The sequence below is a fragment of the Chryseobacterium sp. MEBOG07 genome (assembly GCF_021869745.1).
Lineage (GTDB): Bacteria > Bacteroidota > Bacteroidia > Flavobacteriales > Weeksellaceae > Chryseobacterium > Chryseobacterium viscerum.
In genome coordinates, this window is the sequence record NZ_CP084579.1 from 1,211,101 (window position 1) to 1,672,473 (window position 461,373).

Genomic DNA, 461,373 nt, shown 5'->3' on the forward strand with positions numbered 1-461,373 from the left:
GTTTGTCCACTTGTCTTAATTTCTTCACGGGTAATCCCTGTCCACTCATATCCATATCCTCTTGGTAATGATTGCTGAGCAACTTCTTCTACAGCTTTGATGGCGTCACCAGTACTGTATCCAGGTTTTGGAGTTCCGTTGATCGTTACTGCGTTGAAGAGGTTATTTCTTGTTACCGTCTCAGGACCGAAAGATCTTTTTAATGTTACCAGTGTTTTTGCAGGAACCATTTCTCCTGATTTATTTTTTACATAAATTCCTTCCAGTGAATTGACATCCGTACGGTAAGGAATATCTGCCTGGGCCATTACTCTGTAATATTTCCCGAATCTGTTAAAATCCGATACAAAGCTACTTCCGAAATAAATCTGCATCGTCTGCATCAGTTCTGTTACAGAAACTCCAAGCTGGTTGGCTTTATCAGTATCCACATCAATGGTGTACTGAGGGTTTCCTGCTGCGTAAGTGGTAAAGGCGAAAGCAATTTCAGGTCTTTTCATCAACTCTCCAATGAACTGTTGAGTGGTTGTTCCCAATTGTTCAAAAGAACCATTCGTCTTATCCTGAAGCATGAATTCAAATCCGGAAACGTTACCGAAACCTTGTACAGTAGGGAAGTTGAAGAAGAATGCATTCGCATCTTTTACCTGACTTACCTTTCCTGTAAGCATTGCTGCAATCTGGTCAGGATCTTTCATCTCGCCACGCTTGTCATAATCTTTAAGCTTAATGAAACCTGCAGAATATGGAGACGCGTTAGCATTACTGATGAAGTTCATCCCATCTGCTACCCAAAGGTGATTAGTTGCTTTTTCAGCATTGATAATTTTATCAATTTGTGCTGTAGCTCTGTGCGTTCTTTCCAATGAACTTCCCGGAGGAGTATTCACCGCATATAATACGAATCCCTGGTCTTCAGTAGGAATAAATCCAGACGGCGCTTTTTTGATCAGAAATATACTGGCTGCTGTAATGAGAACAAGACCTCCTATAGCCACCCATTTATTTTTAATTAAAAATTTAAGGCTGTAGATATATTTTCTGGTCATGCTGTTGAAGCTGGCATTGAAAGCATTGAAAAATCTTGCTCCAAAACCTTTTTTATGACCATGCTCACCGTGTTCTCCCTGAGGATCATTTAAGAACATCGCACATAATGCAGGGCTCAATGTCAATGCATTTACTGCTGAAATTAAAATCGCAATGGCCAATGTGAAAGCAAACTGTCTGTAGAATACCCCTGCAGGTCCCTGCATGAAGCCAACCGGAATAAACACGGCACACATTACCAATGTAATGGAAATGATGGCTCCAGAAATTTCGCTCATTGAGTTCATGGTAGCCTGTTCTACAGGCATTCCTGTCTGTTCCATTTTAGAATGGACGGCTTCTACCACTACAATGGCATCATCCACTACAATACCAATGGCGAGTACCAATGCAAATAAGGTAAGCATGTTGATACTGAAACCAAATAACTGCAGGAAGAAGAATGTTCCGATAATCGCTACCGGTACGGCAATAGCCGGGATCAATGTAGATCTGAAATCCTGAAGGAAGATATATACTACAATAAATACCAATACGAAAGCAATAACAAGTGTTTCTACAACCTGATGGATAGAAGCATCCAGGAAGTCTTTAGAATTATACATGATAATTGGCTTTACTCCTTTTGGTAAGGTCGTTTCCATTACCTTCACCTGATTTTCAATTTCAGTCAGGATTTCATTGGCATTGGAACCTGCAGTCTGTAAGATCGCAAATCCGGCAACCGGTTTTCCGTCTACTCTGTTGGTTGCAGTATAGGTATAAGACCCAAACTCTACTCGTGCTACATCTTTTAATCGTAAGAAAGAACCATCACTGTTCGCTTTGATAGCAATATTTTCATAGTCTTCATTCTTATTCAGTTTTCCTTTGTATTTAAGGATATATTCGTAAGTTTCCTTACTTCCTTGTCCAAGACGGCCAGGGGCTGCTTCAAGGTTGTGATCTTTAATGGCTGCTAAAACTTCCTGAGGAGAAAGGTTGTTAGAAGCCAGACGATCCGGTTTCAGCCAGATTCTCATTGAATAATCCCTTGTTCCGAATACCTGAGCCTGAGCCACTCCAGGGATACGCTGTATCTGTGGAATAACATTGATCTTCAGATAATTTTGAAGGAATAATTCATCATATTGCTTTTCATTTTCACTGGTCAATCCCATGAACATGATCATACTGTTCTGAACCTTTTGGGTCGAAATCCCGGCTTGTACCACTTCCTGAGGCAGCTGGCTCATCGCTTTCGATACACGGTTCTGTACGTTTACAGCTGCATTATCAGCATCGGCTCCCTGCTTGAAGTACACACTAAGTGTCATGGTACCGTCATTACTGGAGTTGGAAGTCATATAGGTCATATTCTCAACCCCGTTCACGGCTTCCTCAATAGGCGTGGCCACAGAACGTGCTACAACCTCAGCATTAGCTCCAGGATAGAAAGCCGTTACCTGAACACTCGGTGGAGCGATATCCGGAAAGAGGGCAATCGGTAAATTAAAGAGAGACAAAGCTCCCAATAATAAGAGTATTATGGAGATGACCGTTGAAAGGACCGGTCTTTCTATAAATTGTTTTAACATAAGAAGTTTATTTTTTTAAGTCTTCTGTATTCGGAATGGACTATAATGGTTTCGCTTTTAATAAGCTGTCAGAAGAAATATTTTTAGGCTTGATGGATGCACCATCTTTTAAGCTTCCAATTCCTGTGTATACTATTTTTTCTCCAGGTGTAAGCCCTTCAGAAATAAAATAATAGCTATCCGTTTTTCCTGATATTTTGATCGGTCTTCCGGCTACCTTCTGATCTTTGCCCATTACATATACATACGTTTTATCCTGAATTTCGAAAGTGGATTCCTGTGGGATCACTACGGCATTCGAGATCAGTTGCGGCATGCGTACTCTTCCTGTATTTCCTGTTCTTAAAGCTCCGTTTGTATTAGGGAAAATAGCACGTACACTGATGGCTCCGGTAGTTTTGTCAAACTGTCCGTCTACAATACTCAATCTTCCTTTTTCAGGATATGTACTGTTATCAGCAATGACAAGATCTACCATTGGCATATTTTTCAGTTTCTCTTCCAGACTTGCTCCCGGATATTTATTTTGGAAAGCAATAAAGTCCAGTTCACTTAAAGAGAAATACGCATAGATTTCACTGATGTCAGATAATAATGTCAATGGATTTACATCTGTTCTTGAGATCAGACTTCCCTTTTTGTAAGGAATTCTTCCGATATAACCGCTTACAGGAGCTGTAATGGTTGTAAATCCTACATTGATTCTGGCGCTTCCTACAGAGGCTTTTGCCTGTGCAGCAGATGCAACAGCGGCTTCATAATTGGCTTTCGCTGTTTTAAGCTGTACATCAGAAACTACTTTGGCAGCAACCAGTGGCTGAAGTCTGTCTACTTCCACTCTTGCTTTTTGGATATTGGCATTGGCAACCTGAAGATTAGCCTGAGCCATATTCATTTGCTCGCCGTAGCTTCTTGAATCTATTTTAAATAATGGTTGTCCCGCTCTTACGTAAGATCCTTCTTCTACATAGATTCTATCCAGATATCCGTCTACCTGAGATCTGATTTCTACGTTGTTTTTCCCTTCCAAAGCGGTTGGGAATTCCTGATATGTAGTGGCGGGTGATGTAATAACGGTATAAACCGGAAGTTCTGGAGCTGGAGGTGCGGCATTGGTTCCTTCTGCGGCTTTGGTGCAGCTCTGTAAAAGAATTATACTTGCAATAAGTACAATAAACCTTGTTTTTCCAGGTAATTTCATTGTTGGTTTAATTTTTTTAATGAAGTGTTAGAGGTAAGTAATGTGTTTTGATAAATGCTGTGTTTTTTCCTAACAGTGTTAATAATTAGTTCAAAAAAAATTACAGAATTTTTAATGTGCAATGGGGTCGATAGTTTCCATAATTGAAAATTTTTAATGTTGATTTATATATGATAAGAATGAGGTGTATGTATGTTAATTTTACTAACGGTGTTAATTGATATGATAAAAATGCTTATCTTTAATTATTGAAATTGTAAGATTTTACATAAATTATTTTAGTTTTTTAATTAAACTGAACTAAATGTTTCAATTAATTCAGTGTTAAGTTTCCTAACGGTGTTAATTTTTAATTCAAAAAAAATTTACAATGACTTAATGAAAGCCGAAACAGTTTCGTCCAAAGACGTTTTGTTCATCGTTGAAGGGATATCAGCAGTACGCATCATCATAATAGAGATCATTCCGTGAACGGCAGAAAAAAGAGCATGAGACATATGGCAGGCATTGTCGGGATTTGATCCGTTTTTCATAATAATCTCATGAGTACATTCATAGATAAGCTCCTGGAATGATGAGAATTCTTTTTTCATCTGACCTTTTCCGCAACACTGCATACCAAGACCAAACATAAGCTGGTAATATTCCTTATTTTTAAAAGCAAAGCTCCAGTAAGCATCCACAATAGCAACAAGCTGCTCTTCCGGGGTACTGTGTTTTTGCTGAGCTTTTAATAATTCTATATGCAACTTGTGAAAGCCATCTAAAGAAATTTCAAATAGAATAGCTTCTTTATTTTCAAAATAATCATATACTACGGGAGCACTATACTCAATAGCATCTGCTATCTTACGCATAGAAAGCGAACCCCAGCCTTCAGTTTTAGCCAAAGTGAAAGCAGCCTGCAAAATATTTGCACGGATAGATTCTTTTTCTCTTTGACGACGTTCATGTAGGCCCATTATATTCTTTACTAACAGCGTTAGCAAAACTACAAACTTTTTAACATAACTTCCAAAGAATATTATGAGTTTAACGTTAAAGAAAGTATATATAAGGTGTAAATCAATTAGCTGTAATCAATAGAAAGAGTCTAAGGAAGCTACTTCTGGATATAAATATTTTGGAATAAAGAGAGTAATAGAATTTGACTATAACTATTTTGGAAAGCTTAATACCCTATTTCTACTTAAAATAAAAATGTCTTATCCAGAACCCAGTTTATTAATAAAAAGAAATATCTATCTTTGCCACTAAAGAAAAAAGGATATGAATACTCCCTCAAATATGCTGGCATTAGGAACAAAAGCTCCGTTTTTTGAACTTCCTAACCCATCAAAAACGAATGAACTTCAGTCTTTGGAAGAGCTGAAAGGAGAAAAAGGAACATTGGTAATCTTTATGTGCAACCATTGCCCGTTTGTTCTTCATGTGATCGACAAGATCAACGAATTGTATGAAGATTATAACGAGCGAGGAATTGAATTTATCGCTATCAATTCCAATAATATTGAAAAATATCCGGCAGATTCTCCGGAAAAAATGATCGAATTTCAGATTGAAAGAGGATTTGACTTCCCTTATTTATTCGATGAAAGCCAGGCGGTGGCTAGAGCTTATGAAGCTGCATGTACACCAGATTTTTATTTCTTTGATGATAAACTTGATCTTGTATACAGAGGTCAGATGGATGATTCAAGACCTGGGAATAATAAAGATGTAACAGGTGAAGACCTTATTATTGCTTTTGAAAATCTTTTGGCTGGGGAAGCTCAGGAAGAAATTCAGAGACCTAGCATGGGATGCAATATTAAATGGAAATAAGTAATAATCAGTTGCTAATTATTTAGCTGCTGGTTCTTTCTCACTATAATATAAAGCTGCTCTTTTAGAGTAGCTTTTTTATTTTTAGAATTTTTTTTGAAGCTTAAAATATACTATCAAAAACTTACTTTAGTTTCTTTCTCAACCTTCAAATCGACATTGACTTTATTGTGAGAGTGATTCTTTATAAACTCCGAAGGTGTTTTCCCGGTATATTTTTTAAACATCCTGTTGAAGTACGTTACATTATTGAAACCGCATTGATAACTGCATTCTGAAATAGACCTGTCCTGTACCATCAGCAGGCATGCCTTATTGATTCTATATCGGTTTACAAATTCTGTGAAAGTAATCTGAGTCGCTTTTTTAAAGAAATTACAGAAAGCCGGTAAAGTGAGATTGGCCAGCTTTGCAACGTCTTCAATGTCAATTTCCTTATCATAATGATGCTCTACATAAGTGAAAATGTTTTCCAGCCGGGTTTTATTTTTTGAAATAATGGTATAAGGCATGATTTCGTTATTTAAGAGATCATAATCCTGACATTTTGAAAGTTCAAAAAGAATTTCCAGCAGCAGCAAATATCTTTTATAGCCTTCTGATTCCAACATCAGTTTCAATTTGGGAAGCATTACTTTTTTTACTTTATGATGAAAATGAATCCCATATTTTGAAAGCTCCAGCAGATTTTTGATAGAGCTGGCTTCCACTTCCTGTTGGGGAAACTGAAGAATTTCTTCTTTGAACTGAAGGACAATCTCCTCATGCGGATCAATAGAATTGAGACCAAATCCAGAGTGGGGAATATTGGACCCGATTAAAACCAGATCTCCATTCGTATAATTACTTTTATGGTAACCTACGTGACGGGTTCCGCTCCCGGAAATGATACAGACCAGCTCAATTTCCGGATGATAATGATACTCCCATTTGAATTCTGAAATAGGGGAGTTATTATGAATCGTACGGAATGAGCTTTTCTCATTGGGGATCACTCTTTCAAAAGTAACTTTCATTTAATTAATCATATTTATTTACTAAAAATACTAATTATATTAATATAGTTCAAATATTTGTTTACTGTGTTAAATTATCGTTAACAGAAATGCTTCTATCTTAGCCGACAAGAAATAACCTGAATGAAAAATCTTAACATCAAGGCCGTTTTATTTTTAAACTATTTTGTCTTCGCAATTCTTCTGAATTCTGTGGGAACAGTGATCCTGCAGGTACAGCAGAATTTTGGGATTTCAAAATCTTCGGCCAGCATTCTGGAAGGTTTCAAAGATCTTCCGATTGCGATATGTTCTTTCATTCTGGCATCATTTCTTCCGAAAATAGGGATTAAAAACTCAATGCTGACAGCCTTATTCCTGGTAAGCTGTATGTGTTTTGTAATGCCTTTTACCAATGAGTTCTGGGTATTCAAATTATTATTTGCCATTGTAGGAATTTCCTTTGCATTGATAAAGATCTCAGTTTTTACTTCTATAGGACTGGTTACAGAAACAGACAAGGAGCATTCCAGTTTTATGGGATTTCTGGAAGGTTTTTTTATGATCGGAGTATTGGCAGGAAATCTTTTATTCAGTCTATATATTGATGATCATAATCCGAAATCTACAGAATGGCTGAATGTGTATTGGATTCTGGGAGGACTTTCAACCTTATCTTTTCTATTTCTGTTCTTTTCAAAACTGAATGAGCAGGAAGCTAAAAGTGAGAAAACTGATCTGTTGGGAGATCTGAAAAATAGTGTAAGCTTATTCAGTTATAAAAAAGTATTATGCTTTTTATTGTGTACTTTTCTTTTTGTATTGGTAGAACAAAGTTTTCAAACATGGACTCCTACTTTTTACAAGGAAATTTTAAAAATGCCAACATCCATGAGCATTCAGGCAGGAGCAGTTTTGGCAGGAGCTTTTGCCTTGGGAAGATTTTTGTCCGGGTTTTTCTCTAAAAAATTCAGCTGGATCTACGTAGTTTCTTTTTGTGTTATAGGTTTTGCCATTAGTTTAATACTGGTTTTACCATTGACCCATAATATTCATATTGATGCGAATACCACCTGGATGAATGCGCCTTTGGCCGTGTATTTATTTCCTTTGATGGGAGGTTTGCTGGCACCAATTTACCCAAGCATTAATTCTGTAATTCTTGCTTCGATTCCCAAATATCTGCACAGCGCTATGTCAGGATTGATTGTCGTTTTCTCAGCAATCGGAGGGACTATAGGCTCTATAATTACCGGTTTTGTATTTCAGGAGTTCAGCGGGCAGCAGGCATTTTATCTTTCTCTGATTCCGCTTTCATTACTGATCACGTCTGCCGTTTTCATGAATAAATTAAAAATTAATCCTAAAAAATAACAATGAGTAATCAGCTTTACATAAACGAAATTCAAAGTCTGTTTGATGAGGTACAGAGGTCTGAAATTTTTGAAGATCAGAAAATGATGACAGATGCAGTTCCGCTATTTCCAATTGCGAAGATCAATGAGGATTATGAAAAATTAAAAAATACTGAAGGTTTTGATCTGAAAGAATTTGTGATGACCCATTTTGACTTTTTGGGAGCAAGAGTTTCTGTTCACAGAGACAAGCAGCTTCCCATCGGGGAACATATTGAAAAGTTGTGGGATGAACTGACGCGTACCGCCTATGAAGAAAAAGGAACGCTTTTAAAATTGCCGAAACCTTATATCGTTCCGGGAGGTCGTTTTAATGAGTTTTTCTATTGGGACAGCTATTTTATTATGTTGGGATTAAAAGCTTCCGGAAGAGTAGAAATGATGGAAAACATTATTGAAAACTGCTCTTACCTGATCCAAAATGTAGGTTTCGTCCCGAATGCGAGCAGAACTCATTTCCTGAGCAGATCGCAGCCTCCTTATTTTTCGCTGATGCTGGATCTTCTTTTTGAAACCAAAGGCGATGAAGGAATTTATACCCAATACCACGAAACGCTTGAGAAGGAATATGCTTTCTGGATGAATGGCGAAGAGTCGCTTGAGAACAATTCAAGTGTAAAAAGAGTGGTAAGAACACAGGATGGAGATATCCTGAACCGTTACTATGATGCAGAGAATGCACCACGTCCTGAAAGTTACCTGATCGATATTGAAGATCACGAAAAAGGGGCAGGAGATGAATTTTACAGAAACATAAGAAGCGGCTGTGAGTCAGGCTGGGATTTTTCCAGCAGATGGTTTGCAGACGGAGAACATATACAGACGATAGAAACGCTGAACCTTGCACAGGTTGATCTCAACTGCCTTTTATGGCATTTGGAAAAGACTTTGGCAAAATCTTCAGCACTTCAAAATCTGAGTGAAAAAAACAATTATTTTTCAGAAAGAGCAGCAAGCCGAAGACAGATGATCAATAAATATTTCTGGGATGGAAATACTAACAATTATAAAGATTATCACACTAAAAAAACACAAAAACACCGTCTGAACATATTGCTGCTCTTTACCCTTTATTCCTTGGAATTGCAGATCAGGAGCAGGCGGAGGCAGTTGCCAAAGCTGTTGCCGAGAAGTTTCTTTATCAGGGAGGCTTGGTGACAACCACCAAAAACTCAGGTCAGCAGTGGGATCTTCCCAATGCATGGGCTCCTTATCAATGGCTGGGCTTTAAAGCAATGAAAAATTACGGCTTTGATGAACTGGCAGAAAAAATTAAAAATAACTGGTGTTCCAATGTAGAAAGGGTCTACAAAAACACTGGGAAACTGATGGAAAAATACAATGCATTAGACACAGAAACAATAGCAGGCGGCGGGGAATACCCCAATCAGGACGGATTCGGTTGGACCAATGGAGTGTATTTACAATTACAACAAAACTGAAACTAACAATAAAAGATATGGCTATGAAAAAAAAATCGATCTTTTTAATCGCCGCAACAGCTACGTTATACTTTAATAATGCTTATGCCCAGGAAACTCCGAAAGATTCGGCAAAAGTTTCTTCTATAGATCAGATTGTCATTACCGGAAATTCCGGTCCTAAGAAAAAAATAGAATCCAGTACTGCGATTTCTACATTTAGTGCCAAAGAAATTCAGAAACAGAACCCGATCAGTGCTGCGGCATTATTACAGAGGGTTCCTGGATTTGCTGTGGAAACTTCAGGAGGTGAAGTAGGAAACAACCTTTTTGCAAGGGGGATTCCTTCTGCAGGTGCATATGAATTTGTACAGGTACAGGAAGATGGTCTTCCGGTTTTTGAAGATGGAGCATTACAGTTTGCCAATGCTGATAACTTTTTCCGTGTAGATAATTCGGTCAATCGTCTGGAAGCTTTGAGAGGAGGTTCAGGATCTATTTTTGCTACCAATTCTCCGGGAGGGCTTATCAACTTTATTACCAGAGAAGGAACCAATGATTTCAGAGGAACTGCAAAAGTGGAAACAAGTACCTATGGATTGATGCGTACAGACCTTAATGTAGGGGGAGCTTTGGTTCAGGATAAATTATTTTTCAATATCGGAGGTTTTTACAGAACAGACAGCGGAATCAGAAAGACTGGCTTTAAAGCTAATGACGGAGGTCAGATCAGAATGAATCTGAAATATGTCTTTGATAAAGGCTATGTAAAAGTGTATTATAAAAAACTGGACGACAGAAATACATTCTTCCTTCCGATTCCTTTGACTCAAAATGGGAATGATCTGAAAGAATTCCCTGGTTTTGATCCTAACTATGGAACATACAGCTACAGATCAATCAGCCAGCTGAATATTCCACAAGCCGGAGGCGGATTTTTCAAAAGAAATCTTGAAGATGGAATTCATCCGAAAGTAGATGTATTGGGTGCTGAGTTTAAATATGATCTTGGAAACAATTTCAGTGTTTTAAACAAAACAAGATATACCAATATCAATATGAATTATACAGGGATTTTCCCTGCCGGAGCTCCATATACAGCAGCAGAATTTGCGAAGCACAGCGGAATTACCGGAAGTAATTATCAATATTCAATGGTAAGCAATGGCGGAATTGTTAATCCACAATTCGTACAGGAACTTGGATTCTGGGCTATTGACAAGCAGATGAATAATTTCGTAAATGATTTACAGTTCAATTATAAATTTGATAAAGGAAACGTTACAGCAGGTTTCTACAAATCTAACTGGAAGTCTCACCAGTACTGGAACTGGAGTAATATTCTGGCAACAGCTACGGAAAAACCTGAATTACTGAACCTTGTAGATACTTCTCTTACGCCTTTGGATACTGGATATTCAAAAACATATAACGGAGTTACCAGCATGACTTTTCTACAGAGAGATACGCAGACTCAGGGAAGCTTGAATGATCTTTATGTAAACCTTGATTATAATATTACAGATGCTTTAAGTGTAAATGGAGGTCTTCGTTACAGCCACGATTACTATAAAGGAAATTTTGCCAATACAACGACTGGCAATTTAAATAATTCTGGGTTGACAACGGATGGAACTCACGGCTTCAACACAACAACTGCTGATGATAACATGAGCGTATTGGGAAATAAATACACGTACTGGAATTATAACATCGATAAAGTGTCTTTCACCGTAGCGGCTAATTATAAAATCAACAGAGAAAATGCCGTATATGCACGTTTTTCTAACGGTTTCAGATCTCCGAATGAAGAAGCATACTACAATTATTTCTCCAACCCAGCTCCTGATAAACCATTAAAATCTGTAACGACCAATCAGTTGGAAGTTGGATATAAATATTACTCGCGTACTTTTGATATCGCAGTGATTCCGTTCTATTCTACATTGAAGAATCTTTCTTTCACAGATATTTTCTCTAATGGGAAATCTGAAAATACATTTGCCAATACACAAAACTACGGGGTTGAATTTGAAGGGTATGCCCGTCTGTTCAACAATATTTTAGAAGTTTCATTCAACGGAACAGTTCAGAGCCCTAAATATAAAAACCTGGAAGCAGGAAGTGTTCTTGAAGGAAATGTAGTACGAAGAATGCCGAAGTTTTTCTTCAATATTTCACCGGCAGTCAATATTACCAAAGCATGGAGAGCCTATGCAAGTATGAATTACTATGGAAAACGTTTCCAGGATGAGAAAAATGTACAGACGTTACCTGCTTTCACCGAATTTGGTGCAGGAATGTCTTATCAATTAGGAAAAATACGCTTTGCAGTGGATGGAACCAATATCTTTAATACCATTGGTATCACAGAAGGAGATCCAAGAGCAGGATCACCAAACGGAGATGGAACAATCATGGCAAGACCTATTATGGGAGCTGCTGCCAGAGCATCAATTACTTTAGATTTCTAAATCAGACTCTATTTCTTCTTATTATTGAAACCACCGGAAATTTCTGGTGGTTTCATATTTTTATTGTAAAATTAATCTCCATTTCATCATAAAAAGATCTGCGCTATCCGCATAATCTGCGCGAAATTTTATTCATCATTTACTTCAAAAACGGATTATATTGTTTCTCAAATCCTATAGAAGTAGGATTTCCATGTCCTGAGAAAACCTGAGTGTCATTATCCAGAATGAAAAGTTTAGATTTAATACCATCAATCAGCTGATCATAATTTCCTTTATAGAGATCTGTTCTTCCGATGCTGCCTTCAAAAAGTACATCTCCGGAAATCATGAACTTCTGGTTTTCATTATGATAAACCACACTTCCCGGAGAATGTCCCGGAACGTGATAGATTTTAAACTTTTCACCATCTAAATCCAATTCATCACCCTCATTGATATATTCTACCTCCACTTTTACAGGATCTATCTGCATTCCGAATCTTACACCGCTCGCCTGAAGCATATCCAGTACTTCCTGATCTTCCTGATGCATATTTACAGGAACTTTGAATGTATCAAAAGCCCATTGAAGCCCAAATACATGATCGATATGAGCATGGGTCAGAAGGATTTTCTGAATGTTCAGTCCATTTTCAGTGATGAATTTATCAATAGCCTGAGTTTCCTGTCCGCTCATATTTCCCGGATCAATCAGCCAGGCATTTTTATTTTCGTTATAGATGATGTAAGTATTTTCGCTAGCAAAGTTGAATACGAAACCTTGAATCTGAAGCATATCTGAATATTTTTTATTCAAAAATACAATATTATTAAGGAAATGGCTATCTTCGTCTTAATGAAAACTTTGCGAATACTCTTACTTTCTTTAGGCGGACTGGTCTTTGGACAAAACATCCAAAGTGTTCAGTTGTTTAATCCTCAGACCAATGATGAGACCCCGGTAATTAAAATTGGAGAACAATTGGTTTTAGGCTTCGATGATCTTACAAACGGCAGTCAGATTTACAGATATACATTCAAACATTATGACAGAAACTGGAATGAAGATAATCTGTTTTTTACAGAATTTGCTACAGGAAGCATGAATGCACTTCTGGATCAGTTTCAGTATTCTTTCAACACGTTACAGGCTTATACCCATTATAAACTGGTTTTTCCGAACGATAAAATCCAGCTGAAGGTTTCAGGGAATTATGAACTGATTGTTTACAAAGATTCCGCAGACCAACCTCTTTTCAAAAAAAGATTTTATTTGGTAGAAGATATGACGGCTCTGGCTCTAAATATTTCTAGAATTGCAGATGCAAGGAATCCCAATATCAACCAAAGGGTAGAGGTAAATGTTTCTCCGAAAGGAGGAGATATTTCTTCCAATGTCAATTCAATCACTATGAATGTGATGCAGAATAACAATCCGAATATGGTAATTTCCAATCAGAAGCCAAGCGCTGTTTTAGGAAATCAGGTGCTTTTTCAGCAAATGAACCTTACTTTTCCCGGAGACAATGAGTTTTATTATTTCGATAATAAAAATATGAACATGGCGGCGGATATGGTGCGTACAACTGAAATAAAAGATGATGTCAACCAGACCTATCTTCATCCTGTATGGGCTTTTCCTTTAAATTATCAATATCAGCCGGATGTCAACGGAGCATGGTATTATCGAAGAAATGATTTGGGAAGAGAAAGAGATGCCGATAGAGAAGGGGATTATTCATGGGTACACTTCTATCTGGAGTCGGATCCTGTAGATAAAGAGATTTATGTTTTGGGTGGGTTTAATAATTTTAAGCCAGGCAAAGAAAATCAGATGCAATACGATGCAGCCACTAAACAATATGTGGCTAAAATATTTCTGAAACAAGGTTTTTACAACTATGTTTTGGTAACAAAAGAAGGAAATGGGCCATTGAATTTCGGAGAAGTGAATGGTAATTTCTGGCAGACAGAAAACCTGTATCAGGCATTTCTTTATTATGCCCCTTTCGGAAGAAACTATGATGGGCTTATGGGCTATGGAGAATTCAGAACTCCAATTGCGAATAAGCGATAACGATTTGATATCAATAATTATTTTAAAAATACATTTATAAAATGGGACTATCTCTTGAGGTAGTCCTTTTTTTTATTGATTTTGGAGACCTATATCTTGTCCGATTTTGTAATCTTTATTGTTTTATCTATTATAATGCACAACATAGTGAAAAATAATAATTCACAAAACTTTGATTTTTGTTAAATATTTTAATGTAAAATCTTTTTTATTTTAAAAATATTATTAAATAGTATTCTTTGTTTTAAAATCATCATTGTGTTTTGTTTATTGATTTATAATATCAATTGAATTTATCGTATCATATATATCATTTTGTTGTGAAAAATTTATACATTCGTTTTTACAACCAATCAATATTATTATGAAAACGAAATTTATCTTAGCTGCAAGCATTGCAGCATGCTCTTTTGTTTTTGGACAAAACACACCCTCAAAATTAGTTCCGGGTAAAAGCGGATTACATGCAGAATTTATGCGATTCGAAAAAAGCGCACCTGCTTTTCAGGGAAGTCCTGTTTTATTTGATGAAACTTCTCAGAGACTTTTACAGGGAGAGGCACGTAAGCTGGGATTTGAAAAGGATGCGTTGGGATTTGAAACGCATAGATTTCAGCAGACCATCAATGATATTCCCGTAGAATATGGAATGATGGCCGTACAGACCAAAGATGGTAAAATTGTAGGAGAAACAGGAAAGTGGATTCTGGATGTTTCAAAAGCAATTGACAAAAAAGCCAGCCTTTCCGAAAGCGGAGCATTACAGAGTGCTTTATCATTTGTAGGTGCAGAATCCTATAAATGGAAAAACAAAGAAGAAGAAGACTTTCTTAAAAAAGAAACGGGAGATCCAAACGCAAGCTTTGCTCCTAAAGGTGAATTAGTTTATTATTCAGATCCAGATGATGAAAGATTGAATCATGTAAGACTAGCTTATAAATTTGATATCTATGCTGAGAAGCCATTAAGCAGACAATATGTTTTTGTAGATGCTAAAAATGGAAAAGTACTGGGGGTAGATGCCATTATCCATGAGGTAAATACTCCAGGAACCGCTGTTACAGGATATAGCGGAACCCGAAATATAACTGCAGATTCTTACAATGGAAGCTATAGATTAAGAGAAACGGGAAGAAACGCAGGAACTGCTGTGGAAACCTATAATTTGAAAAAAGGAACCAGCTATGCTTCTGCAGTAGACTTTACAGATACAGATAATAACTGGAATAACGTCAATACCAATAAAGATCAATATGCTACCGATGCACATTGGGGAGCAGAAATGACGGTAGATTATTTTTATACAAAATTCGGACGTAAGAGTATTGATAACAATAATTTTGCTATTAAATCATATGTTCATTATTCAACCAATTATTTTAATGCATTTTGGGATGGTTCCAGAATGACTTACGGAGACGGCAGCTCTTCTACAAACGGAGGAAAACCCTTAACTGCTATTGATGTTTGTGGTCATGAAATTACCCATGGAATGACTTCCAAAACAGCCAATCTTGCTTATCAGAGAGAATCAGGAGCTTTAAATGAAGGATTCTCAGACATTTTTGGAAATACAATTGAACGCTGGGCAAGACCAACGCAGGCAAGCTGGACATTGGGAGAAGACTTCAACTATGTGATCAGAAATATGGCAAACCCTAATGCGTACAGCCAGCCTGATACTTATTTGGGAACGTATTGGAAAGCTACCACAACTTCAGGATGTGCCAGCCCAAGCCAATCGAATGATTATTGCGGAGTTCATACCAATTCGGGAGTGCTTAACTTCTGGTACTATCTATTGGTAACCGGAGGATCAGGAACCAATGATAAAGGCTTTGCGTATAATGTTTCCGGAATCGGATTAGATAAAGCAGCAGCTATAGCTTACAGAACATTGACTACTTATCTTACTTCTTCTTCTACCTATGCCAATGCAAGAACCTATTCTCTTCAGGCAGCTGCAGATCTTTATGGTGCAGGTGGTAATGAAGTTGTTCAGACTACCAATGCATGGAATGCAGTAGGGGTAGGAGGCGGAACTTCTCCTGCAGGAAAAATGTCTGTGGTAGAAACTCCATTGTATACTATAAGTCCAAATCCTGCGACAGATAGATTCACCGTGAATTTTGAAGGAAAAGCTGGAAGAGGAATTGTAGAATTGATAAGCCTTACAGGTAAGAAAGAAATTTCTGAAAAAGTAGAAATTACAGACGGGATCAATAAACTGAATATCCAACTTCCTTCCAATATCCTTCCGGGAGTATATATTGTAATGGTAAATGGAGAAAAAGCAGGAAATCTGATTAAAAAGTAAACCAAATCTTAATATATTTCAGTAAAAAGGCCACAAGAATTACTTGTGGCCTTTTGTATATTTTTGACGAATGTGAATTAAACCAAATAGAAATCATTCAGTTTTTCTTCACAGAGTATTTTTACAACATCAATCCATCTATCTTCATCATTCAGACATGGAATATAGTGGAAACTTTCACCACCACCATGCATAAACTGCTCTTTACCTTCTACAGAAATTTCTTCTAAAGTCTCAAGACAGTCAGAAACGAATGCCGGGCATACAATGGCCAGGTTTTTCACCCCATTTTTACCAATTGATTCCAGTGTTTCGTCAGTATAAGGTTCGATCCATTTATCTTTTCCTAATCTTGACTGGAAAGAAACAATTGTTTTTTCTTTAGGTAAGTTCAACTTTTCAATCACACGCTGTGTAGTTTTAAAACATTGATGACGATAGCAGAACTGATGGCTTGGATTGTCATCTCTGGAACAACAGTCATTAAGATTACAGGTCTTTGTAGGATCTGTCTTATAAATATGTCTTTCCGGAACTCCATGATAAGAAAACTGAAGGGCATCAAAATTTTCTGGAAGTTTTTCCTTAATACTTTCTGCCAGACAATTGATATAAATATCTCTGTTATAGAAAGGCTGGATATAATTGATCTTTACCTTTGGAAACTTCTTTTTTCTTACTTCTTCTGCCTTTTCAATCACCGTTTCCGTTGTACTCATGGCATATTGAGGATATAAAGGAAAAAGAACGATTTCAGTAACCCCCTGATCTACCAGTTTCTGAATACCAGCTTCAATACTAGGCTGTGCATATCTCATTCCGATTTCTACGGGAACGTCTACCAGTTTCTGAAGTTTTTTCTGAATTTTTTCAGTGATGACAATCAGTGGAGAACCTTCATCTGTCCAAACCGTTTTATAGGCTTCTGCAGATTTTGCAGGTCTTGTCTTCAGGATAATTCCCTGTACAAGAAGAGCGCGAAAGATCCAGCGGTAATCAATCACTTTTTCGTCCATCAAAAATTCATCAAGATATTCCTTTACGTCGTTTACAGCAGTAGATCTCGGTGATCCGAGGTTTACCAGTAAAATTCCTTTCTTATTCAATATTCTAAATTTTAATTATGAACAGAAGTTGTAAAATCTGTTACTAATTTTGAAACTTTAGCAAAGGTATTACTTTCCAGTAAGCCATTGCTATCAAATTTGCCTTTTATCCCTTTTATTAATGCCTGATGTTTATCATCCGTTACAGCTCCCAGAGTTTTTAAAATTAATAACAACTCTTCGTGTCCTTTTTCTCCATTGGCCGAGGCGGTAATCACAGCCACAGGCTTTTCAGAAAAAATTGTCGTGGAAACACACCATTCCAAAAGATTTTTCAACCTGCTCGGAATACTAAAAATATATTCCGGAGTGGAGAATATAACTCCCGATGAATTTTGAATGTCTTCTCTGATTTTCAGAACCTCATCCGGAGTATTACAATCCGTGAAAGCAGTATCAAAATGGGGAAGAACAGAAAGATCTTCATACAACTGAAAATCTATGGTATTCATCTTTTCCAGTACCTGTTCTATCAGTTTCTGATTGCTGGAATTCTTTGAAGCACTTCCAATAATGACAACAACTTTTTTTCGGGAGGCATTTTAACTGTTTTATCCGTTTACAGCTTCCACTCTTTCTACTAGATCCGGAACGAATTGCTTTAAAATATTTTCAATTCCGTTTTTCAAAGTAGCTGTAGAGCTTGGGCAGCCTGAGCATGCACCTTGTAGAAGCATTCTTGCAGTTTTGCTTTCCTGATCATATTCCATCAGAGAAATTTTTCCTCCATCATTTTCCACGGCAGGAGCTACATATTCATTTAAAATGTCAGAAATCTTCTGCTCATCATCCGTATAATCTCTGTTGATGATCTTTTCAACAGGGTTTTCATGTTTCTGAGGTTCTGCTTTTGAAATTTCACCTCCGTTTTGAAGGTATTCAGCAATCAGACCACGAACAGCCATCATTACCTGGTGCCATTCTACAGAATTATTTCTTGAAACAGCCACAAAATTATCAGAAATAAAAACTTCCGTTGCAAAATCAAATTCTTTAAAAATAGCTTGTGCTAAAGGAACTTCCTCAGCTGCATCTCTCGATTTTACCTCCACGAAACCTTCCATTAGTAACTTGCTCGAAACAAACTTCATTACATTTGGATTGGGTGTCATCTCAGCATAGATCTGATACATTTCTTTTTTCTTTTGAAGATAAATTCTTGGGTTGGCCAATAATTCGTCCTCGATCACATTTTTCAGACTTTGAGCAACATGTTCCCATTCTATGGTATCTTGTTTTGCAACAGCTATAAAATTAGCCGTAATGAAAACTCTTTCCACAAACGGATAATTGAAAAGCTCCTGTGCTAAAGGAATTTCTGAAACATCTGAATTTCTGTCCAACTCCAAAGAGCCAGGGATGAGATTGTAATCAGTAACAAATTTCATCACTTTCGGGTTTTCGGTTGGTTCTATAAGTACGGTACGCATTTTTTCGTTAAATTTGAGATACAAAAATACGCATTAGAAGTTAGAAGCTGAAAATTGAGAGTTAGATTTTTGCTATCACTATAATTTAGAAGGTAGATACTAGAAATTATAAGGCAGCAATCATCATTTTCAAATTGGCATATTTTCAAATTTTCAAATTAATATTATGGCACTTATAAAAGAACTTTTAGGAAAAGCACCACAGATTGGAGAGAACACCTTTTTAGCAGAAACGGCAACCATTATAGGTGATGTTGTAATGGGAAAAGACTGCAGCGTTTGGTATAATGCAGTGATCAGAGGCGATGTTAATTATATTAAAATGGGTGATAAGGTAAACGTTCAGGATAATGCAATGCTGCACTGTACCTACCAGAAATACCCTTTGAATATCGGGAATAATGTTTCTATCGGACATAACGCGATTGTTCATGGATGTACCATTAAAGATAATGTACTGATCGGGATGGGAGCTATTGTAATGGACGATTGTTTAGTAGAAGAAAATTCTATTGTAGGAGCAGGTTCGGTAGTCACTCAGGGAACTCATATCAAATCTGGTGAAGTCTGGGGGGAGTTCCGGCAAAAAAGATCAAAGATATCAATGCACAGCTATTAGAAGGAGAAGTGAACAGAATTGCGGATAACTATGTAAAATATTCGTCATGGTATAAAGAAAATGTAAAAGACCATCAATTGTAGTTTCTTACTGAATAGTCAACCCGCTTGTCAGTTTTTCATGCTTTCGAAGCAAAATTCAAAATTGACTTTAATCCATATAAAAAGCTCCGTCCTGAGACAGAGCTTTTTTCGATTTGATAGAGAACCTTTGCTGTTTTGTTAGTTAGGGTCTGGTGTGATAAGTTTTATCTTTCCATTGATACATTTTAAAGAGGTTGGAGGGGTAATCATCACACAGTCAGACATAATATTATATTTTTGATTGAAAGCCTTTATTTTATCCGTATAGTCGTTGACTCTCGGTAAGAACGTAGCTTCTATTTTTTTTGGATAAGCAATATATTGCTGAGGTCCGCCGCAGGATTTTGCTCCCATGGGGGCAAATGTCCATTCACCAGCATCCGTACATTTCTCTCCTGAGACCTCAGATTCGATAGAAGCTTTTAATTTATCGAGCTGTGCCTGTTCATATTTCTGGCTATCTTCATCGGCAGGTCTATCGGCGATATCAATCGGAAGATTGGTATTGGCATTCTTTGATGTATTGCAGGAAACCAGAGATAGTGTAGTACATAATACTATTGCAGGGAAAAGTAGTAATAATTTTTTCACAATAAACTTTATTTCTTTTTAAGAATTTTCAAAACTTATGCCAAGGTAAGAAATTCAAATTCATTTCCGTATTTTTGACGACGATGAACAATCATTTTTTTGACTTAATAGAATATACGAATAGAAGCGTTTTTTTGACCGGGAAAGCCGGAACAGGAAAAACGACATTTCTTAATGATTTTGTAAGACGCACGAAGAAAAAACATATTGTAGTAGCTCCCACAGGAATTGCTGCAATCAATGCAGGAGGAGTTACGATTCATTCCATGTTTGGACTGCCGTTGAGAACCTTTCTTCCTACTACAGAAAGGATAGATACCAGTTTGGCTAATAATATTGCCGATCTGATGCCCCATTTCAAATACCGTAAGGATAAACTCAAACTTCTTAGAGAGGTTGAGATTATTATCATCGATGAGGTTTCGATGTTGAGAGCTGATGTTCTTGATATGATGGATTTTTCTTTGAGATTTATCAGAAGGAATAATCAAAGATTTGGTGGCGTACAGATGCTGTTTATCGGAGATTTATATCAGCTTCCGCCAGTGGTGAGAGATGAGCATATTTTGAAAATGTACTACAATTCACCTTTCTTTTTTGACAGTCATGCCATTAAGGAGATTCCGATTGTTACGATTGAGCTGACGAAAGTTTACAGACAGTCTGACGAACAATTTCTGGAAATTTTGAATGCCATCCGTGATGGAGACGTGAATAATATAGATTTTAACCATCTTAATGAAAGGTATGATCCTGATTTTAATATGGGGAAGGAGTCTTATGTCTATCTCTGTTCTCATAACAAAATGGCGGATGAGATCAACCAGGAGAAATTGACGGAGATAAAAGTAGATGCTCAGACTTATGAAGCTAAACTTGTAGGAGACTTTAAAGAAAATCAGTTTCCCAATGAACAGTTTCTTGAATTGAAAATAGGAGCACAGGTGATGTTTATCCGAAATGATATTTCCGGAGAAAAGAAATATTTTAACGGAAAACTAGGGGAGGTCATCGGATTGGATGAAAATGAAATCCGTGTAGTACTGGATGAAAGCGAAAATGAAATTGTTGTCAAAAGAGAAACCTGGGAACAGAAGAAATATTTTCTGGACACAGATAAAAATATTCAGGAAGAAGTTCTTGGAAGCTTTGAACAGTTTCCAATAAAACTGGCCTGGGCAGTTACGATCCACAAAAGCCAGGGATTGACGTTTGATAAAGTCATTATTGATGCCGGAAAAAGTTTCACTGCCGGTCAGGTATATGTGGCTCTATCCCGTTGCAGAACGCTAGAAGGTATTGTTTTAAAATCAAAAATTACTCCTGAAGTTATTTTCAAAGACAATAGAATTTTACATTTTCATACAGATACCATTGCCAACGACCATGTTGAAGCTATTCTGAATCAGGAAAAATATGACTACAGTATCAGAAAAGTACTTCGTACGCTGGATTGTGTATGGTTTTTAAAAGAAGTGGAAGAGTGGAACAACCTTTCGATTGTGACCAAGAATATTGATCATGTTAAAACCAAACAGCTTTACCAGCAATTGAAACATGAAGCTGTAAACCTCGGTAAAATATTTGAAAAGCTGGAGCGTATCATTTTTCAAAAAGTCAATAATTTCATTGAACAAAAAGAAGAATGGTCCGAAATTGAAAGCAAATCTAAAGGAGCTGTTAATTTCTTTTTTACAGAAACCAGAAATAAAATTTTTGATCCTTTGAAAGAATTTTATGCTGAAATAAAAGGAGCAAAAGGGTTAAAACAATATAACGAAGAATTCAAAAACTGGCTGGAAGATATTGAAGAATATCTGAACAGTTTAAGAGATATTTACCTTCTTGAAACTAAACTTTTAGAGGAGAAAAATGATAAAGAAATCAATCTGAAAATAGCTAAAGTTCCGTCTCAGGTTTTAACTTTTCAGTTATTTGAACAAGGAAAAACCATTGGAGAAATAGCCTTGGAAAGAGGGTTGGTGAAAGAAACGGTCATTGGACATCTTGCCAAATTTGCAGAACAGGGATTGCTGGATATTTCAAGAGTCATTACTTCAGATAAGATCAAAGCTTTTGAAGATGAATTTTACAAAAACCCACGCGAAACCCTTACGGAGTGGAAGAATGCTTTGCCAAGTCATTTTGAATTTAATGAAATAAGGATTTTAATCAATCATTATAATTATAAAAAGAAAAGAACTCATAAGAGTTCTTTTCTTTTTATATAGTTGTTCTTAGACTAAAAAACTAAGGATACATTGCATTGATCGTGTTGATATCCCCGGTTGTAAAGCCGGTTCTATTATAGGTGAAGCTTGTGTTGTTAGCTCTTGTAATAGTAGGCTGTCCGTTTTTGGAATAAGAAGTCGGCCAATACATCATCACAGAATTGATATTAAACGGACCTATATCCGTTCCGGAATTATAGATGTTGAAATTATAAGCCTGTCCATCTTGAATATTGTTCCACAGGATTTTTACATATTGATCCCTGTCTTTTCGGGTATGCTCATGGTAAAGACCTACGCTATGCCCCATTTCATGAATGACTGATCCTACAGAAATATACTGATCCAAAGAGACATTCTGCTTTCCTCCCTGATACCCGATATGAGCCCAGCCATCTGATCCGGATGAACTCCCGAAAATAAATTCTACATAATTCGTCTGATTGGTACGGGGAATCCATTGAGCATTGGTCTTGGAATTATATTCATTAACAGCGCTTGTGATTTTGTTGGCATTAATAGAACCCATATTACTGGCGACTGTATAATAAATTTTTCCTCCAGGCCACCTTGAAAAACTGGCACCTCCTTTATTGAGCTCACTGCTTTCTGAAAGCTGTTTGTCAGAAATTACCATATCTCCCTGAAAGAAATTCAGTCCGTTTTTTCGTTCATAAGTAATTTCCTGCCCGTTCAATTGCCCTTTTTTAAAGTTTTCAATATTGGAGGCATTGGCTTGAGCTTCAGAAGTGATTTCCTCATTATTTTTACTACACGACACGAATGTTGCAGCAATAATAAAACTCATAAAGACAGTTTTTCCTGTCAGAATCTGCCGGTAAAGCAGACTGTTTGGTTTTTTGTTCATATTAAAGTTTTTTAAGATTTGGTATACGAATATAATAAATATTTCTCTTTATGATGAATTATTAATGTTAAAAAAAACTTTTTATATGATAATTGTTTAATTTAAGGCTTCGTATGGGTGAAATAAAAAAGTGTTTGAAAACATTCAAACACTTTTTTATTTTTATTCTTTTAGGAAATCCTGATTGACTCTGTAACCTCTTTTTTTATTTCAAATCAGAATAATATTATAGGTTTCAAGTAAATTAGAAATCAAATCAAAGAACCATTGTGGTGCCTTAGGGCTTATTATTATCTCTTCGATTAAAATATCAATATCCACATTTGTAGTTTTATAAAATTATAGATGGAATCAAATATACTAAATATACAATTTACTAATAAGCAAAAAGATTAAACAAAAATTTTATTCCCATAGTTTTTCCCTGAACTGATCGATCGTTTTTATTAATTACAAAAAGTAACTAATGCAGAATTTATGTTTTAAATTTGTTTGGTTTTTTCAGACTAAAGAAAAATTAACATCTCAATATGAAAAATTTTGAAATTTCTGTTTTAGATCTTGCACCGGTAAAGCAGGATAAAAGCATTCATGATACTTTTCAGGACAGCTTATCACTAGCTAATCACGCTGAAAACTTAGATTATAAAAGATTCTGGCTGGCAGAGCACCATAATATGGAAAGTATTGCCAGTTCAGCGACCTCAGTTTTAATCGGTTTCATCGCCAATGGAACAAAAAAAATCAGAGTAGGTTCAGGGGGAATTATGCTTCCCAACCACAGTTCTCTGATTATTGCAGAACAGTTCGGTACCCTGGAATCTCTTTTCCCCGGAAGAATTGATCTTGGAGTAGGAAGGGCTCCCGGAACAGACGGATTGACCGCTCAGGCATTAGGGAGAAATCCTGCTATTATCAATGAACAGTTTCCAAGACAGATCCTCGAATTACAAAGATATTTCTCAAAAGAAAATTCAGATGCCTTGGTTCGTGCTATTCCCGGGGAAGGGCTGGATGTTCCGATTTATATTCTGGGATCGAGTACAGACAGTGCATGGCTTGCTGCAGAACTCGGTTTGCCATATGCTTTTGCCGGGCATTTTGCTCCGGAGCAGATGGAAATGGCTTTTAAAATATACAGAGAGCATTTTGAACCGTCAAAATATTTAGATAAACCTTATATCATTGCTTGTGTAAATGGTGTTGCTGCAGAAACTTCGGAAGAAGCTCATAGAATCTCCACTACTTTATTTCAGGCATTCATCAATATTGTAAGAAATGACAGAAAGCCATTTGCTCCGCCGGTTGATGATATGGATGAAATCTGGTCACCAATGGAAAAGTCGATGGTTTTACAAAAGTTGAGATATACTTTTATCGGAAATCAGGAAGAAGTAAAGGAAAAACTTAAAGATTTCCAGGAAAAATTCCAGGTGGATGAGCTGATGATCAATTCGCATATTTACGATCATCAGAAAAGATTGAGGTCTTACGAGATATTCAGAGAGGCAGCAAACTCATTATCCAAAGCGTAATAAACCATTCAGAATTAATTGGCAGATGCTTATTTTTATGAGTATCTTTGCAAAAATAAAAAGTAAAAATGTCCGATATTAAATTAAATACTATTCCAGAGGCTATAGAAGACCTTAGAAATGGTAAAATAATCATAGTAGTAGATGATGAAGACAGAGAAAATGAAGGAGATTTTCTTTGCGCAGCAGAACTGACAACGCCGGAAATTATCAATTTTATGGCACTTTATGGAAGAGGGTTGATCTGTATGCCGCTTCCTGAAAAAAGATGTGATGAGCTTGGACTTGAAGTGATGGTAAGCAGAAGCAGCGATCCTAAAGAAACAGCTTTCACCGTATCAGTTGACCTTTTAGGAAACGGAACATCTACCGGAATTTCTGCTGGAGACAGAGCAAAAACAATTTTAGCGCTGATGGATGAAGAATCCAAGCCTACAGATTTTATGAGACCTGGCCACATTTTCCCGCTTCGTGCAAGAAAAGGTGGAGTATTGAAAAGAGCAGGACACACAGAAGCAGCGATTGACCTTACGAATTTAGCAGGTCTGAAAGAAGGAGGAGTGATCTGTGAGATCATGAATGAAGATGGTACGATGTCACGTCTACCTGAATTGCATGCATTCGCTCAAAAGCATGATATGAAAATTGTATCTATTGAAGATCTGATTCATTATCAGCTTAAAAAAGGAAATCTTGTTGAGAGACTTGAAGAGAAAAAAGTAAAAACGCACTACGGTGAGTTTGATTTTTATGCTTTCAGAGAAACCTCCAATGACCAGATCCACTTTGCCCTTACAAAAGGTTCATGGACAGTGGATGAGGCTGTTTTGGTAAGAGTACAGTCTTCAGATTCTTATTTCGATGTATTGACAAGATTGAATAACGGTGAAAAACCATTATTGGAAAAAGTAACAGGAATGGTAAATGAAGCTGGGAAAGGAGCTATTATTTTTATCAACAATGTTTCTAATTCTGAAAATACTTTGAGAAAGCTTCAGCAGTTCCTGAATTATCAGGACGGGCAGGAGCAGCATCCTACGTTAGCATACAATTACAGAGATTATGGAATTGGAACGCAGATCTTAAAGAATTTAGGAATCAATAAGTTCAAAGTAATCACTCAAAACCCAAATATCAAGCCTCAGGTTGGAGGATATGATGTAGAGGTTACAGAGTTGGTACAATTGTAATCAATGAATAGTCAACTGTGAATTTAATTCACGAAAAATGGCTGTTTACAATATAAAATAAAAGGTTTGGGATTTTTCTAAACCTTTTTTTATTTTTAAACTATGACAGAGTCTTTAAAAAAGCATATTAGAGAATACATAGAAATTTCAGATGAAAAGCTCGATAATTATTGCAATGCTTTTACCTTTAAGAAACTAAAGAAAAAAGATTTCCTTTTGAAAGAAGGAGAAATTGGTGACTTTGAAGGATTTGTAGTCAGTGGCTGCTTTAAAGTCTTTCATACCAATCATAATGCATCCGAACAGATATTATATTTTGGAACTGAAAACTGGTGGATCTCCGATATTGACAGTTTTATCAACAGTATCCCCTCAAAACTTACTATTCAGGCTCTTGAGGATAGTGAGGTTCTTCTGATTTCGAAAACAGATAAAGAAAAGCTTTATTCCGAAATGCCTGAGATCGAAAGGCTGATGAGGCTTAAGTTTCAGATGTCAATCATAGCATTACAAAGAAGAATCATTGACAATTTAAGTAAATCGTCAGAGGAAAGGTATGTTGAATTTTTGAAGACCTATCCGAAAACAGCACATCGGCTGACCAATATTCAGATTGCAGCCTACCTTGGTGTAACTCCTGAATTTATCAGTAGAATCAGGAAGAAAATGGTAAGTAAAAGCTAGAGAAAACAATATATTTTATAAATAAAAAAAGTCACAAAATGCTTATAATAAACCTTTTGTGACTTTTTTGACTGTATATAAGTTCTCCTTAATTTTTTAACGTTATTTCATCAAAGTTTCGGAAACCATTCAGAAAATCTTTTACCATCATTCTTTTTTACCTTCCAACTGAAGTTCCAGCGGATAATAAATTCCGTCTTCCGTGTAGATTTTAAATTCGTTCTTTGAAATATCCAAAGTTCCAGCTGGTTTTCCGTGGTCAGAAAGTTCAAACTTACCATTGAATATTTTTAATCCTTTTTCTTCGTTCTCTATTTTTAAAGTCGTGAAAGCGGCAGGATAAGGTGACATTCCCAGGATAAACTGATGAATAGTTTTTGAAGGGGCAAGCCAATTGATTTTGGTATCTTCCTTAAAGATTTTATAAGCGTTTTTAGGATGCTCTACTTCTGGCTGATGTTTCTCATCAATCGTATTTTCAGCAAGACCATTTAATGTCCTAACGACCAATCCTGAACCCATTTCCATCAGTCTGTCGTGAAGGCTTCCTGCATTTTCATCAGGTAAAATTTCCAGCTCCTGCTGAAGAAGGATATTTCCTTCATCAATTTTTTCATTAATAAAGAAGGTTGTTGCTCCCGTTTTTTCCTCTCCATTGATTACGGCATAGTTGATAGGTGCAGCGCCTCTGTAATCCGGCAATAAAGAAGCGTGAAGATTGAATGTACCCATTTTAGGCATTTCAAAAAGAATTTTAGGCATCATTCTGAATGCAACGACTACAAAAACATCAGCATCCAGTTTTCTTAGTTCTTCCAAAAATTCGGGATTTCTAAGTTTTTCTGGCTGGAAAACGGGAATATTGTTTTCGTCTGCATAAACTTTTACCTGTGATTGGTGAATTTTTTGTCCGCGGCCACTTGCTTTATCAGCTACAGTCACAACTCCTACCACCTGATGGTGAGATTGATGGATTGCCTCCAAAGAAGTTTTTGCAAACTCTGGAGTCCCTAAAAAAACGACTTTCAATGATTTCATACTGCAAAGATAGGGTTTTCATTAATAGTTGAAAACAACGGAAAGCAGCTTTTCAATTATGAATAGTGGAGTGGTTTGAGGTATTGGATTCAATATATATGTGATAAATAACCTGTAATAAGATGTCGCATTATATCAACAAACTTATACTCATTATTTATTATTCATGATTAATTGCATATGTTCTGAAATTGAGCATTTTTACCTTTCCTGAATCGAGAAGAAAGATAAGATTTTCTAAGATGTTTTCTTTAGAATGATAACTCAGCTGTATAGAAAGCTCCTCAATTGTTGCTGCCTTTTTCGTCAATAAATTAATAATTTGCAGAGAAATATTCTTACCAAACATAGACTGTTTATTTTTTTCACAAACAGAACACTGACCACAGTTTTTGAATTTTTTTCGCCAAAATAGGCAAGAATGAGTTTCATTTTACAATAGTCATTATTTTCTGCGTAAAATTTCATTTCTTCCCATTTTAGGATTTTATTTCGCTGAATATGTTCAAATAATTTCCAGTAAACACTATTCACAACCCTTTCATCGCGGGGTTTCAGGAATTTTATGCTTGAAAGTGCCCCATCAATATACTCTAGGTAATTTTTTTGCTGAAGTTCTTTCAGGCGTTCCTTAATCAAAGGTACACTGACATTGATTTTATTGCTTACCTGCTGTTCACTGAACATTACTTTATGGGTAGTGATTCCAGATATAGTACGGAAAAGAAGCTCTAAGAAATAAGCATCCTTTTGCGGTAATTGATCTATCTCATCAGATTTTATAAAAAGCTCCAGTGAAGACAAGCTTTTATTTTCATTGTAATAGATGATTTCCTGATTGTGCAGAAAATTGAGGATATTATTGATTTTTGCTTTCGAAAGTTTGGTGAAATTCTGTATACCAATAGTATTCAGCTGAAAGGTTTTTTCAGGAAGCTCAAACTCTGCAACCTGAAAGATAGAGTAGAGGTAGCTGATGATCTTTAAAAACTCTGCTTTATTTGGAGTCTGGTTTTTTAAAATCTGATCAAAATTAAGAAGTTCCTGCTTGTTCCAAAGCATAAATGCAAAACTGTCTTTTCCATCCCTTCCGGCCCTTCCTATTTCCTGATAGTAGTTTTCTATAGATGCCGCAGGTGAAAAGTGGATGACAAACCGTACATTATCTTTGTCAATACCCATTCCAAAGGCATTGGTAGAAATCAGAACATGATTGTCACTCTTGTTCCAAAGATTCTGTTTAGCATTTTTTTCTTTCGTTGTTAAACCTGCATGAAAATAATCTACATTTTTCACCTGATTTTTCTTCAGGAATTCTGCCAGCAATTCAGTTTCTTTTCTGGTTCTCGCATATACGATACCGGAATCATTACTATATTTTAAAATATCAAAAACACGTTGAAATTTATCAGATACTTCATCGGTAAAGATTTTGATATTCTCTCTTTTGAAACTTTTTTGAAAGACAGAAGGCTTCTTCAGTTCCAGTTTATTTTTGATTTCTTCCAGAACTTTTGGCGTTGCAGTCGCTGTCAAAGCAAGACATGGTATTTCAGGGTTATTGCTTCTGAATCTTTTAATATTCTGATAACTTGGTCTGAAATCCTGACCCCATTCCGAAATACAGTGCGCTTCATCTACCGCAATAAATGATAACTGGATTTCCTCCATGTTTTGGATAAACTGACTATTGGTAAGTCTCTCAGGAGAAACATACAGGAGTTTTGTGAGCCCTTCCTTGCAGCGGCCATAGATAGTTTCAGCATCATATTCATCAAGCTCAGATGAAAGGTATTCTGCTTCTATTCCCCGGAATTTAAGCTGATTTACCTGATCTTTCATCAATGCCAGTAACGGAGAAATTACAAGACAGGTTCCTTCTTTCAGTAAAGCGGGCAGCTGATAGCACAAAGACTTTCCTGCTCCTGTGGGTAAAAGAACCAGCGTATCTTTTTCATTGATAACAGCATTGATGATTTCCTCCTGAGAGTCCCTGAATTCGGTATACCCCCAGAAATACTTTAGGGTATCATATTTTAGCTTTTGAAAATCCTGTGGAGAAATCATGTTGTAAAAATAAGAAAAGTATGATGACAAAAAAAGCCACGCAGTGCGTGACTTTTATATAATAAATTAATAAGCTTATTATTTAGCTTCGAAGTATACTCTTCTGTTGGCTCTGTTTTTCCATTCAGGGCACTTCGTTGCTGGTTCACATTCAGGGTATTTAAGGTCTTTTTCACCTTTTCCTACTGCCTGTAGTTTACCGTTTTGAACACCATTTTTGATCAGGTAGCTCTTAACGTTGTTTGCTCTTCTTTCAGATAGTTTCTGGTTGTAAGCATCAGTACCTCTTGTATCAGTAGCACCGATTACACTGTAAGAACCATTTGAAGAATTAATATAGTTTACAGCATTGTTTAGGATTGGAGTATTTGAAGGTAAAATTCTGTCAGAATTTAAGTCAAACTCGATTCCTTCCAATTTAGTTTCTGTTTCTACTACAGGTCCTGTTGTAGCTATAGGACATCCGTTGTTTTCAACAGGTCCGGGAACAGTTACACACTTATCGTAAAGATCGATTACACCATCTAAGTCGGTATCAAGTGCAACTCCGGCACCATCCACTCTTGCTCCTGCAGGAGTATCAAGTTGTCTGTCCCAATCGTCACATACTCCGTCATTATCAGCATCTCCTTTTTTACATACTTCGATATCCTGGTTTTTATTAGCCAGTACATCCAGTTTGTAATAGATTTCCTGAAGCGGATCATGCCACATTACATGAGACTCATGTTTTCCTAGTTTTAAGGAAACCCCTAAAGTAGCATTGAAAAAGTTGTCAGAAACCTGCTCAGAACGTTTGTTGATCGCACTGTAAGCATCACCACCTCCATCAAATTCATCATCACCGGTTACGACATACATTAATCTACCTTCAATATCGATTCTTCTGTTTACTTTGAACTTCAGACCTGTACCAGCCTGCATAAACATTGAACCTAATTGGAAAGGCTTAACTTCAGTCATCAATCTCTGTCCATTGATATCTTTCTGGTATGCTCTGTAAGCGATAGTACCAATACCTGCATATCCGTGAAGAGCCCATCTGTAAGTGGAGTGGTTGTCAACTCTTCTTAATAAATTAGAAAAGTTGATATCTCCTAAGATTGAGATTGCGTCATATTGAGTTCTTCCAGCTACTGCAGATGCATCAGGTGCAGCATCTTTACTATTGAACCATCCTTGTCTGGTTTCACCTCTGTCATATTGTAAGTTGATTCCAAAAGCATGCGTAATTGCTTTATCAATACTTACATAAGCAGAATATCCAAAAAGATTTTTACCATTACCATTCTTGATAGAAGTTAAATCTGCAGATTGAAGAAGTGGAACTCCAACCCCTGCGGAAATAGCCCAGTCGTTGAATCTCTTAGACTGATTGGTAAATGGGGAAACATTAGCAGATCCTGAAGAAAATGTATTAGGGTACTGTCCTTTTGAAACTGCCGTTGAGTCTTGTGCATAAGTGGCAGAAGGAATTGCCAAAGCAAATGCTACAATTGCTAAACTTAATTTCATAGTGTTATTTTTTTAAGTTAAGTTATTTTAAATGAAATTTTACGTTAAAAAACGTTTTTATGTTAATTTTTTTCAAGATGAACTCGCTGATTCTTAATGTGTTTCTAAAGGGCATCCTAAAAATAATGTTAAAGATATGTAAAAAAACTCGGAGTAGAAAAAAAATAAACCGAAAAGAGTGTTTCCTTTCGGTTTAAGATGTATTTATAAGAATTATTTTTTCTTTTTCTTAGCCGGAACCTTTTTTGCTGATTTCTTTATAGGTGCATCTTCATAGTCTTTCTTTTTGATTGAATCCCACTCTGAACTTTCTATAAATTTCACAGTAACTTTTCTGTCTGCTAATCTTTCAGCATCTGAAGCTGATGCAGGGACAGTTGCTTCTGCAGAACCTACCCCTCTTGACTTCAGTATATTTTCATTAATTCCTCTGCTTTCTAAGGCTCCTACTACAGCAGCAGCTCTTTCTTTAGATAGTCTTAAGTTGTAAGCAGCATTCCCTTTGATATCAGTATGTCCTGTTAACAGGTAGTTACCTCCGTTTTCTTTAATAATTGAAGCAGCCAGATCCAATTTTTCATTAGATTCAGGTCTGATAGTCGCTTTATTAAAATTGAAGTAAATATCTTTAAGAGTTTTTTCTACTTCTACAGCAGTCTCTTTGTTATCTTTTTTAGCGATAGGACATCCGTTGTTTTCAACAGGTCCAGGAACAGTTACACACTTATCGTAAAGATCGATCACACCATCCAGGTCAACATCAAGTGCCACTCCGGCTCCATCTACTCTTGCTCCTGCAGGAGTATCAAGCTGTCTGTCCCAATCGTCGCAAACTCCGTCGTTATCAGCATCTCCTTTTTTACATACTTCGATATCCTGGTTTTTATTAGCCAATACATCCAGTTTGTAATAGATTTCCTGAAGCGGATCATGCCACATTACATGAGATTCATGTTTTCCTAGTTTGAAAGAAAGTCCTAAAGTCGCATTGAAGAAATTGTCAGAAACCTGCTCAGAACGTTTGTTGATCGCGCTGTAAGCATCACCACCTCCATCAAATTCATCATCACCGGTTACGACATACATTAGTCTACCTTCAATATCGATTCTTCTGTTTACTTTAAACTTCAGACCTGTACCAGCCTGCATAAACATTGAACCTACTTGGAAAGGTTTTATTTCAGTCATCAACCTCTGTCCTTTGCTGTCTTTCTGGTATGCTCTGTAAGCGATAGTACCAATACCTGCATATCCATGAAGAGCCCATCTGTAAGTAGAATGGTTGTCAACTCTTCTTAATAAATTAGAAAAGTTAATATCTCCTAAGATTGAAATGGCGTCATACTGAGTTCTTCCAGCTACTGCAGTCCCATCAGGTGCTGCATCTTTACTATTGAACCATCCTTGTCTGGTTTCACCTCTGTCATACTGTAAGTTGATTCCGAAAGCATGTGAAATTGCTTTATCGACACTTACATAAGCAGAATATCCAAAAAGGTTTTTACCATTACCATTCTTGATAGAAGTTAGATCTGCTGATTGAAGAAGCGGAACACCCGCTCCCACTGAAACAGACCAGTCATTAAATCTTTTTGATTGATTGGTAAATGGGGAAACATTCGCAGATCCGGAAGAAAATGTATTAGGGTATTTTCCACCAGAATCCGCAGTTGAGTCTTGTGCATAAGTGGCAGAAGGAATAGCCAAAGCAAATGCAACAATTGCTAAACTTAATTTCATCGTGTATTATTATTTGATTTTTTTTGAAAAAGCAATTTAAAGCTTCTTAATTTTTGATAGGACAACCGTTATTTTCAACAGGCCCTGGAACGGTTACGCATTTATCATAAAGATCAATAACTCCGTCAAGGTCCATATCCAAAGCAACTCCGGCACCATCTACTCTTGCTCCTGCAGGAGTGTCAAGCTGTCTGTCCCAATCATCACATACTCCATCATTATCTGCATCGCCTTTTTCACAAACAACAAGGTCTGTTGATGCATTTTCAAGAACGCTGGTTCTATAGTAAGCTTCCTGAAGCGGATCATGCCATGCAAGGTGAGATAGCTGCTTTCCTAATTTGAAAGATAGACCTAAACTTACTGTCCATGCATTATCTGATCTTCTAGGATTTAGCATATTATATTTTGAACCTGGAGTAGAAGGGTCATAGTCATTAGGATCTGCCCATCCGCCGCCATCGAATTCATCATCACCACTGATAATGTACATCGTTCTTGCTTCAACATCAATAAGTTTAGAAACGTTGTATTTGATTCCTAAACCTCCCTGATAGAAGATAGAATTGATATCGATATCCTGCTTAATGAATAAAGGTGCTCTTCTGGGAGTTGTACTCCATCTGAATTCATCATTGTCATGTAATGACGTTCTGAATCCCTGAACACCAATTCCCATATACCCATGGAATGCCCATCTGTATGGGGAATGATTGTCTACTCTTCTGAATAAGTTTGAAAAGTTGATATCTCCTAATAAAGAGATATTATCAAACTGGGTGGTTGCCGTAGCAATTCCTGATTTTACTCCTGCAGCACCGGGAAGTTGTGCTGTTTGTTTCGTTTCTCCTCTCATATACATAACGCTTAGAGCGAATGCATGTGTGATTTGCTTATCTACGCTTACGTAAGCATTGTACCCCCAATTGATCTTATCCTTGCGGATAGATTTTAAATCGGAGTGAACCATAAATGCGGGACCTCCTCCGACAGAAATAGACCAGTCTCTGAAACGTCTGGCTTTATTGTCAAAGGTTTGTACATTAGCGGAGCCTGAGGAGAATGTATTAGGATACTCTGTGGAAGAGTTTACTGTAGTGCTGCTGTTCTGTGCGAAAGCTGCGATTGGCAATGTCGTAGCCAATAATAATAAACCTAATTTCATACAATATGTTTTATGTTTTAAATAAAATCTTTTAATAATATTCTGGAAAAATCCCGTTCAAAAAGATGTTTTTTATGAGGGATTTCCAATCTTTCTGATTTAAAGTTTAATTCATTATACTTAATGATATCAATGTCTATGATCCTGTCGGTATATCCTCCGGAGACTTTTGAATCATTAATTCTTCCCATCTCAACTTCTATATTCTTAATACAATCAAGCAGTTGAATTGGTGAAAGATGTGTGAATATTATTGCTGCAATATTACAAAAAATATTGGAACTGGCAAATTCTACAGGATCAGACATTAAATATTCGCTGGTTTGTGAAATCTTATTTCCTGCTTCATTGATCTTCTTTAATGCAAGCTCTATATTTTTTTTTTGCTCTCCTAAGTTACTTCCTAGTAACAAAACGACCTTATGCTGCGACATATTAGAAAATTGATTGATTTATGAGAAGTTTCTTTAAAAACGTTTTGGCAAATATAGTAGCAATTATCATACTTTGCGCTCTATTTTTCATCTTTTTCATTACGGTGCTTGTGTTCAGTTCTATGGGAAATGATAAGTCGGCAGTAGTGAAAAAGAACTCGGTTCTTACGATTAATTTAAAAACAAATATAATCGATAGTCCTACTGAAGAGCAGATGGGGTTGTTTGGTATAAGTTCCCAAAATAAAAGTATTCTTTTATATGATGCATTGGAAGCTATTAATAAAGCTAAAACCGATGATAATATTAAAGGGATTAGTATTGAGGCGGATAATTTGAATGCCGGGCTTACTCAGATCGATGATCTTAGAAATGCCCTTGAAGATTTTAAGAAAAGTGGAAAGTTTGTGTATGCTTACGGAAACGGGGTATCACAATCAGCTTATTACTTAGGATCTGTGGCTGACAAATATTATCTGCACCCGGCGGGAGGAATCGAATTGAAAGGCCTTTCTACTGAGGTGACATTCTTTAAGGATTTTGCAGATAAATATGGTATCGGGATTGAAGTGATCCGTCATGGTAAATTCAAGTCTGCGGTAGAACCTTTTTTAAGAAATGATATTTCCCCGGAAAATAAAGAGCAGCTAAGTACTCTTTTGAATGATCTTTGGAAAAATACATCAAATAAAATAGCAGCTTCAAGAAAAATTGATACCGCTCAGTTCAGAACAATTACAGACAGCTTATATGGAATGATTCCTGAGCAGGGCTTAAAATACAGACTTGCTGATAAACTTATTCAGAAATCGGAATATGAAGATCTTATTAAGTCGAAATTGAGTTTAAAAGAAAAAGAAAAGCTTAATAAAATTTCTCTGACAAGTTATATCAGCTCTTATGCTGACGAAGATAAATCAGGTGAAAAGGTAGCTGTATTGTATGCTTCAGGATCTATCAACAATGGAGATGAGTATAATGATATTCATTCTGAAAAATATGTGAAATATATCAAAAAACTTCAGGACGATGATAAAGTGAAAGCGGTAGTTTTCAGAATCAACTCTCCGGGGGGAAGTGCTAATGCTTCGGATGAAATTTTATTTGAACTGCAACAGTTGAAAAAGAAAAAACCATTGGTAGTTTCTTTTGGAGATTATGCCGCTTCAGGTGGGTATTATGTGGCAATGGCGGCTGATAAAATTTATTCAGAGCCTAACACGCTTACCGGTTCTATCGGAGTATTTGGGGTAATGCCTTATTATAAAGATATCGCGAGTAAAAACGGAATCCGTGCAGATATTGTTGCTACCAATGCGAACTCTATGTATTATTCAGGGCTAAACGGAGTGACTCCTTATGGGGTGAATATGATGACCAGAAGTGTAGAAGGTACTTATAAGAGATTCGTACACTTTGTGACTCAGAACAGAAAGAAAACTTTCGAACAGATTGACAATGTAGGAGGGGGTAGAGTATGGAGCGGAGTTCGTGCCAAGCAAATTGGTTTGGTAGACGAATTGGGTACGCTGAACGATGCTGTGAAGTTTGCTGCACAGAAGGCAGGATTGAAATCTTACCAGGTAGATGCTTTCCCTAAGAGAATGTCGCCTTTCGAGCAAATCTTCAAAGATCTGAACGAAGAAGATGTTTCTGCCAGAATTATTAAAAGTAAAATAGGTAAATCCAACTACGAGATTTTACAGCAAATCACAGACAAAAAATTACAGTCTGAAGTGAAAATGGAAATGCCATATCAGATTAGAATCAACAACTAACTAAATTTATATTGTACACGAAAATCCCGGATCTGAATTTCAGATCCGGGATTTTATTTTTTTATCAACATTGATATTTGATATCAGCTCTTTTTGGTAGCCATTCCATAAATCCAGAGGAGAATCAAAGCTCCTCCAATTGAAAGAATCCAGCTTCTCGGATTCCAGAATGAAGAGACATCACCCCAGTGTAGAACGTAAACTCCAATAGCTCCTCCTACAAAGGCTCCCAGGATTCCCAGGATAATAGTGATTAGCCATCCTCCTCCCTGAGTTCCGGGCATGATCATTTTAGCGATTGCACCAGCAATAAGACCGAATAAGATCCATGTTAGTATTCCCATAGTTGCAAATTTTTTTATTGTTAATATTTAAAAATGATTAGTTTGCTAATATAAGGGAAAACATGATATAAATCATCTTTTCTTGAAGAATGAGTCTACAAATTCCGTACCATTAAAGAGCTGTAGATCCTGCATTTTTTCGCCTACACCAATATATTTAACTGGAATTTGGAATTGATCAGAGATCCCAATCACAACACCTCCTTTTGCTGTTCCGTCCAATTTTGTTACTGCTAAAGCATTCACTTCCGTTGCTGCTGTAAATTGTTTTGCCTGCTCGAAGGCATTCTGTCCTGTAGAACCATCAAGAACCAGTAGGATCTCATGAGGAGCATCAGGAATAACTTTCTGCATGACTCTTTTGATCTTGGAAAGTTCGTTCATCAGGTTGATCTTGTTGTGAAGTCTTCCTGCTGTATCGATGATGACTACATCCGCATTTTGTGCTACAGCACTCTGCACGGTGTCAAATGCTACAGAAGCAGGATCAGATCCCATTTCCTGTTTTACAATAGGAACACCCACTCTTTCACTCCAGATAACAAGTTGATCTACCGCAGCAGCTCTAAAGGTATCAGCAGCTCCAAGAACTACTTTCTTACCTTCTGATTTGAACTGGTGTGCCAGTTTTCCGATAGTCGTTGTTTTTCCAACACCATTCACCCCTACTACCATAATGACATACGGTTTCTTTGAAGTGTCGATGTTTCCGGTGCTGGCATGAGGGTTTTCAAGAAGCAGTCCTGAGATTTCTTCACGAAGAATGCTATCCAGTTCGTTTACTCCTACATATTTATCTCTTGAAACACGTTCTTCAATTCTTTCTATGATTTTGATAGTGGTAGAGGCACCTACATCAGAAGCAATCAGTATTTCTTCAAGATCATCAAGTACTTCATCATCTACTTTACTTTTGCCGACTACGGCTTTCGTCATTTTTTCAAAGAATCCCTGACTGGATTTTTCCAATCCTTTGTCTAAGGTTTCTTTTTCTTCTTTTTTGAAAATATTTTTAAACCAACTCATAGTTTTAGTTTATTCTTATTTATTTTTAATCACTGCTGTAGCTTCTACTTCTATAAACACATCGTCTCTGAAGAGTCTGCTAACCTCTACAAGGCTGCTTACAGGAGGGTTCTGGATATTAACATACAAATCCCTGACTTTTCTAAAATCAGGAGTTTTTTGGATGTCCGTGGTGAAGATTCCCAATTTAATAATATCTTTCCCAGTACCTCCATATTCTTTCAATATGTTTTCAATGTTTTTGAAAACCTGATGGGTTTGTTCCTCTATAGTGTTTCCCACTACGTTACCTTCAGTATCCAGAGGCACCTGCCCAGACAATAAGATCATTTTGGAGCTTCCACAGTCGATACTTACTGACTGTGACAGTCCTTTTATGTTGAAAACTTTTGGAGAATTTTTATATTCTATAGGGCTCATCGTTTTCTGACTGAATGAAAATAGAAAAGTTACTGTGCATGCCAGAACAAGAATCTTTTTCATATTTTGCTGATTAATAATCTGGTGAACAAAGATAACAAAAAAACTACCCAAAATATGAGTAGTTTTTTATATTGTAAACAAAGTACTGATTATTTTTTCAAATAACCGTCTACTTCGTCAGCGTTCATTACTTTTTCTTCGAAAACGTAAGCTCCTGATTTAGAAGACTTAGTCATTTTCACCACTTTAGTCATCTTTTTAGACTGACCGCTTTGTAGGGTTGCTACTACTTTCTTTGCCATGGTAAGATATTATTTATAAATTACTTAATTTCTTTGTGAAGGGTAGATCTCTTAAGAACAGGATTGTATTTTTTCAATTCCAATCTCTCTGTAGTGTTCTTTTTATTTTTTGTAGAAATGTATCTAGACATTCCTGGCATACCGCTTTCTTTGTGCTCTGTACATTCAAGGATTACTTGAACTCTATTTCCTTTTTTTGCCATGATTTATTAATTCTTTTTAATCAATCCGTTTCTAGTAGCTCTTTCAATAGCTTCTTCGATTCCAATCTTGTTAATCACTCTCAATCCATGAGCTGATACTTTCAGTGTAACGTGCTTATCTTGCTCTGGAAGGTAAAACTTCTTCTCTAATAAGTTAATTTCAAAACGACGTTTCGTTTTGTTATTAGCGTGAGAAACGTTGTTACCAACCATTGCACGCTTTCCTGTTATTTGGCAAATTCTTGACATATCTCGATGTTCTTATTTGTATAATATTTGAGAGTGCAAAATAACGAAGAATTTTTTAGATAGACAAATCTTTTGGAAAATATTTGTAAATAAGTGACTGATTAATAATATTGAATTTTTAAAATAGTAGAATCCTTGGGATACAGCAGATAATGGGTCCTGATATATTTCATACAGGCTTTTTTTTATGCAAAGAATTTAATAATCTATCTTTGTTTTTAATTAATCTAAATAAAAATAATCATGAGGAGGATTTCTATTCTATTGTCTATGCTGCCTGTTGGCCTGATGGCTCAAAACTTTACTGAGATACAGACCAGCATGAATAATTTTTACTATTCGGCAGCTGATATTGCGGATATAGACAACAATGGTACGATGGATATTGTACTGAACGGAGCTATAGATTCTGATGGCGACGGAAACGTAGATAGTACTTATAATGAGGTATATCAGAATAATGGAATGACATTGTTGCCTTATGCAGGATTGGGAATTGATGCTAACCATTTGGGGGATATTAAGTTCATTGATTATAATAATGATGGGCTGATGGATATTATTTCCACCGGGCTCAGCTATATGGATATTGTTAATTATAAACACTATCGATTCAAAAATACAGGGACAGGGTTTGTGAAAGAAACTGAACTTCCGGGGAAGATCTATGGATCGATGGAAGTTTTTGATTTTAACCATGATGGAAAACCAGACTATGCCATCAATGGAACTCAATATGCCCATGGAGGTGGTTTCAGAAATACATTAGATTATTATAAAAATACAGGGAATGATTTTGATATGACAGAGAATTGGGTTGACGGAACCCAAAACGGAAGTTTCAAAATTGTAGATTTAAATAATGACCATCTTCTGGATCTTGTGATTATCGGATCGGATATCAATGGAGCTCCGGTTTCTAAAGTATATATGAACCAGGCAGGTGTTCTTACGCATACACAAGATCTTGCTCCGTTATCCGGTGGGAAAATAGATTTTGCAGACTTTAATGCAGACGGATTTCAGGATATTATTGTGATAGGAAAAGACGGAAATGATGATGGGTATTTTGCTGTTTTAATGAATGATGGTACGGGTACATTGACTCCCCAGGTGATTGCTGTAAATGATATTTCGGATGCAGCAATAAGCATTGGTGATCTTAATAATGACGGATATTATGACTTTATCATTGCTGGAAACGAAAATTATAATGCGGTTGTAAAAACCTATATATACAATACATCCGATCATAAGTTTAATGAAGGAACTATAACGGGTATTACTCAATTGGGAGGTCCCGGGCTCGTGCATCTTTTTGATTTTAATAATGATCATCATCTGGATATCCTGCTGGGAGGGTTTGACTGGGCAACTACAGATCTGCCTTCACTGACTAAGGTCTTTAAAAATAATTCTACAGCAGAAAACGCAAAGCCGACTCCTCCCACTCAGCTAAATATGACTAAAAATGGGAACCGCTTTAATTTTACATGGAGTGGCGCCTCGGATGATAAAACTCCGGTGAATGCACTGTGTTATGAAATTACGGTGGGATCTACACAGGGAGCTCATGACATTGCTAAATATGTAGTGACAACACCTTCCTGGTTTCTGGATCTTGATCCGGCCATTCAGAATGTGTATTGGAGTGTAAAGTCTATTGATGCCTCAAAAGTGTATTCTGACGCTTCTGTGCAAAGTGTACTGGGAACAGCAGAAATTAAATCAGATAAACAGCTTGTCATTTATCCAAACCCTGTATCGGATAAAGTATATATCAAAGGAGAAAAAGTTTCGGAAGCTGAAATGTATTCAATGGACGGAAGAAAACTTAATATTACGGTAAATGGAGATCAGTCTATTGATGTCTCTCATTTACCTAAAGGAGTATATCTATTAAAACTGAAGATAAAAAACGAAATAACCACCAAGAAGCTTACGATTAAGTAATTGAATCAATTCTATCTTCTATCAATGAGAAAAGCCAGACGTCCAGCTGGCTTTTCTCTTTTTTTTGTTCAATATTTTAATTATTTACAATCAGGATAATTAAATTTCATAAAATATAAATCTGCGTAATCTGCAAAATCAGCGAGAAAATATAAGGCTCGCAAATCTTGCAGATTACGCAGATTTTGTGTTATTCGTGTGGAAACTTGTGAAATTTGTGTTTAAAAAATTACGCTTTCTTTGTTTTCTTTTTAAACCACTCAATCAGATAATAAAACAGTAAAAATCCTAATGCAAAGATTGAAAATCTTGAAAGAAGATCACCGGCTCTTGTATAGAAAGTCATGGTATCATAAAGATTCACTTTTGCAAACAAAGCGGTCTGATCTCCATAGAAAGTATCAGCGGTAATCTCACCTTTAGCATTGATATGAGCCGAAATACCACTATTGGCAGCACGGGCAATTTCTCTTCTGGTTTCAATGGCTCTCAGTTTTGCATAAGATAAAAGCTGTTTGTGTCCTTCTGTAACCCCCCACCAGGAGTCATTGGTCATAATCCCCAAGAAATTAGCACCCTTTTTCACATAGTCTGTTACAAATTCACCATAAATACTTTCATAGCAAATGATAGGGGCTAATTTTCCTTTGTTATAAGGATTTGAGAAAGCAACCCTTTCTTTGTCTGTTCCTAAAGAAGCTACAGTACCTCCAAGATTGAGCATAGCATCTCCTAAAAGTGGTTTTAAAACATTCATATAAGGGAATATTTCAACACCCGGCACCAATTTCCCTTTGTGGTACGCCTGAACTTTTTGATTAGGTACAAGCTGAATCGCTGTATTATAACTGCTCACCCAGACACCACTATTGATTGGGTAGGCTTCTTTAGGCAAGTCAGCAGGGTTATAATAAAAACGGTGTGAAGAAATTCCTGTTGCAAAAACAGATCCCGGATGTTTGGATAAAAATCCTTTGATATTGTTTAAAAGTAAACTCTTTTCAAAAGCAGTTTCAGAAATAGATCCTCTTCCGGGAAGGGCTGTTTCCGGAGCCATATAATAATCTATTTTACCTGTTGAGTTTTTTTCAGCGAGTGCTAAAAGATCCTGCTCTATAATTAAACTGTCTTTTGAATATTTTTCAGCATAAGGATCAAGGTCAGGCTGTAACATCAGTACGCTGACCTGTCCAATTGGTTTTTCATTAAAATTATTGTATTTGATCACGGAAATAATCATAGGAAGAACAATTAAAGCTCCTACAATAGAAGAATTTTTAATCAGATCTTTTCTCTTTCTTCCCGCTTCCCACGTTCTTATCGTATAAAAGATCAGAATATTGATCAGAAGGATCCAGAAACTGCCTCCTGTAGCTCCCAGTGTGTCATACCATTGGATCAGTTTCGGGTAATCTGAAAATACATTTCCCAGATTCAGCCATGGCCATGTCAATTCCCATCCCATATGAAACTTTTCAAAACTCATCCAGATTGCAATCAGAAACCCAAGTCCCCAATATGTACCCTGAGCATTTTTATACCAGTGGTAGCATTGAAATACCAAAGAATATAAAAGAGAATTTACCAGGACGGGGAATAAAACAGCCAGCAGAGAGTGGCTTCCATCCGGATTCTTTGCGCCGTACAGCCATCCTGTAGTGACTACATTCCAGATTATAAAGCAGAGGTAAGACAATCCGAAGACCACCCAGCTCTTTCTCTTGTAATCAGAAAATTTTGAAACCCCATGTTCCATCATCAGAAGAGGGACAAGGGCAAAAAATATAAAAAACGGGACCCCATAAGTTGGCCATGAAACCGACAGCAGCATTGCTGAAATAAGTGTAAGTAAAACGTATTTCATTGAAATAAAATATAATGTAAAAATAAGGTTTGTAATAAGAAACTCAAAGTCAAAATAGATTATTAAAAAATTAATTTTTTAAAGCCATATCTTTAACTCCCCAATCCTGAATGGTCATAAGGATCGGCATAAAGGTTTTTCCATATTCTGTAAGCTGATATTCTACTCTTGGTGGGATTTCTGCATAGATTGTTCTTGCAATAATATGATCCTCTTCCATTTCTCTGAGCTGATTCACCAGCATTTGTTTACTGATCATGGGAATGGCTTTTTGAAGCATACTGAAACGGTTCACGTTCATGCTTATTCCATACATGATTACGGTTTTCCATTTGCCTCCTACTTTATTGTAAAAATGAGTTACCGGACAATTATTGGGATTGAAATCTTTGTTTTTCCTTTTATTTTCCATTGGTCTAAAAAAATATACTATAAATAATAATTAAGACTAGTATTAATAAGTAGTACAAAGGTAATAACTTCGTGGATATAAAGACAATAAAGTATGGATAATAAGGAATTAGTATTAAAAGCAATCACCGCTGTTTTTGTTGATAGAGATATTACAGCATTCGAGAAATATTTTGGAGATCATTATATTCAGCATAACCCTTCAATTCCAAACGGAACAGAAGCTTTGAAGCAGTTTGTACCAGCCTTACCTGAAGATTTCAGATATGAACCGGGAACCATTACAGAAAATGGAGATATTGTAATGATCCATGGACGATACCAAAACTGGAGCGGAAAAAATATGATTGCAGTGGATATTTTTAGGATAAATGATCATAAAATAGTGGAGCATTGGGATGTATTGCAGGAAGAAGTGACCGCAGAAAATTCTGTTAATGGAAATGGAATGTTTCCCATATAATTAATTTAAAAATTCAACAGCAGTATGATAGAACAGATAAGAAAAAATGCATTGGGAGAATGGGAGAGTATTTCAACAGAAATCCGTCCAAGTGCATTAAAAAATGCAGATGGAAGTCTGAAACCATTTTATTTGAAAAGATCATTTACATTTCTTCCTGAAGATAAATTTGAATTGGAAATTATTAATTATGCCGATGCTTACGGAGAAATACCTTTAGCTAAAATTGCTCTTAAAGGGCATGTAGAATGGAAAGGAAGTCACGATATTGCAGAAGGGGCACAAAAAGTAGATTTTACGGCTGATGAGGCTTATGAAGTAACCCCTTTAATTCCAAATTTTACCGTTGTTTTAAATACCCTTGCCAAAGAGAATTTTGAAGTGTGGGAGACCGGAAAATCTCAAAGCATATTAAGAAAAAAGTTTTTGCCGTTTGGATTGGTGGAAGGGCAGATTTTTAAAGAGTATGACCTGATCTATATTTTCAATGATATGATGTTCTGGGGAGCAAGAAATATTGACGGCAGAGGTTTTGACACAGAAGAAAACCGCCCGACAAACCTGCAGATCCCAATGAAAAGGAAATCATAATGATATAATCTGAAAAGAGAGTCGTATTGGCTCTTTTTTTATGGGCATAAATTTTTAGAATATATTGTAAGCAGAATTGAAAATGAATATATTAGCAGTTCAATGATGAAGAAAATATATAAAATTATTATTGTTCCGTATACTCTGTTTCTGCTCTATCTGATGTTTTGGGGAATGGGCAGATTTCAGTACGAAGAAAATCTCATTACTGTAGAACCCGTTTTTTCGACGATAAAATTTATCCAGGGTACAAATAAGACGATAGATATTGTAAAGATTGTTTTAGGAAATGTTATCATGTTTATTCCTTTTGGCTTTCTGGGCTGGGTTTTCTCTAGCCTGAAAAAATTGAAGCCATTACTATATAGTTTTATCTCATGCATCGTTATTGCCGAAGCTCTTCAATACTTTACAAGAATGGGAATATTTGAAGTAGACGATATCATCCTGAATACTTTCGGGGTATATTTGGGATGGTTGCTTTGCAGATGGAGTGAAAAGAATCTTAACTGTTGAGCTCTTTAGCGCGTTTTTCAGCATTCAGAATTCCTTGTTTCAGAATTTCTTTGAGACTGCTTTCTTCAAATGTTTTTAAGGCTGCTTCAGTCGTTCCACCTTTAGAAGCAACATCTTTAATCAGTTCCTCAAGGTTTTTTTCTGAGTTGTTGATTAAATGATAAGCCCCAAGCATTGTCTGCTTTACAAAGAGTTTGGAAAGGTTTTCTTCAATTCCCATTTCAATTCCTGCTTTGATCATCGCATCAATGATATAGTAGAAATAAGCGGGACCACTTCCGGAAAGGGCAGTAACACCATCCAAAAGGTTTTCATCTTCCAAATAAACAGATCTTCCGGTGCTGTTCAGTAATCTTTCGATATTAATGAGCTGACTGAAAGAAATTCCGTTGGCAGCAGTATAACCCGTAATTCCCATTCCTAAAAGAGTAGGAGAGTTCGGCATTGCTCTTACAACAAGCGGATGATTCAGTGATTTTTGAATTTTTTCAATATTGATTCCGGCCATGATGGATAAAACCATCTGGTTTTCTTTAAAAGTAAATTGAATGTTTTGAACAACCGCCTGGAAATCCTGAGGTTTTACAGCGATAATAACCAAATCAGCATCAACATCCTTCACGTCTGCAAATGTGGAAATTTTAGACTTGGGGAATTCTTCAGCTATTTTGGAAATTTTGGATTCACTTCTGATAATAAGGTGCAGATGTTCAGGTTTGATCAGTTCATATTTTAAAAATGATTTTGAAAAAGAGAGTCCCATATTTCCGGCTCCAAGAATAGCTATTTTCATCTCGAATTGTAATTTTAAGCTAAAATAATGATTTTTTGGGATGTATTGTTATTGAATACGTTGTAATGCCGTTAGAAAACACAAAGGCGCAAAGATTTTGGATAATAATGATATTTTCAAGTTTTCAGTAAAATAAAATATTCTCGCAGATTTAGGAGATTAGGCAGATTTTTCCATAAATATCCGCGTGATCTGCAAAATTAGCGAGACGTTATATTACTTAAAATATGCAGTAATCAATTGTATTGTAGATAAAACTTTGCACTTAAAAACTATATTATTGTTGGAAAACGCAAAGGCGCAAAGATTTTGGATAATAATGATATTCCCAAGTTTTTAGTAAAATAAAATATTCTCGCAGATTTAGGAGATTAGGCAGATTTTTCCATAAACATCAGCAAGATCTGCAAAATCAGCGAGAGATCATATTACTTATAATATGCAGTATTCAATTTTATCGCAGATAAAATCTTTGCGACTTAAAACAACAAAGTAAATTAAAAATCCTTGCGTCTTAGCGTTTATCCAACTGATCTATTTTAAGCGATAATAAAAAAGCTATACTCATCATGAATACAGCTTTTATATATTTTTAGATTACATAATATTGACTTCTCGTTCAAGTTCTATTCCGAACTTTTCTTTCACAGAATTGATAATTTCCGTAGAAAAATCAAAAATTTCTTTTCCGGTAGCATTTCCAGTAGCATTGATGATCACCAGGGATTGTAATTTGTGTGAACCAACATTCCCGATCTGTTTCCCTTTCCATCCACATTGTTCAATCAGCCATCCTGCAGGAACTTTTACCTTATCTCCATTGGGATAACCCTGGATATTTTCAAATTGTTGTTTCAACACTTCAAATTGAGCCAAAGGAATTGTTGGGTTTTTGAAAAAGCTTCCGGCATTTCCGATTTCTTTAGGATCCGGCAGTTTGCTTTGTCTGATATTGATGACCGCTTTTGAAATATCCTGAATGGTTGGGTTTTTAATACCAAGATTCTCCAGCTCAGATTGAATCGCTCCGTACTCTGTTTTGATACGGTGGTCTTTTTGGGTAAGTTTAAAAGTGACTTCCAGAATAACATATCTTCCTTTTCCTTCCTGTTTGAAAATAGAATCTCTATAACCGAACCTGCACTGCTCTAGGTTGAATGTTGCAAGTTCAAGATCTTCTAAATCCAATACCAGACAGCTGACAAAAATATCTTTGATTTCTGTTCCGTAAGCCCCAATATTCTGCATAGGAGAAGTACCTACATTTCCAGGGATTAAAGAAAGATTTTCCAGTCCGCCATAATTTTTTTGTAAGCAGTACATCACAAATTCATGCCAGTTTTCACCTGCTTTTGCTGTGACCAGGACTTCATTTTCATTGATGCTTTCTTCGGAAATTCCATTTAAATTAAGCTTGATAGCAAGACCTTCAAAATCTTTGGTAAGAAGAATATTGCTTCCGCCTCCCAAAAACAGAACCTGAAGAGATTGAGTCTTCGAGAAAACAAGTGCTTCCTTTAATTCATCAATAGTATTGACTTCAGTGAAATATTGGGCTTTGGCTTCAACACCGAAGGTGTTATAAGGCTTCAATGAAAAATTTTCTTGCATGTTTTTATTGGTATTCTTTAGGAAGAATCTTGTCTAGTTGTTCTTTAAGTTGTTGTAGCTGCTTGTAATGTAAAGTATCCGCATATGCATTCACATAGATATGTGATTTTTTCGGAGTACGGATCTGAAACGTTTCATCTATACCGTCTACCGATTGCTGGCTGGGAGAACTTTTTATGTGGTCAAGATCAACAATATTGATTGATGATACAAGCTGTTTCCAGGTGCTGGAATTGATGGCAGAAGCCCATGCTTTATGGGTTTGATTGGCCGTTATTCCTTTTTCTGCAAAAACGGAATCTTTGGTGGCTTTAATGATCCTGTAATTTCCAAGGTTTCCTTCAATATGAGATACACTGATGAAAGTAATCTCATGTGGATTTTTGGAGGGAGCTGCCTTTTCAGTTTTTTTTGAGTCACAGGAAAAAAATGCCGACAGCAAAAGAATCGAAAACAGTATTTTCAGATATATATTTTTTGTTGTCGGCATAGGATATATTTTACAGGCTGAATTCTTCTCTGTACTTCTTTAAAGCTTCTTTAAGAATTTCAGCACTTCTTATTAAATCTTCTTCTTTCAGCACGTAAGCAATTCTTACCTGCTTCTTGCCTAATTCCGGGTTACTGTAGAATCCTCCGGCAGGAGCAACCATGATCGTCTCATTATTCAGAGAATATCTTTCAAGCAGCCATTGTGCAAATTTTTCAGTATCATCTACCGGAAGTTCAGCAACACAGTAGAAAGCACCTCTAGGTTTAGGGCAGATAACACCAGGAATGGCATTCAAAAGATCTACCAATACATTTCTTCTGTGAGTATATTCTTCTCTTACCGCTCTGATGTAAGGACCATCGTTTTCGTGTGCAGCTGTTGCAGCAATCTGTCCCAAAAGAACAGGACTTAATCTTGCCTGTGCAAAAAGCATAGCAGCATTACGGATCTTGTTGGAACGTGTAAGAAGACATCCGATTCTTACTCCACACATAGAGTAACGTTTAGATTCAGAATCTATGATGATACAGTTTTCAGCTAATTCAGGGAAGTCTAGCATTGAGATCTGCTGCTTTCCGTCATATACATATTCTCTGTATACTTCATCAGAGATGATAACGATATCATATTTTAAAGCAATTTCTGCAAGTTTTTGAAGCTCTTCGCGGGTATACAAATATCCGGTAGGGTTTCCAGGGTTACAGATGATAATTGCTCTTGTTTTTTCTGTGATTTTTTTCTCGAATTCCTCAATAGGAGGCAAAGCAAAACCAGTATCAATAGTAGAAGGTACCGCTACTATATTCACATCGAATGTGCTGGTGAAACCGTTATAGTTAGCATAGTAAGGCTCAGGAATAATCACCTCATCACCTTCATCACATAACGTAGAGATAGCAAAGTTAAGCGCCTCAGAACCACCATTGGTAACAATGAAGTTATCGGGAGTAATATCTGAAAAACCTAATGAATGATAATATTCTGTAAGGGCTTTTCTGTATTCTATATTCCCTTCAGAAAGTGCATATTCCAATACTTTTAAATCGATGTTTTTTAAAGCATTTAAAGCTGTTTCCGGAGTTTCAATATCAGGCTGTCCGATATTAAGGTGATATACTTTTATTCCTTTTTGTTTTGCTTGTAACGCAAAGGGAACCAGTTTTCTTACCGGCGATGGCGGCATATGCAGTGCTCTGTTTGAAATATTCGGCATTGTTCAAAAAATTTGTATGACAAAAATAGGATTTAATTTCTCAATAATAAAATTAAGGATCAATAAGAAATGGCTCAATTTTCTTTAAATTCTTTTAAAATTCTAATAACCTTCATTAGTTGAAATGTTGATATTTGCTGTGTTTTGTAATTATTTTGATTTTTCTTCAGAAATATCTTTTTTGTATTGTTATTTTTACTAAATTTCGCCACAAATGTGAATAAAATGGCAATAAATTTATTTTCTAGAGTGATTCCCGCTATCGCTCTGTTTTCTGCCTCTGCAATGATGGCTCAAAATTATCAAACTATGCCGGTTGCTTCAGGCTATACGGCAGATGTAATTGCAAACGGAATAGGCTCCTCATTAGTTTCCACAAACAATGATGTAGACGGAGTTTCTTACGCTTTTGTAGCGAAAGATTTTCAACTGACCTCTACAAGTACACCTCTTACTTATGGTCTTCCAACAGATGGAATTATTAATTCTGTCGTTGCCGGAACACCGGGATTGAGCTATATCTTAGGAAATTTAAGTGGAAATAATGCATTAAGGTTAGCCGCTGCAAATGATAGCGGAACGCTTACTTTTACTACTCCTAAACCTGCTTTTACTCTGTATATGCTCTCTACCAGTGGTAGTGGAACATCTGTAGTGAATGTAACCGTCAATTTTTCTGATGGCAGCAGCCAGGTATTTTCCAATATAAGTCTATCTGACTGGTATGGAGGAGCCAATTTTGCCGTACAGGGAATAGGAAGGATCAAAAGAAGTTCAGATGCTCTGGAATCCAGTACTACAGATCCGAGACTTTACCAGACTCCATTAGCTATAGATGCTGCAAACCAGGCAAAGCCAATACAGAGTGTAGCAGTAACCAAAGCAAGTGGCGCAGGGTATCCTAATATTTTTGCTTTTTCAGCAGATGTATATTCAGACTGTGTGCCTCCAACATTGCAGGCGGTTTCAGCGATTACAGCTAACTCAGCTTTAGTTTCCTGGACAGCTCCAACCAATGCGGCAAGTTATGATGTATATCACAGTACTTCCAATACAACACCTGCCAGTTCAGTAACTCCTACTTATCCGGGAGTAGCAGGTACAAGTACAACGATAGGAGGTCTTAATTCAAATACAACCTATTATTATTGGGTAAGATCCAACTGTAACACTGCAACCGGCCAGAGTGTATGGTCTTTTGCAGGAACATTTAAAACAGCTTGTTCTACTTTCACGGTTCCATACACAGAAAATTTTGATACGACAAGTGTTGGTTCTACTTCAAATACTAATGCCCCAAGCTGTTGGGCATATCTGGAAAGTGCATCATTTGCAGGGTATGGATATGTAACGACATCAAATAATTATTCAGCACCTAATGCTTATTATATGACCAATTCAAGTGCTACTACGGGTAGCCAGATGTTAGTTGCACCTCCTACTACAAACCTTTCAGATGGAACAAAGCGTGTAAGATTTTATGCAAAATCCGGAGGAAGTAATTATACATTATTAGTGGGGACGCTATCAAACCCTACAGATCCGGCATCTTTTACACAAATAGGTTCTCCTATTGCTTTGACAACTACCCATACACAGTATACGGTAAATATTCCTGCAGGTTCTGATTTGCAGTTAGCATTTAAACATGGTTTAGGAGGTACTTCACGTTCCATTTATATTGATAATATTACCGTTCAGAATATTCCTTCCTGTTTTGAGCCAACTGCAGTTACATCATCAAACGTTACCGCAAATTCAGCAGCAATAGGCTGGACGGCTCCTTCTTCAGTTCCTGCAAACGGATACGAAGTATATTACAGCACAACAAATACAGCCCCTGATGCTACTACAGTTTTGAATGCTGCGAACTCTGTAACTTCTGCTACTGTTTCTGCGCCGTTAGGCGGGCTGCAGCCATCTACTACATATTATGCATGGGTGAGATCTAGCTGTAGTGCATCTGATAAGAGTATATGGAGCGCTACCTCTACACAGTTTACAACACTTTGTGTTCCCATAACTACACTTCCTTGGAGCGAAAATTTTGATGCGATGGCTACTATAGGTTCTGCGATTATTCCAAATTGTTGGAAACAAACTCCGGGAGGAAGTTCATCTACAAATAATTTTACGTCAGCAAATGCTTCTCAGCAAGGATATAATGATCCTAAATCTGCACCTAATTATCTGACGATTTATTATCCATATACCAATGCTGCTTATTTATGGACACCTACATTTACTTTAACTGCAGGAACGTCATATGATTTTATATTCTATTGGGTAGGAGATGGTTTTGCGGGCTGGCAAAATGAAGTATTGGTTAATAATGGCCAAACAGCGACCGGAGCAACCAGCTTAACAACATTTATTACAGCTGATCAAACAGCTGCAGGTGGAAGTAACAGTGCTACTTATACTAAGGTTACTGTTTCTTATACGCCAACATCTACCGGTGATTATTCATTTGGCATTAAAACTTTAAATACAACAACAGCTCCATATTATATGGGATTTGATGATTTTTCGCTTACACAGTCTAATTTAGCAACTGCTGAAACATCTGTTAAGAAAAAAGAAATCAGTGTATATCCTAATCCATTCAAAGATGTTCTGCATATTGCTGATATCAAAGACGTGAAATCTGTAACGATCACGGATGTGGCGGGAAGAGTAGTGAAAACTATTGATCAACCGACCAATGAGCTTCAGTTAGGTGAATTGAATGCCGGATTATACTTAGTGACAATGAACTTTAAAGATGGCTCAAAATCAACAGTAAAAGCCATTAAGAAATAAAATTTTTTGAGTTAATAATTTCTGTAGGCAGTTGCATTCGTGTGGCTGCCTTTTTTATTGTTGATTTAATAATAACTGGAAAAATTATTCTTCAAAAATGTTGCTAAAATTATTATAAATTTGCGCCGAAAACTATAACATCTATGAATAAACTTAAACTACTTTTTTTAATACCATTATTCTATTCCGAATTTTCACAGGCTCAAAGAATTGATAAAGAGATTATCAGTTTTCAGCTTCTGAAAGAGCCGGTTTTTCCTACGGAACTTTCCAACAGAAATTATACGATTACCGTAAAATCTCCCTATAATATTACAAAGGAAGATGTTGTAAGATTGTCAAAAGAAGACTATCAAAGAAAGGTAGACAACTATCAGACGAACGTTGAAAATGCCAAATATGAACATCAGGAAAGATTAAAAGACTATGATGCTGAGGTAAAAAAACTTCAGGAAAAATATAAACTTGAATCTGCAGAATACAGCAAATTATCAGCGGTTGAAAAAATTGCTGCAACCAATGGAGCTCCGGTATTGAGATTACCTTCAAGACCTATCATTAATATTCCTCCGATGCCGGTTTACCAACAGCCTGATCTGAGAGATGCCTTAATTGTGGATAATAAAATTCTGGCTTCTCAAATGGATGTGACAGGTTTTTCAAAAGGTGGAAATTATCTTGACATTGTTATTGAAATGGAAAGAACAAACTTTCAGGACAACCAGGGGAAAACTTTTGCCAATCAGCCAACAAGGATCATCGCAAAACAGGGTGGCGCTGTAAAACTGGACAAAGCCTATTTCTCAGATTTTGCGGAAATAGCAAGTGTTCCAACCAATGAAATCAATCTTAATGCCCAGGAAAAGAGATATCTGCAGAGAACGATGGATCGTACACGGAATATTATTAATGAAAACTTCGGTTATCAGACCATCAATTCTACGGTGACCTTATCAACGGTAAAAAATAAAGGAGAGTATGACGATCTGGAAAAAGCATATATCTATGTGACGACCAATCTGAAAAAACTTCAGGCAAAAACGGACTATGCGCCGAATAAAATAGCCATGGAAAATATGCAGAAAGGAATTGACATTTGGAAAAGTGCTTTGACAAAAATAAATTACAACGATAAGAAAGCTCCTTACAACCAAAAGATTGGAGAATACCTTTATTTTAACCTGATCAGATTAAATATCGCTTTAGGAAACTACCAGGAAGCTGAGAAATATTTAAATGAATTACAGGAACATTTGGTAGATATTAAACTATCCTACGATGCTAATCTTGAACTGAAAAGATTAGAAGAAAAAATTTATAATAACTAAAGAAAAACAATATGATTAAACAGATTATTGCTTCGGCATTAATTACGGCTTCGGTGTATTCTTATGCACAGACGAAGGTGACTGAAGGAACAAAATTCACGGTGGATGCCAATCTTGAAACTGATGACAAACTGGTATTGGCAGACGATTACAATTCTTATATGTTCAGCGCTATCAATATAGACGGGCTGATGAGAAATGTTTTCCCTCACAAGAAATTACTGATGAGAAAACTGGATCAGAACGGAAGTCTTGTAGACACTTATGTAAAAGATTACGCCAATAAAACAAACGGTGTACTTCACAATTATCTGGGATCTCAGCAGATAGATGATGATAAATTCATAGCATTTACAGAAGAGTATTTTGGAAAAGAAAACAGAAAAGAAGTTTTTCAACATGTTTTCAGTAGAAAAGAAGGAACTTTTACCACAAAGAGCATTGCAAAATACAGTATTGAATCTACTAATAGATCAGGAACAACCTATGTTCTTTTCTCAGAAAATGGGAAATATGCTGCGATCTTTAACGATAGATTTGCCAACAAAAAAACGGATAATGTAAATGATGTTCTGGTATTGGATCTGAGAACACTTACTCCGGTTTGGAATAAAGAAATTACATTAAGCAATGATTATGTTGAAAAGTCTTTAACATTAACGAACTCAGCAAAGATAGTTGTACTGCGTAAAGCTGCGGGATGGAAAGAATCTTATAAGCTGGAACTGGTTTCTAATACTGAAGATAAAGACCTGCCTTTCGATGACAAATATATTCCTGAAAAATTATACGCGTTCAGTAAAAATGACAATGATTATCTGGTAACCTTCGGAAGAAAAAATGCTGCAGTTACTATTGGAGCAAGTACTTTTGGAACGGTAATGTTCTATGATATGAAGTCCGGGAAAGCGGTGATCAGCAATACCAACTTAGCAGGAAGCAAAGACATGAACGATGTGAAGGTGATCAAAACAATTGTAAAAGGTGATGAGACTTTAATGGCTGTTCAGCAGGAAACCGTGACAAGGCCAATGCCTACAACAATGAACCGTTTCCCAGATCCTGTTTATTCTCTGGATGCGGGAATGTTGATCAAGTTTAATAAAGAAGGAGAAGTAAAACAATTTGTGGCTGCTGGAACTTCTACAGGAAAAAGAATCAATATTGTTGAAGCTGGAGATAAGCTTTATATTTCTGCATTTTATCCTAAAGGAGCATTCGGGAATACAGGGTTTTCTATGAAAGTTTTTGATTTTGCCAACCTGAAACCTCAGGAAGTAAGTCTTGATTATAAAGGAAGAAACTTCTTTCAGAACTACGGTTTTGCAGACGGAAATATGATCCAGTACGTTCCGAATGTCAACAAAATGATGTTCCTTCAAAAGAGCAGCAAAGATGTTCAGATGTTCAATGTGTACAATTTTATAAAATAATTGTATTTTAGAAAAAAATAAAATATGCAGATTCAGTCAGTTTCCATAGAAGATTATATTTCAAAGATTCCTGAGGAAAGACAGGAAGCTTTTAAAAAACTCTTTGATACGGTGAATGACAATCTTCCGAAAGGTTTTGAAGAAGCTACCAATTATGGAATGATAGGCTGGGTGGTTCCTTTGGCAACCTTTCCTGCCGGATATCACTGTGCACCCGGAACACCGCTGCCTTTTATCAATCTGGCTTCCCAAAAGAATTTTATAGCACTCTATCATATGGGGCTGTATTCCAGACCGGAGCTTCTCGATTGGTTCGTGGCAGAATATCCAAAACATTCTAAGAAGAAACTGGACATGGGGAAATCCTGTATCCGTTTCAAAAAAGTAGAAGATATTCCTTTTGAACTGATTGCTGAACTGAGTCAGAAAATGACTCCTGATGACTGGATCGGAATTTATGAATCGCAGTATAAAAGATAAAAAAAAGCTCTGAAATCAAATAGATTTCAGAGCTTTTTTTATGCTGGAAGTTGGAGGATTAAAGTTGGAAGTAATATTTGTGTTTTTAGAATTACTGATTGCCATTAGAAGGTTAATAAAATGGACATATGTGTATTCATCGACTTCCAGAAACTCCATCCCCAGCTTCCCTCTTCCTGCTAAAAATGAATATCCCAGATCCCTGTTTTACGTTCAAGATCAATCAAAGCAGCTGCATTATCCGCAAGGGCCTGATAATAATCTTTTCTTACATTATTATAGGTTCTTTGAGCATTCAGAACTTCCAGGATAGAACTTTCTCCTCTTTTGTAGCTGTAAACAATACCTTCCAGTATACTTTTCGCTTCCGTAAGCATTCCATTATGGAATTGTCTGAGCTGTTTCTGAGTTGCTGAATACTGTTGATAAGCCTGCATCACTTCAGCCCTTATCCCTTGTTCAATTTGTTTATATTCAACTTCAGCCTGGGAATGTGCCATTTCGGCTATTTTTAATCCTGCATTTCTTCTATTGGAAAATTTCAGAGGTATACTAAGACCAATTTTTACTGCATTAACAGTAGGGGAGGGGGCAATCTCGTTGGTGGCTTCGGTATGATGCTCAGCTCCGGCACTGATACCCAGATCTATGATACGATTAGCTTTTTCCAGACTGATCTGGCTTTTGGTTACTTCTGTATTTTGTCTGGCAGCCAGTAAATCTGCTCTTTCATTCAGGGATTGCAGGATCAGATCATCAATACTGAAATCTCTGTTGAAGGAATTGAAATCTCCGGCAACATCTCTGTCTGTTATTTTGTTGTCTCCAAGAAATACCGACAGACCGGTGAGCGCTTGTTGTTCCGCACTTTCAGCCTGATATACTTCATTGAGCAGAGAGGAGGCTTCCAGCTTGGTCTGCTTTGAGGTTACCAATGATATTGTTCCTAAACGGTATCGGATGCTGTCCGACTTTGCCAGTTGCTGCATATTTTTATAAGAATCCTGCTGTACTTCAAGCAAAGCTTTGGATTTTAAAGCTTCAATATATCCTAAACTGGCATCTGCACGGAGATTTCTGAAAAAATCCTGCAATTGTATTTTGCTCAGCTCCGATTGGTTTCTGGCCAGATTAACCCGGGCTTTTCTTTTGCCGCCAAGCTCAAGAGTCCATCCGATAGATGTTCCATAGACATAGCCCATATCTTTCTTCACTCCGTTATTGGTGATCTCCATTTCCAATTGAGGATCAGGGAACATATTGGCGGTTTGAATTGCCGCTTCAGCCATACTTACGTTGTATTTCTGGGAGGCGTAGCCCAGATTTTTATTTCCAACAAGACTCAGGTATTCTTCAAAATGTAAAAGCTCTTTTTCCTGTGCCTTTATACCTGTGATGCTGAGCAATACGACAGATAATATGATAACATGAACTCTAATTTTCATCTGATTCTAAATTTTGTTTTTCATTGCGACGTTCAGCCATAAAATAAATAGCCGGCAGAACAAATAGTGTTAAAATAGTAGAGAACATCAACCCGTAAACGATTACTGTTGCCAGTGGGCGTTGTACATCCGAACCAATTCCTGTTGCCAATGAAGCAGGGAATAATCCGATTACTGCAACCGTTGCCGTCATCAGTACCGGTCTGAAACGATCCTTTGCCCCTTTGATGGCTGCCTGTTTCAGTTCATATCCTTTTTTTCTGAGGTCATTGATATGCGAAATCATGATGACTCCGTTCTGGATTGCAACCCCAAATAGTGCGATAAATCCTACAGCGGAAGAGACATTCAGAGACATTCCGCGGATATTGAGCGCCAGCATTCCACCAAACAAAGCCAGCGGAACAATAGACATCAGAACTAAAGCTTGTTTGAAATCCCCAAATGCACCATATAATAAGAGGAACATAATCGCCAATGCCAGCGGAACAATAAATGCCAATCTGGAATAAGCTCTGTTTTGATTTTCAAACTGTCCGCCCCATTTGACCTGGTATTTTTCGTGGTCGTATTTAATGTCCTTTTCAATTTTATTCTGTGCTTCTTTCAGGAAAGAAGAAAGATCGGTGCCTCTTAAATTCAGTTTTACCGTAAGATGGCGTTTGTTCATTTCGCGGGTAATGGTACTTTCACCCGTACTTAATTTTACTTCTGCTACCTGAGACAGTGGAATTTTCGCTCCTGAAGCTGAGGTCAGCATCAGATTTCCGATTTTGTCCGGAGTATCCCGGCTGTCTTCGGTATAACGACAGGAAATATCATATACTTTATTGCCAATAAAGATCTGGGAAATTGCTTTTCCACCCAATGCAACTTCAATCAGGTCGGCTACATCGGCAACATTCAATCCATATTGAGCAATCTTATCTCTGTCGGCAATAATCTGAAGCTGGGGTAAAGGTGGTTCCTGATCAATAGCGAGATCGGCAGACCCTGGTATTGTATTCAAAGTAGACAGTATGTTTTCAGCAATTCGTCTGGTTTCTTTGAAATCTTCCCCATATACCTTTACGACCAACTCGCTGTGCGCTCCGGAGATTTTGTCCATTACTCCGTCAATCATAGGCTGTGAAAAACCTACGGTGAATCCTGGCATGTTTTTATAATCTGCGGCGAGCTCTTTGATGAGGTCTGCTTTTGTTTTCCCGGCAGGCCATTCGCTGTAAGGTTTTATTCCAATAGAGACTTCAAAGTGAGAAGCCGTCCAGGGATCGGTACCATCGTCATTACGTCCCGCCTGAATCATCATATAGGTAATTTCAGGGTGTTTCAGGGTACGGGCACGTAACGTATCGCTCATCTCTTTTGATTTGGCTAAAGAAATTCCCGGAGGCAGCTGTACCTGCAGCCATATAGAACCTTCATCCAGCTCGGGAAGGAAGTCTTTTCCTACCGTATAAGACAGAATTCCTGAGGATACCAAAACGATAACGATAGGTATAATAACCCTCTTGGGAGCCTGCAGTATCTTTTCAATTTTTTTTCCGTAGGCTGCAGCTATTTTTTCCAGCCATTTATTGTGATAAATCTTTTGGGGTTTGCGATAGATCACATAAGCCAATCCGGGGATTAGCAATAATGCTACAGCGAGTGCGCCCAGCAGTGCATATCCTACAGTGAAAGCCATTGGTGTGAATAATTTTTTCTCTACTCTTTCAAAAGCGAATAAGGGCAGATAGGCGGTAATAATGATAATCGTTGAAAAGAAAATAGGTTTGGCCACTTCAATCACTCTTTGGGTAATTGTTTTTTCTTCCAGTGTTTCTTCCGAATTTTCTTCTCTTTTCTTCAGAATAGTTTCCAGCATGACGATGGCTCCATCTACAATAATCCCAAAATCAATCGCTCCGAGTGAAAGCAGGTTGGCCGGGATATTGGTAAAATGCATTAATATAAAAGCAAATAACAAAGAGAGCGGAATCGTAATAGCCACCAATAATGCTCCGCGCCAGCTTCCAAGAAATATAATCAGAACAATAATAACTAATACAATGCCTTCGGTAAGGGTGTGGGAAACCGTGGTAAGCGTTGTTTTTACAAGATCCGTTCTGTCGAGAAAAGGATGAATTTTTACACCGGGAGGAAGCGTTTCATTATTCAGTTCTTCAATAGCTTCATGGACTCCGTCCAGCACTTGTGAAGGATTTTGACCTCTTAATAAAAGTACAATTCCTTCTACACTTTCAGAGTAATTACGTTTTCTGTCGGTATAGCCAAGAACTCCTTTTCTTTCCAGGTTCCCGTATTTCAATGTTCCTACATCATTTAAAAAAACAGGAACTCCATTTTGGGTTTTCACCACAATTTTTCCAAGGTCATTTAAATCTTTTACCAGACCAATTCCGCGGATTACATACGCAAGGTTTCCCCGCGGAAGCATACTTCCTCCGGCACTCACATTGTTTTTGGAAATGGTTTCAGTAACTTCAGATAAAGAAAGCCCGTACTGTTCAAGTTTATGTGGATCCAGTTCGATCTGGAACTGAGTGGTAATTCCTCCAAAATTTGTAACATCAGCAATTCCCGAAACCTGTTTGATACGAGGAATAATCACAAATTTTTGTAAGTCGGTAAGTTCCCGCAGACTATGGTTGTTACTTTCGATAATATAGCGATACACTTCGCCAATAGGAGAGGTAAGGGGATCCAGTCCTGGCTGCGCACCATAAGGAAGATCTACATCAGTCAATCTTTCCTGAATACGCTGTCGGGCCCAGTAATCGTCTATACCATCATCGAAAACCATAGTGATAATGGAAAGCCCGAAGGTACTTTTGCTTCGCATCACATGCATTCCCGGAAGTCCGTTCAGAGATCTTTCCAAAGGGATTGTGATTTGCTGTTCTACTTCTTCAGCGGCCAGCCCGGGAACCTGTGTGACAACCTGTGAGGTGACATCGGCAATATCAGGATAGGCTTCTATGGATAATCTGGTCCAGGAATAATACCCGAAAAACCCCAATAAAAGGAAGAGGGCAAGCATCAGCCATCTTTTCTGTATAGAGATTGTAAGTAATTTCTTCATAGTTTTTGATTTCGCATCATTTTACATTATTTCGCATCCAGCATATAAATTCCCCCTTCAGTCATGATGGTTTCTCCGGGCTTTAAGCCTGATGTAATTCTTACTGTTTTCTGATCGGTTTCTCCAGTTACCACGGGACGTTTGATGAATTGGTTCTTGCCAGCTTTTATCCACACATATTGGGAACTGTCCTGCTGCATCAGAGCGGTCACGGGAATCATCACTGCCTTTTCAGGAGTTGTTGAGAAGTTGACTGTAGCATACATGCCCGGTTTTAGTTTTCTGTCCGGATTATCACATTCAATAAGGACTTTTATACTTCGGGTATCTTCGTCTACAATTTCATTGATATGATAGACTTTTCCTGTAATATTTTTGTCAGGATAGGCACCTACCTTTACAGAAACCTGATCTCCGGCATTGACAAAGCGGATGTCTTTTTCTTTTACATCACCGGAAATCCAGACTTTGGATAATTCTGCGATGATCATTACCGGATCAGCATCTCCTTTCAGATATTGACCATTTACAATTTTGTTGGAAATAATTTCTCCATGAATGGGGGCTCTTACAACAAGAGGACTTCCTATACCTCCTCCTTTGCTGTTGTATACTTTCAAGGCAGAAGACGCATTGGAAAGTGACGTTTTTTTATTTTTAAAATCTGTTTCCGCTTCATCCAGTTCTTTCTGAATACCCACCCCATGTTTTACAAGATCCTGCTGGCGTCTGTAATTTTTCTCGGCAAGCTGTACATCATTCAGAGCATCCGTATAATCCTTTTGAACCGAAAAATAATCTGAAGAAAGGATCTCAAAGAGAGGACTTCCGGCCGATACATTTTGGCCAAGCTTAATAAACGATTTTGTTATTCTTCCGGAAAAAGGACTGGCAATTTCTGCATAATGATTAGGAATTGCCTGAATTGTTCCTGCCGAGACGACCCCATCACTATGTTCCTGTTCGGTAACAACCTGTGTTTTAATTTTTTTGAAAACAGGATTGTTTTCCGGAACCGTGACTTGATCGCCTTTTATCTGGAGATCCTGATCTTGCGGGGTTTCACTTTTGGAATTTTTACAAGAGGCAACAAATGTCAAAAGTACCATTGTTAAGACTGTTTTTCTCATATAAGTTATTTATAACCATTATTTTAATTTCTCTTTTATTGATCTATCGGTGCTGCCTTTAGCATTACAGCCACTGTCCGAATTTTTTGATAAACCATTGTTTGACGAACTGAGTCAGGATACAATACCCTGTAAGAATTCCTATTAAATAAGGGAAGTAGCTCAGAGGCAGCGGCTGCATTTTCAGATACACGGCCATTGGTGTGAAAGGAATCAGAATTCCAATCAGCATGATCAAACTTGTCAAAGCGACTACAGGGGTGGCTGCCCAACTTTGTATAAAGGGTATTTTTTTTGTTCTGATAATATGAACAATCAAGGTTTGTGATAATAAACCTTCCACAAACCAACCTGTCTGAAATAAACCTTGCTGTTCCGGAGTATTGGCTTTAAAAATGAAGAACATCACGGCAAAAGTCACGTAATCAAAAATAGAACTCAAAGGACCTATATACAGCATGAATTTTTTGATACTTCCAGCTTCCCATTTTTTCGGTTTTTCAAGGAAATCTTTATCCATAGTATCCCACGGAATGGAAGACTGTGATACGTCATACAGTAAATTCTGGGTTAAAATCTGCAGCGGAAGCATGGGCAGAAACGGAAGCAATGCACTGGCCCCGATCATACTGAACATATTTCCAAAATTGCTGCTGGCCGTCATCTTTATATATTTGACAATGTTCCCGAAAGTTCTTCTTCCATAGATCACTCCGCTGCGCAGTACCATCAGATCTTTTTCCAGCAGAATGATATCGGCACTTTCTTTAGCAATATCTGCTCCCGTGTCGACAGAAATTCCGACATCAGCTTCTTTGATAGCTGCAGCATCATTGATTCCATCGCCCATAAACCCTACGGTGTGGCCTTTAGATCTTAATATTTTTACAATACGCTGTTTCTGTAAAGGGCTTACTTTAGCAAAAACAGAATAGAGATCCATATCTTTACGAAGTTCATCATCGCTCATTTTCTCCAGTTCATCACCGAGCATAATGGTATTGATGGGGATTCCTACATCATGACATATTTTTTTAGCCACAATATCATTGTCTCCGGTAACCACTTTTACTTCTACACCCAGTTTGTGTAAAGCTTTGATACTCGGCTCTGCAGAAGGTTTTGCAGGATCAAGAAATCCCATGAATCCTGTAAGGGTAAGATGGTTCTCATCAGCAACAGAATAATTTAACGGATGGTCACCATCAAATTCCCGAATGGCAATCAATAGTACCCGTTGTCCTTCAGCATTGAGCTTTTCGGACATTCTGATAATTCGTTGTTTCATGAAGTCGTCCAATGGAACAATATTATCATTCTCAATATGCAGACTGTGGTCTTCTCCCGGATCTAAAGCATACTTACACAAAGGAAGCATTTCCTCCACTGCGCCTTTGCAAATCATCAGGTGCTTACCTGTGGAAGTATTCAGGATCACAGACATTCTTCTCCTTTCAAAATCAAAAGGAATTTCGTCTACTTTCTGATAAAGTTCATCAGCTCTCATCAGGTTATGAACCTCAGCATGATCCAAGACCGCTTGATCCAGAAGGTTTTTGAGCCCTGTTTGGTGAAAACTGTTGAGGTAGCCCCATTTCAATACTTCATCATCCTCAATACCACGAACGTTGAGGTGAGTTTCCAATACAATTTTATCGAGAGTAAGAGTTCCTGTTTTATCGGTACAAAGAATATCCATCGCTCCGATATTCTGGATGGCATTCAATCTTTTAACAATCACTTTCTTTTTGCTCATGTTGACGGCTCCTTTTGCCAGATTAGCCGTAACAATCATGGGCAGCATTTCAGGGGTAAGCCCCACTGCTACGGCAATGGCAAACAATAGGGCCTGCATCCAGTCTCCTTTTACAAATCCGTTGATAAGAAAAATAACAGGGGTCATGATCAGCATAAACCGGATCAGCAGGTAGCTCACTTTATTGACTCCAATATCAAAAGCTGTTTCCGGTCTTTTACTGGCCAGGCTTCTGCTGATGCTTCCGAAATAGGTGAAAATACCTGTATTTGCCACAACAACCGTTGCTGATCCGCTTACCACATTGGTGCCCATAAAGCATATATTTTGAAGACTAAGAGGGTTCCGGTCTTTGGCATCTTTGATGGGAAGAGCATTTTTTTCTACAGGTAGCGCTTCTCCGGTCAGGATGGACTCGCTGATGAAAAGGTCTTTGCTTTTAAGAATTCTGCAGTCGGCAGGAACCATATCACCGGCAGACAGAATAACGATATCCCCGGGAACAATTTCTGTAATTTCTATTTCTTTACTTTCATTAAATTTTCTTTTGGTAAGACAGCTTGTTTTTACCATTTTCTTTAATGCTTCTGCTGCTTTGTTGCTCCGGAATTCCTGAATAAATCTTAAAACCGTACTGAACAAAAGCATCACAGAAATAATAATCGTGGTACTAAAATCCTTTTCACCAGCGGGCACAAGAATACCATCAATGAATAATGAAATTAATGCAATACAGGCCAGGATATAATTAAATGGATTAAAAAATGAGTGGGCAAACTGTTTCAGCCATGATGGGGCTTTTTGAGTGGCAATTTCGTTCTTACCATAAATTTTCAGGCGGTCTTTTACGGTGTTTTCGCTGAGCCCTTCTTCTGAAGTTTCCAGCATGGCGTAAATCATTTTTTCGTTCTCTGCTGCGGCTTCTTTTAATTTTACAAGAGCTGCTGAATTGAGATTTTTGTTGGAAGATTTTTTTAACATTGTTTCCATGTTTTTTAATGTTATAAATCGTTTTCAGTACCTATAATTTCCCAGCTTACCTTGATGACTTTGTCTTCAATGGTCAATCTGCTGGCTGTTTTTTCCATAAAACTGTCCTGTGGAGTGGAAGCGTGAACTTCTGCTGTAATGATGGCGTTTTCAGGCACACCATTGTCATCGCTGGTAAGAGATTTCAGTAATACTTTATCGTTTCCGCTTAAAGACTGCATGAGCTGTACGCGGACATGATTCTCTACTTCACTTTTACACTTGATGCTGAGAAGGTATTCGGTATAATGGTTTCTGTTGTTGATGGTATTGCCTAGCTTTACGCCTAAAGGCCGAAGGATAATATGAGTAAGGATAATAAAACCACTTGTAATAGCTGCTTCAAAAGGCAGTCCCAGAGCACTGAGAGCTCCTACAGATGCTGAACACCAAATGGTAGCCGCCGTATTGAGCCCTCTTACAGTAAGCCCGTCTTTCATAATAACTCCTCCTCCTAAAAAGCCAATACCACTTACGATATATGAGGCTATTCTCCCTGTAGCATCCCCACCAATACGGATGGATAGAAGCACAAATGCTGCAGAACCAAGACATACCAGGGTATTGGTACGCAGACCTGCACTTTTTTGGCGCCATTGTCTTTCAAAACCAATGCTGGCACCCAGGGTAAATGCGATAAGAAGACGGAAAGTAAATTCTAATGTGTTCATAACTTTTCTGTTTTTAGCATGCAGCCGATATACAGAAAGTGATATGACTGAATGCTTAGTTGATGTAATGTGACGGATCGGTATCCATAGGGGTTTTTATTTGCTGCAAAGGTATTCCTCCTTATAGAAAGAGGCCGTTAGAGAAGCTTTAGAATGTTATTAGAAAATGATTAGAGAAAGTATTATCTTATTTTTTTGAGCATGATACTACAAGAAATAATTATTAAAGCTGTTTAACCTTTTTTATTAAACCATAAAAGGAACAAAAGCTTTTTAAACACTTAAGCTATTTTAAGTTATATACTTTGTGTATAAGAAGTACACTAAAGCTTTGTTGAAAATCAGAGATTTTCATCTTATGTGAACTTAACTGTGTAGTATTTCCTTACACTTTCTAAAGTGTACTAAAGTGTTCAAAGAATAAAAACTTTTGTGGTTAAGTTTAAACAGACTTATTGATTAAATCTTATTAATAGTTGTAAACTGTACCCATTGTAAGAGATAAAATTTCAATACATTTGGAGGCAGGTTTTTTGTATGATGAATTTTACGATTTATCATATGAAATAAGAGTGTGTTTAGTCCCGGAAACTTCCTTCCAACATCTTTTGAATTATATATTTTAGAAATGAAAAAATCAAACTTAGCTATACCGGCTACGCTTTTAGCGATCATCTGTGTGCAGGGAGGAGCCTCCATTGCAAAACAGCTTTTCCCTGCCATTGGAGCCATTGGTACGGTAAGCTTAAGAATTGTACTTTCGGCTGTTCTGCTTACTTTGATTAATCGCCCGAAATTTTTGTCGTTTAACCGACAAAAATGGAAATACTGTGCGATGTACGGTATTGGTCTGGCAGCCATGAATCTTATTTTTTATATGGCTATTCAAAGAATCCCCTTAGGATTGGCGGTTACTGTGGAATTTGCAGGACCTTTATTTCTTGCAATAGCTTTGTCCCGAAAACTATTGGATGTTATCTGGGCATTGCTGGCTTGTGTAGGAATTTTGCTTATTGTTCCGTGGCAGAATGATCATGTAGACTTGATAGGACTTGGGCTTGCGTTTCTAGCCGGGATGTTCTGGGCCGTTTATATCGTCATGGGAGGTAAGGTTTCAAAAATAATGGATGGGAAAGATGCGGTGACTACCGGGATGATCTTCGCGAGTCTTGTGATTATTCCTTTTACATTATGGGATGGAGCTGTTTTTAACATCACCCCAAGTATTTTTGTAAAAGGTCTTGGAGTTGCTATTCTTTCAAGTGCTTTACCATTTTCATTGGAAATTATGGCTCTTAAAAAACTTCCTGCAAAAACATTCAGTATTCTGATGAGTCTGGAACCGGCATTTGCCGCTCTTTCGGGATTATTATTCCTGGCGGAAGAATTGTCTTTTTTACAATGGATTTCTATTGCTTGCGTGATTGGTGCGAGTATAGGAACAACAGTTTTCAATAAGAAACCTCTTTCCCATGAGTAAAGGTGGGAAATTTTAAACCATTAAGCTCATTAAGGTTTTAAGGGAAGGTAAGATTCAAATAAATTTGAATGAAGTAGTTGCTCCTAATCTAAATTATATCAAATATCACTGTAAAAACAGTCTCATTATGATCTGATACAACGGTAATCTTTGCATTGTGGAGCAGAATAATTTTTTCGGTAAGGAAAAGTCCTATTCCATGTCCTTTTTCTTGTCTGGAGGTTTCGCTTCTGTAAAAAGGTTCGAAAATATGGTGTACATCTTCCTGAGGAATAGTATTTCCCGTATTGGTAAAACTGATCATAAGGATTTTGGAATGGGTTCTGACATCTATCAAACACGTGTGTTCCGGTGAATATTTACAGGCATTATCAATAAGATTATTAAAAGCAACCTGCAAAAGATATTCATTTCCTTGGATGATAAGCTGATGCTCTTCCACCGCGTCTTCAATATTCAGTGAAACTTTATAGCCGGAATTTTCTTTGATTATTTTGGTGTAAGATTCCAGGAGAACTTCATCAAGACGAACTTCAGAAAAACTGATCTCATTGGGATCATAGCTTGCTTTGGCGAGGTCCATTAAGCTATTGGACAGCTTAACCATATTTCGGGCGTCTTCCAGTGCATATTGGATGGTTTCCTGATATTCTTGTTGGGTTTTATCCTTTTCAGAAGCCAGTTCAAGTTCGGTAATAATAGCCGCTAGGGGAGTTCTCAGCTCATGTGAAATATTAGATACAAAATGCTTCTGTGAATCAAAAGAATTCTCAAGGCGTTCCAGCATTCCATTGAAGTTTTGAGCCAGTTCGTTAAGCTCGTCTTTTTCTTTTGTTGTTTTTAAGCGCAACTGTAGTTTTCCGGCGGTAATATTTTTAATCTGACTCACCATTTCACTGAGCGGGCTCAGCGCTTTTTTGGAAAGAAATATTCCAGCCAGATAAATAAGGATCAGAATACTAAAAAATGAGATAATACTGATGGTGAGAAGATGGGTAAGATAGTCATATCCGTATTTATCATAAGATGCAGCGGTTACAGCATACGTTTTTCCTTCATAATGATACACCATTCCAATCACCTGCAAATCGTTCAAAAAGAAATTAATCCTCTTTTTCTGGAATATCTGCGAAAGCATGTCCGGGGTTTCTTTTACATAATCTACTTTGGCATCATCATGATAAATAAGTTGTTTACTGATATCATAAATGGCGACCTGAACTTCATTCAGAGTTCTGGTATTGTTTTTATAAAGTTTATGCATTTCCTGCTCAGGCAGTGAACTACGGAAAAATAAATCAGCCTTGGCAATGGCTTCGTTTTGAAGTTCGCTGTAAAAAGATTTCTCTCTGGCTTCTTTTGATGAATAATAAATCGAAAAGCTGTAAACCCCTAAAAGCATAGCGGTGATTAAGGTAAAAAGCAGGGTAAGTCTGGTTCTTATTTTCATCCGGATATTTTTAGCAGATCTTCATGATTATACAATGCCTGATTCGTAATCTTTTTTTAGAATAAATCCCATACCGGCTTTGGTGTGGATAAGTTTGGTTTCAAAATCTTTATCAATTTTTTTTCGGAGATAATTGATATACACATCGATAAAATTAGTTCCGGTATCAAAATGGGTTTCCCATACTTTCTCCGCAATTTCACTTCTGGAAAGAACCCTTTCCGAATTTTCCAGCATGAATTTTAAGAGATTAAATTCTTTTGGGGTTAATTTGATCGGACTATGATCCCTGCTTACCGTTTTTTGCTCCAGATTCATTTCAATCCCTTCATACTTGAGGACGAAAACCTTTTGCTGCCGCTGTTGGGAAAAACGTTTCAGAAGAACTCTGATTCTTGCTACCAGTTCCCGCATTTCAAAAGGTTTGGTCAGATAATCATCAGCTCCGGCATCAAATCCTTCCAGTTTATCATCCGTGGTTCCGAGTGCCGTAAGCATAATTACAGGAAGATTGGGTTTTAATGCTTTAATTTCATTACAAAACTCAAGACCATTTTTTTTAGGAAGGACAATATCTGTTACCACCAGGTCAAAATTCGTCTGTAAAGCCAGTTTCAAACCCGTGGTTCCGTCATAAGCCACAGTTACCTCAAATTCAGCTTCCTGAAATCCTTTTGCAATCAATTTTGAAAGTCTGTCGTCGTCTTCAACTAATAAAATATGTGGCATAAGAATCTTGAAAATGTTTGGGTTGGTATGAAGAATAGATCAATATTCTCACAAATGTAATGAATTCTATTTTGTAATTTTGGTCCCGAAAGTATAATCAGATGTCGGAATTTAAAATGATTTTTAACAAAAAAATTAAGAAAGTTATTGTTGCAGGGTTTTTGTCCTGTTTATTATTACTATTGACTCAGTGTAATCGTAACTCTTCCGGAAAAGTGCAGCTCAAAAATGGAGATCTGCTTTTTGTAACGGCAAAAGAATCGGGGCTTTCCGGTGCGATCAATAATGTTACTCAAAAGCAAAAGACAGCTTCATTCGATCATATAGGAATTTTGGAAAAAGAAGGGAACAGTATGTTTGTCCTGCATGCAGCTCCTAAAGGCGGTTCGCAGAAACAGAGTTTAAAAGATTTTATCAAAGATCAGAAAGAAGACGGGCAGGAGGTGATCGTTTATCGTTTGAAGGAACAATACCAGAAAACAATTCCTGAAGCTATTAAAAAAGCAAATTCTATGGTTGGGAAACCTTATAATTTCAATTATATTCTGGATGAAAATTCCTATTACTGTTCAGATTTTGTGGAAAGAGCATTTCGGAAAGAACATATTTTCAAATTGGAGCCAATGACGTTTATAGATCCCAAAACAGGAAAAACAAATGCATTCTGGGAAGAATTTTATACTAAGAAAAATCTGAAAATACCTGAAGGAGAGCCTGGTTGCAACCCTAATGGACTTGCAGGTTCAGACAAACTGGAAAGAATAGAGAAACTTTAAAATAGGAGAGAAGCTGATGAAGCTTCTTTTTTTTATGTTAAATTTTTAAAAATATTAGTCCACTAATTTGGTAGACTAATATTTTTTTATATTTTTGTCACAGATTTACATGCAGAGAGCAATATGATCTGATAATGTTTAACCCAAAAATGTTTAGCGATGATTACACCTAATCCTGGCCTGCAGGTTTTACAAAACAAAATAAACCTGCCTAAAAAAGAATTGTTATTAGAAATAGAGTTGAATGGCAAAATGAAATTTGAACATTTGATGAATACCATCTATAACCAATTGGGCATCTGTCATAGAGTGTTATCAGCAAACATAGAGTATATGAACGGATACAGTTTTGGTTCAGTACAATTATATATTAATGTCAATTCAGAAGATTTCCATCAGCTTGAGGTCTATCTGAATAAAAATAAACTTATCAATACGACGGTAGAATATACCTGCAGAACCTATTTTTAAGTGAGATTCATATAGTTTTAATTACTCAAAGTGTCTGGTTCTTTTACCAGGCACTTTTTATTTTATACTATAAGCAAATTAAAAAGACCAATCATGAATCGGTACAGAATTGAGGTTGCTTCAAGAGTGTCATTCTGAACACAGACCGAAAGTCTGCGAACGTAGCTCATAAATGCAGTGAAGAATCTCATATATTGGGTTGACAATAAGATTCTTCCTTCGTCAGAATGACAAAAGTCAAACAAAAAAAGCGCTCAGATTACTCTGAACGCTTCTATATTAAATAAAATAATTTTAAATTCTTTCGATATCAGCACCAATAGCTTTCAATCTTCCATCGATATTTTCGTATCCTCTGTCGATTTGTTCGATATTGTGGATAATAGATTTTCCTTCTGCAGAAAGTGCAGCAATAAGAAGTGCATTTCCAGCTCTGATATCAGGGGAAACCATGGTGGTTCCTCTTAACGGAGCTTCCTGATTCAATCCGATTACTGTAGCTCTGTGTGGATCACATAAAATAATCTGAGCTCCCATGTCAATCAATTTATCAACAAAGAATAATCTTGATTCAAACATTTTCTGATGTACCAGAATACTTCCTTTTGCCTGAGTTGCTACCACTAAAATAATAGATAATAGATCCGGCGTAAATCCTGGCCAAGGCGCATCTGAAATCGTAAGGATAGAACCGTCAATAAATTTCTGAATTTTATAATGTTCCTGAGCAGGAATGTAGATGTCATCACCACTTTGCTCAAGCTCGATTCCTAATTTTCTGAATGTATTCGGGATTACTCCAAGCTGGTTCCAGTTTACATTTTTGATGGTAATTTCAGATTTTGTCATGGCTGCAAGACCAATCCAAGACCCGATTTCTACCATATCCGGAAGCATAGTGTGCTCAGTTCCTCTAAGGTGTTCAACACCTTCAATCGTAACAAGGTTAGATCCGATTCCTGAGATATTAGCTCCCATTCTGTTCAGCATTTTACATAATTGCTGAAGATATGGCTCACATGCCGCGTTGTAGATTCTTGTTTTTCCTTTTGCCAAAGCAGCTGCCATTACAATATTGGCAGTTCCTGTTACGGAAGCTTCTTCCAAAAGAATGAATTTTCCTCTTAATTCTTTAGCTTTTAAAGAATAAAAATATTCCTCTTCATCATATTTGAATTCAGCACCTAATTCAACAAGTCCCTGAAAGTGAGTGTCCAATCTTCTTCTTCCGATTTTATCACCTCCCGGAGTAGGCATATACGCTTCTCCATAACGAGCCAGCATTGGCCCCATCAACATAATAGATCCACGTAATTTTGCTCCGTCCTTTTTGAACTCGTTGGATTTTACGTAATCGAAATTAACCTGATCAGCCTTGAAAGTATAATCTCCCTGTCCGTTTTTAGTAATTTTTACTCCAAAATCTCCAAGAATTTCAATCAGTCTGTTTACGTCATGAATATCAGGAATATTTTTGATTCTTACTTCTTCGTCCGTAAGGAGAACCGCACATAAAATTTGTAGAGCCTCATTCTTGGCTCCTTGTGGAGTTATTTCGCCCTGCAATCTTTTTCCTCCTCTTATCTGAAACGTTCCACTCATTACTTTCTGTTTTTATGATTGTTATTATGCCTTCTTTTATTAGGCTGGTTGCTATTGTTGTTGTTTTTATTATTGCTGTTGTTGTTGCTGTTTCTATTGTTGTTATTGTTATTATTTCTGTTGTTGTTATTGCTGGTGTAATAGATTTTACTTTTTTCAAGAGATTCTATTCCCGTCAGATCCAACCTGTTTTCAGACAGTTCTTTCAAGTGGCGGAAAATAACATCGTCCGTCACATGTTCTTTATTATAGACATTATAAGATTTCTTCATATTGTTGGCAATCACTTCGATAAGGGCTTCTTTTTCGTCACCCGCTTCCAGTTCGATTGCTTTTTCTATCAATTGAAGAATACTTTTTCCGTAAAACTTAAAGTCACCTTGAAGTTTTGGATATTCCATTCTTTTAGGTTTTTCTGCCAATTGTTCCATTGTAGGGAACGGATAAGGAGAATCTACGTCCAGATCATGATTAGCAAGAATAAAAAGATGGTCCCAAAGTTTATGTTTATAATTTTCCTCGTCGCGAAGTTGTGGGTTTCTCTGACCCATAAAATCGATGATTGCCATAGCCATTTCGTTCCTTTCCTCTTTGGTAGGAAGTTCTTTGCAGCGCTCAACCAACTGTTGTATTATTCTGCCATATTCTGGCATATTAAGCTGAGTTTTTTGGGTATTGTATTCCATAGTATGCAAATATATGGATTAAAAGAAAATTTGTTTCGAGAATCTGAAAAAATTATGATTTTTTAATGAAAACTTCAAATGACTTTCTTCTTGATTTATTATTAAAAATTAAAATATATCCCATTCATTTGAATTTGTTTTCAATAAAATTGTATCTTGTTTAATAGATTGATAATTAATTATTACGATGAAAAAAACACAATTTTTCCTTTCCCTACTGGCTTTAGCATTAGCTAACTCGTGCCAGAACAATGATGAATTTATTACGGAACCTTCCAGGCAGGAAGAGGTTCATAACAAAACGGTAAATGTAACCCACCATGATGGGCGGCCTTTCAGTACAGGAACCGGTTCAGCATCTACACAGAGTAAATTCGTAGCCGGTCCCGGTGGCGGAGTGATGATGCAGGGATTTTATTGGGATGTTCCTGAAGGAGGTAACTGGTGGAATACCGTTAAAGATAAATTAACCGCTTGGTCCAATGCAGGAATTGGTGCGGTATGGCTTCCTCCAGCTTCAAAAGCACAAAACGGAGCCTACTCAATGGGATATGATCCTACAGATTATTATGATTTCGGAAATTTTAATCAAAATGGAAGCACCGAAACCCGTTTCGGATCAAGAACTGAACTGGAAGCATTGATTACCAAGGCACATTCAGAAAATATGCAGGTGTATGCAGATATTGTGATCAATCACAACAGTGGCGGTCAATCGGAAGCCAATCCTTTTACAGGAACCAATACATGGACTGATTTTTCAGGGGTTGCTTCCGGGAAATTTCAGAGAAACTACAATGATTTTTATAAAAATGCCTACGGAAATAATGATGAAGGTGCTTTTGGAGGCTTCCCGGATATGTGCCACGCCAATCCGCATGTTCAGGACTGGCTTTGGGGAAGAGATGATTCTGTCGCCAAATATTATAAAAATGTGATGAAATTTGATGGATGGAGATTCGATTATGTTAAAGGTTTTGGTCCTTGGGTAGTCAATACCTGGAATTCAAAAGTAGGAGGATTTTCTGTCGGAGAATTATGGGATTCCAATGTGAATACGCTGGAGTGGTGGGCGAATAATGCCAACAGTTCTGTTTTTGATTTTGCAGCCTACTATAAAATGGACGAAGCTTTTGATAACGGAAATTTAAATGCTTTGAATGATGATATGATGTGGAAAAGAAACCCATACAAAGCAGTCACTTTCGTAGCCAATCACGACACGGATATTATTAACAATAAAATGCCGGCCTACGCTTATATCTTAACCCATGAAGGTTATCCTACTATTTTTTACAGAGATTATGAAGAATGGCTGAATAAAGACAAATTAAATAACCTGATCTGGATTCATAATAATAAAGCTACTGGTACCACTTCTATTTTATATACCGATAACGATGAATATATTGCAAGACGTAACGGATACAACGGCAATCCCGGGTTAGTTGTTTATATTAATACTTCATCAAGCTGGCAGGAAAGATGGGTAGAAACCAATTGGAGCAGCCAGCAGATCAAAGACTTTACCGGAAGTTCAGGCTGGTATCCGACAACACAAGGAGATAAATGGGTGAAAATCCAATGTCCACCAAATTCTTATTCTGTTTGGTCACTGAATTTATAAGTAATGGGCAATCAATGATGAGCCATGAGTGAATTGAAAAATAAAATATTTCATAAACTCCAATCTGCTCATTAATACATCAATTTATCATTTCGTAGGAAGCGATACAATGCATTTTAGTGCTAAATTAGCTGAGCTTCTTACGGAATGATACTTTATACGAGATTATTTATAGTAAGGAAATCCTTCTTCGAAACAAAGAAAATTACACCTGAATAAATTTTTTCTTCTGATGCTGATCTGGCAAATAACATTTCTGATTAGCCAGCTTCATTCTGTTTCTGGAAACAACATCATACACTTTATCACTTAGAAATCGGGGAATAATTTTTCCAATGAAGGAAAGGGTATAGACTCCTCCCAACAAATTAGCGATTTCCAGTATAGCTCTTGATTTGATCTGATAATATCTGCCGGGTTTCCATAGATACATTGTATTGAATACGTTTGTTTCCAATCCTCTTTCAGATAAAAACTGCTGCCCGAAGTCAGATTGAAGGGACGCAAACATGAATTTGTCTTTCTTATCTCTCTCCAAAATCCATTGCACCCAGAAATTACAGACTCCGCAATCTCCGTCAAAAAATACAATATGTTTATTTTCCCAGTTTTCCACGACTTTATTTATTAAACATGATTCCTCTTTCAGTATCTTCTTTTACCTTTTTGAAATATTGAATAAGAGTTGTACGCTGTTCATCCGATAACTTGGCGTTCTGATGCCCCAGATAATAAGATTCAAGCGGCATTTCTTTTTTTCAACCATTTCTATACATTCTTCCAGTTTATGAAGCTGTCTTTGAGGTTCATATACTGCAAAGGTAGAAAAATTAAGATGTTTCCTTCCTTCATTGATGTGATTTTTACCCACCATGAAGCTGGGGAAATATTGGCATACCATGGATATGTGGTTTCGTTGGAATGACAGTCGTAGCATGAAGTCCTGAGGGTACGGGCAATTTTGTCCGGAGTATTTTTAATTTTCAGAAAATCCATACCGGGCGTAGGAGGTGGATTCGTCTTATCAATGGGGAAAAACTGAATAAGGATAAAGGCAACGAGAATGATAACAATTATTTTTTTCATAGCAGATGTTCATGTTGGTTATGATAAAGGTAACTAAAATTATTTTTTAATATAGATTGATTTGAAGCAGGTGAGTTCTACAGAATGAAGTTCCGGAAATAGTATTCTTTTACTAATTTGTATACAAATTGCCAAGCTGTTTTTTCGGCTATCAATAAAATTCCATTTTCCGGTTTTGGTCTTCCCTTTTTCATTAATGCTTACGTTGAGTAATTCTAAATTGGACTGTATACTGCTGTTTTTATTTAAGTTAATCTAAAAAATCACTAATTTAATACCACAATTATGTCTTGGTTTTCATGAAGTAGGAAATATTTATTTATAGTTTTTAACTATCGTTGAAATAAAAATTAATAGATTGTATTTATCGGTCAAACATTGTAGGTTTGTCATGTTCTTACAATAAAGAATTTAAACTGTATTAATCAATATAAAATAAACGACAATGGAAAAAGATTTGAATGACATCAGTAAATGCCCGTTTCACAACGGAACCATGAAGAAGAATGTAGCAGGGGGAGGTACCCAGAATTCTGACTGGTGGCCTGATCAGCTTAGAGTAGATCTTCTGCGCCAGCATTCTTCCCTTTCAGATCCTATGGATAAGGATTTTGACTATGCCAAAGCATTTGAAAGCCTGGATCTGGAAGCGGTAAAACAAGACCTTCATGCATTGATGACAGATTCACAGGATTGGTGGCCGGCAGATTTTGGTCACTACGGACCTCTTTTTATTCGTATGGCCTGGCACAGCGCAGGAACTTATCGTGTAGGAGACGGTAGAGGGGGAGCAGGAGCTGGACAGCAGCGTTTTGCGCCTTTAAACAGCTGGCCGGATAATGTGAGCCTTGATAAAGCAAGAAGGTTGCTATGGCCAATCAAGCAAAAATATGGTAGAAATATTTCCTGGGCAGATCTTTTGATCCTTACCGGAAACATTGCTTTAGAATCAATGGGCTTTAAAACATTCGGATTTGCGGGAGGCCGTGCAGATGTTTGGGAACCGGATTCCGATATATATTGGGGATCAGAAAAAACATGGCTGGGAGGTGATGTTCGTTATGCTCACGGTTCAGAAGGAGTAGTTGAAGGACATTCAGCTGTTCTCCCTACAGATGATAATGCAGACGGAGATATTCATTCAAGAAATCTTGAAAATCCATTGGCCGCTGTACAGATGGGGCTTATTTATGTAAATCCTGAAGGCCCGGACGGAAATCCTGATCCGATTGCAGCTGCTAAAGATATCCGCGATACTTTCGGCCGTATGGCAATGAATGATGAAGAAACTGTAGCCTTGATCGCCGGAGGACATACTTTTGGTAAGACTCACGGGGCTGGTCCTGCAGATCATGTAGGTAAAGAACCTGAAGGAGCAGGAATTGAGCAGCAGGGATTAGGGTGGTCAAGTACTTATAAATCAGGAAGTGGAAGAGATGCCATTTCCAGTGGTCTGGAAGTGACATGGACAGAAACTCCAACTCAATGGAGTAATTATTTCTTTAAAAACCTTTTTGAAAATGAATGGGAACTGACAAAAAGCCCTGCCGGAGCTCACCAATGGATAGCAAAGGATGGAGCAGATATCATTCCTGATGCATTTGATTCTTCTAAAAAGCATAAACCAACAATGCTTACAACAGACCTTTCATTGAGATTGGATCCTGTTTACGAAAAAATATCAAGACACTTTTACGAAAATCCTGATGCGTTTGCGGATGCTTTTGCAAGAGCATGGTTTAAACTGACGCACAGAGATATGGGACCACGTGCCCGTTACTTAGGACCAGATGTACCACAGGAAGAACTGATCTGGCAGGATCCTATTCCAGAAGTAAACCACGAATTGGTTGACGGAAATGATGTAGAATCATTGAAATCAAAAGTTTTAAATTCTGGATTAAATAATTCTGAGCTTATATCTACAGCATGGGCTTCTGCTTCTACGTTTAGAGGAAGTGATAAGCGTGGTGGTGCCAACGGTGCCAGAATCAGACTGGAGCCTCAAAGAAATTGGGAAGTGAATAACCCTGCACAACTGAATAAAGTATTAAGCGTATTGGAAGGAATCCAAAAAGAGTTCAACGATTCTCAGAGTGGAGGTAAGAAAATATCATTAGCAGACTTAATTGTATTAGCAGGTAATACCGCTGTAGAAGTGGCGGCAAGAAATGCGGGTCAGGAGGTAAAAGTTCCTTTTGCACCAGGAAGAATGGATGCTTCTCAGGAACAAACCGATGTAGAATCTATGGGATATCTTGAACCGGCAGCTGATGGATTCCGTAATTATCTGAAAAGAAAATACACGGTATCTACAGAATCTTTATTGATCGATAAAGCACAGTTATTAACGCTTACTTCTCCTGAGCTTAGTGTATTAGTAGGTGGAATGCGTGCTTTGGATACGAACTTTGACGGTTCTAAACATGGGGTATTTACCAGCCGTCCGGGAGCTCTTACCAACGACTTCTTCGTCAATCTTCTAGATATGGGAATCCAATGGAAAGCCATGTCAGACGATAAAGAATTATATATGGGAAGCGACCGCTCAACAGGTCAGCCAAAATGGACAGCAACCCGTGCGGATCTTGTTTTCGGATCCAATTCTGAATTGAGAGCAATTGCAGAAGTATACGGAAGCGCCGATGCACAAGGGAAATTTGTAAAAGACTTTGTGGCAGCTTGGACGAAAGTGATGAATTTGGATAGGTTTGATCTGGTCTAATACATAAAAATGAAAAATGGAAAAGACAGCATCACTGCTGTCTTTTGTTATTATCTACTGTCCCGTTTTAAAATTAGTTGATCGTCAGCTAATTTGACTTAAGAAAAAAACATATGCTGAGTACAAAAAGATCCGAAGAAAAAAAATCTTCGGATCTAATAGTTTTAAAATAAATTAATATTTATTTTAAAATGACTTATTGATTCAATATGTAATAACCATCATCTTTGTTTATCTTTTCCCTTATAAAACAAGAATATCTTAACAAGAGGTTATTTTATACTGTCTTTTTTGTCAAAAGTATTATAATACCATAGTCTGATCTCATCTTCTAATGATTCTGGTTTTTTATTGGGATCAAACTTCTCTCTTCCACCATTATCAATAACTTCCTGAGAGTACCCTTTCTTTTTGAATATTCTGGTTCTGTTTTTATTGGCGACTACCAAAAAAACAATAACGACTCCAAAAATCATAATTAAAGCAGATACTATATTTCTGTAATTAAAAAAGAAGTCATCATTTATAAAGTATTCTTTTTTTAAATATAAATAATTCGGTATCCAAATTATAAGCATTATTGCGAACAAATATAGAGGTGAAATTACACTATCATCATATCCGTTCAGTTCCACAATGCCTTTTATTGAGTACAAAGCAAATAATATGATCAAAGTAATGATAAATGAGGTTTTATTGATTAAAACGTCAGTATTATCTTTTTTGAATACTATTTGAAGTAATTTATAGATTGAAAATGCTAAATAATTATATATTTTCATTAATATTTAAAAATAAATGGTTGACCAAATAATGGAGTGATTTCATTTGAAATACCCGGAGGTTTTGTAAATGCTGGTCTGCCGGTTGTTTGCTCATATAAAGTTTTTCCTCCAAAATATATGAGTCCACAAGCAGGACACCAGAAACTAAGTACACCAACTCCTCCATCAAAAAAAGCTTCAGTACCTGTTATCTGCCCGGATAAATATTGATATGATGTAAATCCTAAACCAGCTACTCCTACAGCATTTCCTGTAAAATTAACAGTAGTGGCAAGTCTGGAAGCCCATGTTGTTGAGGTTCTAAATGTACCTAAAAATTTTGGACCCCACCATAGTTCTCTACCAATTTTTCCAGCTCTGTCAACAGATTGAATTAATCTTGCTGAAGTTTTAGCTGTTGCCTGACCAAATCCTGCCATCGTTGGAGAAGTTCCAGGATGATTAACAATTGCATCTAATGTTTCACTTCTAGGGATTAGATTTCTTGGTTTTTGAGGCTGGGAGACTGTTGGAGAAGAATTTACAGCTGGTGTATTTCCTTTTGCAACGACTCCTTCAGAAGCTGGCATATCATTAGCTGCTGCTGAGCTCTCGGTCTCCGGCATAGAATAATATCCTAAGAATCCATTTGAAACTGAAGGATTTTCAGGAGTATTTGCATAGTGCTCATATTTGTCCATTCCCTGATTCCATCTAAAAATACCGTCTCCATCTACATAATAGTTCAGTCCTCTTCTGGGAGGATATACAGATCTTCCATCAGGATCAATAAGATTCAGAGGATTGTTTAAAGTATAATTAAACGGACTGAAGCTTTGGTATTTTTCTGAAAGTGGATCAATGACACCCCATCTTCCCAGGTCCGGCATATAATTTCTTGCTCCATAGTCATACATTCCCGTTTCCTGGAGTTCTTTACCATTGTATTTGTAGGTATTCTTTATTCCGTACTGAGACAGGTAAGATCCATTATTGTATCCTTCATGTTTTAACCCGAAAGGATAATAATTGGTTTCTTCCATTAAGATACGTCCACCGCCATCTGCCCGAGCAATATTATACCTTACATTTCCCAGATGATCTTTAAGGTTGTAAATATATTCTTCTCTTTCAAAATTGTAAAAACCTTCGGCAGTAGGAACAGATCTGAGAGTATAACCACTGTCAGATGCATTCTGAGATGTATTCATTTTGGAATAGGTTCTTTCATACTGGAAACCGTCAATATAATCGGTTTCTGAATAATCCGTACTGTAAGGATTTACATTATCTACTCTTTTAGCATATTTGGAACCGTCTGCTCTATACTTATAAGTATGAAGTGTTCCTTCATTCATTCCCGGAGTGAAGCCACCTATTATAGCATTTACTGAAGTAGCAAGGTTAAGATAATTGTACTTAATTGCCTTTACCTGTTTATCCATGTGATTGGACATATTTCCATTTGCATCATAACTGATGAGATTACCTCCCTGTGGATAACCGGAAGGATTCATTTTCTGATCCGTAACTTTAATCAAGCGGTTAGAATTTCCTCCAAGATCATAATCGTAAACCAGTTCATCAATCTGCATGGGAGTAGTTTGCCCTACAGGAGGATTTTTATAACGGTTTAAAGTTTTGATGTTACCATTCAAATCATAGGTGACTGTCTCGTCATAATAATGATTATTAGAGTTGGAAGTAAGTCCGGGTGTAAGATAAATCCCCTTGCTTAAGCGATTAAGATAATCATACTGATATGTATACCTGCGTGAAATTCCGTCTCCTAAAGCTGTTTTCCAATCGATTTCTGAGATATTTCCATTATAACGTGCTATACCATAGTTCGCATCTTCAGGGTTCTGATATTTAATTTTCATGGCAAAAATATGATCAGGACCCATGTTGGAAGGATCATTGATAGAAGTCAGCCAGCCATGGATATTATAACCGTAGTTGATGGATTGAAGAGGATTACCATCATCATCCTGCCCAATTTTTTTGTTGATAACCTGCCCAATTTCGTTATAGGTATTAAGGACAATAGGTTCTACAGGTTTATTATTTACTTGATGTTTTTGTGCTAGAAGCCTGTTTTGGCTGTCATATTCAAAAGTTTCTTTAATATAAGTTTCAGAATCATTCGCGGTACGCTTATGATAGGTATGGGTTTCTTTGCTCAGTCCACTGAAATCAAGTAGAGATTCACTGCGACTAATACCTCCAAGATGATTCACAGAATAAGTTCCGATTAATCGGCCTTTAGTATCATATCGGTTAAAATTTTTAGTCCAATTTTCATCATCAATATTTTGATAAAAGTTGCCAGAGGAAGGCTCTTGGTATTGAGAGAAGAATTTGGAGCATCCTGCATAACATCTTGTCCAAGAATTTGTCCCGGAAGAATCGGGGCTCCCAATGGATATGCATCATAATAATTAATACTCAATAGGGTCATACTTCCTGTAGGGAAGGCATTCTTTGTGTAAAAAATATCAATACCATTGAGGTTAAATGGTGTTGTACTTCGGGATTCGTTATTTCCTGGATTGGCAGCCATATTATTAAGAGCCGTCTGCATAGCTGTTCTAGTTGCACTGTTAGCAAAAAATCCAGTATAAACAATTCTTCCGAACTGATCATATTTGGTAAATATCCAGCCTTTTTTATTGAAGTTGTTATTTAAACTTCCCATCATAGGGTCTTGGGTAAGTACAATTCTGTTTTGCTTATCGTATACCAGAAATTCCCAGTCATCTTTTCCGGGTGGGCGCTTTTCTACCAGCCTGCTTTTATTATCATAACGATATTGATAACAAAGAGCATTGAGAGTTGTACCGTCGGTATTTCCTGAAGCAGAAGCAAGAGGAGGGATTACAAAAGAAAGTTGGTCATATTCATTATATACATAATAGGTATCTGCATTTTCTGAGGCACTGATGACTTTTCTATTTAAAATAGTTCTTCCTTCTCCATCCACAAAGTTAATAACCTGGTAATTATCTTCATCAAGTTTGGTATTCTTATAGAGCTGATTGTTTCCATAAGTTCCTGATACAGTAAGCAGGGAAGAGGTTGCTCCATTAACCCATGTGGTTGTGGTAACATATTTTTTTACCTCTCCGGCCGTATTTCTATCATAGTTAAACTGAGTAGATTTATTGCTCCAGTCATTTCCTAGCTGTATCTGTCGCTGAACCCTTTCTACAGGAGAATTTTCAAAAATTTTCTCTGCATAAATTTTCTCTGTACCATAAACGGCCGGGTTTGTCGCATTATTTAATGGGTTATAATTTATAGCTCCATTTTGTGTTGTCTGCTGAGGGACGGGTAAATATTCTTTAGCCTGTCTGCCATACTGATCATATTCGATATGAGTGATCAGGTCTTTTCCTGAAGGTGTAGATTTTACGTTAATTGTTTGTTTTATTCTTCCAATACCATCAAAATATTGGACAGTCCATAATGGTTGTTTTATAAGGGTATCTGCTCCTTTAGAGACATAATTTTTAACTGAAATAAAATTTTCAGCAATACTTAAGCCTGTGCTCTGAGAATATAATAGGTTTCCCCAAAAGCATATTATTAAAAATATTATTTTATAACTTCTCATTTTAATATTCAAATTCAAATTTTAAAGGGTTCGCTGAATTATTTCCTACGGATCCTGATATTAATTTAATATATACATTCCCTGCGGTATCTATTCTGATATTCCAGGTTCTGTTTGCAGGAGTGTCTCCAAATACTCCACCAGGTGGTTCCACATAGTTTGTAACTGTTCTTTGAACTGATGGAACACAAGTGCCACTCATCTGACCAATTTTAATTTCATTATTCCAATAACTTGCGTTTATCGGATACCCTCTGAACGTAACCTTGAACACTACATTGGTATTGCTGTAATAACTGTATACATTACTGGATAACAAGACGAAATTGTTAGCTATCGTAAAAGGACATAATGATTTTGTATAGCATAATCCATAAATATTAGCTTCAGCTGCACCATTGATATCGGCTTCGTTTTGAGCTTTTTGATTAGCGTCTGCCTTACTTATTGTAGAAAAATATTTATTTTCAGGAACAATATAGCCATGCATGCCACCCTCTGAATCAGGCCCACAGTTTGATCTTTTATAAGATGTATATAAAGCGTCATTGTAAAATCTCTGGGGTGCAAAATTATAATCGTATGTTTTCAATAGATTACCATCCATATCTACTACTTTTTTAGGTCTGTTTAACCCGTCATATTTATAAGTTTGTCTTTTTCCGTTAGCATCTGTAAGACTTTTAATTCCTATTAACGGATCATACACAAATGTGGAAATCTGAAAATCTTTCAGTTCCGGCTTAAGTCTGAAATTATCTAATGCTGAAACCAGATCTCCTTCTGCAGCTTCATTGGTATCCAAATTTGATTTTGAAACAATATCCAGTTGCAGGTATGATGTATTGCTGGCAGGGTCTAAATTGTAAGCAGACATTACCTGAGAATAAGTAGCTCCTTTAATTTCGGCAATAGGAAGGGTTTGTTTATAACCGTATAAAGTAGTTGTAGGAATTCCATTGCTGTTTCTCGATTGTAATAGATTTCCAAAGTTATCATACAGTTCCATAGATTCTTTTTCCTCAACGTTGGCTGATGCAGGATTATCTAAAGTGAAATTAGAATCAAGAAGGGATGCTCTTCGCTTATTTAATTTTACAAAATTCCCGGTCTCAGCATTTTTAGCATAAACGTTTTCTTCCAGTTTAACCTTATTATTTTTGTTTAATACCCCTTCAATAACTGGCAATACAATATTATTATCTGTCATATATTTATAGACAGATAATTTACCTCCAACGAGGTCGTTGTCAGACGGGCAGTTTCCGGTAATACATGCGCTGTTATTGCGTATGATATCTTGTGGATAATACGTTTTTGTAATTATTTTTCCATTATAAACAGGTGGGTTGTAAGGCAAATTCCATTCATACGGTAAGTTTTCTGAAGTTTCAATAGAATAGGGATGCCAATAAAGGTAGTTTTTGTTATACTTCAGGTATTTTTCTCTATTAATTAATTTCCCACCAGTGTACGAATTGCCGTTAAAATCCTGATAGGGAAGTGCTTCCGTAGTTTCTATTGCTATTGGCAGGTAGGGGAGAACTGGCTGATACTGGTAATAACCAAGATAGTGTAACTGAGATGGGTTGGATGGATTACTAGCCCATAAAGAGGCTTTAGCTTCTACATAGTATCTGTCATCAGAAATTTTACAGGTTGTACAAGTACTGGAAATTTCATTCACAGGATTTGCTCCACTCAGAAAGTTGGTATACTTTATTTTCTGTGTAAGAAGAGCGAACATACCATCATCATATTTAACGAGCTTATACAGTTTTCCTCTTTCATTACTTTTATTAACTTTTAAAGGTAATTTACCTTGTAAATCAGGTCCTGTATTGGGAGGAGAAGTACTGGAATGTACTTTTGTAGCTGTGGAATCCGGATTGGAAATAAGGTCTGTAAAATAATAATCGTTTTTCTCTTTACCGGTTATCATTTCTCTTACTTTGCTGTATCGCACATATTCATCATAGTATCCTCTGTAACCACTTGTAGTAGTGGTAGTACTGTTAGTACCACCGTCAAACCAGTTTAAATTGTCTACAAAAACACTGGATTGATCCTTATAAGTCAGTATTCCTGAAGATTTTCCATCATCATTTTGATAGGAATATTGTTTTACCAATACCGGAGTATTGGTCATGTCAAAGGTGGATACCATTTTCAGTCTTTGTCCGTCAATCTTAGAATTTTTATCCGTTAGATTATTAAACTCAGAACCAAAACTTGATTTGAAATAATAGTTTATTTTGAAACATCATTTTGTTCATATTCAAATTCTTCCCTTCCTTGTGTAGGATAAACGATACTTTTCAGAAGACCTCCGAACCCTCCATAGTATTTTATACCAGATGGATCTGTTTGAATGGTATTTCCTGAGTAATCTGTATGATAATTTAAACTATATTTCTCGTTATTATTGACAATAGACTGAAGTACACCTGCCGCGTAATCGAAATCAATATTTTTAATCTTTTTCTTAAAACTCTTTAATTGGATTTTTTTCAGAAATGGTTTTGTATACGTTCTGGTACCCTGTACGTAATCAAAACTTAACGTACCGTAATCTGATATTTTAATAGAATCTAATATTCCTATCTTTTGATAGATATCTACACGGGTCATAGCCATGCTGGAAGAATTCATGGAAGAAGACTCAGAGTTATTATTGAAATCCCTTCCTTGCCCTTCTCCTAAATAGATGTTATTGCTTAACAAAGTACTGTTGGAAGGAATTCCCACCGGATAATCACCATTAAGATACTCCCCTCCATTGGTAAATGGATCTAATACACTTCTATTGCTGTTTTTATAAAATGCTTCAAGTATTCTCCCATTAGCAAGTTTTACTTTTTTTAGGTAGAATGCAGATATATAATTAGTATGTCTATTTGTGTAAAAATCAGTAAAATAAGTAAAAGTACCATCATCTCTGAATGCACTATAGGTATATTTTGTTTTGCCATAATATATATCGCTAGTATTATAGTCCCCCCCAAAATAAAATTCATTTCCTTTGTCATCTTTCATTACAATATCAGGGAATGAATTAATCGGCTGGAAAATATCATGACATTTTTCTCCTCTATAGGACGCTGTTAAGTTTCCATTCTCTGAATACACTAAGAACTTACCGGCATTATCATAAATCATATAGCCCGTATATCCCATAAAATCAAAATAAAATGTATTAGGTTCATACGTATAAAATCTTACATCAGTATTAGGATTGGCTAAAAGCTGTTTTTTGGTAGCGCCGTTTCCGGGTGTGTAAATAAGGCAGTTATTTCGGGAACTTGTAGAAAACCCGGAGGTTTGGTTAGCCCCAAGAACCTGAGGTGCATGAAGATCTCCAGGTTTTTTAAAAGCCACTGTAATTTTACCGAATGTGTTAAAATTCCAATATGCTCCAACAATGGATGATTCTATTTTAGGAATTTCCTGCAGGTAATCTATGCTGCCGTTCAAAGATAAACTCCCTAAATCAATATTGTATAAAGGAACAGATAAACTAAGTTTTCCAACATTATAATTATTAGATATATTTATTTTCTTTCCTAAATTATAGTCCTCAATAGTTTTTCCCTGAGCATCAATCATCTGGCAGGCTATAAGCAATAGTCCTGTCAGATATATAATTAATTTGTTCATTAAAATTGTTCTGTTATTTTTTTATCAGTTTAGCGTTAGCTGTTTTATTTGTATCTGTTTTGATGGCAATCAGATAGGCTCCTTGTATTAAAGCCTGTGTATTGATCTTGGTGACTTTGTTCTTTGTTTTTATACTCTGAATTTGTCTTCCGCTCATATCATATAGCATAATATCAACCTCTTTAAAATCAAATCCGATTTCTACATAAGCATAGTCAGATACTGGATTCGGATAGATTTTGATATCATATTTCTCTATCAATTGACCAACCTGTTTGTCTCCCAGTTTCACAATTTTCCAGTTCTCTTCTCCTAGCTTTGTTGCGCTGGTTCCAGCCAAAATAATAGAACCATCTCTATTTAATTTTAAATCTGAAAGTCTTTCTTCTTTTTGTCTGGATTCCCCAGTGACATGCTTTCTCCACTGTTCATTACCATTCAGGTCTAGATACATTATCCAGAAAGTTTCGTCATCCTTTTCTACTCTTTTTTCAGCCTGAGTATAACCACCCAACAGAATTCCTTTTGAAGACTTATCATCAGCTGAATGAAGAACGCTTAGTCCCATCAGGATATCTCTGTTTTTGAAGTTGTAAGACTTTTGCCACTGCTCATCACCTCTTTCATTCAAAGAGATCAACCAAAGGTCTGTTCCTTCTTCTATGCCTACCGTTTTATTTCCTGATCTTTCCGATCTGGATTCACCACCAATGATATAACCACTTGAAGTTAATGCCAGTGTTCTGATATGATCATCTTCTTTTCCACCAAAATTCTTTTCCCATTCTACTTTGCCGTTTTTATCCAGCTTTACAATCCAGTAGTCACCCTCTCCGGAATTTTCAGATTGTTTTAAATAATGAGTAATGGGTAATGAAGATTGAGTTCCAGATTTTGGATCATTAGTAGGGTTATTGCTCTTTGATGATCGTTGATTACTTGTGGCAGTTGTTCCGCCTCTTGAGTAAATACCCAGTAATGCTCCTCCATCCTTTGTTGGAGTCATTTTTTCGATTTCGTCCAGGCCTTTTCCTCCTAAAATTAACTGAGAAAGCTCCTTTCCGTTTTTGTCTAATCTTGTGATGAAGACATCCTTGGAACCGTAACCTTTTGAATAGTTTTGAATGTTTCCAGCGATAAAAAAACCTAGATCTGTAGTTTGAATCACCGACTTGGCTTCTTCATCCGAAGAGCTTCCTAATGTTTTTTGCCATAATTCATCTCCGGATTCATTGATTCTGATTAACCAGATATCAGCCCCTCCTTTAGAATCGTCTTTTTTGTCTAACCCTTTTCCAGAATAAGATGTTCCTGCTAATAGAAATCCACCATCTTGGGTGGTTACCGTAGCAGATAAATAATCATGGTTTTGTCCGGAAAAATATTTTTCCCAGACTTCTTCTCCTTGCTGATTCAGTTTTACAAGGTGAAAATCGTAACCGTTGTTTTGTTTTTGAAGATTGGCTGCTTGTGATTGGCTTTTAACCTGAATGCTGCTTCCTGTGATAAGGTATTGCTGATCAATTGTTGTAGTGACTTGACTTAGGAAATCCTGGGTAGAGGATTTGATGTCTTTTTGCCACAACACTTCTTGGGCAGATGTACTCAGAACAGCGCATAAGGTTAGCGCACTGAGATAGAACTTTTTCATTCCCGCGTTATTGTTTTTTGAGTTAGTATTAGTTTTTATAAACCTCCGCGAATTTAACTGTTTTTAACAAGGTTTAAAGGCCTTATTAATGTGGATTAATATGAGTTTTGTCACCTTTTGGTGTCTTGATTTACTCTTAGTTGATTTAATAATAATGTATTTCTAAGAATGAAGAATATTCTTGTCTGACCACTGGGAAAGTATAGTGTTAAAAAACAAAAACCATCCTTAAAAAAGGATGGTTTGTAGACCCACAGGGATTCGAACCCCGACTGACGGTACCAAAAACCGGAGTGCTACCGTTACACTATAGGTCTGTTTCTATGCTGCGAAATTATAGAATTTATTTTAAATATGAAAATCAAAATTAAAGATTAATTAACATAATAGAGGAGTAATTGCTTTACTTATTGATTGCCAAATCATTATTTTTTAATAAAAAAAATCAAAAAACTTACTTTCATCGTAAAATAGCAGAGTTGTGGATATTGTTTATCCAATTTTAATTGAAAACATTCTCATAGATTATCCCTTGTATAGTTGCTTTGAGAGTTTTTTCTAAGCTAATGTTCTTAAAACTATAATTAAATAATAAAATCTTATCTTTGCAAAAAATTGGGCTCCAAAAGTTGGAGTAACCCATTAATAACATATCCTGAGCATAGCAAAAGGATTATTAAACATTTTTTATGTCAAATATTGTCGCAATCGTTGGGCGTCCCAACGTAGGAAAATCTACGCTTTTTAACCGTTTATTAGAAAGAAGAGAAGCTATTGTAGATTCTACATCCGGTGTTACCAGAGACCGTCACTACGGAAAATCTGACTGGAATGGAGTAGACTTTACTGTAATTGATACAGGAGGTTATGATGTAGGTACAGATGATATCTTCGAAGAAGAAATCCGTAAGCAGGTACAATTGGCGATTGATGAAGCAACTTCCATTATCTTTATGATGAATGTTGAAGAAGGGCTTACTGATACAGACTACGAAATTTACAGACTTCTTAGAAGATCCAACAAACCGATTTATATCGTTATTAACAAAGTAGATTCTTCTAAAGAAGAACTTCCTGCAACAGAATTTTATCAGTTAGGTATAGATAAATATTATACACTTTCTTCTGCTACTGGTTCAGGAACAGGAGATCTATTAGATGATATCGTTAAAGACTTCCCGACTACAGACTATAAAGACCCTTTTGAAGGATTGCCCAAAATTACTATTGCAGGTCGTCCAAACGTAGGAAAATCAACTATGACCAATGCTTTATTGGATGTTGAAAGAAATATTGTAACGGATATTGCAGGAACTACAAGAGACAGTATCCAGACTTTATACAATAAATTCGGACATGAGTTTGTATTGGTAGATACAGCAGGGATGAGAAGAAAGTCTAAAGTAAATGAAGACTTAGAATTCTATTCTGTAATGAGATCTATCCGTTCTATTGAATATTCTGACGTAGTTATCATTATGGTGGATGCTACACAAGGATGGGAGTCTCAGGATATGAACATCTTCGGATTGGCTCAGAAAAACAGAAAAGGAATTGTAATCCTTGTTAATAAATGGGATTTGATTGAAGACAAGCAGACCAATACGATACGTGATTTCGAAAAATCAATCAAAGATAAAATCGGTCAGTTCCAGGATATTCCAATCTTGTTCGTTTCAGCTTTAACGAAGCAGAGAATCTTAAAAGCTGTAGAACTGGCAATGGAGGTTTATGAAGACCGTAAGAAGAAGATCAAAACTTCAAAATTGAATGAAGTAATGCTTCCGATCTTCGAACAGACACCACCACCAGCATTGAAAGGAAAATATATTAAAATCAAATATTGTGTACAGCTTCCTACGCCGTCACCACAGTTTGTATTCTTCTGTAACCTTCCGCAGTATGTGAAGGAACCGTATAAAAGATTTACTGAAAATCAGTTGAGAAAAGAATTCGGATTTACCGGAGTTCCGATTGAAGTATATTTCAGACAAAAATAATAAGAACAATGTTCACAAAGAAATCCGGTAAGCTTGCTTACCGGATTTCTTATTTTCATCTAAATTTATAGGAGAATAATTTCTTTTCTTGCCTACATCCATTTTTCATAGACCAATCTTACAGGCTGGTAACCTTGGGAAGAAAGCCAGCTTTGCATCGTATCATTGGTACAAAGCGTATAACGGTATATTTTCCGGATTTTATAGCCTTCATATTCTTTTTCAAATGCTTTATTGAGAGCAGAGTAGATTCCCTGCTTCCTAAACTCTTTTTTCACATACCCTTCAGAAACATATAAATCATCTCCCTCTCCAGGTTCAAAATTACTGTCGTCTCTCTCTTCAATATATCCAAAAAGAAAACCTATAGCTTTTCCATCAATTTCTGCAATAAGAAAAGTGCCCTCATTTTCTTCCTCACATTCTGACATAAAGCGGAGATAACTTTCCCGGATCTGGCTCCAGTCGGCAGTTTTATCATTCATTGTTTTTTCTGAAACATGAAGTTCACCTACCAATTCATCTACAATAGGAAGATTTTCATTGATTTTTATTTTTCTGATGGAATAATTCATAATGATGTTTTTTTATTTGTTGGAAGCAGGAAGAGGGGAGTTGGAGGTTTCTATTGCGCAATAATATAATCCTTGTTATTGATGCGTAAAACAATTTTAATTGGAAAGATATGTATTCCTTTTCTGAATTTTAATCACTTCCATCATCCGGCCTCCATCTCCCTGCATAATTACTTTCCTCTCAACGGACTTCCATACCACGACGTGTTATCGGAAAGAACTTCTCCTTTCATAACCAGAGAAAGAGGATCTATGTTGACATTATTTCCAATCTCACTATCATATAAAATAATTGTTCTTGAATTGATCGTTGTCTGGCTTCCAATTTTTACACTCCCTATTTTCATGATTCTGTCTTCAAAAAGATGGGTTTGAGGACCGCAATCTTCGTTTAGCATTGTTTCATCTCCGATAGATACCATGTCAAATTCTGTAATGTCAGTCGTATTAAGCCATACTCTTTTTCCGATTTTTACTCCCAAAAACCTCATGAAGAATGGCAGCCAGAATGTACCCCGCAGAAAATCAAGAAAAAACTGTACAGGAAGTGCTTCATAGATGGTAGTGATTCCTTCGCTCAACCATACTTTCATACTGTACATAGGCATTTCGGTTTTCTTATACTTTCCAACTAATACCCACTTCAGCAATACAGTGAAGAAAAATGAAGGTAACGCAACAATCCCCAAATAATAAAACGGAGCCAGTAAAAGAAGATAATGAATATTCCCTTCTAGATAAGTACTGGTATACGCAATGAATAATACACTGCAAATGATGACTACAGTTTGTGGAAGAATAATCCTGATTCCTTCTACAATAGCTCTGGCAAGCTTTAGACGGAATGGAGGATTGTAGGTAAGATTATCCTGGAATACTTCAGATTTTTGTCTGGAAGGAAGACCTATTGGAGGAGATCCGAACCAGTCTTTCTCAGTGGAATTTTTCAACTGTTCTTCAGAAGGAGCTTTACTCAGAACGCCAATCAGCATATTATTTCCAAGCTCATATCCCTGCGGAATCAATCCGCTGTTTCCAACAAAGCTGTTGCTTCCTATGGTCGTTTTTGATAAAATTAATTTTTCATTTCTTACATCATGTTCTCCAAGAATCACAGCATCCGCAATAAAGGAACCTTCTCCAATTTCTAGAAGATGGTGAGAAACATCACTGGCAGTCGATATCTCTGCATTTTTTCCTACTTTTGCGCCCATCATTCTGTAAAATTTACTGATATAAATGGATGCAAAAAGTGGATGTACTATTATAAGAGACAGGTTGAAAATTTGATCCTTTATCCATTTTTTATAATACATAAAACTGTACACAGGATAGATTCCCGGTTTCATATTGTATTGTAAAATTCTGGTCAGTATACTTACCACTCCAATAAACAATAAAATATACACGGTAGAAAGTATCGGAGCCTGCCATAAATAATAAAAATTATAATCGGCTGAGCGGTCATCCAGATAATATAGGGTATAAAGAGTAGGAGCTAAGGGCAAAACAATAAGAAGAGGAAAGAAAAATAGTGAGCATGCATACATGAATGCAAATCGATTTCTCTTGCTTGCTGACGCCAGTTTTGGAACTTCAACTTCTTCACCTGATTTTACTCTTACTTTTTCAGCAGGACTCCCGTTCCAGACTTCTCCAAATCCAATTCTTCCACCTTCATTAAGGCAGCTTAAATCCTGAAGTTCGCCAAATTCCTCAATAACTGTATCTCCACACACAATAACAGAAGAACCAAGGTAAGCATGCGCTTTAATATGTACTTTTCTTATTCTTAAAATACCATTTTCAACAGAAGCATTATCAATACTGCAGCCGGAACTGGTATTCACATTTTCATCAATCGTTACAAGATCTTCTGCTGAGATAGGAAGTAGGCTCAATTGAGCGCTGGGATGCACCTTTACCCCAAGCAATTTTAAATATTTCGGATATAAAGGAGTTTCTACAATAAACTCAGAAGGAAGTAATCTTTTAATTGTTTTCCATAGCCACCATCTGAAATAATACCAGCCCCAAAGCGGATAGTCTCCTTCTTTTATTTTTCCGATCACGAGCCATTTGGTAAGAACGATAATGATGGAATATACTGGTGGAATCAACGTATACAATAAAACGGCACTCAATAAAGCATAATGCAGTCCGTATCCATTAATCTGAAAATAATAATAGCTTAAATAAGGGAAAAAGATCTGAATACTTAATAAGGCGAATACAAGCAGTAAACTGATCGTCTGGGCAATATTACAGGCAATATACTGAAACGTTGAAACCCTGTGAAAAGGCTCCTGATGAGATGCAGTCTGAGTATGTTTATTTTTGAGACATTCAGCATAAGCTGACAAAGGACGGTTCTCATAGATTTCTTTTAATGAAGCAGTAGGAATTCCCGCTTTTTGACGAAGGTGGGAAACTAAGGTAGCTGCCAGCAGGGAATGTCCACCCAGGTCAGTGAAAAAATCCTGATTCAGATTAATTTCTTTTCCTGGAAAGACCCATTTCAAAGTTTGAATAAGTTTTTCCTCTACAGGAGCTTCAGAATCAATGTTGATATCTTCATTTTTCTCATGGCTGGTGAAACTTTCGGGAATGGGAAGTCGTTTTCTGTCTATTTTACCACTGGGCATCCTCGGCATTTCTTTTAGAAGAACAATAGAAATCGGAACCATATAAGGAGCCAGAAACTTCGCCAGTTCCTTCCGCATTTCATTTTCATCAAAAGAAGACTCATTGTTCATCACGGCATATCCCACAAGCTGTCCCTGCTCGTTGGAATCTTCTTTTACAGCTACGGCAGCTGAAGAAACATCATGGAGCTGGTTCAGCCTGGATTCTATTTCGCCAAGCTCAATTCTGTAGCCGCGTAATTTGATCTGATCATCTATTCTTCCCTGGAAATCGATGAAACCATCTTCACGTATAATAACGGCATCTCCGGTTTTGTAAATTTTGTCTCCAGGAAGTTCTTCCGGAAATGGATTAGATAAAAATTTCTGTTCGGTGAGCTCAGGAAGGTTAAAATATCCATTACTTACCCCGGGACCGGAAATAACCATTTCACCGCGCTCTCCACGCGCCACGATATTCATATTTTCGTCAATCACGGCAACATGATAATTGGGAAGAGGAGGTCCTATTGTCAACTCTTGTTGACTATTCAGTTGAGCCATGTTGGAGGAAACCGTTGTTTCCGTAGGTCCATAGCTGTTGATAAATGCTCTGTAGGGTTTAGCCCATTTTTCCTGCACCTGTTTTGTACAGGCTTCACCTCCCGTATTGATCAGTCTGATGGCAGGAACTTCATCAATAATGGCTAAAATACTGGGAACTGCATGAAGTACCGTAATTTTATTTTGGGTTAAAACATCGCTGAGTTCATCTATTGCTTTTACAGTAGTGGCATCAGCAATCCATATAGTAGCCCCAGCAAAGAGACTGATCCATACTTCCTCGCACCACATATCAAAAGAAACGGAGAACCCCTGATACACAATATCTTTATCTTTTATTCCTATAAAATCCTGTTCGGAACGTATCAGATGACAGATATTCCGGTGCGAAATGGGAATTCCTTTAGGATTTCCGGTACTTCCTGAAGTGAACAATACATAGGCCCAATTGTCCGGTTTATAGTCCGAAACAGCTGAAGAAACAGGGTTTGGAGGCTGAGGAACAATTTCTAAATGCTTACAGTGAATATGAGCATCAGTATCAGAAAAATAGGTCTTAACATTGATGTCTGTAAAAACTTTTTTTATTCGATCCTCTGGCATTTCCCGGTCTAAAGGAATGTATGTGGCACCAGCCTTCAAAATTCCAAGTATGGCTACAGGAAGCTCAAGACTTCTGGGATACCATACTCCTACACGATCACCGGGCTGTACTCCCTGATCTTGCAGTTGAAGGGCAATGGCATTGCTCCAGCTGTCTAGTTCAGCATAGGATAATTTTTTATTTTTAAATATAAAGGCTGTTTTATCTTTATATTTTTCAAAGGTGGGAACCAGTAATTCAGGCAGGGTTTCTTCTTTGATAAACTCCGGGCTGATCTTTCCTAAAATAAGGCTTTTCATCATTTAAAAATTACAATATAGTATAGAGGGAATATTTGATAAATATACTTGATTTCTCCTCAGGCTCAATCTTTCAATTCGTTTTTTAGTTGTAATTTTGCAAGAATTAATATCAATTAACTGAAATTAAAAAAAAATAAAATTTTCATGCTTACTATTTTATCGCAAAACTTTTCTCTTGTCAACGAATGGATCAACGAACTTAGAAACGTTGATATTCAGCATGACCGAATGAGATTCAGAAGGAATATGGAAAGAATCGGAGAGATTGCCGCTTTTGAAATCAGTAAAGGACTGGAGTATAAAGATGTTGAAATTCAAACTCCCTTAGATACAATAAAAAGCAGAGAAATTGCTGTACAGCCAGTTATTACAACTATTTTACGAGCAGGAGTACCATTGTTTGAAGGGATCCTGAACTATTTGGACAGAGCAGACTGTGGTTTTGTAGCCGCGTACAGAAAACATGATGCCAACGATTATTTTTCCATCAAACAGGATTATCTTACGTGCCCAAGTATCGAAGGAAGACCTTTGATCGTAGCAGATCCTATGTTGGCAACTGGTGCTTCTTTAATTGAAGCGATTAAAGATTTGCTGACCAATGGAAATCCCACTCAGCTTCATATTGTGGCAGCTATTGCGTCAAGACAAGGAGTTGAAACTATTCAGAATGCCTATCCTGAAGCTCACATCTGGGTAGGAGCCATCGATGAGCAATTAACATCCAAAGGTTATATTACACCTGGACTGGGAGATGCCGGTGATCTTAGTTACGGAGAAAAACTTCAAAGATAATTTAAGAAAGATTCCAGAAATCTTTTATTAAGTTCAAAAATAAATGAGGTCGTACTTTATCCATGGGATGCTTTGTATCCGGAAGTACGGCCAATTTTGCGTTAGGAAGGCTTTTGTACACTCTTGTGCTCTCTTCGATCGTTACCATATTATCCTTGTCTCCTACCATAATTTGAACAGGAACAGTAATAGCAGTCAGATTATTTTCTAAAGGAGGATTTTTACCCAGACCAATCATTAAATCAGCAATGGCCGGAAGAAGTTGCTTCCATTTTGATCCGTGCTGAGATTCTAAAAGTTGAGCATACTGCGGAATTTTTTCAAGAATAACATCAGGATTAAGCATCTTGCTTTCTTTTAAAGACTGTTCTTCAGTCCAGTCAAACTTCGTTCCCAGCGTTACAATAGAATTTACATTTTCAGGAGCTTTCATTGCGTAACAAAGTGCTGCATAACCTCCCATGCTGTGCCCGAAGATGGAAACATCTGTCAAATTATTCACTTCACAATATTCAGATAATTCCTGAGTATATTTTTCAATACTGATGCCTTCTGCAGGAAGTTCTATGTTTCCGTGTCCTGAAAATAAAGGAGTATGTACGGTAAAATATGATGACAGAGTGCTCAGATAAGGCGTGAAAATATCGCTGTGACCTAAAGCTCCGTGTAATAAAATCAGATTGGGCATAGTGGTTTAGTTTCCGGAAAATTAGGAAAAAGAATTGAATAGGGAAAATAGATTGGGTAGGAGTGTGGGAGGGTTTGAGAGTCTGAGAGTTCTAGAGTTTTAGAATATTTTTAATATAATCCACTCACCACGTACCCCGAATCTTACCCCGCCGAAACTCATATCCCGTACCTCGAAACTCGCATCTCGCACTTCACATCAAACATCCAGCGCCATTACTAAAACACTTACCTTGTTATTCCCTGCATTTAAAATCTCCCATGCAATAGATGAAACCGTATTTCCTGTGGTAAAAACATCATCAATCAAAAGAATATGCTTTTCGGTAACAGGGTGGGTCACGGAAAATGTATTGACAGCTTCCAGTCTGTGTTTCTTATCCTTTAATGCTTGTGCCTTTGAATAATGATTTCTCTTGATTAATTGATGATCAAAAGGGATTTTATAAAACTCAGATAAAGTCTCTGTGAATAGATGAAGCTGATTGTAGCCCCGTTCTTTCAATTTCTTGGGATGAAGAGGCACGCTTACCAAAAGGTCAGGTTTTTCGTCCTTAAAATCTAACCGTTCAGTAGTCCATTCTGCAAGAATCTTTCCTGTTTTTTTCCGGCTTCTGTATTTCAGTTCATGAATAATCTGCCGGCTTAGGCTTTCCTCTTCAAACTGTATTAAAGCAAAGGTATTCTCAACAGGGAAAAGTAATCTGCATTTTTCTTTAATCGGATTATTTTCAAAATAATCATAATGTGTAAAATGAATCTGGCTAAAACAAAGATCACATACCAAAAGTTCAGAACCGATGATTGTGTTACAGTGAACGCAACGATTAGGAAATAATAAGTCTAATATCATGATTGTGTTTTGTACTAAAGATATAAAATAATAGTCAATTTTTGCTCTGCAAAATCAATAGTAAAAAGATATCAATAGAATAAAAAATTCACAAATAAAGCATACTGACTTTCACTCTTTAAGTGTTTTCTACATTAATTTTCAAACCTCTTCCTGATCTTCTCAACAGAACTTTTCATGCTTAGGTTAAAATGTTCCTTTTCCAGCCTTACCGGTGGTGCTTGTCTTACTTCACAATCAGCAATACTGCAGGATTCACAGGTAACGCCTACATTGATGGTTTTTAAAGAAGGTGATTTTATAAAACTTATTTTCTTGATCGTTTGTGAGTTCAATAGAATACCAAGACAGTAGCTTCTGTTGCTTCCATCCGAAAAAGGATTCTTCTGTGAAGTAGAGATAACAAGATAGCTTATTCCCTGATCTTTGTAATGCGAAATCTGAGCATCCGTAAGGGTTTCATTTTCTTTTAAATAATCAATATTTTTTACTGCAATCCATCTTCTGCAGTAATGTTCGTTGGTGGCGTTGGCATGAGGAGCCTGTTGATGGTTCAGATGCAGCTCTTTTAAAATCTGGATTTTATCCGAGTTTTTCTTTTTTACCAGGCATAAATAAAACAAATCCTTAATTCCCATTTCAGCCGAAAGAATATTGGTAAGGCGGTAATAAAAAGTTTCAGGGGAATGGGTAAAGCTGTTGATGAGATTTTCGAAGTTTTCCGGTTCCCATGTATTTTGCTGAAAAAATTCTGATGCTTTTTCAATGACGGGTTCTTTTGAAATTAATAAAGCACCCGCAAAATACGAAGCATAAAAGTTATTCAGAATCTCTTCAAAACTTCCAAAGTCAAGCCATGAATAGGTATTGGGACGGATTTTTAATTCCAGTACATTGAATCCGATTTCTTTAGCTAGAATAAAAGTTTTCTGATCCTTTTCTAATTTTTGATTCAGCAGTAATAATTTTTTCTCAGGAATAAAAAGTGAACGAAGATTATCCAGAGTCCCATATTTTTCAAAATCTTCAGATTGAATGGTGTAGCTGAACTTTTCGGTAAGAATCTTTTCTAAAATGTCGGACTTTAAATTTTTCCCGATTTTTAACTGATTTTCCTTGGTGAACAGATTCACTTTTTCTTCAATTTCTGGAAAATAATTGTCATACAATTCCTGGAAGGATCTTAATACCGCAAAATAAAACCTTTCCTTTCCAAGATTATAATTCTGGGAGATTTCGATCAGCGCATTGATGAAAGCCGTTACCTTTTTGGGAGCATCACTGATAATGCTGATGAGGTTGTTTTTGTTGATTCCGAAAAGGTCCAGCGGAACTTCTTTAAAGAAATCCGACTGTAGTATTTCATTAAAAGGAGCAAGACTTTTATCAAGCTTAGTAGAAACAAGATCATCAAAAGTACAGTTCAGAGCTTCAGAAAGCTGAATGATCTTATCATGCTTCGGATATTTTTTTCCGTTCTCAATTTCATTAAGGTAAGATTTTGATAACCCTGTCTTTACGGCAAGATCCTGTAGAGACCAGTTTTTCTTTTGTCTCTGCTGTTTCAGTTTTAGTCCGAAAACTGTTTTGATAAAGTCACTTTCTGAATTCATTACTCAAATATAAATAATTAGATGCGATTATTCGCATAATAAATTTTAAATAAATTTAGCGAACGTTCGCTATTTTATGAAAATTTTTATATATGTTTGTAATATAAAATCACAAAATCAATATGTTATGGAAACCAAGACTCAAATAAAAATAAAAGCACAGAAGCAATTTGAAGCAGTTTTTACTCCGGATTTGGTAGATTTTCTGATTGCCCTTCATCAGAATTTCAATCATCAGAGACTTGAACTTTTAGAAGAAAGGAAAAAAACACAGCAGAAGTTTGATGCAGGAAATCTTCCTGAGTTTTTGAAAGAAACGGAAGAGATCCGAAATGGAAATTGGGTATGTGCACCGCTGCCTGAAGATTTACTGGACAGGAGAGTGGAAATTACCGGACCTGTCGACCGTAAGATGATTATCAATGCTTTGAATTCAGGAGCTTCTACATTTATGGCAGACTTTGAAGACAGCAGTTCGCCGGTATGGGAAAACTGTATTGAGGGGCAAATTAATCTTTCTGATGCGATTAACCGAAATATTGATTTTGTCAACGAAAAAGGAAAAGCTTATACACTTAATAATAAGACAGCCGTTTTGCAGATTCGGCCAAGAGGGCTTCATCTTCCGGAAAAACATATAGAAATCAATGGAGAAAAAGCTTCCGGCTCGTTGATTGATTTTGGAATTTATTTATTCAGAAATGCAAAGCAGCTTTTAGAAAAAGGGAGTGGTCCTTATTTCTATCTTCCGAAATTGGAACATTATAAAGAAGCCCGCTGGTGGAATGAAGTTTTTGTTTTTGCCCAAAACTATCTGGGAATTCAGGAAGGAACCATTAAGGCTACTGTTTTAATAGAAACCATTACGGCTTCATTTCAAATTGATGAAATTTTATTTGAATTAAAAGAACATAGTGCCGGGCTCAACTGTGGCAGATGGGATTATATTTTTTCCTACATCAAAAAATTCAGAAATCTCACGGAATTTATCGTTCCGGACAGAGATCAGGTAACGATGACATCCCCTTTCATGAGTGCTTATTCAAAAAGAGTTATCGAAATATGTCATAAAAGAAATGTACACGCTATCGGCGGAATGGCCGCTCAAATCCCAATAAAAGACGATGAAGAGGCCAATAACAAAGCTTTTGAAAAAGTACGGAATGATAAAGAACGTGAAGTAAAAAACGGTCATGACGGGACTTGGGTGGCACATCCTGCATTAGTAGCTGTGGCTAAAGAAGTTTTTGACCAGTACATGCCTTCAAAAAATCAAATTGATAAAAAATTCGAATACCATATAAAGGAAAGTGACCTGCTGGAAATTCCAAAAGGAGATATTACGGAAAAAGGAGTCAGAAAAAACATCAATGTAGGAATCCTTTACCTTGAAAGCTGGCTGATGGGAACTGGTGCTGCCGCCATTTATAACCTGATGGAAGATGCCGCTACTGCAGAGATCTCAAGAACACAGATCTGGCAATGGCTGAAAAATGAAGCGGTGTTAAGTGATGACAGAACATTAACCCGCAATATGATTTTGCAGTGGGAAAAAGAAGAAATGGACAATATTGAAACATACGTAGGAGAAGCCCGCTTCAAAAATGGAAAATTCAACCTTGCCAAAGAACTTTTCAATGAACTGATTTTCTCTGCAAACTTTGAAGAATTTCTGACCCTTAAAGCCTATCCTTTTATTTAGTTTGAGAGTGAGAGAATGGGAGAGTGGGAGTGTCTGAAATTTTGAACCTCACATCCCGTAACCAGAATCTCAAATCTCATACCTCGAAACCCTAATCTAACAAAATCCAAATATTATGAAAACAAGACAAGAACAAATCCAGGCTATAGAGCAAGATTGGCTGACAAACCCACGCTGGAATGGTATTAAAAGACCCTATGCAGCAGAAGAAGTTTTAAAACTTCGTGGTTCGTATACAATAGAGTATACCATTGCTACAGAAATGTCCAAAAAATTCTGGGATAAATTGAATAACCAGGATTATGTAGCAGGGCTTGGCGCACTCACGGGTAATCAGGCGGTGCAGGAAGTAGATGCCGGTCTGGAAGCTATTTACCTTTCTGGATGGCAGGTGGCTGCAGATGCCAATTTATCAGGAGAAATGTACCCGGATCAGTCGTTGTATCCTGCGAATTCAGTGCCTTCTGTAGTGAAGAAAATTAATAATGCATTGCTAAGAGCAGATCAGGTACAGTCTGTAAGCGGAGCTGGGAATAAAGAATATCTGGTGCCAATTATTGCAGATGCGGAAGCAGGTTTTGGAGGTAATCTGAATGCTTTTGAACTGATGAAACAAATGATTGAAGGAGGAGCAGCTGCCGTACACTTTGAAGATCAGCTTTCTTCTGCAAAAAAGTGTGGACACTTAGGTGGAAAAGTATTGGTGCCTACTCAGGAAGCTATTAATAAATTGATTGCAGCACGTCTGGCTGCCGATGTATTGGGTGTTCCGAGTCTTATTATTGCAAGAACAGATGCTGATGCTGCAGACCTTCTGACATCAGATATTGATGACCGGGATAAAAAGTTTGTGACAGGAGAACGAACTGCTGAAGGATTTTATGTGGTAAGAAACGGTGTAGAACAGGGAATTGACAGAGGTTTATCATATGCACCATATGCAGACCTGATCTGGATGGAAACCTCAAATCCTGATCTGGAACAGGCAAGAAAATTTGCAGAAGGAATTCATGCAAAGTTCCCTGGTAAAATGCTTGCGTATAACTGTTCCCCTTCATTCAACTGGGCGGCAAGGCTGAGTGTAGAGGAAATGTCTACTTTCAGAGAAGAGCTGGCTAAAATGGGATATAAATTCCAGTTTATTACGCTGGCAGGATTCCATGCTTTGAATACAGCTATGTTTGAATTGGCTTTAGCCTATAAAGAAAGAGGAATGGCCGGATATTCAGAACTGCAGGAGCGTGAGTTTGCTTTGCAGCAGAAAGGATTCCGAGCGGTGAAGCACCAGTCTTTTGTAGGCACAGGATATTTTGATGAAGTACAGAATGTTGTTACCAACGGCTCTTCAGCTACCGTAGCCATGAAAGATTCTACGGAAACTGCACAATTTCATTAGTCATTTTTTCCATATTTTTTTGATGTTAAACCTTCTCTTTTATGGGGAGGTTTTTCTTTGTTTAAAACTGTTTTTAATTCATTTAAACTTCAAAATAATACAAGGAATAAATATCACGTCATAAGTAATTAAAATTTGAATTATATTTGGGGACGGAAAAATATTATTAAACATGAATTTAATTAAAGTACTTTTTATTACATTAGGATTAACACTTACTGCAAATATCGCAAATGCTCAACAGAAGGTTGGAAGTGTAAACACAGAGGAGGTTTTTGCAAGTTTATCTGAAGTGAAAACTATAGGAACTACCATTGATAATTTGACTAAGAGCAAGCAGACAGAGATTGAGAAGTTGATTAATGATTATCAGACCAAGCTGAAAACTGCTCAGGATAAAGAAAAAACGCTAAGTGAAGCCAACAAAGAAGCTGTAACTAAAGAACTGATTGCAGCACAAACAGAACTACAGGCTTTAGGTAAAAAAATAGAAGAAACCAGAGCACAGGCTGCTAAAGATATCTCTGCTAAACAAAATGAATTGCTTAGCCCACTGCAGAAGAAAGTAAGAGATGCTATTTATGCTGTAGCAAAAGAAAGAAGTCTGAGCTATGTATTTGACACAGCAACACAGGAATCTAATAATCTTCTTTATACTGACGGAAGTGAGGACATCACAAGTATTGTGAAAACTAAATTAGGAGGAACAACAACAGCTGCTAAACCTGCTGGAAAATCTAAATAAGAATTTCAATATACTAAATATTGTAAACGGAATCAGATCTCTGATTCCGTTTTTTATGCAATAAAATGGAGGATTTGTTTCTACAGGATAAAGAGAATTTTATTTTAAAATGATAAATTTGAGTAAACTTTCAGGAGAATGAATTTAATGTACGAAAAACAAATAAAGGTATCAGAAGAGCATATAGATCAGAACAATCATGTGAATAATGTACAATATGTACATTGGGTGGAAGAAATAGCAGCAGAACACTGGGATCTTCTAAAACATCAAACTGAATATGTGAATGATGCCTGGATGCTTCTGGATCACCATATACAATACAAAAAACAGGTTTATCTGAATGATATCATCACAGTAAGAACCTATCCCATGAATCCTGAAGGAGCCAAACAGCCAAGAAAAGTAGAATTCTACTGCAATGATGAGCTGGTGGTAGACTCAAGTACCCTTTGGATTCTTTTGATCCGGAAACCAAGAAGATTAAACGTCTGGAGAGTGACTGGCTGGAGAAATTTTTTAAATAGAAATAGTTGAATTAAGTCCCGGAAAATAATAAATAATTTTTTCCTAGATGTAATATAATAAGACCAACAATTATAAATAAGTGTTTGCTGAATCTCTTGTTCATCCTATCTTACAACGCAATCAACGTTGATGGGATCCCAGGATAATAATGTAACCTTCAAAATCGACTAAAAAGAATATGTTAATATCACCGTAATAGAAACAGTCTTTTCTGTGTTAAGCGGTTTTGTCATATCTTTGCACTATGATACGTATTACAAAAATTTTTACATTCGAAACTGCTCACGTGCTTTACAACTACGATGGGAAATGTAAAAATATGCATGGACACTCCTACAAGCTGTTTGTAACAGTGAAAGGAAAACCGATCAATGATATTGAAAATCCTAAAAATGGAATGGTGGTAGATTTCGGAGATATCAAAAGTATCGTAAAATCTGAGATCGTAGATGTATGGGACCATTCGGTTCTTGTCAATGCACTATCTCCACACAAAGAACTGGGAGAGGACCTTGAACAAAAAGGACATAAAGTAATCTACTGCAGTTTCCAGCCAACTTGTGAAAACATGCTGTATGCTATTGCTGCGAAAGTTAAATCAAAACTTCCTGATGGAATTTCTTTAGCTTATCTTAAACTTCATGAGACAGAAAACTCTTATGGAGAATGGTTTGCAGAAGATAATCAATAATTATATCCCACAAAACTCAGAAGGTGTTAAAGACGATAATTAATTTAGAACCTGGAAAAAAAGTATATTTTGCTTCAGATCAGCATTTTGGTGCTCCTACGCCGAAGGAGAGCAAGGTGCGTGAGGATAAGTTTATACGTTGGATGGATGAGATCAAAGAAGATGCTCAGGTTTTGTTTTTAATGGGTGACCTTTTTGATTTCTGGCATGAATGGAAGCATGTTATTCCTAAAGGATATGTCCGGGTGCTTGGAAAAATTGCAGAACTTAAAGACAGGGGAATTCATATTTATTTCTTTGTTGGAAACCATGATCTGTGGATGAAAGATTATCTGGAAGAGGAGATAGGATGTACTGTTTTTTATCAGAAACAATATTTTGAAATGGGAGGGAAGCATTTCCTGCTGGCACATGGAGATGGATTGGGACCTGGAGACAAAGGATATAAAAGAATGAAGAAATTATTCACCAATCCTGTGGCACAGTGGTTTTTCAAATGGCTTCACCCTGATATTGCAATGAAAGTTGCCCTCTACCTTTCTCAAAAAAATAAAATGATCTCCGGAGAAGAAGACAAAGCTTTCCTGGGAGAAGATAAAGAGTTTCTGATTATTTATTCCAAAGAAAAGCTGAAGACCCAGAAGATCGATTACTTTATTTATGGGCACAGACATCTGCCTATGGTGCTGGATCTGGAAAAGAATTCAAAATATATCAATCTTGGAGACTGGATTTCCTATTTTACGTATGGGGTTTTTGAAAAGGACTTTGAACTGAAGACTTTTGATAAATAAAGCAAAAAAAATTACCCCTAAAAAGAGGTAACTTTCGAATGGGCCGAAGCCGATTCTTGTTTTTAATCCATATTCCAAATAAATACTTGCAATAAGTTTACCAAAATAGATTTGATAGATTAAAAAATTATTAAATAACATTGTTTTATCTTTATAATTACTTCATAGTGAGGGAGTAATGAGCTCAAAAAGTTTATGGAATTGAAAAATATATTCAACATACAGACTGAACAGGATTTTCTGAATGCATCATTGAAAACATTTCGATATCAATATGAAAATATTGAAATATACAGGAAATTTGTAGACTTTCTGAAGGTGAATCCTGATGAGGTAGACAGCTTGGTGAAAATTCCGTTTTTGCCAATAGAAATGTTTAAAAATCATTTGATTCTGGATAAAAACGTGACTACAGATTTGTTTTTTCAAAGCTCAGGAACCACGCAGATGAATCTTTCAAAGCATTTTATTGCAGATCCGGAACTTTATGAAGAGAGTATTTATAAAAGCTTTGAACAGTTTATAGGAAAACCTGAAGAGTTTATTTTCCTGGGATTACTTCCTAGTTATCTGGAAAAACAGAACTCATCACTGATCTATATGGTGGATTATCTTATGAAAAAATCGGCTAAGCCGGAGAATGGATATTTCCTTTACAACCATTCTGAACTCTTTGACCTTTTGAACAGATTACAGGACAAAAAAGTTATTCTCTTCGGAGTTTCATTTGCTCTTCTTGACTTTTTAGACTATTGTCATTCTGAGCAAAACGATGAATCCCTAAACTTTCCTGAAAATTTAATAGTGATTGAAACCGGAGGAATGAAAGGGCGAAAAGAAGAAATGACCAAAGATGAATTGCTGAAAATCTTGCAGAATGGTCTTAAAACAGAAAAAATTTATTCTGAATATTCTATGACAGAACTGCTTTCACAGGCTTATTCACTTGGAAATAATGAATATAAATGTCCAAACTGGATGAGAATCATGGTTCGGAACGCAGAAGACCCTTTGGCTTATGAAAAAGAAGGAAGAACGGGGGCTATTAATATCATTGATCTTGCCAATACTCATTCCTGCTCATTTATTGCAACACAGGATCTTGGGAAAATAACAGGGGATAAGTTTCAGGTATTAGGAAGGATAGATCACTCTGATATCAGAGGATGCAGCCTATTGGTAAGCTAGGAAAAAGTATAGATTACTAGTGAATTTTATCTTCATTTATCTGTGAAGTGAAAATAACACTTAGCATAATTCACCGTTGTACATTTTACAATCATACGAATGATCAAAATAGAAGAACTTACACATGCCTACATCCATGCCCATTGCGATTTTGAAAAAGAGATCGTACTGACTAATTATTTTCAGGCAGATTGGGAAGCAGATATTCTAACTATCGATTCAGAAGGTGGAAGTCATGAAATAGAGATCAAGCTGTCAAAAAGTGATTTTAAAAATGATTTTAAAAAATCATATCTCAATAAAGATACCGGAGAAAAATTTTTAAAGCACGATAAAATTTCCTGTGGAGATTATATCTGTAATGCTTTCAGTTTTTTGCTCCCGATGGGAATGGTAGACGCTGCTCTTATCCCTGAGCATTGCGGGATTATCGAATTTTACCATAATGTAGATACCTGGGAAACCGAATTTTATGTTATCCGCCAGCCTAAAAAGCTTCATGAAGATTCTTATTGGAAACTGAATGATAAAGACCTTTTTATCAGAAAAATGGCACTCAATCTCCTCCAGCGTAAGATGGAAATAAAAGGAAAACAAGAAGAACTGATCTTCAAAAACCCTTTTGATATCAAAAAAATAAAATAAAGATGATTTTCTGATTTTAACGCAAAGTCTAATTTCTATTTTTAAATTTTGAGAATGCAAAGGTGGAATCAATGAAATTGATTCTTACTAACTGGGGTATTACTAGCTTCATCAGTGACATAATCGTTACCACTTTCCTCCCTTAAATAAAAATCATTCTTCATAAAAACTTTGTGTTTACAAAAAACTCAAGAACAGGAAAATAAAAAAATCCTGCCGCCTGACAGGATTTTATAATTGCTTATTATTTTTAAAATTAATCTGCGATTTCTGCAGTATCTCTCTGAAGTAAGAACTTGTAGATCAATCCTCCTACAACTCCACCTAAGATAGGAGCTACCCAGAACAGCCAAAGCTGTGACATGGCAATTCCTCCCATGAAGACTGCTTGTGAAAGTGATCTTGCAGGGTTTACAGAGGTGTTCGTAATCGGAATAGAGATCAGGTGGATCAAAGTAAGGGCAAGACCGATAGCAAGACCGGCAAACTTACCGTTGGCCCATTTATCCGTAGCTCCCATGATTACGATAAGGAAGAAAGCGGTTAATAAAAATTCAGCCAGGAATGCAGCACCCATGCTGAAAGCCTTTCCGTTGTAAACAGCCTCTCCGTAGAAGTTGGTGGCGAAATCTCCGGGTTTTGAGAATTCCACGGCTCCTGCTCCGTTAAGGATTGTATACAGACATCCTGCAGCGACAATCGCTCCCAGACACTGGGCTACAATGTAAGGGATAAGATCTTTGGCAGGAAATCTTCCCCCTGCTAAAAGTCCAAAAGAAACTGCCGGATTAAAATGTCCTCCTGAGATATGGCCTACAGCGTAAGCCATAGTAAGAACAGTAAGACCGAAGGCCAAGGCAACTCCTAAAAGTCCGATGCCAATGTCTGGAACACCAGCTGCGAAAACAGCGCTTCCACAACCTCCGAAAACAAGCCAAAATGTGCCGAAAAATTCAGCGAAAAGTTTTTTTATCATGTTGTTTATTGTTTAATGTATCTCAAATGTAAAATTTAAATCTTAAAGTAGAAAGTTAAAACTGAAAAAATATTTCAAAAAAGTGGGAACAAAAATTATAAAATCAATAATTTGGTGTAAAGTTTGTTTGGGATTTATTTAAAGAGTATTATAGTCGGTTTTGGAAGAGATAACATAAATGTTTTATCTTTCATTTGTAATTTTAAAGGATGGTGAATGAGAAAGTTTTTTTGTGTGGTCTTCGTACCTTTTATTTATAGTTTACACTATTCGCAGACAGCGAAGAAATCTTTTCCCTGTTATGATCTTGCTACTGTATTGAAGGTGGAAGCTACACCGCTTTACAAGCCTCACCTTGATGCCTCAAAGAGTTTCGGAATACAGCTTCTGAAAGATTCCAAAACAGTACAGAAGTATATCAATAACGGGAAATTCCACAAAATAAAAAAGACCAGTAAAGGATATCAGATCCAGAGACTTGATTACAGCAGGGCTTATATGGTTTCAAAAGCAAAAACTACTTTGGAGAAAATAGGTTCAAAGTTCAGTAAAGATACAAAAGGAGGCACATTCACCGTTTCGTCCATCACCAGAACTCTTGAAGACCAATGCAGGCTGAGAAGAGTAAATTCTAATGCCTCACTAGGGATTAGTTCTCATAATTACGGCAACTCTTTTGATATTTCTTATATAAGATTCAATAATGTTTTGAAGTACAACCCCAAAATGGAAGCTGCTCTTGAAAAGGTATTGAAGCACTATGAAAAGGCCGGTAGAATCTATTATATCAAAGAAAGACAGCAGAGCTGTTATCATATTACGGTGAAAAATTATTAATAAAAATCTTCTTGCATAGCATATTTAGTTTATATACTTTTATACGACCAAAAAACTATGCTTATGACAACATTAAACATTGTAGACTACATGCTTCCTGTGGAAGAATGTAGAGCTGCTGCGGGTGAGTGGAAAGCTCGCTTTTCTGATTTTTCCAAAATTCAGAGTCTTATTCCTACCAATTATGTTTTTAGAATTTCCAGAGACCACCTTGAATGGATGAAAGGTTTTGAGGAATATAAAGAATTTTGTTCAGCGATAGGGGTATATAAAGAGCGTTTGATTATGATTCTTTATCCTATGAATGATAAGGGAACAAAAATAGACTTAAGAGAATACCCATACAGCTTTCTTACCGAACTGGAGAAAGACGTGAGGCTTCAGGAAATCCAGGAATATACTGTTGTTAAAAATGCAGTTCTTTCCAAAAGTCTTGAAAAAACAGAGAAAGATTCCAATATGTCTTTTCCTATATCCAGTACGCCGATTCTTGAACAGGATATTGCATTAAATGCTATTGAGCGTTGGAGAAATGAAGGTCTGGATTGGTTTTACAAAGAATGTGGACAAGATAAAGGAAGCGGAATTTTCAGAAAATTCTATGTTCCTACAGCAGACCTTTGTCTTTCAGATGAAAACCTAACAAGTATTACCTGCTCTTTTGGTCTTAAATACAATGATATTTATGGTAAAATGCTGGTAACCCTTATTTTTATCTCTTTCATTGAAAACCCTAAGAGTAATACAGTGGCTGGGGCGCAGACAATTTCAAATACCTATGACTGGGCAAAACCATGTCCTCCTATCTGCCGTATACCGGATGTAGATGTTGGATGTGAATTTTAAAATAATATACTCAAGGAATGGCCGAGCTTTATAAGGTAATTTTATTCCTGAATTATGGACTGCTTCTATCTGTTATACTTTTGGGAGCAGCAAAATATCGCATATTAAATTCTAAAGAAAAGCAGTATTTTTATTGTATTGCTTTTCTTTTTTTTATTGAACTTCTGAATCTGGTATTACCCTATGTTTTCAGGCTGAATGATACTTCATTTCTATATCCTTTCTACATTGCCGGGGAGTTTTTTCTGCTGACAGGATTATTTATCAGAAAACTGGATGGGCCGAAATCTGTTCTGGGTCTTACGGGTTCACTAGCGGTGGCTTTTATGGTCTCGAAATATGGATTTGATTACCCTTCCAATGCTGATATTGCGAAAGTAGTTTCCAATATTATGATTATTTGCCTTTCCGGGGTTATGCTGATCCGTGAGATTAAAAATACATCTGCACAGAACCGTTTTCTTCTCGTAGATGCCAGTATTTTTTTCTATTATTCTGTTTCAGTGTTTATTTTTATCATCCAGCACCAGATAGCCAACCTTTCAGAAAACGACTATTATATTATTCTCAGTGCTAATAATATTCTTTCGAGTATTTTGTACTGTTCATTTTTATATACATTTATCAAATTAAAGAAGTAACTTTAAATATCAATTTGCTTATTCTTATAATTGTTACCATAACAGTTATAGTATCGTTTATTCTGCTTGCTTACAGAGCTTTTATAACCAGAATTATTAAGGAGAAAAATGTACAGCATGAAGCAGAAGTTCTGCATCAGAAAAAATTAGTGCTGGAAAACATTAAAGCCCAGGAAGAAGAAAGGAAAAGAATTGCAGTAATGATTCATGATGACATTGGAAACCGACTCAATATTCTTTCCTTATGGTTAAATAATCTTGATACCCAGGGTGATGATCTGATCAAAAAAAACATCTACAGTCAGATGTCTTCCCTGATTGATGCTGCCAGAAGTATTTCTCATTCATTATATCCTGTAAATCTGGAATCGGTGGGGTTGGTTTTATATGTTGAAGAATTAATATCCAACCTTTCCCACAAAATTAATATTTCCCTGCAGGTAATGCCGGGATATGAAAAAAAAGATCTTTTTGTAGAAGTACAGCTGTACAGGATTATTCAGGAATTTACAACCAATGTGATCAAGCATTCAAATGCAACGGACCTTTGGATCTATATTAAAGATTATCCTGAAAATATGGCGGTCATTATTTCAGATAACGGACAAGGCTTCGAATATGAAGACGTAAAAAAAGGAATGGGAATTAAAAATATTGAATCCCGTATCAAATCTATGAATGCAACACACAAATGGAAAAAAACCTTTTCGAATAAAGGAAGTCGTTTAATCATAAAAATTCCAAAACATCATGAGTTCCCAAATCAAACTAGCACTGATTGATGATGAACAGCTGATCCTCGAAGGGGTAAAAATGTTGCTGTCCAATGAAAAAAATATATCGGTATGCCTTACCGCAGATAACGGCCCCGATTTTATAGTAGACCTCGAGAAACTTTCAAAAGATGAATTTCCTGATATTGCTCTTGTAGATGTTCAGATGAAACCTATGAATGGCTTTGAACTGGTAGAAATTTTAAAAGAAAAACATCCTGACCTTAAAATTATTATTCTATCATCCCATTATAAGACCTCTATCCTAGGATATATGGTGAAACTGGGAGTGTCAGCATTTCTTCCAAAAAACTCAAATAAAAAAACATTTATTGACGCCATTACAATGGTTGATAAAAACGGAGTTTTCTTTACAGCAGAAGACCACCAAATGCTGTTTACTTATATGAACAGTACTGCCAAGAAAAATTCCCTTTTTGAGACAGAAGATGAGCTTTCCGAAAGAGAAAAAGATGTTGTAAAACTGATCTGTCAGGAGTTTACTAACAACGAAATAGGAGAAAAACTCTTTATCAGCCCCAGAACCGTAGAAAGTCACAGACAGCGTATTCTGGAGAAGATAGGAGCCAAAAATACAGTAGGCATAGTTATTTATGCCATTGTCAACAATATTTACTCCCTTGAAAAAATATAACTTTATTCCGTAGAAATACGGAATTTTTTATTTAGTACTTTTCACTCTAGTTAACCTTGCTTTTCTTCTGTTATTTTGAAATGTCTCTTTTAGGGATTTTAGTTGAAAAAACACAAACAAGATCTGTAATAAAAATTAAAGTAAAAACATGAATGGCAGTAGAGTGATTTCCGTCGGGATTTTCTTCGACGGTACAGGAAATAATGGGGTAAATATTCTTTCACCGGACAAACCGATCAATAATAATGAAAGCTACTATGGTAACTTCACTAATATCTATAAATTATACAGTTTATTTATTGGTGATGAAAAAATATATATCGAAGGAATTGGAACTGTACCAGGCAGTGAGGATAATAATTTTGCAATGGCAACATGTGCAAACCCACCGTACGGCAATGGATATTCTTCTGACGATAAGCTTCAGAAAGCAGAGGAATTTGTACGGCAGATTGCTCTTGATCAGACAAAGGAATATCATTTTTATATCTATGGATTTGGCAGGGGAGGGATGCTGGCAAGAACTTTCTGCAACTATCTTTTAACTTATTATTCTCTGGAAAATTGCAGGATAAAATTTTTAGGAGCTTTTGATACCGTAGAATCCAAGCCTTTCAATACTTATAATCTGAGCGTTCCTGTCCAGGTAGAGAATGCGTTGCATATCTGTGCAGTGAATGAGAGCCGGTTTTTCTTCCCGCTTACCGGTTTTTTTGAGAATTCAAAAGAAATGCAGGACCAGAAATCTGAAAAGGAGTCATCGGTTTGGAAAGAAATCTTTGTACCAGGTGATCATGCAGATATAGGAGGTGGCTATCTGGAAGGGCCACAATCTGTCTATATTTCTACAGATTTTATGAATATTGATGATCTGCACAACTATGTTTCAGATATCAGAAATGCAAAAACCAATACTGAAGGAAATAAAATATGGGACGCTTTGCTTTCCAGCTATGAAGTTGAAACAAAAGATGGTCTTTCGCAGGCCTATGTATGTCGTGATAAAGTATACAATGATCTTTCAAAAGTATATGGAAAACTCATGATGGATGAGACCAATACAATATTACCCATCTTCAGCACAGAAAGCGACGCCTATTTTGGAACAGACTATAATAAACATTCTTTTCTCAACCGTTTTTATATCAAAATGAAAGAATATATACAAGATCTTTCCATCAATAAAAAACCGATCTATGATTTCGGAAGATTTGCAGATTATACCCATATTTCTTCCAATTTTGGCTTATACAATAATATTTTTCAGAAAAGAACGCCTAAGGAAATTAATATTGAACTGATCAATAATGGATTAAATGTTTCCAGCAGCACCTCTGTAGATCAGACCAGTGAGGCCAGGCTTTCCGTAGAACTTCATTTGCCGGAAGACAGCTTTGTAGCAGATTTTCTGTATGGAACAAGCGTTCCCAACAATGATATTTGGATTCGTTCAATTTTAAAAACATCCTCAACGATCAAGTTAAATGGAATTAATAATTAACGCTATCACTTCTCAGTTTTAAATTTAGGTTAGGGGACATCATTCAGGTGTCTCCTTTTCTGTGAAAATATTGATTGTCAATTAAGTATAAGTACTTAGTTTTGAATTTGGTACATTCTACTGTAGTTTTTGGATTTTAATTCTCGTTATTTTGAACTGTTCATTTTATGAAGCTTCAAAATAAAAACAGGAATATAAGCGAAATATGAAAAGCCTTATATCCAATCATTCAATCACCCCAAAAACAAAATAACTATGACAGTTTCAGCATGGCTTAAAAAAGCAAAAAAACTTTTAGAGACTTTTGAATACGAGATCAGTATCAAAAATGGCAGTAAAAAAATGACAATGGCCCAGGCTACTAGTTTGAACGAATTGCAACATGAAATAGGATCTCACCACGGGATCAAGCAGGTAACCTACAAAGAGGGTGCACAAACCCTTGTAGAGATGATTGCAATGGTGGAATCGGGAAGAAAAACACCCCCGCTTACCGCTGGATAAAAATTTTATACATCAGTGACATTAACGGAAAAAGCGGCCTATTTTGAGCCGCTTTTTTTATTTCTGGGCTATTCATTTCTTTTTCCGTATTTTTGCGGGCGAAAATTCATTATTCATTACTAATTATCAATTAAAATGCTTTCGGTTCAAAGTTTAGGATTACATCACTCAGGAAATTATTTATTTCAAAATGTCAATTTCACCATTAAAAAGGATGATAAAGTAGGTCTGGTAGGTAAAAATGGAGCGGGGAAATCCACTTTATTGAAAATGCTTTCCAAAGAAATTAATTTCTACGAAGGAGAAGTGGTCACTGAAGGAAGTGTTACCATTGGTTTCCTGAAACAGGATCTTGATTTCGTAAAAGGAAGAACGGTTTGGGCTGAAACGATGCAGGCTTTCGAACAGATTAATGCGTGGAAAAACGAGCTTGAGGAGGTGAATCACCAAATGACTGTCAGAACAGATTACGAAAGTGATTCTTATACAGATCTGATTAATAAAATGACCGAGCTGAATGACCTTTTAATGAACCATGATGCCTACAACCTTGAAGGGGACATGGAGAAAGTGTTATTTGGTTTAGGATTTAAAGCCGATGATTTCCAAAAAATCACTGATGAATTTTCCGGAGGATGGAGAATGAGAATCGAATTGGCAAAATTACTTCTGCAGAAGAATGACATTATGCTTCTCGATGAGCCTACCAACCACCTGGATATGGAATCCATCATCTGGTTGGAGAACTTCCTGAAAGACTATCCGGGAGCTATTGTTCTTGTAAGTCACGATAAACAGTTTATGACTGCGGTTTGTAACCGTACTTTCGATATCAACAATAGAAAAGTTGAGGATTATAAAGCCAATTACACCAAGTATCTGGTCATGAGAGAAGATCGCCGTGAAAAACTGATTCAGGCTAAAAAGAATCAGGATGCGGAGATCAAGCAGATGGAAGACAACATTAATAAGTTCCGTGCAAGTGCTACAAAAGCATCTTTTGCACAGTCGCTTATTAAAAGATTAGATAAAATAGAACGTATCGAAGTTGACAATGAAGACGTTTCAAAATTCAACATTCGTTTCGTACAATCTATGGTTCCGGGGAAAGTTATCTTCGAAGCAATAAATATGGGGAAAGCTTACGGGCAGAAACAGATTTTTGATGATGTAGATTTCATTGTTCAGAGAGGAGACAGAATTGCTCTTTTAGGACAGAACGGGCAGGGAAAAACAACTTTAGCTAAAATTTTAGCAGGAGATATTAAAGACTACTCAGGAACCTGGAATCTTGGACACAATGTGAATATCGGGTACTTCGCTCAGAATCAGGAAGAGGTATTAACACCTAATAAAACGGTTCTGGAAGAAGCAGAAGATGCTGCAACAGAAGAGACAAGACCTAGAGTAAGAGACTTATTAGGATCTTTCCTATTCCAGGGAGATGCCGTTTCTAAGAAAACAAAAGTACTTTCCGGAGGAGAGAGAAACCGTCTGGCACTTTGTAAACTATTGCTTCGTCCTTTCAATACATTGATTATGGATGAGCCTACCAACCACCTTGATATTCAGTCTAAGGAAATTATCAAGTTGGCATTGCAGAATTTTGAAGGAACTTTGATTGTGATTTCTCACGACAGGGAATTCCTTCAGGGACTTTGTGATAAGATCTATGAATTCCGTGATGGGAAAATGAAAGAATTCCTTGGAGATATCAACGAATATCTTGAATACAGACAAAAAGAAACGATTAGAGAGATTTCTGCAGAAAAAGCCAAACTTCACCAGGAAGTAAAGGTAGAACCCAAGAAAGTAGAAGAAAAACCAGCTGTGAGCAGCAGCCAGACTTCTAATATTGTGAGTAAAGAGCAGAAAAATATTCAGAATAAAATCAAAAAAGTAGAAGAGAAAATTTCTGAGCTTGAAACAAAAGTAGAGGAAATGGAAGCTTCTTTTACCAAAGAAAATCCTTCAGATGAAACCTTAGAGAAATACAATAAAGCTAAGGAAGAGCTAGACACAGCACTACAGGAGTGGGAATATCTTGGAACCCAACTTGATTAAAAATAAAATAAAAATGCTTCATCAACTAAAAGTTATGAAGCATTTTTTGTAACAGAACCTTATTTATTACTACATATTATCAATAGTTGCAAAGTAATTTAATAAAAGTTTAAGGAAACAATTAAATTATTTTCATAATTTTGAACCATGATTTTTAAAGAAAGCAGAAATTTAAAGAGTTTTATCTCCAAGCTATTGTTTGGGGTATATTTCCTCGCGCTGCTTTCTCAGAGCTTTCACCATCACGATTCTGTCGACTATTTTAAGGCTTTCAATCTTAAAAAAGTGGAGAATACAGTGACGAAAGCTGTTACTAAAGAGAAAGCTGGCGATTGTCTGGCCTGCCACTTTTTGGTTACCGGACATACCTTAGCTCCTGAAGAATTCAGTTTTACTTTCGAGCATTACAGCCATGAAGTACAACAAATCATCGCCGTTCAGGAGAAAATCTGGTCTCAGACCAAATTCAATTTTCAGCTTCGGGGACCTCCCGCAATTTCATAATTCACAGATTCTATAGGGTTTAAAGTTTTTTACTTTAAAGTTCAATGTTTAATGCTTCAAATTTGATGTTTAAAGCTTAAGGTTTAAAGTTGTTAAGAAAAACAACGGCTACTCTGTAATTGATATTTGAATAATGTTCAATTACTAGCTTCTAACCTCTAGCTTCTCATCATACTTTTTACAATTAAACTAACCCTTCCCACAAATTTTAACGAAAAATGTACCTTATTGAAAGGGTACGCAATCAATCTATTTACAATGAAATTGATATATTGCCTGCTGCTGATCTTTTGTGGATCAGTATTTACAAGTGCACAAAAAACTTATACTGTAGAAGGAACCGTCCAGGATTTTCACGACAAGACGATGTTGGAAAATGCTGTGATTAAAATCGGAAGCTTTACAGCGAAAACCAATAAGAATGGTAAATTTTCTTTTGACAAAATTCCTGCAGGGAAGTATAAACTCGTTGCGCAGCATCCTGATTGCGATAACTATACTGAAAATATAGGAGTTGATAAGGATGTTCAGCTGGTGATTACCCTGGAGCATCATATCAAAGATATTGAAACGGTAACGGTTCATGGAAGTCACAAGAACAATGGAAGCATGGTTGTGAAAACCATAGACAAAGCAATGATTTCCAGAAATGTTAGCGAAAACCTGGGAAATCTTTTAACAAATATTTCCGGTGTTAACGTTCTTAAGACAGGAAATAATATCGCAAAACCTATTATTCATGGGCTTTACGGAAGTAGAGTTTCCATTCTTAATGATGGGGTAAAACTAGCCGAACAGGAATGGGGAGTAGAACATGCACCCAATGTAGATGTCAATAATTTTGAACATATTGATGTGATAAAAGGAGCATCTGCCTTGAAATATGGAGGAGGAGCTGTAGGTGGAGTTGTTGTTTTACAGCCTCAGGTTTTGCCTAAGAAAGATACCATTATGGGGAGTGTTTCTCTTTCTGGAATTTCTAACGGAAGAGGAGCTGATCTTAATGTAAAACTGGCAAAAACATGGGAAAATGGTTGGGCAATAAAAACCAATGGAAGCTATAAAAAACTGGGCGATCTTGAAGCTCCGGAGTATGGCTTGATGAATACCGGACTGGAGAGTTCCGGATTTAATTTTGGAGTTCAGAAGATGACATTTGAAAAAGGTTTTTCATTTGATTATTATCTGACAAAGAGCACAGTGGGAATTCTTAGAAGCTCTCATGTAGGGAATTCTGAAGATTTACGTAATGCTCTTACAGCGCCACAACCAGTTTACCAAAGGGATTTTAGTTATGATATTGATAATCCTAAACAGGAAATCGAGCATCATATTGCTAAAGTATCTGCTTACAAAAGATTTGAAAATTTTGGAAAAATCACGGCTACTTATAGTTTTCAGTACAATCATAGAAAAGAATATGATATCAGACGTACAGACGAACTGAGTAAAAAGCCGGCTTTGGACCTTGAGCTGATCACCAACGATCTGAATGTGAATCACCTGATAGAAAGAGGAAAGTGGAATCTTGAAACAGGAATCAATGCAGGGTATCAAAACAACTATTCCAATACTCAGACTGAGGCGAGACGACTTGTTCCCAATTATGACAGATATTATGCAGGAATTTATTCTGTATTAAAATATAAAATTGCACCCGAACTGGATCTTGAATTGGGAGGAAGATATGATTTTGATCATTATAACGTAACAAAATGGTATGATCTGAGTGACTGGAATAAGCAGTATGCAACAGATTATTCCGATTTTGTAGTAAGAATAAACCAAAACAGGATTCTTACAAACCCTTCTTTAAGTTATAATAATGTTTCTGTAAACGGAGGGCTTGTCTATCATCCATCTGAATATTTTAACTTGAAATTCAATTATGCCAGAGTTTCCAGATCTCCGAATGTTGCAGAACTTTTTGCAGACGGACTTCACCATTCTGCAGCCATTATTGAAAGAGGAGATATGAGAATGAAAAGTGAAACGGGAAATCAGTTTAACTTAGTGGCTGATGTAAAAGCAAATATTTTAAAAGGATTGAATGTTTCAGTAAACCCCTATTTCTTTTATACTCAGAATTTCATCAACCAAATTCCTACAGGATATCAGAATACACAATGGGGAGGAGCTTTTGTAGTTTACAATTATCAACAGATCAATGCGAAAATGTATGGATTGGATCTGGATGTTCAGCTTAAGATCACGGATAATCTGACCTATAAAGGAAGCGGATCTTATGTGTATGGACAGGATATGACCAATGATGTACCTCTTATTTTAATGATGCCACCGAATTTTAATAATTCATTGGAGTTCAATAAAAAAGAATGGAAAAACTTTTATTTTACAGTAAGTAACAATACTTATTTAAAACAAACAAGATTTCCGGTTTATAACGTCCCAATCAGATTATTTGATTCTGACGGAAATGCTTACAATGAAGACGTAGATATTTCTACACCTCCAAACGGATATTCGCTTTGGAACCTTCAGACAGGGGTGAATCTGTCTAAAAATTTCGGAGTTGACTTTTCAATTCGAAATGTATTAAACACGTCTTACAGAGATTATCTGAACAGACTTCGTTTCTTTTCCAACGAAATGGGAAGAAACTTTATTTTAACTCTTAAATATCAATTTTAATTACTTAAAATCAAAAAAAATGAAAAATATTTTTAAAAATACTACTCTTATCTTAGGACTTTTATTCTTTGCTGTTTCTTTAAGCTTAACTTCATGTAACAGAAGTGACGATGAAGCAGATGATCTTCCTCAGGAAGAACTTTCGGATGTTCTCTTAAGAGTAACGGATCAAGCTACAGGAACTCCTGTCGTTTATGATTACCAGGTGAATAGTACAACGAATCCTAATGTTAAATTAATCAATGGCCATACCTATAATGTAGAAGTAATCTTCAAAAATGGTAATGAAGACGCTACTCAGGAAATTAGAGATGCAAAAAATGAACATTTCCTGGTGTATAACTTTCCAAACTCAGATATTACTTTAACACGTACCGATGATGCCAGCTCTACAAGAGCAGACGGAAACCGTGTGGGATTGAAAACAAAATGGGTTGTGAATACTGCTGTAAAAAATACTGCTGCAGCTAGTCAGTTGGTTCTTACATTGTTCCATCAGCCGGTAACAGTTTCTGAAACTTCTTCAGTGAGTGGAAACGGAGTCGTGTATGGAACCCATACAGGAGGTGAAACAGATGCACAAGCAAACTATAATATTATTAATTAATATATCCTTTAATCTTGTTAACAAAGCCACCGGAATTCCCGGTGGTTTTTTATTTAACAATATTTGGCGTTATAAGTTGATTTTAAGTGGGTAGTTTTCATAAAAAATTCATATTTTTGCAACCTAAAATTTTAATCAATAATGAAGGTTACCGCACAAAACCATGATGACGTAAGTGCATTGCTTACAGTAACACTGGAAAAATCTGACTACAAAGAAAAAGTAGAAAAGCAGTTGATTAACTATGCTAAAAATGCGCAAGTTCCTGGATTCAGAAAAGGGAAAGTGCCTTTGAGTATGGTTAAAAAACAATATGAAGCAGGTATTGCATTTGAAGAAATCAACAAACAAGTTTCTGATGCTTTAAACAACTATATCAATGAAAACAAATTAAGATTAGTTGGTCAGCCTGTTCCTCAGCCAGTAAACGAACTAGATTACAATGCTGATCAATTAGAAGTTGCTTTCGAAGTAGGATATGAGCCTGAATTCACTATAGATTTAGCTAAATATGAAGCTCCTCACTACAAAGTAGAAGCTTCTGACAAAGAAATCAGCAAGAGTATTGAAAACATGCAGAAGCGTTTCGCTGAGCAGGTTCCTCAAGATAAAATCACTAAAGATTCTTATATTGCCTTAGAAGTTTCTCAGGTTGTAGAAGAAGATGCTGAAGGAGAGCACCACCACCAACCAAAAAACCTTACTATTACTGCTGAAAACAAAGAAGCTTTCAAATTGGTAAAAGGTTTGAAAATGGACGGTTCTGTAAAAGTAACTAAAGAAGCTCTTGCAGGTGACGAAGAATTGGCTAAAGAAATAGGATTCAACAAAGAAGAACTTGAGCACCTACACCACAATGAATTAGAAGTAAAAGTAAAAGACTTCTATTCATTAGACTTAGCTGAGCTTAACCAGGACTTATTCGACAAAGTATACGGAGAAGGAAACATCAAGTCTGAAGATGAACTTAAAGATAAAGTGAAAACTGAATTAGACGAGTACTTCCAACAAAATGCTGATGTTCACTTTGTAAATAAAGTATTAGAGCAAGTAACTGGTACAGAAGAAGTGAAACTTCCTGAATCTTTCCTTGTGAAGTGGTTATTATTCTCTAACCAGAACATCCAGTCTGAAGAGCAGGCTAAAGAAATTCTTGAAGCTGAGAAAAACCAATTGAAGTACCAGATCATCGAAGGTAAATTGATGACTGAAAACGAAATCAACCTTGACTATGCTGATGTATTGGCACAGGCTGAGCAGTTGGTGAAGAATCAATTGGCTATCTACGGAATCCACCACTTAGGTGAAGAGGAAATCCAGAAATACGCTGTTGAAATGTTGAAAGACCAAGAACAAGTAAGACAAATTTCTTCTGAAGTAGCAATGGCTAAATTGAAAGATGTAATTCTTGAAAAAGCAACTAAAAAGAAACTAAAATTTCTCACGACGAATTTTTAGAAGAACTTAAGAAATAATTATATTCAGATATAAATATTTGAAAACCGTCAATTTTTTGACGGTTTTTTTGTTGCTGATCTATCAGGGAATTGCCTGTTATATAGAGTTAATAACATGTTCGATTGATAGCTCAACCTGTCTTATACTCAAGGCTTTCCTGACCATTATCTGTTAATTATCATTCATCATTTATGAATTATTGCCGTCCCATGATATATGTCCGTCAATATTCCTATATTTACTCTTTAAACTTTATTATAAATATGAAAAAGATCATCATTCCGTTTTTCTGTGCAGTACTTTTTTCAGTACCTGCAGCAGCTCAGAAGAAAGGAGCTGCATCTGCCAAAACAGAAGCTGCAAAATCTAAACTGACATCTAAAGAAGTTGTTGATAATTATTTCAAAGCATTAGGTGGAAAAGATAAATTGGAGGCTGTAAAATCTACCATTATTGACAACACAGTGAGTGTACAGGGAATGGAAATTCAAATGACTACCAAGAAATTAGGAAATAAATTCAAGTCTGTACAATCGGTGATGGGGAAAGAAATGATTCAGCTTTTTGACGGCGAGAAAGGATACTTTGATCAGATGGGAAATAAAATGGATATTCCTGCTGATAAGATTGCTGAGCTGAAAAAAGGAAAGCCAATTGATGCTTTAGCCTTTGATGCTTCTAATTTCCAGACTGTGTCAACAGAAAAACTGGATGGGAAAGACTATAACGTATTGTCTTCAGACAAAGGAAAATTTTATTTCGATGCAGGAACCGGACTTTTGTATAAAACTGATGCAGGAGAAGGTAATGCAACCATCAAAAGTTATATGACCGTAGACGGATTACAGTTTCCAGCGGTGGTAGATGCTGAAGGTGGAGGTCAGAAAATGACTATCAAAACTTCTAAAATCGTAATCAATTCTGGAGTTACTGATGCTGATTTTAAATAAAAATCACTTTTTTAAGATATTAAAACCGGGTATTTCCCGGTTTTTTTTGTGTTTTAATAATTTTAACTCAAATTTAACTATAAATTTTTAAGCAGTATTTCTTCACCTTGTGAAGAATTGATACTTTTAGCGTGTAAATAAAATCAAATAACATGAAAAAAGTATTATCTTCATTTGCGGTCATCTTTTTGATGTCTGCTAATGCCTTTGGACAGAATATCCCTGTGGATTCTTCTGTAAGAATAGGTACCCTTTCCAACGGAATGAAGTACTATATCAAAAAAAACACATTGCCTGAGAAAAAAGTAGACTTCCGTCTGGCGATCAATGCCGGATCTATTCTTGAAGATGAAAATCAAAGAGGATTGGCTCACTTTATGGAGCACATGAACTTCAACGGAACCAAAAACTTTCCAGATAATAAATTAGTAGACTTTTTACAGTCTATCGGAGTCAAATTTGGGCAGCACCTTAATGCTTACACCAGCTTTGACGAAACCGTTTACATGCTTCCTGTTCCATTGGATAAGCCGGGGAATTTGGATGCAGGGCTGAAAGTAATGGAAGACTGGGCATTTAACGCAACGCTTTCTGATGAACAGATCAATAAAGAAAGAGGAGTTGTATTGGAAGAGCTGAGACTGGGACTGGGAGCAGACAAAAGAATGATGGATAAATACCTTCCGAAACTTTTATATAAATCTCAGTATGCAGACAGACTTCCAATCGGGAAAAAAGACGTACTGGAAAATTTCAAACCTGATGTGATCAGAAAATTCCACCAGGATTGGTACAGACCAGATCTGATGGCGATTATCGTAGTAGGAGATATCAATGTGGATGAAATTGAAAAAAAGATCAAGGATAACTTCAGCAAATATAAAAACCCTTCAAAACCTAGAGAGAGAAAATCTTTTGACCTTCCAAATCATAAAGAAACTCTGGTAGCGATTGAAACAGACCCTGATGCGACCAATTCTATGGTGCAGTTTATCATGAAAGATGCTGATGCCTATACACCGGATGTAACCATTCAACAATACAATCAGAGTTTAGTCGAAAACCTCTCAACAACAATGTTGAACAACAGATTGAGAGAACTGATCAATTCTACAAACCCACCTTTTACTTTCGGGTCTGTATATCACGGAGGAACTTATGCAAGAAGCAAAGAAGCTTTCCAGGGATTTGCCATGGTAAAAGAAGGAAATCAGCTTAGCGCATTGAAAGTTTTACTGGAAGAGGTTGAAAGAGCAAAAAGATTCGGGTTTACACAGTCTGAGCTTGACAGAGCAAAATCTCAGATTCTTTCTAATCTTGAAAGATCTTATAACAACAGAGATAAGACAGAAAGTGATATGCTGGTAGGGGAGTATGTAAGACACTTCCTGGAGCAGGAGCCAATTCCTGGAATTGCCTGGGAATATGAAGATACAAAATCTTTCTTGCCGTCTGTTACTCTTGCACAAACCAACGAAATCATCAAAAAGATGGTGAAAGATGACAGCAGGGTAATTGTTATCACAGGTCCTAAAAAAGATAATGTAACCATGCCTACAGAAGCGATGGTTGTGAATACATTCGACGCTGTGAAAATGGCTGATTTGAAGCCTTACGAAGAAAAGGCAACGATCAAGAATTTAGTAAAGCCTTTCAAATCTGAAGGGAAAATTGCTAAAACGGAAACTGATGCTAAGCTGGGAACAACAACCTGGACATTAAGCAACGGAGCGAAAGTTACATTCAAGAAAACAGATTTTAAAGATGATGAAATTGTATTTACAGCAAGAAGTTTAGGAGGAAGTTCTCTTATTCAGGATGCTGACTACAATAAGACTCAGTTCGCATTTGCTGCATTAACAGAAGCAGGAGTAGGTGGGTTTTCTAAAGCAGATCTTACCAACTATCTTGCCGGTAAGCAGGTGGGGGTAAATCCTATGGTAACGTCTCTTTTTGAAGGTGTTTCAGGGAGAACCACTCAAAAGGATCTAGGAACAGCTTTGGAATTGATGTATGCTTATTTTACAAGTTTAAATTACAACCCGGCATCCTTTAATGCTTACAAAGAAAAGCAATCTGCCATGCTGAATAACCTGTTGTCTAATCCTCAGGCTTATTTCTCTAATGAGCATGCAAAATTCATGAACCAGAAGAATCCTAGATTTATCGGTGTATTCCCAATGGAAAAAGACTGGGCTAATACAGATTATAAAAAGGCATATGATATCTATAAAGAGAAATTTGCCAATGCAGGAAATTTCCAGTTCTATTTCGTAGGAAATATTGATGAAGCGAAATTTAAAAATGAAGTCCTTCAGTATATTGCAAGCCTTCCGTCATCAGGAAAAGCGACCATGTTTAAAGATACCGGATACAGAACAATTACCGGAGATTATACAAAAGTCTACAAAAAAGGAAAAGATCCTAAGAGTATGGTATCTATTTCTTACAGTGGAGAAGCTCCTTACAATGAAAAAGATGCTTTAGCATTATCTGCACTTGGAGAAGTGGCTACTATCAAGGTACTCGAAAAACTGAGAGAAGATGAAAGCGGTATCTACGGTGGAGGTGCAAGAGGAGGGATGAACAAAATACCTTATGGTACTTACAGTTTTGGTATCAACTTCCCTTGCGGTCCGGAAAATGCAGATAAGCTGACTAAAAGTGCTATTGCAGAACTTCAGAAGCTGATTGACAAGGGTCCTGAGCAAAAAGACCTGGATAAGTACAAAGAAGGAGAATACAATGACAACAAAACAGAACTTAAAGACAATATGTTCTGGATGAATGCCATCGCTAAAAACCAGCTGGATGGAAGTGATAAATATGATATCCTTAATTACCAGGATAAAGTAAAAGCACTTACAGTAAAAGATCTTCAGGATGTTGCTAAAAAATACCTTACAAAAGGTAGAATCGTAGCGACACTAATGCCGGAAGATGGCTGGGAAAAAGCCAAAAAAGAAGAAACTAAAAAAGTAGAAGCCGCAATTGTAAAACCAGGAGCAGCAAATTAATTTTTTTTACTTAAAATAAGAAAACCGTTGTTTTTTACAACGGTTTTTTTGTTGAATAAGGATAATATAACGGTAGATCAATAGCATTTTTAGCTTAACGAAGAAAATGAGCTTATTTTTAATTAGTCTATTTTAAATAATTTACGAATGTTTTTAATGAAAAATTATTTTGAATAAGATAAAATAAACAATTCGCGTTCATTTTGTAATATTTAAATTTTTTAACTTGAATTTAACCGTGTGGCAAAGGGCTAATTGTAGGGAGAATTGATATTTTTGAGGGTCAAAAAATAATGCAGATGAAAAAAATATTATCTTCGTTTTCGGTCATCTTCCTGATGTCTGTAAATGTCTATGGACAGAATATCCCCGTGGATCCTTCTGTAAAAATAGGTACTCTTTCCAACGGAATGAAGTACTACATCAAAAAAAATGTTTTACCTGAGAAAAAGGTAGAATTTCGCTTGGCGATCAATGCCGGATCTATTCTTGAAGACGAGAATCAAAGAGGATTGGCTCACTTTATGGAGCACATGAACTTCAACGGAACCAAAAACTTTCCAGATAACAAATTAGTAGACTTTTTACAGTCTATTGGAGTGAAATTCGGGCAGCACCTTAATGCTTCTACCGGTTTTGACGAAACAGTTTACATGCTTCCTGTTCCACTGGATAAGCCTGGAAATCTGGATGCCGGACTGAAAGTGATGGAAGACTGGGCATTTAATGCAACACTTTCTGACAAACAGATCGATAAAGAAAGAGGAGTAGTACTGGAAGAGCTGAGATTAGGTCTTGGACCGGATAAGAGAATGATGGATAAATACCTTCCGAAACTTTTATACAAATCTCAGTATGCGGAGAGACTTCCAATTGGAAAAAAAGAAGTCATTGAAAATTTCAAACCTGACGTGATCCGAAAATTCCACCAGGACTGGTACAGACCAGATCTGATGGCGATCGTAGTTGTGGGAGATATCAATGTGGATGAAATTGAAAAAAAGATTAAGGATAATTTCAGCAAATACAAAAATCCTTCAAAGCCTAGAGAAAGAAAATCTTTTGACCTTCCAAATCATAAAGAAGCACTGGTTGCTATTGAGACAGATCCGGATGCTACAGGCTCCGGAGTTCAGTTTATCATCAAAGATTTTGAAGCTTACAAACCGGATGTAACAATCCAGCAATACGATCAAAGTCTTGTAGAAGGTCTTGTGAATATTATGCTGAACAGCAGATTGGCAGAACTGGTTAACTCAACAAATCCTCCTTTTACGTATGGTTCGGTATACCACGGAGGAACTTATGCAAGAACAAAAGAAGCATTTCAGGGATCAGCTGCTACAAAAGATGGCGATCAGCTGAATGCACTGAAAGTCCTCTTGGAAGAAGTTGAAAGAGCAAAAAGATTCGGATTTACCCAATCTGAACTGGATAGAGCAAAAGAACAGTTGCTTTCTTCTTATGAATGGGCTTACAACAATAAAGACAAGAACCAAAGTGGGGAACTGGTTGATGGATATGTAGGTAATTTTCTAAGACAGGATCCAATCCCTGGAATTACCTGGGGGTATGAACATATTAAAAAAGTCCTTCCAACCGTAGTGCTGGAACAAACCAATGGAATTATCAAAAAGCTGGTAAAGGATGACAGCAGGGTGATCGTAATTACAGGCCCGAAAAAAGATAATATTAAAATGCCAACAGAGGCAATGGTTCTGAATACATTCGATGCTGTGAAAATGGCTGACCTTAAACCTTATGAAGAAAAAACTAAGGCTGAGAGCTTAATAAAACCATTCAAATCTGAAGGTGAAATTGCAAAAACAGAATCAGATGCTAAGTTGGAGACTACAACCTGGACACTAAGTAACGGAGCTCAAGTTACTTTTAAGAAAACAGATTTTAAAGATGATGAAATTGCTTTTGCAGCAGTAAGCCTGGGAGGAGTATCGGTTATTCCGGATGCTGATTATCATAAAACACGATTTGCCTTCGATGCTTTGCTGGAAGCAGGAATTGGCGGGCTTTCCAAGACAGATCTTACGCATTATCTTGCTGGAAAACAAGTGTCTGCAAGCTCTTATGTCGGAGGTCTTACAGAAGGCGTTTCCGGAACAAGTTCGAAAAAAGATCTAAAAACGGCTATGGAGCTGATCTATGCTTGTTTTACAGACTTAAATTACAATCCCGATGCATTCAATGCTTACAAGACAAAGAAATCTGCAGCACTGGCTAATGTAGATTCAGATCCGGAATATTATTTTTCTAATGAATATGCCAAATTTATCAATCAGAAAAATCCAAGATTTACCAGTCTTGAACCTACCGAAAAAGATTGGGCGAATACGGATTATAAAAAAGCATATGATATCTACAAACAGAAATTTGCCAATGCAGGTAATTTCCACTTCTATTTTGTAGGAAACATAGATGAAGGGCAGCTTAAAAAGGAAGTACTGCAGTATATTGCATCACTTCCTGCAACAGGAAAATCATCTACGTTTAAAGATACAGGTTACAGACCTGTGGAAGGAGGATATTCCAAGGTATATAAAAAGGGAAAAGAACCGAAGAGTTTAGTAACAATCTCTTATAGTGGAGAAGCCCCTTATAATGAGAAAGAGGCTATGGCACTTTCTGCTCTTGGTGAAGTCGCTACAATTAAAGTTCTTGAAAAACTAAGAGAAGAGGAAAGTGGTATTTATGGCGGCGGTGCAGGGGGAAGCTTCAGTAAAATTCCATACAGTGCCTACGATTTTAGTGTTAATTTCCCTTGTGGTCCTGAAAATGTGGATAAACTTACAAAAATTGCAATGGCCGAATTACAAAAATTCATAGATAAAGGACCTGAGCAAAAAGACCTTGATAAATATAAAGAGGGAGAATACAACGAATATAAAACAAGTCTTAAAGACAATGGATTCTGGTTACAGGGAATTTCCCAAAATCAGGTAGATGGCAGTGATAAATACAATATTCTGAATTATCCGGATAAAGTAAAATCACTTACGGTAAAGGATCTTCAGGATGTTGCCAGAAAATATCTTTCTAAAAGACGAAGTATCGCGGTATTAATGCCGGAAGACGGGTTTGAAAACACCCAAAAAGCAATTAAGAATGGTGCAGGTATAAAATAATAAATTCTTATTTCAATAAAAAACCGCAGAGAAATCTGCGGTTTTTGTTATTTAATCCAAATCGGTTAAGAACCAAATTCTTTTTTCCATTCATCAGCGACTTCACTCAGAACAGTGTAAAATTCTTCACCATACTTTCTTGTCAATGGCGTTTTCAGAAACTTATAGACAGGAACCTGAAGCTCTTTTCCAAGGGTGCAGGCATCACTGCATACATTCCATTCATGATAATTCAAAGCAGTAAATGAAGAATATTCCGTAATACGGATCGGGTAGAGGTGGCATGAGATAGGTTTTTGCCATTCTACAGCACCGTCTTCATACGCTTTTTCAATACCACATTTGGTAATTCCTTTTTCATCGAAAGTTACATAAGCACATTCGCGGTCCTCCACCATTGGAGTAACATACATTCCGTCGTGCGGATCAGTAGTCCATGTTCCCTGCTCTTCAAGGGCTTTGATTCCTTCCTGAGTAAGGTAAGGCTTTATTTTATCAAAAATACTGTCCAATACTTCAAGCTCGTCTTTGTCCAACGGAGCTCCTACATCTCCCTCCACACAACATGCACCTTTACATTTCGTAAGGTTGCAAACAAATTCCTCGGAAAAAATATCTTCGGAAATCAATTTATCGTCTATCTGAATCATAATTTTTTAAAATAAATCAAAAACTGTACCTGCTTTGAAGGTCAGTAAACTAATAATAATAAGCCATAAACTGGCCTCTTTCATCCAGTATTTAGGCAAAAATCTCATCATTCTGCTCAGAATAATGCTTGAAGGAAATGCCAGAAGCATCAGGTATTCGTAGCTTTTATTCATATAGAGAATGATGGAAATAAGCTGTGCCATCGAAAAGACCAGCAAGAAAGTATACTTATACCTGCTTATCGGACTTTTCTTATTATAATTTTTAAAATGGTCATATACCGCATAGATCAGCATCAGAATCACAGGGATCAATGGCAGAATCTCCGTATAATCTGTGATCGGTTTCATCTTTCCAAACGGAAAATAATCAATATTCCAGGAAGTGAACTGTACGAAATACATTACAGAAAAATAACTGAATGTAATCAGGGCGATTCCCAGCAGGAACCTGAAAAGATTCAATGCAATTTTGGCAGAAGTAGCAATCACGTGAATGATTACAAATAAAGCCATCGGCCAGGTCGTAGGAAGGAAAATAAAGTTCAATGCTACAATAGATCCTACCAATACATAGGACTTCTTTCTGATATCTTCATCCGCACTTGTCAGAAGAAGGATAAGAAAAGAATTGGTAAGCAGCGAAACAGCAATTCCTATATCCAGATTTCCTGGATACAGCCCAAAAATAAAAAAAGTATATAAGAATAAGGGCAGATGAGTCTGATAATTAAGGGCAATACTGTGAAAACAAAAATATCCTAAAGCAATTCCCAAAAAAGTTATTCCGGCAACAATAGCTTCATAAGTGTTGAAATTCAGTATGTTAAATATTATTACTACTAAAAGAAGAAAACCAATATAAACAGGAATTGAAAAAATATTGCTTTCTTTTGAAAGTAATTTAAACATTTTTTATAAATTTGTACAAAGTTAATTTAAAAAAGGAAAATAATGACGTCTTTCTTTCTATTCTTAAGTAAAGTTTTCAAATGGACTTTCGGTTTCTTTGAATCATTTGGTAATGTTTTAAACTGGATTCTATTTGCGGTTTGCTGTATATTGTTTACTTATTGGTGCTATGTGCTGGTAGTTACACTAGGCGGTGACAAAGATAAAGACTATTATTCTCCAACGGAAGGTAAGAATCCTTACTACGATCCAAAGATCTACAAAAAAGAAGGTTAATTAATTGGTTATATAGTAAAAAACCGATCAAACATTATGCTTTGATCGGTTTTTTTATTACTAACGATTAAAATTTCTTTTTCTTAGTCGTGAATTGGAAGTACAAGAACAGGAATACTTGAGCTTTTCGTGATTCCTTTTGTTAAGCTTCCCACGAATACATCATAAATTCCGCTTCTGCCGTGTGATCCCATCACAATATAATCTGCATTTTTGTCCTTTGCATGTTCCAGAATAATATCTTTGGCAAGTCCTTGTTTTAAAAGGTGCTCGCAATCGATATCCTGAGCGATGATTCTTTGCTCAATCTTATTAAGCTGCACTAGCTCCTCTCTGATTTCGTTGGCTTCCACTTCCGGAAAATATTGAAATCCCATATCGCCAATGGCAAAGCCAATATCTGATGGCGCTACATGGATCAGGTAAATTCTGCCGTTAAGCTGTTTTGCAAATTTTATGGCACCGTCTACCAATTGGTCTGTCTTGTCCCCAAAATCTACGGGCAATACAATATTTATCATAACCTTTCATTTTGTTACCTAAAGATAGGAAAAATTTGTCAGAGTCTGATGTTAAATACTTATAATATTCGGATATCAAGGATTTTTTCCTCTTCAAGATAAGCTTCCAAAATATCATTTTCTTCTACTTTTCCAACCCCTTTTGGAGTTCCGGTGAAAATAAGGTCACCAACCCTTAAAGTAAAGTACTGAGAAGCAAAAGCAACGATATCATCAAAGTTGAACATCATATCTTTTGTATTACCATCTTGAACCTTCTCTTTGTTTTTCAACAATGAAAACTGAAGGTTGTCAAGACTGAAACTTTCCTTTTTGAAGAAGCTGCTTACCACAGCAGAACCGTCAAAAGCTTTGGCAAGTTCCCATGGAAGTCCTTTTGATTTTAGCTCACTCTGAAGATCTCTAGCTGTGAAATCTATTCCCAGCCCTATTTCTTCATAATGTTTGTGCGCTGTTTCTTTCTGAATATATTTCCCTCCCTTTGAAATTTTTAAAACCACTTCCAGTTCGTAGTGAATGTCATTTGAAAATTCAGGAATGTAAAAATCATTTCCTTTTAAAACCGCTGTATCCGGTTTCATAAAAATAACAGGGTTCTCAGGAATTTCGTTTCCTAATTCTTTTGCGTGCTCACTGTAGTTTCTTCCTATGCAGATGATTTTCATAACTTTATTGATTAATTTACTATACCTTTAAAATATCCTTTTCCTTCTACTGTATATTTTTCAGGGCCATATCTTCTTTGAACTTTAAGTTCGGTATATCCAAAGATACTGTCTCCCTCTTTATAAGATTCTTTATCCAGAATAAGTTTACTGTCCAAAACTTTATAATATTCTCCTGTATCCAGAAAATCAAAAGGCTTGATGTTGTCTGTATAAGAATACGGTGAAATTTTATATCTGTTTTGTAAAATATCTATTTGGAAACCACCACCGCTAAAACCGTCTCCTAAATAAAGTCTTACGGTTAATATTGGATTTTTATGGATAGAACACTTGTAATATTCCGGGCTCAAGCTATCTGTTTCCATTTTTGTTTTGAAATCATTGGATTTAATGTCTCCTTTGTCCCAAATTGTTTCCTGCTTTTGTTTATCAAATGCTTTAAAAAGAGACCTTTTGCTTAAGCTATGATCAACTTCTACGCTGTCCCATACTAGTAAGAACTTTCCTATTATGAAAACAAGAACGGCAAGAACGATGATGAAGAGAATTTTTCCAATCTTTTTGATCATAGTAAGCTTTATTGGCTGAATTCATTCCCGCAATAATAACATTTGAACTTATGACTCGTCAGAAAAGAAATCCCAAAGAAACTGGTTGCGCTGTCGTCCCTATAAATATGATTGGAACCACATTTCGGACATACAAAATCAAACTCAGGATCTTCAATGGTGTGTTCTACTTCCAAAGAATACTGTTCATTATCTTTATAATCCTGCAGGATTTGCTGGGCTTTTTCAAGATCGTCTTCAAAAACCTGAAGTTGTATACCGCCAACAGCCTGTGAAAGAAGCCAATCTGACTGGATCAGCTGTTCGTTCGCAATAAAGCTGTTGATGTCGTTTTCAGCCAATATCTGCTTGTCCCTGTTAGCTTCAAGGGCAGTTTCATAAAATTTAAAGCGAACAAGATCTGACATTTTTAAAATCTGCTTGATAGTTGAATTTTTGTAAAAACCTTCTTAGTGTACAACGGAAAGTCAGCATTCTGAAGCCATCCGTAATATCCTAAATCTTTTTGGAATACTGCTTTCACCCCCTGGCCTTTGTATTTTCCAAAGTTGAAAACTTCTTCCATCTTTTCATTGTATCCGATAAATCCGGCAAGATCCGCATTCTTGTTATGAAAAGTGAACTCGCTTAATGGAGCAATTTCGTTTGGAATATCATCATATTTTCCTACCTGAGCATCCAAAACTTCGAACGTTGCCATTACATCAGCTTCTGCAGAGTGTGCATTTTCCAATGTTTTCCCACAGTAAAACTGGTAAGCAGCCCCTAAATTTCTAGGTTCTTTTTTGTGGAAAATAGTCTGTGCATCTACTAATCTGAATTTACTCAGATCAAAATCCATTCCTACTCTTAAAAGTTCTTCTGCTAAAAGTGGGACATCAAATCTGTTGGAATTAAATCCTCCCAGGTCACTTCCGGTAATCATTTCCATCACTTTTGACGCAATATCTCTGAAAGTAGGGGCGTCTTTTACATCCTCATCATAAATTCCGTGGATCTCACTGCTTTCTTTAGGAATAAGCATTTCCGGGTTTACGCGCCACGTTTTGCTCTCTCTGGATGCATCTGGATTAACTTTTAAAATACAGATTTCGACAATTTTGTCTTTTCCAATATTGGTTCCTGTGGTTTCCAGGTCAAAAATGCAAAGCGGTTTATGGAGTTTTAAGTTCATGTTGATCATTAATAATTTGAAAATGTGTTCTATTTACAATGAGCTTTTTACGCACTTTATACGTATTTGTGCCTCATATAATTTTTTAATTTCTATCTATTTTAACTGTCCCTGAAAAATAAGAGACACTAATATATAATAAATAACAAGCATCGGGATTCCTACTACCTGAAATAGGGCAAGAATAGCAATGCCGCCCACCAGTAATACTACTTTAGGATAGTTGTCCTTCAACTGTTTGGATTTGAATTTCATGGCCATCATCTTGATCGGGCTGATTAGCAGCCATGACGTAAGAAGAGTCAGTAGAATCAATAGCAGTTCATTATCAAATAAAAAGCTAAAAGTTCCGGTTTCTTTAAACGCGTAATAGAGACCAAACAGTAGAACGGTATTGGTTGGTGTATTCAATCCTTTAAAATAATAACGCTGCTCTTCATCAAGGTTAAAGATGGCAAGTCTCAGGCAGGAAAATACAGTAACGATCAATCCGAGATACTTGATTTCAAATGGGAGATGAAGTCCTAACAGCTCGGTTCCAAATGGCTCAAGTGCCTTGTACATAGTAAGTCCCGGAATCAATCCAAAGCTTACCATATCCGCAAGAGAGTCAAGCTGAAGTCCCAGATTGGAGTTTGATTTTACTGCTCTGGCTACAAAGCCGTCAAAAAAATCGAAAATCGAAGAGAGAACAAGGCAGATTGCCGTTGTCTGATAATCTCCTAAAATTAGATGTATTGCACCTACACAGCCTGCAAATAAGTTAGCCAGCGTTAAAGCATTAGCCAGATTATTCTTTATAAAATCCATAAGCACAAAATTACAGTTTTTAAAAATTCTAACTCAAAATAATCTGAACTAAAAAATGCATTAATGTGATTTTGATGTAAATTTGCTCCATGAAATTTTTAAAAGGATTTAGAAAACAGGAACTTCTGGCATTAGTTTACAGGATTTTTCTGGCCTATTTTTTTTATCAGATTGCCAGACTTTTATTCTGGTTTTTTAATAAAGATCTGATTAAAGTTGACTCTGTTTCAGAATATATAAAGCTCGCCTTCCATGGTACGGCTTTCGATACCACGGCTATTTTATATGTAAACGCATTATTTATACTGCTGAGTTTACTGCCTTTGGTGATCAATACCAAGAAAGTTTTTCAAAAAATTCTTTTCTGGCTCTATTTCATCACCAACGGGATTGCTTATGCTATGAATTTCGGAGATTTCATTTATTATAAATTTTCGCAGGCAAGGCTTACTTCAGCAGTATTTCAGGTGGCAGAACACGAGTCTAATGTTTCTCAAACGCTGATGATCTCTATCAGACAGCATCCTTTTGTCCTGATCTGGTACGTGGTTTTAATGATTCTGTGGGTTTTCCTTTACAAAAAGGTGAAAGTGGAAGACTCGAAACCTGTGAAACTCCTGCCTTATTTTATTACTTCCATTCTTACTTTATGTATCACAGCGGTATTGGTGGTTGGAGGAATCCGAGGAGATTTTAAACACAGTACAAGACCTATTAATATGGTGGATGCTACCCGTTTTGTAACGAATCCTCTGCAGGGAAATATGGTGCTTAACAGTACGTTTTCCTTTTTCAGGACTTTAAATACCAATAATTTTAAGGAAGTTCATTTCGTAGATGAAAAATACATTGAAGAGAACGTACAGCCTTATAAAGTATATGACAGAAAAATAGAAAACCGTCCTAATATTGTTATTTTCATTGTGGAATCTTTCGGAAGAGAATATTCCGGTGCTTTCAATAAAGATAAAAATATTAAAGATTACGTTTCCTACACTCCGTTTATGGATAGCCTGGCAGGGCAGAGTCTTATTTTCCCCAATACTTTTGCGAACGGAAGACAGTCAATTCATGGGATGAGCAGTGTATTGGCTGGGATTCCGAGCCTTACCGATGCTTTTACGGGGTCTCCATATTCCAACCAGAAAATTCAGTCTATCGTTTCGGTTTGTAATGATCTGGGATATGATACTTCTTTTTATCACGGAGCGCCTAACGGATCTATGGGATTCCTTGGATTCGGTAATATCTTAGGATTTAAACATTATTTCGGGAAGACAGAATACAATCACGATGAAGATTTTGACGGGATGTGGGCGATATGGGACGAACCGTTTCTTCAGTATTTTGCTAAAAATGTAGGGAAGAAACAACCTTTCATGACCACTGTATTTACCGCTTCCTCACATCACCCTTTTAAAATACCTGAAAAATATAACGGGAAATTTAAAAAAGGGAAAATAGAAATACACGAGCCAATGCAGTATACGGATTATTCTATCAAAAAATATTTTGAAACCGCTAAAAAACAGCCGTGGTTTAACAATACGATCTTTGTTTTCACTGGAGATCACACCAATCAGGTGTATTATCCGGAGTATGAAAGAGCCATGAACCGTTATGCTGTTCCGTTGGTTTTCTACTCTCCAAATCCTGCATGTCAGCTAAAAGGGGTCAGTCAGGAAATAGCCCAGCAGGCAGACATATATCCTACATTAGCAGATCTGATAGGGTATAATAAACCGATCAGAAGCTGGGGAAGAAGTTTGGTAAGTGATAAAAAGTATCCTTTCATTGTAGTCAATTCAGATGGAAGTACAGATCAGTTTATGATCGGAAACTATATTTACCGTTTTGACGGAAAAGAAATCATCGGAGTATATAATCAATCTGATCTGAGCCTTGAAAAAAATCTTATTAATGAAGTTAAAACTCCTGAAGTAGAACAAGGAAAGAAAACAGCAAAAGCATGGTATCAGGATTATATGGATAGGGTAATTAATAGAAAGCTGAATTAAAGCAAAAGAGTACAACCGCAAAATGACGGTTATGTTGACGGGCAAATTAGTTTTTTTTGCAATTCCCCATTTTACCTTTCTGTACCTCTTTATGCTTTGTATAATAAAAGTTTTTGTTTGTTGAAAATTAATTTATATTTTTATCAATACGTAGATAAGAATATTATATTAAAATTAAAACTATAAGAAATATGAAAAAATTATTGTTAACATTCGCACTTTCTCTGTTCGGTGTACTTACGTTTGCCCAGATAGAAGGAAAGTGGAAAACGATAGATGATGAAACAAAGCAGGCGAAATCTATTGTTGAAGTGTATAAAAAATCAGACGGGAAATATTATGGAAAAGTTTCTCAGCTATTGATAAAACCTGCTGATCCTAATTGTACTGCTTGTAAGGATGACAGAAAAGGAAAACCTATTTTAGGAATGGAAATTATCAGAGGACTGAAAAAAGACGGTGATGAATTTACCGGAGGAACAATTACTGACCCTAAAACAGGAAAAACATACAAATGTACCATCACAAGAAGCGGTGACAAACTGAACGTAAGAGGTTACTTAGGATTATCTTTATTAGGAAGAACCCAGGTTTGGGAGAAAGCTAATTAATTTAAGTTTAAATAGAATTTTAAGACGGCATTTCAGCAATGAAATGCCGTTTTTTTTGAAAAATATTGTAACGAAAATAAAAACGTCCCACTTATAGGATATGAGCACCGAACAGGAGAAAACATTTATCGAATTTTTTAAGCCCAATCAAAGGGTGATTCATAAAATATGTAAAATATATACGGACAATGCCGAAGATCATGAAGACCTTTTTCAGGAGATTACCATTCAGCTGTGGAAATCTTTTCCGGGATTTAAAGGAGAGGCTAAGTTTTCGACCTGGATGTATCGGGTAGCATTGAACACGGCAATTACTTTATTCCGGAAACCGAAGAAAGCGGTGAGCCAAGCTGTAGATATTGATGTTTCGTCTCTTACAATGGAATATGAAGACTATGAAGATGACGAACATAAGCTTAAGAAGATGTATAAAGCGATCTACCAACTGTCTGATGTAGAAAAAGCTTTGATCATGATGTATCTTGAAGATAAGTCTTATAGAGAGATAGGAGAAATCCTTGGGATAACAGAAGGAAATGCAAGAGTGAAAATGAACAGGGCAAAAAATAACTTAAAAACCAAAATCACTGCAAAATAAATATGGACGAACTGGAATTACTGAAAAAAGACTGGAATAAGGAATCTGGAGATTTCAAGGAGTATTCCGAAAAAGAAATTTATACAATGATAAAACATAAATCCGTTTCCATCACAAAAAAGTTATTCATTATCGGAATAGTTGAAGTTATTTTATGGACGCTGTATAGTTATCTGGACAAGCAGTTTCCATATGTAAGAATGGGAATGTTTTTAGTTTTTATGGGAATCATCATCACTTTGTTCCAAAAAATGAAAACCGGGCAGAACAGCATCTCCCTGATGAAAAGTATTTTGAATCTGAGAACACTTATTTTAGGATATGCCTGTATTTCTTTGATTTTGGCTGTTGTAGACGGTATCATTCATTTTGATCATAATACGAGAGATTTTATGGCAGGATTTAAAGATGGATGGAATACAAGACACCATATGGATGCGGCACTTACAGATCCCAATCAACTGATGCCTGTAACCGGAAATTATATTGCCTTTGGAATTTTTCTGTTGATTGGGTTATTCTTATTGTATATCATCTATAAAATGACCTACGGAAAAATTTTAATGGATCTTAGAAAAAACTATAAAGAATTGAGTAGTCATGAAGAAAAACCGTTTTAAATAAAATTAATATTATGACTTCATCATTCAAATGTGGAGCCTTTTTATGATGTGTATAATAAAAAAACACTATTTTTGTAGTCTAAATTTTTCGAATAAATATGGCAGAATATACTTTTCGTGAGGTAATTGCACAGGCAATGAGCGAGGAAATGCGTAAAGACGAATCCATCTTTTTAATGGGGGAGGAAGTTGCAGAATACAATGGTGCATACAAAGCTTCAAAAGGAATGCTGGATGAGTTTGGTCCTAAAAGAGTAATCGATACCCCAATTGCAGAACTTGGTTTTACAGGAATTGCTGTGGGTGCTGCGATGAATGGTAACAGACCAATTGTAGAGTATATGACATTCAATTTCTCATTGGTAGGAATTGATCAGATTATCAATAATGCTGCAAAAATCCGTCAGATGAGTGGTGGACAATGGAATTGCCCAATTGTTTTCCGTGGCCCTACGGCTTCTGCAGGTCAACTCGGAGCTACCCATTCTCAGGCTTTTGAAAACTGGTTTGCAAACATTCCTGGTCTTAAAGTAGTGGTTCCTTCTAATCCTTACGATGCGAAAGGGTTGTTGAAAACTGCAATTCAGGATAATGATCCTATTATTTTCATGGAATCTGAGCAGATGTATGGAGATAAAATGGAAATTCCTGAAGAAGAATACTACTTACCATTAGGAAAAGCAGATATCAAGAGAGCAGGTACAGACGTTACTTTGGTTTCTTTCGGTAAGATCATGAAGCTGGCTTTACAAGCTGCTGAAGATATGGCTAAAGAAGGAATCTCTGTAGAAGTTATCGATCTTAGAACTGTTCGTCCTCTTGATTTTGATACTATTTTAGAATCAGTGAAGAAAACAAACAGATTGGTTATTTTAGAAGAAGCTTGGCCATTTGCTTCTATATCTTCTGAAATTACTTATATCGTACAGCAAAAAGCATTTGACTATTTAGATGCTCCTATCAAGAGAATTACTACTCCTGATGCACCTGCACCTTACTCTGCAGCATTGTTTGCGGAATGGTTCCCTAAGCTTGAAAAAGTAAAAGAGGAAATTAAAAAAGCGATGTACGTAAAATAGTTATAGAGAAAAACTTCCGAAAGGAAGTTTTTTCATTTATTATATTCATGAAGAAAAGTTCTTGACGTCATAAAATTAGTATAAATTTGCGCCTTTAAAATAAATAAGCTGATATGGCAGAAGTTACAGAAGATGGTTATCATTTTGATATAAAGAAACTTTCTTTTATCGGAATTCTAGTGTCTTTAGGAATTGTTTTTGGGGACATTGGTACCTCACCGCTTTACGTAATGAAAGCAATTGTGAATGCGAGATCGCAGGGGAGTAATATGCCATTCAATGAATACATAGAAGGAGCTCTTTCCTGTATTATTTGGACACTTACCCTTCAGACCACGATAAAGTATGTGATCATCGCTTTGAGGGCAGATAACAAAGGAGAAGGAGGTATCCTGGCTTTGTTTTCACTCGTAAGAAACCTTAAAAAAGGATGGTTGTACCTTATTGCAATTGTAGGTGCTGCGGCGCTTATTGCAGACGGAGTCATCACACCATCGCTTACAGTAATGTCAGCCATTGAAGGTCTTGAAATCTATAATCCACACACACCGGTTGTTCCCATTACAATTGGAATTCTGATTGCCATTTTTGTGGTGCAGCAATTCGGAACCAGCTTTATCGGGAAATTTTTTGGCCCTGTAATGGTGGTATGGTTTTTAGTATTAGGAGGTTTGGGAGTGATGCATTTGAGTGAGAACTTTGAGATCCTAAGATCTTTCAATCCTTATTATGCTTACAAACTTATTGCGAACTCTCCGAGTGCAATTGTTATTTTAGGTGCCGTTTTCCTTTGTACGACAGGAGCAGAAGCTCTTTATTCAGACTTAGGACATTGTGGTGCCAAGAACATAAGAGTAAGCTGGGCATTCGTTAAGATTATGCTTATTCTGAACTATCTTGGACAAGGAGCATGGCTTTTGACCAACCATGATAAACCTGGATTTTCTGTAGTAAACCCATTCTTTGGAATTATGGAAGAATGGATGATTATACCAGGTGTAATTTTAGCAACAGCTGCCGCAATTATTGCCAGCCAGGCATTAATTACAGGTTCTTTTACAATCTTCTCTGAAGCAATGTCTCTCAACCTGTGGCCCAATCAAAAAATTGATTATCCTTCCGGAGTTAAAGGACAAATGTATATCCCAAGAATCAACTGGGGACTTCTTATTCTATGTATTATTGTGGTTCTTCATTTCAGAGAATCCGGTAAGATGGAAGCAGCCTACGGACTTTCCATTACCGTTACGATGTTGATGACAACCGTCCTGCTGGTCTTCTGGCTACTGAAACATAGAGTGAGCAAGGTTTTGATATTATTCTTCGCATTAGTATATATGGCGATCGAATTAGGCTTCTTTAGTGCCAATATCATCAAGTTCATGGAAGGAGGATGGATTACCGTTGTATTGGCTGGTTCTATCGGAATTTCTATGTATGCATGGTATAACGGACGATTGATCAAAACAAGATTTATCCAATTTGTGAAAATAGAAAAATACGTGTCTATCCTTAAAGACATGAAACTGGATGAAACCATTCCGAAATATGCTACCAATCTGGCTTATCTGAGCAGAGCAAAAAGAAATGATGAAGTAGAATCCAAAATTATTTATTCCATTATCAAAAAACAGCCGAAAAGAGCCGATCATTACTTTATTCTGAGCATCGTTAACCAGGAAGATCCATATACCTTCAGATATACGGTAGATGAAATTCTTCCCGGTACCGTATATAAAATCAACTTCCTTTTAGGATTTAAAGTAGACCGAAGAATCAATGATTACTTCAATATGGTACTTAAAGATTTAATGGCTGACGGAACGATTCCTTCAAGAAGCAGCCACCCTTCTTTGAGAGCTCACGAGATACCGCCGGATCTTAAATATGTGATCATAGATAATACATATATCAACGATATACTATTAACTGTTAAACAGAAGATTATTCTTAACATTTATAACTTTGTGAAGTATATCGGAAGTGACGACTTTAAGGCTTGGGGAGTGTCTTCTCATAACGTTGAAGTGGAATCTGCGCCGATCACAGAATTAACAGTTTATGATAACAAGATTGAGCAGTCGGGATATTTCCGTCACAACTCTTAACTTCTGGCATGTAACCATAATATCTATTTAAATAAAATTCAATAAATTTGTAGATAATTTTTTTAATGGATACAATACAAAAAGAAAAAAATATAGCTTTGATCAAGGATGTTTTAAGAAACTACTTATTAGAAAAAGGGTTCAGAAACACACCTGAGAGATATACGATATTGGAAGAAATTTATAATATGGATCATCACTTCAACGTTGATGATCTGTATCTTCTAATGATGCAGAAAAAATATCATGTTTCCAAAGCAACGATTTACAACACTATTGAAATTTTCCTTGATGCAGGTTTGATCCGTAAGCATCAGTTCGGAGAAAAAACATTGACTTCTTCATCGTATGAAAAGTCTTATTTTGACAAACAACATGACCACCTGGTAATCTACAAAAAAGGCTCTGATAAAGAAATTGAAGAAATTATTGAGTTCTGTGACCCAAGAATCCAAGGAATCAAAGAAGCCATTGAAGAAGCATTTGGCGTAAATATTGATTCTCATTCGCTATATTTTTATGGCACTAAGAATGACTAATTAATGAGAATAATCCTTTTTCTGTTACTCTTTATTTCTACGCTAAATTTTGCGCAGGATAAAACCCCTGTGAAGAGAGATCCCTATTTGCAGACTCCATCATCTGGCCAGCCTAAACAGGTGCAGATGAGACCGGAAGATAAAGTAAAGATCATCCACGCAGACGAAATCAAGAAAAATCCTGAAAAATACGACGGGAATCAATATTTTGTTGGGCATGTTCAGATTGAACATCAAGGCTCCATTCTTACCGCAGATGAAGTCATTTTGTACAATGAAGAGAACTTTGTAAAGGCTATAGGCAATACAAAACTTCAGAATACAGATGGTTCTGTAATTACAGCAGGAGAAATGGAATATGATGCCAATACCCAGAAAGGTGTTGCCAGAAAAGATGTAGTCCTTACCGATCCCAAACAAACAATAAAAACTGATATTCTGTATTATGACAGACTTGCTAATCAGGCTTATTTTAATACAGGAGGAACGATCTCTGATGGTCAGAATGTGACCTATGCCAAAGTAGGAACTTATTTCCTCAATACAAGAGTCGTAGACCTTACGGGAAATGTAAAAATTGAAACCCCTCAATATATTATAGAAGGGCCTAACATCAAGCAGAATCAAAATACAAAAATTGCTGATTTTCTAGGTCCCACAACCATTACCAGTAAAACAAATCCTAAAAACAGAATTTATACTGAAAAAGGAATTTATAAAATGGAAACAAAGGAGGCTTTTCTGACCAAAAACTCCAGGATCTATTATAACGATAAAATCCTTACCGGTGATGAGATGTACTATAATCAGATAACAGGGTTTGGTACAGCAACAGGAAATGTAACCCTCGATGATCCGAAAGAAAAGAGATATATAAAAGGAGGCTACGGAGAAATTTTTGAGAAAAAAGACTCTTCAATGATGACGAAAAATCCTTATGCAGTAAAAATAATGGAAAAAGACTCCGTTTATTTTGCCGCTGAGAAAATTGTCTCTTATCAAAGACCGGATTCGCTGGATATAAAAGTGAAAAAAAGTTATCTGCGAGCATATAAAAAAGCCCGTGTTTATAAATCTAATGCACAAGGGAGAGCAGACTCTATCGCTTTCAATGAGACAGATGGAATCATGCACATGTATACCAACCCAATTCTTTGGAGTGGTGAGAAGCAGGTGACCGGAGATAAAGTAGAAGCTTATTTTAATACAAAGAGTGAAAATATAGACTCGCTGAAGGTAATAGGAAATGCTTTTGCCATCAGTAAAGTAGATTCATTAAGCCTGAAAGATGAGTTCAACCAGGTGAAAGGAAAATTCATGACGGTTTACTATGAGAAGAATGATATTAAAGAAGCAAGAGTAGTAGGAAATGCACAGTCTATTGTATACGTTGATGATACCGATCAAGAAACAAAAAAACAGGAAAGAATAGGAATTACACTTTCTACCTGCGGAATTATCGGAGCGTTATTTGAAGAAAGAGCCCTACAGATTATTTCATGCAGTATCGGTGCAAATTCAGATACCTATCCGATGAGTAAAATAGAACCTGGACGAAGGAAATTTCCGGATTTTAACTGGAATACCAAAGACAGGATCAGAAAATGGCAGGATATATTGGTAGACAGCCCAAACAACGAAGAAGTAAAGTATACCGCTGATAGCGAGCTCTTCGATAAAGCTCAGAAAACCATAGATGACGAAAAAGCCAAAGAAGAAGCTAAAAAACCTAAACGGACCAGAAAATAATAGAAAAGACCAGTATACGCTGGTCTTTTTTATGTATTAATTTCAGCATTTAATGAATCTTTTATAGCTTTGCTGAAATTTTGGAGACAATGGAAATGCATAAAGATTTTTTTATATATCAGGCTCAAACCACAAAATTCGCGGCAGGTTTTGAAGTTGAAAAAGCAGAAGGAAGCTATATTTATGGTACAGACGGAAAGAAATATCTTGACTTTGTAGCTGGAGTTTCTGCCAATACGCTGGGACATTCACATCCTAAAATTGTGAATGCAATCAAAGAACAGGCAGATAAATACCTTCACGTGATGGTATATGGAGAATATGCGCAGGAAAAACCTATAGCACTATGCAGACTGCTTGCAGAAGCTACTCCGGATCCATTAGAAGTTACCTATCTTGTGAACAGCGGTGCAGAAGCTATTGACGGCAGCTTAAAACTGGCAAAACGATATACAGGGAGAGAAGAGATTATTTCCTTTAAAGATTCCTATCACGGGAATACGCACGGTGCTTTGAGTGTTTCAGGAAATGAAACGCATAAAAGAGAATTCCGTCCCTTATTGCCAATGGTTTCTTTTATCGAATTTAATAATCAAAAAGACTTCGATAAGATCACAGAAAAGACCGCTTGCGTTATCCTTGAAACCATTCAGGGAGCAGCAGGATTTCTGGTCCCCGATAATGACTATCTGATCAAGCTAAAAAGAAGATGTGAAGAAGTAGGAGCACTTTTGATTTTGGATGAAATACAACCCGGATTTGGGAGAACAGGAAAACTATTCTCTTTCGAGCATTTTGGAATCGTTCCGGATATCCTGGTGATGGGGAAAGGAATGGGAGGGGGAGTTCCCGTAGGTGCTTTTATGAGTTCCCGAGAAATTATGGAGACCCTTTCGCATTCACCAAAACTGGGGCACATTACTACTTTTGGAGGAAATCCATTGATCGCTGCTGCAAGCCACGCTACTTTAAAAGAAGTGCTGGAAAGCGGATTAATGAATGAAGTAGAAGAAAAAGAAAAACTATTCAGAGAACTTTTAGTTCACCCGAAAATTAAAAATATCAATGGTAAAGGCTTAATGCTTGCCGTGAACTTAGGAACCCCTGAATATACGCTGGAAGTGGCTAAAAAATGCATGGAAAGAGGACTTGTTGTTTTCTGGCAGCTGTACAGAAATGAATACCTGAGAATCTCTCCGCCCCTCACATTATCGCTGGAAGAAATCAAAGAAGGATGTCAGATTATTCTCGATATTCTCAACGAAAATTAAAGATACAATCTCTCTGAAAAGGAGAGATTTTTTTATGCTTCACATCGTAGTTTTATGAATTAAAATTTACCATAATAAAGATTTGAATCCGGTGATAAATATCATACAGATTCTATAAAATAGTAATTGTTTTTTTGCGTAATAAAAAAATTAATTTATATATTGCGGGACGATAAAACAAAGATTATATGGCGAAACATAAAGTCCATTACGAATATCCAATGCACTGTTTATCAGAGATTTTATACGAATATCTGGCAACTGCGGAGGGATTATCTGAATGGTTTGCGGATGAGGTAACAGAGAAAGGCGATGATTTCTTTTTTAGCTGGGGCGGAGGACCTGCTGAGAAGGCCACTTTGATCAGATATAAGCCTGAAGGTTTCGTGCGTTTCAGATGGGAAGAAGATGAAGGAACTAAGAATTTCTTTGAAATGACTATCACAATAGATGATATTACTGAAGATTTAGCCCTTAATATTACAGATTTCTGTGAGGAAGGAGATGAAGAAGAAAATGCACTATATTGGGAAAATCTTATTGAAAATCTCAGAATAAAATTAGGTGCGGCATAATGTCGGACTTTATTAAATGATAAAACTGATGAACGATTTATCGTTCATTATTTTTTTGTAAATAAATCGCATCAAAAATTGGAAAATCAATATTTTACATCAGACGAGTTAAATCTAAAGAACAGAGCCTTTCTTTTGGGTGACTCAGTGAAGGTTTCTTTCTTTGTAAGAAATGGTGGTTTGATCATGGACGAAGAATGCTATTTTTTCTTGATGGCTTCCATGAGAAAGATGAGAATGAATATCCCTCTCACTTACACCCTGGAATTTTTTCAAACTCTTTTTCAGAAAGATATTATTGAAGGAAAAGAAATAAAAAACGGGATTATTAATTTTCAGGTGTTCAGAAATAATGACGGACTGACATTGGCGAAATCTTCTGTTTCCTATTTTTATGAAGTGACGGAAATGGAGGATGTACTTGCAGTTCATCAAAGACCTTTGGATCTGGATCTGATTAAGGAAATTAACGTTAATAATAACCTTTTAAGCAATATTAGAGTTCACTGTCCGGAAACTATCTACGGAGCGATCTATGCGCAGGAAAATGACCTTGATGACGTGATTCTTCTGAATCCAAACAAGAGAATAGCTCGTACCACTGCGGGTAATCTTCTTTTTTTGGAAGGAGATGTTATTAAAGTACCCAAGCAGACTGAAGGAGCATACATTTCTCCTGTGATGGAAAATTTTGTTACTTTTTTACATAAAAACAACCTTGCAGATATTCAGGAACACGAGATCATCGCATTCGAATCTCAGAAAGCAGAAGAAATCTTAATGATTTCTGATGAAAAAGGGATATTTTCTGTAGGGAAGATAAGAAATAAGACTTTTGAGAACGCCCGTTTCTTAGAATTGGTAGAAAGCTGGAAAAAAAGCTTTAATTCATAAAAATTGACAAACCCGGTAAACAACAAAGTTCCAGAAGTCCTTTACCGGGTTTTATTCTGAGTAAATCAGAAATTGTTTATTTTATTTAATATTCGTTGATGACATCAACAAATTTCTGTGCGATTTCTTTTTGTCCTTTTTCACTGGTAATATAATTCCTGTTTTCAGAATTATTGATGAACCCAAGTTCTACCAATACTGCAGGAGCTTTAGTTTCCCTTAAAATATGCAGATTACTTTCCTCTATTTTGTGGGCATTGAATTTTTTATAAATCTTTCCGGCAAGTTCCTTTGAAACATCAGAATTCTGAGTGTATACTTCAAATCCGTTATCAACCGTTTCCTTTTGAGGAGAGCTGTTGACGTGAAGTGAGATCACCATTGCAGGATTCAGTTTGTTGATCTGATTGGTTCTATCAGAAAGAGTAGGATAGCTGTCAGAATCACGTGTTAAAATAACTTCATATTTATCCTGACTTTTATTGAACTTCTGAATTTCCTTAGCAACGCTTAACGAAATATTTTTCTCTAAAATTTCACCATGCGTAGCCCCAAAATCATTTCCGCCATGACCAGCATCTATGACAATGTATTTTTTGTTGATAGGGGTGAATGATAAAAATGCAGTAGAAAATATTGATAAAGCAAGTAATGTAATACCTTTCATATCAGTGGTTTTTGGTTTTTCAAAGAACGGAAAAACTTTCTTTAAAATTGGTTAAAGGAATCTTAAAGTTTGTTAATTGTTCTAATGAGATGAAAAATATACTTTTTAGTTCAATGAAATATCTTCAGGAGAATTAGCCCAGAGAAGAAATTCTCCCCCAAGATTGTGCATGATAGACTTCCAAAGGGTCTGATCATTGGGAAGCGTATAATCAAGATTGTAAACATCTACTACTGTCCACATTTTCCTTTGAACTTCAGTATCTAGCTGGTTAGGAGCCCACCCGAATAGCCTGAAAATATTTTAATATTTTCAATATTCAGTTCACTGCTCAAAACTGCATTTATAATACGTTCAATATCTTCTGTAAGATAGTATTCATCAGTGATGTCTGTATAGATTTCTGTAACCTTTTTACCTTTTACGATGAAAAATACCTTGTCATTTTCTACAGGTCCTCCATCATATACCTCAATTTTAAAGTCAAAAAAATCCTTGAATTTGCTACTCATCTGGCTGTTCTTTTTATTCAATATCAAACCAAATGCACCACTTTCATTATGTTCAATAACCAATACTACCGATCTTGAAAAAATATCGCCGGAAATGTCAGGGGTCGAGATTAATATTTTACCTTTGTATGAGTGATTCATACTCAAATTTAATAAAAATATTTATGGAAAACCTGCACGACAAAAGAAAAGTGTACGAGAAATCCCAACTTATTGAAAGTGAGATAAAACAAAATCCAATTGAACAGTTTAGAGACTGGTTTTTGGATGCAAGTGAGAGCCCAATGATCTCAGAAGCCAATGCTATGGCTGTTTCTACAGTAGAGGAAGATGGCTGTCCAAGAACAAGAATGGTACTTCTTAAAGCATATACCCACGAAGGGTTTATTTTTTATACTAATTATAACAGTCGAAAAGGAAAAGCAATAGAAAGCAACCATAAAGCTTGTCTGCATTTTTTCTGGCCTAATCTCGAAAGACAGATCATCATTAAAGCAGATCTTGAGAAAGTGGCAGAAAACCTGAGTGATGGGTATTTTCATTCAAGGCCGAAAGGAAGCCAGCTGGGGGCTGCCGTTTCTCCACAAAGCGAGGTTATTCCCAATAGAGAATTTTTAGAGGAAAAACTGAAAGACCTGGAAAAAGAATACGAAAATATTGAAGTTCCAAGACCAGCCAATTGGGGCGGATATCTTGCCAGACCTTATGAAATTGAATTCTGGCAGGGAAGACCCAACCGTCTTCACGATAGGATAATCTACCAGCTTGAAGATCTGGATTGGAAGATTTCGAGACTAGCACCTTAGATTAGAAGCTAGAAATTAGTGATGTCAGTTTTATAGTAAACTGACTTCCAGAAAAATTATAAACTTTATACTATCAATAGAAGCGGGCTTTAGCCCGCTTATTTTTTTATGAATAATGATAAGGGCTTTAGCCAAAACTTAATAACTCTTAACCATTTCAAAACTCCTTAACGGTTTAATTTTCTCTCACTATTTGAAATAAAAAAGGCCGTTTCTAAGAAACAGCCCTTGAATTTTTGTAATCTGAATGATTATTTTTTCTTAACACCAGAAACTGCATTTGATAAATCAGCTCCAGCCTTGAATTTAGCAACTTTTTTAGCAGCGATTTTGATCGGTTTTTTAGTTGCAGGGTTGATCCCTTGTCTAGCCGCTCTCTCAGCTACTGAGAAAGTACCGAAACCTACTAAAGAAACTTTTCCGTCTTTTTTCTTTAATGTAGTAGTTACGTTACCAATGAAAGATTCTAAAGCAGCCTTTGCTGCAACTTTAGTGATACCTGCATCTTTTGCGATTGCGTCGATTAATTCAGACTTGTTCATAATTTTTAATATTAAAGTTAGTTCGTAATTATAGCAAATATAATACTATTTTCTAATTGTGCAATTTTTTTATTAAAACTTGTAAAATGTTTTTACTTTTCGGTGAAAACAGTTAAAATATGATAATTCCACTTTTCACAGAAAATCTACGTTACGCGTTACTAAAATCATGCCAAATGCTTATGTTTATTGACTTTAGCAAAAAGTTAATATTATTTCCTTCATTTATTAAATCCTAAATTGAGTGTAAACAATTAATATTTTTAACCATATGATTATTAAATTTGTAAGCAATTTTCCAATTTCTTGTATTTTTTAAAATTAAACCCCTGTGTTTGTGGGAGTTTTAAAATAAGATGAAAGGCTCGTTTTATAAATTTTTATTAATAAATTTGCATCATGTTAATAGAAGTTTTCAAGTCTAAGATTCATAGGGTGAGAGTAACGGCCTCTGACCTTAATTATATAGGGAGTATAACGATAGATGAAGATCTTATAGAAGCTGCCGGTTTGGTAGTAGGAGAAAGAGTCTATATCGTGAATGTAAACAACGGAGAACGTTTTGATACCTACGTTATCAAAGGGAAGAGAAAATCAGGAGAAGTATGTCTGAATGGGCCTGCTGCAAGAAAAGTACAGAGAGATGATATCATCATCATTATCGCTTATGCACAGATGACCCCGGAGGAGGCAAAAGACTTCCAGCCGAAGATCGTTTTCCCGGATGAAAAAACAAACCTTCTTACGTAATACATGGAGAAGACATCAAAAAATCCGGTAAAATCAATACTAACAATAGTAATATCGCTTGCTTTTGCAGGCTTTTTTTTATGGCTTGCCTTAAGAGGGCTTGATTTTAAAGTCATTCAGAAGTCCCTGGCAAAGGCCAATTATCTTTGGGTATTGTTTGCTTCTGTATTTGGACTTCTTGCTTATTGGTTCAGGGCTATTCGCTGGAACCTGATGCTGGAACCCATGGGATACAAAATTTCAAATTCCAATTCTCTTTGGTCCATATCATTTGGATATCTGATGAATCTTACCATTCCAAGAAGCGGTGAAGTGGCAAGAGCTACAGCTTTGTATGGAGTGGAAAAAGTACCTGTAGACAAATCTTTTGGGACTATCATTTTGGAAAGAGTGATTGATTTGGTTTGTATGCTTGCATTTTTATTATTAACAGTGATTTTTAAATTTAATGCAATTATTTCTTTCTATCATTTTGTAATGGATAAGAAAGATGAGAAGGAAAAATTTGTTCCTAACTTTTTTGAAGAACAAATGATAAAGCTTGGAGTAAATAATTTTGATTCATTTTATTTGTATGTTAAAATTGCTCTGGGAATATTGGTTTTAGTCGGCTTAAGCCTTCTTTATAAATATAAAAAAGAAAAACTGATCAGTTTTGGAAAAGGGATTCTTCAAGGATTAACTTCCATTTTTAAATTAAAAGAAAAAGGAAAATTCATCCTTTATACTTTAGGAATCTGGATTTGTTATTATTTAGCAGCTTATCTGGTTTGCTTTGCACTTCCTGAAACATCCGCATTTACCTTTGCTGACGGTTTCTTCATTATTGTTGTGGGAACATTGGGAATGATTATTCCTGCCAGTGGAGGAATTGGAGCTTATAATCTTGCAATGAAATACGGTTTTATGGCTCTTTTTATTGCAGTAGGAAAAAGCGCAGATTTTGGAGGTGAAATGGGGCTTACGTATTCTTTTATTTCTTTACCGCTGCAGATTGTGATTATGCTGGTGATGGGATTGATTTCCATTCCTATGCTGGCCAAAGCAAGAAATGCTGCCGCTTCAGATAAGAATTTTGAAGATTAATTCAACATACTTTTATACAATACAAGGTTCAATTTTTTAATTGGACCTTTTTTTATGGTCATTTTGTGACTTAAATAGTTTTAATTGGGCTGTGAGGATCATTTTTCTGTCAATAAATTTGGTCAATTCGTAAATCACTTCTATCTTAATGCAAAAAATAATCATAATATAAAACACTATGGCAATTAATCTACAGAAAGGACAAAAGATCGAGATAGGCTTGACTAAAATGACGATTGGATTGGGTTGGGACCCGAATGAAGGAACCGGTTATGACTTTGATCTGGATGCTTCTGCAATCATGATTGATTCTGACAGAAAATTAGTAAGTGAAGAATATTTTGTTTTTTACAATAACCTGAATTCTCCGGATGGAGCTCTTACCCATACAGGGGATGATCCCAGTGGGAAAAACAGTGATGGTGACGATGATGAAGCTATTGTTATAGATCTGGATAAAGTAGACTCAAGAGTCGAAGAGATCCTTTTTGTGGTCACCATAGAAGATTTTGAAAGAAGAAGACAGAATTTCGGACAGGTAAGAAACTCTTATATCAGAGTGGTAGACAATCATTCCCACCAGGAAATTGCAAAATATGAACTGGATGAAGATTTCTCTATTGAAACAGGAGTAGAATTCGGAAGACTGTACAAAAGAAATGGCAGCTGGAAATTTGAAGCTTCAGGGATTGGATATAGAGCAGACCTTGGTTTCTTCCTTGAAAAATACTACAAAGGGCAAATCATCAAATAAAATCATCAAATACACAAAACGATAACTATGGCAATTAATTTACAGAAAGGACAAACGATAGATTTAAGAAAGAATGACCGCGGAGAAAGCGTTTATGATCTTTCAAAAGTAACCATTGGTTTAGGATGGGATGTAAGGAAGCAGGGCAGTGGATTCTTTGGAAAACTGTTCAGTAAAGAAGCTGAATATGATCTTGATGCAGTAGCTTTTCTTCTGGATGGCAACGGGAAAGTAGCCAATCTTGGAAGAACGGTACAGACCAATGACGGAAGACAAATGGGACTTTATCAGGGAGATGTGGTTTTCTTCAATTCTATGCAGCACCCTAGTGGAAATGTATGGCTTACAGGAGACAACAGAACCGGAGCGGGAGATGGAGATGATGAGCAGATCATTGTGAAACTGGACCAGCTGGATCAGAGTTATCAGAAAATTGTGTTTCTTGTTACCATTTATCAGGGAAAAACTAATAATCAGCACTTCGGAATGATCGAAAATGCATTTATCCGTGCCGTAGATGCTACAGGAAAAGAAATTACAAAATATAGTCTTTCCGGAGATTCAAGTATGAATGGTATGTGTGCTATGGTTTTTGCAGAAGCATACCGTCATAATGGCGACTGGAAATTCCGTGCAGTGGGAGAGCCGCATCATACAGATAACTTTATAGATATTCTGAGACAGCAGTACTCTTATTCCAACTAGATTCTCGATTTTTTTCAACTCACATAAAAGCCGGCTTGGAAGTCTTCGACTTCCTCCGCCGGCTTCAGAATTAATACTTGTCTATAATGAGCAGGAGATTATTAGCTTATTTTTTATTAGATACTTCAGGTTCTATGAATGGAGAACCTATTCAGGCATTGAATAACGGATTCAACGGCCTTATAAGTATGCTTCGTGCAGATCCACAGGCGATGGACAGCTTGCATTTGAGTGTCATTACCTTCGATAGAGATGTTAAGAATATTATACCATTAACAGATCTGGTGAGTTTTTACCCGATGGAAATTACCTGCCCGGATAGCGGACCCACTCATACGGGGGCTGCGCTGGAAATGGTTTCCGAATTGGTTCAGAAAGAAATTATAAAAGAATCAGCTGATGCAAAAGGAGACTGGCAGCCGTTACTATTTATATTTACGGATGGAAAGCCTTCGGATATTCAGAAGTACAGGCAGATGATTCCTGTAATCAGAGGATTGGAATTTGGTGCCATCGTAGGGTGTGCAGCAGGTCCAAAAGCAGATGAACAGTTTCTGAAAGAACTGACGGATCATGTAGTCAAACTAGATACTACAGATGCTATTACTCTTTCTTCCTTTTTCAAGTGGGTAAGTTCTTCCATTACACAGGGAGGGCAATCTCAGAATACGGGAGAAAATATTACCTTACCTCCGCCACCATCGGAGCTTACTATTATTATTTAAAAAATTGTCTTTACAATATGAGAAGACTGCCTATTTATTTTTTAGTAGATATCTCCGAATCTATGGTAGGAGAACCTATTGAGCAGGTACAGGAAGGTATCGCCAATATCATCAGGGAATTGAAAAAAGATCCCTATTCATTAGAAACCGTTTATATTTCCGTGGTAGGTTTTGCCGGAGAAGCAGAAGTGATTACTCCCATGCAGGATATTATCAGTTTTTATCCGCCTAAGATTCCTATTGGAAGCGGTACGTCACTTTCACAGGGACTGATCAAAATAATGGACTGTATCGACAGGGATATTGTGAAAACAACCTATGAACGAAAAGGAGACTGGAAGCCCATTGTTTTCCTGTTTACGGATGGAGTTCCTACTGATGACGCCACCAAAGCCATTGAAAGATGGACGCATAAATACAGCGGAAAACCTAATACGATTGCTGTATCCATAGGTGAAAATACCAATTATAAACTTCTCGGGTCTTTAGCCGATAATGTATTATTATTCAATAATTCGGATGAAAACTCCTATAAAGAATTTTTTAAATGGGTAACGGATTCTATTAAAACAACCAGCCAGAGTGTAACGGAAGCGAAAAAAGAAGGAATTAATCTATCCAAGATCGATTCTCTTATTCTGGAAAAAGTAGATCCAGAAATGGAACAGAAATTTCCGGACAATAATTTTGTGGTGTTGAACGGAAAATGTCAGGAAACGGAAAAGCTTTATCTGATGAAATTTAAAAAAGCCTTCGCCGAATCAAGCATTCCGGGAATGGCTACAAGATATTACAAATTGGATGGAGCTTATAAAATTGATGAAAAAGCCTACTACAGACTTTCCTCAAATCAGAAAACTTCCCTTAAAATTAATATAGAAGAACTGGAAGGAGGTACTTCATGTCCTCATTGTGCAAATCCTATTGCATTGGCTACCTGTTCATGTGGTGGTATTCACTGCCTGAGAGGAGAAGGATATAGCAAATGTCCATGGTGTGGAACTTCAGATTATTACGGATTCTCTGGTGGTGGATTTGATATTAACAGAACTCTGGGCTAATGATGGGCAAATTTTTCAGGAAATCAGCCTCTGAATCTAAGCCAAAGACTATGGAACAAGCTGTTGTTTATAAAGAAAAAGAAGAGTTTAAAGATGCCCATTGGGTGTTGAAGAATGCCAGTGTAAAGCAGTTCTATGAATTCAGCCTTGCTATGGAAGATTTTCCGAACATAAAGATCCAGAAGATCGGAAACCTGGAAGAAACGGGACTTACTTTTGAAAATAATACCCTTTCGGGAACTCCGGTTACGAATAATATGTATCATCTGGATGTTCATTTTTATCACATTCATGATCGGGACCAGATTGAAATAAAGAAGATTCAGCTTTTTGTAAACGCAGATCCGAAAGACTTGTGGAAAAATATTCCAAGCGATAAAAATGCTGCTTTTTATAAATCTGAAGAAGACTCCTTTAAAGGTTCATTTTCAGACAAAAAAATTGTAGTGGCTTCCAAAAGAGGGCGTTCCCATGCTCATGAAGGAAAATTCCGTGAAGATGATTTTGCAGTAAATAAGCTTCCTGCGGACTGGAATATTATTTCTGTTTCAGATGGGGCGGGCTCGGCTAAGGCTGCCAGAGAAGGTTCAAAATTGGCTACGGCAACGATCAATCAGTTTTTCAATTCACAGGAAATAATAAGCCAAATTGAAAACAATATCAACTGTATGTACGCTTCTGAATCTTCCAGTAAAGAACGTTCCGATGCAGAATCCAATATCATCAATCTTTTGTCGGGAGGCGTTTGGGATGTCTATCACACCTTAGAAAAAACGGCAGCAGAAAATGCGTTGTCTGTAAATGATCTGCATGCAACCCTTATTTTTACATTACTTAAAAAGTTCAGTTTCGGATATGTCATTCTGAGCTTTGGTGTAGGAGACTGCCCGATCAACCTTATTAATACTGACTTTTCCGAAGTGAAACTCTTAAATCAGATGGATGTGGGAGAATTTGGAGGAGGAACCCGCTTTATCACCATGAAAGAAATTTTCAATGATCAGATAGCTTCCCGTTTTAGAATGACCTGTGTGGATGATTTTTCTTATCTGATACTGATGACAGATGGTATTTATGATCCTAAATTTACCACAGAAAACAAACTGGAAGATACCCAAAACTGGAAGTCCCTTTTTGAAGACCTTGCCGGAAATAATGATGACCGGACGAAAGCAGATTTCGTCAACGATGAAAAAATTGATGAACAGCTTCTCCTATGGAGCGATTTCTGGAGCAGAGGAAACCATGATGACCGTACATTGGCCATAATCTATTAATACCATGAAAAAGACCATTAAGGTTGTTTCTGTTCTGGACACAGCCAAATCGTATGAATACGTAGATGAAAATCCCATCCGGGGCGGGGTGAAAGATGTTTATTTTTCGCCTGATAGAGATTATGTAGTCGCTTTTTACCGAAGTCCGTTGGATGAAGGGCAAAAAGAAAGAATCATGAGAATTGTTTCTACCTATCTGCAGAGTATACAGAATGGAAATACCTCCGAATACTTTCTGAACGAAATATTCAGATGGCCGTACGATATCGTTGAAAGAAATAAACTCACAGGAATTGTGGTTCCTGTTTATCACAATAAATTTTATTTTTCCAAAGGATATATCGGTTCAGATAATATCCAGGGACAGGATAAAGTAGGGAAATGGTTTACCGCTCCGGTGTTCAGAAATCAGCAATATCCGTTGAGACTGGATCAGTCCGAGCTGGGGGATTGGTTGAGCTATTTTCAAATTGCAGTCAATATCAGCAGGGGAGTAAAAAAGCTGCATCAGATGGGGCTGGCACATTCTGATCTGTCCTATAATAATATTCTGGTAGATCCGGTTTCGAAATCTGCCTGTATCATTGATATAGACGGTTTGGTTGTTCCAAAACTGTTTCAACCTGAAGTCATAGGAACCGCAGATTTTATTGCTCCTGAAGTTTTAAAGACAAAAAATCTGAGTCTTCAGGATCCCAAACGGTACCTGCCCAATCAAAAAACAGATCTTCATGCTCTTGCTGTTTTGATTTATATGTACCTGCTGAGAAGGCACCCATTGCGTGGAGGGAAAATCTGGGATCTGGATTCCGAAAAAGATGAAATTTTATCCATGGGAGAAAAAGCCCTGTTTATAGAACATCCGGAAGATTCTTCCAATCATGTAAAAGCAGATCATCTCAGAAAATGGGATGCATTATGGGGCGATCCGCAAAAGATTCCTTATACCATAACAGGTCCTTACCTTTCAGATCTGTTCAGGAAAGCATTTATAGATGGACTGCATGATCCCATCAGGCGTCCTACAGCCAATGAATGGGAAAGCGCCTTATTGAAAACGGTAGACCTGATACAGCCTTGTCATAATTCCAACTGTACCGAAAAATGGTATGTCTTTGATAATACCAGCAAACCCAAATGTCCTTTCTGTGGAACACCTCATCAGGGAACATTACCGGTTTTGGATCTGTATTTTAAATTTGATGATGAGGTATGGAAACCGGAAAACCACAGATTGATGGTCTATCACAATCAGTATTTATTCAAGTGGCATGTTTCCAGAAAAGTGATAAGAAATGAAAATCTTACCATGCAGGATAAAATGCCGGTGGGATACTTTACCTTCCATCAGGGAAAATGGGTATTGGTAAATCAGGGGTTATCCGGAATGAAAGATGTTACAGAGCAAAAAGAAATTCCACCCGGTTCCATGGTTGAGCTTACAGATGGAAAAAAAATACTGCTTTCTGCGGAAGAAGGCGGAAGACTGATCTATGTAACCATGGCAAATCAGTAAACGGTCATTGCGAACGCAGTGAAGCAATCTCAAATTTTTCAGATCTCGCAGATGATTGTGGCTATTTGTGCCCATCTATTTGTGAGATTTGTGTTTGAATCAAAGGAAAAATTCAACGGCTTTAGCCAAAACTAAAACGATCCCACTTACTGCTTTTCCGTTTCCATAAAATAAGAATACTCATCCTCATCCACGATTCTGAAACCCAGACTTGTATAAAGATGCTGGGCTTTATTGGTTTTTAAGACACTTAATGATACTGTTTTTCCTGCTAATGAAGCTTCCTCCAAAATATCAGATAAAATCTTTTTTCCAAGTCCTTTACCTTGCTGGCTGGGATCAATCTGAAGTTGAAGGACTTCAATGTTGGTAAATGTTCTGTCTAGTTTTAGCAGCCCGATGGGTTGATTGTCTAAAAAAATAATATTGGCTTTTTCAAACTGATACAGAACTCTTTGCATCGTTGTTTCCCGGTCAGTAGAAAGCCCTGAAGTTTTATAATGAGGATTCATGGTTTTCATTCTGAGATCAAGAAGAAAATCAATATCGGTATCATCAGCTTTTTTGTAGTGAAGGTCAAGATTCATATTCAAAAATAAAAATTAGAGTGTCTACTTTAATGCAATTTTCAGTCCCATTTCTTCTTTCATGTACAGCAAAACCTCAGCATTTCCCCTGGCATCATCTACCGGATTGTGCGTGTGTTCAGTCTTGCGAATGTGCTTCCATTGGGCAAAAGTATCTTTTTCCAATCCACAATAAAGGTCAGAAAGCCTCCTGGAAGAAAAGCCAAAAGGATTTCTTCCGATAAAATGATGAAAATACCAGCAGATGAACATCCAGTCGAAACCATTATTATCACTGATGAAAATAGGTCTGCCTTTGGAATTTGTTTTAATCCAGTCTTCAAAGGCAAGCATTACTTCTTCAGGATCATCAAAATTCATTGTTTCCTTCCTGCTGAAACCGGAAATAGCCAAAGCATCAGGATTGAATTTTTCAGAAACAGGTTTCAGTTTTCCATAAAAAGTAGTGTCAAGCTCTTCATTAACGAGTACTGCCCCGAAACATACCATTGAAAAATCGCCGGGAATCGGGCCGTCCGACTCTATGTCAACCATGATATAGCTCATTGGAAATCGTTTTTAAGAAAACGAAGATATTGAAATAAGTTGAAGGAGGGAAGCGGGAAGAAGGAAGATGGAGGATGGAAGTTATTTTTGTGTTGTAAAGAACTTTTTGCCTTTTAATTCAAAAAGAACTTTCAAAAATATCTCAATCAAAAAACTTCATCAGTTCATCGTCTGACAAAACTTCCATCCTCCGGCTCCCATCTTCCAGCTTTATATTAACTCAAAAAAGCCCCTTTTCCCGATTTTTATTTTAGTTTGAGGGATAGGTTCCATTTCTTCATTTGGGTCCGTTATTTTAGTGCTATTGATTTGAACTCCTCCATTTTCAATTAATCTTCGAACCGCTGATTTGCTGAGATCATTTTTAAGCTGATGACAAAGCTCAAGAAGAGATATTTTGTTTTGAATTCTTTTCAAAGAACTTATAGAAACAGATTCATACACTTTCTCTTCAAAATTTTTATTCTGAAACTGATTGATAAAGAACTGTTCTGCATTTTCTGCTGAAGCTGCATCATGGTATTGGCTGATGATATTTTTAGCGATCAGTTTTTTGATATTCATAGGATTTTCACCTTCTGCTATCCTGGAAATAAGTGCTGTCTTATCTTTCGTAGAAAAATCGGTGGTCAGATTGATGAATTCTTCAATCAGTGCATCCTGAATAGACATTGTTTTTCCAAACATTTCATTGGGTTCATCTGTCAGCCCGATAATATTATTCAGGGATTTGCTCATTTTTTCTTTTCCATCAAGACCTCTCAGCAAGGGCATGCACATCACAATCTGAGCAGGCATTTGGTGAACTTCCTGAAGCTGCCTTCCCATCGTGCAGTTGAAAAGCTGATCCGTACCTCCCATTTCAATATCACATTCAATTTTTACAGAATCAAAACCCTGAAGAATAGGGTATACCAGTTCATGCATCGCTATAGGCGTGTTTTCTGTAAACCTTTTATTGAAATCATTGCGCTGCATCAATTGGGCAACGGTCACTTTGGAAAGCAATTGGATAACCTCTGAAAAGCTAAGCGCATCCAGCCAGTCAGAATTGAAAACAATTTTTGTTTTCTGAACATCAATCACTTTGGAAAGTTGATTGATATACGTCTGGGCATTATGCTGTACATCTTCAGCACTTAAAGGTTTTCTTGCTTTATTTTTTCCTGTAGGATCACCAATTCTTGCGGTAAAGCTGCCTACGATAATAATGATCTGATGCCCCAAATCCTGAAACTGTTTCAGCTTTTTGAGAACCACCGCATGTCCCAAATGTAAATCCGGAGCCGTGGGATCAAAACCTAGTTTAATAGAAAGCTTTCTACTTTCCTTTTTGGCTTGGGCAAGTTTTTCTTCCAAACCGTTTTCCGGCAGGATGATAGCCACATTTTCTTGTAATGGATGAATCATGTTGAATAGTTTTAAAATGAAAAAAGCCCGGACAGGTAATGTCCGGGCTCTATATATACGTTAGATTATTTTATTGGATTACAGATATAGAAAGTCTCCCCGAACGATAGCCCGGAGTGTAATATTCACTGAAGAATGGAAGACGTAGTATACTGTTTAAATGTTTCATTGTGATGCAAATATAACAGGAATTTCCTGTGGAGCCAATATTTAAACCATTAAGACGTATTGCAGGGTTATAACAAGATTTGTTTTTAAGAAAAAACTTAACCATCCATCTATCTTAATGGCTTAAAATAATGGTTCAAAACAATTTTACTTGCGATTTTTGAAGCCAATTTCATGCCATAAATCCCTTAAAAGCAAAATACAGGATAAAGATATAAAAACTGTATTTTATTATTTTCTTCGTCACTTGGTAAGAAGTTCGTACAACTGGGCTGATGCTTTGTTTTTCAGTAAGTATTTTCATAGAAAAAAATTAATAATTTAATACATAATCAGAGTATAAATTTCTAATTTGATCTTTCCATTTTTCAAGATTTTCAGAGGAAGCTTTATCTGCTTTGTCAAAAAATAAATGTCTGATGACTTCCAGCCCGGAATAGATGAAAATACCATTGTCAGAGGTTGAAGTGAGTGCTTTATCCATCCCTGTTTTTTCATATTCTTCATGAGATTTTCCGTGGGTATTGATAATCACAGTCTTTTTACCTTTCAGAAGTCCTTTCTGTATGCCCTGGTCATAGCGGTACGCAAAACCATAACTGAATACACGGTCTATATACCCTTTCATCATAGCCGGAAGCCCTGTCCACCAAATAGGATAAATAAAAGTAATCTGTTCTGCCCATGAAATATGCTCCTGTTCAAGTTTTACATCATCTGATAGTTTTCCTTGAAATTGTCCCTGCATATCCTGCAAAGAAAATACAGGATCGAAACCTATTTTATAAAGATCTCTCACAATAACCTCCTGATCGCGGGATTGGAGTGTTTCGACAACAGTGTTTAAAAGACTATGATTTAAACTGTTTTCATTAGGATGTGCGTAAATGATTAAATGTCTCATTGTTTTGATTGTTAAGATTAATGAGACAAATGTAGGGTGGTGTACTTTTCAAAAATTGTAAGAAAACGAAACGGTCTATTCAGATTTTGGATTACAGATCTCCTGCTGGAATTTTAAATACTGAGCGGGTGAAATGTTGATAAAATGCTTGAAATCATGGATGAGCTGACTTTGATCATAGTAACCACATTCAGCAATGATATCAAACCACTTTATTTTATCCTGTTTTCCGATTCTCTCTTCAAGGGCTTTTATCGCTTTTAAAAAACGATTATAACGGGTAAGTTCTTTTAAGGAATATCCAAACTGCTCTTTCTGCTTGCGCTGGATATTTCTTTCGGTCTGATGGGTTTGCGCTGCGATCACCTTGATTGGATTAAAAAAATCGTTTTCAAAACTGCTCAAAAGCTTACTGGTAGTGTCCTGATGCTGTAGATAAGGTCTGCAGAACTCAAGAATATGACTCACTTGCTCTGCGGTGGAATGTAATCCTGTCAACTGATGCCACAGATCGGTAAAACAGTTTTCTCTCAGCAATTCGTCAGGATGCCTTATAGATTGTTCAATAGATACTTTTCCAAAAAATCTGAAAAATGCATCATCTTTAAAATTGGCAACCAAAATGGAACAGCCTACCGGAAGCGTATAATCAAAAGCCTGTCTTACAGGACCGAATACCATACATTTATCAACTCCAATAATTGTTTTTCCCCGGGTAGACATCGCCGCACTCTCTCCAAAACAGAACAACAGAATAGTCTGATAAGTAGGTAAAAGTGTTTTTGTAACCGGAGTTTTTGAAGTATTTTCTGCAAAATAAAAATGGGTGAATACATTTTCAAATTCCTGTGGAACTGAAATTCTGCACTCATTGTATTCCGGATGTAATTCCATAGCCTGAAAATTAAGCGGAGAGGTTTTTTGTCATTTTATAATTGGTCATAGCAATCCCTTTTACAAAGACCGTCTGTTCTGTGACCACCTGAAATCCTATTTTTTCAAAAAAAGGTCTGGCTGTTTTGCTTACCTCTGCCGTGAGTTGTTTCTCATGATGTTGAAGAGTTTCTTGTTCAATCAAACTGTAAAGCAAAGATGCTATTCCTTTATGCTGATAATTTTTGTGTACAAAAAGAAGATCAATATAATTTCCCTTATCAAGAGTACAGAAACCGGCCATCTGACCATCACTTACAGCAATTAAAACAAATTGATTGCTGATCACATTCATCCATCTTTCTTCATTTTCAGCACCAGATTTCCAGGCCTCAAGCTGTTGAGGATCATAGTCTTTTTTGCAGATTTCATCTATAGCTCCTGTAAAAAGTTGCTGCATTTCTGGAAGATCATTTATTTCTCCTTTTCTGATGATGAGGTTCTGATTATCGGATATATTGCTGTTCATAAAGCTGTTGCTGTTCTTTATTGAGAAGTGGGTAGAAAAGGTTCATCTGAAGAAGGGTATAATGCTGTATGGCTTCTTTTGGATTAAGCTTTAAAATCAGTCTGTTGTGAGTAAGCCAGTTGTCTGCAATGATAAAGATCTGCTCGGTAAGACACCCGACAATAAAGCTGGGCACCTCCTTTTGAAATACATTATTTTTTTGGAGGTCGGAAAATATCAGTTCAAATTCTTCCTTTCTGCTAAAATTAATGCCTTCATACCGGGATTTTACATCAGGCAGTTTATTAAGAATATCGATGAAATTGATAAATATGAAACGGTAAGAATAAAAGATTTTGCAGGTAGAATAGGTAAACTGGTAAAGGTCTTCTAGAGTTTTGTTCTCCCTCTTTTTCATTTGGTTCAAAAGTTCATCCATTTTCAGGGTAAGCTCAGCAAAAAGGATTTTAATAATGTCTTCCGAATGTTTGAAATGATAATGCAAATTTCCCGCACTGATGTTGAGTTCAGCTGCAATATGCCTTGTGGTAATATTGTTATAGCCCTTATCATTAAATAGTTCCAGTGCTTTGGACAGAATTTTATCCTTGGTCTTCATACTTCAAAGATAAGAATATCAAAGTGGATATAAATCATATTTTTAAAATTAGAACAAATGTTCTAATTTAATATATTTGCAGTATCAAATTTTGTAATAATGGAAGGAAAACAAAAATTCGATTACGAAACAGCAGAGAAAAACGGGAAGGAAAATAAAACAGATCACCAGGAAGTTATTTCGAAAATCCTGCAGGTAATCCTTGGAATTATCATGGCAGTACTTCACATGTAATGAAAAAAAGAATATCATTTTGGTTTCTGCTTGGGCTGGCAGTTTGGGCAGCAGTTATTGTACTGAGACAGAACAGAATTTATATTCCGTTTCTTAATGATTATTTTACAGATTGTATCACCGTTCCTATGTATTGCTATCAGATACAGTATATCATGAATGTTGTATTAGGCTATCACTGGAAACCTGATTTTAAATTTGTACTGACTTCAGTGCTTTATCTCTCTTTTTTATTTGAAGTGCTTTGTCCGAAATTATCCAGCCATTTTACCGGAGATTTTTATGATGTACTGGCCTATTCTGTGGGAGGTGTTTTGTACTATTTTTTTGCAGTCAGGCAGATTCATAAAAAAGCCAGCAGTTCCACATCGTAAAGGAGACTGCCGGCTGTGTTATAGTTTTTATCCTGGTTCAAAAAATTATTCTTACTGCATTTTGAGCAGTAGTTTTCTTTCGGTTATGTTTACAAGACAATTATTGAATGCAAGATGTTACATTGGAGGGCAATATTTTTTTGAACTCATCAATATTGAAATTTTCTTTTGGTATTTTTGTATAAGACTAAAAAATATCAATGCACGACAAGCTATTACAATATATTCACTCCATTCATGCTTTTACCCATGAAGAAACCGAAGCTGTCAAAAAATACTTTGAGCCTGTGGTATTTTCAAAAAACACAGTAATAGAAGAGGCTGGAAGAATACCTGAATACCTGTACTATATCGTTTCAGGGTACCTTAGGCTTTTTTATATGGATGAGAATGGCAATGAAGTGACCACGCATATCAATTGTCCGCCAGGATTTTTTACGTCTTATTCAGAATTTATCAACGGTACCGTTTCTGAAAATAATATAGAATGCACCACGGATGCTGAGCTTTTGAGAATTTCCAAAGAAAACCTGGATCATTTGATCAATCAAAGTCAGGCAATGAAAGATTTCAGTATTTCGGTCTTCCAGCAGTCCATTACCTATAATGAAAAACGTTCCAGAGAATTGTCTGTTCTGAATGCTGAACAGCGGTATCTGAAACTCATGGAAGATTATCCGGAAATTATTCAGAATGTTCCCATCCAGTATATTGCTTCATTTTTGGGAATGAAACCGGAAAGTCTGAGTAGAATCCGGAGGAAAATAATTAACTAACAAAAGTCAAGTGGTTCCGGTGCCGGGAAGATGAACTTTGCAGCATTAAAATGAATGCAATGACAAAGAATCATATCAATCTTGTTTCCGGAGCCAATGGACATCTGGGAAATAATCTAGTCAGATTTTTACTGAAACAGGGACTTCCGGTACGGGCTGCCGTAAGAAATACACAAAATACAAAACCTTTTGAAGGGTTGGATTGTGAACTGGTACAGGCGGATATTACCGACAAAGCTTCTTTTGTAAAAGCACTGCAGGGAGTGGAAACATTCTATGCTGTAGGAGCTTCTTTTAAACTATGGGCTAAAGATCCCAAAAAAGAAATCTATGATGTGAATATCAATGGTACCCGAAATACCATCGAAGCAGCTGCGGAGGCAGGTGTGAAGAAAATAGTGTATGTAAGTTCTATTGCTGCACTCGATTATACAAAGTTACCTACCAGAGAAAGCAATGGTTATAATCCGGACCGTAGAGATATGTATTATAACTCTAAAAATGATGGTGAGAAACTAGCTTTTGATCTGGCTGCAAAACTAGGTATAGAATTGGTTTCCGTCATGCCTTCTGCCATGATTGGAAGTAAAGCATTTTTACCGTTGAATGTTTCCTACGGAGTTCTTAAATTAATTTTGAATAAAAAGATTCCTGTAGATACTAAAATTACCCTGAACTGGGTAGATGTAAAAGATGTTGCAGAAGGATGTTATCTGGCAGCTGAAAAAGGACGATCTGGTGAACGTTATATTCTTGCCAATGAAAAATGTATGACCATTACCGATACAACCATTCTCGCCAATACACTGTATCCGGACCTGAAGCTGAACATTCCGAGTTCCGTTCCCAAAGGAATTCTGTTTACCATTGCTGCCCTTATGGAATTGACCGCAAAACTGAGTGGAAAACCTCCGATACTTACCCGGAAAGATATTGCCATGTTCTCAGGATTACAGCAGGATTTTGATATTTCTAAAGCCAGAAATGAATTGGGATTCAATCCTAAAAGCCCTGAAAAAGCGGTGAAAGAGGCATTAGATTATCTCATGAAAAACCCTGAAATGCTGAAAGAGGTCTGAAAAACCTCTTTTTTTATTGATTCTCAAGTTTGATAATAGGACCTTTGTAAAACTTAGTCAGATCATAAAGATCCGTAAAATGATGCTGAAGATCAGGAACGATTTTAGGGTCGAATTCTTTTGAATTCAATTGATTTTCAGCAAGAAGATACAAAGACTTATTGTCTGGTTTCAGATAGTCACAAAGGATATTTTCATGCCCTTGTTCTCTATTCAGAATTTCTGTGAGAAAAATTCCGTAGATCAGGAACTGGTTGAAGTTTTGGGAATCAACGATATAATTCATGTCCTGCTTCATGAGTTTTTCATAATCTGAAAGAATCTGGAGGAAATTTTCGGAGTGAATAGCAGCTGGAATTTCGTAAAAAAGATCAATACCATTGATGAAAAGCTGAGTCTTGACTTCTTCATGATCTGAAGAATATACACTACTGAACCACTGAAAAATAAGTAAAAGCTCTTCCTGAGTAAGCTCTTCAACAGAGTCCTGTATTTTTTCTTTAATCGTTTCAAGGGTAGCTCTTGCTTCAGGTTGAAGGAAACTCAGAATCTTATCCTCGTCACGATTAAGCTTATTGTACAAATTGATTTTGGCAATAATAGGGTTGGTTTTGATGAAATATAGTTCTTCCGCCATAGTTATTTACCAGTTAATCTTTTAAAAATGGTTATTTAAAGATACAAAATATGTCTTAACCTTATTTAAAAAATTAATATGCATCAAATGGTATAGCTATTTTACGGTTTCATGCAGAGCAATTCTGTTCCCTTCGGAGTCCTCAAATTCGGCTACGGCAAAACCATATTTTTCATCTGTCCTTTTAGCATAAAGTACAGAGCCTCCATGTTGTACAGCCTTTTTCAATGTCTCGTCAATACTTTCCGTCTTAAAATAAATAATGACCCCATTTTTGGAAGGTTTGTAGACATCTCCTTTTGCCAATGCTCCTGTAATACCGCTGTTTTTTTCCTCAAAAGGAAACAAAGCCATTTCATAACTGTCAATGATTTCTTTCTCAAAGCTAAAATTGAAAACAGCAGAATAGAATTTTTCTGCACGCTTCAGATCATGAACAGGGATTTCAAAATAAACAACAGGATTGGTGGAGCTCATATTTTTTGCTGGGTTTGATTGGGGTGACGGATTACAAGATACGCCTATTAACAGTAAGAGTATCAAAAATAAAGGAAATGATTTCATGTGATTGAAGGTTGAATGAAGCAGATTTTTTTCTCTGATCTAAAATAAAAATTTTATCTGTATTTTAAAAATAGATAGACTTATCTATTTTTTGATTAAATTTGTAAAAATTTTCAGAATGAAAAAGGAAAAAGTAAGAGATAGGATGATCAGAGTCGCTTCGGATTTGTTTTACAAGCAGGGCTTCAATTCTACTGGAATTAACCAGATTATTGCAGAGGCTGACATTGCTATTGGCTCACTGTACAACCACTTTTCATCTAAAAATGACCTTCTTCAGGCTTATCTTATAAAAGAAGAGCTCAATTGGTTTGAAGGATTTGAAAGCAGTACATCCAAAATTTCTGAACCAAGAGAAAAACTTCTGGCACTGATTGATTACAGAAAAAAATTACAGCAGACGTCCCAATTTGCTGGATGTCATTTCATTAAAATTGTCTCCGAAATAGGAGAGGGTAATCCTTCCGTTTCCAGCTTTGCCAGACAGCATAAAGAAAAACAGAAAGATATCATCAAAACACTCATAGAAGAATATGGGGCAGAAAAAGAATTGGTGGATGCAGATTTGTTAGCCGACACTATTTTCCTTTTAATAGAAGGAGCAGTTGTAACCTCTACGATTAATAGACAAAATGAATCTTTTGATCAGGTCAAAAAAATGGTTCAGGGTTTATTACCCTAATTTTTTTTAATAATTAAAAATAGATATATCTATATAAAAATGAATTATAAGTATTTGAAATTGATCATAGTATTTTTTGGTCAACTGCTGACGATTATGGATATTTTCATTATCAATGTGTCCATTCCTTCTATACAGAATGACCTTCATGCTTCCAACGGGGAAATGCAGTTTATGATTGCAGCATACCTCATTGGTTTCGCTTCTTTTCTGATTACAGGAGGTAGACTGGGGGATTTATATGGTATGAAGAAAATGTATACGATCGGATTGATTGCTTTTATGCTGAGTTCTATCGCCTGTGGAGTTTCTGTGGGAGCAGGTCAGCTGGTTATTTCAAGATTTGTGCAGGGAATGAGTGCTGCCATGATGGCCCCGCAGGTACTGTCTATGATACAGATTTTATTTCCAGATCATAAAGAACGTACAAAAGCCATGGGATGGTATGGGATTACGATTGGGATAGGAACTGTTTTGGGGCAGTTTCTCGGAGGATATTTTTCATCATTAACAATGATGGAAGAACCCTGGAGACTTATTTTTCTGATGAATATTCCTATAGGTCTTCCGGCGGTCTTTCTGAGTTTAAAAATATTGGATGAATCTAAAATCTCAGTAAAGCAATCCTTGAATATGGGAGGCATTTTGATGATCTCCGTGGGATTGTTCTGTGTTACTTATGCATTGACAATGTTTGAGCATGAAGGTTTTCATTTCAAAAATGCTTTTCTGATGGTTATTTCTGCTGTAATTTTGTTAGGTTTTATAAAAAACCAGAAGAGAAGAATAAAAAAAGACCGTCCTTATCTTATTGATTTTGAGATTTTTCGTTATAAAAATTTCAATCTGGGTATTGTGGCCGTTTCTTTCTTTTTTATTATGCTGGATTCTTATTTTTATATAGTGTCCCTTTTTTTTCAGGATGGTTTAAAAATAAGTGCGCTTAAGGCAGGAGAAATCATTGTTTTCCAGGGATTAGGTTTTATTCTGGCCTCTATAATTTCTGTAAAAATGGTTTTAAAATACGGTAAAAAAGCCCTGATTGCAGGGCTGATTTTTATTATTGTTATTCTTTTTCTCCAGCTGTTTTTATTCGGGATGCAGACCAGCTTTCCAATTTTCTGCCTGTTGTTATTTTTACACGGATTGGGAGTGGGCTCTATCATTCCTTCGCTTGCTAATATTGCTTTGTCGGGAATGTCGGAAAAACTGATAGGAAATGCCTCCGGTGTTTATAATACTTTTCAGCAGATTGCAGCCATTCTGGGAATTGTTGTGGTAGGAAGTGTTTTCTATTATTTTCTTGGAGAAAAACCTTTGGTACAGCATTACCATAAAGCATTTTCAGTTGCAGTACTTATTAATATTCTCTGCCTGATTTTTGTAATGGCCTGTATTTTTAAAGTGCCTGATCATGTTCTTCCAGAGATGAACAGGAAGAAATAAGATTGATCGTACTTTATGGTTTCTTTGATGAGGTTTTTATTTCACTTAAAGTCGCTTTTGCAATATTTCGGGTAACTTCAGTAGGAGAGTGGCAGTCGCAGTTACTGAATCCAATCACATAGAGATCTTCTTCCGGAACATAAATTCCCATGCTTTTAAATCCAAATATACTTCCTCCATGTTCGCGGTCAGGAACTCCATTAATATCCTTCAGATGCCATCCGTATCCGTAGGTAAATTCTTCGCCGCTATTCAGTTTGTATTTCTGAAAAGCTTTTTGGGTTTCTTTAGAATTCAGAAATAGGTTTTGATTGAGAGCTTGCTGCCATTTCAGCATATCATCTACTGTAGACATCAATGAGCCAGAAGAAAAAGGAACACTGAAACTGATCACTGTTTTATTAACAAATCCCTGCTCTTTTTTGTGATAGCCATAAGCTCTTTGAGGGATCACTTTTCTGTCGGAAGCGTAATAAGAATGGATCATTCCAGCCTTATCAAAGATGTTTTTCTTAATAAAGTCTTCATAAGAATTTCCTGAAACGAGTTCAATGATATAGCCTAAAACCACATATCCAGAATTGTTATAATCGAACTTTTCTCCAGGTACAAAATCCACGGGTTCATTTTTGAAAAAATTAACCATTTCTTCCGGCTTCATCTCTTTTTGAGCAATGGAAGACAGAGATTTTATTTTGGTAAAATCTTTAATTCCTGAAGTATGGGTTAACAAATGATGGATGGTAATTTTATCTCCATTGGGATAATCTTTGATATATTTTGAAATCGGATCACTGACATTGAGCTTGCCTTGTTGTTCCAGCATCAAAATAGCCACGGCAGTAAACTGTTTGGTCATCGATCCAATTTGGAAAACATGATCCGGTGTCATATTGACATTGAGTTCAAGATTGGCTTTTCCGAAAGCTTTCCGGTACAGGCTTTTTCCGTTTTTAGTAATCAGAAAAACACCTCCGGGCTCATTGGTATTTCCAAATTCAGTCTGGATAATACTGTCAATTTTCTTTTCATATCCTTTTGTTTGCATTTGAGCATCCATCGTATGAGTTAAAAATGGAAGCAAAACAAGAGTGGTTATCAACTTTTTAATAATCATAGTTATGTAATTTGTTATGCAAAGATATAAATTATTCTTATTACTATGTTATACAATATAGTTGTTTGTGTTTTTAAAGTGTGATTCTGGATTTCATACTAATCAGTAGTATTATCAATACAAATTATATATGAGCAAGAAACATAATTTATCAAAGTGGATGCTCTGAAAATGAAGTTGTTTTTATGCTATTTTTCAACAGAAATAAGCAGCATCATGGGTCTGCGGAGCTCATCTTTCATCTCCGGAATTTCGTTCAGCATCTCCTGACTAGGCTTTGGTTCTATAACTTCCTTAATTTTAAAGCCATGTTTTAATAATGTATTCAGATAAGAAGTTAATGTGCGGTGGTATTTTATAACATTTTCCCCTAAAAATGTGGTGTTTCTTTTCCCTTCCACAAAATATCGGTCAACGGGCCAGCAGGTTTTCTGACCGTCTTTGTCATATACCCAATCCTGACCGCCTTCTGCAGTGAAAACAGGATGTTCCACGGAAAAAACAAAAGATCCGCCGGGAGATAGCCATTGATAAATATGCTGAGCAAGGGTATCGAATGATTCCACATAATGAAATGTGAGTGAGCTGAGTATGAGATCAAATTTTTCAGCAGGATAATCAACATCTTCAAGGGCTTTCCTTTCATATTGAATTCCTTCCATATTGTTGATTTCTTTAGCTTTTGTCAGCATTCTTTCTGAAAGATCGATTCCAATCACAGATTTTGCCCCATTTTCTATTGCATAGCGGCAGTGCCACCCGAAGCCACAACCCAGATCAAGGACGTTTTTTTCCTGAAAGTCCGGCAGCATATTTTTCAGGGTGTGCCATTCTCCGGCTCCTTCCAATCCTATTTGAGAACGGAGCATTTTTTCGTACTGGTCAAAAAATGACGGATTGTCGTATTTATTTTCTTTCATAATAAGAAGACATAAGCTGTTTATAAAGTTTAATATTAGTTGAGTCCATCAAAAAAATGACTTTTAGTATAGTTTATAACGCAGTGCTTCTTTTCCCTGATTTTTCATGATGACAAATTTGCCGTCATATACATATTCAGTTTCACTTGCTGTTGTGAATTTGTTTTCGAGCAGTCCTTTTTCACGGTCGTATACTGGACTCAATCTGCTCACCTTAGTTAGCTGATTTTTATTATTATATTCAAAAACCATTTTCGAAAGTATAGGAGTTTTATCAGAATAAGTTTTCATTTCAGTCATAAGACTGTTTTTATAAATGTAGTCTGTATAATATTTTTGAATTCCAGATGTTTCTACAATTTTTATGATATTATTTTTTGATATGAAAACTCTATTTTTTTCACTTCTTTATCTTTATAAAAATCTGTGATTGAAGTCATATTCCCTATATTGTCATAGGTATATTGAGTGAATTGCTCTTTTCCTCCGAACCTTATTATTCTGTTTTTTTGATCATACATAACAGGATCCTTAATGCCCGAACTTTTCCCCATACTCTCTCCGTTTCTTATAGCTTCTTCTTGATACTGAATGCCGATCAGATTTTTGTTCTGATCATATAGGAATTCTTCCACAACCTTTTTGTCTCCCTGAAATTTATCCGTTGTTTGTTGTTCTTTTTTACCAGTATATTGTTTTGGTAGTAATACTGCTCGCTGCTGTTGGGTGATTTTACTGTAGAGATTTTACCATTCTGATAGGTAATATCGGTTTTTTGGTCAGAAGTAAGTTTTTTATTCTTTCCATTGAATTCAAATTCCTGTGAACGGTAAGATGTCACCTGATTTTGTCGTTGATGGTTGCAGTATACAACCTTTCTGTATTGTTGGGATTTGCATAGGCTACACTGGTCATTCCGTCTCTTTTCAGCTCTATCTCTGCCTCTCGCTCTGCTTTTTGGTTGGCTGCTTCTGTTTTATTTTTATCTGTAATATATAAAGATTGTCTTTCTGTAAGAACTCCTTTAGTATAAGTACATTTAGTGATCATTTGATAATCACTGTTTTGAGTTTCTTTGACGATATTTCCATTGATATCATATTCTATTACAAGAGTAGGTGTAATCTTTTCTTTGATTGATAATTTTTTTAAATTTAATTCTTCAATTTTGCTTTCAGGGGTTACAAAAAACTGTGTTTTTTTTACTCTTACTTCAGGTATTGTGTAAGTAGGACAGGTGTTTACCTGTGAAAATGCACAGAATGGCATAACTAAAAATAATAGAAACGAAAATCTCATAATTATTTTGAATTGGAAAATTATTTTTGATTTTTACGCATTGCTTTAATGAGTTTGTCATTTCGTTTATCTGCTCTTTCATTATTTAGAGAAAGAACTGCCCATATTGCTGCAGGAAGCCACCCGATCAGAGTAATTTGTAAAATAAGGCAGACAATTCCTGTGATAACTTTCCCACGGATGATAAATGATAAGAACGGAAGTAAAATAGCGAGTAACATGATTATAGCTTTTTAATTAATACTGATTTTTAATGAGACTGAGGATCAAAATATGCCTTAAAAGTGAGAGGATCCTCAATTTTATCTTCAACTTCCTCAAGGTATTCTAAATATTCTTCCTGGTGTTTTTCCATATAAATAAGTACGATCGACAGGTTTACAAATAGATTTTTGTCGTTCGAACCTAACTTCAGAGCTGTCCTTAAGTATTCCAAAGCTTTTTCATTTTCTCCCATATCGGAATAAATAGCACCAATATTGATCAATGCTGAAGTGTTTTCAGGCTCAATAAGTAAAATTTCATCTAATTCTTTTACCAATAGATCATTTAAAGTATCCCAATGGTCCTCATTATCCCATCTTTTAGCCTGAAGTTTTTTTACGTTTTCTAATCTTAATGTTATCGTGCTCATGATTTAAAATTACAGAATGGATGATTGCTTATGCTGTATAAATTTAGCTTTCCCAGAAGAGGAAGATTCCTATTCATTATTGTATCAATCAGGTCTGATAACAGGGCTCGAACCTGTGTCCTCCCGGTCTAAGAGCCGGATGCTCTGCCACTGAGCTATATCAGATATCAGGATAGGTGCAGGGCTCGAACCTACGTCAACCCGGGTGAAGAGCCGGGTGCTCTGCCACTGAGCTAACCTATCCTTTGTATTGTTGTTTTTCAGATTTTTCCTGAAAAGTATTTGTTCTGTCTTAAAACCTTTGCTAAAAAAGGATTTGAAACCGTTACACCATGCACCAGTTCGGGAGTTGGCTTGAAAGGGCTTACCCCATGAATTCTGGGTGCAATCCAGCCTGATTTTTCAGGATCTATACCCGCTTCTGTGCAGGCATTGATAATAGTTTCTTTATTGCAGAAAACCCTTTCCTGAAAAACTTCCCACGGCAAAGGTACATTATTCCAGACTTCTGTATTGGGATCAATCTTCCCGCCGGTTGATAAATGCCACGCGATGACATCGGCAGCCATCAGGCGCATTACTTTTCCAAAACAAAGATCGTCAAGAACAGAATCCAATCCTAAAGCGTAAATCATATTCATCCAGCTATCTCTCGCTTTATTCCAGGCTCCGGCCGTATTATTCCAGGTGGTAGAATCATTTCCTCTTTTGACCGCCATGGTTTTTCTATAAATATCATTTTCATTCCAAAGCGTTTCCAGAAATCCTGAAATTTCTTCAAGAATAATCGTCCATTTACCCAAGAGATTTCCTTTTTGCTCATCTGTCAGATGCAGTAAGACTTCCTGGGAAGAGTAAATATAAGAAATAGCTGACCAGTTTGTTCCTTCCGGATTTTGTTTGCATCGGTTGAAAAGCATGTCGCATATCTCATCAAAAGGTCTGTCCTGACTTTGATTGGTAAAGGTACTTCTCATATTGCTACGTGCATTAAAGTATGCAATAAAGCATGCTGTGTTCATATCAGCGGAAAAATCTTCAAAACTGATCGTATGAGAAAGTCCGTGTTTGGAAATTTTCTGAAATTCTATCTTTTTTGATTCCTGAATAAACTTTTGAAGTCTTATTTCAATTCGTTTCAGAAGTCTCCATTTTTTATTATAGTTCCGTTTGGAAATATCCATTCCGGCAAGCTTTCTCAAATCTTTATTAAGACGATCTTTTCTGAAATCATTTTGTCCTACATCTTTATGAATAAGAGGAGAAACTTCTTTCAGAAAAGCTTCAATTTCATCCACATTATTATACCCGAAATTTTCTTTTTCATTGATCTTAAAGATTTCAGTCGCTTTTTTGATCTGTTTTCCGGCTCCGACAGCTTCTCCAAATGATTCAAGCATTGAGGTATAGCCATAGAAATTATTTTTCAGCGAGCGATTAGTTGCTTTACTTAAAACAGCACTTTCCTGAGCAGATAGATGGATTTTTATCAATTCATCTATCATTTCTGCAACATCTTCGGGACGTCTGCGTTCATCTAAGGTTTTATAAAGCGTTTCGATAGGGGCCATAAAGACAAAGTTATAAGATATTTTGATAGGAAATGTACTTATGCTTTTATACCATCCAGTATTGCAGCTTTCAGGATTTCAATGTTGATATCTTTCAAAGTTTTGAATTTAATACAATATCCGGTTACACTGGCTTTGCCTATTCTTTCTCCGTAGGTTTTTGCCAGATAGGTTTTATCTTTGATGTTCATAATATACACTGAGATTCCTGTTGTATTGGCGCTCATTCCAATCTGATAAAAATCTCTGGTTTTTCCACCAGCATAGTTCAGGGTATACAAACCATATCCGATATTAGGATTGGAAACGGTTTTATTTTCACTGTTTTTGCCATCCAGAAACCATAATTGACATGCCGGATTGATCTCCAGAATAATACTATGCAGTTCCAGCATATCATTGCGTTTCAGCTCTGGCTGACTGTTGATATAGTCTTGGATTTGTTCTTGAATGGTCATGTGAAATTTAAATTATTTAATATTGGGCAATATTACTATTAATGATTAATCCTGTTCTGATTTAGCTTAATGATGAACCGCTTTTTAGTTTATAAAATGGAAAAAGTTACTTTCGTTTAGATTAATATTGTTTTCACCTTTAACATACCATTCTACAAATTTATTATATTCAGCTTCATTTTTTGAAGCCAACTTGAGAACTCTTCATCGGCTCCGATTTGAAATAAATAATGATTGTAGGCATCAAAAATATTGTTTTTAGACATCAGATTTTGGTAGTCGAAAAGTATATTTGGATAATCTTTACTGTCTTTTTCAAAATATGATTTCAATAAATCTTGTCTTATTTTAGATAATGAATCTAAGTTGAATTCTTTTGCTTTTGAATTTAATATTCCATAAATAAGCCACTTTCCAAACATCAAACATAGGGGGAGTTTTTTATCTGTTGGAGTCATGGTCATTTGCTTACAAAGATTCAGTTCTTTCACCTGCCCGTTTTCAAATACTATTGAATTTTTATAAGCTTCAAACAAATTTTTACTCATTTCTCTAGTCCTGTCAGTAGTTCTTTCAAGATTGAGAAAGATTTCACCATAGATTAAACCAGGAACTTTATCATCAGAATTAAGATAGAGGTTTGCAATTCTATAATAATTTGATGGGTATTTGGGATCGACTGAAATTCCTTTTTGATAAAAAGCAACCGCTTTATTATACTCTTTTTCTAACTCATATACGACTCCTTTTTCCAGATATAGTAATCCTTTATTGGGAAATTTTTTGATTCCTGCGTCGTAGATCTCTATCGCTTTTTTAGGGTTGTTAAGATTATCATAAGAGTTTCCCCAAAGTGAATAAAGCTGAACACTTACCTCTTTATAGTTTTGTAATTTCTCAGCAATTTCAATTGCTTTTTTATAATCTTTTTTTAAATAATTTGCATATGCAATTTCATAAGGATAATTAAAGTTTTCAGGATCTAATTTCTGACTTTCTTCAAGCAATATAATACTTTCTTCAATTTTCCCATTATCCATTAGTTTAATGGCTTCATTACCTTTTTGTAAGGCAACTTCCTTATTACTTTGAGCAAAAGAAAAGTTAGTTAAAAGAACTGTTAGAATTAAAATTTTGAATTTATTTTTCATTGAATAACTCATTTTGTTATATGGGTAAAACTTACTTCCAAGTGATTCAAACTAAGAGATGAACCAATTCAATGATGATCATCGAAATGAAGGTTGGAATTAAGCATTTTTTCATGGAGTTTTTTTGTTTGACTTTATGATGTTCCCAATACCCAGAAGGTGAATTGCATCATAAAGCTGACTCCAAATTTAATAGAAAAATGGTTAACAATGTATCTCGATGTAATAATTTTGAATTCTTAAAGTTAAAAAACAAAAAAGAACAGCAATTGCTGTTCTTTTTATATTTTATTTCTCAGATCTACTGAATCAAATCTTTCATTGGTTTATCCGTTTTCATCAACTCACCTTGCGGAATCTGATGATTAAGATAAGTGAAAAGTAAGTGAGTCACCCAGGTATTTTCAATCTGATGAATATAGTAAGAGCAGATCAAACCGAAATCATCGGAAATATAAGCCGGTAAATCTGAAGACCCGGTAGTTCTGAAAGTCGATATGAAAATCTCCTTTCGGACATTACTGATTTTATCCTCTGTTTCCTCATCCACAGATTTTTCTTCAATAGCCTGATACGTTTTCATCCATGCCTCTGAAAACTCAGCTGAATCTCTGTTATCAAGTATTTTATCAATCTTTTCAGAAGTCATATTGTGAAGGGCAGCTTGTAAAGATTCATTAAAAACAGCCTCCAAAATGCTTATTTTCTCTGTCATAATTTAAATGTATCCTATCCAAATGCTCTTTTCAACAAACTCTCCACTTTCGGCTCACTACCTCTGAAACTTTTATAAAGCTCCATTGGATCTTTGGTTCCACCCGAAGAAAGCAATACTTTATACTTAGCGGCAATCTCAGGATTGAAAATTCCGTTTTCTTTGAAATACTGGAATGCATCGGCATCCAAAACCTCTGCCCATTTGTAAGAATAATATCCGGCAGAATATCCACCCTGGAAAATGTGAGAGAAACTAGGGCTCATGGCCGTTTCAGAATTAGATGGATAAAGAGTGGTCGCTTTTGTATACTTATCCTCAAATGCCTTTACACTTTCATTCTCCAGTTCTGCAACTTTCGTATGATAATTCATATCCAGAAGCCCGAAACCTATCTGTCTTAAGGTTTGGTAGCCCTCCATAAAGTTTTTAGACTGCTCAATTCTTTCAATTTTTTCGTCAGGAAGTACTTCTCCTGTTTTATAATGCTTTGCAAAAGTTTTTAAGAACTCCGGCTCATAGCAGAAATTTTCAAGAAACTGAGAGGGAAGTTCCACAAAATCCCATTTTACAGAAGTTCCGGATAGCGTAGGATATTGAGTATCCGCCATCATTCCATGAAGGGCATGTCCAAATTCGTGGAACAAAGTAGTCACCTCCTGGAACGTTAGTAAGCTAGGAGTATCTTTTGTCGGTTTGCTGAAGTTGCAGACAATTGAAATATGCGGGCGTGAATTTTCACCATTTTGCTTGTACTGATTTTTATAGCTGGTCATCCAAGCTCCGGCTCTTTTCCCTTTTCTTGGGAAATAATCAACATATAAAAGAGATTTATAAGTTCCGTTCTCTTTTACTTCATATACTTTTACATCCTCGTGGTATTTCGGAATGTCATTTCTTTCCTCAAAAGTCAGTCCGAAAAGTTTTCCGGCCAATCCGAATACAGCATCCTGCACCTGGTGTAATGGGAAGTAAGGTTTTAATTCTTCATCATTAAGATCAAATTTAGCCTTACGAAGTTTTTCAGCATAATAAGCGTGGTCATAGCCTTGTATTTCATCAATTCCATCGGCTTTGGCTAAAGATTTTAATTCTTCGATTTCTTTATCAGCATAAGGTTTTGCTTTGGTCAAAAGCTCATTTAAAAAATCCAAAACCTTTACCGGAGACTTCGCCATTCTTTCTTCCAGAACAAAATCTGCATAGTTTTTATATCCAATAAGCTCGGCTTTCTGCTGTTTTAAATGAAGAAGTTCTTTAATAAGATTCTGATTGTCGAATTCTCCACCGTCAAAGGATTTTTTACCATTTGCTAAAGCCAGTTCCTTTCTCAATTCACGGTTTTCAGCATACGTCATGAACGGGAGGTAGCTTGGATACTGCAAAGTGACTACCCAGCCCTCAAGGTTTCTTTCTTTGGCTTCCTCAGCATATTGATCAATGATAGCCTCTGGAATCCCGGCAAGATCTTCTTTATGGGTGATATGTTTAAAATAAGCATTGGTAGAAGCCAGTACATTTTGTCCGAACTGTAAAGATTTTAAAGAAAGATCCATGCTGATTTTCTTTAATTTTTCTTTGTCTTCGTCATTCAATAACGCTCCGCTTCTTACAAAACCTTTGTAGGTCTCATTCAAAAGCATTTTCTGCTCTTCATTGAGATTATATTTCTCCTTTTCATCATATACTTTTTTGATTTTGTTGAAAAGGGCTTCATTTTGAGAAATTTTTGAAGAATATTCTGTTAATATCGGAGAAACTTCCTGAGCAATCTGTTGGATTTCATCGCTGGTTTCTGCAGAATTTAAGTTGAAAAATATGTTGGAAACGACATCCAGCTGTTCTCCTGAATAGGCTAATGCTTCAATCACATTTTCGAAAGTGGGAGCATCAGGATTGTTGACAATAGCATCAATTTCTGCTTCGGATTTTTGAATCAATTCTTTAAATGCCGGAAGATAATCTTCATTTTTAATGTCAGTGAATGGTGCTGAATGATATGGAGTGTGAAATTTTTCTGTTAAAATATTCATTTTTAGATTTTTTATGTAAGGTAAATTTAATGATTCATCGGGAATCACAGCTGAAATGGTCAAAAATAATGCCTTACCGGAAACTTATGACAAAAATACTTATCTTTAAATAATCTTGTCATATGGAAAGAAGGAGTGATGTGGGAATATTTAATTTTGAGAACAGATTTAACAGTCATCATTAAAATGAATAACCTTAAATAAAATATATAAACTATGAAAACACTCTTAAAAATTATTGGTACCATCATCGTACTGATTCTCATCTATGCTGTAATCGCTATGCTGGCTTTCAGTAAAGATTATCATTATGAAAAATCTATCGTCATCAATGCTCCGAAGGAAAAAGTGTGGCAGCATACAAACTCTTTACAAGCATACAATACCTGGGATCCTTTTTCTAAAGAAATCAAGAATTTCTCTGTCACTTATTCAGGAAAAGGAGACCAAATGGGGGATTCTTATCATTGGAAAGGAGATGACAGTGAAGGAGAACAAACCATCACAGAAATTGCAGCCAATGAAAAACTAGGTACCCAGCTTCGTTTTATAAAACCTTTTGAAGGAACTGCCAAAAGTAATATTGTGCTGACCCCTGAAGGTAATGGGACAAAAGTAACCTGGATGATCGATAATGAGCTGAACGCCATGATGAAGATTATGAAACCTATGATGAACAGTAATATGGATAAAATGTTTGGCCAGGGACTAACGGATCTGAAGAAACTTGCTGAAAAATAAAATGAAAGCCTTGTACAATTTACAAGGCTTTTTTATTACAATTCTTTTTTACCAATCTCATTGATTGAATAGAGTTTCGCTTATCTTTAGTATCACACTATCATCAAAATAAAATAATAATACCTTACCTCTGACTTTAGTTTTAAAAAATTAAGTTTGGAAATAATTTTTAAAAGCGATGATACGTTTTGGAAGGTTATTTTATAGTAAGCTATTGAAATATTATTCTAAAAATATTATCTTTATATAAAGAATCGATTCTATGGAGAAGATTGTATTTGAAAAAAGTGATATCAGAGACTTTGTGAAAATGGCTATCGAAGAGAAAATTGAAAAGCTTAAAAATTTTATCGAATTTACCTTGGAAGCCAGTCGCGACATTAAAAAAACTCCGAAATATGACAGCATGAGAGAAGAGATGCAGGAGGAGATTTATCAGATGCAGCGACAGCTGGGAGCTTTGAATGATCTTAAAAGGAATTTGGCAAAAGTACTCAATACAGCTACAGAAAGAGTGCAGCTTGGCTCTTTGGTTATTACGAATAAAGCAAGGTTTTATATTTCCGTGTCACTAGGGGAGTTCTTTTTCGAAGGAGACAGGTTCTATGCAATCTCTCCCGAAAGCCCCATGGCTAAAAAAATGATGGGAATGAAATCAGGGGATGAATTTACCTTAAATAAAATCCACCAAAAGATCGTGGAAGTATTATAAATATCAATATTGAATGACCTCCATAATATAGCTTCAAATGTATTTGAAGTTTTATTTTTATTTAATACTTTGCGATTCAAAACATATACCCATGAAATTTGACAGCTTAAGGACCAGCAGGTTCAATCATTGGATTATTATACACCTGCGCTATCTGGTGGGATTTGCTTTTTTCCCGTCCGGATTGGTAAAGCTGATGGGGGAAAGGTTCACCCGGATTTCAACAGATGAACCGATCGGATATTTTTTTGAAGCATTATATCAGTCTGGCTTTTACTGGAATTTTTTAGGACTGGCTCAGATAACAGCCGGAATTTTACTCATGACGCAGCGTTATGCTACATTGGGCGCATTGATGTTTCTTGCCATACTGACAAATGTATGGATCATTACCATCAGTCTTTCGTTTAAAGGTACCTGGGTTATAACCACCTTAATGATGATGGCTGTTCTTGTATTGGTGATCTGGGACCAACATAAACTACGTCCGATTTTTAATTACAATAAAGCAAGTACAGTAAAAGAATATCCTGATCCCGGGTACAACTGGATCATTGCAGGAGTGGTATATGCGGTAAGTTGTATTGCTTTATATATGCTGGATCCCGTGAAAGGGGAATCTTATGAAAAATGGCTGTTTAAGGCACTCGTTTTACTTATTCTTACCACTTTTGCCATCAGCAATTACAAAGCTTATAAAAATCATAAAGTGGCAGTAAATACTTAACATTTTAAATGAAACAGATTGAATTTCATGTTGTAAATTTGCAGGTATGAATAAAGCATCCATTTTAAAAGAAATCATAGAGCAAAGAAGAAGTATTTTCCCAAAAGATTATACAGATGCAGAAATTTCTCAGGAAGTTCTTGATGAGATTTTACATTCAGCGACTTTAGCTCCCAATCATAAACGTACAAAACCTTGGCGTTTTAAAATATTCAAAGGAGAAGAAAAAGCAAAACTGGCTTCAGAAATGCAGGCTATCTATAAGGCGAGCCAGCCGGAGCAGCTTTTCCTGGAAAAAAAATACAATGACATCGGTTTTAAAATCAATAAAGCAGATGCTGTAGTCTCTATTGTAGTCAACTTTAGCGGAATGCTTCCTGAATGGGAAGAGATCGCAGCTACTTCAATGGCGGTTCAGAATATGTATCTTACCTGTACAGCGAATAATATTGGCTGCTATTGGAGTTCCCCTAAAATTGTAGATGATCTGAAAGACTCTCTAACCATTGAAGAAAACCAGAAGTGTCTGGGGCTTTTCTATATGGGAGAAATAGAATCAATATAACAATGAAATTCTCAAAATGAGGACTATAGATTATTATATCCTTAAATTGATAAAATCTTATATTTTTAGATTGTTACATTGAAAATTTTATTTATCTTTGCACTCTTAAATATTTAACTGGGACGAGTTCCCGTAAAATTCAAACATTATGTCAGTAAAAATCAGATTACAAAGACACGGTAAAAAAGGAAAACCTTTTTTCCACATCGTGGTTGCAGATTCAAGAGCTAGAAGAGATGGTAGATTCATCGAAAAACTAGGAACTTACAACCCAATTACTAACCCGGCAACTATCGAATTGAACGTTGATTCTGCTGTACAGTGGTTAAACAACGGTGCTCAGCCTACTGATACTGCTAGAGCTATTTTATCTTACAAAGGTGCTCTTTACAAAAAACACTTACAAGGTGGTGTAGCTAAAGGTGCTTTTGATGAAGCTGAAGCTGAAAAAAGATTCAATGCTTGGGTAGACGCTAAAGACTCTAAAGTACAAGGTAAAGTAGAAGGTTTAGCAACTGCTAAAGCTGATGCTAAGAAAGCTGCTTTAGATGCTGAAGTAAAAGTAAACGAAGCTAGAGTTGCTGCTGCTGCACAAGTTGAAGCTGATGCTAAAGCTGCTGAAGAAGCTGCAAACGCACCTGCTGAAGAAGTTGTTGCTGAAGCTACAGAAGGAGAAGCTCCTGCTGCTGAAACTGAAGAAAACACTGAAGCTTAAAAACAAACCCTGTTATGCGTAAAGAAGATTGCTATTTTTTAGGTAAAATCACACGCAGACATGGACTTGCGGGTAACGTGATCCTTAAATTGGATACCGACCAACCCGAGCTTTACAATAAATTGGAATCAATATTCGTTGAAATCAACGGATTATTGGTTCCATTTTTTATTGAAAAATCATCATGGAGCAAACTTGATGCTCTGAATCTAGCATTCAAAGGTTCTTCTGAGGCATTGGTAGATCAGGTTTTAGGTAAAAGTGTTTACCTTCCGCTTGCTACGCTGCCTAAACTTTCAGGAAAACAATTCTACTACCACGAAATCATCAGGTATAATATCCTTGACGAAAATGATAATGATTGTGGTGTGATCCGTTCTGTAAATGATCAGACGGCGCAGACTTATTTCATTTTAAATTTTGAAGGAAAAGAAATTGTAATTCCCATGATCAAAGACTGGGTTCTGGAGGTTGACAGAGAAGAGAGAATTATTAAAATGCAGCTGCCGGAAGGCTTGATGGACGTATTCCTGGTTCCATCTAAGAAAGATGAGTAATTTTGCAATAAGCAATAATTTCACCCATCTTTCCATCTCTATCTAAAATTTTATTATTCATTACCCATCATGATGGCGGGTAAAAGATATTCCTGTACTATTTTGTCGGTTTGTTGGTGGGCATAAGGTTTGTTATACGCCTGTGCCGTAATGACTATGACAACAGGAATTTTGGTGAACATAATGATTTTGTTTCCTCCATTTCCACTGCACTGAAAAGCCTCATAGCTTTTATTGCCAACCGTATATACCTTTCTCCAGAATAAATATCCATAGCCTTCAAAATCAGTATTGTCTGCGAAATAATTGGTTAATGACTTCTTAACCCAGTCTGTGCTCAAAATTGTTTTTCCATTCCAGACTCCGTTATTTTTATACAGTTGTCCGAATTTTGCAAAATCGAGGGCTTTCATACGCAATCCTCCGGCCAGAGAAGGTTTTTGCTGAGGAGTAAACTGCCATTTGTAATTGGTGATTCCAAGTGGACCGAACAATTTTTTATCTGCATATTTTTCCAATCCCTGAGGAACCGTTTTGTCCAAAATATCTCCGGTTACGACAACACCTGCTGTGAAATAATTCCAGTTTTTTCCTATTGTATTCTCGGTCATCGGAAGATCTAATACAAATTTTATCCAGTTGTCAGTAGGATACATATTTTCTTCATTTCCGGGAGATTCAGAATCTTGGTCATTTCCATCAAATCCGGAGCTCATCGTCAATAAGCTTTTTATGGTAACATCGTCTTTTTGGGAAGAATAATTCTTAAATTGTTTTAAATCATAGAATTCCTTCAGCAGTTGATTTTCACCTTTTAAATACCCATCTTTTATAGCAATCCCGGTCAAAGCTGAAGAAAAGGATTTTCCTACTGACCGCGTATCCTGCAGAGAATCTCTTCCGGAGCCGTTAAAATATTCTTCCAGAAGCAATTTTCCCTCTTTTACAACAACAATTCCGGTGACATCTTTGAACCTTTTTTCTGCAATTTTCTTATTCAGGGTTCTGATCATTGTAGTATTGATTTTTTCCTGAGAAGTCTTCCATCCGCTGTTAGGCTGGATAGGTTGAATAGCAGTCTGATTCTCTGAAATATTTTGAGAAGGAACAGTAAGATTGATTTGTCCTTCCGAGATAATAGGTCCTGTTTTTATGGTAGAAGCTTTCAGATAAGGACGTATTTCAATTTTTAAAACGTGATTTCCTGCTGTCAGGGCATCAATGCCGTCGTGAGCCATATAAAAACGCATCCATAGATATCTTCCCCATGAATCTTCGTTTTTACTGCTGATAAGAGGAATTCGTAATGTTGTTTTGATTTTTTTTATTTCCGGAGTACCTGCGCCTGTATTGAGATCTTCTTTATAGATCAGTTTTCCGTCAACGTAAAATGAAAATTGATAATTTCCGTTTTTAAGAAGTTCATCTACAGTCCAATTGGGTTCAAGTTGATGAAGGTAGTTGACAAGTGAATTTTCAAAAAAAGCATGAATACTAAGATCTCCGTTTTCCTGAAATATGGAAGAAGAAATAAGATCCGAATCCTTTAAGTTCTCCAGAGCAATATTTTGGGTAAGGAAAACCACTTTTCCGGAATGTGTTTTTTGAACAGGAGATTCAATTTTCTCGGGATTGACTATATTTTTAATTTGTCCCTGATAAAGAGAACAGGTAAGAATAAAGATCGATAATAGGATCGCTTTCATTTAAAGAAGTATTTCAACAAAAATAATGAACTTCCTGACAGTAAAATAGAATGAAATTAACATTTCTATTGTATTATCGATCTCTTACCAAATAAGGATACTTTTTAATTGAATAATCTTCTGAATTCTCCTGGTGACTGATTTGTTTTTTGTTTAAAAAGCTTACTGAAAGACTGTGGATGTTCAAATCCCAATTCATAGGCAATTTCACTCACGGATAAACTTGTAGTACTCAAACGTTCTTTAGCAGAATCAATTAATTTATTTTGGATATGCTGTTGTGTATTTTGCTGAGTATGAAGGCGAAGCAGCGTTCCAAGATAATTAGGGGAAATATTCATTTGGTCGGCGATACACTTCACTGATGGAATTCCGTTTTCTATAAGATTTCCGTTTTCGAAATATTGAGAAAGAAGGTCTTCAAACTTGTGTAATAATTCATGACTTGATTTTTTTCTGGTGAAAAACTGACGTTCATAAAAACGCTCAGAATAAATCAGTAATAATTCTATCTGTGAGATAATGAGTTCCTGAGTGAATTTATCAGTGTTTGACTGATATTCCCGTTCAATATTTTTAAAAACATCAACTAATATTTTCTCCTCTTTATCAGAAAGAAAAAGAGCCTCTTTTACCTGGTAGCTAAAAAAATCATATGATTTTATTTTCTTGGTTAATGCAGTGTTCCATAAAAAATCAGGGTGAATCAGCAACAAAAATCCTGTGGGTTTCACTTCGATATCCTTTTTTATTTCCAGGCTTAAATATTGTTGTGGCGAAATAAAACACAGCACTCCTGAATCAAAATCATATTGCTGCTGTCCATAGTTGAATCTCGGATTGACATTTTTTTTCAAACCAATCGAATAAAAATTCTGGATCCATTTCAATTCATTATCATCCACTACATAATGCACTTTACTATAGTCTATCAGGCTGATCAGCGGATGCTCAGGATTCGGGAGACTACAGAAAGCATGAAAATCTGAAATAGAATTAAAACGAACGGGCTGTTTCATAATAGCGAAGTTAGTTGTTTTTGTAAAAAGTATAACACATTGATTCAAAAAGTCTTCGACTCCGATCAGACTGACTTCTCTAAAATTTTATGTTCAAATGATTCAAACACATTGCTTAGAGACAACCCGAGCAGAGCCGAAGGATATTTTACCAGATTAAATTGCAGTAGAAACCGTCAGTTTTTCCCATTTTTCAGCATCTTTCTTTAAAATATCAATCTTATTATTGAGAAACTCTATGGTTCCTACCCCTAATAATAAATGTACAGGTGGATTTTTCTCTTTACTGATCTGGATCAGAACATCAGCTGCTTTTTCAGGATCATTAGGCTGGTTTCCATTGATTTCATTAAGGTGGGCCTGTTCAGAATTTCTTGCCGCTTCGTAAGCCTGAATAGGATTGGCAGGCGTTTTTACGGAATCTTTATTCAAAAAGTCTGTGCGGAAATACCCAGGATAAACAACCGTCGCATGAATTCCGAAATCCTTTACCTCCTCAGCCAATGCTTCTGTAAATCCGGCAACAGCAAATTTTGTTGAGCAGTAAATTCCCCAACCTGGAAAATTAGCCGAATATCCACCGACAGAAGAAATATTGAAGATGTTTCCAGATCTTTGTTCCCGAAGATAAGGCATCGCATTTCTGATCACATTTAACGTTCCGAACACATTCACGGCGTAATTTTCTCTTGCTTCCTCATCAGTAAGTTCCTCAAGTGTTCCGATCTGTCCATAACCGGCATTGTTCACAACCACATCTATTCTTCCGAAATGTTCAACTGTTTTTGCAATAGCAGATTTTATATCGTTATTATCAGTGATATTGACGCTAAGTGGCAGGAAGTTTTCAGAAGCATCTCCGATAGTAGAAATCAGGGATTCAACGGTACGGCTAGTGGCAGCAACCTGAAATCCTTCGGATAACAATTTTTTTACCAACTCGAATCCTAAGCCTTTTGAAGCTCCTGTCACGAACCATACTTTTTTTGTTTCCATTTTTAAATATTTTTTTGTTTAAATGATGGTACAAAGATGGAAAGTTACAGAGGGTAAAATGTAGCCGAATCGGGGAATGATGTATCCAAATCGTGAATGATGTTTTCAAAAGTCAAATTATTTGGATTCTGTCATTTTGACGAAGGAAGAATCTTATTGATGATCAATTGTTTGAGATTCTGAATGATACTTTTGAAACAACCTCTCTGATTGTCAATAAATTTTAATAGATTTTCAGAAGATTTCTATATTTCAGTGGGGTTATTCCTATGTTTTCTTTAAAACACCTTGTAAAATGACTCTGGTCTGAAAAACCGCATTCCAGAGCAATATCCGTTAAAGAAGCTGGTGAAATGAGAAGTTCCATTGATTTATTAACCTTTAATTTTCTCAGGTATTCTCCCAAATTACAATGAAAATATTTATGAAAATCTCGGCTTAAATGAATAGGGTGGATGTTCAATGTTTTAGAAAGCTCCGTAAGGTTCAATGTTTCAGTAAAGCTTTCATGTAAGATCTCATTAATCTGACCTACCCATAAAGGTTTTCTTTCGGTATTTTCCTTTTGAAAGGTTAATTGACTGAAAAGATGCAATAACAGCTGATTGACAGTCAGCTCAAAAGAAGGGTCATTGGTTTTAGTCTCTTTGAAAATCTGATGTACCAATAATTTAAAGGCTGGATTTTTTATATTAAAACTGCCCTCCACTTTATTTTTCTGGATATCAAACCGGTCAAACCAGCTTTGTGAAATTTCGATATGAAAGCCTCGCGTAAAAATATCCGGTTTGATATTGTAATGAGGATCTTCCCAATGATGATACAATAATGTTCCCGCAGAGCATTCATACGTTTCTTTTCTGTTTCCCTCTGTCATATTGCCTTGAAGAAGAAAAGTAAAGTAAGCATTTTCATGATAATGCCAGTCTACATAAGGATGCGTATACTCCGTGTCTGTGATCGTCAATCCTTCCAAATTGATCAATTGATTGGTATCTCCAAAATATTCGCCGTTACGAAGAGTATTCATAATAAATTCTGTTTTAGGCGGTCAATCTGTTCATACATCTTATTAAAAACATTTTCCTTTCCCGGTTTCCGGATTCATTCAAAGATTTTGAGTTCTTGATCTGATGTTCAAAATAGCTCAGGGAATCTTCACAGGTGAGTTTATCATTGGTCATCATATATCCGAACATGCTGAAAGGAACAAAAAAGGAACATTGCTGCTCATTTTTGAATAAAATACTATTGTTTAAAATTACTAAATCATTGACATATATTTGAAAATTAGTTTTTTCCAGTGTTTTACTTTCCAGTTCTTCAATTAATTTTCTTAGGTCGTCAAGGATCAGATCAACATCATTTTTCTTTAATAATCCCATTTCGTAGTAAAAAGAAATCTGTCTTAAAGCACTCATAATGGTAGTGTCATTCCAGATTTCTGTTACATTTTGTTTGTCGTAAAGATCTTTCAGCATTTCATTTTTTACAGAATGATATTCCATATTGAATTCATGAAACGGGCTTAAAAATTTATCCTGATTCAGTAAATTCATCCATACATAAAACTTGAAACGGGAGAGAATAGAATCTGAAATGGTATAAAAAAACGGGATGTCTTTTGCGGAATAAAATACTTTAGAATGGGTAATATTCTGGAATACGTTCAGAATCTTCAGAGAGTTTTCAAAATAATTTAAAAGGTCTTCAGTGGTTCTTACAGGTTGTGTTCTTTTGACAACCAATTGATTTTCTGTTCCCAGGAATTGATCTAACGAGATTTGATAGTATTTGGCAAGCTCCAGTGCTTCTTCAAAACTGAATTTAGCTTTCAGAGAAGTTCTCCTATGGGCTGCATCATAGCTGATATTAAGAATATTGGCAATCTCATCATTCAAAGATAGGTCTCCGATTTTTCTTCGGATTTCCTTCAATAAAGCTTCCTGGTGCATAGTTTTGTGATTTTCACAAATGTAGCATTTTTTGTGGAAAGAGCTGTTGAATTTCTGTTTAGAAGGCGGGAAGCTTGAAGCTGGGAGAAGGGAAGTATTGGAGGTCGAAAGAATAAATTACGATCTAACAACAATTTGACATTATACCGACTATTGATATTTATCACTGAAAGTAACTTCCAACCTCCTTCTTCCGGCTTCCCGCCCCTACTTGTATAAATTAAAAATTTTATTCCCTCATCCATACATTTTGTGATTTTCGCAAATAGCACATTTTTTTTAATTTTTTTTCACATTCGGAACTTTGGTTTCTGCTGATAATTTTGAACTATAATTTTAAAATAAAAAGTTATGAAAACACGAATTTTATTAGCAGCAGCTCTTTTATTCAATAGTCTGGCCTATGCATCAGACAGTTTAAAAGTTGATTCTTTGAAACCGAGATTGATCGCAGCTTCACCTTCAAAGAATGTCCGAAATGTCAATGGAGTTTTATTCAAATATTATGATGAGGAAGATCATTTTAAACCTAAAAAAGTAAACGGATTGGGAATGGGATTCAATTTTCTGGGTATTTTCCTTCCGCCGTTGATACTTTTCAACTTACAATTACCAGGAAGTAATGATTATGTAATTATTCCCCGTGAAAAGATGAATACGATCAACGGACTTCAATTGTCGCTGATCAATATGGAGCCTACAGTTACCAATGGCCTTGAGATCAATGTTTCCAGTAATGTCAACACCTATGCGGTGACCAACGGAATGTCTGTCTCCCCTTTTTTTAACCTGCATCATGAGATGAAAGGCATTTCTGTAGCACCATTGGCCAATATTGGAAAGAAATGCAGAGGAATACAAATCGGTTTGTACAATAAATGTGATGATTTCATAGGAATACAGATTGGCGGATGGAATGAGAACGGAAAGAGAAAACTTCCTCTGATCAACTGGAATTTTAAGAAACAAAAAGTAAATAAGGCGCTATGAAAAAGTTTGTTGTAATCACCGCACTATTTCTTTGTGGCTTTCTGAAAGCTCAATTTGAAGAAATTAAAGAGAAAAAATGGTTGGTTATTCTTCTTAGTACCAGAATTGAAGGAACTTCATTGGATAATAAAGCATTCCTGTCCATAGGAACAAAACTAACTGATGGTGATAAGAATTACTACAGCTTAAGAGGTCACTTTAACTGGTGGGACGAAAGAAGACTGCTGGTCATTCCGGAGTTTGATTATTTCAGAAAAGTTGTTTCGTTTCAGGATGGAGCAGAGGTATCATCTTTATATGTCGGTGCCGGAGTTTCACCTTATGCAGTTTCACCCAAAGCAGGAATCAATTTTTACCATTTCTTTTGTGCAGAATTTGGGTACAACTTCGAATATAATACGTATAAACCATTCCCAATTAAAGGATTCCGATGGGGTATGGGAATTAATCTTGTCTTTTAAATGATTAATACAATGATTATGAAACCAAAAATCAGATTTAAAAAGGCAACCTCTCCTTTCTATTCAGAATTGCGTGAAGAGGTGAATGTATTGCTGACGGATGAAGTAATGGAAAAGGCCGGAAGATTGATGATGATTAAATTTTTGTTTTATTCTTTGACTTTTCTGCTCTTGTATGTCAATCTTTTCAATTCTTACATGGAAAATAAGAATTGGGCAGTCATTTTGAATTATATTGTATTAGGACTTACAGGGATATTATTGGCGTTTAATTGTGCTCATGACTGTGTACACAATACATTTTCAAAATATAAAAGAGCAAACAGGATCATTTATTATATCGTATTTAATCTGCAGGGAGTGAATGCAAGACTTTGGAGAAAAAGACACATTGCCTCCCATCACGTATTCCCGAATGTGGATGGCTGTGATGCTGACATTGATGATAATATTTTTTTACGGTTATCTGCTCATCATCCAAAAAGAAAAATACATGCCTATCAGCATTTATATGCAACTGTACTGTATTGTTTCTACACTTTACATTGGATTGTCATCAAAGATTTTATTTATGTCAGAAAAAAAGAGCTGGCCAACCTTAGAAATCAGAATCATTCATTCATTTCTGTTGTAGAGGTAGTTCTGTTGAAATTGGCTTACTTCACCTATATGCTGGTTTTGCCTGTTCTTTATACCCATATTCCTGTGCTGACGATTCTCCTATCTTTCATCATCATGCATGTGACAATTTCGTTATTTTTTGTACTGACTCTGATTATTTCTCACCTGAGCCTTGAAACAGATTTTCCGAAAGCTGATGATGACGGTTATCTGCCGTATGATTATTATGAACATCAGTTAGCCGTATCGCTTGATTATCATCCAACCAGCAAGTTGGGCAACTGGATTTTCGGAGGGTTCAATTCCCATGCAGCCCATCATCTTTTTCCAAGACTGCCTCATACGGTTTATACTATTATTACCCCGGCGATCAAAAAAGCAGCAGTCAGAAACCATTTTCCCTATCATGAGAAAAGCATTGTGGATGCAGTGGTTTCACATTATCAATACCTCAAAAAATTAAGTAAGTGATTTTAAACCATTAAATAATTAACCTATGAAAAATGATAAACTGGTATTATTTTTATTACTGTTTTCAGTACGTATTTTTTCACAAAATACAACCAATGACACCGTGAATACCCAAATAGAAGAACCTTTTGATTATAAAAAATATTATGACTGTGATGATGGGGAAGGAAATGTTTTGATTATCATCAAAAAAGGAAAAGAATTTACAGACCTTAACGATTTAAAAAAATCAGAGAAAGGCTTCGCTGTTAAAATGGAAGCAATATACAGCATGGAATTTTCGGATGGAAAAAGATATGAATCAAGTGTGGTGAAAAACATCACCCAGGACAGTATTTCAATTACGAATTTTTTTAATGAAAATGCTGCTAAGCTAGCAGGAAAACCTTTTACATTGATTAATTATCCTCTTTCATCCCTGAAATATATCCGTTTTATTAATGACCGGATGCTGTCCTTGTACAATAAAAAGAATATTCAGAAGAATTTTGACCTGATCGTAAAGAAAATGGATCATGCCAGAATATGTCCTGCTGTTCTTAATTTTAAAGATAGAAATGGTGAGATGAAAGTCTGCCATTTTTATCTGACCTCTCAGGGATATGATCTTCTTTATGAGAACAATGGAAGAGTATATTATCTGGAGGGTAAAGTAGAGTGGAAATGATTTTTGAAGTAAGTAAAATTATCTGACTGTGCTCTTTTTTTGTAAATTGATCAGCATTAATCTTAATGTATAGATTGATCAATACATGAAAAAACAAAAAGGTTTAATGAATGTACTGAATAAAAATAATATTTTTGTAGGATACCTAGGAGGAGTGATGAAAGTAAAATATCTGATACTGTTATTGATTGTATGTAACGTATTTTATGCCCAAACAAACAGAATTGAAAAAAATATTTCGGAAGAACGGACTTATCAGGAATTGGAAAATGAATTCTATGATGTGAAAACTACAGATATCAACAGAAGGCGGAAAATCGCGAAATGTTATCTGAAAAAGGCCAAATCGGAAAAGAATAATACTTTCATTGCTGAAGGCTATGTCATGGCTCATTTTGACGAAACCTTACCCAACGCATTAAAATACCTGGATAGTTTAAAGACGATCACCAAAAACTCCAAAGAAAATTATTACCCGGCCAGAACCTATTTATTAAGAGGAAATCTTTATCTAAAAGTCGACAATCTTCAGGCAGCATTGAATAATTATATCTTAGGTCTGAAATACGCAAAAGAAAAGGAAAATAAAAGGCAGATTGCCATGGCAGATATCAGTATTGCTTCCCTGAATAATTACATCGGGAAGCACGCTGAAACAGCAAAAGTACTTAGGTATTATCTGTATAATGCTAATTATATGCAGGAGGAGGAGCATAATCATATCAGACTCCAATTGGCGGATGCTTATATAGAAATCAATAAAATGGATTCTGCCTATATATTGATTCAGGAAGGTTTGCAGGCTTCTAAAAAAAGTAAAAATGACTATGCTTATCATCAGGGGCTAGGTTTATTAGGCTACTATCATTTGCATTCAAAGAAATACCAGCTGGCTATTGATAATTTATTGGAATGTAAAAAATTCTTCTTCACTACAGAAAACCCAAGTAATAGAAACGAAAATTATACGCTCTTAAATTTAGGAAAATCCTATGCAGGGCTTCAGGAAACGGATAAAGCAATAGAATGTTTTACAAAAATTGACTCTATGGTTCTTAAAACTGACTATGTTTATCCTGAACTTAGAGACGTTTACACCTATCTGATTGACCACTACAAAGCAAATAATGATAAAGAACAGCAATTGTACTTTGTAGAAAGGTTTTTAAAAGTAGATCATGTACTGGATTCCCAGTTTATGTATATTTCCAGAGAACTTCCTAAAAGGTATGATGCACCGAAACTGGTACAGGAAAAAGAGTCCATTACCAATGAACTTCAAAAGAGAAAGAACCTTTTTTATATTGTTCTTAGTATGCTGTTGATATCACATTTATTATTTATCAACGTTTATTTTAAATATAAAAAATCCGAAAAGAACTATAAAAAAATTGCTCAGGATCTGATTCAGTCTGTTAATGAAAATAGATTTGGTAAGAGGAATGAATCTGAAATCAAAAAAGAAATTCTGGCTGAACCTCTTTCCATAGAAAATACAGGAAATCCAGAAGACAGAACATCCAGAACAATTTCTGAAGATATTGCCCAAACCATTTTAAAAGAACTTGAAATATTTGAAAACAAAGATCAGTTTTTGAACAAAGGAATTACGTTGGGAAGTCTTGCAAAAAAAATAAAAACAAACTCCAAATATCTGTCGGAAATTATCAATACCTACAAAGGGAAAAACTTTGCAACGTATCTTAATGATCTCCGTATTGACTATGCCATCAGTCGACTGGCCAATGACAGGAAATTCAGGTCCTATAAAATTCCTTTTATTGCTGAAGAATTAGGATATAATAATGAACAGGCATTCACTTTAGCCTTCAAAAAACGAACCGGGACACCCCTTTCTATCTATCTGAAAGAAATTGAAAACATGACTAAGATTTAGGGTTAGTTTGTTTATTTTCAATTGTTTACTATTTATAGATTCATGATTTTAGGTATATAAATTTATGAATCTATAAACCATTCACTTGTATCATTATTTCTCTTGCTGCATCTTTGCTTCAGGTAAAAACACAACACCTTTATTTTGTATGTGCACAGTACAAGATATCAATTCCAGATTGCTGATCAGTAAAAAGTAAATCAGGAATTGTATAACAGAAATTATTAACGAAACTGATCATTGAGAAATGAAAATCAGTTAAAAAAACAAAGATGTAAGTAGCGAAGAAATGTTCATAAATTAAAAATGTAAAGTATAGTGATTGTGGAAAATCATGAAACAAGTAAAACAAAACCCGTTGAATCCTTCACAATGTTTAAAAGTATAGTATAGTCTAAAAATGGATGAATGACCGGTAGTTTACAATCAAATTATCACTTAAAAACTAATAACCATTTCAGTACAGTAAAACTAATTCCATGAAAACTTAGAGTAAAAATAAAATTTTATTCTTTCTAAAAGTGATAGTGTAAGTGTGTTAACTCCGGGTCAATATGGGTTTTTATTGAAGTTCAGGATCATATTATGTGGAAATGTAACCTAAAAATGAAGAAGAGTCTGCAGAAGGAAAAGGTAAATTTCCTGAACTGAAAGTTTAAATGCTTGTTAAATGATTTTTAAAGACGGCGCAACCATCAAGTTGCGCTGTTTTTTTGTAACTTTGCAGACATTAATTTTTATATAAAAAATTTATCATCAACAAATGAAAAAGCAAACGATCAAAGAAATCCTAAAGGATTACAAGAAAGTATTACATCATGACATTACAGTTTACGGATGGGTAAGATCATTCCGTGCCAATCGCTTTATTGCGCTTAATGATGGTTCTACGATTAATAATTTGCAGATAGTTGTTGATTTCGAAAATTTTGATGAAACAATCATCAAGAATATTAGTACTGCTTCTTCATTGAAAGTTGTAGGTGAAGTGGTGGAAAGCCAGGGAGCAGGACAGTCTGTGGAAATTATCGCTAAAAAAATCATCATTTTAGGAGATAACTTTACGGAAGAGCTTCAAAGCACGATTCTTCAGCCTAAGAAGCACAGCCTTGAGAAACTTCGTGAGCAGGCACACTTAAGATTCAGAACAAACCTTTTCGGAGCGGTGTTCAGAGTGCGTCATGCAGTAAGCTTTGCAGTTCACTCATTCTTCAACCAAAACCAGTTCTTCTACATCAACACACCGATTATTACAGGAGCAGATGCAGAAGGAGCAGGAGAAATGTTTGGGGTAACGAACTTTGATCTGAACAACATGCCGAGAACTGAAGAAGGAGACATTGATTTTGCACAGGATTTCTTCGGTAAAAAAACAAACCTTACTGTTTCAGGACAGCTGGAAGGAGAAACTGCAGCAATGGGATTGGGAAGAATTTATACTTTCGGACCTACTTTCCGTGCTGAAAACTCTAACACGACAAGACACCTTGCTGAGTTCTGGATGATTGAGCCGGAAGTGGCATTCAACAACCTTGAAGACAATATCGACCTTGCGGAAGATTTCTTGAAATATGTGATCCAGTATGTATTGGATAACTGTAAGGATGATCTTGACTTCTTAGACAAGCGTTTTGAAGAAGAGCAGAAGACAAAACCAGAAAAAGAAAGAGCGAAAGAAGGTCTTATCGAGAAACTTCAGAATGTAATAGCGAAGCGTTTCAAGCGTGTAAGCTATACAGAAGCCATCGAAATCTTATTGAACTCTAAAGAAAATAAAAAAGGAAAATTTGCTTACCCGGTTGAAAAATGGGGAACAGACCTTCAGTCTGAGCATGAGAGATACCTTGTAGAAAAACATTTTGAAAGCCCGGTAGTATTATTTGACTATCCGAAAGAAATCAAAGCTTTCTATATGAAACTGAACGATGACAACAAAACCGTTGCTGCTATGGATGTTCTTTTCCCTGGTATCGGTGAAATCATTGGTGGATCAGAAAGAGAAGCGAGATTGGATGTTTTAAAACAGAAAATGGCAGATATGCACGTAGATGAGCACGAACTTTGGTGGTATCTTGATACCCGAAAATTCGGTTCTGTACCGCATGCAGGCTTTGGTTTAGGATTGGAAAGATTAGTTCTTTTCGTAACAGGAATGACAAATATCAGAGACGTAATTCCTTTCCCTAGAACACCGAAAAGCGCTGAATTCTAGCACAATAAAAAAAGCCTTAATCACAAGTTAAGGCTTTTTTTATTCTTTAATAGTTTATTATATTAGGATAAGTAATGCAAAAATCATGCTAAATGTATTTTTTATCAAATAAATTTATTAAATTCGTAGAATATGTTATGTTAAAACGCAAATAAGAATATGCTTAAACAACACTTACAACTCAAATTAGGACAGAAGCTGGCCCCTCAGCAGATCCAGTTGATGAAGCTTATTCAGCTCCATACTCTTGAATTTGAAGAGGAGTTGGAGAGAGAGTTAGAAGAAAACCCAGCTTTGGAAATTGCAAAAGAAGAATCTAAGGAAGATGAATATTCTTCCCTGGAAGACGCTTATCAGGATGAGGGTACGGAAAGCATCGAAACAGATTTCGACGTCAATGAATATATCTATGACGACGAACCTAGCTATAAAACCGCATCCAGTAACTATTCTCCGGATGATGAGGAATTTGATAACGAAAGTCTTCTGACAGAAGGACAGTCCTTATATGACTATCTTACAGAGCAGATTCACCTGGTGAATATCAGTGATGAAGATCTGAAGATTGCAGAATATCTTATCGGAAACTTAGATACAGACGGATATCTGAGAAGAGAAATCAAGTCTATTGTGGATGATCTGGCTTTCTCACAGGGAATTTATACAACGAAAGAAAGAGTAGAGGATATCCTTGAGAACTATGTTCAGAAACTGGATCCATCCGGTGTAGGAGCAAGAGGTCTTCAGGAATGTTTACTCCTGCAGATTGAAAAGAAAGTAAGCTCTGATAAAGCAGTTTCTTTGGCTGCCAATATTTTAAGACATCAGTTCGAAGCTTTAACGAATAAGCATTATAATAAGATCATTCAGAAATATGATATTGAAGAAGAAGATCTGAAAGATGCCTTGGATGAAATTTCAAAACTGTCTCCTAAAGTAGGAGGGAATTTTGATACCCAGACGATTACAATTAATCAGGAAATTATTCCGGATTTTGTGATTCAGGTAAAAGACGGCCTGGTAATTCCTATGCTGAACAGCAAAAATGCACCTACTTTAAGAGTTTCTGAAGAATACAAAGATATTCTGACGACTTATTCTCATGATAAAAATTCATCAGAACATAAGCAGGCTGCATTATTTATCAAGCAAAAACTGGATGCTGCAAAATGGTATATCGATGCGATTAACCAGCGCCAGAATACGTTGTTACAGACGATTACAGCTATTGTAAAATTCCAGAAAGGTTATTTCATTACCGGTGACGAAAAGTCACTGAAACCAATGATTTTAAAGGATATTGCAGATATCACAGGATTTGATATCTCAACAATTTCAAGGGTAGTAAAAAGTAAGTATGCAGATACTCCTAACGGTATTGTATATCTTAAAGATCTATTCTCCGACAGCTTAACGAATGATGATGGAGAAGAGGTTTCTACGAAAGAGATCAAAACTCATCTTCAGGAAGTTATCAGCAAAGAAAATAAGAGAAAACCGCTTACAGATGATGCTTTAGTGGTTATTCTAAAAGAACAGGGCTATAATATTGCAAGAAGAACGATTGCAAAATATCGTGAACAGCTTAATATTCCTGTCGCAAGATTAAGAAAAGAACTTTAATAGTAATACATAAAAAAGGTGAATAGACAGATTCACCTTTTTTGTATTTTAAATTCATCTGATACCACTAGGAAATCAGAAATATATTGTCACTTATTCTTTTGAAGAGATTAAATGTATTGATCTGTTTTCCGTATTCTTTGCTTTCCCAATATACTTTTCCGTCTTTATAATCATTCATCAATACAAAGATTCCTCCATTGATTTTTAAGAAAGCAATAGCCGGGAAACTGAGTTCTTCAATATCTTCCCAGTCATCCAGCCTTATCACCATTGCTTCAATATCAAAATCATTCTGTAGTATATTGTAAAAGCTAAGGAAATTATAATCATCTACCGATAAGGTATAGTCTTGTATTTTTCCTGCTTTTTTATGCTGTTGTATAAATTTCTTCAACAAAAAATTAAAGGACAGTAAATAATCATATTTTGCAATCATAGATGTTGAAGTTTTTTAATAAATATAGTAGGCGTTCTCTGTGATACGATTCTTTATACTCTTTATGCTTATCTTATAGGGAATATCTTCCTGGTTTTTATAATGAAAATCTATAGTACTGATATTCTTTTTGCTTACTCCGATCCATTGGTTATCCCTAAGCTTATAAAGAGAGAATTGATTATAATGGAGTACGTTTTCGCCTTCGTTAATAATGATGAGTTTGTTCTTATCCTGTGGATAAAAGGTAATATGTGTTTTTCCAATCTTGTAAGACTGTTCTTCCAGAAAATTGACATGCTGCTTTTGGGTATAAGCGAGAAGCTTAGATTTCAGTAGTAAAAATCTGTATCGTGCATGGGTTACTCTTTTCTCTATTTTTCTCCTGATCTTTTTTAATGGATAAGAAATTTTGTTAGATTTATAATGAATTCCTTGTGGAGAAATGGAAAAATTGCCCTTTGCTTCAAAAGGATCTATAAAGAAATACGGATTGTCCTTAAGATTGATAAGGTGAATCAGCAGGTATTGCTTTTCCGTTACGGTATTGAAAATATTACCTTCTACCCAATGATGGGTTACATTAGAATAAACAAACTCCTGAACAATGTTTTTATGATAATATTTAATTTCTTTTTGAAGCTCCAGCCTTCTTACAACAAGAGTGAAACTTTCAATTTCGGTCGTTATTTCTGTAATATCTTTGGTATGAACAAGATTAAATTCAAAGTTGCATTCGTCAAAACAGAAATGACGTGTATTTTGTAAAACATGGGCGTAATCTTTACTTTGTTTGAATAGATTAATGCACTGCTCATTGTTTTTCAACAAGGTAAAAAATCCGGCAGGATAGTTTTTGTGGGGTGAAATAACATCATATTTTTCCAATAATTTCTCTGTGATAAAATATCGGATATTCCCGAAAATAATATCAATGTCACAGTATCCCCAAAAGTCGTATTCCTTTAAATATTCCTGAAATATCAATCCATAAGTAGGCTTAAAATCACACAATTTGTAGCCATCCAGAATGTTGATAGCAAGGTTCAGTTTTTCGCTGGCAATTGTACTGAATTCAGCAAGATTATTGATCTTTATAAAATGGACATTCGGTAAATGGAAAGGAGCTTCCAGGTTGGTGAATAATAAAAAATCAACATCCGGATTGTATTTGCAGCTGTATAAAAAATGGGTGAAATACTCAGGCCAGCTTTTGCCAAAATAACAGTTTATTAATGCGATTCTGGTCATCTTACGTCAGTTTTTTAATATTCAGCAATGAGTCATAGCTTTTATGTAAAAAATAATACAGGATAGACTCATGGATATTCGGTTTCGAAGCAAATGTTCTGTTGATAAACATATGGATATAACTTACCACCAATGATTTTACCATCTGCGGAGACTGCAATTCCTTAATTTCAACAATGTAACGAGCTGTTTTTTTAGTTCTGGCATTCAGAATTTTAGAGAATTCATCTGTACCAGCCAGAAGTTCCAGTGTCTGATGTCTGTGATCCCTATACTTATCTTTCAATGTCTGTTTAGAATGATCATCAAGCATGTTTCCGTATCCGTTGGCGAGCTGGTGTAAGATGTCTCTTTTTTCCGTTATAGGGTAGCCGAAATCATCAAGAATACGGTTGATTCCTGCAACGGCAGCTTTCCAGATGGGAGTTTCTGTGTATTCAGCTTCTTTCATTAACTGGCAGACACATTCGCTGTCGAAGTAAAAAATACTTTCCATCTGATCTATTGTGGTTTCACCATATCGCTCAATCTCCCTGTTGTAGGTATCCAGAACAATTTTATGGATAATCATTTCTCTGGTCAGATATTTGTCAAGCAACTGATAGATCTGGCTGGAAAGAGTATGATCCTGCGATGTCGTCAGGAATCTTATTCTGATGTGCATATCCGGATCGCTGTAACGGATAAAGAACCATTTTTGTATAATTCCTTTTTTAACAAGTCCATTGGCGAATTTATAGATGGTATCTTTAATGATCTGATCCGAAACTTTTGTACTGCAATAAATCTTATAAAAAAGCCACTCACTTCCGGGAACAAAATTTCTGACCACTGTATTTTTTACAGGGAAAAGGGTAAGCTTATCTTTCTTTTTGCTGCTGGAATTATGCCATGGAATAAGAAATTCATTGCTGTGTTGATTTCCGTTCTCATCCTTAGTCACAGTCTTGTATTGTCCAGAAAGATTTTCCAGCACCCTGATCTGCTTTTCTTTCAATAGATGGTCAAAGAGAATTTCCAGTGACAGGGCATTGTTTGTAAATACGGGAAGTTCCATGTCTTTTTCTGTGAAAACACAGATTTCAGGAATGTTTTTCTCCGTTAAATACTCTTTAAAAACCTGAATAGAAGCCTTCTTGCCTTTGAATATTTTATTGTAATCCAACAGCCATGAAGCTCTCGACAGAATCACGTTATGGATCATTATTCTGGGTAGATATTCATAATTGACAAACATGCCCCAGTTCCAGTTGTAGGAAGGCGTCATGTGCTGGTACTGAAGATCACAGAGAAAATGATACATCGGTACTTTATGCAGGTTATAATTATGTGCAGATGAAAGACTTGGAATAACTTCTTTATTATATTTTTTAGAACGAAGAACAATTCTGTCATTTTTAACAGAAATCATAATATCATTCAGATAGATGGGTTCGCTATCTGCATTGTGACGGTTAATGATTGGGATTTCATGTTTCCTTAAATGCGGTCTGATCGTAATATTCCCGACTCTTGGCTGCGGATTGTGTACCACTTCAGCAATGATTTGCCCGTCAAAGAAAGACTCTTCTTCAGACAGCGCATTTTTTACTGATTCCTCCAATTGGTCATCCATATGACAAAAGCGTCCCAAATAAGTGGAAGATGAAGGTCCGTCACTGAATTTATGGAAAATAATCGGCTGTCCTTCCTGATCTTCATAGATATGTACCAATGAAGACATTGAGAAAGGAATATTTTTATTCTCTTCTAAAAATGGATGAACTTCTTCTTGAGTAATTTGTATTAAATCTTCATTGTTTTTCAGAGCATTAATTAATTTTTCTCCTAAAAACTGGTTCCATTTCAGGGATCCCTGAATGATATTGGTCGTGTTTTCAGACTTAAATTGAATTCCGTCTGTCAGATTAGAGCTGTCATTATCCGAATGTAAAGGGTAATTGATGCCTGATAACGGATCAAGGGCTAATAGTATCGGAATTTCCTGCTGGTCATACCTTGCCGTAAATTCTTTTTTAAAGTTATCCAGAGAATCAATTGTATCAGCTGCTCCAATCTGAAAAACAGTTGAAAGTACTTTTTTAAAATCTTTAAAAATCTTCTTATCAAGCGTATTGGAAGTTTTGCCTTTCAGTAAATCGGTCTGAAGGATATTTTTTTTGTGGTTTTTAATCCCTATTGAGGTTAATATTTCAGAAATCTGATCTACAGCAAGAAATGTGTTATTGGTTTTGTTGGCTTTTTGTACAATTTCAAAAATGGTAATCAGGCTGGGGATCAATTCTGCATCCTCATTATTTTCTTTATCTGAAGGGATTTTCAAATCTTTCAAAAACTGATACATAGAATCCTGAAAATTCTTGTCAGTAACCTTGGGTGAAAGTTCACTGACAAGAATTTTTGAATCTATCAATTCGTTGATATAGTCGAAACTGTCTTCATAAGAAATGTCCTGATTAACTAATATTTCTATAATCGCAGAAAGCTTTAAACCGTCCTGACATGCTTTTATGATCGAATTCAGGTATTTGTTTTTTTCTGTAGAAATAATTTCATATTTCAACCCTGAATCCTTTATGGTAGGCTCAATATAACGGTACTTATTTTTAGTGCTGTATATCGTGTTGTTGGTATAGAATTGACAAACCTTTCTCACGTGCATATTCTCTTCCAACTTTACCGTAATATCATGCAAAAGCTGCATATCCAGTCTTGCATATATTTTATCCTGTTCTTTATCCAGGGTTATGTTTGTGCTGTCACTCCATTCGCCCATACTTACACCGGCATTGGTTCCGAAAGGGATGGTTCTGAAATGAGTTCTCAGCCAATATTTAAGCAGAGATTTTTTTATTTTATCAGCTTTTTCTTTGGACAGTTTTTTTTCGTCCCAGTTGATGAGCTGTTCATACAAATCCGGTGATGATAAATAAATGGTATTACGGAAACTTTCTGTATTGATATCCTCTTCCCACTGATCAATGTTTTTCTGTGGAAGAAGTGGTGTTCTCAGCAGATAAAAGTTCAGTTTTTCTATATCGTTGTATTTCATCCTATGTTCATTAAATAAATTTTATCCCAATCTCTGGCTTTATCGGGATACTGATAGTCCAGCAATACCATTCCTACTCCGGAAATACCTTCCAAAAGTCCTGTGTGTTCTACCCATTCGTCATTCTTAAGGTCATAAGGGAACTTTGCTCCTTTATCCAGCTGTTGTAGGGTTAAGGACATCCAGTAATCGTGTGCTTCTTTCAGTTCTGGATTTTGAAATATTCTGTGGAATTTATTGAATATATGAGAGATTCCGGATGTTCCGTGGCATATTCCAGTGTCTATACATTCATTTTTTTGGCTGTAGAAAACCCCGGACTTGTCTGCTTTTACTTTTGATAAATTCAGAATAATAGCAAGGCACATCGCCTTCAGATCCTCATCCTGCAGAACGGTGTAAGCTTTCCAGATGCTTATAGCAACTCCCAAGTCTCCATAGCACCATGCAAGCCTTTCTGATAATTGTTTTTCTCCTGTAGCGATATTGAGTTTTGAAGGAAATATGAATTGTGAATCTTTATTTTCTTCGTAAAGTTCTTTTAGAAAGTTGACACTTCCTCTTATCAGTTTTGCACACGTTTCTTTCTCACAGCCTTTATGATAGCATTCAGCTAAAAAGGAGATGATAGAAGGCTGGCCGTGGGCAAGACCAAGGTCAATGATATTGTCTTCTTTTACTATATGATCAATCCAGAAAAAGGATTGGTTTCTTTCATGTTTTAAATGGTCTATATAAGACACTATTTTGGCCGCAGCATCGAATTTTTTAATTTCAAGAAAATAAATTCCCAATCCGATCAGCCCTGTAAATAGATCGTACTCCTTCCTGTCTGCAGCGGCAGAAAGTAATTCTAAGAAAAATTCAATAGAATCTTCTTCTATATCTTCAATGTCTTCATCCGTAATAATATTGGCATTATGCAAAAGCCTCATGAAGTAGATGATGGCTAAGCTGCCGGTAGCAAATGAGGAATAAGAAGCTTCTGAAGCCATGTCAATGAGTTCCTCAATTTTTTCAATCTCAACATCATTGTTGTAAAATAATGAGTAATACCCATTTCCCAGACTGAATGTAATGTTTTCACCTTGGTCTTCATTACATTTTTCTGAAATTTGGGTCAAAAAGAAGTCAATTTTATCTTTATACATATTGGCTTAATATTTCTATAGCTGTTAAAGAATCTTTATGCGATTTCGAGATATTATTAAACATAAATTCATTATATCCGTAGAGTTCTTTAAATTCCAGCAGTTTTTCCTGAAAGAAACTTCCGTCTCCAACAAGGCTTATATTGCTTATATCGTTGTTGGTACTCCTTTTAGCAACATTGATCGCCTTTTGTTTTGTTTTATGGCAGCAGCCTGAAAAAGTAAGTACCATTGAGGGTTCTTTTCCATGTTTTGCTTTATATTCTGTTCTAAAATTTTGTAATTCTTCTTTAAGATAATCTTTGTTTGATTCTCCATGAAAGATAGATCTTGCAAAATTAAGATCATGCTCTAAAGCGACTTTTAAGCCTGAGTGTGATGATCCCATATACCATACATCCGGAATATTTCCTTTGTAAGGAGGGATAATTAAATCTTTTTTTAGAAATTCACTTTCCTCTCTCAGAAAGCTTAATGTAGATTCCAGCTTTGGAAGAAATGACGAAAAGTAGTTTTCTTTATCTACATCCACATTAAAATATTGAAGATCATATTCACCAACGAGTCCTTTAACGAACCCTAGGTCTAATCTTTTGGGATATAAACTGGATAACAACTTATAATTGTGAGCCACTCTGAATGGGCTTTGTAAGGGTAAAATAACTCCGGCGATTCCTATTTTTATTTTTTCTGTTAATCCTAATAAGATGGGAATCAGCATTTCGGGAGTAGACCAGGCCATGTCATGTGCTTTTGAAAAATAGTTTTCAGTAACCCAGAATCTGGAGAAACCGAGTTCATCAGCTCTTGTAGCATAGTCAATGATATCGTATAATGATTTCTTAGAATTGTTGAGTGAGTTTTCTCTTATGCCAAATTCTAAAAGGCCTATTTTTAATTTATTTGCCATAATAGAGCTATTAAAAGCAGCTACCCCTTACGGAGTAGCTACAATTTTTGTAAAATGTTTCTGATTTACTAAGCAGGACAAACACAAAGGTTTGTAGATCTGCTGCTTCCAGCTGTACATGTCCAGTGTGAACAATCAAAAACAGATGTTACTAGCTCTTTTCCAGCTTTTACAGATTTCATTTCTTCAGAGTTTAAATGAGATAACTTTTCTTTTTTGAAAGTTAACTTTTTTGTAAGCTTTTTGCTCATGGTGTAAAAATTTTAATTTGTACCTACTCGTTAGCTTTTCGGTTTCCGCTTTATTATCAATTAAATTATATTTTTAAAAAGTTGATGATCGACTTATTAAGGATGTCCGGTTTTTCAAACGGAACATAATGAGACGCATCGGGAACAATCAATAGCTTTGAGTTGGGAATACTGCTATTGATCAATTTTGTATGGTCTTCCTTGATCACATCATTGCTTCCTGCGATAATCAAAACAGGGTTTTTAATTGTTTTTAGCTGCTCTGTTTCTATATGAGGATGCTGAACCATCAGTTTTATTAATCTTTGGTTAGGAGCATCTTTTATTTCTAGCTGTTTTTTAAAGATATCCAGGGTTTTAGGCTCTATACCTTCGGGATTGGTATTCGCTCCAATAACGATCAGCTTATTAACTAAATCAGGATGATTAATGGTAAATAACAAACCTGTAATTCCGCCGTCGCTCCATCCTACGATATTGAATTTTTTGATATTAAGTTCTTTTGTTACGGCTAATAAATCCTCAGAAAACTCTTCATAGGTATAATCCTCTGTGGAAAGATCTGTACTTCTTCCTTGTCCTCTTGTATCCAATACAATCACTTTGAATTGCTTGGCTAAATCAGGAATCTGGTTATAGAAATCTGATATGCTGCCATTGTTCCCATGTAGCAGGACAAGTGGTTCTCCGCTTCCATATTCTTCATAATATATTTTAGCATTCTTGAGGTCAATATATTTTCCGGATTTATTTTTTCCATAAACAGTTTTCTTGGCCTTCTCTTTATTTTGATAATAATCCATCAACATCTTATCCTCAGGGCTGTTGTCTGTTGGGCTTACATTATTAGAAACGCTTTCCTTTTTATCCTTCATATAATTAATATCAATATTGGAGATAAAGCTTCCTCCGCTGGCTTCCCATTTCCCCTGACTTTGATAACGGAACAGCAAGTCATTGGACAATGTTTTTTTTGCAGAGATTCCAAATACGAAATCTATATTATCCTGAGGTACATTCTCAACAAGCTGTAAGGTAATCGCCAGCTGGTCCAGGTCATTATAAATGAGTTTATATTTTTCCAGATCAATGGTTTGCCAGCCTGTAGTATTGGTTTTAAATATTATATTTTCCTGAAGGAGAGATTCATCCGGTAAATTATTCTTTACAGAATATATATTGAGCTTTAAAGTAATTTCCTTGAATTTAGAGCTCGGAATAATGAAAAAATTATAGCTGTTAAGCTTAGTCCACTTATAAATGTTGAATATTTGTCCCTGTTCAATAGTGGGAACATTTTGATCAAACATTTTAGAAAAAGTGAGCATTGGTCTGCTTTTAGCCCCCAAAACGTCTTTCTTTGTTTTTTTTCCGGTTATATTAATTTCCTGAATGGCATTGATCTTTTTGCTTAATCTGATATTGGCATCTGTGGTTATTCCTTGTAGGGTAACCTTTTTATCTTCATAACCATTGGATTCAAAAATGATAAAATCACTTTTTTTTGCATTTTCAGGGATTTCTATTGAATAGTTACCATTGATGTCTGTAATTGTACTTGTATTTATATTCTCCAAGCTTACTGAGCAGTAAGAAACAACTTCATTATTTTCATTGACAACTTTCCCGGAAATTTTTTGTGAATAAATACTTATACTAAGTAAGAGAGCACCTAGTACCAATACAATTTTCATGTTTCAGCTTTTTTGTAAATATATTATTTTATTTCATATTAATCACCTGATAAGGAAAAAAATGAAATAAAATATTTGTCATATTTATTGTTTTTGTTTGTATTTTATGGCTATTTGTGGTTTATGTGGAAAAATATATATCAAATTTATATTTAATATAAGGTTTGATAGAGTGTCTGTTTTTCGTATTTTTCACTTATTCGTGTTTTAATAACTCTAATTTTTTTTGAAAAAATCAGAGTTATTAATTTTTTTTCGACAAAAAGCAGTTTTAGCTATGATTTTTTACATTTTCCATCCCCAATTCTTTCATAGAAACTTCCCGCATCTCCACCTTTCTTATTTTTCCGGAAATGGTCATTGGAAATTCATCTACAAACTTCCAGTATTTCGGGACTTTATAGTGGGCTATTCTTCCTTTGCAGTACTCTTGCAGTTCCTCAGCGGTGATCGTAAATCCTTTTCTCACTTTTACCCAGGCCATTACTTCTTCCCCGTATTTTTCACTCGGAACTCCAATGATCTGAACATCCAGGATGTTGGTATAGGTATATAAAAAATCTTCAATTTCTTTAGGCGAAATATTTTCTCCACCGCGGATAATAAGGTCTTTTATTCTTCCGGAAATAGTGATATAGCCATCTTCGTCCATTACCGCCATGTCTCCGGTATGCATCCAACGGGCATCATCCAGTACTTTTTTAGTATTTTTAGGATCATTCCAGTATTTCAGCATCACAGAATAGCCTCTTGTGCAAAGCTCACCATGTTCCCCGCGCTTCAGGGTTCTGCCATTTTCATCAATGATTTTGATCTCAAGATGATCCTGAACGGTTCCTACAGTGCCCACCTGCTTTTCCAACGGTGTTCCTATTAAAGTTTGAGTAGATACAGGTGAAGTTTCCGTCATTCCGTAGCAAATGCTCATTTCTTTAATATTCATAAGGTTCTCCACCTTTTTCATGATTTCCGGCGGACATACTGAGCCTGCCATAACTCCGGTTCTTAAGCTTGAAAAATTATACTTTTCAAAATCTTTTACAGCCAGTTCAGCAATAAACATAGTGGGTACACCGTACAAAGAGGTGCATTTTTCGTCCGAAACAGCTTTTAAGGTAATCTCGGGATCAAAACTATCGTTGGGAATAACCATACAGGCTCCATGGGCCGTACAGCACATATTTCCGATAATCATACCAAAGCAATGATAAAAAGGAACAGGAATACAGACACGGTCTTTTTCAGTATATTTTAGCCTGATACCAATGAAATATCCGTTGTTTAAAATATTGTGGTGGGAAAGAGTTACTCCTTTTGGGAAGCCAGTAGTTCCTGAAGTATATTGAATGTTAACAGGATCGTCAAACTGTACATGTTCTTCAAAGCTGTGAAGGAATTCATCTGAAATATCCTGTCCGTTATTGACAAACTCTTCCCAGTTTTCATCAAAAAATATTTCATGTTCGAGGGATGGACATACTTCTTTAGCATATTCCACCATTTCTTTACAGTTGCTGGTTTTGAAGCTTAGAGAAGAAAAAATAAAACGAATTTCAGATTGATTAAGGACATAAGTCAGTTCATGGGTTCTGTAGGCCGGATTGATATTCACTAAAATAGTTCCGATCCTCGCAGTGGCATACTGCAAAAGTACCCATTCATATCGGTTGGAAGACCATATTCCGATTCTGTCACCCGATTTTGCTCCTAAAAGCAATAAAGCCTTTGCAACAGCTGTTGTTTGATTGTAAAATTCTTGGTAAGTAGCTCTGTAATTCTGATGAACACAGACTAATGCTTCCTGGTGGGGGTATTTTTCGACAGTCCTTTTAAGATTGGCTCCAATGGTCTGTCCTAATAATGGAACTTCTGAAGTTCCATAAACATAAGATAAGGGCATAGTTTAAGATTTGGTGGGCTAAAATTAATAATTATATCCCGAACTATGCCTATGAATATTAACTTTCCTGAGAATCTATCTCTTTAAGTTGTTTTAAATTTTTATCAAGCTTTTTAATAATAGTACCATATACAAGTCGGTAATATAACCAGATCATGGATATAGCCAATAAGGTACTCACCACTATACCTACGATAATAATGGTAAGATTAGAACTTGTAGGCTGTATATTTTGAGAATTCAATGTATAAAAGATGAAAGCTGACAATACAAAGGTAAATGCAATTAATATTACAATACTGACGATGATAAATGCATTGACTGTTGTTTTGAACTTAATAATTCGTGTGATAAGCCCCTTGAGGTTTTCCTCAATCTTTATTCTACGATAATTCTGATAAAATTTTAGAACAAAATAAGCTGTGATCAACAAGCTTAAAAATTTTATTGCCAAATAAACATGACCGAAGTTATTTTCTACTTCAGGCGCTTCCTGTGCTCCCAGTCTTTCCAGCATCTTACGGAAACTCTCTGATTCCTCTTCCTGAAAAAAGTAAAACAGACCCAATACAGAAAATAACAAAAATTCTACAACACTAATCCAGAAAATATACTTGATGTAGTTGCGTGACTTTCTATTCAACATCTGGAGGATCTCCTTGTTGTCATATTTAGGCTGAACAGCTTGTTCCTGCCAGGTTTTCTTAAAGCTATCTAAATCAAATTCAGGCATATTTTTCCATCTGTTCTTTAAGGGTTTTCTTTAATCTGTTCATTTTCACGCGTGCATTGACTTCAGTGATTCCGAGGTTTTCTGCAATATCCTTGTAAGGCAGATCGTCAAGATACATCGTGACAATAGCTCTTTCCACATTAGGGAGAGTCTTGATTACAGTATACAAAAGTGATACCTGTTGCTGTTTTTCATCATCATCTTCCACAAAATCTTTATGGTTGATGTCCAGTTCGTTGGTAGGAAGACTTTTGCTTTTTTTTCTAAAGAGGGTAATGGCTGTATTGAGCGCTACACGGTACATCCATGTGGAAATTTTGGAATTTCCTTTAAAGGAATCATAACTTCTCCAGAGCTGTAACACGATTTCCTGAAAAAGATCCTCTTCATCCTCCAGAGAATTGGTGTACAGACGCGAAACCTTAATAATCAGTCCCTGATTATCCTTGATAAGTTGCGCAAATTCTTTTTCTCTGGAATCCATAGATATATAATGGCACGAAGATAATGATAAAGTGGTAATTGGTGAAAATTATAATTCAAAATCGTGAAAAGATAAAATTAAAAAAAGGAGAATGAGTGAAATTCTAGGCTCCGTGTTCTTAGCTTCCTTTGCCTCTTCACCTTTTTACCACAGAATTTATGTATCTTTGCATCCGCGAGAAAATCGGCTTGTTGATTTCCTGTTTTGCAGGAGGTAGGAAAGTCCGGACACCATAGAGCAGCAAAGCGGATAACATCCGTCACCCGTGAGGGTAGGACAAGTGCAACAGAAAGCAAGTACAGTTCGGCTGTAGTGAAACCAGGTAAACTCTTTGCGGTGCAATGGTAAGTATATCGGTTCTTTTCAGTAATGGAAATAGGGGCGGCTCGTCCTGAAAACCGAGGGGTAATCAGCTCAAGTCTTGCAGCAATGTAAGGCGTAGATAAATAACAGGCACTTCTTCGGAAGTACAGAATCCGGCTTACAGATTTTCTCGTGATTTTTTTGACTCAAAGAAAACAGAAGCTTGAAGTTAAAATATTTTTTTTCTTCAAACTTCCATTCTTTATTATTTCTTTGAACTATTCGTTTTCCAATTGTTTTTTTGCTTCCAGTAATTCCTGTTGGTCTTTATCAGAAACGGTAGGATATTTAAGATTCATTTTTTCAAGAGTATCAATGATGATCTGTATAGCAGCAACTCTTGCAAACCACTTATTGTCAGCAGGAAGTACATACCATGGAGCATGATCCTTTGATGTTTCATTGATCGCGGTTTCATAGGCTTTCATATATTGATCAAATAATGCTCTTTCCGGAAGATCAGCCGCAGAGAATTTCCAGTTTTTTTCCTGTTCATTGATTCTGTCCAGAAGTCTTTTTTTCTGCTCGTCTTTAGAAACATTTAAAAAGATTTTTACAACAGTTGTTCCATTCTGTGAAAGGTGTTTTTCAAAATTCCGGATACTTTCATATCTGTTTTCCCAGAACTTAGCATCAAAATCTTTTACCGAAGACCATGTTTTTTCACTTAAATTATATTCTGGATGTACTTTGCAGACCAAAACACTCTCATAATGGGAACGGTTGAAAATTCCAATCATTCCTTTCTGAGGCAATGCGAGATAATGTCTCCATAAAAAATCATGGGAATATTCTTTAGAACTTGGTGTTTTAAAGCTGGTCACATTACACCCTTGTGGATTTACCCCTCCGAAAACATGCTCTATCATACTGTCTTTTCCCGCTGCATCCATAGCCTGTAGTATAACCAGAAGAGACTGGCTTCCGTCTGCGTATAATCTTTCCTGCAGCTCACGAAGCTTTTCTTTTTCCTGAATAAGCATTTGCCCCCCTTCTTCTTTGGTGAGTTTTCCTTTATATGAGGTTGATGTTTTTTTGATGGAAAATTTTCCGTTTACCTTAAAGTCATCTGAGAAATTGGTGTCCATATATTTTTAAGATTAAAAATTAAAAAAATGTAGTTATTCAATTCAATAGGGGTGGGCTTTAGCCCGCCTTCAAAATATATAAATATTCATAGGGATTTAGCCAAAACTTAATCAGTGTATTCTGACATCTGCTGTCTATTTTCTACCACCTGTTACCTAATGAAACATAAATGTAATAAAAAAACCGCCTCTATTGAGACGGTTTCCTTATTTTTTGAGTAGAGATTAATTTGCAGCAGCCTTTTTAGCTAGTTTTGCAGCTTTTTTCTCAGCTTTTGCAGCTTCTTTCTGCTCAGCAGGAGTCAATACTTTTGGCTCAGGAGCGTTAGCGTCTACGTTACCTTTGATGTAAATTACACTTCTGTTATTTGCAGGGTCGTTAGAGAAAACCTCAATCATTTTGTTGAAAGGGCCAGGGATAGCAGTGTTGTATCCAACCTTGATCTTAGCGGATTTACCCGGCATAATAGGATCTTGGCTGAATTCAGGAGTTGTACATCCACAAGAAGGCTTTACATTTGAAAGAATTAATGGTTTGTCACCAGAATTCGTTACTGTAAAAAATCTTGTACCGTCAGCATTAGGCTTAAGAGTACCATAATCGAAAGTCGTTTTATCAAATGTAATTGTTTGTGCAGATGCTAGAGCAAATGTCCCGAATAATGCAATTCCTGCAATTAGTTTTTTCATATTCTTGAATGTTAATACGTTTGTTAGATAAATTTTGCGAAACAAAGTTAAAAATTATTTTAATTCATGCTTAAAAATTTTTTTCTTTAGACTATTTTTGCAAATTGCAAGCCAAAGAAATAGAATTTATGCAGATTTCAGAAAAGTACAACCCACAGGAAACAGAACAGAAATGGTACAGCTACTGGCTGGAAAATAAGTATTTCCACTCAGAGCCTAATGACAAGCCACCTTATACAGTAGTAATTCCTCCGCCAAACGTTACGGGGATATTACACATGGGGCATATGTTGAATAATACCCTTCAAGATGTTCTGGTCCGTCGTGCAAGAATGCGCGGATTTAATGCCTGTTGGATTCCGGGAACAGATCACGCTTCAATTGCCACTGAAGCAAAAGTTGTTGCTAAATTGAAGTCTGAAGGAATCAATAAGTCAGATATTACCCGTGAAGAATTTTTAACCCATGCCTGGGACTGGACCAATAAATATGGAGGAACAATCCTTGAGCAGCTGAAAAAGCTGGGATGTTCATGTGATTGGGACAGAACCCGTTTCACTTTGGAAGATAAACTTTCGCAGCAGGTTATCAAAAGTTTTGTAGATCTATACAATAAAGGTTTGATCTACAGAGGTTACAGAATGGTAAACTGGGATCCGGAAGCGAAAACCAATATCTCGGACGAAGAAGTAATATTTAAAGAACAAAACGGAAAATTATATTTCCTTAAATATAAAATCGAAGGATCTGAAGAATTTCTTTCGGTTGCAACGACGCGTCCGGAAACTATTTTTGGGGATACAGCAGTATGTATCAATCCTAATGATGAAAGATATGCTCATTTGAAAGGTAAGAATGTAATCGTACCAATCGTTGGCAGAGTAGTTCCGATTATTGAGGATGAATATGTTGATATTGAGTTTGGAACAGGAGCTTTGAAAATTACTCCTGCACACGATATCAATGACTACGAAATCGGACAGAAACATCAGTTAAAAATGATTGATGCGCTGGATGATGATGGTAATCTTAATGAGCATGGTTTACATTACGCAGGCAAAAACAGATTTGATGTAAGAAAACAAATCGCTAAAGAATTAGAAGAAAAAGATCTTTTGCTTAAAGCTGAAGATTATGTAAATAAAGTAGGAACTTCTGAAAGAACAGGTGCTGTTATTGAGCCTAAAATTTCAGTACAGTGGTTCCTTAAAATGTCTGAAATGGCTAAGCCGGCTTTGGATGTAGTAATGGATGATGAAGTAAAATTCTATCCTGAAAAGTTTAAAAATACCTACAAGTACTGGATGGAAAACATCCGTGACTGGAATATTTCCCGTCAGCTTTGGTGGGGACAGCAAATTCCTGCGTATTACTATGGAGAAGGAGACGAAGATTTTGTAGTAGCTGAAACTAAGCAAGAAGCTTTAGAATTAGCGAAACAGAAAACAGGAAATGCTGATCTTACGGTAGAAAATCTTAGACAGGATAATGATGCATTGGATACATGGTTTTCATCATGGTTATGGCCAATGTCTGTATTTGATGGATTGCTTGATCCTGAAAATAAAGACATCAACTATTATTATCCGACTTCTGACCTTGTTACCGGTCCGGATATTATTTTCTTCTGGGTAGCCAGAATGATTATGGCCGGATTGGAGTACAGAAAAGAAGTTCCGTTCAAGAATGTTTATTTTACAGGAATTGTAAGAGATAAGCAGAGAAGAAAGATGTCAAAATCTTTAGGAAACTCTCCTGACCCGATTGAACTAATGGATAAGTATGGAGCAGATGGAGTGCGTGTAGGAATTCTATTGAGCTCTGCAGCAGGAAATGACCTTCTTTTTGATGAAGATTTGATGCTTCAGGGAAGAAACTTCATGACAAAGATCTGGAATGCATTCCGTTTGATCAACATGTGGAACCATGAAGATAAACCGGCAATAGCTACAGATCATCAGGCTATCGAATGGTTTGAAAACAAGCTTAATAAAACAATTGTTGAAATTAATGATCAGTTTGAGAAATTCAGAATTTCTGATGCCCTTCATTTGATCTATAAATTAATTTGGGATGATTTTTGTGGTTGGTATCTTGAAGCGATTAAGCCAAACTACGGAGAAGGAATTTCTAAAGAAGTGTATCATAAAACAATATATTTCTTTGAAGAATTGATGAAGCTGCTTCATCCTTTCATGCCTTTCTTAACAGAAGAACTATGGCAGACTATTTCTGAAAGAAGTATGGATCAAGCTTTAGTTGTTGCTCAGCAGAAAGAAGCAGGTGCATTTGATGAAGCAATTATTAAAAACTTTGAAACCGCAGCAGAATTGATTTCCGGAGTTAGAAATTACCGTCAGACAAAAGGAATTTCACCAAGAGAAGCTGCTGAAGTATATACCAATGCTTCTGAATTTGCCAATGAAGCAGTAATAAGAAAGCTGGCTAATGTTTCTGAAATCCATTTTGGGCAGAAAACAGATAAACCAAGTTTTACCTTCCTGGTTGGAGCAACTGAAATTTCTATTCCTTTAAGTGAAAACTTAGATTTGGGAGAAGAAAAGGCGAAAACTGAAGAAGAAGTGAAATATTTAAAAGGATTCTTAATTTCGGTGGATAAAAAGCTTTCTAATGAAAAGTTTGTTGCCAATGCGAAGCCGGAAATTGTAGAAATTGAGCGTCAAAAACAAAAAGATGCTCAGGATAAGATTGCGATCCTTGAAGAGAAACTGAAAAGTTTATAAAAAATTACCTAATAAATAGGTTAATATGTCAAAACCTCAGGCTGGATACACGAATACAATTGTATCCAGCCTGATGGTTTAAAAGAATAAATACAATGACACATATAGAAAACATAAAAAAACTATTCTCAAAAGATTTTGTAGAAAGTCCGTTGTTAGAAAGTTTTGCAGTAGGAAAGATTTATCTTTCCAGTGGAAAGCTGGTTACCTGTGATCCATTAATCACCAATGATATGCTTGCTTTCACTACAGAATTTCCTAAAGGAGATTTTTCTGTCATGTTACATAAAGAAAGAGAAAGTAATTGTGTGGCCTATGCCGAAATTATATTCAATGATTCCGAGATTAAAGAATGGAAACTGGCAACCACAGCAGGACAGAATATAAAAGACCTGGAAAAAGAAGAAGTTTTTGGTTATCCTGTAGAAAGTGGGATGGGATGCTTTATGGACGTTGATACTCAAAGTAGTCTCAATGAATTGGAGCAAAAACTATACAACAATAAAGGGGGAGATTTCATGGGAATCTATGAAGAATTTTTTCATGATTATTTCTTTGATGAAAAAGGAGCTATTGACCAGTATGCTTTTCTAAAACCTGCAAAGGAACATCCGGGAACTATATTTGCTTTTGAGACCGGATACGGAGAAGGATTTTATGCCAGTTATATAGCCTATGATAAAGATCAATCACCGGTAAAGATAATTACAGAATTTATTGAAATAAGTTAATTAAATTTAATTATTTTTGAGGTACCATTTTTGCAAAATATTAAACTTAAAAGAACAATATAAAACACAATGAACTTCTTATCAGAACAGCCCCGAATTATCGTTGTAGGCAGCTCATCTATTGACCTTGTCCTTGAAACCGAGAAACTTCCTTTACCAAATGAAACCGTTTTGGCTATTAATTCAGATAGCTATTTCGGAGGAAAAGGAGCCAATCAGGCAGTAGGTACAGCAAGATTGGGAGCAAGTGTGTACTTTATAGGATGTGTCGGAATGGACCCCCTTGGACAACAGATTATGAGAAATCTGGTAGGCGAAAATGTAAATGTAGGTTTTGTGCATGAAACAGATAAAGAATCTACAGGTACAGCTTATGTAACGACCTCCAATGGACATGCTGCTATTGTTGTAGTGCCGGCTGCGAATAAACATCTTAGTAAAGCACATATAGATGAAGCGGAAAAATATTTTCATACCACGGATCTTGTGCTTGTGCAGCTAGAGGTTTCTATGGAAGTCGTAGAACACACTGTGAAAAAAGCCAAGCAATATGGTAAGAAGATAGGATTGTATGCTTCTCCTGCAATGAGAGTTAGCGAAGAAATCTTGGATAAAGTTGATTTTATTATTGCCAAAAGCAATGAATTATATGTTATTTTCGGGGAAGAAAAGAGAGAAGAAGTCCTTAAGAAATATTTCAATAAAGTTTTTGTAAGAGATGATACCAATTCAACCATTTATTTTGATGGTACAGAGATGAAGTATTACAGAAATGATAAAGATGAAACCGTTTATAAAATGGGGATGGGAGATGCATTTACTTCAGGATTTGCCATAGCCCTTTGCCATGGAAATTCTATTGAAGAATGTGTAAAATTCGGAAATGAAGTTTCATCAAGAGTTTCTGGAGGCAAAGGATCTCAGACAGGGCTGCCAAGAATCTCGGATTTCTTTTCTTAAAGCTATTTACGACATATCAAAAGATTGAAACTTAACATAAAAATATAAGTAAAATGTCCACTTTTATAGTGGATTTTTTCTTTTATACTATGGAAAAACTAATATTGACCACAGAAGACCATGCTCCCCTTGCTGTTCATCTTTTTATACCGGAAAAAAGCAATGGGAAACTATTACTGATCAATTCGGCAACAGGAGTGAAACAACAGGTCTATTTTTCCTTTGCGAGCTATTTTTCTGAACAGGGATTTACAGTAATTACCTATGACTACCGGGGGATAGGACTTTCCAAACCAGAAAATATGAAAGGGTTTCATGGTTCTATGAGACTTTGGGGTTCAAAAGATTACAAAGCTTTAACTCAATATATCAAGGTGAATTTTAAAGAGTACAGAAAATATTGTCTGGGGCATTCCGTAGGAGCATTAATTCTGGGAATGAATCAGGATTCTGAAATGTTTGAAGAATTTGTTTTTGTAGGAACACAAAATGCTTTTGTAGGAAACCTTAAAGGAATCACAAAAATTGAAGCTTTTCTTGGCTTTGGAATTGCCCAGCCGGTAACCACTTCATTATTAGGATATTTTCCGGCACATTGGTTTGGGCTTGGAGAAAGTCTTCCAAAAAATTGCGCATATGACTGGAGAACCTTAATTTTAAACAAGAAATCAACCAACAGACTGTTGGAGAAAATTGATGACTACTCTAAAAATTTGACGCAGAAAGTATTTGTGATTCGGGCAGAAGATGATATCTGGCTCACAGAAAAAGGAGTGCTAAGCTTGCTGAATGATACCTATACTAATCTAAGACCCACCTACAGACTGGTAACCGTTTCAGAATCTGATAAAAAAGAAATCGGGCATGTCAATTTTTTTAGAAGTTACAACAACAAACTCTGGGATATTATTTTAAATGAATTGATAGATACATGAAAAGTACAATTGAAAACACAATAGCATTTGTAAAAGAAAAATTAGAAGGAGCAGAAGCAGGACACGACTGGTTCCACATTGAAAGAGTCTGGAAGCTGTCTGTCCAAATAGCAGAAACAGAGGTTTGTGATACAGAAGTGGTAGAATTGTCTGCTCTTCTTCATGATATTGCCGATCCTAAATTTCATAATGGTGACGAAACCATTGCTCCTAAAATATCCAGAGAATTTCTTGAACAGCAGAATGTTTCTGAAGAAACCATCCAGAAGGTTTTATTTGTCATTGAAAATATTTCTTTTAAAAACAGAGATCAGGCACCTATAGATCCGCCAATCGAGCTTAAAATTGTACAGGATGCAGACCGCATTGATGCAATTGGTGCGATAGGAATTGCCAGAACATTCAACTTTGGAGGTTTTAAGAACAATCTGATGTACCATCCGGATATGAAACCCAAATTGGGAATGTCGAAAGAAGAATATAAAAAATCTAACGGAACTACCATTAATCATTTCTATGAGAAACTACTCCTTTTGAAAGATATGATGAATACCGAAAAAGGCAAAAAAATGGCCGAAGAAAGACACCATTATATGCTGAATTTCCTCGACCAGTTTTATAAAGAATGGAATGTAGACTAGAAAATACAATTAGAATGAACTGAATCTGATTCTGCTTGTCAAAAATTAACGATCCGAACAAATATTGTATATCACATCATTTGTTCGGATATTTTTTATATACAGATATACTTGATCAGCTCAAAGGAAAATAAAGATAGAAAACCGTTTTTTTATTGCTAGTTAAAATTAAAAAATTGGCCTCAGACATAGATAAAATAGAGATAAGAAGTATCTTTGTAAAATATGACACTCATTATTTTTATAATATTTCTGGCATCAGTGCTTTCTTTGATCTTATTTAAGATAAAATCAGGAAGTATGGCGAAGTGGGCGAAGCTGTTTCGTATCGTAACGGTCGTTTTTTCAATCTCTGTTTTTACATACTGGTTTATTAAGAAAAGTGCTGTGGCATTCGTGGACAATTCCGTAGGGCTGCAGGTAGTGAATAAACTTCCGCAGGCATTGGATTTTTACCTGATCAATGTAAATAAATCTGATAAAAATACAACCCTTGAACCCAAACATATTGGGAAAATACGTCCGGAATATTACAGAGTAGAATATCTGAAAATGGATAAATCCGATGAATACTGGATTGTAGGGTATCTCGGAAAGAAAAATCTCGTGTATTTTTCCCAACATTCTGTACCCAACAAAAATATTGATCAGATTGTGGAAGTACAGAACTACATCAACCAAAGTATGAAACTTTCTGATGCAGCAAAAAAACAAGTAGATGCTTACAATTATGAAAATACAAAACTGGGGATCTGGATTGCACTGGACTTCCTGCTTTTATTTCTCAATCTGGTACTGCTTCTAAGAAAAAATAAATAATAAACGGTAATGAGGTTTTTGATACTCATTACCGTTTTTGCTTTTTTAGGGGTAATCCAGGATTTGCATAACCTGTTCCTTAAATTCTTCAGGACAGGATCTGATAAGTTTGTCCTTATTCTGTTTACTAATCTCTTTCGGGGTGACCCATTCAATTTTATTAGAATTCAGACTATGATGATCATATATCCTTTTTATGGTGTGATTTTCATAAAAAATATATTCATCACTAAGCCAGTTACTGGCAATACTGATTGTACAAATTTCCTTTTCCATGATTTATGTTTTAAAGCATAATGTTTAGTGAAATACATTATACTCTAATATACGAAATTTTTCTTTATGAAAAGGAGATGTCTGCTATTTAGAAAAAAAATAAAATAGAGTCTGTTTAATTTTTTTATCCTGAAATAAATTCTGTTTTTTTGAATAATTGATGTAAACTTTATATCATTTAAAAGAGGGTTCCTGTACTTTCGGTAGCCATTTGTGGAAGATGAATATCAGTTTTCCATTCTTCATTCATTTTTTTGATAAAATAGGCAGATAATAAAGGAGATGCTTTTTCAATATTCTGATGTACAAAAAAGTAAAGATTCTGAAGACCGTCTTTCTTCCATTGGGTAAGATGCTTCAACCAGTCATCCAGCCTTTCGTAGTCACTTTCAGCATTCGCTCCCACATATCGGATGAATGCATTGGGAGTTGTAAGGCGCATATGGAGCATATCTCTTCTTCCGGCAGTATCTACGATAATATTGGTGATATGATGAGCTTCAAAAAGGTCACACGTTGTATTAAAGATTTCCTCATCAGTAAACCATTCTGTATTTCGGAGCTCGATTGCTAACGGAACTTCTTTAGGCCATTCCTTTACAAACTTTTCCAGCCTGTCATAGTCCTTGGGCTTAAAATTATCATGAAGCTGAAGGAAAGCCATTCCCAGTTTTTCATCAAAATTCATAACAGCGGAGGCAAAATGAGTCACCGGATCAGTCACATCAATCAATCTTCTGAAATGAGAAACCGTATTGGTGATCTTAGGGAAAAATTTAAAATTTTCCGGAGTTTTTTCTTTCCATGTTTTTACCTGATCAGGAGTTGGCATTCCGTAGAAAGTAGCATTCAGTTCAATAGAATTAAACTGAGTGGCATAATAAGTCAACTCATCTTTGGTCCCTTTGGGGTAAAATCCTTTAAGGTCGGTTTTGTTCCATTTAGCACATCCGATAGAAATATTTTCCAGTCCTTTTTTATTAAGAGCCAGCATTTCCTTGGTTTTAGGATGGTCTTTGGGTAATCTGAAATCTATTTTTGAAGGATCTTCTACTTGTCCGAATTTCATATCTGTAGTTTTGGTATTAAACAATAAACACAAATATAAACCAAAAATCTCAGAGCATTCTATGATTTTCAGGGAAAGTAATTGCTATGTGAAATGATGGTCTTGCTACAAATTTGTAAAGTTATATAACTTACCCGGATAGTATTTTTCATCTTCTTAAATATGCTCAGAAAGCTTGAAAAACCTAATAATTTTTAATTTTTTATAGAATTTTTTTTAAGTCTGTCACTATGTTTCTATTAAGTTTTTTTTAAGGAAATGTTAAACATTCTGTTACGTAATGTTAATTCTATGTTACCATACTTCATTTTTACTAGATCTAATTTTACACCAAGTTTATAGCGAATAAAATATGAAGAAAAAAATCATCTGTGCTTTTGCTCTGTTATCGTTTGGGTTTGCATTTTCACAGGAAACCAGTTCTAAAATTTTTGGAAGATTAAAGGGGATTTCTTCCGAAGTTACAGTAAAGGTAATACACCTTCCTACCAATAGTACCTTTGAAACGAAAAGTAACAGCAAGGGGCAGTTCAGTTTGGATAATCTTCAGCCGGGAGGACCTTATAAAATTGAAATTTCTGACGGATCACAGGTTATTTATGAAAACCCGAATCTACAGCTTTCTTTAGGGAGTAATGACTTACCTGTAGTAGATGTGGGAAGTAAAGAAAAAACAATTGATGAGGTAAAAATTACTTCTAAAAAGACCACTGCAAAATATGGGGTGGGAATCAGCCAGGCTCAGATTTCCGGCCTTCCGAATATCAACCGTGGAATTCAGGATGTTACGAAACTGGTTCCTCAGAGTGCTAACAACTCTTTCAACGGGACCAATTTCCGATACAATAATGTGACGATAGATGGTTCTATTAATAATGATGCTATTGGCTTTAGTCCTTCGCTAGGAGGGCAGACGGGGAGTTCCGGAATGCCTGGAAGCAGTACACGTTCCAATTCTATAAGTCTGGATGCCATTCAGGATGTACAGGTTTATATCGCTCCGTATGATGTCAAGCTCGGAAATTTCCTTGGAGGAAGTATCAATGCGGTAACACGAAGTGGGAGTAATGATGTTACAGGATCTATCTATGCTTACGGAAGAAATGCTGCGATCACGGGTAACAACAGAGTGGGAGATAATTCTAAAATGCCCAAAGATTTTGAAGATTTTATTTATGGTGGAAGAGTAGGTTTGCCGATTGTACGGGATAAAGTATTCCTGTTTACAAACCTGGAATATACAAAAAGAACAGATCCTGTATTCTATAATGCCAACGATCCGGGAGCACTAGTGAATGAGCAGGTGGCTCAGCAGATTTCAGATTTTGTACGGAATAAATATGGTTTCAATGTAGGAAGCTTTAATCAGTACAATAACTTCTCTGAAAGTTCTAAACTTTTCAATAAGTTAGATTGGAAAATTAATGACAAGCATACTTTATCCATTAAAAACAATACGGTATTTTCACAGGCGTCCAATCTTGAAAGGGACGGAGCCAACTTTAGGTTCTCCGGTATGGATTTTATTCAGAAAAATACAGCATCTACTACCACACTTGAATTAAAAAGCCGTTTTAATGATAAATGGAGCAACAATTTGGTCGTAGGATATTCTTCCATTCATGATTATAGAGATCCTACTTCCGGCAATGCTATGTTTCCACAGGTGGAAATTGCTTATAATGGAGGAACAATTCTGTTAGGAAATGACAGAGAAGCTACCGTTTTCAATATGAAACAGAAAACGTTCGAAATTACAGATAATCTTACCTATAAAAAAGGAAATCATACTTTCTTATTAGGAACTCACAATGAGTTGTACAATATCAATTATGGTTTTGTAAATGCGTTGAACGGAAGAATTTCCTATAAAAACCTGACCGATTTTTATAATGGGACGCCTGCAAGGATAAGAGGAACTTACCCATTTAACGGAGACAGCAGACAAACGCTTTTTGATAATCCTTATGCACAGTATAAAGTGAATCTACTTTCCCTATATCTTCAGGATGAAATCAATTGGGGAAGAGTAAGACTTTCACCGGGAGTAAGAGTAGATTATACAGATTTACCGAATAAACCTCAGTCGAGCCCATTGGTAAACAATTCTCCTCAGGATCCTAACTATGGAAATACCTATAATTATACTCCGCTGAGCCAGCTTACCAACAACTATCTGAATAAACCAACCTTCTCTCCAAGACTTGGATTTACCATTGATCTTACAGAAGACAGATCGATGGTGCTAAGGGGAGGATCTGGAATTTTTGTGGGAAGAATTCCGTTTGCTTGGTTAGGATATGCTTATTATAATGATGGAGTAGGTTTTGGAAGTTATGACTACAATGGACCTACTGCAGGACAACTTGCGACTAACGGAGATCCTTTAGTGAGTTCTAACTTCCCAAAATGGCAGAATTCCTCAAAAGTACAGGTAGACCTTGTTGATAATAACTTTAAAATGCCAAGAGTATGGAGAAGTTCCTTAGCTTTTGATTATACCCTTGCAGGATATAAACTGACTTTGGAAGGTATTTATACAAAAGTGCTTTATGATCTGAAATTCCAACAGGTCAATAAAACGGATAATGTAACGTATTACAGCTATGATGTGAATCATGAGATGCCAATCTATACAACGAACATCAATAGTAATTTTTCCAATGCCTATCTTCTGTCCAACACTAAAGAAGGATACCGTTACAACCTGACGGCTCAGCTGTCAAAGTCGTATAACTTCGGATTCAATTTCTTTGTGGCATACACTTATGGGGATGCTAAAGATATTACCAATGGTATCAGAAACTCCATGGAAAGTAACTGGCAGATGAACCAGTCTCTGACTCCTAATGATCCGAAGCTGACCACCTCTAACTTCGCCATCAAAAACAGAGTGGTAGCCAATCTTGGATATACCTTTACTATTTCTGATTCCAACAGGTTATATACCAACGTATACTTCAATGCACAATCAGGGAACCCTTTCTCTTGGGGATTTGTGAACAGTACTATTGCCAATACTGGACAGGCTGCGGGACTTGCCTATATCTTTAAAGATGCCACAGAAGCTTCCAAATATATTGCTCCTATAAAAGATGCAGCAGGAAACGTAGTGGTCACTGCCCAGCAGCAGATTGCAGATTATGAAAACTTTGTCAACAGCAATGATTATCTGAAATCCAGACGAGGGAAGTTTACGGAACGAAATGGTGATGCTACCCCTTGGAATATTCAGGCAGATATCAGAATTATGGATGAAATCAGATTGAGTCCGAAATCTAAGAACAATATTCAGATCTCATTGAGCATCATCAATTTTACCAATCTGTTAAACAAAGATTGGGGTAAAGTGTACTTTGTACCTAATACCTTCAATTCTACAGCAAGTGTCGGGTTGACAAAAGTGGGAAATGTAGCAACAGGACAGCCTTCAGCGGGAGATCCTACGTACAACTTTAAAACACCTGGTCTGCCTTATACCATAGATCAGTTTGCCTCAAGATTCCAGGCGCAGCTGGGTGTTCGGTATAATTTTTAATAACGCTTTTACATTTTACTTCATATAATTCTTTTTCAAAGGTTCGGATTTTCTTTCCGGACCTTTTTTATGAATGATAAATGGTAAAAGATGATTTTTGAATGTAGAATGATATCAATTTACTTTTTTAAAACATCTAATGAGTAAGTTTAAATATTTTAATAATCAATGATTTATAAAAAAATATAATTATATACAACCTATTTATTCAATAGAAATGGGCTTTAGCCCATTTTCACAAAAACAAATCATCCATCGGCTTTAGCCAAAACTTATCAACACTATAAGAATCATCTGTGATAATCTGCGGGCAAATAAATTATTAATCAATTGGCTTCATCCAAGACTATTATATTGAAAACGACAAAAGCACACCTTTCGGTATGCTTTTGTAAATATAGCGTGTTTATTACTTGGTCCTATGCCTCACAGCTTGAGCATGATACGAAGTTGACCATCATTTCTTTTGAAACAGATGAACTTCTTTGGTAGTAAAGTGTTTTTACTCCTTTTTTCCAAGCTTCAATATAAAGGTAGTTTACATCTTTTACAGGCATTGTAGAAGGAATCTGAAGATTCAGTGACTGTGCCTGGTCAATGTATTGTTGTCTCTGTGCTGCCTGAGAAATAACCTCCATTGGAGAGATCTCTTTGAATGTTTTGAATACTGCCTTTTCTTCAGGAGAAAGCTCATTCAGGTGCTGTACAGATCCGTGGTTCAACATGATTGTTCTCCATGTTTCTTCGTTATCCAATCCTTTATCTTTCAATAATTTTGCCAGGTATTTGTTCTTACGCATAAAGTTCCCTTTAGCAAGACCTGCTTTATAATAGTTTGAAGAGAAAGGCTCGATTCCCGGAGAAGTCTGTCCTAAGATTGCAGAACTTGAAGTGGTAGGAGCGATAGCCATTGTTGTGGTGTTTCTTAGCCCGTATCCTTTCAATACTTCCGGTTCTCCGTATATGTTGGCAAGTTCTCTTGAAGCCTGCTCAGCTTGTTCTTTAATATGTCTGAATGCTCTTGCATTGAATTGAGTTGCCTCAAAGCTTTCAAACGGAATCATATTTTTCTGTAAATAAGAATGGTATCCTAAAACTCCTAGTCCAAGAGCTCTGTGACGCATTGCAAAAGTTCTTGCTCCCTGCAGGTAATAGTTACCCTCAGTTTTGTCAATAAACTCAGATAAAACAGCATCCAGGAAATATACTGCTAGTTTTACAGCATCTGTATCTTTCCATTCGTCATACAGTTCAAGGTTCATAGAAGACAGACAGCAGATGAAAGATTCTTCCATAGTAGATGGAAGCATGATTTCAGAACAAAGGTTACTTGCGTTCACCGTCATTCCTAGATCTTTATACACCTGAGGTTTATTTCTGTTCACGTTGTCTGTGAAGAAAATATACGGAAGACCTTTTTGCTGGCGGCTTTCCAATACTCTTGCCCAAACTTTACGTTTCTCCATATCACCGTCTATCATATCCTGCATCCAGTAATCCGGAACACATACTCCGGTAAACAGGTTCTGAATAGGGCTACCGATATCTTTAATGGATAAAAATTCTTCAATATCTCCGTGGTCAATATCTAAGTAAGCTGCAAAAGCTCCTCTTCTTACGCCCCCTTGAGAAACTACATCCATAGCTGTATCGAAAAGCTTCATAAATGAAACTGCTCCTGAAGACTTACCGTTATCAGTTACCGCTGTACCTCTGTTTCTCAATTCTCCAAAATATCCTGAAGTTCCCCCTCCGATTTTAGTCTGCATGATTACTTCACCCATTTTGTGAGTAATTCCTTCAATACTGTCCGGAATATGGGCGTTGAAACATGAAATAGGAAGACCTCTTTCTGTTCCCATATTAGCCCATACAGGAGAAGAGAAACTGATCCATCCTTTCGTGATCATTTCTTTGAATGCCTGTTGAAGTTCTGGCTTGTATAATCTTTTTGCAGCAGCAGTGGTAATTCTGTCGATAGCTCCGTCTACCGTTTCACCTTTCAACAGATATCCTCTGTTCAGCATTTGCTCAGACTCTTCATTGAGCCACCATATATTTGAATTTTGCTCTTCCATAGATGTTATATTTTCGAATTCCGGAATGAGAGAATCACTCCGGAATTTTGTTTTTTTATATTATTGATTGTAAAATTTCTACTTTGTGGGAACCGTTCAGCCCGCTTTCATCTCTTAATCTCTGAAATTCTTTAAAAGATGGAACATTCAAAACCTCATGCTGAACTTCTTCATTGATGTAGTTTGAATAATGAACAAAAGTAACACCGTCCTCCTTTACATAGACTTTATACTCAAAGGTTGAAGAATCTACATTTTTGAAGTCCTCCAGAAACTTTTGGATATTAGTTTTGTTGTTCGGAACAAATTCGGGGTTTACCGTATAGGTTACTATTACATTGATCATCTTTTTATATTTGTGCTTTACTAATGAACAGTATTCCACTAAATGGTCAGTAAGGATAGATTCTAATACTGACTGCTTTGACGCTCGCTTCGCTCGCCCCCCAGTATTAAAACAAATCGTTTGCTGTAATACTCTTATCGTGCTTCGTATAGTCTACAGGTCTCTTCGCAAAGAAATCATCTAATGAATTAGCAAAAACTTCTTCCTCGAACCATACCATTGGTTTGTATTGTTCCGGAGTAATGTTATATCTTGTTTTCATGTTGATTTTCTTCAAACTGTCATCCACACGGTATTTCATAAAGTTTAACAGATCTTCTTTAGAAACATTGTCGATTTCTCCCAATTCGAAGATCCAGCTAAGGATATCTCCTTCTCTTGCGATAGACTCATCTACTAACGTGTAGATATCTTCAAGATCGCTGTCTGTTAATAAGTCAGGCTGCTCCTCACGGATTTTATTGATCAGATAGATTCCTGCATTAGCGTGAATCTGCTCATCTATTGATGTCCATGCGATGATATTGGAAACGTTCTTCATGAATCCTTTAAATCTTGTGAAAGAAAGGATGATGGCAAATTGCGAGAAAAGAGAAACGTTTTCTACCAAAATACTGAATAACAATAATGCAGACACATATTCTTTCGGAGTGGCAGAATTAGCATGCTTTAAAGCATTTCCAAGAAATTCTATTCTTCCTTTTACGGCAGGAATTTCGATTACGTTAAGGAATTCATCATTATATCCTAATACCTCTAATAAACGGGAATATGCTTCAGAATGACGAAACTCACATTCTGCAAAAGTAGATCCTAATCCATTGAATTCCGGCTTTGGAAGGTGGTTGTATAAATTTCCCCAGAATGTCTTTACAGACACCTCGATCTGTGCAATGGCTAAGAGCGCATTTCTCACAGCATGCTTTTCATTTGGTTCCAACTGCGAATGAAAATCCTGAACATCTGCAGTAAAGTCCACTTCCGAATGCACCCAGAACGATTTGTTGATGGCCTCTACAAATTGAAGCACCTCCGGGTATTCAAATGGCTTATAACTTACTCTTTTATCAAAAATTCCCATATTAAATATCTTTATAATTAAATAATTTAGATCTCTGTGGATAACGTTCCGGAAATACTTAAGTTTTTGTTTGTCTGCAGATTGTGAATTAAAGTTATTCACTTTCGCAAATCCATATTTCTTGTAAAGAACTAATGACAAAGTTCGAGAAAAAGAACTGATTTTGAAAGGGGTAAATACTAATCGTCTGACTTTTAGCCGGAAAAGTTTTCCACATTTACATGAAACAGGCTCGAATAATAGGCTAGACCGCAATATTGAGGATAAATGGGTGCAAATCCCTAGTTACAGTTAAACAAAAAAATATAAACTATTATGAATAAAGGGATAATGTATTAAACAAAAAAATATTTGAATAAATTTTTATTCTTGTAACAATTTGAAAATATCATCTACTTATTGGGTATAAAACATACATCACTTAATGTTAGTAATTCAGGATTTAAATAAGTCATACGATACAGGGAAAAGCAAACTTCATGTTCTTAAAGGAATTAATCTGAATATTTCTGAAGGAGAGTTTGTTTCTATTATGGGAAGTTCCGGTTCGGGAAAATCTACGCTTCTTAATATTATTGGGATTCTGGATGAAAAAGATTCGGGAACCTATGAATTGGATGGTGTTCCTATAGAGCATTTATCTGAAATAAAAGCCGCAGAATACAGAAGTAAGTTTTTAGGATTTATTTTTCAGTCTTTTAATCTTATCAATTATAAAACAGCTTTGGAAAACGTAGCGCTTCCTTTGTACTATCAGAATGTACCGAGAAAAGAACGAAATCAGAGAGCGATGGAATACCTGGAGAAAGTAGGGCTTGCACAATGGGCAGATCACCTTCCCAGTGAGCTTTCGGGTGGACAGAAACAGAGAGTGGCTATTGCCAGAGCTTTGATTACGAATCCAAAAGTAGTATTGGCAGATGAACCTACAGGAGCATTGGACTCCAAAACTACACATGATATTATGAAACTTCTTCAGGATATCAACAACGAAGGAAGAACAATCATCGTTGTAACCCATGAACCCGATGTTGCTGCACAAACCAAAAGAAATGTAATACTGAAAGACGGGATTATTGAAAGTGACGAGTTTATTAAGCAGATTGTGCTTTAGGAATTTGATAATTTGAAAATGAGATAATTTGAAAATTTAATGATTCGGTTTTAATCTTTAAATTTTTCAATCTTTTAATACCAATAAAAAATGTTTGACCTAGATCGTTGGCAGGAAATATTCAGTTCTATCCGTAGTAATTTACTTCGGACAGTACTTTCGGGGTTCACAGTAGCTCTGGGACTGTTTATTTTCATTGTACTTTTTGGAATTGGAAAAGGACTTCAGAATGCTTTCTCTGAGGGATTTTCAGGAGATGCCAAAAACCTGATTTCCATTACCACAGGGAAAACTACATTAGCTTATAAAGGATTGCAGTCAGATCGTACTGTTACCTTGAATAACAATGACTATGATTTTCTTATTAATACTGATAAGAAGAATGTAGGTGCTTCAAGTCCAAGATATAATGCCAGTTTAATGGTGAAATACGGAAAAGAAAGCGGAATTTATCAGGTACATGGAGCGGAACCAGGTGAACAGATCATTGAAAACCGAAAGATGATTGATGGTAGATACATTACCCCCCGCGACTTGGCAGGAAAGCAAAATGTTGCAGTTATTGGAAGAATGGTGCAGAGAGATTTGATTAAGAACGGAAGTCCTGTAGGAAAGGAACTTGACATCAACGGAACCATGTTTAAGGTCGTAGGAGTGTTTTCCGATGATGGAGGAGACTGGGACGAAAGACATATTACAGTTCCTATTACGACTCTGCAGCAAATGAAAAAAGGGTCTGATACCGTAAGTATAGCTTATATCTCTTACAGTGACAAACTGACTCCAGATCAGGCTATCAAGTACGGAGATGAATTAAAGAATAGATTAAAATCAAGAAAAAATGTTTCTCCTGATGATGAAAATGGAGTGCGGGTCTGGAACAATGCCAAAAACATGAACGATACATTTGTTTTTATGGCAGTGCTTACAGCGATTGTTGGATTCATCGGATTGGGGACATTATTGGCCGGGATTATCGGGATCAGTAACATTATGGTGTATATCGTAAAAGAAAGAACCAAAGAGATAGGAGTACGAAAAGCTATTGGTGCGAAACCAAGTGGAATTGTAGGTTTGATTGTTCAGGAAAGTGTTGTGATTACAGTGGTGTCCGGGCTTATCGGAGTGGGAGTAGGGGTTTTGGCATTAAGTCTTATTGGCAATAGCCTTGAAGAGTTTTTCATTAAAAGCCCAAGTGTAGGATGGGGAGCTATTTTGATGGCATTCATTGCTCTGATTTTCTCAGGATTAATTGCAGGATTTGTTCCAGCGTACAGAGCTTCAAGAATTAAACCGATTGAAGCACTAAGAACAGAATAAGGGATAGGATAAAAGGCGAAGAAAGAAACATCGTCAGATAAAAGAAATTGATAGAATTCATAATTTATAACATATAATTCAAAAAGGTGAATATCATATTTAAAAAAGATACTTGGCAGGAGATCTATTATTCATTGAGGAATAATAAACTCCGAACATTTCTTACCATGATTGGTGTAGGATGGGGGATGTTTTTGTATGTAAGCCTTCTTGGAGCAGCAAAAGGGATGGAGAATGGTTTTGATAAACTATTTTCAGGTTTTGCAACCAACTCAATCTTCCTTTGGGCACAGAAAACCTCTATTCCCTATGAAGGATTTCCGAAAGGAAGAGAAGTTCACTTGAAGCTCTCCGATATGGAAATGCTGAAAAGGAAAGTAACGGCCATAGATTATATATCACCACAAAATGCCAGAGGAAGCTTTACCGGAACACCGGGAGAAGCCATGTCCAGGAATGGGAAAAATGGAACGTATTCTCTTACAGGAGACTATTCTGTAGGAAATAAAATTTCTGAAAAGAAACTGATCTTTGGACGCTATATCAATGATGCAGACGTTTCCGGAAATAAAAATGTAGTGGTGATTGGAGAAGAAATTTATAAGAACTTTTTTGATTCCAAGAAAAAGGAAAACCCAATTGGACAGCCGATCAATATAAAAGGATTATTCTTTAATGTCATTGGAGTATTCCGTGTGAAAAAAGGAGGTGGGTTTGAAAATGACCAGACCGCTTTTATTCCACTTTCCACGTATACGAAAGTGTATAATGCGGGAGATCAGATTGATATGTTCGCTATTGTAAGTAAGCCCAATGCCAATGTGAATTCAGTAGAAGAGGATGTAAAGCAGGTTTTGAAAACAAAGAACAAAGTTTCACCTGAAGATACGAATGCTTTCGGTAGTTTCAACTTGGGAAAAGAATTTAAAAAACTGACAGGCTTCCTTACAGGAATGCAGCTGTTGACCATTATAGTAGGAACATTAACGATCCTTGCAGGAGTAATTGCTATTTCCAATATCCTGTTGATTACGGTAAAAGAAAGAACCAAGGAGATTGGAATCAGAAGAGCGTTGGGAGCGAAACCGGCTGAAGTACGAAATCAGATTTTGCTGGAAAGTGTTGTGATCACGCTCTCCTCGGGATTATTAGGCTTTATGTTTGGAATCTTTGTGCTGATGATATTAAATGCAGTCACCCAGGGACAAGATTCATTCCCTTTCTATAATCCGACGGTCAACTATGGAAATGTATTTGCAGCCATGGCAGTAATGGTGATTTTAGGACTGATTATCGGAATGATCCCTGCGCAGAGAGCAGTAAAAATCAGACCGATTGAAGCATTAAGAACAGAATAATTAATTTGAAAATAAAACTCATTTGAAAGTTTTAAAATAAAGAGGAACAGTTTCTCAGCAGGCTGGATGAATCTTTTAATTTTTAAATCATTCAATCTTTTAATAAAAAATAAACTATACATATGAAAAAGAAATTCACTTGGAAAAAAGCCATTTATATAGTGTTGGGGCTTTTCTTTGCAGTGGCATTGTTCTCAGGGATTAGCTATCTTGTAAAATCTAATTCTAAAGAAAGTGAAGCTTTCCTTACCCGTAAACCTACCGTTCAGAACATGGACGATAAGGTAATGGCTACAGGAAAAATTGTTCCCAAAGAAGAAATTGAAATTAAACCCAATATTGCCGGGATTATAGATAAAATCTTAGTAAAAGAAGGAGATAAGGTAGAAGTAGGGCAATTGATTGCTACCGTGAAAATTGTTCCAAGTATCTCTGAAGTAAATGCTGCTCAGCAGGAGGTTCAGAATGCACAGATTCAAATCAGCAATGCTCAGATGAACGTAGGAAATATGCAGAAGCAGTTTGAAATGCAGGAAAAATTGTACAAGCAGGGAGTAGCTTCTAAACAGGAGTTCCTGAATTCTCAACAGCAATTGTTTTCTCAACAGCAAACTCTTAAAAATTCTCAGCAGCAATTGAATACGGCTCAGAAAAGATTACAAATTGCTAAGACGGGAGCAACTCCTGAACTTCAGGGACAGGGATTAGCTACTACCGAGATCCGTTCCAAAGCTTCGGGTACTGTACTTGAAGTTCCTGTAAAAGCAGGAAGCCAGGTGATTGAAGCTAATAACTTCAACGCTGGAACAACGATTTGTTCTGTGGCAGATTTGAACTCATTGATCTTTAAAGGAGAAATTGATGAAGCACAAGCTGGAAAGCTAAGCCAAGGTATGGATATGAACATCGTAATCGGTGCATTACAAAATAAAACTTTCCCTGGAAAACTGACTATGATTGCCCCTAAAGGAAAAGATAATGCAGGAACTATCAAATTCCCGGTAGAAGGTAATGTAAGTAATCCTAATAATGAGTATATTAGAGCTGGTTTTTCTGCGAATGGTGAAATTGTTTTGAGTTCTCAGAAAAATGCATTATTATTGGATGAGTCTTTAGTTCAATATGAAAAGAAGCAAGGTAAAGATGTTCCTTTCGTAGAAGTAAAACAAAAAGACGGAAAATTCAAAAAAGTATATGTGAAACTTGGAGCAAGTGACGGTATCAACGTTCAGGTTCTTCCAGGATCAGATATTACAAAAGAGACTGAAGTGAAAGTTTGGAACCCGTCTGATAAAGACAAAGAAGAACTGAAAGAAAAGTCTAGCAAGAAATAATAAACTACACTATACACTTTTAAACTGTGAATCCCGGAGGAATTTTTTCTCCGGGATTCTTTTTGCATTAAATTTTTGCTAATACTATTGACATCTAAATTCTTAACATTGAATCGAGAAGTCATTTAACAAACATCAAAAATTTCCTACATTTGATGTAAACATCAATTGAAAAATGTGCCGATACGCTGTAAAAACTTATAAATCACACTATGTATGCTTTAAATGCCGAAAATCATTTAAACAACCGGATATAGATGATATTTTACGACGGATTAAAAAAGAAAAAATATACCATGAATCAGATGGGAGATCGATTCGTAAAGTAGGACCTGTTTTTACAAAAACAAAAACAGAAGAGTTAAAAGAACTCGTTTCAGAGATAGGAAGCAGAAGTATAAGATGTCCTGAATGCAGAAATATAATGGCCGACCTTGGAAAAGATTTCAAAGCCCCTAAAAAAACGGTAGTAAAGGAATGGAAAATTGTAGAAAGTCTTTTTAAAACAGGAAAGTGCTTTCATAGCTGTGGTTGCGATGGGATAGGATATATTCCAAAAAACACCAATGACTATGCAATTTATTTGAAAACCATCTTACAGACATATGAAGAATATTTGATTTCCTATCAGAATATGTCTATAATAGAATGTCCCGATAAAAATGAAAGAATTAATTACTGGTCTGAAAATATTCAAAAGGTAAAAACTGAAATTATTGACAATAAGTTTGAGACGGTATGAGAATGTAATATAAATTTGGTTTAAAATGTCTTAATTTTAAATTAAAACAATACCCCATGAAAAAAGACTATTGGATTCTGTTTCTTTTCATTATAGCAAAGTTTGTACTTCAGTATGTGCTGATCAGCCCAGAATATGAATTGCAGCGGGATGAATTTCTACATCTTGATCAGGGTAACCATCTTGCATGGGGCTATCTCTCCGTTCCTCCTGTAAGCTCATGGATTTCCTGGTTCATAAAAATATTGGGTAATTCCGTGTTTTGGATTAAATTTTTTCCGGCATTATTCGGAGCATTAACGATGGTTGTTGTCTGGAAAGCTATAGAAGAATTGAAAGGAAAATTTTTTGCTTGTACATTGGCGTCTTTTGGACTGTTATTTTCCGTTTTACTTCGTTTGAATATGCTGTATCAGCCCAATTCTCTGGATGTTCTTCTATGGACCTCTTTTTTCTATATCCTGATCAAATATGTCAGTACAGAAAACACAAAATGGCTTTACTGGGGAGGATTTATTTTCGGAATTGGTATTTTAAATAAATACAATATAATTTTTCTTGCAATAGGTTTTATTCCTGCGATTTTAATAACAAAGCAAAGAAAAATCTTTATAAACCCCCATGCTTATGGAGCAGCGCTTCTTGCTTTAATAATCGTTTTGCCCAACCTTATCTGGCAGTATCATAATGGTTTTCCTGTGATTCACCATATGAAGGAGCTTTCTGAAACCCAATTGGTGAACGTCAATAGATTCGATTTCCTTAAATCCCAGCTTCTGCTCTTCATTGGAGTGACCTTTGTAGTACTTTTTGCATTGTATGCTTTCTTATTTTATAAGCCCTTTGCGAAATTTCAGTTTTTCTTTTGGGGCTATGTGATAACAATAGGATTGTTTTTATTTTTCAAAGCAAAAGATTATTATGCCATTGGACTTTATCCTGTTTATATAGGTTTTGGAGCTGTTTATTTAGGCAATATTTTACAGTCAGGATGGAAGAAGTTTCTTAAACCTGTTTGTATTTTGCATCCGATAATTCTCTTTATACCTATATACAATATCACATTTCCTAATAAAAGCCCTGAATTTATTGCCAGTCACCCTGAATCTTATAAAAAGTGGGGCCTCTTGCGCTGGGAAGATGGAAAAGACCATGCCTTGCCCCAAGACTTTGCAGATATGTTGGGCTGGAAAGAATTGGCCCAAAAAGTAGATGAAAAATATTCTACATTGTCAAAATCTGGAAACACGCTGGTGTTATGTGATAATTATGGCCAGGCTGGAGCTATTAATTATTACTCGAAAAAAGGAATAAAGGCTGTATCATTTAATGCAGACTATATCAACTGGTTCGATTTGAGTAAAAAATATAAGAACCTCATTAGAGTTAAAGATCGTCCGGAAGATGAACTTGAAGAAACAGGGCCTTACTTTGAAAAGTCCTCAATAGTAGGATCCGTCACAAATCCTTATGCAAGAGAAAAAGGGACTACAATTTTTAGTTTTGAAAATGCAAAAATAGATGTCCGAGAAAAAATTCAGAATGAAGTTGATGAAGATAAAAAGCAATGGAAATAGTATTCCATTAAGTTCTATTGGTTGATAAACTTTGATAATAGTTGCTTTCACACCGGAAGGAAGAATTTGATAAAAATACTATTGCAACTTTATTGCATTAATGAAAATTATGTTAACTTTGCACTATCAACTATCAACTATCAACTATCAACTATCAACTATCAACTGAAATATGGAAAACGAAAACTTTGATGTCATTATAATAGGAGGAAGCTATTCAGGATTATCCGCAGGAATGTCTTTAGGAAGATCCCTAAGAAATGTTTTGATTATTGACAACGGAAAGCCCTGCAACAGGCAGACCCCTCATTCGCATAATTTTATTACCCATGATGGGAAAACGCCGGCAGAAATTGCTCAGCTTGCCAAAAAGGATGTTGAAAAATACAATACGGTCAAATTCTATAACGGAACCGTTGCAAAAACAATAAATACAACCGAAGGTTTTGATATTGAAATATCATCCGGTGAAAAATTTCATGCTAAAAAATTAATTCTGGCATCTGGTATAAAAGACATAATGCCGGATATCCCAGGATTTACAGAATGCTGGGGGATTTCTGTTTTACACTGCCCCTACTGTCATGGCTATGAAGTGAAAAATGAAGTGACCGGAATTCTTTCTAACGGAGATATGGCTTACGAATTTTCAAAACTGATTTTTAATATGACCAAAAACCTTACATTATTTACCAATGAAAAGGCCACACTTACTGATGAGCAGGTCGAAAAATTGAATCAGAATAAAATCATTCTAAACGAAGATGAAATTGCAGGAATTGAACATGAAAACGGCTCTATTCAAAAAATAGTTTTCAAAAATGGGAAGGAGATTGCTTTACAGGCTTTATATGCGAAAATTCCTTTTGAACAAAATATAAATGCATCTGGTGATTTGGGATGTGAATTGACAGAGCAGGGATTTATTAAGATAGACATGATGCAAAAAACAACTGTTCCGGGAGTTTTTGCCTGTGGAGATAATGTGACGATGATGCGTTCTGTAGCGAATGCCATTGCACAGGGTAATTTTACAGGTGCTGTGGTGAATAAAGAACTTTCAGACGAAGAATTTTAATGGCTTTCTTATAATAAAGTTGTTGAAACTTTATAAAACCACAAAAGTTTTCATTTTAAAAGACTTTAGTCCACTTAAGTAAGTTTAAAATGACTCCGCAGAAAAGTTTACATAAGATGAAAATCAAAGATTTTATAAAACTTAGGTGTACTTATTATGCATAAAGCTTGGCCCTAAAAAACTTAAGTATTTAAACTTTTGTGTCTTTTATGGTTAAAATAATCAATGTAAAAGTTGACACGGCTTCAATATAAAAGGAGGTGTTTTTTCATTTTTAGCGGTTAAAAATCATTTTTTCGATATAGAAATCTCGACGAAAATTCCGTACATTTGGGGTGGAAATTTCAAAAACTAAAAGTAAAATGGATATTATTTTCGACCTGATTGAAAAAGAAAGACAAAGACAAACTCATGGATTAGAGCTTATTGCATCAGAAAACTTTGTTTCTGAAAACGTGATGAAAGCGATGGGAAGTGTACTGACAAACAAATATGCTGAAGGATATCCCGGAAAAAGATATTACGGAGGATGTGAAGTCGTAGATGAGGTTGAAACTTTAGCGATCAACAGAGCAAAAGAACTTTTCGGAGTAGACTATGTGAACGTTCAGCCACATTCTGGTTCTCAGGCGAATGCAGCCATTTATCTTGCAGTTTTGAAACCTGGTGATAAGATCATGGGGATGGACCTTTCAATGGGAGGACACCTTACTCACGGTTCAGCAGTGAATTTTTCCGGTATTCAGTATAATGTAGTTTCTTACGGAGTTCAGCAGGAAACAGGTCTTATCGACTATGACCAAATGAGAGAAGTAGCATTAAGAGAAAAACCGAAAATGCTTATTGCTGGTTTTTCAGCTTATTCAAGAGATTTAGATTATGCTAAATTCAGAGAAGTGGCAGACGAAATTGGAGCTACACTTTGGGCAGACATCGCTCACCCAGCTGGTTTGGTAGCAAAAGGATTATTAAACTCTCCATTCGAACACTGTCATGTAGTAACTACTACGACTCATAAAACCTTAAGAGGTCCAAGAGGAGGGATGATCATGATGGGGAAAGATTTCGAAAATACATATGGCCACAAAACTCCAAAAGGAGAAATCAAAATGATGAGTCAGGTATTGGACGGAGCAGTATTCCCAGGTATCCAGGGAGGACCACTTGAGCATGTGATTGCTGGTAAAGCTGTTGCTTTCGGTGAAGCTTTGGATGTTCAGTTCGAAACTTACGCAAAACAAGTTAAAGCAAATGCTCAGGCATTATCAAAAGCGATGATTGACAGAGGTTTTGATATTGTAAGTGGTGGAACAGACAATCACTTGATGTTGGTAGACCTTAGAAATAAAGGAGTAAATGGTAAAGAAACAGAAAAAGCATTAGTGCTTGCTGATATTACCTGCAACAAAAATATGGTTCCTTTTGATGATAAATCACCATTCACGACATCTGGTATCAGATTAGGAACTGCTGCAATTACAACAAGAGGACTTAAAGAAAATGATATGAATACTATTGCAGAATTAATTTCTGAAGTGGTAGACAATATCAAAAATGAAGAAGTTCTTACATCAGTAAGAAAGAAAGTTAACGAATTAATGGAAGGAAAAGCTTTGTTCAATTACTAACAAGCACTCCAATATTATATAAAGAATGAGCAGTCTGCTCATTCTTTTTTATTCAAATGGAAAAAAAATCTTATACTTTCGAGGAAATCAAACAGAAACTGGTCAATTACTGTGTTTACCAGGACCGCTGCCATGCAGAAGTGGAACAGAAGATGAGAGAGTTTCTGCTTATTGAGGAAGCAAAGGAAGAAATTATTTTATATCTCCTGAAAGAAAATTTTTTGAACGAAGAAAGGTTTACACGAAGCTATATCAGAGGAAAATTTTATATCAAACACTGGGGCAGAACCAAAATAAAAATGAATCTGAAGCAAAAACAGATTTCCGAGAGGCTGATCAATTCTTGTTTTGATGAGATATATGAGCCTGATTATGAAAAAACTATCAGAAAAATTTTTGAGGATTATTATTCCAAACAAACCGGTTTGAAAGAATATCAAAAAAAAGTAAGACAATAAAATATTTGATGGCCAAAGGTTTTGAATATGAAAAAATAATTGATATTTTTGACTAAATTTTAATGAATTAAAAAAAAACTTGACCATGACTTCTTTAAAAAAAATAATCAGTTCATTGAAAAAGATTGATATATAGAGATTTAATGATTTTTTTCCAATAAAACAGCTTTAGTAAAGGGTTTTGTAGATAAATATCACCTTTGCAAGAATTCTAATGGTATGATTTTTGTCTGCCTGTTTAGCTGTATCGTGATGGAATTATTAAATTTCATAAATGTAACATCAAATTTATTTTCGATTTCAACATATTGAGATAAATTTATTTTATTTTTGCATGATTGTATCGGAATTATCTTTGATTGGATAATTAGATATTACACTTAATTAAATATGAACACCAATATAGACAATGTACAATTCTCTTAGGAAAACAATATTTGGAGGGGATAATGTTGTCAATCTCTCAGACGTAAGATATCTTCCTAGATGGATAATTCTTGTAATAGATATTATTATTCTGGTTATATCTTTATTTCTTTCTACTTACATTATCGAAAAAATTACCAAGCAGGAATTTATATATCACGAAGATAAAAGTGTGGTCTTTGCTTTTATTATTCTTATGAATACTGCCTTTATGTATGTTTTCAAAACCTATGCGGGAATTATCCGCCATTCAACATTTATAGATTTATTTAAGCTTCTGATATCCTGCTTTTGCACAATGCTGGCTATTGGAACTATAAATATATTTTACTTTTGGAGTACTGGCAGTAAATTTATACTTACACCTTACCTGGTTCTGTATTTTATAATTTCGTTCATGGGATTATTTCTTTTCAGATTATATGTAAAAGAATTTTTTCACATTGTAAGAGAATACAGAAGAAGTGCTCTGAAAAAGAGAATCTTAGTGTTGGGAATTGATGAGCAGTCAATTGCCATTGCAAGGGCTATTCTGGATAATCCAAGTTTGCCATATCAGGTAGTAGGCTTTTTAACACAAAGGACAGACTCTAAAAGAGCATCTTTATTAGGAAAGCCAATTTACGAAAAACAGAAAATAGAAGAAAACTCGAAGGAAGACCTTATTATAGATGGTGTCCTCATTGTAAAAGAAATGATGGCAAGAGATGAAGTGAATTCTTGGGTAAATCTTTTTCTGGAAAAAGATCTTAATGTTTTCAAGGCTCCATCTGTACAGAAATTAAGAGATAGTGATCTGGGAGGATCTATCAGGAATCTTCAGATTGAAGATCTACTGAATAGAAAACCTATTAAAATCCAAAATGAAAAAGTAGAAAGCAGACATTCCGATAAAACAGTATTGGTGACCGGTGGAGCAGGATCTATAGGAAGTGAGATTGTAAGACAGGTTGCTTATTTCAATCCTTGTTTAATAGTTATTTTGGATCAGGCAGAAACACCACTTTATGAAATTGAGCTTGAAATGAGAGAGAAATATCCTCATATTGCTTTTAAATTTGTTTTAGGAGATGTTTCTAACCAACACAGAATGGAATCTCTATTCCAGACGTATAACTTCTCCATGGTTTATCACGCGGCAGCTTATAAGCATGTACCTTTGGTAGAAGAAAACCCTCACGAAGCTATTTTTGTTAATATACTAGGCTCAAAGATTATTGCAAGACTATCCAGCAAATATAAAGTAAACCGGTTTGTAATGATATCTACAGATAAAGCTGTAAATCCTACGAACGTAATGGGTGCTTCAAAACGTGCTGCAGAACTTTTCGTACAGTCGCTCCAAAATGTAGATGGCAATGTTACGAAATTTATTACAACAAGATTTGGGAATGTATTAGGATCCAATGGTTCTGTAATTCCTCATTTCAAGAAACAAATTGAAGGAGGAGGTCCAGTAACAATTACTCACCCTGATATTGTAAGATACTTCATGACGATTCCTGAAGCCTGTGAACTTGTACTTCAGGCAGGAACAATGGGAGAAGGGGGTGAGATCTTTGTATTTGACATGGGTGAACCTGTTAAAATTCTTGATCTTGCGAGAAGAATGATCAAATTATCAGGATTCGAACCGAATATTGATATTAAAATTATTTATACAGGATTGAGGCCTGGTGAAAAACTATATGAAGAGCTTTTAAGTGATGACGCAAAAACACTTCCGACTCATAATGATAAGATTATGATCTCTAAAGATCCTTCTATGGGATTTGAAGAGATTGATACACTTACTAAACAAATTACCAAAGCTTCCTTAAGAAGAGATAAAGTAGAAGTAGTAAGGATTCTTAAGACAATAGTGCCGGAGTTTCGAAGTAACAATTCCATCTATGAAGCACTGGACAAATAGAAAAAATATAAATGTATATTTGTACAATTTTAAAATATAATGAAAGGTAAAATATTGACAATAGTATTGGTGTCGTCTTTGGTTGTTTCCTGTAAGGTGAATCCCAATGCTAAGAATGATTTAAATTATATGCAGAATATAGAGCAGGTGGCTATAAATGCTTCTGCTAAAAATTCATCTAACACTATCCAGGTAGCAGATCAGCTTATTATTATGATTACGGCAAAGGATATGGATGTTGTAAAACCTTTTAATCAGAATTATTCTTCATCAGAGCTTATCCAGACCAATATTTCAGCAGGAGGAAATACCCCTAGTCAGGGAAATACTACAATGGTAGGACCTACATATATTGTAGATGCAAACGGAGATGTCGACTTTCCTATATTGGGAAGAATCAATACTTCAGGAAAAACAATGGTGGAATTTAAAGATGAGCTGAGGGAAAGAATGACAAAATATGTAATTAATCCAACAGTCAATATTAAACTAGCCAACTTTAAAGTTACAGTAATAGGTGAAGTTAACAGACAGGGAGATTATACTATTGCAAATGGACAGGCTACTATTCTTAATGCTCTAGGACTTGCCGGTGATTTGACTCAATTTGGAAAGAGAGAGGATGTTTTGGTGGTTAGAACTGAAAATGGAGTTGTTACTCATGGTCGTGTTAACCTTCAGGATGCCAATCTAATTAATTCTCCATATTATAATCTGAAACAAGGGGATGCTATTATTGTTTCCGCTAATAAAGTGAAAGACCTTACCTCTAAGCAAAACCCTAATACAGCACTTTATCTTACAGCAGCGTCTATAGCAATCACAGCAGTAGCAGTAGTAATAAGTTTATTTAAGAAATAAAAAAATTAATGAACAACCAACAATCTTCACCATCCGTAGAAGTAGAAAATAATATAAGTCATATTGATATAAATGAAATTCTGAAGCCATATTTTAGAAGGTGGCCTTGGTTTATCCTAGCAGCCCTAGTAGCTCTGATAATAGGCTATATATCATTGAAATTTATGACTCCAATTTATAATGTACAGACAACAGTACTTGTAAAAGATGCCAAAAATTCATCTTCACCAATGAATAATGAGTTGGGTGTTTTACCTGATTTTTCAGGTTTTGGAGGACTGAAAACGAACAGTATTGCTAATGAAATAGAGATTTTGAAGTCAAAAAGATTAATGAAAGAAGTAATCATTAATAAGAACCTTCAAACTGATATTTATGCAAAATCTAAGCTTAGAAAAGTTGAACTTTACAAAGAAACATCTCCTATTGAAGTTAGAGTAATTAATGAAAAGCAAGGTGTTCCTAATAGTACTGTTCAATTAAAAATAGAAGGTAATCAACTGACTTTAACTACAGATAATTCTAAAAAAGAGATTATTTCTACTTATGGTAAAACAATCGGACTGCCTTTTGCCAATATTATTGTCAATAAGAATCCAAAATATAACCCATCTGCTGTAAAGGAAATAGATGCCAATAATCTGGAACTGTATATACCAACAATAGATGCTAAAGTAGATATTCTACAAAGCGCACTTGCCATAAGTTTAATCAATAAAGATGCTACAGTACTTAAATTGGATATGAGCTATCCTGAAATTACAAAAGCTGAAGATGTTCTTAATGCCCTGGTAGTAGCTTACAATAATGATGCTATCTCAGATAAAAACTCAGAGTCTAAAAAAACATTAGACTTTATTGAAGATAGAATTAAAAAACTTACAGGAGAACTTGGAGATGTAGAAAATCAAAAAGAAAATTTTAAATCAAAAAATAATCTTACAGATCTTGAAACTGAAGCAAAAATAAATTTAGAAAGTTCTGCAGCAGCAAGAGCAAAACAATTGGATGTAGATGCTCAGCTAGAACTTACTAATGCATTGATAAGTTTTGTGAGTAGACAAGGGCAGTATCAGGCGCTACCTTCTAATGTGGGGTTAAATAGTCCTGAGGCTGTTGCAGGAATTTCTACCTATAATCAGCTTGTACTTCAGAGAAACAGATTGTTGGAATCTGCAACTCCTGAGAACCCTACTGTTGTTGATATAACAAAGCAGATCAGCACGATGCGTCAGTCTATAGAACAGAGTTTACAGAGAAATAGAACAGGTCTTGAACTGGCAAGAAATGAATATTTGGGTGAGCAGAATAAAATGTCAGGTAAAATATCCAAACTTCCTTCTATTGAGAAAATGTTCAGAAGTATTGAAAGACAACAGCAAATAAAGGAAAACTTATATCTTTTATTACTTCAAAAAAGAGAAGAAACTGCAATTTCAGAAGCTATAACCGCTCCAAAAGCGAGAGTGATAGATATGGCTTATACATCTGGAAGCCCTATATCACCTAATAAGAAAATTGTACTTATTTCAGTTTTATTTATCGGGCTTTTAATACCATTTCTGATTATTTATATTTCAACTATTTTCAATAACAAGATAGTAACTAAGCATGATTTAGAGAAACTGGTACATGCACCTATTATTGCTGAATTACCTAGTCTTGAAAAAGGAGATTCAGATATCGTTAAAGTAAATGATATTACTCCTATGGCTGAAGCATTCAGAATTCTTATTACCAATATGAACTTCATGCTTCCTAAAGAGAAAAAAGGGAAAATTGTGTTTGTTACATCCACAGTAAAAGGAGAAGGGAAAACTTTTGCTTCCGTTAATTTGGCTTTAACATTAGCTAATCCTAAGAAGAAAGTAATAATTATTGGTTCCGATATCAGAAACCCACAGCTTCAAAGATATAATCCTGCCAGAAAAGGACTTACAGGACTTACAGAGTATCTTTATTCTGATAATACAAAACTTGAAGATATTATTCATGTATCATCATTTAATCCTCATTTGGACGTTATCTATTCAGGAATGATTCCTCCTAATCCAACAGAATTATTATCTAATGGGAGATATGAAATACTATTGGATGAACTGAAGGGGAAATATGACTATATTATTTTAGATACAGCGCCATTGCTTCTTGTTACAGATACTTTCCTTATTGCGGAGTTATCTGATGTTACGATCTATGTATCCAGATCTAAATATACAGAGAAAGCATTACTGGAATTTGCAAATATTAACATTGATCAGAAGAAGATCAGAAATGTAGGATTTGTACTTAATGATGTAAACAGAGAAAATCTAGGGTATAGTAATAAATATGGCTATGGATACAATAATCACGTTGAAAAATCTTGGTTTCAAAAATTCAAAAATAAACTTAGTAAATGATGAAAACATATAAAATAGCAGTTATTGGACAAGGCTATGTAGGACTTCCATTGTCATTAGAATTTGCAGCTCATTATCCTGTATTAGGATTTGATATCAACGCACAACGTGTAGAGCAGCTTAATGATGGACAGGATATCACTCTTGAAGCTGACCTTGACAAACTGAACAATGGCCTTGAAAGATTTAAAGAATCAAACGGAACTATAGGATATAGATCTACAAGCCAGCTTTCTGAAATTTCAGATGCTAATGTTTTTATTGTAACAGTTCCTACACCTATCGATAAATACAATGCACCAGATCTAAACCCTTTGATTTCTGCTTCAAAAATGTTGGGAGAAATTATTAAAAAAGGAGATATCATTATTTATGAATCTACAGTTTTCCCTGGCTGTACAGAAGAAGAATGTGTTCCGGTTTTGGAAAAATATTCGGGACTGAAATTCAATGAAGACTTTTACGTAGGATATTCTCCTGAGAGAATCAATCCAGGAGATAAAGTGAATACACTTACAAGCGTAAAAAAAGTAACTTCTGGCTCTACTGAAGAGATTGCAGAAGAAGTAGATGATCTTTATAAAAAAATTATTACTGCCGGTACTCATAAAGCACCAAGCATTAAAGTAGCGGAAGCTTCTAAAGCTATCGAAAATGCACAGAGAGACGTTAATATCTCTTTTGTAAACGAATTGGCTCTAATTTTTGATAGAGTGGGTATTGATACCAATGATGTATTGGAAGCTGCAGGAACAAAATATAACTTCCTGAAATATAAACCGGGATTAGTAGGAGGACACTGTATTTCAGTAGATCCTTATTACCTGGCACACAAAGCGGAACAATTAGGATACCATCCTGATGTTATTTTGTCGGGTAGACGTGTAAACGATTCTATTGCAAAATTTGTTGCTTCTAAAGTTGTAAAACTTCTTATTGCAAAAGGAGGAGTAATCAAAGATTCAGAAGCTTTGATCTTAGGAGTTACCTTTAAGGAAAACTGTCCGGATGTAAGAAATACAAAAGTGGTAGATATTTACAGAGAACTTTCAGACTTTGGAGTGAATGTAGATATTTATGATCCTTGGGCAAGTAAAGAAGAAGTGAACCACGAATATGGTATTAATATTCTTGATCAGCTTATTGAAGGAAAAAAATATGATTCTCTTATCATTGCTGTTTCTCATAATGAATTCCTTGAGATGGATCTTAATACGCTGAAAAAAGAAAATGCAGTGGTGTTTGATACCAAAGCATGTTTAGACAGAAATTTGGTTGACGCTAGACTATAGTAGAGAATGAATTATGATATTGTAATTGTTGGTGCAGGCTTGGTAGGATTGGCAACAGCTTATCAGGCTAAACTTAAAAATCCAGATTCTAAAATCCTTGTTTTAGAAAAAGAAAAAGATGTAGCATTACACCAGTCTGGGCATAACAGTGGAGTCATTCATAGTGGGATCTATTATAAACCAGGAAGTCTTAAGGCAACGAACTGTATAGAAGGATATCATTCAGTGATCAATTTTGCTGAAAAATATGGAATCAAATATGATCTTTGCGGTAAAATTATCGTAGCCACTTCACAGGAAGAGCTGCCTCTTCTGGATAATATCTATAAAAGAGGATTGGAAAACGGACTTCAGGATCTGAAATATCTTTCTAGAGAAGAATTCCGGGAAGTTGAACCACATTGTGAAGGAATAAAAGCGATCAAAGTACCACAAACCGGAATCATAGACTATCCTGGAGTTGCAAAAAAGATCAAAGAACTCTTTGAAGAGCTTGGAGGAGAAGTTAAATTCAATAATGAAGTAAAAAACATTAGCAATACCGATTCTGAAGTGATTGTTACAACCAGTCAATCAGAATTCAGAGCAAAGAAATTAATTTCATGTGCGGGACTTTACTCAGATAAAATCACAAAAATGACCAATGAAAAAAATGATGTCATTATCATTCCTTTCAGAGGCGAGTATTACAAAATAAAAGATGAGAAAAAATATCTTGTAAAACACCTGATTTATCCTGTTCCGGATCCTAATTTCCCTTTCCTCGGTGTTCATTTTACAAGAATGATTGATGGAAATATTGAAGCTGGCCCTAATGCTGTTTTAGCTTTCCGAAAAGAAGGATATAAGTTTTTTGATTTCGATTTCAATGAAACAATGCAAACTCTTATGTGGCCCGGTTTCAGAAAAATTGTTGCCAAATATGGGAAGACAGGAATGGGAGAAGTTCACCGCTCTCTTTCAAAATCTGCATTTACAAAAGCTTTGCAAAAATTGATGCCTGAAATACAGGAAAGCGATCTTGTACCGGGAGGTTCTGGAGTAAGAGCACAGGCTTGCGATAGAAGCGGAGCATTAATTGATGATTTTGATATCGTGAAAAACGGAAATATCATTCATGTGAGAAATGCACCTTCTCCTGCTGCAACATCATGCTTTGCCGTTGGAAATAAAATAAGTGAGCTTTTAGAAAAATAGAAAGTCCCTTTCTGTATGATATCCAAAACAGATATAAATATGAAAATTCAAATGGTTGACCTAAAAGGTCAATATCAGAAAATAAAAAATGAAATTGATACAGGAATTCAAGAATGTATCGATAATACCGCATTCATCAACGGTCCTGCAGTAAAAGAATTTCAGCAGGATTTTGAAAAATACCTAGACGTAAAACACGTTATTCCTTGTGCTAATGGTACAGATGCATTGCAGATCGCAATGATGGCTCTGGATCTGAAGCCCGGTGATGAAGTACTTTGTCCAGCTTTTACCTATGTAGCGACAGCAGAAGTGATAGGCCTCTTAGGATTAAAACCTGTTATGGTAGATGTGGATGAAAATACTTTTGAAATTGAGCTTAACGGGCTGGAAAAATATGTAACCTCCAATACAAAAGCCATAGTTCCGGTTCACTTATACGGACAAAGTGCTAACATGGAGAATATCCTTGAATTTGCCAAAAAACATAACCTTTTTGTCATTGAAGATAATGCACAAGCTATTGGCTCAGATTACACCTTTTCAGATGGGATAGTAAAGAAAACGGGAACGATAGGAGATATTGGATGTACTTCTTTCTTTCCTTCGAAAAATTTGGGATGCTATGGAGATGGTGGTGCTTTAATGACCAATAATGACGATCTGGCTTTAAAGATAAGAATGATTGCAAACCATGGGCAGCAAAAAAAATACTATCACAAAGTGTTGGGATGTAACTCAAGATTGGATACTATTCAGGCAGCTGTTCTTAAGGTGAAGCTCAAAAAGCTCGATGAATATTCTGAAGCCAGAAATACAATGGCTGCTTATTACGATGAAAATCTTGCCGGTATATCCGAAATTCAGGTTCCGGTAAGAGCAGGGAATTCTACCCATGTATTTCATCAGTATACATTAAGAGTGAAAAACGGGAAAAGAGATGCTCTGCAACAATATCTTGGTGAAAAAAATATTCCAAGTATGATTTATTATCCGCTTCCGTTATATAAACAGGAGGCTTTTCAGCAATATGTAACAGAAGGTTTCAGTCTTCCGGTTACAGAAATGCTATGTTCAGAAGTTCTTTCGCTTCCTGTACACACAGAATTTGATCAGGAATCTTCAGATTATATTATTTCTGAGATCAAAAATTTTTTTAATCAATAACAATCAATATAATATGTCGGATTTTTTTGCACACGAAACAGCTGTAGTCGACGAAGGATGTAAGATAGGAGCCGGAACTAAAATCTGGCACTTTTCACATATCATGCCGGATTGTATTTTAGGAGAAAAATGTAATATCGGTCAGAATGTAGTGATTTCCCCTAAAGTAGTTTTAGGAAAAAATGTGAAAGTTCAGAATAACGTTTCTATTTATGAAGGTGTTACATGCGATGATGATGTTTTTTTAGGACCTTCTATGGTTTTTACCAATGTTATTAATCCAAGAAGTGCAGTCAACAGAAAAAACGAATATCTGAAGACACGTGTAGGGCAAGGAGCTTCTATAGGTGCTAATGCAACCATTATTTGTGGGCATGACATCGGAAAATATGCCTTCATTGGAGCTGGAGCAGTAGTGACAAAAGAGGTCCCTGATTATGCCTTAGTGGTAGGAAATCCTGCAAAACAAATGGGTTGGATGAGCGAATTTGGACAGCGCCTTAATTTCAATGAAGAGGGCATTGCCATATGTGGTGAAAGTGGAGAACAATATAGACTCGACAATAATAAAGTTTCGAAAATTTAAAAAAATGCAAATAGCTGAAAAAATAAAATTTGCAGTAATAGGCTGCGGGCATATCGGGAAAAGACATGCCGAAATGATCTCAAGAAATGATGAATGTGAGCTTGTAGCTCTCATTGACGTAAAGGATAAATCTGTTTTAGGAATCGAAAGCTATGATGTGCCTTTTTTTGCATCATTAGATGAATTTTTGAAATCCGGAATTGAGGTGGATGTCATTAATATTGCTTCTCCAAACGGATTCCATTTTGAACAGTCTTATAAAGCAATTGATGCCGGAAAACATATTGTTGTAGAAAAGCCAATGGCTTTGAACAAACAGGATGCTGAAAAGCTTATTTTTCAGGCACTACACAAGCACAAGCAGGTTTTTGCAGTAATGCAAAATCGTTATTCTCCACCTTCTGCATGGATAAAAGAGATGGTAGAAAGCGGAAAACTTGGTGAAATATATATGGTTCAGCTTAATTGCTACTGGAATCGTGACGACAGATATTATAAGCCTGAATCATGGCATGGGAAACTCGATTTGGATGGTGGAACACTATTTACACAGTTTTCACACTTCATCGATATCATGTATTGGTTATTTGGCGATATCACTAATGTCAAAGGAAAATTTGCAGATTTTAATCACGCAAATCTTACCGATTTTGAAGATTCAGGTTTTGTAAGCTTTGATTTTGTAAACGGTGGAATGGGATCTTTAAATTATTCTACCTCCGTATGGAATCAGAATCTTGAAAGTTCCATGACTATTATTGCTGAAAATGGTGCCGTAAAAATTGGTGGTCAGTATATGGATAAAGTAGAAGTTTGTAATGTAAAAGATTATGTTATGCCAGAATTAGCCCCTACAAATCCAGGTAACGATTATGGAGCATATAAAGGTTCTGCTGCAAACCACCACTATATTATTGAAAATGTAGTAGATGTATTGAAAGGAAGAAATACAATTACTACAAATGCACTGGAAGGCTTGAAAGTAGTAGATATTATTGAAAGAATTTACCATTTAAAAAACTAATTATGTTGTCAAATTTTGTTCCGCTGGCAAGCCCAGATATTAATGAAACAGATATCAACCGTGTTGTGGATGTTTTAAAATCAGGAATGTTGGTACAAGGAGAAAATGTAGGTTTATTAGAAAACTTTTTCTCAGATTATTTGGGAGCAGAGCATGCTTCAGCTTTAAGTAACGGAACTTCTACCTTACACCTTGCATTAGTTACCTTGGGAATCGGTCCTGGTGATGAAGTGATCGTTCCCGCATTCAGCTATGTAGCTACAGCTAATGTAGTAGAGTTAGTAGGAGCGAAATGCGTTTTTGTAGATATTGATGAAAATACATTCAACATCGATATTAATAAAATAAAAGAGGCTATTACTCCAAATACAAAAGCTATCATTCCGGTTCACGAGTTTGGTTTAGCTTGCGATATAGAAAATGTAGTGAATATTGCTAAAGAGCACAATCTATATGTTATTGAAGATGCAGCATGTGCTTTGGGAGCTACTCAGAACAATAAAAAAGTAGGAACATTCGGTGATTTTGGTTCGTTCTCGTTACACCCTCGTAAAAGTATTACAAGTGGGGAAGGAGGTATTCTGACAACGAATAATGCGGATTATTCATCTAAAGTAAGAATCCTTAGAAACCATGGTATTGAAATGCAGGATGGTAAAATGGAATTTGTGGAAGCAGGATACAACTACAGAATGACTGATTTTCAGGCAGCTTTAGCTCATAGTCAAATACAAAGGCTTGACCACATTCTTACATTGAAGCAGACTTTGGCTGATGTCTATTTATCCGAAATCAAAAATCCAAAAATTACTTTACCAGTAGTACCTGAAGGAAGAAATCATACATGGCAGACTTTCCATGTTCTGATTGATGATAGCTTAAAACAAAGTGAAGTATTGGAATTTTTAAGGAATAATAAAATTGGAGCCAATTATGGTGCTCAGTGTATTCCTGCTATGAAGTACTACGCAGACAAATATAAATTGGATTATAAAGAAAAATTTCCGAATGCTTATAAGGCTTATTCTAAGGGAGTTGCTGTACCATTGTACGAGAAACTTACGGAAGATACGGTTTATAAGATCTCACAAATATTAAATACGATATAACTAATCTTAAAATAAATTATTTCAAATGATAACTAACAAAACGATTTTTATTACTGGAGGAGCAGGATTCATTGCAAACACTCTAATTAAGCATTACATAGAGAACAATAAAATTGTTGTTTATGATAACTTTCACAGAGATACTTTGAGTTCAAGCGGTGTGGCGAATCACGCAAATTTGACAATTATCAAAGGTGATGTTTTAGATTTGCCATTTTTGACAGAAAGTATGAAAGGTGCTGATGTTGTTGTACATGCAGCGGGTATTGCAGGTATTGATACTGTAATTAAAGATCCTGTAAGAACAATGAGTGTAAACATGATCGGTACAGCAAATGCTTTGGAAGCTGCAAAAACAAACGGAGTAACAGACAGGTTTATTGACTTCAGTACTTCTGAAATTTTTGGTAGCCATGCTTTCAAAAGTAGAGAAGAAGATACGGCAGTTTCAGGAAGCGTAGGTGAAGCAAGATGGGTATATGCTGTAAGTAAGCTTGCAGGAGAACACTTGGCTCACGCATACTACAAACAACACGCACTTCCAGTGGTTACAGTAAGACCTTTTAACGTATATGGTCCTGGACAAACAGGAGAAGGTGCTTTACAGATCTTCATCAAAAAAGCACTTAAAAATGAAGATATATACATCTACGGAGATGGTACAGCGATTAGAGCTTGGTGTTTTGTTGATGATTTTGTAGACTGTCTAATCAGATGTATCGAAGATCCTAAAGCGGTTGGAGAAAGTTTCAACTTAGGAAATCAGAGAACAGTTATTACAACTCTTGGATTAGCTGAATCTGTTTGCAGAGTATTGAAAAGCAGCAGTAAAATTATTTTTAAAGAAGCTTTAAGTGCTGATATCGAGATGAGAATTCCAAGCGTAACAAAAACAAGAGAAATTTTAGGTTTTGAAGCTAAAGTAGATCTTGAAGAAGGTATCTTGAAAACAGCTGAATACTTTAAAACTATACTATAGTGATCCTCAATAGAATTAAAAAAATAATTACAGATTCTATTGGCAATTTATCTTTGAATTTAGAGGGACTGAATGTCCTGACGGAAGTTGGTTCCGGATTTTTTATATTTACTCCTGTCATTGCTAAAATGGCAAAGGCCGAAAAGATCTTTGTGGTAGTCAATGATACCGCATATGGAAAAGGAGAAGATATAATCAATGAATTGAAAGAAATACTTAAAACTTGGAATATTGATGATTCTAACTTTTTCTTTTCTATTAATTCAGTGCCAGAGCATTTCTTGCAGGAAGCAGATATTGTAACAAACTCCGGGCATTTAAGACCTCTAAATGAAAGTAAATTAAAACATACAAAAAATACCTGTGTAATTCCTGTTATGTATGAAAAATGGGAACTGCGGCCTAGTGATATTGATGTAGATTATTGTCAACAGAAAGGAATAAAGGTCGCAGGAACATGGGAAAATCATCCTAGTGTTAAAATTTTCGATTACTGCAAACATTTAATGTTGAAACTGATTTTTGATGCAGGCTTTGAAGTAAAAGGAAATAAGATTATAATTTTTGGTGATGATCATTATGGTACGCTATTGGAAAAAGCTTGCCGCGATCTGGAAGCTGAGAAAGTAATCCTTACACGGGATAAAGATGTGGTGGTGGAAAATGTTTCAGATGCTGATTTTATTTTCTTTGCAGATTATAATAACAAACAAAAATTGCTTACAGATTCAGAAAGCTTATTTGATGTGAAAGCAATTAAAGAACTTAATGATTCTGTTTCCATTATTCATTTAGCAGGGGAAATTGATGACGAATTTGTGAAAGAGAACGGAATAAATATATTTCCCGATAAAAAGGGATACCCGCAGAGAATGACAGAAACACTGGCATATCTGGGGCCGTTACCGATTCTTATGCTGCAAACTGCTGGTCTTAGAGTGGGAGAGTGTCTTCTAAAAAATGACCTATCCAACGAATTAGTACAACTTTTATAATATCAATGATTATGTTGACCAATCAAAAAATCCATTCGGTTATCAATTTAAAATTCAAAAAAGAAGATGTGAACTTTCAAAAATTAGCATTAGCTAATTCTGATATTCCGGGAACATTAACTTTCTTGGATGATACCAAGTTTATAAGCCAGATTAATAATAATACCAACATTACTGGTGTCATTACTACTGAAGCTTTAGCTGAAAAACTGGATGGCAAAGAAGTTTTGATTTCTGATTGTCCCAGGTTTGATTTCTTCACACTAATGAATGTTATTTCTAAAGAAGAATATAAAAAAGAAGACAGCCAGATATCAGAAACAGCTTTCATTTACAGAACAGCCTATGTTTCCGACTATAACGTTAAAATAGGAAAAAATACAATAATAGAACCTAATGTGACAATTTTCGCTGATGTAGAGATTGGAGATAACTGTATCATTAGGGCCGGAGCTGTTGTAGGAAGTGAAGGTTTTGAAGTTAAAAGAACTGAAAAAGGAGTATTAACGGTTTTCCACGACGGTAAAGTTATACTGGGAAACAACGTGGAAGTAGGTGCAAATACAGCCATAGATAAAGGATTCAGTTTTAGAAATACAATCATTGAGGATGATGCTAAAATAGATAACCTAGTGCACGTGGCCCATGGAGTTACTATCAGAAAAAGAGCTCTTGTGGTAGCTGGAACTGTTTTAGGTGGTTCATCTATTATTGGTGAGGATGCATGGACGAGTATTAATGCCTCTATTGCACCAGCTGTAGAAGTAAAATCCAAGGGTTTTGTATCTATGGGAGCTGTTGTCACAAAAAATGTAGAAGAAGGACAGCAGGTTACCGGAAATTTGGCAATAGATCATCATAAGTTTATGACTATTTTCAAAAATAACTTAAGAAATAACTCATAGAAATATAGTACTTGAAAGCTATTAACAAACAAATACGAGATATTATTCTTCTATGTATACCTGAGTACATAGCAGGCTTTTCTATCTTCGCCATTTTGGTTTTTTTCTCAAAGAAAGCCTCTTTGGCAGAGATAGGAGAGCTTACCTATGCCAATACAGTGGCACAGCTTATTGCGAGTATGCTGGCAGTAGCTCTTCTCACTACAATGAGACGTGATTTTACCTTGAAAGAATGGCTAAGAGATAAGCAGGTATTTTCATTGTATATCATAAGAAGTATTATATTTTTGATTATCCTTATCATAGGAGCTTTTCTTTTTAAATTTGAATTGATCTCTCAAATCGTTTTTGTGATGATCATTTCAAGAAATATAGATTCATTATCAGAAACCTATTATTATACATTATTGTCTAAAAACAGTTATATTAAATTTTCGATTCTTAAAAGTTTTCATTATTTGTCGCTGATAGCTAGTGTATTGACGGGGGTAATGCAAGGTTTTAATATTCATCAGATTGTATATCTGTTTCTGTTAAATAGTGTGTTATGGGCGCTGATTAACTTTATTCTTCTGTTTTTTGAGGAGAATATTACACGAAGGTTTTTTATTCTTAATAAGTATCAGAAGAACCTTTTTAAAAGAGCTTTCCCATTGCTGTTAAGCAGTGTCGTATACTTGCTTTCTACACGTTTGAATATACTGATTGTAAAAAAAATATGTAACCCTGAAGACTTTGGGCTCTTTAGTATTATCATAACTTTACTGGGGGTATTTTCTATATTTACAAGTGCAATAAGTAACTTTTTCATCAATCAGCAGGTTGGATGGTACAAATCTTCATCTGCTTTGCTGAAAAATAGAGTAATAAAACTTACCGGGCTTTTTTTCTTATTAGGAGTAGCGGGGGTAGTGGGTATCTATTTTCTCTCGGATTATGTAAATTACTTATTCAAGAATTTTGATATGAAGAGAGTATGGCTACTAAAGCTATCAATGGTTTCGATAATTGTATACTTCCTTCAGATTCCTTATAATTATATATTTACCATTTTGGATAAGAATAAACTTGCGCTCTATTTCTCTATAACAATGATTTTAGTGGCATCTGCGCTCTATTATTCATTTACGGTATTCTATGGACTGGAAGGAGCTGTTTGGGCATTGTTGATCTATAATGTTTTTTGGTGTACTGCTTTATTCCTGGTGTCTATGAATATCATCAATAAACAAATTTTAAAAGAAAAAAATGGCTAATATATTAATCGCTACAAATACATTGTGTTTTGGGGGAGCAGAAAGCTTTTCTGTTCAGTTATATGAGCAGCTAAGCCAGCAGAATCATCATGTTTCCTATGCAATATTTTCAGACGATACAAAAATTTTGGATAGGTTTCCCAACGTTCCAGCAAATAAAATACATAAATTCAGTACAGAGAATAAAACTAACTTCTTTAAAATGCTGTCCAGTATTTTTGACGTAAAAAAGTACTTGGAAAAAAACAAAATAGATATTATATACTGTTGCCAGCCACATTCTGCGTTTGTCTTTTGGATTTTGAGACTATTTAATAAAAATATTAAAGTAGTTTATATCACAATGCATGTCTATGAAAATGCTGATGCTAAAGAAAAATGGATATGGAAAACAGGAATTCCTAACAAAGGAACAGATATTTTTATCGGTTTGAGTGAGTATTTGGGACTTCAGTTGAAAAATAAAAATAAAGTTGATGCATCCAAAATTTTAATTAACCGTTTGCCAGTTGATATTGACAAATTTAAAGTTGATGATAAGGCTAAAAGAACCAAGTTTAACCTCCCTCTTGACAAAAAAATTGTAGGAGTATGCTGCAGACTGTATCCTATTAAAAGAGTTCACCTTTTTGTTGAAGCATTCAGACATATTCAGGATGAGAATATAATAGGTGTTATTTATGGTGAAGGAACGGAAAAAGAAGAACTGTCCAGATTAATAAATCAATATAATCTTTCTGAAAAAGTTTTTTTGAACCCTTTTATTGATAATGCGAATGAAGTAATTCCAATGTTTGACCTCTATCTTCAGACAGGAAGTGGTCCGAATCTGGGGTTGGTTACACTAGAGGCATTCAGTTCCGGAGTTCCGGTTATTATGATTGCAGATAATGAAGAAGAAGTATTTATGATAAACGATACCTACTGTAATGAAAAGGTAGGAGAAATAGCTACTTCTGATCCGAAGAATATTGCTTTAAAAGTAAAAGAGATTTTAAATGACCCGAATAGTGATGAGTTTTCTGTAACTTGTAGGCGTTTGGCAGAAGAAAAATACTCATGGCCAGCTTTTCTTTCAGTTAATAATAAAATGTTAGATCAGATTAAATGATATTTTTTATAATACTTTATATCGTTTTTATTCTTTTTATTTTTATGTTTGTTAGAAAACACTATAAAATATTTGGATATAAAAAATATGATTTCCTATTACCAATAAATATTTTATTGTTTTTTTCGGTATTGGCAATTCCATATATGTTTTATATTGTGGATCATCCGGAAGTCATTTATACACCTATAAACTTAAATAACTTAAACGATTTATTGTTTAAGTATATTATCCTGCACGTCTTTTGTATTCTACTCTTTATGGCCGGAACCGTGTCGTTCTGGAAAAAATTCCTGAGTTCAGCAATTGGAGAATTAGATGTAATAGTAGTTACCCCCAGTAAAAATCTGATATTTTTATTGAGTATTATCTTCTATATGCTGTTTGTTTACAACATGAAATCTTTACAGATTGATGATCTTTTTCAGATCTTTATCAAGAGAAATGAGAACATCAGTAAGCTGGGATACATTTATTTTACTCAGCAGATTGTTGGTTACTATGTATTGTATCTTTATCTTTTAAAAGATAAATTAAATACCGTACAGAAAATTAATTTGGGGGTATTTTTTATAGCTTTCCTTATCTCTTCACTTCTTACCGGAGGGCGTACTCAAATAGCCTATATGCTTGTATTTTGTTTCATTGTGATACAGATTAAGAAACCTATATCTATTAAACAATTTCTTAAACCAAAATATCTTGTGTTTGCTGGCCTTTTCTTGTCAGTAATGTATATTATTCCAAAGTTCAGAGGAACAGCAGCCTGGAATAATGAAGGTGTAGTATCTGTACTGACAACAAAAGATGATAACTCTTACCAGTCTCATCAGTTGATGTCTGACCTTAGTGGTTTAGATAGATATCTGTTTGTAATGGATATGTTCGATAAAAATGGATTTTGGTATGGAGAAGGTTATATGGACGTGGTAAAGATTGTGCTCCATCCTTTTATAAGAGGGGATATTAATAAATTACCCAAAGGAGATGATGGTCTTTATCTTGCCGTAATGTCTTATGAAAAAAGATATATTGATAAACCTTATAGAGTAGATGATGACTATATGACCTCTTTTCCCCCGGGAAATTATGCTGCTTACATGAATTTTGGAGCCATCGGTCTGTTAATTGCCTACTTTTTGCTTGGTGGGATAGCCAATACCCTTTATGAAGGATGTAAAAAAGGAAGGTTTAAATATATCTATTTTTATACCCTATTTATTTCAGGATCTATCGCATTTTCAAATATAGCAATTCTTAGTCTAATTATTAACTTTATTACCCTGTTGATTGTATTTGTCATCATTAGAATTTTCAGCCCGGGTAATGTAAAACTTCAAAAATGAAATTTGTTTTAATGGGGGTAAAATCCTCCTCTAAAAATATAAGCGGCCAGTCTATATGTTTTGATATGCTTTTGGACGGTTTGAGAACACAGAATATTCCGTTCAGATATATTACCGTAAGTGTAGATACAGATAGTAATTTTCAAAAAGTACAGGAATATCTTACTGCTTGTATCAAACTGATCTATTTTTATCTGACAACTATCGGAAAATCAAAGATGATCTACATTGCGGTCGCTCAGTCTAAACTTGGATTTTACAGAGATTTCATGTTTATCTGGATCTCTAAATTGTTCGGAAAAAAAGTGGTAGCACATCTGCATGGCGGTAATTTTAAAACCTTTTATCAGGAGCAATCTCCTTTTCTTCAGAAAGTGATTAAGAAGACTTATGATCAGTGTGACTGCATTATTGTGTTGTCCAGAGTGTATGTTGATCTTTTTGATTTTGTTGATAACTATAAAGAAAAGGTAAAAGCCGTTCCTAACGGAATTCCGGAGTTTAATGATAATCAGCCGGTTCAAAAATCATATGATCAGAACAAACCAATCATCCTGTATCTTTCTAATCTTATTGAAAGTAAAGGATACCTGGATGTGTTACATTCATCTCTGATTCTGAAAGAAAAATATAATATTTCTCCACAGGTTTATTTTTGTGGAAACTTTCTAAGCAGTTCAGATGATTTAACTTTTGATAACATTGAAAAAGCAAAGGATTACTTTCATAATTTTGTGAAGGAGAATAATCTGGAAGAAAATGTTGTTTATAAAGGGTTGGTAAAAGGAGATGCCAAAGATCAGCTTTTAAAAGATGCCAATTTCTTAATTTTACCTACCAATTACAATGCAGAAGGTCAGCCCATATCTTTAATAGAAGGATTAAAGAATGGCTGTGTATTGATTACAACCAAATACAGAGATATTCAGTATATGAATATGGATAAAGAAACCGGTTTCTTTGTAAACTATAACAGTCCGGATGCTATTGCTGAATCTATAAGTAAATTGAATGAAGAAGACTTTAAAAAAATGAGTTTAAATGCTCAGAAACATTTTAAGAATAGTTATTCTTTTATCAGTCATTATAATAATATGTTAAAAATTTTCGATGAATATTCAAAATAAAGTATTACTCATTACCGGAGGAACAGGTTCTTTCGGAACAGCAGTTCTTAGAAAATTTATCAATACAGATCATTTCAAAGAGATCCGTATTTTTTCCCGTGATGAGAAGAAGCAGGATGATATGAGAAATCAGTTTAAAAGTGATAAACTGAAATTCTATATCGGAGATGTAAGAGATTACAGAAGTATTGAACCAGCCATGAGAGGAGTAGACTACGTTTTTCATGCAGCAGCTTTGAAGCAGGTTCCTTCATGTGAATTCTTCCCTATGCAGGCGTTAAAAACCAATGTAGAAGGAACACAGAATGTAATTGATGCTGCTGCTGCGAATCATGTTAAAAAAGTAATTTGTTTAAGTACAGATAAAGCTGCCTATCCTATCAATGCTATGGGGATTTCCAAAGCTATGATGGAGAAAGTTGCAGTTGCAGCTTCCAGAAATCTGGAAAATACTACAGTTTGCCTTACAAGATATGGAAACGTTATGGCATCTAGAGGTTCTGTGATTCCATTATTTATAAAGCAAATCAAAAATGGTGATCCTATTACCATTACAGATCCAAAAATGACCCGATTTTTAATGTCACTGGAAGAAGCAGTAGATCTTGTTTTATTTGCTTTTGAAAATGGAAACTCAGGAGATTTATTTGTGAATAAGGCACCCGCTGGAACTATTGGTGATCTGGCACAGGCGCTGAAAGAAATGTTTAAAGCTGACAATCCTATAAAAGTAATCGGAACAAGACATGGAGAAAAACTGTATGAAACTCTTTGTACCCGTGAAGAAATGCTCAAGGCAGATGATATGGGAGATTTCTACAGAATTCCAGCAGATAACAGAGATCTGAATTATGCACAATATTTTTCTGAAGGTGCAGAGGATATTTCCAAAATAGAAGATTATCATTCTCATAATACTGAACAACAGGATGTAGAAGGTATGAAAAATCTTCTTTTGAAACTTCCTTTGATCAGAAAAGAAGTGTTAGGAGAAGATATAATGCAATATCCGGATTAGAAAATGAATATTCCAGCAATTATTGAAGGCGGAAAATATGAAGATGAAAGAGGAAGCCTGTTTTTCAATAATGACTTTGATGCTTCTGCAATAAAAAGAATCTATTGCATTGAAAACAACAGCACCGAATATACAAGAGGATGGACAGGGCATACAACTGAGCAGCGCTGGTTTATTGCCTCTCAGGGGTCTTTTAAAATCAAATTAATTAAAATTGATCACTGGGATACTCCCTCAAAAGACCTTGAAGTGCTGACGTTTTATTTGACTTCCGAAAAATTAGACGTGCTTCATATGCCGGCTGGATACGCCTCAGCAATTGAAGCTAAAGAAAAAGGAGCGAAACTTTTAGTAATGGTAAACTATTCTTTAGGAGAAATTGATGACGATCATCGTTTCCCTTCAGATTACTTTGAAAATATATAATGATGAGAAAAATCGGAATCACCGGACAAAATGGCTTTGTGGGCTCCCACTTATACAATACATTGGGACTAAAGCCTGATCAATATGAAAGAATTGAATTTGAAAGATCTTTCTTTGACAATTCTGCTCAGCTTGATGAATTTGTAAAGCAGTGTGATGTTATTGTACATCTTGCAGCAATGAATCGCCACCCGGATCCTGAAGTGATCTTCAATAATAATATTGAACTGGTAAAAAAATTGACTGATTCTCTGGAAAGAACAGAATCGAAACCTCATGTATTATTTTCATCATCTTCTCAGGAAGATAGAGATAATCTGTACGGGAAATCAAAAAAGAAGGAAGAGAACTTTTTGCAGATTGGGCCCAAAAAACCGGAGGAAAATTTACAGGAATGATTATTCCTAATGTTTTCGGACCTTTTGGGAAACCAAACTACAACTCTTTCGTTGCTACGTTTTGCTACAAACTTACACATGGTGAAACTCCTGTTATTGATAATGACGGGGAAGTAAAACTGATTTACGTAGGAGAACTTGTTCAGGAAATCATCAGTCAGATAGAAGTGGCAGATACCAAAGAACTTTACGAGGTAGAGCATACTTCAGTGAATAAGGTTTCTGAAGTACTGGCAAAACTTGAAAACTATAAAAAATTATATTTTGATAATGGTGAGGTTCCGCAGCTTACATCAGATTTTGATCTGAACCTGTTCAATACTTTCCGTTGTTATTTTGATATCAAAAACCATTATCCTGTAAAATTTACACAACATACAGATCCAAGAGGAGCTTTTGTTGAGGTGATCAGATTGGGAATAGGTGGCCAATGCTCATTCTCTACAACTGTTCCGGGAATTACAAGAGGAGATCATTTTCATACAAGAAAAATTGAAAGATTTGCAGTAATAAAAGGAGAAGCACTTATTCAGTTAAGAAAAATTGATACAGATGAAATCTTCGATTTTTATTTGAAAGGTGATGAACCGGGTTATGTAGATATGCCTATTTGGTATACACACAACATCAAGAATATTGGAAATGAAGATCTATATACTATTTTCTGGATTAATGAAGCATTCAATCCTGAAGATCCAGATACCTATTTTTTAAAAGTATAATGAATGTATACACCATTTGTTTTTTCCATTGTATTCTATGTGTTTACAACATTGCTGGTTGCAGCTATTGTGATTGATAGCTATACAAAAAAACAGTTATTGGTTGTAAACAGAAATACTGGCTATTTTTATCTTATTCCCCTATTTCTAATTGTACTTATTGGTTTTAGACCTGTTGGTATTACAGGTTTTATGGATTCTGAGATGTACCGGGAGTTTTTTGACATAGCACGTGTCGAAGGAATCTCTCCGATGCCTAATAAGGATATTATTTTTGGATATTTTATTTTACTCACTTCATACATTACCAATGAAAGAGGTTTTTTTGTCATTTGTAGCTTATTGTCTACAAGCTTATTGATATTAATTTCAAAACGAGTCTCTAAGAAGTATTGGGTATTATTTTTTATCTGCCATACAGTTTCACTGTATTATTGGAATTATAATGTAGTTGGCTTTAGACAAGGCATAGCATCTGGTATATTTCTATATGCCATTTTTGTTCAAAATAAATGGTGGAAATACTTACTAATGTTACTAGCCTTTGGAACTCATTTTTCATTGGGGCTTCCCATAATGGCATATTTAATTTCTATGTTTGTTGATAAAGTAGATAAAAAATTTTACTGGGTTTGGGGATTATCAATTCCTATTTCTTATTTTTTTGGAATTAAGATAGAATATGCTGTGGCAAAAATGATCCCGGATGAGAGAGCTCGTTATTTTATTGAAAATATGAATGAACAGGTATTTCGTTGGGATATGATTGCATACAGTTTGGTTATAATGGCGATATCTTATTATTTTATTTTTATTGAAAAAATAAAAGATTTGACCTATCATAGAATAGTGAATATTTTTATTTTTTCAAACACTATATTTTTATTTTTAGTAAGAGTAAACAATGTCCATAGATTTGCTTATTTATCTTGGTTTTTAGCTTCATTGATTGTTTTTTATCCATTCTTTATAACAGATGGAGAAAGACTAAAGAACAAATACAAGGTATTTTCGCAAACTCTATTGGCATTTTCTATCTTTGTACTAATTCATTTTATAAAATTAAATTTTTTCTGAGTATATGAGGAAATTAAAAGTAATGACAGTCGTAGGAACGCGACCAGAGATCATTAGATTATCAAGAGTATTATCAGCTTTAGATACTTCTGAAGCGGTAGAACATATTATCGTCCATACAGGACAAAATTATGATTACGAACTGAATCAGATTTTCTTTGAAGATCTAGGACTTCGTAAACCGGATTATTTTCTAGAAGCAGCAGGAAAAACAGCAACCGAAACGGTTGGAAATATTTTGATTAAAATAGATCCGCTTCTTGAAGAACTAAAACCGGATGCATTTCTTGTATTGGGAGATACCAACTCATGTCTTTGTGCTATTCCTGCCAAAAAAAGACAAATTCCTATTTTTCACATGGAAGCAGGAAACAGATGTTTTGATCAGCGTGTTCCGGAAGAAACGAATCGTAAAATTGTTGACCATACTGCTGATGTTAATCTTACCTATTCAGATATAGCACGTGAATATCTTTTGAGAGAAGGCCTTCCTGCAGACAGAATCATTAAAACAGGTTCTCCAATGTATGAAGTTTTGAATCACTACTTACCTCAGATTCAAAGTTCAGATGTTCTCAGCAGACTCAATCTTGAAGAAGGAAAATATTTTGTAGTATCATCTCATAGAGAAGAAAACATTAACTCTGAAAAGAATTTTGAGGGGTTGATGGAAAGTCTAAATCAGATTGCTGAAAAATTTGGATATCCTATTATTGTTTCTACACATCCGAGAACAAGAAATATGATTGATAAAAAACAGATTCAGGTAAGACCTGAAATTCAGTTTTTGAAACCTCTTGGATTCCATGACTATAATGCTCTGCAGATGAGAAGCTATGCCGTATTATCAGATTCAGGGACAATCTCAGAAGAATCATCAATCCTTAACTTCAGAGCACTGAATATCAGAGATGCCCACGAAAGACCAGAAGCTATGGAAGAAGCATCTGTGATGATGGTAGGGTTATCACCTGAAAGAATATTGCAGGGGCTTGTTCAGCTTCAGCAGCAGAAAATCGGAAAAGAAAGAAATTACAGACCTGTATCAGATTATTCTATGCCAAATGTTTCCGAAAAAATGGTAAGAATTATTTTGAGTTATACTGATTATGTAAATAGAACAGTTTGGAGTAAAAGATAATTATGAAAATAGCTTTTTGCACAATTGCCGATCAAGCCACAATGTATAGAAGTTTGATTGAGGAATTTAAAAATCAAGGTCATGAAGTTACCGTTATTGCACCTATTTATGAGAAAGAAACAGAATATATAGAAAAAGATGGGATAAAAACACTTTTTTTTAATTCTTTACCTATTCTTAATACAGGTCTTATAAAAAGAGGAATAGGAAATATACTTTTCCCTTACAAGTGTTTAAAAGCAATAAAGAAGAATATTAAAAAAGAAAAGTTTGATCTGATCCTTATGACTACACCACCATTAGGATTTTTTGAGCCCATCAGATATTTAAAAAAGGTTAATAAAAATGCCAAATTTTACATTATTTTGAGGGATATTCATCCTGAAGGAGCAAAGCTTGTAGGATTGCACAAAATAAAACCCCTTTTTTACTACTTTAGAACCATTGAAAAGAAATTATATGATTTAGCCGATTATATCGGATGTATGTCACCAGGTAATATAGAGTTTTTAAAAGAGAAAAACCCTCAGCTTGATTTTCAAAAACTTAGACTGTTACCCAATTGGGAACCTGCTACAGAATTTATAAACCCTGATCAAAACTTTTTAAAAAAATATAACTTTGAAAATAAATTCATCGTGGTTTTTGGTGGAAATATGGGAATAACGCAAAATCTCGATATATTTTTGCAGCTGGCAAAAGAAAAGGAAAACCTTGAAAATGTTTTGTTTCTCCTTATTGGTACCGGAACTGAAATGGAAAGACTTAAAAATAAGTCTTTGGAGCTGAAACTAAAAAATACCCTTTTCCTGAATCAAATTCCGAGAGATGATTATAATGAATTGATGAAAAACTGTGCTCTAGGATTTATATCACTAAGTCCTAAAGTTCATATCCCCAATTATCCATCCAAAAGCTTAGGATATTTGGGAGCGAAACTTCCAATTCTTGCCTCCATTGATGCTATTACAGATTATGGCCAGGATTTATTAGATAAATACAACTGTGGTTTGTGGTCGCTTGCAGATAATTTTGATCATCTGTCCAAAAATTTCGATACTTTGTATAATAATAAAGATTTAAGAATGCAAATGGGTGAGAACGGTTATGAGGCTTTGAAAAATTTCTCTCCCGAGATTACTTATGAAAAAATAATAAAAACTTATCAGAGTGGAAATTCAGGTATATAAGACGTTTGAAATTAGCGATGATTTGTGGGATAAGATTGTTTTATCCTTCAATGAATCTTTCGAACAAAGTCATATGACAAAGAAAGATCTTATTTCCGGAGCAACTTCTGATAGCTTTGGCTATTCTTACCATGCGGTGTGTGTAGATAATGATAGAGTGGTAGGCTTCAATTCCATCATCCCTAATTATTATTTTTACAATAAGCAAAAAATAAAAATGGGATACAGTGGAAGTACTTTTGTCATCAAAGAATACAGAAAAAATATGATGATTCTGAGAGATATGATGAAAAAGCTTGAAGCAAAATGCAAGGAAGATGATATCAAAGCCTTTTTGGCGGTACCAAATTCCAATTCATTATTGTATTTTAAAAAAATCTTGAAATATGACGATATTGCCGAGCTTCCATATTATATTTTACCTGTTAGTATCAGCAAAATTTTAAAAAAACCAGGCCTTAAAATACTTGATTTTTTTATAAAGATATTTTGTATGGTAAATATTTTCTTAAATAAAATTTTTTCCAGCTTATTTAATACAAGGCAGGAAAAGAAACAGTATGTAGTAGATTACAATACAGACTTTAATAAAAACAGGTTTTCACATTCAAGATACAAAACCATACAAAAAGATGGAATAGAGTTCAGTTATACAATATATAATGAGGATGGTGTAAAAACTGCTTATTTAATGGATTTTCATCAAAATTATATAAAATCGCGTATTTCTTTGATAAAAAGTATTTCTCATATATATTTTAATGAAGATATTGATGCCATTTTATTTATCGGAACAATGAATTTCTTTCAGACGGTTTTATGTAAAGTTCCTGCAAAGTATGAACCCAAAAAACTACCTTTAACGGTAAAAATTCTTAACAAACAGGATAAAGAAAATTTTGTAGATTATAATAAAATCGACAATTGGGACTTTTCTTTAATTAATTTTGATGTACGATGAAAATACTCTCATTTGATATTGAAGATTGGTGGGTATACGACCACTATTCAATAGGTAATAGTAAAGATTATTTGCCAAGATTAGATAATTATCTTGATGAAATATTGGATATGTTGGAGCTAATGAATACTAAAGCTACATTTTTCTGTCTGGGGAAAGTAGCAGAAAGCCATCCGTATGTCATTAAAAAAATACACAGCCGAGGTCACCATATAGGATGCCATTCTTACAGCCATCAATTTTTAATAGACTTGGATTATAAAGAAGTGGAAGCTGATACGGAAAAGGCAGTACATCTATTGGAAGATATAATCGGTGAAAAGGTCTTTGCTTACAGAGCTCCTGCATTTTCTATCACTGAAAAAAATAAATGGGTGATAGAGATTCTGGCCAAATACGGGATTACACACGACTGTTCAATTTTCCCTGCGAGTAGAAGTTTTGGTGGTTTTCCTTCTTTCAAAACCAATAGACCAGCCATGCTGGATTTTAATGGGATTAAAATGAAAGAGTTTCCTATGTCAACAGCAAAAATTATGGGAAAAGAGATTGCATATTCCGGAGGGGGCTATTTCAGACTTTTACCTTATCGTAAAATAAAACAAATTGTAGACAGCCAGGATTATGTCATGACTTATTTCCATATTAAGGATTTTGATAAATATCAGAAGAAAAGTTTTGCTTCGCTTAGTAATGAATCTGCTTTAGCCAGATATTTTAAAGACTATTATGGATTAAAGAATAGTTATAAAAAGTTTACAAAATTGATACACGACAATGATTTTATTGACCTGTTGGAAGCTGACAAGCTAATAAACTGGAACGAAAATCATATTAATATCTAAAAAATGCAATCTATGAAACCACAATATATTTATCGAAATTATACAGTAGAATATTTATTTGACAGCTTACATCATTTTAGCGGTTATGGAGATGTATCTCCGGCGTTAGATCATAAAGAGCAAACTGTTTTTTACCAGCTTAACCCTTCCTTTACTCCGGAAGAACAGATCATGGAAATCGAAGATATTAAATCTAAAATTTCATTTATTATAAATCTGAATCAGGAAGCCAGAATTGCTGTTGTAACATTATATAGAAATGTACTTTCTGGTTGGGAAACCAAGAATAATGAGCTTTTAAATGCAATTGATGATTTTAATATCAATTTCTTAGGGGCTTTGATCAGTGAAAATAGAAATGTGAAAATTATCGATATTAATACCTTTTTCCAAAGCCAGAATATTTCGCTAATTGACTGGAGATTCTTTTTTACTTCTCAAATGATTATTAATCCTAAACTTGCAAAAAATTTTAAGACATGGTTTGCAAAGCAAATAAGTGGGCTCGATCTTAAAAGAAAAAAATGTATCGTCCTAGATTGTGATAATACCTTGTGGGGAGGAGTAGTAGGAGAAGATGGAACATTTGGTATTAAACTCGGGATGGATTATCCGGGTCTTTGTTTTAAATCTTTTCAGAACCTACTGCTCATGTTGTCTAAAAAAGGAGTAATTCTTACCGTATGCAGCAAAAATAATGTAAAAGACGTTCAGGATGTATGGGAAAATAATACGAACAATATTATAAATGATACATGCCTTTCTGCTTATAGAATTAATTGGAACGACAAAGCATCAAATATAAAGTCGATGGCTGAAGAGCTTAATATAGGTCTTGACAGTTTTGTATTTATCGATGACAATCCTGTAGAAAGAGGATTAGTGAAAGAGTTTTTGCCAGAAGTAGAAGTTCCGGATTTTCCTGAAAAATCTTATGATTTGGTTGACTTTTTCTGGAAAATTTATAACGACTATTTTTCTGTATATGAGCTTTCTAATGAAGATTTGAAAAAGACGCAGCAGTATAAAGAAAATTTTGTCCGTTCAGAAACTAAAAAAGCCTTTGAAAATATGGACGAATATTTGTCCAGTCTTGAAATAGAAATAGATATTTTTAATGGTGGCGAACAAAATATTCAGCGTATTGCGCAGATGACCCAAAAAACAAATCAGTTCAATCTTACCACAAAACGGTATACAGAACAGGAGCTGTTTCAAGTAATAAAAGATGGAGGAAGCATTTATTGTGCAAATGTAAAGGACAAATTCGGAGATAACGGAATTACCATCGCCGGAATTTTTAAAGAAGATAAAAATAATATCTTTGTAGACTCTTATCTCTTAAGTTGTAGAATACTTGGACGGGATATTGAAAAGGTTGCTCTGATAAAAATTCTGGATCAGTTAATTACAACAAATGATAAGAAAATATTTGCTGAATTTATTCCGACCTCTAAAAATGCTGTAGCAGAAAAATTTTTAGAAGATGTTGGATTTGAGCTTATTGAAACAGAAGATAACGGAACAAGAAAATACGCAGCAAATAAAGAAAATCTTTTTAAAGCTAAAGAATATTATAAAGTAAATTATTGTTAAAAAAATAAAGACATGGAAGAAAAAGTAAAAGAAATAATGGCAGGGGTTTTTGAAGTTAATGTAAATGAATTACCTGAAAATATCAATCAGGAAAATTTTGAAGATTGGACTTCGATAAAACATCTTACCCTTATTGTTGAAATTGAAGAAGAATTTGATAAGGCATTTGAGCCTGAAGAAATTTCTGAGATGACCTCTCTGAGTAAAATTATTGAATATATAAGCAAATAATCCTAAGTTTTCTTATTTACCAAACTGATATGTATTGTTTTTTTTAAAGAGAGTTATTGATTTTGTAGTAGCTTTGGCGGGATTACTTATAGTGAGTCCTATATTTTTATTTGTTTTAATAGCTCTGGCTATTGCGAATCAGGGGAAACCCTTTTTCTTTCAAAAAAGACCAGGTAAAAATGGTAAGATATTTACCATTATAAAGTTCAAAACGATGACTGATAAAAAGGATACTAATGGAAACCTTTTATCAGATGCTGAAAGATTAACCGCTGTAGGAGCTTTTGTCCGTAAAACATCTTTGGATGAAATCCCACAACTAATCAACGTACTCAAAGGAGATATGTCACTTATTGGGCCAAGGCCCCTTTTGGTACAGTATTTACCACTATATAATGACCATCAGGCACGAAGACATAACGTAAGACCGGGAATTACTGGATGGGCTCAGGTAAATGGTAGAAACGCTATTTCCTGGAATCAGAAATTTGATTACGATGTATGGTATGTAGAAAACATATCATTTATTCTAGATCTTAAGATATTTTTTCTTACCGCAAAAAAAGTGTTTATAAGAGAAGGCATTTCACAAGAAGGACAAGCAACTATGGAACCTTTTAAAGGAAGTATTTAAAATATGAAAAAAATAGCTATTATTGGAGCAGGGGGATTTGGACGTGAGGTGAAAATGCTGATCGATCATATCAACCAGAAAGACGAACAATTTGAAATTCAAGGTTTTTATGATGATAAACATTATGATCATGATATTAACGGAGTTCCTTACTTAGGGAAAATTGAAAAAATAAATGAAGTATATCATCCTTTGTGTATTACAGTTGCCATAGGTGATCCTAGAACAAAGAAAAAAATTGTAGAAAGTATCAATAATCCTAATATTGAATTTCCAACCTTAATACATCCATCGGTAATTATTGGTCAAGATAATACCAAAATTGGAAAAGGAAATATTATTTGTGCAGGGGTTATTATTACAGTAGATATTGAAATCGAAGATTTTGTAATTCTTAATCTGTCTTGTACAGTAGGACACGATACGAAAATTAAAAATTATTCTTCATTCATGCCAACAGTGAATATTTCAGGAGAAGTAATTATAAATGATTCCGTATACGTAGGAACCGGGGCAAAAATAATAAACCTTCTTGAAATTGGAGAAAATACTATTGTTGGAGCAGGCGCTGTAGTGTACAAAAGCCTTCCTGCAAACTGCACAGCAGTTGGAATTCCAGCCAAACCTATAAAATTTCACGAATAATATGGATACTAAAATCTGGTTGTCTTCTCCACATATGGGCGGCAACGAATTAAAATATATCAACGAAGCATTTGAAAAAAACTGGGTAGCTCCATTAGGGCCTAACGTGGACGGATTTGAAAATGATCTGGAACAGTTTTTAGGTGAAAATACAAAAATAGCAGCACTTTCTGCAGGTACTGCAGCATTGCACCTTTCTCTTATTGAATGTGGAGTAAAGCATGGCGACGAGGTCATCTGCCAGTCGATGACTTTCTCAGCTTCTGCCAATCCTATTGCGTATTGTGGAGCAACGCCTGTTTTTGTAGACAGTGAGCCGGATACCTGGAATATGTGCCCAAAAGCTTTAAAGGAAGCTATTGAAAACAGAATTCTAAAAGGAACAAGACCGAAAGCTATTATTGTTGTTCATTTATATGGTATGCCAGCAAAAATGGACGAAATTATCGCTATTGCTCAGGAATTCCAGATTCCTGTTATCGAAGATGCTGCAGAAGCCCTTGGTTCTACTTACAAAGGTAAAGCTTGCGGAACATTCGGACGTTTTGGAATCTTAAGTTTTAATGGAAACAAAATTATTACGACTTCTGGAGGAGGAGCTTTGGTTTGCCACACTCAGGAAGATAAAGATAAAACTGTTTTTCTTTCTACGCAGGCAAGAGATAATGCACCTCACTATCAACACTCACAGATTGGGTTCAATTACAGAATGAGTAATATCGTAGCAGGGATAGGAAGAGGACAAATGGAAGTACTTAAAGACAGAGTGGCAGCCCGAAGAGCGATGCATGATTTCTATCTTGAAGTATTTAAAGGAATTGAAGGAGTGACAGTATTTTCAGAACCTGGGAATGATTTCTATTCCAATCACTGGTTGTCAGCGGTGATTATTGATCCGAAAATTACAGGTAAAAACAGAGAAGATTTGAGACTTGCGCTTTTAGAAGATAATATTGAATCAAGACCTCTTTGGAAGCCGATGCATTTGCAGCCAGTATTTGCAAAGGCTCCTTATTACGGAGGAAATGTTTCCGAAAAACTTTTTGATAACGGATTGTGTCTTCCATCAGGCTCAAACTTGTCAGACGAAGACAGAATAAGAATAAAAAATATAATCCGTACTTACTTCGGAGTTTAATAATATTGGATTTCATGAATCAGTATAAACATTGGAAAGTGGTTTTCGATTTTATTTTAGCGGTAATATTGACCCTTTTTCTTATGCCTGTACTGATCGTGCTGTTTATCATTACAAGTCTGGATACCTCTTCCAATGGAATATTCTTTCAGACCAGAGTGGGGCAGTATGGAAAACCTTTTACCATTTTTAAATTTAAAACCATTCATGAACATAAGAGAACATGTTCCAAAATCGGGCAGACTCTTAGGAAATTTAAATTGGATGAATTTCCTCAATTGTTTAATATATTGAAAGGTGATATGAGTTTTGTTGGTCCCAGGCCTGATATCGAAGGATATTATGATAAACTTACCGGAACGGATAGAAAAGTTCTGGAACTGAAACCCGGGCTTACTTGTGAAGCAAGCATACAATATAGAGATGAGGAAAATCTTTTGAAAAACCAGAAAGATCCTTTGACCTATAATGATGAAATATTATTTCCGAATAAAGTAAAAATGAATCTTGATTATTTTGAAAATATGTCTTTCAAAAACGATACAAAGATTTTGTTTAAAACATTAATAACCACATTGAAATAGAGTTTTTTTACGATTATGAAAATTAAAGAAACCCCGCTTAAAGATTGCTATATCATAGAGCCTACTGTATTTGAAGATGAGAGAGGCTACTTTTTTGAAAAGTTCAACGAAAAAAAGTTCGAAGAATTAACAGGAATGAATGGTCACTTTGTACAGGATAATATTTCCAAATCGTCTTATGGCGTTTTGAGAGGACTGCATCTGCAAAAAGGAGAACATGCTCAGGCAAAACTAGTTTCCTGTCTTGAAGGAAGTGTATGGGATGTGGCGGTAGATCTTAGAGAAGATTCTCCTACATTCGGAAAATGGTTTGGAGTAGAGCTTACTGCTGAGAATAGATTACAGCTTTATGTACCGAGAGGTTTTGGGCACGGGTTTTCAGTGCTAAGTACCCATGCTGTATTTTCCTATAAATGCGATAACTTTTATAACAAAGAATCGGAAGGCAGCGTAAAATTCAATGATGCAGATCTTAATATTGACTGGAAAATTGATGAAAGAGACACTTTACTTTCGGAGAAGGATCAGAATGCACCCGGATTTAAAGAAAAAAACTTTTAAAGTATACCCTTGAAAACCACTTTTTTAAAGTGGTTTTCATTTTTTAATTCTTAACTCTTCAATATTTCGTATCTTTGCACACTCAAAATCAAAACGATGCGTACAAAATCTGTAGGGAAGAAGAAAATCAATGTAGTCACTCTTGGATGTTCCAAGAATGTATATGATTCTGAAGTATTAATGAGCCAGCTGAAAGCCAACGGCAAAGAAGTGGTTCACGAAGACCGTGGCGACATTGTAGTCATCAATACCTGCGGATTTATAGATAATGCTAAAGAAGAATCTATCAACACCATTCTTGATTATGTAGAAGCTAAAAACAGAGGTGAGGTTGAAAAAGTATTCGTTACAGGATGTTTGTCAGAAAGATATAAACCAGATTTGATAAAAGAAATTCCGGATGTAGATCAGTATTTTGGAACAAGAGACCTTCCAATGCTGTTAAAACATCTTGGAGCAGATTATAAACATGAGCTGGTAGGAGAAAGAATGACAACGACTCCAAAACATTATGCTTACCTTAAGATCTCGGAAGGTTGCGACAGACCATGTTCTTTCTGTGCGATCCCATTGATGAGAGGAGGTCATATTTCAACTCCTATCGAAAAACTCGTTTTGGAAGCTCAGAAACTGGCTAAAAAAGGAACAAAAGAACTGATTCTTATTGCACAGGATCTTACCTACTATGGTCTGGATCTGTATAAAAAAAGAGCTTTAGGAGACCTTTTAAAAGAATTGGTAAAAGTAGAAGGAGTAGAGTGGATTCGTCTTCATTATGCTTTCCCAAGCGGATTCCCTGAAGATGTTCTGGATATTATCCGTGAAGAACCTAAAGTTTGCAATTATATAGATATTCCCCTTCAGCATATCAATTCAGATTTGTTGAAATCTATGAAGAGAGGAACTACGCATGAGAAAACTGATGCTCTTTTAGGAAAATTCAGAGATAAAGTTCCTGATATGGCTATCAGAACAACACTTATCGTTGGATATCCTGGCGAAACACAAGAAAGATTCCAGGAGCTTAAAGACTGGGTGAGAGAGCAGAAGTTTGACAGATTAGGCTGCTTTACTTATTCTCATGAAGAAAATACAACGGCTCATGTATTGGAGGATGATGTTCCACAAGAGGTAAAAGAAGCACGAGTAGAGGAAATCATGGAGCTGCAGTCTCAGATTTCATGGGAAAAGAACCAGGAAAAAATAGGTAAAATATTCAGATGTATTTTTGACCGTAAAGAAGGTAATTATTTCATCGGAAGAACAGAGTATGACTCACCAGATGTGGATAATACAGTGATGGTTTCTGCTGAAGATACTTATATTTCTATAGGTGAATTTGCAGAGGTCAAAATTACTTCAGCTGAAGAGTTTGACTTATATGGAGAATTGGTATAGCTAAATATTTATTAACCAGTTGGATATAGAGTTTGTAAAATTAATATATTAATAAATTTTAACATAGAACTTTCTCTGCTGTTTGTTTTTATTTAATTGATAATCAAATTGTTAATATTTTGCAAAATTAAGATTTTTTAATTTTCTTTTTTATTTATATAAATTCAAAAATTATATCTTAAATTTGCGCAATAAGCAATGTTTTTAACATATGCTATCAATAAGTTAATTGTTGGAAATTGGGTTAAGATTCAATCAAAATAGTTAAATTATCGAAGTTAGCTAAAGATAATATTCACAAGTTGGTATGTAATATCCTTTTTGTAAATATTGATGAAAAAAAAATGTAATTAAAAATCTTTAAAAACTTATGAAAAAATTTTTATTAACAGCAATTATGCTTGTTGGCCTTTCGGCCGTTTCTAAGGCTCAACAGGGGCGAGTGGGGATTAACACAACCACACCTGCCGCAACTTTAGACGTAGCAGCAAATACTACGGATAATACAAGACCTGATGCCTTACTAGTCCCTCGTATGACAGCTGCAGAGCTTAGTGCAAAAGATGATGCTACGCCAACTTCTGCCTATGCTACAGCTCAAAATGGTGCTTTAGTGTACATTACTTCCGGTACAGGAACAGGTGCAAGAAAAGTGAAAATTACAGGTCCTGGATTCTATTATTTTGATAATTCAGTTCCTGAATGGAAACCTGTAGGTGGGGGTGCAGCCACAACCAATGCATATACTAACGTTACACAATCAACTACTATTAACAAGAATGAATCAATGTTGGTAACTACGAATGTATCTATTGCAGCTCCTGCAGTAGCGACTTCAGTGGCCGGAGATAAATTCAGAATTGTTGATGCTACAGGTGGTGCTGGATTTAGTGTTACTGGTGTTCACTCTAGTACAACTACTTCTCCAGCCGTATCAGGTTCGGCATTAGAGTATACTTTCATTAGCGGTGCATGGTATTGCACAAGTTTATAATTTTAAATAATATTAAAATGAACACAAATAAAAAAATTTCTGCTCTTGTGTTATTAGCCGTTGGTATTTTTTCTAATGCACAGATCAAAACAAATAATACAATTAACGCTACAATAGGCGGAGAGTCAGTTTACTTGGATGCTTCAAGTTTCCCTGCATCAAACAACTTAGGAAAAGGTTTATCTGTTCCAAGAACAAACTTAACTACATTCACATTTGTTACACCAGTAACTAATGCGTTGAAATTTCCTACAGCTTATGATGGTATGATCGTATATAACTCTGTTGCTGGTACTACTCCTGCTACAGGTTCTGGTATAGGTAGTCAAACTGTAGCTGTTGGTTTCTACTATTTTAGTAATCCTACTCCAACACCTGCGTTCTCTTCAGTATCAGGTCGTTGGTTGCCATTAGGAGGTAATACAAAAGAAAATATTCTTACAACTGAAACAATTACAAATAGACAAATTAATAATGCTCAGGTATATGGTATAAAAGGTACTTTTGCCGCTACTGGTTCTTCTACTGCAGTAACAATTACAGCACCAGCTGGAATGACTGCACTGTATGGGATTACTATATATAAAGCAGGTTCTAGTACTGTATTTTCCAGAGATTTATATTCATACGACCCAGCTACGGGTGCTGCAGTTACAGGTTCTCCAAGTATGTCTGTAGTGTATCCAAATGGAAACTATGAATACGTATTAGAATATTTGAAATAAAAAAAAATAATTTAATTACATCATAAAAACCAATGAGAAATCATTGGTTTTTTACTTTTAAGAGACTTGCTTTCATTTTTTTTCGGGTAATAAATCATCCTTTTAAATGACTGATATCAAATATTTGTTGAACAATTGATCACTCTATCAGTTTTAACAAAATAAAAAGGTGTTAAAAATTAGTTCAGGAATGGAGCTTTATAGGGTTGAGGGACTTCTATCAGACTATTTTTTTGAAATCTGATTTTAAGATATTTATTCTTTATGATGGGTTTTTCTAATCAATCCTTAACATTGTTGTTTTTGTTAATGTATTGATTTTCAGATTATTTTGAAATTGTGAATTTTAAATTATGCAGGAATTAGTTAATTATGTTAACTTTTAAAGCGTTTTTTTAACACTTTTTAACACTATAGTCTAAAACCCCTATTCATAGGAGCTTACAAGGCTACTTAACATTTATTTAATGTTTTGTTAACTGTTTTTAACATATGAAGTAGGGTTTTATAAAGATTCCTGATACTTTTGCTCTGTCAAAAACCAATAAAAAGTTCAAAATGATGAAAAGATTCATTCTCGTAATCATAATGATGATTTCAACCTTAGGTGTTTATTCTTTTACGAGTAATGCCTTAGATGCGAAAAAAACAAGTTATGCATCGTACTACCACGATAAATTTAACGGTAGAAAAACTGCTAGCGGAGAAATCTTTGATAACGCAAAGTTTACTGCAGCAAACAGAACGCTTCCATTTGGAACAAACGTTAAGGTTACAAACCTTAAAAATGGTAAAGAGGTAATAGTGAGAATTAATGATAGAGGACCTTACCATTCATCAAGATCTTTAGATATGTCTAAAGCTGCGTTCGATGAGATTGGAGATATCAGTCATGGTACAATTCCGGTCGAATATGAAATTGTCGATTAATTTTATGATTTAAATTAAAAAAAAGCCAGCTGATTCAGCTGGCTTTTTGTATGGATCAATATCTCGTTTATTATACATCCAATTCCAATAAAGCAGGACAATGATCAGAATGTACCGCTTCCTTTAAAATAACGGCTCTGCTGAGCTTATCTTTTAAACTATAGGAAGTGAAGTTATAATCCAGTCTCCAACCTTTATTTCTAGCCCTTGAATTTTGTCTGTAACTCCACCATGTATAATTGTCAGGATCATTATTGAAAAATCTGAAACTGTCTATCAGTTCACATTCATTCATAAAATTGGTCATCCATTCTCTTTCCATAGGAAGAAACCCTGAAACATTCTTTAAGCCATCAGGATTGTGAATATCGATGGCTTCGTGGCAAATATTAAAATCACCGGATATAATCAGATTAGGAATTTCTTTCTTTAAATTTTTGATATATTCCAGGAAATCATGGCAGAACTGCATTTTAAAATCAAGTCTCTCAATATTAGATGCAGAAGGAACATATACCGAAATAGCAGAAAACCCGTCAAAATCCGCACGGATGATTCTTCCTTCATTATCATAGCTTTCTATACCGCAGCCGTATTCTATATGATTGGGTTTGATTTTTGAGGCAATTCCGACCCCGCTGTAGCCTTTTTTTACTGCGGAATGCCAATAACTGTGATATCCTAATTTTTCAAGACTTTCAATATCTATCTGGTCATTTCCAGCCTTACTCTCCTGAATACAGATAATATCCGGATCGGCACTCTTCAGCCAACCCAAAAAATCTTTCGTAAAAGCGGCTCTGATTCCATTGACATTGTAGGTGATTAATCTCATAAACAAGTGTAATTTTTTTCAAATGTAAGGAAATAAAAAAGCCGGTTTTGAATTTCAAAACCGACTTTTATCTTTTTAGTAAGAGATTTTATTTTTTAAAAACTGTTTTACCGTCTTTTGTCAACTCAATTTCTTCACCTTTTCCTCTAAGCTCATAATGGTCATTTTTATACCAGATCCCAGATGCAGGCTTTTGCCCCTGTAATTCAATCGTTTCTTTGTTAAAGACTACTGTAGCAGTATTTTTAGTGTTATTGAACGTCATATCCAATGTTTTTCCACTACTGTCTTTTGATGTACTTTTTACAATTTCATCTTGAGTACCGGAAACTGCTGCTGAATCAGATGGCTTTGATGCAATGCTGTCTACAGAAGCCGAAGCAGAATCTGTTACTTTCTTTTCTTTATTGCATGAAGTCAAAAATAATGCGGCTAATGCTGCCGTGATAAAAATGTGTTTTTTCATAAGTTTATATTTATTTATGGATGTCTTTCAGTATGCAAAACGAATGCCTTAAAAAAAGAAAGCGGAAAAAATCGAATGATTTTTTCCGCTTTAAACCCAAAATTAAATAAACTATGAAAAAAACTACTTGGGTTCTAAAATACTGATAGGAATGATACACTCTTCAAGTGAAATTCCACCATGTTGGTAAGTTTCTTTATAGTAATTAACAAAGTGATTGTAATTCTTAGGATAAGCCAGGAATATATTGTTCTTAGCAAAAATATATTTTGAGCTTAAGTTTCCTTTTGGAAGGAAAAGTTTCTCAGGATTGGTAATTGCCCATACATCACTGTCATCATACGTCAAACTTTTACCTGTTTTATATCTGATATTAGTAGATGTTTCTCTGTCACCCACCACTTTACTTGGCTTTTTCACATAGATGGTTCCGTGGTCTGTAGTGATCACCAGTTTGTATCCATTTTCTGCCGCTGTTTTGATGATCTTCAAAAGTGAAGAGTTTTCAAACCAGTTGAAGGTAAGAGAACGGAATGTTTTATCATCACGGATCAGCTGATCTACGATATGGTTGTCTGTTTTCGCGTGTGAAAGAATATCGATAAAGTTATAGACGATCACCAAAAGATCATTGTTTTTATGCTGATTGAAATCATCATAGATCTTTCTTTCAAAATCAGCATTCAGTACTTTAAGATACTTCATCGATTTTGATCCCAAACCTATTCTCTTCATCTGATCTTCTAGAAAATCACGCTCGAATTCATTTTTGTTTCCTTCTTCATTATCATTAAACCATTTGTCAGGGAAACGTTTTTCAATCTCAGACGGCATTAATCCCGCAAAGAAAGAGTTTCTTGCATATTGTGTAGCCGTAGGAAGGATGCTGTAGTAATAGTCTTCCGATATTTTATTGTAGTATTTTGTAAACAAAGGCTCAATAACTTTCCACTGGTCATAACGAAGATTGTCTACCATCAGCAAAAGAACCTTTTCTTTTTCAACTTCCGGTTTTACTTTTTCCTTGAAAAGGGTATGGCTCATCAGAGGCTTGTCGGAATCAATAAGCCAGTCTGCGTAATTTTTCTCAATAAACTTAGAAAACTGAATATTAGCTTCCTCTTTTTGAGACTGCAGAAGATCTGCAAACTCATTATCTGCTACCTTATCAAATTTGATCTCCCAGCTAAGGATTTTTTTATAATATTCTGCCCATTCCTGATACGTTCTCAGATAAGAAAGTTCCATAGAAAGGTTTCTGAATTCCTGCTGGTACTGTAAAATCGTTTTTTGTTCAACCAGATTATCCTCCTGAAGATTTTTCTTTAATGAAAGTAAAATCTGGTTAGGATTTACAGGTTTTAATATATAATCGGCAATCTGCGAACCGATAGCCTCTTCCATAATGTGTTCCTCTTCACTTTTGGTAACCATTACAATCTTTAAGGAGTTATCTTTTTCCTTAATCATAGGAATGGCTTCCAGTCCGGAAATACCGGGCATATTTTCATCAATTAACGTTAAAGCAAATTTCTCTGAATCCATAAGTTCCAAAGCCTCATTCACATTATTTACAGGAGTTACCTGGTAACCCTTTTTTTCTAAAAATACGATATGAGGTTTAAGTAAATCTATTTCATCATCGATCCATAATATCTTTTCTGACATAATTTATTTTTTACATGGTTATTCTATCAAAATGTTGACCAATTCCTTTTAAAATCTCACAAAATCGAGAGATTAAAAGTTAAATAATAGTTAAATGAAAATCCGTTTAGATATTTCACTATTTAGCTTTATTTAATCGGTACTTTTTATATACTCCAAAGCTCTTTCCAGAACTTCATCTTTTTATTTTTAAGCCCTTCCACACTAGGTTTTACAAGAATATCAGGAATAATGCCTATTCTTTGCGTTTCTCTGCCATCAGGATAATAAGCACCAAGACCTGTAAATCGGGTGTCAAGATCTGCTAATGTAAACATGATGACATCCCCGTTGGCACCCGAAGTATTACTGCCAATGATTTTAGCTTTCGGATGTTGTTTCAACATCATTGTTGTGGTCTCTGCCTGGCTCTGGGTACTCTCATCTACTAGAACGATTACATTTCCTTTATAGTATTCAGGATTCTTTCTGCCCGTAACATTTTTTCTGCTGTAAAATTTGCCAGGATAGCCAGCGTCAGGAAAAGTGAACTGATAATAAACGGAAGGCTCCGGAAGCATCAGATAACTTAAAGGGATAATGGTTTGTTTGGGATAATTTCTAAGATCAAAGATAATGGATGTTGCAGATTTTAAATTGCCGTACATTTCATCCAGATCTTCCTTTTCTATAATTCCCATGTCGACATACCCGATTGTCTCTTCCTCGTCAATGAATTTCCATTTTTTGGGTGCTTTATTTTTCTCGTGAATAATGTCTTTGAGAAAATACGTTTTGGTTTTAATTTCCAGATTTTGTCCCTCTCTTTCAATCTTTACAGAAATAGAATCGCTGTTGCTGAAAAGAAGCTTATCCTTTATTTTATTAACCTTTCCCCAGGAATTGGACGCCGGAATATATTTTCCCAAGCTGTTGATCATTTGCGGAATCGTTTTACCTTCAATATCATAAATCACATCTCCTGCTTGCAAAGGATTTTTATTTCTGGGTCTTGTGGCATTGATTTTTGTAACCACTAGTTTTCCTTCAGCGTAGGAAAAGTCTACAGGCACTTTTCGGCTTCCGTATAAATTATTCTGAATTTCTTTTGAAGAAAGATAGGCATGCGAATCATCTGTTTTGGTGACCAGTTCAGCTAATATTAAATGATAATTTTCGGTATTGTCTACCCCAAGAAACTTAGGGATCATTTCTGTAAGAACGTCATTCCAGTTTTGATCGGTTTCATATTTATAAGGAAAAAAGTACTCTATATAATTCCAGTACCTGAATAATTCTAATAGATTAATTGTCTTGGAAGTGAATCTTGAACCATATGACTTCTCATTTCTGAAATATATTTTTCTCCCCCATTTCCCGAAATAATGATTATCTCCAAGATTCCGGTTATTTTCAATATCATGAAGTTTCTGAGAGAGTTCTTTGGAGAAAACAAGAGAATTATCCATCCAGCTCACATCAAAATTTTTAAGAAAATACACTTTACTATCTTTTATTGAGCACTCTTTACATGGTGGAACTTCTCCAAGACTTTTGATCCAGTCGGTATAAAGATTATTTAAAGACTTCTTATCATTAATATATTCAAGTTCATTAATTTTCTGGAAAAGCTGTTCGTCCCAATTCAGGCTTCCTTTTGCTACATAAGGATGGTAATATTTAAGAAATCCCCAAACTCTGCAGAGGGATTCCAGTTTTTGTCTCTCGGATACAATTTGTGCGGAAAAATTTAAACTTAAAAATAATAAAAGAAAAAGAGAGGAGTTTCTCATTAAGAGTGGGCGTGTTTTCTCTCAAAGATAATCCTTTAATACAACAGATGCAAAAGGTTTTCAAGAAAATACTAAACTAAATATAAAAGTGAGCCATAGAGATTTTTATCCCGTTGATATGAGGGTATTATTGGTGGAAAATATTAGTGTTATCAGAGTTTAATCCCCATATTTTAATGGTAATTTAATAAAAGCCTAAATTTTAAAATGCCTAACTTTGTTTACTAATATTGACGTCTCAATGCAGAATAAGCTAAAAATTATCAACGATCCTGTTCATGGATTTATCAAAATTCCACACGAAATTTTATTTGACATCATTGAGCATCCTTACTTTCAAAGGTTAAGAAGAATCGGACAGACCGGGCTTTTGAATCTGATATTTCCAGGTGCTACCCATACAAGATTTCATCATGCTCTGGGAGCAATGCATCTGATGTTTACAGCTTTGGAAACGTTGAAACAGAAAGGAGTGAAGATTTCTGAGGAAGAGGAGAAAGGAGCGATGTTGGCTATTCTGATGCATGATATTGGTCATGGTCCGTTTTCCCATGCGCTGGAAAGTATGCTGATGGATGACTGGCACCATGAAAATCTTTCTTTATTGTTAATGAATAAGCTGAATGAGGAGTTTGGCGGGCAATTGTCTATGGCAATTGAGATGTTTCAGGGAAAATATCATAGAAAATTTTTCAATCAACTGATTTCTTCCCAGCTGGATGTAGACCGTTTGGATTATCTGAAAAGAGACAGTTTTTTTACCGGAGTATCAGAGGGAAATATTAATACACAGAGAATTATTTCCATGATGAATGTGTGTGAAGAAGGTGAGCTGGTGATTGATGCAAAAGGAATTTATTCAATTGAAAATTTTCTGACAGCCAGAATGTTTATGTACTGGCAGGTCTATTATCATAAAACTTCAGCGTTAGCAGAATTTCTTTTGGTTAAAATTCTGGAAAGAGCAAAATATCTGATTTCTACAGGGATTGAGCTTCCTGCAACGGAGAATTTAAAATACTTTTTGTACCGCGGAAAGAGCGCTGCAACGGATGAAGATATAGAAAGATTTACCAAACTTGATGATAATGATGTGATTCAGGCGATGAAAGAATGGCAAAACTCGGATGATTTTATTTTGTCTTACTGGTGTCAATGTGTCATTCAGAGAAACTTACCTAAAACAATTATTTCATCACATCCATTTAGCAAGGAAGTGATTGATGAAAAAATAAAAAATATCAATGAATTTTTCAAAATTGATAATGGGAATGAACTGGTTCATGAAATAAAAAGAAAATTATTGCCCTATCACGCAGAAAAGCAGCCAATCTATTTACTTCATAAAAATGGTAAGAGAACAAGGCTTCATGAGTCAGAAGATCAGCTTTTATCGGGGTTGATGATAAATAAAACAACCCGCTATATCCTTATGTTTCCAAGAGATATGTCATGGCTAGACTCTTAAATAATATTAAAATTTACGATCTGAAACCAAAAAATGTTTGCAAATTATAGAATTTCTTATCTTTGCAGAATATGGAATTTACAGCTTCGCAAATTGCAAGTTTTATTGACGGAAAAATAATAGGTGACGAGAATGCACTTATTACAGGGGTTTCACCAATTGAAAATGGGGAATCAGGACATCTTTCTTTTATAGCACAAGATAGATTTTCTCATTTTTTGGATACCTCAAAATGCTCTGTTATCATCATTTCGGAAAAACTTCTGGAAAAAAATAATTACAACTCTACCTTAATCATAGTAAAAGATGCTTATCTTTCTTTTCAGGTTCTGATGAATTTATATCAGGAAATGCAGGGAAGAAAAGAAGGTATTGAAGATGGTTCATCCATTCACGATACAGCTGTGATAGGAGATAAAGCCTATATCGGAGCATTTACTTATGTTTCTGAGAAAGCCAAAATCGGGGAGGGTTCACAGATCTATCCACATGTATATATAGGAAAAGGAGTGAAAATTGGTAAAAACTGTAAGATAGACAGTGGTGCCAGAATTTACGACTACTGTATCATTGGAGACAATTGTGTGATTCATTCTAATACGGTAATTGGAGGTGACGGTTTTGGTTTTCAGCCAACAGCCGAAGGTTTCAAGAAAATACCGCAGCTTGGAAATGTAATTATTGAAGATGATGTAGAAATCGGCTCAAACTGTAGTATAGACAGAGCAACAATAGGTTCAACTGTTATAGGAAAAGGAACCAAAATTGATAACCTGATCCAGATTGCTCACAATGTGAAAATTGGTCAGAACAATGTTATTGCTGCACAGGCAGGAATTGCAGGTTCTACCATAATAGGGGATTGGAACCAGATCGGAGGTCAGGTAGGAATTGTCGGACATATCAAAATAGGAAGTCAAGTGAAAATTCAGGCCCAGAGTGGTGTGAATTCAAGCGTTAATGATAAAGAAACATTGTATGGTTCACCTGCAATCAGTTACAATGACTATTTGAGAAGCTATGTTCATTTCAGGAATTTACCTAGAATAGTAAACAGAATAAATAATCTTGAGAATAACTCAAAAGATAATACTAATGAGTGATATGCAAAAAACACTTCAGCAAGAGGTAACTCTTTCTGGAATTGGCCTTCATACTGGTAAAGAAGTAAAATTGACCATTAAACCTGCAAAAGAAAATACAGGTTTTGTATTTGTAAGAACAGACTTGGAGGGACATCCTCAGGTAGAAGCAGATGTAAATTATGTTGTAGCAACAGAAAGAGGAACTACATTAGAAAAATTAGGGGTAAAGATTACTACATGCGAACACCTATTAGCAGCCCTTGTGGGTTGTGATATTGATAACGCAGTTTTAGAAATGGATGCCTCTGAGCCACCAATTTTGGATGGATCTTCAAAATACTTTGTTGAAGCGATAGAAAGTGTTGGGGTTGCAGAACAGAGCGTAGCAAGAGAATATCTTGTTGTAAAAGAAGTTCTTACATACAGTGATCCGGCTACTGGTTCGGAAATCACAATCATTCCTTCAGATACTTACGAAGTAACAACAATGGTAGATTTTGGGACTAAAGTATTAGGTACTCAGAATGCTACTCTTAAAAATATTTCAGAATTTAAAGACGAAATCTCATCAGCAAGAACTTTTAGCTTCCTGCATGAATTGGAAATGCTTTTAGATCACGGTTTGATCAAAGGTGGAGATATTTCCAATGCCATTGTATATGTAGATAAAGATCTTACTCCTGAAACTACAGAAAAATTAAAGAAAGCCTTTGGAAAAGACAATGTATCGATCAGACCAAACGGTATTCTTGACAATCTTAATTTAAATTATCCTAACGAAGCTGCAAGACACAAATTACTGGATGTAATCGGTGATCTTGCTTTGGCAGGAGTGAAAATAAAAGGTAAGGTTATTGCCAACAAACCGGGACACTATGTGAATACTCAGTTTGCGAAAAAATTAAATCGTCAGTGGAAATTGCAGAAAAAGAAAAACGTTCCAGATTTTGATCTGACAAAAGAACCCGTATTCGATATCAACGGAATTATGAAGCTTATGCCTCACAGACCTCCGTTCTTATTAATCGATAAGATTCTTGAACTTTCAGACTCTCACGTAGTGGGACTGAAAAATGTGACAATGAATGAGCCATTCTTCGTTGGACACTTCCCTAAAGAACCTGTTATGCCTGGAGTTCTTCAGGTAGAAGCATTAGCACAGACAGGAGGTATCTTGGTACTGGCAAGCGTTCCAGATCCAGAAAACTATTCTACGTATTTCATCAAAATTGATAAGGTGAAATTCAAAAGAAAAGTAATTCCTGGAGATACGCTTATATTCAAAATCGAATTGATCGAGCCTATCAGAAGAGGGATTGTTCATATGCAGGGGTATGGATATGTAGGAGATGCAGTGGCAGTAGAAGCAGAGCTTATGGCTCAAGTTGCAAAAAATAAAGTTGATTAAATGATTCATCAATTAGCAGCCGTAGATAAACGTGCGAAAATCAGCAAAAATGTAATTGTAGAACCGTTTACTACAATTGCCGGAGACGTGGAAATCGGAGAAGGAACATGGATTGGTCCTAATGTTACCATCATGGATGGTGCAAGGATAGGGAAAAATTGTAGAATTTTCCCTGGGACTGTAATCTCTGCAATTCCTCAGGATCTGAAATTTGATGGTGAAGATACCCAGGTAATTATCGGTGACGAAACTACAATCAGGGAATGTGTTACCGTAAACAGAGGCACAAAAGCTTTAGGATATACTAAAATAGGTGCCAACTGTCTTATTATGGCTACTACACACATTGCACATGATTGTGTAATAGGAGATCACGTTATCATTGTAAACGGTTGTGGTATTGCAGGACATGTCGAGATTGGAGACTACACTGTAATGGGAGGATTATCTGCTGTACACCAATTTGGTAAAATCGGGAAACATGTAATGATTTCCGGAGGTACTTTGGTAAGAAAAGATATTCCACCTTACGTAAAGGTAGCAAGAGAGCCCATGTCTTATGCAGGAATCAATTCTGTTGGTTTACGAAGAAGAGGATTTACCAATGAGAAAATTTTTGAAATCCAGAAAATCTACAGAGCGATCTTCCAAATGAAAATGAACGTTTCTCAGGCTATTTCCCACATTGAAAAAGAAATGCTTCCAACAGCCGAAAGAGATGAGATCTTACAATTTATTCAAAACTCACCAAGAGGTATTGTAAAAGGATACGGAACAAGCAAAGAGAGCAATTAAACAATAAAAACACAAACACAAACACATTTATGAAAAAAATAATTTTAACAATTGCCCTTTCGTTATCTGCTATTGTGTTTGGACAGCAAACAGAAAAGCCTGAAACCGAAAAAAAGGAAAAACCTTTTACTATAGAAAGAAAACTTTCCGAAGTATCTAATGATAGTATTGCAAAAAATAACTTAAATAGTATTTGGAAACAGAAAAATACAGGAAGTTCAATTTTAGGAACAACCGATCAGTATAAAACTGACCTTCAGATGAATGTAAACAGATTAAATAATAATGTGAATACGTTCAATAACAATACATTTAACAGGTTGACACCTCAAGGGCAAGGCATACAGTTGAATAAAAGAAAATAAATATTTACAAAATTAATGGCAACAAGTAACGATATCAGAAAAGGTCTTTGCATTGAATATAGCAATGACATTTTTAAAGTAATTGAGTTTCTTCACGTAAAACCAGGAAAAGGTCCTGCTTTCGTAAGAACAAAACTGAAATCAGTAACCAATGGAAAAGTTCTTGATAATACTTTTTCTGCAGGACATAAAATTGATGAAGTGAAAGTAATCACAAGAAAGTTCCAGTATCTTTACGATGATGAGAACGGTTTCCACTTCATGAATAACGATGATTTTTCTCAGTTATATTTAAATAAAGAAATGATTGAAAACTCAAACTTGATGAAAGCAGGTGAAGAGGTGACAATCATTTTGAAAGAAGCTGATGAAACTCCACTTTCTGCTGAACTTCCACAGTCAGTATATCTGGATGTAATTGAAGCTGATCCGGGAGTAAAAGGAAATACTGCAACAAATGCTCTTAAAAACGCTATCGTTGAAACAGGAGCAAGAGTAATGGTTCCTTTATTCATTGAACCGGGAGACAAAATTAAAGTAAGCACTGAAGACGGCAGCTACTTAGAAAGAGTGAAATAATAAATACAATTTACATAAATTCGGTTTGCATCAGCAGTCCGAATTTTGTTTTATAAAAATCTATTGTTATGAGATTCCATTCTCCGCAAAAGCTTAAAACGATTGCAGATTTAATAGGCTCAAAATTTGTGGGCCCAGAAGACTTTGAAATACTAGGGACCAATGAAATTCACATGGTAAAACCAGGTGATATTGTTTTTGTGAACCATCCCAAATATTACGACAAAGCATTAAACTCTGCAGCCACTATTATTTTAATTGATAAAGAAGTAGAATGCCCGGAAGGCAAAGCACTTTTAGTGTCTGATGATCCATTCAGAGACTTTAATAAAATCAATACTCATTTTACCAGAATATATAATTTCACAGAAGAACTTCATGATGTTGAAATAGGAGAGGGAACAAAGATTCACCATTCTGCAGTGATAGGAAACAATGTGAAAATCGGAAAAAACACCCTTATTTTCCCAAATGTTGTGATCGGAGATCGTACCGAAATCGGCGATAATGTTGTTATCCAGTCCAACACTGTTTTAGGAGGTGATGCTTTTTATTACAGAAAATTAAATGGAAACTTTGACCGTCTGATTTCTGTAGGAAATGTGATCATTGAAAACAATGTAGAAATCGGAAATGGCTGTACCATTGATAGAGGAGTTACAGACTCTACGATCATTGGAGAAGGCTCTGTTTTGGACAACCAGATTCAGATCGGACATGATACTGTTATCGGAAAAAAATGCCTTATTGCTTCTCAGGTAGGAATCGCAGGATGCTGTATCATTGGAGATGAGGTGACATTATGGGGACAGGTAGGAATCGCTTCCGGGAACAAAATAGAAGCAGGATCTGTGATTTTGGGAAAAACAGGAGTGAACAGAGATCTTGAAAAAGGAACCTATATTGGGATGTTTGCAGAAGATTTCAAGACTTATCTAAAAAAGAAGTAAAACTGAGAAATCTCAAATAAACAATTCCAAAGGTTTTATCCAAAATCAAAGAAATTTGAGTAAATTTGTGAGCATTAATAAAATAATAAATAAATTAAAACAACAATAAAATGTCAATTTTAGTAAACAAAGATTCTAAAGTAATTGTACAAGGATTTACAGGGAACGAAGGAACTTTCCACGCTGGTCAAATGATTGAATACGGAACCAATGTAGTAGGTGGTGTTACTCCAGGAAAAGGAGGTAGCGAGCACTTAGGAAAACCTGTATTTAATACTGTGGCTGATGCTGTTGAAAAAGCAGGAGCAAATGTAAGTATCATTTTTGTACCACCGGCATTCGCAGCAGACGCTATCATGGAAGCTGCTGAAGCAGGAATCAAAGTAATTGTATGTATTACTGAAGGTATTCCTGTAGCTGATATGGTAAAAGTAAAATCTTATATCGCAGACAGAGACTGCAGATTAATCGGACCAAACTGCCCTGGAATCATTACTTCTGAAGAAGCTAAAATTGGTATTATGCCAGGTTTCGTTTTCAAAAAAGGGAAAGTAGGGATCGTTTCAAAATCAGGTACCCTTACTTACGAAGCTGCTGACCAGGTAGTAAGAGCAGGTTACGGTATTTCTACTGCTATCGGTATCGGTGGTGACCCAATCATTGGAACAACGACAAGAGAAGCATTAGAATTATTCATCAACGACCCTGAAACAGAAGCTGTTGTAATGATTGGTGAAATCGGTGGAGGTCTTGAAGCTGAAGCTGCAAGATGGTACAAAGCAAGCGGATCTACTAAGCCGGTTGTAGGGTTCATCGCTGGACAAACAGCTCCTAAAGGAAGAACAATGGGACACGCAGGTGCTATCGTAGGTGGTGATGAAGATACAGCTCAGGCTAAAATGGAAATCATGAGAGAAAACGGTATCAATGTAGTAGATTCTCCAGCTGATATCGGTGCTACTGTAGCGAAAATTCTAGGATAACATAAATCACAACATATGAAAAAACTTTTATTAGCCTCAGCTTTGACTCTTTCCGCATTATCCTTTGCACAAGTGCAGTGGAATAATACAAGATTCGGTCTTACAGCAGGTTTAAACTACTCAAGAGTAGCAAATGCCCACAATCCCTCTGGCCCAAGATATACCTTTCAAGGTGGAGCTTTGGCTTTGATCCCCGTAGGGAGGGCAAATCAATTCTTTATACAACCCGAAGTTCTGTACTATGGTGCAGGAGAAACCGGGAAAGATAAGGACGCTAAAGGAAAAGATGGTTATGATGCAGTATATGCAAACAACTATCTGAGTGTGCCTCTTTATTTTAAAGGATACTTTTCAGAAGCTGAATCGGAATTCTTTGGAATGATTGGACCTAGATTTAACTTTTTGGTAAGTCAGGATGTTAAGAATGCCCCAATAGGTAGACCTTACTATGATCCGGATGTTACCGATCCTTCACAACCAGCCGGTGTAAACGGTAAAGCGAAAAGCTTTAACTGGGGACTTGGTCTAGGAGTAGGATATAGCTATAAGAGACAACTTGAAGTAGCTTTAAAATATGATTTAGGACTTTCTGACACTTACCCTGGTCTTGTAAAAGAAAAAGGAGGTAGTGATAAGAAAAAATCAGAGCAGGTAATAGCACTTACTTTAAGCTATATATTCAAATAGAATATTTCAAATATAAAAAATCCCGGAAAGTAAATTTCCGGGATTTTTTTGTTTATATATTTTTATTGCAAAACCGATTAAGGTAGAAAAGCAAATGAGCTTACTGTACTTTTATCTTTTTGCTTAGCCTCTAATCCATTTCCAAAGCTCTTTTAACGTCGCTTTATTTCCATACATCAAAATACCTACACGATAGATTTTTCCGGCCAGGAAGATCATGAAAACAGTGGTTCCCAATAACAATGCAATAGATAATGCAATCTGCCATGCAGGAACTCCAAATGGTATTCTTGCAATCATCGCAACGGGTGATGTAAATGGAATGATGGATAACCAAAAGCCTAATGGCCCGTCCGGGTTGTTCATTAAAGTGAAACTTCCATACATCCCCAATGTCAAAGGTAAAATAGCAAATAAGGTAAACTGCTGCGTCTCTGTTTCGTTGTCAACAGCAGAACCAATAGCTGCATAAATAGAACTATAGAAGATATATCCTAAAAGGAAGAAAACGATAAACACAAAAATAATCAGCGGGAAATTAAGTTCCAGCAAACTGTGGGAAATTTGAGTAACAAGCTGTCCCATATCCAGTTTACTTGTAATCTCTTCATTTCCGCCAGGAATATTTTTCTGAAGAGGTGAGAATCCGGTATTCAGAACCAATGCTCCAATCACAGACATGGTGATCCAGATCAGAAACTGCGTCAGTGCAACCATTGTTACCCCTAGGATTTTACCCATCATCAGCTCAAAAGGTTTTACAGAAGAAATGATGATCTCTACAACACGGTTATTCTTTTCCTCAAGTACACTTCGCATTACCCTTACCCCATAAATAATAATAAACATAAAGGTAACATACATCAGGACCATGCTCAGACCAGATTTGACTCCGAAAGCAAGATCAGAATCCTCTTTGTTATTATCTGTTACATTAATTGTCTTTAGAGTGAAGCTTTTATCAAGGTCATCTAACTGAGTTTCCTGGATACCCAGCTGTTTGATCTTTTCCTTTTTAACAATATTACTGATGTCAGAAACAATTTTCTGTTTTGTATCGAATCCTATTTTACTGTTGATCACCAGCCTGGTGTCTTTTTCAAGCGCATCAAAGTTCTGATTTTTCAGTTCTGGCAGAATCAAAATACCATCCAGAGATTCATTTCCCTTTAAATTATTGATCTTGGATTTTTCGTCTGCAGCAGAAACAAAAACGTAATTTAATTTGTCATTAGATTTCAGCTGGTTGGTAAACAATCCGCTTTTATCAACCACTTCTATAATACTGTGTGACTCATTCGCCTTAAACATTAATCCTACTACCGCTCCAAAAGCAATAATCATGACAGGTGCCAGCAAGGTCAATACAATGAAAGACTTTTTCTTAACCTGTGTAAGAAATTCCCTCTTGGTAATTAAAAAAATATTATTCATAAAATTAAGAATGGTTGCTTACAGCATTAATAAATACTTCATTCATACTAGGAATCTTTTCGTCGAATGATCTCACTTTACCCACCTGTACAAGGTCGAGAAGGACACTATTCTGGCTTTCCTCATTTTTCAGATCAAAAGAAACAAGATTGTTCTCATTCGATAAATTGAAGATCTCATATTTGTTTGTGAAATTTTCAAACTGATCGTTGCTGACTTCAGAAAGCGTAACTCCGAAAATATTTTTCTTGAATTTTTCTCTTACATCAAAAACCCTTCCGTCAATAATTTTTTTAGAATTGTTGATCAAAGCAACATAATCACACATTTCCTCCACACTTTCCATTCTGTGGGTAGAAAGAATAATCGTTGTTCCGTTATTTTTAAGATCAATGATCTGATCTTTGATTAAATTGGCATTTACAGGGTCGAAACCTGAAAAAGGTTCATCAAGAATTAAAAGATGGGGTCTGTGAAGAACGGTTACCACAAACTGGATCTTTTGTGCCATCCCTTTGGAAAGCTCAGAAAGCTTCTTCTTCCACCATTGATCGATGTTCAGCTTTTCAAACCATTTTTTGGCTTCATTCAGCGCATCATTCTTACTCATCCCTTTCAGTTCCCCGAAATAAAGAATCTGATCCCCAACGCTCATATTTTTGTACAATCCTCTTTCTTCAGGCATATAACCGATATCTTTGATATGATTCGGATTCAGTTTTTCCCCATTGATGAAGATATCCCCTGAGTCGGCCTGAGTAATTTGATTGATAATACGGATAAAAGAAGTTTTTCCGGCTCCGTTAGGTCCTAAAAGGCCATAAATACTACCTTTTGGAACATGGATGCTAAAATCATCCAGTGCGACCTTTTTTCCGGCATTGTAGGTCTTTTTAATATGTTCAGCTTTTAGCATTAAAATGTTCTTTTTACAATTAGTATTAAAAAGTCCCGAAAGTTACGGAAATATTAAACCAGAATTAATGTAAAAGAAAAAATCCTGATGATTATCAGGATTTTAATTTATTGTTTTACGATTTGAGTAACTTTCTGCGTGTTGTCACTTAAAATATAGCGGATCATATATTTTCCGGGTTTCAATTTTTCAATATTAATCTCTCCGGAATTCATATTTACTGTATAATTAGCAACCTGCATACCCAAAATTGAATAAAAAGTCACACTTTTGATTCTTAAAGAAGAATCTTTTGCCTTAATGATAAGGAAATCCTTTGCAGGATTTGGATAGGCAAGCAATACTCCATCATCCGCCTTTTGGGTGATGGAACCCGGCTCTCTCAGCTGAGCTTTTAAATTGTTGGAAAATCCAACAAAAGTGCCTACAAATAGAAATAAAAGTAAAAGTTTTTTCATCAAATTTATAATTTCTCGGATATATATAACAAATGTAATAAATTCTATAATTTCATACAATAGTTTTTTGCAGAACTTATATTAAATTTGTAGAAACTTATTCAAAAAGTATTCCAAAATGATACATTCAAGAAATAGAAGACTTAGAGTTAATGAATCTATCAGAAGTTTGGTAAGAGAAAATGTGCTTACAACTGATGATTTTGTGATGCCAATCTTCGTAATGGAGGGCGAAAACAAGCAGGAGGCGATCCCGTCTATGCCGGGAATTTTTAGGCGGAGTATAGATTTAACAGTGAAGGAATGTAAGGAATTATTTTCTTTGGGAGTAAAAGCTGTCAATTTGTACATGAAAGTGTCAGAACACTTGAAAGACAATACAGGAAAAGAAGCCTGGAACAAAAATGGATTGATGCAGAACACGATCAAGGCCATCAAAGATGCCGTTCCCGGAATGATTGTTATGCCGGATGTAGCTTTAGATCCTTATTCAATCTACGGGCATGACGGAATCATTGAAAACGGAAAAGTTATCAATGACGCTACCAATGATGCCCTGGCAAGAATGTCTGTATCCCATGCAGAAGCAGGAGCAGATCTTGTGGCACCAAGTGATATGATGGATGGCAGAGTAATGGTTATCCGTGAAGCATTGGAAGAAAGTGGATTTGCAGATGTAGGAATCGTAAGCTATGCTGCCAAATATGCAAGTTCTTTCTATGGACCTTTCAGAAGTGCTTTAGACAGTGCTCCGAAAGAGGATATGGAAATTCCGAAAGATAAAAAAACATATCAGATGGATTTTCACAACTCCCGTGAAGCATTGAATGAAGTGTTCAAAGATATTGAAGAAGGCGCCGATGTGATCATGATCAAACCGGGACTTCCTTATCTTGATATTGTTTCCAAAGTACGTGAAGCCATTGATCTTCCGATCGCGGTATACAACGTAAGTGGAGAATATGCCATGGTAAAAGCGGCGGCACAGAACGGCTGGCTGGATAATGACAAAACGATCATCGAAAGCTTAACATGCTTCAAAAGAGCAGGAGCAGACATGATCTTTACTTATTTTGCAAAAGAAGCAGCTATCCTGTTAAATAAATAATAGCTATAGAATCATTGATCCGGACATGAACGTTAATGTTAAGTTAATAACCGGAATTGAGACTTTCGAATACATAAAACTGTTATTTTTGAGTAAAACTAATTTCGAAAAACGAAATCATTAAAACATCAAAAAGAACTTATTTATGAAAAATCTTAAGAAGATTCAAAGAAATCAATTGAAGGAAATTAAAGGAGGTGAAGTGATTATTGATAATCCAAACTGTGGAACATGGTGCAAAGAAATCTGGTATCCATGCGTTATGGAGCACTTAGCTTGTCCTGATTAATAGTATTCAAGATAGAAAAATAATAGGCTGTTCGAATAAGAACAGCCTATTTTATTTTAATTAAGCGTATAGATAATTAATGTTATAACCAACCCTTTTTCCCATACACATAAGTATCGTCAAATTGTTTATCACTCATAAAGAGATATAAAATCCCTTCAATAAAAGGAATAATTGAGGCTGCTCCTAAAGTAACCACATTCAGAACCAATTGAATAATTCCCTCTTTCGTATATCCCAGATAAAACTTATTCAAAGCCAGCCAGCCCACAAGAATTCCCAACAATGCGGCAGGAATTTTCTTTTCCGAATGGTAAGGGACATTGTTTTGCTGGTTTTGTGCGTTTTCTGTTTTTGTATAACCGTAATTTTCCATTTCTTAGTATTTGTAATTGATTGCGATGTTTTATGATAAGTAGCGTAAAGCTGTGAAAAGTTACAATGATGTGGATCTGAACAAATTTACATTTAAGGTAAACAAGTTTATATTAACATATAAGTGAAGTTTATATTTTTGATATATTTGCCCTATGATTTTACGAGGAGAAAACTTAATCAAGGAATACGGTCCTAAAAAAGTTGTAAAAGGCGTTTCTGTACAGGTTCAACAGGGAGAAATTGTTGGTTTGCTAGGTCCGAACGGAGCAGGGAAAACCACATCGTTTTATATGATCGTAGGGTTGGTTAAGCCCACTTCAGGAAAAATTTTCCTGGATAAACAGGAGATTACTACCGATGCTATGTACCGAAGAGCCCAAAAGGGAATCGGATATCTGGCTCAGGAAGCTTCGGTTTTCAGAAAACTTTCCGTAGAGGAAAACATTATGGGAGTATTGCAGCTGACTAAGCTTTCAAAGCGTCAACAGCAAATCAAATGTGATGAACTGATCGAAGAATTCTCTCTACAGCATGTCCGTAAAAACAGAGGAGATCTACTTTCCGGTGGGGAAAGACGTAGAACCGAAATTGCACGATGTCTTGCCACAAGCCCGAACTTTATTCTTTTGGATGAACCTTTCGCAGGGGTAGACCCTATTGCCGTTGAAGATATCCAGAAAATTGTAAGAAGTCTTGTAGACAAAAACATCGGAATTCTGATTACCGACCACAACGTACAGCAAACGTTGGCGATTACCAATAAAACCTATATTATGTTTGAAGGAAAAATTCTGAAAGAAGGACTTCCGGAAGATCTTGCGAACGATCCGCAGGTAAGAGAAGCATATCTGGGCGAAAACTTCGTTTATCAGAGTATTTTAGACAAACCTAAAAAGAAAAAATACGCTTACAATATCTGGGCAGGTAACTTTGATTCAAAATCTCAGTTCCAGGGATTTGTAGATGAAAATTTCAAACAATTTGATGATCTCAGATTGATGTATGGATTTGAGGATATTAGTTTTGCTTCATTAGCTAACTCTGAAATCGAGCATATCTTTAATGATGTGGTGGATAAGAATGCCAACAACTCATTTGTTTTCCAGAAAAAAGAAATCAATAGCCAGTATTCTCTGGAGCAGGCAGGAGCTGAATCTAAAGAAGCCGGCAGAAAAGAACTGCATTACCTTACGACTTATATGTATGAAGGATAAGCACAACTGTGCGGCAAAAATTCTTTAATGTGTGTTTTTGTTTTTTCTGATGGCTTTCCAATAAGGAAAAATGAGAATATTGAAAACTAGAGTTATAGTCAGTGCAACGCACCAGGACTCCAGCCAGTTATAAATAAAATATTCATCATAGATCTTTTCATTATTGTGTAATGAAGTGAGTGTAAAAGTAATGATTGCTGTGATAAACAGACTCTTAAGTATTGTTTGCTGCATTCTTTTGATTGGCAAATATAATTTCCCAATTATTAAAAGCGAGGTCAGATAAATGATGCTGATTCATACTGTCGATGAAAGCTTGATAAGCAGTATCTAAAAATGATTTTAGTTTGCATTCATAGGAGACAAATACACACGACTTTGAAAAACAATTGATGATTGGGGTGTCATCTTGTTCCAATAGATGTATAAGATCGCCTAATCCTGTTTTATTCGCTTTCTCAGAAATGGTAATTCCACCATTTTTCCCTCTTTTTGTTATGACTAGCTCTTTTTGAGATAGAAATTGAACCACTTTAATAAGATGATTACGAAGGATATCAAGTCTTTCGGACAATTCATCCAAAGAAGATGAAGAGGCTTTATCATTTTGATTTAAATAGATTAAGACCCGTAAACTATAGTCTGTAAAGTGGTTCAGTTTCATTGATTGTTAATTTAGATGAAGCAGTTGAGGCCCAAATTCTTCATAAAGAATATCTTCTTTGGCAATGCCTAGCTGTAGTAAAGAATTATATTGAGCTTTAATAAATGCTTCGGGGCCACAAATATAATACTTTGCATTATCAATAAGAATTTCCTCCTTGATTTCATGTAAGTCTATTCTCCCTTTTTTGACAAGATCAGAATGGTTGTCAACGGTTTCATAAAAAATATGAGTGGTGAGCCATTGATTGTTTGTATTCAAATGGTTCACATGATCTTTAAAAGCATGTACTTTCTCATCTCTGCAGCTATGAAGCCAAACGACAGTGTTGTTTTGCAGCGTGTTTTTTTGAGTTTCCAGCATACTCAATAGTGGAGTAGCACCTACACCACCGCTTATGAGTACCAGTGGATCTTCAGATACCGGATTGGCATGAAAAACTCCGGCTGGAGCAGTTACCCATATCTCATCCCCTATTGCCTTTTGATGTAATACATTAGAAACAACCCCATCAGGCAAACTTTGATTATTTTTTTCTTTTTTTACCGAAATTCTATAATGTTCAGGATTGAAAGCTGAAGACAAGCTATATTGTCTGGGTTGCTCGTACCCTAATGCAGGAATAAATGTTTTTACCGAAATATATTGCCCCGGCAGGTAATCTGCAATTGATTTATTATCCATGGGTTTTAGATAGAACGACTTTATTTCATCGCTTTCCTCTACAATATCTGCAATGACAAAAGCTCTCCAGCCTTTCCAGCCTCCTTCTTTTTTCAGGGTAGATTCATAGAGTTCATGTTCGATAGAGATCATAATCTGAGCTAATTCATTATAAGCTTGTGTCCATGCTTCTATAAGCTCATCACTAGCTGCCTCTCCTAAAACTTCCTTTATGGAGGAAATCAAATGGAGACCTACAATATCGTATTGTTCCGGACTAATATTTAAGCTTACATGTTTATTTCCGATAGATTTTAAAACATTGATAAGAACTTCCGGATTTTCAATCTGCTCAGCATAGGCTAGTACAGCTCCGGCTAAGGCATTTTGCTGTTTTCCACTTGCTTGATGGCTCATATTAAAAATGTTCTTCAGTTCAGGATTATGTGTAAACATTCTTGTATAAAAATGTTTTGTTAAATCTGTTCCATTAGTTTTTAGAACTGGAACTGTTGCTTTTACAAGTGCTTTTTGGTTAGTATTCATCTGGTCTTTTTTTATATGATGGTAAAAATGTATAAAAAAAATTCTAATTGTTGTATTTTAAATATAACAATTAGAATTCAAATGTTTTCATCAAAAAATTAGCTCATACAATAAGCGCAGGTATTTGGTGAATCTGATGATATTATTTCTACAATTTCCAAAGAATGTGTTTTCAAAAGAGGGAAGAGTGTATTGTATTTTCCATAATGAATGGATGGAATGATGAAGACCATTTTGAAAACAAGGAATTAAAAATTTTTAGTCCCAATAGAAAAAACAAGTCGTATTAAGTTGGCTATTTCTATGAATTGTTTTAAAAAAGGTTTAATTTTACTAGGCTCTATAAACAACATTAATGGCAAAACCTTTCAACAGAACCGTTACTTTATTCGGAATCTACAAACAGCTTGTTCCATTCATCAGACCTTACCGGCTAATGATTTACGGAACGCTGTTTCTTACTTTTCTGGGAGCTCTGGCAGCACAGGTGAACCCTATTGTTTTGAAATATACGGTAGATGAGGTCACCAAACTTACCCATCTTCCACACCCGATGACAGAAGGAGTTCATATTCTGATCATTATTTCCATTATTTTATTGGGAAAAGAACTTTTGAATATTTTTATCAATTTTGGGCAGAAATTCTATGGGGAGAAAATCAGAATCAATGTAAGCTCTGTATTGGCTCAATCCGCTATTGATAAAATTTTAACCTATAGAGTCGCCTATTTTAACGATGAAAATCATGAATCCGGGAAATTACAGATAAGAATAGACCGCGGAATCGAAAGTCTGACAAGATTGGTTCAGAACTTTTTCATTGATATTCTGCCTCTTTTTTCCAATGCGATCATCGCACTGATCATTATGTACATGCAGAATGTATATGTGGGGCTTGTTTCCACGATTATTGTTCCTATTTATTTTTACATCAGCTCCCTGCAGGCTAAAAAATTAGGTGGAGTACGCCGTCAGCTTAGGAACCAAAGGGAAAAAAAGACATCCGGACTTCTGAACCTGATAAATTCCATTATGGTGATCAAAAGTTTTGTCCGTGAAAAATTTGAAGGAAAAAAGCAATACGACCTTCAGATGCAATTAATGGAAAGCCAGATGATTACCCGCAGAACCAACTTTATTTATGATGGTTTAAAAACATTTCTTGAACAGTTTGGTGTTGTTCTGATTATCCTTCTAACCGTTTATCTCGTTCTAGACCAGCAAATGACAATTGGCGCGATCATGCTTCATATTATGCTTTTCAATAATGTTTCAGCACCTATTCGCCAGCTGCACAGGATTTATGATGATATGAACGATGCCATGATTTATGCTGAAGGCTACTTTGATATTCTGAATGCAGATAACGAAACCGAACAGAATGGAAATTTTACGGAAAAAGAAATCAAAGGAACTTTTGAATTGAAAAATGTAGATTTTACTTATCCCAATGGTACAAAAGCCTTGCATGAGGTCTCCATGAAAATTGAAAATGGGAAGACTACAGCTTTGGTAGGATTGAGCGGTGCAGGAAAGTCAACGATTATTAATCTTTTATGTAAATTTTATCTGCCTGATTCCGGAGAAATTCTATTGGATGGAGTGAACCTTAATGAATTTGACAATACTTTTCTAAGACGAGATTTGGGGCTTGTACTTCAAAAAAATCATATTTTCCAGGGAAGTATTGAAGATAATATCCGCTATGGAGACATGAATGCAAGTTTTGAAGAAATTCAGCAAGCCGCCAAAAAGGCTTATCTGCATGAACAGATTATGGATCTTCCCGAAAAATACAAACACGATGCTACTCAGCTTTCCGGGGGACAGCAGCAGAGAATTGCCATTGCAAGATTATTCCTCAAAAATCCTCCGATCATCTTTTTGGATGAGCCAACAGCCAGTCTGGATGCCATTGCCACAGAACAGATTAAAAACTCCCTGGATGCGATAAAAGAAGGAAGAACTGTTGTCATTATTTCCCACTCGCTGTCCCAGATTCTGGATTCCGATATCATTTACGTAATGAAAAAAGGAAGAGTCGTTGAGAACGGAACGCATGATGAACTTTACAGTAAAGAAGGAACCTACCGTGAGATTTTCGATGCGTCAGCCCGCAGTTTGAACCTCGATAAACTGGTGAATACTTTTAAAGAAAATTAAATAAAAAGCTTTACCTCAAAAAAGAATTTTAGCTTTGTTGCATAATGAACGATCACTACCTTAAAAAACTCGATCGGGTGACGGCCATCCTTACCCAATTACAGTCGAAGCCCATTGTTCGGGCGCAGGACCTGGCTGAAAAATTCGATGTAAGTATCAGAACCATTTACCGTGATGTAAAAACCCTTGAAAATGCAGGTATTCCTATCGTAGGAGAAGCAGGTAACGGCTATTCTTTAATGGATGGCTATAAGCTTCCCCCGATTATGTTTACCAAAGAAGAGGTCTTAAGTTTCATTACTGCTGAAAAGCTGATGCAGAAATTTTCACACCAAAGCTTAGGGAACCATTATCAGGCGGCTATGGAAAAAGTGCGTTCTGTACTAAAGCATTCTGATAAAAATTTGATTAAAAATATTGAAAAGCAGATCGATGTTTTCAGTTTTCATACCGATTCCGGAGACTCTCTTAAAAATGTGATTCCTATTATTCTGGAAAGTATCGCAGAGAAAACTCAGCTGACTATAAAATACCAGACCGTAGACGGAAGAGTGAACAACAGAACGATAGAAACAGTGGGGATGTTTTTTGAGTTTAATTTTTGGTATATCATGGCATACTGTACGCTGAGAAAAGATTTCAGACAGTTTCGTATCGACAGGATTTTAGAAATTTTAAAAACACAAAATCCCTTTCTACAGGAATATGGTCAGGTGAATGATTACCGGAAAAAATCAAATGGAAATAAAGTCAAAGCTAAACTTTTGGTAGACAAAAAGATCATGTCTCATCTTGTAAATTCTAAAAAATACTACGGATTGATAGAAGAGGAAGAAACAGAACAAGGGGTAGAGCTTACTTTTGAAACCGAATGGATAAATGACGGATTTCCCCGCTGGCTGGTTACTTTTGCAGATTATGCCACTGTTTTGGAGCCGGAAAGTCTTCGTATAAGACTCCATGATTTGCTCACAAAGATGGTCGAAAGACATCAATAATAAACCCCAACAAGACAGCTGTTGAGGTTTAAAGACTTAATTGAGGCAAATAAATGAAATGGTTAATAAGCTAAGGGTAAAAAAGCAAAAAAGCTAAATTTGTTGTGTCGCAAAAATGAAATAAGTTGAGTTTAAATTGAAGAAAAAATCACAATAATAAATGACATCGCAGTGGTAATTTTTCTCAGTAGTTTTAGCCTTTTTGCAATTTTACCTTTCTGTTTTTTTTTATTAGAATCTTTCCCAGAAGAATGGTGGCTCGATTCCCAAAGCTCTCAGATAAACATATCCTTGTCCACGATGATGAACTTCGTTGTCTACAAAATAAAGAACATTTTGATATACCGGGAATTCATATTGTCCGAATAAATTGAAAGTCTCCTGAAAACGCTCTTCAGAAATCAAATTGAAATAATGGTTGATCACTTCTGTCTCTTCATCCCATTTTTTTAAGAGTTCTTCTTTAGTCTTTGGATTGAAAGCCTCTTCATTGTAAGCTTCCATATTTCCTTCAACAATTCCTTTTAAAGCGGGTCCGCCAATATTGATCAGTTCTAATGCCAGCTTGGCAAACGGTCTCATGCCACCTACTGAAAATTCAAATAAATCATTTTCAGGAAAAGACTCAATCACTCTTCTCGTTAGGTTTCTATGTCCTTGCCAGTCATTTAATAGCTGTTCAGAAGTCATAAATTGTTTAGTGGCAGTTGCTGTAGTTGTCATAATTGTATGGTTTTTGTTTGTTGTTGATACAAAGGTAAGAGTAGGTAATGACAACAGTTTGTCAGTAGTATTTTTGTTATTGAAAAAATATTTTTTCTTTGCTAAAATATCCGGACCTACTTTTCCGTTAGAAGAAAGGATATTAATAAATGAAATCGCTATTATTAGAATTATGAAGAAGTATATTTTGCCCGTTATCACCACTTTTTTATTAGTATCATGCAATAAGATTGAGGAAAAAATTGACCAGACTGTTCAAAAAACGACAGAAACAGTACAGCAAAAAGCACAGCAGGCTGTAGAAGAAACCGTAAAAAAAACAGTCAATGAATCTATAAATTCTTTAACCAACTCCGAGGATGTTAAGTTTAATACCGTTTTTCCTGGTACTGGAGCTTCCATTGTTTCTGAAGAAAAAGGAAAAAAAGTTAATATTCCCGGAAGACCTGAAGGTTATATTTTTAAATATAAAGCAGACATTGGGGTGTTGCTTCCGTTTTTGGAAAGCCAGCCTACTTCCGATGAAAGTAAATCTGATAAAACTGCCCGTAAAATTGATGGACAAAACATTGTTGATAAAATAAGTTTTATGTCCAAATTTCTTCCTGACAATACGTTTGATACAAGTATTCTGGAAGATATAAAATCCGATAAAAATATTCAATACTATAAATTGAAAAGATTCCCAAAAAGTAGTACAATAATCTACAACCCAAAAAATCAGACCATCATACAATACGTAGAGGTAAATAAATAATTTGGATATGGCCGGTTTTCCGGCCATTTTTTTTCAACAGTCATTGCGAGCCATAGGCGAAGCAATCTCAACCCGTTGAAAACTACTTGTCAGGACGAATAAAATCATGTTTATTTCTGATGTTAACTAATTGATTTTTTTTATACAAATATGGTGTTATTGATTCATTTTTTTTCATGTTATCAATAAATCACTTTATGTTTTGTAGATTAATTATTGTTTTTGTGAAATGGTATGGTTTTCGCAAATATAAAAGTAAATTATTACTATATGTTTTATTTTAGTATTTAATGTTTATTTTTTTACTAGATTTATTGAATAATTAACAATTGACATGAAGAATAATTTATTTAATGGAAAAATCTATGCCTTAGTATTAAGCGGAGCTGGTGCAATGGGATATGCTCAGGACAGCATAAAACAAAATAAAATAGATGAAGTTGTAGTTACTACGGGTAGAACTAAGCCCAGAACTATCATTACCTCTGCGATTCCTATTGATAATATTTCGGCAGTACAACTAAAATCTACAGGGCAGATTACTTTTGATAAAGCTTTGACGTATGCTGTACCCTCTTTTAACTCATCACAGCAAACTGTTTCTGATGCAACGGCTCACTTTGATCCGGCAGATTTAAGAGGATTGGGTCCTTCCAGAACATTAGTTTTGGTTAATGGTAAAAGAAAAAATCAAAGCGCTTTAATTTATGTAAATGATACACCCGGAAAAGGGGAAGTAGGTACAGATCTGAAAAGCATTCCGTCAGCAGCTTTACAGAATGTAGAAGTATTGAGAGATGGTGCCTCAGCACAATATGGTTCTGATGCTATTGCAGGAGTAATTAATATTATTCTTAAAAACAGTGTCGGAAAAAGCACTGTTAATCTTTTTTCTGGTATTACTTCAAAAGGAGATGGCTTTAATATCGGAGCAGATTTTAATACAGGAATCAGAGTTGCAAAAAATGGAAGTTTGAATCTTACATTGGGATATTCTTCCCAAAATAAAACTAACCGTGCAGGTTCTATTACAAAAGATGAACTTTTTGGTGTGGATAATGCCTGGACGCAGGCTAATCCTGGTTTAGGAATGATTATAGGGCAGCCGGAGACAAGAGTTGCCAATATGTTTGTAAATTTTGAATTGCCAACAGGTGAAACAGGTAAGTTTTATGCTTTTGGTGGTACAACTTACAGAAATGGAACTAGTTTTGGGTTGTATAGAACACCTTATTGGGTAACTTCAGATTTTGGTCTTTTAACTCCAAAAGGACAACCTTACAATGGATTTCAGCCGCAATTTAAAACAGATGTTTATGATTATAATTTAACCTCCGGGTGGAAAGGCATGCTTGGAAAATGGAGTTTTGATGGGAGTGCAACCTTTGGCTCTAATGCAGTAAATTATGTTGTAGGAAACACCATCAATACCTCTTTGGGTGGAAATTCACCAACAAGTTTTAAAGCAGGTGGCCATCAGTTTAGTAATATTATAGGAAACATAGATATCAACCGAAATTTTGGTGCGCTTGTTTTAGGAGCTGGTGTTGAAGTGCGCAATGAAAACTATCAAGCAAAAGCAGGAGAGGAAGCATCTTATATTGGAAGTGGTGCAGAATCATTTCCAGGGCTGCAGCCTCAAAATGAAGTCAATAAAAATCGTCAAAATATTGGAGCTTATATGAATGCTGAATGGGATGTTACGAAAAACTTGTTGGTTGGAGGAACTGTGAGATATGAAAACTTTAGTGATTTTGGAAATAATGTTTCCTGGAAAGGAAATGCAAGATATAAGTTGTTAGATGATAAATTAGTTTTCCGTGGGTCTGTTTCTACAGGATTTCGAGCACCTTCACTACACCAGATTTATTATTCCAACGTTCAAACCAAGATTACAGGGAATACTGTAGCTAATCAGGGTACTTTTAATAATGACTCTCAAATTGTAAGATCTGATCTTGGGGTAGCAAAATTAAATGCTGAAAAAGCTTTTAACATTACTGCGGGATTTGCCGTAAAGCCTCTTAAAAACCTTACTATTACAGCAGATTATTATAGAATAAAAATTAAAGACCGTGTACTTTTCTCAGGAGATATTGGTTACAAGACCGGGGCTCCGGGTAGTCCGGATATAACAAACCCTGTGGAAGTAATATTAGACAATAATAAAATAACTTCCTTGAAGTTTTTCACCAATGCTGTAAATACAGTTACTGAGGGGATAGATTTCGTAGCTAATTATTATACTTCCGCTATTGGCAAAGGAAGATTGGGAATCATTGCTGCTTTCAATTATAACGAAACTAAAATAGTAGATAATATTGCCGTTCCACCTATTTTGGCTGGAAATGGTTACTCAGAAAACTTTTTTGATAGAAAAGAACAATCTAGAATTACCTCTGCAAGGCCAAAAACAAAAACTATTCTTAGTCTTTCGTATGACATTTCAAAGTTTAACTTTAATCTTAATAATACTTACTTTGGTTCTGTTACATGGCAGCACGCAAGCGATCCAGCCAAAGATCAGACATTTTCTGGTAAGGTAGTTACAGACATCGTTTTAACATATAAAATCACGAAAGACCTTAAAGTTTCCGGAGTCGTAAATAATTTATTTAATATTTATCCGGATGTAATAGATAGCAAAGGTGATATAGTAACAGATCTTGGAGGAAGGTTCAAATATCCTTGGGAGGTGAATCAGTTTGGATTTAACGGAACAATTTTTCAGCTAAATGTTAATTATACTTTTTAATCTATAAATAAAGGAATTTGCATTTGCTTTATCATACTTAACAAAAGGGAAGCAATCTAAAAAAATATAGAACCTACATATGCAAATATTAGCTGACATTAATTCCTAATGTCAGCTAATTATTTTTCAGGCAGAATAGGCAGTTATTGCTACTTTTTACATTGTACTTTATACAAAAAAAGGTATTTTAGTACTATGAAAATTTATACAAAAACAGGAGATAAAGGTCAGACGGCATTATATGGCGGAACAAGAGTTTCCAAAGCCAGCGCCAGAGTAGACAGTTATGGAAATATAGACGAACTGAATTCATTTATTGGGATTGCAAAAAGTCATATCGAAGATGAAGAAGTGTTGAGACAGCTTAAGAAAATACAGTTTGATTTATTCACCGTAGGTTCAGAAGCAGCAACACCAGCGGATAAACTAATGCTGGCCAATGGAAAATCTCGCCTTCCAATCATTATTTCAGAAACAGAAATTGAAGAGCTGGAGCAATGGATGGATGCTTTTGAAGAGAAATTGGAACCGCTTCAGTATTTTATTCTGCCGGGTGGAGGAAAATCTGCCACTTTTTTACACGCGGGAAGAACCATCTGCAGAAGAGCAGAACGTTCATTGGTATTTTTGAATGAATCTGAAGAAGTACGTCCGGAACTCATTAAATATTTAAACAGACTTTCAGATTATCTTTTTGTATTGGCAAGATATATTTCAAAACTGAACAACGAACCGGAAGAATATTGGAACCCGAATGAGAGATAAAGCATTACTTTTCATCAATGGAGACGCTCCGAAATCGTTACCCAATCTTGAAAATTATGGTTTGATCGCTTGTACAGATGGTGCTTTCCATTATTTAAAAAGAATGGGATTACCATTGGATAAACTCGATTTTATTTCCGGCGATTTTGATTCGCACTCTGGATCAGATGAAGATATGTATCAGGAAAAATTTATCCTTACATTGGATCAGGAAAAAACAGATTTTCACAAAGCGTTGGAAATTATTCATGAAAGAGGTTTTTCGGAGATTGATGTTTTTGGAGGAAGTGGAGGTGAACAAGATCATTTTCTGGGAAATATTACCGTTGCTTATGCGTTTAAAGATCAGATGAACATTAAATTTTATGATGAGTTTTCAGAATATTATTTTATTCCCAATGATTTTAAACTGAAAGGTGTAAAAAACAAAATGATTTCTCTCTATCCGTTTCCATCAGTAAATAATATAACAACCAAAGGACTAAACTGGCCTTTGACGAATGAAACCCTAAGTATTACCTCAAGAATAGGAACCCGAAATTTCGCGGTTGAAGATGAGATTTCTGTGGAATACGAATCAGGTGATGTTTTGTTATTTGTAGGAATCCGTGAAATAGAATATCCGACAATCTATTAAAAGGATCTAATTATATATCAATAGAAATGGGCTTTAGCCCATTTGATACAAAATATACGAATCCACAGGCTTTAGCCAAAATTTATTAAAAACAATTGAATACATTAATCAAAATATCAGTTTCCGTCATTTCATTATGCTGTATTTTCTCATGCAAAACACAACATTTTGAAACCCCTGAATATGGGAAAAATGAAACTGAAAAAGTAATTCAGATTAAAAAAGTGAATAATTTCCGGACGGTAGGAAATATTAAAAATACCGAAGGAAGAACGTTGAAATCAGGTAAGCTGTACAGAAGTGCCCATCTTCATAAGCTGAAAAAGAAATCTTTTGATGATATTGAAAAACTGGGCATAAAAGAAGTCATTGATCTTAGAAATTCGAAAGAAATATCTCAGAGCCCGGATCAGCTTCCGGCAGAAATTGTTTATAAAAAATATTCAGCATTTGAAGATGAAGGTGATCAGCTTGCTCAGGCGAAAAAACTTGTCCTTAAAGGTAAGGTGAACGCTTCCGATGCAGACAAAAGAATGATCGACTTCTACCGTGAATACGTTACAGAAAATCCAGAAACGATAAAGAGGATTATCACAGAAATTCTGGAATCCAAAGATCCGATTCTTTATCACTGTACGGCCGGAAAAGACAGAACAGGAATTACAACAGCATTGATTCTTACGATTCTGAAATTTGATAAAGAGACCATTTATAATGAATATCTTTTATCCAACAATTATAGGAAAGATCTTGTTCAGAAAAGACTCCGCCTTGCCAATAATCTACATTTCCTTTATCCAAAGATGGATTTGAAGGTGCTGGAAAAACTGAGCTGGGTAGAAAAAAGATATCTTGATGCCGCTTTTGAAGAGATCAACAAAAAGTATGGCTCTACAGATGCCTATATTCAGCAGGTACTGGGCATTTCAGACGCCAAAAGGAATGAATATATTCAAAAGTTTACCTACTGATTATCAGAGATAAATTTTCACAGGATATGATATTGGGGCTTTATTTAAAATTATGATAATTTTAACACCTAAAAATCAAACTTTTTTAGCAATTTTGCATTTCTTAATTCACTTGTTTAGAAATGAAAATAAAGTACTCGGAACTTATTGATCAGACATTATATTTTCCTACAGAGGAATTTAATGTATCTGAGAACAATTTGTTGTTTCACGACGTTCCATTGATGGACGTAGTTGAACAATTTGGCACTCCGCTAAAGATTAGCTATCTGCCGAGAATTTCTCAAAATATCCAGAAAGCCAAAAGCTGGTTTAAAGAAGCTTTTGAAAAAACCGGATATAAAAAGAATTATACCTACTGCTATTGCACAAAATCCAGTCATTTCAATTTCGTATTGGAAGAAGCGTTGAAGAATGATATTTCGATAGAAACATCGTCTGCTTATGACATGGATATTGTAAAATCTCTTTATGAAAAAGAGAAGGTAGATAAAAACATTGAAGTAATCTGTAATGGTTTCAAAACGGATGATTATCTGACAAAGATTTCAGATATGATCAATAACGGTTTTGAAAATATTACTCCGATTCTTGATAATTACAGAGAATTGGACAAACTTACTGAAAGTATTGATTCCACATTTAATATCGGAATCAGAATTGCATCAGAGGAAGAACCGAAGTTCGAATTCTATACCTCAAGATTAGGAATCGGATATAAAGATATCATTCCTTACTACAGTCAGAAGATTGCTGAACACCCGAATGCAAGATTGAAAATGCTTCACTTCTTTATCAACACGGGGATCAAAGATACTTCATACTACTGGAACGAATTGTACAAATGTCTTCGTGTATATGCACGTTTGAAGAAAATTGCTCCCGAAGTAAATTCATTGAATATCGGAGGTGGTTTCCCTATCAAAACTTCTTTGAACTTCGATTATGATTACCAGTACATGGTAGAAGAAATCGTTTCTCAGATCAAAAAATTCTGTGAAGAAGAAGGGGTAGAAGAACCTAACATCTATACTGAGTTCGGAAGCTTTACCGTAGGAGAAAGTGGTGCGAACCTTTATAAAATTATTTCTCAGAAACGTCAGAATGACAGAGAAAAGTGGAACATGATTGATTCTTCTTTCATGACAACTCTTCCTGATACATGGGCTATTTCAAGACACTTTATCATGCTTCCGCTGAACCGTTGGGAAGATACTTATGAAAGGGTATTCTTAGGCGGATTGACGTGTGATTCAGATGATTATTATAACTCTGAGCAGCATACCAATGCGATTTATTTGCCGGTTTTCAGTGATACAAAACCTTTATATATAGGATTCTTCCATACGGGAGCTTATCAGGAAACAATCGGAGGATATGGTGGTGTTCACCACTGTCTGATGCCTCAGCCAAGACACGTTCTTATTCAGAAAGATGAAAACGGTGAATTACAATACGAAATTTTCCGTGAGAAACAGGAACCGGAAGATATTTTGAAAATTCTTGGTTATAAATAATATTTTAATCGGTCATTGCGAGGAACAAAGGTGACGAAGCAATCTCGCTTTTCACTTCGTTTATTCAGAATGATAGGTCATAATAATAGATAAAATAAAAGCTCTCAGATTCTGAGAGCTTTTATTTTTTTATCATAATGTTGAAATTACATCCTATTTAATCTGGATTTTTTGAGAATAATCTCTTTGTTCACCATGAATAGTAACGATGTAAACTCCCTGATTAAGTTCAATAGTTTTGGTTTCTCCTTTCTTCACAGGAACTCCAGACTTTATTAAGGCCCCGGACATATCATAAATAGAAATATTCCCACGTGTTGAAGGGGATTGTACAACGACTGAATTGTTTTGAGTATAAACTTTAAATGAGTTTACAGTTGTTTCTTGGGTTGCCAATGCAGATGTGTTAGAGTATTTATAAAATTTGTTACCTCCCACAGCATGGCCTACATTTCCGATGCTTCCCATATAGCTGATATATTCGTTTCCCGGAAGCGTATAGATGACATCCTTAGTCTTCATATTGTATATTTTTTGCTCTGCATATCCCATAAACATCCCATCTGGGAAAGCTTCTGTAACAGCATATCTAATGAAGTTATTGGGTAATTTCTGCCAGATATTGTTTGACGATTTAAGAAAGGTTGTGCCATCGTAGCCTAATGTACCATAGAAATATTCTCCTGTAAGATATCCTTTATAATGTACACTGGTATATCTACGGGTTTGGGCAATAGAATAATCGGGCATTGTTAAAATCTGTGTCCAAGTTTCTCCATAGTCAGAGGTCTGGTAGAGATACATACCGATAATGCCATATCCTTCACCAGTACTTGGGTTTATACTTTGGCCATTGGAATTAAGCTCAAAATCATTTGAAGAATATATTTTCACGACTGTCCAGTTTTGACCTCCATCCGTGGTTTTGTATTTACCTTTGCTGGTTTTCATAATTCCTTCAGTAAGGGAAGAATACTTCACACTTCTAAGATAGCCCATAGAGTTACTTACAGTTGATATTGTCCAAGAGACACCTCCATTGGTTGTTTTATAGATATTTTGGTCATGGAAAGCCCATATATTATTTTCATCCAGAAAGCTAAAACCAGGAATATATCCTAAATTATTTTGTTTGAAAATTTCGGTCCAGGTTGTTCCACCGTCTGCCGTGTACTTAATGGCTCCTTTGCCATCATTAGTAAATCCAGATACGAATCCCTTATTTTCATCAATAAAGGCCGCAACCCGGTTTTGAGAGTGGTCGGTGAACGTGTATTTTAAATTCCAGCTATTTTGGCTGTAGAGAGCCTGATTTCCTATAGTGGCAAAAAGAACAGCAGTCAATAATTTAAATTTCATAATTTTAGTTTTAAAAAGTTTGTAAAGGTAGAGTATTTACATCAGTCTTTACTTACAAATGTGCCCAAAAAAGCTCTCAAAATCTGAGAGCTTTTTTATTTAAAAATATTTTGAAACCTTATCCAGTTCCAAGTCTTCATAATCAGAAACTACAGTATCCGCCAATGTATAATCCTGATTTTTTGAATGTGGACTTCTGTAGGCAGCACAGAAAATTTCCGCTCTGTTGGCAGCCAGAATTCCATTGGTAGAGTCTTCAATTACCATACAGTTTTCTACCGATTCACCAGCCATATCAGCAGCCAGTAAGAAAACTTCAGGATGAGGTTTTGATTCTTTCAGATCGGCACCGCTGATTTTTCCGCTGAAATATTTCTCAAGCCCGAACTTTTCAAAAACCATATTGATCGTTGTCATCGTAGCAGAAGAAGCCAGTATCAGTTTGATTCCGTTTTCATGATAATGTTCAATCAGTTTTCTGACCCCCGGAATTAAGTCAAATTCATCATCATTATAAAAGTATTCTTTGAAATGAGATCTTTTGATCTGCGCAATGGTTTCGTAAGTCTGATTTAAATTGAATTCATTAATCAAAGTTTCAGAGACTCTTTTGGTGGAAGCCCCGGTAAAAGAGGTGTATAGCTCTTCGGAAACGGCAATTTCCAGTTCATCAAAAGTTTTGAAATAAGCTTTTCTATGCAATGGTTCTGTATCTACAATTACTCCATCCATATCGAAAAGAACAGCTTTTAAAGGCATATTATGAGTTTTGTACAAAAATAGCTATTTGAGTTGAAAGTGGAAAGGGAAGAGGTAACAGATGATAGGTTTTAGGTGGCAGATAACAGATAGCAAGGGGAGAGTCTGTAACTCATAAACTCTCCAACACTCTTACTCTCCAACTCGTAAACTCTTCGTATCTTTGTGACCAATATTTCAATTTTAAAACATTAAAATTTTTAAATAAAGCATGAGAACATACGCAGGAATTCCCGAGGAAAACGCAACGTTAGAGAATTCGAAAGTAATGTTGGTAACTGTTCCTTATGATGGAACTTCAACATGGGGTAAAGGAGCTGATAAAGGTCCGGAATTATTCTTAAACGCTTCTGAAAACATGGAGCTTTATGACATTGAAACACAAACAGAACCTTACCTTCAGGGAGTTTATTTAGCAGGAGATGTTTCTGAAAACGCGACTCCGGAAGCGATGACAGAAGCTGTTTATCAGAAAACAAAAGAACTTTTGAACAATGAAGGAAAAGTATTCACACTATTCGGTGGTGAGCATTCTGTTTCTATCGGTTCTATCCGTGCAGTAGGAGAGAAATTTGAAAATCTTACCGTTCTTCAGTTAGATGCTCACACAGACTTACGTCCTGATTTCCATGGTTCTACTTCAAACCACGCTTGTGCTGTATTTGAAGCTAACCAGAAGCATAACCTTGTACAGGTGGGAATTCGTTCTATGGATATTGAAGAAGCTCAGTATCTGCCGGAAGGAAGAGTATTCTTTGCTCATGAAATTGCAAACAACGAAAACTGGGTGAATGATGTATTGGAAAAAGTTTCAGGAAATGTATATATTACCATTGACCTTGATGCTTTCGACCCTTCTATCGCTCCTTCTACAGGAACTCCTGAACCAGGTGGATTACAGTGGTACCCAACATTGGAATTATTAAGAAAAGTATTTGAAAAATGTAACGTAGTAGCGTTTGATATTGTAGAATTAATGGATTCTCCAATGGCTAAACCAACAGCTTTCCTGGCGGCTAAATTATATTACAAAATGCTTGCTTACAACGATATTTATAACAACAACTAATATTCCGCAAGAATCGGATTTTTTCTGTCATGTATTCTTTGGAAATTTGTGAGGTAAAAACAATAGTATGATGTCCACACAAAGTCAGATAGATTATAATAGAATTGCCAAAGCGATAGAATATATCCAGAGCAATTTCAGGCTTCAGCCAAGTTTGGAGGAAGTGGCAGAAAATATTCACTTGAGTCCGGCCCATTTTCAGAAGATCTTTACAGATTGGGCAGGAACAAGTCCTAAGAAATTTTTGCAGTTCATCAGTCTTGAACATGCTAAAAATTTATTAAAGGAAGAAAAAGCAAGTTTGTTTGATACGGCTTATGAGACAGGACTTTCCAGTACCAGCAGGCTTCATGACCTGTTTGTAAAGATAGAAGGAATGTCTCCCGCAGAATATAAAAACGGCGGAAAAAGCCTCAGTATTTATTACACTTTTTCCGAAAGTCCTTTCGGAAATATATTGGTAGCTTCCACAGAAAAAGGAATCTGCTATATGGCTTTTGAAGACGATAAAGAAACAGCATTAGGGGAGCTGGAAAAGAAGTTCCCCAATGCTTCTTTTATTGAAAAACAAGATTCACTTCAAAAGAACGCACTGTCCATATTTGACAAAGACTGGACGAAACTCAACACAATAAAATTACACTTAAAAGGAACCGATTTTCAGCTTAAAGTCTGGGAAAGCCTGTTGACAATTCCCATGGGAAAACTGTCTACATATGGCAGCCTGGCAGAAAAAATAGGAAATCCTAAAGCATCCAGAGCAGTAGGAACAGCCATAGGAAGTAATCCTGTAGCATTTCTTATTCCATGTCACCGAGTGATACAGTCTACCGGACATCTCGGCGGATATCGTTGGGGAATTGAAAGGAAACAGCTGATGATGGGCTGGGAGGGTTCACAAATCTATTCATAAAATATTTTCACCATAAAAATGAAATCGAAAATTTTCAAAAACTTAAGTGTAAAATCCTGTTGTGACTTTTGCGGTTGGAAAATGTTAAATTTAAGTTTTGGCTAAAGCCAATGAATTGAGTTATTTTTTATTTAACGGACTAAAGTCCGTTTCTATTGATGTGAAAATTCGTGTGATTTGTGAAAAATATTAGTGTAATTTGTGTTTAATGATAAAAGCATTTAATTAAAAAACGATGATGAGTCTCTTCGAAGAAATATCAGACTATCCCTTAAACATACTTCCGCACGACGGAACCGTTCATTATTATGGAAAGGTTTTCTCTAAAGAAAAATCTGACCATTTTTATAATTACCTGCTCAATCAGATTCCTTGGGAGAATGATGAAGCATTAATCTTTGGGAAATTGATTTTAACCAAGAGAAAAGTCGCCTGGTTTGGAGATAAACCTTTTGAATATACCTATTCAAAAAGAACAAAATATGCCAAATTATGGACTCCGGAATTATTAGAATTGAAGAAGAAGTGTGAGGAAGCTTCCGGAGAAACTTATAATTCATGTCTGCTGAATCTATACCATGACGGAAGTGAAGGTATGGCTTATCACAGCGATGGTGAGACAGATCTGAAGAAACACGGAGCGATTGCTTCTCTTACTTTTGGTGCAGAAAGAAAATTCTTATTCAAGCATAAAATAACCAAAGAAAAGGTAGAAATATTCCTGGAAAACGGAAGTTTATTAATTATGAAAGGAACCACTCAGGACAATTGGCTTCACAGACTTCCACCCACTACAAAAGTGAAAACTCCCAGAGTAAATCTGACCTTTAGAACGATTGAAGATTAAGTGTATTGTTTCTGGATTAATATAGCCCACTTGAATAAAACAACAAATTCATCTGGCTTTAGCCAAAACCTAATCAAGTTCTCAAAAATAAAAAAAGCTGTTCAAACGAACAGCTTTTTCAATTTATTTTAAAACTTCAGCTTCAATAGAGCTGTCATCATATACTTTGATAAACGCTTTGGTGTAATCCTCTTTCGTTGCAAAATTTGGATTATCCATGAATTTTTGCGGATTGATAGCGAAAAGCGGGAACCATGTACTGCTGATCTGAATCTGGATTTTATGTCCCTTTTTGAATGTATGAACTACATCCTGAAGTCTGAAATTAACAGCCGTTTTCTGGTTAGGAACCAGAGCTTCTCCCTTTTCTCTCGTATTTCTGAATCTTGTAGGCATGATCTCACTTCTTACCATCTGGTGGTAATTACCATAAATAACTCCATCTTTCTTTTCTGCAGGTTTGAAATCTTCAGGATACACATCAATTAATTTTACTGCAAAATCGGCATCTGTAGATGTGGATGCAATATTCAGTTTAGCCATGATCTCTCCGGCAAACGCAATATCATCAGTCAGCACATCTGTAGTGAACGTTAATACATCCGGTCTTCCTACTGCAAATCTCTGGTCTTCTGACATATAATTTTTTGGAGTGAATCCATTGAAATCTTTTAAATGATCTGAACTTAAAACAGGATTGTTAGGATCACTGTAATATTCAGAATATCCTTGGCCTGAAGCCTTTTTTAAGGTTTTATCTGATAGATAGAAATTCACTTTCTGAGCATTTTTAGGTGGATAAGAAGCAAATTCTTTCCATTCTTTAGCTCCTGTGTCATACATCAATGCTTCAGGAAGTCCGGCATCTTCTTTTGTGTTGCCTTTCAGATAGTGGTTGAAGAATTTTGTTTCAACATTTTTCTGGTAATAAGTTGCAATGCTGTCACCAAAATAGGTTTCACTATGGAAATGTTTTCCTTGTTCCTGTGACCAACCACCGTGAGAGAAAGGTCCCATTACAATGGTGTTTTTTGCTTTAGGACTTGTTTTTTCAATGGTCTTATAAATATTTAAAGGACCGGAAAGATCTTCAGCGTCGAACCATCCACCCACAGTCATTACAGCATGATTGATATTCTTCAAATGAGGCAGAAGGTTTCTTTTTTGCCAGAATTCATCGTAGTTGGTATGATTCATAATTTCTGTCATGAAGAAATTATTCTTATAATATTTTTCATAAGCATCTTTCAATGTTCCAAGATCTCTGTAAAACTTTAAGCCATCTTCAGAAGTCTGTTTGATGAAAGAATCCATATACCAGGCTTTGTCTTCCGGTTTTGTTTTCTGAACTCCAAACACAGGAAAGGTTCTGAAATATCCAAGCATAAATCTTCCGTTGTGAAGGAAATCATCATTCCAGAAATCAGAAATTGGAGCCTGAGGAGAGGAAGCAACCAGAGCAGGGTGCTGTGCAAGTGTACCTACAGCCGTGTAGAATCCAGGGTAAGACGTTCCAAACTGACCCACTTTAGCATTGTTGTCTTTGATATTTTTCAAAAGCCACTCTATGGTATCATAAGTATCTGTACTTTCGTCAACATCTTTTTTGGTTTTACGCTCTACCTGAGGAGTCATATTAGTAAATGTACCTTCACTCATATATCTTCCACGTACATCCTGGTACACGAAAATATACTTGTCTTTCATAAGATAGGTGTTGGGCCCCACCTTTGTTTTATATTCATTTTCTCCGTAGGGTGCAACACTGTAGCAGGTTCTCTGCATCAGAAACGGATATTTGTTCTTGTTTGATATATCTTTTGGGATATACACAGCGGTGAAAAGCTTCACTCCATCACGCATCGGAATATAAAATTCTTTCTTGGTGAAATTATCTTTAACGAAAGTATCTTTCTGCTCTGTCTTCTGAGCTTTTCCAAGAATGAAAAAAAGAATACATAATATTGAAATATGGATTTTCATAAAAAAAATTTACTGCTAATTTAAAAATAAAAAACTTTCCCGGATGAATCTTCTTTTAAAAAGGGTTTTGTTATGAGCTTTTACTAAAATAGGATACTCTATTGTGGTAAATGATTCCGTCAAGTTTGTCAAATTTCCTCTTTCCAACTGAAGAAATTTTCACTGCATCAATTGTAATTATTGTGAATATCGAAGTTTTCAAAAGCGTATGCATATCCATAAAAATAGCCGGAAAAGTCCGGCTATTATCAGAAAAAAATATAAGTAAAAGTTGATTCTTTTACATTTTTTTACCAGCAAATTTATTCAGTTTCATACTGATGGAGAACATAATGTATCGTTTCAGGATCAGATCTTCACGGTCTTCAAAATAAGAATCTGTGATGGTTCTTTTTACACTTTGATTTTGATTTAATACATCGTAGATTTTCACTTTCGCTGTAAACTGTTTTTTATAGAATGAGTAGCCCAGACTGGTATTCCAGAAGTAAAAATCCTTTTTAAAGCCTGGAGCAATATTAGAATTGGTGTTGTATTCAAAATCATTTCCAAATACAAATCTACCCTGCAGCATATAATTGGTCAGTTCCAGTTTCAATGCCTGATTGGCTGTATTGACACTCTTCACATTGTAATTGGTGTAATTTGAAAAGCTGTATCCAAGTCTGTAGGAAGGTTTAATGGTCATTTTATCCTTGATTTCATAGATAAGATTAAGACCGGGATTAAGGTTGTAAGAATTACTGGTAAAAGATTGTCCGTCAATAAAACCATTATTGTAAGCATAATTCATGCTGAATCTCGGGTTGATGGTCAGTTTGTTATTTTTCCATTTCAGAGTCTTACTAAAACCTCCGCCGGCGTTGATGCTTTTATTTCCACTTACATTATCATAGGTAACAATTTGTTTTCCGGCATTATCATATTTAGTAAAATTGATAATGTCATTATTTCTGTAGGTAAAACCAATATTAAAATAGTAGCTCAGATCTTTTACTTTGTTATAATTGTTGAAATACAAATACAGGTTGTTAGTCCATGTATTTTTCAAATCAGGATTTCCCTGAAAGGTAGCCAAAGGATTAGATTCATCTTTATATGGAGTCAGTTGCTCTGCAGTAGGAATTGTAAAGTTGGAATAGTTGTAAACACTTAAAACTTTCCCTTCTCCCAGTGTGTAATAAAGGTTTAGGTTATATTCAGGCAATACAAAACTTTTCTGAAGATCATATTGCTGTCCGTTATAGATGGAGTTTACTTTCATATCCGAAATATCAAGATTCGCAGTAGCCCAGAAATTTAATTTGTTTTTGCTAATCTGATAAGTGATTTCAGGAGAAATTTGATTGATTCTCTGCTTCATATTGTTGGATAAAAGCTGGTTGTATTTGGTATAATCTCCTGTAGCATTATCAAAATCGTTCACATTTCTCAGATCTCTGGCTGATCTTGTTTCGTATTTTACTTCAAAGCTTACGCTAGACGAATCAGAAACAGGTTCTGTATATCCTGCCCTGAAATTAAAAGTACTGTTCTGGTTTTTATTTCTGGCTAATTGATCTCTGTTGTCAACAGTCGTTGCATTTTCCTGATAGAATGTGTTCTGTGATTGGTTGAGATTATCCCTTGTAGACTCAGAAATTGAACTGTTCATATTGGCTGAAAGTACTCGTCCTTTTTTCTTGAATTTTCTTGAAAAATAGATGTAAGGATTAAATGAGTTGTTTTCTGAATCATTACGAGAATAAGAATTACTTTCATTCAAAAGACTACCATTCTTCAAACTAGATGATTGTGAATTATTAAAACTGAAACTGCTGTTTTTGCTAAATCTTGGTGAAATGTAAATACTTGTCAGAGAATCGAGTTTGATTTTGGCTGAAGCATCGAAACTGTATTGTTTGGATTCATTTTCGCCGTTGCTTTCAGAGTTGGTCTGAAGAGTATAGCTAGGCAGGAGTGTAGATCTTGAAACTTTGGATCTTGTTTCGGTATTAGAATCCGAATGCATCAGACTGAAAGAGTCCAGATCAGCATCTTTTCCCAGTTTGTCACTGTAATTCAGACCTATTGTTGTAGACCTCTGAATTCCTCGTGTACCCCCTCCCTGATTGTAATAGGTGACATTTCCAGTCGTAGAGACAGATCCTCCTTGCATCATCCAGGCATTTCGGCCGTTCCCCATACTGTCGAAAACCTCATCTCTGGAAAACCCCTGAGAATTGATATTATTGGAAGAGGCAAGGATACTTACCTTCGTGTCGCCTTTAAAATAGCTGGCGAGTCCGCTTCCTTCATACCTTTTGTCTGATCCGTAGCCGACTGTAAGCCTTGTCAGCAACCCTTTATTTTTCTTTTCGTCAATATTAAAGTTGATGGTGGTATTCTGAGATTTGGCAGTTTTCCCGCTGAGTTCTTCTTCCTTTGTTTTGGTTGTTGTAAACTGAATATTCTTGATGATATCCGCAGGTAAGTTCTGAAGGGCAATTTTACCATCTTTATCAAAGAAAGGTTTTCCGTTGATCATGATCTGATCTACCTCTTTTCCATTAACTGTAATCTTCCCATCATTGTTGATTTCTACACCGGGGATTTGCTTCAGAAGTTCCTCAATTTTACTGTCAGGGCGAACTTTGATCGCGGCTGCGCTGAATTCAATGGTGTCTTTTTTAATCTTTACAGGAGATACGGTGATCTTTACCTCATCAATAGCATTAACGATGCCCTGCTTTTCAAGCTGAATATCTCCTAAGGATAATGACTGATCTATTTTTTGAAATTTTTTAGAATAGGAAGATAATTTATCAGCATCAATTTTCAGAATAGAAGGTTCTTTCATGTCATCCAGTTTCAGTGAGAATTTACCTTCTTTATTGGTGGCTGTGTAGTTGACAATGGATGAATCTTTTTCTTTTAAAAGATAGACGGTGGCATTTTCTATCGCTTTCTTTTCAGAATCTAAGATTTTCCCGTCGAGGTGTAATTTTTGTGCATGCAAGATAAAGGCAGTGAACATCAAAGCCAATAACATTAGAGTTTTCTTCATTAGTTTTTTTTCAGAGCCGTAAAAATATAAAAACATCCCAAAGTTGGGATGTCTCTATGCTTTTTTTGTGAAAATTTATTATTTTTTAATAAAAATTATGCTCTTAAATATCTTGAATAAGCATATCCTTCCTGACCGTCAGCAGTTTTTACTTTCCACCAGTCATCAGAAGTTTGCTCAATCAGTGTTACAGAAGCACCTTTAGCAGCTTTACCTACAACAGCAGCTTCAGTAGAAGGTTCCTGTCTGATATTTAGGTTAGAATCTTCAGTAGCAACAGTTAAAGAAGCTCCTGAAGTAAGACCTGCAACCTGAACGTCAATATTGATATCTGAAGCAGAATAAGTAGAATCAATAGCTCCTAAAGCATTCCATACAGCATCTTTAGCCGCAGTATTGGAAGCATTTCCGGAAACATAAAGAATTCCGTCCTGCTCCTGAACCTGTAGGTTTGAGATTCCTGCAGACTGTGCCGCTGAAACTACACTTGAATATTTATCTTGTAATTCGCCCATTTCTAAATTATTTTACGATTAGGTTGTTGTTATACTTTCCGATTTTCAAAGCATCTACAGATTCTTTGATTTTTCTAGCCTGTAGGCCGGAAACGTTTCCTGTAAGAGTAAGCTGTCCGTTTACAACTTCTACTTTTACAGAAGGGAAATCCTTCACCGCATCCTGAACCTTTTTCTGAACAGCAGGATCTACAGCAGAAGAAGTTTCAACAGGTGCTATAGGAGTAGCAGCTGCAACAGTAGACATATCCATTACGTCTTTTACACCGTTGATCGCTTTTAATTTTGCAATCATTGCATCTTTAGATTGTTGATCTGCGAAAGTTCCGCTTAAGTGAGCTACACCTTCTTTTACTTCAACAGAAGCGTTGGGATTAGTAGTTACTACCGTTGTAGCCTGAGTCTGAAGATCGGCATCAGAAACTTTCTTTTTACAAGAAATAGCACCGAAAGATACAGCTACAGCTAATGCAGCCATTGCAATAGTTTTTTTCATATTGTATATTTATTAATGTTGTTATACAATCAAATGTAATAATAAAATTTGTACCAAAAGAATAAAAATTCAATAAATGTTTCTTAATTTTTTTACAATATTTTCTAAATCAAGGTTTTAATTTTTAGGGATCAAAAACTTAATGTAAAATTCATCTCATTTGAAGAAAATCTTCTGCCAATTGAAAAACCATTATATTTGCGCAAATTGAACTATATATATGAAAGGACAGAATAAACTTTTTATAGCAATTATCATTGCCCTTCTTGTGGGAGTAGGAATTGGAGGTATTGTACATGTGAAATATCCTGAAAATGCAGAACCTTTTTCCAAAAACATAAAACTGTTGGGAACGGTTTTTATCAGATTGGTACAGATGATTATTGCTCCTTTGGTTTTTACGACTTTGGTGGTGGGTATTGCCAAAATGAGTGATATTAAAATGATCGGAAGAGTAGGAACAAAAGCCATGCTTTGGTTTGTTTCAGCTTCTCTGGTTTCCCTTTTCATAGGGTTGATCCTCGTTAACTGGCTAGAACCGGGACATGTCACAAAATTACCGATTCAGGACGTATCCTCTGCTGAGGAACTTCTTAAAAGCAGCAAAAGCTTTTCTATGGAAGACTTTGTAAAGCATATGATTCCTAAAAGTTTATTTGAAGCCTTTGCAACCAATGAGGTATTGCAGATTGTGATATTTGCTGTGATGTTTGGAGTTGCGCTGGCGAATTTAGGAGAGGAATATTCTAAGCCTGTGGTGAAGCTTTTTGATATCATCGCTCATGCTATCCTTAAAATGGTAGGGTATATCATGTGGTTTGCTCCGTTGGGAGTATTGGGAGCTATTGCAGCAGTAGTGGCTACCAATGGTTTTGAAATCTTCAAAGTATATGCTATTTATCTGAGAGACTTCTTCTTTGCTATAGCAGTTCTTTGGCTGGTTCTTTTACTGGTAGGATATTTTATCTTAGGAAATCGTCTGTTTGACCTTTTGAGAAGGATTAAAGAGCCATTGCTGATCGCTTTCTCTACAACGAGTTCAGAAGCTGTATTCCCGAAATTGGTGGAAGAGCTTGAAAAATTCGGGTGTAACAGCAGAGTAGTATCCTTTATTTTACCCCTGGGATATTCATTCAACCTGGATGGAAGTATGATGTATATGACATTTGCTTCAATCTTTATTGCACAGATCTACGGGATCGAAATGAGCCTTGGACAACAAATTACTATGCTTTTGGTATTGATGCTTACCTCAAAAGGGATTGCCGGTGTTCCAAGAGCTTCTTTGGTTATTATTGTGGCAACGTGTTCTATGTTCGGTATTCCGCCGGAAGGAATCGCTTTGATTTTACCAATTGACCATTTTTGTGATATGGGTAGAAGTATGACGAATGTATTAGGAAATACATTGGCTACTTCAGCAGTTTCGAAATGGGAAGGACAATTAACTGAGCCATTAGACAAAATTTAAATATCAATGAGTTTAAATAACTTAGAAAACAATAAAAGCCATATTCAAGAATATGGCTTTGCTGTTATCAATGCTATATTTTCACAGAAAGAACTTGAAGAAATAAACAATGTTCTGCAGTATATAGATACCTCAAAAGAGAATTTCAGAAAATCTGAAGACCTGTTTGCGATAAGACAGTTTTTAAAAGAAGTTCCCGAAATCAAAGATCTTATTTTCAATGACAATATTCAGAAAGTGGTTAAAGAAATCTTCGGAGAAAAATATTTTGTGGTAAAAAGCATCTATTTTGATAAGCCTGAAACCTCCAACTGGTATGTAGCCTATCATCAGGATCTGACGATTTCCGTGGATAAAAAACTGGATCTGCCCGATTTCGGTCCCTGGACTACGAAGAAGAATCAGTTTGCCGTTCAGCCTCCACTAGGTATTTTAGAAAATATCTATACCATCAGAATCCATCTGGATGATACAGATGAAAATAACGGAGCTTTGAAAGTGGTTCCAAAATCTCATGCAAAAGGCATTTACAGACCAGAAACGATAGACTGGACCGTAGAAACAGAAGAAATTTGCAACGTAGAAAAGGGTGGAATCATGATTATGAAGCCTTTGACTCTTCACGGTTCAAACCGGACAACCAACGGAAAAAAGAGAAGAGTAATCCACATCGAATTTTCTGATAGGGAACTTCCCGAAGTCCTGCAATGGTCGGAAAGAATGAATTAATAAAAAATCGCCCTTCGAATTTTTGAAGGGCGATTTTTTATGGTTGGATGCCTCATGCTGGAGGAAGGATGTTACTGAAAGACTAAAGATTAATTTATGTTTATTTTATCGAATTTTTAATTCTAACCTTTCTTCAAGCCAGCTTTAAAAAGTAACCCGGTAAATAGAAACCTCCATCTTCACTCTTCCATCTTCCTTACTTTACAGCAATCTCATCAATGAAAATATAAGCATCTCCTCCGGCACCCTGATGCCATTCCGGAAGTTTTCCGAAGTAGTAGGCTTTTACTTTGATATATCGGGCTTCGGTAGGAAGAATTTCAGTAGAAAAATCTTTGATCTGTACCTTTTCATCCTTAGGATCAATGTCATTATCGATGGTTTTCAGAAGGATAAAATCTTTGCCGTTCATAGAAGCATAATATTCCACTTTTTTAGGCATCAGAATCCATGCTCTGCTGTCCTGAAGATAAGAGGAAGATAATGAGTTAATCTGCTTGGGAGATTTAAAATCAATGATGGCTTCAAAATTCTGACCCTGATATCCATGCCATTCAGCCTTTCTCCAGTTGACATCCCCTCTGATCCCGTCAATAAGAGCCAGCTTTCCGGTAGCGCTATACTGTGGAGTTACTTTTGAAAGAATATTGATATCCCAATAATTAGGTCTTCTGTTAAAATTGGCTGTTGTTACAGAGCTTTTCTCTCCGTTTCTTTCAGCATAAGCCATCACTTGGGTTGTTTTTGTGATAGAAAATGGTCCTTTGTAGGTAGAGAATGTCTTTCTTTTGTTGCTGTCACTATAATCCATGGTCATATAATATATCTTGTCACTCGGGTTCAATGGAGTGATCTCAACTTTGGTAGAAAAATCGAAGATTCTATCGGCTGCAATGACCGGTGAAGCCGTCTGTTCTGTATATTTAAAATCCTTAGCAGGTTTTACATTTTCAAATCCAAGTTTTTTAAGTTCCGCTCTGTCCGTATTTTTAGTAATCGTTCGCGTAGTACCGTCTTCAAGGTGAATTTTAATTTCATCAAAATAAGGCGTTGTCGTTTCCCATTCAGGAAGCCCCGGGGTAACAGAATAGATTCCCATTGAGCTTAAAACATACCAGGCGCTCATCTGCCCGCAGTCTTCATTTCCAATCAGTCCGTCAGGAGTATTTTTATAAAAATTATCAAGAATATATTTTATTTTGGCATCTGTTTTTTCAGGCTTGTCTACAAAATTGTACAGATAAGCAATATGGTGGCTTGGTTCATTTCCCTGAGCATATTGACCCATCAATCCTGTGATGTCTACCTGCTCTCTTCCCGTTGTTGTATCCGGAGCAGTGAAAATGGCATCAATGAACTGTTCAAATTTCTCTTTTCCTCCATGGGCAGCAATAAGCCCCGGAATGTCCTGCTGTACAGAGTAAGAATAATGCCATGAGTTTCCCTCCGTATAATTGTTGTTGACTTCTCTGGGATCAAATGGTTCATACCAATTCCCATTCTTTCTTGGCTGCATAAAACCCGTTTTTGGGTTATAGAGATTTTTCCAGTTCTGAGAACGTTTCATGAAATACTGATAGTCTTCTTTTTTGCCTAAAATTTTTGCCATCTGGGCAATACACCAGTCATCGTAGGCATATTCTACTGTTTTGGAAACACTTTCATGTTCATCATCGATACTGATATAATTATTCTGCTTATAGGCATTCAACCCGAAAATATCCTGCATCGCTGAGCCTTTGGCTGCCTGAAAGGCCTTTTCATAATCAAATCCCTGAATTCCTTTAGCCATAGCATCTGCAATCACAGAAACGGAGTGGTAGCCGATCATACACTCTGTTTCATTGGAAGCCAGTTCCCATACAGGAAGTTTCCCTCCCTGTTCGTATTGTTTAATAAAGGTATTGATAAAATCAGCAGTTCTTTTTCTATCAATTAAAGTCATCAGCGGGTGAGCGCCTCTGAAGGTGTCCCAAAGAGAGAATACCGTATAATAATCAAAGCCATTTGTGTTATAAAGCTTATTATCCCTGCCTCGGTATCTTCCGTCAACATCCATATTGATGTTAGGTTGTGTAAACACATGATATAAAGCGGTGTAAAAAACAGCTAATTTATTTTTATCATCAGACGTCACTTCAATTTTTGAAAGTTCTTTGTCCCAATCAGCTTCCGCTTGCTTTTTTACGGCTTCAAAATCTTTAGATTGTCCCTCTGCCAGCATATTTTTTCCTGCTCCTTCATAGCCTGTAGGAGAAATGGACACTTTTACATTGATCTTTTCTCCTTTTTTAACTTGGGTTGAAAATGCCAGCGCAAGCTTTGTCCCGGTAAAAAGATGAGTTTCCTGTTTTCCATTGACCTCTTTTTTTGAAATTTTCATAGGTTTTGAAAACTCAATTCTGGCGTAGATATATTGGTTGGTAGCCCAAGCTTCACTTCTTCTGAAAACCTCAATGGTTTTGTCATCAATGATCTTTACTTCACCCTCCAGAAGCTTATCTCGGTGGTTGAGGTCTAAAATGATATTGGCATTTCCAGCACTATTGAATGTATATTCGTGATAGCCTACTCTTTTGGTAGTAGTAAGACGAACATCAATATTATTTTTGTCTAATTTGACAGCATAGAATCCTGCCGTTGCTTTTTCATTTTTATGCGAAAACTTTGAAGAATACTCTTTACTGCTCAGGCTCGGATTTCCCATTGTTGGCATCAGCATAATATCTCCGTAATCTGAAACCCCTGTTCCGTTGAGGTGAGTATGAGAAAAACCATAGATCACAGAATCTGAATAATGATATCCGCTGCATCCGTCCCAGCTTCCGTCAATTCTCGTATCCGGAGAAAGCTGTACCATTCCAAAAGGAACGATAGCCCCCGGAAAAGTATGGCCATGGCCTCCGGTTCCTATAAACGGGTTGACATATTGTGAATAGTTCTGTGCGGAAATGATCTGAGTAATAAATAAAGAAAATGCAATAAGCCCTTTTTTCATGTTCTGATTTTATAAAAGCGAAGATATTGAAAAACAGTAGAACAGATGTAATAAAAGAGACGGATAGCTTGTCTTATAGAAAACTATTACATTCATGAAGAAGACCTTACTTTCTGTAATTATGCTGTTGCCGGCAGCTGTATTTGCCCAAACGATAACAGGAAAAATCTCCCAAACTGGAAATGCGGTGCCTTACGTTGAGGTGATCGCAGTAAAAGATCAGAAGAAGCAGACTGCCATTTCAGACGAAAAAGGAAATTATTCACTGAGACTTTCAGAAAACGGAACCTATAACATAAAACTTATACAGGACGGTATAGAAATATCCAATAAAGAATTGACCGTAAACGGAGTCGTGAAACATGATTTTTTTATTGAAAAAAAGAAAGAAAAGCAGATCGAAGGCGTTACGCTTACCGCCAGAAAAAAGCTGATTGAGAGAAAAGCAGACAGACTGGTCTTCAATGTTTCCAATTCTGTTGCTTCACAGGGAATGGATGGGGCGGATGCTCTTGCAACAACCCCATTGGTAAAAGTAGATGATAATACGGGAGTTTCCATTGTTGGAAAAAGTGGAGTAGCAGTAATGATCAACGACCGGATTTTGAATTTGTCAGATGCAGAACTCGTTACTTACCTTAAAAGTCTTCGATCTGAAAATATAGAAAAGATTGAAGTCATTACTTCGCCTCCTGCTAAGTACGAAGCGCAGGGAAACAGTGGTCTGATCAATATTGTTTTGAAGAAGAATCAGAATCTCGGATGGAGCGGAAGTTTTACTTCCAGTCTGCAGCAGACAACTTATACAGGAAATTCAAATAGTGCAACCGTTAATTATCAGAATGAAAAATTGCGCACCTCATTGAAGTTAAGACAAAGTAAGAACGAAAAGCATTCTTACGAAAATTATTGGATAGAAGGTGCAGACGGTCTTAAAAGCAATGATAACAGAAGAGATTTTGGAGATGGGGTTGGGGCTAACTTAAGTCTAGATTATCAGTTGGGTAAAAAGTCTAATATTGGATTTATTTATGATTTCGGATTCGGGCATTCCAATATGGATATCACGAATACTTCAAACTATTTCCAGAATGGTAATTATACCAATACACTACTTACTTATGCGGAACACAGAGCTAGAAGTAAACAGCACACGGCCAGTGCGTATTATGATCTTAAATTTGGGAAACAAGACAATAAACTGAGCATTACAGGGAATTATTTCTCTAATGTTCCTGAGACAACCATAGATTTTACAACCACTGAAAGTTCTGGAGATCGTTTTGTTGTAAAATCCCCATCAATGGTCGATTATAAAATTTATTCCGGACAGGCAGATCTTACTCTTCCTTACTCGTTTGCAAAGACTGAAACAGGAGTGAAATTCACGAATTTTGATAATAATTCTAACATTTTCTATCAGAATCTAACGAACGGAAACTACGTTACAGATCCTCTGAAAAGCAATGAGTTTGAGTATAATGAAAAAAACTATGCGGCTTATATCAGTTTTGAAAAGTCTTTCAATGAAAAATGGTCGGCAAAAGCGGGACTTCGCTATGAATACTCTGTTGTCAATGGAAATTCTTTAACCTCCGGACAGCAGACCGAAAATTCTTACGGAAAGTTTTTTCCTACCGCCTATGTTTCCTATAAAAACAATGAAAACCATACTTTCAACCTGAATTATTCCAAAAGGATCAACAGACCGGGATTTCGGGCGATAAACCCTTACCGCTGGTATATTAATATCAATTCTTATTTTACCGGAAACCCTTTCCTGAAACCCTCTATCAATCATAATTTTGAATTTTCCTATGTCTATAAAGGAAAATTATCAGCATCAGCTTATTTTCAGAGAACCGTAGACGCGTTTGGTCAATTGGCGAATCTTAAGGGTGAAAATAGGGTGAGTACTTTTGAAAACTACTACAATCAGAACAGCATGGGCGTTTCATTGAACTATTCGGATACTTTTTTCAAAAATGGGAAGCTAATTATTCGGCCAATTATTCTTATATGAACACTGATGTTTTTGCGACTGATGCTCTTTCGAGAAAAGGAAATAGCTATGATTTCGATTTTCAGAATAATATCTCACTCAACCCAAGCAAAACAGTGCAGCTGATTCTTAATTACTGGTTCCGCCTGCCATCTAACTCTGGAAATGTATACATGGATTTTGCCGGAAGTTTTACCACAGGTTTGAAACTGAGTCTTATGGAAAAAAGCCTTCAGCTGAATGTTTTTGTTTCCGATATTTTAAAGCAGGGAAAAAGTGTAGGTGAAATATATTATACCACAGGAACGCATTCTTATAATAATTATTACGATGCCAGAAGACTTACCGTATCCGCCACTTATACTTTCGGGAATAAAAAAGTAAAAGGAATGGACCGTAATGTAAAGTTTGATGAAAAAAACAGAGCTAATTAAACGTTTAGATTTAAGTTATAAAAAATTAAAATACTTAGGTTGTTTTATGGTTTATGTCATTCTGAATACAGACTAAAGGTCTGCGAACGTAGTTCAGAAGTGAAATGAAGAATCTCATAAAGAAGATTCTTCCTTCGTCAGAAATCGAAGATTCGACATAGTCAATGACAATGCAGAAGTCGTTACACTTCTCCTTCAAAGAAAGCATTAAGATATTCCTCTTGGTCTTTTTCTTCCCTTCCGGAGCCAAGATATTTCTTCCAGGATAGGGATTCATGATATACAATACCCATTTCCCAAACGCAGTAAGTCGGGAGGTGGGTTTTGTTTCTGTCCCATATCTCAAAATTCCCGGAGCCGTCATAGTAGACACTTTCCCATAATTCATTTTCATTTCGCCATGTACAGACCAAAAGAAGATAGTTCTCCCCGCAACGGTGCATAATGACAAATCCCAGATCATCCCTATTCTGAAAATTTTCTTCAGCATTTTCAATACACAGTTTGGCATTATGAATATCCTGCGAAGAGATTTCTGCAGGATCATTTGCGAGATTATACCACTTGAATTTTGTTTTTCCTACCGTGAAAATTCCTTTTGGTAGTGCATATTTGGAAGGATAAGTAGTGGTTTTCATAAAAATGGTTTTTGTAGTACTATATATGTTAATAAAACTAGTGATTTTCTATTAAATATATGTTCATAAATGTTTTTTAAAAGAATAAAATACCACAAAAGTGTTATATGAATCAGTTTATTAATTTGCTAAATTTGATGATAAACTAATAAAAATCCATAATCATGAACCTTCAACTAATTGAATTAGCCATAGGGCTTGTCTTTGTATATCTGCTGCTTAGCATTTTTGCGATGACTGTAATGGAGATGATCTCAACATTTTTTCGGATGAGAGGGGAAATGCTGAAAAGTACAATAGAAAAAATGCTTTTTGATAAAAGTAAAAATCCTGAGAAGATCAATGAGTTTTATGAACAGCCACTTATTCTTTTTCTGGGGGATGATGTGTCCACTTCGTCTTATCTGGATCAATTGCTTTCTAAAAAGTATAAAAAACTTCCTAGCTACCTTAAAAAAGAGGACTTTTATGCCATTCTTTTAAGTTTTATCAATGATAAACAATTTTCAGACTCCCTTGAGGAAATCCAAAAGAAAATAGAACAGGCCTCTTTTTCGGAAAATACAAAATCACACCTTCTTTTCTTGCTAAAAAAATCTGCCGGAAATATTACAGACTTCAAACAAGAGATCATTCATTGGTTTGATGAATGTATGGAACGTGCCAATACGTGGTATTCCAGAAGAGTGCAATATATTCTATTGGTACTTGGATTTGTAATTGCCTTTGCTGTAAACGGAGATACTTTACGAATGATTGATAAGCTGAACAGTGATGAAAAACTAAGGAAAGAACTGGTAGAATCTGCAGCAGAATATGTGAAGAAGAATCCTGAGATTAAAGGACGTCCAAAAGACTCATTAAGTATACCGGTAAAAATTGAGAAAGAATACAATACGCTGCTCAGTGAGTCTCACAATCTTTTAGGCTGGGAAAAGGCTAAACCTGGACAGGTAAAAGAAAATGATAAAAGCAATGTCGAAGACATTTTTTTCAGAATATTGGGATTTCTATTGACAGCTTTTGCCATTAGCTTGGGTTCCAATTTCTGGTTTGATATGCTTAAAAAACTTCTGAATATAAGAACTTTAGGGAAACCTACACAAAATCCATAGCATGATGGAAACAATTCTTTTTTACCTCTTACTGTTGGTAGCAGCCGCTTTTATCCTATTTTATTGTAAGGACAGTCTGTATGCTGCTAAAAAAGTGAAAATATTCAAAGATATTTTTGAGAAATATCCCTATTACTTTATTCCTCAAAAACCTGTAAAATGGTTTGATTTTACCGGACTGATGAACAGTTTTAGAATGGTTTCTCTTTCTGCGGATATCCTTTCTATCATAGACAAAAGAGAAATGCAGACGGCTTTGGGAAAAGATACCGGAAGAGAGCTGATAGAGAATAATTGTGATGAATCGGAAGAAGAATTCTGGTTTGATTTTATTGCAGATACCGGGGATGGTTTTGATGCGACTACCACTGTTTTTTATCATTTAACAAGAGATGTATATACGTATTCTTTTAAAAATGAATTCGATAGAGATATTGAGGATGAGGCTGAAATTAAACTAAAAAAGGGGTCAGTTTTGGCCATAGGAGGTGATCTGGTATATCCCGTAGGCTCTGAAGTCAATTACAGAGACCGTTTCAAAGGACCTTTAAGACTTGTAGCTCCGGATACAAGAGAGGCAGGGCCTATCCTCATTGCAACACCGGGAAATCATGACTGGTATGATGGGTTAAGTGCTTTTTTCAGGCTGATGTGCCAGAGAAGTAAAATCAGTAACTACAGAACGGTACAGAACAGAAGCTATTTTGCCTACTCATTGAGGAAAAATGTGCATCTAATGGGAATTGACAATCAGCTGCTGGGTGATATTGATATCCCTCAAATGGCCTTTTTTACGGAATATGTAGAAAAAATATCGAAAGGGAATGATGTCAACCATGTGATATTGCTCATTGCAGAACCTTATTGGTACAATTATGAAATAAAAGACAGACATAAGAGGAAACAGCGTATGGATAGCCTGGAATATATCATCAGAACGATGAAAGAAGCGGTCAGAAAACTGGAAGCAGGTAATATAAAATCAGAAATTATTTTTGATGTGGTGCTTACAGGAGATATTCATCATTATTCCCATTATAAATTAGATGAAAATGTGAAGGGCTACGACAAAGAAATCAAACATTATATTACTTCGGGGGGAGGAGGAGCTTTCGGGCATATTACTGACTTCTTAAAAGATGAAATCACGCTTCCCATCTTACAAAATACAACGACTACAGAACTGAAATATAAACTGGATGGCAGATACCCTTCTAAAGAAAAGTCTGGAAAGAAAACATTCTGGAACCTTATTTTCTTTATGATCAATTATGAATTCACCGTATTGCTGTTTTTTCTTTCATTAATCGTTGCCTGTGTTTTTTGCTATTCTGATTCTATTGTAAAATGGCTGATATTACTTGTAATCCCGATGGTATTTTATTTTATCATCACCAAAGTCACCAGTACAGAATGTTCAGAAGAAGAACAATGGAAGAGCAAAATAATGCGGGGAACATTGTTTGTGCTTTCGTTTGGTATTCAATTGTGGGTGTTTGCAATATTTCCCACCTACGGATTTACTTTTTTAGATGACAGCCATTTGTCATTTATCAATGATTTAAAAAGCTTTTTTAAAGTCCCAAAGGATAATGATTATCTTATTGTACAGGTCATCATTGCTTCTCTTTTGCAATCCATACTTTTTGGGTGGTATATTCTTGTAGGCTATCATCTTTTCAAATTTTATGTAACCGAAATTTCATCAGGGAAAATAAATACAGGAAATAAAAACTTTTTGAAGTTCAAGATAACAGATAAAGAAATTGTCATCTACGTAGTGGCCATAAAAAAAACATACAAATGGATGAATTTGCTGAAAAAGAAACAAGCATCCTATCTGCAAAAAGAAATGCTTACAGAAGATCCTAAGAAATTTATCCGAGACAATTTTAAAATAGATCCTGACAAAAATGTGAGAATTATTGACAAAATAACAATTCCATTATAATCTCAGTTTTACAACTACCAAAACCTCAAAAACTAAACTCATGGAAACTAATTTTAAAAAACCTGCTCAGGATGATAATAACGGAGTTTTGATCTCCTATTATCAATTACGAATGTTTATCGGGTTACTTGGATTTCTTTTGTCATTTCTTCTCGTTGCAACAACTTATTTCCTGAACGATGAACATCCGCTTAAAGTAAGTATCAGTCATTATTACTACAGTTTCGGACACATCATTTTTGTAGGAACATTGTGTGTATTAGGAGGATTATTCGCTACCTACAGAGGAAAAGACAGATATGAAAACATGCTTTCAAATTTTGCAGGAGTAATGGCAGTATTGGTTGCTGTTTTTCCAACAGAAATAAAAGGGTATGAGGGTAATATTTATATTCCCATAGGAAGTGAAAATTATAAAGAATGGTTCAGTGGCGTACATTATGCAAGTGCTGGATTACTCTTTGTGTCTTTTGCTGTCTTTTGTTTGTATTTCTTTCAAAAAAGTGATAAAGAACAGGATGGTAAACCTATGTCTGAGGAAGAAGCCGTAAAGAAAAGCCGTAGAAATCTGTATTATAAAATCTGTGGTTGGGGAATTCTTATAAGCATTGCGTGTATTGGAATCATCGCTCTTTTTAAAAATAGTTTATCTTCTCATAATCCATTTTTAATGTATTCTACATTTATTTTTGAAACAACATCCTTATTTTTCTTCTCTACCTCCTGGCTGTTAAAATCCAGTGAATTCTGGAATAAAAATATCCCATTAGTAACCTATTTCAGGTAATAATGTATAGGTGTATAAAAGGCTGAGAGCCTGGGTTTACAAAAGAATTTATCTATGATTGTGTTTACTTATTCTAAATAGGTGAAAAATGCGTAAATTTGTAAACAATTTATATTTATATGTTGACGAAAGAAAAGGTTCAGGATTTCCTTAAAGAAATAGAAGTAGACGACTTGGTGAGTAATCTTCAGATTGTGGGTAATGATGTTTATATTGACATGACCGCTCATTCGCCTGCAATGCACGAAAAGAAAAAGCTGGAAGCTGCAATGAAACAAGCTTTTGCCAGTGAGTTTGGAGAAGAGGTTCATTTAAAACTTAAAATCGTTTCTCCCGAGCCTAGTGAAATTCAGAAAAGTCAGATCAAAGGAAAACAAATTCCGGGAATTCAAAATATCATCGCTATTGCTTCCGGTAAAGGAGGAGTAGGAAAATCTACAGTGGCTGCAAATATGGCAGTAACATTGGCTAAAATGGGCTTTAAAGTTGGATTGTTAGATGCCGATATTTATGGACCATCTGTTCCTACCATGTTTGATACAGAAGGTGAAAAACCAGTTTCTGTAGAAGTAAACGGTAAGAGCTTGATGAAACCTGTTGAAAATTATGGAGTAAAAATGCTTTCAATAGGATATTTCTCAGGAGCCAATCAGGCAGTAGTGTGGAGAGGTCCTATGGCTTCAAAAGCATTAAACCAGATGATCAGAGATGCTGCATGGGGAGAATTGGATTTCTTATTAATAGACCTTCCTCCGGGAACGGGTGATATTCACTTATCCATCATTCAGGAAGTTCCTGTAACAGGTGCAGTGATCGTAAGTACGCCTCAGCATGTTGCATTGGCAGACGTAAGAAAAGGAATTGCCATGTTCCAGATGGAAAGTATTAACATTCCGGTTCTTGGATTAATCGAAAATATGGCTTATTTTACACCGGAAGAACTTCCTGACAATAAATATTATATCTTTGGAAATCAGGGAGCGCAATATTTAGCTGAAGATTTGGGAATTCCTGTACTAGGAGAAATTCCATTGATTCAAAGTATCAGAGAGGCAGGAGATGTAGGAAGACCAGCGGCGCTTCAGGAAGGATCTAAAATTGCAGATATCTATACAGAAACTGCCAGAAAAATGGTAGAAAGTTTAGTGGAAAGAAATAAAAGTCTTCCTCCTACTGAAGCTGTAAAGATTTCCACAATGGCTGGATGCTCACCAAAAGCAAAATAATTATAACTTTCAATACAATTGAAAAGAACCGAATTGAACTGAAAAATATGGAAACAAACATAACGCACGAAGACACAGTAACAAGAGTAATGGAAGCTCTGGAAAGTATCAGACCGTTTTTGAATAAAGACGGAGGTGATATTGAGCTTATTGACGTGAAAGATAATCAGGTTTTTGTGAAACTTTTAGGTAACTGTTCCGGATGTTCATTGAATTTTTCAACCCTAAAACTGGGCGTTGAAAATACGATCAAACAACACGCTCCGGAAATTGAAAAGGTAATCAACGTAGAGTAAAATTATCTCAGAGATATTTTTAAAAGACAGGCTTTTTAAGGCCTGTCTTTTTTTGTTCAAAAATAAATACCCTTCACAGTCTTTGAAATCTGTGAGGGGTACATTTTTTTATTGCTTCACCAGCTTATTGTCTACTCCTTCAACAGAGAGATCCGGTTTTCCCGATTTTGTTCCCGAAGTTCTGTAGTAAATTACATTACCGCCTCCTTCTAAAATAACTTTGTCTACCTTATCAACATATACTTTATTGCCGGTTCCTGAAATAGAGATTTTCTTTGCGCTGCCTTTGATTGTTACCGTGTTATCGGCTCCTTCAATCTCGGCAATTCCTCCATTGAGGGTATAGTTGAGCTTATGGCCTACACCTTCTACCTGTATCATTTTATTATTATCCGATTTTTCTGACCCATTGGCAGATTCTGTTTTTCTGGATTGTGAGAAGGCCGTACCTGTTCCAAGTAAGAGGAGAGCCAAAACTCCTGCTGTTTTAATATTTTTCATTGTGAAATTGGTTTGTTTGGAGTAAATATAGATATAAAATCATTTTTTTTATCCATTTTAAAAGTTAAATACATCTTAAATAATAAATTTTTATGATGCGGTTTCCTCAACGATTTTTTGATCACTTTTAATTCTGTGGCGGATTCTAATTTCCCAATAACAAAAAAGCTCCGGAATCTCCGAAGCCTTTTCAATCAACTAAATACATATTTTACTTTACAATAACTCTTTTTATCTGCCCTTCTGAGGTTTTTATAAGATAAACACCTGTAGAGAGATTGGAAGTATTTATTGTTAAAGCATTCTTTTCTTTTCCGATTAGCTTTCCGGACATATCATACAATTCATAATCCTGTTTTCTGTTGAAGTAAAGTGTATTTCCTTTGTTCACAGGATTTGGGAATACGTTGAATGTTGCCTGTTCAGTTTTTGTTTCCCCGGTTCCCAGAGTAGCTGGCATTGCTACTTCATACATGGATAAAGTTCCGCTGATCTCATTGGCGACAATCACATAACCTGTATTGGTGGTTGTGTTTTCAGGAGCTATGTAGATGATGCCTTCAGGACCGTTATCTCCTCCGTAAGCGGAAGTAGAGCGGGAGTGTTTGTAATCTGTGAAAGTAGGATTATTGGGATCTGTGATGTTATACGCCATAACGCCACCGGTTCTTTCTAATGTAATGAAAGCATAAGTCTGCCCGTTGATATTTCCTAATGCCACCCCTTCCGGTTCAGGACCTTTGGCGCGGCTTCTGTTTTTAGCACCATTAGATTCATTATCCGCATTGAAAATTAATGGATGGTTGGCTGCAATATATCTTTCAAACTGATCCCCACTGTCATATACAATCTGCTTGGTATCTGCATTGAAAATAGAGAATGAACGGGCTCCTAGAGCTGCCATTTCTTCAAAGTCGGCATCTCCGTCCGTATTTCCAGTAGCAGAAGAAACCCTAAGTCTCCCAAGGTTATAAGAAGCCTTTAAAATTGAAGAATTCGGGAAAAGTACAGGATCTAAAGTATAGGTATTAGCCCCCACAGTTGTTCTCTCGCTGTATCCGGAAAGATCCTTTTCATCTCCTTCGTTAGCCGTTACGATATAATGGGTATTTCCTACCTTATAGTTTTGGACCGCATCCGGAACATAATAAGCTTTCACCGGCCAGTTAGCGATCAAAACCTCACCATTATTATCCGAAGCATCAAAACCATTCCCTGGAAGACTCATGTCTTTTTTGCCCAATCCCCAGATTCCTGTGATGGTTTTAGTGACCAGGTTAATTTCTGCAACAGCATTATTTTCCTGAAGTGTTACCCATGCTTTCTGACTGTCAGAGCTGATAGTCACATATTCAGGTTCCAGATCCTGAGAAAGAGTGTTATTGGTTCTTACTTTTCTTAATCCTGTAGCAGTAAGAGCTGCTACTTGAGAATCAAAACTGTTGAAATTAAGAGTGGTTACATTACTTTGTGTAAGGTTTCCAATGCCTCCTGAGATATCAATGATACTGATTGTTCCTTCAGGATCTACAGTGTAAGCATCATTAGGTTCCCCTTCATTAGCAGTAATTACTTTTGTCCCGTCAGGAGAGAAAGTTACCATATCCGGTAAAGCACCTACGGTAACTTGTTTCAGGAAGTTTCCGTTAATATCAAAAAATACTACAGAACCGTTTTGCTGAGGATTAGCATTGGGGGAAGAGGCGGCTATAATTCCGTTTTTCACAGCGATACTTGTGATACCGCCATAAGGAGCCATATTTACAGTTTTAATGACTGAAGGAGTATTCGGTGTGCTGAAATTAATGATATCAAAAACATCCGTGATTGAACTGATTGTGAATAAACGTTGAGTGGATGGATCGTGAACCACAATTTCTGTAGAACTGGTACTGTTTCCTGAAGGGTCAAAACTTCCAAGGTAATTCAGCTGGATCTGATGGGAAGGAATCGGTGCTGGTTTATCATTATCTACAATATAAACGGTAGCAGAATTGTCACCTGAAAGGGTTGCTCCGACAGGGTTTTCAAGGCTTACCACAAAATATTCGGCCTGCTGTTCTGCCACTGTGTCATCAATAATCGGAATATTTACAGTGTAGCTTGTTGTAGATGGAGTAATAGTAATTGTCTGATTTGCTAAAGTAAAATCATTGGCATCAGCCGTACTGAACGGCGCTGGTTTTACAACAAGATTTACTGTAGCAGTTGAAGGATTGGTGATATTGATTTTGAAAGCAAGATTTCCTGCATTTTCATCGACTTTAATGAAATTCTTTTCTAAAGAAATTGTAGTTCCGGCAGTAGTAAAAGTACTGGACGTAACGGCAGTAACTCCATTATCACTGAAGTCTTCCACTGTATTGGGCTTAAGCGCTACATAATAAGCCTGCCCCGGTACTAAACCGGAAGTAGGGATCACTGTGATGATATTGTTGCTGAAAGTCGTCGTAAAAGGAACTTGGGTACCTGAAGCATTTCCAAGTCGGAACTCTACAAGATTTTGTGCATTAGAATTGCTAATTGGCGAATTATCCGTTAATCTTATATTTTCATTAAAAGATAAGGTAGGATTTACAGTTGTTGAAGCGTTATTGGTATTATTAGCAGGCAGATAAGTGACTGTTGGCGGAGTGGTATCAACCCCTCCTACAGGTGTAGCATCTACGGTAAAGTTATCAAAACGGTTGTTCCCTCCCGTTCCCCCTCCTGTGGCAGAGAAATCAACTTTTAATTTAAAATTGGGGTTGTTGTTAGCTCCCTGTATGGCAGAAAAATCCAGAGTAGTCAGCTGTGGATCGGCATCCTGAGGACTTACAGTCTGGAACTGTACAAAGGTAGTTCCATCTGTGGAATAAGACCATGTCTGCGTTCCTGCTCCCTGTGTAGATCTTCTGGTTGTAAATTTAACAATGACATTGTTGTATCCTGTTGTTGGAAGATTAAATTGTAAAGCTCCTCCAATCGGATTATTGAATCTTAAATGGTTTCCGGATGCATCACCGTTTCTCGCATTTAAATTTTGCAAATTAAAATTCTGTGCAGTACCACCGGCAAAATCGATGACGCTTGTACCTCCTGCTATTGCTGCAAGAGAACCATTCACCATGGTAGAAGTAGGTGTGGTGATTGCTGCTGCAGATGCGTTATTGTTAAAATTCCAGTAATGAATCAGTGTCTGTCCAAAAAGACCGCTCTGGAAAAAGAATGCGGCAATCACAGACCCTTTTAATAGGTAGTTGTTGATCATTTTTACTTCAATTAGATAAATGCAAAAATGAACTTTCTGTTTCGCAACTATTTTAATGGAATCTTAAGAAATGTTTAAAAAATAGGTTTGTTTCCGATAAAAAGATAAAATTATGTTTGAATGAGAAGCATTAGAATGAAATTATTTCTCTGGCTTTCCTGAAAAATTTAAAATCGTACCTGATTTATTTCCTTCCAACGGATGTTTCTGCATGTAAAAATATCCTGAAACTGCAGTCAGAAGCAAGAGTACAAAAATAACCAGAACAATTCTTTTTAACATGTCTCTCATATCGCTAAATTTTTAATATCTCTAATTTCTAAAGTGGAGGTAGGGTACCCTTTGTGTGTGGCATTGATCATTGCTCTACCCACTTCGTGTAAAGTTAATGATTTTGACTGAAAAAAAATAGGAAAAATCCAAATAAAAGGTTTAAAAAACCATTTTACATTCACTTGACCGTCAACAGGTTTCATGAATCCAGGACGAAAATTATAAGCTCCCCTGAAGTTCATCTTTTTTAAAGAATTTTCGGTTCTGCCTTTTACTCTTGCCCACATAAGTTTTCCGCTCTCTGTACTGTCTGTGCTGGCTCCGGAGACATAGTTGAAAACCATTTCCGGATTTTGATTCAAAACTGCTTTTGCAAAATGCAGGGTGGTATCGTAAGTTATTTTGGTATAGTCTTCTTCATTCATGCCTACGCTGCTGATTCCTGCACAGAAAAAACAGGCATCATAACCTTTCAGTTTTTCATCATGAAGGTCGATTGATAAGAAGTCGGGAACGAGATATTCTTTCAGCTTAGGATGTGTTTTTCCAGAGGGTTTTCTGCTTACGCTGAGTATTTCTGAGATATTAGGATTGTCAAGACATTCCATTAAAACACCTTCGCCTACCATTCCTGTAGCTCCTGTAAGAATTATTTTGATTGAGTTCATTGCTTTGCTATTGATAATCGTATGACGAATGGGGGAGAGGTTTTACTTTAAAATTTGAGAAAATTTTTAATAAAAAATATTGTTGGTGAAATTCAATAGGGGTGGGCTTTAGCCCGCCTTAGAAAATGAGAAAATTTCCATTGGCTTTAGCCAAAACTTAACAATATAGAAATTGCCTGGTTGCTTATGAATCATGTTCGCGTGTCACAATGACAATTTAGGTTATGGATGAATGTGACCCTAGCCCCGATTGTAGCAACATCCTTTTTCTGTATGGCATTGGGCAGGTGTTAGCGAAAAAGATACAGCGGAAAGCGGGAAAAGCTTCTAAAATAAAAAACCAGCTCAAAAATGGCTGGCTTTATATAGTGTTGAATGTCGTTATTTATGATGTTGTAACTGACTGTAGATATTATGAATCAGTCCATCGGCTACAGAGATTTTAGGGACAAATATTCTGTTGATGTCAGACCATGACATGACATTGTTGAAAATGCCCAGTGCATGTGCCAGTACGTCGGCACGGTCTTCTCTCAGGTTGTGTTTTGTCATTCTTTCTTCCACAGACAGCTCATTCAGCTCTTTATACGTTTTTTTCAGGTGAGCCAAAGACATTGGTTTTCCGTCCTTGGTTTTGCTCATGGAGAATACTTTATTGATGTTTCCTCCTGACCCGATCGCCACAATAGGCTTTTTGCTGATGATGTTTGTCTTTATCTCCTCCTTCATTTCATTCCAGTTGTCTACCGTAACGAGGTTATTGAGAAGTCGGATTGTTCCGATATTGAAAGATTTTTCGTAAACCATTTTACCGTTTTCATAGAAGGTAAGCTCGGTAGAACCTCCACCTACGTCAATGTATAAATAGGCGAATTCTTTGTCAAGGCCTTCTGCTACATGGTTCTCATAAATAAGGGTAGCTTCTTCATCACCGGAAATAATCTCGATATTGATTCCTGAGGCTTCTTTTACCTGACTTATAATTTCATTACCATTGGCTGCATCACGCATAGCGCTGGTAGCACAGGCTCTGTAATGTTCTACTTTGTATATTTTCATCAGGTCACTGAAGATTTTCATGGAATCGATGACCATTTTTTCTCTTTCCGGACCTATTTTTCCGATGGTGAAAACATCCATTCCCAGTCTCAGAGGTATTCTGAGAAGGTTCAGCTTGATGAATTCCGGTTTTCTGTTGTTTACTTTTACTTCATTGATAAGAAGTCGGGCTGCATTACTCCCTATGTCTATCGCTGCTATCTTCATTTTTTGATTGTTTTAGCTTTTAAATATTTATAGGTTTCTATTTGTGAACGGCATTCTTTTTTATCATTTTTTATATATTCATTGCTCAGTCCTTTGTCCAAAATTCTGGCTTTTACATTATCTCTCAGCTGAATGTCAAGAATATCTTTTAATTCTTTTTTGAGATTTTTGTCCGTTATTTTAGCCGCTGCTTCGATCCTGTAATCAAGGTTTCTGGTCATCCAGTCTGCGGAAGAAATGTACATGTCTTCGGCCCCTTTATTATAAAAATACATAACCCTGGCATGTTCCAGGTATTCATCTACAATACTGATGGCCTTTATTTTCTCTTTAAAATCTTTCTGATTTACGGCACAATAGATTCCTCTTACGATCAATCTGACCACCACTCCTGCTTTGGCTGCATCGTATAATTTTTCAATCAACAATCTGTCGCTCAGAGAATTTACTTTTACGATGATCTCTGCTCTTCGTCCTGCCTTAGCTTCTTCGATTTCTTTATCGACATGGTGAACAATCTTTTCACGCATAAATTGAGGACAAACTAATAAATTTTTACAAGTTTTCAAAACCGGAATAAAGTCATCTTTTGGTTTTTTCAAAACATTGAAAACTTTATTGATGTCTGCCATGATGCCACGATCTGCGGTCAGCAACAAATGGTCACCATATATTCTTGCTGTTTTCTCGTTGAAATTTCCTGTACTTACAAATCCATATTGAATGGTCTTGTTGTGTGCTCTCTTTTTGATAACACACAGCTTGGCATGCACTTTTTTGGTTGGAATTCCTACAAGAACGGTAATTCCTTCGGGCTCCAGCATATTTCTCCATTCCAGATTGGATTCTTCATCAAACCTTGCCTGAAGTTCCAACATTACAGTTACTTCTTTGCCATTTCTTGCCGCATAGATCAATGCATTGATAATTTTTGAGCTGCTGGCAAGACGGTAAGCCGTGATCTGTATAGATTTTACATCCGGGTCCATTGCCGCTTCACGCAGAAGGTCAATGACCGGATTATATTTATGATAAGGGAAGGTAAGAAGTATATCTTCTTTTAATATAACATCTGTCACTCTTTCGCCATGCTCAAATGCCTGGTGGGTAAAAGAAGTTCTTTCCACAGGCCTTTCATACTTTTCAAAAACATCAGGAAAATCCATGAAATGCTTGAAGTTATGAATTTTTCCTCCAGGGATGATACTGTCTTTCTTAGTTAAATTCAGCTTTCTGATAAGAAGTTCCAGCAAAGCTTTATCCATATCTTTATCAAAAACGAAACGGGTAGGTTTCCCCTTTCTTCTGTTTTTGAGTCCTTTCTCTATCTTTTCTGCAAAATTGGTTCGGATGTCATTGTCCAGATCCAATTCGGCGTCTTTTGTTACTTTAAAGGCATTGGCTGCAAACTCGTCATATCCGAAATAAGAGAATATGTGCGGTAGGTTAAAGGTAATCACATCTTCCAATAGCATTACATTTTTTTCTTCCGGATCTTCTGTAGGCAGCAAAACAAATCGTCCTACAAAACGGGAAGGAATCTCAATAATGGCATAATTGCTGGAATACTGCCAGTCTTTCTTTCTCATCGCTACCCCCAAATAAAGACTTTTGTCCCTCACATAAGGCATCGGTGTATTTTCATGAAGAAGGATAGGAATGACATTAGATTCTACCACTTCGTCGAAATATTGTCTGACAAACTCTTTTTGTTTTGCTGTCAGATTTTTAGAATTTTTAATGGAAACATTGTGTTCAGCCATTTCAGTCTGGATTTTCTTCCAGGTTTTGTCGAAATTCAGCTGTTGCCTCATGACTATTTCATTGATTCTCTGAAGGATTTTGGAGGGTGGCTGATAAAAAGACTCAGCAATCACTTTTTCCTTAAAATCCATGGCACGCTTTAATCCGGCAACACGTACTCTGAAAAATTCATCTAAATTATTGGAGAAGATTCCAAGGAAACGTATTCTTAAATGTAAAGGAACTTTTTCATCCATAGCCTCCTGTAAAACTCTTTCATTAAAGGCAAGCCATGTGATATCTCGTGGATTAAAGTGTAATGACATTCTAAATGTGTATATTTTATCAAAAATAATAATTCGTACAGATTCTGTCTCTATTTCTTAGGTTAAACTTTAATTAATTTTTAAATATTAGTGAATTAATTTGTGGTGTTGATAATAAAGATATTGATAATCAATGTGTTTTATAAAGTGAATATTGAGAAATTCTACTTTTATGCAGCAAATGATAAGATATATCAAGTTAATAAGGATTATTTATATTAAATGTACAGCAAAATGTTATATTGTAAAATATGTCAGAAAAAAGAAAAAGAATTAATGAATAGATTTAAATAGGCTAAGAGCTATTCTTGTAAAAATTATATGAAAATATTTCCATATTAAATCATACAAACTCCCGATTTTATCAGGGGTTTTGTTTTTATTGTGTCATTTTGTCATAATTCTTTGAATGGTATAGATATTGAGAAATTGAGAGTGTAAATTAAATTAAAAATAGAAAAAATATAAAATATTATGAGTAAAATAATTGGAATTGACTTAGGAACAACCAACTCTTGTGTTGCTGTAATGGAGGGTAAAGACCCTGTTGTTATTCCTAACGCAGAAGGTAAGAGAACTACTCCTTCTATTGTAGCTTTTACAGAAGACGGAGAAAGAAAAGTAGGTGATCCTGCAAAAAGACAGGCTGTAACGAATCCAACAAAAACTGTTTACTCTATCAAAAGATTTATCGGAACGCACTTTAAAGATGATGCTTCTGAAGTTTCAAGAGTACCTTATAAAGTGGTTTCAGGACCCAATGATACTGTAAAAGTAAAAATCGACGATAGAGAATATACTCCACAGGAAATTTCTGCAATGACTCTTCAGAAAATGAAGAAAACTGCTGAAGATTATCTTGGACAAGAAGTAACAAGAGCGGTAATTACTGTTCCTGCATACTTCAACGATGCACAAAGACAAGCGACTAAAGAAGCTGGAGAAATTGCAGGTCTTAAAGTAGAAAGAATTATCAACGAACCTACAGCTGCAGCGTTAGCTTACGGTCTTGATAAGAGCCATAAAGATCAGAAAATCGCAGTATATGACCTTGGAGGTGGTACTTTCGATATCTCTATCCTTGATTTAGGAGATGGTGTATTTGAAGTATTGTCTACAAACGGTGATACACACTTAGGTGGTGATGACTTTGATGATGTGATCATCAACTGGATGGCTGATGAGTTCAAAGCTGAAGAAGGTGTAGATTTAAAAGCGGACGCTATTGCTCTTCAAAGATTGAAAGAAGCTGCTGAAAAAGCTAAAATCGAATTATCATCTTCTACTCAGACTGAGATCAATTTACCTTATATCACTGCTACGGCTACAGGTCCTAAGCACTTAGTAAAATCTTTAACGAAAGCTAAGTTCGAGCAATTATCTGCTGATCTTGTAAGAAGATCTATGGAGCCGGTTGCTAAAGCATTAAAAGATGCTGGTTTATCAACTTCTGATATTGATGAGGTAATCTTGGTAGGAGGTTCTACAAGAATCCCAATCATCCAGGAACAAGTAGAAAAATTCTTCGGTAAAAAACCATCTAAAGGAGTTAACCCGGATGAGGTTGTAGCTATTGGTGCAGCAATCCAGGGAGGTGTATTGACAGGTGATGTAAAAGATGTATTATTACTTGACGTTACTCCACTTTCTTTAGGTATCGAAACAATGGGGTCTGTATTCACGAAATTAATTGAAGCGAACACTACTATCCCAACTAAAAAATCTGAGGTATTCTCTACAGCTTCTGACAATCAGCCAGCGGTAAGCATCAGAGTAGGACAGGGTGAAAGATCAATGTTCAACGATAACAAGGAAATCGGTAGATTCGATCTTCAGGATATTCCACCAGCACCAAGAGGAGTTCCTCAAATTGAAGTAACTTTTGATATTGATGCTAATGGTATTCTAAGTGTATCTGCTAAAGATAAAGGAACTGGTAAAGAGCAGACGATCAAAATCCAGGCTTCTTCTGGTCTTTCTGACGAAGAAATCGAAAGAATGAAGAAAGAAGCTCAGGAAAACTCTGCAGCAGATGCTAAGAAAAAAGAAGAAGTTGAAGTTTTCAACAAAGCAGACGGATTGATCTTCCAGACTGAAAAGCAATTGAAAGAATTCGGTGAAAAACTTTCTGCTGACAAAAAAGCAGCAATCGAAGCAGCTCACGCAGAATTAAAAACGGCTTTCGAAGCTAAAAATGCTGATGACGTAAAAGCTAAAACTGAAGCGTTAGATGCAGCATGGATGGCAGCTTCGGAAGAATTATATGCAGCTGGTCAACAGCCAGGTGCTGATGCAGGTGCAGGAGCTCAGAACGCTGGTGGAAACGCTGGGGCTGAAGATGTACAGGATGCAGACTTCGAAGAAGTAAAATAATTATTGATTAATTTCAGTTATAAATAAAAAAACAGCAAACATTGTTTGCTGTTTTTTTTATTCCTATTCCTATTCCTCTTACAATTACAAAATTCAACATTTAAGTCATATTTGTGTTGACGATTTTAAGCCATGTTTTCGTTAAGAAGAAAAATTTTATACGATATTGAAAGGAGAGGAATAAGCTGCTTTCATTATTTTTTTTTGATGATAAAGATTTGGCTTGTTTTATGCTATATTCACCTAGTTAATTAAAAAAAAATGACAATATGAAAAAGAAATTATTCACCTTATTAGCTTTTGGATTATTTGCAATAGCTATTAATGCTCAAGAAACTGTAAAACAGGACGCCAAAAATGTAGGTAATGCCGTTCAGAAAGGAGCAAAGGCAACAGAAAAAGGAGTGAAAAATGGTGCAGAATGGGTTGGAGATAAAACTCGAAAAGGGGCAAAAGCTACAAAAAAAGGTGTTAAAAACAGCACAAAATGGGTTGGGAAAACGGCTACTAAAGGTGCAAAAAGTGTTAAGAATGTTGCTGTAAAAGGCGCAGATGCAGTTTCAGATGGTTATAAAGATGTAAAAGCAGATTTAAAAAAATAATTTTTCTGAAGAATAAAAAAGAAACGACTCTAGTAATAGGAGTCGTTTTTTTTATATGATTTATTCAAATTAAATAAAAGCCACTTTTAAACCATAGAAGGTGGCTTTTATTTATTGTTTTTTCTAGAATATATTTTAGGAAGGAAACTTAATTTTATTAATTGTAGTAAGCCTTAAAAGGAACTATTAAGTATGATTTACTTTATTGTTTTATTCTTTATTTGGGGATTTATATGTAAATATTCTTTTATTTTAAGTTAAAATAACTTTAATTATTTCATAGATCTACTTTTTATTTAGAATAATTATAATTAATTTTGCCGTCTAAATATTTTAAGGGTGAAAGTATCGTTATTAGTTGGTGCTGTTTTTTTAACAGCAGGTGGATTCTTGTCTGCTCAAAAAGTAGAATTTTATCATAATGGGCAACTCAAAAAAGGAGAACTTGTTAGTGGTGGTTTGAAAGAGTGTAAAGAGATTCATAAGAAAGATAATTCTATGGTTCTTAAGGGGAAATGTCAGATCGTCTTCCTGAATGCCAACAATAGAGAAGAAACTATTATCATAAAAGAGGGAGATGAACTACAGCTTCAGATCCTGTCACCTAAAAGCTCATCCCGCGAAAGATCAGAAATCAGAATCGAAGGCGTACAGCTTACCGCAAGAAAAAAACAGTTCTCAGAAATTTCCATTCAGCAGGAAGCACTTCAAAACCTGCAATCATTTTCTATCGGAGATGTTTTGCAGCAATTACCAGGTCAATATGTACAGCAGTTTGACAACACTCAGTTTAAAAATATTGTTTTCAGAACAGCCAGTGGATCACCTGTAACAGGATCAGGAAATATCCCCGGTGGAGATGATTTTGGAAACAGAGCTTTTGGGGTACAATTGATGGTTAATGATATCGTCTTATCCAATAACGAGAATATGCAGAGCTATGATTCTGCCAATAAGGGTCCTTTCAATATTAGTTTTACTACTTCAGGCCGTGGTGGAAATTTAACTCCAGGACAGCCTAATTACGGAGTTGACTTAAGAGAAATACCAACAGAAAATATAGAAAGTATTGAAGTCATACAAGGTATTCCCGATGCAAAGTATGGAGATTTAACTTCTGGTCTTATTAAAGTAAATACAATAGCAAAGGCTTCACCTCTTCGATTGGATGCATCACTCAGAGAAGGAACTTATCAGATTGGTCTTACCAAAGGTTTTGGACTCAATAAAAATAATGCACTTAATGTTTCTGTAGACTATATGAATTCTCTTTCTGATCCACGAACAAGTTTAGTGGGCTATGACAGAACAAATTTTAATCTTATTTGGTCATCAAAGGGAAAAAATGGTTTCAGTAATAAACTTTCTGCATCATTTTCTACCAATACCAGTAAAGGAAAAAAAGATCCGGATGATCTTGATGGGATCATTATTAATGTAGATAATAAAAGTTTTTCATTAGGAAACAATATCTCTTACAATTTTGCGCGAAATGGTAGTAAACCTTTTTTTAGAATGGCAAGTGCAGATATTGGGCTTAGCTACGCAACACAACTTACAGAACGTAGATACTGGCTGAACCAAGGTGCCCGTCCTTATGGAAATTCCGCAGGAGATGCTGTTTACTATGCTCCTTATACACCACCCAGTTACGAAAACCAAGCTTTTGCAGATGGGAAACCCCTTAATATTTATACCAATTTCAGTGTAAATGGAAGTAAAGTAACTTCATCTAAATGGTTTCATGCTTATAGCTTAGGAGTAAACTTCAGATATGGAGATAATTTTGGAAAAGGACGATATGGAACGGCAGGTCAGTTTGCCACTTTTAAAACAGCAGGTCAAAGCTCAGACGGTATGAGAGATTATAATTATCGGGATAATGTATTTTCAAGTAAACAATATGCTTTTTATGTTCAGGATAATATTACCAAAGTTTTTGCTAACAAAAATATTTTAAGAGCCAATCTGGGATTGCGTTACGATCTGCAGAATTCATTTTCTACCTATTCACCAAGATTTAATACATCTTATCAAATAGGAAACCTTTCTGTAAGAGGAGGATTAGGATTAACATCTAAAGCTCCTTCACTGAACCAGCTGTACACAGCACCGAGGTATTTTGACTTCCTGTTAGGAGATTATCGTTTACCAGGTTATTATTCAGCAGCGATTATGCAGACAGTAGTGACTCCGGGGGATAATTCCGATTTGAAACCTTCACGCAGCTGGAAAACAGAGATTGGGGTGGACTACCGATTTCCTTTCGGAACCTTTAACCTTACAGGGTACTATAATAAGTTATTTGATGGCTTTACGACTATGAGTGTTTTAAAGACAATGAATAAAGCTAAAGTAAATGTCAATATTGGGGGAACAGAAATTCCTACTTTCGAAATAGTGGGAACAGAAAAATTTCATTATCTCCAGAACCGTATTGTCAATGGATATGAGTCAGTAGATAAAGGATTAGAGTTTATGGCAAGTTTCAAAAAAATAGAAGCTCTTAATCTTGTGATCGGTTTCAATGCAAGCTATGTTGAAACTTCAGGCCGGAAGGATGATGGGCTTTATACTTTCAAAGCTCCTGAAATTACAGATAAGAATTTCGAATATGGAATTTATAATGATACCAGAAATAAAAGTTCTATGGCCAGAGCGAGTTTCAGCTTTGACTATCACCTGGCTAAAGCGGGTCTTATCATAGGTCTTAGAACAGATCATTTTCTTTCAGATAGGAAGTTAACAGGTGCGAATGACATTTACCCTGTAGGTTATCTTAAATATGATGGAGAAATACAAATGATTCCAGAAAATGATAGGACAAATCCTCTCTATCAGAACTTATTCCTGAAGCCTTCCGATGAAAAACTTTCAGGTTTATATAATAAAACCCTGCATAACGTTCATTTAAGGGTTACAAAAGATTTCTTAAGTGGTTTCAGATTATCGGTATATGTAAGTAATGTTTTCAATTTGAGAGCATACGATGAAAAGGGATATGTATATTCCAACTTTACTTCTACTTCTTTTGGAGCCAATATTTCATATAAATTTTAATAATAATACTAAAAAATAACAACAATGAAACGATTAATAGTATTGCTGATCATACCAATTCTTTTCCTTGTAGGATGCAACAGAGATGATGATTTCGGTGGAAATAAAGAGATTAAACCTGTTCCTTTTACCGTGAATATTAAATATGATGCCTCCAAATATCCTTCCGTTGCAGACAAAGGGGCAGCGAACGTTATAATTACTATGGAAAATGCAGCAACAGGTGATAAGGTTACAGGAAAAACTGATGCCAATGGAGACCTGAAATTATCTGCTATGTTACCGGGAACTTATAGCCTTCAGGCTGAACTTCAACTGAAGAAGAAGGAATATGAACAACAGATCGGGGAAGAAACCAGTTATGAAATTGTGCACTTTGGAGGGTTTGATGAAAAAGTAACGATCAATTCCAATACCTCTTCGAAATTGGTCAGAATCACCAGTGGTAACCTTGGAGATCTTGTGATTAAGCAGTATTATTATGCAGGTTCTGATACGAAATTAGGAGCCAATTTCAGAGATCAGTTTATTGAAGTTCACAACAATTCAGATCAGACTATTTATGCTGATGGTTTATATCTGGTATTTCTTGAAGGTAATACAAATAATAATGTGACCAATTATACCTTGTCTAACGGACAGTATGATTGGAGCAAGACTGCAGGCGGCGGATCTGCTGCCAATACAGATTATGTATATTCCAATATCCTTATAAAAATACCTGGAAATGGGAGCCAATATCCTATTTTACCAGGGAAAAGTATTATTGTAGCTCAAACGGCCATTAACCATAAAATGCCTTTTGATGATATTAATGGTACTGGTGTAGCCATACAGGACCCTTCAAAAACGGTTGACCTGAGCCATGCAGATTTTGAAACCTATATGGGAGATTATAACTTAAGTAATGGTAAAAAGCCTTTTCTGTGGGATATCCAAAATATTATGGTGCCGGATATGCAGGTAAGCTATTGGAGTATTGCCTCTAATGACTTAATTCTGAATGTAACTTCAATGCTGGGACTAGGAATTCTTAGAGCAACAGATGCAGAAGTGGCAAGCTGGAAAAAAGTGGCAGCACCTAAAGCGCCTACCGGAACTTTATTTCTACAGATTCCCAAAAACTATATCATAGACGGAATAGATATTACAGATAAGGAGCAAAAAGCTCCTAAAGACTTTCCTGCAGATATAGATGCCTCAAGAACTTTCATTGTTAATAGTACCGGATTAGCAGAAGGTACTTTTACCGGTCTATCTGTAATCCGTAAAACGAAAGAAATTATTAATGGCCGTGTAGTACTGCAGGATACTAATAATTCTGCCAATGATTTTGTAACGATTAAAGCAAACCCTCGAGGATATGCACAATAATAAAAATAAGACAATTAAAGCTTTTCAATACAGTATGTTGGGATTGGCTGTATTAGGCAGTCAGTTTTTCCATGCTCAGGCGACTCAGTTAGATAGTATCAACATCAGTTCTGTAGAAAAGAATATCAGGATAAATGATCCTTATCTCTCATTTTTTCAACCTCTTGATTTCTCACGGACAACTTTTCAATATTCTTCTACAATACAAAATTTTAAAAGAGTTCAGACAGCCGAAAAGACAGGAAACTTTAGTTTTCAGTCTGAAGGTGTTTATAAGTTGAATGATAAAATTGCATTATCAGGAAGACTTCATGCAGATAAAACTACTGAGGATAATGTTCCTTATATTCTGAATGATGAGAGAACCACCAATTCTTCATTTATTTATAACCCTTCATATTATTGGGTTCCCCGCACAGCAAGATGGCAGAAACAAAGTTACTTTATCAACGGACAATTTGCCTATAATCCTATAAAACCGGTTATCCTGCAAATAGGAGGGGAAGGAAGGTATGCCAAATCTTACAGACAAAATGCGGATCCAAGACCAAAAGTGGATAATTATAATTATAAAGCATTTGCTAAGTTAGGATTAAATTGGCGCCAACATTCCATTTTTGGGAAACTGAGCTATCTATATCATTATAAAGAGAACAATATTATGTTTGTTAATCTTGGTGGAAATATACCAGCAAATGACAGTATTTATATCCGTTACAATGAGGGCTATGGTAACCAATATATCGGGAATACTCAATATAAAAATTCCGAATATAAGATGGGCGGTTATATCTGGGGTGGAGAATATGCTTTTAATACTGCCAATACTCACTTTTCTGCCGGATATGACTATAAAAATGTCATCGAACGTTTCTACAAAGTGTATGAATACCAGGATGCCAATTATGCATATCATACAGATTACACAAAGTATTCAGGATTAAAAACCGACCTGCATAACTTCTACCTTAATTTTTTAGGAAATTATAATGGGAAAAAATGGGCTTCTATGGTGACCTATCAGGATCAGCTGGATACCAATTACAATTATCCGCTGGAGTATAGAACGTATCGTCTGGAACAGAAAAATCTCTCCTGGCAGAATAGTGTAGTTTGGTTCAATCATAAAAATGAAGCTTTTAAAATTCTTTTTGATGCAGCCTATGGAAAAAATCATGTAAAGGATCTGTCGGTGGTAATGGACCGTAAACTTTCTTTTTTCAATTACCGCTTGGGAGCGGAAAAAGAATTTGCTTTACAACCTTCTCATAAACTGGCAATTGGTCTTTCACAAAATCTGTATGTACCTTTGGAAAAAGAATTCAATTATCAGCCTTATCAAAGTACAAAAGAGAATATCTTTGCAACTAAAATCGCTCAGCCGGACTTTGCTTATGATGCAACGCCCAAAATTGGTCTTAATTTTAACGCAAGTTATATTTTCGATCAGAACAAAATCAGGTATGAGCTGTTTGGGAGTTTTTCTCAGACATGGCTGATGAACAGTACGTATAAAAATCAAGTAGACTACAATGGCAGAGCTAATCATGTTGCTTTGGTAGGACTCAATGTTTATTATTAAAAAAAATGAAAGACAGATATATCGCTTTTCTGGCAATGGCCGGAATGATATCTTTATTAAGTTATACTTCTAATGACCCTACGGGATATTCCGTGGAAGAGCTTCGTACTTTATACAGCAGCGGAGACCAGAGCAAATGGCCGGCTGCCCACTTATTTGATGAGGCTAAAGAAGGTTTTCAGGATATCGGACCTTTATCTAAAATGAACTTTCCTGAAAATAATCCCTATTCCGAAGACAAGATGGAGCTGGGAAAAATGTTGTTCTTTGATCCAAGATTGTCCAAAAGCGGACAGATTTCCTGCGCAAATTGTCACAATCCAGAAATAGGCTGGTCAGACGGAAGCAGGGTTTCGTTTGGGCACGACAGACAAACGGGAGTCAGAAATGCTCCTACTTTGGTGAATATCGGTTATGCGAAGACCTTCTTCTGGGATGGTCGTTCGGCAACACTGGAAGAACAGGTAAAAGCCCCTATCGAAAATCCGGTGGAAATGAATCTTCATATGTCGATGGCGACAAAGAATATCAAGAAGATCAAAGATTATAAACCATTTTTTGTAAAAGCTTTCGGAAATGGGGACGTTACAGAAGAGAAAATTGCAAAAGCCATTGCAACATTTGAACGCTCTCTGATAAGTCCACCATCGAAGTTTGATAAATTTGTTTCCGGAAAAAAAGATGCCTTAACAGATTCTGAAGTCAATGGACTTCACTTATTCCGTACCAAGGCCAATTGTATCAATTGTCATAATACCCCTTATTTTTCTGATCAGAAATTCCATAATCTAGGACTCACGTATTATGGAAGAAAGTATGAAGATCTGGGAAGATATATCGTGACTAAAAAGAATGAAGACGTAGGGAAATTTAAAACTCCTACCCTGAGGGAAGTTTCAGAGAACAAACCTTATATGCATAACGGACTTTTCCCTGAACTTGCCAATATCGTCATGATGTATAATGCAGGAATGGGCAGAGAAATTCCTAAAGGTGATCAGATCAATGATCCTAAGTTTCCTCACAAATCAGGAATGGTAGAAAAACTGAATTTAACGGATGATGAGGTTTTTGATATTGTAGAATTTTTAAAAACCCTGAACAGCTACAAATACAAAATGCGTCCGCCGGAATTACCGAAATCATAGACTAGCGGAATAAAATAATAAATATAAACACCTCTTTCAAGATAATTGAAAGAGGTGTTTTGTTTTAGATTTTCTGTTCTATTCAGTCCTAAAGTTCTTTTACAAAATAGGATGATTAATTAATCATGAAAATTTATAAAGAAATTAAATGATATAGTTTTAATACGTATATTTGTTTTTATTTAGAATTAATAAAAATATTAAAATTATTGTTGGGATAAAACTTAATGTAAATGGGGATTACTCAATTATAATAAGAAAATTAATTTAAATTATATATATCTACAAAAATCTAAACGTAATCAAAAATATTGACCGATCAATAGTATTGGTGAAAAACTTAAAAAAACTGAAAACAATGGAAGAACGAAGCAAAAGAATTCCTGCACTGGATTTGATAAAAGGAATGAGTGTTATAGGAATGATTATTATCCATACCTTATTGATCTATGCCAATGTGAAATCACAATCAGAATCTGCTATTGGCAGTTTTATTGTTTTTTTAGGCCGGGGAACTTCAATATTTTTAATCTGTATGGGAATCACCTTCATGACTTCCAGCCATCAAAGCCTTAAGAGTGCATTAAAGCGCGGAGTTTTACTTGTGTTTGCAGGCCTTTTCATGAATTTCATGAAGTTTATGATCCCTGTGATTTTTAATTTTGCTCCGGATAATTTTATCCAAAAATATGGATGGAACGCCCCCATAGAACAGCAATATGTATATCTGGTAATGCTGGGAGACATTTTACAGCTTGCCGGAATGTCTTTACTGTTCGTGGGCTTTATCAGAGAATATGTCAAAAATAAATATGTCATTCTTGCCATAGGGTTATTGGTAGCCCTTGTATCCCGGGAAGTAAGCGGAATCCATATTGATTATCCGGTCATTAATTATATTCTGGATCTTCTTTTCAGCACTGATTATCCAGCTTATGTATATTTTCCTGTTTTTCCATGGATGTCCTTTATCATCATCGGAATGTTTTTCGGGAAATGGTATCTGGAACTGAACTACAACAGCACGCAGTTATTTAGGAATATGCTGTATGCAGGTCTGGTGTTTATTGCTGTCGGAGCACCTTTGGTTTTTCTGTATGGAAAATATAATTACAATGGCTTTTATCATATGGGACCGGGAGGTGTTATCTACTTTGCAGGCTGGACCCTGATATTTCTTTGGCTGATCAATTCGATTACTTCAAAGGTTAAAGAAAACGGTTTTATGCGTGTTTTAAAATACTGCAGCAGGAATTTAACCTCAATGTATATGATACAATGGATATTAATCTCCTGGGGGAAAGGTATTTTCGGATACAGGCAGCATGAAATTGGCTATGTACTGGTGCTTATCGTGCTCTATATTATTCTTACATTCTCCGTTCAAACCTTGGTAGATCTTGTAAGAAAGAAAAAAACATTAATTGTTTTCAGACCGATAGCGCCCGATGAAACAGCTCTAAAATAATTGCTTCAATTAGCTTAAAAAATATTTTGTCAAATAGACAACGAAAAAACCGCAGTAAACTTTTTACTGTGGTTTGTTTTTTTTGATCAATCTAAAGAATTTCTACTTCTTCAGGCACTATAAAAAGAATGGTACAGCCATGCTGAGATGTCACAGAATGTTTAAAATTAGGCGGAGTATACAGATAATCTCCCTTTTCGAGCTGCGCACCGGCAATAGTGGCATCACCTTCCATGATAAACAGTTCTTCTCCCGCAGGATGATTGTGATAAGGATAGCTGGCTCCCGGATCAAATTTTAAAAGAATGCTGGTAGAGCGGTTTTTCTCGGGATCAAATCTTAAAGATTTTACAAAAATACCTTCATAATGTATTCCTTTTTCAATTAAAGGCTGCCATTCTTTTTGTTCAGTTTTTACGATGTAATCGTGGATGTTGGTGTTCATTATATTAAATTTTAATTGTTATGAGGTAGAAGTTGGTCCAGGCTCCATTGAGAATTTGAAAATGTACTCAGGAGAAATGCTGCTGCACTGAAAACAAAGACGGAGTAATCCAGAGGTTCTTTGATCCCAAAAGAAATACTCATGGCAACAGCAAATAATAAAGTGAGAACGGAGGCACACCATGCCGTCTTTTGTATCTGATAGCCTACCAAAAGTAAAATGCCAATCGATAATTCAGCGATAGTTGATAATACTGCAACTGCAGGCGCCCAAGAGTGGGGTAAAAATGAATTCGTTTCAGCTGTATAATCGATGAATTTTTTCCAGCCTGAAGACTTGGCTCCCCAAAGATTTAATCTACTGGCAACAGCAGATAAAAAACCAAAAGCAAGTGCAATCCTTAATAAAAAAACGGCGGTATCCTGTTGAGTTTTCATACGTGTCATTTTAGGTCTTAATTACAGTACAAAGTTCAGCGAAAGCCGTTGTCTAAAGAATAGACAATTCCGGAAAAAGCATATAATATTTAAAGAATAAAATAGAAATCTTCTAAATTTCCTTTACCGCTTTCTGATAATCTTTAGGAGATCGCGAAGTATGTTTTTTGAAGAAATTCGAAAAATAAAAAGGATCATTGAAGCCCAGCAGATAAGCGATTTCTTTTACCGTTAGCTTTTCATAAAGCAAAAGTCTCTTCGCTTCTGAAATAATAAGGCTGTAGATAACATTCTGAGCGGTTTTGCTGGTGTGAAGTTTTGATACCTCATTCAGTTTAACCTCAGTCGTTCCAAGAATATCGGCAAAATGAGAAACCTGATAATTGTTTTTAAAATGGCCCCTGACACTTTCCAGAAAATTTAAAAATAAAGCATCCGGTTTCCAGATTTCATCACCATTGGCAATTTTACTGCGGTTGATTTCTACCAATAGCAATTCAACCAGAGAATGGGTGGAGATCAGATACTGATAGGGCTGTTCCAGAATCTCTTTTTCAATGATAGTCAATGTTTCAGTGAAAAATGCCGGATTCTGTACGGTAATTATTTCATTCATTCCGAAATGACAAAATAATCCGTTGTGAAAAATAAGTTCGATGTCACTGTCATTTTTAGAGAAAAAATCAAGCGTAAATTCCAAAGCAGTAAGTTCTCCTTCTACAGATTTCAATTGATGAAATTGTCCGGAAGTAATCGTTACAACCTGTCCTGTTTTTAAGACAAAAATATTTTCGTCAATCAATACTTCAGTACTTCCATGGTTACACCAGAATAAAGTGTATTTGATGACCCGTCTGGGTTCAGGATGTCCTGCCTGATTAGAATATTTCTTTATTTCAATCATTTTTAAACCTATTAGAAATGTGACATTTCTGTTTCTATACTATTTCAGGAAACTAATTTATGATGACTAAATTACAAAAATGTTTAACTCAATTGATTAAAATTGAAAAACCTTTTTTTAAAGAAAAATACCTAAATTCGTTTAGTAATAAAATAAAAATTCAGAATGAAATACTCTAAAATTATTGTTATTGTTTCTCTATTACTGTTTCAGTTAGGAACGGCACAGGAAAAAGCAGATGTCGTATTAAATAAAGCTTTTAAAGAAGCTAAAACAGGAAAGAAAAATGTCTTATTGGTATTCCATGCGTCATGGTGTAAATGGTGCAAGATGATGGAAAAAAATATGGATCTTCCAGAAGCTAAACCCATTTTTGATAAAAGATTTGTCACTGCTTATTTGGATGTTCAGGAAAGAGGAGATAAGAAAAGCCTTGAAAACCCTGGAGGACAGGAGCTGATGAATAAATATAAAGGTGAAAATGCAGGACTTCCTTTCTGGCTGGTTTTAAACCCAAAAGGAGAAGTACTGGCTGATTCTTTTGATGACAAAGGCCAAAACCTTGGATCACCGGCAACACCAGAAGAAGTAACCGCTTTTATTGCTAAACTGGGAAAATCTTCAAAACTGAGTAAAGAAGAATCTCAGACTATCGAAAAGGTATTTGTGAAGAAATAACACGATAAAAAATAGAAAATAGGCTATCTCAAAATCCAAATAATTGGGCTCTTGAGATAGCCTATTTTTATTATATTGATCAGTTGTTAGAACTTTTTATAATAATACTCAATATTACTCCATAAAACCTGGTCTTCAGATTTTGTCATCTCAGACGGAGTGGTAAAAAGAGCTCCAAACATATTTTCATATTGGGTGGTACCAAAACACGCATTTTGAACAATGGTTAATCCATCACCGGTATTTCTCGATTCTCGTTTCGTATATCTAAAGGTTCTCTTTAAAGTAAAAGTGGAATTTTCTTTATTAAAATCACCAATATAAGTCGGCTTATTCGCATTACTGTCATTGACTAAAATTGAATCATTGATGATTTTAAAACTGTATGTCAGATCAGCTGAATTTCCGGCTATTAGTTGGATAGAATTGCTTTTCAGATCAAGAACGATCTTCTTCCATGCCGGTTCTTTGTACAGACTCCAGTAATTGCCCAGATAGGACTCGTCAGGAGTAGATTTACTGCCGGCTGACCCTTTGTAAAGTATGGTTCCTGTTACAGCGTAACTTTTGAATTCAAACTGATAAATTTCTCTATCGATCGGCCTCGGATCATCATTTGTATTGTCATTATTTCCGCATGAGATTAGCAGCATTAACATCATCACAGCATAAAAAGAGTTTTTCATCGGTTTTTTCACAAAAATAGAGGTTTTGTACGTATTGGTGAAGTAAAATAGGGTAAAAGTTGCCTGTAAATAAGTGAAAAAGCGAAAAAAAAGGGGGTAAAGGGTAAATTTGCAAAAAAACGGATTAGTTTTTTCTTTACGCAGTTGTAATTTTTATGTACCAAGTAGAGAATATAAAGTGTTAAATCTTTCTTTTCCTTCCCAACCTGTAAAAAATACGGCTATTTATTGTGACATATAAAAAGAGCGAATAGGCTTATTTACCTTTTCGCTCTTTTATTATACTTATTATTTTCCAAAATACATCTGATCCTGCTTCTGCTGCTCATTATAAATGATCTGGAAGCTGGCCGGCATGTATTGATAAAGGAGTTTCCAATGTTGGATTCTTGCGTGCTTTTTGAAACTTTCGAAAGATCTTACAAACATGTTTTCAATCATGTCTCTTACATAAGAATTACCATTTCTGTAAAGCCAATCCATCAGCTTGATGTGATGGGCTATGACACTGATCTTTGATTCCTGTAACAGATTCTTCAGATAATTTACGGTTGCCTGCATGATCCCAGCAAAATTGTCCTGAACAGACAACTGTGTGATTTCATTGCGAAGTGGCGCATAGAAAAATTTTAAGTATTCAACAGCTACCTTTTGATTAATAGTTTGCATTTGTACTTTCATCATAATTAAGAATTTTTCAAACACTTTTTATTGCAGCGAAATGTATACCAAAATTTAAAGGCAGGCAGCAAAAATAAATACACCTACTATCACAGCAACGTGAGTGAGTAATATCTCTGTATTGTGTCTGTTAGTCGTGGTTTTCCAGGTTTTCCAGTCTGAAATCCTTCTGATTTTATTTTTCATAATCAATTGATTGTGAGTTATTTTAATTTTTGTTTAATTTAAACACTTTGTAATGAAACGGCTCAATAATGTAATAAAACCTTTATATACCGTGGCTGTAAATTTGTCTTGAATATACCTTCTGAAGGTTGGCCGAAATGTGACTAAAAATCACTTTTCTGTATTCCTCACTACAGAAAGCGGTAGAATTGTCCAGAGAATAAATGAAAGTCGTCTCAATAGCATTTTTTAATATAGTATCTCCGTCAGTATAAATTTTGTCCATTTTTTGTAAGCTTCTGAACAACAGATTTCTGTCATTTTGGCGGATCATATTTTTAATACGTTCCGTGAAGGTCCGGATGATACTGTATGAATTTTGAATTTTGATCTCTTTTACTTCTTTTTCAAAATCGGGAACCACGTCTGTGATTTCCTGTACGGCTTGTAGGTAGTTCATAATATTATAATGTTAATTGTGTTCAAGCATTTTGATGATGGCCCCAAAGAGGAAAATGGTTAAAAAAGCAAAAAAAAGCATATGATAAGGTTTCAGCCACTTTGGAGTTTCAGGTCCTTTGCTTTTTAATCTTCTGAGCTTGTCTATTCTGTTTAATGTTTTTAAGTCCATATTCTATGTTTTCAAATCATGATGCCAATGGTATTCCGTTAGAAATGATATTGATTTAATGTATTGATATTTAATATATTGTGGTTTTTAAGTCTGGTTTTTTAAACAAAAAAGCATGTCAAAATGATATGGTTTTTATCAATTTGGAAAAGAAAATCCAAAAAACTCCTTCTATAACATCCATTACAAATGAATGACTGATAATTCCCCTCTTTTAGAGGGGTGGCGAAAATTCAAAGAATTTTTGACGGGGTGGTAAAAATTTTGCCTTTATAGAATCTATCCCACGTCATGACATTTTTTAAGTTTCGCAGAAAGGATAAGAATGAATATCTTTGCAGTCCAAATATTCAGAAAAATGTTTTCAAAAATAATAGTACACAGAGTCGGAAATAAGATCAACGGAGATTCCTTGACACTTTCACAAGAGGAATTGAAGCTGGAAGAAGGAATGGCAGAACTGCTTGAGAATTACTTTTTAGGATCATTCAAATCGGAAGAAACCTTCCATTTTTACAGTGATACTTATCTGGTGAATAACCCAATTTACAGTGCTGTTTCTGAAATTTTTGAAGATAAATCCAAGTTCATTTGGGAGTCTGAGAATATAGCAAAACATCTTTTTGAAGCGGCTGAAAACCCAAGAGTTCAGAGTGGAGAACTTTTCATCGTCCTTTTCGAAGATGAAAGTGACCGTCCGGACAGAGTAGACAAGATTGGTATTTTCAAAACGGAAAAGAGAGAATCTTTCCTGAAAATAAATCCTGCAGAAGAAACATTTGATATTGAAAAAGATCAGGGAATCGGGTTATCTAAAATTGATAAAGCGGCTTTGATCTACAACAATAATAAAGACACAGGATATGTACTTTCCGTAGTTGACAACAACAAAAATGGAGACATGTACTACTGGTTCGAAGATTTCCTGAAAGTAAAGCAGCGTGATGACGAATATTTCCACACGCAGGAGGCTTTGATGGTCTATAAAGATTATATCACAAAGCAGCTGCCTCAGGAATTTGAAGTTTCCAAAGCAGACCAGGCAGATTTTTTGAATAAGTCGATCAATTTCTTCAAAGAGAAGGAAGAGTTTAAACTTGATGAATTTGCCACTGAAGTATTGGGAGACGAACATGTGATTGAAAGCTTTGTCAACTTTAAGACAGATTACGAACAGGACATGCAGGTAAATATTGCAGAAGAATTCCCGATCAGTGAAGCGGCGGTAAAAAAGACTCAGAGACACTTTAAAAGTATCATTAAACTGGATAAAAATTTCCACATCTACATCCACGGAGACAGACAAAAACTAGAAATGGGAGAGGATGATAAAGGAAAATACTACAGACTTTATTTCGAAAAAGAGGTTTAAAAAAGAAAACGTCTATTCAATAATAATATCATAACTTTATTGCACATCACAAAATAGTAGTTATGAAATTCATGATCATTTTCTGGGGAGCTTTACTCTTCTTTTTCTGCGTTCCGTTTCCTATTTTCATTTATATGATGAGTGATGAGTTCGCAACAGAACCGAGAAATTCATTAGCCGTGAGCTATGGATATCTCGGTTTTTCTTTGCTGATATGGATCTATGTAATTTTTTTCTTTATCAATACCCTTTTCGTAAAAACTTTTAAGGAGAAAAATACCATGCAGTCTATTCTGCAGAACGGAATTCCAAGAGAGGCAAAAATCATCGATTATAAACTCCTGAAATATATTCCCAAAACCAATATAAACGTCATTCAGATTGTTCTTTCATTTCCTAACCTTAGAAATACATTGATTGAACATGAAATGATGTTTCAGGATTCCAAACCACAGGAAAAAAGATTCAATGCCGGAAACAAGGTAAAAGTATTGTTAAATCCAAATCTGTCACAGGAACCTTATTTTATTTTAAGTGATCAGAAAGTCAGGTTCAATACATTAGGAATCGTTTTAAGAATCGTTTTTGGTATATTGTTAATTGCTTACGTAATTGGGTTATACTCTTATTTCTATACACGGGAATCCTTTGATTTTGGTTGGAGATTTCTGACATTCATGCATCCTATTATTTTTAGCGGAGTAATGACGATTATTTATGTATTGGCTTTTCAATTGATTGTCGGGAAGTTTTTTAAAAATAAAAAAGAAGAATATATCCTCTTTTCCGGAAGAAATGCCGAAGCCAATATCATCAGTGTAAGCCAGACCGGTCTTACAGTAAATGACCAGCCAGAGATCATGTTTCAGGTGAGTTTCAAAGATTTCAGAGGGGTTGAACATATCGCTGTTTACAAGAAAATTGTCACGCTCCTGAATCTCTCTTCCGTCCCTAAACAGGGAATAGTTGAGATCATGTATGATGAAAATGACCCAAAGAAGATTATCATTCCAAAAGGGATTTAGGGAAAAAGTAACAAAGCAAAAGGAAAAAAATACATCAAAATAATTAAAACCATTTTTAGACTTTAGATGTAAAGATTTCTGTTTGAAATTCATTATTTAACATATAAAAAAAATAAAAAAGCATTTTTTTAATAAATGGTTTTTTGTTTAAGTAAAATCATAAATTAATTCAATTTTATATGGGGAATTTTCAAGTAAAAAATATGTTTTTGCCAGATAAACAGATACTTAACATAATAAAAGATATTCTGTAGGTTTGAGTTAGTTCTATATATTTGAGAACTAATTAAAAAATACATTTTATGAAAAAAATTAAAAAATTGACTCGTGAAGATCTCAAAACTGTAAAAGGGGGTATTAAAGAAGTTTGGATTGCAGAATTTTGTGGTCAGACTGCTACTACAACTCAAGATTGGACTGCTGAACAAGCAAATCAATGGCTTGCTAATCTTGAAGCAAATTACTGTAATTAATATTTGTTTCATATTAATTATTTGCACTTATGACCTTATAAAGTTATAAGTGCATATTTTTTGCAATCAAAAATAATTCTATGTACTACTATAAAAAAATATTTCAATTATTAGCCTTATGTTTTAGTGTCTTATTTTTTTCTCAATTACATAAAAAAGATACTCTGCGTGGTGAGTTTACCTATTTATTAAAAGCTAAATTGAATACATTAACTCCTGATTATAGACATGAAGAACTTTTTTCATTACAGGTAGGCGATAAACGTGCTTTTTTTGCAAGTATTCAATCACTGAAAAGAGATTCAGTATTCCAAACACTTCCAATAAAAACTTTAGAAAATGGAGCAAAACTGTTAAGCTCAAAAGGAGTATCCGTTCCAAAAACAAAATTTTCCTTTACCATACTACAATCAAATGAAAATATACAGTATTTCAACTTAGTTGGAATGTCAATACTTACTTACAAAGAACCGATCATTAAAAATTGGAAATTGAGTAATGATACAAAAATAATAAACACAATTAATTGTAAAAAAGCGGAAGTTACCTTTAAGGGGCGAAATTGGATCGCCTGGTATTCTCCCGAAATTCCTTTGCCTTATGGGCCATATAAATTTAGTGGTTTGCCTGGATTGATTGTTAAAATAACAGATGATAAAGAGGAGTATGATTTTGAGCTTGTAAAATCTATAAATGCATCTAGATTAAAAGGTACATTAATTAAGATAAACGAAAATCGATATAATGAAGCTTTTGAAACAACTCGACCAAAATTTGAAAAAGCATTAAAAGATGCTAATGCAAATTTAATTGGAGTACTCCAAAGTTCTGAAACCACTATTATACAAGGTCAAGAAATGATAAAGCAAAGACAAAAAGAAAGAGAAAAAAGCAAAAAATACGAAAACCCGATAGAATTAGAAAAAGAGTAGTAATAGCTAATCTTTTTTTGTTTGCTAATATCTATTCGTCTTTTTAGCTTATTCATTACCTTTGCCTCCTTAGCTAAATCATATGAAAACAACGCTTGTCGATTTAACAAAACCGATTCAGTACAATGCAGGAGACCCATGTTTCATGCGGGTGAAAATCAAACATAAAGCACATAGAAAATCACATTGGCTGATTCGTTTGGCACTGAGACTTCCAGCGAGGCTTTTTCCTAAAAACTGGACAGGCTGGGCAGATGATACCATCAAAAATATGGGACTTCATGCTACAACCCATATTGATGCTCCATGGCATTACGGTCCTGTAGTAGAAGGGAAACCTGCAAAAACGATTGATCAGATCCCTTTGGAATGGTGTTATGGTGACGGTATTGTAATCGACTGTACTCATAAAGAAGACTTTGTTGCCATTACGGTTGATGATCTGAAAAAAGATCTTGATAAAAACGGAATCACTATAGGGGAAGGAAATATAGTGCTTATCAGGACTGATCGTGATAAAATGATGGGCACTTCAGATTTTGTAGAAAAAGGAACGGGAATGAGCAAAGAAGCTACAGAATGGCTGATTGACCAGGGCGTAAAAGTCATGGGAATTGACCAATGGGGTTGGGATCTTCCTTTACGATATATGGCTAAAAAAGCCAAAGAAATGAATGACCCTGAATTTTTCTGGGAAGGTCACCGCGTAGGAATTGAAAAAGAATATTTACACATAGAGCAGCTTACAAATCTTAGTGCGCTGCCTCCATCCGGATTTAAAATATGCGTATTCCCTCTTAAAATTGTGGGTGGATCTGCAGCTCCGGCAAGAGTAGTGGCGATGATAAATGGATAGGTGAAAACATTCTTCTAAAAAACAAAAGCGCGAATTTATCTATGTATAAATTCGCGCTTTTATCTTTTTATTCTTTGATCTAATTTTTCTTTTTGAAAAACAAGGCTCTGTTATACTCAAAATTCATTCGGGCAATATTCAGAACAGAAATTCCTTGTGGACACTCCACTTCACAGGCTTCTGTATTGGAACAGTGACCAAATAGCTCGGTATCCATTTGAGCGATCATGTCCAAAACGCGTTTGCTTCGTTCTTCTTTTCCTTGAGGAAGGAGCGCCATATGGGTGATCTTTGCAGATGTAAATAAGGCGGCACTTCCGTTTTTACAAGTCGCAACACAAGCTCCGCATCCGATACATGCTGCAGAATCAAATGCTTCTTCAGCAGTCTGATGGGTAATCGGAATAGCTGTTGCATCAGGAGCCTGACCTGTATTTACCGATACAAAACCTCCTGAAGATATAATTCTGTCAAAAGCAGACCGGTCTACCTTTAAATCTTTCTTCACAGGGAATGCTCCGGCACGGAATGGCTCTATCAGAATGGTTTCCCCATCTTTAAAAGACCGTAAATGAAGCTGACAAGTCGTTGTGTTTTTTAAAGGACCATGGGCAATACCGTTGATCATCATTCCACACTGTCCACAGATCCCTTCACGGCAGTCGTGATCAAATTCTACGGGTTCATCTCCTTCAATGATCAGTTTTTCATTTAAGGTGTCCAGCATTTCCAGGAAAGACATATGGGAATTTAATCCTTTCAGGTCGTAGTTGACCAGTTTTCCTTCACTTTTTCTATCTTTCTGTCTCCATATCTTAAGATGTAAATCCATAATTTTCTGTTTTTTATTTGTAACTTCTTACCGTTGGCTGAATTTCTTCAAAGGCTAAAGGTTCCTTAATCAGCTCAGGTTCTCCATTTTCACCTTTCCATGCCCATGCGGAGATAAACTGGTATTCCGCATCATTTCTCATGGCTTCTCCATCCGGAGTCTGGAACTCTTCCCGAAAATGTGCCCCACAGGATTCGTTACGGGTTAAAGCATCATAGCACATTAGTTCTCCGATTTCGAAATAATCAGCAACACGGCCTGCTTTTTCCAGTTCGGTATTCATTTGGTCTCCCTGTCCGGAAACTCTTACGTCTTTATAGAATTCCTCTTTTAGTTTTCTGATTTCCTGAATGGCATATTTTAGCCCTTCTTCGTTTCTGGCCAGTCCGCAGTAATCATACAGAAGCTTTCCTAACGTTTTGTGGAAATAGTCAACGGTTTTGGTTCCTTTGATATTCATAAAGCCCTGAATCTGGTTTTTCACTGCATTTTCAACCTGCTCAAATTCCGGAGCATCCGGTGAAATTTTCCCGGTATGAATGTCATCAGCCAGATAATTGGCAATCGTATAAGGGGCAATAAAATATCCGTCTACAGAAGCTTGCAGAAGAGAGTTTGCTCCCAGTCTGTTGGCTCCATGATCCGCAAAATTTGCCTCCCCTAAAGCAAACAATCCCGGAACGGTAGTCATCAGTTCATAATCTACCCAAAGTCCACCCATAGAGAAGTGCGCTGACGGGGAGATCATCATGGGTTCTTTATACGCGTCGTATCCTGTTATTTTCAGATACATATCGAATAAGTTGCCATATTTTTCTTTAATCTTATCTTTTCCCTGTTCCAGTATGGCCTTTGAAAAATCAAGATATACAGCATTTTTTAAAGGTCCGATTCCGAAACCGGCATCAATTCTTTCCTTGGCTGCCCGGGAAGAAATATCCCTTGGAGCAAGGTTTCCGAAAGCCGGATATCTTCTTTCCAGATAATAGTCTCTTTCATTTTCCGGAATATCATTCGGGGGTCTGTTTTCACCTTCCTTCAGAGGTACCCAGATTCGTCCATCATTACGTAATGATTCGGACATTAATGTCAGCTTAGACTGATAATCTCCGGACTGAGGAAGAGAAGTAGGGTGTACCTGAATCCAGCTTGGGGAAGCCATTAAAGCGCCCTTTTTATGAGCTCTCCAGATTGCCGATCCGTTACATCCCATGGCAAGGGTAGACAGGTAATAGATTTTTCCATAGCCTCCTGTTGCCAGTACGACAGCATGGGCTGCATGTCTTTCAATTTCTCCTGTGTCTAAATTCCTTACAATAATGCCTCTGGCCTTGCCGTCAATAGTGACCAGATCAAGCATTTCATGTCTTGAAAACAATTGTACAGAGCCTTTTCCCACCTGTCTCATTAAAGCTTGATAGGCTCCAAGAAGCAGCTGCTGTCCGGTCTGTCCTCTTGCATAGAAAGTACGGCTTACCTGAACCCCTCCGAATGAACGGTTGTTCAGATATCCTCCATATTCACGACCGAAAGGAACTCCCTGGGCCACGGCCTGGTCGATGAGGTTCAGAGAACATTCTGCCATACGGTATACATTAGCTTCACGGGCTCTGAAATCGCCTCCTTTCAAGGTGTCTACAAACATTCTGTAGACACTGTCACCATCATTTTTATAGTTTTTTGCAGCATTTACCCCTCCCTGCGCCGCCACTGAGTGCGCTCTTCTCGGGCTGTCCTGGAAACAGAATGATTTCACATTGTATCCCATTTCTCCTAAAGAAGCAGCGATAGAGCTTCCCGCCAGTCCTGTTCCTACTACGATAACATCCAGTTTCTTACGGTTTGCAGGATTCACCAGTCTGGCTTTCTTTTTATAATTTTCCCACTTATGCTCCAATGGGCCTTGTGGTATTTTTGAATCTAAAATCATAACAGTCTGTTTATTGATAAGTAAAGAATACATACACCGGCATCAATGCAAAACCGATACAGATAATGATTGAATAGGCAATTCCGATAGTTTTGAACCATTTGACAAACTTAGGATGATAGAGTCCCAATGTTCTTACGGCACTATTAATCCCGTGGATCAAATGGTAGCACAGAGCAATCATAGAGAGTACATAAATGATAACATACCACCATTCTTTGAAAACATTCACTACCAGAATGTATAAATCTTTATTTCCGTTCTCATCCAAAGGAGGATTTCCAAATTTGTAGATATACCAGAAGTTCTGGAAATGGATCACCAGGAAGATCAGAATTAATGTTCCGAGGATTCCCATATTCCTGGAAGCCCATTGGCTGGCTCTTCCGCGTCTGTCCGACTGATAACCACCGCCAGATTTTTTATTTTTTAAAGTAATAATCAGCCCGTCTACAGCATGCAGAATAATACTGGCATACAAAACATAAGACACTATTTTGATAATGATGTTTCCTGATAAAAAATGCGAATAGGCATTAAACTGCAGGTGTGCCTGTTCTTGTGGCAGAAAAAGCTGAAGATTTCCAAGGAAATGAATCAACAGGAAGAATCCCAAAAAGAGTCCTGTAAGGCACATCAGCATTTTTCTTGACAATGTTGATAACATATTTTTGATTTAAAAATTAATAATATCCTAAGACTTTCATCCACAATCCTCCTACAACCATATAAATGATCAGCAGAACGATTCCTATTTCAAGACCTCTGACCCACCAGGCTTTCAGGTCTACATATCCACTTCCGAAAAAAACCGGAGCCGGACCATGTCCGTAGTGGGTAAGCACCCCATAAATTGAACCCATGAAACCAAGCATCATAGCCAATAGCATAGGAGGAATTCCCAGAGAAACCCCTACACCAAGCAATGCTGCATACATAGCCGCTACGTGAGCGGTAGCACTTGCAAAGATGTAATGGCTGAAGAAATACACCAGAATGATTACAGGGAAAGCTACCTGCCAGCTCAGACCACCGATTTTTACTTTGATAAGATCACTAAACCAGCCAATGAAGCCCAGCTCGTTCAAAGAACTCGCCATCATCACCAGAACGGCAAACCAAACGATGGTATCCCACGCTCCTTTTTCTCCTTTTACGTCTTCCCAGGTCAGTACTGAGGTTAGCAGTAACAATGTTAATCCAATGAATGCAGTGGTTGTGGCATCAATAGAAAGTGCTCCACCAAATATCCAAAGGGCTAATAGAATGAAAAATGCTAATAACATCAGCCATTCATTTTTAGAGATAGGCCCCATTTCTTTTAATTTCTGTGCTGCCATTTTCGGAGCATCACCGGTTTTTTTCAATTCAGGCGGGTATAATTTGTACAATACCAGAGGAACGACAAAGAATGCTACTGCACCGGGAAGAAATCCGGCTGCTGCCCATGACATCCATGTAATATCAATACCAAGGTTGGCTGCAAATTTCTGACACATCGGGTTACTCGCAGTACCGGTAAGGAACATAGAAGAAGCGATGAGGTTCATATAGTAGCTGTTCAATGTTAAGAATGACCCTAGTTTTCTATGGGTTTCCGGTTTTTCAGGAACGGAATCAAAGCTTATGGCCATAGATTTCATGATCGGGTAGATAATTCCACCTCCTCTGGCGGTATTACTAGGAATAGCAGGAGCCAGGCAAACATCGGCAAGTCCTAATCCGTATGCTAATCCCAATGAACTTTTACCAAAAACTCTTATGAATACGAAAGCGATACGGTTTCCAAGCCCTGTTTTGATAAATCCTCTGGCGATAAAAAATGAGATCCCGATCAGCCAGATCACTTTATCTCCAAAACCTGAAAGCGCTTTTGTAATAGATTTTCCGGCATCTCCGGGAGCTACCACCTGTGTAAGGGCTGTAAAGCCAATGGCCATCATACACATGGTGCCCATAGGAGCTGCCTTAAGGATGATTCCTAATATGGTTGCTGCAAAGATGGCAAACAGATGCCATGCATTCTCGGCAACGCCTTCCGGGGCAGGGATGAACCATATGATCAACGCAACGGCAAATGTGATCGCTACGTTTCTGATATTAATTTCTTTCATGATACTAACTATTTAGTGGGTTAAAATCTACTTTGTACTTGCACTATGAATAGATTGTTATTGTATTGTGAGGTATTTTCTACCTGATATTTGTAACGGTCAAACTGTACTCCCAGCTGAATTCTTGCTCCGTAATTTTTCAAAAATTCCAACCCAAACATTGGGGTAATCGTCTGTCTTGGGTTAGAAGCCAGTCTGAAATTGGTGTCAAGATATTCGTATCGGCAGGATAATTCAAAAGCACTGAGATTTCTATGGTTGATATCATATCTTAAATTGGGAAGGAAATAAGCACCACGGATCAAATACTGATCAGGATTATCCGGACGTAATTCGGGGCAATGGAATTGTAGAGTACGTGATTGGTAGCCTGTTTGGCTTCCAGCTGCATATCCAGACTCCATTTTGGATCAAACTGGATCAGTGAGCTCAGATCTATTCCCAGAGCATATACCTTTTTGCTGAAAACTTCCCCGGTACCTCCATTCAGACCTACATTGAAATTGTATTTTTTGAGAGTCCAAAAACCAAACGGGTCGAATACTGTTTTCCGTTGTCGTTATCATTGATCTGGTTCTTTCCGTTTCCATTGACGATAGAAACTGCATATTGGAAGGGTATTTCTCCAAGCTGAAGCTGTCCTGTGGCAGACATCCCGATCTGGAAACTTGTCCAGCCCAGTTTCCCAAACTCTGTATACTGATTAGACCAGTCTAAAGATTTAATAATGTCAATAGGGTAAGTCTCTTCAATACCGAACCAGGGTCTGAACTGTCCTACCGTAATCGCTAATTTGGGATTGAAGGTGTACTTCAGATAAGCATTTTCAAGAACTCTGCTTTTAGGATCATTTTTAAAATCGGCGAGGTTGGCCAAGACAACAACTTCTGTACGTTTACTGATTTGTGCCCGAACCTGAACCCTCATGTATTTAAGCATGAAATTATTATCAGTTCCGGAGCCATCGGTATGATGAAGTCCGTTTACATCAATATCCTTGGACATCCCTACCAGATAACGCGCCTGAAAAAGGCCTTTGATCTGCAGTATCGGATATTTTACATTGTCTTCTGAATCCTGTGGAGGAGGTGTGGTCTTCAGAGAATCCTGATTTTGTGCATACGCTGATAACCCGCAGGCCAGCATGCACAGGATCAGGCTTTTCTTTTTAATCGAAAAAAAGGCCATATCTTTTTTGTTTTTTTATTGTGGAACTTTATGTTGCCACTAGTTTCTTACTGTAAATGAACTTGAAAGCATTTTAAGCCAACCATCAAATCTTTGACTTGACACTCCTTTCAGAGGAAGAGAATGATTACTCATTCAATCATCGTGTGGCATACTTACGTCCTTTCCTCTGCTGAAAACAGATTATTTTACTTAGCGTAAGCGTCTTTGTGGTGAAATATTTATTTTAATCCTAAGAATGTGAACGGTGCAGATTCTTTAAAATTCGCATTGGATTTACCATTATAGGTGTTGTTATTACTCAAATCCAGTTTCATCACCTTTCCTTTAGGGCTAAGATCAAAATCTTTAAGATCTACCCAGAACGTGTTTGGAGTGAAAACGGTTTCAAAATAATACACCAGGTTTTTCTGATCCGAGACAGAGCGCCATCTCGTTGATGAAATATTTGGCTCCGTTTCAGAAGAGATTCCATAAGGGACCGAGCAGTTTCTGATAACACTGAAAACACTCGCCACCGCAGTACGGGTATCGGCAGTCTGCGGTATTGCATTAATATAGTAAGATGCTCTTACGAAGCGGTCTGCAGCACGGTTGGTTCCCGGAAGCATCACCGTTCCCGGAATCCCTTTCCAGTAGTTGTTAAGGGCCAGCTGTTCTTCAAAAACAGGAGAGTTGGTCATTACCGTATAAGAAGGATCATGATGAATCACCAGTTTTCCGTCAATATATTCAAATACCGCGTTGTCTCCTGAAGCGTCCGAAATGGAAAGATGAACTGTTGTAAACTTCTCTGTTCCCGGAATATAGTCACTTACAATGACAAACGGTTCTTTTCGTGAAAATTCTACAGCTTCTTTTACTGTGGCAAAATTATCAAGATAATATTGTGCCCATAATGAAATGGCAATTCCCTTTTTACTTCCTTTTCCATCAAATTTCGGGTACTGGGATTCTCCCAGCCAAAGCATGTTGGCGACCAATCCTTTTTCGTTCATCCCGTCTGCTGAAGCAATGTCCCAGGAAGAGCTGATGAGGCTTCCATATTTAGAAGTCCATTTTACAGATTTAGAGCCTACCTGTCCGTTGCGGTCTGCTCCTTTTGGGAAAACCCAAAGGTTAGCCGGGATTTCATCGCGCCAATCCATAGATCTGGCTGTGATAACGGTATTCTGAGGACCTTTGTAAACCACCCTTGTGCAGGCTTCTGATGGATTCCATAATCCTATAGAAAGGACTAGAGAAAATAAAATTAATGGGAACTTTTTCATAATAGTATTATTTGAATTTAAATTTTACGTTGAATTTATTATGAATAATTCAATGTATTGAGGCTGTATTCATTATTTGGTGACATAAATTTAGAAAAATTTGTTTAAATAACATAATATTTACGGTTAATAATCCGTAATTCATGTAATGAATCATGGTTAATGGCAGTAAAGTATCCTAATTGGATTTTTTTTCGTATCTTTTAGTGATATCATATAAAAAGGGGGTTAAAATGGAGAATACTTCAATGTATTTTTCAACCTTTTTTTCTAATAGAATATTCGATGGATGCAGGCTGAAGGGCTCTTAAAATTAAGTACCACAAAAGAGAATGCTGTTCAGAAAAAATGCTATATTTGGTTAATAGACTGAAGAGATATATGAATTTTATAGAATGCCATGAAGAACCTATCCATATTCCGGGTTCTATTCAAAGTTTTGGTTATTTGATTGGCATTGATGCGGAGTCCCGTACCATTACTTTTTTTAGCAGGAATATTTCGGATATATTTACAATCGAGAGTTCAGATGAACTATTCGGGAGAAAGATCACGGACTTTCCCCATAGTTTTCATAGCATTATTGATTCAGAGATCTATACTTCACTAGACCGGTTTACGAGACGTAAAAACGAAACCTACTTTGACAAGATTTTTATTAATGATAAAGAATATCACTTTTCTGTTTTCAAGAGTGATCTTTATATTTTCCTAGAGTTTGAGGAGGTTCTGATTAATCCCAATAAGCGGATTTCGAATAAGTATGATAATTTTTACATCATCGATAATGAAAAAGAGCTTTGGGATCATCTTTTGGAGACCCTTTCAAAGGTGGTGAATTATGACCGGATGATGGTCTATAAATTCATGATGGATGGTTCCGGGAAGGTTATTGCCGAGAAGAAGAATGAAAATATGGAAAGCTTTCTGGGACTTCATTACCCCGAATCTGATATTCCGAAACAGGCAAGGGATCTTTATCTTAAAAAAGAAAAAGAATCTTCAGCAATGTGTATGCTGATCTGGTTCCTATTCTAAGCAAGAAACCTGAAAATATAGATCTTACTTTTTCTGCATCCAGAGGAATGTCGCCTGTTCATGGGCAGTATCTTAAAAATTCAGGTGCAGCTTCCAGTTTCAGTGTATCTATTATTATTGATGATCACCTCTGGGGATTGGTCACCTGCCAGAATATAGAACCTAAGCATATTGATCTTGAGGACAGAGTACAGGCAGGTATTTTTACGGCATTGGCAGCGAATGCCTATTCTTCCTTTAAGTCCAAACGTGAACTGAACTATCGCTTGGAGCTGAATGAAAATATATCTCAGCTGAAAACAAAGTTTTTAAAACATAATCATCTTTTTGACTCTCTTATCGAAAGTAAAACAGAGATTCAAAATCTTCCGGAAGCTGATGGGCTGGCCATTATTTCGGATGAAAGTATTGTAACAGCCGGAAGTACTCCAGATCTCAAAAGTATTGCAAAGATTGCGCAATGGGGATTGGCAAATACAAATGACCGTATCTATGTAAGCAGAAGTTTTCTTAAAGATTACGGTGAAGAACTTCAGCTGTCTGAAAGTGCAGCCGGAGTGGTTATTTATTTCATCGAAAGAGATAAAAACGAGATGCTGATCTGGTTCCGCAAGGAGTTTAATGAACATATCGACTGGGCTGGTAATCCTCAAAAAGGGTAGAAGTTTTTTCTCAAAACGGTGAGGAAAAACAGATGATATCACCAAGAACGTCTTTCCATATTTTTACCGAAAATATTAAAGGATATTCCACAAGATGGAATTCACGAAATATAAGTGCAGTGCATGCTGTACGGGATTTGATTTTAGAAACGTCCCACAAAAACTATAATGCGATCAAAGGTCTTAATGATGAGCTTAAAAAAGTGAATGAAGAGCTAGACAGTTTTTCCTATACTATTTCTCATGACTTAGGAACTCCATTGACGGTGATGAAGCTGAATGCCCAGATGCTTTTGGGAAATCTAATGGCTGATGCTGAAAAGAGCAAAACCAAGATCAATACGATTATCGAGGAGATTGATAATATGGCTGAAATGATGCAGGATGTATTACAGCTGAGCCGCGCCAAGCATAGTGAAGTGCAGCTTGAAAGTCTGAAAACAGCTCCTACGATTCATAAAATCTCTGAAAATGCAAAGATGACGTATGGCAGCGCAGCGAGCGAAGTTATTATTAGAGAATGTCCGGATGTTTTGGCTGATAAAACCATGCTTCATCAGGTATTTCTCAATATTATCAATAATGCCGTGAAATATTCTTCCCATCAGGATCATCCGAAAGTAGAAATTGAAGGAACGGAAGACGGGCAGACTATTATCTACAGGATTTCTGATAATGGAATTGGTATTCCTGAAGAGGAGAAGCATAAAATGTTTAAAATCTTCAACAGGATGGACAATGCCAAGAAATTCAAAGGAAATGGGGTAGGGTTGTCTATTGTGCACCGTATTATGAAAAGAATAGGGGGGAATGTAGATTTTGAGAGCAATAAAGAGGGGACTTCTTTTATTTTAACGTTCAAAAAGCCTTACATTTGAGAAACTTTTAAAACGTTATTTATGGTATCAGAATATCTTAAACAGAATACAGCAGATTATCACGATGCGGCAGAAAAACTTTTTAATTCTGAAAAGATTTTTAATAAAACCTTCACTTTAGAGGATTATAAAAAGATTATTCACACGAATTATCTGATGCTTCTTCACAGTGAAAATAAAATATTCAACAGCCTTTCTGATAAGTATTCAGAAAAACTTCAGCTTGATGCAAGAAAGAAGCTTTCTCTTATCGAAAAAGATCTTAAAAGTCTTTCTTTGGAAAACCAGATAGAGTCTCACGATCTTGAATTTGAGAATGAGCATGAAGCATTGGGAGCGATGTACGTGATTGAAGGTTCTACACTGGGGGGTAACGTTATTGCCAAGCAGCTTTCCAAAACAGAAGGTTTTGATGAGGTTACTTTCAACTTTTTCGGATGTTATCAGGAGAATACGGGACCAATGTGGAAGAATTTTAAAGAAGTTCTGGATAACGAAGTCACTGAAAAAAACTACAACGACGTGCTTTCCGGGGCGAAAAAGCTCTATACGTTTTTACTGAACGTCAACTAATTTATTTTAATTCTAATTAAATTCCTGAAAGATTGCGCATTTTTTCAGGAATTGTTAAATTTGGGGAGTTTCAAATTTAAACTTAACTAACAAAAATAATTTTTAAAAAGTAACAATATGAAAGTAACTGTAGTAGGTGCAGGCGCTGTAGGAGCAAGCTGCGCAGAATACATAGCAATGAAGAACTTCTGTTCAGAAGTAGTTTTGGTAGACATTAAAGAAGGGTTTGCTGAAGGAAAAGCAATGGATTTGATGCAGACAGCATCTCTTAACGGATTTGATACAAAAATTACGGGTACAACAGGAGATTACAGTAAAACTGCAGGTTCTCATGTAGCAGTAATCACTTCAGGGATTCCAAGAAAACCTGGAATGACAAGAGAAGAATTGATCGGTATCAACGCTGGTATCGTGAAAGAAGTTACTGAAAACTTAGTAAAACAATCTCCGGAAGTAATCATCATCGTAGTTTCTAACCCAATGGATACTATGGCTTATTTGGTACACAAAACTTCAGGTCTTCCTAAGCACAAAATCATCGGAATGGGTGGTGCATTAGACTCTGCACGATTCCAGTACAGATTGGCTGAAGCATTAGAAGCTCCAATTTCTGATGTAAACGGAATGGTAATCGCAGCTCACAGTGATACAGGTATGCTTCCTCTATTGAGCAAAGCGACAAGAAATGGTGTTCCTGTAACTGAATTCCTAGACGAAGAGCAACAAAAATATGTAATCGAAGAAACTAAAGTAGGAGGAGCTACTCTTACCAAATTATTAGGAACTTCTGCTTGGTATGCTCCAGGTGCTGCTGTTTCTGTAATGGTTCAGGCGATTGCATGCGACCAAAAGAAAATGATCCCTTGTTCTTTAATGCTTGAAGGAGAATACGGACAAAACGATATCTGCTTAGGAGTTCCTGCTATCATCGGAGCAAACGGAGTAGAATCAATCGTAAACGTTACGTTGACTGCTGAAGAGCAATTGAAATTTGCTGAAGCTGCTAATGCAGTAAGAGAGGTGAATGGAGATCTTAAATTCTAATAATTGACCGGCTTTTTAAGCAGGTACTACAATAGATAAAAACAGGCTGTTTCAATTTGAGACGGCCTGTTTTGTTTTTTAATTTGAACCATTAAAATGAATAAAGAGGTAAGGTCGAGTTTGGCTTTTAATGAATGGCTTCTAAAAGGGTTTTGGCGCGGCCGAAGGCCGCGCCAAAACGTAGTATAATAAAATTGTCAATGCAATATCACTTGGTTGTATTCACAAAATGGCTTACAGCGTTTACAAAGTCTTTATTTTTCTCATAATACAAAAGATGTCCGCCATCAATGGAAACTACTTTCTGATTGGGAAACCGGAAGGTTTTATAATGCTGAGTTCCGACTGCCTTATCCTTCTTTCCCGTGATGATAAGTACGGGGACATGAATATCTTTTGTGGTAGGGGCATAATCGGCATAGTATTCCGGGAAGTCTTTGGGTTTTGAGATTACCGCCATTCCGAAGTCGATAATGCGGGGATGAAGAGAATCAATCTTATCCGATTGTTTTATGGTTTCGATATCTTCGGTCAGGAATTTATATCCGATTCTTTTCTTTCTTAATGCACTGCTGATTTTTGAAAGTTCTGAAGAAAGACTGTCTTTAGGAACCTCTCTGTTTTTTGCCTGTAAAAGGCTGTTCCCATATTCAATCTGTTCTTTGACCGATTCATCATTCAGGAAATGGAGTGTGACATTGGCAAGAATAAGTCCTTTGGTATGCTGGGGATATTTTTTTGCATAACTGACTGCAATGATTCCCCCGAAAGAATGTGCCAGTAGAAATATTTTTTTTAATTTGAGTTGCTGTCTCAGTTCCTCAATGTCCTGAATCATTTTATCGAGATGATAATTTTCCGATGTGCCGGATTTCCCGGAACCCCGTTGATCCATATAAACCATCTGCATGTTTTTTTCCAGACTATTTCCACCCATCAGTTCAAAGGACGGATATCCCTGGCCGGGACCTCCGGGAATATAAAAGCAGGCTTCTCCTTTTCCGGAGATTTTATATTTGATCCTGACATGATCAGAGGTTTCATAGAAGCCTTCAGAAGAGTGATTCTGAGCTGAAACAACAGTCAGGGAAACGAAAAAGAAGAGTAGGGAAGAAATTGTTTTCATATATTCATAACAATTGTAAAGGGCTGTTTATTACTAAAATAAGAAATTTTCTTCCTTTTGCCTTATTACATCCTAAGGTCATGATGGGCACGTTCACTATTTCATTGATCCCGGAAGAATTCTGACTTCATAAGGAATATTCTGCTTCCCCCAGCTGCATAGCTGGTGCATCACCTTTGTCAATTCTGATCCGCTGGGTGTAATATGGTATTCAACTTTTAAAGGAATCTCATTGAATATCTTCTTGGTGATCAGATTTGATTTAACCAATTCATTGAGTACTGAAGATAATACATTATCTGAAATCCCAGTCAAAGTTTCCTTCAATTGAGAAAATCGTGAGACATCATGGGTAATCAGTAATAAAACTTCTGCTACCCATCGCTTACCAATAATCTTTAGTACTTTGTTCAGGGTACATCTGTCGTCCAGATAATGTTCATTGATTGTATTGGTAGAACTCAGCTTCTTTTTACTCATACTCATTTATTTATTAGTAGCTCACAATGGGCTGTAGGTTATTCTTCGTGATTTTTTCAGCATACATTTGTCTTATAAAATTACGGTTTTTCTCTATAGTGTAACAATTTTAAAATAAGTAAAATGAAAGCATATCAGGTAAATAAGGAGTACAGTATATCTTCTCTTGAACTGGTTGATAAATCCTATCCCAAACTTTTACCCAATGAAGTATTAGTGAAAATGAAAGCCAATTCTCTTAACTACCGAGATCTCATGGTGGTAACAGGTTATTCTTCCTGGAAACCTCCAGTAGGAAGGGTGCCCGTTTCTGATGGAGTGGGAATTATTGTCGAAAAAGGAAGTGCAGTCACAACTTTAGCCATAAATGACCGCGTTGCCGGATTATTTTTACCCAAATGGATAGATGGAAATCTGACTGATGAAAAGACAGGTGGTTCTCTTGGCGGTGCAAAAACAGACGGACTGTTGCAGGAATATGCCGTGTTTGATGAAAATGAAGTCATTAAGGTCCCGGATTTTTTAAGCGATGAGGAAGCTGCAACGTTGCCTTGTGCGGGATTGACAGCATGGCATGGCGTAATGGAAAAAGGAGATCTTAAACCTGGTACTACAGTACTCATTCAGGGGACAGGAGGTGTTTCTTTATTTTCTGCTCAATTTGCACTGATGGCTGGTGCTGAAGTGATCTTATTATCAAGCAGTGATGAGAAGCTGGAGTTAGGTAAAAAGATGGGAATTAATCACCTTATTAATTACCGTCAAATCCCCGAGTGGGAAAAAAACGTTATGGATATTACCAGTGGAAGAGGGGTAAACCATATTGTAGAAGTGGTAGGAGGAAGTAATATCAACAGATCTATGGATGTAATTGCCCTTGACGGTACCATCGCAGTCATTGGCTTGATCGGTGGATTAAGTGCTGAACTGAATACCGTAAAAATTATGTCCAGACAAATCAGACTGCAGGGAATAGAAGTGGGGTCTAAAGAAATGTTTACCCATATGAATGAAGCTTTAGCAGCGCATCAAATACATCCTGTCATTGATCGTGTATATCCATTTGAAGATGTAAAATCTGCTTTTTCTCATCTGGAAAAGGGTGCAACAGGAAAAATTGTGATAAAATATTAGTGTTATTTTGGAAGGGTAACTTGTTGATGTTGACAAAATAAAACAGGTAATCGTTTTTAGATTACCTGTTTTTAATTATTTATTTCAAAATTACTTTGAAATGGGTTATAAAAAAGAGCGGTAAAAACCGCCCCCCACAAGATTTTATCTAACAAAATATTTTACATATAAACGCAGCCGCATCCAGTTTCCCATTCCTGGCAAAGACGCATTGGTTCGTTGCATCCTGGGTTGCCACCACCGCCTCCGGAAACTCTGTAACAGGTACCATCGCTGCAATAGTAAGAACCTATCGTTGGCGGGCAATTACCATCCATATCACATATTGCATAGGGAGTGTCACCACCACTGATCAGCACAAGCTGGCTTCTCTTTAATTTTTTCACATTTTTCATAGTAATCATGTTTTAATTTGCTGATTACTAATGTATAGAAAAATTAGCACACCTACAAGTGTTTTAATTAACAAGGAGTAAAAAATTTTATCATAATACCATTTTTATCATGTATTTATTCCACATCTAAGGTCATAAAAAGAGCGATTTCCTCTGTATTATTGTATAGTCTTGTATTCAGTCCGGTAATATTGAATCCTATCCTTCTGTAAAACTGGATAGCAGGGTAGTTGGTATTCTGCGTTTCGAGTTCAATAACTCTACAGTTTAATTTCCGGGCCTCTTTAATAGCATTTTTAATCAGCATAATTCCGATTCCCTGTCGTCTTTGTTTCTCGTCAATCAGTATGTTTTCTATATAAAAACTGTTGTTCCATTTTCTATGTTCACAGATGATCCAGCCTGCGAGTTCTTGATTTATAAAAGCACCAAAAGAATTTCCTTTTTCAATGATGATATTCAGTTCTTCCAGGTCTTCAGAAGTGGTTTCCCAGATTTTGGTATGGGGTAAAGACTTTTCTTTTAAGCTAAATTCAAAAGAACCTCCAAATTCGATGGAGGAAACTGAATATATTCTGTCAGTTGTATACCCATTATGTCCCCAGTCTAAGCTTGGATTAGAAGCTAATTGTTGTAATTTTCTTATTTCCACATCAAGTATTTTTAAGCTTATTGAATTTCAGTACATATTTCTACCAGATAATTGTCCGGATCTTTGATATAAGCTGTTTTTTGTCCCCATGGTTTTACTGCAATATCTTCATAAAGAACAGCTCCATTTTGTATTGCTTTTTCAACTAATGCTTCTACATCATCAGTTACAAATCCCAGTTCCATTCCGAAAGGTTTGTCTTCAGCTTTTGAGGTTAAAAAGCCTTTTTTGATATTGGAACCTGCAAGGCTTACAGAAGCAAATGAAAGACTCGTTTCTCCAGTAGATAATTCTCCGTAGTCTTTTTCCGGAGTGATGAATTTTATTTCAGTACCAAAAGTATTTTTATAAAAATTCATGGACTGTTCTACATTTTCAACATAAAGAATGACATATTTGAATTTGATCATATTTTTGAATTAAAATGGTTTTATTTTTTATTTATAATGTATTCTTCATCTACCATCAGCTCTATATGAGGACCCTGTAAAGGATACTGTTTGAAACTTCCGAAATGACCGAAGTGAAGAGGGTATTTCTGGGCAAGCTGCCGTACTTTACTTCCAAAAGAATTAATATCCACCTTTTGAATCCTCTCTTTCTTCTGTCTGCCATTGGTAAAAAAGAGCATCAGGTTGCAATGATTTTCAAAATCGAAATCAGTATAGTAGAATACATTAAGGTTTTCTTCGGGACATAGCTTTATCAAGTCATTAATAAAGCTTTTTTTATCCTGTAAAGGTATATTGCAATCGATTCTAATTGAAAAATTTTCAGCATTATACTTTTTAAAATCTGAACCCACCATTTGAATGAAACGATGTTCAATATTTTTAAATCCTTCTCTTTCCGGTGCATAAGTTTTGCTGGATTGAATGGTAAAAGGGGCACTGGAATCTAATAATACAGCATTTTCACAGATCAGCAATTCTTCAATTTCTAGGGCAAATTGAAAATGAAAATCAAAAAGCAGATGGTCTCTGATATTGATGATCAGATGATTTCCATCGATGTTCATATGTAAGTAGGTTTCTTTGAAATCTGTTTTCAATTCTTCCAGTTTTCGGATAAAATCATCTGTATTTTCAACCTGAACTCTTGCTATCAGCTCGGCTGGGTTATCGGCATGCCCACCATATCCCGGATAAAATTTGAAAAACTGAAAATTATATAAATGATCTGGGAATTTGAAATACCAGTATACGCCTAGAATCATAGAGGGTTGATTGATGAATTGTACAATAATCAAAATTAAATAAAATTTCACACTCCAAAACTTTCAAAACCCTTAAATTTGTTGTCAATAAAAATTTACTTGGATGCTTAGGAACATTTCAATTGCGGCAGCTACTTTTTTGTCCGTAGTTACAATCAATGCGCAGAAGAACAGAAATACCCAACTTGAGAGACCAAAATTAGTTGTCGGTCTGGTAGTAGATCAGATGCGTTGGGACTATTTATACCGTTTTTATGGTAAGTATGGAAATGATGGTTTCAAAAGACTTTTGAATACAGGATATTCTTTGAATAATGTACATATTCCTTATGTGCCTACCATTACAGCTTTGGGACATACGTGTATTTATACAGGATCTGTGCCGGCTATTCATGGAATTGCTGGAAACGACTGGACAGATAAAGAAACAGGTAAAGGTGTTTACTGTACTGCAGATGAGAGCGTTCAGCCGGTAGGAACTACCAATGTGAAAATCGGAAGTCACTCTCCGAAAAACCTTTGGTCTACTACGGTAACTGACGAATTGAGGCTGGCTACCAACTTCCAGGGAAAAGTAATTGGAGTTTCTTTGAAAGACAGAGCTTCTATTCTTCCTGCAGGACACACTCCAAACGGAGCTTTCTGGTTTGATGACAGCACAGGAAATTTCATCACAAGTACATGGTATATGAATGATCTTCCTCAATGGGTAAAATCATTCAACTCTCAGAATCTTCCTGAAAAATTAGTAGCCAACGGTTGGAATACCTTACTTCCAATCAACGAATATACAGAAAGTGCACCAGACAATTCTCCTTGGGAAGGTCTATTGGGAAGTTCAAAAACACCTACTTTCCCTTACAGTAATTTAGCTCAGGATTATCAGAAGAAAAAAGACAATATCCGTTATACACCTTTTGGAAATACACTGACATTGAAGCTGGCAGAAGCTTCTGTAGAGGGTGAAAAACTGGGTGGAGATAATATTACAGACTTTTTAGCAATTAACCTTGCTTCTACAGATTATGCAGGACATAAATTTGGTCCAAATTCTATTGAAGTGGAAGATGTTTATATCAGATTAGACCAGGATCTAGCAGAATTTTTCAAATATTTGGATTCAAAAGTAGGAAAAGGGGAGTATACGGTTTTCCTTTCTGCTGACCACGGTGGAGCGCATTCTGTAGGATTCCTTAAAGAACATAAAATCACTACAGGGTTCTTCGGTGAAGATGCGGAAAAGAACCTGAACCAAAAACTGAAAGATAAATTTGGTGCAGATAAACTGATCAATGCGATTGATAACTATCAGATTTATTTTGACAGAAAAGTATTGGCAGACAGCAAGCTTGAATTGGATGATGTAAGAAACTTTGCGGTAAAAGAACTGGAGAAAGATCCTACCGTTTTATATGCTGTTTCAGTGGATAAAGTTCAGGAATCAAGTATTCCGGAGCCGATTAAACAAAGAATTATCAACGGAATCAACAGACAGAGAAGTGGAGATATCCAGTTAATTTCTCATGACTCTATGCTTCCTCCATATTCTAAAACAGGAACTACACACAGTGTTTGGAACTCTTATGATTCTCATATTCCATTGATCTTTATGGGATGGGGTGTGAAGCAAGGAGAAAGCAACAAGGCTTATCACATGACAGATATTGCACCTACGGTATCTTCTTTATTGAAAATTCAGTTCCCAAGTGGAAATGTAGGAAACCCGATTACGGAAGTTATTGGTAGATAAATTGAATACAATTATTCTATGATAAATGGCTGCTTTCGATTGAAAGCAGCTTTTTTTGTGAATTATTTCTCCAAATTTTTAATCTGCCACACTCCAATCTCACTTTTTGGCGAATACATATAAAAAGCTATCTTTGCAAGAAATTTGGTTTCCAGTATATTGGAATGAAAAGGGAATCGGGTGTAACCCCCGGACTGTCCCCGCAACTGTAAATCGCAAAAAAAGTTTCTGCAAAAAACCACTGTCTAAAAACGGGAAGGAGCAGAATGCGAAAGTCAGGAGACCTGCCAGAATTATAATCAAAAAAACATATTGCTTTCGGAGGAAAAGTAAAAGAGTATGGATATAAAAAGATCATTAGTACTGCTTTTTTCGTCTTATGGCTGTTTTCTTTTTGGACAAGAGAAGACCATTGACACTATTTATGTCTTCGACAACCAGATGAATAGGGTGAAACTTTTTCATCCCGTAAAAACAATTTCGGCAGAAGAGGCCGAGAAAAACTCCAGTAACCTTTCAGAACTCCTGAGATTTCAGTCGCAGGTTTATATCAAAGAAAATGGGCGTGGTGCTGTTTCTTCACCGTCTTTCAGAGGAACTACTGCTCAGCAGACGGCTTTTGTATGGAACGGAATTAATATCAACTCCAATTTTTTAGGACAAGGAGATATCAATAATATTGCTTTGTTCGGATATGACCAGATTGGTATAAAAGCCGGCGGTGGAAGTGTAGTATATGGAAGCGGCGCTATTGGGGGAAGTATCCACCTGAATAATACCCTTGATTTTAATAAAGGTTTCCATGGTTCTTTATTTTCTGAAGTAGCTTCTTTTAATACCTATAATAATTTTGTAAAAGGATTTTACAGCAATGATAAGTTCAGCTTTAAAGCTTCCGGTAATTATTCTGTAAGCGAAAACGATTATAAGGTAAGCGATCTGAATTATATCAACAGAAACGGAAGTTATTACAATACGACATTCAATGTAGGAGCTTCCTATAAGATCAACAGTGATCATAAAATTTCCTGGCAGAGCCAGTTTTTTGATTCTTCACAGCATTTTCCTGTGTATGAAGAAACGGGAACCAAAACGAAATATAAAACTCAAAGTGTAAGAAGTCTTCTTTCGTGGGATTGGAACAAAACGAAGTTCAGTAACTCCTTGAAAGCGGCTTATACGGAAGAGAACTTTCAGTATTTCGGCTCGCTAAATCTTCCTAAATCAAGTGGGGGAACAGGGAAGAATTATATCTTTAAAAATGATTTCAATTATTTCCTGAATTCAAAGTGGAATTTTAACCTTATTGGGGAATTTCAATTAAATAAAGGAGAAGGGTATCAGAACGGAATATCCAGCGTTAGTAGAAATATTGGTTCTGTTTCCGGATTGTTGAGATATTTTGCAACGAAAGACCTTCGTTTTGAGGGTGGATTTAAGAAAGACTTTGTGGAAGATGTAAAGTCACCGTTTTTGTATTCATTCTCCGGAAAATGGAGCGCTGCAAAATGGTATGATGTGAGCATTAATGTATCAAAGAATTTCAGATATCCTTCATTTAATGACATTTATTATGAACCGGGAGGAAACAAAGATCTGAAGCCGGAAACATCTACTCAGGTGGATATGACGAACGAGTTCAAAGTAGGAGATTTCAAGCTTGCTTTGTCTCCTTATTATATGAATGTGACCGATCTTATTGTATGGCTGCCTACAGCATTGGGATATTGGCAGGCATTTAATGTCAATAAATCTGAATCTTACGGATTAGAATCTCAGCTGTCTTTCAGTAAACAATTGGGCAATCATAAGATCCGAGCCAATGCAGGATATTATTATGCAAGATCTATCGATAAAGAAACGAATATGCAGAGACCTTATGTTCCTATGCACAGAGGGAATGCGAATATAGATTATGAATATCGCTTCTTTAAGTTTTTCGCACAGGGACTGCTGAATGGTGTTACCTACACGACAAGTGATGAAAAGAGATCAGATGCTATTGATCCTTATTTTCTTTTGAATGTGGGAGTTTCTGCAACATTAGCAAAAAAATATACCTTAGGGTTCAAAGTGAACAATCTAACGGATACCTACTATAAAACAGCTTCTTTTTATCCTTTACCTAAAAGAAACTATAGTGTGTATGCCGCAATAAATTTTTAAAAAATTAAAATTGAATAAATTATGAAAATAACTAAACTTTTAACTGTATTATTTGCAGTAGTGTTATTGTTTAACATTTCTTCATGTTCAAGTGATTCTGCAGAGTTTGAAATGTCCCCGATCACTTATCAGAACGGATATTTTATCTCTAATGAAGGGAACTTTAACAGCCAGGGGGCTAAAGTAACATTTCTGACAAGAGATTTAAGCTTAAAGCAAGACGATGTATATGGCTATAACAACAATAAAGATATTTTGGGTGATGTACTTCAGACCATCGGTCTTAATGGAAATAAGGCTTATCTTGTAATCAATAACTCTAACAAAATTGTTGTTGTTGACCGTTATACATTTAAAAGAGTAGGAGTAATTACGGATCAGATTGATAACCCAAGAGGGATTACTTTTACTAATGGATTTATCTATGTTACCAACACGAATTTCACTGCAAATACCAAAAGTGTAACGAAATATAAAATTTCTGACCTTTCATTTGTAAGTAAAATCAACATGACTGAAGTTTCTGATAAAGCAGTAGAAGCAGGTGGAAATGTTTTCATACAGAATGCTTCATCTGGGTTTGGAAATAAGATTACTTATATCAATACCTCTAATGATGCTAAAACTGAAATTGCAGTTCCGAATGGTAGTGTTAATAACACCATTTCATATAACTCTAATGTGTACACAATTTCTTCAACGGCTGCAGATTCTTATATCTATAAGATTACAGGTACAGGAACAATGACACCAGTAATTACACTGACAGGAATTCCAAACGCTACTAACCTTCAGATTGATAACGATAAAATTTATTTCAGTTCTGGAAATAAAGTGTATACAACAAGTTTAGCTACACCTGCAATTCCTACAACTCCATTATTAACAGCTGCAGATGGAGGACCTTATTTTACTCTTTATGGATTTAACGTTATTGATGGAAGAATCTTTGCATCAGATGTTAAGAAGTTCACGGAAAATAGTGAAATGGTCGTGTATTCAGCAGCTACAGGGAGCAAGATCATGTCTGTTACGACAGGAGGTCTGGGTGCTAACGGTACTATTTTGAATCAATAATGCTTCACAGCATATAAAAATATAATTTTTTATTTTTTCATCATTTGTGTTTTTTTCCGGTCGGTTTCTTTGAAACCGGCCGGCTTTGTTTTTATACTTGAACAAAAAAAGCCAGGCGGGATGTTACATCCCGCTTGGCTTTTTATATTATCTATAGATTGAATTAGATTGTCAATCCAAGTTTCTCTGCCTCAGCAATGACAAACTTGGTAGCTTCTTCTTTTTCATTAGGAATTTCCCCTTCAAGAATGGCTTCTTTTACTTTCTCTTTCAAGATACCAATTTCACGTCCTGGCTTAAGATTAAACATTTCCATGATCTCTTCCCCGGTAATCGGTGGCTGGAAATTCCTTACCTGATCCTTTTCTTCCACTTCTTTGATCTTAACCGCTACATATTCAAAGTTTCTTTTGAACTTCTCCTGTTTTTTAGAGTTTTTAGTGGTAATATCTGCCTTGCAAAGTGTGAAAAGGTCCTCAAGGTTTTCTCCGGCATCAAATAAAAGTCTTCTCAGCGCAGCATCTGAAGCATCATCAGTGATCAGTGCAATAGGCCTTGATGAAAGCTTCACCATCTTCTGAACATATTTCATGTCACTTCCCAACGGCAGTTTTAATCTTTGGAAAAGTGCCTTTACCATTTTTGAACCTAAAAATTCATGTCCGTGAAAGGTCCATCCTGTGCCTTCTACATATTTTTTCGTAGGAGCTTTTCCAATATCGTGGAGCAGGGCAGACCAACGAAGCCAAAGGTTATCTGTATTCACAGAAATATTATCCACGACTTCTAAGGTATGGTAAAAGTTATCCTTATGAGTTTGTCCTTCCACTTCTTCTACACCTTTCAGTTCGATCAGTTCAGGAATAATAAGCTTCATAAGACCTGTTTGTTCCATTAATCTTAGTCCGACAGAAGGTTTTTCAGAAAGCATGATTTTGTTGAATTCTACCATGATTCTCTCCATAGAAACGATACTGATCCTTTCTGCTTCCTGTTGGATAGCCTGCAGAGAGTTTTCCTCAATTTTAAAATTTAAAGTGGAAGCAAAACGCACCGCTCTCATCATCCTCAACGGATCATCAGAGTAGGTCTGTGCGGGTTCTAAAGGAGTTCTTAAAATTCCTTTTTCAAGATCTTCAATTCCATTGAATGGATCAATCAGTTCTCCGAAATTACCTTTATTTAAAGAAATAGCCATCGCATTGATGGTGAAATCTCTTCTTTTCTGATCATCTTCCAGGCTTCCTCCTTCCACTTCTGGTTTTCGGCTGTTTTCTGTATAGCTTTCCTTTCTTGCTCCCACAAACTCAAGTTCAAGTTCTTTATACTTGATCATGGCTGTTCCATACGTTTTGAATACGGAAACCTTTAATTTAGGATCTATATCCTGAGCTACATTCTGGGCAAGTTCAATACCGCTTTGCTCCGTTACAAAATCTATATCTGTAGAAGCTTTTCTTTTCATCAGAAGGTCACGAACATAACCGCCCACAATATATACAGACTGATTATTCCTTTCTGCTGCTTCAGAAATTATTTTAAAGAGTTTTAAATTTTTATTTTGATTAAGATTAATTATCATCGTTAATAATAGTGTCAATTTCTACCAATGTTACCCATTAATCGTAATGAGCATACATTCTACTAATTTTTCCGTCTTCATTAAAAAACATGACTTCAACAGCATGTTTATCCATAATCGACTTATAAAATAATGCTACCGAATCTACTCCTGCCGTAGAATGAATCAAATCAAAATGAAGATCCGGAAATTTATCCAGTGCCTTCCTCCAATATTCACGGACTGCTGCTTTTCCTTTCAAAGATCTTTCCTTACCGCCTGTAGTCATAGCAATCATGGGAGTTGTGATCTCAATATCATCTGAGTAATGGGAGAGAATATCCTCTAAATCATGAGAATTCCATGCATTAACCCATATTTGAGCAAATTCCTGATGATTCATAGCAAATAATTTATGAGTTGAGTTTGCAAAGATAGAATTAAAAAAAAGAAATCCTGCCGATATGAACTGACAAGACTCTAAAAAAATAAACAAAAAGGTTCAAAATTTCTACTCCCTAAGAACCTTTATTCTGTTATCACTCCATATTTTGATCACAGAAGAACCCGAGTATTTTGAAACTTTTTCTCTGTCTTCTTCCACTGCATAATCTACAAGACTGATCATCTCCTCAGAAATATCGGAAAACTTCAACGGGCTTTTTTCACCACTGAAGTTGGCAGAGGTAGAAACCAAAGGTTTGTTCAGTTTTGTAATCAGTTTTTTGCAAAAATCATTTTTTACAAGACGGATTCCGATACTTCCATCTTCAGCAAGAAGTTCTTTAGGTAACCCTTTTGGATTTTCATAAACGATTGTTACCGGTTTTTCGCTAAGATCAATAATTTCCCAAGCCATTTCAGGAACATCCACAAGATCCTGAAGTCTTTTTTCAGACTCTACAAGAATAATCATGGATTTGTTTTTTTCGCGCTTTTTGATGTCAAAAATCTTATTGACAGCTTCTATATTGGTGGCATCACAGCCAATTCCCCAAATGGTATCTGTAGGGTAAAGGATGGTTCCGCCGGATTTTAATACTTCGATAATATGTTCCATAATTTTAAGTGAATTCAAAGAGTTGATAAAGGTAGAAAATATAAGGTTTTTAGGCAAAAAAAATGAGGATGTAAATATGGTTACGTTGGTAGGTTTCGGCTAAAGCCATTTGACTTCGGGTAATTTATAAACGGGCTAAAGCCCGTCCCTATTGATCTTTTTACAGTGTAATTAAAAGATAATGTTATGAATTATTTGATATGTTATTTTATTCAATAGAAATAGGCTTTAGCCCATTTAAATAAGAAATACAAAACCTCTGGCTTTAGCCAAAACCTAATTACGTTGTAAAATTATATTTCTCGATAAACTCCTTATACTCATCAGTAAAACTCTTTTTCTGATGATGCTTTTCCTGATTTTTAATATAATTCCTTACAGAATCTATCATAGACTCAGAAACAGAGACGGCAAAATATTCATCCTGCCATGAGAATTTTCCTACAGTAAGTTGATTTTTGTTAATCCAATGAGAAGATTCACCTTTTAGCAATTGTACAATTTTTTCTATATTCTGATCGGATCCCAGAGAAATAAGACAATGGCAATGATCTGAATATCCATTAATCATATCTAAAAATATTCCCTTTTCTGTAGCATATTCTTTAATATGTTTCCACACTTTGAGACGAATGTCGAATGTGTTTAGAGAGGGATCTCTGTTTCTTGTAGAGAATACAAGATGAATGTAGATTTTGATAAAAGCCATTTGTGTTGTTTTATCAAAAATACTATTTTTTATCTTTAATAAGTTTTGGCTAAAGCCAATGGTATGTGGTTTAATTAAAAGACGGGCTAAAGCCCGTCCCTATTGATCTTTTTACAGTGTAATTAAAGATAATGTGATGAATTATTAATATGTTATTTTATTCAATAGAAATGGGCTTTAGCCCATTTAAATAAAAAGATACAAACCTTCTGGCTTTAGCCAAAACTTATAATAATTCCAAAATCGTATTTAAATTCCTACATCCATCCCAACTTCGATAAATACCTCTCTTCAATAATGTTCAGGTGATGGTAATTGTGTCCTACAATAAGTTTTCCGATGGTTTCTACAGAAATTTCATGACCATTGGCTGTACCGATATTTTGTAAAGCGGAAGGTTGAAGGGTTTCCAGTAAAATCTGGGAAGATTTTCTCACCAATTTGTATTCTTCTAACAAAGATTCAAGCGTTCTTTGATCAGCGAAAGATTGGTCAGCATATTCATTTTCATCAAATCCCGGAAGATTGTTTTTTTCTCCTCTGGCAAAAGCTAATATTCTGTATTGGAAAACTCTTTCTGTATCCGATAAATGGAGTAAAAGTCCTTTTAATGTCCATTTTCCCTCTGCATAAGCAAAGGTAGATTGCTCTTCTGTAAGATTAGAATAGATTCCTATGGTTCTATCTGCTGAAATTTTTAATTCATTCAACCAGTTTCCGGATGGAATCTGATCTAGATATCTCTGAATATATTTTTGAAAATCGGTCATATTATTTTTTGTTTTTAAGGGTGGTTTTGGGGTACGAGTTTTCGGGTGAGTGAGTGTAATTTATAAATTATTTATTACTCATGATTAGTCCACTCGTAGAAATTGACAGAGTCATAAAGCTCAAAGCCGCAAGCTGGGTAAAGTTGATTTCCAATATCATTGCTTTTTCCTGTTTCTAAAAGAATACCGCATGCTTTTGAATACCGGCAGTGTTCTTTAGATTCCTCAATCAATTGTTTGGAATAGCCTTTTCCTCTGTAGTTTTCATTCACGTAGAGATCGTTCAGCAGCCAGTAGCGCTGCATTCTTGTAGACGAAAATATAGGGTATAATTGTACAAAACCTGTCAGTTCACCATTTTCTTCCACAACAAAAATTTCGGAATCTTTATTTTCAAGCCTTTCCTGAAGAAAAGTTCTCGCTGCGGGAATATCAGATTCTTTATGATAGAATACTCTGTACTGATCAAATAATTCAGCCAATTGAGGCAAGTCAGAAATGACTGCTTTTCTTGTGTTTTTCATAGGTGTTTGGTGGTTATAATAAAATGAGAAGGATTTGATAACCCTTCTCATTTTAGTGTATTGTATGTTTAAGAAAAAGCTTTCTCAAGATCTGCAATAAGATCTTCTGCATCTTCAATACCTACGCTTAAACGAACCAGATCATCAGTGATTCCCAATTCAGCACGTTTTTCTGCCGGGATTGAAGCATGAGTCATTAAGGCCGGGTGGTTAGCCAGAGATTCTACGCCTCCTAAAGATTCTGCTAGTGTGAATACTCTCACTTTCTCCAGGAATTTGATTGCATCTTCTTTCTTTCCAGATTTGAATGTGAATGACACCATTCCTCCTGATTCTTTCATCTGAGATTTTGCCAATTCATATTGAGGGTGAGACTCTAGTCCCGGGTAGATTACTTTATCTACGGCAGGATGAGTTTCAAGATATTTTGCTACAGCAAGACCATTGTCAGAGTGTCTCTGCATTCTTAGTGCCAAGGTTTTAATCCCTCTCAATACAAGGTAAGAATCGTGAGGGCCTAAAATACCACCACTTGCAAACTGAATAAAGTGAAGCTTTTCTCCCAATTCAGCGTCTTTAGCGATAAGAGCTCCTGCGATTACATCAGAGTGTCCACCCAGATATTTTGTTGCAGAGTGCATCACGATGTCAGCTCCCAAATCAATCGGTCTCTGGATATAAGGTGTTGCAAAAGTATTATCCACCGCAACTAAGATATCCTTTCCTTTAGCAATCTCTACAACTGCTTTGATATCTACCAGTTTCATCAATGGGTTGGTTGGAGTTTCTACCCAAATCAGTTTTGTTTTATCAGTTATAACATCAGCTATTTTAGAAACATCATCAAAATTGACGAAAGTAAATTTCAACTGATATTTTTCGAAAAGTCTTGTAAACATTCTGTAAGTACCTCCGTAAAGATCATCTACAGCAATTACTTCATCACCAGGATTCAATAATTTCAAAACACAGTCGATTGCTGCAAGACCAGAACCGAAAGCTAAACCTCTCGCTCCGTTTTCAATACTTGCCAAAGAATCTTCCAATGCCTGTCTTGTAGGGTTGGCAGCTCTTGAATATTCATATCCGGAATGTACACCCGGGCTTTTTTGTGCAAACGTAGAGGTCAAAAATACAGGTACATTTACAGAACCTGTTGCAGACTCATGGTGCTGCCCTCCGTGAATTACTTTAGTATTAAAATTCATAATTTTTTGCTTTAGGCTTTGAGCATTAAGCAATAGGAAGTATTGCTTAAGCTCATTGTTTTTTATTAAAATTTGCTCTAAGCTGAATACAAAAAGCTTACCGCTTACTGCCTGCAGCCTATCGCATATTATATTTTTTTACTTAATAGCAGATTTCACAGCAAATTCTTCTGCAATTTCTTCTATCCACTGTGCTACATCTTCTTCTCCTGTTGCTCTCTGATAAGTATTTCCTAAAGAGATCAAAATCTGATGAATAAACATCTTCATTTGGTCTACAGGCATTTCTTTGGTCCAAAGATCTATTCTTAGTGCCTCCATTGCTTTTTCATCCCAAACAGAAATCATCGTTGCTTTAGTCTCCTGTTTTTCAACACCTCCATCCTGAGCGTTCCATATAATGCTTTCAGGGATATGATTTTCATCAAGCTCTACATCTATCGTAATCTGAGTCTTTCTCATTTTTCTATTTTTTCTAAATTCTAAATTCTAAATTTTCTATTATTTAAGTTTCGGTTTGTAACCGGATTGATTAAAAATGGTAGTTGCATCCATTTTCAGGAAAGCTGTTAACTTAGTTTCAGGTTTTTCCTTAAGGTATGCTTTACAGATCTGCCATCCTGTAAAAATTCCGATTTGCGGTGAAGATTCGTTGTCGATCTCCGTATAAAATTTCGAGAAAGGTCCCGGCGAGATAAAACGCTCCCCAAGTCTTGGATCATCTCCGAAGATCAGGTTGCTTTCTACAAAATAATTCCAGATATTCGCTTCATTGCTCGTTGCCCATTCATACTGTTTCTTAGTATAATTCATTTTCAGATAATCCGGGAAATCAGGAAGAAAAGCATCCTGGAGAATCATTACTTTTCCATTCAGAATGATCTGATCAATAAATTTCTGATGATCGGGAGATTCTGTTACAATATTTTCTGCAAAAAGCTGTGACACCTTCGGAACAATATTCTGCGGGTTCATCGATTTTTGGAAATACAGCTCCAATCCTTTATAATTAGCATTTCCGTCTCCCATAAAACCGGTAACATCTATAAATACAAGATTTCCCTTCTGATCATAAAAAATAGGATCCTGAATCATCTGTAGAGCAGATGAAAACAGATATACTTTTGGACTTTTAAACTGTGGGAAGTAATATTTAATATGTGAAAATAAACTCTGAAGTTCCTTTTGCAGTTTAGTCTGATCTATTTTTCCAATAGCCTCCTTGTAGATTTTTATCTCTTCAGCATCAGTTCTTCTCTTTCCAAAATCGGCATCAGAAACACTTCCTTGGAACCATGGAAACTTAGCTTTAAACTGATCCAACGGAACATCCGGGCTGTAAAATTCTTTGGAAATATCAGTGATGTCAACTTTTTCGGCAGTTTCTTTGACTTCTACCTTCCATTGATTTTCAGTTTCTTTTTTGCAGGAAACAAGTCCGGCAGCTAAAACAGAAGAAAGCGCAATATATCTAAAAATCTTCATTATTTTTACATGGAATTTAAGTTTACAAAAATAAGGATTAAATACACAATTCATGATGAAAATTAAAATATTTACAGCCTTTTGCCTTATTTTGGGACTTTCTTTTTGCTATGGGCAAAAGCTTGAGTTTAAAGATAAAAACTTTGAAAAAGCAATTCTTGAAAATTTTGATCTGAATAAAAACGGGATACTGGAATCTCCGGAAGCTGCTATGATTACCAATCTGTTCCTTGTTCAAAAGAGAATTACTTCCACGGAAGATCTGCACTTTTTTAAAAATGTAAAAATGATTGTTCTGGATGATAATATGATTTCTAATATGGTGGTAAGTAACCTGGACAAGCTGGAATTGTTTTCGTGTACAGGATGTAAAATCTCTTCATTCAAAGCAGAAAGTCTGAAGAACTTAAGCTCATTGTATCTGGATAATAATCTGTTGGAAAGTATTTCGCTGACAGGAATTCCGAAAATTGATCAATTAACATTATCTTTAAATCAACTAAAAACAATTGATCTGACTCAGTTTACGGCATTAAGAAAACTGAATGTAGAACACAATAAGCTTCAAAAAATTGATATTTCCAGGAATCAGCTCTTACAAACATTGAATGTAACCGGGAATAAAATAAAGGAAACAGATATTAAGAAAGGAATAAAAACGGAGGTCACCATTTTTGGAGCTGGAGAATAAAACTAATGAGTATGAAAATAGAAACCAAGCGACTTATTTTAAGAAAACTTGAAGAGACAGATGTAGAACGTATTTTTCTTTTGGATTCCGATCCTGACGTGATGAAATATATTGGTGTACCCGTTTTGACGGATATTAAGGAGTCAAAAAATATTATCAGCACGATTCAGAAACAATATGAGGAAAATGGAGTGGGAAGACTGGGCGTTGTAGAAAAAGAAAGCGGGCTGCTGATAGGATGGAGCGGATTAAAATTACTGACAAAACCTGTCAATGGCTACAAAAATGTATTGGAACTGGGATATCGTTTTCTTCCCGAATCATGGGGGAAAGGATATGCTGTGGAAGCAGGAATTGCTTCCTTGGATTACGGTTTTAATGACCTGAATGCAGAGGTTATTTATGCCTGTGCCCATTCTGAACATGACGCTTCCAATCATATTTTAAGAAAATTAGGCTTTGAAAAAACCGGAGAATTTGAAGAAGCGGACGGAATTTGTTTCTGGTACGAACTGAAGCGAGAAAAATATATAAAAAGATGATAACAATACGGCAGGAAGAAAAGAAAGACCATCCACAGGTCTTTCAGCTTACAAAATAAGCCTTTAGGGAATCGGAGCGAAATTGATTCTTCAGGGCGATCATATCGCGAAAGAATTAGGATATGAATCTGTAATATTGATTGGACATGAAAAAATATTATCCGCGCTTTGATTACAAAAAAACAAGTAATTTTGGGATTTCTTTTCCATTCGATGTTCCGGAAGAAAACGGAATGGCTGTAGAATTGGTAAAAGACGGATTAAAAAATAAAAAAGGAGTGGTGAAATACCCTCAGGAATTTGGAATAGACTAAAAAAATATAAACGATGCAGACACAAAAAGTGATAGATCATATTGTAAGCTGGTTAAAAGATTATGCAACAAAAGCAAGAGTAAATGGATATGTAATCGGGGTTTCCGGGGGAGTAGATTCAGGAGTGGTTTCTACACTGGCAGCGATGACCGGGCTTAAAACATTATTGATCGAAATGCCAATCCGTCAGAAAGTGGATCAGGTAGACCGTGCACAGGATCATATGAATGACCTTAAATCCAGATTTCCGAATGTAGAAATAATGTCTGTTGACCTGACCCCTGCGTTTGAGGAATTGTACAAAACATTTGATGTAAAAGATGATCTGTATCCTAATGAGAAACTAGCTTTTGCCAACACAAGATCCCGTCTGAGAATGCTTACTCTGTATTATTACGGACAGCTGAACGGACTTTTGGTATGTGGAACCGGAAATAAAGTGGAAGATTTCGGAATCGGATTTTATACAAAATATGGGGATGGCGGAGTAGATGTCTCTCCAATTGCTGACCTTTATAAAACCGAGGTATATGAGCTTGCGAAAGGGTTAAACCTTATTAAAAGTATTCAGGAAGCTATTCCTACTGATGGACTCTGGGATGTAGACAGAACGGACGAACAACAAATTGGTGCTACTTATCCGGAACTAGAAAAAATCCAGAAAGAATACGGGACCAAAACAGCTGACGACTATGAAGGAAGAGATAAGGAAGTGTTCCAAATCTTCGACAGAATGCATAAAGCAGCAAAACATAAAATAGATCCTATTCCGGTTTGTGATATTCCGGAAGAGTGGAGAGCATTATAAAATATACCCATTCAGCAATGTAATTATGTAACAAAAATTGATGCATTGCAGGATTGAAAAATAGTCATATTAATATAACCATTGTTATGAACAGTAAAATAAGATCTGTATTTTTTATATGCCTGGGACTTCTTTTCGGAATGTCTGCAATGTATATTTACAAAAATTTTATTGCAGATAAAAAAGATCAGTCAGATTCTGTAAAAAAAGAAACGGTACAATATGGCAGCACCTCTTCGGAAAGCGACTACAGTACCGGAAATTCTTCTGCTCAAGCTTCTATTGATCAGCTGACAGAAGAAAAGACAGTAATCAGCTATGTAAAACAGAACCATAGGCTGCCGGATTATTATATCACCAAAAATGAAGCTAGAAAAATGGGTTGGAACCCCTCCCAGGCAAACCTGTGTGATGTACTTCCCGGAAAAGCTATTGGCGGAGATAAATTCGGAAACAGAGAAGGGCGTTTGCCGGATGGAGAAAAATACTTTGAAGCAGATGTAAACTATCATTGCGGAGGAAGAAATGCTGACCGTATCATCTACACTCAAAATGGCGAGGTATACCTTACCAAGAACCATTACAAAAGCTTTGAAAAACAATAAATAGTAGTCATTGCGAGGAACGAAGTGACGAAGCAATCTCAATAAAGAGATAAAGAAGTGAAAGCAGGTTTTGTCTATATTATATCAGTCTTTTTTCTGACATTGTCATGCTCAGAAAAACAGAGTTCAATAAAGGAAAAAGCAGAAAAACCAGCCATAACAATACTCATTCAGCCGTTTAAAGATATTAAACCGGAGAGTGTAGGAAAAGTAACGGAAGGAATAAAGAAAGTATACCCGAATGTAAAAGTTCTGGCTGCCATAGACTTTCCGGAAGATACCTATTATAAAGAGAGAAACCGGTACCGTGCCGATTCCATCATTAAGTTTTTAAGCAGTAAAACAAAAGAAGGTTTTGTTATGATTGGCTTAACTTCAAAAGATATTAGTGCTACCAGAGGAAAAATAAAAGACTTTGGAATCATGGGATTGGGCTATAGACCGGGAAAAGCTTGTGTAGCTTCAAAATTCAGACTAAGCAAAGAAAACCAGGATGAGCAGTTTTATAAAATAGCCATTCATGAGCTGGGTCATACACAAGGGCTGCCACATTGCCCTGAAAAAATGTGTTTTATGAGAGATGCAGAAGGCAAAAATCCCACCAATGAAGAAACGGATTTCTGCAAAAAATGCAAAACTTTTTTAATCAATAAAAATTGGAAATTTAGTTCTATATGAAGACAGTATATATCGATTTTACAGACATAGGCGACTATGAAGATTTTTACACTCAGTTAAAGGAAAAAATTCAGCTTCCTGAACATTTTGGTGATAATCTTGATGCGCTTTTTGACAGCATTACCGGGGATGTGGAAATGCCACTCCACATCGAATTCGTAAATATGACCGTAGATCAGCTTGAGATTTTTGAAGACCTGCTGACTACTCTTGAAGATGCTGAAGAAGAAGTGGAAGACTTTAGCTTTAGCTATTATCTGGAGCAATATGAAGACGATGAAGATGAGGAGGTAGAATCTGAAGAATAATAAAAAAAGCTGTTTCAACGTATGAAACAGCTTTTTTTATGCTGAAATTTCTTTACATTTTACTCTTTCTTACAAAAACGTAGAATCAAAATAAAAAGGCAGCAGATCCTTCACCGCGCGCACTTTTACCACTTCCTCATTCATGCTTGAGAAATAAAGGTCGATATCCTCGTCCTGTTTGGTTTCATACTCTATCAAACTCTGACGGCATGCTCCACAAGGAGGAATCGGTGGATTTTTCTCATGGAATTCTTTAGGACCACCGACCACGAAGATCTTTTTTATCTTCATATTTGGAAAATTGGCGGCTACCCAAAAAACAGTCGTTCTTTCTGCACAGAGTCCCGATGGGTAGGCTGCATTTTCCTGATTGTTTCCGGAGTAGATCTCTCCGTTTTCCAATAACACGGAACAACCTACAAAAAACTGAGAATAAGGTGCATAAGCGTTCTCACGAGCCTCTTTGGCTCTTTCAAATAATTTATTTTCGATATCACTCAGCTCACTGCTATTTTTAAAATATTCGTAACTGATCTGTATGTCTTTTTTCATATATTGTCAACTAAAAAAGGGGGGTAAAATTAGTTCTTTTTAATGAGGTGGACAATATTTTATTCTTCCAGTAAATACGTTCAATTTTTTAAAAGAGTAAAATGCTATACACACCAATACAATTCAGAAATGTAGAGTTGAAAAACAGATGGGTAATGTCACCTATGTGTATGTATTCATGTGAAAACGGAATGGCCAACGATTTTCATTTCGTTCACTACGGAAGCCGGGCACAGGGAGGTACGGGATTGCTGTTCGTGGAAGCTACAGGAGTAGTGCCCGAAGGAAGAATCACCAATCACTGCATGGGAATCTGGAATGATGAGCAGGCGGGAAAACTACAGAAAATCGTAGAATTTGTTCATAAAAATTCTGACAGCAAAATAGGAATTCAGCTGGCGCATGCCGGAAGAAAAGGTTCAACATGGAATAACCTGCAGATTTCTATTGAAGAAGGCTGGGAAACCGTTGCACCAAGCCCTATCCCGTATCATCCCACAGAAAGGATTCCGCATGTATTGAGTACGGATGAGGTAAAGGAGATGATTCAGTATTTTAAAAATGCCGCCAGAAGAGCAGTGAAAGCTGGCTTTGATATTATTGAAATTCATGGAGCACATGGATACTTGATTCATCAGTTTCTGTCACCGCTTTCCAACATCAGGACAGATGAATATGGAGGAAGTTTTGAAAACAGAATCAGGTTTCTGATTGAAATTGTAGATGCAGTCAATGAAGAGCTCAATGAAAATACAGCGCTCTTTGTAAGAATTTCCGGAACAGAATATGCTGAAAACGGCTGGGATATTGAAAGTAGTGTTGAATTGGCGAAAGTTTTAAAAGAACATGCTGTTGACCTCGTTGATGTATCAAGCGGAGGGAATATACATGGGGCAAAAATTTCAGTGTTTGATGGCTATCAGGTTCCGCTTTCATCACAGGTTAGAAATGAAGCTTCTGTGAATACGGGAGCTGTAGGGTTAATTACCAAGATAGAGCAGGCAGAGGAAATCCTTCAGAAAGGAGATGCAGATCTTATTTTTGTAGCGAGAGAGATTCTGAGAAATCCATACATTGCCGTTCAGGGATCTTTTGAAATGCAGGAAAACTGCTTTTTCCCACACCAATATACGAGAGCTAAAATCTCTTCTTAATTAATGGATTAATCTAAAACCTCAGAAATGAATATTGAAGATTTCATGCTTTCCTGTCCCAGTAAAAAGTTCCTTGGAGTAGAATGCCTGGGTTGTGGAGCTCAGAGGGCAATTGTCCTGGTATTTGAAGGAAAGTTTTCTGAGGCTTTTCAGATGTATCCTGCGGTATATACCTTATTGTTGTTTTTTTTTATCCTTGGGCTGAGTTTTATCGATAAAAAAAGAAAGTACAGTAACATTTTAATGATTATGATAATCGTTAATCTTATTATTATGATAATTGCGTATCTGTACAAACATCATTAATGCAGCTGAAAATGGAAAGCCAGACACCAAATACTGAACCATATGGGATATAGAAGTTTCTTTTACATATTATTCTGTGTAGAAGATTTTTAATGAAAAATAAAATAAGTTAGTTTAAAATTCTAAAATTAATTTCTACTGCGAAAATTTAATAAATGTCGTAGAACTACTACAATTTCTTAAACAGTGCCTTAAAAACTTTTTACATTAGAACATGAAGTCTATCTTTGTTTTATAAATCCTATATCAGGGAACAGTTGTTAATGATTAAAATTTAAGAATATGGCAGGAAATTCAAGAGGAATCTTAAAATTCAATGGAGGGGAAGGTCAGAAGTTATTAAAGCTTAACTACAGCGTATCAAGATCTACAGACATTTCAGGACGTGTAGCATCTGATCCGTCAAACGCACTGATTAAAGTAACAATTGAAGCAACAGAAAAATCTGATGTTTTAGAAAGCTTATTAAACAGCAAATATAAACCTACGAGCGGAGAGATTACATTCAATAAATCTCACGAAGAAGGAACATTGATCAATTTGAAGTGGGAAAACGGATATGTAATTCAGCATGAAGTAGACTTTGATGCTATCGATAGCAACAGTATGCTGATCAGCTTTATCATAAGTGCTGAAAGCATTACCTATGGAAATTCATCTTATGATGGGCTTTGGCCAATGAGCTAAGTCTTTCATGAACAAAAAATAAAAGACTGTCCTTATAAGACGGTCTTTTTTTACCTTAAACGATATTCTGCGGGATCCTTGGGTTATCCTTGTATATTTCCACCCTGCCGAATAATCGTTTACAAAAACTAATCAAATCACAAAAAATATGTCAAATACACCTGGAAAATCACAAGCGACGTCTTTTCGTCCCACGCAGAATGCAGATGGTATTTCCGAAAACCATCATACAGGTATCAACCGTTTGGTAAAACTTTCTCTTGTCATAGAAGGGAAAATTATCAAATATTATAAACATTTCAAGCTTAAACAAAGCACCAGAAGACACCACGAATTTACGCTGACACTGGCACACGATACTCTGGGAGACAGACAGACCCATTCATTGGAAGAAGCCAATAAGTTTCTTGGAAAAAGACTTACAGCAGTGATTTCCTATAAAGATATAGATAACAGCCCTGAAAGAACTTTTGTAGGAGTAATTACCGGAGTAGGATTCAGCCAGGAACAAATGAGCCTGGGAAATATTGTACTTACCGGATACAGTCCTACAATCCTGCTTGATGGAGCACCTCATATTCAGAGTTTCGGAGGTACACAGCCCGTAAACGTAGGAATTATTGCAGAAGAAGTGATTAAACAGGGAATTGATAAAAGCCGTTTCGATATCAGGGTAGAGGCTAATAATTTTTCTCAAATTATCTACAGCAGTCAGTATGATGAAACCCATTATAACTACCTGGCAAGAATGGCTGAGGCTTACGGAGAGCAGTTCTACTATGATGGTGAAGTCTTACACTTTGGAAAGCTTCCTGCTCAGAATAAACCTATTATCCTTACCTACGGAAGCAGTGCCAACGATATAAAAGTTGAACTGAAAGCAGTACACACCAAGCCGCAATACTATGGGTATAACAGCAACAGGAATGAAAAACTGACTTCCGGTGCAACGCCTATCAAACATGTGAGTGACCTGGCGAAAACAGCATATGGTCATAACGAATCTATTTATAAAACACCAGCTTTACAGATGGCTCCCATCAAAGCTTCTACCCACTTAGATGTTGAGTACTCTCAGAAAAGTGCTTCAGGAAGTGAAGCGGTCAATGTTTTTTCCACCTCAGGAAATACAACGGTTCCTTTCCTGCATCCGGGGTGTGTAGCAGATGTACAGATGCGTAAGCAGGATTCTAACGAAACCTCTTATTTCACCAGAATCATGATTACAGAAGTAGAGCATGAGATTGATACCATTGGTCACTATAATGGAAGCTTTGTGGGAATTGCTGCAGATACAGGCTTTCTTCCAAAACCAGAATTTACGATTCCAAAGGCTGAGCCACAGACTGCTACAGTAATCTCGAATACTGATCCGGAGGGACAGGGAAGAATACAGGTGCGATTTGACTGGCAGACCAACGATACCACTCACTTTATCCGTATGATGAGTCCTGATGCAGGAGGAACAGATCAGATTACCCAAAACAGAGGCTATGTAGCTATTCCTGAAGTGGGAGACCAGGTGATGGTTAACTTTGTGCACAGTCATCCTGACAGACCATTTGTAATGGGAGGAATGTTCCATGGGGGTATCGCTTTAGGAGGAGGTGTTAACAATCACCTGAAATCGATACAAACCAGAAGCGGAATCAGAATTCTAATGAATGATGAGGAAGGAAGTGTAACGATTCTTGATCCAAGTGGTAATACCTACTTTATGGACGGACAGGGGAATATCAGTATGAAAGCCCCTAAAAACTTTACCTTAAATGCAGGCGATAATATCAATATCACGGCAGGAAAAGAAATTTCAATAGGGGCAGGAGCAAGTATTACCAGTACAGCCAACGACAATATTGTTTCTATAGCTGGAAAAGATATGAAACTTACGGCATCAGGAGATATTACAGAAACTTCAGATACCAGAACAGAAATGATTGAAAAAGAATTCAAGAGACAATCTGAAACATCTAACGAAATAGCTGGTGAAATTTCCATGTTCAGCGAAATGGAAAATATGACCATGCAAAGTGGAAAGATCGTAGAATTCAACAGTGCTGAAAAATCAAAACTTTTCTAATATGGCGATCATAAAGACAGCAACCAATCTGCGCATTACAGTCAAAGATTCTTATCATCTGAGCGTAGGCAAAAAGGTGGAGAAAATTGCAAAGAAAATCAATGTGGAAGCCCATAAAGAAAATTTGGTTTTAGCAAGTAACAAGAAGATTATGTCCCATGGTCATAAGTAAATACAACCTGCTGATTCTTTTTATATGGTGTTTTTCATTAACGAATTGTCAGAATAAAAAAATGGAAGAAAAATACAGTTGGCTGGGAACCGTTTCTGCCCCACAGGAATACCCGATGGAAGTGTATGAAGGAGCTATTGTTGCCGATGGTTTTACTTACAGCTTTGATGCAATCTGGGGAACACAGAATACAGGATGGGGTAAAGAAGGCGGTACCATGAACGTGACCACCGAAAGAATGAATGCTCCTCATGAGCTGGAGTTTACATGGTATTCTCTGGTAGAAAAAAAATTCTATACCGGAAAATGGAATCTGGATAAAGAAAAGATAAAAAAACTTTTTGATGAAGGATTTGTAGATCAGGACACAAAAAAGAAATCTACTTACAACTCTTTTGTTGTAGGATTAGCTCCACAAGGAAGAGTTGTGCTTTGGATGAAAGGCGTTGGAAACCAGAAAGAAATAGGCGCTTTTCAGGCCCATGACACCATTATTACCAAAGAAAAAGCATACGATAACGCTCAGTATATGCTGAAAGAAGGCTTTGCAGACAGAATGCTGAAAGACCCGTCTTATAAGACATTCAAGCCGGAAGTTCGAGAGAAAATTGAAAAAGAAGGCTATCCTGCAGCAGACATTTATAATGCCTACAGAGAAAAATACAACTGGAAACCTGCAGTGATTCTTCCTGAAGGAGCAACATGGATAGATTTCGGTTTTACGAATTATAACGGTGAACAGGAAAATCTTTTTGATCAGAGCTTAAAAGAGAATACTTATAAAAGCAGAGCAGTACCAAGATTCTGTGGTTTTTACTGGAAAGATAAAAACAACAACAGATATGCAGTATGGATAGACGCTTTTGATGACAAAGAAATATTTGATCTGTTTCAGAAATTAGGAAAAGATAAAAACATTGATCTGACCATTACAGTAAACGAAGACAATACTAAAATCTTAGTGTCTTTAGAATCTGAAAAAGAAAACCTGGCAGTTACCAAAGCAAAAATCAGAGTATCCCGAAAGATAGAATGATAGCATTCAATCAGTCAATTTAAAAACGAGAACTATGCACAACAATCAATTTGGAAGTTATACACCATCTGTATCCAAAGAGGAAGTATTGGATATTACCATTGGGATTTTTTTTGACGGAACCCTGAATAATAAAACCAATACAGACGAAAGAAAAAAAGGGACGGATGCTCATAAAAAACATGGCGGTAAATCTTCAGACAATACCAGCTACAACAATGACTGGAGTAATGTAGCCCGTATGTGGGATAATTATGATAAAAACTTCGGTATTTACATAGAAGGTATCGGTACACAGGATAAAGAAGGAGATGCTACGTTGGGATATGCTTTCGGAACTGGCGAAACCGGAATTAGATCTAAAGTAAGAAAAGGCTGTGAAGAAATCGTAAAAAAGGTAAAAACCATTAAAGCAGAAAAGAAAGCCGATAAAATTGCCGTGCTTACTTTTGATGTATTCGGTTTCAGCCGTGGAGCTGCTGCTGCCCGCAATTTTGTATACGAAATTGGAAAAGCAAAATATAAAGCCACTTCCCGCACAGTTGCCAATGAAGCGGTTTCCATTACTACCTATTCAGATGATGACGGAAAAGGGGTAGGTTCAGAAGAACTTCCAAAATGGGGACATCTTGGCCTTAAACTCGAAGAAGCCGGACTAAAAGTAGATGTTTTAAAAGTAAGATTTCTGGGAATTTACGATACCGTTTCTTCCTATTCAAAATACCTCTCACCAGTACCCAATTTTAGCAATGACGTTGAAGAACTGAGCCTGAATGATATCGGGAAAGCTCAGACTGTAGTTCACTTTACTGCAGAAGATGAGCACAGAGAAAATTTTGACCTGACAAGAGTACATATTGGAACTGAAAAAAACTTCCCTGGTGTACACTGTGATGTAGGCGGAGCTTACGAAAACGGACAGGAAACATGGGAAGAAGTTGAAACTTCATGGACAACGAGTACCAAATTAAAAGCATTAAAAACAGAGCTTGAAACCGAAGGATGGTATGAAAAAGGGCAGCTTACCATTACGCCCGGATTTTATCTGTCACTAAGAGGATCACGCTATCTGCTGAAGACATTCAGCTACATTCCTTTGCATTTTATGGCGGAATATGCTGTAGATAAAAATCTTCCTATAACCATAAAGAAACTGACAGACGAAAAATATTCCATTTTGGATGATCAGTTTTTAATAGGAATAAAAGACCGTCTCAGATCTTATGTAATGGGAGATGGCAAACCTTATTCCTTCAAACATTTTAAAGCGCTGCGTGATGCTTATGGAGGAAACGAAATCCCGGAAGACCGTTATGCTGCTTACCAGAAAGAAGTAAAGGAGCAGGATGATTTAAGAAAACTTCGCCATGAATATCTTCACTGGTCAGCAAGAAGAGAAGGTATTGGTATGGATCCGAGACCAAACAGAGAAAGAGTTATCCATTTTTAATAGAATATCATACAAAGAAAGAAATTGAAGCAGGAACATTTCTATGCAGAAATATAACATACATATCGTTCAGAAAAATGAAACTTTAAAAAGTATTGCGGCACTTTACAATCTGGATACAGATGCTTTAAAGTTATTCCACAATAATCTCTGTACTGTTAAGGATATGATCCTGATCAATCTTAACGGACAGAAAGAGCTTTTTATACCACGAACAGCCGTTACCGATAAAAGAAGATTGGTAGAGTTCGGAAGAGGAAACAGTCTGATCCTTCAGCCGACAGGTTCAGTGAGAAAATACAGTGTTGTTATTACCATTGAAAAAGGAGAAAATAAAAGCGAATTAAAATATGAAACCTCAGTCCGCTGGCTGAAAAAAGAAAAAGGACTTCACTTTTTTGAGATAGACAGAACATCAAACCTTTATCTTAATGAAGAAGAAGTGAATGAGATTGCAGATTTGCTGGCTTACAGAACATCTAAGGTTTTATACCCTTTACAGATCAGTACAGACGAGAATGGAAAATTTGAAGCTGTTGAAAATGCTGAGGTATTTCTCAAAAGATGGTCTGGGATTAAAGAAGAATTGTACAAAGAATTTGATGGAGAAACTGTAGATGAATACTGCAGGAAGATAGAAAAAGTGATCAATGAGCCTGAGGCTATTGACCTGTACCTTAAAAATGATTATTTCATCCGTGCTTTGTTCTTTGGGATCCACCAAAGTTTCGGGCAGGATTATAGAACAGAAATGACAACAACCTTTCCGGTAGTGGATAACGCTATTGAACCCCGGTACAAAATAATACTGGAAACAGATCCGGTAAAAGGAGAAACAGGCCTGATCACCATAGAAGGATCAGGAAAATTAAACGACGAAAGAGATATTGATGACTTTATAAGAAGATCCCCTTTCTCATTGATTATAGAAGACGAACCTGTAATGAATGAAGAAGGATTTTTCAGAATAATAAGTTATATGAAAGAAGAAAACGCATTGCCGGAATCACTTTATCTGGAATGCACCATCATGCTGCAGGAAGAAAAAAAAATTTCGATATCAGTATCAGGAATTGATGAAAACTAAATTACCATTTCACTAAAGATAAAATTAATATGGCAGAAAAACATATTGTAGTACAGGGAGCCATGTGCAAATGCCAGTTCGGGCAAGCTCCCGACAAGCTCAAAGTACTTACACACCAAAAAGAATATGCCAATGATAAAAATGCTTCTAAAAAACTGATCGTTACGACCAAAGAAATAGGAGGAGCCACATTTGAAAAAAATACATTCGGAAACTGCACCAAAATGGGAGTTCCGCCGCCGCCCTGCAAAATCATGGTTACAGAATGGCAGAAATTCTATGATAAAGTACAGCTTAGCAATGGCGGATTTATCATTGTAGAAGACAGCAAGGCCGTATGTGCTATTGCCGGTACCCCATGCATTGAAATTATAGACCACGGACAACGTGCGGAAGCCAGCCAGCAGAATTTTAAAAATGCAGACAAAGATGTCCAGCAGCAGATCAATCCGTTGGTAGATTCCGAGGAAATGTATAAGGAGCAGCCTTCAGGAGGAGGGCAGGATAGTGCAATCTAAATGATAAAAAATGGCAAAAGGCGTTAAAAAAGTAAAAGTTGTAAGTGGAGTTTATTATCCCAAAATGTCCGTATCAGGACAAAGGGTTACGATAAAACCTGATCAGTGGGTACAGTTCGGTATTGACGAATGGCTGCCGGGTACCACAGATGCAGACAAAAAGAAACCTCTTACCTGGATGAGGCAGAACAACAGCAGGAAAATTATCATCAATCAGGTGACTTCTGCGGGCGGATATAAATTTTTAATAGACAAGCAATACAGCGGGAGCTATCATTTTTATATAGAAGCCAGTCTTTCGGGAGTAAGAGATCCTAAAAATAATACAGGATTATATGTAAAAGGCTGGTGTGAACCTAAAATTGTTAGCAGCAAATGGTCTACACAAAAGAACAGCAAGAGCATCAAAAACAACAAAAAGACTGAATATATTTCCTACGGACATATTGTTCACCTGAACTTAATGACAGAAGGTCTCAATGGAAATTCCCTTATCATTGAGCTTTGGAACCAGCAGTCTGCAAAAAAAGATAAACTCGTACATGTATACAACAATGTAGACGTTATAGACGGTGAAGTAAATCTGAAAATAGAGAATACTTTCTCCTGGATGGCCTCTGTAGACAACATTCAGAATGTAGAAGAATTCTATGTAAAAGTAAAAGACATTGCTTCAAAAGAATATATTAAAGATAAACTTGGTGATGATCTGCATGCTATCTATCTTAATGTAAAAAGCAAAATAGTCACTACCAATACCAATGGAGCCCAGAATCAGACTCCAACCAAAGTATATAAGCCGGATGTAAATTCCGTAAGACTCGAACCATGTAAGTTTGAGTTGATCAAAATCACTGAGAGTGAAATAAAAGACGGCAAAGCCAACAATACCATAGCTACAGTCTTTAAAAACGGAGACGGTGTAAAACAGATCCATTCCGCTGCATTACAGGAACATATTCAGAGAACGATCTTTTATAAATTTGACTCTACAGTCATTGATAAAGATGGAGTTACAATTTTGAATAATGTTCTCAAATTCCTTTTGGAACATAAAGATGCTACAATGAATCTCAGTGGCTATGCCTGCGTTATAGGAAAAGAAAATTACAACAGAGGGCTTTCACAAAGAAGAGCTGATGTCGTAAAGAAATTCTTTGCCGACGGAGGATTGGATCCCAGAAGGATTATCTCTGTAGGAAAAGGAGAAGTAGATCCTACCGATGATAAAATGGGGAGAGATAATATCAAATACAAAAATGAGAAAGACTATGAAAACAACCGTAGAGTAGACATCTCATTTGTATTCAATGCCCATGATGCCCAGACCATCAACTATGCGGTAGTAGCGCCTACTTCTGCTACAAAAAAGGAACTCATCATTGATGTCACTGGTTTTGACACCAACAGCTGTTTCAGAGACACCAAAAACAAACATAAAAAAGAAATTTATATTGTAGATGTAGGGCAGGCGATAGATAAAGGAGATACAAAGAAAACCTTTCCAACCCCTACATTCAATTATGAGATATATTCTCCGTTAAGCAGATATAATTTTGGAGGAGGAATTGGGTTGGATGCTCAATCAATGACCGTCATGCAATACATTTGGCCTGCATCTACCAGTCCGAATCAGTTTCATATGCATGTGCATACCTGCAGATATTACAGCAATGAAAAACGGACTACTGTATTAATAAAAGCATATCCGGATATCAAATGGAGATTTGCCTTTTTTATCAACCTGAGCAATAGCTTAAGTATAAAGTGGCAAAAAATGACTCCCGATAAGCATAAAGAACTTCGAGGCAAAGCATTGAGCCTTGCCAATGAAGAGAAGGGAAAATATACAGACGTAGAATTCGGTGTTGAGCTTAAAGCCTCTTATGACAAACAAAAAGATGGAAGCTATTACTGCAAGCCGGAACTGACCCTGAAATATAAAGATAAGATCAGTAAACTTTTCTCTATTATTTCTTCGGTTAAAAAAATGTCTCAGGGGATCACATCGCAAACAAAAGGAGTCGTATCCAAAGGAGTAGGAAGAAAATTGCCATTTGAGATCAAATTAAATGCGCCGGCATTATATTTTGGAGCAGAATGGGAAGCAGACATCAATGATGACCATTCCGATATAGGAACCAAATTGATGCTGTTCATTGAAACAAAGCCTTTGATTGAACTCGCTATTGTTTTTGACCTTCTTGCTTTAATCGTTCAGGCTGGAGTTGCTGTTGCCACTGCAGGAACAGGAAATGTACTGGCCCTTGAAATTTTCAATATGGTCAGAGAATGGGCAAGTAAAGGATATGAAACCGAAAAAGTGGTCATCAACTTTAAAATGTACATTGACCTGGAAGTGAAAGGGAAAGTAGATGGTGTTATTGACGGTTCGTTCAGTACAGTTAAAGATGGAGCAGAAGTGAATTTTGATTTAACTTCAAATATCACGGTTGAATTAAAATCAGGACTCGAATTAAAAGGAATGTTTGTAGTCATTGGTACAACAAAAAAACCGGAACTGGAAGGACATATTGAAGGAAAACTGACTGCAGGAGCTACGATGGGAATTACTTCTGGGCACAAATTAAAATATGATTCTACCGCAGGAATTTATTATATTCCGAGCCTAAGCATAGACCCATGTGTAGGAACAGTAGTGGTAATGGTAAAAGCCGGATTTACCTATAAAAAAGTAAGCTCAGACTGGACTCCGGTGAATTACAACAGAACCCGTACATTTTTTGACGGATTCGACATTATGAAATATTTAGCAGAATTAGTAGGTTATGACAACAAAATATTACTTTGGGAAAAAAAGAAAAAATAAAAATATGTTTCTACTTGTAATCATGTCCCTGTTTATATCATGCAGTACTGCAAAAGAGGATCTATCCAATATTCTTTTCCCCACGAAAAAGGAAAAGATTGTAAGTGGTATTGACTATACAGAGAAAAAATCTACATTAGATGAAAATCTTACTGCTTATCAGCTAAAAGATATGAATGCTTTTAGCCTGTATGGACAGTATTTTGCAAATGAAATTGGAAGTAATTCTGCAACATATGCCGGAAAAAACTACCTTGAACTTTTGGGGGATTCAAAAGATATCAACGGATATAAAATCCATTTGTATACGCAGAAAGAAAGCGAAAAACTTGAAAAGCTGCTTCTTGAAAAATTGGGAACACCAGCTTTTGATAAAGGAAATGAAGGAGAGCGGAATATCATCTGGGAAAAATCCGGAAAGATTTTTATTCTGAATAATGGGAATGCCGAAATACAAGGAGAGAAAACAAAAGAATCAGATCTGTTGTGTTTAAATACTAACTTTACCACACTGATCATTAATGCCACGCAGACTACAAAATATTCGGAATACTTGAAATTCAGAATAAAAAATAATAAGAAAGTAGAAAGCTATCCGTATAGTCTATATAATAAAGAAGAAAATTAAATAAATAAGTTGAATGAAAAAGATTGTTATATGCCAGATCGTATTGAGTTTTGTTCTCATGAACTGTCAGGAAAAAGGAACAGGCAAATCTGTTTCACAGACAGACAAAGCAAATGTAACCAGTAAAACAGCAAACCAGACCCAGGGAAAAATGGATTTTAAAGATCTTAAATTCGGAACCAACGGAGAAGACCTGCTTAAAGGAATTGGACTAACTGCTAATGACAATGCTTCAGGGGATTTTAATACCTCAGTGGATTATGTTGAATTTCAATTTCCCAAAGATAAAAATCTGAACCTGTCGTTATTTAATAACAGCTTACAATCTGTTACGGATGAGGTTGCCGTTCTTTATTCAAAGAATGATAAAAAAGTATGGGGCTACGAAATGGTGCTGCAGAACAACCCGAATACAAATGCTATTCTGAGCGCTATTGAAAAAAAAGCAGGCCATAAAGCAGACTTTTCAGATAAAAAAGTAAATACAAAAGAAAGACCTATTTTCCTTGATGAAAACGGAGAATTCAAAACAGATCATATAGAAGAAACAGTGCAGGTTTGGGAGGATAAAGAAGCCAAAACAACATTCTTTACCATTCACACCGTTAATCTTTCTAAGAAACCTAATGAAAATACATTAAAGATCTTTGCTTTAGATAAAACAAGCCCCAAATACAAAGAATGGGTTTCTTACCGCAGTCTGGATATGTTTTACAATAAATAATAACAATGATGGCTAAAGAACCTTACTATACCATTGATTTTACTGCTGTTTATTGCAAATTCGAAGTTTTGGTGAATGATATCCCTGTTATTGCCATGGAAACCGAAGGGCAGATGTCTCCAAATGTTCCAGTTAATTTCGGAATAAGCAGTTCCGGGGAGCAAAAAATCGAGATTAAGCTTCTCCCTGTTACAGGAGGACAATATATAGATTCAAGAACAAAATTTGAATATACTATTAAGTTATTCGATGTCTTTAATGATAAGTTCGTCCATGAAAAAGACTGTGGTAATTTTCAGTTTTCAGAAAAGGAAACAGTAAAGAAGCTGCCTTCATTACACCATAAATCATCTTTTCAGGCTGAGATACCTTACGAAATGATGAAATGGGAAGAGAGTCGCGACTTGCTGTCAATTTCTAAGGATACATCTTATCTTAACAATAAGCTGGATTCCATATACAAAAGAATAAGCAGCCTGATTGAATCAAAACAATATGATGCTTTCTTTGAATTGATAAAAAACCGTGAAAAGAATATGGCTTTATCCATGTATCTGGGTAATGATGACGCAAAAGCAAGGCTCAACAGTTTATTGGAAGACTTCAACGATGGGTTTAAAATAATGCCTTTGCCGGAAGGCAGGGTATTAAAAATTTATGGTAACGGAAAATTGGCAACCTATAAAAAACTAAATGGTGAACCTGCATTTTTTCTTTTTAAAGAGAAGACAAAGGAAGAACTGATGTTGGAACTGATGTTCCATATTCCACAGGGAAAAGAAGAGTTCGAAGTCATTTAGAAAAAATAAGGGAGAAATAAGACATTAAATACTATACCTTTACGAAAGAGATTTTGGAAGGTAAGGTATTCAGGAAAAGTACATGGGGGAAAACAAAAAAAGATCATATATAGGCTATATTATTCTGGGAATAATAATATCATGCTTTGTTTATTTTATACTGTGGATTATTTTCAAAGAAAAAATGCCACTGCATGAATATGCTTTTGAAATTGCCAATAATTATGACAGCTATGCACAAAAAGCAATCATTTTTATTCCGCTATTGATTTTTGTACTCATCTTTATTGCTTTAATGAAACCTAATGCTGCTAAACGGTTTTTACGTTTACAGTCATCCCTTCCCACATCAAAGATACATTCAGTGGCCAAGGGATTGGTAGAGGTTGAAGGAACTTTAATGATGAAGAATCCTTTGTTTTCACCGGTGAAAAATGAAGTTTGTATCGGATATTATTACACTATTGAAAATATAGACAGAGATTCTGACGGTAAAGAAACATACCATACAGTTCACCGGGAGACACAATGTAATCTTTTTCAGATAAAAGATGATACCGGAGCCATAGAAGTAGAATCTGATGGAATAGAGCTTGTTTTGCTGGGAGAAACCAATACAAGCAGCCATGGCAGCAAAAGATATACAGAAACTCTTTTGAAAGAGGGTCAGAAAATGCTGTTGGTAGGATATGCAGATTCTAAAAACGGAGTTCCTTTCATAAGAAAAGATGACTATTATAAAATCCTTGGGATTACTTCAGCATCAGGAATTACCGTTTGGAATAAGTATCAGCCGCTGCTGAGGTCATTTATGTTTACCTGCTCCATTATCCTTTTAATAATTATTTATATACTCATACAATAATGAATCAGACGGTCGCAATCATACTACTTATCCTGTTGGGAGTTGTTATCATCAGCTTTTTTATCAATCTGTATAACAAATTGGTTATGCTCAAATTTAATGTTGAAAAAGCATACGGAAATATTGATGTGGTGCTGAAGCAGCGGGCGGATGAAATTCCCAATCTGGTCACTGTAGCCAAACACTTTATGAACTATGAGGAAAAGCTCCTTACCCGCCTTACGGAGCTCAGAACTTTTTATAACAATAGTACAGATGCAGACCAAAGGACAGCCTTGGCAAATGAAACTTCAAAAGCTTTATCATCCTTCTTTGCTGTTTCTGAGAACTATCCTGAGCTGAAATCTAATAATAATTTTCTTGAGCTGCAGAAAAGAGTCTCCGAACTGGAGAACAGAATAGCGGACAGAAGAGAATTTTTTAATGATAGCGTTAACCTTTATAATATAGGAATTCATGAATTTCCAAATGTTATACTGGCAAAAATACTTGCATATAAAGACAAAACATTACTTGAGATAACAGATGCTGAAAAACAATATAATGGAGTTCAGTTTTAATACCTTTTTCGGATTAGAAGATAAAATAGCTGATTACCCGGAAGTTACCATTTTTGGAGCCATGCTCCTTCCGATTGTGTTGGTTATTCCGATTGCATTGGTAGGCTGGATCTTCAGAAAGCTTAAATTCAATATGTACATCATTCATGTACTGCTGTATACCTTGCTTTTTACATTTATATTGGGAGCTATTACTATATTTATACTTTTCTTTATCACAGATAAAAATGGGGTAAAACTGGCTTACTGCTGGCTTACGGTATTCACGGGAATGTTTATTTTCAGTTTAATCAACGCCAATACCATTACCAAGATGTTTACAGATTGGTCTAAGATCATAAAAGAAAAACAAAATCAATAACCCGAAATGCAGTCAGTTTTTCAGGGGAAATTTTAATTAGAATGAAAATAGGAAAAATTATCATATTGATTTTCATTGTTTTAATCAATGTGTGTTGTGGAAGTAAAGCATTTGATCTGTCATCGGTTATATTAGGTGATGATGCGAAAAAATATGATTTTGAAAACAAAGACTTATTTCTGAAAGATGCAGCAAAACCAGATATCATTCAATATTATGCTGATGAAAACAAAGGATTGTCGTACGCAAATATTGCATTAGACAATACTATGGGTACAAGAATTACCGTTTATAAAGGAAAGGTAGGTGCTCTTGATACCAATGCTGACGAAAAATATGCTCTGGAATTTGTAGAAAAAATAGTGAAAAAACACGGAAATCCTACAGCGGCTATTACAGATAAAGCAACTGTAGAGGCACAACTTGTAAAATCTATTTTTGAAAAACTAAAAAAACTGTCCCCGGAAAAAGTTTCATGGATTAAAAACGAGAAAAATACTTTTACCTATCCTACCTCTTTCTTCTGGGACGACGGAAAAAATTACTTCATATTGAGTATTTCTATTGAAAATGATGGAAGAATAAGAAATAAATACATTTCTGTTACCAAAGATGCTTACCGTAATAATGCGGTTTTTGGATTAAAATATCCGACACCTCAAGGATCTCCGTGGTATCAGTATATGAATTAAAAGGTGAGCTGCAATCATTATAGAAGGCCTCATATATTCAAAATAGGAAATAAAACAAAGGGTAAAATACATAGAAAATAATTTCTGGATATTTGAATCGTTTTTTCTGTTTTTATTCTTTATAACCAGACACTAACATTATGAAAAATCTGAATTACATATTAATACCCTTGATCTGCCTGGGACTTGCATCATGTGATAAGCAGAAAAATAAAAGCACTCGGGCTTTGGTGGAAACGCAGGGCAGTACTCAGACAGAACCTTTTAATCTTGCTAAGCTTAAGGCAGGGCAAAACATCAATGAAATTTTAAAATCTGCCGGAGCAACTGCCAAAGATGCTGTACGTACCAGTGAAGTTACTCTGATTGGAAATGACAGACTGGCGTTTGCTTCAAAAGAACTATTACACTTCAATGGAATAGATTTGGAAGGAAAGAATAATAAAAATACCAACAAAGTCCTTTTACATTACGGAAAAGTAGATCAGGAAATCGGTCCTCTTGGCAATGAGAAAGAAGATGAGCTGGGAATGTATCAGATTGATATCTATACAGAGCAGGAAAAAATGGCTCTTTTTGAAAACCTAAATAAAACACTTCAGAAACCCAGCTTTGATACCATACGGGAAAGCTTTGAATCTGAGATTAAAGATAACGAGGTCATTCAGACTCATAATAAACTCAGACAGGAAGTAGCCATCTGGAAAAACAAAGATCTGCTATATTATTACTGCGAAACAAAAGTAGATAACAGGCCCGATGAATACCGTTGTAATCTCTTTGTCTTCAAAAATAAAGAATGGAAAGATTTTCTGAAAGGATCCGGATATCCGGATATGGACAAAATTTATTGAATTAGGATAAAAACAAACAAAAAAATTAAAACATTCGCTTAGTCAAATCAGTTTACTGATTCATCTTCGCTTTCTAAAAATAAGGCAGAAAAAATAAAACCTTCGTTAAAAAATATCCGCTCAGTCTGCAAAATCTGTGAGAGCTTTAAAAACATAAAATGCCGGTCTATGAGAAGACCGGCATTTTTTATATGAAATTAATATTTGAATTATTTTACCAGAAACTGTATCGTAGTCTGATCCAGTTTCAAAATATAAATTCCCTGCTCAAGATTTCTTGTTTTGATAGAATTTCCACTTCTGAAAGGTTGATCAATGGTCTGAAGAACCTTCCCCTGAAGATTATAAATCTCTGCTTTTTTTACCTTCTGAAGATCTCCTTTTACAAAAATTTCCTGATTGGTAATGGGATTGGGTGAGATTTTAAAACTGTTAGAAGTTGTTTCTGAAGCCGTACTTTGAGCCATTCTTGCCGTTGATCCGGAATAACAGGTCCATGAAAGATCATCAATAGCAACCCTGTTACTTGTTGAATTGTTCACCAGGCTTACCACTACATTTCCGGAAATATTGATATTACTGATCGTCGTTGTTGCCGTAGAAGCACTGTAAGGAATCGTTCCTACTATTGTTCCGTTTACTTTTACAGTAAAAGAATCATTACTCCCTGTAAACTTAAGCTGTGTTGTCACAGTTAAAGAACCAATACCATTAGCAGAACTGCCAGAAGTTAAAGAACCGCTTCTTACTGTAATCGCTTTATTATTGAGAGTTTGGTCAGTTCTTGCATCCGTTGCAGTCCATGAGATCCCTCCGTTACTCCAGGTTCTGCTGGAATAAGCAGCGCTGGCTGCAGGAATGGTTTCAAAACTTTCATTAGCACAATTGGTAGTTGGAGCCGTCGTTCCGGCATTGGTAGTCCCGGAAACGGTAGAACTGTTCGATGAAGAATTTCCTGCTGCATCCTTTGCTACAACATAAAAGCTGTAGGAAGTTGAAGGAGTCAGCCCTGAAATAGTTGTTGAAGTTGAACTTACTGTAGTTTTCAGGGTTCCATTCATATAGACGTTATAAGCACTAACTCCTACATTATCTGTAGAAGTATTCCATGCAAGAGAAATGCTGCTGGACGTTTTTCCTGAAACATTCAGTCCTGTCGCTGTGGTAGGAGCCTGAGTGTCGCTTGAAGGCTGCTGAGAGCCCCAGATAAGATTAGCGTAATTAGGATTATCAATAAATGGATTTCTATTCCCCTGATAGGTATAAGAAGCATTATTTCTTTTGATCTCAGCCTGAGAAACCGGATCCTGATTGTGCCAAGCCAACAGAACATTCAGTTCCCATGTCTGCAATCCCGGGAAAGTAGAGCTTCCCAACATATCTCCTGATGAAAAACTAGAAAGTTTGCTTTGATAGCGGGTTACAAAATAGAAAATCATACGGGCTACATCTCCTTTAAACTCGTCAATCGGCTCAAAAACGGTCCCCGAATATCCTGAAGAAGCTGAAGTTCCAAGTTTTGAACCGTTCTTTGAGGTGAAAGAAGCACTTCCTACCTTTCCGAAAGGATAATTGCTTCTCATTCCGTTTACTTTCCCATCCGTAGCTCTGATGAAGTTAATGTCAGAAACCATTGGGGAAGCTTCATTAAAGAGACTTTGGGGAATAATATGCTCTCTGTTATAGCAATTCCCTTCCGTAGAATAGGTACCGCATTGGTTGGTTCCCGGAGTATATTTATAAGGATCAGCTCCTACAGATTTTTCAGAATAAATATCAAGAATAGACCCGTCATTTTCATAGTCCTTATCAATATCTGTGGTTTTATAGGCAGTCCACAATCCGTTGTAGCCTTTATCCTGATGACCGCTGGTGATGATACTGCTTAATGAAGTTTTTAGCGCTGCACCACTCAGTCCATTCGCAGAATTGTAGTATCCTGCAGGAGCCTGTGCGTGGGCAAGTCCTGCAAATACTGAAAATAAGATGATTTTTTTCATATCAATACAAGTTTCAACAAGATTACTACATTTTTATGAATAAAAAATTAAGGAATCGTTAATTTTAAAATGCACTGCATGTAAGAAGTAATGAGGGATGAATTATGAATTATTTTGTGATTAAATATTAGCGTTTCTTTATTCATTCAATAGGGCCGGGCTTTAGCCCGGTTTCGGTTTACAATACAAACAATTTTCATCCGGCTTTAGCCAAAACTTAAAGAATAAAAGATCATATTCGACAATCATCTGTGAAAATCCGTGGTATCTGTGGGAAAAACATAAACCATAAAAAAGCCAGTACAAAACGTACTGGCTTATATAATGGATGACTTAATTTTACTTTCTTTGTGGCGGATAATTTTTCATAATCTCAGCCATAATTTCAGGAATTTGTCTTTGTTTCGCTTTTGGAGAATCTACAGAAATTCCGCTTCCAATACCCTGCCAAACCAATTTATTGCTTTTTGCATCAATCAGGTCAACAATCAGTGCTCCTTCATTATAATTCGTTGTCCAAGTTCTGTTCATGCCAACGCCCCATCCGAATGGTCCGCCCCATCCCCACATTCCGTAAGGTGTAGAGGAATTAATATCTGTAACCTTTTTATGATTTGCTTTTACGTTGATAATTAGATCAGGATTTTCTCCGGACTGTAGTCCTTTGCTTTGAAGCTGTCTCGACAGTTCATTCAGCACTCTGTCTTTATCAATATCATTCAATTTTAGATCATCAATTCTTATTTTATATGTTTTGTAAGAATTGAAATTGGCTGTTTCAGCATAATCTGAACGTACCTGAAAAGGGCTACAAGAAGTTAAACCTAATGTAGCAGACGCCAACAAAATAAAAATATATTTTTTCATTTTATTTATTTTTTTTTATCGCTTTTAATGAATGTATCAGTCTTTTTATCGTACCCGTAAGGACAGTGTCTGCAGCCGCTTTTACAGCAATGACCTCTTTTCAGATGAAATTTTTCTGTAAAAACTTTGTACCCCTGTTCATTATAGTAGAAGTCTTCACCTTCTTTGATGTCATAATGGGCCATAAGTTAAATGCTTGTCAAAAAACTTTTTATATTTGTTACTATGATAATTGTATGCCAAAAGCCTTTAAAAAAATTAAAAATTAATGGCATTGCTCTCTTTCCCTTTATCTTCATTAGGAAACCCGAAGATAAGGAAAATAATGTATTGATCAATCACGAAAAAATCCATTTACAGCAACAATTGGAAATGCTCATCATTTTCTTTTATATTTTCTATGTTATTGAATATTACTATTGGTTCTTCAAACTCAAAGACGGTTATCTTGCCTACAGAAGGATTTCATTTGAAAGAGAAGCCTATACCAATGAAAATAACCTGAGCTATCTTAAAAAAAGAAAGTTCTGGAACTTTAGAAAATATCTGTAGAGTTGTGAATGATAAGATTCGGTTAACGATTTTCAATATTCAATAGGAGCAGGCTTTAGCCCGGGTTATAAAAAAATAGCTTTCATCTGACTTTAGCCCAAGCTTACAACTAAATAATCCGCATCAAAGAAAAAACGAAAAACACCATCTGTGAAAATCTGTGTCATCTGAGGGAAAAACTCAACGAACGAGAGTTCATAAAAATAAGAACTCTGCACAACATTAAATCTTTTCCTACTTTTGCAAACAATAAACCTTGAGTAGTCAAAACTGAAATGCTATTACAACTTCCCAAAGAACCTATTCCCATTCAGGAAATTCTCATTCATAAAAATGTAAAACTTTTCATTAAAAGGGAAGACCAGATTCATCCGCTGATTTCAGGCAACAAATACTGGAAGCTCTTTTATAATGTGAATCACTATCTGGAAAAAAATTCTGAGAACCCCTATATTATTACCTTTGGTGGGGCTTTTTCCAATCATATAGCAGCAGTTTCAGCAGTAGGAAATTTAGCAGGTATTCCAACATTGGGAATCATCCGGGGAGAAGAACTGCAGCATAAATGGCGTGACAATCCTACCTTACTTTTTGCCAAAAGAAATGGCATGAACCTGAAATTTGTCACCCGCGAAGAATACAGACACAAAGAAAAACTGACAGAATTCCTTCAACAGGAGTTTCCCGAAGCATTAATAGTCCCTGAAGGAGGTACCAATGAAGAGGCTGTAGAAGGGGTGAAAATGATGCTCAACGAACAAACAAAAGATTTTGACTATCTTTGCACCGCAGTGGGAACCGGAGGAACCATTGCAGGAATTTCAAAATTTTGTGAAGACAATCAGAAAGTTATAGGATGTAAGGTGGTAGATGATGCTTCACTTGAAAATAAAATTTTTGAATTAACTTTGAGACAGAATTTTAATCTAATAGATTCATGTTTTGGAGGTTACGGTAAAATAAATGATGGAAACATCCGTTTTATCAATGATTTCAAAGAGAAATATGGTATTCCTTTAGAACCGATTTATACAGGAAAAATGATGGAGAAAGTTTTTGAACTCATAGATGAAGATTTTTTTCCTGAGAACAGCAGGATTTTATGCTTTCACACAGGTGGATTGCAGGGAATTGAGGGGGCAAATCTGCTTTTAGAAAAACAGAACAGAAATTTAATTATATAAGTAAAATTGAAAAACATGAAAAGACTTTTCCTATCCATAAGCCTTTTAGTTTTATCAAAATTTTCTGCCCAGTCTTGGGCAACCGAAGATCAGTATATTCAGAAGTTTGCTAAATATGCCGTAGAAGAAATGGAAAAATATAAAATTCCAGCTTCTATTACGCTTGCACAAGGGTTGTTAGAAACCGGAGGCGGGCAAAGCAGATTAGCACAGGAAGGTAAAAACCATTTTGGAATAAAATGTAAAGAAGACTGGACCGGTAAAACGATGAAACATACCGATGATGCACCCAACGAATGCTTCCGCGTGTATGACGATCCCAAACAGTCTTATGAAGACCATTCTATATTTTTGTCCACCAGAAAATATTACACCAACCTTTTCAAGCTGGATATGAGAGATTACAGAGCATGGGCGACCGGGTTAAAAAAAGCAGGGTATGCTACCAATCCACGTTATGCTTCCATTCTTATCACCAAAATTGAAAAGTATAAATTATACGAATACGACAATACCAATTCCAATGAAGTATTGTATGCTGTTCTTAAAATGTATCCGGATCTGAAAGATGACAGAACTTTCATGGCGCAGCTGGAGCCTTCAAAAGCAACCAGAAAAGCTAAAGAACCGGTTACGGTAGAAGTTCCTTACAAACAGACTTCTTACGCACAACAGCAAAAAAGAGTAGAAAGAATCAAAACGAAAGCTGAAATTCTGAATTCTATCCTTATCAAAAGTCATCCGAACGACGGGCTGAAATATATTGTCATTCCTGAAGATACCGATGTAAAATTCATTGCCAACAAATTCAAAGTGAGCGAAAGCAGACTGATGAAGTGGAATGAACTGGAAAATGAAACTTTAAAAAAGAACGATATTGTTTTCCTTGAATCGAAAAATTCTACAGGAAATACAGCAACCTATAAAGTGGAATCTGGTGAAGATATGCACGATATCGCCCAGAAATTCGGAATCAAATTGCATAAATTATATGCTAAAAACAGAATGGATGAAGGACAGCAGCCATCTGCAGGACAGTTGATTTATTTAATAGACAAAAAACCACGAAACTAATTTAATTTTTTGTTGAGAGTTTACCGTTGACAGTCAAATGCCAACCAGCAGCTGTCGACAGCAACCAAGTATATATGAAGTATCAAAGAAGTTCGGCTTTGTTTGATGAAGCCTACAAATACATTCCGGGAGGAGTAAACTCTCCGGTAAGAGCATTCAAATCCGTAGGAGGAGTGCCTGTTTTTATGAAATCGGCAAAAGGAGCTTACCTTACCGATGCAGATGAGAATACTTACATCGATTATATCAACTCATGGGGCCCAGCCATTTTAGGACATACACATCCTGAAGTATTGGAAGAACTGAAAATCCAAGCAGAGAAAGGATTTTCTTTCGGTGCTCCTACAGAACTGGAAACTGAAATTGCAAAATTCATCGTCGAAAATGTTCCGAACATTGACCAGATCAGAATGGTTTCTTCAGGAACAGAAGCATGTATGAGCGCAGTAAGACTGGCAAGAGGGTACACAGGAAGAGATAAGATCGTAAAATTTGAAGGCTGTTATCACGGACATTCAGACTCATTTCTAATTAAAGCAGGAAGCGGTGCGGCTACCTTCGGAAACCCAAATTCTCCGGGAGTAACTGCAGGTACTGCTAAAGATACATTACTAGCCCGTTATAATGATTTTGAACAAGTTGAAGATTTGTTCCGTCATAATCAGGGCGAAATTGCAGCCGTAATTATAGAGCCGGTTGCAGGAAATATGGGTTGTGTACTGCCCGAAAACAACTTCTTACAAAACCTGAGAAAGATCTGTGATGAAAATGGAGCTTTGTTGATTTTTGATGAAGTGATGACCGGTTTCAGATTGGCTTTCGGAGGAGCTCAGGAGCTTTTCGATGTAAAAGCAGATTTAGTGACTTATGGAAAAGTAATCGGTGGTGGACTGCCAGTGGGTGCTTTTGCAGGAAGAAATGAAATTATGGATCACCTGGCTCCAAAAGGAGGAGTATACCAGGCAGGAACATTAAGTGGAAATCCTTTGGCAATGAGAGCGGGATTAAAAACGCTTCAGCTTATTAAAAATGATCCGGAATTTTTCAACAGACTCCATAAAACAACAGAAACCTTAGATTTTGAAATTGGAAAAATTTTAAATGAAAAAGGAATTGCTCATAAAATCAACAGAAAAGGTTCTATGATGTCTGTTTTCTTCCATATCAACAGGGTTTCAAATTTTGATGAGGCTCAGGAAGCAAATCATTCATTGTTCAATAACTTCTTCCACCAGATGCTTCAGAATGGAGTGTATCTTCCACCAAGTGGTTATGAAACGTACTTCATCAGTGATGCTATCAAAGATAAAGAGATTGATATGACACTGGAAGCCGTAAGGAAATTTGAATATTCCAATAAGTAAAAATAAATAGAACCGGATTTTATATCCGGTTTTTTTATGCAAGAATATAACCTCAATATTGAAAATCTTAAGTTGGGTGATCTGCCGGGGAAATTCTATTTTAAAATGATTATTTGAAACATGAATATTCACAAAGCATAAATCATACAGATTTTGTAATAAACCATACACCTCGTTCAGGAGACTTCTTTTTAATTTTGTCATAAATAGATTGGAAATGAAGACTTCTGACAATACCATCTCCCGCAAAGATTTTATCCGAAATTCAGCACTGGCTGTTGCGGGATTCACTTTAATACCTCATATCATGACTGCATCGCCTTTCTTTGATGAAAACAATATTTTGGCAAAAGGAAAAATAGGCCTTAAAAATGTTCGTCTGGAAACTGGGTTTGAATATCAGGAAGGAGAAGTAGCGTCTACTAAAACAGATCTATTTTATGTAGAAGTTGAAAACGGAAAAATCACAAAGATTACCGCGAATCAACCTAATGCTAAAGCGGTAGACGCAAAAGGATTATTGATGCTTCCCGCCTTTAAAGACATGCATATTCATCTGGATAAGACTTTTTATGGAGATCAGTGGCAGGCCGTTAGAAAAAGAACCGGAGGGATCAAAGGAATGATAGAGCTGGAACAGAAAATGCTTCCGGAAATGCTGAAAAATTCGACCTTCAAAGCAGAAAAATTGATTGAACTGTTACAGTCAAAAGGAACTTCCTATGCAAGAAGCCATGTAAATATTGAACCGACTTCAAAACTTGAATCATTAAAAAATCTACAGAAAGCTTTAGAAAATAAAAAGAATGGTTTTGGAGCTGAGCTGGTAGCATTTCCACAGCACGGAGTGTTTTATACTGATTCTGCGCCTTATCTGAAAGAAGCGGCGAAGATGGATATTGATTTTATCGGTGGAGTAGACCCTTTCAACATAGACGGAAACATTGAGAAGGTGGTGGATTTCACTGTTCAGCTTGCGGTAGACCATAAAAAAGGAATAGATATTCACCTGCATGAAACCGGGGATTCCGGATTGAAGACAGTAGAATATCTTATTAAAAAAGTAAATGAAAACCCTTCTTTGAAAGGAAAAACCTACTTAAGCCACTGTTTTATCTTGGCTAAATTAGAAGCCGCAAAACAGGAAGAGATCGCTGAGAAATTAGCAGAAGCTCAAATTGGAATTGTATCTACAATCCCTTTTGGTAGAATGATCATGCCAATACCAACCCTTTATAAGCATAATGTAACCGTTCTGACAGGAAATGACAGTATCGTAGATCACTGGAATACTTTCGGAACAGGAAGTGTACTGCAAAAAGCCAACTTAATGGCTCAATTATATGGATATTCAACAGAGTTTTTACTGTCGAGAAGTTTAAAACTCGCAACAGGAAATATACTGCCGTTAGATGATAAAGGCAATCAGCAATGGCCAAAAGCAGGAGATAAAGCAGACTTTGTATTGATCAATGCAAGCTGTTCAGCAGAAGCTGTATCAAGAATTTCAGAGGTAGAATCACTAGTACATGAGGGAAATATTGTTTTTTAGTTCAAAATGAAAAACAGGTAATAATCTTAGATCAATATATATTTAGTCAGTGTGTTTTTGAGCCGCAAAAAGAATAGGTTTTCTTTTTGTGGCTATTTTAATTTTTTCTCTCATTATTTTTATTAATTTTAAGAGAAAATCAGGCAAAATGGGTTACCATACAGATCATTTTCCTATTTTAGGAATTAAGGAATTTAGTGAAAATCAGATGTCTGGTTGTCACCTGCTGTTTAATGAACTCAACGGAGCACGCTCTATTGACGATCCCCATAAGCATGATTTTTTATCATCAATCTTTTTGAGCACGGACTTGGCTCACATACGATAGATTTTACAGAATATCAGGTGAAAGACCTTCAGATTCATTTGGTTTTTCCAGAGCAGGTACATCAATGGGTAATTGAAAAAGAAACCATAGGATATCAGTTGATGATCAGTAGGGATTGGTATGAAAGCTTTCTGCCTTCCTTACGATTTTCGGCATCTTATTATCAGAATCATCCGGTTATCAATCTTTCCAAAGAAGTCTTTGCGACTTTCCGGTATGAATTTCAAGCCATTCAGAAAGAACTGAACGGAGAAAAAATATTTTGGGAACTCATTCAAAAAAGAAGTGAGCTGATCGGTCTGCTGGTGAGTACTTCTGTGGAAGGGGCTTTTAAAGATTTTGAAGTCTATAATTCAAATCCTATTATTTCAAAGTTTCTGAATCTTATTGATGAACACTTCAAAACAGAAAGGTCTGTTTCTTTTTATGCCGATAAACTGAATATTTCTGCCAATTATCTGAATATCGTCTGCAAGAAAAATCTCAATACTCCCGCTTCATCTCTTATCCAGGATCGTATTTTACTGGAAGCAAAAAGACTATTGAAAGTTTCCGAAATGTCGGTGAAAGATATTGTGTATGATCTTGGTTTCTACGATCATGCCAGTTTTTCCAAATTCTTTAAAGCACAGACGGGAATGACGCCATCCCAATTCAAAGAATAATCTGTACAAAACATGACATAATTGATACACCGGTTTTATCCTGAAGCCGGGCTAATTTTGTATTGTTAAAATTTTAAATCATGCAATTTCCCTATAAATTAACTGCAAAAGGAAACTATTCCCTGAAAAATGTCCGCCTGGAAACAGGTTTTGAATACGAAAATGAAGAGGTAACCGGAACAAAAACTGATCTTTTCAGTATTGAAATTGAAGAGGGAAAGATCAAATCGATAAAAGCAAACGATCCTACATCTTCAGCAATAGATGCAAAAGGATATCTGATGCTTCCTGCTTTCAGAGATATGCACATTCATTTGGATAAAACATTATACGGACTTCCGTGGCAGGCCCTTTCTCCGAAAAGAAGAACGGTGAAAGACATGATTACTTATGAGCAGGAAATCATTCCTGAGCTATTGAAAACTTCCGTAAGCAGAGCAGAACAGCTGATCAGTCTGCAGCAACATTACGGAACTCACTTTGCAAGAACACATTTCAACATTGATCCTACATCAGGATTGAAGTCCCTTGAACATCTTGAACAGGCTCTTGAAAATAAGAAAGATTCTTTTAAAGCTGAACTGGTAGCCTTCCCACAACATGGGGTTTATTATACAGAATCTGCTCCTTTAATGAAAGAAGCCGCGCAGCTGAAAAGTGTAAGCTTCATTGGTGGATTGGATCCTTTAAGCATTGACGGAAGTATTGAAAAAGTAATGGATTTTACGGTTCAGTTAGCTTTAGATCATCATAAAGGAATTGATATTCACCTGCACGAAGTAGGAGAGTCCGGGATGAAAACGATCAATTATCTGATTGATAAAGCGATCGAAAATCCGGAACTTCAAGGGAAAACATTTGTAAGTCATGCATTTGCTTTGGCTCATCTTTCACCGAAAGAAACAGAACAGATTGCAGAAAGACTGGCTGCAGGAAAAGTGGGAATTGCTTCTTCTGTACCTTTTAAAGGAACGGTAATGCCTATCCCAACCCTGAAGAAATATGGAGTAAATGTACTCATCGGAAATGATAATGTGCAAGACTATTGGAGTACGTTTGGGTCCGGAAATATGCTGCAGAAAGCCAATCTGATTGCTGAATTGTATGGTTATGCGACAGAATATGCCTTATCAAGAGCCCTGCAGTTTGCCACTCAAAGTATTCTTCCTCTGGATGAAAAAGGGAAGCAGCAATGGCCTAAGACAGGGGATGAAGCAGCGATTGTTCTGACAGATGCTTCATGTTCTGCAGAAGCCGTTTCCAGAATGTCTGAAATAAAAGCCCTGATGAATGATGGGAATTTATTTTGGAGAAATTAATTGAAGTATATATTTTTTATACACTTGTTTTTTTGTGAATGCCGTCGGGATTTTTTCCTGATGGCATTTTTTAATTATAGATTATATTTTGACTAAATATCAAAATTTGTTTTTCCATTCAATAGAAACGGGCTTTAGCCCGTTTAAACTTAAAAAAAATAAATTCCCCTGGCTTTAGCCAAAACTTCTCAATAAACCTATATGGGAATCTGTGATAATCTGAGATTAGATAAAAAAAACAGCTGTTCAAATTGCAATTTTCCTTTTTACAATATGAACACCCCTTAATGTTGAAATCGGGAGACTTCAGTGAAATCAGATAATAATGATAAAAAAAAGCCTTCGGAAAATACTTCCGAAGGCTTTTAAAAATTGAATCTAACTGCTATATTGTTTTATAGGTTGAAGTTTGTCCATCCTGCATACCAAGTATCGTTGGCATCTTTTACTGCCCCTCTGTAAGTTACCTGTGTAAACCAAGCAGCTAATTTAGGGTTAGTAAATGCTCCACCTGTTAATAATGGAGAACCAGCACTAGGAGTGAAGTTTGGTGTAGTTCCTGCAGGAGCCCATGCACCAGCAAGTTTTACATCAGCTGTAGAAGCAAGGATTGTATTTCCTTTTGCATTAAACCAAGTCGTAAGATCGTTTAATGTATAAGTTGTCGGAGTAGATGTAGATGGTCCGAATTTTAAAGGAGTTGTATTTCCTGCTAAAACGTTGTTTTCAAAGAATAATTTGTTCCCTACAATATTATTATCTGTTGGAGCACCTTTGGTAGCATCAATGAATAAACCAACTGGGAATCCTGTAAATACAGAATTGAATACAGAGATCGAAGAGTTTCTTCTGATCTGTAATGCATTCTGGAATAATGCGTTGATCGTTCCTGGAGCCGCAGAGTTGATTGGCCCGATGATCGTCATGTTAGAGAATGTAGCGGATGTCTGAGGTGTCAAAGTAGAACCGTTAGCATCATTATCAGACTCAAATGCGTTAGAACCGGAAACGTCAGCTACCTGAGAATCTCTTACTGCGATACCAAACTGGATATTTCCTGCGAAACCGTTATCTGTATCGAAATCATCATCAAGACCTTTGTAAGAAATAAGGTGAGAACAGTTTACCGTTCCTCCGAACCATTCAAAACTGTCATCATTAGCATAAGCAACTTCTACGTAATCTACTTTAGTTCCGTTACCAACACCTCCGAATGTAAGTCCGTTGATCTCTTTATCTGGTAAGAATGCATATCCTGCATATTCTATTCTTACATATTTTAATACACCACTGTTATCAGCAGCATTAGTTCCACCGTAAAGTCCAAGACCATCAGAGTTATTAATACCTCCTTCAATCTCTCCAACTCCGTTTGCTCCACCGAAAGATGCATTGGTAGGTGCAGCACCCAAAATGACAACCCCTGCCCAGTCTCCTCTCTTAGGACTTGGCTTTTCTGAAGTGAAGATAATAGGATTAGCAGCAGTACCTTCTGCCATGATTTTACTTCCTCTTGTAATGATCAAAGCTCCGTTTTTATCAGCTTCACCTACAATCTTTGTACCTGGCTCGATAGTTAAAGTAGCTCCGTTTGTTACGTATACTAGTCCTCTTAGCTTATAGATTTTATTAGCTTTAAGAGTAAGATTGGACGTGATTTTTCCTGAAAGAATAAGATTTTCAGTTTCTCCGTTTCCGTTACCTCCATTTTGAATAATGGTAGGTCCATCTTCTTCTATATTTCTACATGCGGTAGTAGATACTAGAGCGCCAAGCATTAAAGAATATAAAACGAACTTTTTCATGTTATAAAGAATTAAATTATTTATTAGATTATTTGTTGAATGAATTAAAAATTGTATCCCAGTGTTAAACTGATATTGGTTCCTGTAAGTCTTTCAATAGCAAGAGCATCCTTGCTGTCATACTTACCGTTATCGTTCAGGTCATGGTAGAATTTAGCACGACGGTTCAGGATATCTGAAACATTAAGCTTGATCTCTCCTTTGTTGCTCCATATTTTTTAGCAAGCTGGAAATCTAAAAGAGGTCTTGGTGCTTCCCAGATTGGTGGTACCTGATCGTTTCCTACATAAAGAATTCTTCTTCCGATCATGTTGAATAGTACAGTAGAAGACCATCCTGATTTTTCAGTATCATACTGAAGACTTACATTGACAGTGTATGGAGATTGTCCCTGCATTGGTCTGTCTATCTTAGTAGCCTCGTCTGTTACTTTGTTTTGATTAAGGCTACGTTTCCACCTAGCGTAAAGTTTTTAAGAGCACTTACAAAATCAAGTTTCTTTCTTACTTCTACTTCCACACCATAAGCATCAGCTTTATCTACGTTAAGGTAGTTGAAAGTGTTACTGGTTCCTACCCCTGATTGGTTGAAGTATAATTCGATGGGTTTTTTGAAGTTTTTATAGAAACCTGCTACGGATATAATTTCTCCGTTTCTTGGGTAATATTCCCAACGAACGTCAGCACTCGTTATTTTTGTTCTTTCAATAGACTTGTTACCGATTACGGTAGCTCCCAAATCAAAGTCGTAATATGCTAAAGGAGAAACCTCTCTAAATTCCGGTCTTACAACAGTTTGTGAACCTGCAAGACGGATATTCATTTTAGGGTTTACCTTGAATGTCAAGTTAACGGCTGGTAAAAAGTCAGTAACACGAGTGTTTACAAAACGGTCATCACTTTTTTTTGTGCTTCCTACCAACTGGTCAAAGTTCTCAACTCTTAATCCCCATACCGCTCTCAACCATGGTGTGAAGTTGTTGTCAAACTGTAAATACCCTGCGTTAAGGATGGTATTGGCAATATATCTGTACTGATTTCCTGCAATTTCATCAAATGTAAATCCTCCGTTACCTCCGAAATTCCCTGGATTAAAGATCGTTTCGAAAGGTTGGGAAAGTAATCCCTGGTTGAAGTTTTCAAGTTTTACAGAGAAAGGCCTTGAGTTATATATTCTGTCTTTTACCTGGAACAAATAACCTCCTTTGATGGTTTGTTTTTGCCCAAATAGAGTAAATGACTTGGAGATATCACCTCCTGCATTATAAAGATAATCGCTTAGAGTAGAATAAAATACACTTCCTGATTTTTGAGAAAGACCATTAGAAATCAATGCCAAATAAGGGCTTCCTTCCATGGTTGTGTATTGGTTGTACTGCAAACGCTGTAGCAAAGGAATATATTGGTCCAGAATCCCGAAGCTTCCGTACCAGTTTACGGTAAATCCGCCAAGAGCATCAATTTTATGAGTACCGGTAAGGGTTGAGTTATAGAAAGTGGTTTCTTTAAATCCAATTTCCCTTGCCATAATATTTGTTCCGTTGATCGGATCAAATTCAAAATCTTTTCCTGTTCTGAAAGACATATGGTTCACCGTATTGTTGGTGATGATGTTCTTTAAGGAAATTTTATTGTTGTTGTTTAATTTTAAAGAAAGATTCAACATCCCTCCTAAAATAATATCATTGGTGTATTTTTCTGTGAAATAATCGAAGTTGGTGTCAGCAAGCTGGTCGTTGATGGTAAAGAAACGGTTGGTAGATTCGGTTCTTCTTTTATTGTTACTGTAGTTTAATACTGCAATTACCCCTAAATCTTTTCCGAAAAGCTTTGTATTGAAACCTCCGTCAAGCTGTAAACTTAAATTTTCAGGATATCCAATACTGTTGTATCCTAAGTTCTTTGTATATCCTTTACCAATATCTGTTTTCTGACCTTCAGTTAGAATGCTGAACGCATTTTTTGCAGGCATATTGGTAGGAAGCTTTCTGTAGCCGTCATCAATTCCTAAAAAGTCCCATTTTCCACCTTTCTGCATATGGAATTCCTGTCCCATAGTAGCTGTGTTTCCTCCTACACCTACCTGAACATTGAAGAAATTTTTATTGGGAATATCTTTAGTATTTACCTGAATCAAAGCACCTCCCCATTCTCCGGTATATTCAGGAATGAAAGTTTTGTTGATAACAAGAGTTTCGATAACGTTTGCAGGGAAAAGGTCAAAAGAAAAGGTCTTTCTGTCTGGTTCCGTACTGGATAGCTGAATACCATTTAACATCGCCTGGTTGTAACGGTCTGACAAACCTCTTACTACGATATATTTCCCTTCAGATAAACTCACCCCTGAAACTCTTTTCAGAACTTCACCCGTGTTTCTGTCCGGACTTCTTTTAATAGCTTCAACCCCGATAACCTGAGAAACTACACCGGCGTTTTTCTGTAAACCGATTGTAGAGGCTATGGTTTCTTTTCTGGCGTTTGATTTTATGACAACTCCCTCAATTTCTTTTTCCTTAGTAGATGGCTTATCCAGAACGATATCAAGATGAGTATTACCTTCATTCTTTATAAGAACTTCGCTGATCTCTTTTCTGTTATACCCATTGGAACTTACCGTTACAATATAATTGGCACCAGGGGATAGGTTGATAGAGTAGTATCCGGAAATGTCAGTAGTTACTTCCTGGCCATTTACTTTTACCTTTACTCCTTCTATAGGAGTGTTGTCTTTCTCATCCAATACCCTACCTTCCAGAATCTGACTCTGTGCAAAGGCATAGCCAGCAGAAAACAAGGCAAGTAGCATAATGCTCTTGTGGAGTTGTTTTTTCATTTTACTTCTTTTACTTCTTTTTCAAGGGCAAAATAAGGGCTAAGTTTTTAAGAAAACTTTAGGATAATCTTAATTAATTGTGAAGTTTGTATGAACGAATGAGCGGTACACGTGGTTATTGATGTTTAATTTTTTTAATTATATTTTTTGTTTTAATTTTCAATATTGTTTCGTATATTTGATTTATGTGTATTTAATGTTTAATTTTTTATTGATTTTGTAATTTTAAGTTAGAATGTTGTTTTTTAATAATTAGTTAACATTTGACGGATAGATAAAATCAATTGAAATAATTAATTTTGTGGGAATTCTTAAACTAGAAGATGAGCAAAAAAATTCTTTTAATAGACGATGAACTGGACATTTTAGAGATTCTGTCTTACAATTTGGAAAAGGAAGGGTATGATATCTATACAGCGACCAATGGTAATGAAGGTATAGAAAAAGCAAAGGAAATTGTTCCGGACCTTATCTTACTAGATGTCATGATGCCTGAGAAAGATGGTATAGAAACCTGTCAGGAACTTCGTAAAGTGAAAGAACTTCAAAAAACACTTATCGTGTTCCTTTCTGCAAGAAGCGAAGAATTTTCTCAATTAGCAGGTTTTCAGGCGGGTGCCAATGATTACATCGTAAAACTGATCAAACCGAAAATCCTTATTTCTAAAGTGAACGCATTATTACAGTTGACCTCTCAGGTTTCTGATAATGCAAAACTAATCGAAATCGGAGACCTTGTTATCGACAAAGATAACTTCAGAGTTTCCAAAGCCGGACAGCAATTTCTTCTTCCTAAAAAAGAATTTGATTTGCTTTACCTTTTGGCTTCCAACACTGAAAAAGTTTTCAAAAGAGAAGAGATTCTGGAAAAAGTTTGGGGTAATGATGTAATTGTAGGAGAAAGAACAATCGATGTTCATATCAGAAGGCTAAGAGAAAAACTAGGAATCAATACGATTCAGACATTAAAAGGAATCGGGTATAAACTGATCGTTTAATTATTTAGAAATCTTACCTTTACGTTCAATCATTAAAATGTTGTAAAATTGAAATTTTACAGACTTACCCTCGTTGCCTCTTGTCTGCTGACACTGGTAATGTTCCTTTTAGTAGTCGTATTCGATTCACTGAAAGATATCTATTATGAGACCCCTTTGTTCAAAACGGGTCTTTTAATCTGTATTATCCTGATCTTTCTGATTAACTGCGTAGTGCTGGAACTTCTTTTCAATTACTACAGCAGAAAACAGGTAAAAGGTCTTTCCGGATTTCTTCCCCAGGAAATAGTTCAGAATCACGATGAAAATATCACGATCAAAGAATTAGGGGAAAGGTTTTCAGATCTCAATCAGCAGCAGGTATCAGAAATTGATATGATGAAAGAGATGGAAAGCTACCGTAAAGAATACATCGGAAATGTTTCCCACGAATTGAAAACACCTTTATTTTCTATCCAGGGATATGTGGAAACCTTAAGAGACGGTGGGGTAGACAATCTCACCATCCGGGATAAATATCTGGAAAGAATAGACAAATCCGTAGAAAGACTTATTGCTATTGTTACAGACCTGGATATGATCAATAGGCTGGAAGCAGGCGAAATCAACCTTACCGTTTCAAAATTTGATGTCAATCTTCTGATCAAGGAAATCTTTGATCTGCTTGATCTTGAAGCTGAAAAACGAAATACAACCTTACAAATACAAACCCTTCATCCACAGATTTTTGTGGAAGCGGATAAACAGAAAATTTCTCAGGTTTTCATTAACCTTATTTCCAATGCCATTCATTATGCCAACAGGCAGGAAGCAAAAGTCATTGTAAAAACCAGTGTCCTTAAAAATAAGGTACTGATAGAGGTAATAGACAACGGAATGGGAATAAAATCTGAACTTCTTCCAAGGATCTTCGAAAGATTTTACCGTGTAGAAACCAGCAGAAGCAGGAGAGAAGGCGGTTCCGGACTAGGATTGGCGATTGTAAAACACATCCTTGAAGCTCATAACGAAAATATTACCGTAGAAAGCGTTTACCTTGAAGGCACGAAATTCAGTTTTATGCTCGAAAAAAGTAAATAATTCCTGCAAAATGTAAGAAAAAAAATATTTTAAAAAATCCTGAAATATTTTTTTGTCACATGTCATTTATTATATATTTGCACCAGAGATTTATCATAATTATAAAGGCAAAAAAGTAATTTAAGAAACTGATATGGTTTACAAAATCCGCGTAATATTAGATGCGAAAGAAGATATTTTCCGAGATATCGAAGTTAAGGGAAAACAAACGTTATGGAACTTACATTTAGGAATTAAAAGTGCATTCAGTCTGCAGGGAGATGAGCTTTCTACTTTTAATCTGTTAGAAGATGACGGAACGATCGTAAAAAGTGTCCCATTGGAAGATATGAGTGATGATGGTGATGGCGAAATTATGTCAGATGTTTACATTGATGAGGCCTTTGCAAATGCAGGTGACAAAGCACAGTTTCAGTATGGGCTGCTAGACCTTTGGGAATTCTTCTGTGAGCTTGTAGAAGTTATTGAAGAAACAAAAGGCGTGAACTATCCGATCACTGTATACAGATTTGGAAATGTTCCATTGAAAGCACCTAGTAAAAATGGAAGTGCTGGAGGATCCAAAAGGAAATCAGCAATGCCTCTGGCAGATGATGAGTTCGGTTTTGATGATGATTTTGGAGCAGGAGGAAATTTTTCAGATGAAGATGATGATAGCTTCGATGATGAGGAAGAAGATGACTACAACGATGATGTCTTTGATGATGAGGATGACAATGACGAAGAAAGATAGTCAACAAAATATAATGAGCCCTGGGTTTTGATCCGGGGCTTTTTTATGGCAAAAAATAAATTCTCAAAAACAGTTCTTCACCTGCTTACTGCCAGTAAGCCGATTCGCAAATTCACCCATTAACCTTTTAATGATTTCACTTTCACTTTCCCTTTTTCTCAAAAAACAATCCTTACTTTTGTTAAAAATAGTTTAATGAAAAAATTAATTTTGTTAGCTGTAATTGGTCTGGGAATTGTTTCCTGTACCACTCAAAAAAATACCCGGAAGATGACAGAACTGCCAAAAGATTGGAAACATAACACGAATATTTACGAAGTCAACATAAGACAATATACTCAGGAAGGAACTTTCAAAGCGTTTGCAAAAGAAATGCCCCGCCTGAAATCTATGGGAGTAAAAACACTCTGGTTTATGCCCATTACCCCCATTGCCCAGCAGAATAAAAAAGGAAGTATGGGAAGCCCATATGCAGCAGCAGATTATACCTCCATTAATCCTGAATTCGGTACCCTGCAGGATTTTAAAGATATGGTAAATGAAGCGCACAGATTAGGATTCAAAGTGATCATAGACTGGGTTGCCAACCATACCGGATGGGATCATGTGTGGACCAAAACACATCCCGAATTTTATTTGAAAGACCCCGATGGTAAATTCCACATCGCCTCAGGAATGGATGATATCATTGAGTTGGACTATAAAAACCAGGAAATGCGCCAGGCAATGATAGATGCTATGAAATTTTGGGTGCAGGAAACCCGTATTGACGGTTTCAGATGTGATTTGGCTTCATGGGTAGAAGTAGATTTCTGGGAACAGGCACGTCCTGAAGTAGAAAAAATAAAACCTCTTTTTTGGCTGGGAGAATTTGATGAGTTGGAAAGTCCCGAATATGGAAAAGTTTTTGATGCCAGCTATTCCTGGAAGTGGATGCACAAATCTGCCGACTATTATAAAAAGAATGAACCTCTTCAGGAGCTTAAAGACCTTTTGAAACAATACTCTAATATTGGGGATACTTCAATGAGAGCATGGTTTACAACAAATCACGATGAAAACTCATGGAACGGGACCGAATATGAAAAATACGGAGTCATCACAAAACCTATGGCTGTATTCTCAGCGACATGGAATGGAGTTCCGTTATTATATTCAGGTCAGGAGCTTCCCAACATGAAAAGACTGGAGTTTTTCGAAAAAGATGTTATCAAATGGACCAATACGTACCAGGCAGCGGATTTCTATAAAACATTATTGGATTTAAAAGCTTCCAATCCGGCTCTAAGAGGAGGAGATTCCAATGTGACGACCTATCTTTTGAATACTACAGCCAATGACAAGATTCTGGCGTATGTAAGAAAAAACGGAAAAGACGAAGTACTGGTAGTTCTGAATATGTCGAAAGAACCTGTTAACTTTTCAATTGAAGACGAACATGTATCGGGAACATTCGGAAATGTTTTCGATAAAACAAAAAGAGATTTCAATGCTGGAAAAGATTTCAGCTTTCAGGTTTCAGAATACGCTGTATTTCAAAAATGAAAGCCATAAAATTCTGGCTGAAATTGTAAAATCTTAATGAATAGTCTTTAAACGGTGCTCAATTCCCCTCCGCTGGAGGGGTGTCGAAATCTATGATTTTGACGGGGTGGTTTACCACTCACAATAAAAAATCCCAGTGTTACCATGAACAAACAAGAAATAATAAATATAATTAAAGCAAAAGCGACGGACAAAATCCAGTCTTTTGAAAACCTTATCGCAGAAACACGAGCTTCCAATAATGATACGAAAAGCTCAATGGGTGATAAATATGAAACCGGCAGAGAAATGCTTCAGCAGGAAATTAATAATCTTCAGAGACAGCTTAATGAAGTTTTGAATCAGCAGGCTGTTTTGCAGAAAATAACGTCCGATCCTTCAGAGAAAGTTCAGAACGGAGCTTTGGTTAAAACCAATAAAGGGTTGTTTTATATCTCTGTTTCAATGGGCGAAATTGCTGTTGAGAATCAGAAAGTCATGACTGTTTCGGCTGAATCTCCTTTGGTAAAAGTGATGTATGGTAAAAAAACAGGAGAATCATTCACGGTAAATACCATTAGCCAGACGATTGAAAATATATGGTAAAAATATAAGATGTTAGATTGCAGATAAACAGCTGTTTAATAGAAAATAGAGATAGTCTCTATAAAAAGCATTCATAAAAAGGAGTGCTTTTTTTGATGGTTTTCACTAAATTTGAAAACTTAAAATCCCATTCAAAATGCAAAACTACCTGGATCTTTTACAGCATATTTTAGATAACGGAACTGATAAAACCGACAGAACGGGCACTGGAACAAGAAGTGTCTTCGGATATCAGTTGAGATACGATCTGTCAAAAGGATTTCCATTGGTGACGACTAAAAAGTGCATTTGAAGTCTATTATTTATGAATTACTTTGGTTTTTGAAAGGAGATACCAATATCAAATACCTTAAAGATAACGGAGTAAGAATCTGGGACGAATGGGCGGATGAAAATGGAGATTTGGGACCCGTGTACGGAGCACAGTGGAGAAGCTGGAATGGAGCAGACGGCAAAATTGTGGACCAAATCACAGAAGTAATAGATCAGATCAAAAAGAACCCTGATTCCAGAAGACTGATTGTATCAGCATGGAATGTGGCAGAAATTCCGAACATGGCTTTGGCTCCTTGTCATGCATTGTTCCAGTTTTATGTAGCAGATGGTAAACTTTCTTTGCAGCTTTATCAGAGAAGTGCAGACGTATTCCTTGGAGTACCGTTTAATATTGCAAGCTATGCCCTGCTATTGATGATGGTAGCGCAGGTTTGTGATCTGGAAGTAGGAGATTATGTTCACAGCTTCGGAGACGTTCATATCTATAACAATCACTTTGAGCAGGTCAACAGACAGCTTGCAAGAGAGACTAGATCACTTCCGACAATGAAGCTGAATCCAGAGGTTAAAGACATTTTTGATTTTGATTTTGAAGACTTCACATTAGAAAACTATGATCCACACCCAGGGATTAAAGCTCCTGTAGCAATCTAATATTTTTTTTATTCTGATATTTCTATTACTTTTGGAATTGTTAAAAACCCAATGTAATTGGAACACTTATGAAAGAAAAAAGAAATAATTATCAGATATTATTGAGTATCTTGATTATTGTTCACAGCCTTTATATCTGCCTGTCTGTTTTTAAAGAAAAAGTATTACTCACAGATGATCTGGCAAGGGTATATGAATTAAGAACTGTTTCAGAGTCATATTTTCTTTATATTTATTCCTTTCTGGATTCTGTAACCATGGCGGCAAGGCCTGTTTCAGGGCTGGTGACGGGAACTCTGTTCTATCTGGTAAGGAATAATGAATCTTTATATTTTTTAGGACTTCTCTTTTTTCCACTTTCATTAGCGGTGCTATATTGGGTCGCTAAAAATATATTCTCCAAAGAACTGGCCAGCCTGATTATTTTGTTATACTCAATCTCTATAATAGGTACAAGTATTCAGTTTTCTCCTCTTATGCTCAACTCGAATTTGGCAACAATCTTCTTTGCTTTGAGTATCTATTATACACATGTCAGACAAAGAATTGTTCCCAGCGCTTTGTTTTTCATTGCATCAGTATTGAGCTATGAAATTTTTCTTCCTTTAATACTGATCAATCTTTTCATGATTAAAGAAAATAGAAAAAAAATTCTATTTGCAGGACTTACCCTGGGAGCAATAGTGATTTTTAGGAAAGTAATCCAGCCGAATATATTTATACACTCTTATCAAAGAGATGATGTCAATAAAGTATTTGAGGTTAAAAGAGTGATATTTGTAATTGTTCTTTCCTTGAAAATGTTTTTCTACGACTTCTTCGTTGGCATTTATAAGGGACTGTTGCATGTGAAAAAAATGAATGTTTTAGAATTAATCATTTCGATAATCATGCCTTTTGTAGTCTATAAAGTATTCTATAATTTCGACTTTAAAAATAAATCTGAGAATCTCAAAAAGCTGTGGATCTTTTCTTTGATTTTCATACTGCTGGGGCTGAGTATTTTTCTCCTCTCTTCCTATATTCCTACACTTTTCGGATTTGAAAACCGAAATCTGGGAGCTATAAGGCTTTTTTATACCCTGTTTATTATTTCAGGCGTGATTTGGTTGTCTGTACAACTGAAGTTGCAGCAGAAAACAATCAGTATTTTTCTATCAGCAATAGCATTTTTATTTATTATTACCAATATTAGCATAAAAGATTCATGGATTTATGCCGCTAAGTTTAATAATGAGTTATTTGTCAAATTGAACACTGCTCTCAAAGAAAATAATATTGAGACTGGAAACATTTGCCTGGAATATGATGTTTTTCATGAACTTAAATCCAATCCCAATCTTACTTTAAGAGAACCTCTTTTCTATAATGACTGGGAAGCACCTTTGCTATGTGAAATGAACGGAATTGATCCTCAAAAGATTCATATTTACGGCACAGAAAGAGAATCAAACTGTACTATAAAGTTTTCTTATAAAGATGGGAAAATGACCCGCACGAAGTAGCTGATGCTTCAAATTATCTCGATATAAAAGCATAATCAGGCTTTCCTTTAATAATTGTTTCTTACATTTGAAAGAACAACTCCAGCTTGCTTATTGAATCTTTGTGAAAGAAGATAAATGGGCTGGTAGTAGATCATAAATTTCAAATGCTTAAAAATAAATCATGAAGTATTTAAAAATCGATATTGAAGAAAATGCAGACATTGAAGCACTGAAAAATGCAGTACTTCAACTAAAAGGAGTCGCTTCGATAGAAATAGTTGATGACGAAAATCCTGAAAGTGAACTGAAAAAAGCTTTTGCAAAAACGAAGGAACAACTTAAAAAAGGAGACTATGAAACCTTAGTCAATGATATTTTCGATATCATCATAAAAAAATAAATCTAAAAAATAATAAAGTAGACCGATGAGAAAGGCCATTTTATCAATTGCTATACTTGGGATTTTATTTTCCGCAAACGTATCAGCACAAACTGAGACTTCAGGAAGGGAAAAAGTGTACAGAGCTACCCATACCAAAGTAACAGAACTTAAACACACTAAGCTGAAAGTAGATTTCGATTATCAGAAAGAACAGATGAATGGGGAAGAATGGCTTACTGCCTCACCCTATTTTTATGCTGCAAATGAACTGACACTTGATGCAAAAGGAATGCTGATTCATGAAGTAGCTCTTGATAATAACGGCAAAAAATCCCCTTTAAAGTACGAATACAAAGGCGATGTCCTGAAAATTACTCTAGATAAAACATACCAGAGAAATCAGGATTATACAGTTTATATCAAATATACATCCCGCCCGAACGAAGTAAAACAGGAAGGAAGTATGGCCATCAATGATGCGAAAGGTCTTTACTTCATCAATGCTCAGGGGACAAATCCGGATATGCCGACACAGATCTGGACTCAGGGAGAAACAGAATCTTCTTCTGCATGGTTTCCGACTATCGATAAACCGAATCAAAAGACAACACAGGAAATCTACATGACCGTTCCTGATAAATATGTTACCCTTTCCAACGGTATTCTGAAAGATTCTAAAAAGGAGTCCAATAACCTGCGAACTGATCACTGGGTGATGGATAAAAGACATTCTACCTATCTTTTCTTTATGGGAGTAGGGGAATATGCCATTGTAAAAGACAAATGGAAAAATATTCCGGTTGATTATTACATCGAAAAAGAATACGAACCTTATGCCAAGCAGATCTACGGTAATACTCCGGAAATGATCGACTTTTTCTCCAAAAAACTGAACTACGACTACCCATGGGCGAAATATGCCCAGATTTCCGGCAGGGATTATGTGAGTGGAGCGATGGAAAATACCACGGCAACCCTTCACGGAAGTGATATCCTTCAGAAGCCGGGACAGCTTATTGATGAAAATAAGTGGGAAGATACCATTGCCCACGAATTGTTCCATCATTGGTTTGGAGACCTGGTTACTGCAGAAAGCTGGAGTAATCTTACCGTCAATGAATCTTTTGCCAACTATTCCGAATACCTTTGGAACGAATATAAGTACGGAAAAGACCAGGCAGATTATCACCTGATGTCAGACGTGAATCAGTATATCCACAATCCATCAGACTTCAATAAGAATCTGGTGAGGTTCAATTACGATTCCCGTGAAGATGTTTTTGACCTGGTAACCTATCAGAAAGGAGGAGGAATTCTCAATATGCTGAGAAACTATCTTGGAGATGAAGCCTTCTTTGCCGGAATGAATGACTATCTGAAAACCAATGAATATCAGAACGCAGAAGCACATCAGCTGAGACTTTCTTTTGAAAAAGTTTCGGGTAAAGATTTAAACTGGTTCTTTAATCAATGGTATTTCGGAAGCGGAAACCCAAAAATCAATTACTCATCTACATTTGAACCTGTGAAAAAGCAAGTGTCAGTAACTATTAATCAAACTCAGGAAAAACCATTTGAGTTCCCTCTGGCAATAGATGTATATGACAACGGAAAGCCAAAAAGATACAATGTTTGGGTAAATGCAGAGGCAAAGAATACATTCAGTTTTGATGTTTCTAAGACTCCGGATCTGGTAAACATTAATGCTGACGGAATTTTATTGGCAGATATTACCGATACCAAAACCCCAGAGCAGAACCTGATGCAGTTTACCAACTCTAAGGAATTCAAAAATAGGTATAATGCTTTAACAGGAATAAAAGATCAGGTTGGAAAAAGCCCTGCTGCCGTAAAATTACTCGCTGCAGCATTGAAAGATCCATTCTTTAGAATAAGAATAAAAGCATTGGGATTAATAGATCTTACCAATCCTGAGCAGATGAAAGCATTAGGCGCTGATGTTGAAAAACTGGCTTCAAATGATCCTAAAACCTTAACTCAGGCTGCCGCTATTGCCGCTTTAGGAAAGACAAAAGATAAGAAATATATTCCCTTATTTGAAAAAGGAGTCAATGCTGTTTCAAATGCTGTGAAAGGAAGTTCTATGAGTGCCATTCTTTCAATAGATCCGTCAAGAGCTAATAATCTGGCTGATAAAATTGATATGAAAGGAGCTTCGGATGAGCTGCAGGCACAATTGCTTCCGATTATTGTGAAGAATAAAATTACTTCTCAAATGGAAAATATTACACCGCTTGCAACATTTTATCCATTTATTAAATTCCAGAATCCGGAATTAGGAAAAGCAGCAGAAGAAGGATTCAATTGGATTATGACTTCAGATAACCTGAAAGCAACTGAAAGCGTCACAAAAATTGCGGGATATGCCAAAAACCAGATGGCAGATAACCCACAGGCAAAAATGATGATGGTTCAGATCCTGAAAGATGGCTTAAGCAAAAAGATGGAGTTGCTGAAGCAAAATCCACAAAATGCAGCAAGCATCAACAAGCAGATTGATGTCATCAATAAAGCAATTGAAAATTATAAATAAGTAGAGAAGCCAGCTGATTTTGCTGGCTTTCTTTTTTTCGGGGGCAATACCAATTTGTTTAAATATAATTTAAGGTATGCTGATTTTAATAATATTACAAAAATCAGCATTTTTCAACACTGTTTTTTGCGTTATCTTTCATAAATTCGTTTAAAATTTAGACAATTATGAGTTTTGGAATTGAAGCAGCGGGCTATTATGTGCCTGGTTTATATTTGGAGATTAAGGATTTAGCAGAAAAGAGGGGAATAGAACCAGCGAAATTGGAAAAAGGGTTAGGTCTTCATAAAATGGGACTTTCTGATGTTCATGAAGACGCGGCAACTTTTGCAGCAGAAGCATTACTGAAGCTTATAAAAGATTACGATATCAATCCTAAGGAAATAGCAAGAGTGTATCTGGGAACAGAAAGTGCTGTGGATGCAGCAAAACCTACAGCTTCTTATGCGGTACAGATGGTGGAAAAGGTGTTGGAAGAAGAATTTGGAGCAAGATGTTTCAAAAACTGTGACGTTCTGGATATGACCTTTGCTTGTGTAGGAGGGGTAGATGCATTGCATAATGCGCTGGATTTTGTAAGAGTGAACCCTGATAAAAAAGCAGTAGTGATTGCCAGTGATTATGCCAAATATGAATTGGCCTCTTCAGGAGAATATACACAAGGAGGAGGAGCCGTAGCTCTGCTGGTTTCATCAAAGCCAGACCTTCTTGAAATTGAAAATAACTGGGGAGTGGCCTCGGAAAGCGTCTTTGATTTTTTCAAACCAAGAAGATTATATAATAAAGAGGATTTGAATGGAGCACCGGAAACATACCCTGAAAAAATTGAAATTTTTACGGATGAACCTGTTTTTGATGGACAATATTCTAATCAGTGTTATCAGGATAGAATAAAAGAAGCCTACAGTCATTATAAAGAAATTACAGGACAGGAAAAACCTTATGAAAACTGGGAATATATTATTTTCCATCTTCCTTATGCCTTCCACGGGAAAAGAGTTTTTACTGAGATCTACAGCCTTGAGAATGGTCTTTCTTATGAAACTGCGGATGAGCAGAAAGCAGTTGCAAAATCTGAAAATTATCTAAAATTAATTAATGATAAAATAGAAAAGACACACAGAGCCTCTTCTGAAATAGGGAATATGTATACAGCTTCAATCTTCATGGCGTTTCTTTCCGCACTGCAAACAGCTTTTAATGAAAATGAAGAACTTTCAGGAAAGGAAATTGGCTTTGTAGGCTATGGAAGCGGTTCAAAATCAAAAGTTTTTGCGGGTAAAGTTTCTGACAACTGGAGAAAAGTAGCAGAAAAATGGGACTTATTCGAAAATCTAAACCAAAGAACAGCTGTTGATTTTGAAACTTATGAAAAGCTTCACAGAAAACAACTGAAAGAATCTGCAAATCCACAATACAAAGGATTTGGTCTGGTTTCTATAGAATCAGAAAATCCGGTATTAAATGGAGCTAGGTATTATAGTTATCAGAATTAATATATTTTCAAAATAAAAAATAAAGCATTCCAAATTTTGGAATGCTTTATTTTTTTGCTGCTTTTAGGTGTTTTAATTTGTTTATTTTATGCTATTTCTTTTCTTTTATTGAAAATATATAATACTTATTTTTGAATATTGTTTGTTAAAAACAACTTTTTTGATTCATTTTTTAATTCATTTTTAAAAATATATGTAAGGTAGTAAAATTTTTGACAATTGTTAAAATCCTGTTAATGTTGAAGTGTGCGGTTTTTTTTTACTTTTTTTCAACATATCACTAATTAGTTCTCGATAATTATTCATTTTTAACGAAATTACTGCAGTTTAAACGCTTGTTTATCAGTGTTTTGAGAGTTGAGTCTGTTGATTTTTATTAACATATTTGTGGGTGAGTATATTAAAAACTGTTAAATATGAGTGTGAAATTATGTGTATTAAGTGCCGGAGCCTTGTTTTTTATGGGGCAGGTTGTTTCGGCACAGAAGGTGAAGAAGGATACAACTGGATCAAAGCAAATTGATGAAGTTGTCGTTGTAGGTTATCGGACTACTACCAAAAAAACAGCGGTTACTTCAATTGCTACTGTAGATAGTAAAACAATTGAAAATAGACCTAATTCGAATGTTTTAAACATTATTCAAGGACAATTAGCTGGTGTAAATGTTACAGCAAGTACTGGGCAGCCTGGAGCAAAACCTACGGTCATTATTCGAGGTGTAGGTACATTTAATGGTAATACTGATCCATTATATGTTATTGATGGCTTTCCCTCTAATAGTGATAATTTTAGGTCAATTAATCCAAATGATATTGAAACGTTTTCTGTTTTAAAAGATGCTTCTGCTATTGCTGAATATGGGTCCAGGGGTGCTAACGGGGTAATTATGATTACTACTAAGAAAGGAAACTACAGCGAAAGAACACGTATTCGATACAATACCCAGTTTGGTGTTTCCATGTTACAGTCTCCTAAGTATAACTATGCTAGTTCCAGAGAATTATTAACGATGCAGAAAATTTATGGAGTTGGGTTAGGTGCTAAAATGACAGATGATCAGATTGCCAATTATAACATAGATACCAATTGGAGGAAAATTTTCTTTAGACCGGCAGTTACTCAAAGCCATGATCTGTCAATAGAATCTGGAGGAAAGAATATCAATTCATATACTTCTTTAGGCTATTTGAATCAAGACGGAATACTTAAAACTACAGGACTGAAAAGATTTACTGTAAGAAATAATATTAATGGTAAAAGTTCAAATGATCGATTCAAATACTCTTTAGTAACAGGTATTGGTTTTTCCAAGAATAATGAAGCTATTTTAGATGCTGGTGCAATTAACAGGAATTATGTATTAGGAGCTTATCAGTCTGCTCCTTATGTCTCACCTAGTTTATATCAGAATGGGAAACAACTATTTGATTTATATCAGCAAGATGGCACATTGTTGTATACACCTTTGATGCTGATGGATAAATTAGTAAATTATAATAACTTGACAGAAGAAGTCAGGTTAGATGTAGCTTCTAATTTGTCATACAAAATAACTAATGATCTTACAGCCAGAGTAAGAACCTCAGGACAGTATTTGCATACTAAGTTTACCCAAGCGGAATATCCTCTTTCATTTAATGCATTTTTATTTAAAGGAGCACAGGAATTTTCTGGATTTGAAGATGTTAATAATAGGAGAGAGTATTTATTCAATAATTTATGGCAATTAGAATATTCAAAGACTATAGATAAACATACTTTTTCTTTGGCAGGAAATGTTGAATATAACTATTCACAGCTTGATATAGCAAATATGAGACAAAGAGGTTTAGATCCCAAGATTTTTGTTCCTGGAACAGGGGCAGGATATATTGCTGATACTCCTGATAATGATTATTATGGATCACAAATTTCTGTATCTAAACTTAAGCTAAATATGATTTCGTATTTTGGGTTATTCAGTTATGATTTTAATAAAAAATATGGTATTGAAGGGGTTATCCGGAGAGATGGTACTAGTAGATTTGCTGATGGTAGGCAATGGGGGAATTTTTGGTCAGTTGGAGGGCGATGGAATATCGATCAAGAATCTTTTATGGATCACTTAAAGTTTGTAGATGCATTTAAATTAAGGGCTTCCTATGGTACACAAGGAAATCAGAGAATTGTCGATGGAACTATTTATGCAGGATTAAATCCTCCGGGTTTTACCAATATTTATTCTGTTACCAATAATACTTATAATGGAAACCAAGGTTACGGGATTACTTTCGGTGATAGTAACTTAAGGTGGGAAACAACTAAGCAATATAATATAGGGGCTGATTTTGAATTTTTCAAAAGGAGATTGAGAGGTTCTTTTGATTATTATAATAAAAAAACTGTTGACCTGTATATGCCTGATCCAACTGCTCCTGTATTGGGAACCTTAAGTATTGTAAGAAATACTGATGCTTCAATAGTTAATAAAGGTATTGAAGTGAGTTTAGCTTATGATATATTAAAAAATAAAGGGAATGATATTTCTTTAACCTTTAGAGTTAACGGTTCAATAAATACACAAAAAGTAGATGGTATTAAAAGTGGAGGAGGTCGAATTTCTGAAGGAACGGAACCCCAATATGTGACGGCTAATGGAGGGTTATTGAGAGAGCCTTTTGTTTATAAATACTTAGGTGTAAACCCTGTTAATGGAAATTTATTGTTTGAAGATATTAATGGAAATCCTACAGAAAATCCAACTGCAGCAGAAAGAAAGTTATATGGTAAAAATAATTTGCCAAAGTATCAAGGAGGTTTCGGGGTTGATTTTAATTATAAAAATTTCTTTGCTTCAACTACATTTACCTTTGTTGCTAGGGTAGTGCGCTATGACTATGATTTGTCTAGTTTATATGATCCTAATAATCTGGGAAGTTTTACAGTAGAAAAAGCACTTCAAAATGCATGGACACCTACTAATACCAATACAGACGTGCCTTCTCTAAAGGCTGCAAATCTAGGACTTCAAGGGCATTCTGATCGATTTTTGAAAGATGCATCCTATCTTAGAATGAGAAATGTTCAGATTGGCTATAGATTTCCGCAGAGATTTTTAATAGATACTTTTATAAATAGCTTATCAATGACATTACAAGCAGAAAACTTATTTACTATTTCAAAGTGGAAAGGGTTTGATCCGGAAAGCCCTAGAAATAATGATCAACAAAAGTATCCTACACCTAGAATTATAACTTTAGGTTTTGATGTTAAATTCTAATTGAGAAATATTAAAATAATTACAATGAAAAAATACTTATATATATAACATTAGTGTCTGGATTACTGCTAACTTCTTGTGATAGTGATTTGTTGGTACCCTTTATTCCCGGTTCGTTAACGGAAGAAACAGCAATTACTCAATCTTCAGATTTGCAGAAATTAATGAATTCAACTTATAATATTCTTTCAAATAGATCTGACGTTGTATTTTCTTCTGTTTTTACGGATGAAGTGGGAATTGGATATGCAAATGGTGGACAAGGGCTTTCAACAGAGTATATTTTCTTGCTGATACCTTCTTCGACTATTCCTGCTAACATCTGGGTAGGAACTTATTCAGCTTTAGCAAGGGCGAATAGGGTTATTCAGTATGCAGATAAAATAGTACCTGTAAATGCTGCTGATGCTGTACTGATTTCAAGATTAAAGGCTGAGGCTCTGACGATAAGAGCCTACGGGCATTTAAAAATATTGTCATATTATTCACCTAATCTTAAAGATGATGATGCTTTAGCTGGAATCCTAGCAAATAGAATATTTACTCCTGAAGAAAAAGTAAACCCAAGAGTTACAAATGGAATATTCTATGGACAGATTCATAAAGACTTAGATGATGCACTTACAATCTATAATGGACTTAGTAGTTATGTAGCTGATAATAAGGTTGCTAATAAAAATTTTGCAAAAGGACTGAAAGCGAGGGCTTATGCCTATAAAGGAGATTATCTAAATGCAGAGAAATGGGCAGATGAAGTAATAAATACTTCAGCAATAACATTAGCTAATCCGGCTGATTATCTTAAAGTGTTTTTTACAGATAATGAGCCCGCTAATAAAGAAGTGATTTTTAGGTTAAAGAGAACGCCTCAACAAAATACACAGTTAACTAATTTACATAATGGTTGGTGTTCTGTGGCTCCAAATTTAAATGGTTCCCCTTTCTATGAGGTAAGCAGGTCTTTGTTTAATATTCTTGATCAGAGACCAACAGATGTTAGGCGAAATGTAATTGTGGCTCCATCTTCAATTATTGATCCTAATTATGCTGCATCAAATGATTATAGAAATACAGATAAACTAATTATCCAGAAATACGGAGGTACGGAAACTGGAACAACAACAGCGGCAGTAACCGCTACAAATGGTTTTAATAATGATTACAAAATCATGAGAATATCTGAAATGTATCTTATTAAAGCTGAAGCAAGAGCTAATGCTGGAGATTTAGCAGGTGTAGGGGGAGCATTAAAACCTATTTTAGATGCGAGACTAGGTGTGGCGCAAGTAGCTCCAGTGTACTCAAATATAACGGCTGCATGGGCAGGAGTTTTAAATGAAAGAAGATTAGAACTTGCTTATGAAGGACATCGCTATATTGACATCAAGAGATTAGCAACATTAGCAAGTGTAACAGTAGATAGGGATCCAGCAGACTATTCTTCCAGCTCTTCGAATTTTCCAGCAGCAAATCCTGCTAATCTACCTAACAACAGTTATAAATTTGCTCTGCCAATTCCACAGGATGAGTTGAATGCAAATCCAGGGATTGTTCAAAATCCAGGATATTAAAGGTTAGTCTAAAATCAGTTAAAAGTAATGCTTTATTTCGAGCTGATTTATACTAAACTTTTAATATATTTTATTAACAAATTCTTATATTTTAACTTCAGGAAGGCGATCTAAAAGATACCTTCCTGTTTTTATATCATATTGTTTTTAATTTAATAAATGGAAGCGGCCCAAAAACAAAAGTCTTATCTTTATTTTGTTGAAGCGTATAACTCTGTTCGGATCGGAGCCATATATTATCGCTATCAGAAGTAAAATAATCCTGAATTTAATATAAAAAACACCTCATATTTTGGGGTGTTTTACTTTTTTATCAAGGTGAAAACAGTGAGAATTTTCACCATTTTTTTCAGTTGAATTATTTTTAAGTTTAATGGTAAAAAGGTTAAAAAAATACAGAGAATAACGATGAACATATTGGGAGCTTCAACCGAATTCTGAATATAGTATATTAATAGTTTTTTAATTTTTATCTCAACGAGACTATCTTAAAACAGGGGTTCTCTGCCTGTAAGAGTGTATTTTTTATATAAAAATTAAGAAAATAGGGTGTTTTTTTCTCCATTTTTCCCCAAATTAAGAATTGGTTTATTTTATTTTTTACGCATATATTGATTATTTAGGTTTATTTTTTAACCATTTGTTTTTAATAAACGAAAATTGATTTTAATTTTTAAATTTATTAAAATTCCGTTAATATTAAAATTGACTTATTTTTTGTTAATTTTTTAAATATAATTAAAATAATTCTCTATCATTTTTTAAGTATGGATGTGAATTTGTCCGTTCTAGAAGCCTGTTTTCAGAGTTTAATGAATTGATGTTACAGATATTTATTGACATATTTGTCACTTGAATATATTAAAATCTGTTAATATGAATGTGAAGTTACATGTATTAAGTGCAGGAGCTTTGTTTTTTTTAGGACAAGCTGCTTTTGCGCAAAAATCTAAGAATGATTCTGTTCTGAAGGAGAATAAGATCGATGAGGTAATCGTTACTGGATACCAGAAGAAAAAAGCAGATGAAATTACCCAGGCTCAGGCTGTTGTAGGTGGTGATGAAATCAGAAGAAACTCTCCTACAACATCTATTGGTAACTCTTTACAGGGTAGAGCTTCAGGGGTATTTGTACAAAGTACTACTGGGCAGCCAGGTGCTGCTGCTACCATTCAGGTAAGAGGGATTGCTGGTGTTGGTGGTTCTTCAGAACCTACCTATGTAGTAAATGGAATGTATATGACTGCAAGACAGTTTAGTGCAATCAATCCTGCAGATGTAGAATCAATTTCAATTCTTAAAGATGCGGCTGCTACAGCACAATATGGTGCGAGAGGAGCAAACGGGGTAGTGGTAGTAACTACTAAAGCCGGAAAAGCCGGAAAAACCCATTACTCATTTGAGACTAAATTCGGTTTCAGTGAGAGGTTAAAGGACAATAACTATACCATGATGAATTCTAGGGAGTTAATGAGCTTCCAGAATCAGTTGGGATACCTTGGATTTAAGCCAAGATCTCAGCAGGAAATGGACAGACTTGCTGCCTATGATCACAATTGGCAAAAAGACCTGTTGAAGCCTTCAAGCATTCAGTCTTACTTATTTAGTGCTCAGGGTGGATCCAGAGAAAGTACTTTCTATTACTCATTAGGATATGACTCTGACAATGGGATTATCAGAGATATCGACGGACTTAAGAGATACACAGGTAACTTCGGATTTACGAATAAGCTGAGTGAAAAACTGAACGTTGGAATCAATCTTGGATTTCAGTACCAGGTTACACAGAATTTTAGAGACAGAAACAATACACAGAACCCATTTGGAGCAATGTATAAATATGCTCCATATGAGCCGATTTATAATGCTGACGGAAGTTATAATCAGACGATGAGAGCTGGTTCTAATGTTGTTGAGCAGATCAATACTTATAGATTAGATGATCAGAGGCTGAGAATTCCGGTAACGTTATTTGCTGAATATAAGATTATTGATGGACTGAAATTTAAAACTAATTTCAATGGTCTTTATGATTGGTACATGGGAACTCAGTGGTTGAAAAAAGGTTCAAACCTTGATATCACAGTTAACAAAGTTCCAACAGGTTCATTGAATAAAAATTCATTCTATACATTCAACTATACTTGGAATAACTCCATTAATTATAAAAAATCGTTCGGAAGCCACAACTTCGATTTCTTAGGATTTATCGAATATAACGATAATTTCAACGAAACAGTGAATGGGGGAGCTTATGGATTGAAATCTTCTCAATTAAGCGTTCCTTCTATCACAACTCCTTCTGACAGAAATACATTTACAGGAATTAAAACAAGAAACACCTTGTTCAGTTTAGCAGGTCTATTAAACTATGACTATGCAGGTAAATATTTGGTAACAGGATCATTGAGAAGAGACGCTTCATCAAGATTTGGTGCCAATAACCAAAGTGGTATTTTCTGGTCTGTAAGTGGTGCATGGAACATTGCAAAAGAAGACTTCATGAGCGGAGGCTTTATTAATGATCTAAAGCTTAGAGGATCTTACGGTACAACAGGTAATGACGGAACATTGCCAGATTACTACAACGTAACCAATGTAAGTTATGGTTTATATGGTTCTAATGGAGCTTTATATCCAGGAACATCTAGTAGTTTTATTATCGGTAACGAAAATCTTAAATGGGAATCTAATGCAATTACCAACTTGGGGGTAGATTTCACAATGTGGAATAGAAGAATCCGTGGGTCCGTAGAAGTATATCAGAATAAAAGAAAAGATTTCGTACAACTTGTACCTTTAGATAAACAAGAAGGAGGGTATTACCAGTATATCAATGCTGGAGATATGTCTCAGAAAGGTCTTGAGGTTGAACTTAGTGTAGACGTAATCAAGCAAAAAGACTTCCAATGGAATTTACATGCTAACATTTCTTTCCAGAAGTCAGTTCTTGACAGACTATCAAGTGGCCAGACTGAAAGAAATTTAGGAGATACTTATCTTAAAGTAGGGGAAACTCCATATGTATTCTATAATGTTAGATTTGCTGGAGTAGATCCAAGTAACGGAAAAGCATTATATTATGATAAAGCTGGAAATATTACTGATGTTTACAGTGCATCAAATGCTGTTCCTTTAACAGATAAATCTCCTTTCCCAAAGAGCTTTGGTGGATTCGGTACTACAGTTCAGTACAAAGGGCTTGATTTCAGTGCTGATTTCGCATTCAAGTTAGGTGGATATACTTATAACAACATGTATGCTGCTGCTGTTGACCCAACTTTGGCTGTGGCAGGTAGAAATATGGCTCAGTCTGCTGCGCAGGTTTGGCAAAATCCAGGAGATACAGGAGTATTCCAAAAAGTTGACTCAAATGGAATGCGTGATTCTGATCAGTGGATTGAAAAATCAGATTATTTAAGATTAAGATCACTTACATTAGGATATACATTTGATAAAGCGTTCCTTGGAGAAGGATCACCTATCAATAAACTTAGAGCATATGTACAGGGGCAGAATTTATTTACAGTGACTAAATTCCACGGAGAGCCTGAAGTTTCTGTAGGATCTGCTGACTCAACAGCATTATTTGTTCCTGGATCATACAATCTCTATACTTACCCAGCAGTAAGAACAATCTTGGTAGGACTGCAATTAGAATTTTAATATTGAATAGTTTTATGAAAAAGAATATAATAAAAATAAGTTTAGCTGCGTTAACTGCCTTTGTTTCATTAACGTCTTGCGACAGAAATTTAGATCAAACATCTTCAATTAATGAAGAACAAAATCAGGCTATGACCAGACCTGAATCATTCAGACAGGCGATGGATGGTGCTTATACAGTACTTAAAGGAGTTGGATATTATAATGGTGATACAGGTAACCAACTTATCATGGGTGACCTTACCACGGATAACCTAGTCCGTACAGCTTCAGGAAGAAATACCAATTCTGCTGCATCTAACTTTGAGTTTTCTTCGGATAACTCCCAAACAACAGGATTGTACAGCGCTGCTTATCTTGTAATCAGCAGAGCTAACTTTGTTTTGTCTTATATCAATAACGGAGTATTATCAGGGGCACAGAAAACAAATATTGAAGCTGAAGCAAGAGCACTAAGAGCAGCAGCACATTTTGATATTGTAAGAGCTTATTCTAAGATTCCAACTCAATCTGTAGAAGCTAAGAGCAGTGTCGGGATTTATTATTCAGAAAGCTATAACCCTTCAAATGCGACATCATCGAGAAATTTGACTGTTGAGCAGGTATATAATAAAATTATTGCAGACCTATTATTTGCGGTAGATAATATTACACAGAATGATGCTGACAAAGGAAGATTAAGCAAAGCTGCTATATATGGATTATTATCAAGAGTAAATCTTTATAAAGGTGACTATGCTAATACAATCAAATATGGTGAATTGGCATTAGGGCTTTCTCCAAGTATTACAACATTGGATAACTTTACCAGAATCTGGAAAGAAAATGAAGGTTTATCCAGAATTACTGACGGAGTTTTATTCCAGATATCGAATTCACCAGCTGAATTAAATACAGTAGGAGTTGCATATAATCAGTCAGTACCAAGCATTAGATCTGAGTTTGTTGTAGATTATGATTTATATACAACTTATACATCAGATGATATTAGAAAAGGAGCTTATTTTACAACAAGCACATATAGTGGACAGAAATACAACCACGTTACAAAGTATTCTGGTAATGGAGGACCTGCTAATATTGTCCCAATTAAATATCTTAGATCTGCTGAAGTATTGTTAAACATTGCTGAAGCATATTACAGATCAGGTAATGGTGCTCAGGCTCTTGTTTTACTAAATAAATTAAGAGCGGAAAGACACTCTTCATTTACTCCTGGAACAGAAGCAGGGCAGGCTCTTTTAGATGCTATCTTAAAAGAAAGAAGACTGGAACTTGCATTTGAAAATGACAGATGGTATACATTGAAGAGATTAGGCCTTGCTGTTCAGAGATCTGGTAAAGGAGATCTTTTTGATGGTACAGGTGCGCCTTCTGTAGCGCAAAGCCTTCCAATAGGAAGTGATAAGTGGCAGTGGCCAATTCCTATCACTGCTATTCAGGCAAACCCGAATATTGAGCAAAACAAAGGTTACTAATAATATGTAATCATGTTTAAATAAGACTGCCCCCAAAAGTTTAATACTTTTGGGGGCATTTTTTATATTACCTTGTTGACAGGATTTCGATTTAGATAAATATTTTCTGGTTGGTATACAATAAAATTACCTCACAAGCATCCTGTCCTGATAACTTTTCGGAGTGACACCCTCCAGTTGCTTAAATACCCTTGTGAAGTAGTTCGTATCTGAAAATCCGGTCTGAAAAGCAGTTTCCTTGATGCTGGTCTGGCTGGCAAGCAACTCTTTTGCACGGCTGATTCTTTCCTGCAAAATGAAATCGTTGGGGGAAGTTCCCAGTTCATCTTTAAACATTTTAAAGAAATTCGACTTACTTACATACGCCAGCTTGGCAATACTGTCAATAGACAATTTCTGATGTAGATTCCTTTTAATATAATCCACCACAAAACCTATCCTGGATTTATTCTTAACAATATTCTTTTCCACCATGCTCCTCGCCTGAGTCTGCATCAATCTTATGAGGAGCTCCTTGAGTGCAAAATCTGCCATGATATCCTTTTGTGAATTATCATCCATGGCAATCCTCATAATATTGTTGGTAGCAGAGGCAAGCGCCTTATTATTAAATAGGAAATATTCATCCAATTGAATATTCCATTGCGAAGTTTCGTCCACTTTAGGAAGATGGTAATTGAGGTAGTTGAGAGAATCCTCAATAAAATCCGGATTAAGGCTTAATGAAATACACTGTGTAGGAGTTTCATCTGCCTCAGGAAAATCAATAACCATGGTTTCTCCCGGAGCTACCAGAATACTTTCTCCCGGATAATAATCAAAATAACTCGTCTTCTTATCCAGTTTCATGTGTTTCTTACCCCTCAGCATGGCTGTAAATGCAATATTTTCAAAATGAAGTTTTACATCAAAAGCAGCCTTATGGGTCTCATAAATACTGAACTCACAATTGTTTAGATTGAATTTCGTCTGGTTTTCAACAAGACTCAATAGTTGGTTTTCCTTACGTAATTCAGGAGTATTTAATAAAATCTTACTATTGTTATTCATTTCTAAATTTTTTTGAAAAGGGAGTAACTCAAATATAGAAAATTTGAGAGTACGTTGCTGTTAATAAAATACTAAAATTGAAACCCTTGTACTATTTTACACTTTTTTTATAGGATTGTGCTATACTCTTTTGGGCTTTTCAGTGTAATTTGGTGGTATCGAAAAATAAAAACAAGACTAATATGAGCACTATTACAGAACCAAGATCAACGACACTTTTACAGCGTCCAGAGTTCAAAAGCAGATATGATAACTATATTGATGGAAAGTTTACGCCACCTGTTAAAGGACAATATTTTGATGTAGTCTCTCCGGTGGATGGCAAAAACTTTACCCAGGTTGCCCATTCTTCCAAAGAAGATTTGGAACTGGCCGTAAATGCTGGAGAAAAAGCATTTCGTACCTGGAAAAACACCTCGTCTACAGAAAGAAGTATTATCCTGAACAAAATTGCAGACAGGATAGAACAGAACTTAGAATATCTGGCTATAGTAGAAACAATAGATAATGGTAAAGCGGTAAGAGAAACGCTTGCAGCAGACTTACCACTGGCAATTGATCATTTCAGATATTTCGCTTCCGTAATCCGTGCTGATGAAGGATCGCATAACGAGCTGGATAAAGATACCGTATCTCTGATTGTTCACGAACCTCTTGGAGTGATCGCGCAGATCATCCCTTGGAATTTCCCGATACTAATGGCTGTTTGGAAACTAGCTCCGGCATTGGCAGCAGGAAACTGCGTGGTGTTGAAACCGGCAGAAAGCACCCCTGTTTCCATCATGGTTTTGATGGAACTTATTGGAGACCTTTTACCTGCGGGCGTTATCAATATTGTTAACGGATTTGGAGCTGAGCTTGGAAGAGCCTTAGTGACCAATCCCAAAGTAGCCAAAGCAGCCTTTACAGGTTCTACAGCTACAGGGCGTCTGGTGATGCAGTATGCAACAGAAAATATCATTCCTGTAACCCTGGAATTGGGAGGAAAGTCACCTAACGTTTTCTTCAGTTCTGTGATGGATGCTGATGATGAATTTTTAGATAAAGCAATAGAAGGAGCCGTTCTTTTTGCCCTTAACCAGGGAGAGATCTGTACATGCCCTTCAAGACTGCTGGTTCAGGAAGATATCGCAGATGCCTTTATTGAAAGGGTGATCGAAAGGGTAAAAGCCATCAAAGTAGGAAACCCACTGGATAAAACTGTCATGATGGGAGCACAGGCTTCACAGATTCAAAAGATAAAATCCTTTCCTATATCCAATTAGGAGTAGAAGAAGGAGCAGAAGTATTAGTAGGAGGAGCTGTAAACCATTTGGGTGAAGACCTGGAAGACGGGTACTATATTCAGCCTACTATTTTCAAAGGAAACAACAGAATGAGAATTTTCCAGGAAGAAATTTTCGGTCCTGTGCTGGCATTTACAACCTTTAAAGATGAAGAAGAAGCCGTGAAAATTGCCAATGATACCATTTACGGACTTGGAGCTGGAGTGTGGACAAGAGATGCCCACCAGCTGTATAACGTTCCACGCCAGATTGAAGCAGGAAGAGTATGGGTGAACCAATATCACTCTTATCCGGCTGGAGCCCCTTTCGGAGGCTACAAACAATCAGGAATAGGAAGAGAAAATCATAAAATGATGCTCGATCATTACCGTCAAACCAAAAACATGCTGATTTCTTATAACAAGAATAAGTTAGGTTTCTTTTAATATTATTTAGGACGTGCCCGATTGCCTTGGCTTTTTCCAGGGCAAAACGGTCGGGCTATGCAGGGCTGCACTTCGTTTCGGTGCTCCATTTCATTCCGCACCGGCTCGTTCCTCGCCGCCCTTACTATCCCTCACGCAGGGAACATATACCTTTTGATATAAATATTCTATATAATTATTCACTTTATAAAGGCAATCCAAACCATTTACAGTTTACCTGTTTAGATCCTGTGATAAAATCTAATAACCCTCAATAACTCAATCTAAAAAATAAAATATGATTCCAAAAACTATGAAAGCGGCAGTAATCCAAGGCTACGGCCAGCCTCTGAAAATAGAAGAAGTACCCGTAAGAGCCCCCGGAAGATATGAAGTCCTTGTCAAAGTGATGGCATGTGGAGTTTGCCACACAGATTTACATGCTATAGATGGCGACTGGCCTGCAAAACCAAAGATGCCCCTCATCCCTGGACATGAAGGAGTTGGGATTGTGGTAGCCTGCGGACCGGAAGCTTTTGTAAAAGAAGGAGATGCAGTAGGAGTTCCATGGTTGTACAGTGCCTGCGGATGCTGTGATTACTGTATCACAGGATGGGAAACCCTTTGTGAAGCACAGAAAAATGGAGGCTATAGTGTAGATGGCGGATTTGCAGAATATGTGATTGCAGACTCAAGATATGTAGGACATTTGAAATCAAATGTGAACTTCCTTGAAATTGCTCCTATATTATGTGCCGGAGTAACTGTTTATAAAGGATTGAAAGAAACGGAAACAAAACCTGGAGAATGGGTTGCCATCTCAGGAATTGGTGGACTGGGACACGTAGCAGTTCAATATGCAAAAGCAATGGGAATGCATGTGGCAGCTATTGATGTGGCAGATGATAAGCTTGAATTGGCGAAAAAATTGGGCGCAGACCTTGTAGTCAATGCAAAAGATACAGATCCCGGAGAATATCTGCATAAAGAAGTTGGCGGAATGCACGGTGCATTAATTACAGCAGTTTCACCCATCGCATTCAAACAAGGAATAGATGTTTTGAGAAGAAAAGGAACCATTGCACTCAATGGACTCCCTCCCGGATCCTTTGAGCTTCCGATTTTTGAAACTGTATTAAAACGAATCACCGTAAGAGGTTCTATTGTAGGAACCCGAAAAGATTTGCAGGAAGCATTGGATTTTGCTAACGAAGGTTTGGTAAAAGCTACTGTAACCTCTGCAAAGCTTGAAGATATTAATGACGTCTTTGATAAAATGAAAAAAGGACAAATCGACGGCAGAATCGTTTTGGATATTGCCGGATCAAATTAATTGATGATGTGTTGCTGATCCCGGTTAGAATGTATTGTACCGGGATCTTTTTATAACGATAAGGTTTGTATTAAGCCAAAACAAAAACAATGGAAGCAAAAATAGCAAGGCTCTCTGCAACAGAACAAGCCCTTGAAGTAATTCGGAAGCTTGAAGATCAATACGGACCTCTGATGTTTTATCAGGCAGGAGGGTGCTGTGAAGGTACGCAGCCACAGTGTTTTGAAAAAGGAGGATTTTTCCCCAGAATGAATGATGCAATGATCGGAACAATCAATGGATATGAGTTCTGGATAGACCGCGATCTTTTTGAATACTGGAAATACTCACACTTCACATTGGATGTTACAGATGGTTTTGGTCCCGGAGGCTTCTCTTTGGAAACCCCTTTAGGCAAAACCTTTAAAGTTCACTACAGGCTTTTCACTCCCGATGAATATGAAAACCTGGAACCGGTGAAACGCAGCGAATAGAATTTTCATATTAAAGAGCAAAAATTTAAGGCTTTTGAGCAATATAAATAAGTTCTCTTTCAAATTCATATTTTCCTCGTGAAATAGCCCTTTTTATGATAAAATATTGAGAAACAGCTATTATTGAAGCCACTACCAGGACCATAAGGTTTTGTTGCTCTCCTCCTATATTGACAAAAATTGCCACTAAGCAAAAAAATAGGATGGCAATACAATTGATAATCTGAAATCCGGATGGGCGGACTTCTACCGAGACAGATGATGTGCCGTTTTCATCTGAAATATGCCCATGAAATACAGGGTTATTCATATTGATATCAAATATTCTTGTCCTTCTTTTGATTGTAAAACATTCTTCATCAATCATTCCCCTATATTCAAACCGTGTAGGAATTACAGAATCTTTTTCCAGCGATATAAAAGTGGTATTGGTTTCATAAGTGATTTTCCATAGCCTTTGAATCAGGTCAGCTCTGCTGATATTGACTTCCACTTTGCAACTGTCATATAACCCGATATTTTTAAAAAATGAACTCATTTCGTAACAAAAAATGTGTAAAATTATATCAGACCTTCACAAATCGGTTGACAAACATGGCTGCGACGATATCTCCTACGGCATTCAAAACTGTAGCCAAGGGATCTACTAAAGTCCCGATGATCATGACTGCCGGAATAGCTTCCTGAGGTAATTTATAGACCGAGATCATCAGCATTTCCCCAATATATCCACCATTAGGAATTCCGCCAGCCACAATGCTTACGAAAACAGTAATCCCCAAAGCTAATAGCAGGTTGGCAGGATCAAAGAAATCCTTTCCAATAATTAAAAATGCTACATAGATCTTAATGATAGAAGACATAGAAGATCCATTTTTATGAAGCGTAGTCCCAATAGGAATCACCAGGTTAGCAATAGAATTCGGAATTCCGATTTTAGAGGCTGCCTGTAAATTGGCCGGCATAGTAGCAAAACTGCTGCAGGTACTGATTGCTGTTAAACTAGGATAGATGGCGTTGGTCCAGAAACTTTTCACTCCTTTCCTTCCATTTGCCATAAAAGCATAAATGGAAAAGAAGACCAAAAAGTAAATAATTCCTGCGATATAATACAGTCCCAAAGGTTTAGCATAAAATCCAAAAAGCTGTGGCCCTAACGTGGCTACCTGATACGCAAAATAGGCCCCCAGACCAATTGGAGCAAGTTTCATAACCAGCAAAAGAAGTTCTTTCATGACTTCATAACCCGAAGCAATAAAAGCTCTGAAAGGCTGTCCCTGTTCTCCTGTTTTTCTGGCAGCAAATCCTGTCATAAATGCAAATACTAAAAGTGCCAGCATATTTCGTCTCGAAAAAAGCTCTGTGAATTCTCCTACCGTAAAGAAGCTTACAATTCTGTTGCCCCAAGTATCATCATTAGCTGCTTCTGTAATCATATCAGAGCTTCCTGAAACTCCAGAAACCGGGAACAGATATACAGCACAGATCGTAAAAACAGCTGCGGTAAGAATAAAGAATAAAAAGTAAGAGCCATCACAAAGATGATCTTCCCAAATTTAGACTGCTGCTCTAAAGAGGCAATAGAGTTGGATACTGCAAAAAATACCAAAGGGACTACACTTACAAAAAGAAGATTAAGAAAAATATCTCCCAGAGGCTTAATGTACTCCACAAAACCTGGAGCAACAATTCCTATGATGCTTCCGATTGTTATTCCCAAAAGTAAAAATATGATCCCGGAGTAGTTTTTTAATACCTCTTTCATGTAGCGCTTTTTATCAAAGATAAGTTTATTTTTAACACTCTGTTATACAATTTTCAGACCTAAATTTCATAAATTTGAGTAAACCTCATTTCTATGGCTTATATAGATTACTATAAAACTTTAGGCGTAGATAAAAGCGCAACACAGGATGATATCAAAAAGGCCTACCGGAAATTGGCCAGGAAACTTCATCCCGATCTTAATCCTGATGACAAGGAAGCAGAAAAGAAATTCAAAGAACTGAACGAAGCCAATGAAGTGCTCAGCAATTCTGAAAACCGGGCTAAGTATGATAAGTATGGTGAGCATTGGAAACATGGCGAAGAATATGAAAAGGCTCAACAGCAGCAGCAAAGACAATATCAACAGCAAAGCAACAGCAGAGGAAGCTCCGGGGCAGACTTTGGTGAAGGAGAAGATTTTTCAGATTTCTTCCAAAGCATGTTTGGTGGGGCAGAAGGCGGCTTTGGCAGGAACTCAAGAGGAAGAGCTTCCGGAAAATTCAAAGGAAAGGATATACAGGCTGAGCTTAATCTGAACTTAAGAGATGCCGCAACAACCCATCCGCAGACTTTTGATATCAATGGGAAGAAAGTCAGAATTACGATTCCGGCAGGGGTATATGACGGACAGCAGATCAAATTAAAAGGACACGGCAATCCGGGAGTAAACGGTGGGCCAAGCGGAGATTTATATATTACTTTTAATATTCCTGTAGATCCAGATTTTGAAAGAATTGGAGATGACTTGAAAACTAAAGTAGTGATTGATCTGTTTACTGCTGTTTTAGGCGGAGAAGAGAATGTAAATACACTGGACGGAAGCGTTAATCTTAAAGTAAAACCGGAAACCCAAAGCGGAGCCACCGTAAGACTTAAAGGGAAAGGTTTTCCTGTTTATAAAAAAGAAGGACAACATGGAGATCTTTTTGTAACGTATGAAGTGAAACTGCCAACCAATCTTACTGAAAAGCAGAAAGAACTTTTTGAACAACTAAAAAATTCCTAAGCCATGAGTGAAAGAATATCACGGGAAGAACTCGTAAGAATCTATAACATAGAAATCACTTTTTTTGATGAGCTTGTAGACTATGGGCTATTGAATATACAGATTGAAGAGAATGTTCATTATCTGATGTATGAAGATCTGCCTGATCTGGAAAAATTTGCCAACTGGCATTATGATCTTGAAGTCAATCTTCCCGGTCTTGAAGTTATTCATAATATGCTGAAAAAGCTTGATGCGCTGAACCGTAGAAACAGAGAACTGATGAACAAACTTTCTGCAATAAGTGATCAATATGAAGATATTTAGTTTAGTTTTGTAGCTTTTTAAAGCAAACTCTATAATTATGAATGAAGAAAAGGTGATTACACTAAAATCGGACAGAAAGATTTTTGAAGATATTTATTTTAGCGGTAATCAGGGCAGTCTGCTTTTTTCACCTACAACAAAAAGTAAAACAATTACCACCATTGTAGCTGCAGTTATCGTTTTCATTGTATTTCTTTTAAAAGATAGCTTGAGCAAAGAAAGTGTAGGTGTTTTATATTTTATGAGTTTTATATTTTTACTTTGTGCTGTTTTTCTATCCGTAAGCGTTAATAAAGTGTCAAGATGGAAGAAGCAGGTGAATCATTATTTAAATAGGCTGGAAAAGTGTAAAGTATATGACATCAGATTTGATCAGAATTTTTTCACTGTAAATATTGACGGAGAAAAAGAAACCAGTGAATGGAAAGATTTTGAATATTTTGATAGTAATAATGAATTTATTTCTCTTGAAGGAAAATACAATTATATGTTTCCAAGAAAAGCAATGACCGAGAGAGAGTACAGCTTTCTCAAAAATGTATTGAAAGAAAATATCAATAAATAAAAAAACGGAGTAAATAATTTTACTCCGTTTTTTTTATCTGGAAATTAGCATTTTTGTCTTTTAACAAGTATGCCAATTTATTGTCTCTGCTTTATTAGCCTTCTTTGTTTTCTTCCAGCCAGCCCATTTCCTTCATCCACTCGTCATTGTAGATTTTTCCTACATATCTTGAACCATGGTCGTGAAGTAGAACAACGATTACATCGTCTTTTGTGAACTGATCTTTCATTTGAATCAATGATGCGATTGCACTTCCGGCAGAATATCCACAGAAAATACCTTCTTCTTTAGCCAGTTTTCTTGCATAGATGGCACCGTCTTTATCAGTTACTTTTTCAAAATGATCAATCACAGACATATCATAATTCTCAGGAATGATATCTTCTCCAATACCTTCCGTAATATAAGTATAAGCGTGGTCGTAATGTAATTCTCCAGTTTCGTGGAATTCTTTCAAAATAGAGCCGTAGGTATCCACTCCAATTACTTTGATATCAGCATTTTTTTCTTTGAAGAACGTTCCGCATCCTGTAATAGTACCTCCTGTTCCGGCTCCTGCAACAAAGTGAGTCAGTTTTCCTTCAGTCTGTTCCCAGATCTCAGGCGCTGTAGATTCATAATGAGCAGCTCTGTTGGATAAGTTATCATATTGGTTGACATACCATCCGTTTTCTGTTTCTTTAGCCAGTCTTTTAGAAACTGAATAGTAAGAACGAGGGTCAGTAGGTTTTACATCTGTAGGACAAACGATTACTTCAGCACCTACAGCTCGAAGGATGTCGCATTTTTCTTTTGATTGCTTAGAATTGGTTACAAAAATACATTTGTAGCCTTTGATGATCGCAGCCAATGCCAGTCCCATTCCTGTATTTCCGGAAGTCCCTTCGATAATGGTGCCTCCAGGTTTTAGTCTGCCGTCTTTTTCGGCATCTTCTATCATTCTAAGAGCCATTCTGTCCTTTACTGAATTTCCAGGATTGAAAGTCTCTACTTTTGCCAATACTAATGCCGGGAAATCTTCACCTAATACTTTGTTAAGCTTTACCAGCGGTGTGTTACCTATCGTTTCAAGGATATTTTTTGCGTATTTCATAAATGGTTTATATGCGGCGCAAAGATAAGGCTTTTAAAATTATCTGCGCTGTGGATAACGTGTGGATAAGTTGTGAATAAAACTGAAATGAATTGAAAAACAACTCATAACCTACCAATTATTAATGATCAACTTAGTTGTACTTAATAGCTTTCACAGGAGAAATTTTACTGATCAGGTAGCTAGGAATAATTAAAGCCAAGCCTGAAATAATAAGAATCCCCACTGAGATAGAAATAATGGCGACAGGATTAAGGTCTACCGGAACTGTACTTACGTAATAGTTTTCCGGGTTAAGCTTTATCACACCAAAGAATTTCTGGATTAAAATAAGTCCTAATCCAATAGCATTTCCGTATAAAAGTCCCGGAATCATAATGATCAGGGTATAATTGATAAAGGTTGCTCTTATCTGTGAATTACTTGCTCCTAAAGTTTTAAGAAGACCAATAGAATTGGTTCTTTCAATAATAAGAATCAGAAGAACCATAATAATGTTGATAACTACTACAATCAGCATAATAATGATAATCAAAGCGATATTGGTATCAAAAATACTGATCCAGTCGGTAATTTGCGGAAACTTTTCAGTGGCTTTTTCAGCGTAGTTTTTATAGCCAATCAGTTTTTCAATTTCAGGAAAATCTTTGTCAATGTCATTTACATTCTTGAAGAAAACATCTATTCCGCCAATCTCATCAGGTTTCATATCCTGAATTTTTCTTGCATGATTGATCCCGCCAATAACAAACTGCTCGTCAATTAGTTTAATATCAGTTCTATAGATACCGATGATTCTGAATTTACGGTAAAGTGGTTTTTGATCAGCCTTTAAAAATACAGTAACAATGCTGTCATTTACTTTAAGATGAAGGTCATTCGCTATTTTTTGCGAAATAGCAACATCATTGTTGAAGCCTTTCTCAGTCACTTTCGGAGTCGTACCGGCAATCAGGAATTTTTTAAATCTTAAACTGTCAAAATCCTTTCCGATTCCCTTAAATATAATTCCTGCAAAATTGTGCTTATTACGCATAATTCCGGTAACCATTACATATTTCTGGGTACTTTCCACATCAGGAAGCTCTTTGATTTTTGCAATATTGAGCCCTTGATTATCAAGCACTGAGGTGTTGTAGGATGAATTAGATCGGGTAGATCTTACTGTAATATGTCCGCTGAAATCTGCCAGCCTCTCTTTGATAGCTTTCTTGGAACCAAAACCAGTGGCAACGGTAATTAAAGAAACAATAATCCCCAATGCTACGGAAAGCCTGCCAATGAAGATGATAACCCTTGAAAGGTTATTTTTGTTATCTTTGGAAAATGCTATTTTTCTAGAGAAATATAAAGGAAATTTCAAGCTTATGAATTTAGATTTCAAAATTAAAAATTTACTTCTGATTTGCCTAATTTTTTTAGGAGTATTCAATCAATATTATTCCCAGACTCAAGTTCAATCTGATTTTAAAACCGGAGCAGACCAACCTGAAATTTATTTACCACTATTAAAAGGTAAGACCATAGGGATTGTTACCAATCAGACAGGTTTGATGAGTGACAGGACGTATTTGGTAGATTTTCTGGTAAAAAACGGAATTAAGATCAAATCTATTTTTGCTCCTGAACATGGCTTCAGAGGTGATGCTGATGCAGGTGCAAAAGTGAAAAACGGAGTAGATGTGAAAACCGGAATTCCAATTGTTTCTCTTTATGGTAATAATAAAAAGCCAAAACCGGAACAGCTTGCCGGGATTGATATTGTTGTTTTTGATATTCAGGATGTGGGAGTGAGGTTCTATACCTATATTTCCACTTTGTCTTATCTGATGGAAGCGGGTGCTGAAAATAACGTTGAGATAATGGTATTAGATCGTCCCAATCCGCATGACGGATACACTGATGGGCCGGTATTGAGAAAAAAATGGGCCAGTTTTGTAGGACTGCATGAGGTTCCTGTAGTATATGGGCTTACGATAGGAGAGTATGGAAAGATGGTCAATGGTGAAAAGTGGCTGAAAAATGGAGCTCAAGCTAAGTATACGCTTGTTCCAATGAAGAATTATCATAAGAAGCAGCGTTATCCGATACTTGATAAGCCTTCTCCTAACTTACCGAATGACAAAGCGATCAATTTGTATCCAAGTCTGTGCTTTTTTGAAGGAACTCAGGTTTCAGTAGGAAGAGGAACAGATCTCCCTTTTCAGATTTATGGTTCCCCATGGACGGAAAACCAGCCTTATCAGTTTACTCCAAAGCCAAGCTATGGAGCTAAAGATCCTTTCCTTAACGGGAAATTATGTTATGGTGAAAATCTCTCCAATTATGATAAAGATTTAAGAGAGCTCAATCTTGAATGGGTGATCAAAGCCTATCAGAATTATAAAAACCCTCAGCAGGATTTCTTCCTGAAAAATCTTTGGTTTGATACCTTATCCGGAACTGATGAATTTAGAAAGCAGATCATCGCTGGAAAATCAATTCCGGAAATTAAAAATTCATGGAAAAAAGAGTTGGAAAATTTTGAAAAGATCAGAACCAAATATGTGGTGTATGAAAATTAATTAATCAAAATTTTGAGGCGGATTTTTATCATTTTTACCCTTATTTAATATAAAAAGCCCCACTGTCAATCCAACAACTCCTGCAAAAGCAGTCAATAAAGCTCTTTGCAATTTATCAGGAAGATCATTCCCTATATAATTCATTAAAAAAAGGATCACAAAAGTGATCACTAAAATGATAATATGATTTTTTCCGAATAGCTTCATTGTCTTATTTTAATTTATAGGAAATCATTATACCTCCTCTGTAAGGAATAATTTCACCACTTTTATTAAATTTCTCAGCAGAGTCATAGCGTCTTCCCGTAGTCTTATCATACCCTTTATAAAATCCTTGTGATGTTCCTGCAGTTGCATAAATGTCAAGATTCCATCGTTCAGCTAACTGGAATTGGTACCCTACTGTAACTCCTAGCATGACAGAGTATCCTTTCTGATAAAGATTAGAATTTATCAGAATCTCTCCATCATCTTTCTGGCTGATATTATCATTCCAATAATTCCATTTTGATGCATTGTAAGCTGCAAAAGCAACGTTGGCCCCTACATACCAATGTTTGAAAGCCTCATTGAAATAGTATCTTCCTTCTGCAGATACAGAATAAAACTGTAGTTTGTGTCCTGAGAAAGATTTCCAGGGTGAAATGAAAACATCTCCCTGAAGTGTATACCTTGGAGCGATTTGTTTTTCTACTCCCACATTTAAAATTCCTAACGGAGCAAATACTGCATTCCCTTTTATGTATAAACTTTTATCCTGTCCTCCTTGTTCCTGTTCCTGAGCATTCAATGTACTTGCTGACAGGAAAGCTAAAATGCCTGCTGCTGCTAATTTATATTTCATCCGGTATATAATGTTTATTTTATTTGCTTTAATAATTCATCTGCTAGTTGAGAATCTTTGTTACCCTGAGCAGCCATATTTTTAGACATTTCAGCATAGTTTTTTGCTGTTTCCTTATTTCCGGTAAGGTAATAAAGCTTAGCAAGAATATAAGTGTTTTCAGAAGTTTCTCCTCTCATCACAGATTTTTCTGCCCATTCACTTGCTTTCTTTAATGAAGCTGGTGTTTTCACATGATCTGCAAATATCCAGGCAGCTCTCAAAAGCTCATTAGGGTCAAAAGCATCAGAGTTTTTATAGTAGTCTAAAGCTGCTTTTTCATATTCAGAGAAGTTAGTATTTTGCTCATAATAACTAAGCTTAGTCTGATTCAGCTTTTTTACAGCGGCTTCTTTTCCTACCAATGGTTCAGCCGTTTTCAGGAAATAATCATCATTGATTTTTTTGTTTTTATCATCAATAGATTGTTCTACTATTTTTCCTAGTTTTAACTGTGCATCAAATTCTTTGTAAGTTTCTTCAGGAAGAAATTTAATGATCTCTGCTTTTCTGGAAGCAAAAATATTATAATTAGTATCTTCAGATGATTTTACAAAATAGAGAAGAAAGCCAATTTCGTCTTTTGTAAGTTCTTCTGTTTTCTTTTTGTTCTGGAAATATCTTTCAGAAGCTTTTTTGGCAAAGTCATAATCTGTATTGGCGTTCAGCTTCATGATGTTGATCAGAAATTCAGGATCCTTTTCACCGCTGGCAAAACGATCTTTCAGAGAACCTTTTTTGTTTCCGGGTGAATTGATATCCTGTGCCATGGCAACAAACATACTCTCTTCCATATAACCCGTATTCCTGGAAACAAGCTCACCTTCGCCATTTAGGAAAAGATAAGTAGGATAAGATCGTACTCCAAATTGAGAAGCGATGTCTCTACCTTCTCCTTTTTCCATATCAAATCTTGCATTAATGAAGTTGGTATTGTAATAATCACTCACCGATTTCTGTGTGAAAACATTTTTCTCCATCATTTTGCAGGGACCACACCAGGAAGCATATGCATCGATAAAAACCAATTTTTTTTCCTTTTTGGCTTTGGCAATAATATCTTTATAAGGGAGTTCCTGAAACTGGATCGTTTCCTGAGCTGAGATAGCGATGGTACAAAAAATAGATATCCCGGAGATGATCTTCTTCATTTTCAAATAAGATTTGTAGGCGAAGATAATTAATTTTCAAAATATAGAACGCTGAATCTGTTGTTAGAATGATGATATTAACGAACTTTAAGACTTAGTCAGGTGATTACTGTGATTTTTCAGCTAAGGAATGAAGGTCCTGATCATGGCTTTATATTCTTAAAAAAAGATATGAAACTTCTATTGTATTCCTTTCCTGAAAAAGAAGAAAATATGCCAATAATAGAAAAAATAGCTGCTGTTTCTATTAAAAAGACTCTCAATTACTGCGTGATATTGCTTGTTTTAAAAAAAGACAACATCTAAATTTAATTCACTTTATGGTCCTGAAATCTTTGTTATATCTTTGCAAACGAATAATTTATATGTAGAGGAACCCACAATTCAGAGAATTTGATTATTAATTTTAAACACGCCTTATCCCAAAAATCCATTTACATCACCGCTTTGTCTGCCTGCTTGATTGCAGTGGCAGCATTTGCCGTTTTAAGTCTTTTAATTACAGAAGACAGCCGAAAAAACACCGATGATTTTGCGAAGAAAACATTCTTCCGAAAATATGAGTCGATAGAACATGAGTTCAGAAATATTGAGGACTATCAATATCTGCTTCGTGCATTGATTCAGAAAGACGGTCTGAAAAACTATAAAGACTATTCTTTAGTTTTAAATGATTTAAACAAAAAAGAAACCTGCTGCCTTACAGCTGGTATTATTACGAGAATACTATTTCAGGAAAGTCGGAGAGCAATAATCCTTTGTCCGATATTTTCAAGAATAAGGACAATAAAGAAAAATCCATTGTTATTAAAAATAATGGTCCGGGGCATTTCAAAGATCTTTTGATTACTAAAAAAGACAGTATGTACTGGATAAGCTATGATTCTTTGATGCTGCCTGATAAAAACAAACTGTATTATGGGTCTACCGTAAGCCTGGATGATCTCCATCAATATTTTATCAATGTAGATAAGAGTTCCAATACCTACGCCTATGTCTTTACTAAAGAGGGAGTCTGCATTACCCATCCTGAAAAAAAGTATATTGGAAAGAATATTTTTGATTTTACAGATATTAAACCTAATGATACTCTGACCAGCAAAATTAAGGTAGGATATACTAAAGGAGAAGCTGTTTCAGAGTATTTGGGAGTGGAAGTAACCCGTTTTATAAAACCCTTGAAGACCGATAATTTTGACGGATATACAGTTGTGAATCATGTTAATTTTATTATTGATGAAAATATCAGCAAGATAAAAACCTACACCGTTTATATTTTTCTGGCAGCGTTATTCCTTATTGTCACAGTCTTCATTTTATTCCAAAGAGCAACTAATTTGGCATATGAGGAAAAAGAAAAAATACAGTCTGAAAAGAATTTATTGTTGGTAGAGAACGAAAAGATGCACAAAGCCGAGGTGATCAATCAGCTTCAGCAGCTTAAAAATAATATCAATCCTCATTTTCTTTTCAACTCTCTGAATTCCCTTTATATGCTGATTGGGATCAATAAAGAGAATGCACAGAAATTTACCATGAATCTATCCAAGATCTACAGGTATCTTATTGTGCCTCCAAAAGAGAATATTGTTCCGGTTTCGCAGGAAATTAAATTTATACAGCAGTATATGGAACTTCTGAAAAGCAGGTTTGATGAAGAGATAAGGTTTGAAATGATTATTAATGATCCTGAAAGTCTGGAAAAGAGAATTCCGTACCTATCACTGCAGATTGTTACTGAGAACGCTATCAAGCATAATATTGCCACGATAGACCAGCCTCTGGAAATTACTATTATTGTTGATACAGATGAGATCACAGTAAAGAACACCTGGCAGCTAAAAACTGAACCGGTGCAGGGAGAGAAATTCGGAATTGATTATTTGAATCAGGTTTATGAGTATTTTAAGAATAATCTTCTTCATATTTCTGTAGATGGTGAATATTTCATATGTTTTTTACCGTTAATGAAGTGAAAATAAAAATCCATTCACTCCCGAATAATCACCGTTCACTCCCTAACATTATTTATATAATTCACTATACCTATAGCTTTGCTAGCTGAAACTAAGATATTTACTATTTGGAATGAATCGGACTATTTTAATGAAGAATTACAGACTGGCACTGTATTTAGGTCTTGCTGTGGCCTCACCAATGGCAATAGCACAGAAAAAAGATACTGTGAAGGTCAACAAAGACAAAACTGATAAAACAGAAACTTCCTCATCAAAGAAAACAAAAAAAATTGAAGACCTGATCAAAAAAGGGACCTATAAAAAGGGACTTTTTAATACGATACAGATAAAAACGGATATTTATTTTGAAATTCCTGACAGCTTGATGGGACGTCAGTTTTTGGTGGTGAACAAACTTTCTCAGGTGCCAATGCAGGTCAATGAGGCAGGATTGAACAAAGGAATGAATTATGAAAATAAGGTCATCTCTTTTCACCGTGACCCTGTAGCTAAAAAGGTATGGGTAAAAACGGTGGTTCCTAAAGTATCATCCCCAAAAAATGATGCCATTACAAGATCTGTGAAAGACAACTTTTCAGAATCTGTCATTGAGGTCTTTGATATTGAAGCACAAAACAGTGATTCTACAGCAGTAGCCATTAAAGTCAACAAAGTTTTTGATGGAAACCAAAAGAGCTTTAATGATGTTTTGGCGAATGTAGGATTAGGAGGATCTGTGAAGTCAAGCCTTTCTTACATAGAAGGAGTGAAGACTTTCCCCAAGAACATTGTGGTGAAGTCTCAATTATCTACTTCTGTAAATGAAGGTGGAGTAGATCTGCCGGTAACACTTGGTGTTACGACAAATCTTGTATTGCTTTCTAAAATACCGATGAAACCAAGAGTAGCCGATTCAAGAGTAGGATTTTTCTCCGAAAAACACTGGTCGTTTAATGACAATCAGCAGAAAATGGACGAAAAGTTTTTCATTACCAAATGGAATCTTGAACCCAAAGATGAAGACAAAGAAAAATATCTGAGAGGAGAATTAGTAGAGCCTAAGAAACCTATTATTTATTATATAGACCCGGCAACCCCAAAACAATGGCGTGAAAAAATCATTGCCGGAGTACATGACTGGCAGGCGGCGTTTGAGCAAGCAGGATTCAAAAATGCAGTGATTGCGAAAATGCCGGATGAAAAAGATGAAGATTTTGATATTGATGATGTAAGATATTCTGTGATTACTTACGCCGCATCGCCAAAGTCAAATGCAATGGGACCCTCTGTAGTAGACCCGAGAAGTGGTGAAATTATCGAAGCAGATATCATCTGGTGGCATAATGTAATGACTTCTCTTCATGACTGGATGAGAATTCAGACGGGGGCTATCGATCCAAAAGCAAGAGGAAATAAATTCAGTGATGAACATATGGGTGAGGCGATCCGTTTTGTTTCATCTCATGAGGTAGGTCACACTTTTGGATTGAAGCACAATATGGGAGCTTCCTTTGCATTTCCTGTAGAATCGCTTCGTTCAAAAGAATTTACAGATAAAATGGGTGGTACGGCACCTTCCATTATGGATTATGCACGTTACAATTATGTGGCACAGCCGGAAGATGGTGTGACAGCAATCACTCCGAAAATTGGGGTTTATGATAAATATGCAATAGATTGGGGGTACCGTTGGTATCCGGATGAGTTTGTTGAGAAAAAAGCGCTGAAAAACTTAATTGAAAAACACGAGAATGACCCGATGTATTTCTATGGCGAGCAGCAGAGCTACCTGGAAACCATAGATCCTCGTTCGCAGTCTGAAGATTTAGGAGATGATGCGATGAAAGCCAGCGAGTACGGAATAAAAAACCTGAAAGTTGTTATCAATAATCTTTTAAAGTGGACGTATGAAGATGGTAAAGAATATACGGATGCCGGAAAACTGTATCTGGGAGTTATCGGACAGTGGGATTTGTATACAGGTCATGTGATGGCTAATGTTGGAGGGATC

The 461,373-nt window shown here is 35.9% G+C and carries 411 protein-coding genes, 3 tRNA genes, 1 other RNA gene, 15 pseudogenes and 1 riboswitch (2 of these 431 cut by a window edge); of the genes and pseudogenes, 251 read left to right on the forward strand and 179 right to left on the reverse strand.

Annotation, left to right across the window (positions count from 1 at the left end; genetic code table 11):
• From LF886_RS05545 to LF886_RS05555, 3 genes are all read right to left on the reverse strand, one after another.
• Positions 1-2,627: the 5' portion of an efflux RND transporter permease subunit gene (locus tag LF886_RS05545; protein ID WP_236853102.1), read on the reverse strand. 556 nt of this gene lie to the left of the window's left edge; 2,627 of the gene's 3,183 nt are visible here — the first part of the coding sequence; its start codon is at positions 2,625-2,627; its stop codon lies beyond the left edge, outside the window.
• Between the two features lie 40 nt (positions 2,628-2,667).
• Positions 2,668-3,828, reverse strand: a complete 1,161-nt coding sequence (locus LF886_RS05550) for an efflux RND transporter periplasmic adaptor subunit (RefSeq protein ID WP_236853104.1) — start codon at positions 3,826-3,828, stop codon at positions 2,668-2,670.
• Positions 3,829-4,193: 365 nt separating this feature from the next.
• Positions 4,194-4,790 (reverse strand): TetR/AcrR family transcriptional regulator, encoded by a 597-nt coding sequence (locus LF886_RS05555; protein WP_103235497.1) that lies wholly within the window; start codon positions 4,788-4,790, stop codon positions 4,194-4,196.
• Positions 4,791-5,097: 307 nt separating this feature from the next.
• Here LF886_RS05555 and LF886_RS05560 point away from each other — a divergent pair, with 307 nt between their 5' ends.
• Complete coding sequence (locus LF886_RS05560) at positions 5,098-5,652, forward strand: thioredoxin family protein (RefSeq protein ID WP_236853105.1); 555 nt, start codon at positions 5,098-5,100, stop codon at positions 5,650-5,652.
• Positions 5,653-5,768: 116 nt separating this feature from the next.
• Here the strand turns inward: LF886_RS05560 and LF886_RS05565 are convergent, their stop codons facing one another.
• On the reverse strand, positions 5,769-6,668 hold the full coding sequence (locus LF886_RS05565; RefSeq protein WP_236853107.1) for an AraC family transcriptional regulator: 900 nt from the start codon (positions 6,666-6,668) through the stop codon (positions 5,769-5,771).
• Between the two features lie 123 nt (positions 6,669-6,791).
• On the opposite strand from LF886_RS05565, the gene LF886_RS05570 reads away from it, so the two are divergent.
• The 3 genes and pseudogenes from LF886_RS05570 to LF886_RS05580 all read left to right on the forward strand — a co-directional run bounded on the left by LF886_RS05570 (position 6,792) and on the right by LF886_RS05580 (position 11,957).
• The gene (locus LF886_RS05570) at positions 6,792-8,021 is read left to right on the forward strand and encodes an MFS transporter (protein WP_236853109.1); all 1,230 of its coding nucleotides are present in this window, start codon (positions 6,792-6,794) and stop codon (positions 8,019-8,021) included.
• Between the two features lie 86 nt (positions 8,022-8,107).
• Positions 8,108-9,504: pseudogene (locus LF886_RS05575) on the forward strand (trehalase family glycosidase).
• A 23-nt stretch (positions 9,505-9,527) separates the two neighbouring features.
• Positions 9,528-11,957, forward strand: coding sequence for a TonB-dependent receptor (locus tag LF886_RS05580; protein WP_236853110.1), 2,430 nt, complete (start codon positions 9,528-9,530; stop codon positions 11,955-11,957).
• Positions 11,958-12,096: 139 nt separating this feature from the next.
• Here the strand turns inward: LF886_RS05580 and LF886_RS05585 are convergent, their stop codons facing one another.
• On the reverse strand, positions 12,097-12,735 hold the full coding sequence (locus tag LF886_RS05585) for an MBL fold metallo-hydrolase (protein ID WP_236853112.1): 639 nt from the start codon (positions 12,733-12,735) through the stop codon (positions 12,097-12,099).
• Positions 12,736-12,795: 60 nt separating this feature from the next.
• On the opposite strand from LF886_RS05585, the gene LF886_RS05590 reads away from it, so the two are divergent.
• Both LF886_RS05590 and LF886_RS05595 read left to right on the forward strand, forming a co-directional pair.
• Positions 12,796-14,016, forward strand: coding sequence for a type IX secretion system plug protein domain-containing protein (locus LF886_RS05590; protein ID WP_236853114.1), 1,221 nt, complete (start codon positions 12,796-12,798; stop codon positions 14,014-14,016).
• 364 nt (positions 14,017-14,380) lie between these two features.
• Positions 14,381-16,333 carry a M4 family metallopeptidase gene (locus tag LF886_RS05595; protein ID WP_236853116.1) on the forward strand — a complete coding sequence of 651 codons (1,953 nt, stop codon included), beginning with the start codon at positions 14,381-14,383 and terminating at the stop codon, positions 16,331-16,333.
• Positions 16,334-16,410: 77 nt separating this feature from the next.
• On the opposite strand, the gene hemH is transcribed toward LF886_RS05595, so the two are convergent.
• From hemH to LF886_RS05610, 3 genes are read right to left on the reverse strand one after another with little or no spacing between them, the layout of a single operon-like run.
• A complete protein-coding gene (gene hemH, locus LF886_RS05600; protein ID WP_236853118.1) occupies positions 16,411-17,439 on the reverse strand; it encodes a ferrochelatase in 1,029 nt (342 codons plus the stop codon).
• Positions 17,440-17,450: 11 nt separating this feature from the next.
• On the reverse strand, positions 17,451-17,954 hold the full coding sequence (locus tag LF886_RS05605) for an NADPH-dependent FMN reductase (RefSeq protein WP_236854293.1): 504 nt from the start codon (positions 17,952-17,954) through the stop codon (positions 17,451-17,453).
• Positions 17,955-17,990: 36 nt separating this feature from the next.
• Positions 17,991-18,869: a NifU family protein gene (locus LF886_RS05610; protein WP_236853120.1), complete on the reverse strand. Its 879-nt coding sequence runs from the start codon at positions 18,867-18,869 to the stop codon at positions 17,991-17,993.
• 166 nt (positions 18,870-19,035) lie between these two features.
• Between LF886_RS05610 and LF886_RS05615 the strand changes: the two are divergent.
• A pseudogene (locus tag LF886_RS05615) lies at positions 19,036-19,571 on the forward strand (gamma carbonic anhydrase family protein).
• Between the two features lie 138 nt (positions 19,572-19,709).
• On the opposite strand, the gene LF886_RS05620 reads toward LF886_RS05615, so the two are convergent.
• Entirely contained in the window at positions 19,710-20,162 is a 453-nt protein-coding gene (locus tag LF886_RS05620) for a hypothetical protein (RefSeq protein ID WP_236853121.1), read from the reverse strand.
• Positions 20,163-20,245: 83 nt separating this feature from the next.
• Between LF886_RS05620 and LF886_RS05625 the strand changes: the two genes are divergently transcribed.
• The gene (locus tag LF886_RS05625) at positions 20,246-22,393 is read left to right on the forward strand and encodes a helix-turn-helix domain-containing protein (RefSeq protein ID WP_236853123.1); all 2,148 of its coding nucleotides are present in this window, start codon (positions 20,246-20,248) and stop codon (positions 22,391-22,393) included.
• Between the two features lie 19 nt (positions 22,394-22,412).
• Here the strand turns inward: LF886_RS05625 and LF886_RS05630 are convergent, their stop codons facing one another.
• Positions 22,413-23,261: a M12 family metallopeptidase gene (locus LF886_RS05630; protein ID WP_236853125.1), complete on the reverse strand. Its 849-nt coding sequence runs from the start codon at positions 23,259-23,261 to the stop codon at positions 22,413-22,415.
• Between the two features lie 530 nt (positions 23,262-23,791).
• Between LF886_RS05630 and LF886_RS05635 the strand changes: the two genes are divergently transcribed.
• From LF886_RS05635 to LF886_RS05645, 3 genes are all read left to right on the forward strand, one after another.
• Positions 23,792-24,796 carry an LLM class flavin-dependent oxidoreductase gene (locus tag LF886_RS05635; RefSeq protein ID WP_236853126.1) on the forward strand — a complete coding sequence of 335 codons (1,005 nt, stop codon included), beginning with the start codon at positions 23,792-23,794 and terminating at the stop codon, positions 24,794-24,796.
• Positions 24,797-24,864: 68 nt separating this feature from the next.
• Positions 24,865-25,986, forward strand: a complete 1,122-nt coding sequence (ribB, locus tag LF886_RS05640) for a 3,4-dihydroxy-2-butanone-4-phosphate synthase (protein WP_124535151.1) — start codon at positions 24,865-24,867, stop codon at positions 25,984-25,986.
• Positions 25,987-26,088: 102 nt separating this feature from the next.
• The gene (locus tag LF886_RS05645; protein WP_236853128.1) at positions 26,089-26,670 is read left to right on the forward strand and encodes a Crp/Fnr family transcriptional regulator; all 582 of its coding nucleotides are present in this window, start codon (positions 26,089-26,091) and stop codon (positions 26,668-26,670) included.
• Between the two features lie 88 nt (positions 26,671-26,758).
• Here the strand turns inward: LF886_RS05645 and fmt are convergent.
• From fmt to folK, 6 genes and pseudogenes are all read right to left on the reverse strand, one after another.
• Positions 26,759-27,708, reverse strand: a pseudogene (fmt, locus tag LF886_RS05650) (methionyl-tRNA formyltransferase).
• A 160-nt stretch (positions 27,709-27,868) separates the two neighbouring features.
• Positions 27,869-29,775: pseudogene (locus LF886_RS05655) on the reverse strand (ATP-dependent DNA helicase RecQ).
• Between the two features lie 78 nt (positions 29,776-29,853).
• The gene (locus LF886_RS05660) at positions 29,854-31,290 is read right to left on the reverse strand and encodes an OmpA family protein (RefSeq protein WP_236853130.1); all 1,437 of its coding nucleotides are present in this window, start codon (positions 31,288-31,290) and stop codon (positions 29,854-29,856) included.
• 213 nt (positions 31,291-31,503) lie between these two features.
• Complete coding sequence (locus tag LF886_RS05665; RefSeq protein WP_236853132.1) at positions 31,504-33,030, reverse strand: OmpA family protein; 1,527 nt, start codon at positions 33,028-33,030, stop codon at positions 31,504-31,506.
• Between the two features lie 46 nt (positions 33,031-33,076).
• Positions 33,077-34,195, reverse strand: coding sequence for an OmpA family protein (locus LF886_RS05670; RefSeq protein WP_236853134.1), 1,119 nt, complete (start codon positions 34,193-34,195; stop codon positions 33,077-33,079).
• 17 nt (positions 34,196-34,212) lie between these two features.
• Positions 34,213-34,629 (reverse strand): 2-amino-4-hydroxy-6-hydroxymethyldihydropteridine diphosphokinase, encoded by a 417-nt coding sequence (gene folK, locus LF886_RS05675; RefSeq protein ID WP_236853136.1) that lies wholly within the window; start codon positions 34,627-34,629, stop codon positions 34,213-34,215.
• Between the two features lie 20 nt (positions 34,630-34,649).
• On the opposite strand from folK, the gene sppA reads away from it, so the two are divergent.
• Entirely contained in the window at positions 34,650-36,407 is a 1,758-nt protein-coding gene (gene sppA, locus LF886_RS05680; RefSeq protein WP_236853138.1) for a signal peptide peptidase SppA, read from the forward strand.
• A gap of 83 nt (positions 36,408-36,490) precedes the next feature.
• Here the strand turns inward: sppA and LF886_RS05685 are convergent, their stop codons facing one another.
• The 6 genes from LF886_RS05685 to rpmB form a co-directional block, all read right to left on the reverse strand.
• Positions 36,491-36,751, reverse strand: coding sequence for a GlsB/YeaQ/YmgE family stress response membrane protein (locus LF886_RS05685; protein WP_124534685.1), 261 nt, complete (start codon positions 36,749-36,751; stop codon positions 36,491-36,493).
• A gap of 72 nt (positions 36,752-36,823) precedes the next feature.
• On the reverse strand, positions 36,824-37,777 hold the full coding sequence (gene ftsY, locus LF886_RS05690) for a signal recognition particle-docking protein FtsY (protein WP_103234354.1): 954 nt from the start codon (positions 37,775-37,777) through the stop codon (positions 36,824-36,826).
• Between the two features lie 15 nt (positions 37,778-37,792).
• Positions 37,793-38,260 carry a RidA family protein gene (locus tag LF886_RS05695; protein ID WP_236853140.1) on the reverse strand — a complete coding sequence of 156 codons (468 nt, stop codon included), beginning with the start codon at positions 38,258-38,260 and terminating at the stop codon, positions 37,793-37,795.
• Positions 38,261-38,349: 89 nt separating this feature from the next.
• Positions 38,350-38,502 (reverse strand): DUF4295 family protein, encoded by a 153-nt coding sequence (locus LF886_RS05700; RefSeq protein ID WP_081989060.1) that lies wholly within the window; start codon positions 38,500-38,502, stop codon positions 38,350-38,352.
• A 20-nt stretch (positions 38,503-38,522) separates the two neighbouring features.
• On the reverse strand, positions 38,523-38,705 hold the full coding sequence (rpmG, locus tag LF886_RS05705; protein ID WP_027373683.1) for a 50S ribosomal protein L33: 183 nt from the start codon (positions 38,703-38,705) through the stop codon (positions 38,523-38,525).
• A gap of 6 nt (positions 38,706-38,711) precedes the next feature.
• Complete coding sequence (gene rpmB / locus LF886_RS05710; RefSeq protein ID WP_002976757.1) at positions 38,712-38,954, reverse strand: 50S ribosomal protein L28; 243 nt, start codon at positions 38,952-38,954, stop codon at positions 38,712-38,714.
• Between the two features lie 243 nt (positions 38,955-39,197).
• Here rpmB and LF886_RS05715 point away from each other — a divergent pair, with 243 nt between their 5' ends.
• A complete protein-coding gene (locus LF886_RS05715; RefSeq protein WP_236853142.1) occupies positions 39,198-40,907 on the forward strand; it encodes a T9SS type A sorting domain-containing protein in 1,710 nt (569 codons plus the stop codon).
• Positions 40,908-41,136: 229 nt separating this feature from the next.
• Here LF886_RS05715 and lnt read toward each other — a convergent pair whose 3' ends face one another.
• A complete protein-coding gene (gene lnt / locus LF886_RS05720; protein ID WP_236853144.1) occupies positions 41,137-42,771 on the reverse strand; it encodes an apolipoprotein N-acyltransferase in 1,635 nt (544 codons plus the stop codon).
• 70 nt (positions 42,772-42,841) lie between these two features.
• Positions 42,842-43,183, reverse strand: coding sequence for a winged helix-turn-helix transcriptional regulator (locus LF886_RS05725; RefSeq protein ID WP_236853146.1), 342 nt, complete (start codon positions 43,181-43,183; stop codon positions 42,842-42,844).
• Between the two features lie 93 nt (positions 43,184-43,276).
• Between LF886_RS05725 and LF886_RS05730 the strand changes: the two genes are divergently transcribed.
• The 3 genes from LF886_RS05730 (at position 43,277) to LF886_RS05740 (ending at position 44,752) form a co-directional block, all read left to right on the forward strand.
• On the forward strand, positions 43,277-43,645 hold the full coding sequence (locus LF886_RS05730) for a nuclear transport factor 2 family protein (RefSeq protein ID WP_236853148.1): 369 nt from the start codon (positions 43,277-43,279) through the stop codon (positions 43,643-43,645).
• A gap of 24 nt (positions 43,646-43,669) precedes the next feature.
• A complete protein-coding gene (locus LF886_RS05735) occupies positions 43,670-44,236 on the forward strand; it encodes a hypothetical protein (RefSeq protein WP_236853150.1) in 567 nt (188 codons plus the stop codon).
• Positions 44,237-44,338: 102 nt separating this feature from the next.
• Positions 44,339-44,752, forward strand: coding sequence for a VanZ family protein (locus LF886_RS05740; RefSeq protein ID WP_236853152.1), 414 nt, complete (start codon positions 44,339-44,341; stop codon positions 44,750-44,752).
• On the opposite strand, the gene proC is transcribed toward LF886_RS05740, so the two are convergent.
• From proC to LF886_RS05760, 4 genes are all read right to left on the reverse strand, one after another.
• Positions 44,742-45,545: a pyrroline-5-carboxylate reductase gene (gene proC / locus LF886_RS05745; protein WP_124534673.1), complete on the reverse strand. Its 804-nt coding sequence runs from the start codon at positions 45,543-45,545 to the stop codon at positions 44,742-44,744. The two genes, LF886_RS05740 and proC, sit on opposite strands and share 11 nt — an antisense overlap.
• Positions 45,546-46,142: 597 nt before the next feature.
• A complete protein-coding gene (murB, locus tag LF886_RS05750; RefSeq protein ID WP_236853154.1) occupies positions 46,143-47,156 on the reverse strand; it encodes a UDP-N-acetylmuramate dehydrogenase in 1,014 nt (337 codons plus the stop codon).
• Between the two features lie 4 nt (positions 47,157-47,160).
• Positions 47,161-47,646, reverse strand: coding sequence for a hypothetical protein (locus LF886_RS05755; RefSeq protein WP_236853156.1), 486 nt, complete (start codon positions 47,644-47,646; stop codon positions 47,161-47,163).
• 10 nt (positions 47,647-47,656) lie between these two features.
• Positions 47,657-48,862, reverse strand: a complete 1,206-nt coding sequence (locus tag LF886_RS05760) for a pyridoxal phosphate-dependent aminotransferase (protein WP_236853158.1) — start codon at positions 48,860-48,862, stop codon at positions 47,657-47,659.
• 225 nt (positions 48,863-49,087) lie between these two features.
• On the opposite strand from LF886_RS05760, the gene LF886_RS05765 reads away from it, so the two are divergent.
• The 4 genes from LF886_RS05765 to LF886_RS05780 all read left to right on the forward strand — a co-directional run bounded on the left by LF886_RS05765 (position 49,088) and on the right by LF886_RS05780 (position 54,905).
• Positions 49,088-51,664 carry a fibronectin type III domain-containing protein gene (locus LF886_RS05765; RefSeq protein ID WP_236853160.1) on the forward strand — a complete coding sequence of 859 codons (2,577 nt, stop codon included), beginning with the start codon at positions 49,088-49,090 and terminating at the stop codon, positions 51,662-51,664.
• 143 nt (positions 51,665-51,807) lie between these two features.
• On the forward strand, positions 51,808-52,992 hold the full coding sequence (locus LF886_RS05770; RefSeq protein ID WP_236853161.1) for a hypothetical protein: 1,185 nt from the start codon (positions 51,808-51,810) through the stop codon (positions 52,990-52,992).
• Between the two features lie 11 nt (positions 52,993-53,003).
• Positions 53,004-54,425: a hypothetical protein gene (locus LF886_RS05775; RefSeq protein WP_236853163.1), complete on the forward strand. Its 1,422-nt coding sequence runs from the start codon at positions 53,004-53,006 to the stop codon at positions 54,423-54,425.
• 24 nt (positions 54,426-54,449) lie between these two features.
• Complete coding sequence (locus LF886_RS05780) at positions 54,450-54,905, forward strand: DUF1801 domain-containing protein (protein ID WP_236853165.1); 456 nt, start codon at positions 54,450-54,452, stop codon at positions 54,903-54,905.
• 179 nt (positions 54,906-55,084) lie between these two features.
• Here LF886_RS05780 and LF886_RS05785 read toward each other — a convergent pair whose 3' ends face one another.
• The 5 genes from LF886_RS05785 to LF886_RS05805 all read right to left on the reverse strand — a co-directional run bounded on the left by LF886_RS05785 (position 55,085) and on the right by LF886_RS05805 (position 64,021).
• Positions 55,085-56,350 carry a TolC family protein gene (locus LF886_RS05785; RefSeq protein ID WP_236853167.1) on the reverse strand — a complete coding sequence of 422 codons (1,266 nt, stop codon included), beginning with the start codon at positions 56,348-56,350 and terminating at the stop codon, positions 55,085-55,087.
• Positions 56,340-59,435 carry an efflux RND transporter permease subunit gene (locus tag LF886_RS05790; RefSeq protein WP_236853168.1) on the reverse strand — a complete coding sequence of 1,032 codons (3,096 nt, stop codon included), beginning with the start codon at positions 59,433-59,435 and terminating at the stop codon, positions 56,340-56,342. Before LF886_RS05790 ends, LF886_RS05785 begins: the two co-directional genes overlap by 11 nt.
• Positions 59,436-59,461: 26 nt before the next feature.
• A complete protein-coding gene (locus LF886_RS05795) occupies positions 59,462-60,565 on the reverse strand; it encodes an efflux RND transporter periplasmic adaptor subunit (RefSeq protein ID WP_236853170.1) in 1,104 nt (367 codons plus the stop codon).
• A gap of 64 nt (positions 60,566-60,629) precedes the next feature.
• Positions 60,630-63,311: a magnesium-translocating P-type ATPase gene (gene mgtA / locus LF886_RS05800; RefSeq protein ID WP_236853171.1), complete on the reverse strand. Its 2,682-nt coding sequence runs from the start codon at positions 63,309-63,311 to the stop codon at positions 60,630-60,632.
• Between the two features lie 11 nt (positions 63,312-63,322).
• Complete coding sequence (locus LF886_RS05805) at positions 63,323-64,021, reverse strand: MgtC/SapB family protein (protein WP_103233709.1); 699 nt, start codon at positions 64,019-64,021, stop codon at positions 63,323-63,325.
• Positions 64,022-64,649: 628 nt separating this feature from the next.
• Between LF886_RS05805 and LF886_RS05810 the strand changes: the two genes are divergently transcribed.
• A complete protein-coding gene (locus LF886_RS05810; protein WP_236853174.1) occupies positions 64,650-65,501 on the forward strand; it encodes an EamA family transporter in 852 nt (283 codons plus the stop codon).
• An 88-nt stretch (positions 65,502-65,589) separates the two neighbouring features.
• Here the strand turns inward: LF886_RS05810 and LF886_RS05815 are convergent, their stop codons facing one another.
• Together LF886_RS05815 and LF886_RS05820 are read right to left on the reverse strand one after the other, a co-directional pair.
• Entirely contained in the window at positions 65,590-66,951 is a 1,362-nt protein-coding gene (locus LF886_RS05815) for an ATP-binding protein (RefSeq protein WP_236853176.1), read from the reverse strand.
• 27 nt (positions 66,952-66,978) lie between these two features.
• Positions 66,979-67,680, reverse strand: coding sequence for a response regulator transcription factor (locus LF886_RS05820; protein WP_109738375.1), 702 nt, complete (start codon positions 67,678-67,680; stop codon positions 66,979-66,981).
• A 116-nt stretch (positions 67,681-67,796) separates the two neighbouring features.
• On the opposite strand from LF886_RS05820, the gene LF886_RS05825 reads away from it, so the two are divergent.
• The gene (locus LF886_RS05825; RefSeq protein ID WP_236853178.1) at positions 67,797-68,456 is read left to right on the forward strand and encodes a YiiX/YebB-like N1pC/P60 family cysteine hydrolase; all 660 of its coding nucleotides are present in this window, start codon (positions 67,797-67,799) and stop codon (positions 68,454-68,456) included.
• A 159-nt stretch (positions 68,457-68,615) separates the two neighbouring features.
• Complete coding sequence (locus LF886_RS05830; RefSeq protein ID WP_103233705.1) at positions 68,616-68,927, forward strand: NIL domain-containing protein; 312 nt, start codon at positions 68,616-68,618, stop codon at positions 68,925-68,927.
• A gap of 294 nt (positions 68,928-69,221) precedes the next feature.
• On the opposite strand, the gene murA is transcribed toward LF886_RS05830, so the two are convergent.
• A complete protein-coding gene (gene murA, locus LF886_RS05835) occupies positions 69,222-70,529 on the reverse strand; it encodes a UDP-N-acetylglucosamine 1-carboxyvinyltransferase (protein WP_124534640.1) in 1,308 nt (435 codons plus the stop codon).
• Positions 70,529-71,215, reverse strand: a complete 687-nt coding sequence (locus tag LF886_RS05840; protein WP_236853180.1) for a DUF4290 domain-containing protein — start codon at positions 71,213-71,215, stop codon at positions 70,529-70,531. The genes murA and LF886_RS05840 overlap by 1 nt, the downstream gene beginning before the upstream one ends.
• 187 nt (positions 71,216-71,402) lie before the next feature.
• Between LF886_RS05840 and LF886_RS05845 the strand changes: the two genes are divergently transcribed.
• Positions 71,403-72,842 carry an alpha-amylase gene (locus LF886_RS05845; protein ID WP_236853182.1) on the forward strand — a complete coding sequence of 480 codons (1,440 nt, stop codon included), beginning with the start codon at positions 71,403-71,405 and terminating at the stop codon, positions 72,840-72,842.
• 205 nt (positions 72,843-73,047) lie between these two features.
• On the opposite strand, the gene LF886_RS05850 is transcribed toward LF886_RS05845, so the two are convergent.
• Positions 73,048-73,458, reverse strand: a complete 411-nt coding sequence (locus LF886_RS05850) for a thiol-disulfide oxidoreductase DCC family protein (RefSeq protein ID WP_236853184.1) — start codon at positions 73,456-73,458, stop codon at positions 73,048-73,050.
• Between the two features lie 4 nt (positions 73,459-73,462).
• A pseudogene (locus LF886_RS05855) lies at positions 73,463-73,928 on the reverse strand (heme-binding domain-containing protein).
• Between the two features lie 445 nt (positions 73,929-74,373).
• Here LF886_RS05855 and katG point away from each other — a divergent pair.
• Entirely contained in the window at positions 74,374-76,653 is a 2,280-nt protein-coding gene (gene katG, locus LF886_RS05860; protein WP_317207648.1) for a catalase/peroxidase HPI, read from the forward strand.
• Positions 76,654-76,925: 272 nt separating this feature from the next.
• Here katG and LF886_RS05865 read toward each other — a convergent pair whose 3' ends face one another.
• The 7 genes from LF886_RS05865 to LF886_RS05895 all read right to left on the reverse strand — a co-directional run bounded on the left by LF886_RS05865 (position 76,926) and on the right by LF886_RS05895 (position 86,658).
• Positions 76,926-77,435 carry a hypothetical protein gene (locus LF886_RS05865; protein ID WP_236853186.1) on the reverse strand — a complete coding sequence of 170 codons (510 nt, stop codon included), beginning with the start codon at positions 77,433-77,435 and terminating at the stop codon, positions 76,926-76,928.
• The gene (locus LF886_RS05870; protein WP_236853187.1) at positions 77,435-79,657 is read right to left on the reverse strand and encodes an RHS repeat-associated core domain-containing protein; all 2,223 of its coding nucleotides are present in this window, start codon (positions 79,655-79,657) and stop codon (positions 77,435-77,437) included. The genes LF886_RS05865 and LF886_RS05870 overlap by 1 nt, the downstream gene beginning before the upstream one ends.
• A gap of 14 nt (positions 79,658-79,671) precedes the next feature.
• Positions 79,672-81,045 carry a DUF6443 domain-containing protein gene (locus tag LF886_RS05875; protein ID WP_236853189.1) on the reverse strand — a complete coding sequence of 458 codons (1,374 nt, stop codon included), beginning with the start codon at positions 81,043-81,045 and terminating at the stop codon, positions 79,672-79,674.
• Positions 81,035-83,200 (reverse strand): DUF5977 domain-containing protein, encoded by a 2,166-nt coding sequence (locus LF886_RS05880; protein WP_236853190.1) that lies wholly within the window; start codon positions 83,198-83,200, stop codon positions 81,035-81,037. Before LF886_RS05880 ends, LF886_RS05875 begins: the two co-directional genes overlap by 11 nt.
• 83 nt (positions 83,201-83,283) lie before the next feature.
• A complete protein-coding gene (locus tag LF886_RS05885; protein ID WP_236853192.1) occupies positions 83,284-84,690 on the reverse strand; it encodes a hypothetical protein in 1,407 nt (468 codons plus the stop codon).
• 13 nt (positions 84,691-84,703) lie between these two features.
• A complete protein-coding gene (locus LF886_RS05890; RefSeq protein WP_236853194.1) occupies positions 84,704-86,341 on the reverse strand; it encodes a T9SS type A sorting domain-containing protein in 1,638 nt (545 codons plus the stop codon).
• Between the two features lie 246 nt (positions 86,342-86,587).
• Positions 86,588-86,658, reverse strand: a tRNA-Gln gene (locus LF886_RS05895).
• A 372-nt stretch (positions 86,659-87,030) separates the two neighbouring features.
• Here LF886_RS05895 and der point away from each other — a divergent pair.
• Complete coding sequence (gene der, locus LF886_RS05900) at positions 87,031-88,341, forward strand: ribosome biogenesis GTPase Der (RefSeq protein WP_236853196.1); 1,311 nt, start codon at positions 87,031-87,033, stop codon at positions 88,339-88,341.
• Positions 88,342-88,433: 92 nt separating this feature from the next.
• On the opposite strand, the gene LF886_RS05905 is transcribed toward der, so the two are convergent.
• Positions 88,434-88,916: a GNAT family N-acetyltransferase gene (locus tag LF886_RS05905; RefSeq protein ID WP_236853198.1), complete on the reverse strand. Its 483-nt coding sequence runs from the start codon at positions 88,914-88,916 to the stop codon at positions 88,434-88,436.
• A 170-nt stretch (positions 88,917-89,086) separates the two neighbouring features.
• Positions 89,087-93,010, reverse strand: a complete 3,924-nt coding sequence (locus LF886_RS05910; RefSeq protein WP_236853200.1) for a Pls/PosA family non-ribosomal peptide synthetase — start codon at positions 93,008-93,010, stop codon at positions 89,087-89,089.
• Positions 93,011-93,154: 144 nt separating this feature from the next.
• Between LF886_RS05910 and upp the strand changes: the two genes are divergently transcribed.
• On the forward strand, positions 93,155-93,805 hold the full coding sequence (upp, locus tag LF886_RS05915; RefSeq protein WP_103234442.1) for a uracil phosphoribosyltransferase: 651 nt from the start codon (positions 93,155-93,157) through the stop codon (positions 93,803-93,805).
• A gap of 1 nt (position 93,806) precedes the next feature.
• Here the strand turns inward: upp and LF886_RS05920 are convergent, their stop codons facing one another.
• From LF886_RS05920 to LF886_RS05930, 3 genes are all read right to left on the reverse strand, one after another.
• Positions 93,807-94,493 (reverse strand): alpha/beta fold hydrolase, encoded by a 687-nt coding sequence (locus LF886_RS05920; RefSeq protein WP_236853202.1) that lies wholly within the window; start codon positions 94,491-94,493, stop codon positions 93,807-93,809.
• A gap of 198 nt (positions 94,494-94,691) precedes the next feature.
• Positions 94,692-95,345, reverse strand: a complete 654-nt coding sequence (locus tag LF886_RS05925) for a ComF family protein (RefSeq protein ID WP_236853204.1) — start codon at positions 95,343-95,345, stop codon at positions 94,692-94,694.
• Between the two features lie 134 nt (positions 95,346-95,479).
• Positions 95,480-96,958, reverse strand: a complete 1,479-nt coding sequence (locus LF886_RS05930) for a helix-turn-helix domain-containing protein (RefSeq protein ID WP_236853206.1) — start codon at positions 96,956-96,958, stop codon at positions 95,480-95,482.
• Positions 96,959-97,085: 127 nt separating this feature from the next.
• On the opposite strand from LF886_RS05930, the gene aceB reads away from it, so the two are divergent.
• The 8 genes from aceB (at position 97,086) to LF886_RS05970 (ending at position 104,647) form a co-directional block, all read left to right on the forward strand.
• Positions 97,086-98,660, forward strand: a complete 1,575-nt coding sequence (gene aceB / locus LF886_RS05935; RefSeq protein WP_236853208.1) for a malate synthase A — start codon at positions 97,086-97,088, stop codon at positions 98,658-98,660.
• Between the two features lie 115 nt (positions 98,661-98,775).
• Entirely contained in the window at positions 98,776-100,056 is a 1,281-nt protein-coding gene (gene aceA / locus LF886_RS05940; protein ID WP_236853209.1) for an isocitrate lyase, read from the forward strand.
• 172 nt (positions 100,057-100,228) lie between these two features.
• Positions 100,229-100,801: an OmpH family outer membrane protein gene (locus tag LF886_RS05945; protein WP_236853211.1), complete on the forward strand. Its 573-nt coding sequence runs from the start codon at positions 100,229-100,231 to the stop codon at positions 100,799-100,801.
• A 138-nt stretch (positions 100,802-100,939) separates the two neighbouring features.
• Positions 100,940-101,338, forward strand: coding sequence for an acyl-CoA thioesterase (locus LF886_RS05950; protein WP_236853213.1), 399 nt, complete (start codon positions 100,940-100,942; stop codon positions 101,336-101,338).
• A 235-nt stretch (positions 101,339-101,573) separates the two neighbouring features.
• Positions 101,574-102,020, forward strand: coding sequence for a 6-pyruvoyl trahydropterin synthase family protein (locus tag LF886_RS05955; RefSeq protein WP_152290067.1), 447 nt, complete (start codon positions 101,574-101,576; stop codon positions 102,018-102,020).
• A gap of 23 nt (positions 102,021-102,043) precedes the next feature.
• Positions 102,044-102,814, forward strand: a complete 771-nt coding sequence (locus tag LF886_RS05960; protein WP_236853215.1) for a UDP-2,3-diacylglucosamine diphosphatase — start codon at positions 102,044-102,046, stop codon at positions 102,812-102,814.
• A gap of 195 nt (positions 102,815-103,009) precedes the next feature.
• Positions 103,010-104,002, forward strand: a complete 993-nt coding sequence (locus LF886_RS05965) for an acyl transferase (protein ID WP_236853217.1) — start codon at positions 103,010-103,012, stop codon at positions 104,000-104,002.
• Between the two features lie 99 nt (positions 104,003-104,101).
• Entirely contained in the window at positions 104,102-104,647 is a 546-nt protein-coding gene (locus tag LF886_RS05970; RefSeq protein ID WP_236853218.1) for a hypothetical protein, read from the forward strand.
• A 256-nt stretch (positions 104,648-104,903) separates the two neighbouring features.
• Here LF886_RS05970 and aqpZ read toward each other — a convergent pair whose 3' ends face one another.
• Entirely contained in the window at positions 104,904-105,620 is a 717-nt protein-coding gene (aqpZ, locus tag LF886_RS05975) for an aquaporin Z (protein WP_034696881.1), read from the reverse strand.
• Positions 105,621-105,839: 219 nt separating this feature from the next.
• Between aqpZ and LF886_RS05980 the strand changes: the two genes are divergently transcribed.
• The 15 genes and pseudogenes from LF886_RS05980 to LF886_RS06050 all read left to right on the forward strand — a co-directional run bounded on the left by LF886_RS05980 (position 105,840) and on the right by LF886_RS06050 (position 125,772).
• Positions 105,840-106,460, forward strand: a complete 621-nt coding sequence (locus LF886_RS05980) for a DUF5715 family protein (protein ID WP_236853220.1) — start codon at positions 105,840-105,842, stop codon at positions 106,458-106,460.
• Positions 106,461-106,523: 63 nt separating this feature from the next.
• Entirely contained in the window at positions 106,524-107,306 is a 783-nt protein-coding gene (locus LF886_RS05985) for a hypothetical protein (RefSeq protein WP_236853222.1), read from the forward strand.
• Between the two features lie 17 nt (positions 107,307-107,323).
• The gene (locus tag LF886_RS05990; protein ID WP_236853224.1) at positions 107,324-107,947 is read left to right on the forward strand and encodes a hypothetical protein; all 624 of its coding nucleotides are present in this window, start codon (positions 107,324-107,326) and stop codon (positions 107,945-107,947) included.
• Positions 107,948-107,961: 14 nt separating this feature from the next.
• A complete protein-coding gene (locus tag LF886_RS05995) occupies positions 107,962-108,729 on the forward strand; it encodes a sensor histidine kinase (RefSeq protein WP_236853226.1) in 768 nt (255 codons plus the stop codon).
• Positions 108,698-109,375, forward strand: coding sequence for a response regulator (locus tag LF886_RS06000; protein ID WP_236853228.1), 678 nt, complete (start codon positions 108,698-108,700; stop codon positions 109,373-109,375). Before LF886_RS05995 ends, LF886_RS06000 begins: the two co-directional genes overlap by 32 nt.
• A 148-nt stretch (positions 109,376-109,523) precedes the next feature.
• Positions 109,524-110,876, forward strand: coding sequence for a T6SS phospholipase effector Tle1-like catalytic domain-containing protein (locus LF886_RS06005; RefSeq protein WP_236853230.1), 1,353 nt, complete (start codon positions 109,524-109,526; stop codon positions 110,874-110,876).
• Positions 110,877-111,131: 255 nt separating this feature from the next.
• On the forward strand, positions 111,132-111,380 hold the full coding sequence (locus LF886_RS06010; RefSeq protein WP_103231806.1) for a hypothetical protein: 249 nt from the start codon (positions 111,132-111,134) through the stop codon (positions 111,378-111,380).
• A 135-nt stretch (positions 111,381-111,515) separates the two neighbouring features.
• On the forward strand, positions 111,516-113,444 hold the full coding sequence (locus LF886_RS06015; protein ID WP_236853232.1) for an ABC-F family ATP-binding cassette domain-containing protein: 1,929 nt from the start codon (positions 111,516-111,518) through the stop codon (positions 113,442-113,444).
• Positions 113,445-113,591: 147 nt separating this feature from the next.
• A complete protein-coding gene (locus LF886_RS06020; protein ID WP_236853234.1) occupies positions 113,592-113,948 on the forward strand; it encodes a hypothetical protein in 357 nt (118 codons plus the stop codon).
• Positions 113,949-114,206: 258 nt separating this feature from the next.
• Positions 114,207-116,600, forward strand: a complete 2,394-nt coding sequence (locus LF886_RS06025; RefSeq protein WP_236853236.1) for a TonB-dependent receptor — start codon at positions 114,207-114,209, stop codon at positions 116,598-116,600.
• Between the two features lie 19 nt (positions 116,601-116,619).
• Entirely contained in the window at positions 116,620-117,207 is a 588-nt protein-coding gene (locus tag LF886_RS06030) for a hypothetical protein (RefSeq protein WP_236853238.1), read from the forward strand.
• A 141-nt stretch (positions 117,208-117,348) separates the two neighbouring features.
• Positions 117,349-118,682: pseudogene (locus tag LF886_RS06035) on the forward strand (trigger factor).
• A gap of 246 nt (positions 118,683-118,928) precedes the next feature.
• Positions 118,929-119,615: a hypothetical protein gene (locus tag LF886_RS06040; protein ID WP_236853241.1), complete on the forward strand. Its 687-nt coding sequence runs from the start codon at positions 118,929-118,931 to the stop codon at positions 119,613-119,615.
• A gap of 152 nt (positions 119,616-119,767) precedes the next feature.
• Positions 119,768-122,632, forward strand: a complete 2,865-nt coding sequence (locus LF886_RS06045) for a M16 family metallopeptidase (protein WP_236853243.1) — start codon at positions 119,768-119,770, stop codon at positions 122,630-122,632.
• Positions 122,633-122,931: 299 nt separating this feature from the next.
• Positions 122,932-125,772: a M16 family metallopeptidase gene (locus LF886_RS06050; protein WP_236853245.1), complete on the forward strand. Its 2,841-nt coding sequence runs from the start codon at positions 122,932-122,934 to the stop codon at positions 125,770-125,772.
• Between the two features lie 65 nt (positions 125,773-125,837).
• On the opposite strand, the gene LF886_RS06055 is transcribed toward LF886_RS06050, so the two are convergent.
• Positions 125,838-126,422 (reverse strand): DUF3109 family protein, encoded by a 585-nt coding sequence (locus LF886_RS06055; protein WP_236853247.1) that lies wholly within the window; start codon positions 126,420-126,422, stop codon positions 125,838-125,840.
• A gap of 6 nt (positions 126,423-126,428) precedes the next feature.
• Positions 126,429-127,334 (reverse strand): DUF6427 family protein, encoded by a 906-nt coding sequence (locus tag LF886_RS06060; protein WP_103231798.1) that lies wholly within the window; start codon positions 127,332-127,334, stop codon positions 126,429-126,431.
• Positions 127,335-127,376: 42 nt separating this feature from the next.
• Here LF886_RS06060 and LF886_RS06065 point away from each other — a divergent pair, with 42 nt between their 5' ends.
• On the forward strand, positions 127,377-127,610 hold the full coding sequence (locus LF886_RS06065; RefSeq protein WP_103231797.1) for a DUF6341 family protein: 234 nt from the start codon (positions 127,377-127,379) through the stop codon (positions 127,608-127,610).
• Between the two features lie 83 nt (positions 127,611-127,693).
• Here LF886_RS06065 and LF886_RS06070 read toward each other — a convergent pair whose 3' ends face one another.
• The 6 genes from LF886_RS06070 to LF886_RS06095 all read right to left on the reverse strand — a co-directional run bounded on the left by LF886_RS06070 (position 127,694) and on the right by LF886_RS06095 (position 131,352).
• Positions 127,694-128,131, reverse strand: coding sequence for a universal stress protein (locus LF886_RS06070; RefSeq protein WP_103231796.1), 438 nt, complete (start codon positions 128,129-128,131; stop codon positions 127,694-127,696).
• A gap of 59 nt (positions 128,132-128,190) precedes the next feature.
• On the reverse strand, positions 128,191-128,796 hold the full coding sequence (locus LF886_RS06075; RefSeq protein WP_236853249.1) for a fumarylacetoacetate hydrolase family protein: 606 nt from the start codon (positions 128,794-128,796) through the stop codon (positions 128,191-128,193).
• A gap of 11 nt (positions 128,797-128,807) precedes the next feature.
• A complete protein-coding gene (locus LF886_RS06080; RefSeq protein WP_236853250.1) occupies positions 128,808-129,368 on the reverse strand; it encodes a hypothetical protein in 561 nt (186 codons plus the stop codon).
• A gap of 8 nt (positions 129,369-129,376) precedes the next feature.
• The gene (locus tag LF886_RS06085; protein ID WP_152290082.1) at positions 129,377-129,775 is read right to left on the reverse strand and encodes a DUF2007 domain-containing protein; all 399 of its coding nucleotides are present in this window, start codon (positions 129,773-129,775) and stop codon (positions 129,377-129,379) included.
• Between the two features lie 2 nt (positions 129,776-129,777).
• Entirely contained in the window at positions 129,778-130,542 is a 765-nt protein-coding gene (locus LF886_RS06090; protein ID WP_152290083.1) for a 3'-5' exonuclease, read from the reverse strand.
• A 96-nt stretch (positions 130,543-130,638) separates the two neighbouring features.
• Positions 130,639-131,352 (reverse strand): CDP-alcohol phosphatidyltransferase family protein, encoded by a 714-nt coding sequence (locus LF886_RS06095; protein ID WP_236853252.1) that lies wholly within the window; start codon positions 131,350-131,352, stop codon positions 130,639-130,641.
• Positions 131,353-131,441: 89 nt separating this feature from the next.
• Here LF886_RS06095 and LF886_RS06100 point away from each other — a divergent pair, with 89 nt between their 5' ends.
• The 11 genes from LF886_RS06100 to LF886_RS06150 all read left to right on the forward strand — a co-directional run bounded on the left by LF886_RS06100 (position 131,442) and on the right by LF886_RS06150 (position 143,417).
• The gene (locus LF886_RS06100; RefSeq protein WP_236853254.1) at positions 131,442-133,370 is read left to right on the forward strand and encodes an LTA synthase family protein; all 1,929 of its coding nucleotides are present in this window, start codon (positions 131,442-131,444) and stop codon (positions 133,368-133,370) included.
• A 191-nt stretch (positions 133,371-133,561) separates the two neighbouring features.
• Positions 133,562-133,981, forward strand: coding sequence for a DUF2147 domain-containing protein (locus LF886_RS06105; protein ID WP_103233424.1), 420 nt, complete (start codon positions 133,562-133,564; stop codon positions 133,979-133,981).
• Positions 133,982-134,081: 100 nt separating this feature from the next.
• A complete protein-coding gene (locus LF886_RS06110; protein WP_236853256.1) occupies positions 134,082-134,579 on the forward strand; it encodes an RNA polymerase sigma factor in 498 nt (165 codons plus the stop codon).
• Positions 134,580-134,581: 2 nt separating this feature from the next.
• Positions 134,582-135,199, forward strand: a complete 618-nt coding sequence (locus LF886_RS06115) for a hypothetical protein (RefSeq protein ID WP_236853257.1) — start codon at positions 134,582-134,584, stop codon at positions 135,197-135,199.
• 101 nt (positions 135,200-135,300) lie between these two features.
• The gene (locus LF886_RS06120) at positions 135,301-136,281 is read left to right on the forward strand and encodes a pyruvate dehydrogenase complex E1 component subunit beta (RefSeq protein ID WP_236853259.1); all 981 of its coding nucleotides are present in this window, start codon (positions 135,301-135,303) and stop codon (positions 136,279-136,281) included.
• Between the two features lie 113 nt (positions 136,282-136,394).
• The gene (locus LF886_RS06125) at positions 136,395-138,389 is read left to right on the forward strand and encodes a KUP/HAK/KT family potassium transporter (RefSeq protein WP_236853261.1); all 1,995 of its coding nucleotides are present in this window, start codon (positions 136,395-136,397) and stop codon (positions 138,387-138,389) included.
• Positions 138,390-138,454: 65 nt separating this feature from the next.
• Positions 138,455-138,928 (forward strand): Fur family transcriptional regulator, encoded by a 474-nt coding sequence (locus tag LF886_RS06130; RefSeq protein ID WP_034731532.1) that lies wholly within the window; start codon positions 138,455-138,457, stop codon positions 138,926-138,928.
• Between the two features lie 3 nt (positions 138,929-138,931).
• Positions 138,932-140,677, forward strand: a complete 1,746-nt coding sequence (locus LF886_RS06135; protein WP_236853263.1) for an OstA-like protein — start codon at positions 138,932-138,934, stop codon at positions 140,675-140,677.
• A 95-nt stretch (positions 140,678-140,772) separates the two neighbouring features.
• The gene (locus tag LF886_RS06140; protein ID WP_103233431.1) at positions 140,773-141,948 is read left to right on the forward strand and encodes an aspartate aminotransferase family protein; all 1,176 of its coding nucleotides are present in this window, start codon (positions 140,773-140,775) and stop codon (positions 141,946-141,948) included.
• Between the two features lie 188 nt (positions 141,949-142,136).
• A complete protein-coding gene (locus LF886_RS06145; protein ID WP_116011027.1) occupies positions 142,137-142,523 on the forward strand; it encodes an START-like domain-containing protein in 387 nt (128 codons plus the stop codon).
• Positions 142,524-142,601: 78 nt separating this feature from the next.
• Positions 142,602-143,417 (forward strand): aminotransferase class IV, encoded by an 816-nt coding sequence (locus LF886_RS06150; RefSeq protein ID WP_236853265.1) that lies wholly within the window; start codon positions 142,602-142,604, stop codon positions 143,415-143,417.
• A gap of 85 nt (positions 143,418-143,502) precedes the next feature.
• Here LF886_RS06150 and LF886_RS06155 read toward each other — a convergent pair whose 3' ends face one another.
• Together LF886_RS06155 and LF886_RS06160 are read right to left on the reverse strand one after the other, a co-directional pair.
• Positions 143,503-144,084: an N-acetylmuramoyl-L-alanine amidase gene (locus tag LF886_RS06155; protein ID WP_236853266.1), complete on the reverse strand. Its 582-nt coding sequence runs from the start codon at positions 144,082-144,084 to the stop codon at positions 143,503-143,505.
• A gap of 105 nt (positions 144,085-144,189) precedes the next feature.
• Positions 144,190-144,737, reverse strand: a pseudogene (locus LF886_RS06160) (YqgE/AlgH family protein).
• A 23-nt stretch (positions 144,738-144,760) separates the two neighbouring features.
• On the opposite strand from LF886_RS06160, the gene pdxH reads away from it, so the two are divergent.
• Positions 144,761-145,402 carry a pyridoxamine 5'-phosphate oxidase gene (gene pdxH / locus LF886_RS06165; protein ID WP_236853268.1) on the forward strand — a complete coding sequence of 214 codons (642 nt, stop codon included), beginning with the start codon at positions 144,761-144,763 and terminating at the stop codon, positions 145,400-145,402.
• A gap of 251 nt (positions 145,403-145,653) precedes the next feature.
• Here the strand turns inward: pdxH and LF886_RS06170 are convergent, their stop codons facing one another.
• Complete coding sequence (locus tag LF886_RS06170) at positions 145,654-145,944, reverse strand: HU family DNA-binding protein (RefSeq protein ID WP_034748416.1); 291 nt, start codon at positions 145,942-145,944, stop codon at positions 145,654-145,656.
• Between the two features lie 399 nt (positions 145,945-146,343).
• Between LF886_RS06170 and panD the strand changes: the two genes are divergently transcribed.
• From panD to LF886_RS06210, 8 genes are all read left to right on the forward strand, one after another.
• Positions 146,344-146,694 carry an aspartate 1-decarboxylase gene (gene panD / locus LF886_RS06175; protein ID WP_029294648.1) on the forward strand — a complete coding sequence of 117 codons (351 nt, stop codon included), beginning with the start codon at positions 146,344-146,346 and terminating at the stop codon, positions 146,692-146,694.
• A 3-nt stretch (positions 146,695-146,697) separates the two neighbouring features.
• Positions 146,698-147,780, forward strand: a complete 1,083-nt coding sequence (locus LF886_RS06180; protein ID WP_236853270.1) for a lysylphosphatidylglycerol synthase transmembrane domain-containing protein — start codon at positions 146,698-146,700, stop codon at positions 147,778-147,780.
• Positions 147,781-147,958: 178 nt separating this feature from the next.
• Entirely contained in the window at positions 147,959-148,534 is a 576-nt protein-coding gene (locus tag LF886_RS06185; protein ID WP_124534548.1) for a TerD family protein, read from the forward strand.
• 27 nt (positions 148,535-148,561) lie between these two features.
• Positions 148,562-149,239, forward strand: a complete 678-nt coding sequence (locus LF886_RS06190) for a TerD family protein (protein ID WP_152290091.1) — start codon at positions 148,562-148,564, stop codon at positions 149,237-149,239.
• An 86-nt stretch (positions 149,240-149,325) separates the two neighbouring features.
• Complete coding sequence (locus LF886_RS06195; protein ID WP_236853272.1) at positions 149,326-149,964, forward strand: vWA domain-containing protein; 639 nt, start codon at positions 149,326-149,328, stop codon at positions 149,962-149,964.
• A gap of 17 nt (positions 149,965-149,981) precedes the next feature.
• Complete coding sequence (locus tag LF886_RS06200) at positions 149,982-151,025, forward strand: TerY-C metal binding domain-containing protein (protein ID WP_236853273.1); 1,044 nt, start codon at positions 149,982-149,984, stop codon at positions 151,023-151,025.
• Positions 151,025-152,302 carry a PP2C family serine/threonine-protein phosphatase gene (locus LF886_RS06205; RefSeq protein ID WP_236853275.1) on the forward strand — a complete coding sequence of 426 codons (1,278 nt, stop codon included), beginning with the start codon at positions 151,025-151,027 and terminating at the stop codon, positions 152,300-152,302. Before LF886_RS06200 ends, LF886_RS06205 begins: the two co-directional genes overlap by 1 nt.
• A gap of 4 nt (positions 152,303-152,306) precedes the next feature.
• Positions 152,307-153,818: a helix-hairpin-helix domain-containing protein gene (locus tag LF886_RS06210; RefSeq protein WP_236853277.1), complete on the forward strand. Its 1,512-nt coding sequence runs from the start codon at positions 152,307-152,309 to the stop codon at positions 153,816-153,818.
• A gap of 146 nt (positions 153,819-153,964) precedes the next feature.
• Here LF886_RS06210 and LF886_RS06215 read toward each other — a convergent pair whose 3' ends face one another.
• The 7 genes from LF886_RS06215 to LF886_RS06245 all read right to left on the reverse strand — a co-directional run bounded on the left by LF886_RS06215 (position 153,965) and on the right by LF886_RS06245 (position 159,433).
• Positions 153,965-154,405 (reverse strand): GNAT family N-acetyltransferase, encoded by a 441-nt coding sequence (locus LF886_RS06215; protein ID WP_236853279.1) that lies wholly within the window; start codon positions 154,403-154,405, stop codon positions 153,965-153,967.
• Between the two features lie 24 nt (positions 154,406-154,429).
• Entirely contained in the window at positions 154,430-154,951 is a 522-nt protein-coding gene (locus tag LF886_RS06220; RefSeq protein ID WP_236853280.1) for a 3'-5' exoribonuclease domain-containing protein, read from the reverse strand.
• A 210-nt stretch (positions 154,952-155,161) separates the two neighbouring features.
• Positions 155,162-156,361, reverse strand: coding sequence for a tyrosine--tRNA ligase (gene tyrS, locus LF886_RS06225; RefSeq protein WP_236853282.1), 1,200 nt, complete (start codon positions 156,359-156,361; stop codon positions 155,162-155,164).
• Between the two features lie 481 nt (positions 156,362-156,842).
• Positions 156,843-157,433, reverse strand: coding sequence for an NAD(P)H-dependent oxidoreductase (locus LF886_RS06230; RefSeq protein WP_236853284.1), 591 nt, complete (start codon positions 157,431-157,433; stop codon positions 156,843-156,845).
• Positions 157,434-157,508: 75 nt separating this feature from the next.
• Positions 157,509-158,327 (reverse strand): helix-turn-helix domain-containing protein, encoded by an 819-nt coding sequence (locus LF886_RS06235; RefSeq protein WP_236853286.1) that lies wholly within the window; start codon positions 158,325-158,327, stop codon positions 157,509-157,511.
• Between the two features lie 10 nt (positions 158,328-158,337).
• Complete coding sequence (locus LF886_RS06240) at positions 158,338-158,835, reverse strand: GNAT family N-acetyltransferase (RefSeq protein WP_236853287.1); 498 nt, start codon at positions 158,833-158,835, stop codon at positions 158,338-158,340.
• Entirely contained in the window at positions 158,813-159,433 is a 621-nt protein-coding gene (locus LF886_RS06245) for a TetR/AcrR family transcriptional regulator (RefSeq protein ID WP_236853289.1), read from the reverse strand. The genes LF886_RS06240 and LF886_RS06245 overlap by 23 nt, the downstream gene beginning before the upstream one ends.
• Positions 159,434-159,532: 99 nt before the next feature.
• Between LF886_RS06245 and LF886_RS23890 the strand changes: the two genes are divergently transcribed.
• From LF886_RS23890 to LF886_RS06260, 4 genes are all read left to right on the forward strand, one after another.
• Complete coding sequence (locus LF886_RS23890; protein ID WP_262913040.1) at positions 159,533-159,667, forward strand: hypothetical protein; 135 nt, start codon at positions 159,533-159,535, stop codon at positions 159,665-159,667.
• Positions 159,667-160,041 carry a hypothetical protein gene (locus LF886_RS06250; RefSeq protein WP_236853291.1) on the forward strand — a complete coding sequence of 125 codons (375 nt, stop codon included), beginning with the start codon at positions 159,667-159,669 and terminating at the stop codon, positions 160,039-160,041. Before LF886_RS23890 ends, LF886_RS06250 begins: the two co-directional genes overlap by 1 nt.
• 200 nt (positions 160,042-160,241) lie before the next feature.
• Positions 160,242-160,817, forward strand: a complete 576-nt coding sequence (locus LF886_RS06255; RefSeq protein WP_236853293.1) for a Crp/Fnr family transcriptional regulator — start codon at positions 160,242-160,244, stop codon at positions 160,815-160,817.
• 59 nt (positions 160,818-160,876) lie between these two features.
• On the forward strand, positions 160,877-161,896 hold the full coding sequence (locus tag LF886_RS06260) for an NAD-dependent epimerase/dehydratase family protein (RefSeq protein WP_236853295.1): 1,020 nt from the start codon (positions 160,877-160,879) through the stop codon (positions 161,894-161,896).
• Between the two features lie 13 nt (positions 161,897-161,909).
• Here the strand turns inward: LF886_RS06260 and LF886_RS06265 are convergent, their stop codons facing one another.
• Together LF886_RS06265 and LF886_RS06270 are read right to left on the reverse strand one after the other, a co-directional pair.
• Positions 161,910-162,533, reverse strand: coding sequence for a hypothetical protein (locus LF886_RS06265; RefSeq protein ID WP_236853296.1), 624 nt, complete (start codon positions 162,531-162,533; stop codon positions 161,910-161,912).
• Positions 162,534-162,629: 96 nt separating this feature from the next.
• Complete coding sequence (locus LF886_RS06270) at positions 162,630-163,010, reverse strand: VOC family protein (protein ID WP_236853298.1); 381 nt, start codon at positions 163,008-163,010, stop codon at positions 162,630-162,632.
• Between the two features lie 205 nt (positions 163,011-163,215).
• Between LF886_RS06270 and LF886_RS06275 the strand changes: the two genes are divergently transcribed.
• Entirely contained in the window at positions 163,216-163,779 is a 564-nt protein-coding gene (locus tag LF886_RS06275) for a TetR/AcrR family transcriptional regulator (RefSeq protein WP_236853300.1), read from the forward strand.
• Positions 163,780-163,818: 39 nt separating this feature from the next.
• Entirely contained in the window at positions 163,819-165,225 is a 1,407-nt protein-coding gene (locus LF886_RS06280; protein ID WP_236853302.1) for an MFS transporter, read from the forward strand.
• A 13-nt stretch (positions 165,226-165,238) separates the two neighbouring features.
• Here the strand turns inward: LF886_RS06280 and LF886_RS06285 are convergent, their stop codons facing one another.
• From LF886_RS06285 to LF886_RS06355, 15 genes are all read right to left on the reverse strand, one after another.
• Positions 165,239-166,342 (reverse strand): serine hydrolase domain-containing protein, encoded by a 1,104-nt coding sequence (locus tag LF886_RS06285; RefSeq protein ID WP_236853304.1) that lies wholly within the window; start codon positions 166,340-166,342, stop codon positions 165,239-165,241.
• A 188-nt stretch (positions 166,343-166,530) separates the two neighbouring features.
• Positions 166,531-167,262 (reverse strand): class I SAM-dependent methyltransferase, encoded by a 732-nt coding sequence (locus tag LF886_RS06290; RefSeq protein ID WP_236853306.1) that lies wholly within the window; start codon positions 167,260-167,262, stop codon positions 166,531-166,533.
• 63 nt (positions 167,263-167,325) lie between these two features.
• On the reverse strand, positions 167,326-167,562 hold the full coding sequence (locus tag LF886_RS06295; RefSeq protein ID WP_236853307.1) for a hypothetical protein: 237 nt from the start codon (positions 167,560-167,562) through the stop codon (positions 167,326-167,328).
• A gap of 62 nt (positions 167,563-167,624) precedes the next feature.
• A complete protein-coding gene (locus LF886_RS06300) occupies positions 167,625-167,897 on the reverse strand; it encodes a hypothetical protein (protein ID WP_236853309.1) in 273 nt (90 codons plus the stop codon).
• The gene (locus LF886_RS06305; protein WP_236853311.1) at positions 167,861-168,103 is read right to left on the reverse strand and encodes a hypothetical protein; all 243 of its coding nucleotides are present in this window, start codon (positions 168,101-168,103) and stop codon (positions 167,861-167,863) included. The genes LF886_RS06300 and LF886_RS06305 overlap by 37 nt, the downstream gene beginning before the upstream one ends.
• Positions 168,100-168,561 carry a hypothetical protein gene (locus LF886_RS06310; protein ID WP_236853313.1) on the reverse strand — a complete coding sequence of 154 codons (462 nt, stop codon included), beginning with the start codon at positions 168,559-168,561 and terminating at the stop codon, positions 168,100-168,102. The genes LF886_RS06305 and LF886_RS06310 overlap by 4 nt, the downstream gene beginning before the upstream one ends.
• A 20-nt stretch (positions 168,562-168,581) precedes the next feature.
• The gene (locus LF886_RS06315) at positions 168,582-168,782 is read right to left on the reverse strand and encodes a YqaE/Pmp3 family membrane protein (protein ID WP_228447845.1); all 201 of its coding nucleotides are present in this window, start codon (positions 168,780-168,782) and stop codon (positions 168,582-168,584) included.
• 29 nt (positions 168,783-168,811) lie between these two features.
• Positions 168,812-169,195 (reverse strand): tetratricopeptide repeat protein, encoded by a 384-nt coding sequence (locus tag LF886_RS06320; RefSeq protein WP_236853315.1) that lies wholly within the window; start codon positions 169,193-169,195, stop codon positions 168,812-168,814.
• Positions 169,196-169,287: 92 nt separating this feature from the next.
• A tRNA-Lys gene (locus LF886_RS06325) sits at positions 169,288-169,360 on the reverse strand.
• A 4-nt stretch (positions 169,361-169,364) separates the two neighbouring features.
• Positions 169,365-169,439 (reverse strand) — tRNA-Lys (locus LF886_RS06330).
• Between the two features lie 16 nt (positions 169,440-169,455).
• Positions 169,456-170,766 carry a hypothetical protein gene (locus LF886_RS06335; protein WP_236853317.1) on the reverse strand — a complete coding sequence of 437 codons (1,311 nt, stop codon included), beginning with the start codon at positions 170,764-170,766 and terminating at the stop codon, positions 169,456-169,458.
• A gap of 38 nt (positions 170,767-170,804) precedes the next feature.
• The gene (locus LF886_RS06340) at positions 170,805-171,224 is read right to left on the reverse strand and encodes a DUF1801 domain-containing protein (protein ID WP_236853319.1); all 420 of its coding nucleotides are present in this window, start codon (positions 171,222-171,224) and stop codon (positions 170,805-170,807) included.
• A 152-nt stretch (positions 171,225-171,376) separates the two neighbouring features.
• Positions 171,377-172,375, reverse strand: coding sequence for a tetratricopeptide repeat protein (locus LF886_RS06345; RefSeq protein ID WP_236853320.1), 999 nt, complete (start codon positions 172,373-172,375; stop codon positions 171,377-171,379).
• A 301-nt stretch (positions 172,376-172,676) separates the two neighbouring features.
• Complete coding sequence (locus LF886_RS06350) at positions 172,677-173,090, reverse strand: hypothetical protein (RefSeq protein ID WP_236853322.1); 414 nt, start codon at positions 173,088-173,090, stop codon at positions 172,677-172,679.
• Positions 173,091-173,104: 14 nt separating this feature from the next.
• A complete protein-coding gene (locus LF886_RS06355) occupies positions 173,105-175,123 on the reverse strand; it encodes a M3 family metallopeptidase (protein ID WP_236853323.1) in 2,019 nt (672 codons plus the stop codon).
• 216 nt (positions 175,124-175,339) lie between these two features.
• On the opposite strand from LF886_RS06355, the gene LF886_RS06360 reads away from it, so the two are divergent.
• The 6 genes from LF886_RS06360 (at position 175,340) to rimM (ending at position 179,140) form a co-directional block, all read left to right on the forward strand.
• Positions 175,340-175,864 (forward strand): SRPBCC family protein, encoded by a 525-nt coding sequence (locus LF886_RS06360; RefSeq protein WP_236853325.1) that lies wholly within the window; start codon positions 175,340-175,342, stop codon positions 175,862-175,864.
• A gap of 262 nt (positions 175,865-176,126) precedes the next feature.
• Positions 176,127-176,576, forward strand: coding sequence for a hypothetical protein (locus LF886_RS06365; RefSeq protein ID WP_124534489.1), 450 nt, complete (start codon positions 176,127-176,129; stop codon positions 176,574-176,576).
• Between the two features lie 91 nt (positions 176,577-176,667).
• On the forward strand, positions 176,668-177,303 hold the full coding sequence (locus LF886_RS06370) for a DoxX family membrane protein (RefSeq protein ID WP_236853327.1): 636 nt from the start codon (positions 176,668-176,670) through the stop codon (positions 177,301-177,303).
• 46 nt (positions 177,304-177,349) lie between these two features.
• Positions 177,350-177,868, forward strand: a complete 519-nt coding sequence (locus LF886_RS06375) for a nitroreductase (protein WP_236853329.1) — start codon at positions 177,350-177,352, stop codon at positions 177,866-177,868.
• A gap of 148 nt (positions 177,869-178,016) precedes the next feature.
• On the forward strand, positions 178,017-178,583 hold the full coding sequence (locus LF886_RS06380; protein ID WP_103232972.1) for a 30S ribosomal protein S16: 567 nt from the start codon (positions 178,017-178,019) through the stop codon (positions 178,581-178,583).
• Between the two features lie 14 nt (positions 178,584-178,597).
• Positions 178,598-179,140 (forward strand): ribosome maturation factor RimM, encoded by a 543-nt coding sequence (gene rimM, locus LF886_RS06385; RefSeq protein WP_236853331.1) that lies wholly within the window; start codon positions 178,598-178,600, stop codon positions 179,138-179,140.
• Between the two features lie 53 nt (positions 179,141-179,193).
• Here rimM and LF886_RS06390 read toward each other — a convergent pair whose 3' ends face one another.
• The 5 genes from LF886_RS06390 to LF886_RS06410 all read right to left on the reverse strand — a co-directional run bounded on the left by LF886_RS06390 (position 179,194) and on the right by LF886_RS06410 (position 184,816).
• Entirely contained in the window at positions 179,194-180,846 is a 1,653-nt protein-coding gene (locus LF886_RS06390) for a serine hydrolase domain-containing protein (RefSeq protein WP_236853333.1), read from the reverse strand.
• Positions 180,847-180,950: 104 nt separating this feature from the next.
• Complete coding sequence (locus tag LF886_RS06395) at positions 180,951-181,865, reverse strand: helix-turn-helix domain-containing protein (protein WP_236853335.1); 915 nt, start codon at positions 181,863-181,865, stop codon at positions 180,951-180,953.
• Positions 181,866-182,021: 156 nt separating this feature from the next.
• On the reverse strand, positions 182,022-182,861 hold the full coding sequence (locus LF886_RS06400; RefSeq protein WP_236853337.1) for an SDR family NAD(P)-dependent oxidoreductase: 840 nt from the start codon (positions 182,859-182,861) through the stop codon (positions 182,022-182,024).
• A 223-nt stretch (positions 182,862-183,084) separates the two neighbouring features.
• The gene (locus tag LF886_RS06405) at positions 183,085-183,891 is read right to left on the reverse strand and encodes a helix-turn-helix domain-containing protein (protein WP_109738408.1); all 807 of its coding nucleotides are present in this window, start codon (positions 183,889-183,891) and stop codon (positions 183,085-183,087) included.
• A gap of 13 nt (positions 183,892-183,904) precedes the next feature.
• Positions 183,905-184,816 (reverse strand): XRE family transcriptional regulator, encoded by a 912-nt coding sequence (locus tag LF886_RS06410; RefSeq protein ID WP_236853339.1) that lies wholly within the window; start codon positions 184,814-184,816, stop codon positions 183,905-183,907.
• 351 nt (positions 184,817-185,167) lie between these two features.
• Here LF886_RS06410 and LF886_RS06415 point away from each other — a divergent pair, with 351 nt between their 5' ends.
• The 7 genes from LF886_RS06415 (at position 185,168) to rpoN (ending at position 193,758) form a co-directional block, all read left to right on the forward strand.
• Positions 185,168-185,806, forward strand: coding sequence for an LA_2272 family surface repeat-containing protein (locus LF886_RS06415; protein WP_236853341.1), 639 nt, complete (start codon positions 185,168-185,170; stop codon positions 185,804-185,806).
• On the forward strand, positions 185,803-186,267 hold the full coding sequence (locus LF886_RS06420; protein WP_236853342.1) for a hypothetical protein: 465 nt from the start codon (positions 185,803-185,805) through the stop codon (positions 186,265-186,267). Before LF886_RS06415 ends, LF886_RS06420 begins: the two co-directional genes overlap by 4 nt.
• 18 nt (positions 186,268-186,285) lie before the next feature.
• A complete protein-coding gene (locus LF886_RS06425; RefSeq protein ID WP_236853344.1) occupies positions 186,286-187,359 on the forward strand; it encodes a fatty acid desaturase family protein in 1,074 nt (357 codons plus the stop codon).
• Positions 187,360-187,384: 25 nt separating this feature from the next.
• Positions 187,385-188,026 carry a hypothetical protein gene (locus LF886_RS06430; RefSeq protein ID WP_236853345.1) on the forward strand — a complete coding sequence of 214 codons (642 nt, stop codon included), beginning with the start codon at positions 187,385-187,387 and terminating at the stop codon, positions 188,024-188,026.
• Positions 188,027-188,111: 85 nt separating this feature from the next.
• Positions 188,112-189,923: a helix-turn-helix domain-containing protein gene (locus LF886_RS06435; RefSeq protein ID WP_236853348.1), complete on the forward strand. Its 1,812-nt coding sequence runs from the start codon at positions 188,112-188,114 to the stop codon at positions 189,921-189,923.
• Between the two features lie 763 nt (positions 189,924-190,686).
• The gene (asnS, locus tag LF886_RS06440; protein ID WP_236853350.1) at positions 190,687-192,135 is read left to right on the forward strand and encodes an asparagine--tRNA ligase; all 1,449 of its coding nucleotides are present in this window, start codon (positions 190,687-190,689) and stop codon (positions 192,133-192,135) included.
• Between the two features lie 159 nt (positions 192,136-192,294).
• Positions 192,295-193,758 (forward strand): RNA polymerase factor sigma-54, encoded by a 1,464-nt coding sequence (gene rpoN / locus LF886_RS06445; protein WP_124534461.1) that lies wholly within the window; start codon positions 192,295-192,297, stop codon positions 193,756-193,758.
• A gap of 67 nt (positions 193,759-193,825) precedes the next feature.
• On the opposite strand, the gene LF886_RS06450 is transcribed toward rpoN, so the two are convergent.
• The 10 genes from LF886_RS06450 to LF886_RS06495 form a co-directional block, all read right to left on the reverse strand.
• On the reverse strand, positions 193,826-194,197 hold the full coding sequence (locus LF886_RS06450) for a hypothetical protein (RefSeq protein WP_236853352.1): 372 nt from the start codon (positions 194,195-194,197) through the stop codon (positions 193,826-193,828).
• A 15-nt stretch (positions 194,198-194,212) separates the two neighbouring features.
• On the reverse strand, positions 194,213-195,448 hold the full coding sequence (locus LF886_RS06455; RefSeq protein WP_236853353.1) for a DUF6625 family protein: 1,236 nt from the start codon (positions 195,446-195,448) through the stop codon (positions 194,213-194,215).
• 1 nt (position 195,449) lies between these two features.
• A complete protein-coding gene (locus tag LF886_RS06460) occupies positions 195,450-198,500 on the reverse strand; it encodes a lantibiotic dehydratase (RefSeq protein WP_236853355.1) in 3,051 nt (1,016 codons plus the stop codon).
• A complete protein-coding gene (locus tag LF886_RS06465) occupies positions 198,497-199,651 on the reverse strand; it encodes a lanthionine synthetase LanC family protein (protein WP_124534453.1) in 1,155 nt (384 codons plus the stop codon). Before LF886_RS06465 ends, LF886_RS06460 begins: the two co-directional genes overlap by 4 nt.
• Positions 199,644-200,561 (reverse strand): LLM class flavin-dependent oxidoreductase, encoded by a 918-nt coding sequence (locus tag LF886_RS06470; protein ID WP_103231652.1) that lies wholly within the window; start codon positions 200,559-200,561, stop codon positions 199,644-199,646. The genes LF886_RS06465 and LF886_RS06470 overlap by 8 nt, the downstream gene beginning before the upstream one ends.
• Positions 200,562-200,629: 68 nt before the next feature.
• Positions 200,630-200,812, reverse strand: coding sequence for a class I lanthipeptide (locus tag LF886_RS06475; protein WP_103231653.1), 183 nt, complete (start codon positions 200,810-200,812; stop codon positions 200,630-200,632).
• A 65-nt stretch (positions 200,813-200,877) separates the two neighbouring features.
• Positions 200,878-202,506, reverse strand: a complete 1,629-nt coding sequence (locus LF886_RS06480) for an alpha/beta fold hydrolase (protein ID WP_236853357.1) — start codon at positions 202,504-202,506, stop codon at positions 200,878-200,880.
• A 271-nt stretch (positions 202,507-202,777) separates the two neighbouring features.
• Entirely contained in the window at positions 202,778-204,406 is a 1,629-nt protein-coding gene (locus LF886_RS06485) for an AMP-binding protein (protein WP_236853358.1), read from the reverse strand.
• 58 nt (positions 204,407-204,464) lie between these two features.
• Positions 204,465-205,139 carry a beta-carotene 15,15'-monooxygenase gene (locus tag LF886_RS06490; protein ID WP_236853360.1) on the reverse strand — a complete coding sequence of 225 codons (675 nt, stop codon included), beginning with the start codon at positions 205,137-205,139 and terminating at the stop codon, positions 204,465-204,467.
• On the reverse strand, positions 205,132-205,623 hold the full coding sequence (locus LF886_RS06495) for an RNA polymerase sigma factor (RefSeq protein ID WP_103231657.1): 492 nt from the start codon (positions 205,621-205,623) through the stop codon (positions 205,132-205,134). Before LF886_RS06495 ends, LF886_RS06490 begins: the two co-directional genes overlap by 8 nt.
• A 175-nt stretch (positions 205,624-205,798) precedes the next feature.
• On the opposite strand from LF886_RS06495, the gene rnpB reads away from it, so the two are divergent.
• Positions 205,799-206,123, forward strand: an RNA gene (gene rnpB, locus LF886_RS06500) — RNase P RNA component class A.
• Positions 206,124-206,204: 81 nt separating this feature from the next.
• Here the strand turns inward: rnpB and LF886_RS06505 are convergent.
• Both LF886_RS06505 and LF886_RS06510 read right to left on the reverse strand, forming a co-directional pair.
• Positions 206,205-207,074, reverse strand: coding sequence for a polyphosphate kinase 2 family protein (locus tag LF886_RS06505; protein ID WP_236853362.1), 870 nt, complete (start codon positions 207,072-207,074; stop codon positions 206,205-206,207).
• 225 nt (positions 207,075-207,299) lie between these two features.
• Positions 207,300-207,764 carry a DUF1573 domain-containing protein gene (locus LF886_RS06510; protein WP_124534439.1) on the reverse strand — a complete coding sequence of 155 codons (465 nt, stop codon included), beginning with the start codon at positions 207,762-207,764 and terminating at the stop codon, positions 207,300-207,302.
• 128 nt (positions 207,765-207,892) lie between these two features.
• Here LF886_RS06510 and LF886_RS06515 point away from each other — a divergent pair, with 128 nt between their 5' ends.
• From LF886_RS06515 to LF886_RS06540, 6 genes are all read left to right on the forward strand, one after another.
• Positions 207,893-210,508, forward strand: a complete 2,616-nt coding sequence (locus tag LF886_RS06515; protein WP_236853363.1) for a valine--tRNA ligase — start codon at positions 207,893-207,895, stop codon at positions 210,506-210,508.
• Between the two features lie 95 nt (positions 210,509-210,603).
• The gene (locus tag LF886_RS06520) at positions 210,604-211,239 is read left to right on the forward strand and encodes a DUF4241 domain-containing protein (protein ID WP_236853365.1); all 636 of its coding nucleotides are present in this window, start codon (positions 210,604-210,606) and stop codon (positions 211,237-211,239) included.
• Between the two features lie 69 nt (positions 211,240-211,308).
• Complete coding sequence (locus LF886_RS06525) at positions 211,309-212,199, forward strand: ribokinase (RefSeq protein ID WP_124534431.1); 891 nt, start codon at positions 211,309-211,311, stop codon at positions 212,197-212,199.
• Positions 212,200-212,288: 89 nt separating this feature from the next.
• Positions 212,289-213,134 carry a serine aminopeptidase domain-containing protein gene (locus LF886_RS06530; RefSeq protein ID WP_236853367.1) on the forward strand — a complete coding sequence of 282 codons (846 nt, stop codon included), beginning with the start codon at positions 212,289-212,291 and terminating at the stop codon, positions 213,132-213,134.
• Complete coding sequence (locus tag LF886_RS06535) at positions 213,131-213,775, forward strand: HD domain-containing protein (RefSeq protein ID WP_236853368.1); 645 nt, start codon at positions 213,131-213,133, stop codon at positions 213,773-213,775. The genes LF886_RS06530 and LF886_RS06535 overlap by 4 nt, the downstream gene beginning before the upstream one ends.
• A 225-nt stretch (positions 213,776-214,000) precedes the next feature.
• Positions 214,001-214,594: a hypothetical protein gene (locus tag LF886_RS06540; protein WP_124534424.1), complete on the forward strand. Its 594-nt coding sequence runs from the start codon at positions 214,001-214,003 to the stop codon at positions 214,592-214,594.
• Between the two features lie 45 nt (positions 214,595-214,639).
• Here the strand turns inward: LF886_RS06540 and LF886_RS06545 are convergent, their stop codons facing one another.
• Complete coding sequence (locus LF886_RS06545) at positions 214,640-214,870, reverse strand: hypothetical protein (protein WP_236853370.1); 231 nt, start codon at positions 214,868-214,870, stop codon at positions 214,640-214,642.
• A 178-nt stretch (positions 214,871-215,048) separates the two neighbouring features.
• Complete coding sequence (locus LF886_RS06550) at positions 215,049-215,939, reverse strand: DUF72 domain-containing protein (RefSeq protein WP_236853372.1); 891 nt, start codon at positions 215,937-215,939, stop codon at positions 215,049-215,051.
• A gap of 352 nt (positions 215,940-216,291) precedes the next feature.
• Here LF886_RS06550 and LF886_RS06555 point away from each other — a divergent pair, with 352 nt between their 5' ends.
• On the forward strand, positions 216,292-219,477 hold the full coding sequence (locus LF886_RS06555) for a TonB-dependent receptor (RefSeq protein ID WP_236853374.1): 3,186 nt from the start codon (positions 216,292-216,294) through the stop codon (positions 219,475-219,477).
• Positions 219,478-219,896: 419 nt separating this feature from the next.
• Here the strand turns inward: LF886_RS06555 and LF886_RS06560 are convergent, their stop codons facing one another.
• The 3 genes from LF886_RS06560 to LF886_RS06570 all read right to left on the reverse strand — a co-directional run bounded on the left by LF886_RS06560 (position 219,897) and on the right by LF886_RS06570 (position 222,982).
• Complete coding sequence (locus LF886_RS06560) at positions 219,897-221,555, reverse strand: ribonucleoside-diphosphate reductase subunit alpha (RefSeq protein WP_103233554.1); 1,659 nt, start codon at positions 221,553-221,555, stop codon at positions 219,897-219,899.
• A gap of 55 nt (positions 221,556-221,610) precedes the next feature.
• Complete coding sequence (locus tag LF886_RS06565; RefSeq protein WP_236853375.1) at positions 221,611-221,901, reverse strand: hypothetical protein; 291 nt, start codon at positions 221,899-221,901, stop codon at positions 221,611-221,613.
• A gap of 106 nt (positions 221,902-222,007) precedes the next feature.
• A complete protein-coding gene (locus LF886_RS06570; protein ID WP_236853377.1) occupies positions 222,008-222,982 on the reverse strand; it encodes a ribonucleotide-diphosphate reductase subunit beta in 975 nt (324 codons plus the stop codon).
• Positions 222,983-223,406: 424 nt separating this feature from the next.
• Here LF886_RS06570 and LF886_RS06575 point away from each other — a divergent pair, with 424 nt between their 5' ends.
• From LF886_RS06575 to LF886_RS06790, 44 genes and pseudogenes are all read left to right on the forward strand, one after another.
• Complete coding sequence (locus LF886_RS06575; protein WP_103233552.1) at positions 223,407-224,096, forward strand: ABC transporter ATP-binding protein; 690 nt, start codon at positions 223,407-223,409, stop codon at positions 224,094-224,096.
• 90 nt (positions 224,097-224,186) lie between these two features.
• Positions 224,187-225,416 (forward strand): ABC transporter permease, encoded by a 1,230-nt coding sequence (locus LF886_RS06580; protein WP_236853379.1) that lies wholly within the window; start codon positions 224,187-224,189, stop codon positions 225,414-225,416.
• A gap of 86 nt (positions 225,417-225,502) precedes the next feature.
• Positions 225,503-226,774 (forward strand): ABC transporter permease, encoded by a 1,272-nt coding sequence (locus LF886_RS06585; protein WP_236853381.1) that lies wholly within the window; start codon positions 225,503-225,505, stop codon positions 226,772-226,774.
• 122 nt (positions 226,775-226,896) lie between these two features.
• On the forward strand, positions 226,897-228,108 hold the full coding sequence (locus tag LF886_RS06590; RefSeq protein WP_236853383.1) for an efflux RND transporter periplasmic adaptor subunit: 1,212 nt from the start codon (positions 226,897-226,899) through the stop codon (positions 228,106-228,108).
• 175 nt (positions 228,109-228,283) lie between these two features.
• Positions 228,284-228,850: a hypothetical protein gene (locus LF886_RS06595; RefSeq protein ID WP_236853384.1), complete on the forward strand. Its 567-nt coding sequence runs from the start codon at positions 228,284-228,286 to the stop codon at positions 228,848-228,850.
• A gap of 56 nt (positions 228,851-228,906) precedes the next feature.
• On the forward strand, positions 228,907-230,427 hold the full coding sequence (locus tag LF886_RS06600) for a glycosyltransferase family 39 protein (RefSeq protein ID WP_236853387.1): 1,521 nt from the start codon (positions 228,907-228,909) through the stop codon (positions 230,425-230,427).
• A 172-nt stretch (positions 230,428-230,599) separates the two neighbouring features.
• Positions 230,600-231,505: an NAD(P)/FAD-dependent oxidoreductase gene (locus tag LF886_RS06605; protein WP_236853388.1), complete on the forward strand. Its 906-nt coding sequence runs from the start codon at positions 230,600-230,602 to the stop codon at positions 231,503-231,505.
• Positions 231,506-231,867: 362 nt separating this feature from the next.
• On the forward strand, positions 231,868-233,133 hold the full coding sequence (gene glyA / locus LF886_RS06610; protein WP_124534400.1) for a serine hydroxymethyltransferase: 1,266 nt from the start codon (positions 231,868-231,870) through the stop codon (positions 233,131-233,133).
• A gap of 56 nt (positions 233,134-233,189) precedes the next feature.
• Positions 233,190-233,647 (forward strand): annotated as a pseudogene (locus LF886_RS06615) (regulatory protein RecX).
• A gap of 353 nt (positions 233,648-234,000) precedes the next feature.
• A complete protein-coding gene (locus tag LF886_RS06620) occupies positions 234,001-235,929 on the forward strand; it encodes a polysaccharide biosynthesis protein (protein ID WP_236853390.1) in 1,929 nt (642 codons plus the stop codon).
• Positions 235,930-235,968: 39 nt separating this feature from the next.
• On the forward strand, positions 235,969-236,790 hold the full coding sequence (locus LF886_RS06625) for a polysaccharide biosynthesis/export family protein (RefSeq protein ID WP_236853392.1): 822 nt from the start codon (positions 235,969-235,971) through the stop codon (positions 236,788-236,790).
• A gap of 8 nt (positions 236,791-236,798) precedes the next feature.
• The gene (locus LF886_RS06630; RefSeq protein WP_236853394.1) at positions 236,799-239,192 is read left to right on the forward strand and encodes a GumC family protein; all 2,394 of its coding nucleotides are present in this window, start codon (positions 236,799-236,801) and stop codon (positions 239,190-239,192) included.
• Entirely contained in the window at positions 239,189-240,484 is a 1,296-nt protein-coding gene (locus LF886_RS06635) for a nucleotide sugar dehydrogenase (RefSeq protein WP_236853396.1), read from the forward strand. Before LF886_RS06630 ends, LF886_RS06635 begins: the two co-directional genes overlap by 4 nt.
• A 6-nt stretch (positions 240,485-240,490) precedes the next feature.
• On the forward strand, positions 240,491-241,681 hold the full coding sequence (lhgO, locus tag LF886_RS06640) for an L-2-hydroxyglutarate oxidase (RefSeq protein ID WP_236853398.1): 1,191 nt from the start codon (positions 240,491-240,493) through the stop codon (positions 241,679-241,681).
• A 39-nt stretch (positions 241,682-241,720) separates the two neighbouring features.
• Positions 241,721-242,848 carry a DegT/DnrJ/EryC1/StrS family aminotransferase gene (locus tag LF886_RS06645; protein ID WP_236853399.1) on the forward strand — a complete coding sequence of 376 codons (1,128 nt, stop codon included), beginning with the start codon at positions 241,721-241,723 and terminating at the stop codon, positions 242,846-242,848.
• A gap of 13 nt (positions 242,849-242,861) precedes the next feature.
• Positions 242,862-243,434 (forward strand): acyltransferase, encoded by a 573-nt coding sequence (locus LF886_RS06650; protein ID WP_236853401.1) that lies wholly within the window; start codon positions 242,862-242,864, stop codon positions 243,432-243,434.
• A gap of 4 nt (positions 243,435-243,438) precedes the next feature.
• The gene (locus LF886_RS06655) at positions 243,439-244,458 is read left to right on the forward strand and encodes a Gfo/Idh/MocA family protein (RefSeq protein ID WP_236853402.1); all 1,020 of its coding nucleotides are present in this window, start codon (positions 243,439-243,441) and stop codon (positions 244,456-244,458) included.
• Positions 244,459-244,460: 2 nt separating this feature from the next.
• Positions 244,461-245,567: a DegT/DnrJ/EryC1/StrS family aminotransferase gene (locus LF886_RS06660; RefSeq protein ID WP_236853404.1), complete on the forward strand. Its 1,107-nt coding sequence runs from the start codon at positions 244,461-244,463 to the stop codon at positions 245,565-245,567.
• Positions 245,568-245,592: 25 nt separating this feature from the next.
• A complete protein-coding gene (locus LF886_RS06665; RefSeq protein WP_236853405.1) occupies positions 245,593-246,546 on the forward strand; it encodes an NAD-dependent epimerase/dehydratase family protein in 954 nt (317 codons plus the stop codon).
• Positions 246,546-247,541: a hypothetical protein gene (locus LF886_RS06670; protein ID WP_236853407.1), complete on the forward strand. Its 996-nt coding sequence runs from the start codon at positions 246,546-246,548 to the stop codon at positions 247,539-247,541. Before LF886_RS06665 ends, LF886_RS06670 begins: the two co-directional genes overlap by 1 nt.
• Before the next feature lie 11 nt (positions 247,542-247,552).
• A complete protein-coding gene (locus LF886_RS06675) occupies positions 247,553-248,446 on the forward strand; it encodes a hypothetical protein (protein ID WP_236853408.1) in 894 nt (297 codons plus the stop codon).
• A gap of 122 nt (positions 248,447-248,568) precedes the next feature.
• The gene (locus tag LF886_RS06680) at positions 248,569-249,702 is read left to right on the forward strand and encodes a hypothetical protein (RefSeq protein WP_236853410.1); all 1,134 of its coding nucleotides are present in this window, start codon (positions 248,569-248,571) and stop codon (positions 249,700-249,702) included.
• Positions 249,695-250,813 carry a glycosyltransferase family 4 protein gene (locus LF886_RS06685; protein WP_236853411.1) on the forward strand — a complete coding sequence of 373 codons (1,119 nt, stop codon included), beginning with the start codon at positions 249,695-249,697 and terminating at the stop codon, positions 250,811-250,813. The genes LF886_RS06680 and LF886_RS06685 overlap by 8 nt, the downstream gene beginning before the upstream one ends.
• 260 nt (positions 250,814-251,073) lie before the next feature.
• A complete protein-coding gene (locus LF886_RS06690) occupies positions 251,074-252,159 on the forward strand; it encodes an O-antigen polymerase (protein WP_236853413.1) in 1,086 nt (361 codons plus the stop codon).
• On the forward strand, positions 252,156-253,286 hold the full coding sequence (locus LF886_RS06695) for a glycosyltransferase family 4 protein (RefSeq protein ID WP_236853414.1): 1,131 nt from the start codon (positions 252,156-252,158) through the stop codon (positions 253,284-253,286). The genes LF886_RS06690 and LF886_RS06695 overlap by 4 nt, the downstream gene beginning before the upstream one ends.
• Positions 253,270-254,304 (forward strand): polysaccharide biosynthesis protein, encoded by a 1,035-nt coding sequence (locus LF886_RS06700; RefSeq protein WP_236853416.1) that lies wholly within the window; start codon positions 253,270-253,272, stop codon positions 254,302-254,304. The genes LF886_RS06695 and LF886_RS06700 overlap by 17 nt, the downstream gene beginning before the upstream one ends.
• A gap of 3 nt (positions 254,305-254,307) precedes the next feature.
• Entirely contained in the window at positions 254,308-254,730 is a 423-nt protein-coding gene (locus LF886_RS06705; protein WP_236853418.1) for a WxcM-like domain-containing protein, read from the forward strand.
• A gap of 2 nt (positions 254,731-254,732) precedes the next feature.
• Positions 254,733-255,850: pseudogene (locus LF886_RS06710) on the forward strand (NAD-dependent epimerase/dehydratase family protein).
• Between the two features lie 3 nt (positions 255,851-255,853).
• The gene (locus LF886_RS06715) at positions 255,854-256,927 is read left to right on the forward strand and encodes an EpsG family protein (RefSeq protein WP_236853420.1); all 1,074 of its coding nucleotides are present in this window, start codon (positions 255,854-255,856) and stop codon (positions 256,925-256,927) included.
• Positions 256,928-256,931: 4 nt separating this feature from the next.
• Positions 256,932-258,068, forward strand: coding sequence for a non-hydrolyzing UDP-N-acetylglucosamine 2-epimerase (gene wecB, locus LF886_RS06720; RefSeq protein WP_236853422.1), 1,137 nt, complete (start codon positions 256,932-256,934; stop codon positions 258,066-258,068).
• Positions 258,069-258,070: 2 nt separating this feature from the next.
• On the forward strand, positions 258,071-259,258 hold the full coding sequence (locus LF886_RS06725; protein WP_236853424.1) for a glycosyltransferase family 4 protein: 1,188 nt from the start codon (positions 258,071-258,073) through the stop codon (positions 259,256-259,258).
• Positions 259,239-260,219 (forward strand): hypothetical protein, encoded by a 981-nt coding sequence (locus LF886_RS06730; RefSeq protein ID WP_236853426.1) that lies wholly within the window; start codon positions 259,239-259,241, stop codon positions 260,217-260,219. Before LF886_RS06725 ends, LF886_RS06730 begins: the two co-directional genes overlap by 20 nt.
• Complete coding sequence (locus LF886_RS06735; RefSeq protein ID WP_236853427.1) at positions 260,216-261,064, forward strand: polysaccharide deacetylase family protein; 849 nt, start codon at positions 260,216-260,218, stop codon at positions 261,062-261,064. The genes LF886_RS06730 and LF886_RS06735 overlap by 4 nt, the downstream gene beginning before the upstream one ends.
• A 12-nt stretch (positions 261,065-261,076) precedes the next feature.
• The gene (locus LF886_RS06740; protein ID WP_236853430.1) at positions 261,077-262,660 is read left to right on the forward strand and encodes an HAD-IIIC family phosphatase; all 1,584 of its coding nucleotides are present in this window, start codon (positions 261,077-261,079) and stop codon (positions 262,658-262,660) included.
• A 12-nt stretch (positions 262,661-262,672) separates the two neighbouring features.
• Positions 262,673-262,891, forward strand: coding sequence for an acyl carrier protein (locus tag LF886_RS06745; protein ID WP_236853432.1), 219 nt, complete (start codon positions 262,673-262,675; stop codon positions 262,889-262,891).
• Between the two features lie 34 nt (positions 262,892-262,925).
• Positions 262,926-263,525, forward strand: a complete 600-nt coding sequence (locus LF886_RS06750) for a sugar transferase (protein ID WP_236853433.1) — start codon at positions 262,926-262,928, stop codon at positions 263,523-263,525.
• A gap of 3 nt (positions 263,526-263,528) precedes the next feature.
• Positions 263,529-264,170: an acetyltransferase gene (locus LF886_RS06755; RefSeq protein ID WP_236853435.1), complete on the forward strand. Its 642-nt coding sequence runs from the start codon at positions 263,529-263,531 to the stop codon at positions 264,168-264,170.
• 1 nt (position 264,171) lies between these two features.
• Positions 264,172-265,308: an aminotransferase class I/II-fold pyridoxal phosphate-dependent enzyme gene (locus tag LF886_RS06760; RefSeq protein ID WP_236853437.1), complete on the forward strand. Its 1,137-nt coding sequence runs from the start codon at positions 264,172-264,174 to the stop codon at positions 265,306-265,308.
• Between the two features lie 14 nt (positions 265,309-265,322).
• Complete coding sequence (locus LF886_RS06765; RefSeq protein ID WP_236853439.1) at positions 265,323-265,892, forward strand: sugar transferase; 570 nt, start codon at positions 265,323-265,325, stop codon at positions 265,890-265,892.
• 15 nt (positions 265,893-265,907) lie between these two features.
• The gene (gene rfbC / locus LF886_RS06770; protein ID WP_236853441.1) at positions 265,908-266,453 is read left to right on the forward strand and encodes a dTDP-4-dehydrorhamnose 3,5-epimerase; all 546 of its coding nucleotides are present in this window, start codon (positions 265,908-265,910) and stop codon (positions 266,451-266,453) included.
• A 96-nt stretch (positions 266,454-266,549) separates the two neighbouring features.
• Positions 266,550-267,851: a 30S ribosomal protein S12 methylthiotransferase RimO gene (gene rimO, locus LF886_RS06775; protein WP_236853443.1), complete on the forward strand. Its 1,302-nt coding sequence runs from the start codon at positions 266,550-266,552 to the stop codon at positions 267,849-267,851.
• Positions 267,852-268,221: 370 nt separating this feature from the next.
• Complete coding sequence (locus tag LF886_RS06780; protein WP_236853445.1) at positions 268,222-268,845, forward strand: hypothetical protein; 624 nt, start codon at positions 268,222-268,224, stop codon at positions 268,843-268,845.
• Positions 268,846-268,862: 17 nt separating this feature from the next.
• Positions 268,863-269,570, forward strand: a complete 708-nt coding sequence (locus LF886_RS06785) for a hypothetical protein (RefSeq protein ID WP_236853447.1) — start codon at positions 268,863-268,865, stop codon at positions 269,568-269,570.
• A gap of 558 nt (positions 269,571-270,128) precedes the next feature.
• The gene (locus LF886_RS06790) at positions 270,129-270,500 is read left to right on the forward strand and encodes a septal ring lytic transglycosylase RlpA family protein (protein WP_103233777.1); all 372 of its coding nucleotides are present in this window, start codon (positions 270,129-270,131) and stop codon (positions 270,498-270,500) included.
• A 70-nt stretch (positions 270,501-270,570) separates the two neighbouring features.
• On the opposite strand, the gene LF886_RS06795 is transcribed toward LF886_RS06790, so the two are convergent.
• The 4 genes from LF886_RS06795 to LF886_RS06810 all read right to left on the reverse strand — a co-directional run bounded on the left by LF886_RS06795 (position 270,571) and on the right by LF886_RS06810 (position 275,241).
• The gene (locus tag LF886_RS06795; protein WP_236853448.1) at positions 270,571-271,335 is read right to left on the reverse strand and encodes an exodeoxyribonuclease III; all 765 of its coding nucleotides are present in this window, start codon (positions 271,333-271,335) and stop codon (positions 270,571-270,573) included.
• An 88-nt stretch (positions 271,336-271,423) separates the two neighbouring features.
• Positions 271,424-271,801, reverse strand: a complete 378-nt coding sequence (locus tag LF886_RS06800; RefSeq protein ID WP_236853450.1) for an MliC family protein — start codon at positions 271,799-271,801, stop codon at positions 271,424-271,426.
• A 123-nt stretch (positions 271,802-271,924) separates the two neighbouring features.
• A complete protein-coding gene (locus LF886_RS06805; protein WP_103233780.1) occupies positions 271,925-273,469 on the reverse strand; it encodes a bifunctional response regulator/alkaline phosphatase family protein in 1,545 nt (514 codons plus the stop codon).
• Between the two features lie 146 nt (positions 273,470-273,615).
• Positions 273,616-275,241, reverse strand: coding sequence for a S41 family peptidase (locus LF886_RS06810; RefSeq protein ID WP_236853452.1), 1,626 nt, complete (start codon positions 275,239-275,241; stop codon positions 273,616-273,618).
• A 241-nt stretch (positions 275,242-275,482) separates the two neighbouring features.
• Here LF886_RS06810 and LF886_RS06815 point away from each other — a divergent pair, with 241 nt between their 5' ends.
• From LF886_RS06815 to LF886_RS06855, 9 genes are all read left to right on the forward strand, one after another.
• Entirely contained in the window at positions 275,483-276,709 is a 1,227-nt protein-coding gene (locus LF886_RS06815; protein ID WP_124534337.1) for an HD domain-containing protein, read from the forward strand.
• Between the two features lie 71 nt (positions 276,710-276,780).
• Positions 276,781-277,812 (forward strand): UDP-3-O-(3-hydroxymyristoyl)glucosamine N-acyltransferase, encoded by a 1,032-nt coding sequence (gene lpxD, locus LF886_RS06820; protein ID WP_236853454.1) that lies wholly within the window; start codon positions 276,781-276,783, stop codon positions 277,810-277,812.
• Entirely contained in the window at positions 277,805-279,202 is a 1,398-nt protein-coding gene (locus LF886_RS06825; protein ID WP_103231670.1) for a bifunctional UDP-3-O-[3-hydroxymyristoyl] N-acetylglucosamine deacetylase/3-hydroxyacyl-ACP dehydratase, read from the forward strand. The genes lpxD and LF886_RS06825 overlap by 8 nt, the downstream gene beginning before the upstream one ends.
• Positions 279,203-279,997, forward strand: coding sequence for an acyl-ACP--UDP-N-acetylglucosamine O-acyltransferase (gene lpxA / locus LF886_RS06830; RefSeq protein WP_103231671.1), 795 nt, complete (start codon positions 279,203-279,205; stop codon positions 279,995-279,997).
• A gap of 29 nt (positions 279,998-280,026) precedes the next feature.
• Positions 280,027-280,362 (forward strand): hypothetical protein, encoded by a 336-nt coding sequence (locus tag LF886_RS06835; protein WP_236853456.1) that lies wholly within the window; start codon positions 280,027-280,029, stop codon positions 280,360-280,362.
• A 15-nt stretch (positions 280,363-280,377) separates the two neighbouring features.
• On the forward strand, positions 280,378-280,941 hold the full coding sequence (gene efp / locus LF886_RS06840) for an elongation factor P (RefSeq protein ID WP_076352561.1): 564 nt from the start codon (positions 280,378-280,380) through the stop codon (positions 280,939-280,941).
• 68 nt (positions 280,942-281,009) lie between these two features.
• Entirely contained in the window at positions 281,010-281,891 is an 882-nt protein-coding gene (locus LF886_RS06845) for an LpxD N-terminal domain-containing protein (RefSeq protein ID WP_236853458.1), read from the forward strand.
• A gap of 110 nt (positions 281,892-282,001) precedes the next feature.
• Positions 282,002-282,874 (forward strand): succinate--CoA ligase subunit alpha, encoded by an 873-nt coding sequence (gene sucD / locus LF886_RS06850; RefSeq protein ID WP_077419253.1) that lies wholly within the window; start codon positions 282,002-282,004, stop codon positions 282,872-282,874.
• 15 nt (positions 282,875-282,889) lie between these two features.
• Positions 282,890-283,561 (forward strand): porin family protein, encoded by a 672-nt coding sequence (locus tag LF886_RS06855; RefSeq protein WP_236853460.1) that lies wholly within the window; start codon positions 282,890-282,892, stop codon positions 283,559-283,561.
• Positions 283,562-283,684: 123 nt separating this feature from the next.
• Here LF886_RS06855 and LF886_RS06860 read toward each other — a convergent pair whose 3' ends face one another.
• From LF886_RS06860 to LF886_RS06870, 3 genes are all read right to left on the reverse strand, one after another.
• The gene (locus LF886_RS06860) at positions 283,685-284,995 is read right to left on the reverse strand and encodes an ABC transporter permease (RefSeq protein WP_236853462.1); all 1,311 of its coding nucleotides are present in this window, start codon (positions 284,993-284,995) and stop codon (positions 283,685-283,687) included.
• Positions 284,996-284,999: 4 nt separating this feature from the next.
• Positions 285,000-285,911: an ABC transporter ATP-binding protein gene (locus tag LF886_RS06865; protein WP_236853464.1), complete on the reverse strand. Its 912-nt coding sequence runs from the start codon at positions 285,909-285,911 to the stop codon at positions 285,000-285,002.
• A gap of 107 nt (positions 285,912-286,018) precedes the next feature.
• Positions 286,019-286,369 (reverse strand): T9SS type A sorting domain-containing protein, encoded by a 351-nt coding sequence (locus LF886_RS06870; protein WP_103231678.1) that lies wholly within the window; start codon positions 286,367-286,369, stop codon positions 286,019-286,021.
• Between the two features lie 118 nt (positions 286,370-286,487).
• Here LF886_RS06870 and hemB point away from each other — a divergent pair, with 118 nt between their 5' ends.
• Positions 286,488-287,477, forward strand: a complete 990-nt coding sequence (hemB, locus tag LF886_RS06875) for a porphobilinogen synthase (RefSeq protein ID WP_236853465.1) — start codon at positions 286,488-286,490, stop codon at positions 287,475-287,477.
• Positions 287,478-287,622: 145 nt separating this feature from the next.
• Positions 287,623-287,766: a bacteriocin-like protein gene (locus tag LF886_RS06880; RefSeq protein ID WP_236853467.1), complete on the forward strand. Its 144-nt coding sequence runs from the start codon at positions 287,623-287,625 to the stop codon at positions 287,764-287,766.
• Positions 287,767-287,848: 82 nt separating this feature from the next.
• On the opposite strand, the gene LF886_RS06885 is transcribed toward LF886_RS06880, so the two are convergent.
• Positions 287,849-288,142: a TM2 domain-containing protein gene (locus LF886_RS06885; protein ID WP_109738431.1), complete on the reverse strand. Its 294-nt coding sequence runs from the start codon at positions 288,140-288,142 to the stop codon at positions 287,849-287,851.
• Positions 288,143-288,296: 154 nt separating this feature from the next.
• On the opposite strand from LF886_RS06885, the pseudogene lptB reads away from it, so the two are divergent.
• Positions 288,297-289,022 (forward strand): annotated as a pseudogene (gene lptB / locus LF886_RS06890) (LPS export ABC transporter ATP-binding protein); the annotation flags it as partial.
• Positions 289,023-289,382: 360 nt separating this feature from the next.
• Here lptB and LF886_RS24095 read toward each other — a convergent pair.
• Genes LF886_RS24095 through hmpA form a run of 3 tightly spaced genes read right to left on the reverse strand, consistent with a single transcriptional unit; the run spans position 289,383 to position 291,231 of the window.
• A complete protein-coding gene (locus LF886_RS24095) occupies positions 289,383-289,592 on the reverse strand; it encodes a DUF2798 domain-containing protein (protein ID WP_410685502.1) in 210 nt (69 codons plus the stop codon).
• Positions 289,573-290,022 (reverse strand): Rrf2 family transcriptional regulator, encoded by a 450-nt coding sequence (locus tag LF886_RS06895; RefSeq protein ID WP_236853471.1) that lies wholly within the window; start codon positions 290,020-290,022, stop codon positions 289,573-289,575. The genes LF886_RS24095 and LF886_RS06895 overlap by 20 nt, the downstream gene beginning before the upstream one ends.
• A gap of 6 nt (positions 290,023-290,028) precedes the next feature.
• Complete coding sequence (gene hmpA / locus LF886_RS06900; protein ID WP_236853472.1) at positions 290,029-291,231, reverse strand: NO-inducible flavohemoprotein; 1,203 nt, start codon at positions 291,229-291,231, stop codon at positions 290,029-290,031.
• Between the two features lie 436 nt (positions 291,232-291,667).
• On the opposite strand from hmpA, the gene LF886_RS06905 reads away from it, so the two are divergent.
• Together LF886_RS06905 and LF886_RS06910 are read left to right on the forward strand one after the other, a co-directional pair.
• A complete protein-coding gene (locus tag LF886_RS06905) occupies positions 291,668-293,395 on the forward strand; it encodes an ABC transporter ATP-binding protein (RefSeq protein ID WP_236854295.1) in 1,728 nt (575 codons plus the stop codon).
• Between the two features lie 44 nt (positions 293,396-293,439).
• Complete coding sequence (locus tag LF886_RS06910) at positions 293,440-294,393, forward strand: helix-turn-helix transcriptional regulator (protein WP_236853474.1); 954 nt, start codon at positions 293,440-293,442, stop codon at positions 294,391-294,393.
• A gap of 231 nt (positions 294,394-294,624) precedes the next feature.
• Here LF886_RS06910 and LF886_RS06915 read toward each other — a convergent pair whose 3' ends face one another.
• On the reverse strand, positions 294,625-295,116 hold the full coding sequence (locus LF886_RS06915) for a DinB family protein (protein WP_236853476.1): 492 nt from the start codon (positions 295,114-295,116) through the stop codon (positions 294,625-294,627).
• Positions 295,117-295,288: 172 nt separating this feature from the next.
• Here LF886_RS06915 and LF886_RS06920 point away from each other — a divergent pair, with 172 nt between their 5' ends.
• From LF886_RS06920 to LF886_RS06945, 6 genes are all read left to right on the forward strand, one after another.
• The gene (locus tag LF886_RS06920) at positions 295,289-295,873 is read left to right on the forward strand and encodes a hypothetical protein (RefSeq protein ID WP_236853478.1); all 585 of its coding nucleotides are present in this window, start codon (positions 295,289-295,291) and stop codon (positions 295,871-295,873) included.
• Positions 295,874-296,207: 334 nt separating this feature from the next.
• A complete protein-coding gene (locus LF886_RS06925; protein WP_236853479.1) occupies positions 296,208-298,628 on the forward strand; it encodes a TonB-dependent receptor plug domain-containing protein in 2,421 nt (806 codons plus the stop codon).
• A gap of 195 nt (positions 298,629-298,823) precedes the next feature.
• Positions 298,824-299,393, forward strand: coding sequence for a cob(I)yrinic acid a,c-diamide adenosyltransferase (locus LF886_RS06930; protein ID WP_109738437.1), 570 nt, complete (start codon positions 298,824-298,826; stop codon positions 299,391-299,393).
• On the forward strand, positions 299,383-300,030 hold the full coding sequence (locus LF886_RS06935; RefSeq protein ID WP_236853480.1) for a thiamine diphosphokinase: 648 nt from the start codon (positions 299,383-299,385) through the stop codon (positions 300,028-300,030). Before LF886_RS06930 ends, LF886_RS06935 begins: the two co-directional genes overlap by 11 nt.
• A gap of 95 nt (positions 300,031-300,125) precedes the next feature.
• Positions 300,126-301,001 (forward strand): tyrosine-protein phosphatase, encoded by an 876-nt coding sequence (locus LF886_RS06940; RefSeq protein WP_236853481.1) that lies wholly within the window; start codon positions 300,126-300,128, stop codon positions 300,999-301,001.
• A gap of 122 nt (positions 301,002-301,123) precedes the next feature.
• Positions 301,124-302,518 carry an arginine decarboxylase gene (locus LF886_RS06945; RefSeq protein ID WP_103235127.1) on the forward strand — a complete coding sequence of 465 codons (1,395 nt, stop codon included), beginning with the start codon at positions 301,124-301,126 and terminating at the stop codon, positions 302,516-302,518.
• Between the two features lie 153 nt (positions 302,519-302,671).
• Here LF886_RS06945 and LF886_RS06950 read toward each other — a convergent pair whose 3' ends face one another.
• Positions 302,672-303,877: a WD40/YVTN/BNR-like repeat-containing protein gene (locus LF886_RS06950; RefSeq protein ID WP_236853482.1), complete on the reverse strand. Its 1,206-nt coding sequence runs from the start codon at positions 303,875-303,877 to the stop codon at positions 302,672-302,674.
• Between the two features lie 99 nt (positions 303,878-303,976).
• Positions 303,977-304,636 (reverse strand): HAD family hydrolase, encoded by a 660-nt coding sequence (locus LF886_RS06955; RefSeq protein WP_236853483.1) that lies wholly within the window; start codon positions 304,634-304,636, stop codon positions 303,977-303,979.
• A 211-nt stretch (positions 304,637-304,847) separates the two neighbouring features.
• On the opposite strand from LF886_RS06955, the gene speB reads away from it, so the two are divergent.
• From speB to LF886_RS06970, 3 genes are all read left to right on the forward strand, one after another.
• Positions 304,848-305,705 carry an agmatinase gene (gene speB, locus LF886_RS06960; protein WP_236853484.1) on the forward strand — a complete coding sequence of 286 codons (858 nt, stop codon included), beginning with the start codon at positions 304,848-304,850 and terminating at the stop codon, positions 305,703-305,705.
• Positions 305,706-305,775: 70 nt separating this feature from the next.
• A complete protein-coding gene (locus LF886_RS06965; protein ID WP_236854296.1) occupies positions 305,776-306,618 on the forward strand; it encodes a bifunctional helix-turn-helix domain-containing protein/methylated-DNA--[protein]-cysteine S-methyltransferase in 843 nt (280 codons plus the stop codon).
• A 238-nt stretch (positions 306,619-306,856) separates the two neighbouring features.
• Positions 306,857-307,465, forward strand: a complete 609-nt coding sequence (locus LF886_RS06970; RefSeq protein ID WP_236854297.1) for an alpha-ketoglutarate-dependent dioxygenase AlkB family protein — start codon at positions 306,857-306,859, stop codon at positions 307,463-307,465.
• A 123-nt stretch (positions 307,466-307,588) separates the two neighbouring features.
• Here the strand turns inward: LF886_RS06970 and LF886_RS06975 are convergent, their stop codons facing one another.
• From LF886_RS06975 to LF886_RS06990, 4 genes are all read right to left on the reverse strand, one after another.
• On the reverse strand, positions 307,589-309,448 hold the full coding sequence (locus LF886_RS06975) for a CocE/NonD family hydrolase (RefSeq protein WP_236853485.1): 1,860 nt from the start codon (positions 309,446-309,448) through the stop codon (positions 307,589-307,591).
• 280 nt (positions 309,449-309,728) lie between these two features.
• Positions 309,729-312,494 carry a TonB-dependent receptor gene (locus LF886_RS06980; protein WP_236853486.1) on the reverse strand — a complete coding sequence of 922 codons (2,766 nt, stop codon included), beginning with the start codon at positions 312,492-312,494 and terminating at the stop codon, positions 309,729-309,731.
• 95 nt (positions 312,495-312,589) lie between these two features.
• Positions 312,590-313,009 (reverse strand): SH3 domain-containing protein, encoded by a 420-nt coding sequence (locus LF886_RS06985; protein ID WP_103231700.1) that lies wholly within the window; start codon positions 313,007-313,009, stop codon positions 312,590-312,592.
• A gap of 7 nt (positions 313,010-313,016) precedes the next feature.
• Positions 313,017-313,505, reverse strand: a complete 489-nt coding sequence (locus LF886_RS06990) for a BON domain-containing protein (RefSeq protein WP_152290180.1) — start codon at positions 313,503-313,505, stop codon at positions 313,017-313,019.
• Between the two features lie 220 nt (positions 313,506-313,725).
• Here LF886_RS06990 and LF886_RS06995 point away from each other — a divergent pair, with 220 nt between their 5' ends.
• Together LF886_RS06995 and LF886_RS07000 are read left to right on the forward strand one after the other, a co-directional pair.
• Positions 313,726-314,976 carry a dicarboxylate/amino acid:cation symporter gene (locus LF886_RS06995; protein ID WP_236853487.1) on the forward strand — a complete coding sequence of 417 codons (1,251 nt, stop codon included), beginning with the start codon at positions 313,726-313,728 and terminating at the stop codon, positions 314,974-314,976.
• Positions 314,977-314,982: 6 nt separating this feature from the next.
• The gene (locus LF886_RS07000; RefSeq protein WP_236853488.1) at positions 314,983-315,705 is read left to right on the forward strand and encodes a phytanoyl-CoA dioxygenase family protein; all 723 of its coding nucleotides are present in this window, start codon (positions 314,983-314,985) and stop codon (positions 315,703-315,705) included.
• 196 nt (positions 315,706-315,901) lie between these two features.
• Here LF886_RS07000 and LF886_RS07005 read toward each other — a convergent pair whose 3' ends face one another.
• Positions 315,902-318,703: a GH92 family glycosyl hydrolase gene (locus LF886_RS07005; RefSeq protein ID WP_236853489.1), complete on the reverse strand. Its 2,802-nt coding sequence runs from the start codon at positions 318,701-318,703 to the stop codon at positions 315,902-315,904.
• 1,057 nt (positions 318,704-319,760) lie between these two features.
• Between LF886_RS07005 and LF886_RS07010 the strand changes: the two are divergent.
• Positions 319,761-321,139 (forward strand): annotated as a pseudogene (locus LF886_RS07010) (outer membrane beta-barrel family protein).
• Between the two features lie 182 nt (positions 321,140-321,321).
• On the opposite strand, the gene LF886_RS07015 reads toward LF886_RS07010, so the two are convergent.
• Positions 321,322-321,777, reverse strand: a complete 456-nt coding sequence (locus LF886_RS07015) for a hypothetical protein (RefSeq protein WP_236853490.1) — start codon at positions 321,775-321,777, stop codon at positions 321,322-321,324.
• A gap of 164 nt (positions 321,778-321,941) precedes the next feature.
• On the opposite strand from LF886_RS07015, the gene LF886_RS07020 reads away from it, so the two are divergent.
• The 5 genes from LF886_RS07020 (at position 321,942) to LF886_RS07040 (ending at position 327,152) form a co-directional block, all read left to right on the forward strand.
• On the forward strand, positions 321,942-322,892 hold the full coding sequence (locus tag LF886_RS07020) for a hypothetical protein (protein WP_236853491.1): 951 nt from the start codon (positions 321,942-321,944) through the stop codon (positions 322,890-322,892).
• A 1-nt stretch (position 322,893) separates the two neighbouring features.
• The gene (locus tag LF886_RS07025; protein ID WP_236853492.1) at positions 322,894-324,843 is read left to right on the forward strand and encodes a hypothetical protein; all 1,950 of its coding nucleotides are present in this window, start codon (positions 322,894-322,896) and stop codon (positions 324,841-324,843) included.
• Positions 324,844-324,883: 40 nt separating this feature from the next.
• Positions 324,884-325,630 (forward strand): hypothetical protein, encoded by a 747-nt coding sequence (locus tag LF886_RS07030; RefSeq protein ID WP_236853493.1) that lies wholly within the window; start codon positions 324,884-324,886, stop codon positions 325,628-325,630.
• 119 nt (positions 325,631-325,749) lie between these two features.
• Positions 325,750-326,856, forward strand: a complete 1,107-nt coding sequence (locus LF886_RS07035) for an Mrp/NBP35 family ATP-binding protein (RefSeq protein WP_236853494.1) — start codon at positions 325,750-325,752, stop codon at positions 326,854-326,856.
• Between the two features lie 47 nt (positions 326,857-326,903).
• Positions 326,904-327,152, forward strand: a complete 249-nt coding sequence (locus LF886_RS07040; RefSeq protein ID WP_002977212.1) for a NifU family protein — start codon at positions 326,904-326,906, stop codon at positions 327,150-327,152.
• A gap of 108 nt (positions 327,153-327,260) precedes the next feature.
• Here LF886_RS07040 and LF886_RS07045 read toward each other — a convergent pair whose 3' ends face one another.
• From LF886_RS07045 to ppk1, 6 genes are all read right to left on the reverse strand, one after another.
• Positions 327,261-327,653, reverse strand: coding sequence for a DUF3060 domain-containing protein (locus tag LF886_RS07045; RefSeq protein WP_236853495.1), 393 nt, complete (start codon positions 327,651-327,653; stop codon positions 327,261-327,263).
• Between the two features lie 211 nt (positions 327,654-327,864).
• Positions 327,865-330,903: a choice-of-anchor I family protein gene (locus LF886_RS07050; protein ID WP_236853496.1), complete on the reverse strand. Its 3,039-nt coding sequence runs from the start codon at positions 330,901-330,903 to the stop codon at positions 327,865-327,867.
• A 141-nt stretch (positions 330,904-331,044) separates the two neighbouring features.
• Positions 331,045-331,194, reverse strand: a complete 150-nt coding sequence (locus LF886_RS07055) for a hypothetical protein (protein ID WP_236853497.1) — start codon at positions 331,192-331,194, stop codon at positions 331,045-331,047.
• The gene (locus LF886_RS07060; RefSeq protein ID WP_236853498.1) at positions 331,191-331,844 is read right to left on the reverse strand and encodes an NAD-dependent epimerase/dehydratase family protein; all 654 of its coding nucleotides are present in this window, start codon (positions 331,842-331,844) and stop codon (positions 331,191-331,193) included. The genes LF886_RS07055 and LF886_RS07060 overlap by 4 nt, the downstream gene beginning before the upstream one ends.
• 381 nt (positions 331,845-332,225) lie before the next feature.
• Positions 332,226-333,110 carry an exopolyphosphatase gene (locus tag LF886_RS07065; RefSeq protein WP_236853499.1) on the reverse strand — a complete coding sequence of 295 codons (885 nt, stop codon included), beginning with the start codon at positions 333,108-333,110 and terminating at the stop codon, positions 332,226-332,228.
• Positions 333,107-335,179, reverse strand: coding sequence for a polyphosphate kinase 1 (gene ppk1, locus LF886_RS07070; RefSeq protein WP_103231716.1), 2,073 nt, complete (start codon positions 335,177-335,179; stop codon positions 333,107-333,109). The genes LF886_RS07065 and ppk1 overlap by 4 nt, the downstream gene beginning before the upstream one ends.
• Before the next feature lie 474 nt (positions 335,180-335,653).
• Here ppk1 and dnaK point away from each other — a divergent pair, with 474 nt between their 5' ends.
• The 7 genes from dnaK (at position 335,654) to LF886_RS07105 (ending at position 346,786) form a co-directional block, all read left to right on the forward strand.
• Positions 335,654-337,552: a molecular chaperone DnaK gene (dnaK, locus tag LF886_RS07075; protein WP_236853500.1), complete on the forward strand. Its 1,899-nt coding sequence runs from the start codon at positions 335,654-335,656 to the stop codon at positions 337,550-337,552.
• 269 nt (positions 337,553-337,821) lie between these two features.
• Positions 337,822-338,154 carry a hypothetical protein gene (locus LF886_RS07080; RefSeq protein ID WP_236853501.1) on the forward strand — a complete coding sequence of 111 codons (333 nt, stop codon included), beginning with the start codon at positions 337,822-337,824 and terminating at the stop codon, positions 338,152-338,154.
• Between the two features lie 339 nt (positions 338,155-338,493).
• Positions 338,494-341,214: a TonB-dependent receptor plug domain-containing protein gene (locus LF886_RS07085; protein WP_236853502.1), complete on the forward strand. Its 2,721-nt coding sequence runs from the start codon at positions 338,494-338,496 to the stop codon at positions 341,212-341,214.
• Between the two features lie 24 nt (positions 341,215-341,238).
• Entirely contained in the window at positions 341,239-342,588 is a 1,350-nt protein-coding gene (locus LF886_RS07090) for a DUF4876 domain-containing protein (protein WP_236853503.1), read from the forward strand.
• A complete protein-coding gene (locus LF886_RS07095) occupies positions 342,578-344,170 on the forward strand; it encodes a DUF6850 family outer membrane beta-barrel protein (protein ID WP_236853504.1) in 1,593 nt (530 codons plus the stop codon). The genes LF886_RS07090 and LF886_RS07095 overlap by 11 nt, the downstream gene beginning before the upstream one ends.
• A 5-nt stretch (positions 344,171-344,175) precedes the next feature.
• A complete protein-coding gene (locus tag LF886_RS07100; protein ID WP_236853505.1) occupies positions 344,176-345,318 on the forward strand; it encodes a cytochrome-c peroxidase in 1,143 nt (380 codons plus the stop codon).
• Between the two features lie 358 nt (positions 345,319-345,676).
• On the forward strand, positions 345,677-346,786 hold the full coding sequence (locus tag LF886_RS07105; RefSeq protein ID WP_236853506.1) for a heparan-alpha-glucosaminide N-acetyltransferase domain-containing protein: 1,110 nt from the start codon (positions 345,677-345,679) through the stop codon (positions 346,784-346,786).
• 91 nt (positions 346,787-346,877) lie between these two features.
• Here LF886_RS07105 and LF886_RS07110 read toward each other — a convergent pair whose 3' ends face one another.
• The 3 genes from LF886_RS07110 to LF886_RS07120 form a co-directional block, all read right to left on the reverse strand.
• Positions 346,878-347,231: a cupin domain-containing protein gene (locus LF886_RS07110; RefSeq protein ID WP_236853507.1), complete on the reverse strand. Its 354-nt coding sequence runs from the start codon at positions 347,229-347,231 to the stop codon at positions 346,878-346,880.
• 11 nt (positions 347,232-347,242) lie between these two features.
• Entirely contained in the window at positions 347,243-347,668 is a 426-nt protein-coding gene (locus LF886_RS07115; protein ID WP_236853508.1) for a DoxX family protein, read from the reverse strand.
• Between the two features lie 112 nt (positions 347,669-347,780).
• Entirely contained in the window at positions 347,781-348,572 is a 792-nt protein-coding gene (locus LF886_RS07120; RefSeq protein ID WP_236853509.1) for a helix-turn-helix domain-containing protein, read from the reverse strand.
• 165 nt (positions 348,573-348,737) lie between these two features.
• Here LF886_RS07120 and LF886_RS07125 point away from each other — a divergent pair, with 165 nt between their 5' ends.
• On the forward strand, positions 348,738-349,250 hold the full coding sequence (locus LF886_RS07125; protein ID WP_236853510.1) for a thioredoxin family protein: 513 nt from the start codon (positions 348,738-348,740) through the stop codon (positions 349,248-349,250).
• A gap of 86 nt (positions 349,251-349,336) precedes the next feature.
• Here the strand turns inward: LF886_RS07125 and LF886_RS07130 are convergent, their stop codons facing one another.
• From LF886_RS07130 to LF886_RS07145, 5 genes are all read right to left on the reverse strand, one after another.
• The gene (locus LF886_RS07130) at positions 349,337-349,936 is read right to left on the reverse strand and encodes a hypothetical protein (protein ID WP_236853511.1); all 600 of its coding nucleotides are present in this window, start codon (positions 349,934-349,936) and stop codon (positions 349,337-349,339) included.
• Between the two features lie 288 nt (positions 349,937-350,224).
• Positions 350,225-350,620, reverse strand: coding sequence for a hypothetical protein (locus LF886_RS07135; protein WP_124534218.1), 396 nt, complete (start codon positions 350,618-350,620; stop codon positions 350,225-350,227).
• A gap of 51 nt (positions 350,621-350,671) precedes the next feature.
• Positions 350,672-350,803 carry a hypothetical protein gene (locus LF886_RS23895; protein ID WP_262509928.1) on the reverse strand — a complete coding sequence of 44 codons (132 nt, stop codon included), beginning with the start codon at positions 350,801-350,803 and terminating at the stop codon, positions 350,672-350,674.
• An 82-nt stretch (positions 350,804-350,885) separates the two neighbouring features.
• Positions 350,886-351,242 (reverse strand): hypothetical protein, encoded by a 357-nt coding sequence (locus LF886_RS07140; protein ID WP_236853512.1) that lies wholly within the window; start codon positions 351,240-351,242, stop codon positions 350,886-350,888.
• Positions 351,243-351,254: 12 nt separating this feature from the next.
• Entirely contained in the window at positions 351,255-351,413 is a 159-nt protein-coding gene (locus tag LF886_RS07145; RefSeq protein ID WP_236853513.1) for a hypothetical protein, read from the reverse strand.
• A 358-nt stretch (positions 351,414-351,771) separates the two neighbouring features.
• Between LF886_RS07145 and LF886_RS07150 the strand changes: the two genes are divergently transcribed.
• The 5 genes from LF886_RS07150 to LF886_RS07170 all read left to right on the forward strand — a co-directional run bounded on the left by LF886_RS07150 (position 351,772) and on the right by LF886_RS07170 (position 356,071).
• Positions 351,772-352,785, forward strand: a complete 1,014-nt coding sequence (locus LF886_RS07150) for a nucleoid-associated protein (protein WP_109739374.1) — start codon at positions 351,772-351,774, stop codon at positions 352,783-352,785.
• 62 nt (positions 352,786-352,847) lie between these two features.
• The gene (locus LF886_RS07155) at positions 352,848-353,810 is read left to right on the forward strand and encodes a hypothetical protein (protein ID WP_236853514.1); all 963 of its coding nucleotides are present in this window, start codon (positions 352,848-352,850) and stop codon (positions 353,808-353,810) included.
• A 302-nt stretch (positions 353,811-354,112) separates the two neighbouring features.
• Positions 354,113-354,283, forward strand: coding sequence for a bacteriocin-like protein (locus LF886_RS07160; RefSeq protein WP_236853515.1), 171 nt, complete (start codon positions 354,113-354,115; stop codon positions 354,281-354,283).
• 80 nt (positions 354,284-354,363) lie between these two features.
• A complete protein-coding gene (locus tag LF886_RS07165) occupies positions 354,364-355,215 on the forward strand; it encodes a GLPGLI family protein (RefSeq protein ID WP_236853516.1) in 852 nt (283 codons plus the stop codon).
• Positions 355,216-355,297: 82 nt separating this feature from the next.
• Positions 355,298-356,071 (forward strand): cyclase family protein, encoded by a 774-nt coding sequence (locus LF886_RS07170; RefSeq protein ID WP_236853517.1) that lies wholly within the window; start codon positions 355,298-355,300, stop codon positions 356,069-356,071.
• Positions 356,072-356,150: 79 nt separating this feature from the next.
• Here LF886_RS07170 and LF886_RS07175 read toward each other — a convergent pair whose 3' ends face one another.
• The 6 genes and pseudogenes from LF886_RS07175 to LF886_RS07205 form a co-directional block, all read right to left on the reverse strand.
• Positions 356,151-356,903, reverse strand: a complete 753-nt coding sequence (locus LF886_RS07175; protein WP_236853518.1) for a succinate dehydrogenase/fumarate reductase iron-sulfur subunit — start codon at positions 356,901-356,903, stop codon at positions 356,151-356,153.
• Between the two features lie 13 nt (positions 356,904-356,916).
• Positions 356,917-358,833: a fumarate reductase/succinate dehydrogenase flavoprotein subunit gene (locus LF886_RS07180; protein WP_236853519.1), complete on the reverse strand. Its 1,917-nt coding sequence runs from the start codon at positions 358,831-358,833 to the stop codon at positions 356,917-356,919.
• Positions 358,834-358,843: 10 nt separating this feature from the next.
• A complete protein-coding gene (locus LF886_RS07185) occupies positions 358,844-359,500 on the reverse strand; it encodes a succinate dehydrogenase cytochrome b subunit (protein WP_103232749.1) in 657 nt (218 codons plus the stop codon).
• Positions 359,501-359,516: 16 nt separating this feature from the next.
• On the reverse strand, positions 359,517-360,947 hold the full coding sequence (locus LF886_RS07190; RefSeq protein ID WP_103232748.1) for an anion permease: 1,431 nt from the start codon (positions 360,945-360,947) through the stop codon (positions 359,517-359,519).
• Positions 360,948-360,967: 20 nt separating this feature from the next.
• Positions 360,968-362,135 (reverse strand): annotated as a pseudogene (locus LF886_RS24005) (porin).
• A gap of 221 nt (positions 362,136-362,356) precedes the next feature.
• Positions 362,357-363,406 carry a linear amide C-N hydrolase gene (locus tag LF886_RS07205; RefSeq protein WP_236853522.1) on the reverse strand — a complete coding sequence of 350 codons (1,050 nt, stop codon included), beginning with the start codon at positions 363,404-363,406 and terminating at the stop codon, positions 362,357-362,359.
• A 381-nt stretch (positions 363,407-363,787) separates the two neighbouring features.
• Between LF886_RS07205 and LF886_RS07210 the strand changes: the two genes are divergently transcribed.
• The 5 genes from LF886_RS07210 (at position 363,788) to LF886_RS07230 (ending at position 367,601) form a co-directional block, all read left to right on the forward strand.
• Positions 363,788-364,444, forward strand: coding sequence for a hypothetical protein (locus LF886_RS07210; RefSeq protein ID WP_236853523.1), 657 nt, complete (start codon positions 363,788-363,790; stop codon positions 364,442-364,444).
• On the forward strand, positions 364,417-365,106 hold the full coding sequence (locus tag LF886_RS07215) for a GAF domain-containing protein (RefSeq protein WP_262913041.1): 690 nt from the start codon (positions 364,417-364,419) through the stop codon (positions 365,104-365,106). Before LF886_RS07210 ends, LF886_RS07215 begins: the two co-directional genes overlap by 28 nt.
• A 32-nt stretch (positions 365,107-365,138) precedes the next feature.
• Positions 365,139-365,984, forward strand: a complete 846-nt coding sequence (locus LF886_RS07220; RefSeq protein WP_262913042.1) for a sensor histidine kinase — start codon at positions 365,139-365,141, stop codon at positions 365,982-365,984.
• 21 nt (positions 365,985-366,005) lie between these two features.
• On the forward strand, positions 366,006-366,557 hold the full coding sequence (locus LF886_RS07225; protein WP_236853524.1) for a biliverdin-producing heme oxygenase: 552 nt from the start codon (positions 366,006-366,008) through the stop codon (positions 366,555-366,557).
• 117 nt (positions 366,558-366,674) lie between these two features.
• The gene (locus LF886_RS07230) at positions 366,675-367,601 is read left to right on the forward strand and encodes a malate dehydrogenase (RefSeq protein WP_103232743.1); all 927 of its coding nucleotides are present in this window, start codon (positions 366,675-366,677) and stop codon (positions 367,599-367,601) included.
• 208 nt (positions 367,602-367,809) lie between these two features.
• Here LF886_RS07230 and LF886_RS07235 read toward each other — a convergent pair whose 3' ends face one another.
• A complete protein-coding gene (locus tag LF886_RS07235; protein WP_236853525.1) occupies positions 367,810-368,727 on the reverse strand; it encodes an alpha/beta fold hydrolase in 918 nt (305 codons plus the stop codon).
• 96 nt (positions 368,728-368,823) lie between these two features.
• Positions 368,824-369,207 (reverse strand): winged helix-turn-helix transcriptional regulator, encoded by a 384-nt coding sequence (locus tag LF886_RS07240; protein ID WP_236853526.1) that lies wholly within the window; start codon positions 369,205-369,207, stop codon positions 368,824-368,826.
• Between the two features lie 123 nt (positions 369,208-369,330).
• On the opposite strand from LF886_RS07240, the gene LF886_RS07245 reads away from it, so the two are divergent.
• Positions 369,331-370,341, forward strand: a complete 1,011-nt coding sequence (locus LF886_RS07245; RefSeq protein WP_236853527.1) for a zinc-dependent alcohol dehydrogenase family protein — start codon at positions 369,331-369,333, stop codon at positions 370,339-370,341.
• 161 nt (positions 370,342-370,502) lie between these two features.
• On the opposite strand, the gene LF886_RS07250 is transcribed toward LF886_RS07245, so the two are convergent.
• The 4 genes from LF886_RS07250 to LF886_RS07265 form a co-directional block, all read right to left on the reverse strand.
• Positions 370,503-370,736, reverse strand: a complete 234-nt coding sequence (locus tag LF886_RS07250) for a hypothetical protein (protein ID WP_103232750.1) — start codon at positions 370,734-370,736, stop codon at positions 370,503-370,505.
• Positions 370,737-370,851: 115 nt separating this feature from the next.
• Positions 370,852-371,388, reverse strand: a complete 537-nt coding sequence (locus LF886_RS07255) for a GNAT family N-acetyltransferase (protein WP_236853528.1) — start codon at positions 371,386-371,388, stop codon at positions 370,852-370,854.
• Positions 371,389-371,405: 17 nt separating this feature from the next.
• Positions 371,406-371,798: a VOC family protein gene (locus tag LF886_RS07260; RefSeq protein ID WP_236853529.1), complete on the reverse strand. Its 393-nt coding sequence runs from the start codon at positions 371,796-371,798 to the stop codon at positions 371,406-371,408.
• 20 nt (positions 371,799-371,818) lie between these two features.
• Positions 371,819-372,655 carry a hypothetical protein gene (locus tag LF886_RS07265; protein ID WP_236853530.1) on the reverse strand — a complete coding sequence of 279 codons (837 nt, stop codon included), beginning with the start codon at positions 372,653-372,655 and terminating at the stop codon, positions 371,819-371,821.
• Between the two features lie 52 nt (positions 372,656-372,707).
• On the opposite strand from LF886_RS07265, the gene pafA reads away from it, so the two are divergent.
• The 3 genes from pafA (at position 372,708) to LF886_RS07280 (ending at position 377,597) form a co-directional block, all read left to right on the forward strand.
• Positions 372,708-374,354 (forward strand): alkaline phosphatase PafA, encoded by a 1,647-nt coding sequence (gene pafA, locus LF886_RS07270; protein WP_124534177.1) that lies wholly within the window; start codon positions 372,708-372,710, stop codon positions 374,352-374,354.
• 128 nt (positions 374,355-374,482) lie between these two features.
• Positions 374,483-374,661, forward strand: a riboswitch (cobalamin riboswitch).
• Positions 374,662-374,693: 32 nt separating this feature from the next.
• A complete protein-coding gene (locus LF886_RS07275; protein WP_236853531.1) occupies positions 374,694-376,520 on the forward strand; it encodes a TonB-dependent receptor plug domain-containing protein in 1,827 nt (608 codons plus the stop codon).
• Between the two features lie 21 nt (positions 376,521-376,541).
• The gene (locus LF886_RS07280) at positions 376,542-377,597 is read left to right on the forward strand and encodes a YncE family protein (RefSeq protein WP_236853532.1); all 1,056 of its coding nucleotides are present in this window, start codon (positions 376,542-376,544) and stop codon (positions 377,595-377,597) included.
• 163 nt (positions 377,598-377,760) lie between these two features.
• Here the strand turns inward: LF886_RS07280 and LF886_RS07285 are convergent, their stop codons facing one another.
• From LF886_RS07285 to LF886_RS07325, 9 genes are all read right to left on the reverse strand, one after another.
• Entirely contained in the window at positions 377,761-379,179 is a 1,419-nt protein-coding gene (locus LF886_RS07285) for a CCA tRNA nucleotidyltransferase (RefSeq protein WP_103234422.1), read from the reverse strand.
• Between the two features lie 37 nt (positions 379,180-379,216).
• Positions 379,217-379,561 (reverse strand): nuclear transport factor 2 family protein, encoded by a 345-nt coding sequence (locus tag LF886_RS07290; protein WP_236853533.1) that lies wholly within the window; start codon positions 379,559-379,561, stop codon positions 379,217-379,219.
• 108 nt (positions 379,562-379,669) lie between these two features.
• Entirely contained in the window at positions 379,670-380,218 is a 549-nt protein-coding gene (locus LF886_RS07295; protein WP_103234424.1) for an L-threonylcarbamoyladenylate synthase, read from the reverse strand.
• A 280-nt stretch (positions 380,219-380,498) separates the two neighbouring features.
• A complete protein-coding gene (tnpA, locus tag LF886_RS07300) occupies positions 380,499-380,927 on the reverse strand; it encodes an IS200/IS605 family transposase (protein WP_236853534.1) in 429 nt (142 codons plus the stop codon).
• Between the two features lie 257 nt (positions 380,928-381,184).
• Positions 381,185-381,697 carry a DinB family protein gene (locus LF886_RS07305; protein ID WP_236853535.1) on the reverse strand — a complete coding sequence of 171 codons (513 nt, stop codon included), beginning with the start codon at positions 381,695-381,697 and terminating at the stop codon, positions 381,185-381,187.
• A gap of 74 nt (positions 381,698-381,771) precedes the next feature.
• Complete coding sequence (locus tag LF886_RS07310; protein WP_236853536.1) at positions 381,772-382,221, reverse strand: GNAT family N-acetyltransferase; 450 nt, start codon at positions 382,219-382,221, stop codon at positions 381,772-381,774.
• Between the two features lie 68 nt (positions 382,222-382,289).
• Entirely contained in the window at positions 382,290-383,429 is a 1,140-nt protein-coding gene (locus LF886_RS07315) for a cystathionine gamma-synthase (protein ID WP_047492187.1), read from the reverse strand.
• Positions 383,430-383,567: 138 nt separating this feature from the next.
• Complete coding sequence (gene gldC / locus LF886_RS07320) at positions 383,568-383,891, reverse strand: gliding motility protein GldC (RefSeq protein ID WP_103233952.1); 324 nt, start codon at positions 383,889-383,891, stop codon at positions 383,568-383,570.
• Between the two features lie 39 nt (positions 383,892-383,930).
• Entirely contained in the window at positions 383,931-384,914 is a 984-nt protein-coding gene (locus LF886_RS07325; protein ID WP_236853537.1) for a gliding motility protein GldB, read from the reverse strand.
• 52 nt (positions 384,915-384,966) lie between these two features.
• Between LF886_RS07325 and LF886_RS07330 the strand changes: the two genes are divergently transcribed.
• The 7 genes from LF886_RS07330 to LF886_RS07360 all read left to right on the forward strand — a co-directional run bounded on the left by LF886_RS07330 (position 384,967) and on the right by LF886_RS07360 (position 388,860).
• The gene (locus tag LF886_RS07330; RefSeq protein WP_236853538.1) at positions 384,967-385,605 is read left to right on the forward strand and encodes a leucine-rich repeat domain-containing protein; all 639 of its coding nucleotides are present in this window, start codon (positions 384,967-384,969) and stop codon (positions 385,603-385,605) included.
• Positions 385,606-385,616: 11 nt separating this feature from the next.
• A complete protein-coding gene (locus LF886_RS07335) occupies positions 385,617-386,147 on the forward strand; it encodes a GNAT family N-acetyltransferase (protein ID WP_236853539.1) in 531 nt (176 codons plus the stop codon).
• 146 nt (positions 386,148-386,293) lie between these two features.
• The gene (locus LF886_RS07340; protein ID WP_236853540.1) at positions 386,294-386,461 is read left to right on the forward strand and encodes a hypothetical protein; all 168 of its coding nucleotides are present in this window, start codon (positions 386,294-386,296) and stop codon (positions 386,459-386,461) included.
• Between the two features lie 13 nt (positions 386,462-386,474).
• Positions 386,475-387,269, forward strand: a complete 795-nt coding sequence (nadE, locus tag LF886_RS07345) for an NAD(+) synthase (RefSeq protein ID WP_236853541.1) — start codon at positions 386,475-386,477, stop codon at positions 387,267-387,269.
• Between the two features lie 86 nt (positions 387,270-387,355).
• Complete coding sequence (locus LF886_RS07350; RefSeq protein WP_236853542.1) at positions 387,356-387,874, forward strand: ribonuclease domain-containing protein; 519 nt, start codon at positions 387,356-387,358, stop codon at positions 387,872-387,874.
• 57 nt (positions 387,875-387,931) lie between these two features.
• A complete protein-coding gene (locus LF886_RS07355) occupies positions 387,932-388,552 on the forward strand; it encodes a Zn-dependent protease (RefSeq protein ID WP_236853543.1) in 621 nt (206 codons plus the stop codon).
• Positions 388,549-388,860, forward strand: coding sequence for a barstar family protein (locus LF886_RS07360; protein WP_103233961.1), 312 nt, complete (start codon positions 388,549-388,551; stop codon positions 388,858-388,860). Before LF886_RS07355 ends, LF886_RS07360 begins: the two co-directional genes overlap by 4 nt.
• Before the next feature lie 69 nt (positions 388,861-388,929).
• On the opposite strand, the gene LF886_RS07365 is transcribed toward LF886_RS07360, so the two are convergent.
• Positions 388,930-389,412 (reverse strand): cytidine deaminase, encoded by a 483-nt coding sequence (locus LF886_RS07365; protein WP_236853544.1) that lies wholly within the window; start codon positions 389,410-389,412, stop codon positions 388,930-388,932.
• A 101-nt stretch (positions 389,413-389,513) separates the two neighbouring features.
• Between LF886_RS07365 and namA the strand changes: the two genes are divergently transcribed.
• The 18 genes from namA to LF886_RS07455 all read left to right on the forward strand — a co-directional run bounded on the left by namA (position 389,514) and on the right by LF886_RS07455 (position 406,216).
• Positions 389,514-390,566: an NADPH dehydrogenase NamA gene (namA, locus tag LF886_RS07370; RefSeq protein ID WP_236853545.1), complete on the forward strand. Its 1,053-nt coding sequence runs from the start codon at positions 389,514-389,516 to the stop codon at positions 390,564-390,566.
• 27 nt (positions 390,567-390,593) lie between these two features.
• Positions 390,594-390,872, forward strand: coding sequence for a DUF2752 domain-containing protein (locus LF886_RS07375; RefSeq protein WP_236853546.1), 279 nt, complete (start codon positions 390,594-390,596; stop codon positions 390,870-390,872).
• Between the two features lie 282 nt (positions 390,873-391,154).
• On the forward strand, positions 391,155-391,559 hold the full coding sequence (gene tssD / locus LF886_RS07380; RefSeq protein ID WP_124534142.1) for a type VI secretion system tube protein TssD: 405 nt from the start codon (positions 391,155-391,157) through the stop codon (positions 391,557-391,559).
• Between the two features lie 148 nt (positions 391,560-391,707).
• Positions 391,708-393,639, forward strand: coding sequence for a type VI secretion system Vgr family protein (locus LF886_RS07385; RefSeq protein ID WP_236853547.1), 1,932 nt, complete (start codon positions 391,708-391,710; stop codon positions 393,637-393,639).
• Position 393,640: 1 nt separating this feature from the next.
• Positions 393,641-393,811 carry a hypothetical protein gene (locus LF886_RS07390; protein WP_153816338.1) on the forward strand — a complete coding sequence of 57 codons (171 nt, stop codon included), beginning with the start codon at positions 393,641-393,643 and terminating at the stop codon, positions 393,809-393,811.
• Between the two features lie 61 nt (positions 393,812-393,872).
• A complete protein-coding gene (locus LF886_RS07395; RefSeq protein WP_236853548.1) occupies positions 393,873-394,847 on the forward strand; it encodes a DUF2931 family protein in 975 nt (324 codons plus the stop codon).
• 34 nt (positions 394,848-394,881) lie between these two features.
• Complete coding sequence (locus LF886_RS07400; RefSeq protein ID WP_236853549.1) at positions 394,882-396,297, forward strand: T6SS phospholipase effector Tle1-like catalytic domain-containing protein; 1,416 nt, start codon at positions 394,882-394,884, stop codon at positions 396,295-396,297.
• A 43-nt stretch (positions 396,298-396,340) separates the two neighbouring features.
• Positions 396,341-397,384, forward strand: a complete 1,044-nt coding sequence (locus tag LF886_RS07405) for a hypothetical protein (protein ID WP_236853550.1) — start codon at positions 396,341-396,343, stop codon at positions 397,382-397,384.
• A 29-nt stretch (positions 397,385-397,413) separates the two neighbouring features.
• Positions 397,414-397,902: a DUF4280 domain-containing protein gene (locus tag LF886_RS07410; RefSeq protein WP_236853551.1), complete on the forward strand. Its 489-nt coding sequence runs from the start codon at positions 397,414-397,416 to the stop codon at positions 397,900-397,902.
• Positions 397,903-397,912: 10 nt separating this feature from the next.
• Entirely contained in the window at positions 397,913-400,732 is a 2,820-nt protein-coding gene (locus LF886_RS07415; RefSeq protein ID WP_236853552.1) for an OmpA family protein, read from the forward strand.
• 4 nt (positions 400,733-400,736) lie between these two features.
• Complete coding sequence (locus LF886_RS07420) at positions 400,737-401,360, forward strand: hypothetical protein (protein WP_236853553.1); 624 nt, start codon at positions 400,737-400,739, stop codon at positions 401,358-401,360.
• A gap of 13 nt (positions 401,361-401,373) precedes the next feature.
• Entirely contained in the window at positions 401,374-402,084 is a 711-nt protein-coding gene (locus LF886_RS07425; RefSeq protein ID WP_236853554.1) for a hypothetical protein, read from the forward strand.
• 5 nt (positions 402,085-402,089) lie between these two features.
• On the forward strand, positions 402,090-402,884 hold the full coding sequence (locus LF886_RS07430) for a hypothetical protein (protein WP_236853555.1): 795 nt from the start codon (positions 402,090-402,092) through the stop codon (positions 402,882-402,884).
• A gap of 184 nt (positions 402,885-403,068) precedes the next feature.
• Positions 403,069-403,749, forward strand: coding sequence for a hypothetical protein (locus LF886_RS07435; protein ID WP_236853556.1), 681 nt, complete (start codon positions 403,069-403,071; stop codon positions 403,747-403,749).
• Between the two features lie 86 nt (positions 403,750-403,835).
• Positions 403,836-404,309 carry a LemA family protein gene (locus tag LF886_RS07440; protein WP_236853557.1) on the forward strand — a complete coding sequence of 158 codons (474 nt, stop codon included), beginning with the start codon at positions 403,836-403,838 and terminating at the stop codon, positions 404,307-404,309.
• Positions 404,293-404,670, forward strand: a complete 378-nt coding sequence (locus LF886_RS07445) for a hypothetical protein (protein WP_152291123.1) — start codon at positions 404,293-404,295, stop codon at positions 404,668-404,670. Before LF886_RS07440 ends, LF886_RS07445 begins: the two co-directional genes overlap by 17 nt.
• A gap of 41 nt (positions 404,671-404,711) precedes the next feature.
• On the forward strand, positions 404,712-405,362 hold the full coding sequence (locus LF886_RS07450; RefSeq protein WP_236853558.1) for a hypothetical protein: 651 nt from the start codon (positions 404,712-404,714) through the stop codon (positions 405,360-405,362).
• Between the two features lie 140 nt (positions 405,363-405,502).
• On the forward strand, positions 405,503-406,216 hold the full coding sequence (locus tag LF886_RS07455) for a hypothetical protein (protein ID WP_236853559.1): 714 nt from the start codon (positions 405,503-405,505) through the stop codon (positions 406,214-406,216).
• Positions 406,217-406,425: 209 nt separating this feature from the next.
• Here the strand turns inward: LF886_RS07455 and LF886_RS07460 are convergent, their stop codons facing one another.
• The 3 genes from LF886_RS07460 to LF886_RS07470 all read right to left on the reverse strand — a co-directional run bounded on the left by LF886_RS07460 (position 406,426) and on the right by LF886_RS07470 (position 409,268).
• A complete protein-coding gene (locus LF886_RS07460) occupies positions 406,426-408,216 on the reverse strand; it encodes an endonuclease (RefSeq protein WP_236853560.1) in 1,791 nt (596 codons plus the stop codon).
• Between the two features lie 339 nt (positions 408,217-408,555).
• Positions 408,556-409,083, reverse strand: a complete 528-nt coding sequence (locus tag LF886_RS07465) for a DUF4136 domain-containing protein (protein WP_124534114.1) — start codon at positions 409,081-409,083, stop codon at positions 408,556-408,558.
• A 5-nt stretch (positions 409,084-409,088) separates the two neighbouring features.
• The gene (locus LF886_RS07470) at positions 409,089-409,268 is read right to left on the reverse strand and encodes a DUF5522 domain-containing protein (RefSeq protein WP_089690100.1); all 180 of its coding nucleotides are present in this window, start codon (positions 409,266-409,268) and stop codon (positions 409,089-409,091) included.
• Positions 409,269-409,308: 40 nt separating this feature from the next.
• Here LF886_RS07470 and LF886_RS07475 point away from each other — a divergent pair, with 40 nt between their 5' ends.
• From LF886_RS07475 to LF886_RS07505, 7 genes are all read left to right on the forward strand, one after another.
• Positions 409,309-409,635: a hypothetical protein gene (locus tag LF886_RS07475; protein WP_236853561.1), complete on the forward strand. Its 327-nt coding sequence runs from the start codon at positions 409,309-409,311 to the stop codon at positions 409,633-409,635.
• Positions 409,636-409,910: 275 nt separating this feature from the next.
• A complete protein-coding gene (locus tag LF886_RS07480) occupies positions 409,911-410,819 on the forward strand; it encodes a 1-aminocyclopropane-1-carboxylate deaminase/D-cysteine desulfhydrase (RefSeq protein ID WP_236853562.1) in 909 nt (302 codons plus the stop codon).
• Positions 410,820-410,834: 15 nt separating this feature from the next.
• Entirely contained in the window at positions 410,835-411,893 is a 1,059-nt protein-coding gene (locus tag LF886_RS07485) for a glucosaminidase domain-containing protein (RefSeq protein WP_103231510.1), read from the forward strand.
• A 74-nt stretch (positions 411,894-411,967) separates the two neighbouring features.
• The gene (hemL, locus tag LF886_RS07490) at positions 411,968-413,257 is read left to right on the forward strand and encodes a glutamate-1-semialdehyde 2,1-aminomutase (RefSeq protein ID WP_103231530.1); all 1,290 of its coding nucleotides are present in this window, start codon (positions 411,968-411,970) and stop codon (positions 413,255-413,257) included.
• Between the two features lie 217 nt (positions 413,258-413,474).
• Entirely contained in the window at positions 413,475-414,809 is a 1,335-nt protein-coding gene (locus tag LF886_RS07495; protein WP_236853563.1) for an amidohydrolase, read from the forward strand.
• Between the two features lie 345 nt (positions 414,810-415,154).
• Positions 415,155-415,802 carry a helix-turn-helix domain-containing protein gene (locus LF886_RS07500; RefSeq protein WP_236853564.1) on the forward strand — a complete coding sequence of 216 codons (648 nt, stop codon included), beginning with the start codon at positions 415,155-415,157 and terminating at the stop codon, positions 415,800-415,802.
• Between the two features lie 80 nt (positions 415,803-415,882).
• Complete coding sequence (locus LF886_RS07505) at positions 415,883-417,121, forward strand: amidohydrolase (RefSeq protein WP_236853565.1); 1,239 nt, start codon at positions 415,883-415,885, stop codon at positions 417,119-417,121.
• A 395-nt stretch (positions 417,122-417,516) separates the two neighbouring features.
• On the opposite strand, the gene LF886_RS07510 is transcribed toward LF886_RS07505, so the two are convergent.
• From LF886_RS07510 to LF886_RS07520, 3 genes are all read right to left on the reverse strand, one after another.
• The gene (locus tag LF886_RS07510; protein ID WP_236853566.1) at positions 417,517-418,926 is read right to left on the reverse strand and encodes a hypothetical protein; all 1,410 of its coding nucleotides are present in this window, start codon (positions 418,924-418,926) and stop codon (positions 417,517-417,519) included.
• 166 nt (positions 418,927-419,092) lie between these two features.
• The gene (locus tag LF886_RS07515) at positions 419,093-419,323 is read right to left on the reverse strand and encodes a hypothetical protein (protein WP_236853567.1); all 231 of its coding nucleotides are present in this window, start codon (positions 419,321-419,323) and stop codon (positions 419,093-419,095) included.
• 29 nt (positions 419,324-419,352) lie between these two features.
• On the reverse strand, positions 419,353-421,758 hold the full coding sequence (locus LF886_RS07520) for a carboxypeptidase regulatory-like domain-containing protein (RefSeq protein ID WP_236853568.1): 2,406 nt from the start codon (positions 421,756-421,758) through the stop codon (positions 419,353-419,355).
• Positions 421,759-422,081: 323 nt separating this feature from the next.
• Here LF886_RS07520 and LF886_RS07525 point away from each other — a divergent pair, with 323 nt between their 5' ends.
• The 14 genes and pseudogenes from LF886_RS07525 to LF886_RS07590 all read left to right on the forward strand — a co-directional run bounded on the left by LF886_RS07525 (position 422,082) and on the right by LF886_RS07590 (position 443,523).
• Positions 422,082-422,756 carry a response regulator gene (locus LF886_RS07525; protein ID WP_109737926.1) on the forward strand — a complete coding sequence of 225 codons (675 nt, stop codon included), beginning with the start codon at positions 422,082-422,084 and terminating at the stop codon, positions 422,754-422,756.
• A gap of 48 nt (positions 422,757-422,804) precedes the next feature.
• Positions 422,805-423,836 carry a sensor histidine kinase gene (locus LF886_RS07530; protein WP_236853569.1) on the forward strand — a complete coding sequence of 344 codons (1,032 nt, stop codon included), beginning with the start codon at positions 422,805-422,807 and terminating at the stop codon, positions 423,834-423,836.
• A gap of 133 nt (positions 423,837-423,969) precedes the next feature.
• Complete coding sequence (locus tag LF886_RS07535; protein WP_236853570.1) at positions 423,970-424,569, forward strand: plasmid pRiA4b ORF-3 family protein; 600 nt, start codon at positions 423,970-423,972, stop codon at positions 424,567-424,569.
• Between the two features lie 195 nt (positions 424,570-424,764).
• On the forward strand, positions 424,765-426,114 hold the full coding sequence (locus LF886_RS07540) for an alpha-amylase family glycosyl hydrolase (RefSeq protein WP_236853571.1): 1,350 nt from the start codon (positions 424,765-424,767) through the stop codon (positions 426,112-426,114).
• Between the two features lie 144 nt (positions 426,115-426,258).
• Complete coding sequence (locus tag LF886_RS07545) at positions 426,259-426,699, forward strand: hypothetical protein (RefSeq protein ID WP_236853572.1); 441 nt, start codon at positions 426,259-426,261, stop codon at positions 426,697-426,699.
• 136 nt (positions 426,700-426,835) lie between these two features.
• Positions 426,836-427,629 (forward strand): annotated as a pseudogene (locus tag LF886_RS07550) (thymidylate synthase).
• Between the two features lie 68 nt (positions 427,630-427,697).
• Entirely contained in the window at positions 427,698-429,134 is a 1,437-nt protein-coding gene (locus LF886_RS07555; RefSeq protein ID WP_236853573.1) for a hypothetical protein, read from the forward strand.
• Between the two features lie 163 nt (positions 429,135-429,297).
• The gene (locus LF886_RS07560; RefSeq protein WP_236853574.1) at positions 429,298-429,516 is read left to right on the forward strand and encodes a hypothetical protein; all 219 of its coding nucleotides are present in this window, start codon (positions 429,298-429,300) and stop codon (positions 429,514-429,516) included.
• A 25-nt stretch (positions 429,517-429,541) separates the two neighbouring features.
• On the forward strand, positions 429,542-432,052 hold the full coding sequence (locus LF886_RS07565) for a M1 family metallopeptidase (protein WP_236853575.1): 2,511 nt from the start codon (positions 429,542-429,544) through the stop codon (positions 432,050-432,052).
• Positions 432,053-432,219: 167 nt separating this feature from the next.
• Entirely contained in the window at positions 432,220-433,548 is a 1,329-nt protein-coding gene (locus LF886_RS07570) for a hydroxymethylglutaryl-CoA synthase family protein (protein ID WP_236853576.1), read from the forward strand.
• A 416-nt stretch (positions 433,549-433,964) separates the two neighbouring features.
• A complete protein-coding gene (locus LF886_RS07575; protein WP_236853577.1) occupies positions 433,965-436,808 on the forward strand; it encodes a SusC/RagA family TonB-linked outer membrane protein in 2,844 nt (947 codons plus the stop codon).
• Positions 436,809-436,861: 53 nt separating this feature from the next.
• On the forward strand, positions 436,862-438,379 hold the full coding sequence (locus LF886_RS07580; protein WP_236853578.1) for a RagB/SusD family nutrient uptake outer membrane protein: 1,518 nt from the start codon (positions 436,862-436,864) through the stop codon (positions 438,377-438,379).
• A gap of 876 nt (positions 438,380-439,255) precedes the next feature.
• Positions 439,256-442,045 (forward strand): SusC/RagA family TonB-linked outer membrane protein, encoded by a 2,790-nt coding sequence (locus LF886_RS07585; RefSeq protein ID WP_236853579.1) that lies wholly within the window; start codon positions 439,256-439,258, stop codon positions 442,043-442,045.
• Positions 442,046-442,059: 14 nt separating this feature from the next.
• Entirely contained in the window at positions 442,060-443,523 is a 1,464-nt protein-coding gene (locus LF886_RS07590; protein ID WP_236853580.1) for a RagB/SusD family nutrient uptake outer membrane protein, read from the forward strand.
• A 126-nt stretch (positions 443,524-443,649) separates the two neighbouring features.
• On the opposite strand, the gene LF886_RS07595 is transcribed toward LF886_RS07590, so the two are convergent.
• Positions 443,650-444,573 carry a helix-turn-helix domain-containing protein gene (locus tag LF886_RS07595; RefSeq protein ID WP_236853581.1) on the reverse strand — a complete coding sequence of 308 codons (924 nt, stop codon included), beginning with the start codon at positions 444,571-444,573 and terminating at the stop codon, positions 443,650-443,652.
• Positions 444,574-444,755: 182 nt separating this feature from the next.
• Between LF886_RS07595 and LF886_RS07600 the strand changes: the two are divergent.
• The 3 genes and pseudogenes from LF886_RS07600 to LF886_RS07610 all read left to right on the forward strand — a co-directional run bounded on the left by LF886_RS07600 (position 444,756) and on the right by LF886_RS07610 (position 448,069).
• A pseudogene (locus LF886_RS07600) lies at positions 444,756-446,284 on the forward strand (aldehyde dehydrogenase family protein).
• A 277-nt stretch (positions 446,285-446,561) separates the two neighbouring features.
• Positions 446,562-447,596 (forward strand): alcohol dehydrogenase AdhP, encoded by a 1,035-nt coding sequence (adhP, locus tag LF886_RS07605; RefSeq protein WP_236853582.1) that lies wholly within the window; start codon positions 446,562-446,564, stop codon positions 447,594-447,596.
• An 89-nt stretch (positions 447,597-447,685) separates the two neighbouring features.
• Positions 447,686-448,069, forward strand: coding sequence for a DUF779 domain-containing protein (locus tag LF886_RS07610; RefSeq protein WP_124534076.1), 384 nt, complete (start codon positions 447,686-447,688; stop codon positions 448,067-448,069).
• A 25-nt stretch (positions 448,070-448,094) separates the two neighbouring features.
• Here the strand turns inward: LF886_RS07610 and LF886_RS07615 are convergent, their stop codons facing one another.
• The gene (locus tag LF886_RS07615) at positions 448,095-448,607 is read right to left on the reverse strand and encodes a hypothetical protein (RefSeq protein WP_236853583.1); all 513 of its coding nucleotides are present in this window, start codon (positions 448,605-448,607) and stop codon (positions 448,095-448,097) included.
• 28 nt (positions 448,608-448,635) lie between these two features.
• A pseudogene (locus LF886_RS07620) lies at positions 448,636-449,834 on the reverse strand (dicarboxylate/amino acid:cation symporter).
• A gap of 93 nt (positions 449,835-449,927) precedes the next feature.
• On the opposite strand from LF886_RS07620, the gene LF886_RS07625 reads away from it, so the two are divergent.
• The 3 genes from LF886_RS07625 to LF886_RS07635 are packed head-to-tail and all read left to right on the forward strand — an operon-like array spanning position 449,928 to position 451,713.
• On the forward strand, positions 449,928-450,842 hold the full coding sequence (locus LF886_RS07625) for a DnaJ C-terminal domain-containing protein (RefSeq protein ID WP_236853584.1): 915 nt from the start codon (positions 449,928-449,930) through the stop codon (positions 450,840-450,842).
• A gap of 3 nt (positions 450,843-450,845) precedes the next feature.
• The gene (locus tag LF886_RS07630; protein ID WP_103233294.1) at positions 450,846-451,148 is read left to right on the forward strand and encodes a chaperone modulator CbpM; all 303 of its coding nucleotides are present in this window, start codon (positions 450,846-450,848) and stop codon (positions 451,146-451,148) included.
• A 37-nt stretch (positions 451,149-451,185) separates the two neighbouring features.
• On the forward strand, positions 451,186-451,713 hold the full coding sequence (locus LF886_RS07635; RefSeq protein ID WP_236853585.1) for a hypothetical protein: 528 nt from the start codon (positions 451,186-451,188) through the stop codon (positions 451,711-451,713).
• A 94-nt stretch (positions 451,714-451,807) separates the two neighbouring features.
• Here the strand turns inward: LF886_RS07635 and LF886_RS07640 are convergent, their stop codons facing one another.
• Together LF886_RS07640 and LF886_RS07645 are read right to left on the reverse strand one after the other, a co-directional pair.
• The gene (locus tag LF886_RS07640; RefSeq protein WP_103233292.1) at positions 451,808-452,806 is read right to left on the reverse strand and encodes a PLP-dependent cysteine synthase family protein; all 999 of its coding nucleotides are present in this window, start codon (positions 452,804-452,806) and stop codon (positions 451,808-451,810) included.
• A 133-nt stretch (positions 452,807-452,939) separates the two neighbouring features.
• The gene (locus LF886_RS07645; RefSeq protein ID WP_236853586.1) at positions 452,940-454,169 is read right to left on the reverse strand and encodes an ABC transporter permease; all 1,230 of its coding nucleotides are present in this window, start codon (positions 454,167-454,169) and stop codon (positions 452,940-452,942) included.
• A gap of 4 nt (positions 454,170-454,173) precedes the next feature.
• Between LF886_RS07645 and LF886_RS07650 the strand changes: the two genes are divergently transcribed.
• A complete protein-coding gene (locus LF886_RS07650; RefSeq protein ID WP_236853587.1) occupies positions 454,174-455,370 on the forward strand; it encodes an exo-beta-N-acetylmuramidase NamZ domain-containing protein in 1,197 nt (398 codons plus the stop codon).
• On the opposite strand, the gene LF886_RS07655 is transcribed toward LF886_RS07650, so the two are convergent.
• From LF886_RS07655 to LF886_RS07665, 3 genes are read right to left on the reverse strand one after another with little or no spacing between them, the layout of a single operon-like run.
• Positions 455,371-455,577, reverse strand: coding sequence for a hypothetical protein (locus LF886_RS07655; RefSeq protein ID WP_109737933.1), 207 nt, complete (start codon positions 455,575-455,577; stop codon positions 455,371-455,373).
• Positions 455,578-455,581: 4 nt separating this feature from the next.
• The gene (locus LF886_RS07660) at positions 455,582-456,214 is read right to left on the reverse strand and encodes a DUF3575 domain-containing protein (RefSeq protein ID WP_236853588.1); all 633 of its coding nucleotides are present in this window, start codon (positions 456,212-456,214) and stop codon (positions 455,582-455,584) included.
• A 14-nt stretch (positions 456,215-456,228) separates the two neighbouring features.
• Positions 456,229-457,404, reverse strand: coding sequence for a thioredoxin family protein (locus tag LF886_RS07665; RefSeq protein ID WP_236853589.1), 1,176 nt, complete (start codon positions 457,402-457,404; stop codon positions 456,229-456,231).
• 393 nt (positions 457,405-457,797) lie between these two features.
• Here LF886_RS07665 and LF886_RS07670 point away from each other — a divergent pair, with 393 nt between their 5' ends.
• The 3 genes from LF886_RS07670 to LF886_RS07680 all read left to right on the forward strand — a co-directional run.
• Complete coding sequence (locus tag LF886_RS07670; RefSeq protein ID WP_236853590.1) at positions 457,798-458,250, forward strand: hypothetical protein; 453 nt, start codon at positions 457,798-457,800, stop codon at positions 458,248-458,250.
• Positions 458,251-458,267: 17 nt separating this feature from the next.
• Positions 458,268-459,380 carry a histidine kinase gene (locus tag LF886_RS07675; protein WP_236853591.1) on the forward strand — a complete coding sequence of 371 codons (1,113 nt, stop codon included), beginning with the start codon at positions 458,268-458,270 and terminating at the stop codon, positions 459,378-459,380.
• A 112-nt stretch (positions 459,381-459,492) separates the two neighbouring features.
• Positions 459,493-461,373, forward strand: the 5' portion of a protein-coding gene (locus LF886_RS07680) for a zinc-dependent metalloprotease (protein ID WP_410685529.1). 705 nt of this gene lie beyond the right edge of the window; the window shows 1,881 of its 2,586 coding nt (coding positions 1-1,881); it begins with the start codon at positions 459,493-459,495; its stop codon lies off the right edge, out of view.

What these genes read in the sequence shown, in the direction of transcription:
- LF886_RS05550 (WP_236853104.1), bottom strand. Translation starts at nt 3,828, where the DNA reads ATGAAATTACCTGGAAAAACAAGGTTTATTGTACTTATTGCAAGTATA.
- LF886_RS05555 (WP_103235497.1), bottom strand. Translation starts at nt 4,790, where the DNA reads ATGGGCCTACATGAACGTCGTCAAAGAGAAAAAGAATCTATCCGTGCA.
- LF886_RS05560 (WP_236853105.1), top strand. Translation starts at nt 5,098, where the DNA reads ATGAATACTCCCTCAAATATGCTGGCATTAGGAACAAAAGCTCCGTTT.
- LF886_RS05565 (WP_236853107.1), bottom strand. Translation starts at nt 6,668, where the DNA reads ATGAAAGTTACTTTTGAAAGAGTGATCCCCAATGAGAAAAGCTCATTC.
- LF886_RS05570 (WP_236853109.1), top strand. Translation starts at nt 6,792, where the DNA reads ATGAAAAATCTTAACATCAAGGCCGTTTTATTTTTAAACTATTTTGTC.
- LF886_RS05580 (WP_236853110.1), top strand. Translation starts at nt 9,528, where the DNA reads ATGAAAAAAAAATCGATCTTTTTAATCGCCGCAACAGCTACGTTATAC.
- LF886_RS05585 (WP_236853112.1), bottom strand. Translation starts at nt 12,735, where the DNA reads ATGCTTCAGATTCAAGGTTTCGTATTCAACTTTGCTAGCGAAAATACT.
- LF886_RS05590 (WP_236853114.1), top strand. Translation starts at nt 12,796, where the DNA reads ATGAAAACTTTGCGAATACTCTTACTTTCTTTAGGCGGACTGGTCTTT.
- LF886_RS05595 (WP_236853116.1), top strand. Translation starts at nt 14,381, where the DNA reads ATGAAAACGAAATTTATCTTAGCTGCAAGCATTGCAGCATGCTCTTTT.
- LF886_RS05610 (WP_236853120.1), bottom strand. Translation starts at nt 18,869, where the DNA reads ATGCGTACCGTACTTATAGAACCAACCGAAAACCCGAAAGTGATGAAA.
- LF886_RS05625 (WP_236853123.1), top strand. Translation starts at nt 20,246, where the DNA reads ATGAACAATCATTTTTTTGACTTAATAGAATATACGAATAGAAGCGTT.
- LF886_RS05630 (WP_236853125.1), bottom strand. Translation starts at nt 23,261, where the DNA reads ATGAACAAAAAACCAAACAGTCTGCTTTACCGGCAGATTCTGACAGGA.
- LF886_RS05635 (WP_236853126.1), top strand. Translation starts at nt 23,792, where the DNA reads ATGAAAAATTTTGAAATTTCTGTTTTAGATCTTGCACCGGTAAAGCAG.
- ribB (WP_124535151.1), top strand. Translation starts at nt 24,865, where the DNA reads ATGTCCGATATTAAATTAAATACTATTCCAGAGGCTATAGAAGACCTT.
- LF886_RS05645 (WP_236853128.1), top strand. Translation starts at nt 26,089, where the DNA reads ATGACAGAGTCTTTAAAAAAGCATATTAGAGAATACATAGAAATTTCA.
- LF886_RS05660 (WP_236853130.1), bottom strand. Translation starts at nt 31,290, where the DNA reads ATGAAATTAAGTTTAGCAATTGTAGCATTTGCTTTGGCAATTCCTTCT.
- LF886_RS05665 (WP_236853132.1), bottom strand. Translation starts at nt 33,030, where the DNA reads ATGAAATTAAGTTTAGCAATTGTTGCATTTGCTTTGGCTATTCCTTCT.
- LF886_RS05670 (WP_236853134.1), bottom strand. Translation starts at nt 34,195, where the DNA reads ATGAAATTAGGTTTATTATTATTGGCTACGACATTGCCAATCGCAGCT.
- folK (WP_236853136.1), bottom strand. Translation starts at nt 34,629, where the DNA reads ATGTCGCAGCATAAGGTCGTTTTGTTACTAGGAAGTAACTTAGGAGAG.
- sppA (WP_236853138.1), top strand. Translation starts at nt 34,650, where the DNA reads ATGAGAAGTTTCTTTAAAAACGTTTTGGCAAATATAGTAGCAATTATC.
- LF886_RS05685 (WP_124534685.1), bottom strand. Translation starts at nt 36,751, where the DNA reads ATGGGAATACTAACATGGATCTTATTCGGTCTTATTGCTGGTGCAATC.
- ftsY (WP_103234354.1), bottom strand. Translation starts at nt 37,777, where the DNA reads ATGAGTTGGTTTAAAAATATTTTCAAAAAAGAAGAAAAAGAAACCTTA.
- LF886_RS05695 (WP_236853140.1), bottom strand. Translation starts at nt 38,260, where the DNA reads ATGAAAAAGATTCTTGTTCTGGCATGCACAGTAACTTTTCTATTTTCA.
- LF886_RS05700 (WP_081989060.1), bottom strand. Translation starts at nt 38,502, where the DNA reads ATGGCAAAGAAAGTAGTAGCAACCCTACAAAGCGGTCAGTCTAAAAAG.
- rpmG (WP_027373683.1), bottom strand. Translation starts at nt 38,705, where the DNA reads ATGGCAAAAAAAGGAAATAGAGTTCAAGTAATCCTTGAATGTACAGAG.
- rpmB (WP_002976757.1), bottom strand. Translation starts at nt 38,954, where the DNA reads ATGTCAAGAATTTGCCAAATAACAGGAAAGCGTGCAATGGTTGGTAAC.
- LF886_RS05715 (WP_236853142.1), top strand. Translation starts at nt 39,198, where the DNA reads ATGAGGAGGATTTCTATTCTATTGTCTATGCTGCCTGTTGGCCTGATG.
- lnt (WP_236853144.1), bottom strand. Translation starts at nt 42,771, where the DNA reads ATGAAATACGTTTTACTTACACTTATTTCAGCAATGCTGCTGTCGGTT.
- LF886_RS05725 (WP_236853146.1), bottom strand. Translation starts at nt 43,183, where the DNA reads ATGGAAAATAAAAGGAAAAACAAAGATTTCAATCCCAATAATTGTCCG.
- LF886_RS05730 (WP_236853148.1), top strand. Translation starts at nt 43,277, where the DNA reads ATGGATAATAAGGAATTAGTATTAAAAGCAATCACCGCTGTTTTTGTT.
- LF886_RS05735 (WP_236853150.1), top strand. Translation starts at nt 43,670, where the DNA reads ATGATAGAACAGATAAGAAAAAATGCATTGGGAGAATGGGAGAGTATT.
- LF886_RS05740 (WP_236853152.1), top strand. Translation starts at nt 44,339, where the DNA reads ATGATGAAGAAAATATATAAAATTATTATTGTTCCGTATACTCTGTTT.
- proC (WP_124534673.1), bottom strand. Translation starts at nt 45,545, where the DNA reads ATGAAAATAGCTATTCTTGGAGCCGGAAATATGGGACTCTCTTTTTCA.
- murB (WP_236853154.1), bottom strand. Translation starts at nt 47,156, where the DNA reads ATGCAAGAAAATTTTTCATTGAAGCCTTATAACACCTTCGGTGTTGAA.
- LF886_RS05755 (WP_236853156.1), bottom strand. Translation starts at nt 47,646, where the DNA reads ATGCCGACAACAAAAAATATATATCTGAAAATACTGTTTTCGATTCTT.
- LF886_RS05760 (WP_236853158.1), bottom strand. Translation starts at nt 48,862, where the DNA reads ATGCCGAATATTTCAAACAGAGCACTGCATATGCCGCCATCGCCGGTA.
- LF886_RS05765 (WP_236853160.1), top strand. Translation starts at nt 49,088, where the DNA reads ATGGCAATAAATTTATTTTCTAGAGTGATTCCCGCTATCGCTCTGTTT.
- LF886_RS05770 (WP_236853161.1), top strand. Translation starts at nt 51,808, where the DNA reads ATGAATAAACTTAAACTACTTTTTTTAATACCATTATTCTATTCCGAA.
- LF886_RS05775 (WP_236853163.1), top strand. Translation starts at nt 53,004, where the DNA reads ATGATTAAACAGATTATTGCTTCGGCATTAATTACGGCTTCGGTGTAT.
- LF886_RS05780 (WP_236853165.1), top strand. Translation starts at nt 54,450, where the DNA reads ATGCAGATTCAGTCAGTTTCCATAGAAGATTATATTTCAAAGATTCCT.
- LF886_RS05785 (WP_236853167.1), bottom strand. Translation starts at nt 56,350, where the DNA reads ATGAAAATTAGAGTTCATGTTATCATATTATCTGTCGTATTGCTCAGC.
- LF886_RS05790 (WP_236853168.1), bottom strand. Translation starts at nt 59,435, where the DNA reads ATGAAGAAATTACTTACAATCTCTATACAGAAAAGATGGCTGATGCTT.
- LF886_RS05795 (WP_236853170.1), bottom strand. Translation starts at nt 60,565, where the DNA reads ATGAGAAAAACAGTCTTAACAATGGTACTTTTGACATTTGTTGCCTCT.
- mgtA (WP_236853171.1), bottom strand. Translation starts at nt 63,311, where the DNA reads ATGGAAACAATGTTAAAAAAATCTTCCAACAAAAATCTCAATTCAGCA.
- LF886_RS05805 (WP_103233709.1), bottom strand. Translation starts at nt 64,021, where the DNA reads ATGAACACATTAGAATTTACTTTCCGTCTTCTTATCGCATTTACCCTG.
- LF886_RS05810 (WP_236853174.1), top strand. Translation starts at nt 64,650, where the DNA reads ATGAAAAAATCAAACTTAGCTATACCGGCTACGCTTTTAGCGATCATC.
- LF886_RS05815 (WP_236853176.1), bottom strand. Translation starts at nt 66,951, where the DNA reads ATGAAAATAAGAACCAGACTTACCCTGCTTTTTACCTTAATCACCGCT.
- LF886_RS05820 (WP_109738375.1), bottom strand. Translation starts at nt 67,680, where the DNA reads ATGCCACATATTTTATTAGTTGAAGACGACGACAGACTTTCAAAATTG.
- LF886_RS05825 (WP_236853178.1), top strand. Translation starts at nt 67,797, where the DNA reads ATGATTTTTAACAAAAAAATTAAGAAAGTTATTGTTGCAGGGTTTTTG.
- LF886_RS05830 (WP_103233705.1), top strand. Translation starts at nt 68,616, where the DNA reads ATGATTACACCTAATCCTGGCCTGCAGGTTTTACAAAACAAAATAAAC.
- murA (WP_124534640.1), bottom strand. Translation starts at nt 70,529, where the DNA reads ATGAGTGGAACGTTTCAGATAAGAGGAGGAAAAAGATTGCAGGGCGAA.
- LF886_RS05840 (WP_236853180.1), bottom strand. Translation starts at nt 71,215, where the DNA reads ATGGAATACAATACCCAAAAAACTCAGCTTAATATGCCAGAATATGGC.
- LF886_RS05845 (WP_236853182.1), top strand. Translation starts at nt 71,403, where the DNA reads ATGAAAAAAACACAATTTTTCCTTTCCCTACTGGCTTTAGCATTAGCT.
- katG (WP_317207648.1), top strand. Translation starts at nt 74,374, where the DNA reads ATGGAAAAAGATTTGAATGACATCAGTAAATGCCCGTTTCACAACGGA.
- LF886_RS05865 (WP_236853186.1), bottom strand. Translation starts at nt 77,435, where the DNA reads ATGAAAATATATAATTATTTAGCATTTTCAATCTATAAATTACTTCAA.
- LF886_RS05880 (WP_236853190.1), bottom strand. Translation starts at nt 83,200, where the DNA reads ATGGTATCCACCTTTGACATGACCAATACTCCGGTATTGGTAAAACAA.
- LF886_RS05885 (WP_236853192.1), bottom strand. Translation starts at nt 84,690, where the DNA reads ATGAACAAATTAATTATATATCTGACAGGACTATTGCTTATAGCCTGC.
- LF886_RS05890 (WP_236853194.1), bottom strand. Translation starts at nt 86,341, where the DNA reads ATGAAAAAGTTCTATCTCAGTGCGCTAACCTTATGCGCTGTTCTGAGT.
- der (WP_236853196.1), top strand. Translation starts at nt 87,031, where the DNA reads ATGTCAAATATTGTCGCAATCGTTGGGCGTCCCAACGTAGGAAAATCT.
- LF886_RS05905 (WP_236853198.1), bottom strand. Translation starts at nt 88,916, where the DNA reads ATGAATTATTCCATCAGAAAAATAAAAATCAATGAAAATCTTCCTATT.
- LF886_RS05910 (WP_236853200.1), bottom strand. Translation starts at nt 93,010, where the DNA reads ATGATGAAAAGCCTTATTTTAGGAAAGATCAGCCCGGAGTTTATCAAA.
- upp (WP_103234442.1), top strand. Translation starts at nt 93,155, where the DNA reads ATGCTTACTATTTTATCGCAAAACTTTTCTCTTGTCAACGAATGGATC.
- LF886_RS05920 (WP_236853202.1), bottom strand. Translation starts at nt 94,493, where the DNA reads ATGCCCAATCTGATTTTATTACACGGAGCTTTAGGTCACAGCGATATT.
- LF886_RS05925 (WP_236853204.1), bottom strand. Translation starts at nt 95,345, where the DNA reads ATGATATTAGACTTATTATTTCCTAATCGTTGCGTTCACTGTAACACA.
- LF886_RS05930 (WP_236853206.1), bottom strand. Translation starts at nt 96,958, where the DNA reads ATGAATTCAGAAAGTGACTTTATCAAAACAGTTTTCGGACTAAAACTG.
- aceB (WP_236853208.1), top strand. Translation starts at nt 97,086, where the DNA reads ATGGAAACCAAGACTCAAATAAAAATAAAAGCACAGAAGCAATTTGAA.
- aceA (WP_236853209.1), top strand. Translation starts at nt 98,776, where the DNA reads ATGAAAACAAGACAAGAACAAATCCAGGCTATAGAGCAAGATTGGCTG.
- LF886_RS05945 (WP_236853211.1), top strand. Translation starts at nt 100,229, where the DNA reads ATGAATTTAATTAAAGTACTTTTTATTACATTAGGATTAACACTTACT.
- LF886_RS05950 (WP_236853213.1), top strand. Translation starts at nt 100,940, where the DNA reads ATGAATTTAATGTACGAAAAACAAATAAAGGTATCAGAAGAGCATATA.
- LF886_RS05955 (WP_152290067.1), top strand. Translation starts at nt 101,574, where the DNA reads ATGATACGTATTACAAAAATTTTTACATTCGAAACTGCTCACGTGCTT.
- LF886_RS05965 (WP_236853217.1), top strand. Translation starts at nt 103,010, where the DNA reads ATGGAATTGAAAAATATATTCAACATACAGACTGAACAGGATTTTCTG.
- LF886_RS05970 (WP_236853218.1), top strand. Translation starts at nt 104,102, where the DNA reads ATGATCAAAATAGAAGAACTTACACATGCCTACATCCATGCCCATTGC.
- LF886_RS05980 (WP_236853220.1), top strand. Translation starts at nt 105,840, where the DNA reads ATGAGAAAGTTTTTTTGTGTGGTCTTCGTACCTTTTATTTATAGTTTA.
- LF886_RS05985 (WP_236853222.1), top strand. Translation starts at nt 106,524, where the DNA reads ATGACAACATTAAACATTGTAGACTACATGCTTCCTGTGGAAGAATGT.
- LF886_RS05990 (WP_236853224.1), top strand. Translation starts at nt 107,324, where the DNA reads ATGGCCGAGCTTTATAAGGTAATTTTATTCCTGAATTATGGACTGCTT.
- LF886_RS06000 (WP_236853228.1), top strand. Translation starts at nt 108,698, where the DNA reads ATGAGTTCCCAAATCAAACTAGCACTGATTGATGATGAACAGCTGATC.
- LF886_RS06005 (WP_236853230.1), top strand. Translation starts at nt 109,524, where the DNA reads ATGAATGGCAGTAGAGTGATTTCCGTCGGGATTTTCTTCGACGGTACA.
- LF886_RS06010 (WP_103231806.1), top strand. Translation starts at nt 111,132, where the DNA reads ATGACAGTTTCAGCATGGCTTAAAAAAGCAAAAAAACTTTTAGAGACT.
- LF886_RS06015 (WP_236853232.1), top strand. Translation starts at nt 111,516, where the DNA reads ATGCTTTCGGTTCAAAGTTTAGGATTACATCACTCAGGAAATTATTTA.
- LF886_RS06020 (WP_236853234.1), top strand. Translation starts at nt 113,592, where the DNA reads ATGATTTTTAAAGAAAGCAGAAATTTAAAGAGTTTTATCTCCAAGCTA.
- LF886_RS06025 (WP_236853236.1), top strand. Translation starts at nt 114,207, where the DNA reads ATGAAATTGATATATTGCCTGCTGCTGATCTTTTGTGGATCAGTATTT.
- LF886_RS06030 (WP_236853238.1), top strand. Translation starts at nt 116,620, where the DNA reads ATGAAAAATATTTTTAAAAATACTACTCTTATCTTAGGACTTTTATTC.
- LF886_RS06040 (WP_236853241.1), top strand. Translation starts at nt 118,929, where the DNA reads ATGAAAAAGATCATCATTCCGTTTTTCTGTGCAGTACTTTTTTCAGTA.
- LF886_RS06045 (WP_236853243.1), top strand. Translation starts at nt 119,768, where the DNA reads ATGAAAAAAGTATTATCTTCATTTGCGGTCATCTTTTTGATGTCTGCT.
- LF886_RS06050 (WP_236853245.1), top strand. Translation starts at nt 122,932, where the DNA reads ATGAAAAAAATATTATCTTCGTTTTCGGTCATCTTCCTGATGTCTGTA.
- LF886_RS06055 (WP_236853247.1), bottom strand. Translation starts at nt 126,422, where the DNA reads ATGATTCAGATAGACGATAAATTGATTTCCGAAGATATTTTTTCCGAG.
- LF886_RS06060 (WP_103231798.1), bottom strand. Translation starts at nt 127,334, where the DNA reads ATGTTTAAATTACTTTCAAAAGAAAGCAATATTTTTTCAATTCCTGTT.
- LF886_RS06065 (WP_103231797.1), top strand. Translation starts at nt 127,377, where the DNA reads ATGACGTCTTTCTTTCTATTCTTAAGTAAAGTTTTCAAATGGACTTTC.
- LF886_RS06070 (WP_103231796.1), bottom strand. Translation starts at nt 128,131, where the DNA reads ATGATAAATATTGTATTGCCCGTAGATTTTGGGGACAAGACAGACCAA.
- LF886_RS06075 (WP_236853249.1), bottom strand. Translation starts at nt 128,796, where the DNA reads ATGAAAATCATCTGCATAGGAAGAAACTACAGTGAGCACGCAAAAGAA.
- LF886_RS06080 (WP_236853250.1), bottom strand. Translation starts at nt 129,368, where the DNA reads ATGATCAAAAAGATTGGAAAAATTCTCTTCATCATCGTTCTTGCCGTT.
- LF886_RS06085 (WP_152290082.1), bottom strand. Translation starts at nt 129,775, where the DNA reads ATGTCAGATCTTGTTCGCTTTAAATTTTATGAAACTGCCCTTGAAGCT.
- LF886_RS06090 (WP_152290083.1), bottom strand. Translation starts at nt 130,542, where the DNA reads ATGAACTTAAAACTCCATAAACCGCTTTGCATTTTTGACCTGGAAACC.
- LF886_RS06095 (WP_236853252.1), bottom strand. Translation starts at nt 131,352, where the DNA reads ATGGATTTTATAAAGAATAATCTGGCTAATGCTTTAACGCTGGCTAAC.
- LF886_RS06100 (WP_236853254.1), top strand. Translation starts at nt 131,442, where the DNA reads ATGAAATTTTTAAAAGGATTTAGAAAACAGGAACTTCTGGCATTAGTT.
- LF886_RS06105 (WP_103233424.1), top strand. Translation starts at nt 133,562, where the DNA reads ATGAAAAAATTATTGTTAACATTCGCACTTTCTCTGTTCGGTGTACTT.
- LF886_RS06110 (WP_236853256.1), top strand. Translation starts at nt 134,082, where the DNA reads ATGAGCACCGAACAGGAGAAAACATTTATCGAATTTTTTAAGCCCAAT.
- LF886_RS06115 (WP_236853257.1), top strand. Translation starts at nt 134,582, where the DNA reads ATGGACGAACTGGAATTACTGAAAAAAGACTGGAATAAGGAATCTGGA.
- LF886_RS06120 (WP_236853259.1), top strand. Translation starts at nt 135,301, where the DNA reads ATGGCAGAATATACTTTTCGTGAGGTAATTGCACAGGCAATGAGCGAG.
- LF886_RS06125 (WP_236853261.1), top strand. Translation starts at nt 136,395, where the DNA reads ATGGCAGAAGTTACAGAAGATGGTTATCATTTTGATATAAAGAAACTT.
- LF886_RS06130 (WP_034731532.1), top strand. Translation starts at nt 138,455, where the DNA reads ATGGATACAATACAAAAAGAAAAAAATATAGCTTTGATCAAGGATGTT.
- LF886_RS06135 (WP_236853263.1), top strand. Translation starts at nt 138,932, where the DNA reads ATGAGAATAATCCTTTTTCTGTTACTCTTTATTTCTACGCTAAATTTT.
- LF886_RS06140 (WP_103233431.1), top strand. Translation starts at nt 140,773, where the DNA reads ATGCATAAAGATTTTTTTATATATCAGGCTCAAACCACAAAATTCGCG.
- LF886_RS06145 (WP_116011027.1), top strand. Translation starts at nt 142,137, where the DNA reads ATGGCGAAACATAAAGTCCATTACGAATATCCAATGCACTGTTTATCA.
- LF886_RS06155 (WP_236853266.1), bottom strand. Translation starts at nt 144,084, where the DNA reads ATGAAAGGTATTACATTACTTGCTTTATCAATATTTTCTACTGCATTT.
- pdxH (WP_236853268.1), top strand. Translation starts at nt 144,761, where the DNA reads ATGGAAAACCTGCACGACAAAAGAAAAGTGTACGAGAAATCCCAACTT.
- LF886_RS06170 (WP_034748416.1), bottom strand. Translation starts at nt 145,944, where the DNA reads ATGAACAAGTCTGAATTAATCGACGCAATCGCAAAAGATGCAGGTATC.
- panD (WP_029294648.1), top strand. Translation starts at nt 146,344, where the DNA reads ATGTTAATAGAAGTTTTCAAGTCTAAGATTCATAGGGTGAGAGTAACG.
- LF886_RS06180 (WP_236853270.1), top strand. Translation starts at nt 146,698, where the DNA reads ATGGAGAAGACATCAAAAAATCCGGTAAAATCAATACTAACAATAGTA.
- LF886_RS06185 (WP_124534548.1), top strand. Translation starts at nt 147,959, where the DNA reads ATGGCAATTAATCTACAGAAAGGACAAAAGATCGAGATAGGCTTGACT.
- LF886_RS06190 (WP_152290091.1), top strand. Translation starts at nt 148,562, where the DNA reads ATGGCAATTAATTTACAGAAAGGACAAACGATAGATTTAAGAAAGAAT.
- LF886_RS06195 (WP_236853272.1), top strand. Translation starts at nt 149,326, where the DNA reads ATGAGCAGGAGATTATTAGCTTATTTTTTATTAGATACTTCAGGTTCT.
- LF886_RS06200 (WP_236853273.1), top strand. Translation starts at nt 149,982, where the DNA reads ATGAGAAGACTGCCTATTTATTTTTTAGTAGATATCTCCGAATCTATG.
- LF886_RS06205 (WP_236853275.1), top strand. Translation starts at nt 151,025, where the DNA reads ATGATGGGCAAATTTTTCAGGAAATCAGCCTCTGAATCTAAGCCAAAG.
- LF886_RS06210 (WP_236853277.1), top strand. Translation starts at nt 152,307, where the DNA reads ATGAAAAAGACCATTAAGGTTGTTTCTGTTCTGGACACAGCCAAATCG.
- LF886_RS06215 (WP_236853279.1), bottom strand. Translation starts at nt 154,405, where the DNA reads ATGAATCTTGACCTTCACTACAAAAAAGCTGATGATACCGATATTGAT.
- LF886_RS06220 (WP_236853280.1), bottom strand. Translation starts at nt 154,951, where the DNA reads ATGAGCTATATCATGGTTGACATAGAGTCGGACGGCCCGATTCCCGGC.
- tyrS (WP_236853282.1), bottom strand. Translation starts at nt 156,361, where the DNA reads ATGATTCATCCATTACAAGAAAATGTGGCTATCATCCTGCCGGAAAAC.
- LF886_RS06230 (WP_236853284.1), bottom strand. Translation starts at nt 157,433, where the DNA reads ATGAGACATTTAATCATTTACGCACATCCTAATGAAAACAGTTTAAAT.
- LF886_RS06235 (WP_236853286.1), bottom strand. Translation starts at nt 158,327, where the DNA reads ATGGAATTACATCCGGAATACAATGAGTGCAGAATTTCAGTTCCACAG.
- LF886_RS06240 (WP_236853287.1), bottom strand. Translation starts at nt 158,835, where the DNA reads ATGAACAGCAATATATCCGATAATCAGAACCTCATCATCAGAAAAGGA.
- LF886_RS06245 (WP_236853289.1), bottom strand. Translation starts at nt 159,433, where the DNA reads ATGAAGACCAAGGATAAAATTCTGTCCAAAGCACTGGAACTATTTAAT.
- LF886_RS23890 (WP_262913040.1), top strand. Translation starts at nt 159,533, where the DNA reads ATGGAAGGAAAACAAAAATTCGATTACGAAACAGCAGAGAAAAACGGG.
- LF886_RS06250 (WP_236853291.1), top strand. Translation starts at nt 159,667, where the DNA reads ATGAAAAAAAGAATATCATTTTGGTTTCTGCTTGGGCTGGCAGTTTGG.
- LF886_RS06255 (WP_236853293.1), top strand. Translation starts at nt 160,242, where the DNA reads ATGCACGACAAGCTATTACAATATATTCACTCCATTCATGCTTTTACC.
- LF886_RS06260 (WP_236853295.1), top strand. Translation starts at nt 160,877, where the DNA reads ATGACAAAGAATCATATCAATCTTGTTTCCGGAGCCAATGGACATCTG.
- LF886_RS06265 (WP_236853296.1), bottom strand. Translation starts at nt 162,533, where the DNA reads ATGGCGGAAGAACTATATTTCATCAAAACCAACCCTATTATTGCCAAA.
- LF886_RS06270 (WP_236853298.1), bottom strand. Translation starts at nt 163,010, where the DNA reads ATGAGCTCCACCAATCCTGTTGTTTATTTTGAAATCCCTGTTCATGAT.
- LF886_RS06275 (WP_236853300.1), top strand. Translation starts at nt 163,216, where the DNA reads ATGAAAAAGGAAAAAGTAAGAGATAGGATGATCAGAGTCGCTTCGGAT.
- LF886_RS06280 (WP_236853302.1), top strand. Translation starts at nt 163,819, where the DNA reads ATGAATTATAAGTATTTGAAATTGATCATAGTATTTTTTGGTCAACTG.
- LF886_RS06285 (WP_236853304.1), bottom strand. Translation starts at nt 166,342, where the DNA reads ATGATTATTAAAAAGTTGATAACCACTCTTGTTTTGCTTCCATTTTTA.
- LF886_RS06290 (WP_236853306.1), bottom strand. Translation starts at nt 167,262, where the DNA reads ATGAAAGAAAATAAATACGACAATCCGTCATTTTTTGACCAGTACGAA.
- LF886_RS06295 (WP_236853307.1), bottom strand. Translation starts at nt 167,562, where the DNA reads ATGACTGAAATGAAAACTTATTCTGATAAAACTCCTATACTTTCGAAA.
- LF886_RS06310 (WP_236853313.1), bottom strand. Translation starts at nt 168,561, where the DNA reads ATGAGATTTTCGTTTCTATTATTTTTAGTTATGCCATTCTGTGCATTT.
- LF886_RS06315 (WP_228447845.1), bottom strand. Translation starts at nt 168,782, where the DNA reads ATGTTACTCGCTATTTTACTTCCGTTCTTATCATTTATCATCCGTGGG.
- LF886_RS06320 (WP_236853315.1), bottom strand. Translation starts at nt 169,195, where the DNA reads ATGAGCACGATAACATTAAGATTAGAAAACGTAAAAAAACTTCAGGCT.
- LF886_RS06335 (WP_236853317.1), bottom strand. Translation starts at nt 170,766, where the DNA reads ATGGCCCCTATCGAAACGCTTTATAAAACCTTAGATGAACGCAGACGT.
- LF886_RS06340 (WP_236853319.1), bottom strand. Translation starts at nt 171,224, where the DNA reads ATGACCATTCAAGAACAAATCCAAGACTATATCAACAGTCAGCCAGAG.
- LF886_RS06345 (WP_236853320.1), bottom strand. Translation starts at nt 172,375, where the DNA reads ATGAAAAATAAATTCAAAATTTTAATTCTAACAGTTCTTTTAACTAAC.
- LF886_RS06350 (WP_236853322.1), bottom strand. Translation starts at nt 173,090, where the DNA reads ATGACAGAGAAAATAAGCATTTTGGAGGCTGTTTTTAATGAATCTTTA.
- LF886_RS06355 (WP_236853323.1), bottom strand. Translation starts at nt 175,123, where the DNA reads ATGAATATTTTAACAGAAAAATTTCACACTCCATATCATTCAGCACCA.
- LF886_RS06360 (WP_236853325.1), top strand. Translation starts at nt 175,340, where the DNA reads ATGAAAACACTCTTAAAAATTATTGGTACCATCATCGTACTGATTCTC.
- LF886_RS06365 (WP_124534489.1), top strand. Translation starts at nt 176,127, where the DNA reads ATGGAGAAGATTGTATTTGAAAAAAGTGATATCAGAGACTTTGTGAAA.
- LF886_RS06370 (WP_236853327.1), top strand. Translation starts at nt 176,668, where the DNA reads ATGAAATTTGACAGCTTAAGGACCAGCAGGTTCAATCATTGGATTATT.
- LF886_RS06375 (WP_236853329.1), top strand. Translation starts at nt 177,350, where the DNA reads ATGAATAAAGCATCCATTTTAAAAGAAATCATAGAGCAAAGAAGAAGT.
- LF886_RS06380 (WP_103232972.1), top strand. Translation starts at nt 178,017, where the DNA reads ATGTCAGTAAAAATCAGATTACAAAGACACGGTAAAAAAGGAAAACCT.
- rimM (WP_236853331.1), top strand. Translation starts at nt 178,598, where the DNA reads ATGCGTAAAGAAGATTGCTATTTTTTAGGTAAAATCACACGCAGACAT.
- LF886_RS06390 (WP_236853333.1), bottom strand. Translation starts at nt 180,846, where the DNA reads ATGAAAGCGATCCTATTATCGATCTTTATTCTTACCTGTTCTCTTTAT.
- LF886_RS06395 (WP_236853335.1), bottom strand. Translation starts at nt 181,865, where the DNA reads ATGAAACAGCCCGTTCGTTTTAATTCTATTTCAGATTTTCATGCTTTC.
- LF886_RS06400 (WP_236853337.1), bottom strand. Translation starts at nt 182,861, where the DNA reads ATGGAAACAAAAAAAGTATGGTTCGTGACAGGAGCTTCAAAAGGCTTA.
- LF886_RS06405 (WP_109738408.1), bottom strand. Translation starts at nt 183,891, where the DNA reads ATGAATACTCTTCGTAACGGCGAATATTTTGGAGATACCAATCAATTG.
- LF886_RS06410 (WP_236853339.1), bottom strand. Translation starts at nt 184,816, where the DNA reads ATGCACCAGGAAGCTTTATTGAAGGAAATCCGAAGAAAAATCGGAGAC.
- LF886_RS06415 (WP_236853341.1), top strand. Translation starts at nt 185,168, where the DNA reads ATGAAAACACGAATTTTATTAGCAGCAGCTCTTTTATTCAATAGTCTG.
- LF886_RS06420 (WP_236853342.1), top strand. Translation starts at nt 185,803, where the DNA reads ATGAAAAAGTTTGTTGTAATCACCGCACTATTTCTTTGTGGCTTTCTG.
- LF886_RS06425 (WP_236853344.1), top strand. Translation starts at nt 186,286, where the DNA reads ATGAAACCAAAAATCAGATTTAAAAAGGCAACCTCTCCTTTCTATTCA.
- LF886_RS06430 (WP_236853345.1), top strand. Translation starts at nt 187,385, where the DNA reads ATGAAAAATGATAAACTGGTATTATTTTTATTACTGTTTTCAGTACGT.
- LF886_RS06435 (WP_236853348.1), top strand. Translation starts at nt 188,112, where the DNA reads ATGAAAAAACAAAAAGGTTTAATGAATGTACTGAATAAAAATAATATT.
- asnS (WP_236853350.1), top strand. Translation starts at nt 190,687, where the DNA reads ATGAAAAAGCAAACGATCAAAGAAATCCTAAAGGATTACAAGAAAGTA.
- rpoN (WP_124534461.1), top strand. Translation starts at nt 192,295, where the DNA reads ATGCTTAAACAACACTTACAACTCAAATTAGGACAGAAGCTGGCCCCT.
- LF886_RS06450 (WP_236853352.1), bottom strand. Translation starts at nt 194,197, where the DNA reads ATGATTGCAAAATATGATTATTTACTGTCCTTTAATTTTTTGTTGAAG.
- LF886_RS06455 (WP_236853353.1), bottom strand. Translation starts at nt 195,448, where the DNA reads ATGACCAGAATCGCATTAATAAACTGTTATTTTGGCAAAAGCTGGCCT.
- LF886_RS06460 (WP_236853355.1), bottom strand. Translation starts at nt 198,500, where the DNA reads ATGAAATACAACGATATAGAAAAACTGAACTTTTATCTGCTGAGAACA.
- LF886_RS06465 (WP_124534453.1), bottom strand. Translation starts at nt 199,651, where the DNA reads ATGTATAAAGATAAAATTGACTTCTTTTTGACCCAAATTTCAGAAAAA.
- LF886_RS06470 (WP_103231652.1), bottom strand. Translation starts at nt 200,561, where the DNA reads ATGGCAAATAAATTAAAAATAGGCCTTTTAGAATTTGGCATAAGAGAA.
- LF886_RS06475 (WP_103231653.1), bottom strand. Translation starts at nt 200,812, where the DNA reads ATGAGCAAAAAGCTTACAAAAAAGTTAACTTTCAAAAAAGAAAAGTTA.
- LF886_RS06480 (WP_236853357.1), bottom strand. Translation starts at nt 202,506, where the DNA reads ATGAAAATTGTATTGGTACTAGGTGCTCTCTTACTTAGTATAAGTATT.
- LF886_RS06485 (WP_236853358.1), bottom strand. Translation starts at nt 204,406, where the DNA reads ATGCCCTTATCTTATGTTTATGGAACTTCAGAAGTTCCATTATTAGGA.
- LF886_RS06490 (WP_236853360.1), bottom strand. Translation starts at nt 205,139, where the DNA reads ATGCCTGAATTTGATTTAGATAGCTTTAAGAAAACCTGGCAGGAACAA.
- LF886_RS06495 (WP_103231657.1), bottom strand. Translation starts at nt 205,623, where the DNA reads ATGGATTCCAGAGAAAAAGAATTTGCGCAACTTATCAAGGATAATCAG.
- LF886_RS06505 (WP_236853362.1), bottom strand. Translation starts at nt 207,074, where the DNA reads ATGGACACCAATTTCTCAGATGACTTTAAGGTAAACGGAAAATTTTCC.
- LF886_RS06510 (WP_124534439.1), bottom strand. Translation starts at nt 207,764, where the DNA reads ATGAAAAAACTAATTGCAGGAATTGCATTATTCGGGACATTTGCTCTA.
- LF886_RS06515 (WP_236853363.1), top strand. Translation starts at nt 207,893, where the DNA reads ATGCAGATTTCAGAAAAGTACAACCCACAGGAAACAGAACAGAAATGG.
- LF886_RS06520 (WP_236853365.1), top strand. Translation starts at nt 210,604, where the DNA reads ATGACACATATAGAAAACATAAAAAAACTATTCTCAAAAGATTTTGTA.
- LF886_RS06525 (WP_124534431.1), top strand. Translation starts at nt 211,309, where the DNA reads ATGAACTTCTTATCAGAACAGCCCCGAATTATCGTTGTAGGCAGCTCA.
- LF886_RS06530 (WP_236853367.1), top strand. Translation starts at nt 212,289, where the DNA reads ATGGAAAAACTAATATTGACCACAGAAGACCATGCTCCCCTTGCTGTT.
- LF886_RS06535 (WP_236853368.1), top strand. Translation starts at nt 213,131, where the DNA reads ATGAAAAGTACAATTGAAAACACAATAGCATTTGTAAAAGAAAAATTA.
- LF886_RS06540 (WP_124534424.1), top strand. Translation starts at nt 214,001, where the DNA reads ATGACACTCATTATTTTTATAATATTTCTGGCATCAGTGCTTTCTTTG.
- LF886_RS06545 (WP_236853370.1), bottom strand. Translation starts at nt 214,870, where the DNA reads ATGGAAAAGGAAATTTGTACAATCAGTATTGCCAGTAACTGGCTTAGT.
- LF886_RS06550 (WP_236853372.1), bottom strand. Translation starts at nt 215,939, where the DNA reads ATGAAATTCGGACAAGTAGAAGATCCTTCAAAAATAGATTTCAGATTA.
- LF886_RS06555 (WP_236853374.1), top strand. Translation starts at nt 216,292, where the DNA reads ATGAAGAAAAAAATCATCTGTGCTTTTGCTCTGTTATCGTTTGGGTTT.
- LF886_RS06560 (WP_103233554.1), bottom strand. Translation starts at nt 221,555, where the DNA reads ATGGAAGAGCAAAATTCAAATATATGGTGGCTCAATGAAGAGTCTGAG.
- LF886_RS06565 (WP_236853375.1), bottom strand. Translation starts at nt 221,901, where the DNA reads ATGATCAATGTAATAGTAACCTATACGGTAAACCCCGAATTTGTTCCG.
- LF886_RS06570 (WP_236853377.1), bottom strand. Translation starts at nt 222,982, where the DNA reads ATGGGAATTTTTGATAAAAGAGTAAGTTATAAGCCATTTGAATACCCG.
- LF886_RS06575 (WP_103233552.1), top strand. Translation starts at nt 223,407, where the DNA reads ATGTTAGTAATTCAGGATTTAAATAAGTCATACGATACAGGGAAAAGC.
- LF886_RS06580 (WP_236853379.1), top strand. Translation starts at nt 224,187, where the DNA reads ATGTTTGACCTAGATCGTTGGCAGGAAATATTCAGTTCTATCCGTAGT.
- LF886_RS06590 (WP_236853383.1), top strand. Translation starts at nt 226,897, where the DNA reads ATGAAAAAGAAATTCACTTGGAAAAAAGCCATTTATATAGTGTTGGGG.
- LF886_RS06595 (WP_236853384.1), top strand. Translation starts at nt 228,284, where the DNA reads ATGTGCCGATACGCTGTAAAAACTTATAAATCACACTATGTATGCTTT.
- LF886_RS06600 (WP_236853387.1), top strand. Translation starts at nt 228,907, where the DNA reads ATGAAAAAAGACTATTGGATTCTGTTTCTTTTCATTATAGCAAAGTTT.
- LF886_RS06605 (WP_236853388.1), top strand. Translation starts at nt 230,600, where the DNA reads ATGGAAAACGAAAACTTTGATGTCATTATAATAGGAGGAAGCTATTCA.
- glyA (WP_124534400.1), top strand. Translation starts at nt 231,868, where the DNA reads ATGGATATTATTTTCGACCTGATTGAAAAAGAAAGACAAAGACAAACT.
- LF886_RS06620 (WP_236853390.1), top strand. Translation starts at nt 234,001, where the DNA reads ATGTACAATTCTCTTAGGAAAACAATATTTGGAGGGGATAATGTTGTC.
- LF886_RS06625 (WP_236853392.1), top strand. Translation starts at nt 235,969, where the DNA reads ATGAAAGGTAAAATATTGACAATAGTATTGGTGTCGTCTTTGGTTGTT.
- LF886_RS06630 (WP_236853394.1), top strand. Translation starts at nt 236,799, where the DNA reads ATGAACAACCAACAATCTTCACCATCCGTAGAAGTAGAAAATAATATA.
- LF886_RS06635 (WP_236853396.1), top strand. Translation starts at nt 239,189, where the DNA reads ATGATGAAAACATATAAAATAGCAGTTATTGGACAAGGCTATGTAGGA.
- lhgO (WP_236853398.1), top strand. Translation starts at nt 240,491, where the DNA reads ATGAATTATGATATTGTAATTGTTGGTGCAGGCTTGGTAGGATTGGCA.
- LF886_RS06645 (WP_236853399.1), top strand. Translation starts at nt 241,721, where the DNA reads ATGAAAATTCAAATGGTTGACCTAAAAGGTCAATATCAGAAAATAAAA.
- LF886_RS06650 (WP_236853401.1), top strand. Translation starts at nt 242,862, where the DNA reads ATGTCGGATTTTTTTGCACACGAAACAGCTGTAGTCGACGAAGGATGT.
- LF886_RS06655 (WP_236853402.1), top strand. Translation starts at nt 243,439, where the DNA reads ATGCAAATAGCTGAAAAAATAAAATTTGCAGTAATAGGCTGCGGGCAT.
- LF886_RS06660 (WP_236853404.1), top strand. Translation starts at nt 244,461, where the DNA reads ATGTTGTCAAATTTTGTTCCGCTGGCAAGCCCAGATATTAATGAAACA.
- LF886_RS06665 (WP_236853405.1), top strand. Translation starts at nt 245,593, where the DNA reads ATGATAACTAACAAAACGATTTTTATTACTGGAGGAGCAGGATTCATT.
- LF886_RS06675 (WP_236853408.1), top strand. Translation starts at nt 247,553, where the DNA reads ATGTTGACCAATCAAAAAATCCATTCGGTTATCAATTTAAAATTCAAA.
- LF886_RS06685 (WP_236853411.1), top strand. Translation starts at nt 249,695, where the DNA reads ATGGCTAATATATTAATCGCTACAAATACATTGTGTTTTGGGGGAGCA.
- LF886_RS06690 (WP_236853413.1), top strand. Translation starts at nt 251,074, where the DNA reads ATGGCCGGAACCGTGTCGTTCTGGAAAAAATTCCTGAGTTCAGCAATT.
- LF886_RS06695 (WP_236853414.1), top strand. Translation starts at nt 252,156, where the DNA reads ATGAAATTTGTTTTAATGGGGGTAAAATCCTCCTCTAAAAATATAAGC.
- LF886_RS06700 (WP_236853416.1), top strand. Translation starts at nt 253,270, where the DNA reads ATGAATATTCAAAATAAAGTATTACTCATTACCGGAGGAACAGGTTCT.
- LF886_RS06705 (WP_236853418.1), top strand. Translation starts at nt 254,308, where the DNA reads ATGAATATTCCAGCAATTATTGAAGGCGGAAAATATGAAGATGAAAGA.
- LF886_RS06715 (WP_236853420.1), top strand. Translation starts at nt 255,854, where the DNA reads ATGTATACACCATTTGTTTTTTCCATTGTATTCTATGTGTTTACAACA.
- wecB (WP_236853422.1), top strand. Translation starts at nt 256,932, where the DNA reads ATGAGGAAATTAAAAGTAATGACAGTCGTAGGAACGCGACCAGAGATC.
- LF886_RS06725 (WP_236853424.1), top strand. Translation starts at nt 258,071, where the DNA reads ATGAAAATAGCTTTTTGCACAATTGCCGATCAAGCCACAATGTATAGA.
- LF886_RS06735 (WP_236853427.1), top strand. Translation starts at nt 260,216, where the DNA reads ATGAAAATACTCTCATTTGATATTGAAGATTGGTGGGTATACGACCAC.
- LF886_RS06740 (WP_236853430.1), top strand. Translation starts at nt 261,077, where the DNA reads ATGAAACCACAATATATTTATCGAAATTATACAGTAGAATATTTATTT.
- LF886_RS06745 (WP_236853432.1), top strand. Translation starts at nt 262,673, where the DNA reads ATGGAAGAAAAAGTAAAAGAAATAATGGCAGGGGTTTTTGAAGTTAAT.
- LF886_RS06755 (WP_236853435.1), top strand. Translation starts at nt 263,529, where the DNA reads ATGAAAAAAATAGCTATTATTGGAGCAGGGGGATTTGGACGTGAGGTG.
- LF886_RS06760 (WP_236853437.1), top strand. Translation starts at nt 264,172, where the DNA reads ATGGATACTAAAATCTGGTTGTCTTCTCCACATATGGGCGGCAACGAA.
- LF886_RS06765 (WP_236853439.1), top strand. Translation starts at nt 265,323, where the DNA reads ATGAATCAGTATAAACATTGGAAAGTGGTTTTCGATTTTATTTTAGCG.
- rfbC (WP_236853441.1), top strand. Translation starts at nt 265,908, where the DNA reads ATGAAAATTAAAGAAACCCCGCTTAAAGATTGCTATATCATAGAGCCT.
- rimO (WP_236853443.1), top strand. Translation starts at nt 266,550, where the DNA reads ATGCGTACAAAATCTGTAGGGAAGAAGAAAATCAATGTAGTCACTCTT.
- LF886_RS06780 (WP_236853445.1), top strand. Translation starts at nt 268,222, where the DNA reads ATGAAAAAATTTTTATTAACAGCAATTATGCTTGTTGGCCTTTCGGCC.
- LF886_RS06785 (WP_236853447.1), top strand. Translation starts at nt 268,863, where the DNA reads ATGAACACAAATAAAAAAATTTCTGCTCTTGTGTTATTAGCCGTTGGT.
- LF886_RS06790 (WP_103233777.1), top strand. Translation starts at nt 270,129, where the DNA reads ATGATGAAAAGATTCATTCTCGTAATCATAATGATGATTTCAACCTTA.
- LF886_RS06795 (WP_236853448.1), bottom strand. Translation starts at nt 271,335, where the DNA reads ATGAGATTAATCACCTACAATGTCAATGGAATCAGAGCCGCTTTTACG.
- LF886_RS06800 (WP_236853450.1), bottom strand. Translation starts at nt 271,801, where the DNA reads ATGAAAAAACACATTTTTATCACGGCAGCATTAGCCGCATTATTTTTG.
- LF886_RS06805 (WP_103233780.1), bottom strand. Translation starts at nt 273,469, where the DNA reads ATGTCAGAAAAGATATTATGGATCGATGATGAAATAGATTTACTTAAA.
- LF886_RS06810 (WP_236853452.1), bottom strand. Translation starts at nt 275,241, where the DNA reads ATGAGAAACTCCTCTCTTTTTCTTTTATTATTTTTAAGTTTAAATTTT.
- LF886_RS06815 (WP_124534337.1), top strand. Translation starts at nt 275,483, where the DNA reads ATGCAGAATAAGCTAAAAATTATCAACGATCCTGTTCATGGATTTATC.
- lpxD (WP_236853454.1), top strand. Translation starts at nt 276,781, where the DNA reads ATGGAATTTACAGCTTCGCAAATTGCAAGTTTTATTGACGGAAAAATA.
- LF886_RS06825 (WP_103231670.1), top strand. Translation starts at nt 277,805, where the DNA reads ATGAGTGATATGCAAAAAACACTTCAGCAAGAGGTAACTCTTTCTGGA.
- lpxA (WP_103231671.1), top strand. Translation starts at nt 279,203, where the DNA reads ATGATTCATCAATTAGCAGCCGTAGATAAACGTGCGAAAATCAGCAAA.
- LF886_RS06835 (WP_236853456.1), top strand. Translation starts at nt 280,027, where the DNA reads ATGAAAAAAATAATTTTAACAATTGCCCTTTCGTTATCTGCTATTGTG.
- efp (WP_076352561.1), top strand. Translation starts at nt 280,378, where the DNA reads ATGGCAACAAGTAACGATATCAGAAAAGGTCTTTGCATTGAATATAGC.
- LF886_RS06845 (WP_236853458.1), top strand. Translation starts at nt 281,010, where the DNA reads ATGAGATTCCATTCTCCGCAAAAGCTTAAAACGATTGCAGATTTAATA.
- sucD (WP_077419253.1), top strand. Translation starts at nt 282,002, where the DNA reads ATGTCAATTTTAGTAAACAAAGATTCTAAAGTAATTGTACAAGGATTT.
- LF886_RS06855 (WP_236853460.1), top strand. Translation starts at nt 282,890, where the DNA reads ATGAAAAAACTTTTATTAGCCTCAGCTTTGACTCTTTCCGCATTATCC.
- LF886_RS06860 (WP_236853462.1), bottom strand. Translation starts at nt 284,995, where the DNA reads ATGAATAATATTTTTTTAATTACCAAGAGGGAATTTCTTACACAGGTT.
- LF886_RS06865 (WP_236853464.1), bottom strand. Translation starts at nt 285,911, where the DNA reads ATGCTAAAAGCTGAACATATTAAAAAGACCTACAATGCCGGAAAAAAG.
- LF886_RS06870 (WP_103231678.1), bottom strand. Translation starts at nt 286,369, where the DNA reads ATGAAAAAACTTTTACTTTTATTTCTATTTGTAGGCACTTTTGTTGGA.
- hemB (WP_236853465.1), top strand. Translation starts at nt 286,488, where the DNA reads ATGATACATTCAAGAAATAGAAGACTTAGAGTTAATGAATCTATCAGA.
- LF886_RS06880 (WP_236853467.1), top strand. Translation starts at nt 287,623, where the DNA reads ATGAAAAATCTTAAGAAGATTCAAAGAAATCAATTGAAGGAAATTAAA.
- LF886_RS06885 (WP_109738431.1), bottom strand. Translation starts at nt 288,142, where the DNA reads ATGGAAAATTACGGTTATACAAAAACAGAAAACGCACAAAACCAGCAA.
- LF886_RS24095 (WP_410685502.1), bottom strand. Translation starts at nt 289,592, where the DNA reads ATGCAGCAAACAATACTTAAGAGTCTGTTTATCACAGCAATCATTACT.
- LF886_RS06895 (WP_236853471.1), bottom strand. Translation starts at nt 290,022, where the DNA reads ATGAAACTGAACCACTTTACAGACTATAGTTTACGGGTCTTAATCTAT.
- hmpA (WP_236853472.1), bottom strand. Translation starts at nt 291,231, where the DNA reads ATGAATACTAACCAAAAAGCACTTGTAAAAGCAACAGTTCCAGTTCTA.
- LF886_RS06905 (WP_236854295.1), top strand. Translation starts at nt 291,668, where the DNA reads ATGATTTACGGAACGCTGTTTCTTACTTTTCTGGGAGCTCTGGCAGCA.
- LF886_RS06910 (WP_236853474.1), top strand. Translation starts at nt 293,440, where the DNA reads ATGAACGATCACTACCTTAAAAAACTCGATCGGGTGACGGCCATCCTT.
- LF886_RS06915 (WP_236853476.1), bottom strand. Translation starts at nt 295,116, where the DNA reads ATGACAACTACAGCAACTGCCACTAAACAATTTATGACTTCTGAACAG.
- LF886_RS06920 (WP_236853478.1), top strand. Translation starts at nt 295,289, where the DNA reads ATGAAGAAGTATATTTTGCCCGTTATCACCACTTTTTTATTAGTATCA.
- LF886_RS06925 (WP_236853479.1), top strand. Translation starts at nt 296,208, where the DNA reads ATGAAGAATAATTTATTTAATGGAAAAATCTATGCCTTAGTATTAAGC.
- LF886_RS06930 (WP_109738437.1), top strand. Translation starts at nt 298,824, where the DNA reads ATGAAAATTTATACAAAAACAGGAGATAAAGGTCAGACGGCATTATAT.
- LF886_RS06935 (WP_236853480.1), top strand. Translation starts at nt 299,383, where the DNA reads ATGAGAGATAAAGCATTACTTTTCATCAATGGAGACGCTCCGAAATCG.
- LF886_RS06945 (WP_103235127.1), top strand. Translation starts at nt 301,124, where the DNA reads ATGAAAATAAAGTACTCGGAACTTATTGATCAGACATTATATTTTCCT.
- LF886_RS06950 (WP_236853482.1), bottom strand. Translation starts at nt 303,877, where the DNA reads ATGAAATTTAAATTATTGACTGCTGTTCTTTTTGCCACTATAGGAAAT.
- LF886_RS06955 (WP_236853483.1), bottom strand. Translation starts at nt 304,636, where the DNA reads ATGCCTTTAAAAGCTGTTCTTTTCGATATGGATGGAGTAATTGTAGAT.
- speB (WP_236853484.1), top strand. Translation starts at nt 304,848, where the DNA reads ATGAGAACATACGCAGGAATTCCCGAGGAAAACGCAACGTTAGAGAAT.
- LF886_RS06965 (WP_236854296.1), top strand. Translation starts at nt 305,776, where the DNA reads ATGTCCACACAAAGTCAGATAGATTATAATAGAATTGCCAAAGCGATA.
- LF886_RS06970 (WP_236854297.1), top strand. Translation starts at nt 306,857, where the DNA reads ATGAGTCTCTTCGAAGAAATATCAGACTATCCCTTAAACATACTTCCG.
- LF886_RS06975 (WP_236853485.1), bottom strand. Translation starts at nt 309,448, where the DNA reads ATGAAAATCCATATTTCAATATTATGTATTCTTTTTTTCATTCTTGGA.
- LF886_RS06980 (WP_236853486.1), bottom strand. Translation starts at nt 312,494, where the DNA reads ATGAAGAAAACTCTAATGTTATTGGCTTTGATGTTCACTGCCTTTATC.
- LF886_RS06985 (WP_103231700.1), bottom strand. Translation starts at nt 313,009, where the DNA reads ATGGGCGAATTACAAGATAAATATTCAAGTGTAGTTTCAGCGGCACAG.
- LF886_RS06990 (WP_152290180.1), bottom strand. Translation starts at nt 313,505, where the DNA reads ATGAAAAAAACTATTGCAATGGCTGCATTAGCTGTAGCTGTATCTTTC.
- LF886_RS06995 (WP_236853487.1), top strand. Translation starts at nt 313,726, where the DNA reads ATGAAAGGACAGAATAAACTTTTTATAGCAATTATCATTGCCCTTCTT.
- LF886_RS07000 (WP_236853488.1), top strand. Translation starts at nt 314,983, where the DNA reads ATGAGTTTAAATAACTTAGAAAACAATAAAAGCCATATTCAAGAATAT.
- LF886_RS07005 (WP_236853489.1), bottom strand. Translation starts at nt 318,703, where the DNA reads ATGAAAAAAGGGCTTATTGCATTTTCTTTATTTATTACTCAGATCATT.
- LF886_RS07015 (WP_236853490.1), bottom strand. Translation starts at nt 321,777, where the DNA reads ATGAAAACCACTACTTATCCTTCCAAATATGCACTACCAAAAGGAATT.
- LF886_RS07020 (WP_236853491.1), top strand. Translation starts at nt 321,942, where the DNA reads ATGAACCTTCAACTAATTGAATTAGCCATAGGGCTTGTCTTTGTATAT.
- LF886_RS07025 (WP_236853492.1), top strand. Translation starts at nt 322,894, where the DNA reads ATGATGGAAACAATTCTTTTTTACCTCTTACTGTTGGTAGCAGCCGCT.
- LF886_RS07030 (WP_236853493.1), top strand. Translation starts at nt 324,884, where the DNA reads ATGGAAACTAATTTTAAAAAACCTGCTCAGGATGATAATAACGGAGTT.
- LF886_RS07035 (WP_236853494.1), top strand. Translation starts at nt 325,750, where the DNA reads ATGTTGACGAAAGAAAAGGTTCAGGATTTCCTTAAAGAAATAGAAGTA.
- LF886_RS07040 (WP_002977212.1), top strand. Translation starts at nt 326,904, where the DNA reads ATGGAAACAAACATAACGCACGAAGACACAGTAACAAGAGTAATGGAA.
- LF886_RS07045 (WP_236853495.1), bottom strand. Translation starts at nt 327,653, where the DNA reads ATGAAAAATATTAAAACAGCAGGAGTTTTGGCTCTCCTCTTACTTGGA.
- LF886_RS07050 (WP_236853496.1), bottom strand. Translation starts at nt 330,903, where the DNA reads ATGATCAACAACTACCTATTAAAAGGGTCTGTGATTGCCGCATTCTTT.
- LF886_RS07055 (WP_236853497.1), bottom strand. Translation starts at nt 331,194, where the DNA reads ATGAGAGACATGTTAAAAAGAATTGTTCTGGTTATTTTTGTACTCTTG.
- LF886_RS07060 (WP_236853498.1), bottom strand. Translation starts at nt 331,844, where the DNA reads ATGAACTCAATCAAAATAATTCTTACAGGAGCTACAGGAATGGTAGGC.
- LF886_RS07065 (WP_236853499.1), bottom strand. Translation starts at nt 333,110, where the DNA reads ATGAAGATAGCAGCGATAGACATAGGGAGTAATGCAGCCCGACTTCTT.
- ppk1 (WP_103231716.1), bottom strand. Translation starts at nt 335,179, where the DNA reads ATGTCATTACACTTTAATCCACGAGATATCACATGGCTTGCCTTTAAT.
- dnaK (WP_236853500.1), top strand. Translation starts at nt 335,654, where the DNA reads ATGAGTAAAATAATTGGAATTGACTTAGGAACAACCAACTCTTGTGTT.
- LF886_RS07080 (WP_236853501.1), top strand. Translation starts at nt 337,822, where the DNA reads ATGAAAAAGAAATTATTCACCTTATTAGCTTTTGGATTATTTGCAATA.
- LF886_RS07090 (WP_236853503.1), top strand. Translation starts at nt 341,239, where the DNA reads ATGAAACGATTAATAGTATTGCTGATCATACCAATTCTTTTCCTTGTA.
- LF886_RS07095 (WP_236853504.1), top strand. Translation starts at nt 342,578, where the DNA reads ATGCACAATAATAAAAATAAGACAATTAAAGCTTTTCAATACAGTATG.
- LF886_RS07100 (WP_236853505.1), top strand. Translation starts at nt 344,176, where the DNA reads ATGAAAGACAGATATATCGCTTTTCTGGCAATGGCCGGAATGATATCT.
- LF886_RS07105 (WP_236853506.1), top strand. Translation starts at nt 345,677, where the DNA reads ATGGAAGAACGAAGCAAAAGAATTCCTGCACTGGATTTGATAAAAGGA.
- LF886_RS07110 (WP_236853507.1), bottom strand. Translation starts at nt 347,231, where the DNA reads ATGAACACCAACATCCACGATTACATCGTAAAAACTGAACAAAAAGAA.
- LF886_RS07115 (WP_236853508.1), bottom strand. Translation starts at nt 347,668, where the DNA reads ATGAAAACTCAACAGGATACCGCCGTTTTTTTATTAAGGATTGCACTT.
- LF886_RS07120 (WP_236853509.1), bottom strand. Translation starts at nt 348,572, where the DNA reads ATGATTGAAATAAAGAAATATTCTAATCAGGCAGGACATCCTGAACCC.
- LF886_RS07125 (WP_236853510.1), top strand. Translation starts at nt 348,738, where the DNA reads ATGAAATACTCTAAAATTATTGTTATTGTTTCTCTATTACTGTTTCAG.
- LF886_RS07130 (WP_236853511.1), bottom strand. Translation starts at nt 349,936, where the DNA reads ATGAAAAACTCTTTTTATGCTGTGATGATGTTAATGCTGCTAATCTCA.
- LF886_RS07135 (WP_124534218.1), bottom strand. Translation starts at nt 350,620, where the DNA reads ATGATGAAAGTACAAATGCAAACTATTAATCAAAAGGTAGCTGTTGAA.
- LF886_RS23895 (WP_262509928.1), bottom strand. Translation starts at nt 350,803, where the DNA reads ATGAAAAATAAAATCAGAAGGATTTCAGACTGGAAAACCTGGAAAACC.
- LF886_RS07140 (WP_236853512.1), bottom strand. Translation starts at nt 351,242, where the DNA reads ATGAACTACCTACAAGCCGTACAGGAAATCACAGACGTGGTTCCCGAT.
- LF886_RS07145 (WP_236853513.1), bottom strand. Translation starts at nt 351,413, where the DNA reads ATGGACTTAAAAACATTAAACAGAATAGACAAGCTCAGAAGATTAAAA.
- LF886_RS07150 (WP_109739374.1), top strand. Translation starts at nt 351,772, where the DNA reads ATGTTTTCAAAAATAATAGTACACAGAGTCGGAAATAAGATCAACGGA.
- LF886_RS07155 (WP_236853514.1), top strand. Translation starts at nt 352,848, where the DNA reads ATGAAATTCATGATCATTTTCTGGGGAGCTTTACTCTTCTTTTTCTGC.
- LF886_RS07160 (WP_236853515.1), top strand. Translation starts at nt 354,113, where the DNA reads ATGAAAAAAATTAAAAAATTGACTCGTGAAGATCTCAAAACTGTAAAA.
- LF886_RS07165 (WP_236853516.1), top strand. Translation starts at nt 354,364, where the DNA reads ATGTACTACTATAAAAAAATATTTCAATTATTAGCCTTATGTTTTAGT.
- LF886_RS07170 (WP_236853517.1), top strand. Translation starts at nt 355,298, where the DNA reads ATGAAAACAACGCTTGTCGATTTAACAAAACCGATTCAGTACAATGCA.
- LF886_RS07175 (WP_236853518.1), bottom strand. Translation starts at nt 356,903, where the DNA reads ATGGATTTACATCTTAAGATATGGAGACAGAAAGATAGAAAAAGTGAA.
- LF886_RS07180 (WP_236853519.1), bottom strand. Translation starts at nt 358,833, where the DNA reads ATGATTTTAGATTCAAAAATACCACAAGGCCCATTGGAGCATAAGTGG.
- LF886_RS07185 (WP_103232749.1), bottom strand. Translation starts at nt 359,500, where the DNA reads ATGTTATCAACATTGTCAAGAAAAATGCTGATGTGCCTTACAGGACTC.
- LF886_RS07190 (WP_103232748.1), bottom strand. Translation starts at nt 360,947, where the DNA reads ATGAAAGAAATTAATATCAGAAACGTAGCGATCACATTTGCCGTTGCG.
- LF886_RS07205 (WP_236853522.1), bottom strand. Translation starts at nt 363,406, where the DNA reads ATGAAAAAGTTCCCATTAATTTTATTTTCTCTAGTCCTTTCTATAGGA.
- LF886_RS07210 (WP_236853523.1), top strand. Translation starts at nt 363,788, where the DNA reads ATGAATTTTATAGAATGCCATGAAGAACCTATCCATATTCCGGGTTCT.
- LF886_RS07220 (WP_262913042.1), top strand. Translation starts at nt 365,139, where the DNA reads ATGATATCACCAAGAACGTCTTTCCATATTTTTACCGAAAATATTAAA.
- LF886_RS07225 (WP_236853524.1), top strand. Translation starts at nt 366,006, where the DNA reads ATGGTATCAGAATATCTTAAACAGAATACAGCAGATTATCACGATGCG.
- LF886_RS07230 (WP_103232743.1), top strand. Translation starts at nt 366,675, where the DNA reads ATGAAAGTAACTGTAGTAGGTGCAGGCGCTGTAGGAGCAAGCTGCGCA.
- LF886_RS07235 (WP_236853525.1), bottom strand. Translation starts at nt 368,727, where the DNA reads ATGAAAACAATTTCTTCCCTACTCTTCTTTTTCGTTTCCCTGACTGTT.
- LF886_RS07240 (WP_236853526.1), bottom strand. Translation starts at nt 369,207, where the DNA reads ATGAGTAAAAAGAAGCTGAGTTCTACCAATACAATCAATGAACATTAT.
- LF886_RS07245 (WP_236853527.1), top strand. Translation starts at nt 369,331, where the DNA reads ATGAAAGCATATCAGGTAAATAAGGAGTACAGTATATCTTCTCTTGAA.
- LF886_RS07250 (WP_103232750.1), bottom strand. Translation starts at nt 370,736, where the DNA reads ATGAAAAATGTGAAAAAATTAAAGAGAAGCCAGCTTGTGCTGATCAGT.
- LF886_RS07260 (WP_236853529.1), bottom strand. Translation starts at nt 371,798, where the DNA reads ATGATCAAATTCAAATATGTCATTCTTTATGTTGAAAATGTAGAACAG.
- pafA (WP_124534177.1), top strand. Translation starts at nt 372,708, where the DNA reads ATGCTTAGGAACATTTCAATTGCGGCAGCTACTTTTTTGTCCGTAGTT.
- LF886_RS07275 (WP_236853531.1), top strand. Translation starts at nt 374,694, where the DNA reads ATGGATATAAAAAGATCATTAGTACTGCTTTTTTCGTCTTATGGCTGT.
- LF886_RS07280 (WP_236853532.1), top strand. Translation starts at nt 376,542, where the DNA reads ATGAAAATAACTAAACTTTTAACTGTATTATTTGCAGTAGTGTTATTG.
- LF886_RS07285 (WP_103234422.1), bottom strand. Translation starts at nt 379,179, where the DNA reads ATGATAATTAATCTTAATCAAAATAAAAATTTAAAACTCTTTAAAATA.
- LF886_RS07290 (WP_236853533.1), bottom strand. Translation starts at nt 379,561, where the DNA reads ATGAATCATCAGGAATTTGCTCAAATATGGGTTAATGCATGGAATTCT.
- LF886_RS07295 (WP_103234424.1), bottom strand. Translation starts at nt 380,218, where the DNA reads ATGGAACATATTATCGAAGTATTAAAATCCGGCGGAACCATCCTTTAC.
- tnpA (WP_236853534.1), bottom strand. Translation starts at nt 380,927, where the DNA reads ATGGCTTTTATCAAAATCTACATTCATCTTGTATTCTCTACAAGAAAC.
- LF886_RS07305 (WP_236853535.1), bottom strand. Translation starts at nt 381,697, where the DNA reads ATGACCGATTTTCAAAAATATATTCAGAGATATCTAGATCAGATTCCA.
- LF886_RS07310 (WP_236853536.1), bottom strand. Translation starts at nt 382,221, where the DNA reads ATGAAAAACACAAGAAAAGCAGTCATTTCTGACTTGCCTCAATTGGCT.
- LF886_RS07315 (WP_047492187.1), bottom strand. Translation starts at nt 383,429, where the DNA reads ATGAATTTTAATACTAAAGTAATTCACGGAGGGCAGCACCATGAGTCT.
- gldC (WP_103233952.1), bottom strand. Translation starts at nt 383,891, where the DNA reads ATGAGAAAGACTCAGATTACGATAGATGTAGAGCTTGATGAAAATCAT.
- LF886_RS07325 (WP_236853537.1), bottom strand. Translation starts at nt 384,914, where the DNA reads ATGAAGATTTTTAGATATATTGCGCTTTCTTCTGTTTTAGCTGCCGGA.
- LF886_RS07330 (WP_236853538.1), top strand. Translation starts at nt 384,967, where the DNA reads ATGATGAAAATTAAAATATTTACAGCCTTTTGCCTTATTTTGGGACTT.
- LF886_RS07335 (WP_236853539.1), top strand. Translation starts at nt 385,617, where the DNA reads ATGAAAATAGAAACCAAGCGACTTATTTTAAGAAAACTTGAAGAGACA.
- LF886_RS07340 (WP_236853540.1), top strand. Translation starts at nt 386,294, where the DNA reads ATGAAAAAATATTATCCGCGCTTTGATTACAAAAAAACAAGTAATTTT.
- nadE (WP_236853541.1), top strand. Translation starts at nt 386,475, where the DNA reads ATGCAGACACAAAAAGTGATAGATCATATTGTAAGCTGGTTAAAAGAT.
- LF886_RS07350 (WP_236853542.1), top strand. Translation starts at nt 387,356, where the DNA reads ATGAACAGTAAAATAAGATCTGTATTTTTTATATGCCTGGGACTTCTT.
- LF886_RS07360 (WP_103233961.1), top strand. Translation starts at nt 388,549, where the DNA reads ATGAAGACAGTATATATCGATTTTACAGACATAGGCGACTATGAAGAT.
- LF886_RS07365 (WP_236853544.1), bottom strand. Translation starts at nt 389,412, where the DNA reads ATGAAAAAAGACATACAGATCAGTTACGAATATTTTAAAAATAGCAGT.
- namA (WP_236853545.1), top strand. Translation starts at nt 389,514, where the DNA reads ATGCTATACACACCAATACAATTCAGAAATGTAGAGTTGAAAAACAGA.
- LF886_RS07375 (WP_236853546.1), top strand. Translation starts at nt 390,594, where the DNA reads ATGAATATTGAAGATTTCATGCTTTCCTGTCCCAGTAAAAAGTTCCTT.
- tssD (WP_124534142.1), top strand. Translation starts at nt 391,155, where the DNA reads ATGGCAGGAAATTCAAGAGGAATCTTAAAATTCAATGGAGGGGAAGGT.
- LF886_RS07385 (WP_236853547.1), top strand. Translation starts at nt 391,708, where the DNA reads ATGTCAAATACACCTGGAAAATCACAAGCGACGTCTTTTCGTCCCACG.
- LF886_RS07390 (WP_153816338.1), top strand. Translation starts at nt 393,641, where the DNA reads ATGGCGATCATAAAGACAGCAACCAATCTGCGCATTACAGTCAAAGAT.
- LF886_RS07395 (WP_236853548.1), top strand. Translation starts at nt 393,873, where the DNA reads ATGGAAGAAAAATACAGTTGGCTGGGAACCGTTTCTGCCCCACAGGAA.
- LF886_RS07400 (WP_236853549.1), top strand. Translation starts at nt 394,882, where the DNA reads ATGCACAACAATCAATTTGGAAGTTATACACCATCTGTATCCAAAGAG.
- LF886_RS07405 (WP_236853550.1), top strand. Translation starts at nt 396,341, where the DNA reads ATGCAGAAATATAACATACATATCGTTCAGAAAAATGAAACTTTAAAA.
- LF886_RS07410 (WP_236853551.1), top strand. Translation starts at nt 397,414, where the DNA reads ATGGCAGAAAAACATATTGTAGTACAGGGAGCCATGTGCAAATGCCAG.
- LF886_RS07415 (WP_236853552.1), top strand. Translation starts at nt 397,913, where the DNA reads ATGGCAAAAGGCGTTAAAAAAGTAAAAGTTGTAAGTGGAGTTTATTAT.
- LF886_RS07420 (WP_236853553.1), top strand. Translation starts at nt 400,737, where the DNA reads ATGTTTCTACTTGTAATCATGTCCCTGTTTATATCATGCAGTACTGCA.
- LF886_RS07425 (WP_236853554.1), top strand. Translation starts at nt 401,374, where the DNA reads ATGAAAAAGATTGTTATATGCCAGATCGTATTGAGTTTTGTTCTCATG.
- LF886_RS07430 (WP_236853555.1), top strand. Translation starts at nt 402,090, where the DNA reads ATGATGGCTAAAGAACCTTACTATACCATTGATTTTACTGCTGTTTAT.
- LF886_RS07435 (WP_236853556.1), top strand. Translation starts at nt 403,069, where the DNA reads ATGCCACTGCATGAATATGCTTTTGAAATTGCCAATAATTATGACAGC.
- LF886_RS07440 (WP_236853557.1), top strand. Translation starts at nt 403,836, where the DNA reads ATGCTCAAATTTAATGTTGAAAAAGCATACGGAAATATTGATGTGGTG.
- LF886_RS07445 (WP_152291123.1), top strand. Translation starts at nt 404,293, where the DNA reads ATGGAGTTCAGTTTTAATACCTTTTTCGGATTAGAAGATAAAATAGCT.
- LF886_RS07450 (WP_236853558.1), top strand. Translation starts at nt 404,712, where the DNA reads ATGAAAATAGGAAAAATTATCATATTGATTTTCATTGTTTTAATCAAT.
- LF886_RS07455 (WP_236853559.1), top strand. Translation starts at nt 405,503, where the DNA reads ATGAAAAATCTGAATTACATATTAATACCCTTGATCTGCCTGGGACTT.
- LF886_RS07460 (WP_236853560.1), bottom strand. Translation starts at nt 408,216, where the DNA reads ATGAAAAAAATCATCTTATTTTCAGTATTTGCAGGACTTGCCCACGCA.
- LF886_RS07465 (WP_124534114.1), bottom strand. Translation starts at nt 409,083, where the DNA reads ATGAAAAAATATATTTTTATTTTGTTGGCGTCTGCTACATTAGGTTTA.
- LF886_RS07470 (WP_089690100.1), bottom strand. Translation starts at nt 409,268, where the DNA reads ATGGCCCATTATGACATCAAAGAAGGTGAAGACTTCTACTATAATGAA.
- LF886_RS07475 (WP_236853561.1), top strand. Translation starts at nt 409,309, where the DNA reads ATGATAATTGTATGCCAAAAGCCTTTAAAAAAATTAAAAATTAATGGC.
- LF886_RS07480 (WP_236853562.1), top strand. Translation starts at nt 409,911, where the DNA reads ATGCTATTACAACTTCCCAAAGAACCTATTCCCATTCAGGAAATTCTC.
- LF886_RS07485 (WP_103231510.1), top strand. Translation starts at nt 410,835, where the DNA reads ATGAAAAGACTTTTCCTATCCATAAGCCTTTTAGTTTTATCAAAATTT.
- hemL (WP_103231530.1), top strand. Translation starts at nt 411,968, where the DNA reads ATGAAGTATCAAAGAAGTTCGGCTTTGTTTGATGAAGCCTACAAATAC.
- LF886_RS07495 (WP_236853563.1), top strand. Translation starts at nt 413,475, where the DNA reads ATGAAGACTTCTGACAATACCATCTCCCGCAAAGATTTTATCCGAAAT.
- LF886_RS07505 (WP_236853565.1), top strand. Translation starts at nt 415,883, where the DNA reads ATGCAATTTCCCTATAAATTAACTGCAAAAGGAAACTATTCCCTGAAA.
- LF886_RS07510 (WP_236853566.1), bottom strand. Translation starts at nt 418,926, where the DNA reads ATGAAAAAGTTCGTTTTATATTCTTTAATGCTTGGCGCTCTAGTATCT.
- LF886_RS07515 (WP_236853567.1), bottom strand. Translation starts at nt 419,323, where the DNA reads ATGCAGGGACAATCTCCATACACTGTCAATGTAAGTCTTCAGTATGAT.
- LF886_RS07520 (WP_236853568.1), bottom strand. Translation starts at nt 421,758, where the DNA reads ATGAAAAAACAACTCCACAAGAGCATTATGCTACTTGCCTTGTTTTCT.
- LF886_RS07525 (WP_109737926.1), top strand. Translation starts at nt 422,082, where the DNA reads ATGAGCAAAAAAATTCTTTTAATAGACGATGAACTGGACATTTTAGAG.
- LF886_RS07535 (WP_236853570.1), top strand. Translation starts at nt 423,970, where the DNA reads ATGGTTTACAAAATCCGCGTAATATTAGATGCGAAAGAAGATATTTTC.
- LF886_RS07540 (WP_236853571.1), top strand. Translation starts at nt 424,765, where the DNA reads ATGAAAAAATTAATTTTGTTAGCTGTAATTGGTCTGGGAATTGTTTCC.
- LF886_RS07545 (WP_236853572.1), top strand. Translation starts at nt 426,259, where the DNA reads ATGAACAAACAAGAAATAATAAATATAATTAAAGCAAAAGCGACGGAC.
- LF886_RS07555 (WP_236853573.1), top strand. Translation starts at nt 427,698, where the DNA reads ATGAAAGAAAAAAGAAATAATTATCAGATATTATTGAGTATCTTGATT.
- LF886_RS07560 (WP_236853574.1), top strand. Translation starts at nt 429,298, where the DNA reads ATGAAGTATTTAAAAATCGATATTGAAGAAAATGCAGACATTGAAGCA.
- LF886_RS07565 (WP_236853575.1), top strand. Translation starts at nt 429,542, where the DNA reads ATGAGAAAGGCCATTTTATCAATTGCTATACTTGGGATTTTATTTTCC.
- LF886_RS07570 (WP_236853576.1), top strand. Translation starts at nt 432,220, where the DNA reads ATGAGTTTTGGAATTGAAGCAGCGGGCTATTATGTGCCTGGTTTATAT.
- LF886_RS07575 (WP_236853577.1), top strand. Translation starts at nt 433,965, where the DNA reads ATGAGTGTGAAATTATGTGTATTAAGTGCCGGAGCCTTGTTTTTTATG.
- LF886_RS07585 (WP_236853579.1), top strand. Translation starts at nt 439,256, where the DNA reads ATGAATGTGAAGTTACATGTATTAAGTGCAGGAGCTTTGTTTTTTTTA.
- LF886_RS07590 (WP_236853580.1), top strand. Translation starts at nt 442,060, where the DNA reads ATGAAAAAGAATATAATAAAAATAAGTTTAGCTGCGTTAACTGCCTTT.
- LF886_RS07595 (WP_236853581.1), bottom strand. Translation starts at nt 444,573, where the DNA reads ATGAATAACAATAGTAAGATTTTATTAAATACTCCTGAATTACGTAAG.
- adhP (WP_236853582.1), top strand. Translation starts at nt 446,562, where the DNA reads ATGATTCCAAAAACTATGAAAGCGGCAGTAATCCAAGGCTACGGCCAG.
- LF886_RS07610 (WP_124534076.1), top strand. Translation starts at nt 447,686, where the DNA reads ATGGAAGCAAAAATAGCAAGGCTCTCTGCAACAGAACAAGCCCTTGAA.
- LF886_RS07615 (WP_236853583.1), bottom strand. Translation starts at nt 448,607, where the DNA reads ATGAGTTCATTTTTTAAAAATATCGGGTTATATGACAGTTGCAAAGTG.
- LF886_RS07625 (WP_236853584.1), top strand. Translation starts at nt 449,928, where the DNA reads ATGGCTTATATAGATTACTATAAAACTTTAGGCGTAGATAAAAGCGCA.
- LF886_RS07630 (WP_103233294.1), top strand. Translation starts at nt 450,846, where the DNA reads ATGAGTGAAAGAATATCACGGGAAGAACTCGTAAGAATCTATAACATA.
- LF886_RS07635 (WP_236853585.1), top strand. Translation starts at nt 451,186, where the DNA reads ATGAATGAAGAAAAGGTGATTACACTAAAATCGGACAGAAAGATTTTT.
- LF886_RS07640 (WP_103233292.1), bottom strand. Translation starts at nt 452,806, where the DNA reads ATGAAATACGCAAAAAATATCCTTGAAACGATAGGTAACACACCGCTG.
- LF886_RS07650 (WP_236853587.1), top strand. Translation starts at nt 454,174, where the DNA reads ATGAATTTAGATTTCAAAATTAAAAATTTACTTCTGATTTGCCTAATT.
- LF886_RS07655 (WP_109737933.1), bottom strand. Translation starts at nt 455,577, where the DNA reads ATGAAGCTATTCGGAAAAAATCATATTATCATTTTAGTGATCACTTTT.
- LF886_RS07660 (WP_236853588.1), bottom strand. Translation starts at nt 456,214, where the DNA reads ATGAAATATAAATTAGCAGCAGCAGGCATTTTAGCTTTCCTGTCAGCA.
- LF886_RS07665 (WP_236853589.1), bottom strand. Translation starts at nt 457,404, where the DNA reads ATGAAGAAGATCATCTCCGGGATATCTATTTTTTGTACCATCGCTATC.
- LF886_RS07675 (WP_236853591.1), top strand. Translation starts at nt 458,268, where the DNA reads ATGTACTGGATAAGCTATGATTCTTTGATGCTGCCTGATAAAAACAAA.